The 461,373-nt window shown below is 55.1% G+C and carries 398 protein-coding genes, 8 tRNA genes, 4 pseudogenes, 2 riboswitches and 1 other annotated feature (2 of these 413 cut by a window edge); of the genes and pseudogenes, 174 read left to right on the plus strand and 236 right to left on the minus strand.

The genetic code is table 11. From position 1 onward, the window contains the following. The 3 genes from ABFV38_RS13235 to ABFV38_RS13245 all read left to right on the plus strand — a co-directional run. A protein-coding gene (locus ABFV38_RS13235; protein WP_348957410.1) for a CoA pyrophosphatase crosses the window boundary here: on the plus strand, nt 1–562 show its 3' portion. 17 nt of this gene lie to the left of the window's left edge; the window shows 562 of its 579 coding nt (coding positions 18–579); its start codon lies off the left edge, out of view; the stop codon is at nt 560–562. Between the two features lie 185 nt (nt 563–747). Continuing rightward, nucleotides 748–2,112: an L-serine ammonia-lyase gene (gene sdaA, locus ABFV38_RS13240; RefSeq protein ID WP_008500494.1), complete on the plus strand. Its 1,365-nt coding sequence runs from the start codon at nt 748–750 to the stop codon at nt 2,110–2,112. 130 nt (nt 2,113–2,242) lie between these two features. Next, nucleotides 2,243–3,841, plus strand: a complete 1,599-nt coding sequence (locus ABFV38_RS13245; protein WP_069719002.1) for a cyclic diguanylate phosphodiesterase — start codon at nt 2,243–2,245, stop codon at nt 3,839–3,841. A gap of 6 nt (nt 3,842–3,847) precedes the next feature. Here ABFV38_RS13245 and yoaE read toward each other — a convergent pair whose 3' ends face one another. After that, complete coding sequence (gene yoaE / locus ABFV38_RS13250) at nt 3,848–5,407, minus strand: CNNM family cation transport protein YoaE (protein WP_008500492.1); 1,560 nt, start codon at nt 5,405–5,407, stop codon at nt 3,848–3,850. Between the two features lie 462 nt (nt 5,408–5,869). Between yoaE and manX the strand changes: the two genes are divergently transcribed. The 5 genes from manX to mntP all read left to right on the plus strand — a co-directional run bounded on the left by manX (nt 5,870) and on the right by mntP (nt 10,026). Beyond that, nucleotides 5,870–6,835, plus strand: coding sequence for a PTS mannose transporter subunit IIAB (manX, locus tag ABFV38_RS13255; protein ID WP_045908235.1), 966 nt, complete (start codon nt 5,870–5,872; stop codon nt 6,833–6,835). A 47-nt stretch (nt 6,836–6,882) separates the two neighbouring features. Beyond that, nucleotides 6,883–7,683 (plus strand): PTS mannose transporter subunit IIC, encoded by an 801-nt coding sequence (gene manY, locus ABFV38_RS13260; RefSeq protein WP_024909729.1) that lies wholly within the window; start codon nt 6,883–6,885, stop codon nt 7,681–7,683. Between the two features lie 12 nt (nt 7,684–7,695). Continuing rightward, nucleotides 7,696–8,547: a PTS mannose transporter subunit IID gene (locus tag ABFV38_RS13265; RefSeq protein ID WP_006810994.1), complete on the plus strand. Its 852-nt coding sequence runs from the start codon at nt 7,696–7,698 to the stop codon at nt 8,545–8,547. 55 nt (nt 8,548–8,602) lie between these two features. Next, the gene (locus ABFV38_RS13270; RefSeq protein ID WP_048029444.1) at nt 8,603–9,061 is read left to right on the plus strand and encodes a DUF986 family protein; all 459 of its coding nucleotides are present in this window, start codon (nt 8,603–8,605) and stop codon (nt 9,059–9,061) included. 198 nt (nt 9,062–9,259) lie between these two features. After that, nucleotides 9,260–9,449, plus strand: a riboswitch (yybP-ykoY riboswitch). A gap of 10 nt (nt 9,450–9,459) precedes the next feature. Beyond that, nucleotides 9,460–10,026, plus strand: a complete 567-nt coding sequence (gene mntP, locus ABFV38_RS13275; protein WP_045908281.1) for a manganese efflux pump MntP — start codon at nt 9,460–9,462, stop codon at nt 10,024–10,026. Here mntP and rlmA read toward each other — a convergent pair. The 7 genes and pseudogenes from rlmA to mgrB form a co-directional block, all read right to left on the minus strand. Then, the gene (rlmA, locus tag ABFV38_RS13280) at nt 10,023–10,838 is read right to left on the minus strand and encodes a 23S rRNA (guanine(745)-N(1))-methyltransferase (protein ID WP_045908233.1); all 816 of its coding nucleotides are present in this window, start codon (nt 10,836–10,838) and stop codon (nt 10,023–10,025) included. The genes mntP and rlmA overlap by 4 nt on opposite strands. Before the next feature lie 65 nt (nt 10,839–10,903). Next, nucleotides 10,904–12,622, minus strand: a complete 1,719-nt coding sequence (ftsI, locus tag ABFV38_RS13285; RefSeq protein WP_348957411.1) for a peptidoglycan glycosyltransferase FtsI — start codon at nt 12,620–12,622, stop codon at nt 10,904–10,906. A gap of 219 nt (nt 12,623–12,841) precedes the next feature. Continuing rightward, entirely contained in the window at nt 12,842–13,051 is a 210-nt protein-coding gene (gene cspE / locus ABFV38_RS13290) for a transcription antiterminator/RNA stability regulator CspE (protein WP_001062678.1), read from the minus strand. Between the two features lie 13 nt (nt 13,052–13,064). Then, nucleotides 13,065–13,209 (minus strand): annotated as a pseudogene (locus ABFV38_RS13295) (DUF2627 domain-containing protein). 525 nt (nt 13,210–13,734) lie between these two features. Beyond that, a complete protein-coding gene (locus ABFV38_RS13300) occupies nt 13,735–14,724 on the minus strand; it encodes an MBL fold metallo-hydrolase (protein ID WP_348957412.1) in 990 nt (329 codons plus the stop codon). A 23-nt stretch (nt 14,725–14,747) separates the two neighbouring features. Further along, nucleotides 14,748–15,038 carry a YebO family protein gene (locus tag ABFV38_RS13305; protein WP_024909723.1) on the minus strand — a complete coding sequence of 97 codons (291 nt, stop codon included), beginning with the start codon at nt 15,036–15,038 and terminating at the stop codon, nt 14,748–14,750. 74 nt (nt 15,039–15,112) lie between these two features. After that, nucleotides 15,113–15,256 carry a PhoP/PhoQ regulator MgrB gene (gene mgrB, locus ABFV38_RS13310; RefSeq protein ID WP_006175995.1) on the minus strand — a complete coding sequence of 48 codons (144 nt, stop codon included), beginning with the start codon at nt 15,254–15,256 and terminating at the stop codon, nt 15,113–15,115. A gap of 160 nt (nt 15,257–15,416) precedes the next feature. On the opposite strand from mgrB, the gene ABFV38_RS13315 reads away from it, so the two are divergent. Then, nucleotides 15,417–15,656 (plus strand): YobH family protein, encoded by a 240-nt coding sequence (locus ABFV38_RS13315; protein WP_045908230.1) that lies wholly within the window; start codon nt 15,417–15,419, stop codon nt 15,654–15,656. A gap of 66 nt (nt 15,657–15,722) precedes the next feature. On the opposite strand, the gene kdgR is transcribed toward ABFV38_RS13315, so the two are convergent. After that, the gene (gene kdgR, locus ABFV38_RS13320; protein ID WP_023312208.1) at nt 15,723–16,514 is read right to left on the minus strand and encodes a DNA-binding transcriptional regulator KdgR; all 792 of its coding nucleotides are present in this window, start codon (nt 16,512–16,514) and stop codon (nt 15,723–15,725) included. Nucleotides 16,515–16,692: 178 nt separating this feature from the next. Between kdgR and ABFV38_RS13325 the strand changes: the two genes are divergently transcribed. After that, a complete protein-coding gene (locus ABFV38_RS13325; protein WP_045908229.1) occupies nt 16,693–18,066 on the plus strand; it encodes an MFS transporter in 1,374 nt (457 codons plus the stop codon). 50 nt (nt 18,067–18,116) lie between these two features. On the opposite strand, the gene htpX is transcribed toward ABFV38_RS13325, so the two are convergent. The 4 genes from htpX to ABFV38_RS13345 form a co-directional block, all read right to left on the minus strand. Next, nucleotides 18,117–18,998 carry a protease HtpX gene (gene htpX / locus ABFV38_RS13330; RefSeq protein WP_014884290.1) on the minus strand — a complete coding sequence of 294 codons (882 nt, stop codon included), beginning with the start codon at nt 18,996–18,998 and terminating at the stop codon, nt 18,117–18,119. A 193-nt stretch (nt 18,999–19,191) separates the two neighbouring features. Next, nucleotides 19,192–21,240, minus strand: a complete 2,049-nt coding sequence (gene prc / locus ABFV38_RS13335) for a carboxy terminal-processing peptidase (RefSeq protein WP_025910096.1) — start codon at nt 21,238–21,240, stop codon at nt 19,192–19,194. 19 nt (nt 21,241–21,259) lie between these two features. Next, nucleotides 21,260–21,946, minus strand: a complete 687-nt coding sequence (proQ, locus tag ABFV38_RS13340; RefSeq protein ID WP_014884292.1) for an RNA chaperone ProQ — start codon at nt 21,944–21,946, stop codon at nt 21,260–21,262. A gap of 96 nt (nt 21,947–22,042) precedes the next feature. Further along, complete coding sequence (locus ABFV38_RS13345; protein WP_008500476.1) at nt 22,043–22,540, minus strand: GAF domain-containing protein; 498 nt, start codon at nt 22,538–22,540, stop codon at nt 22,043–22,045. A gap of 132 nt (nt 22,541–22,672) precedes the next feature. On the opposite strand from ABFV38_RS13345, the gene yebS reads away from it, so the two are divergent. From yebS to ABFV38_RS13365, 4 genes are all read left to right on the plus strand, one after another. Beyond that, nucleotides 22,673–23,956 (plus strand): membrane integrity lipid transport subunit YebS, encoded by a 1,284-nt coding sequence (gene yebS, locus ABFV38_RS13350; protein WP_045908227.1) that lies wholly within the window; start codon nt 22,673–22,675, stop codon nt 23,954–23,956. Continuing rightward, nucleotides 23,925–26,558, plus strand: a complete 2,634-nt coding sequence (locus ABFV38_RS13355; RefSeq protein WP_348957413.1) for an MlaD family protein — start codon at nt 23,925–23,927, stop codon at nt 26,556–26,558. The genes yebS and ABFV38_RS13355 overlap by 32 nt, the downstream gene beginning before the upstream one ends. A gap of 77 nt (nt 26,559–26,635) precedes the next feature. Further along, nucleotides 26,636–28,078 carry a 16S rRNA (cytosine(1407)-C(5))-methyltransferase RsmF gene (gene rsmF / locus ABFV38_RS13360; protein ID WP_348957414.1) on the plus strand — a complete coding sequence of 481 codons (1,443 nt, stop codon included), beginning with the start codon at nt 26,636–26,638 and terminating at the stop codon, nt 28,076–28,078. Nucleotides 28,079–28,184: 106 nt separating this feature from the next. Next, nucleotides 28,185–28,424 carry a YebV family protein gene (locus ABFV38_RS13365; protein WP_008500472.1) on the plus strand — a complete coding sequence of 80 codons (240 nt, stop codon included), beginning with the start codon at nt 28,185–28,187 and terminating at the stop codon, nt 28,422–28,424. A 34-nt stretch (nt 28,425–28,458) separates the two neighbouring features. On the opposite strand, the gene pphA is transcribed toward ABFV38_RS13365, so the two are convergent. Next, nucleotides 28,459–29,103: a protein-serine/threonine phosphatase gene (gene pphA / locus ABFV38_RS13370; protein ID WP_348957415.1), complete on the minus strand. Its 645-nt coding sequence runs from the start codon at nt 29,101–29,103 to the stop codon at nt 28,459–28,461. Between the two features lie 166 nt (nt 29,104–29,269). On the opposite strand from pphA, the gene ABFV38_RS13375 reads away from it, so the two are divergent. Then, on the plus strand, nt 29,270–30,211 hold the full coding sequence (locus tag ABFV38_RS13375) for a VirK/YbjX family protein (RefSeq protein WP_235403171.1): 942 nt from the start codon (nt 29,270–29,272) through the stop codon (nt 30,209–30,211). A gap of 405 nt (nt 30,212–30,616) precedes the next feature. Here the strand turns inward: ABFV38_RS13375 and ABFV38_RS13380 are convergent, their stop codons facing one another. The 3 genes from ABFV38_RS13380 to yobA are packed head-to-tail and all read right to left on the minus strand — an operon-like array spanning nt 30,617 to nt 32,214. Continuing rightward, nucleotides 30,617–30,955, minus strand: coding sequence for a YebY family protein (locus ABFV38_RS13380; protein ID WP_008500468.1), 339 nt, complete (start codon nt 30,953–30,955; stop codon nt 30,617–30,619). 16 nt (nt 30,956–30,971) lie between these two features. Further along, nucleotides 30,972–31,841, minus strand: coding sequence for a copper homeostasis membrane protein CopD (gene copD / locus ABFV38_RS13385; RefSeq protein WP_235403170.1), 870 nt, complete (start codon nt 31,839–31,841; stop codon nt 30,972–30,974). A 1-nt stretch (nt 31,842) separates the two neighbouring features. Further along, nucleotides 31,843–32,214 carry a CopC domain-containing protein YobA gene (gene yobA / locus ABFV38_RS13390; protein WP_048029432.1) on the minus strand — a complete coding sequence of 124 codons (372 nt, stop codon included), beginning with the start codon at nt 32,212–32,214 and terminating at the stop codon, nt 31,843–31,845. Between the two features lie 137 nt (nt 32,215–32,351). Between yobA and ABFV38_RS13395 the strand changes: the two genes are divergently transcribed. The 3 genes from ABFV38_RS13395 to exoX all read left to right on the plus strand — a co-directional run bounded on the left by ABFV38_RS13395 (nt 32,352) and on the right by exoX (nt 34,030). Continuing rightward, nucleotides 32,352–32,582, plus strand: a complete 231-nt coding sequence (locus ABFV38_RS13395; protein ID WP_008500465.1) for a DNA polymerase III subunit theta — start codon at nt 32,352–32,354, stop codon at nt 32,580–32,582. A 110-nt stretch (nt 32,583–32,692) separates the two neighbouring features. After that, nucleotides 32,693–33,343 carry a carbon-nitrogen hydrolase family protein gene (locus ABFV38_RS13400; RefSeq protein ID WP_048029431.1) on the plus strand — a complete coding sequence of 217 codons (651 nt, stop codon included), beginning with the start codon at nt 32,693–32,695 and terminating at the stop codon, nt 33,341–33,343. 24 nt (nt 33,344–33,367) lie between these two features. Beyond that, nucleotides 33,368–34,030 carry an exodeoxyribonuclease X gene (gene exoX / locus ABFV38_RS13405; RefSeq protein WP_008500463.1) on the plus strand — a complete coding sequence of 221 codons (663 nt, stop codon included), beginning with the start codon at nt 33,368–33,370 and terminating at the stop codon, nt 34,028–34,030. Here exoX and ptrB read toward each other — a convergent pair. Together ptrB and ABFV38_RS13415 are read right to left on the minus strand one after the other, a co-directional pair. Next, nucleotides 34,027–36,087: an oligopeptidase B gene (gene ptrB, locus ABFV38_RS13410; protein ID WP_348957416.1), complete on the minus strand. Its 2,061-nt coding sequence runs from the start codon at nt 36,085–36,087 to the stop codon at nt 34,027–34,029. The two genes, exoX and ptrB, sit on opposite strands and share 4 nt — an antisense overlap. An 85-nt stretch (nt 36,088–36,172) precedes the next feature. Further along, complete coding sequence (locus tag ABFV38_RS13415; RefSeq protein ID WP_008500461.1) at nt 36,173–36,823, minus strand: DUF533 domain-containing protein; 651 nt, start codon at nt 36,821–36,823, stop codon at nt 36,173–36,175. Nucleotides 36,824–36,994: 171 nt separating this feature from the next. On the opposite strand from ABFV38_RS13415, the gene purT reads away from it, so the two are divergent. Beyond that, nucleotides 36,995–38,173 carry a formate-dependent phosphoribosylglycinamide formyltransferase gene (gene purT, locus ABFV38_RS13420; RefSeq protein WP_348957417.1) on the plus strand — a complete coding sequence of 393 codons (1,179 nt, stop codon included), beginning with the start codon at nt 36,995–36,997 and terminating at the stop codon, nt 38,171–38,173. A gap of 41 nt (nt 38,174–38,214) precedes the next feature. Here purT and kdgA read toward each other — a convergent pair whose 3' ends face one another. From kdgA to zwf, 3 genes are all read right to left on the minus strand, one after another. Continuing rightward, on the minus strand, nt 38,215–38,856 hold the full coding sequence (kdgA, locus tag ABFV38_RS13425; protein WP_008500459.1) for a bifunctional 4-hydroxy-2-oxoglutarate aldolase/2-dehydro-3-deoxy-phosphogluconate aldolase: 642 nt from the start codon (nt 38,854–38,856) through the stop codon (nt 38,215–38,217). A gap of 39 nt (nt 38,857–38,895) precedes the next feature. Continuing rightward, complete coding sequence (edd, locus tag ABFV38_RS13430) at nt 38,896–40,707, minus strand: phosphogluconate dehydratase (protein ID WP_348957418.1); 1,812 nt, start codon at nt 40,705–40,707, stop codon at nt 38,896–38,898. 233 nt (nt 40,708–40,940) lie between these two features. Next, entirely contained in the window at nt 40,941–42,416 is a 1,476-nt protein-coding gene (gene zwf, locus ABFV38_RS13435; protein WP_023312228.1) for a glucose-6-phosphate dehydrogenase, read from the minus strand. Nucleotides 42,417–42,772: 356 nt separating this feature from the next. On the opposite strand from zwf, the gene ABFV38_RS13440 reads away from it, so the two are divergent. Next, the gene (locus ABFV38_RS13440; protein WP_023312229.1) at nt 42,773–43,642 is read left to right on the plus strand and encodes a MurR/RpiR family transcriptional regulator; all 870 of its coding nucleotides are present in this window, start codon (nt 42,773–42,775) and stop codon (nt 43,640–43,642) included. A 140-nt stretch (nt 43,643–43,782) separates the two neighbouring features. After that, entirely contained in the window at nt 43,783–45,225 is a 1,443-nt protein-coding gene (gene pyk, locus ABFV38_RS13445) for a pyruvate kinase (protein WP_008500455.1), read from the plus strand. Between the two features lie 45 nt (nt 45,226–45,270). On the opposite strand, the gene lpxM is transcribed toward pyk, so the two are convergent. The 3 genes from lpxM to znuA form a co-directional block, all read right to left on the minus strand. Then, the gene (gene lpxM / locus ABFV38_RS13450) at nt 45,271–46,242 is read right to left on the minus strand and encodes a lauroyl-Kdo(2)-lipid IV(A) myristoyltransferase (protein WP_045908211.1); all 972 of its coding nucleotides are present in this window, start codon (nt 46,240–46,242) and stop codon (nt 45,271–45,273) included. A gap of 121 nt (nt 46,243–46,363) precedes the next feature. Further along, the gene (gene mepM, locus ABFV38_RS13455; RefSeq protein ID WP_048029426.1) at nt 46,364–47,683 is read right to left on the minus strand and encodes a murein DD-endopeptidase MepM; all 1,320 of its coding nucleotides are present in this window, start codon (nt 47,681–47,683) and stop codon (nt 46,364–46,366) included. Between the two features lie 15 nt (nt 47,684–47,698). Next, nucleotides 47,699–48,643 (minus strand): zinc ABC transporter substrate-binding protein ZnuA, encoded by a 945-nt coding sequence (znuA, locus tag ABFV38_RS13460; RefSeq protein ID WP_235403179.1) that lies wholly within the window; start codon nt 48,641–48,643, stop codon nt 47,699–47,701. A gap of 77 nt (nt 48,644–48,720) precedes the next feature. Between znuA and znuC the strand changes: the two genes are divergently transcribed. Continuing rightward, nucleotides 48,721–49,476 carry a zinc ABC transporter ATP-binding protein ZnuC gene (znuC, locus tag ABFV38_RS13465; protein WP_048029425.1) on the plus strand — a complete coding sequence of 252 codons (756 nt, stop codon included), beginning with the start codon at nt 48,721–48,723 and terminating at the stop codon, nt 49,474–49,476. Continuing rightward, nucleotides 49,473–50,258, plus strand: coding sequence for a zinc ABC transporter permease subunit ZnuB (znuB, locus tag ABFV38_RS13470; RefSeq protein WP_048029424.1), 786 nt, complete (start codon nt 49,473–49,475; stop codon nt 50,256–50,258). The genes znuC and znuB overlap by 4 nt, the downstream gene beginning before the upstream one ends. A gap of 52 nt (nt 50,259–50,310) precedes the next feature. Here znuB and ruvB read toward each other — a convergent pair whose 3' ends face one another. The 6 genes from ruvB to aspS all read right to left on the minus strand — a co-directional run bounded on the left by ruvB (nt 50,311) and on the right by aspS (nt 55,566). Beyond that, nucleotides 50,311–51,321: a Holliday junction branch migration DNA helicase RuvB gene (gene ruvB, locus ABFV38_RS13475; protein ID WP_008500449.1), complete on the minus strand. Its 1,011-nt coding sequence runs from the start codon at nt 51,319–51,321 to the stop codon at nt 50,311–50,313. Between the two features lie 8 nt (nt 51,322–51,329). Then, complete coding sequence (gene ruvA / locus ABFV38_RS13480) at nt 51,330–51,944, minus strand: Holliday junction branch migration protein RuvA (RefSeq protein ID WP_023617042.1); 615 nt, start codon at nt 51,942–51,944, stop codon at nt 51,330–51,332. A gap of 80 nt (nt 51,945–52,024) precedes the next feature. Next, nucleotides 52,025–52,546, minus strand: a complete 522-nt coding sequence (gene ruvC / locus ABFV38_RS13485; protein ID WP_003859749.1) for a crossover junction endodeoxyribonuclease RuvC — start codon at nt 52,544–52,546, stop codon at nt 52,025–52,027. Between the two features lie 34 nt (nt 52,547–52,580). After that, nucleotides 52,581–53,321, minus strand: coding sequence for a YebC/PmpR family DNA-binding transcriptional regulator (locus tag ABFV38_RS13490; protein WP_008500447.1), 741 nt, complete (start codon nt 53,319–53,321; stop codon nt 52,581–52,583). A 27-nt stretch (nt 53,322–53,348) separates the two neighbouring features. After that, on the minus strand, nt 53,349–53,792 hold the full coding sequence (nudB, locus tag ABFV38_RS13495; RefSeq protein ID WP_008500446.1) for a dihydroneopterin triphosphate diphosphatase: 444 nt from the start codon (nt 53,790–53,792) through the stop codon (nt 53,349–53,351). 1 nt (nt 53,793) lies between these two features. Next, a complete protein-coding gene (gene aspS / locus ABFV38_RS13500; protein ID WP_032675040.1) occupies nt 53,794–55,566 on the minus strand; it encodes an aspartate--tRNA ligase in 1,773 nt (590 codons plus the stop codon). Between the two features lie 263 nt (nt 55,567–55,829). Between aspS and ABFV38_RS13505 the strand changes: the two genes are divergently transcribed. The 5 genes from ABFV38_RS13505 to cmoB are packed head-to-tail and all read left to right on the plus strand — an operon-like array spanning nt 55,830 to nt 59,410. Next, nucleotides 55,830–56,396: a hydrolase gene (locus ABFV38_RS13505; protein WP_045908206.1), complete on the plus strand. Its 567-nt coding sequence runs from the start codon at nt 55,830–55,832 to the stop codon at nt 56,394–56,396. Beyond that, nucleotides 56,393–57,211, plus strand: coding sequence for a DUF72 domain-containing protein (locus ABFV38_RS13510; protein ID WP_229226073.1), 819 nt, complete (start codon nt 56,393–56,395; stop codon nt 57,209–57,211). Before ABFV38_RS13505 ends, ABFV38_RS13510 begins: the two co-directional genes overlap by 4 nt. 51 nt (nt 57,212–57,262) lie before the next feature. Then, nucleotides 57,263–57,658 carry an MAPEG family protein gene (locus ABFV38_RS13515; RefSeq protein ID WP_021240443.1) on the plus strand — a complete coding sequence of 132 codons (396 nt, stop codon included), beginning with the start codon at nt 57,263–57,265 and terminating at the stop codon, nt 57,656–57,658. Nucleotides 57,659–57,698: 40 nt separating this feature from the next. Continuing rightward, complete coding sequence (gene cmoA, locus ABFV38_RS13520; RefSeq protein ID WP_045908204.1) at nt 57,699–58,442, plus strand: carboxy-S-adenosyl-L-methionine synthase CmoA; 744 nt, start codon at nt 57,699–57,701, stop codon at nt 58,440–58,442. Beyond that, nucleotides 58,439–59,410: a tRNA 5-methoxyuridine(34)/uridine 5-oxyacetic acid(34) synthase CmoB gene (gene cmoB, locus ABFV38_RS13525; RefSeq protein ID WP_235403163.1), complete on the plus strand. Its 972-nt coding sequence runs from the start codon at nt 58,439–58,441 to the stop codon at nt 59,408–59,410. Before cmoA ends, cmoB begins: the two co-directional genes overlap by 4 nt. 262 nt (nt 59,411–59,672) lie before the next feature. On the opposite strand, the gene cutC is transcribed toward cmoB, so the two are convergent. Then, nucleotides 59,673–60,416, minus strand: a complete 744-nt coding sequence (gene cutC / locus ABFV38_RS13530; RefSeq protein WP_348957419.1) for a copper homeostasis protein CutC — start codon at nt 60,414–60,416, stop codon at nt 59,673–59,675. Between the two features lie 69 nt (nt 60,417–60,485). Further along, the gene (locus ABFV38_RS13535; RefSeq protein ID WP_069718983.1) at nt 60,486–61,055 is read right to left on the minus strand and encodes a VOC family protein; all 570 of its coding nucleotides are present in this window, start codon (nt 61,053–61,055) and stop codon (nt 60,486–60,488) included. 239 nt (nt 61,056–61,294) lie between these two features. Between ABFV38_RS13535 and argS the strand changes: the two genes are divergently transcribed. Continuing rightward, nucleotides 61,295–63,028 carry an arginine--tRNA ligase gene (argS, locus tag ABFV38_RS13540; RefSeq protein WP_235403162.1) on the plus strand — a complete coding sequence of 578 codons (1,734 nt, stop codon included), beginning with the start codon at nt 61,295–61,297 and terminating at the stop codon, nt 63,026–63,028. 76 nt (nt 63,029–63,104) lie between these two features. Here the strand turns inward: argS and ABFV38_RS13545 are convergent, their stop codons facing one another. The 16 genes from ABFV38_RS13545 to ABFV38_RS13620 form a co-directional block, all read right to left on the minus strand. Further along, nucleotides 63,105–64,244 carry a glycoside hydrolase family 88 protein gene (locus ABFV38_RS13545; protein ID WP_235403161.1) on the minus strand — a complete coding sequence of 380 codons (1,140 nt, stop codon included), beginning with the start codon at nt 64,242–64,244 and terminating at the stop codon, nt 63,105–63,107. A gap of 4 nt (nt 64,245–64,248) precedes the next feature. After that, a complete protein-coding gene (locus tag ABFV38_RS13550; protein ID WP_235403160.1) occupies nt 64,249–65,832 on the minus strand; it encodes an MFS transporter in 1,584 nt (527 codons plus the stop codon). Nucleotides 65,833–66,094: 262 nt separating this feature from the next. Further along, nucleotides 66,095–66,487: a flagellar protein FlhE gene (locus ABFV38_RS13555; protein ID WP_048029418.1), complete on the minus strand. Its 393-nt coding sequence runs from the start codon at nt 66,485–66,487 to the stop codon at nt 66,095–66,097. Further along, nucleotides 66,487–68,565 carry a flagellar biosynthesis protein FlhA gene (flhA, locus tag ABFV38_RS13560; protein ID WP_045908197.1) on the minus strand — a complete coding sequence of 693 codons (2,079 nt, stop codon included), beginning with the start codon at nt 68,563–68,565 and terminating at the stop codon, nt 66,487–66,489. Before flhA ends, ABFV38_RS13555 begins: the two co-directional genes overlap by 1 nt. Then, nucleotides 68,558–69,706 (minus strand): flagellar biosynthesis protein FlhB, encoded by a 1,149-nt coding sequence (gene flhB / locus ABFV38_RS13565; RefSeq protein WP_021240449.1) that lies wholly within the window; start codon nt 69,704–69,706, stop codon nt 68,558–68,560. The genes flhA and flhB overlap by 8 nt, the downstream gene beginning before the upstream one ends. A 148-nt stretch (nt 69,707–69,854) precedes the next feature. Further along, nucleotides 69,855–70,499, minus strand: coding sequence for a protein phosphatase CheZ (gene cheZ, locus ABFV38_RS13570; protein WP_008500432.1), 645 nt, complete (start codon nt 70,497–70,499; stop codon nt 69,855–69,857). 10 nt (nt 70,500–70,509) lie between these two features. Next, on the minus strand, nt 70,510–70,899 hold the full coding sequence (gene cheY, locus ABFV38_RS13575; protein WP_008500431.1) for a chemotaxis response regulator CheY: 390 nt from the start codon (nt 70,897–70,899) through the stop codon (nt 70,510–70,512). A 17-nt stretch (nt 70,900–70,916) separates the two neighbouring features. Further along, entirely contained in the window at nt 70,917–71,966 is a 1,050-nt protein-coding gene (locus tag ABFV38_RS13580) for a chemotaxis response regulator protein-glutamate methylesterase (protein WP_008500430.1), read from the minus strand. Then, nucleotides 71,963–72,829, minus strand: coding sequence for a protein-glutamate O-methyltransferase CheR (gene cheR / locus ABFV38_RS13585; protein ID WP_008500429.1), 867 nt, complete (start codon nt 72,827–72,829; stop codon nt 71,963–71,965). Before cheR ends, ABFV38_RS13580 begins: the two co-directional genes overlap by 4 nt. A gap of 19 nt (nt 72,830–72,848) precedes the next feature. Then, nucleotides 72,849–74,450 carry a methyl-accepting chemotaxis protein IV gene (gene tap, locus ABFV38_RS13590; protein WP_045908195.1) on the minus strand — a complete coding sequence of 534 codons (1,602 nt, stop codon included), beginning with the start codon at nt 74,448–74,450 and terminating at the stop codon, nt 72,849–72,851. Nucleotides 74,451–74,494: 44 nt separating this feature from the next. Beyond that, on the minus strand, nt 74,495–76,162 hold the full coding sequence (tar, locus tag ABFV38_RS13595) for a methyl-accepting chemotaxis protein II (protein ID WP_235403159.1): 1,668 nt from the start codon (nt 76,160–76,162) through the stop codon (nt 74,495–74,497). 84 nt (nt 76,163–76,246) lie between these two features. Continuing rightward, the gene (locus tag ABFV38_RS13600) at nt 76,247–77,209 is read right to left on the minus strand and encodes a spore coat U domain-containing protein (RefSeq protein ID WP_235403158.1); all 963 of its coding nucleotides are present in this window, start codon (nt 77,207–77,209) and stop codon (nt 76,247–76,249) included. Beyond that, nucleotides 77,206–79,590, minus strand: coding sequence for a fimbria/pilus outer membrane usher protein (locus tag ABFV38_RS13605; RefSeq protein WP_235403157.1), 2,385 nt, complete (start codon nt 79,588–79,590; stop codon nt 77,206–77,208). Before ABFV38_RS13605 ends, ABFV38_RS13600 begins: the two co-directional genes overlap by 4 nt. Then, on the minus strand, nt 79,566–80,324 hold the full coding sequence (locus ABFV38_RS13610) for a molecular chaperone (RefSeq protein ID WP_348957420.1): 759 nt from the start codon (nt 80,322–80,324) through the stop codon (nt 79,566–79,568). Before ABFV38_RS13610 ends, ABFV38_RS13605 begins: the two co-directional genes overlap by 25 nt. Before the next feature lie 16 nt (nt 80,325–80,340). Then, nucleotides 80,341–80,889, minus strand: coding sequence for a spore coat U domain-containing protein (locus tag ABFV38_RS13615; RefSeq protein WP_348957421.1), 549 nt, complete (start codon nt 80,887–80,889; stop codon nt 80,341–80,343). Between the two features lie 12 nt (nt 80,890–80,901). Then, on the minus strand, nt 80,902–81,474 hold the full coding sequence (locus ABFV38_RS13620) for a spore coat protein U domain-containing protein (RefSeq protein ID WP_235403154.1): 573 nt from the start codon (nt 81,472–81,474) through the stop codon (nt 80,902–80,904). Nucleotides 81,475–81,904: 430 nt separating this feature from the next. Here ABFV38_RS13620 and ABFV38_RS13625 point away from each other — a divergent pair, with 430 nt between their 5' ends. After that, nucleotides 81,905–83,164 carry a dicarboxylate/amino acid:cation symporter gene (locus tag ABFV38_RS13625; protein WP_235403153.1) on the plus strand — a complete coding sequence of 420 codons (1,260 nt, stop codon included), beginning with the start codon at nt 81,905–81,907 and terminating at the stop codon, nt 83,162–83,164. 269 nt (nt 83,165–83,433) lie between these two features. On the opposite strand, the gene cheW is transcribed toward ABFV38_RS13625, so the two are convergent. The 6 genes from cheW to flhD form a co-directional block, all read right to left on the minus strand. Next, complete coding sequence (cheW, locus tag ABFV38_RS13630; protein ID WP_008500420.1) at nt 83,434–83,937, minus strand: chemotaxis protein CheW; 504 nt, start codon at nt 83,935–83,937, stop codon at nt 83,434–83,436. Nucleotides 83,938–83,956: 19 nt separating this feature from the next. Then, nucleotides 83,957–85,993, minus strand: coding sequence for a chemotaxis protein CheA (gene cheA / locus ABFV38_RS13635; RefSeq protein ID WP_196347190.1), 2,037 nt, complete (start codon nt 85,991–85,993; stop codon nt 83,957–83,959). 4 nt (nt 85,994–85,997) lie between these two features. Then, nucleotides 85,998–86,927, minus strand: a complete 930-nt coding sequence (motB, locus tag ABFV38_RS13640) for a flagellar motor protein MotB (RefSeq protein ID WP_032658606.1) — start codon at nt 86,925–86,927, stop codon at nt 85,998–86,000. Further along, on the minus strand, nt 86,924–87,811 hold the full coding sequence (gene motA, locus ABFV38_RS13645; RefSeq protein WP_008500417.1) for a flagellar motor stator protein MotA: 888 nt from the start codon (nt 87,809–87,811) through the stop codon (nt 86,924–86,926). Before motA ends, motB begins: the two co-directional genes overlap by 4 nt. 123 nt (nt 87,812–87,934) lie before the next feature. Further along, nucleotides 87,935–88,513 carry a flagellar transcriptional regulator FlhC gene (flhC, locus tag ABFV38_RS13650; protein WP_008500416.1) on the minus strand — a complete coding sequence of 193 codons (579 nt, stop codon included), beginning with the start codon at nt 88,511–88,513 and terminating at the stop codon, nt 87,935–87,937. A gap of 2 nt (nt 88,514–88,515) precedes the next feature. Then, nucleotides 88,516–88,866, minus strand: coding sequence for a flagellar transcriptional regulator FlhD (gene flhD / locus ABFV38_RS13655; protein WP_008500415.1), 351 nt, complete (start codon nt 88,864–88,866; stop codon nt 88,516–88,518). A gap of 795 nt (nt 88,867–89,661) precedes the next feature. Between flhD and uspC the strand changes: the two genes are divergently transcribed. Beyond that, nucleotides 89,662–90,090 (plus strand): universal stress protein UspC, encoded by a 429-nt coding sequence (gene uspC, locus ABFV38_RS13660; RefSeq protein ID WP_045908186.1) that lies wholly within the window; start codon nt 89,662–89,664, stop codon nt 90,088–90,090. Between the two features lie 15 nt (nt 90,091–90,105). Here the strand turns inward: uspC and otsA are convergent, their stop codons facing one another. From otsA to araF, 5 genes are all read right to left on the minus strand, one after another. After that, the gene (otsA, locus tag ABFV38_RS13665; protein WP_235403142.1) at nt 90,106–91,530 is read right to left on the minus strand and encodes an alpha,alpha-trehalose-phosphate synthase; all 1,425 of its coding nucleotides are present in this window, start codon (nt 91,528–91,530) and stop codon (nt 90,106–90,108) included. Beyond that, on the minus strand, nt 91,505–92,308 hold the full coding sequence (otsB, locus tag ABFV38_RS13670; protein ID WP_235403139.1) for a trehalose-phosphatase: 804 nt from the start codon (nt 92,306–92,308) through the stop codon (nt 91,505–91,507). The genes otsA and otsB overlap by 26 nt, the downstream gene beginning before the upstream one ends. A gap of 176 nt (nt 92,309–92,484) precedes the next feature. After that, entirely contained in the window at nt 92,485–93,474 is a 990-nt protein-coding gene (gene araH, locus ABFV38_RS13675; protein WP_175430159.1) for an L-arabinose ABC transporter permease AraH, read from the minus strand. 11 nt (nt 93,475–93,485) lie between these two features. Continuing rightward, nucleotides 93,486–95,000: an L-arabinose ABC transporter ATP-binding protein AraG gene (araG, locus tag ABFV38_RS13680; protein WP_045908182.1), complete on the minus strand. Its 1,515-nt coding sequence runs from the start codon at nt 94,998–95,000 to the stop codon at nt 93,486–93,488. A 71-nt stretch (nt 95,001–95,071) separates the two neighbouring features. After that, nucleotides 95,072–96,061 carry an arabinose ABC transporter substrate-binding protein AraF gene (gene araF, locus ABFV38_RS13685; protein ID WP_008500409.1) on the minus strand — a complete coding sequence of 330 codons (990 nt, stop codon included), beginning with the start codon at nt 96,059–96,061 and terminating at the stop codon, nt 95,072–95,074. A 789-nt stretch (nt 96,062–96,850) separates the two neighbouring features. Here araF and ABFV38_RS13690 point away from each other — a divergent pair. After that, complete coding sequence (locus ABFV38_RS13690) at nt 96,851–97,354, plus strand: non-heme ferritin-like protein (protein ID WP_045908180.1); 504 nt, start codon at nt 96,851–96,853, stop codon at nt 97,352–97,354. Nucleotides 97,355–97,510: 156 nt separating this feature from the next. Next, a complete protein-coding gene (locus ABFV38_RS13695) occupies nt 97,511–98,854 on the plus strand; it encodes an anaerobic C4-dicarboxylate transporter (RefSeq protein WP_235404480.1) in 1,344 nt (447 codons plus the stop codon). A 42-nt stretch (nt 98,855–98,896) separates the two neighbouring features. Here ABFV38_RS13695 and ABFV38_RS13700 read toward each other — a convergent pair whose 3' ends face one another. Together ABFV38_RS13700 and azuC are read right to left on the minus strand one after the other, a co-directional pair. After that, entirely contained in the window at nt 98,897–99,148 is a 252-nt protein-coding gene (locus ABFV38_RS13700; protein WP_008500405.1) for a DUF2766 family protein, read from the minus strand. Nucleotides 99,149–99,257: 109 nt separating this feature from the next. Further along, nucleotides 99,258–99,341, minus strand: coding sequence for a stress response protein AzuC (azuC, locus tag ABFV38_RS13705; protein WP_014884364.1), 84 nt, complete (start codon nt 99,339–99,341; stop codon nt 99,258–99,260). A 234-nt stretch (nt 99,342–99,575) separates the two neighbouring features. On the opposite strand from azuC, the gene yecR reads away from it, so the two are divergent. Both yecR and ftnA read left to right on the plus strand, forming a co-directional pair. Then, nucleotides 99,576–99,914: a YecR family lipoprotein gene (gene yecR, locus ABFV38_RS13710; protein WP_348957422.1), complete on the plus strand. Its 339-nt coding sequence runs from the start codon at nt 99,576–99,578 to the stop codon at nt 99,912–99,914. Between the two features lie 202 nt (nt 99,915–100,116). Continuing rightward, nucleotides 100,117–100,614, plus strand: coding sequence for a non-heme ferritin (ftnA, locus tag ABFV38_RS13715; RefSeq protein ID WP_014884366.1), 498 nt, complete (start codon nt 100,117–100,119; stop codon nt 100,612–100,614). A gap of 36 nt (nt 100,615–100,650) precedes the next feature. Here ftnA and ABFV38_RS13720 read toward each other — a convergent pair whose 3' ends face one another. Continuing rightward, nucleotides 100,651–100,992 (minus strand): hypothetical protein, encoded by a 342-nt coding sequence (locus ABFV38_RS13720; protein ID WP_111966390.1) that lies wholly within the window; start codon nt 100,990–100,992, stop codon nt 100,651–100,653. Nucleotides 100,993–101,221: 229 nt separating this feature from the next. Here ABFV38_RS13720 and tyrP point away from each other — a divergent pair, with 229 nt between their 5' ends. Then, on the plus strand, nt 101,222–102,433 hold the full coding sequence (gene tyrP / locus ABFV38_RS13725) for a tyrosine transporter TyrP (protein ID WP_024909783.1): 1,212 nt from the start codon (nt 101,222–101,224) through the stop codon (nt 102,431–102,433). A gap of 609 nt (nt 102,434–103,042) precedes the next feature. Here tyrP and ABFV38_RS13730 read toward each other — a convergent pair. Continuing rightward, nucleotides 103,043–103,711, minus strand: a complete 669-nt coding sequence (locus ABFV38_RS13730; protein WP_348957423.1) for a YecA family protein — start codon at nt 103,709–103,711, stop codon at nt 103,043–103,045. Nucleotides 103,712–104,135: 424 nt separating this feature from the next. On the opposite strand from ABFV38_RS13730, the gene ABFV38_RS13735 reads away from it, so the two are divergent. The 5 genes from ABFV38_RS13735 to ABFV38_RS13755 all read left to right on the plus strand — a co-directional run bounded on the left by ABFV38_RS13735 (nt 104,136) and on the right by ABFV38_RS13755 (nt 109,142). Next, nucleotides 104,136–105,257, plus strand: a complete 1,122-nt coding sequence (locus tag ABFV38_RS13735) for a branched-chain amino acid ABC transporter substrate-binding protein (protein ID WP_023312277.1) — start codon at nt 104,136–104,138, stop codon at nt 105,255–105,257. Nucleotides 105,258–105,356: 99 nt separating this feature from the next. Continuing rightward, a complete protein-coding gene (locus ABFV38_RS13740; RefSeq protein WP_032646250.1) occupies nt 105,357–106,271 on the plus strand; it encodes a branched-chain amino acid ABC transporter permease in 915 nt (304 codons plus the stop codon). Between the two features lie 11 nt (nt 106,272–106,282). Beyond that, a complete protein-coding gene (livM, locus tag ABFV38_RS13745; RefSeq protein ID WP_063622006.1) occupies nt 106,283–107,557 on the plus strand; it encodes a high-affinity branched-chain amino acid ABC transporter permease LivM in 1,275 nt (424 codons plus the stop codon). After that, nucleotides 107,554–108,429 carry an ATP-binding cassette domain-containing protein gene (locus ABFV38_RS13750; protein WP_048223771.1) on the plus strand — a complete coding sequence of 292 codons (876 nt, stop codon included), beginning with the start codon at nt 107,554–107,556 and terminating at the stop codon, nt 108,427–108,429. The genes livM and ABFV38_RS13750 overlap by 4 nt, the downstream gene beginning before the upstream one ends. Continuing rightward, nucleotides 108,426–109,142, plus strand: a complete 717-nt coding sequence (locus ABFV38_RS13755; protein WP_348957424.1) for an ABC transporter ATP-binding protein — start codon at nt 108,426–108,428, stop codon at nt 109,140–109,142. Before ABFV38_RS13750 ends, ABFV38_RS13755 begins: the two co-directional genes overlap by 4 nt. A gap of 280 nt (nt 109,143–109,422) precedes the next feature. On the opposite strand, the gene ABFV38_RS13760 is transcribed toward ABFV38_RS13755, so the two are convergent. After that, the gene (locus tag ABFV38_RS13760) at nt 109,423–110,100 is read right to left on the minus strand and encodes a DUF2076 domain-containing protein (protein WP_348957425.1); all 678 of its coding nucleotides are present in this window, start codon (nt 110,098–110,100) and stop codon (nt 109,423–109,425) included. A gap of 151 nt (nt 110,101–110,251) precedes the next feature. Here ABFV38_RS13760 and ABFV38_RS13765 point away from each other — a divergent pair. Further along, nucleotides 110,252–110,467 (plus strand): annotated as a pseudogene (locus tag ABFV38_RS13765) (hypothetical protein); the annotation flags it as partial. A 305-nt stretch (nt 110,468–110,772) separates the two neighbouring features. Here ABFV38_RS13765 and mzaE read toward each other — a convergent pair. The 18 genes from mzaE to uvrY form a co-directional block, all read right to left on the minus strand. Further along, complete coding sequence (gene mzaE / locus ABFV38_RS13770; protein WP_235404341.1) at nt 110,773–112,569, minus strand: MZA anti-phage system associated AIPR family protein MzaE; 1,797 nt, start codon at nt 112,567–112,569, stop codon at nt 110,773–110,775. After that, a complete protein-coding gene (gene mzaD, locus ABFV38_RS13775; protein WP_235404339.1) occupies nt 112,556–113,584 on the minus strand; it encodes an MZA anti-phage system associated PD-(D/E)XK motif protein MzaD in 1,029 nt (342 codons plus the stop codon). Before mzaD ends, mzaE begins: the two co-directional genes overlap by 14 nt. After that, nucleotides 113,568–116,426 carry an MZA anti-phage system associated Z1 domain-containing protein MzaC gene (mzaC, locus tag ABFV38_RS13780; RefSeq protein ID WP_235404337.1) on the minus strand — a complete coding sequence of 953 codons (2,859 nt, stop codon included), beginning with the start codon at nt 116,424–116,426 and terminating at the stop codon, nt 113,568–113,570. Before mzaC ends, mzaD begins: the two co-directional genes overlap by 17 nt. Then, on the minus strand, nt 116,423–117,925 hold the full coding sequence (mzaB, locus tag ABFV38_RS13785) for an MZA anti-phage system associated ATPase MzaB (RefSeq protein ID WP_235404335.1): 1,503 nt from the start codon (nt 117,923–117,925) through the stop codon (nt 116,423–116,425). Before mzaB ends, mzaC begins: the two co-directional genes overlap by 4 nt. Further along, nucleotides 117,922–119,985 carry a sigma-70 family RNA polymerase sigma factor gene (locus tag ABFV38_RS13790; protein ID WP_348957426.1) on the minus strand — a complete coding sequence of 688 codons (2,064 nt, stop codon included), beginning with the start codon at nt 119,983–119,985 and terminating at the stop codon, nt 117,922–117,924. The genes mzaB and ABFV38_RS13790 overlap by 4 nt, the downstream gene beginning before the upstream one ends. A gap of 433 nt (nt 119,986–120,418) precedes the next feature. After that, nucleotides 120,419–121,600 (minus strand): restriction endonuclease, encoded by a 1,182-nt coding sequence (locus tag ABFV38_RS13795; protein WP_045619641.1) that lies wholly within the window; start codon nt 121,598–121,600, stop codon nt 120,419–120,421. An 85-nt stretch (nt 121,601–121,685) separates the two neighbouring features. Then, nucleotides 121,686–122,831, minus strand: a complete 1,146-nt coding sequence (locus ABFV38_RS13800; protein WP_223539193.1) for a PD-(D/E)XK nuclease family protein — start codon at nt 122,829–122,831, stop codon at nt 121,686–121,688. Between the two features lie 103 nt (nt 122,832–122,934). Continuing rightward, the gene (locus tag ABFV38_RS13805) at nt 122,935–123,294 is read right to left on the minus strand and encodes a hypothetical protein (RefSeq protein WP_348957427.1); all 360 of its coding nucleotides are present in this window, start codon (nt 123,292–123,294) and stop codon (nt 122,935–122,937) included. A gap of 173 nt (nt 123,295–123,467) precedes the next feature. Beyond that, nucleotides 123,468–124,223 (minus strand): SprT family zinc-dependent metalloprotease, encoded by a 756-nt coding sequence (locus ABFV38_RS13810; protein ID WP_235403407.1) that lies wholly within the window; start codon nt 124,221–124,223, stop codon nt 123,468–123,470. Continuing rightward, nucleotides 124,220–127,504 carry a type I restriction endonuclease subunit R gene (locus ABFV38_RS13815; RefSeq protein WP_348957428.1) on the minus strand — a complete coding sequence of 1,095 codons (3,285 nt, stop codon included), beginning with the start codon at nt 127,502–127,504 and terminating at the stop codon, nt 124,220–124,222. The genes ABFV38_RS13810 and ABFV38_RS13815 overlap by 4 nt, the downstream gene beginning before the upstream one ends. A gap of 21 nt (nt 127,505–127,525) precedes the next feature. Then, nucleotides 127,526–128,746, minus strand: coding sequence for a restriction endonuclease subunit S (locus ABFV38_RS13820; protein WP_348957429.1), 1,221 nt, complete (start codon nt 128,744–128,746; stop codon nt 127,526–127,528). Then, nucleotides 128,736–130,259 (minus strand): type I restriction-modification system subunit M, encoded by a 1,524-nt coding sequence (locus ABFV38_RS13825; protein ID WP_235403404.1) that lies wholly within the window; start codon nt 130,257–130,259, stop codon nt 128,736–128,738. Before ABFV38_RS13825 ends, ABFV38_RS13820 begins: the two co-directional genes overlap by 11 nt. Before the next feature lie 260 nt (nt 130,260–130,519). Beyond that, a tRNA-Leu gene (locus ABFV38_RS13830) sits at nt 130,520–130,606 on the minus strand. A gap of 11 nt (nt 130,607–130,617) precedes the next feature. Next, nucleotides 130,618–130,691: transfer RNA gene (locus tag ABFV38_RS13835), tRNA-Cys, on the minus strand. A gap of 46 nt (nt 130,692–130,737) precedes the next feature. Beyond that, nucleotides 130,738–130,813 (minus strand) — tRNA-Gly (locus tag ABFV38_RS13840). A gap of 152 nt (nt 130,814–130,965) precedes the next feature. Continuing rightward, entirely contained in the window at nt 130,966–131,514 is a 549-nt protein-coding gene (gene pgsA, locus ABFV38_RS13845; protein ID WP_008500348.1) for a CDP-diacylglycerol--glycerol-3-phosphate 3-phosphatidyltransferase, read from the minus strand. 56 nt (nt 131,515–131,570) lie between these two features. Continuing rightward, nucleotides 131,571–133,403: an excinuclease ABC subunit UvrC gene (uvrC, locus tag ABFV38_RS13850; protein ID WP_008500347.1), complete on the minus strand. Its 1,833-nt coding sequence runs from the start codon at nt 133,401–133,403 to the stop codon at nt 131,571–131,573. Beyond that, complete coding sequence (gene uvrY, locus ABFV38_RS13855) at nt 133,400–134,056, minus strand: UvrY/SirA/GacA family response regulator transcription factor (protein ID WP_008500346.1); 657 nt, start codon at nt 134,054–134,056, stop codon at nt 133,400–133,402. The genes uvrC and uvrY overlap by 4 nt, the downstream gene beginning before the upstream one ends. Before the next feature lie 466 nt (nt 134,057–134,522). Between uvrY and ABFV38_RS13860 the strand changes: the two genes are divergently transcribed. After that, on the plus strand, nt 134,523–134,747 hold the full coding sequence (locus ABFV38_RS13860) for a DUF2594 family protein (protein ID WP_008500345.1): 225 nt from the start codon (nt 134,523–134,525) through the stop codon (nt 134,745–134,747). Nucleotides 134,748–134,813: 66 nt separating this feature from the next. Here ABFV38_RS13860 and sdiA read toward each other — a convergent pair whose 3' ends face one another. From sdiA to ABFV38_RS13905, 9 genes are all read right to left on the minus strand, one after another. After that, the gene (gene sdiA / locus ABFV38_RS13865; RefSeq protein WP_045908171.1) at nt 134,814–135,536 is read right to left on the minus strand and encodes a transcriptional regulator SdiA; all 723 of its coding nucleotides are present in this window, start codon (nt 135,534–135,536) and stop codon (nt 134,814–134,816) included. Nucleotides 135,537–135,757: 221 nt separating this feature from the next. Then, nucleotides 135,758–136,510, minus strand: a complete 753-nt coding sequence (tcyN, locus tag ABFV38_RS13870; RefSeq protein ID WP_008500343.1) for an L-cystine ABC transporter ATP-binding protein TcyN — start codon at nt 136,508–136,510, stop codon at nt 135,758–135,760. Further along, nucleotides 136,507–137,175, minus strand: a complete 669-nt coding sequence (gene tcyL, locus ABFV38_RS13875; RefSeq protein ID WP_014884380.1) for a cystine ABC transporter permease — start codon at nt 137,173–137,175, stop codon at nt 136,507–136,509. Before tcyL ends, tcyN begins: the two co-directional genes overlap by 4 nt. Nucleotides 137,176–137,196: 21 nt before the next feature. Continuing rightward, the gene (dcyD, locus tag ABFV38_RS13880) at nt 137,197–138,183 is read right to left on the minus strand and encodes a D-cysteine desulfhydrase (protein ID WP_325817899.1); all 987 of its coding nucleotides are present in this window, start codon (nt 138,181–138,183) and stop codon (nt 137,197–137,199) included. Nucleotides 138,184–138,289: 106 nt separating this feature from the next. Further along, nucleotides 138,290–139,090 (minus strand): cystine ABC transporter substrate-binding protein, encoded by an 801-nt coding sequence (tcyJ, locus tag ABFV38_RS13885; protein ID WP_045908169.1) that lies wholly within the window; start codon nt 139,088–139,090, stop codon nt 138,290–138,292. Between the two features lie 86 nt (nt 139,091–139,176). Continuing rightward, nucleotides 139,177–139,728 carry a flagella biosynthesis regulatory protein FliZ gene (gene fliZ, locus ABFV38_RS13890; RefSeq protein ID WP_008500339.1) on the minus strand — a complete coding sequence of 184 codons (552 nt, stop codon included), beginning with the start codon at nt 139,726–139,728 and terminating at the stop codon, nt 139,177–139,179. Between the two features lie 54 nt (nt 139,729–139,782). Further along, nucleotides 139,783–140,502, minus strand: coding sequence for an RNA polymerase sigma factor FliA (locus ABFV38_RS13895; protein WP_008500338.1), 720 nt, complete (start codon nt 140,500–140,502; stop codon nt 139,783–139,785). A 129-nt stretch (nt 140,503–140,631) separates the two neighbouring features. After that, nucleotides 140,632–141,837: a flagellin lysine-N-methylase gene (fliB, locus tag ABFV38_RS13900; protein WP_348957430.1), complete on the minus strand. Its 1,206-nt coding sequence runs from the start codon at nt 141,835–141,837 to the stop codon at nt 140,632–140,634. 62 nt (nt 141,838–141,899) lie between these two features. Then, nucleotides 141,900–142,715, minus strand: coding sequence for a flagellin (locus tag ABFV38_RS13905; protein ID WP_198925388.1), 816 nt, complete (start codon nt 142,713–142,715; stop codon nt 141,900–141,902). Between the two features lie 401 nt (nt 142,716–143,116). Between ABFV38_RS13905 and fliD the strand changes: the two genes are divergently transcribed. From fliD to amyA, 4 genes are read left to right on the plus strand one after another with little or no spacing between them, the layout of a single operon-like run. Next, entirely contained in the window at nt 143,117–144,541 is a 1,425-nt protein-coding gene (gene fliD, locus ABFV38_RS13910) for a flagellar filament capping protein FliD (RefSeq protein ID WP_233096248.1), read from the plus strand. Nucleotides 144,542–144,562: 21 nt separating this feature from the next. After that, the gene (gene fliS, locus ABFV38_RS13915) at nt 144,563–144,967 is read left to right on the plus strand and encodes a flagellar export chaperone FliS (protein ID WP_196351795.1); all 405 of its coding nucleotides are present in this window, start codon (nt 144,563–144,565) and stop codon (nt 144,965–144,967) included. Nucleotides 144,968–144,972: 5 nt separating this feature from the next. Further along, nucleotides 144,973–145,347, plus strand: a complete 375-nt coding sequence (gene fliT, locus ABFV38_RS13920) for a flagella biosynthesis regulatory protein FliT (protein WP_045908165.1) — start codon at nt 144,973–144,975, stop codon at nt 145,345–145,347. 51 nt (nt 145,348–145,398) lie between these two features. Next, nucleotides 145,399–146,886, plus strand: a complete 1,488-nt coding sequence (gene amyA, locus ABFV38_RS13925) for an alpha-amylase (protein WP_262778455.1) — start codon at nt 145,399–145,401, stop codon at nt 146,884–146,886. Between the two features lie 93 nt (nt 146,887–146,979). Here the strand turns inward: amyA and yedD are convergent, their stop codons facing one another. Then, nucleotides 146,980–147,393, minus strand: a complete 414-nt coding sequence (gene yedD, locus ABFV38_RS13930) for a lipoprotein YedD (RefSeq protein WP_048029396.1) — start codon at nt 147,391–147,393, stop codon at nt 146,980–146,982. Between the two features lie 74 nt (nt 147,394–147,467). Continuing rightward, nucleotides 147,468–147,782 (minus strand): flagellar hook-basal body complex protein FliE, encoded by a 315-nt coding sequence (gene fliE, locus ABFV38_RS13935; RefSeq protein WP_348957431.1) that lies wholly within the window; start codon nt 147,780–147,782, stop codon nt 147,468–147,470. Between the two features lie 228 nt (nt 147,783–148,010). Here fliE and fliF point away from each other — a divergent pair, with 228 nt between their 5' ends. From fliF to rcsA, 14 genes and pseudogenes are all read left to right on the plus strand, one after another. Continuing rightward, the gene (fliF, locus tag ABFV38_RS13940; RefSeq protein ID WP_048029395.1) at nt 148,011–149,690 is read left to right on the plus strand and encodes a flagellar basal-body MS-ring/collar protein FliF; all 1,680 of its coding nucleotides are present in this window, start codon (nt 148,011–148,013) and stop codon (nt 149,688–149,690) included. Next, a complete protein-coding gene (gene fliG / locus ABFV38_RS13945; protein WP_008500327.1) occupies nt 149,683–150,681 on the plus strand; it encodes a flagellar motor switch protein FliG in 999 nt (332 codons plus the stop codon). The genes fliF and fliG overlap by 8 nt, the downstream gene beginning before the upstream one ends. After that, entirely contained in the window at nt 150,674–151,381 is a 708-nt protein-coding gene (gene fliH / locus ABFV38_RS13950) for a flagellar assembly protein FliH (protein ID WP_045908162.1), read from the plus strand. Before fliG ends, fliH begins: the two co-directional genes overlap by 8 nt. Then, nucleotides 151,381–152,751: a flagellar protein export ATPase FliI gene (fliI, locus tag ABFV38_RS13955; RefSeq protein WP_045908161.1), complete on the plus strand. Its 1,371-nt coding sequence runs from the start codon at nt 151,381–151,383 to the stop codon at nt 152,749–152,751. The genes fliH and fliI overlap by 1 nt, the downstream gene beginning before the upstream one ends. Nucleotides 152,752–152,772: 21 nt before the next feature. After that, complete coding sequence (gene fliJ / locus ABFV38_RS13960) at nt 152,773–153,216, plus strand: flagellar export protein FliJ (RefSeq protein WP_021241386.1); 444 nt, start codon at nt 152,773–152,775, stop codon at nt 153,214–153,216. Next, the gene (gene fliK, locus ABFV38_RS13965) at nt 153,213–154,445 is read left to right on the plus strand and encodes a flagellar hook length control protein FliK (RefSeq protein WP_262766028.1); all 1,233 of its coding nucleotides are present in this window, start codon (nt 153,213–153,215) and stop codon (nt 154,443–154,445) included. The genes fliJ and fliK overlap by 4 nt, the downstream gene beginning before the upstream one ends. A gap of 106 nt (nt 154,446–154,551) precedes the next feature. Next, nucleotides 154,552–155,022, plus strand: a complete 471-nt coding sequence (gene fliL, locus ABFV38_RS13970; RefSeq protein WP_021241388.1) for a flagellar basal body-associated protein FliL — start codon at nt 154,552–154,554, stop codon at nt 155,020–155,022. A 4-nt stretch (nt 155,023–155,026) separates the two neighbouring features. Then, nucleotides 155,027–156,031 carry a flagellar motor switch protein FliM gene (gene fliM, locus ABFV38_RS13975; RefSeq protein WP_008500320.1) on the plus strand — a complete coding sequence of 335 codons (1,005 nt, stop codon included), beginning with the start codon at nt 155,027–155,029 and terminating at the stop codon, nt 156,029–156,031. Then, complete coding sequence (gene fliN, locus ABFV38_RS13980; protein ID WP_008500318.1) at nt 156,028–156,441, plus strand: flagellar motor switch protein FliN; 414 nt, start codon at nt 156,028–156,030, stop codon at nt 156,439–156,441. The genes fliM and fliN overlap by 4 nt, the downstream gene beginning before the upstream one ends. A 2-nt stretch (nt 156,442–156,443) precedes the next feature. Next, on the plus strand, nt 156,444–156,818 hold the full coding sequence (gene fliO, locus ABFV38_RS13985) for a flagellar biosynthetic protein FliO (protein WP_348957432.1): 375 nt from the start codon (nt 156,444–156,446) through the stop codon (nt 156,816–156,818). Continuing rightward, nucleotides 156,818–157,555, plus strand: a complete 738-nt coding sequence (fliP, locus tag ABFV38_RS13990) for a flagellar type III secretion system pore protein FliP (protein ID WP_008500316.1) — start codon at nt 156,818–156,820, stop codon at nt 157,553–157,555. The genes fliO and fliP overlap by 1 nt, the downstream gene beginning before the upstream one ends. A gap of 9 nt (nt 157,556–157,564) precedes the next feature. Beyond that, the gene (gene fliQ / locus ABFV38_RS13995; protein ID WP_008500315.1) at nt 157,565–157,834 is read left to right on the plus strand and encodes a flagellar biosynthesis protein FliQ; all 270 of its coding nucleotides are present in this window, start codon (nt 157,565–157,567) and stop codon (nt 157,832–157,834) included. Nucleotides 157,835–157,841: 7 nt separating this feature from the next. Next, nucleotides 157,842–158,634 (plus strand): annotated as a pseudogene (gene fliR, locus ABFV38_RS14000) (flagellar biosynthetic protein FliR); the annotation flags it as partial. A gap of 287 nt (nt 158,635–158,921) precedes the next feature. Continuing rightward, the gene (rcsA, locus tag ABFV38_RS14005; RefSeq protein ID WP_008500313.1) at nt 158,922–159,545 is read left to right on the plus strand and encodes a transcriptional regulator RcsA; all 624 of its coding nucleotides are present in this window, start codon (nt 158,922–158,924) and stop codon (nt 159,543–159,545) included. 102 nt (nt 159,546–159,647) lie between these two features. Here the strand turns inward: rcsA and dsrB are convergent, their stop codons facing one another. Next, entirely contained in the window at nt 159,648–159,836 is a 189-nt protein-coding gene (gene dsrB / locus ABFV38_RS14010; RefSeq protein WP_008500312.1) for a protein DsrB, read from the minus strand. A gap of 129 nt (nt 159,837–159,965) precedes the next feature. Between dsrB and yodD the strand changes: the two genes are divergently transcribed. Then, nucleotides 159,966–160,193, plus strand: coding sequence for a YodD family peroxide/acid resistance protein (gene yodD / locus ABFV38_RS14015; protein ID WP_013097742.1), 228 nt, complete (start codon nt 159,966–159,968; stop codon nt 160,191–160,193). Nucleotides 160,194–160,494: 301 nt separating this feature from the next. Further along, nucleotides 160,495–161,295, plus strand: coding sequence for a mannosyl-3-phosphoglycerate phosphatase-related protein (locus ABFV38_RS14020; protein WP_262808454.1), 801 nt, complete (start codon nt 160,495–160,497; stop codon nt 161,293–161,295). Here the strand turns inward: ABFV38_RS14020 and dgcQ are convergent. The 3 genes from dgcQ to ABFV38_RS14035 all read right to left on the minus strand — a co-directional run bounded on the left by dgcQ (nt 161,280) and on the right by ABFV38_RS14035 (nt 164,226). After that, the gene (dgcQ, locus tag ABFV38_RS14025; RefSeq protein WP_348957433.1) at nt 161,280–162,980 is read right to left on the minus strand and encodes a cellulose biosynthesis regulator diguanylate cyclase DgcQ; all 1,701 of its coding nucleotides are present in this window, start codon (nt 162,978–162,980) and stop codon (nt 161,280–161,282) included. The two genes, ABFV38_RS14020 and dgcQ, sit on opposite strands and share 16 nt — an antisense overlap. 73 nt (nt 162,981–163,053) lie before the next feature. After that, nucleotides 163,054–163,236, minus strand: a complete 183-nt coding sequence (locus ABFV38_RS14030; protein WP_023618677.1) for a DUF2158 domain-containing protein — start codon at nt 163,234–163,236, stop codon at nt 163,054–163,056. Between the two features lie 78 nt (nt 163,237–163,314). Continuing rightward, nucleotides 163,315–164,226 carry a DUF808 domain-containing protein gene (locus ABFV38_RS14035; protein WP_008500306.1) on the minus strand — a complete coding sequence of 304 codons (912 nt, stop codon included), beginning with the start codon at nt 164,224–164,226 and terminating at the stop codon, nt 163,315–163,317. 178 nt (nt 164,227–164,404) lie between these two features. On the opposite strand from ABFV38_RS14035, the gene yedA reads away from it, so the two are divergent. Continuing rightward, a complete protein-coding gene (gene yedA, locus ABFV38_RS14040) occupies nt 164,405–165,319 on the plus strand; it encodes a drug/metabolite exporter YedA (RefSeq protein WP_235403913.1) in 915 nt (304 codons plus the stop codon). On the opposite strand, the gene ABFV38_RS14045 is transcribed toward yedA, so the two are convergent. The 3 genes from ABFV38_RS14045 to ABFV38_RS14055 all read right to left on the minus strand — a co-directional run bounded on the left by ABFV38_RS14045 (nt 165,291) and on the right by ABFV38_RS14055 (nt 167,941). Then, nucleotides 165,291–165,782 carry a very short patch repair endonuclease gene (locus ABFV38_RS14045; RefSeq protein ID WP_235403911.1) on the minus strand — a complete coding sequence of 164 codons (492 nt, stop codon included), beginning with the start codon at nt 165,780–165,782 and terminating at the stop codon, nt 165,291–165,293. The two genes, yedA and ABFV38_RS14045, sit on opposite strands and share 29 nt — an antisense overlap. Next, nucleotides 165,763–167,178: a DNA cytosine methyltransferase gene (locus ABFV38_RS14050; RefSeq protein WP_045908154.1), complete on the minus strand. Its 1,416-nt coding sequence runs from the start codon at nt 167,176–167,178 to the stop codon at nt 165,763–165,765. Before ABFV38_RS14050 ends, ABFV38_RS14045 begins: the two co-directional genes overlap by 20 nt. Before the next feature lie 61 nt (nt 167,179–167,239). Continuing rightward, on the minus strand, nt 167,240–167,941 hold the full coding sequence (locus tag ABFV38_RS14055; RefSeq protein WP_348957434.1) for a phosphohydrolase: 702 nt from the start codon (nt 167,939–167,941) through the stop codon (nt 167,240–167,242). Nucleotides 167,942–168,225: 284 nt separating this feature from the next. Here ABFV38_RS14055 and ompC point away from each other — a divergent pair, with 284 nt between their 5' ends. Further along, nucleotides 168,226–169,389 (plus strand): porin OmpC, encoded by a 1,164-nt coding sequence (gene ompC / locus ABFV38_RS14060; RefSeq protein WP_045908152.1) that lies wholly within the window; start codon nt 168,226–168,228, stop codon nt 169,387–169,389. 57 nt (nt 169,390–169,446) lie between these two features. Here ompC and ABFV38_RS14065 read toward each other — a convergent pair whose 3' ends face one another. Next, nucleotides 169,447–170,310 (minus strand): N-acetylmuramic acid 6-phosphate etherase, encoded by an 864-nt coding sequence (locus ABFV38_RS14065; protein ID WP_262801477.1) that lies wholly within the window; start codon nt 170,308–170,310, stop codon nt 169,447–169,449. Between the two features lie 165 nt (nt 170,311–170,475). Between ABFV38_RS14065 and ABFV38_RS14070 the strand changes: the two genes are divergently transcribed. Beyond that, complete coding sequence (locus ABFV38_RS14070) at nt 170,476–172,092, plus strand: sensor histidine kinase (protein ID WP_348957435.1); 1,617 nt, start codon at nt 170,476–170,478, stop codon at nt 172,090–172,092. Next, a complete protein-coding gene (gene dcuR / locus ABFV38_RS14075) occupies nt 172,089–172,808 on the plus strand; it encodes a two-component system response regulator DcuR (protein ID WP_069718955.1) in 720 nt (239 codons plus the stop codon). Before ABFV38_RS14070 ends, dcuR begins: the two co-directional genes overlap by 4 nt. Here dcuR and ABFV38_RS14080 read toward each other — a convergent pair. Next, a complete protein-coding gene (locus ABFV38_RS14080; protein WP_196365055.1) occupies nt 172,789–173,751 on the minus strand; it encodes an FAD:protein FMN transferase in 963 nt (320 codons plus the stop codon). The two genes, dcuR and ABFV38_RS14080, sit on opposite strands and share 20 nt — an antisense overlap. Nucleotides 173,752–173,845: 94 nt before the next feature. Continuing rightward, on the minus strand, nt 173,846–176,626 hold the full coding sequence (locus ABFV38_RS14085) for a flavocytochrome c (RefSeq protein WP_348957436.1): 2,781 nt from the start codon (nt 176,624–176,626) through the stop codon (nt 173,846–173,848). A gap of 608 nt (nt 176,627–177,234) precedes the next feature. On the opposite strand from ABFV38_RS14085, the gene ABFV38_RS14090 reads away from it, so the two are divergent. Together ABFV38_RS14090 and fumA are read left to right on the plus strand one after the other, a co-directional pair. Continuing rightward, nucleotides 177,235–178,743 carry an anion permease gene (locus ABFV38_RS14090; RefSeq protein WP_008500292.1) on the plus strand — a complete coding sequence of 503 codons (1,509 nt, stop codon included), beginning with the start codon at nt 177,235–177,237 and terminating at the stop codon, nt 178,741–178,743. Nucleotides 178,744–178,795: 52 nt separating this feature from the next. Beyond that, a complete protein-coding gene (gene fumA, locus ABFV38_RS14095; protein ID WP_063622025.1) occupies nt 178,796–180,445 on the plus strand; it encodes a class I fumarate hydratase FumA in 1,650 nt (549 codons plus the stop codon). On the opposite strand, the gene ABFV38_RS14100 is transcribed toward fumA, so the two are convergent. Next, nucleotides 180,434–181,327: a LysR family transcriptional regulator gene (locus ABFV38_RS14100; RefSeq protein WP_348957437.1), complete on the minus strand. Its 894-nt coding sequence runs from the start codon at nt 181,325–181,327 to the stop codon at nt 180,434–180,436. The two genes, fumA and ABFV38_RS14100, sit on opposite strands and share 12 nt — an antisense overlap. A gap of 106 nt (nt 181,328–181,433) precedes the next feature. On the opposite strand from ABFV38_RS14100, the gene ABFV38_RS14105 reads away from it, so the two are divergent. From ABFV38_RS14105 to ABFV38_RS14115, 3 genes are all read left to right on the plus strand, one after another. Beyond that, nucleotides 181,434–182,732, plus strand: a complete 1,299-nt coding sequence (locus ABFV38_RS14105) for a serine hydrolase (protein WP_348957438.1) — start codon at nt 181,434–181,436, stop codon at nt 182,730–182,732. A 280-nt stretch (nt 182,733–183,012) separates the two neighbouring features. Continuing rightward, nucleotides 183,013–184,326, plus strand: a complete 1,314-nt coding sequence (locus tag ABFV38_RS14110; RefSeq protein WP_348957439.1) for an MFS transporter — start codon at nt 183,013–183,015, stop codon at nt 184,324–184,326. Then, nucleotides 184,323–185,111 (plus strand): substrate-binding domain-containing protein, encoded by a 789-nt coding sequence (locus ABFV38_RS14115; RefSeq protein ID WP_348957440.1) that lies wholly within the window; start codon nt 184,323–184,325, stop codon nt 185,109–185,111. The genes ABFV38_RS14110 and ABFV38_RS14115 overlap by 4 nt, the downstream gene beginning before the upstream one ends. Here ABFV38_RS14115 and ABFV38_RS14120 read toward each other — a convergent pair. The 3 genes from ABFV38_RS14120 to ABFV38_RS14130 all read right to left on the minus strand — a co-directional run bounded on the left by ABFV38_RS14120 (nt 185,086) and on the right by ABFV38_RS14130 (nt 187,752). Beyond that, nucleotides 185,086–185,985, minus strand: a complete 900-nt coding sequence (locus ABFV38_RS14120) for a LysR family transcriptional regulator (RefSeq protein WP_045908141.1) — start codon at nt 185,983–185,985, stop codon at nt 185,086–185,088. The genes ABFV38_RS14115 and ABFV38_RS14120 overlap by 26 nt on opposite strands. Before the next feature lie 94 nt (nt 185,986–186,079). After that, nucleotides 186,080–187,609, minus strand: coding sequence for a cryptochrome/photolyase family protein (locus tag ABFV38_RS14125; protein ID WP_348957441.1), 1,530 nt, complete (start codon nt 187,607–187,609; stop codon nt 186,080–186,082). Continuing rightward, a complete protein-coding gene (locus ABFV38_RS14130; RefSeq protein ID WP_071530926.1) occupies nt 187,606–187,752 on the minus strand; it encodes a DUF2256 domain-containing protein in 147 nt (48 codons plus the stop codon). The genes ABFV38_RS14125 and ABFV38_RS14130 overlap by 4 nt, the downstream gene beginning before the upstream one ends. Nucleotides 187,753–187,968: 216 nt before the next feature. Between ABFV38_RS14130 and mtfA the strand changes: the two genes are divergently transcribed. Beyond that, nucleotides 187,969–188,766, plus strand: a complete 798-nt coding sequence (gene mtfA, locus ABFV38_RS14135) for a DgsA anti-repressor MtfA (protein WP_048029376.1) — start codon at nt 187,969–187,971, stop codon at nt 188,764–188,766. Here the strand turns inward: mtfA and ABFV38_RS14140 are convergent. Continuing rightward, entirely contained in the window at nt 188,763–189,974 is a 1,212-nt protein-coding gene (locus ABFV38_RS14140) for an MFS transporter (protein ID WP_262801469.1), read from the minus strand. The genes mtfA and ABFV38_RS14140 overlap by 4 nt on opposite strands. A gap of 138 nt (nt 189,975–190,112) precedes the next feature. On the opposite strand from ABFV38_RS14140, the gene ABFV38_RS14145 reads away from it, so the two are divergent. From ABFV38_RS14145 to ABFV38_RS14170, 6 genes are all read left to right on the plus strand, one after another. Then, entirely contained in the window at nt 190,113–191,855 is a 1,743-nt protein-coding gene (locus ABFV38_RS14145; RefSeq protein ID WP_348957442.1) for an IucA/IucC family protein, read from the plus strand. Next, nucleotides 191,855–192,802 carry a GNAT family N-acetyltransferase gene (locus ABFV38_RS14150; protein ID WP_348957443.1) on the plus strand — a complete coding sequence of 316 codons (948 nt, stop codon included), beginning with the start codon at nt 191,855–191,857 and terminating at the stop codon, nt 192,800–192,802. The genes ABFV38_RS14145 and ABFV38_RS14150 overlap by 1 nt, the downstream gene beginning before the upstream one ends. Further along, on the plus strand, nt 192,799–194,541 hold the full coding sequence (iucC, locus tag ABFV38_RS14155; protein ID WP_348957444.1) for an aerobactin synthase IucC: 1,743 nt from the start codon (nt 192,799–192,801) through the stop codon (nt 194,539–194,541). Before ABFV38_RS14150 ends, iucC begins: the two co-directional genes overlap by 4 nt. Then, the gene (locus ABFV38_RS14160; protein WP_234083906.1) at nt 194,538–195,863 is read left to right on the plus strand and encodes a SidA/IucD/PvdA family monooxygenase; all 1,326 of its coding nucleotides are present in this window, start codon (nt 194,538–194,540) and stop codon (nt 195,861–195,863) included. The genes iucC and ABFV38_RS14160 overlap by 4 nt, the downstream gene beginning before the upstream one ends. Before the next feature lie 26 nt (nt 195,864–195,889). Beyond that, on the plus strand, nt 195,890–198,079 hold the full coding sequence (locus ABFV38_RS14165; RefSeq protein ID WP_045908133.1) for a TonB-dependent siderophore receptor: 2,190 nt from the start codon (nt 195,890–195,892) through the stop codon (nt 198,077–198,079). 164 nt (nt 198,080–198,243) lie between these two features. Further along, nucleotides 198,244–198,319 (plus strand) — tRNA-Asn (locus ABFV38_RS14170). Between the two features lie 192 nt (nt 198,320–198,511). On the opposite strand, the gene ABFV38_RS14175 is transcribed toward ABFV38_RS14170, so the two are convergent. Beyond that, nucleotides 198,512–198,901 carry a RidA family protein gene (locus ABFV38_RS14175; RefSeq protein WP_348957445.1) on the minus strand — a complete coding sequence of 130 codons (390 nt, stop codon included), beginning with the start codon at nt 198,899–198,901 and terminating at the stop codon, nt 198,512–198,514. Nucleotides 198,902–199,042: 141 nt separating this feature from the next. On the opposite strand from ABFV38_RS14175, the gene ABFV38_RS14180 reads away from it, so the two are divergent. The 4 genes from ABFV38_RS14180 to ABFV38_RS14195 all read left to right on the plus strand — a co-directional run bounded on the left by ABFV38_RS14180 (nt 199,043) and on the right by ABFV38_RS14195 (nt 202,872). Continuing rightward, nucleotides 199,043–199,981, plus strand: a complete 939-nt coding sequence (locus ABFV38_RS14180) for a LysR family transcriptional regulator (protein WP_348957446.1) — start codon at nt 199,043–199,045, stop codon at nt 199,979–199,981. A 413-nt stretch (nt 199,982–200,394) separates the two neighbouring features. After that, nucleotides 200,395–200,721, plus strand: coding sequence for a phage holin family protein (locus tag ABFV38_RS14185; protein ID WP_235404708.1), 327 nt, complete (start codon nt 200,395–200,397; stop codon nt 200,719–200,721). Then, a complete protein-coding gene (locus tag ABFV38_RS14190; RefSeq protein WP_235404707.1) occupies nt 200,708–201,097 on the plus strand; it encodes a M15 family metallopeptidase in 390 nt (129 codons plus the stop codon). The genes ABFV38_RS14185 and ABFV38_RS14190 overlap by 14 nt, the downstream gene beginning before the upstream one ends. A 245-nt stretch (nt 201,098–201,342) precedes the next feature. Next, complete coding sequence (locus ABFV38_RS14195) at nt 201,343–202,872, plus strand: aryl-sulfate sulfotransferase N-terminal domain-containing protein (RefSeq protein ID WP_235404706.1); 1,530 nt, start codon at nt 201,343–201,345, stop codon at nt 202,870–202,872. A gap of 130 nt (nt 202,873–203,002) precedes the next feature. Here ABFV38_RS14195 and ABFV38_RS14200 read toward each other — a convergent pair whose 3' ends face one another. Beyond that, nucleotides 203,003–204,130, minus strand: coding sequence for a cytoplasmic protein (locus ABFV38_RS14200; protein WP_104950595.1), 1,128 nt, complete (start codon nt 204,128–204,130; stop codon nt 203,003–203,005). Nucleotides 204,131–204,262: 132 nt separating this feature from the next. Here ABFV38_RS14200 and ABFV38_RS14205 point away from each other — a divergent pair, with 132 nt between their 5' ends. The 5 genes from ABFV38_RS14205 to ABFV38_RS14225 all read left to right on the plus strand — a co-directional run bounded on the left by ABFV38_RS14205 (nt 204,263) and on the right by ABFV38_RS14225 (nt 211,151). Further along, nucleotides 204,263–205,816, plus strand: a complete 1,554-nt coding sequence (locus ABFV38_RS14205) for a bifunctional UDP-sugar hydrolase/5'-nucleotidase (RefSeq protein ID WP_235404705.1) — start codon at nt 204,263–204,265, stop codon at nt 205,814–205,816. Nucleotides 205,817–205,904: 88 nt separating this feature from the next. Then, on the plus strand, nt 205,905–207,467 hold the full coding sequence (locus ABFV38_RS14210; protein ID WP_348957447.1) for a bifunctional UDP-sugar hydrolase/5'-nucleotidase: 1,563 nt from the start codon (nt 205,905–205,907) through the stop codon (nt 207,465–207,467). A gap of 56 nt (nt 207,468–207,523) precedes the next feature. Next, the gene (locus tag ABFV38_RS14215) at nt 207,524–208,405 is read left to right on the plus strand and encodes a nucleoside-specific channel-forming protein Tsx (RefSeq protein WP_235404703.1); all 882 of its coding nucleotides are present in this window, start codon (nt 207,524–207,526) and stop codon (nt 208,403–208,405) included. Between the two features lie 22 nt (nt 208,406–208,427). Continuing rightward, nucleotides 208,428–210,038 carry a bifunctional UDP-sugar hydrolase/5'-nucleotidase gene (locus ABFV38_RS14220; protein WP_348957448.1) on the plus strand — a complete coding sequence of 537 codons (1,611 nt, stop codon included), beginning with the start codon at nt 208,428–208,430 and terminating at the stop codon, nt 210,036–210,038. A gap of 69 nt (nt 210,039–210,107) precedes the next feature. Further along, nucleotides 210,108–211,151 (plus strand): radical SAM protein, encoded by a 1,044-nt coding sequence (locus ABFV38_RS14225; RefSeq protein ID WP_348957449.1) that lies wholly within the window; start codon nt 210,108–210,110, stop codon nt 211,149–211,151. A 71-nt stretch (nt 211,152–211,222) separates the two neighbouring features. On the opposite strand, the gene cbl is transcribed toward ABFV38_RS14225, so the two are convergent. Both cbl and nac read right to left on the minus strand, forming a co-directional pair. Further along, the gene (cbl, locus tag ABFV38_RS14230; RefSeq protein ID WP_028013741.1) at nt 211,223–212,173 is read right to left on the minus strand and encodes an HTH-type transcriptional regulator Cbl; all 951 of its coding nucleotides are present in this window, start codon (nt 212,171–212,173) and stop codon (nt 211,223–211,225) included. A gap of 96 nt (nt 212,174–212,269) precedes the next feature. Then, a complete protein-coding gene (gene nac / locus ABFV38_RS14235) occupies nt 212,270–213,187 on the minus strand; it encodes a nitrogen assimilation transcriptional regulator NAC (protein WP_045908128.1) in 918 nt (305 codons plus the stop codon). A gap of 320 nt (nt 213,188–213,507) precedes the next feature. On the opposite strand from nac, the gene ABFV38_RS14240 reads away from it, so the two are divergent. Continuing rightward, nucleotides 213,508–213,583 (plus strand) — tRNA-Asn (locus ABFV38_RS14240). A 134-nt stretch (nt 213,584–213,717) separates the two neighbouring features. On the opposite strand, the gene ldtA is transcribed toward ABFV38_RS14240, so the two are convergent. The 3 genes from ldtA to ABFV38_RS14255 form a co-directional block, all read right to left on the minus strand. After that, on the minus strand, nt 213,718–214,614 hold the full coding sequence (gene ldtA / locus ABFV38_RS14245) for a L,D-transpeptidase (RefSeq protein WP_348957450.1): 897 nt from the start codon (nt 214,612–214,614) through the stop codon (nt 213,718–213,720). Between the two features lie 61 nt (nt 214,615–214,675). Then, nucleotides 214,676–217,369: a cation-transporting P-type ATPase gene (locus ABFV38_RS14250; RefSeq protein WP_348957451.1), complete on the minus strand. Its 2,694-nt coding sequence runs from the start codon at nt 217,367–217,369 to the stop codon at nt 214,676–214,678. 47 nt (nt 217,370–217,416) lie between these two features. Continuing rightward, nucleotides 217,417–217,848 (minus strand): universal stress protein, encoded by a 432-nt coding sequence (locus ABFV38_RS14255; protein ID WP_028019628.1) that lies wholly within the window; start codon nt 217,846–217,848, stop codon nt 217,417–217,419. A 396-nt stretch (nt 217,849–218,244) separates the two neighbouring features. Between ABFV38_RS14255 and ABFV38_RS14260 the strand changes: the two genes are divergently transcribed. Genes ABFV38_RS14260 through ABFV38_RS14270 form a run of 3 tightly spaced genes read left to right on the plus strand, consistent with a single transcriptional unit; the run spans nt 218,245 to nt 223,354 of the window. Next, nucleotides 218,245–219,330 (plus strand): efflux RND transporter periplasmic adaptor subunit, encoded by a 1,086-nt coding sequence (locus tag ABFV38_RS14260; RefSeq protein WP_181575591.1) that lies wholly within the window; start codon nt 218,245–218,247, stop codon nt 219,328–219,330. Beyond that, on the plus strand, nt 219,330–222,392 hold the full coding sequence (locus ABFV38_RS14265) for an efflux RND transporter permease subunit (protein ID WP_348957452.1): 3,063 nt from the start codon (nt 219,330–219,332) through the stop codon (nt 222,390–222,392). The genes ABFV38_RS14260 and ABFV38_RS14265 overlap by 1 nt, the downstream gene beginning before the upstream one ends. Next, complete coding sequence (locus ABFV38_RS14270) at nt 222,389–223,354, plus strand: acyltransferase family protein (protein ID WP_063622046.1); 966 nt, start codon at nt 222,389–222,391, stop codon at nt 223,352–223,354. Before ABFV38_RS14265 ends, ABFV38_RS14270 begins: the two co-directional genes overlap by 4 nt. On the opposite strand, the gene pagP is transcribed toward ABFV38_RS14270, so the two are convergent. Continuing rightward, complete coding sequence (gene pagP / locus ABFV38_RS14275) at nt 223,351–223,926, minus strand: lipid IV(A) palmitoyltransferase PagP (RefSeq protein ID WP_348957453.1); 576 nt, start codon at nt 223,924–223,926, stop codon at nt 223,351–223,353. The genes ABFV38_RS14270 and pagP overlap by 4 nt on opposite strands. A 256-nt stretch (nt 223,927–224,182) precedes the next feature. Between pagP and shiA the strand changes: the two genes are divergently transcribed. The 3 genes from shiA (at nt 224,183) to ABFV38_RS14290 (ending at nt 228,818) form a co-directional block, all read left to right on the plus strand. Further along, nucleotides 224,183–225,499 carry a shikimate transporter gene (gene shiA, locus ABFV38_RS14280; RefSeq protein WP_348957454.1) on the plus strand — a complete coding sequence of 439 codons (1,317 nt, stop codon included), beginning with the start codon at nt 224,183–224,185 and terminating at the stop codon, nt 225,497–225,499. A 73-nt stretch (nt 225,500–225,572) separates the two neighbouring features. Beyond that, nucleotides 225,573–227,027, plus strand: a complete 1,455-nt coding sequence (locus tag ABFV38_RS14285; protein ID WP_063622048.1) for an AMP nucleosidase — start codon at nt 225,573–225,575, stop codon at nt 227,025–227,027. Between the two features lie 18 nt (nt 227,028–227,045). Beyond that, on the plus strand, nt 227,046–228,818 hold the full coding sequence (locus tag ABFV38_RS14290) for an aminopeptidase P family protein (protein WP_348957455.1): 1,773 nt from the start codon (nt 227,046–227,048) through the stop codon (nt 228,816–228,818). A 136-nt stretch (nt 228,819–228,954) separates the two neighbouring features. On the opposite strand, the gene ABFV38_RS14295 is transcribed toward ABFV38_RS14290, so the two are convergent. After that, nucleotides 228,955–229,030: transfer RNA gene (locus tag ABFV38_RS14295), tRNA-Asn, on the minus strand. A gap of 103 nt (nt 229,031–229,133) precedes the next feature. Then, nucleotides 229,134–230,588, minus strand: a complete 1,455-nt coding sequence (emmdR, locus tag ABFV38_RS14300; protein ID WP_139125340.1) for a multidrug efflux MATE transporter EmmdR — start codon at nt 230,586–230,588, stop codon at nt 229,134–229,136. A gap of 161 nt (nt 230,589–230,749) precedes the next feature. Here emmdR and ABFV38_RS14305 point away from each other — a divergent pair. Both ABFV38_RS14305 and ABFV38_RS14310 read left to right on the plus strand, forming a co-directional pair. After that, nucleotides 230,750–230,825 (plus strand) — tRNA-Asn (locus ABFV38_RS14305). Between the two features lie 53 nt (nt 230,826–230,878). After that, a complete protein-coding gene (locus ABFV38_RS14310; RefSeq protein ID WP_235404693.1) occupies nt 230,879–231,214 on the plus strand; it encodes a gamma-glutamylcyclotransferase family protein in 336 nt (111 codons plus the stop codon). Nucleotides 231,215–231,261: 47 nt separating this feature from the next. Here ABFV38_RS14310 and ABFV38_RS14315 read toward each other — a convergent pair whose 3' ends face one another. From ABFV38_RS14315 to dacD, 4 genes are all read right to left on the minus strand, one after another. Then, nucleotides 231,262–231,597, minus strand: a complete 336-nt coding sequence (locus ABFV38_RS14315; RefSeq protein WP_008499467.1) for a DUF496 family protein — start codon at nt 231,595–231,597, stop codon at nt 231,262–231,264. Between the two features lie 158 nt (nt 231,598–231,755). Continuing rightward, nucleotides 231,756–232,814 carry an FUSC family protein gene (locus tag ABFV38_RS14320; RefSeq protein WP_348957456.1) on the minus strand — a complete coding sequence of 353 codons (1,059 nt, stop codon included), beginning with the start codon at nt 232,812–232,814 and terminating at the stop codon, nt 231,756–231,758. A 92-nt stretch (nt 232,815–232,906) separates the two neighbouring features. Next, nucleotides 232,907–233,380 carry a DNA gyrase inhibitor SbmC gene (gene sbmC / locus ABFV38_RS14325; RefSeq protein WP_348957457.1) on the minus strand — a complete coding sequence of 158 codons (474 nt, stop codon included), beginning with the start codon at nt 233,378–233,380 and terminating at the stop codon, nt 232,907–232,909. Between the two features lie 119 nt (nt 233,381–233,499). Next, nucleotides 233,500–234,666: a serine-type D-Ala-D-Ala carboxypeptidase DacD gene (dacD, locus tag ABFV38_RS14330; protein ID WP_348957458.1), complete on the minus strand. Its 1,167-nt coding sequence runs from the start codon at nt 234,664–234,666 to the stop codon at nt 233,500–233,502. Between the two features lie 207 nt (nt 234,667–234,873). Between dacD and sbcB the strand changes: the two genes are divergently transcribed. Next, nucleotides 234,874–236,301: an exodeoxyribonuclease I gene (sbcB, locus tag ABFV38_RS14335; protein ID WP_348959424.1), complete on the plus strand. Its 1,428-nt coding sequence runs from the start codon at nt 234,874–234,876 to the stop codon at nt 236,299–236,301. Nucleotides 236,302–236,427: 126 nt separating this feature from the next. Here sbcB and ABFV38_RS14340 read toward each other — a convergent pair whose 3' ends face one another. The 3 genes from ABFV38_RS14340 to ABFV38_RS14350 all read right to left on the minus strand — a co-directional run bounded on the left by ABFV38_RS14340 (nt 236,428) and on the right by ABFV38_RS14350 (nt 239,853). Next, on the minus strand, nt 236,428–237,786 hold the full coding sequence (locus tag ABFV38_RS14340) for an APC family permease (protein WP_023336236.1): 1,359 nt from the start codon (nt 237,784–237,786) through the stop codon (nt 236,428–236,430). 271 nt (nt 237,787–238,057) lie between these two features. After that, a complete protein-coding gene (locus ABFV38_RS14345) occupies nt 238,058–238,987 on the minus strand; it encodes a LysR substrate-binding domain-containing protein (RefSeq protein WP_063622054.1) in 930 nt (309 codons plus the stop codon). 41 nt (nt 238,988–239,028) lie between these two features. Then, entirely contained in the window at nt 239,029–239,853 is an 825-nt protein-coding gene (locus ABFV38_RS14350; protein ID WP_045908599.1) for an SDR family oxidoreductase, read from the minus strand. Between the two features lie 175 nt (nt 239,854–240,028). Between ABFV38_RS14350 and hisL the strand changes: the two genes are divergently transcribed. From hisL to ABFV38_RS14400, 10 genes are all read left to right on the plus strand, one after another. Beyond that, complete coding sequence (hisL, locus tag ABFV38_RS14355; protein ID WP_001364200.1) at nt 240,029–240,079, plus strand: his operon leader peptide; 51 nt, start codon at nt 240,029–240,031, stop codon at nt 240,077–240,079. Continuing rightward, nucleotides 240,055–240,178: a sequence feature (His leader region), on the plus strand. It overlaps the preceding gene by 25 nt. Before the next feature lie 45 nt (nt 240,179–240,223). Then, complete coding sequence (hisG, locus tag ABFV38_RS14360) at nt 240,224–241,123, plus strand: ATP phosphoribosyltransferase (protein WP_000886595.1); 900 nt, start codon at nt 240,224–240,226, stop codon at nt 241,121–241,123. Nucleotides 241,124–241,128: 5 nt separating this feature from the next. Beyond that, nucleotides 241,129–242,433: a histidinol dehydrogenase gene (gene hisD, locus ABFV38_RS14365; RefSeq protein WP_348957459.1), complete on the plus strand. Its 1,305-nt coding sequence runs from the start codon at nt 241,129–241,131 to the stop codon at nt 242,431–242,433. Next, on the plus strand, nt 242,430–243,491 hold the full coding sequence (gene hisC / locus ABFV38_RS14370; protein WP_021241431.1) for a histidinol-phosphate transaminase: 1,062 nt from the start codon (nt 242,430–242,432) through the stop codon (nt 243,489–243,491). The genes hisD and hisC overlap by 4 nt, the downstream gene beginning before the upstream one ends. Beyond that, on the plus strand, nt 243,488–244,555 hold the full coding sequence (gene hisB / locus ABFV38_RS14375) for a bifunctional histidinol-phosphatase/imidazoleglycerol-phosphate dehydratase HisB (RefSeq protein WP_111968055.1): 1,068 nt from the start codon (nt 243,488–243,490) through the stop codon (nt 244,553–244,555). Before hisC ends, hisB begins: the two co-directional genes overlap by 4 nt. Beyond that, nucleotides 244,555–245,145 (plus strand): imidazole glycerol phosphate synthase subunit HisH, encoded by a 591-nt coding sequence (gene hisH, locus ABFV38_RS14380; protein WP_045908601.1) that lies wholly within the window; start codon nt 244,555–244,557, stop codon nt 245,143–245,145. Before hisB ends, hisH begins: the two co-directional genes overlap by 1 nt. Further along, the gene (hisA, locus tag ABFV38_RS14385; protein ID WP_235404689.1) at nt 245,145–245,882 is read left to right on the plus strand and encodes a 1-(5-phosphoribosyl)-5-[(5-phosphoribosylamino)methylideneamino]imidazole-4-carboxamide isomerase; all 738 of its coding nucleotides are present in this window, start codon (nt 245,145–245,147) and stop codon (nt 245,880–245,882) included. Before hisH ends, hisA begins: the two co-directional genes overlap by 1 nt. Further along, nucleotides 245,864–246,640 carry an imidazole glycerol phosphate synthase subunit HisF gene (gene hisF / locus ABFV38_RS14390; RefSeq protein ID WP_061714814.1) on the plus strand — a complete coding sequence of 259 codons (777 nt, stop codon included), beginning with the start codon at nt 245,864–245,866 and terminating at the stop codon, nt 246,638–246,640. Before hisA ends, hisF begins: the two co-directional genes overlap by 19 nt. Next, nucleotides 246,634–247,245 (plus strand): bifunctional phosphoribosyl-AMP cyclohydrolase/phosphoribosyl-ATP diphosphatase HisIE, encoded by a 612-nt coding sequence (gene hisIE / locus ABFV38_RS14395; protein ID WP_048223968.1) that lies wholly within the window; start codon nt 246,634–246,636, stop codon nt 247,243–247,245. The genes hisF and hisIE overlap by 7 nt, the downstream gene beginning before the upstream one ends. 142 nt (nt 247,246–247,387) lie before the next feature. Further along, entirely contained in the window at nt 247,388–248,392 is a 1,005-nt protein-coding gene (locus ABFV38_RS14400; RefSeq protein WP_235404688.1) for an NAD-dependent epimerase, read from the plus strand. A 258-nt stretch (nt 248,393–248,650) separates the two neighbouring features. Here the strand turns inward: ABFV38_RS14400 and ABFV38_RS14405 are convergent, their stop codons facing one another. From ABFV38_RS14405 to ABFV38_RS14570, 34 genes are all read right to left on the minus strand, one after another. Then, on the minus strand, nt 248,651–249,724 hold the full coding sequence (locus tag ABFV38_RS14405) for an acyltransferase family protein (RefSeq protein WP_348957460.1): 1,074 nt from the start codon (nt 249,722–249,724) through the stop codon (nt 248,651–248,653). A 185-nt stretch (nt 249,725–249,909) separates the two neighbouring features. Continuing rightward, nucleotides 249,910–251,076 carry a UDP-glucose 6-dehydrogenase gene (ugd, locus tag ABFV38_RS14410; protein WP_039266705.1) on the minus strand — a complete coding sequence of 389 codons (1,167 nt, stop codon included), beginning with the start codon at nt 251,074–251,076 and terminating at the stop codon, nt 249,910–249,912. Between the two features lie 231 nt (nt 251,077–251,307). Then, the gene (gndA, locus tag ABFV38_RS14415) at nt 251,308–252,714 is read right to left on the minus strand and encodes an NADP-dependent phosphogluconate dehydrogenase (RefSeq protein WP_095442692.1); all 1,407 of its coding nucleotides are present in this window, start codon (nt 252,712–252,714) and stop codon (nt 251,308–251,310) included. 240 nt (nt 252,715–252,954) lie between these two features. Further along, complete coding sequence (locus ABFV38_RS14420; protein WP_248221887.1) at nt 252,955–253,728, minus strand: glycosyltransferase family 2 protein; 774 nt, start codon at nt 253,726–253,728, stop codon at nt 252,955–252,957. After that, nucleotides 253,725–254,633: a glycosyltransferase family 2 protein gene (locus ABFV38_RS14425; RefSeq protein WP_045908609.1), complete on the minus strand. Its 909-nt coding sequence runs from the start codon at nt 254,631–254,633 to the stop codon at nt 253,725–253,727. Before ABFV38_RS14425 ends, ABFV38_RS14420 begins: the two co-directional genes overlap by 4 nt. Next, the gene (locus ABFV38_RS14430) at nt 254,617–255,471 is read right to left on the minus strand and encodes an NAD(P)-dependent oxidoreductase (RefSeq protein WP_039266709.1); all 855 of its coding nucleotides are present in this window, start codon (nt 255,469–255,471) and stop codon (nt 254,617–254,619) included. The genes ABFV38_RS14425 and ABFV38_RS14430 overlap by 17 nt, the downstream gene beginning before the upstream one ends. A gap of 2 nt (nt 255,472–255,473) precedes the next feature. Further along, complete coding sequence (locus tag ABFV38_RS14435; RefSeq protein WP_348957461.1) at nt 255,474–257,390, minus strand: rhamnan synthesis F family protein; 1,917 nt, start codon at nt 257,388–257,390, stop codon at nt 255,474–255,476. 13 nt (nt 257,391–257,403) lie between these two features. Further along, nucleotides 257,404–258,138 (minus strand): ABC transporter ATP-binding protein, encoded by a 735-nt coding sequence (locus tag ABFV38_RS14440; protein WP_045908612.1) that lies wholly within the window; start codon nt 258,136–258,138, stop codon nt 257,404–257,406. A gap of 2 nt (nt 258,139–258,140) precedes the next feature. Next, complete coding sequence (locus ABFV38_RS14445) at nt 258,141–258,917, minus strand: ABC transporter permease (protein WP_045908613.1); 777 nt, start codon at nt 258,915–258,917, stop codon at nt 258,141–258,143. Then, the gene (gene rfbD, locus ABFV38_RS14450) at nt 258,914–259,777 is read right to left on the minus strand and encodes a dTDP-4-dehydrorhamnose reductase (RefSeq protein ID WP_045908614.1); all 864 of its coding nucleotides are present in this window, start codon (nt 259,775–259,777) and stop codon (nt 258,914–258,916) included. Before rfbD ends, ABFV38_RS14445 begins: the two co-directional genes overlap by 4 nt. Then, on the minus strand, nt 259,774–260,310 hold the full coding sequence (gene rfbC / locus ABFV38_RS14455; RefSeq protein ID WP_235404580.1) for a dTDP-4-dehydrorhamnose 3,5-epimerase: 537 nt from the start codon (nt 260,308–260,310) through the stop codon (nt 259,774–259,776). Before rfbC ends, rfbD begins: the two co-directional genes overlap by 4 nt. A gap of 230 nt (nt 260,311–260,540) precedes the next feature. After that, nucleotides 260,541–261,407, minus strand: coding sequence for a glucose-1-phosphate thymidylyltransferase RfbA (gene rfbA / locus ABFV38_RS14460; RefSeq protein ID WP_235403188.1), 867 nt, complete (start codon nt 261,405–261,407; stop codon nt 260,541–260,543). Between the two features lie 14 nt (nt 261,408–261,421). Continuing rightward, the gene (gene rfbB / locus ABFV38_RS14465; protein WP_235403187.1) at nt 261,422–262,510 is read right to left on the minus strand and encodes a dTDP-glucose 4,6-dehydratase; all 1,089 of its coding nucleotides are present in this window, start codon (nt 262,508–262,510) and stop codon (nt 261,422–261,424) included. A 386-nt stretch (nt 262,511–262,896) separates the two neighbouring features. Beyond that, nucleotides 262,897–263,790, minus strand: a complete 894-nt coding sequence (gene galF, locus ABFV38_RS14470; RefSeq protein ID WP_039266717.1) for a GalU regulator GalF — start codon at nt 263,788–263,790, stop codon at nt 262,897–262,899. A 176-nt stretch (nt 263,791–263,966) separates the two neighbouring features. After that, entirely contained in the window at nt 263,967–265,358 is a 1,392-nt protein-coding gene (wcaM, locus tag ABFV38_RS14475) for a colanic acid biosynthesis protein WcaM (RefSeq protein ID WP_348957462.1), read from the minus strand. Between the two features lie 12 nt (nt 265,359–265,370). Continuing rightward, nucleotides 265,371–266,591 (minus strand): colanic acid biosynthesis glycosyltransferase WcaL, encoded by a 1,221-nt coding sequence (wcaL, locus tag ABFV38_RS14480; protein ID WP_063622062.1) that lies wholly within the window; start codon nt 266,589–266,591, stop codon nt 265,371–265,373. Then, nucleotides 266,588–267,868, minus strand: a complete 1,281-nt coding sequence (wcaK, locus tag ABFV38_RS14485) for a colanic acid biosynthesis pyruvyl transferase WcaK (RefSeq protein ID WP_348957463.1) — start codon at nt 267,866–267,868, stop codon at nt 266,588–266,590. The genes wcaL and wcaK overlap by 4 nt, the downstream gene beginning before the upstream one ends. A 17-nt stretch (nt 267,869–267,885) precedes the next feature. Further along, entirely contained in the window at nt 267,886–269,364 is a 1,479-nt protein-coding gene (gene wzxC / locus ABFV38_RS14490; RefSeq protein ID WP_348957464.1) for a colanic acid undecaprenyl disphosphate flippase WzxC, read from the minus strand. Between the two features lies 1 nt (nt 269,365). Next, the gene (gene wcaJ / locus ABFV38_RS14495; protein WP_348957465.1) at nt 269,366–270,760 is read right to left on the minus strand and encodes an undecaprenyl-phosphate glucose phosphotransferase; all 1,395 of its coding nucleotides are present in this window, start codon (nt 270,758–270,760) and stop codon (nt 269,366–269,368) included. 46 nt (nt 270,761–270,806) lie between these two features. After that, nucleotides 270,807–272,177: a colanic acid biosynthesis phosphomannomutase CpsG gene (gene cpsG / locus ABFV38_RS14500; protein ID WP_235403184.1), complete on the minus strand. Its 1,371-nt coding sequence runs from the start codon at nt 272,175–272,177 to the stop codon at nt 270,807–270,809. Between the two features lie 111 nt (nt 272,178–272,288). Beyond that, complete coding sequence (cpsB, locus tag ABFV38_RS14505) at nt 272,289–273,725, minus strand: mannose-1-phosphate guanyltransferase (protein WP_045908620.1); 1,437 nt, start codon at nt 273,723–273,725, stop codon at nt 272,289–272,291. Between the two features lie 3 nt (nt 273,726–273,728). Continuing rightward, nucleotides 273,729–274,952 (minus strand): colanic acid biosynthesis fucosyltransferase WcaI, encoded by a 1,224-nt coding sequence (gene wcaI, locus ABFV38_RS14510; protein WP_048028326.1) that lies wholly within the window; start codon nt 274,950–274,952, stop codon nt 273,729–273,731. Then, nucleotides 274,949–275,428, minus strand: coding sequence for a GDP-mannose mannosyl hydrolase (locus ABFV38_RS14515; protein ID WP_348959425.1), 480 nt, complete (start codon nt 275,426–275,428; stop codon nt 274,949–274,951). Before ABFV38_RS14515 ends, wcaI begins: the two co-directional genes overlap by 4 nt. 2 nt (nt 275,429–275,430) lie before the next feature. Further along, nucleotides 275,431–276,396, minus strand: coding sequence for a GDP-L-fucose synthase (locus ABFV38_RS14520; RefSeq protein ID WP_013097874.1), 966 nt, complete (start codon nt 276,394–276,396; stop codon nt 275,431–275,433). 2 nt (nt 276,397–276,398) lie between these two features. Further along, the gene (gene gmd, locus ABFV38_RS14525) at nt 276,399–277,520 is read right to left on the minus strand and encodes a GDP-mannose 4,6-dehydratase (protein ID WP_003863514.1); all 1,122 of its coding nucleotides are present in this window, start codon (nt 277,518–277,520) and stop codon (nt 276,399–276,401) included. A 155-nt stretch (nt 277,521–277,675) separates the two neighbouring features. After that, nucleotides 277,676–278,236, minus strand: coding sequence for a colanic acid biosynthesis acetyltransferase WcaF (gene wcaF, locus ABFV38_RS14530; protein ID WP_348957466.1), 561 nt, complete (start codon nt 278,234–278,236; stop codon nt 277,676–277,678). Between the two features lie 15 nt (nt 278,237–278,251). After that, nucleotides 278,252–278,998 carry a colanic acid biosynthesis glycosyltransferase WcaE gene (wcaE, locus tag ABFV38_RS14535; protein ID WP_008499420.1) on the minus strand — a complete coding sequence of 249 codons (747 nt, stop codon included), beginning with the start codon at nt 278,996–278,998 and terminating at the stop codon, nt 278,252–278,254. Nucleotides 278,999–279,014: 16 nt separating this feature from the next. Further along, on the minus strand, nt 279,015–280,235 hold the full coding sequence (wcaD, locus tag ABFV38_RS14540; RefSeq protein WP_045908624.1) for a colanic acid polymerase WcaD: 1,221 nt from the start codon (nt 280,233–280,235) through the stop codon (nt 279,015–279,017). Next, entirely contained in the window at nt 280,210–281,427 is a 1,218-nt protein-coding gene (wcaC, locus tag ABFV38_RS14545) for a colanic acid biosynthesis glycosyltransferase WcaC (protein WP_348957467.1), read from the minus strand. Before wcaC ends, wcaD begins: the two co-directional genes overlap by 26 nt. Continuing rightward, nucleotides 281,424–281,915, minus strand: coding sequence for a colanic acid biosynthesis acetyltransferase WcaB (gene wcaB, locus ABFV38_RS14550; RefSeq protein ID WP_039025009.1), 492 nt, complete (start codon nt 281,913–281,915; stop codon nt 281,424–281,426). The genes wcaC and wcaB overlap by 4 nt, the downstream gene beginning before the upstream one ends. Further along, nucleotides 281,915–282,757 carry a colanic acid biosynthesis glycosyltransferase WcaA gene (gene wcaA, locus ABFV38_RS14555; RefSeq protein ID WP_045908626.1) on the minus strand — a complete coding sequence of 281 codons (843 nt, stop codon included), beginning with the start codon at nt 282,755–282,757 and terminating at the stop codon, nt 281,915–281,917. The genes wcaB and wcaA overlap by 1 nt, the downstream gene beginning before the upstream one ends. Nucleotides 282,758–282,906: 149 nt before the next feature. Next, entirely contained in the window at nt 282,907–285,069 is a 2,163-nt protein-coding gene (wzc, locus tag ABFV38_RS14560; protein WP_348957468.1) for a tyrosine-protein kinase Wzc, read from the minus strand. Nucleotides 285,070–285,071: 2 nt separating this feature from the next. Then, a complete protein-coding gene (gene wzb, locus ABFV38_RS14565; RefSeq protein WP_045908628.1) occupies nt 285,072–285,515 on the minus strand; it encodes a low molecular weight protein-tyrosine-phosphatase Wzb in 444 nt (147 codons plus the stop codon). Nucleotides 285,516–285,521: 6 nt separating this feature from the next. Beyond that, nucleotides 285,522–286,661, minus strand: coding sequence for a polysaccharide export protein (locus tag ABFV38_RS14570; RefSeq protein WP_008499413.1), 1,140 nt, complete (start codon nt 286,659–286,661; stop codon nt 285,522–285,524). Nucleotides 286,662–287,345: 684 nt separating this feature from the next. Here ABFV38_RS14570 and ABFV38_RS14575 point away from each other — a divergent pair. Further along, on the plus strand, nt 287,346–288,929 hold the full coding sequence (locus tag ABFV38_RS14575; protein ID WP_111968063.1) for a TerC family protein: 1,584 nt from the start codon (nt 287,346–287,348) through the stop codon (nt 288,927–288,929). Between the two features lie 75 nt (nt 288,930–289,004). Here ABFV38_RS14575 and asmA read toward each other — a convergent pair whose 3' ends face one another. The 3 genes from asmA to udk all read right to left on the minus strand — a co-directional run bounded on the left by asmA (nt 289,005) and on the right by udk (nt 292,192). Beyond that, complete coding sequence (gene asmA, locus ABFV38_RS14580) at nt 289,005–290,855, minus strand: outer membrane assembly protein AsmA (RefSeq protein WP_111968064.1); 1,851 nt, start codon at nt 290,853–290,855, stop codon at nt 289,005–289,007. Nucleotides 290,856–290,877: 22 nt separating this feature from the next. Continuing rightward, nucleotides 290,878–291,459 (minus strand): dCTP deaminase, encoded by a 582-nt coding sequence (gene dcd, locus ABFV38_RS14585; RefSeq protein WP_024908111.1) that lies wholly within the window; start codon nt 291,457–291,459, stop codon nt 290,878–290,880. Between the two features lie 91 nt (nt 291,460–291,550). Further along, on the minus strand, nt 291,551–292,192 hold the full coding sequence (udk, locus tag ABFV38_RS14590; RefSeq protein WP_008500855.1) for a uridine kinase: 642 nt from the start codon (nt 292,190–292,192) through the stop codon (nt 291,551–291,553). 343 nt (nt 292,193–292,535) lie between these two features. Here udk and ABFV38_RS14595 point away from each other — a divergent pair, with 343 nt between their 5' ends. Further along, nucleotides 292,536–295,865 carry a diguanylate cyclase gene (locus ABFV38_RS14595; protein WP_348957469.1) on the plus strand — a complete coding sequence of 1,110 codons (3,330 nt, stop codon included), beginning with the start codon at nt 292,536–292,538 and terminating at the stop codon, nt 295,863–295,865. Here ABFV38_RS14595 and alkA read toward each other — a convergent pair. Further along, nucleotides 295,824–296,702: a DNA-3-methyladenine glycosylase 2 gene (alkA, locus tag ABFV38_RS14600; protein ID WP_348959426.1), complete on the minus strand. Its 879-nt coding sequence runs from the start codon at nt 296,700–296,702 to the stop codon at nt 295,824–295,826. The two genes, ABFV38_RS14595 and alkA, sit on opposite strands and share 42 nt — an antisense overlap. A 130-nt stretch (nt 296,703–296,832) precedes the next feature. Here alkA and yegD point away from each other — a divergent pair, with 130 nt between their 5' ends. The 7 genes from yegD (at nt 296,833) to baeR (ending at nt 309,402) form a co-directional block, all read left to right on the plus strand. Continuing rightward, complete coding sequence (gene yegD, locus ABFV38_RS14605) at nt 296,833–298,185, plus strand: molecular chaperone (protein WP_111968067.1); 1,353 nt, start codon at nt 296,833–296,835, stop codon at nt 298,183–298,185. Nucleotides 298,186–298,464: 279 nt separating this feature from the next. After that, on the plus strand, nt 298,465–299,667 hold the full coding sequence (locus tag ABFV38_RS14610) for an MdtA/MuxA family multidrug efflux RND transporter periplasmic adaptor subunit (RefSeq protein WP_248221906.1): 1,203 nt from the start codon (nt 298,465–298,467) through the stop codon (nt 299,665–299,667). After that, nucleotides 299,667–302,789 carry an MdtB/MuxB family multidrug efflux RND transporter permease subunit gene (locus ABFV38_RS14615; RefSeq protein ID WP_348957470.1) on the plus strand — a complete coding sequence of 1,041 codons (3,123 nt, stop codon included), beginning with the start codon at nt 299,667–299,669 and terminating at the stop codon, nt 302,787–302,789. Before ABFV38_RS14610 ends, ABFV38_RS14615 begins: the two co-directional genes overlap by 1 nt. Beyond that, entirely contained in the window at nt 302,790–305,867 is a 3,078-nt protein-coding gene (gene mdtC, locus ABFV38_RS14620; RefSeq protein WP_048224040.1) for a multidrug efflux RND transporter permease subunit MdtC, read from the plus strand. Further along, nucleotides 305,868–307,283, plus strand: a complete 1,416-nt coding sequence (locus tag ABFV38_RS14625) for an MFS transporter (protein WP_235404532.1) — start codon at nt 305,868–305,870, stop codon at nt 307,281–307,283. Then, a complete protein-coding gene (gene baeS, locus ABFV38_RS14630) occupies nt 307,280–308,683 on the plus strand; it encodes a two-component system sensor histidine kinase BaeS (RefSeq protein WP_039025016.1) in 1,404 nt (467 codons plus the stop codon). The genes ABFV38_RS14625 and baeS overlap by 4 nt, the downstream gene beginning before the upstream one ends. Then, nucleotides 308,680–309,402 carry a two-component system response regulator BaeR gene (gene baeR / locus ABFV38_RS14635; protein WP_024908120.1) on the plus strand — a complete coding sequence of 241 codons (723 nt, stop codon included), beginning with the start codon at nt 308,680–308,682 and terminating at the stop codon, nt 309,400–309,402. Before baeS ends, baeR begins: the two co-directional genes overlap by 4 nt. A 104-nt stretch (nt 309,403–309,506) precedes the next feature. Here baeR and ABFV38_RS14640 read toward each other — a convergent pair whose 3' ends face one another. Beyond that, nucleotides 309,507–310,208, minus strand: a complete 702-nt coding sequence (locus ABFV38_RS14640) for a hypothetical protein (protein ID WP_348957471.1) — start codon at nt 310,206–310,208, stop codon at nt 309,507–309,509. Nucleotides 310,209–310,447: 239 nt separating this feature from the next. Between ABFV38_RS14640 and yegQ the strand changes: the two genes are divergently transcribed. Both yegQ and yegS read left to right on the plus strand, forming a co-directional pair. Next, nucleotides 310,448–311,809, plus strand: a complete 1,362-nt coding sequence (gene yegQ, locus ABFV38_RS14645) for a tRNA 5-hydroxyuridine modification protein YegQ (protein ID WP_008500866.1) — start codon at nt 310,448–310,450, stop codon at nt 311,807–311,809. A gap of 248 nt (nt 311,810–312,057) precedes the next feature. After that, nucleotides 312,058–312,957, plus strand: a complete 900-nt coding sequence (gene yegS / locus ABFV38_RS14650; protein ID WP_348957472.1) for a lipid kinase YegS — start codon at nt 312,058–312,060, stop codon at nt 312,955–312,957. 53 nt (nt 312,958–313,010) lie between these two features. On the opposite strand, the gene fbaB is transcribed toward yegS, so the two are convergent. Next, nucleotides 313,011–314,063 carry a class I fructose-bisphosphate aldolase gene (gene fbaB, locus ABFV38_RS14655; protein WP_008500869.1) on the minus strand — a complete coding sequence of 351 codons (1,053 nt, stop codon included), beginning with the start codon at nt 314,061–314,063 and terminating at the stop codon, nt 313,011–313,013. Nucleotides 314,064–314,313: 250 nt separating this feature from the next. On the opposite strand from fbaB, the gene ABFV38_RS14660 reads away from it, so the two are divergent. The 3 genes from ABFV38_RS14660 to ABFV38_RS14670 are packed head-to-tail and all read left to right on the plus strand — an operon-like array spanning nt 314,314 to nt 317,542. Beyond that, on the plus strand, nt 314,314–315,591 hold the full coding sequence (locus tag ABFV38_RS14660) for a nucleoside permease (RefSeq protein WP_045908640.1): 1,278 nt from the start codon (nt 314,314–314,316) through the stop codon (nt 315,589–315,591). Further along, nucleotides 315,588–316,592: an ADP-ribosylglycohydrolase family protein gene (locus tag ABFV38_RS14665; RefSeq protein WP_348957473.1), complete on the plus strand. Its 1,005-nt coding sequence runs from the start codon at nt 315,588–315,590 to the stop codon at nt 316,590–316,592. The genes ABFV38_RS14660 and ABFV38_RS14665 overlap by 4 nt, the downstream gene beginning before the upstream one ends. Next, the gene (locus ABFV38_RS14670) at nt 316,589–317,542 is read left to right on the plus strand and encodes a PfkB family carbohydrate kinase (RefSeq protein WP_348957474.1); all 954 of its coding nucleotides are present in this window, start codon (nt 316,589–316,591) and stop codon (nt 317,540–317,542) included. Before ABFV38_RS14665 ends, ABFV38_RS14670 begins: the two co-directional genes overlap by 4 nt. Here ABFV38_RS14670 and ABFV38_RS14675 read toward each other — a convergent pair. The 3 genes from ABFV38_RS14675 to thiM are packed head-to-tail and all read right to left on the minus strand — an operon-like array spanning nt 317,516 to nt 319,872. Beyond that, nucleotides 317,516–318,262, minus strand: coding sequence for a GntR family transcriptional regulator (locus ABFV38_RS14675; protein ID WP_348957475.1), 747 nt, complete (start codon nt 318,260–318,262; stop codon nt 317,516–317,518). The two genes, ABFV38_RS14670 and ABFV38_RS14675, sit on opposite strands and share 27 nt — an antisense overlap. A 42-nt stretch (nt 318,263–318,304) precedes the next feature. After that, nucleotides 318,305–319,105, minus strand: a complete 801-nt coding sequence (gene thiD / locus ABFV38_RS14680) for a bifunctional hydroxymethylpyrimidine kinase/phosphomethylpyrimidine kinase (protein WP_348957476.1) — start codon at nt 319,103–319,105, stop codon at nt 318,305–318,307. After that, entirely contained in the window at nt 319,102–319,872 is a 771-nt protein-coding gene (gene thiM, locus ABFV38_RS14685; protein WP_348957477.1) for a hydroxyethylthiazole kinase, read from the minus strand. The genes thiD and thiM overlap by 4 nt, the downstream gene beginning before the upstream one ends. Nucleotides 319,873–319,907: 35 nt before the next feature. Continuing rightward, nucleotides 319,908–320,004, minus strand: a riboswitch (TPP riboswitch). A 696-nt stretch (nt 320,005–320,700) separates the two neighbouring features. Here thiM and ABFV38_RS14690 point away from each other — a divergent pair. The 3 genes from ABFV38_RS14690 to ABFV38_RS14700 all read left to right on the plus strand — a co-directional run bounded on the left by ABFV38_RS14690 (nt 320,701) and on the right by ABFV38_RS14700 (nt 323,364). Further along, the gene (locus ABFV38_RS14690; RefSeq protein ID WP_348957478.1) at nt 320,701–321,693 is read left to right on the plus strand and encodes a YadA-like family protein; all 993 of its coding nucleotides are present in this window, start codon (nt 320,701–320,703) and stop codon (nt 321,691–321,693) included. 835 nt (nt 321,694–322,528) lie between these two features. After that, the gene (locus ABFV38_RS14695; RefSeq protein WP_348957479.1) at nt 322,529–322,882 is read left to right on the plus strand and encodes a hypothetical protein; all 354 of its coding nucleotides are present in this window, start codon (nt 322,529–322,531) and stop codon (nt 322,880–322,882) included. 197 nt (nt 322,883–323,079) lie between these two features. After that, nucleotides 323,080–323,364: a hypothetical protein gene (locus ABFV38_RS14700; protein WP_348957480.1), complete on the plus strand. Its 285-nt coding sequence runs from the start codon at nt 323,080–323,082 to the stop codon at nt 323,362–323,364. 75 nt (nt 323,365–323,439) lie between these two features. Here the strand turns inward: ABFV38_RS14700 and ABFV38_RS14705 are convergent, their stop codons facing one another. Together ABFV38_RS14705 and ABFV38_RS14710 are read right to left on the minus strand one after the other, a co-directional pair. After that, entirely contained in the window at nt 323,440–324,873 is a 1,434-nt protein-coding gene (locus ABFV38_RS14705) for a glycoside hydrolase family 32 protein (RefSeq protein WP_348957481.1), read from the minus strand. 15 nt (nt 324,874–324,888) lie between these two features. Then, the gene (locus ABFV38_RS14710; protein ID WP_348957482.1) at nt 324,889–326,130 is read right to left on the minus strand and encodes an MFS transporter; all 1,242 of its coding nucleotides are present in this window, start codon (nt 326,128–326,130) and stop codon (nt 324,889–324,891) included. Nucleotides 326,131–326,368: 238 nt separating this feature from the next. Here ABFV38_RS14710 and ABFV38_RS14715 point away from each other — a divergent pair, with 238 nt between their 5' ends. From ABFV38_RS14715 to ABFV38_RS14725, 3 genes are all read left to right on the plus strand, one after another. Next, entirely contained in the window at nt 326,369–327,376 is a 1,008-nt protein-coding gene (locus ABFV38_RS14715) for a LacI family DNA-binding transcriptional regulator (protein ID WP_348957483.1), read from the plus strand. A gap of 333 nt (nt 327,377–327,709) precedes the next feature. Then, the gene (locus tag ABFV38_RS14720; protein WP_014884533.1) at nt 327,710–329,086 is read left to right on the plus strand and encodes a diaminobutyrate--2-oxoglutarate transaminase; all 1,377 of its coding nucleotides are present in this window, start codon (nt 327,710–327,712) and stop codon (nt 329,084–329,086) included. Between the two features lie 18 nt (nt 329,087–329,104). Then, nucleotides 329,105–330,571 carry an aspartate aminotransferase family protein gene (locus tag ABFV38_RS14725; RefSeq protein WP_348957484.1) on the plus strand — a complete coding sequence of 489 codons (1,467 nt, stop codon included), beginning with the start codon at nt 329,105–329,107 and terminating at the stop codon, nt 330,569–330,571. 36 nt (nt 330,572–330,607) lie between these two features. Here ABFV38_RS14725 and ABFV38_RS14730 read toward each other — a convergent pair whose 3' ends face one another. The 3 genes from ABFV38_RS14730 to ABFV38_RS14740 all read right to left on the minus strand — a co-directional run bounded on the left by ABFV38_RS14730 (nt 330,608) and on the right by ABFV38_RS14740 (nt 334,655). Beyond that, complete coding sequence (locus tag ABFV38_RS14730; protein ID WP_048028262.1) at nt 330,608–331,123, minus strand: protein disulfide oxidoreductase; 516 nt, start codon at nt 331,121–331,123, stop codon at nt 330,608–330,610. A 76-nt stretch (nt 331,124–331,199) separates the two neighbouring features. Then, nucleotides 331,200–333,380, minus strand: coding sequence for a polysaccharide biosynthesis tyrosine autokinase (locus ABFV38_RS14735; protein WP_348957485.1), 2,181 nt, complete (start codon nt 333,378–333,380; stop codon nt 331,200–331,202). A gap of 135 nt (nt 333,381–333,515) precedes the next feature. Continuing rightward, entirely contained in the window at nt 333,516–334,655 is a 1,140-nt protein-coding gene (locus ABFV38_RS14740; RefSeq protein WP_048028258.1) for a polysaccharide export protein, read from the minus strand. A gap of 488 nt (nt 334,656–335,143) precedes the next feature. On the opposite strand from ABFV38_RS14740, the gene ABFV38_RS14745 reads away from it, so the two are divergent. Beyond that, nucleotides 335,144–335,476: an RcnB family protein gene (locus ABFV38_RS14745; protein ID WP_348957486.1), complete on the plus strand. Its 333-nt coding sequence runs from the start codon at nt 335,144–335,146 to the stop codon at nt 335,474–335,476. Beyond that, nucleotides 335,427–335,906 carry a GNAT family N-acetyltransferase gene (locus ABFV38_RS14750; protein ID WP_045908655.1) on the plus strand — a complete coding sequence of 160 codons (480 nt, stop codon included), beginning with the start codon at nt 335,427–335,429 and terminating at the stop codon, nt 335,904–335,906. Before ABFV38_RS14745 ends, ABFV38_RS14750 begins: the two co-directional genes overlap by 50 nt. Nucleotides 335,907–336,001: 95 nt before the next feature. Here ABFV38_RS14750 and apbC read toward each other — a convergent pair whose 3' ends face one another. Beyond that, nucleotides 336,002–337,111 carry an iron-sulfur cluster carrier protein ApbC gene (gene apbC / locus ABFV38_RS14755; protein ID WP_045908656.1) on the minus strand — a complete coding sequence of 370 codons (1,110 nt, stop codon included), beginning with the start codon at nt 337,109–337,111 and terminating at the stop codon, nt 336,002–336,004. A gap of 137 nt (nt 337,112–337,248) precedes the next feature. Between apbC and metG the strand changes: the two genes are divergently transcribed. After that, nucleotides 337,249–339,282 (plus strand): methionine--tRNA ligase, encoded by a 2,034-nt coding sequence (metG, locus tag ABFV38_RS14760; protein ID WP_063622084.1) that lies wholly within the window; start codon nt 337,249–337,251, stop codon nt 339,280–339,282. A gap of 110 nt (nt 339,283–339,392) precedes the next feature. On the opposite strand, the gene ABFV38_RS14765 is transcribed toward metG, so the two are convergent. The 3 genes from ABFV38_RS14765 to ABFV38_RS14775 are packed head-to-tail and all read right to left on the minus strand — an operon-like array spanning nt 339,393 to nt 342,308. Beyond that, nucleotides 339,393–339,863, minus strand: a complete 471-nt coding sequence (locus tag ABFV38_RS14765) for a DUF1456 family protein (protein WP_008500891.1) — start codon at nt 339,861–339,863, stop codon at nt 339,393–339,395. A gap of 46 nt (nt 339,864–339,909) precedes the next feature. Next, a complete protein-coding gene (btsR, locus tag ABFV38_RS14770) occupies nt 339,910–340,629 on the minus strand; it encodes a two-component system response regulator BtsR (protein ID WP_023325655.1) in 720 nt (239 codons plus the stop codon). Beyond that, nucleotides 340,623–342,308 (minus strand): sensor histidine kinase, encoded by a 1,686-nt coding sequence (locus ABFV38_RS14775; protein ID WP_024908145.1) that lies wholly within the window; start codon nt 342,306–342,308, stop codon nt 340,623–340,625. Before ABFV38_RS14775 ends, btsR begins: the two co-directional genes overlap by 7 nt. A 217-nt stretch (nt 342,309–342,525) precedes the next feature. Here ABFV38_RS14775 and mlrA point away from each other — a divergent pair, with 217 nt between their 5' ends. Both mlrA and ABFV38_RS14785 read left to right on the plus strand, forming a co-directional pair. Further along, a complete protein-coding gene (gene mlrA / locus ABFV38_RS14780) occupies nt 342,526–343,266 on the plus strand; it encodes an HTH-type transcriptional regulator MlrA (protein WP_048224086.1) in 741 nt (246 codons plus the stop codon). A gap of 69 nt (nt 343,267–343,335) precedes the next feature. Then, complete coding sequence (locus ABFV38_RS14785; RefSeq protein WP_008500895.1) at nt 343,336–343,449, plus strand: protein YohO; 114 nt, start codon at nt 343,336–343,338, stop codon at nt 343,447–343,449. Here the strand turns inward: ABFV38_RS14785 and ABFV38_RS14790 are convergent. The 5 genes from ABFV38_RS14790 to bglX form a co-directional block, all read right to left on the minus strand. Then, a complete protein-coding gene (locus tag ABFV38_RS14790; protein WP_048028250.1) occupies nt 343,424–344,161 on the minus strand; it encodes an ABC transporter permease in 738 nt (245 codons plus the stop codon). The genes ABFV38_RS14785 and ABFV38_RS14790 overlap by 26 nt on opposite strands. Further along, nucleotides 344,145–345,095 (minus strand): ABC transporter ATP-binding protein, encoded by a 951-nt coding sequence (locus ABFV38_RS14795; RefSeq protein ID WP_348957487.1) that lies wholly within the window; start codon nt 345,093–345,095, stop codon nt 344,145–344,147. The genes ABFV38_RS14790 and ABFV38_RS14795 overlap by 17 nt, the downstream gene beginning before the upstream one ends. Continuing rightward, nucleotides 345,088–346,245, minus strand: a complete 1,158-nt coding sequence (locus tag ABFV38_RS14800) for an ABC transporter permease (protein WP_348957488.1) — start codon at nt 346,243–346,245, stop codon at nt 345,088–345,090. The genes ABFV38_RS14795 and ABFV38_RS14800 overlap by 8 nt, the downstream gene beginning before the upstream one ends. A gap of 12 nt (nt 346,246–346,257) precedes the next feature. Then, nucleotides 346,258–347,175, minus strand: a complete 918-nt coding sequence (locus ABFV38_RS14805; protein ID WP_348957489.1) for an ABC transporter substrate-binding protein — start codon at nt 347,173–347,175, stop codon at nt 346,258–346,260. 147 nt (nt 347,176–347,322) lie between these two features. Beyond that, entirely contained in the window at nt 347,323–349,620 is a 2,298-nt protein-coding gene (bglX, locus tag ABFV38_RS14810; protein ID WP_348957490.1) for a beta-glucosidase BglX, read from the minus strand. Nucleotides 349,621–349,809: 189 nt separating this feature from the next. On the opposite strand from bglX, the gene dld reads away from it, so the two are divergent. Further along, nucleotides 349,810–351,558 carry a D-lactate dehydrogenase gene (dld, locus tag ABFV38_RS14815; protein ID WP_262779729.1) on the plus strand — a complete coding sequence of 583 codons (1,749 nt, stop codon included), beginning with the start codon at nt 349,810–349,812 and terminating at the stop codon, nt 351,556–351,558. Between the two features lie 112 nt (nt 351,559–351,670). Continuing rightward, nucleotides 351,671–352,225 (plus strand): GNAT family N-acetyltransferase, encoded by a 555-nt coding sequence (locus ABFV38_RS14820; RefSeq protein ID WP_045908666.1) that lies wholly within the window; start codon nt 351,671–351,673, stop codon nt 352,223–352,225. 96 nt (nt 352,226–352,321) lie between these two features. On the opposite strand, the gene pbpG is transcribed toward ABFV38_RS14820, so the two are convergent. Together pbpG and ABFV38_RS14830 are read right to left on the minus strand one after the other, a co-directional pair. Beyond that, on the minus strand, nt 352,322–353,245 hold the full coding sequence (gene pbpG / locus ABFV38_RS14825; RefSeq protein WP_045908667.1) for a D-alanyl-D-alanine endopeptidase: 924 nt from the start codon (nt 353,243–353,245) through the stop codon (nt 352,322–352,324). 167 nt (nt 353,246–353,412) lie between these two features. Then, nucleotides 353,413–354,000 (minus strand): Yip1 family protein, encoded by a 588-nt coding sequence (locus ABFV38_RS14830; protein ID WP_023312454.1) that lies wholly within the window; start codon nt 353,998–354,000, stop codon nt 353,413–353,415. Between the two features lie 157 nt (nt 354,001–354,157). Here ABFV38_RS14830 and ABFV38_RS14835 point away from each other — a divergent pair, with 157 nt between their 5' ends. Beyond that, on the plus strand, nt 354,158–354,730 hold the full coding sequence (locus ABFV38_RS14835) for a DedA family protein (RefSeq protein WP_008500905.1): 573 nt from the start codon (nt 354,158–354,160) through the stop codon (nt 354,728–354,730). Between the two features lie 88 nt (nt 354,731–354,818). Here the strand turns inward: ABFV38_RS14835 and ABFV38_RS14840 are convergent, their stop codons facing one another. The 8 genes and pseudogenes from ABFV38_RS14840 to ABFV38_RS14875 form a co-directional block, all read right to left on the minus strand. After that, nucleotides 354,819–355,583 carry an SDR family oxidoreductase gene (locus ABFV38_RS14840; RefSeq protein WP_348957491.1) on the minus strand — a complete coding sequence of 255 codons (765 nt, stop codon included), beginning with the start codon at nt 355,581–355,583 and terminating at the stop codon, nt 354,819–354,821. A gap of 50 nt (nt 355,584–355,633) precedes the next feature. Beyond that, nucleotides 355,634–357,052 (minus strand): multidrug resistance outer membrane protein MdtQ, encoded by a 1,419-nt coding sequence (gene mdtQ / locus ABFV38_RS14845; RefSeq protein ID WP_348957492.1) that lies wholly within the window; start codon nt 357,050–357,052, stop codon nt 355,634–355,636. A 201-nt stretch (nt 357,053–357,253) separates the two neighbouring features. Then, entirely contained in the window at nt 357,254–358,648 is a 1,395-nt protein-coding gene (gene ascB, locus ABFV38_RS14850; RefSeq protein ID WP_045908670.1) for a 6-phospho-beta-glucosidase, read from the minus strand. Nucleotides 358,649–358,660: 12 nt separating this feature from the next. Further along, a pseudogene (gene bglF / locus ABFV38_RS14855) lies at nt 358,661–360,621 on the minus strand (PTS beta-glucoside transporter subunit IIABC); the annotation flags it as partial. A 29-nt stretch (nt 360,622–360,650) separates the two neighbouring features. Next, nucleotides 360,651–361,484: a transcriptional antiterminator BglG gene (gene bglG / locus ABFV38_RS14860; protein WP_348957493.1), complete on the minus strand. Its 834-nt coding sequence runs from the start codon at nt 361,482–361,484 to the stop codon at nt 360,651–360,653. Nucleotides 361,485–361,650: 166 nt separating this feature from the next. Beyond that, nucleotides 361,651–362,940 (minus strand): carbohydrate porin, encoded by a 1,290-nt coding sequence (locus ABFV38_RS14865; protein ID WP_348959427.1) that lies wholly within the window; start codon nt 362,938–362,940, stop codon nt 361,651–361,653. A gap of 359 nt (nt 362,941–363,299) precedes the next feature. Next, nucleotides 363,300–364,232: a tRNA dihydrouridine(16) synthase DusC gene (gene dusC / locus ABFV38_RS14870; RefSeq protein ID WP_048028228.1), complete on the minus strand. Its 933-nt coding sequence runs from the start codon at nt 364,230–364,232 to the stop codon at nt 363,300–363,302. Between the two features lie 41 nt (nt 364,233–364,273). Next, entirely contained in the window at nt 364,274–365,071 is a 798-nt protein-coding gene (locus ABFV38_RS14875) for a helix-turn-helix transcriptional regulator (protein WP_348957494.1), read from the minus strand. Between the two features lie 59 nt (nt 365,072–365,130). On the opposite strand from ABFV38_RS14875, the gene ABFV38_RS14880 reads away from it, so the two are divergent. The 6 genes from ABFV38_RS14880 to ABFV38_RS14905 all read left to right on the plus strand — a co-directional run bounded on the left by ABFV38_RS14880 (nt 365,131) and on the right by ABFV38_RS14905 (nt 370,484). Further along, nucleotides 365,131–365,841: a type 1 glutamine amidotransferase gene (locus tag ABFV38_RS14880; RefSeq protein WP_348957495.1), complete on the plus strand. Its 711-nt coding sequence runs from the start codon at nt 365,131–365,133 to the stop codon at nt 365,839–365,841. 184 nt (nt 365,842–366,025) lie between these two features. After that, nucleotides 366,026–366,421 carry a CidA/LrgA family protein gene (locus ABFV38_RS14885; RefSeq protein ID WP_045908676.1) on the plus strand — a complete coding sequence of 132 codons (396 nt, stop codon included), beginning with the start codon at nt 366,026–366,028 and terminating at the stop codon, nt 366,419–366,421. Next, the gene (locus ABFV38_RS14890) at nt 366,418–367,113 is read left to right on the plus strand and encodes a CidB/LrgB family autolysis modulator (RefSeq protein WP_008500916.1); all 696 of its coding nucleotides are present in this window, start codon (nt 366,418–366,420) and stop codon (nt 367,111–367,113) included. The genes ABFV38_RS14885 and ABFV38_RS14890 overlap by 4 nt, the downstream gene beginning before the upstream one ends. Before the next feature lie 129 nt (nt 367,114–367,242). Continuing rightward, entirely contained in the window at nt 367,243–368,127 is an 885-nt protein-coding gene (cdd, locus tag ABFV38_RS14895; RefSeq protein ID WP_046091540.1) for a cytidine deaminase, read from the plus strand. Nucleotides 368,128–368,254: 127 nt separating this feature from the next. After that, entirely contained in the window at nt 368,255–368,971 is a 717-nt protein-coding gene (gene sanA / locus ABFV38_RS14900) for an outer membrane permeability protein SanA (protein WP_008500918.1), read from the plus strand. A gap of 124 nt (nt 368,972–369,095) precedes the next feature. Then, complete coding sequence (locus ABFV38_RS14905) at nt 369,096–370,484, plus strand: glutamine synthetase family protein (RefSeq protein WP_348957496.1); 1,389 nt, start codon at nt 369,096–369,098, stop codon at nt 370,482–370,484. A 50-nt stretch (nt 370,485–370,534) separates the two neighbouring features. Here ABFV38_RS14905 and mglC read toward each other — a convergent pair whose 3' ends face one another. From mglC to ABFV38_RS14940, 7 genes are all read right to left on the minus strand, one after another. After that, on the minus strand, nt 370,535–371,545 hold the full coding sequence (gene mglC / locus ABFV38_RS14910; RefSeq protein ID WP_008500921.1) for a galactose/methyl galactoside ABC transporter permease MglC: 1,011 nt from the start codon (nt 371,543–371,545) through the stop codon (nt 370,535–370,537). 15 nt (nt 371,546–371,560) lie between these two features. Next, entirely contained in the window at nt 371,561–373,081 is a 1,521-nt protein-coding gene (mglA, locus tag ABFV38_RS14915) for a galactose/methyl galactoside ABC transporter ATP-binding protein MglA (protein WP_008500922.1), read from the minus strand. A gap of 79 nt (nt 373,082–373,160) precedes the next feature. Then, nucleotides 373,161–374,159, minus strand: a complete 999-nt coding sequence (gene mglB / locus ABFV38_RS14920; protein ID WP_008500923.1) for a galactose/glucose ABC transporter substrate-binding protein MglB — start codon at nt 374,157–374,159, stop codon at nt 373,161–373,163. Nucleotides 374,160–374,454: 295 nt separating this feature from the next. Next, the gene (gene galS, locus ABFV38_RS14925; RefSeq protein WP_032675202.1) at nt 374,455–375,477 is read right to left on the minus strand and encodes an HTH-type transcriptional regulator GalS; all 1,023 of its coding nucleotides are present in this window, start codon (nt 375,475–375,477) and stop codon (nt 374,455–374,457) included. A 155-nt stretch (nt 375,478–375,632) separates the two neighbouring features. Beyond that, complete coding sequence (gene yeiB, locus ABFV38_RS14930) at nt 375,633–376,790, minus strand: DUF418 domain-containing protein YeiB (protein WP_032675203.1); 1,158 nt, start codon at nt 376,788–376,790, stop codon at nt 375,633–375,635. A gap of 19 nt (nt 376,791–376,809) precedes the next feature. Then, complete coding sequence (gene folE, locus ABFV38_RS14935; RefSeq protein WP_008500927.1) at nt 376,810–377,478, minus strand: GTP cyclohydrolase I FolE; 669 nt, start codon at nt 377,476–377,478, stop codon at nt 376,810–376,812. 102 nt (nt 377,479–377,580) lie between these two features. Beyond that, on the minus strand, nt 377,581–378,729 hold the full coding sequence (locus ABFV38_RS14940) for a YbfB/YjiJ family MFS transporter (protein ID WP_348957497.1): 1,149 nt from the start codon (nt 378,727–378,729) through the stop codon (nt 377,581–377,583). Nucleotides 378,730–378,867: 138 nt separating this feature from the next. On the opposite strand from ABFV38_RS14940, the gene fghA reads away from it, so the two are divergent. Further along, a complete protein-coding gene (gene fghA / locus ABFV38_RS14945; protein WP_061714753.1) occupies nt 378,868–379,695 on the plus strand; it encodes an S-formylglutathione hydrolase in 828 nt (275 codons plus the stop codon). A 99-nt stretch (nt 379,696–379,794) separates the two neighbouring features. On the opposite strand, the gene cirA is transcribed toward fghA, so the two are convergent. The 3 genes from cirA to yieE all read right to left on the minus strand — a co-directional run bounded on the left by cirA (nt 379,795) and on the right by yieE (nt 384,484). Continuing rightward, nucleotides 379,795–381,765, minus strand: coding sequence for a catecholate siderophore receptor CirA (gene cirA, locus ABFV38_RS14950; RefSeq protein ID WP_348957498.1), 1,971 nt, complete (start codon nt 381,763–381,765; stop codon nt 379,795–379,797). Between the two features lie 224 nt (nt 381,766–381,989). Beyond that, nucleotides 381,990–383,459, minus strand: coding sequence for an amino acid permease (locus ABFV38_RS14955; RefSeq protein ID WP_348957499.1), 1,470 nt, complete (start codon nt 383,457–383,459; stop codon nt 381,990–381,992). A 158-nt stretch (nt 383,460–383,617) separates the two neighbouring features. Further along, a complete protein-coding gene (gene yieE, locus ABFV38_RS14960) occupies nt 383,618–384,484 on the minus strand; it encodes a DNA-binding transcriptional regulator YeiE (RefSeq protein WP_045908684.1) in 867 nt (288 codons plus the stop codon). A 97-nt stretch (nt 384,485–384,581) separates the two neighbouring features. Between yieE and ABFV38_RS14965 the strand changes: the two genes are divergently transcribed. Both ABFV38_RS14965 and nfo read left to right on the plus strand, forming a co-directional pair. Further along, nucleotides 384,582–385,628: a YeiH family protein gene (locus ABFV38_RS14965; RefSeq protein WP_023294037.1), complete on the plus strand. Its 1,047-nt coding sequence runs from the start codon at nt 384,582–384,584 to the stop codon at nt 385,626–385,628. A gap of 64 nt (nt 385,629–385,692) precedes the next feature. After that, nucleotides 385,693–386,550: a deoxyribonuclease IV gene (nfo, locus tag ABFV38_RS14970; RefSeq protein WP_023294038.1), complete on the plus strand. Its 858-nt coding sequence runs from the start codon at nt 385,693–385,695 to the stop codon at nt 386,548–386,550. A gap of 47 nt (nt 386,551–386,597) precedes the next feature. On the opposite strand, the gene fruA is transcribed toward nfo, so the two are convergent. From fruA to fruB, 3 genes are read right to left on the minus strand one after another with little or no spacing between them, the layout of a single operon-like run. Beyond that, the gene (gene fruA / locus ABFV38_RS14975) at nt 386,598–388,283 is read right to left on the minus strand and encodes a PTS fructose transporter subunit IIBC (RefSeq protein WP_069720465.1); all 1,686 of its coding nucleotides are present in this window, start codon (nt 388,281–388,283) and stop codon (nt 386,598–386,600) included. 16 nt (nt 388,284–388,299) lie between these two features. Next, nucleotides 388,300–389,238 (minus strand): 1-phosphofructokinase, encoded by a 939-nt coding sequence (gene fruK / locus ABFV38_RS14980; RefSeq protein WP_008500936.1) that lies wholly within the window; start codon nt 389,236–389,238, stop codon nt 388,300–388,302. Then, nucleotides 389,238–390,368 (minus strand): fused PTS fructose transporter subunit IIA/HPr protein, encoded by a 1,131-nt coding sequence (gene fruB / locus ABFV38_RS14985; protein ID WP_348957500.1) that lies wholly within the window; start codon nt 390,366–390,368, stop codon nt 389,238–389,240. The genes fruK and fruB overlap by 1 nt, the downstream gene beginning before the upstream one ends. Before the next feature lie 361 nt (nt 390,369–390,729). On the opposite strand from fruB, the gene setB reads away from it, so the two are divergent. After that, nucleotides 390,730–391,911, plus strand: coding sequence for a sugar efflux transporter SetB (gene setB, locus ABFV38_RS14990; RefSeq protein ID WP_063622108.1), 1,182 nt, complete (start codon nt 390,730–390,732; stop codon nt 391,909–391,911). Here setB and ABFV38_RS14995 read toward each other — a convergent pair. Further along, nucleotides 391,908–392,162 (minus strand): YkgJ family cysteine cluster protein, encoded by a 255-nt coding sequence (locus tag ABFV38_RS14995; protein WP_045908692.1) that lies wholly within the window; start codon nt 392,160–392,162, stop codon nt 391,908–391,910. The genes setB and ABFV38_RS14995 overlap by 4 nt on opposite strands. 164 nt (nt 392,163–392,326) lie before the next feature. Here ABFV38_RS14995 and yeiP point away from each other — a divergent pair, with 164 nt between their 5' ends. Next, the gene (gene yeiP, locus ABFV38_RS15000) at nt 392,327–392,899 is read left to right on the plus strand and encodes an elongation factor P-like protein YeiP (RefSeq protein ID WP_008500940.1); all 573 of its coding nucleotides are present in this window, start codon (nt 392,327–392,329) and stop codon (nt 392,897–392,899) included. Nucleotides 392,900–393,016: 117 nt separating this feature from the next. Here the strand turns inward: yeiP and uxuA are convergent, their stop codons facing one another. Beyond that, a complete protein-coding gene (gene uxuA, locus ABFV38_RS15005; protein ID WP_348957501.1) occupies nt 393,017–394,207 on the minus strand; it encodes a mannonate dehydratase in 1,191 nt (396 codons plus the stop codon). 205 nt (nt 394,208–394,412) lie between these two features. On the opposite strand from uxuA, the gene ABFV38_RS15010 reads away from it, so the two are divergent. From ABFV38_RS15010 to yejF, 9 genes are all read left to right on the plus strand, one after another. Then, a complete protein-coding gene (locus ABFV38_RS15010; protein ID WP_348957502.1) occupies nt 394,413–395,879 on the plus strand; it encodes a fructuronate reductase in 1,467 nt (488 codons plus the stop codon). Nucleotides 395,880–396,001: 122 nt separating this feature from the next. Then, entirely contained in the window at nt 396,002–396,988 is a 987-nt protein-coding gene (locus ABFV38_RS15015) for a GTP-binding protein (RefSeq protein ID WP_334755145.1), read from the plus strand. A 33-nt stretch (nt 396,989–397,021) separates the two neighbouring features. Then, nucleotides 397,022–397,723 carry a phosphatase PAP2 family protein gene (locus ABFV38_RS15020; RefSeq protein ID WP_165473151.1) on the plus strand — a complete coding sequence of 234 codons (702 nt, stop codon included), beginning with the start codon at nt 397,022–397,024 and terminating at the stop codon, nt 397,721–397,723. A 427-nt stretch (nt 397,724–398,150) separates the two neighbouring features. Beyond that, the gene (gene mepS, locus ABFV38_RS15025) at nt 398,151–398,720 is read left to right on the plus strand and encodes a bifunctional murein DD-endopeptidase/murein LD-carboxypeptidase (protein WP_008500946.1); all 570 of its coding nucleotides are present in this window, start codon (nt 398,151–398,153) and stop codon (nt 398,718–398,720) included. 127 nt (nt 398,721–398,847) lie between these two features. Continuing rightward, complete coding sequence (locus ABFV38_RS15030) at nt 398,848–400,404, plus strand: cyclic di-GMP phosphodiesterase (protein WP_045334347.1); 1,557 nt, start codon at nt 398,848–398,850, stop codon at nt 400,402–400,404. A gap of 74 nt (nt 400,405–400,478) precedes the next feature. After that, nucleotides 400,479–402,284 carry an extracellular solute-binding protein gene (locus ABFV38_RS15035; RefSeq protein ID WP_045334345.1) on the plus strand — a complete coding sequence of 602 codons (1,806 nt, stop codon included), beginning with the start codon at nt 400,479–400,481 and terminating at the stop codon, nt 402,282–402,284. Nucleotides 402,285–402,293: 9 nt separating this feature from the next. Then, nucleotides 402,294–403,388, plus strand: a complete 1,095-nt coding sequence (locus ABFV38_RS15040) for a microcin C ABC transporter permease YejB (protein WP_008500949.1) — start codon at nt 402,294–402,296, stop codon at nt 403,386–403,388. Next, entirely contained in the window at nt 403,388–404,413 is a 1,026-nt protein-coding gene (locus ABFV38_RS15045; RefSeq protein ID WP_039266764.1) for an ABC transporter permease, read from the plus strand. Before ABFV38_RS15040 ends, ABFV38_RS15045 begins: the two co-directional genes overlap by 1 nt. 1 nt (nt 404,414) lies before the next feature. After that, the gene (gene yejF / locus ABFV38_RS15050) at nt 404,415–406,004 is read left to right on the plus strand and encodes a microcin C ABC transporter ATP-binding protein YejF (RefSeq protein WP_235401893.1); all 1,590 of its coding nucleotides are present in this window, start codon (nt 404,415–404,417) and stop codon (nt 406,002–406,004) included. 3 nt (nt 406,005–406,007) lie between these two features. Here yejF and ABFV38_RS15055 read toward each other — a convergent pair whose 3' ends face one another. From ABFV38_RS15055 to rsuA, 3 genes are all read right to left on the minus strand, one after another. Then, nucleotides 406,008–406,352, minus strand: coding sequence for a YejG family protein (locus ABFV38_RS15055; RefSeq protein ID WP_008500952.1), 345 nt, complete (start codon nt 406,350–406,352; stop codon nt 406,008–406,010). A 278-nt stretch (nt 406,353–406,630) separates the two neighbouring features. Next, nucleotides 406,631–407,827, minus strand: coding sequence for a Bcr/CflA family multidrug efflux MFS transporter (locus ABFV38_RS15060; protein ID WP_348957503.1), 1,197 nt, complete (start codon nt 407,825–407,827; stop codon nt 406,631–406,633). A gap of 15 nt (nt 407,828–407,842) precedes the next feature. Beyond that, nucleotides 407,843–408,550: a 16S rRNA pseudouridine(516) synthase RsuA gene (gene rsuA, locus ABFV38_RS15065; RefSeq protein WP_021241522.1), complete on the minus strand. Its 708-nt coding sequence runs from the start codon at nt 408,548–408,550 to the stop codon at nt 407,843–407,845. 349 nt (nt 408,551–408,899) lie between these two features. Here rsuA and ABFV38_RS15070 point away from each other — a divergent pair, with 349 nt between their 5' ends. Both ABFV38_RS15070 and rplY read left to right on the plus strand, forming a co-directional pair. Continuing rightward, complete coding sequence (locus tag ABFV38_RS15070; RefSeq protein ID WP_348957504.1) at nt 408,900–410,660, plus strand: DEAD/DEAH box helicase; 1,761 nt, start codon at nt 408,900–408,902, stop codon at nt 410,658–410,660. A gap of 125 nt (nt 410,661–410,785) precedes the next feature. Beyond that, complete coding sequence (rplY, locus tag ABFV38_RS15075) at nt 410,786–411,070, plus strand: 50S ribosomal protein L25 (RefSeq protein WP_008500956.1); 285 nt, start codon at nt 410,786–410,788, stop codon at nt 411,068–411,070. A gap of 50 nt (nt 411,071–411,120) precedes the next feature. On the opposite strand, the gene yejK is transcribed toward rplY, so the two are convergent. Continuing rightward, the gene (yejK, locus tag ABFV38_RS15080) at nt 411,121–412,128 is read right to left on the minus strand and encodes a nucleoid-associated protein YejK (protein ID WP_008500957.1); all 1,008 of its coding nucleotides are present in this window, start codon (nt 412,126–412,128) and stop codon (nt 411,121–411,123) included. Nucleotides 412,129–412,262: 134 nt separating this feature from the next. Here yejK and ABFV38_RS15085 point away from each other — a divergent pair, with 134 nt between their 5' ends. The 3 genes from ABFV38_RS15085 to ABFV38_RS15095 all read left to right on the plus strand — a co-directional run bounded on the left by ABFV38_RS15085 (nt 412,263) and on the right by ABFV38_RS15095 (nt 414,419). Next, the gene (locus ABFV38_RS15085; protein WP_008500958.1) at nt 412,263–412,490 is read left to right on the plus strand and encodes a YejL family protein; all 228 of its coding nucleotides are present in this window, start codon (nt 412,263–412,265) and stop codon (nt 412,488–412,490) included. A 19-nt stretch (nt 412,491–412,509) separates the two neighbouring features. Then, nucleotides 412,510–414,270 carry an LPS biosynthesis-modulating metalloenzyme YejM gene (yejM, locus tag ABFV38_RS15090; protein ID WP_048028179.1) on the plus strand — a complete coding sequence of 587 codons (1,761 nt, stop codon included), beginning with the start codon at nt 412,510–412,512 and terminating at the stop codon, nt 414,268–414,270. 72 nt (nt 414,271–414,342) lie between these two features. Then, a tRNA-Pro gene (locus ABFV38_RS15095) sits at nt 414,343–414,419 on the plus strand. A 38-nt stretch (nt 414,420–414,457) separates the two neighbouring features. On the opposite strand, the gene ABFV38_RS15100 is transcribed toward ABFV38_RS15095, so the two are convergent. Then, nucleotides 414,458–415,645 carry an MFS transporter gene (locus ABFV38_RS15100; RefSeq protein WP_348957505.1) on the minus strand — a complete coding sequence of 396 codons (1,188 nt, stop codon included), beginning with the start codon at nt 415,643–415,645 and terminating at the stop codon, nt 414,458–414,460. A 125-nt stretch (nt 415,646–415,770) separates the two neighbouring features. Continuing rightward, nucleotides 415,771–416,031: a DUF2534 family protein gene (locus ABFV38_RS15105; protein ID WP_010433451.1), complete on the minus strand. Its 261-nt coding sequence runs from the start codon at nt 416,029–416,031 to the stop codon at nt 415,771–415,773. A 209-nt stretch (nt 416,032–416,240) separates the two neighbouring features. On the opposite strand from ABFV38_RS15105, the gene eco reads away from it, so the two are divergent. Next, a complete protein-coding gene (eco, locus tag ABFV38_RS15110) occupies nt 416,241–416,744 on the plus strand; it encodes a serine protease inhibitor ecotin (protein ID WP_045351839.1) in 504 nt (167 codons plus the stop codon). Nucleotides 416,745–416,837: 93 nt separating this feature from the next. On the opposite strand, the gene mqo is transcribed toward eco, so the two are convergent. Continuing rightward, on the minus strand, nt 416,838–418,487 hold the full coding sequence (gene mqo, locus ABFV38_RS15115) for a malate dehydrogenase (quinone) (protein WP_048029696.1): 1,650 nt from the start codon (nt 418,485–418,487) through the stop codon (nt 416,838–416,840). A 187-nt stretch (nt 418,488–418,674) separates the two neighbouring features. On the opposite strand from mqo, the gene ABFV38_RS15120 reads away from it, so the two are divergent. Further along, the gene (locus tag ABFV38_RS15120; RefSeq protein ID WP_348957506.1) at nt 418,675–419,964 is read left to right on the plus strand and encodes a SulP family inorganic anion transporter; all 1,290 of its coding nucleotides are present in this window, start codon (nt 418,675–418,677) and stop codon (nt 419,962–419,964) included. On the opposite strand, the gene mgtE is transcribed toward ABFV38_RS15120, so the two are convergent. The 6 genes from mgtE to ABFV38_RS15150 form a co-directional block, all read right to left on the minus strand. Next, a complete protein-coding gene (gene mgtE / locus ABFV38_RS15125) occupies nt 419,927–421,363 on the minus strand; it encodes a magnesium transporter (protein ID WP_045414667.1) in 1,437 nt (478 codons plus the stop codon). The genes ABFV38_RS15120 and mgtE overlap by 38 nt on opposite strands. A gap of 147 nt (nt 421,364–421,510) precedes the next feature. Beyond that, nucleotides 421,511–423,154: a multidrug ABC transporter permease/ATP-binding protein gene (locus tag ABFV38_RS15130; protein ID WP_348957507.1), complete on the minus strand. Its 1,644-nt coding sequence runs from the start codon at nt 423,152–423,154 to the stop codon at nt 421,511–421,513. A 69-nt stretch (nt 423,155–423,223) separates the two neighbouring features. Beyond that, entirely contained in the window at nt 423,224–423,880 is a 657-nt protein-coding gene (alkB, locus tag ABFV38_RS15135; RefSeq protein WP_348957508.1) for a DNA oxidative demethylase AlkB, read from the minus strand. Next, nucleotides 423,880–424,938 (minus strand): bifunctional DNA-binding transcriptional regulator/O6-methylguanine-DNA methyltransferase Ada, encoded by a 1,059-nt coding sequence (gene ada / locus ABFV38_RS15140; RefSeq protein ID WP_348957509.1) that lies wholly within the window; start codon nt 424,936–424,938, stop codon nt 423,880–423,882. The genes alkB and ada overlap by 1 nt, the downstream gene beginning before the upstream one ends. Nucleotides 424,939–425,010: 72 nt before the next feature. Next, a complete protein-coding gene (gene apbE / locus ABFV38_RS15145; protein ID WP_045908705.1) occupies nt 425,011–426,066 on the minus strand; it encodes an FAD:protein FMN transferase ApbE in 1,056 nt (351 codons plus the stop codon). A 116-nt stretch (nt 426,067–426,182) separates the two neighbouring features. After that, entirely contained in the window at nt 426,183–427,295 is a 1,113-nt protein-coding gene (locus ABFV38_RS15150) for a porin OmpC (protein ID WP_235401924.1), read from the minus strand. A gap of 743 nt (nt 427,296–428,038) precedes the next feature. Between ABFV38_RS15150 and rcsD the strand changes: the two genes are divergently transcribed. Both rcsD and rcsB read left to right on the plus strand, forming a co-directional pair. Then, on the plus strand, nt 428,039–430,711 hold the full coding sequence (gene rcsD, locus ABFV38_RS15155) for a phosphotransferase RcsD (RefSeq protein ID WP_248221979.1): 2,673 nt from the start codon (nt 428,039–428,041) through the stop codon (nt 430,709–430,711). Nucleotides 430,712–430,727: 16 nt separating this feature from the next. After that, nucleotides 430,728–431,378, plus strand: a complete 651-nt coding sequence (rcsB, locus tag ABFV38_RS15160; protein WP_003859405.1) for a response regulator transcription factor RcsB — start codon at nt 430,728–430,730, stop codon at nt 431,376–431,378. Between the two features lie 111 nt (nt 431,379–431,489). Here the strand turns inward: rcsB and rcsC are convergent, their stop codons facing one another. Both rcsC and gyrA read right to left on the minus strand, forming a co-directional pair. Then, nucleotides 431,490–434,336 carry a two-component system sensor histidine kinase RcsC gene (gene rcsC / locus ABFV38_RS15165; protein WP_104950479.1) on the minus strand — a complete coding sequence of 949 codons (2,847 nt, stop codon included), beginning with the start codon at nt 434,334–434,336 and terminating at the stop codon, nt 431,490–431,492. Nucleotides 434,337–434,471: 135 nt separating this feature from the next. Beyond that, nucleotides 434,472–437,108 (minus strand): DNA topoisomerase (ATP-hydrolyzing) subunit A, encoded by a 2,637-nt coding sequence (gyrA, locus tag ABFV38_RS15170; RefSeq protein ID WP_348957510.1) that lies wholly within the window; start codon nt 437,106–437,108, stop codon nt 434,472–434,474. 146 nt (nt 437,109–437,254) lie between these two features. Here gyrA and ubiG point away from each other — a divergent pair, with 146 nt between their 5' ends. The 4 genes from ubiG (at nt 437,255) to yfaE (ending at nt 442,101) form a co-directional block, all read left to right on the plus strand. Then, nucleotides 437,255–437,983 (plus strand): bifunctional 2-polyprenyl-6-hydroxyphenol methylase/3-demethylubiquinol 3-O-methyltransferase UbiG, encoded by a 729-nt coding sequence (gene ubiG / locus ABFV38_RS15175; protein ID WP_045908709.1) that lies wholly within the window; start codon nt 437,255–437,257, stop codon nt 437,981–437,983. Nucleotides 437,984–438,330: 347 nt separating this feature from the next. Next, nucleotides 438,331–440,616: a class 1a ribonucleoside-diphosphate reductase subunit alpha gene (gene nrdA / locus ABFV38_RS15180; protein WP_045908710.1), complete on the plus strand. Its 2,286-nt coding sequence runs from the start codon at nt 438,331–438,333 to the stop codon at nt 440,614–440,616. A gap of 100 nt (nt 440,617–440,716) precedes the next feature. Further along, a complete protein-coding gene (gene nrdB, locus ABFV38_RS15185; protein WP_045908711.1) occupies nt 440,717–441,847 on the plus strand; it encodes a class Ia ribonucleoside-diphosphate reductase subunit beta in 1,131 nt (376 codons plus the stop codon). Continuing rightward, entirely contained in the window at nt 441,847–442,101 is a 255-nt protein-coding gene (yfaE, locus tag ABFV38_RS15190) for a class I ribonucleotide reductase maintenance protein YfaE (RefSeq protein ID WP_025757202.1), read from the plus strand. Before nrdB ends, yfaE begins: the two co-directional genes overlap by 1 nt. Before the next feature lie 89 nt (nt 442,102–442,190). Here yfaE and glpQ read toward each other — a convergent pair whose 3' ends face one another. Together glpQ and glpT are read right to left on the minus strand one after the other, a co-directional pair. Then, entirely contained in the window at nt 442,191–443,246 is a 1,056-nt protein-coding gene (glpQ, locus tag ABFV38_RS15195) for a glycerophosphodiester phosphodiesterase (protein ID WP_348957511.1), read from the minus strand. Between the two features lie 11 nt (nt 443,247–443,257). Then, complete coding sequence (glpT, locus tag ABFV38_RS15200; protein ID WP_045354273.1) at nt 443,258–444,610, minus strand: glycerol-3-phosphate transporter; 1,353 nt, start codon at nt 444,608–444,610, stop codon at nt 443,258–443,260. A gap of 251 nt (nt 444,611–444,861) precedes the next feature. Between glpT and glpA the strand changes: the two genes are divergently transcribed. Genes glpA through glpC form a run of 3 tightly spaced genes read left to right on the plus strand, consistent with a single transcriptional unit; the run spans nt 444,862 to nt 448,884 of the window. Continuing rightward, nucleotides 444,862–446,490 (plus strand): anaerobic glycerol-3-phosphate dehydrogenase subunit A, encoded by a 1,629-nt coding sequence (gene glpA, locus ABFV38_RS15205; protein WP_348957512.1) that lies wholly within the window; start codon nt 444,862–444,864, stop codon nt 446,488–446,490. After that, on the plus strand, nt 446,480–447,697 hold the full coding sequence (gene glpB / locus ABFV38_RS15210; protein ID WP_348957513.1) for a glycerol-3-phosphate dehydrogenase subunit GlpB: 1,218 nt from the start codon (nt 446,480–446,482) through the stop codon (nt 447,695–447,697). Before glpA ends, glpB begins: the two co-directional genes overlap by 11 nt. Continuing rightward, nucleotides 447,694–448,884: an anaerobic glycerol-3-phosphate dehydrogenase subunit GlpC gene (gene glpC / locus ABFV38_RS15215; RefSeq protein WP_348957514.1), complete on the plus strand. Its 1,191-nt coding sequence runs from the start codon at nt 447,694–447,696 to the stop codon at nt 448,882–448,884. The genes glpB and glpC overlap by 4 nt, the downstream gene beginning before the upstream one ends. Before the next feature lie 33 nt (nt 448,885–448,917). Here the strand turns inward: glpC and ABFV38_RS15220 are convergent, their stop codons facing one another. The 10 genes from ABFV38_RS15220 to ABFV38_RS15265 form a co-directional block, all read right to left on the minus strand. After that, nucleotides 448,918–450,117 (minus strand): nicotinamide mononucleotide deamidase-related protein YfaY, encoded by a 1,200-nt coding sequence (locus ABFV38_RS15220; RefSeq protein ID WP_348957515.1) that lies wholly within the window; start codon nt 450,115–450,117, stop codon nt 448,918–448,920. A gap of 93 nt (nt 450,118–450,210) precedes the next feature. After that, complete coding sequence (locus ABFV38_RS15225) at nt 450,211–450,750, minus strand: YfaZ family outer membrane protein (RefSeq protein ID WP_023616384.1); 540 nt, start codon at nt 450,748–450,750, stop codon at nt 450,211–450,213. A 124-nt stretch (nt 450,751–450,874) separates the two neighbouring features. Beyond that, nucleotides 450,875–452,236 carry an o-succinylbenzoate--CoA ligase gene (gene menE, locus ABFV38_RS15230; protein WP_348957516.1) on the minus strand — a complete coding sequence of 454 codons (1,362 nt, stop codon included), beginning with the start codon at nt 452,234–452,236 and terminating at the stop codon, nt 450,875–450,877. Continuing rightward, entirely contained in the window at nt 452,233–453,198 is a 966-nt protein-coding gene (gene menC, locus ABFV38_RS15235; RefSeq protein WP_348957517.1) for an o-succinylbenzoate synthase, read from the minus strand. Before menC ends, menE begins: the two co-directional genes overlap by 4 nt. After that, nucleotides 453,198–454,055, minus strand: a complete 858-nt coding sequence (menB, locus tag ABFV38_RS15240; RefSeq protein WP_008500223.1) for a 1,4-dihydroxy-2-naphthoyl-CoA synthase — start codon at nt 454,053–454,055, stop codon at nt 453,198–453,200. Before menB ends, menC begins: the two co-directional genes overlap by 1 nt. After that, nucleotides 454,052–454,828: a 2-succinyl-6-hydroxy-2,4-cyclohexadiene-1-carboxylate synthase gene (gene menH, locus ABFV38_RS15245; RefSeq protein WP_348957518.1), complete on the minus strand. Its 777-nt coding sequence runs from the start codon at nt 454,826–454,828 to the stop codon at nt 454,052–454,054. Before menH ends, menB begins: the two co-directional genes overlap by 4 nt. Then, nucleotides 454,825–456,495: a 2-succinyl-5-enolpyruvyl-6-hydroxy-3-cyclohexene-1-carboxylic-acid synthase gene (gene menD / locus ABFV38_RS15250; protein WP_348957519.1), complete on the minus strand. Its 1,671-nt coding sequence runs from the start codon at nt 456,493–456,495 to the stop codon at nt 454,825–454,827. Before menD ends, menH begins: the two co-directional genes overlap by 4 nt. 88 nt (nt 456,496–456,583) lie before the next feature. Further along, nucleotides 456,584–457,879: an isochorismate synthase MenF gene (gene menF / locus ABFV38_RS15255; protein WP_348957520.1), complete on the minus strand. Its 1,296-nt coding sequence runs from the start codon at nt 457,877–457,879 to the stop codon at nt 456,584–456,586. A gap of 86 nt (nt 457,880–457,965) precedes the next feature. Continuing rightward, entirely contained in the window at nt 457,966–458,271 is a 306-nt protein-coding gene (gene elaB / locus ABFV38_RS15260) for a stress response protein ElaB (RefSeq protein WP_008500219.1), read from the minus strand. Between the two features lie 53 nt (nt 458,272–458,324). Beyond that, nucleotides 458,325–458,786 (minus strand): GNAT family N-acetyltransferase, encoded by a 462-nt coding sequence (locus tag ABFV38_RS15265; protein ID WP_023344582.1) that lies wholly within the window; start codon nt 458,784–458,786, stop codon nt 458,325–458,327. A gap of 71 nt (nt 458,787–458,857) precedes the next feature. Between ABFV38_RS15265 and rbn the strand changes: the two genes are divergently transcribed. Next, nucleotides 458,858–459,775, plus strand: coding sequence for a ribonuclease BN (gene rbn, locus ABFV38_RS15270; protein WP_235401958.1), 918 nt, complete (start codon nt 458,858–458,860; stop codon nt 459,773–459,775). Nucleotides 459,776–459,839: 64 nt separating this feature from the next. Next, nucleotides 459,840–460,844, plus strand: a complete 1,005-nt coding sequence (locus ABFV38_RS15275; protein WP_032652809.1) for a chemotaxis protein — start codon at nt 459,840–459,842, stop codon at nt 460,842–460,844. A gap of 99 nt (nt 460,845–460,943) precedes the next feature. Here the strand turns inward: ABFV38_RS15275 and nuoN are convergent, their stop codons facing one another. After that, on the minus strand, nt 460,944–461,373 hold the 3' portion of the coding sequence (nuoN, locus tag ABFV38_RS15280) for an NADH-quinone oxidoreductase subunit NuoN (RefSeq protein WP_024908971.1). It continues 1,028 nt past the right edge of the window; only the last 430 of its 1,458 coding nucleotides appear in the window; its start codon lies beyond the right edge, outside the window; it ends in the stop codon at nt 460,944–460,946.

Genomic DNA, 461,373 nt, shown 5'->3' on the forward strand with positions numbered 1-461,373 from the left:
GACGCTGGATGACTTTTTATCTCGCTTTCAGCTACTAAGGCCGCAGGTCAACCGCGAAGCGCTGAATCAACGTCAGGCGGCCGTGCTGATCCCGGTCGTGCGTCGTGCGCAGCCGGGCCTGCTGCTCACCCAGCGTTCCGCCCATTTACGCAAGCACGCGGGTCAGGTCGCTTTTCCGGGGGGCGCGGTAGACAGCTCCGACGCCTCGCTGATTGCCGCCGCGCTGCGCGAAGCGCAGGAAGAGGTTGCCATTCCACCGGAGGCCGTTGAGGTCATCGGCGTGCTGCCGCCCGTCGACAGCGTCACCGGTTTTCAGGTCACGCCGGTGGTCGGCATTATCCCGCCGGGCCTACAGTATCACGCCAGCGTCGATGAAGTCTCCGCGGTGTTTGAAATGCCGCTGGATGAAGCCCTCCGACTGAGTCATTATCACCCGCTGGATATTCAGCGTCGTGGGCATGACCATCGGGTCTGGTTGTCCTGGTATCAGCATTATTTTGTCTGGGGCATGACGGCGGGCATTATTCGTGAGCTGGCGTTGCAAATCGGCCTGAAGCCTTGACTATACTTTACATTCCGCCCTCTTCTGCCAGGTTTGCGATCTGCGTCGCGCTATTAGCAAAACCCATCGTTAACCATTAGTTTAATTCATGTGAATAGTTAAGCCGAGGTCGGTGTTCCCTCTTACACTATGCGCAGTTATAACATCGTTACTGGAACCCCGGTAACCCTGTCAGGAGTGTGAAAGTGATTAGTATATTCGACATGTTCAAAGTGGGAATTGGCCCTTCGTCTTCCCATACTGTTGGCCCGATGAAGGCCGGTAAACAGTTCGTCGATGATCTGGTCGAAAAAGGATTACTGGAAAGCGTTACCCGTGTCGCCGTGGATGTTTACGGCTCGCTGTCATTAACGGGTAAAGGCCACCACACCGATATCGCCATTATTATGGGTCTGGCAGGCAATATGCCAGATACCGTTGATATTGATGCCATCCCGGCATTCATCCGCGACGTGGAAACACGCGGCCGCCTGCTGCTGGCAAACGGCCAGCAGGAAGTCGATTTTCCGCAGGATGACGGCATGCGTTTCCGTAGCGACAACCTGCCGCTGCATGAAAACGGCATGACCATTCACGCTTATAGCGGTGAAAAAGAGATTTACAGCAAAACGTACTACTCCATCGGCGGTGGTTTCATCGTGGATGAAGAGCATTTTGGCAAAGACAGCGTCGGCGACGTCAGCGTACCGTACCCGTTCAAATCGGCGACCGAGATGCTGGGTTACTGCAAACAGACCGGTCTTTCCCTGTCCGGCATGGTGATGCAGAACGAACTGGCACTGCACAGCAAACAAGAGATTGAAGACTATTTTGCCAACGTCTGGCAAACCATGCGCGCCTGTATCGATCGCGGGATGAACACCGAAGGGGTTCTGCCGGGTCCGCTGCGCGTGCCGCGTCGTGCCTCTGCTCTGCGCCGTATGCTGGTGACCACGGACAAATTCTCCAACGACCCGATGAACGTGGTCGACTGGGTGAATATGTTTGCACTTGCGGTTAACGAAGAGAACGCCGCCGGTGGCCGCGTCGTGACGGCGCCAACCAACGGCGCGTGCGGCATTGTTCCTGCGGTGCTGGCGTATTACGACCACTTTATTGAGCCCGTGACGCCGGACATCTACATCCGTTATTTCCTGGCAGCAGGTGCCATCGGCGCGCTGTACAAGATGAATGCCTCCATTTCCGGTGCGGAAGTGGGCTGCCAGGGTGAAGTCGGCGTGGCCTGCTCCATGGCGGCAGCAGGTCTGGCAGAGCTGTTGGGTGCAAGCCCTGAGCAGGTCTGCGTGGCGGCTGAAATCGGTATGGAACATAACCTCGGTCTGACCTGCGATCCGGTCGCGGGCCAGGTGCAGGTACCGTGCATTGAGCGTAACGCGATTGCCTCGGTGAAAGCCATCAACGCCTCACGTATGGCGATGCGCCGTACCAGCGAACCTCGCGTATCGCTGGATAAGGTGATTGAAACCATGTACGAAACGGGCAAAGACATGAACGCGAAATACCGCGAGACGTCCCGTGGTGGCCTGGCCATTAAGGTGCAGTGCGACTAATACTGCCTTTCGCCCATCTGCAACGGATGGGCGAATTTCCCTCTTCTTCCTCGTCTCCTTCTGCTTTCCCCACTACACTTTCACTGTTGCGTCCGGCTTTTGTGGCTGGTGGCTTATCAGGCGACCGTTCATGCAAACTGCACAAACGATCATTAAAAACTATCGCCGAAAACGCGTTATCGTCTGTGTGACGGTTGCGCTCCTCACGCTCATCCTGACGCTGGGCATTCGCTTTATTTCCCAGCGCAACGTTAACCAACAGCGGATCCTCGATTTTACCAGCCATACCGTTCGCGCCCTTGATAACGTTTTGCTTTCGCTGGAAAACCACCGCAACGTGCTGCAGCCGCTGGTGGGGCAGCCCTGCCCGCAGGTGCAACTGGCGCTGCGACAGCAGGCAGCCATTTTGCAGACGGTACGTTCTATCGCCCTGATTAAAGACGGAATCCTGTATTGTTCGAGTATTTTTGGCAGCCGCAGCGAGCCTGTCCGTGACTTCCTTCAGGAACTCCCCGCCAGCACGGCGAAGCTGATTTTATCGACCGACCAGTGGCTGCTTAAGGGCAGCCCTGTTTTGATCCAGTGGTATCCCGTCTCCCAGGACGGTGAAGAAGGCGTCGTCGAGATTATTAATATCGATCTGATCGCCAGAATGATCCTCGAGCCCCAGCGTCCGCTCATCAATGACGTGGTGCTGACAGTCGGCGATCGTTTTTTACGCTACGGTCAGCGCGTCACCGACAGCCTGACGTTTGATGAAGAGAGCGCCCTTTTCCAGCAATCATCAACCCGAAATCCTTTCACCATTACGGTCAGCGGACCTGGCCCCGGTGAGTTAGCCTTAAAAAGCCTGCCCGCCCAGCTGCCGCTGGGGCTGATGCTCAGCCTGCTGCTGGGCTATCTCGCCTGGCTGGCGACGGCAAACCGGATGAGCTTTACGTGGGAGATCGATATGGGCATTGCGGCGCGGGAATTTGAGCTTTTCTGCCAGCCGCTGGTGAATGCCCGCACCCAGGCGTGCACGGGCGTTGAGATCCTGCTGCGCTGGAATAATCCCCGTCAGGGTTGGATCACCCCGGAGGTGTTTATCCCTCTGGCAGAAGAACATAACCAGATTGTCCCCCTGACCCGCTATGTCATCGCCGAAACGGTGCGCCAGATAGGCTACTTCCCGTCCAGCGCCGGTTTCCACATCGGCATTAACGTAGCCGCCAGCCATTTCCGTCACGCTGTACTGGTACAGGACCTGAACCGTCTCTGGTTCAGCGCCAATCCACGACAGCAGCTGGTGATTGAACTCACGGAACGGGATGCGCTGCTGGACGCGGATTATCGCATCGTGCGCGAACTGCATCGCAAAGGCGTGAAGCTCGCTATCGACGATTTTGGCACCGGGAACAGCTCCCTCTCCTGGCTTGAAAAGCTGCATCCGGACGTCCTGAAAATTGACCAGTCCTTTACCACCGCCATTGGTACGGATGCCGTGAATTCAACGGTGACGGACATGATCATTGCGCTGGGCCAGCGGCTGAATATCGAGCTGGTTGCGGAAGGGGTCGAAACGGAAGAGCAGGCGCGCTATTTACGCCGTCACGGCGTTCCAGTCCTGCAGGGCTTTTTCTATGCGCGGCCGATGCCGCTACGGGACTTTCCAGACTGGCTGGCGGGAAGTGCTCCCCCGCCAGCGCGTCATAACGGGCACATCGTACCCTTAATGCCGCTGCGTTAAGCAGACTTACTCATCTTCGTCGTGGGCAGATTGTTCTTTAACAATACGGACCATATCAACGCGATAGTCGTTGGCTTCGACAATGGTAATGTGCAGCGGCGGCAGCTCTATCACATCGCCAACACGCGGGATCTGGCCGTTTACGGCGATAACCAGACCGGCAACGGTCGCGATGTCTTCTTCATCGTTGACCACGTTTTCCAGCCCCAGCGTGTGCGAGAGCGCGTGCAGGTCGGTGGTACCTTTAACCAGCCAGCCTTCGCCATCGGCAACAATTTCCGGCGTTTCGTCTTCATCCGGGAATTCACCGGCGATCGCTTCCAGCACGTCCAGCGGCGTCACCAGCCCCTGCACCACGCCAAACTCGTTGGTGACAATAACAAAGCTACCGCGAGCGCGGCGCAGCACCCCGAGCAGGTTGATCGGATCCAGCGTTTCCGGCACCACAATCGCAGGCGATGCAGCAGCAACGGCTTCGACGTTAACGCCCTCTTCCAGGGCGACCAGCATCTCTTTCGCCCGCACCACGCCGATGATCTCATCCAGTTCACCACGACATACCGGGAACAGGCTGTGCGGTGAAGAGAGCAGCTGCTGGCGAATTTCATCAACGCTCAGGTTAGCATCGACCCAGCTGATCTCCCCGCGCGGCGTCATGATGCCGCGCAGCGAACGGGAGGCCAGAGAGAGCACGCCGTTAATCATGTAGCGTTCCTGTTCCACAAACGCCCCTTCCGGGACCGGAACCGGGTTGTGGTTTTCGGAATCAGACTGCACGTTCACCTGACGACGACCGCCCATCAGGCGCAGAATGGCATCCGCGGTCCTGGCGCGCAGCGGCTGATTTGACTGCTGCTTGATAAAGTTACGGCGTGCAATCTGGTTGAACAGCTCGATCAGGATCGAGAAGCCAATCGCGGCGTACAGGTAGCCTTTCGGAATATGGAAGCCAAAGCCTTCCGCCACCAGACTCAGACCAATCATCAGCAGGAAGCTCAGACACAGTACCACCACCGTTGGATGCTGGTTCACGAAACGCGTCAGCGGCTTCGACGCCAGCAGCATGACCGCCATCGCAATAACCACCGCAGCCATCATGACCGGCAGGTGGTTCACCATGCCGACCGCCGTGATCACCGCATCCAGCGAGAAGACCGCATCCAGCACCACGATCTGCAGCACCACCACCCAGAAACTGGCATAGCCTTTACCGTGCCCATCATCGTGCTGACGGTTTTCCAGCCGCTCGTGAAGTTCTGTCGTCGCTTTGAAGAGCAGGAATATCCCCCCGATCAGCATGATCAAATCACGGCCGGAGAAGGTGTAATCCATGACGGAGAATAGCGGTTTGGTCAGCGTGACCATCCACGAGATGACGGAGAGCAGCCCCAGTCGCATGACCAGCGCCAGCGAGAGTCCAATCAGACGCGCTTTATCACGTTGTTTTGGCGGCAGCTTATCCGCAAGGATGGCGATAAACACCAGGTTATCAATGCCGAGAACGATCTCCAGTACGACCAGCGTGAGCAATCCCACCCAGATTGACGGGTCCATTAAGAATTCCATGACAAGCTCCTGCTAAAGGAATGACGAAACGGTGCCCCACTCAATGTGGGCAAAACAGAGGTAGACAGAGTCGATACGTGGCGAGGATCGCCGGTGAAAAAGGCGCGAAATGGCCTGGAAGATGACTGACGTCGGTGACGGTCCATATAGTGGGCTGGAGCCCTATACTCCTGAACAATTAAACGGAGGCTAAACATATCAGACACAATGCATTTTTAGCAAAGATTTACGTTCCTTTGCAAAGTTCTGTAACACAGCGGCTTTACGCTACAGATAATTCTGTAACGCGTGGCTAAATTACGGATCTTCATCACATAAATTATTTTTTCACTATCTAAAATAATTCGCGGAAGTCTTAGTTTTTTGAACTCTAACCCTTATCTGAATCGATTCGGTTCGCCAATACGATTCTCAGTACGACTGCCTGGCAGGCGTATTAATGATAATAAAAGGAGGTAGCAAGTGACCATTGCTATTGTCATAGGCACACATGGTTGGGCTGCTGAGCAGCTACTCAAAACGGCAGAGATGCTGTTGGGCGAGCAGGAAAACGTCGGCTGGATCGATTTCGTTCCCGGTGAAAACGCCGAGACGCTGATAGAGAAGTACAACGCTCAGCTCGAGAAGCTGGATACCAGCAAAGGCGTGCTGTTTCTCGTTGATACATGGGGCGGTAGCCCGTTCAATGCTGCCAGCCGCATTGTCGTCGATAAAGAGCACTATGAAGTTGTCGCCGGGGTCAATATTCCCATGCTGGTGGAAACCCTTATGGCACGCGACGACAATCCGTCCTTCGATGAGCTGGTTGCACTGGCCGTTGAAACCGGCCGCGAAGGGGTTAAGGCCCTGAAGGCACAGCCGGTTGAAAAACCTGCCCCTGCGCCTGCAGCGGCACCGAAAGCGGCGGCACCGGCAAAACCGATGGGCCCGAATGATTACATGGTGATCGGCCTTGCGCGTATTGATGACCGCTTAATCCACGGTCAGGTTGCCACGCGCTGGACCAAAGAAACCAACGTTCGACGCATTATCGTGGTCAGCGACGAAGTGGCCGCTGATACCGTACGTAAAACCCTTCTGACTCAGGTTGCTCCTCCTGGCGTTACCGCGCACGTTGTGGATGTCGCCAAGATGATTCGCGTTTACAACAACCCGAAATATGCGGGCGAACGCGTGATGCTCCTGTTCACTAACCCGACAGACGTTGAGCGCATTGTTGAAGGCGGCGTGAAAATCACCTCCGTTAACATTGGTGGTATGGCATTCCGTCAGGGCAAAACGCAGGTCAACAACGCCATTTCAGTCGATGCGAAAGATATCGAAGCATTTAACAAGCTGAATGCACGCGGTATTGAGCTGGAAGCCCGTAAGGTTTCCACGGACCAGAAACTGAAAATGATGGATTTGATCGGCAAAGTTGGGAAATAAGCCCGCGCCGGTTTTTCACATAATGCTTATGTAATAGGAGAAGTACAATGGAGATTACCACTCTTCAGATTGTGCTGGTGTTCGTGGTCGCATGTATTGCGGGTATGGAATCCGTACTTGATGAATTTCAGTTCCACCGTCCTCTGGTGGCCTGTACGCTGATTGGGGCCGTTCTGGGTGACATGAAAACCGGTATCATCATCGGTGGTACCCTGGAAATGATCGCCCTGGGCTGGATGAACATCGGTGCGGCGGTTGCGCCCGATGCCGCGCTGGCCTCTATCATTTCTACCGTTCTGGTTATTGCCGGTCACCAGAGTATTGGTGCAGGTATCGCCCTGGCAATCCCACTGGCAGCCGCAGGCCAGGTTCTGACCATCATCGTTCGTACTATCACCGTTGCCTTCCAGCACGCGGCGGATAAGGCGGCCGACAACGGCAACCTCACGGCCCTGTCATGGATCCACGTTTCATCCCTGTTCCTGCAGGCGATGCGTATCGCAATCCCGGCGGTTATCGTCGCGATCTCTGTGGGTACCAGTGAAGTCCAGAGCATGCTGAACGCCATTCCTGAAGTGGTCACCGGCGGCCTGAACATCGCGGGCGGTATGATCGTGGTCGTTGGTTATGCGATGGTCATCAACATGATGCGCGCAGGCTACCTGATGCCGTTCTTCTACCTCGGCTTCGTGACCGCGGCCTTCACCAACTTCAACCTGGTTGCACTGGGTGTGATCGGTGCGGTGATGGCGATTCTCTACATCCAGCTCAGCCCGAAATATAACCGCGTTGCGGGTGCCCCAGCGCAGGCTGCTGGTAACAACGATCTCGATAACGAACTGGACTAACAGGTGAGCGAAATGGTTGATATGACAAAAACTACCACCGAGAAAAAACTCACTCCGGGTGATATTCGTGGCGTGTTCATCCGTTCTAACCTGTTTCAGGGTTCATGGAACTTCGAACGTATGCAGGCGCTGGGTTTCTGCTTCTCCATGGTACCGGCGATCAAACGCCTGTACCCGGAAAACAACGAAGCACGCCGTCAGGCCATCAAGCGTCACCTGGAATTCTTTAACACCCATCCTTACGTTGCGGCCCCGGTACTGGGCGTAACGCTGGCGATGGAAGAGCAGCGTGCAAACGGCGCAGAGATTGACGATGGTGCCATCAACGGTATCAAAGTCGGTCTGATGGGTCCGCTGGCCGGTGTCGGTGACCCTATCTTCTGGGGTACCGTGCGTCCGGTCTTCGCGGCACTGGGTGCCGGTATCGCGATGAGCGGCAGTCTGCTTGGCCCGCTGCTGTTCTTCATCCTGTTCAACGCCGTGCGTCTGCTGACCCGTTACTACGGCGTGGCCTACGGCTACCGTAAAGGGGTGGACATCGTTAAGGACATGGGCGGCGGCTTCCTGCAGAAACTGACTGAGGGGGCGTCAATCCTCGGCCTGTTTGTCATGGGCGCGCTGGTAAACAAGTGGACGCACGTGAACATCCCGCTGGTGGTATCGACCATCACCGGACAGGATGGTCAGACCCGCGTCACCACCGTGCAGACGATTCTGGATCAGCTGATGCCGGGCCTGGTCCCGCTGCTGTTGACCTTCGCCTGTATGTGGCTGCTGCGTAAGAAAGTGAACCCGCTGTGGATCATCGTTGGCTTCTTCGTCATCGGTATTGCGGGCTACGCCGTCGGCCTGCTGGGTCTGTAAGTATCAATGCTATAGGCCGGGGGCTTGCCCCCGGTTTTTTTTATCTGGAGGATGAATGACTGTCACGGACATCGTACTGGTTTTATTTGTTGTTGCCCTTCTGGCTTACGCGATCTATGACGAGTTCATTATGCCCCGCCGTCACGGCGAGACGCTGCTCTCCCTTCCCCTGCTACGACGCGGCCGCGTGGATGCCTTTATCTTCGTGGGTCTCATCGCCATTCTTATTTACAATAACGTCACCAGCCATGGTGCATTATTAACCACATGGTTATTATGTGCGCTGGCATTAATGGCGATTTATCTGTTCTGGATCCGCACGCCAAAAATCATTTTTAAATCCCACGGATTCTTCTTCGCCAATGTATGGATAGAATATAACCGTATTAAAGAGATGAATTTATCCGAAGACGGCGTGCTGGTGATGCAATTAGAACAACGCCGCCTGCTTATTCGGGTGAAGAATATTGATGACCTGGAAAAGATATACAAGTTACTCGTTAAAACTCAATGAGTTAGATATATAGCAACGGCTATATCCTGTGTTTATTTTGCGCAAGAAATATAGCCGAAGCTATATCCCCACCGCTAATTTCAACGCTATTTGTTAACGATATTTTCACGATTAAAGACAAATGAAAATCGTTATCAACAAACGTTTTAAATAATGCCTTTTCATTGTTGTTTTATATTCTCAAAATATGTTAAGGTTGCGCCCGTCGTTGGGGAGTAGCCGATTTCCTGTTCACAGGAAATGTACGTGTCAACATACTCGTTGAAAAACGTGGCACGTACGGATCGCTTACCGCACATCTTATGTGCATTGCGATCAGGCGAGACCATAGATACATCAACTGCTGTTTACTGGGGGCAGTGATGTGTCATATGGATATCCCCGGTCTGGACGCTGTTATGAATATCTCCGCTACGATCCTTCTCGCTTTTGGCATGTCCATGGACGCCTTCGCTGCTTCCATCGGAAAAGGCGCCACGCTACACAAACCTAAATTCTCAGAAGCCCTGCGTACCGGACTGATTTTTGGCGCTATCGAAACGCTGACCCCGCTTATCGGCTGGGGACTTGGCATGCTCGCCAGCCAGTTCGTGCTGGAGTGGAACCACTGGATTGCCTTCGTCCTGCTGGTGTTCCTCGGAGGCCGAATGGTCATTGAAGGTTTTCGCGGCGGTGATGATGAACACGAGGAGCCGCAGCATCGCCACGGCTTCTGGCTGCTGGTCACCACGGCCATTGCCACCAGCCTTGATGCGATGGCCGTTGGTGTAGGTCTGGCATTTCTGCAGGTCAATATTATCGCCACCGCGCTGGCTATTGGCTGTGCAACCCTGATTATGTCCACGCTGGGCATGATGGTCGGACGGTTTATCGGCCCGCTGCTGGGTAAACGCGCCGAGATCCTCGGGGGGATTGTGCTGATTGGCATTGGCGCCCAGATCCTCTGGGCACACTTCGCCGGTTAATCTTCGCGCTGCCAGATGTGGATGCTGAAGTCCGTCTGGCAGCGAAATGTTGAATGTGCCGCCAGCGTTTCCCACACCTCCGGTTTTGCCCGCCACGCGAACGGCGTCATCTGCAATAACGCGACGGCCTCTTCCCCTTTGAGCGTCATTTCGTACGCCACTGATTCCGCCTGCTTCAGGGTAAAACCGCCCAGCTGCTCTGAATGCGGGGCATGCAGACGCACTTCGTCGTAGATCAGCCCTTTCAGCTCCATCAGATGACGCGGGCCTGGGGTCACGGTGACCACCCATCCGCCCGGCTTCACCACGCGCGCCAGCTCCTCTGCCTTACACGGCGCGTAGATACGGATAACCGCGTCCATGCTGGCATCGTCAAACGGCAGCCGGTGGCTGGAGGCCACGCAGAACGTCACGTCGGTATAACGCTTTGCCGCCGCACGTATGGCCACTTTCGACACGTCCAGACCGAATGTCTGCGCGCCCTTCTCACGAGCAACCTCCGCAAACCGTGCTGTGTAGTATCCTTCCCCACAGCCGATATCGAGCATGGCGGTGGCTGAAGCAGGCAGAATATCATTGAGCATCTGCGTGACGGCCTCCCGCAGCGGCAGATAGTGTCCGGCATCGAGAAACGCGCGGCGCGCCCGCATCATCTCAGCACTGTCGCCAGGATCGCGGGAACGCTTATGCTGTACCGGCAGAAGATTCACGTAGCCTTCTTTTGCCCGGTCAAACTGATGCCCCTGCGGGCAGGTATACCGTTTGTCTGAGTGCGTCAGGGGGGCGTGGCAAAGGGGACAGCTGAAGGACATGGCAACTCCGGAGCATAATCAAAGGGCGAAGTGTACCGCTATTCGCCCCTGTTATAAACGCCCGGTTAGCGCATGACGATAAGGTGATCGGACCCCGCCGGTAACCCGTCAGGTTTGATATTCTCCAGACGCAGCACGTTACCCATAATCTCACTGAAGACAGGGGCAGAGACGGCCCCGCCGTAGTAAGCCCCGTTTTGCGGATCGTTAATCACCACCACCAGGGCAAAACGCGGATTGCTGGCAGGGGCAACCCCCGCCGTGTAGGCGACGTATTTATCGACATACTTCCCGCTATCGTCAATTTTCTTTGCCGTACCGGTTTTCACCGCCACCCGATAATCACGCACGGCAGCCTTAACGCCTCCGCCGCCCGGCAGCGCAACGCTTTCCATCATGTGCTCCACTTCATGGGCAATCTCTTCCGGCATGACGCGATGCCCGATAACGGGGGGATCGATGCGGGTGATGGAGAGCGGACGCTCAAGCCCGTACCCGCCAATCGTGGCGTAGACGTGGGCCAGCTGGAGCGGCGTAACCATCAGCCCGTAGCCGAAGGCAAAAGTCGCGCGATCGAGCTGGCTCCAGTATTTACGCTGTGGCAACAGCCCCGAGCTTTCCCCCGTTAAGCCAAGCCCCGTATTGATGCCAAAACCAAAGTTTCGATAGGTATCGATGAGATGCTGGACAGGCATCGCCAGCGAAAGTCGGGAAACGCCGGTGTCGCTCGATTTTTGCAGGATCCCGGTCATCGTCAGCTCAGGGTAAAAGCCCACGTCGCGAATGCGATGTCCGTCAAGGGTATACGGGTGGGTGTCAATCACGCTGTCCGGCTGGACCAGCCCCTGCTGCAGGGCCGTCATCAGCACCAGCGGCTTGACGGTCGAACCAGGTTCGAACGTATCGCTGATTGCGCGGTTGCGAAAATCGTTTATCGTCGCCCCTTCACGATTATTGGGGTTAAAATCCGGGTAGCTCGCCATGGCGAGGATTTCCCCGGTTGGGATATTAATGAGCACCGACGCCCCCGACTCGGCCTTGTTCCAGGCCACGGCATTGTCGAGCGCATCTTCGGTGATGGTTTGTAGTCGCTCGTCAATACTTAACTGGATGTTATGCGCCGGTGCGGGCGCAATTTCGGTCAGGTTTTCAACCACGCGTCCATAGCGATCTTCCCTTACCTGACGCACACCCGGCTTGCCGGTAAGTTGCGCGTTGAAGCTCTTTTCCACACCTTCAATGCCCTGCCCGTCAATATTGGTGAAACCAATCAGGTTCGCAGCCACATGGCCGGCAGGATAAAAACGGCGGGACTCATCGCGCAAATTAATGCCGGGCAGATTCAGTTTGTCGATCCACTTTGCCTGCGCAGGATCGACCTGACGGGCAAGGTAAATAAAACGGCCCTGTGGGTTGGCGTTGATGCGTGCAGAGAGTGTGCCGAGGGAGAGATGCAGCGCGCTGGCCAGCGCCTGCCAGCGCTCATCAAGCCCAACGCCCCCTTTTGCCAGCACCGTTTTAGGATCGGCCCAAACGGCCTGGACAGGCACGCTCACCGCCAGGGGGCGACCCTCACGATCCATTATCATGCCGCGCGGCGCATCAATCGCCAGCTGGCGTAGGGATCGCATATCCTCCTGCTTCACCAGATTGTCAGGCTTGATGATTTGCAGCCAGGCAACGCGGCCCAGCAGAAAAGCCAGACTAGAAAAAATAGCTAAACAGAGCAGAGCAAAACGCGCCGGCGTGAAATTTCCAGTTGCTGTTATCAATGTCTTCTTCACCTGAACCCCAGGGCTGTAAAACAACGCCCTGATTTAACGGGAAAAGACGGCGAGAAGGTGGCGAAACAGTGCTACTAACCTCGCAGCTTTGCAACAAGTTACTAACAAGACCGCGGATGGTAATATTTTGAAAGATAAGGGACATAAAAAAGCCCCGCGACAAGCGAGGCTTTATGTCTGAGAGTGAAGTGCCGGGCACTTCAGTCAGCAGCGGTTCGATCAGATAGCAGTTACGTTAACTGCAGCTGGGCCTTTCTGGCCGTCCTGAATTTCGAACTCAACGTTCTGGCCTTCAGCCAGAGTTTTGAAGCCGTTACCCTGGATTGCAGAGAAGTGTACGAACACGTCTTTGCTGCCGTCAGCAGGAGTAATGAAACCAAAACCTTTAGACTCGTTGAACCACTTAACTTGACCTTTAATCTTTGCCATTTTGCAAAATTCCTTAGAGTGTTTTCTTAGCCCGCAGGCATTAACTGAGATAAAACTGAGACATTACTGCATGAGGCACTAATATAAGGTTCGGCAGAGAAGCGGTATTCAACGACAACGTGTTTACTCAGGACTTCTTTACTGAAAATGCCACACATAAACAGAACTGTACCTCGTTTGACCCAAAACGTGTTATCACACACTATGTTTAATATGGCAAGCCATTTTTAAACATGTCTCGATCCGCCGCACAAATTCGAACAGTGCCTGTCAGGTTTTGCACAATTATGCGCATCACGTACAGACAGCCCTGCTGCGTAACAAAGACCCAGCGTTGCTTTCACACCCGCTGTAATCTAAGACTTTTTTAACATAGCTCAATCATTACGAACCGTCCAGCAAACGGGAAAAGAAATCTTACGTCTTGATTGAGTTAGAACAATTTGTGAAAACTTATGCTTAAATCATTGTAACGCGACCAAATTGTTTCAGAGAAAAAACAGTGTTAATAACCCGCGCCCAGCTGTATTAAAATGCACCAGCGAATAAACAGCGTTATGCACCAAAATAATGAAATTTTTATGACTCTGCATCAAAAGAAGGCAAGCAAAACGTTTCGATAAAAATAAAACATTCCTGCGCGCGTTTACATCAACAATATATGCAACAATTTATCGCTTCGTTTATAAGGATAAATATTCACCAATTTTCAGTATCCTGAAAGAATGGTTAACTGGTGCTAAATTATCGAGTGCGTGAGTTAACTCCTGCACAGGTTCATCTAAGGCTTCATCTGCCAGTTCAAACACGCCCCAGTGAATGGGGAATGCCAATGGTGAGCCCAGCTGCAGCCACAATGCCACCGCAGATTGCGGATCCATATGATGGACAGCCATGAACCATCGTGGGGCATAGGCACCAATCGGTAACGCGGCAGCATCTATCTGGCCCAGGCGTTCAGGAATTAACAGCAGCTCAGGTGAATAGCCGGTATCACCGCTGAACCAGAAACGGTGATGCCGTCCTTCCATCACCCAGCCGCACCATAAGGAACGATTGCGGTTCCATGGCGTGCGCATGCTCCAGTGCTGTGCCGGTACGGCGGTCAGCGTCATCCCCTGCCAGGTGAAACTCTGCCACCAGTCGAGTTCGACCACGCGTTTTGCTCCCCGGCGACGAAACCAGTCGGCGAGGCCCAAAGGAACAAAAATACTGACGTCGGGAAAGCGTTTGAGGATTCGGCGAAGGGTTGCGTCATCAAGATGATCGTAATGATTATGGGAAATGACGACCGCATCCAGCTGATGAAGTTGCTCGACAGACAGTACGGGGGGTGTCTTACGCTGGGGTCCCAGGAAAGGCAGCGGAGAAGCGCGTCGAGAAAACACCGGATCGGTAAGGATGGTATTGCCGTCCAGCTGCAGCAACACGCTCGCGTGTCCGAGCCACCATACCCCATCTTCCTGAGGTTGCGTAAGCTCAACCGGTTGCCACCACTGGCGGATAAAGTCTTCATAACCCAGCGCGGGCGGCTTCGGTAATCCGGCCTCTTTACGCGCTTTACGCCAACGGTCAAGGTCGCCGGGTTGATGTCCGACAGGATCGGTATTACAAAAACCGTTTGGGGTGTGATGTTTCAGGGAGGGGTCATACCAGGGATTTTTCCAGACCACAGCCACCTCCCAGGACAAAAAGATTAACGCTCAGCCACCAGGCGGATAAAGTCGTCTTCGTCTTTGTTATCTTCAGCGACCGCGTCTTTCGGCGCGTCTTTCTCTTCCGGTTCGTTAGCCTCACACAGACGGCGTAGCAGCGCATTCTGACGTTTTTGCTGATCGAGCAGCGCTTCCAGCAGTTCGATCTGCTCGTTAGTACGGGAACTGGCGCGGTTCACGAAAAACCAGATGACCAGCCCCACAAGCAGAACCACCAAAGAAATCATCAGGGATGCTATATTCAGCAGCCCTGAATTCAGTAACTCACCCATTTCACCACCTCAATAAAAACGTCTATTTTACCACTGGCGCGAAGGAAGGAAATCACGTTGAGAAAAAATGTCTATTACCACGGAATAAACTTGTTTATTGCGCAAACGCCGCTAAAAAACTGTACATCCTGATCGCACATCACATTGATCGTCTGCGTCCATAACACCACGCACGCTATCAGCACGATAATCAGAATTACCCAGCGTATTTTTTTCACTCCACACTCCGTCTAAGGACCTGATGTAACGAGATTATCACGCTTATCTTAAACAAGGACTAACTGTGCCTCCATCGCGCTTTTTTCAGAATCCTGCACTTGTTTCATCGCGTAAACGCTTTACGCTAGCATTACGATAACAACGATAAAAGAGGTAATGATGCGATTCATCATTCGAACAATTATTGCACTGGCCCTTGTCTGGATTGGCCTTCTGTTAACGGGCTATGGCGTGCTCGTGGGGAGCACCGAAAACGCAGCCGGGCTAGGCATTCAGTGTAAATATCTCACAGCACAGGGAATGAGCACTGCCCAGTATCTGCATACTGACAGCGGGATCGTTGGTTTAACCCACTGCCCTGTACTGCGTAAAACATCCGTCGTGATTGATAATGGCTAATCAGCCTGGTGAATGACATACAAAAAACGCCGCATCAGATGCGGCGTTTTTCTCTACCAGCAGGGATTAAAACGGGTAGTCGTGATATCCCATCTGTTCAGAAATTTTCCGTGCCGCAGTGTGCAGAATAGCCACATACTCATGCAGACGCTCTTCGGAGAAGCGTAAGGTTGGGAAGGAGATACTCAAGCCCGCGATCACCACGCCAAAGCGGTCAAATACCGGAACGCCGATGCAGCGCAGACCCTCTTCCTGCTCTTCGTTATCTTCGCCATATCCCTGCTCGCGCACGCGGTCAAGCACCGTCAGCAGCGCATCCGTGCTGGTAATGGTTCGTGAGGTACTTTGCTTGTATTCCACGCCTTCAAGGATCTGCTTCACTTCCTCGCGATCGCGCCACGCCAGCAGAACTTTACCAATGGCGGTACTGTAGAGCGGGTTGCGGCGACCAATGCGCGAATACATGCGCAGATTGTACATGGAGTCGATTTTATGGATGTAAACGATGCTGTCTTCATCCAGCGCACCGAGATGAATGGTCTCTTTGGTCAGGCGAGAGATTTCACGCATCTGAATGTCAGCGCTGCGGATCAGGTCAACATTTTGTAGCGCACGCGCACCCAATTCAAACAGCTTCAGCGTCAGAGAATACTTTTCAGATTCGCCTTCCTGCGCAACATAACCCAGTGACTTCATGGTTTGCAAAAAGCGATAAACGGTGCTTTTTGACATCATCACGCGCTGCGACAGCTCTGTAATACCTATTTCACGCTCTTCTCCAAGCGCCTGTAAGATGCCAAACACCTTCAGCACGGAAGAAACAGAATCTGGCTGTTTATCCAAATCCGCAATAGCCATTTACCACCTCATAGCGAGTGTTTTATAAAAATCAGAACCGGTTTTTATTATAAGTTCCCGTCATGTCACCTGCAATCAATCCGCGTTTACTTCGTTACAAATCTGCGACATATCGCGGCTGTAACAATGCTAAAATAGTTACCCTGAGAATAATTTCACGCTGAGCTTTTTACTCCTGATGGAAAAGAATCTTTCTGATGGCCTGCCATTACCCCAACGGTATGGCGCAATAGCGACCATCATTATCGGTATCTCAATGGCCGTCCTTGACGGCGCGATTGCAAACGTTGCCCTGCCAACCATCGCCAGCGACCTGCATGCCTCACCCGCCAGTTCGATTTGGATTGTTAACGCCTACCAGATTGCGATTGTGGTGTCACTGCTCTCGTTCTCTTTCCTCGGCGATATGTTCGGCTACCGCCGGGTATATCAGTGCGGCCTGGTGGTTTTCACTTTTACCTCCCTGCTCTGTGCCCTTTCAGATTCACTGCATACCCTGACGCTTGCGCGTATTGCGCAGGGTTTTGGCGGCGCGGCGCTCATGAGCGTAAACACGGCGCTGATCCGCTTAATTTATCCGCAGCGTCATCTGGGGCGCGGAATGGGGATAAACTCGTTTATTGTCGCCGTCTCTTCTGCCGCCGGGCCAACCATTGCGGCGGCGATCCTCTCCGTTGCGTCATGGCAATGGCTGTTCGCCATTAACGTGCCGCTGGGTATCGTCGCCATCTTTTTTGCCCTGCGCTTTCTTCCCGCTAACGGCCCCAAAAGCAGCATGCCGCGCTTCGACGTGGCAAGTGCGGTGATGAATGCCCTGACCTTCGGCCTGTTGATTACGGCGCTGAGCGGCTTTGCGCAGGGACAATCTCTAATGATTACCGCCGCGGAGCTCATCGCCCTGCTGGCGATCGGCTTCTTCTTTGTACGCCGCCAGCTCACCCTGCCAGTTCCTTTGCTGCCCGTTGACCTGCTGCGTATTCCCCTCTTTTCGCTCTCCATCTGCACGTCTGTCTGCTCGTTCTGCGCCCAGATGCTAGCCCTGGTCTCCCTGCCCTTCTTTCTGCAGAGCGTAGTTGGCCGTTCAGAAGTGGAAACCGGGCTGCTGCTCACCCCCTGGCCGCTGGCGACAATGGTGATGGCACCGCTGGCAGGTTATTTAATTGAACGCGTTCATGCCGGTTTATTGGGCGCGTTGGGGCTGGCGGTGATGGCGACAGGCCTTTTCGCGTTAGCATTGTTGCCCTCGTCGCCTTCGGATCTGGACATCATCTGGCGCATGATCCTCTGCGGCGCAGGGTTTGGCCTGTTCCAGTCCCCCAATAACCACACCATTATCACCTCAGCGCCGCGGCATCGCAGCGGTGGGGCCAGCGGCATGCTGGGAACCGCGCGCCTGCTGGGGCAAAGCAGCGGTGCGGCGCTGGTCGCCCTGATGTTTAACCTTGCCGGACAAAACGGTAACCACCTTGCGCTCCTCACCGCAGGCGCCCTTGCCACCCTCGCGGCGGTCGTCAGTGGCCTGCGGGTGACCCAGCCCAGGGTTCAGGCATAAAAAAAGCCGGGCGGAGTGTTCTCCCGCCCGGCTTTTTGTGTTTTGTTGCGTTACTTCAGGTATTCCCCACTGCGCAGCGCTTCAATACGCTTATCCAGCGGCGGGTGAGACATAAACAGCTCGCTCAGCGATTTGGATTTACCGTTAATGCAGAAGGCCATCATGCTGTTCGCTTCCTGCGGCTCGTAGGAGGTTTTCAGACGCTGCAGCGCGGCAATCATCTTCTCACGACCAACCAGCTTCGCAGAGCCGGCATCCGCGTGGAATTCACGGTGACGAGAGAACCACATGGTGATGATGCTGGCCAGAATACCAAATACCAGTTCCAGAACCATCGACACGGCAAAATAGATCAGCGGGTTGCCGTTGCTCTCTTCGCCTTCGTCGCGGTTGCCGCCCATGAAGCCCGCGGCAATCTGCGCCAGAATACGGGAGATAAAGATCACGAAGGTGTTTACCACGCCCTGAATCAGGGTCATGGTCACCATGTCACCGTTGGCGATATGGCTGATTTCGTGGGCGATAACCGCTTCGGCTTCGTCACGGCTCATGTTCTGCAGCAGTCCGGTGCTGACAGCAACCAGTGACGCATCGCGACGGGCACCCGTGGCGAACGCGTTGATATCCGGAGCATGGTAAATGGCCACCTGCGGCATGGCGATCCCGGCCTGACGGGACTGCTGAGCCACCGTATTCATCAGCCACTGTTCCATATCGTTACGGGGTTGCTCAATGACCTCACCCCCTACCGATTTCAGTGCCATCCACTTCGACATCAGCAGGGAGATGAACGAGCCACCAAAACCAAACAGCAGCGCCATAATCAACAGACCCTGAACGCTGCTCGACTGAATTCCTGTCAGGCTTAGCACGAGCCCGAAAACCACCATCACCGCCAGGTTGGTGAGCAGGAAGAGCGCGATTCGCATCATAATTTTCTTTTTACCTCAGTTTAACAAAACGCACTATGCGATTACCCACATCGTATGGGTATTGCGGCTATTTTCAAGCATCCGGCGGGCGTAAGTCACCAGAAAGACACAACTTTACACAATTGAAAATCTGGCTGACGGAAGGATAAAGTACAAAAAGAAACAGGCACAATATCTTGTGCCTGTTGGGAGGTTATTTTGCCGGAGCGGGCTGTACGGCAGGTTTCTCTTTTTCCTGATTCGCCAGGTCGAGAGCGATATGCACCGTCTCGTCGAGATACGGATCCGGCTCCTGGTAATCTTTTGGCAGATCGTCCAGTTTCTTGAGCAGAGGCTTGCCTTCACGCTTGAAGCGATCGTTGATACGCGCCAGGCGGGTTGCATCGTCTTCGTTGTTCTCTTTTTCACGCTGAGCGTAGTTCAGAGAAACAATATTCCGCTTATCCTTCAGAGCATTGAATCGCGCAATGTCCTTCATGATGTACTGGAACTCCGGATCTTTCGCGATACGGTCGTTATGCGCCTTCAGCAACTCAGGGCCAAACTGCGTCATATCACCCGCTTTCACGTAGGTTGCGGCATTGATGCTGTCCCACGGCAACGCGTTATCTTCAAACTTCTCGCCGGTTTCCGTCTCTTGGGTGCCAGTCGGCATGATGATGTCCGGCGTGACGCCCTTACGCTGCGTACTGCCGCCGTTTACGCGGTAGAATTTCTGAATGGTGTACTGAACCGAGCCCAGCGCAGGCCATTCCGGACGCAGCATCTGATCGTAAATACGATTCAGAGAGCGGTACTGCTGAACAGTGCCTTTCCCGAAGGTTGGCTCACCGACGATCAGCGCGCGGCCGTAGTCCTGCATGGCTGCGGCAAAGATCTCAGACGCGGAAGCGCTGAACCGGTCAACCAGAACAACCAGCGGACCTTTGTAGTAGACCACACCGTCATTGTCCGCATCTTCGCGCACTTTACCGTTGTTATCGCGCACCTGAACCACCGGGCCAGATGGGATGAACAGGCCAGAGAGAGAAACCGCTTCCGTCAGCGCCCCGCCGCCGTTACTGCGCAGGTCGATGATGATGCTGCTGACGTTCTGCTTTTCAAGCTTCTGCAGCTGAACTTTCACATCGTCAGTCAGCCCGACGTAGAAGCCAGGAATATCCAGGACGCCCACCTTCTCTTTACCCACGGTTTTCACCGACATTTTCACCGCGCGGTCTTCCAGACGGATACGCTCACGGGTCAGGGTAACGATACGGGTTTTGGTGCCTTTTCCGGCTGGCAGAATTTCCAGACGAACCTTGCTGCCTTTCGGACCTTTGATCAGCGCAACCACGTCATCAAGACGCCAGCCGATCACGTCGACCATGTTCTGGCCGGTTTGTCCCACACCTACAATACGATCGCCAACGCTAATCGCTTTGCTTTTAGATGCCGGGCCACCCGCGACCATCGAATTGATCACCGTGTAATCATCGTCCATCTGCAGCACCGCGCCGATACCTTCCAGAGACAGGCTCATTTCGGTATTGAACTGTTCGGTGTTGCGTGGTGAGAGATAGTTGGTGTGCGGATCGATTTCGTGCGCAAAGGCCGTCATGGCCAGCGAGAAGACATCCTCACTGTTGGTCTGGGCCAGGCGACGAATGGCAAATTTGTAACGACGCGTCAGCGTGTCACGGATCTCTTTTTCGTCTTTGCCGGTGAGCTTAAGGCTCAGTTCGTCGTATTTAACTTTGCCGTCCCACAGCGCATTCAGCTCGGCTTCATCTTTTGGCCAGGGCGCTTTGCTGCGGTCCAGATTGAAGGTGTCGTTGCCGGTGAAGTCCATTGGACGTTCCAGCACTTTCAGCGCGTACTGATAGCGTTCGAAGCGGCGCTTTTGCGACAGGTTGTAGAGATCGTAGAACAGATCCAGCTTGCCTGAACGCAACTCGTCACCCACCTCGGATTTTCGCTTAGCGAACTGCTCGACATCGCTGGCGAGCAAAACGTTATGGCTGTAATCCAGCAAGTTCAGATAGCGGTCAAAGATTTTGGCCGAAAAGGCCTGATCGAGATCGAACTGACGATAGTGCGAACGGGTGAAACGTGAGGTCACGCGCTCGCTCACCGTCGCGTGCTGCGTCTCTTCCTTGAGAACCGGAATTTGATCAACACGCGTGATATCGTCCACTGCAAAAGCGTGACCTGTTATAGCAAACAGACCCGCCAGCGCGGTGAGCTTAAAAAAAGTGTTCATGCCAGGCTTGGCCTCCGTTTCAGAACAACAAGTGTTCTGCGCGTACAATCATTGACATACCAGAAGTCAGCTGTACACGAACGCCATCTTTGGTGATTTCCAGTACGGTGGCGTCCATAGCATTGTTACCCGCTTTTACCTTCAGTGCCTGACCGACGCTCAGGGCGTTAATGTCAGAAACCGGCGTATGGCGCGGCTCTTCACGAGGCGCACGCGGGGCTTTTGCTGCTGGTTTGTCTGCACGCGGTTTGCGATCGTTATTATCGTGACGACGCGGCGCAGGGCGTGGTTTACGCTCACGACGAGGCGCTTCTTCCTGGCCGTTTGCCGCGGCGGCTTCGCGTTTTTTCGCTTGCTGTTCCGCACGTTGTGCCTGAACGCGTGCTTTGGCTTCTTCCAGCTGCTTGCGCGCATGCTCAACGTGCTGCTCGTCCAGCTCACCGCAAGGGTTGCCGTCGAGATCCACGCGAGTCGCGCCAGGTTTGATACCGTACAGGTAACGCCAGCTCGAAGTATAAAGACGTAAGGCGGAACGCAGCTGAGTTTTGCTGAGGTTCATTTCCCCTTCAACACGTGCCACCAGATCCTGAAAAATACCGACTTTCAGGGGACGAGCTTCGCCTTCCGCGCTGAAGCACTGCGGGAAACGCTCGGCCAGAAATGCGATAACTTCTTTACTGCTATTCAACTTAGGTTGATTTTCCATGAAATTTCCTGATTACAACGGACGTTGCCAACAAGCGCAGGCATGAACAGGCGTCATTATAATGACGCTATCAGTAAATGCTACGTTATCCGTTGATTATCCTGCGACGCTCGCAAAGAATTTTTGATAATCGGTTGCTGCGAGTACGTTTTCCAGATTCGCCACCAGCTCGCGCAGCCCCTGTTCGTCCTCGGTTGTAAAGCGACTGAAGACCGTACTGTCGATGTCCAGAACGCCAATAATCTGATTTTTGACCACCAGCGGCAGAACGATTTCAGAATTACTGGCAGCATCACAGGCAATGTGTCCATCAAACGCATGAACGTCTTCCACACGCTGGACCTGATTCTCGGCCACCGCCGTGCCGCATACGCCACGCCCAACCGGGATACGCACGCAGGCCAGTTTGCCCTGGAACGGACCAAGCACCAGCGTTTCACCTTCCAGAAGGTAAAAGCCCGCCCAGTTTACGTCAGAGAGACGTTCAAACAGCAATGCGCTAGTATTTGCCAGAGTGGCTAAGAAGCTGGTCTCACCCGCCATCAATGCCTTAAAATCGCGGTTCAGATCCGCGTAGAATTCTGTTTTGTTCATTATTCAATCACTTAGTTGTCTTACAAAATTACCGCATAGCCTATTAAAATAAGCATTAAATGCGCTCATGCTCAAGATGAATCCGTTCATGAGTTATTATAACTTTCAACAATACTTATTTGTGCGCAGCTGATGGCCTTAAAAACAACCAAAATTACGCCGACGAGAAAGATAACTGTCCATACGGTAAGCGAAGCTTTGCCTCGTGCACATTATCAGCGTTGCCCCCAGTGCGATACGCTTTTTATGTTGCCGAAGATGAAATCGCACCAAAGTGCCTTCTGTCCCCGCTGCGACGCCAAAATTCGCGATGGCCGCGACTGGTCGTTGACCCGCCTCGCCGCCATGGCCGTCACCATGCTGCTACTGATGCCCTTCGCCTGGAGCGAACCGCTGCTGAAGCTCTACCTGCTTGGCGTGCGCATTGATGCCAACGTGCTGCAGGGTATCTGGCAGATGACCCGTCAGGGCGATCCCATCACCGCCGCGATGGTGCTGTTCTGCACCGTGGGCGCACCGCTGGTGCTGGTTGCCGCCATTGCCTATCTCTGGTTTGGCAATATTCTTGGCATGAACCTTCGCCCGGTGCTGCTGATGCTGGATAAGCTCAAAGAGTGGGTCATGCTGGATATCTATCTGGTCGGCGTGGGCGTTGCGTCCATAAAAGTCCAGGACTACGCCTTTTTGCAGCCCGGCATTGGACTCTTTGCTTTCATCTGTCTGGTGTTGCTGAGCATCCTGACGCTGATCCACCTGAACGTTGAGCAGCTCTGGGAGCGTTTTTACCCTCAGCGCCCCGCCACGCGCCCCGATGAAAATCTGCGCGTCTGTCTGGGATGCCACTATACCGGGTTGCCCGACCCGCGCGGACGCTGCCCGCGGTGCCACATTCCATTACGGCTGCGGCGCAACAACAGCCTGCAAAAATGCTGGGCCGCGCTGATCGCCTCCCTGGTGTTCCTGATCCCCGCCAATATGCTGCCTATTTCCATCATTTACGTGAATGGCGGACGTCAGGAGGATACTATCCTCTCCGGGATTATCTCCCTTGCGCACAGCAATGTCGGGGTGGCGGCGATCGTCTTTATTGCCAGTATCCTGGTTCCCTTTACCAAAGTGGTAGTGATGATTACCCTGCTCATCAGCATTCACTTAAAGTGTGAACAAGGTTTACGGACACGCATTCTGCTTCTGCGATTCGTCACCTGGATTGGCCGCTGGTCAATGTTAGATTTGTTCGTGATTTCGCTGATGATGTCGCTCATCAATCGCGATCAGTTACTTGCTTTTACAATGGGACCCGCGGCTTTTTATTTCGGCTCTGCGGTGATATTGACTATTCTTGCTGTGGAATGGCTGGATAGCCGCTTACTTTGGGATGCACATGAGTCAGGAAACCCCCGCTTCGCCGACTGAAGCGAGAATTAAAACAAAACGCCGCATTTCGCCATTCTGGTTGCTGCCCGTCATCGCCCTGATGATTGCAGGCTGGCTTATCTGGACAAGCTATGAAGATCGCGGGAGTACAGTCACCATTGATTTCCAGACCGCCGACGGCATCGTCGCCGGACGAACGCCCGTTCGCTTCCAGGGGGTTGAGGTCGGTACGGTGCAGGATATCTCACTTGGAAAAGGGCTGAACAAGATTCAGGTGCGGGTCAGTATCAAATCTGACATGCAGGATGCCCTGCGCAGCGAAACGCAGTTCTGGCTGGTGACGCCAAAAGCCTCGCTGGCCGGTGTTTCCGGGCTGGATGCGCTCGTGGGCGGGAACTATATCGGCATGATGCCGGGCAAAGGCGAACCGCAGGATCACTTTGTGGCTCTGGATACGCAGCCCAAATACCGCCTCAATAACGGCGATTTGATGATTCATCTCCAGGCGCCGGACCTCGGTTCCCTGAACAGTGGCTCCCTGGTCTATTTCCGTAAGATCCCGGTTGGCCGCGTGTACGATTACGCAATTAACCCGAATAAACAGGGCGTTACCATTGATGTGCTGATCGAGCGTCGCTTCACCAATCTGGTGAAAAAGGGCAGCCGCTTCTGGAACGTCTCCGGCGTGGATGCCGACCTCAGCCTGAGCGGTGCGAAAGTGAAGCTGGAAAGTCTGGCCGCCCTGGTGAACGGCGCCATTGCCTTTGACTCCCCGGAAAACTCGAGCCCTGCCACCGCTGATGACACGTTCGGATTGTACGCCGACCTGGCGCACAGCCAGCGCGGCGTGATCGTCAAGCTTGCCCTGCCCGATGCTAAGGGGCTAAAAGCGGGTTCAACGCCGCTGATGTATCAGGGTCTGCAGGTCGGCCAGCTCACCAAAATGACGCTCAACCCGGGCGGGTCGGTCACCGGCGAAATGACGGTCGATCCGAGCGTGGTCGATCTCCTGCGCGAGAAAACGCGCATCGAAATGCGCAGTCCAAAGATCTCCCTGAACGATACCAGCCTCAGCACGCTGTTGACCGGCAATACCTTTGAACTGATCCCGGGGGAAGGTCAGCCCAGTAACAGCTTCGTGATTGCTCCGGCGGATAAAGCTCTGTTGCAAAAACCGGGCGTGGTGACGGTTACCCTGAATGCGCCTGAAAGCTATGGGATTGAAGCCGGTCAGCCGTTGATTTTACATGGCGTGCAGGTGGGACAGGTGCTGGAGCGCAAGCTCTCCGCAGAGGGGGTGCAATTCTCCGTCGCCATCGACCCGCAATACAGAGACCTGGTGCACGGTGACAGTAAATTCGTGGTGAACAGTCGCGTCGACGTGAAGGTGGGTCTGGACGGCGTGGAGTTTCTCGGTGCCAGCGCCAGCGAATGGGTCAACGGCGGTATCCGCATTTTACCGGGGGATAAAGGCCCCGTGCGCGGCAGCTACCCGCTGTATGCCAACCTGGAGAAAGCGATTGAAAACAGCCTGAGCGATCTTCCTACTACCACGCTGACGTTAAGCGCCGAGACCCTGCCGGACGTTCAGGCGGGCTCCGTGGTGCTGTATCGCAAGTTTGAAGTCGGGGAAGTGATTACCGTTCGCCCGCGTGCCGACGCCTTTGATATCGAACTGCACATCAAGCCGGAGTACCGCAAGCTGCTGACGCCAAACAGCGTCTTCTGGGCCGAAGGCGGCGCGAAAGTTCAGCTTAACGGTAACGGACTGACCGTGCAGGCCTCTCCGCTGTCACGCGCGCTGCGGGGGGCGATTAGCTTCGATAACCTCAGCGGTGCGGGCGCGAATCTGCGCAAGGGCGATAAACGTATTCTCTTCCCGTCCGAGACCGCCGCCCGCGCCGTGGGTGGGCAGATTACCCTGCACGCGTTTGACGCCGGTAAGCTGGCAGAAGGCATGCCCATCCGCTATCTGGGTATTGATATCGGGCAGATCCAGAAGCTGACGCTGATCACCTCGCGTAACGAGGTGCAGGCCACCGCCGTACTTTACCCGGAATATGTGCAGACCTTTGCCCGGACGGGTACGCGCTTCTCGGTGGTCACGCCGCAGATCTCGGCCGCGGGCGTTGAGCATCTCGACACCATTTTGCAGCCGTACATCAACGTGGAGCCAGGCCAGGGCAATGCCCGTCGTGATTTCGAGCTGCAGGAAGCCACGATCACCGACTCGCGCTACCTTGGCGGCCTGAGCATCGTGGTGGAAGTGCCGGAAGCGGGCTCGCTGAGCATCGGCACGCCTGTACTGTTCCGCGGTATTGAAGTCGGTACGGTCACGGGCCTGACGCTCGGTACGCTCTCTGACCGCGTAATGGTGGCGTTGCGCATCAGTGAACGCTACCAGCATCTGGTACGTAATAACTCGGTATTCTGGCTGGCATCCGGCTATTCGCTGGACTTTGGCCTGACGGGAGGCGTGGTGAAAACCGGCACCTTCAACCAGTTCATTCGCGGTGGCATTGCCTTTGCCACGCCGCCGGGAACGCCGCTGGCACCGAAAGCGCAGCCGGGTAAACACTTCCTGCTGCTCGAAAGCGAACCGAAAGAGTGGCGCGAATGGGGAACCGCCCTGCCGCGTTAATCTGCAAGGCTCCGGTGTCAACGCACCGGGGCCTTTATGTTACACTGCGCACCTGAACTTTTCCCTGTGGTGTGCCCGTGGCTCAAAACTCCGTATTTCTTCCTGAACAATTCCTGGCGCAGATGCGCGAGGCGCTTCCTTCTCACCTGTCGTTAGACGATTTTATCGCCGCCTGCCAGCGTCCGTTACGCCGCAGTATTCGCGTCAACACGCTGAAAATCAGCGTCGAGGATTTTCTGGCGCTGGTCGCGCCCTACAGCTGGCAGCTTACGCCGGTACCGTGGTGCGCTGAGGGGTTCTGGATCGAGCGCGATGACGAAGACGCCGTGCCGCTGGGAAGCACCGCTGAACATCTGAGCGGCCTGTTCTATATCCAGGAAGCCAGCTCTATGCTGCCGGTGGCAGCCCTGTTCGCCGATGGCAATTCGCCTGAACGCGTAATGGATGTGGCCGCGGCGCCTGGCTCAAAAACCACGCAGATTGCCGCCCGTATGGGTAATCGGGGCGCGATCCTCGCCAACGAGTTTTCCGCCAGCCGCGTGAAGGTATTGCATGCCAACATCAGCCGCTGCGGTATTCATAATGTTGCCCTGACGCACTTCGACGGACGCGTGTTTGGCGCCGCCTTGCCGGAAGCCTTCGACGCCATCCTGCTGGATGCCCCTTGCTCCGGCGAAGGGGTGGTGCGTAAAGATCCCGATGCGTTAAAGAACTGGTCCGTGGAAAGCAACCTTGAGATCGCCGCCACGCAGCGGGAGCTGATCGAGAGCGCATTCCATGCCCTTCGCCCAGGCGGCACGCTGGTCTATTCAACGTGCACCTTAAACCGCGATGAAAACGAAGACGTCTGTTTGTGGCTGAAAGCGCAATACCCGGATGCGGTCGAATTCCTGCCGCTTAACGATCTGTTTGCCTCAGCACAGGAGGCGGTCACCCCTGAGGGTTTCCTTCATGTGTTCCCACAGATTTACGACTGCGAAGGCTTCTTTGTGGCACGTCTGCGTAAAACACAGGCGGTTGCTCCCCTGCCCGCACCTAAATTCAAGGTCGGCAACTTCCCGTTTGCCCCCCTCAAAGGGCGCGATGCAGCACAGCTTGTCGCCGCCGCCGAAAAAGTTGGCCTGATCTGGGATGAGAGCCTGCACCTCTGGATGCGGGATAAAGAGGTATGGCTGTTCCCGGCTGAGATCGAACCGCTCATCGGAAAGGTCCGTTTTTCCCGAATCGGGATCCGCCTGGCGGAAGTGCATAATAAAGGCTATCGCTGGCAGCATGAGGCCGTCATCGCCCTTGCCGGACGCGAGAATACCTTTGCCCTGACGCATCAGGAAGCCGAAGAGTGGTACCGTGGTCGCGATGTCTATCCGGACAGCACGCCATCAGGCGATGAAGTGATCGTGACGTATCAGGGATACCCGCTCGGGCTGGCAAAAAAAGTCGGTTCACGACTGAAAAACAGCTATCCGCGCGAGCTGGTTCGCGATGGACGGCTGTTTACCGGTAACGATCGCATGGCCTGAAAAAAAGCGCATTTTTTTACTGGCGATTTTGCTCTCCTTGTCTACGATCAAAAATGGGTGGCCGCACTGGTCATACCAGATTTTGACAACCGACCCGGAGAGCACTATGACGAAAACCAGCGTGCGTATTGGCGCTTTTGAGATCGACGACGCAGAGCTGCGCGGCGAAGCACAAGGCGATCGAACGTTAAGTATTCCCTGCAAATCCGACCCGGATTTGTGCATGCAGCTCGATGCATGGGATGCAGACACCAGCGTCCCGGCAATACTTGATGGCGAACACTCAGTCCTTTACCGTGAGCATTACGATAGTAAAACCGATGCCTGGGTCATGCGTCTTGCCTGACCTAAAGAGAACCCGCCCGAAGGCGGGTTATTTATTACTGCAGCTGCGCCAGCGTAAAGTAACCGTCAAATACGGCGCCCGTATCAATGTAGTGAAGATTGGCAAAATCATACCTTCTGTCGACAGGCGTATGTCCGAACCAGAAATGATCCGCACCGCTGATGCCCTGCCCTTTGCCCACCATAAACCCCATCAACCGATCGCGGTCCCATAAAACGCGATGGGCACTGACCGGTTTTTGCCAGCGGTATTCCGCTGCCGGATAATCCGCATGGGCAATCACGTTCAGACCGTTCACACAGGTTATCTCGATGATATGCGGTAAATCGCGACAGGCCTCGAGTAACGACAGCGCAAGCTGTTGCTGGTCGCGTTCAAGTTGCGCAAACCACATTCCGCCATTCATCATCCAGAGAGAAAAATCGTTATTATCCAGACCGTCGAGCGCCATTTGCTCATGGTTGCCCCGGATGGCACGAAACCATTTTTCATGAATTAACTGCAGGCATTTCACGCTATCAGGCCCACGATCGATCATATCCCCAACGGAAATAAGCAAATCCTCATACGGGTTAAAATGACGGCGTTTAAGCTCCTCCATAAGCCACTGATAACAGCCATGTATATCGCTGACAACCCAGACGTGACGCCACATCCCACCTTCAATTCGCTGATACATAGCCCCTCCTGTTAACAGTATAGCCGCCTCAGAAAATGCATCAGACGGGTGTGGTCCTCATGAAGTGAAACAAACGGTAAACCAAACAGAAATAAAGATCCTCGCGCTATTAATCCCTTTTTCCTGGCTCTTTAGAATAAAGGGAGAAAAAAAGAGGGGTCTTCACGTGTCTAATACGCACCTGCATAACGATGTTTTCTATCCGCATCGCACAAATATTATTTCCGAGCTGGTGAACGGCAAACGCGTCCCGGGACCGATCTGGCGCAAACGCGAATATCGCCTGAAGTTCCTGTTACGTTCGCTGGTGTTCTGGTCTTCTACCCATCGAATGCTGGAGGCGCTTTCTGGTCGCGACGATTTCGACAAACTGCTGGCCTCTCAAATTACATTGCCAAGCAAAACCCACCGGCAGTACCTGATGCGCGGTTTGACGGCTAACGATCGCGCCGACGCGATCGTTAGCCATTATTACTGGATTGATAGCCTGAAAGAGAGCTGCCTCGCCCAGGCCCTGACCAGCCCGCAGGAGCAACCCGTTGCGCAGTTCCATGCAAAAGACGGTGTTATCTATACGGTCAATGCGTCCTCTGCGGGGAAAGCCGAGCGTGAAGGTGAAAGCACGCTGTGGCTTCGCGACAACGAGGATACGCTGCTGGCCAGCCTGACCTTTAGCGTCGCGCGCAGCAATGGTCAGCAAGTCATGGTCATTGGCGGGCTTCAGGGTCCCCGCCGCAACGTAACGCGTGACGTGATTAAACAGGCCACCCGCGCCTGCCACGGCTTGTTCCCAAAGCGCGTGTTGATGGAAGTGCTTTTCCAGCTGGCTGCACAGTCCTCTGTCCGGGCGATTTTTGCCGTCAGCGATGAGGGCCACGTGTTCCGCGCGTTGCGCTATCGCCTCAGCAAAGGCCGTCATTTCCACGCCAGCTATGATGAATTCTGGGCATCTCTGGACGGTAAAAAACTCTCCGCTTTCTGCTGGCAGCTGCCGCTGCAGATGGCGCGCAAATCCCTTGAAGAGATCGCCAGTAAAAAACGCGCTGAATACCGCCGTCGCTTTGAGCTGCTTGATGAAATTGAGGCGTCGGTAAAGTCGTACTTTTAGACCCCGCACGCGCTTTCCTGAATTGCACACGAAAATTTAACAAAACAGGCAAAAAGGGCTGGACTACAGCATGCCGTAGTGTGTTATGTTTTAACCAGACGTACAGGACGTGCGCTGCAGAAGTGAGACAACGAAAGGATTAGTCTTTTACTTTCATGCAGATAAAAAGAGACCGAATACGATTCCTGTATTCGGTCCAGGGAAATGGCTCTTGGGAGAGAGCCGTGCGCTAAAAGTTGGCATTAATGCAGGCTAAGTCGCCTTGCCTTTTAAGAATAGATGACGACGCCAGGTTTTCCAGTCCACAGCTAAAGCGGTCGGAAAAAAAGCGCGAGAGCATCATAAAATGTGAAAAACCGCAGTGCTTTCGCAAGCATCTGCGGTTTTTTATTGGAAACCTGAACGTTAGCAGAGCTTGTCGGCGCGCTCGATAAACGGGGCCAGACTCATTTTCTGGCCCGGATTCGCCGGGTCATCGATCTGAATAATGCTAATCGGCTGGCCGCTGCTCTTTCCGCTGGCCACCTGCTGCTCGGCGGTTTCATTTAACGGGTATTGCACCAGCGTGCTCGGGTTGATGGCATACAGCGCATGGCCCGGACGGCAGGTCAGCATCACCTCTTCGCGGTTGAACGCCCATTTATCCTTACCCACTTCAAAACGGCTGACGGTGATAACCTGCGGTGCGGCAAACGCGCTCCCCGTGCAGGCCAGCAATATGAGAGAAAGTACTGTCTTTTTCATATGATATTTAACCTTGTCAGAAGGGTTCCCAGGTGGCGAACAGACTGACCGTTGCCAGTACCAGCGCCCCCAGCACCACTTCTGCCTGTGTCATCCTGATAAAAATCTGTTGTGCTCGCCCGGTCTCCGGACGAAACCGTGGCACCAGAAAATACCGATTTGCCAGCGCAATTACCACCATCAACGCCACCAGCGCACATTTGAACAACAAAAACTGCACGTAGTCAGCCTGCCAGGGAATATGGACGCCCAGTATCATGAGCGCATTGATCGCTCCGCTGAGCAGCACGCCCGCGACGGCATAATGGCCCACGCGCGAGAAGCGCATCATGGTATAGATGGCGGCATTCTGCCAGCGCCCTTTCGCCAGACGCATACAGAACAGCAGGGGCAGTAATCCGCCCAGCCAGGCTGCGGCACAGATCAGGTGAAAGGCGTGATTAAGGCGCTGCAACGCCCCCATCGGACCGTCGTTCATCGCCGCGTGCCCTACCCCCGCCAGCAGGATAAGCTGCCCCATGGCGAGCAGCATCAGCCGCGAACCTTTCAGCGGCGCGAGCCATGCTGCAGCGACCGTCATCACAGCAAGAATCATTTGCCACAGCCAGACGCCGCCAAACTGTGTCCTCATCACGCCGAACCAGACCTGCGGGGCAAACACATCTCCCCAGCCGTTACCCATCAATCCGCCCTGAAGCATAAACATCAGGAGTGCAGCCGTCAGGCTCACTAAGGCCGCCACTTTCTGCTGCAGCTGGAAACGCCGGGACATCAGCCGCTGGAGAGAGGAAGGCGCAAACCAGACGCTGTAAAGCGCGTTGCCAAAAACCAGCATCAGCGCCCCGAAATGGATAAAGCGCAACCCGATATAACACAGCGCCAGCATGCTATTTCACGCTAAAGTGATAGCTGCCTTTGGTTTTATGGCCGTCTACAGAGACGACATGCCAGTCTACCTGGTACGTCCCTGACGTCAGCGTTTGTTCCAGCGGAACGGTGAGTTGCGCCTTGTTCTTTTCGTCTCGCGTAGCGGTACCCGTTTTGATGACCTGCTTTTGTGCGTCCGTCACCACCACACCGCTAAATCCCGGTTCGATGCCTTCTGAAAAATGCAGCGTAAGTGCCTGCGGAGCGCTCACCACGCTGTCCGCTGCCGGGATCGGCTGCTTAAGGTGCGCATGCGCCAGCGCGGAGGAGGTCATCATTGTAGAGGTCAGAAAAACCAGTGCGCATACCGCGCGGGAAGCGGAGAAACCCATCGCAATCATTCCTTTTTGTTATGTCTGTATGCTAAAGAATAACGCTGTATAATAAACGAGTCGAGGAACATCCTGCCTCCGCTTGTCATCGTCGTGCAATCGCGGTAACGTTGCCGCCGCAGAAAAAGGAGAAGGTAATGAAGATCAATCTGGCCGCCCTTCCACAGGACGAGATGGATAAAGTGAATGTCGATCTCGCTGCCGCTGGCGTCGCGTTCAAAGAGCGTTACAACATGCCTGTCGTGGCTGAAGTCGTTGAACGGGAACAGCCCGCCCATCTGCGCGACTGGTTTCGCGAAAGACTCATCGCCCACCGTCTCGCCTCGGTTAACCTCTCCCGTTTACCGTACGAACCTAAAGTTAAATAAGCTTAACGAGCCGTTACACTTCCTTACGCTGAATCTGGCAGGATAAGAAAACCCTGATAAATTTAGGTGTATTCTTAAATCTCTGCGACTCAGTGTATAAGGAAGTCACGATGTCACATTGGAATATAGCGGCAGCCCAGTATGGTGGGCAGCATCAGAGTGTCGATGACCATATCACGCACCACCTGCGCTTCATCGCCGAAGCAGCACGGCAGCGGTGCGATCTGCTGGTGTTCCCTGAACTCTCATTAACAGGCTCGGGTACCACTACGCTACCTCCCTCACCCGATGACGCGCAGCTGGAACCGCTGCTGGACGCGGCGCATTTTTACCGGATTACCGTGATTGCCGGGCTCCCCCTGGAACGGAACGGTCAGCGCCAGAAAGGCCTCGCGCTCTTCACGCCCGCCCGTCACCGCATCCTGCGTTACCCGCAAGGTAGCGGTGCCAGCCTGGTGCCGGGGGAGAAACAGCTCAGCATTATTGATGCGCATGCCGATTCCCCCAATCTCGATCCCAGAGCGTCGCTGTTTACCAGCAGCCAGTCCGTGGAGGATCACCGCTGGCGGCAGTCCATCAGTACCCTGCAGCGCTTCGCGCATAAATATGCCATTGCGGTGCTGATGGCGAACGCCTGCGGCGGTAGCGCGCTGTGGGATGAAAAAGGTCAGTTGATCGTCCGCGCCGATCGGGGCGAGCTGCTGTTGACCGGCACGCTCGGCGGAGAGGGTTGGCAAGGCGATATCATTCCTTTAGGCTAGGCGTTTTAAGCTCAGGAGTGTTCAATGCTGCGCGTCATCGATACCGAAACTTGCGATCTTCAGGGCGGAATTGTGGAAGTGGCCTCTGTCGACGTGGTTGATGGTAAAATCGTCAACCCAATGAGCCATCTGGTGCGTCCCGACCGCCCCATCAGCCCTCAGGCGATGGCTATCCATCGCATTACCGAATCGATGGTGGCGGACAAGCCGTGGATCGAAGAGATCATTCCCCACTATTACGGTAGCCCCTGGTACGTCGCGCATAACGCCAGTTTTGACCGCCGGGTGCTACCTGAGATGCCGGGGGAATGGATTTGTACCATGAAGCTGGCGCGTCGCCTCTGGCCGGGCATTAAATACAGCAATATGGCGCTGTACAAGTCCCGCAAGCTCAGCGTCCGCACGCCTGAAGGGCTTCACCATCACCGGGCCCTGTATGACTGCTATATCACCGCCGCGCTACTCATCGATATTATGAACACCTCGGGCTGGACGCCGGACGATATGGCAACGATTACCGGACGCCCCGCACTGCTGACCACGTTTACCTTTGGTAAATACCGGGGCAGAGCGGTGTCGGATATTGCAGATAAAGACCCGGGCTATTTACGCTGGCTGTATAACAACCTCGACAAAATGAGCCCGGAACTGCGCCTGACGCTGAAACATTATCTGGGCGAAGCTTAACGCTCCGCACGGCCTGGCAGCGTCTCCTGCGCCAGGCCAATCAGGAAGGCATATTCCAGAGCAACCCCTTCGTAGGATTTAAATCGACCCGATTTCCCGCCGTGACCGGAGTCCATATCGGTACACAGCAGCAGCAGGTTGTCGTCGGTTTTCAGCTCCCGCAGTTTCGCCACCCATTTTGCCGGCTCCCAGTACTGCACCTGAGAATCATGCAGACCGGTGGTGACCAGCATGTGGGGATAGGCTTTCGCTTCCACGTTATCGTACGGGCTGTACGTTTTCATATAGCGGTAGTAAATCTCATCCTGCGGATTCCCCCACTCTTCGAACTCCCCTGTTGTAAGCGGGATGGATTCATCGAGCATGGTCGTCACCACATCGACAAACGGCACCTGCGCGACAATCCCCTTAAAGCGCTCGGGGCGCTGGTTGATCACCGCCCCCATCAGCATGCCTCCCGCGCTGCCGCCCATGCCAAAGCAGAGCTGCGGATCGCCATAGCCCTGCTCAATCAGCGCATCGCAGACGTCGAGGTAGTCATTGAAGGTGTTTTTCTTTTTCAGGAATTTCCCGTCCTCATACCAGTGCTGCCCCAGCTCACCGCCGCCGCGAATATGGGCGATGGCGAAAACAAAGCCGCGGTCGAGCAGGCTTAATCGGCTGCTGCTGAAATCGGCATCCATGCTTGAGCCGTAGGAGCCGTAGCCGTACACCAGGATCGGTTTTTTGCCTTTCTGGAAGTGGGCTTTGTGATAGACGAGCGAGACGGGGACCTCGACGCCATCCCGGGCGGTAACCCACAGGTGCTCGCTGCGGTAGTTTTCAGACTCAAACCCTTTGACCTCGGTCTGTTTAATCACCTGGCGCTGCCCCGTATCCATGTCCAGCTCAAACAGGGTGTCCGGCGTGGTCATCGATGAGTAGCCGTAGCGCAGCCGCGAGGATTCAGGTTCCGGGTTGAAACCAATCCACGTCACATAGGCCGGGTCGTCGAACGCGATCCCCACCACTTCCCGCGTTTTACGGTTGATTTGCCGGATGCTGGTCAGCCCGCGCTGACGCTCCTCCACCACCAGCCAGTCGGTGAACAGGGTGAACCCTTCCAGCATCACCTGATCCCGCGCGGGGATAAGCACCTCCCATTTGCGCTCATCGCGCACTTTGGTTTTATAGAGACCAAAGTTTTTACCCTCGCGATTCGAACGCAGATAAAAGCTGTGCTGGAAGTGATCCAGGCTGTACTCATGATCCTTCCGGCGCGGCAGGAAACAGAGCGGCTGGGCATCGGGCAGTTCGGCATCCAGCAGCAGGACTTCCGACGTCGTGGCGCTGGCCAGGAAGATAATCACATAATGGCGCGAGGAGGTTTTATGCAGGCTGACATAGAACGTTTCGTCTTTCTCTTCATAGACCAGCTCGTCGTCTGCAGAGTCCGTTCCCACGGTATGCCGCCATACCTGATAAGGCAGCAGCGTAGAGGCATGCTTTTTGACGTAGTACACCGTCTCGGAATCATTCGCCCAGACAAAATCCGGGGAGACGTTTTCCAGCATTTCAGGATACCAGTTGCCGGTGTCCAGATTGCGAAAACGCAGGCCGTACTGGCGACGCGAGAGATAATCCTCCGCCAGCGCCATTACCGCGTTATCAGGTGAAATGGACATGCCGCCCAGAGTATAAAACTCGCTGTGGGCGGCGCGCTGGTTAGCATCCAGCAGAATATCCCACGCATCCCATTCGGCGCTGAGCACCGACTGACGCTGGTAGATGGGATACTCGTTGCCGGGCTCGTAAATATGGCGGTAGCGATAGCCGTTTTTGGTCCAGGGCGCCGAGATATCGCGCTGAGGAATGCGCTGCACCATCTCATTCAGCAGCTGGTCCTGAAGCGTCTGCTGGCTGGACATGACCTTGCGGCCGTAGTCATTTTCCTCGTGCAGATAGTCGAGTACCTCTGGCCGGGAGCGCGAATCGTCCCGTAGCCAGTAATAGTTGTCTATACGCGTATCGCCATGCGTGGTGATCGCATAAGGTATACGTCGGGCTTTCGGTGGCATGTCATCATTCTTTTTAGTTTTACACCCTATAAGGTTGGCAAAACCCACGCATGATGCAAGCGAAACCGGATCGCAACGGCGAGCACTATCCCTGTAACGCCTGTTTTTGTTCCCGGATATCCCGCTCAATGCCCTCACGCACGTCCTGGGGGATCTTCAGCGCGTCTCCAAGCGCATTCAGGTAGCTGCGTTCCATAAAGTGATCGATATCGATGGCGGCACAGCTGAGGAAATAGAGTTCAAGCGCCTCTTCCTCATTTTTCACGCTTTGCGCCAGACGCTGCGGCTCCAGAGGCTGTTCAATGGCCTGCGCCACCAGCGCTCTGCCCTTCTCTTCAACGCCAGCTTCACGCAGTTGCTGTTCAATCGCCAGTCGTTCCTTATCGTCAATATGCCCGTCACTTTTCGCGGCAAAAACCAGCGCCAGGATCAGCCGTTCAGTACGCAGATCCAGCGGCGAAGTATGCTCGCCATAATGCGGTTCGTCGCTGTGCGCGGTCCGGACCCTGTCCTTGTATTTATTCCACAGGACGGTGCCCGCAATGGCGCCCCCACCGGCCAGCAGTGCGCCTGTCCCGTACTTTGCCAGCAGCTTGCGCGAGGATTTATTCGCGACCAGCAGGCCAGCCAGCCCGCCGAGCGCCCCGGGTACCAGCAGTTTACTGAGGTCCCGCTCGCCGGAAGACGATGTTTTCTGCCCTAACAGTGATTGCAATTGATTTAGCCAGCCAGACATGGTTTCCCTCACTTAACGGTGAATATGTTCCACAGCGTAAGCGAGCAGGCGTCAGGAAATGTCTGGCCGGGCTAAAGAAGCGCAAATTTCTTCCTCCCGCGCTTAGCGGTGCACAAGACAGACGCAAACGTTTTCGTTTATACTGCCCGCAACTTTTTCAGGGGGATTGTTATGATTCGTTTAGGAACCGCGCTGCGACCTGCGGCGACGCGAGTGATGCTGTTGGGATCGGGCGAGCTGGGAAAAGAGGTCGCTATTGAGTGCCAGCGTTTAGGCGTGGAAGTCATTGCCGTAGACCGTTACGCCGATGCGCCCGCCATGCACGTCGCCCATCGTTCTTATGTGATTAACATGCTGGATGGCGATGCCCTTCGCGAGCTGATTACGCGCGAGAAACCCGATTTCGTTGTACCGGAAATTGAAGCCATCGCCACCGATACGCTGATTGCGCTTGAGCAGGAAGGCCAGCGCGTGGTGCCCTGCGCGAAAGCCGCAAAGCTAACCATGAACCGCGAAGGCATTCGTCGCCTGGCGGCGGAAGAGCTGGAATTGCCCACCTCGAGCTATCGTTTTGCTGGCGATAAGGCCGCATTCCTGCAGGCCGTAGAGGAGATTGGTTACCCGTGCATCGTTAAGCCGGTGATGAGCTCCTCCGGTAAAGGACAGAGCTTCATTCGCGACAGCAGCACGCTGGACAAGGCGTGGGATTACGCCCAGCAGGGTGGTCGCGCCGGTGCCGGTCGCGTCATCGTCGAAGGCGTGGTGAAGTTTGATTTCGAGATCACGCTGCTGACCGTCAGCGCCGTTGACGGCGTCCATTTCTGCGACCCGATTGGCCACCGCCAGGAGGATGGCGATTACCGCGAATCGTGGCAGCCGCAGCAGATGAGCGCTCTGGCGCTGGAACGTGCGCAGGCGATCGCCCGTAAAACCGTCCTGGCGTTGGGCGGCTATGGCCTGTTCGGCGTGGAGCTGTTTGTGTGCGGTGATGAGGTTATTTTCAGCGAGGTCTCCCCGCGCCCGCATGACACCGGCATGGTCACGCTGATTTCGCAGGATCTCTCCGAATTCGCCCTGCACGTGCGCGCCTTCCTCGGCCTGCCCGTCGGCGGTATCCGTCAGTACGGCCCGGCCGCCTCGGCGGTGATCCTGCCGCAGTTAACCAGCCAGAACGTTACGTTTGATAACGTCGACGCGGCGGTGGGTGCCGGGTTGCAGGTACGTTTGTTCGGTAAGCCGGAGATCGACGGAACCCGTCGTCTTGGCGTGGCATTAGCCACCGGGGATAACGTTAACGAGGCCGTGGCGAGAGCGAAAGCGGCCGCAGCAAGCGTTAAGGTAGAGGGATAAAAAAACGGGCCGAAAGGCCCGTTTTTCATGCGACGAATGACTTACTGCTTCGCGCCTTCCACCGCTTCGCGAGCCAGTTTGGTGATGCGATCCCAGTCGCCCGCTTCCAGCGCATCCGCCGGAACCAGCCATGAGCCACCGATGCACAGCACGCTTTTCAGCGCCAGGTAGTCACGGTAGTTGGCAGGAGAAATACCGCCCGTCGGGCAGAAGCGTACCTGGGAGAAAGGACCGGCAATGGCCTGCAGCGCTTTGGTGCCGCCGTTCGCTTCCGCCGGGAAGAATTTAAACTCTTTCAGACCGTAGTCCATGCCCAGCATCAGTTCAGAGACGGTGCTGATGCCCGGGATCAGCGGAATAGTGCCTTCGGTCGCGGCCTTCAGCAGCGACTCGGTCAGGCCCGGGCTGATGGCAAACTGTGCGCCCGCTTCGGTCACTTCAGCCAGCTGTTTTGCGTTCGTCACGGTACCCGCACCGATGATGGCGTCCGGCACTTCTTTAGCAATGGCGCGAATGGCGTCCATCGCGCAGGCGGTACGCAGGGTCACTTCCAGAACGCGAACGCCGCCTGCAACCAGCGCTTTCGCCATCGGTACAGCGTGCTCCAGCTTGTTTACCACGATAACCGGCACGACAGGGCCCGTGGTCAGGATTGCTTCTGCACTTGTTTTCCAGTTTTTCATCAGAGTTTTCTCTCGCCAGATCGTTAAAATCAAGTCGTCTTAAAACGTAATACAGGTTGCGCCCTGCTCAGCACCGGAGAGTTTCTCACGTAGCGCGCCAAACATTTCGCGTCCTGTTCCCACGCGCGACGCGCTCAGGTCAGGAATATGGGGCTGACGTGCCGCCAGTTCGGCATCATCCACCAGCAGGGTTAACTCGCCTGTCTGACCGTTAACGCGGATCATGTCACTGTCACGCACTTTCGCCAGCAGGCCACCGTCGTACGCTTCCGGCGTCACGTGGATGGCTGAAGGCACTTTACCTGAGGCGCCAGAGAGGCGTCCATCGGTCACCAGTGCAATTTTGAAACGGCGGTCCAATAATACACCAAGTGGTGGCATAAGTTTATGTAATTCTGGCATCCCGTTGGCTTTAGGCCCCTGATGACGCACCACTACCACGCAGTCCTTATCGAGCAGACCGGCGTCAAAGGCAGGTAATACGTCGTGCTGGCTTTCAAATACCACCGCCGGCGCTTCGATAATCTGGTTCTCTTCCGGTACGGCAGAGGTCTTCATCACCGCGCGACCGAGGTTACCGCTGAGCACTTTGGTGCCACCGTGAGGAGAGAACGGTTTGTCGATGGTGGCGATAACCTGCGCATCAAGAGACGCGCTCGCCCCATCACGCCAGTCCAGCTCGCCGTTGTTCAGCCATGGCTCCTGGGTGTAGCGCTGCAGGCCAAAGCCCGCCACGGTGTTGACATCTTCGTGCAGCAGACCGCCTTTCAGCAGCTCGCGCATGAGCAGCGGTACGCCGCCCGCGGCCTGGAAGTGGTTAATGTCCGCCGGGCCATTCGGGTACAGGCGCGCCATCAACGGCACCACGGAAGAGATCTCGGAGAAGTCATCCCAGTTAATCAGAATGCCCGCAGCACGCGCCATGGCCACCAGGTGCATGGTGTGGTTGGTTGACCCACCGGTTGCCAGCAGCGCGACAATCCCGTTGACGATGACCTTTTCGTCGACCATTTTGCCCATCGGCATCCATTCGTTGCCGTTGCCGGTAAGACGCGTGACCTGACGGGCCGCAGCCTCGGTCAGCGCTTTGCGCAGCGGCGCGTCCGGCTGGATAAAGGATGAGCCCGGAAGCTGCATCCCCATAAACTCCACCACCATCTGGTTCGTGTTCGCGGTACCGTAGAACGTACAGGTGCCCGGCGCATGGTAGGACGCGGCTTCCGCCTCCAGCAGCGCCTGACGGTCTGCTTTCCCTTCCGCGTACAGCTGGCGGATACGGACTTTTTCTTTGTTCGGCAGGCCGCTTGCCATTGGGCCCGAGGGCACGAAGATCGCAGGCAGATGACCAAACGACAGCGCAGCCATCACCAGGCCCGGAACAATCTTGTCGCACACGCCGAGATAGAGCGCACCATCAAACATGTTGTGTGACAGACCCACCGCCGCGGACATGGCAATCACTTCGCGGCTCAGCAGGGAGAGCTCCATACCGTCCTGACCCTGCGTTACGCCGTCGCACATGGCGGGTACCCCACCCGCCACCTGACCGACCGCATTCACGCTGTGCAGCGCTTTACGGATGATATCCGGGTAAACCTCATAGGGCTGATGCGCGGAGAGCATATCGTTATAGGCGGTAATGATGGCGATATTGTTACGCAACATGCTTTTCAGCGACGCTTTATCGTCAGGCTGGCAGGCGGCGAAGCCGTGCGCCAGGTTACCGCAGGCCAGTTGAGATCGGTGGACGGTGTTGCTCTTTGCCTGCTCAATCCGGGCGAGGTAGGCCGAACGGGTCTCTTTCGAGCGCTCAATAATGCGTTGTGTTACGCGTAACAATGTCGGATTCATAAAAGCTCCTCTCATTTATCTGTCCGGGCTCGGGAGTTTACAAAGTCGCTGGCAGTTGTTAACAACGCTGAAACGCTTGCTGTCCGGAGCTCAGGGGCAAAATCACTTCCGGCAGTGTAATAAAAAAAGCTCCGCGGGTGAATCCACGCGGAGCTTAAAAGTTGAAAATTGTGCCACGAGCTGTGTTAGATCATGTTACCGGTAAAATAACACTTTCGGGCTAGCGGATTATCTTACTCAAACTCATTCCAGGAGCGGCCATCGCGGGTGATCATCGCCACCGACGCGACAGGTCCCCAGGTACCCGCCTGATACGGTTTTGGCGCATCCTGATCGGCAGCCCAGGCTTCGGTGATGGAGTCGACCCATTTCCACGCCTCTTCCACTTCATCGCGACGCACGAACAACGCCTGAATACCGCGCATGGTTTCCAGCAGCAGACGCTCGTACGCATCGGCCAGGTGCGTCTGGTTGAAGGTTTCGGAGTAGCTCAGATCCAGCTTGGTGGTCTGCAGGTTGTGTTTATGATCCAGGCCCGGCACTTTGTTCAGGATCTGGATATCCACGCCCTCGTCCGGCTGCAGACGAATGGTCAGCTTGTTCTGCGGCAGCTCCTGCCAGGACTCTTTGAACAGGTTCAGTTCCGGGTTCTTAAAGTAGACAACCACTTCGGAACATTTCGCAGGCAGACGCTTACCGGTGCGCAGGTAGAACGGAACACCCGCCCAGCGCCAGTCGTCGATATCCACGCGGATCGCCACGAACGTCTCGGTGTTGCTGGACTTGTTCGCGCCCTCTTCTTCCAGGTACCCCGGCACTTTTTTGCCCTGCGCAAACCCGGCGGTGTACTGGCCGCGAACGGTCTTCTCACGCACGTTGGAGCGGTCGATGCGGCGCAGCGATTTCAGCACTTTCACTTTTGCGTCACGGATGCTGTCCGCCGTCAGGTCAGACGGTGGAGACATGGCAATCATGCACAGAATCTGCAGGAGGTGGTTCTGGATCATGTCGCGCATCTGGCCGGCCTGGTCAAAGTAACCCCAGCGGCCTTCAATACCCACCTCTTCTGCTACGGTGATTTCCACGTGGTCGATAGTGCGGTTGTCCCAGTTATTCACAAACAGGGAGTTAGCAAAACGCAGGGCCAGCAGGTTCAGTACCGTTTCTTTACCGAGATAGTGGTCGATACGGTAGACCTGGCACTCTTCAAAGAACTCGCCTACCTGGTCGTTGATTTCACGCGAGGTTGCCAGCGACGTACCCAGCGGCTTCTCCATCACGACGCGCGCCGGTTTGGCGTTCAGTTTGGCTTCGCCCAGGCCTTTGCAGATGGCGCCGAAGGTGCTAGGCGGCATGGCGAAATAGTTAATCGTGACACGGTTTTTCTGATCCAGCATCGCGCCTAAGCGGGTAAACGCGCTGACGTCATTAACGTCCAGGTTACAGAAATCGAGACGTCCACTCAGGGTATCCCACAAACTTTCATCAATTTTTTCCTTCATGAAAGTTTCGAGCGCCTCGCGGACGACTTTGGTATAAGCGTCCTTGTCCCAGTCGGCGCGCCCTACACCCAGGATACGGGTATCCGGATGAATTTGGCCCGCTTTCTCCAGTTGATACAGGGAAGGCAGCAATTTTCGGCGTGCAAGATCGCCTTTCGCGCCGAAAATGACCAGGTCACATGCCTGGGCTGTTTGCGTTACCGCCATGTCATTCTCCTCAGTTGGATCACCTGGTACTTCTGCCAGGTATCGTTGTAATTTTATTACAATGCACTGTACTGCTTTTACGTCATTCCCGAAACCATTAGCGCTTATCGTCGCGTGCGATACCGCGATTTTTCACCCTTCGGATGATTTCGACGGCTTAATGACGCAACAACCGTCGTTTCTTTGCGCAACAGGGTCATAGCAAAACCCGACACCGATCAAGTAATGAAAAAAAACAACAACATTATCTTGTCGATTGTTACCCTTAATGGAAGCCACAAGGGTAATATCGGCTAAATCGAATCACGATTTCATCAATTTATGAAATCGTTTACACCCATGAGCATCCTGTTAACATGAACATGCTGGAAAAAATCCAGTTTCAACTGGAACACCTTAGCAAATCCGAGCGAAAAGTGGCCGAGGTCATTCTCGCCTCTCCCGCTCAGGCGATTCATTCAAGCATCGCCGCTCTGGCACAGGAAGCGGGTGTTAGCGAACCCACGGTCAATCGCTTTTGCCGCAGCCTGGAAACACGCGGCTTTCCTGATTTTAAACTGCATCTGGCGCAAAGTCTGGCTAACGGCACCCCTTATGTTAATCGTAATGTGGATGAAGACGACAGCGTTGATGCCTATACCGCGAAAATTTTTGAGTCGGCCATGGCTTCGCTCGACCACGTCCGTCAGTCACTGGACATGAGCTCCGTGAATCGCGCGGTGGATTTACTCACCCAGGCCAAGCGAATTGCGTTCTTTGGGCTCGGGTCGTCGGCAGCCGTCGCGCATGACGCCATGAACAAATTTTTCCGCTTTAACGTCCCGGTGATTTATTCCGATGACATTGTCCTGCAACGCATGAGCTGTATGAATTGCAGTGAAGATGACGTCGTGGTACTGATTTCGCATACCGGCCGCACCAAGAGTCAGGTAGAGCTGGCGCAGTTGGCCCGTGAAAACGATGCCATGGTGATTGCCCTCACAACGGCAGGCACGCCGCTGGCGCGTGAGGCAACACTGGCGATCACCCTCGACGTGCCGGAAGACACCGACATTTATATGCCGATGGTCTCCCGCCTGGCCCAGCTCACCGTGATTGACGTGCTCGCGACCGGTTTTACCTTACGTCGAGGGGCAAAATTCCGGGATAACTTGAAGCGGGTCAAGGAAGCGCTGAAGGAATCGCGTTTTGATAAAGAATTGCTTATAAAGAGCGATGTTCCCTGATAGTTGATAACGAAGACGTCACGAATAATGACGATGTAACGATTTACGGCATTCGGTCCCCTCGCCGCTGCCTTGCAGCAGATGAAGGCCGATTCAATGTTCACGCAACACCAAAGTTGTTTCAGTCAACGGAGTATTACATGTCCAGAAGGCTTCGCAGAACCAAGATCGTAACCACCTTAGGCCCGGCCACCGATCGCGATAATAATCTCGAAAAAATTATCGCCGCCGGTGCCAACGTGGTGCGTATGAACTTCTCTCACGGTACGCCAGAAGACCATAAATTACGTGCCGATAAAGTGCGTGAAATCGCAGCAAAACTGGGCCGCCACGTTGCTATCCTCGGCGATTTGCAGGGTCCAAAAATTCGTGTCTCCACCTTTAAAGAGGGGAAAGTTTTCCTCAATATCGGCGACAAATTTCTGCTGGATGCCAACCTGGGCAAAGGTGAAGGCGATAAAGAAAAAGTCGGTATCGACTATAAAGGCCTCCCGGCTGACGTCGTACCTGGCGATATCCTGCTGCTTGATGATGGCCGCGTACAGCTGAAAGTGCTGGAAGTTCAGGGCATGAAAGTGTTCACCGAAGTTACCGTCGGCGGCCCGCTCTCCAACAATAAAGGCATCAACAAACTGGGCGGCGGCCTCTCTGCAGAGGCGCTCACCGATAAAGACAAAGCGGACATCGTGACGGCTGCGCTGATCGGCGTTGATTACCTGGCTGTCTCCTTCCCGCGCTGCGGCGAAGATCTGAACTATGCGCGTCGCCTGGCACGCGATGCAGGCTGCGATGCCAAAATCGTCGCCAAAGTTGAGCGTGCGGAAGCCGTTTGCGATCAGGACGCCATGGACGACGTGATCCTCGCGTCAGACGTGGTGATGGTTGCGCGCGGCGACCTGGGTGTGGAAATCGGCGACCCTGAGCTGGTCGGTATTCAGAAAGCCCTGATTCGTCGCGCACGTCAGCTGAACCGCGCGGTGATCACCGCGACTCAGATGATGGAATCGATGATCACTAACCCGATGCCAACCCGTGCAGAAGTCATGGACGTGGCAAACGCCGTGCTGGACGGTACCGATGCGGTGATGCTCTCCGCAGAAACCGCAGCGGGCCAGTATCCGGCAGAAACCGTGGCCGCCATGGCGCGCGTCTGCCTGGGCGCTGAAAAGATCCCAAGCATCAACGTCTCTAAACACCGTCTGGACGTGCAGTTCGACAACGTGGAAGAAGCGATTGCGATGTCAGCAATGTATGCGGCGAACCATCTGAAGGGCGTTACCGCAATCATCACCATGACCGAATCTGGCCGCACCGCGCTGATGACCTCGCGTATCAGCTCGGGTCTGCCGATCTTCGCCATGTCCCGTCACGAACGTACGCTGAACCTGACGGCGCTCTACCGCGGCGTGACGCCGGTTCACTTCGACAGCACCAATGACGGCGTGGCCGCCGCGCACGATGCCGTAAACCTGCTGCGCGACAAAGGCTATCTGGTGTCAGGTGATATCGTTATTGTGACCCAGGGTGATGTGATGAGCACCATCGGCTCAACCAACACCACGCGCGTTATGACCGTCGAGTAATAACGTCTCTGTTAAAAAGCCCTCTCCAGATGGAGAGGGCTTTTTTTATTTCGTTGGATACAGCTCTTTGCGTTTATACGGCTCTGTTTCGCCCGGTTTGCGCGTTTTAAGCAGCTTCAAAATCCACGTGTACTGTTCGGCATGCGGTCCCACCAGAATCTCCACTTCTTCGTTCATCCGACGCGCAATGGTGTGGTCATCGGCGGTGAGCAGATCGTCCATCGGCGGACGAACCTCAATACTCAGGCGATGCGTTTTGCCGTCATAGACCGGGAACAGCGGGATCACCCGGGCACGACACACTTTCATCAGGCGACCAATCGCGGGGAGCGTCGCTTTATAAGTCGCAAAGAAATCGACAAACTCGCTGTGCTCGGGGCCGTGGTCCTGATCCGGCAGATAGTAGCCCCAGTACCCCTGGCGTACCGACTGAATGAAGGGCTTAATGCCATCGTTACGGGCATGCAGGCGTCCGCCAAAACGACGACGCACCGTATTCCAGACAAAATCGAAGATCTTATTGCCCTGATTGTGGAACATTGCCGCCATCTTCTGGCCCTGAGAGGCCATCAGCATCGCCGGAATATCAACGCCCCAGCCGTGTGGGACAAGGAAAATGACTTTCTCGTCATTGCGACGCATCTCCTCGATGATTTCCAGCCCTTTCCAGTCAACGCGATCGACAATTTTATCCGGCCCTTTCAGCGCCAGCTCCGCCATCATCGCCATGGCCTGCGGTGCGGTGGTATACATCTCATCAATGATTGCCTCGCGCTCGGCATCACTCTTTTCCGGAAAACAGTAATAGAGGTTGATCTGCGCGCGACGGCGGGCACTCTTGCCAAAACGCCCGGCCAGACGGCCAATTTTACCCAGGACAGGATCGCGGACGGAAGCCGGCAGCATCGCTATCCCCGCAAAGGCATAAACGCCAAGCCAGGCGCCCCAGTTGCGCGGATGACGAAAGGATTTTTCAAACTCAGGAATGTATTCAATATTGTTTTTTTGGGTTTCCATGCTGGATCCAGGGTCTGATGACGCAAAAAATTATTCAGATAGTGTAGCGAGGCAGTCGTCCGCGCACAAAAGAAAAAGCCGGCGTCAGTGTGCGCCGGCTTTTTTAACAAAAACAGAGGGCTTAGTCTAAGCTCAGCTGCGGCAATACCTCTTTCACCTGCGCCAGATAATCAGTACGATCTTTACCTGTCAGGCCTTCGGTGCGCGGCAGTTTCGCCGTCAGCGGGTTCACTGCCTGTTGGTTAATCCACACTTCATAGTGCAGGTGCGGGCCGGTAGAGCGTCCGGTATTACCAGAGATCGCAATACGATCGCCACGTTTCACCTTCTGGCCCGGTTTAACCAGCAGCTTACGCAGGTGCATGTAGCGGGTCGTATACGTACGGCCATGACGTACCGCAACGTAATACCCGGCTGCACCGCTACGTTTGGCCACCACAACTTCACCATCCCCTACCGCCAGAACCGGTGTGCCCTGCGGCATGGCAAAGTCAACGCCACGGTGCGGTGCGACACGCCCGGTTACCGGGTTCAGACGACGCGGGTTAAAGTTGGAGGAGACGCGGAACTGTTTAGCCGTCGGGAAGCGCAGGAAGCCTTTTGCAAGGCCCGTACCGCTGCGGTCGTAGAACTTACCGTCTTCGGCACGGATCGCGTAGTAATCTTTGCCCTCGGAGCGCAGACGCACGCCCAGCAGCTGGCTTTGCTCGCGCTTGCCGTCCAGCATTTCGCGGGACATCAGAACGGAGAACTCATCGCCCTTCTTCAGTTTGCGGAAATCCATCTGCCACTGCATGGCTTTGATCACCGAACTGATTTCAGCGCTGGTCAACCCTGCATCACGCGCGCTGGAAACAAAGCTTGCCCCCACGGTGCCTTTCAGAACGCTGTTAACCCAGTCGCCCTTCTGCATTTCGCTGGTCATTTTAAAGCCCGTCGCCGTGCGATCGTAGGTGCGGGTTTCGCGGCGGGACATTTCCCAGGTCAGACGCTGCAGATCGCCATCGGCCGTTAACGTCCAGGAGAGCTGTTGCCCGATTTTCAGGTTGCGAAGATCTTTATCTGCCGCCGCCAGCTGGCTGATATTCCCCATGTCGATGCCGTACTGGTTCAGCACGCTGCTCAGCGTGTCCCCGGTAGAAACAACATATTCGTGAATACCCGCTTCGTTCTCGGTTTTATCGTCCAGTTCATCCTGTGGAATAGCTTCATCTTCCTGAGCCGACTGGTCGATAGGCTCGCTGGCTTCAGGCAGCAAAGAGCGAATTTCGCTCTTTTCAAGCTCGATGGTTTTGATGATAGGGGCAGAACTCGGGTGGTAAACATAGGGCCGCCAGACGGCGACCGCTAAGGTGAGTACTGTAAGCGACCCCAGCATGACGCGGTGGGGTCGAGGCAGATTGTTAAATGCCAGGGCGACAGAGCGGGCTATCTGTTGCACGTATTCACTTCCTCGTTAATCTCCTTTCAGGCAGCTCGCATACTGGTTCGCCAGTTGGCTGAGGAACTGCGAATAGCTCGCTTTGCTCAACTGGATATTCGTTCCTAGCGGGTCAAGGGTCCCCATGCGCACGGATGTCCCCCTGGCCACGGCTTCTACGACCGCTGGCCTGAACTGTGGCTCAGCAAAAACGCATGTCGCTTTTTGCTCAACCAGCTGTGTTCTGATTTCATGTAAACGCTGCGCACCAGGTTGAATTTCAGGGTTGACGGTAAAGTGACCCAGCGGGGTCAAACCGTAGTGTTTTTCGTAATAGCCGTAGGCGTCATGAAAAACGAAATACCCTTTTCCTTTCAACGGTGCGAGCTCATTACCAACCTGCTTATCGGTTGCGGCTAATTGTGCCTCAAAATCCTTCAGGTTGGCGTCTAGTTTGGCTCGACTTTGCGGCATAAGTTCCACTAATTTGTCATGGATTGCAACCGCTGAAAGCCGCGCTATCTCTGGGGATAGCCAAAGATGCATGTTGTACTCGCCGTGATGGTGATCTCCATCACCTTTTTCACCGTCGGCAGCATGATGGTCATGTTCGTCGCCGTCGTCATCCGCCCCTTTCATGAGTAACGGTTTCACGCCGGGGAGGCCGGCAATCGCGACCTGTTTTTCACCCGCCACCTGTTTTGCTGACTTCTGCATAAACGCTTCCATTTCCGGACCGATCCAGACAACTAAGTCCGCGTTTTGTAAGCGTTTTACATCGGAAGGGCGCAGGGAATAATCATGCTCCGATGCACCATCCGGGAGCAGAACCTGGGTTTCTGTTACCCCGTCAGCAATGGCTGACGCGATGAACCCGAGCGGTTTAAGCGAAGCGACAACCGCAGCGTTAACATCTTGTGCGGTTGTACCCCAAAGGGCAGCGGATAATGCTGCGAAAAGAAGCGTATTTTTATGTAACATAATGCGACTAATCATCGTAGTGAATGCGTGGAATGTGATATTATAACATTCGTTGACTTCTTCAAGCTTAAAATGACATGACGACATTGGTTTCCCTTGAAAATATTTCGGTCTCATTTGGCCAGCGCCGCGTCCTCTCTGACGTGTCGCTCGATCTGAAGCCCGGCAAAATTCTGACGCTGCTCGGCCCCAATGGCGCAGGCAAATCCACTCTGGTACGTGTGGTGCTGGGTCTGGTCGCACCCGATGAAGGCGTGATCACGCGCGAGGAAAAATTGCGTATCGGCTATGTACCGCAAAAACTGCACCTCGACGCCACGCTGCCGCTGACGGTCAGCCGTTTCCTGCGCCTGCGTCCCGGCACGCGTAAAGCCGATATTCTCCCGGCGCTGAAGCGCGTGCAGGCGGGCCATCTTGTCGATGCGCCGCTGCAAAAACTGTCCGGCGGAGAAACGCAGCGCGTTTTGCTTGCCCGCGCGTTGCTCAGCAGCCCGCAGCTGCTGGTGCTGGATGAGCCGACGCAGGGTGTAGACGTCAACGGCCAGGTCGCGCTATACGACCTCATTGACCAGCTGCGACGGGAACTGAACTGCGCGGTGCTGATGGTATCCCACGACCTGCATCTGGTGATGGCAAAGACTGACGAAGTGCTGTGTCTTAACCACCATATCTGCTGCTCCGGCACGCCAGAAGTGGTCTCCATGCACCCGGAATTTATCTCCATGTTCGGCCCTCGCGGCGCTGAACAGCTCGGCATCTATCGCCATCATCATAATCATCGCCATGATTTGCAGGGACGAATCGTTCTGCGTCGGGGAAATGGACACTCATGATTGAACTGTTACTGCCCGGCTGGCTGGCCGGGATTATGCTTGCCTGCGCCGCGGGCCCGCTCGGCTCGTTTGTGGTGTGGCGCAGAATGTCTTACTTCGGTGATACCCTGGCGCACGCGTCCCTGTTGGGCGTGGCTTTTGGTCTGCTACTGAATGTCAACCCGTTCTACGCGGTGATTGTGGTTACGCTGCTGCTGGCGGCCGGTCTGGTCTGGCTGGAAAAGCGCCCTCACCTCGCCATCGATACCCTGCTTGGCATCATGGCGCACAGTGCCCTGTCGCTGGGCCTGGTGGTGGTCAGCCTGATGTCGAATATCCGCGTGGATCTGATGGCATACCTGTTCGGTGACCTGCTGGCCGTCACGCCAGACGATCTCATCGCTATCGCGATTGGCGTTGTGGTGGTCCTCGGCATTCTGCTCTGGCAGTGGCGTAACCTGCTGGCCATGACCGTCAGCCCGGACCTGGCGTTTGTCGACGGCGTGAAGCTGCAGCGCGTTAAGCTGCTGCTGATGCTGGTAACGGCGTTAACCATAGGCGTGGCGATGAAGTTTGTCGGCGCGCTGATTATTACCTCGCTGCTGATCATCCCTGCGGCTACGGCGCGTCGTTTTGCCCGTACGCCGGAGCAGATGGCCGGTGTGGCCGTGATTGTCGGAATGATCGCGGTAACGGGTGGACTCACCTTCTCGGCGTTCTATGACACGCCTGCCGGGCCGTCCGTGGTGCTGAGTGCGGCGGTGCTGTTTATCTTCAGTATGATGAAGAAGACCGCACAGTAGTGGGTATGTCCCCGGTGGCGCTTCGCTTACCGGGGCTAAAAATTATCGCTGCTTACGGCATTGCCGGTGGCGTAATGCCGAAATGATTCCACGCCCGCACCGTCGCCATACGTCCACGCGGTGTGCGCTGCAGGAAGCCCTGCTGGATCAGATACGGTTCAAGCACATCCTCAATGGTTTCACGCTCTTCCCCGATTGCCGCCGCCAGGTTATCCAGCCCGACCGGGCCGCCAAAGAACTTGTCCAGCACCGCCAGCAGCAGCTTGCGGTCCATGTAGTCAAAACCTTCGGCATCGACGTTCAGCATATCCAGCGCCTGCGCGGCGATCTCAGCGGAGATCGAACCGTTGTGCTTCACCTCAGCAAAGTCACGCACGCGGCGCAGCAGGCGGTTGGCGATACGCGGCGTACCACGGGAACGTTTCGCCACTTCAAACGCCCCCTCTTCGCTCATCTCCAGCCCCATATAGCGGGCGCTGCGGCCAACGATGTGCTGGAGGTCGGCCACCTGGTAAAACTCCAGACGCTGCACGATACCGAAGCGGTCGCGCAGTGGAGAGGTCAACGACCCGGCTCGCGTTGTTGCGCCAATCAGGGTAAACGGCGGCAGATCGATTTTGATGGAGCGTGCCGCCGGACCTTCACCAATCATGATATCCAGCTGATAATCTTCCATCGCCGGATAGAGCACCTCTTCCACCACCGGTGACAGACGGTGGATCTCATCGATAAACAGCACGTCATGCGGTTCGAGGTTGGTCAGCATGGCCGCCAAATCGCCCGCCTTCTCCAGCACCGGGCCGGAGGTGGTGCGCAGGTTTACGCCCATTTCATTAGCGACGATATTCGCCAGCGTGGTTTTGCCCAACCCCGGAGGGCCAAAAATCAGCAGGTGATCGAGCGCATCGCCGCGCAGTTTTGCCGCCTGGATAAAAATCTCCATCTGGGAACGAACCTGCGGCTGGCCAATGTACTCATCAAGCAGTTTTGGGCGAATCGCGCGATCCACCACATCCTCTGCCTGAACAGTGCCTGCCGAAACCAGGCGGTCTGCTTCAATCATCCTTTACCTCACAATGCAGCGCGCAGCGCTTCACGAATCAGGGTTTCACTGCTGGCGTCCGGTTTGGCAATTTTACTTACCATGCGGCTGGCCTCCTGAGGTTTATAGCCCAGCGCCACCAGCGCGGCAACCGCTTCCTGCTCGGCGTCATCATCCGTCGCAGGCGCGCCTGGGGAGGTCAGCACCAGATCGGCCGCCGGCGTGAAGAGATCGCCATGCAGGCCTTTGAAGCGGTCTTTCATCTCGACAATCAGGCGCTCTGCCGTTTTCTTACCAATGCCAGGAAGCTTAATCAGCGCCGCAGGATCTTCACGCTCAACGGCATTCACAAACTGTGGCGCGGACATGCCGGATAAGATCGCCAGCGCCAGCTTTGGCCCGACGCCGTTGGTTTTAATCAGCTCGCGGAACAGCGTGCGTTCCTGTTTGTTGTTGAAGCCGTACAGCAGTTGAGCATCTTCACGCACCACAAACTGAGTAAAGACGATCGCCTCTTTGCCCGCGTCCGGCAGCTCGTAGAAGCAGGTCATCGGCATATGGACTTCATAGCCCACGCCACCCACTTCCAGCAGCACTAACGGGGGTTGTTTTTCAATGATGATGCCTCTGAGTCTGCCTATCACGTGACGCTCCTGCGTTCTGGAAGAAATTAACTGCCGACATAATAAAAAAAGGCTGGATAAACATCCAGCCTGATTTGTCATTATCGTAACCTGCCTCGCGCCAGATTGAGCCGCGACTCGCTCATTTGCATCGCGTTCTGACTGACGTGACAGTGGGTAATCGCAATCGCCAGCGCATCCGCGGCGTCAGCCTGCGGGTTTGCAGGGAGCTTCAGCAGGGTCCGCACCATGTGCTGCACCTGACTTTTCTCCGCGCTACCGATGCCCACCACCGTCTGCTTGACCTGACGTGCCGCGTATTCAAATACCGGCAAATCCTGGTTTACCGCAGCCACGATGGCCACTCCGCGCGCCTGACCGAGCTTTAGCGCCGAATCGGCGTTTTTCGCCATAAAGACCTGCTCGATGGCGAAATAGTCCGGCTGAAACTGGGTGATGATCTCCGACACGCCCGCATAAATGAGCTTCAGGCGCGAAGGCAGATCGTCCACTTTGGTGCGAATACAGCCGCTGCCGAGGTAGGTTAACTGGCGTCCCACCTGACGGATAACGCCATACCCGGTGACGCGTGAGCCTGGGTCAATCCCGAGAATAATCGACATCACGCGTCTCCTGTAACGGATCTACACGCTCTCATTAGAGAGTCGCTGCAACCTCATCAGAGATTTCACCGTTGTGGTACACTTCCTGTACGTCGTCGCAGTCTTCGAGCATGTCGATCAGACGCAGCAGTTTTGGTGCGGTTTCCGCATCCATGTCCGCTTTGGTGGACGGAATCATGGAGACTTCCGCGTTGTCCGCTTTCAGGCCAGCCGCTTCCAGCGCATCGCGCACGGCACCCATCTCTTCCCACGCGGTGTAAACGTCGATAGCACCGTCGTCAAAGGTCACCACGTCTTCCGCACCGGCTTCCAGCGCCGCTTCCATGATCGCATCTTCGTCGCCTTTCTCGAAAGAGATGACGCCTTTTTTGCTGAACAGGTACGCAACGGAACCGTCAGTGCCCAGGTTGCCACCGGTCTTAGTGAAGGCGTGGCGCACTTCCGCAACGGTACGGTTACGGTTGTCGGACAGGCACTCAACCATTACCGCCGTACCGCCAGGACCGTAACCTTCATAGATGATGGTTTCCATGTTCGCGTCTTCATCGCCGCCCACGCCACGTGCGATAGCACGGTTCAGGGTGTCACGCGTCATGTTGTTGGACAGCGCTTTATCCACCGCCGCGCGCAGACGCGGGTTAGACGCCGGGTCACCGCCGCCCAGACGCGCTGCCGTCACCAGCTCGCGAATGATTTTGGTAAAGATCTTACCGCGCTTGGCATCCTGTGCCGCTTTGCGGTGTTTGGTGTTGGCCCACTTACTATGACCTGCCATAAAAAGTTCTCCAAAAATCGCGCCTTTTCAGGCTGCGTTAATTACAAATTCTTCAATCGCCTGCCGGTTGCTCCACGACTTGGTCAGTGCGGCGGCATCCGCCGCATTCACCCAGCGGTAGGTCAGGTGTTCGGTAAACACGATCTCCCGTTCATGGGGGAGCGCGAGACAGAACCACGATTCCGTATTGCGCTCGGTACCCGGCGCGTAGCGATGACGTAAATGGCTAAAAATTTCAAACTCCACCGTGCGCTGACAGTCCTTCAGGGTCAGTTGCTCGCGGGCAACGTCAATGGCGACCTCTTCCTTTACTTCACGCGCGGCGGCCTGCGGCGCGGTTTCCCCCTCTTCCAGACTGCCGGTAACCGACTGCCAGAATTCAGGGTCATCGCGCCGCTGCAACATCAGCACCCGCTTCGTGTCTTCTGCATAAATGACCACCAGGACCGAAACGGGGAGCTTATATGTCATATCAGTTTTTCTCTTCCTTCTTCACCACCTCAATGCCCAGCTCAGCCAGTGCGGCCGGGTTGGCAAAGCTTGGCGCTTCGGTCATCAGACACGCGGCGGCAGTGGTTTTCGGGAAGGCGATAACATCACGGATGTTATCGGTGCCGGTCAGCAGCATGGTCAGACGGTCAAGACCGAAAGCCAGACCCGCGTGCGGAGGCGTACCGTATTTCAGCGCGTCCAGCAGGAAGCCGAATTTCTCACGCTGCTCCTGTTCGTTGATGCCCAGGATGCCGAACACGGTCTGCTGCATTTCACCGCTGTGAATACGCACGGAACCGCCGCCCACTTCGTAGCCGTTAATGACCATATCGTAGGCGTTGGCGACCGCCTCTTCCGGTGCCGCTTTCAGCTCTGCCGCTGTCATCTCTTTTGGCGAGGTGAACGGGTGATGCATCGCGGTCAGGCCGCCTTCACCGTCGTCTTCAAACATTGGGAAGTCGATAACCCACAGCGGCGCCCATTTGCTCTCGTCGGTCAGGTTCAGGTCTTTGCCGAGCTTCAGACGCAGCGCGCCCATCGCATCCGCAACGACTTTCTTGTTGTCTGCACCGAAGAAGATCATGTCGCCGTCCTGCGCGCCGGTGCGCTCCAGGATCGCTTCCACGATGTCTGCGTTCAGGAATTTCGCGACCGGGCTGGTGATACCTTCCAGACCTTTCGCACGCTCGGTCACTTTAATATAGGCCAGACCTTTCGCGCCGTAGATCTTGATGAAGTTACCGTAGTCGTCGATCTGCTTACGGCTCAGAGCCGCGCCGCCCGGTACACGCAGCGCTGCTACGCGGCCTTTGGCGTCGTTAGCCGGGCCCGCGAATACCGCGAACTCCACGTTTTTAACCAGATCAGCTACGTCTACCAGCTCCATTGGGTTACGCAGGTCTGGTTTGTCAGAGCCATAGCGACGCTCGGCTTCCGCGAAGGTCATGATTGGGAAATCGCCCAGCTCAACGCCTTTCACGTCATTCCACAGGCTACGCACCAGGGCTTCCATCACTTCACGCACCTGCTCGGCGGTCATGAAGGAGGTTTCCACATCGATCTGGGTAAATTCAGGCTGGCGGTCAGCACGCAGGTCTTCGTCGCGGAAGCATTTCACGATCTGATAGTAGCGATCGAATCCGGACATCATCAGCAGCTGTTTGAACAGCTGTGGAGACTGCGGCAGCGCGTAGAACTTGCCTTTATGAACGCGGGATGGCACCAGGTAATCGCGCGCGCCTTCCGGCGTGGCTTTGGTCAGCATCGGGGTTTCGATATCGAGGAAACCGTGGTCATCCATAAAGCGACGCACCAGGCTGGTGATTTTCGCGCGGGTTTTCAGGCGCTGAGCCATTTCCGGGCGACGCAGATCGAGGTAGCGGTATTTCAGACGCGCTTCTTCGGTGTTGACGTGGTTGGAGTCCAGCGGCAGCGCTTCAGCACGGTTGATGATCGTCAGATCGGACGCCAGCACTTCAATGGCACCCGTCGCCATGTCGGCGTTAACGTTTTTCTCGTCACGCGCACGTACGGTGCCGGTGACCTGAATGCAGAACTCATTACGCAGCTCAGAGGCCAGCTTCAACGCATCTGCGCGATCCGGATCGAAGAACACCTGAACGATACCTTCGCGGTCGCGCATATCGATGAAGATAAGGCTACCAAGATCACGACGACGATTGACCCAACCACACAGGGTGACCTGCTGTCCGACGTGGGACTGACGCAGCTGCCCGCAATATTCTGTACGCATGAGATATCCCTTAATTAGCCGCAGGCTAAATGTCGCCTGGTATGCAGGCTACTATGTCGCAGCTTTCTGTATGTCACAACTGGATGAAAAAAGGCGGCTATTATACTGGAAATTCCGCCGGACGATAAGAGCGAACCACGGCCAGGCGGTCGTTTGCTGCACTCTTATTGCGCATTCTCACAAAAATTAACAAAATTATGCGACCAATAACAGGCCATCACGTCGTATGGTGTCTGGAAGTGATTAATTTAACGGGAGTAACGATGTTAACCCTTGATGCCAGAAAAACCGCGCTTGTAGTCATTGATTTACAGGAAGGCATTTTGCCCTTCGCCGGTGGCCCGCATACCGCGGACGATGTAGTCAGCCGCGCCGCCCGCCTGGCGGAAAAATGCCGCGCCAGCGGTGCCCCGGTTGTCATGGTGCGCGTCGGCTGGTCTGCAGATTACGCCGAAGCGTTAAAACAGCCCGTTGATGCGCAGGCACCCGCGCGAGCCCTGCCGGAAAACTGGTGGACGTACCCGGTCTCGCTTGGCAAACGCGACAGCGACATCGAAGTCACCAAACGCCAGTGGGGTGCCTTCTACGGCACCGATCTTGAGCTGCAGCTCCGCCGTCGCGGCATTGACACCATTATCCTGTGCGGTATTTCCACCAACATCGGCGTGGAGTCGACTGCCCGCAACGCGTGGGAGCTCGGTTTTAATCTGGTGATCGCCGAAGATGCCTGCAGCGCGGCCTCCGCGGAACAGCACCAGGGCAGCATGACCCACATCTTCCCGCGCATCGGCCGCGTGCGCAGCACGGATGAGATTGTCAGCGCGCTATGATGTATGTCGGTTTACCCCAGTGGTCGCACCCAAAATGGGTGCGCCTTGGCATCACCAGCCTTGAAGAGTATGCCCGACACTTCAACTGCGTCGAGGGTAACACTACCCTCTATGCGCTCCCGAAAGCCGAGATTGTTGCGCGCTGGCGGGAACAAACGACCGACGACTTCCGCTTCTGCTTCAAGTTTCCGGCGACCATTTCTCACCAGGCCGCGCTGCGAAACTGCGGTGAGTTGACCGACGAATTCTTTGCCCGGATGGCGCCTCTGGCAAACCGCATTGGCCAGTACTGGCTGCAGCTTCCGGCCGTCTTTGGCCCGCGCGACCTGCCCGCACTGTGGACATTTCTGGACGCCCTGCCCCGGGAGTTTACCTACGGCGTGGAAGTTCGACACCAGGACTTCTTTGCGAAGGGCGAAGCAGAAAAAGCGCTCAACCGCGGCCTTCTCGAGCGTTCCGTTAACCGGGTGATCCTCGATAGCCGTCCGGTGCACAGCGCGATACCGCACAGTGAGGCCATCATTGAGGCGCAGCGTAAAAAGCCAAAAGTGCCCGTTCATGCCGTGGTGACCGCGAAGAACCCAATGGTCAGGTTTATCGGCAGCGATAACATGCAGCAAAACCAGGCTCTGTTCGCCGTCTGGCTGGAAAAACTGGCCTCGTGGGAACACACCACCACGCCGTATCTCTTTTTGCACACGCCGGATATTGCCCAGGCCCCCGAACTGGTCGATGCTCTGTGGCAGGCCTTGCAGACTGCGGTGCCGTCCGTGGGCTGCGCCCCTTCCATCCCACAACAATCTTCTCTTTTCTGATATCACCCCCTATCATAGTGAAGTGCCATCTGCCAAAAACAGGGAGTTTGTATGGTCAGCGCGCTGTATGCGGTGTTAGGTGCATTACTGCTGATTAAATTTTCATTTGATGTTGTGCGCCTCAGAACGCTCTACCGCGTCTCCTACGGTGACGGCGGATTTTCCGAGCTGCAAAGCGCAATCCGCATTCACGGCAATGCGGTCGAATACATCCCCGCGGCCTTAATCCTGCTGCTGTTTATGGAGATGAATGGCGCAGAAACCTGGATGGTGCACATCTGTGGCCTGCTGCTTATCGCTGGCCGCCTGATGCACTATTACGGTTTTCACCACCGCTTAATCCGCTGGCGTCGTTCCGGCATGAGTGCGACCTGGTGTTCACTTTTGCTGATGGTGCTGGCTAATCTGTGGTATATGCCGTGGGAGTTGGTTTTCTCCCTCCATTAGCGCACAATACGCCACTTTATTTTTCCCGGATTTTTACGTTATGTCAGATCGCGACACGCTTTTTTCCGCGCCTATCGCCAGCCTGGGCGACTGGACCTTCGATGAACGGGTAGCCGAAGTCTTCCCGGATATGATCCAGCGCTCTGTTCCCGGTTATTCCAATATTATCTCTATGATCGGCATGCTGGCTGAGCGCTTCGTTCAACCCGGCACGCAGGTCTATGACCTGGGCTGCTCGCTCGGCGCGGCAACGCTGTCGGTTCGTCGTAACGTTCACCACGAAGGCTGCCGAATCATAGCCGTCGATAACTCCCCGGCGATGGTTGAACGCTGCCGTCGCCATATTGACGCCTACAAAGCCCCTGTGCCTGTGGACGTGGTGGAAGGCGATATCCGCGAGATTGAGATCACTAACGCGTCCATGGTCGTGCTGAATTTCACGCTGCAGTTTCTGGTGCCGGAAGACCGCCAATTGCTGCTGGACAAAATTTATCAGGGGCTAAATCCTGGCGGCGCGCTGGTGCTCTCAGAGAAATTCAGCTTTGAAGATGCCGAGGTTGGCGAGCTGCTGTTCAATATGCACCACGATTTCAAGCGTGCGAACGGCTACAGCGAGCTGGAGATCAGCCAGAAGCGCAGTATGCTCGAAAACGTGATGCTGACGGACTCCGTAGAAACCCACAAGGCGCGCCTGCGTCAGGCCGGATTTGAGCATAGCGAACTGTGGTTCCAGTGCTTCAACTTTGGTTCGCTGGTGGCGCTGAAAGCGGGGAAACCGGCATGATCGAGTTCAGTAACTTCTATCAGCTGATTGCCAAAAATCACCTCTCCCACTGGCTGGAGACGCTGCCTGCGCAGATTGCCGCCTGGCAGCGCGATCAGCAGCACGGCCTGTTAAAGCAGTGGGCGAATGCGGTGGAGTTTCTGCCCGAGCTGACCCCGCATCGTCTGGATCTCCTGCACAGCGTCACCGCAGAGAGTGAAGAACCGCTTCCGCCAGGGCAGATAAACCGCATCGAAACGCTGATGCGCAACCTGATGCCGTGGCGCAAAGGGCCGTTCTCGCTGTACGGCGTGAACATCAATACCGAATGGCGCTCAGACTGGAAATGGGATCGCGTTCTGCCCCACCTTTCCGACCTGACCGGGCGCACCATTCTGGACGTGGGCTGCGGCAGCGGTTACCACATGTGGCGCATGATTGGCGCGGGTGCGCATCTGGCGGTGGGTATTGACCCGATGCAGCTGTTCCTGTGCCAGTTTGAAGCGGTACGTAAGCTGCTGGGTAACGACCAGCGCGCCCACCTGCTGCCGCTGGGTATTGAGCAACTGCCCGCTCTGAAAGCATTTGATACCGTGTTCTCCATGGGCGTGCTGTACCACCGTCGTTCCCCGCTGGAGCACCTGTGGCAACTGAAAGATCAGCTGGTCAGCGGCGGCGAGCTGGTGCTGGAAACGTTGGTCATCGAAGGCGATGAACATGCCGTTCTGGTGCCGGGCGATCGCTACGCGCAGATGCGCAACGTTTACTTCATCCCTTCCGCGCTGGCGCTGAAGAACTGGCTGGAGAAATGCGGGTTTGTGGACGTGCGGATTGCCGATGTCAGCGTGACCTCAATCGAAGAGCAGCGCCGCACTGACTGGATGATCACCGAATCGCTGGAGCAGTTCCTCGACCCGACCGATCACAGCAAAACCATTGAAGGCTATCCGGCGCCGATGCGTGCGGTGCTGATAGCGACGAAGCCGTAGCCTGTTAGCCGGGTGGCGGCTGCGCCTTACCCGGCCTACGCGTCGCACGTTTTCTCCAAAATAGTTCAAGTTGCAGCAAGGCGGCAACGCAGCGAATCCCCGGGAGCTTACATCAGTAAGTGACCGGGGTGAGCGAGGCGGCCAACGCGGCTGCGGCTTGAAATATGAAGGAGAAAAAAAGGCCCCTGTGTAATTTGCAGGGGCCTGGTACAAGCAAGCATCATATTGGGCGACATGATGCGCGGTAAAAATCGGTACGTTGCTACACGTGATGGCGCTCAATCAGCGACTTCATTTCCGCAACCGACTCTCCCTCGACACCGTAGCGTGAATACTCATCCGCTTCAGCATCCGTCGACATAGACAATCCTGTATTGCGATAACGCATGGGTGACGGCATCCATTTGCCTGCCGAGCTGTGCAGCTCTTTTACCCCGGCGTTTAAAAACAGTTCCAGATTGCTGGCACGGACTCCCGCACCCGCCATTATTATTGGAGCGCGGGAATGTGCGTTTAGTTCCGTAATTAATTGCATTCCTTTTTCTGCGGACGCCTGTTGACCCGAGGTCAGAACGCGTGTCACGCCAAGTTCTCCAAGCGATTCAAAGGCCTGAAGCGGGTCTTTACACATATCAAATGCGCGATGAAACGTGACGGCCAGCCCCTTCGCGGCGCTCATGACCTGACGCATGCGCGGGAGGTCGATATTACCGTCTTCATCCAGCAGGCCGGTGACCAGCCCCGGGAACCCCAGGTCGCGAACGAGGGCGATGTCTTCAAGCATGGCACCGAACTCGCCCGCCGTGTAACAAAAATCACCGCCGCGCGGACGAATAATCGGGTGAACGGGAATGGTGACGGCCTGACGGGCGGCCCTCAGCACACCGTAAGAAGGCGTCAGCCCGCCCTCTTTGGGTGCCGCACACAGTTCAATGCGGTCAGCCCCGTGTTTTTGCGCGGTGACGGCGCACTCCACGCTGTAACAGCAAATCTCCAGCAGCGCCATTTAATCCTCCTTTACTCCCACCAAACGCGCCATCATGACATGCCGTACGCTTTCAGTCCCGGCGGGAACTCACATCTCTTGCGCTTCACTGGCAACGATCTGCTCAATGGTCCAGGGATGAAACTTCACCGTGACCTTCCCGTCCGTGACGGCCAGCGTCGGATTCGGTAATCGCTCGCGCTCACCTTTGGGTGAACTGGTCTTCACAAAAATCCCTGGCTGGCTTAAGCCTTCGTCAGCTAACAGGGCCAGCGCACGGGCGTTTAATGTCTCCGGCTCGCCCGGCAGGACAATTTCAATGTGCTCCCACCCTTCGTGCGGATAGCGCTTCTCGCCCGGCCACGGCAGTTCAACCACGGTGAATTGCCAGTGGGCCACGTTCACCGGCTCACGCAGCCTGAACAGGCAAATAGGCCGACCGTTAATGATGTTCTCGGACAGTAACTCGCCGCACTGTTCGAACCCACGACGCCAGCGCTCTGCAGTAGCATTTTGATGGCAGCGCAAAGAGATGTGATCGGCCTCAAGCGGCGCAATATCCAGACCCAGACGGGTGGCAAGTTCTGTGAACGCCTGGGTGAAGCGCGGTAAATCTGCGGAAATATCATGCAGTTCGTCAATGGATTGCCAGTTCGCCATAAGTCACTCTCTTTTCGTGTCGCAAAGCCGCTAATTTACTCTGTTGCCCTGTTTTGACCAACCGCAGAATCCGGCTTTTTATGACTGCATGTTTATGCACACCTTCTTAGCCTGGATTCTGAGCAATCTTCAGGCCCCGCGATGCTGACGGCAGAAGGCATTTGCAGTATACTCCCGCCCTAAATTCTCTAACTGGCGCGGGTGGTTGTGAGCCCGCATCAAAAAAGTAAGGTATCCAGGTGAATATTCAGGCTCTTCTCTCCGAAAAAGTCAGTCAGGCACTGATTGCCGCAGGCGCGCCTGCGGATTGCGAACCGCAGGTTCGTCAGTCAGCAAAAGTACAGTTTGGCGACTATCAGGCTAATGGCGTGATGGCAGTGGCTAAAAAACTGGGCATGCCGCCGCGACAGCTCGCTGAGCAGGTACTGACGCATCTGGATCTCACCGGCATTGCCAGCAAAACCGAAATCGCCGGCCCGGGCTTTATCAACATCTTCCTTGAGCCTGCCTTCCTGGCAAGCCACGTTGACGCGGCGCTGAAATCTGACCGTCTGGGTGTTTCCCAGCCGGAAGCGCAGACCGTCGTGATCGACTACTCTGCCCCGAACGTGGCGAAAGAGATGCACGTTGGCCACCTGCGCTCCACCATCATCGGTGATGCCGCGGTGCGTACGCTCGAGTTCCTCGGTCACAAGGTGATCCGCGCGAACCACGTGGGCGACTGGGGTACCCAGTTCGGGATGCTGATTGCTTACCTGGAAAAACAGCAGCAGGAAAACGCGGGCGAAATGGCGCTGGCGGACCTGGAAGGGTTCTATCGCGAAGCCAAAAAACACTACGACGAAGACGAAGCGTTTGCCGAGCGCGCGCGCAGCTACGTGGTAAAACTGCAGGGCGGCGATCAATACTTCCTCGAGATGTGGCGCAAGCTGGTTGACATCACCATGTCTCAGAACCAGCTGACCTATAACCGTCTGAACGTCACCCTGACCCGTGACGACGTGATGGGTGAAAGCCTGTATAACCCAATGCTGCCCGGCATTGTGGCTGACCTGAAAGCGAAAAACCTGGCGGTTGAGAGCGAAGGCGCAACGGTTGTGTTCCTTGATGAGTACAAAAACAAGGAAGGCGAACCGATGGGCGTGATCATCCAGAAAAAGGATGGCGGCTATCTCTACACCACGACCGACATCGCCTGTGCGAAATACCGTTACGAAACGCTGCATGCCGACCGCGTGCTGTACTACATCGACTCCCGTCAGCACCAGCACCTGATGCAGGCGTGGACGATCGTGCGTAAAGCCGGTTACGTGCCGGACAGCGTTCCGCTGGAACACCATATGTTCGGCATGATGCTGGGCAAAGACGGCAAGCCGTTCAAAACCCGTGCGGGCGGAACCGTGAAACTGTCCGACCTGCTGGACGAAGCGCTGGAACGCGCCCGTCGTCTGGTGGCCGAGAAGAATCCGGACATGCCGGCCGACGAGCTGGAAAAACTGGCCAACGCTGTGGGTATCGGTGCGGTGAAATACGCTGACCTGTCCAAAAACCGTACCACCGACTATATCTTCGACTGGGATAACATGCTGGCGTTTGAAGGCAACACGGCACCATACATGCAGTACGCCTATACCCGCGTGCTGTCGGTCTTCCGTAAAGCCAATATCGACGAAAGCGTGCTGGCGAATGCCACCGTGACCATCACGGAAGATCGTGAAGCACAGCTGGCAGCGCGCCTGCTGCAGTTCGAAGAGACGCTGACCGTGGTCGCACGTGACGGCACGCCGCACGTGATGTGCGCATACCTGTACGATCTGGCGGGTCTGTTCTCCGGCTTCTACGAGCACTGCCCTATTCTCTCCGCGGAGAATGAATCTGTCCGCAACAGCCGCCTGAAGCTGGCGCAGCTGACGGCGAAGACCCTGAAGCTGGGTCTGGATACCCTGGGTATCGAAACCGTAGAACGTATGTAATGCAAAAAACCCGGCGCAAGCCGGGTTTTGTTTTGTAGCCCCGGTAAACACAGCGCCACCGGGGATATCCACAGGTTCAGAAGTATTTCCGCAAATACTCCGTCAGACACAGTATCGCCATCGCCTGCCCATACGGCATTGAGGTCAGCGGGATTTGACGATAAAACTCAAGATCGCTCCCCATGCCCGTGCCGAACGACGTTTGCAATAGCTCGCCTTCCGGCGAGATATTCCTGACGATACCGCGAATTGCTTTTTCTGCCACTTCGGCATACTCCGCGCCAACATAGCGCTTGCGCACGGCTTTCAGAATGCCGTAGGCAAATCCTGCCGTGGCGGACGCCTCAAGATAAGAATGTGGATCGTCAAGCAGCGTGTGCCACAAACCACTCCCGTCCTGACACTTCGCCAGCGCGGCAATCTGCGCGTTCAATACCTGCAGCAGGTAGCGGCGCACGGCGTTGTTTTCCGGCAGATCCACCAGTTCGAGGAAGTCCGGGATCACGATGGTGAGCCAGCTGTTGCCGCGCGCCCAGCGGGCACGGGCAAAGTTATGATTACCGTCATAGCTCCAGCCGTGGAACCACAGTCCGGTCTCCCGGTCCAGCAGATTCTGCACGTGCAGCAGGAACTGATACACCGCCTCTTCAACGTACTCCGGTTTGTTGAACAGCTTGCCGATTTTCGCCAGCGGCAGCACCGTCATCATTAGCGTGTCGTCCCACATCTGCTGATGGTTCTCTTCCGCCAGGGTGATGTGCTGCATCCCGCCGTGTTCAGTGCGCGGCATCTCCGCCATCGCCCATTCCGCCCAGCTTTCCAGCCACGGCAGCCAGGCCTGATTTTGGGTCTCTTCGTAACGATAAGCGAGCGTCAGGAACGGCGACATGGTATTCACGTTTTTGGTGGTTGCGCCTTCCGCAAAGCGGTCGGCAAACCAGCAGTCGATGATGTCGCGCATACCTTCGTCGCCGGTCTGGCAGTAATACTGCCAGATACCATACAGGCCAACGCCGTGCGTCCACTCCCATCCGGCCCAGCCTTTGGTGTCGATCACGCGCCCGTCGTCCAGCCGCAGCAAAAATTCACCCGTTTTGTCGCGGATATTGACCAGATTATGCGTCACCTTTTGAATCAGCGATTTCAGCTCGTCCCGGGCGATAAAGCGCTCTGGCTGACGTAATAACGGGCTATGTTTGACAGGCCAAACTTTCATGATCTTAACCTCTGTTGTATGTCGAATTCAGTACCGCGCGATCCTTAAGAGAAGGTGCCGCTGGCTTATTGCGATTCAGATAACCGATGTTGTTATTGCCCCACAGTGACTCATAAGGCATACCGGCCAGCATCTCGACGGTTGCGCGGGCGTGTGGCGTCGCTGACTCAGGCATCGCATGACCACTCTCACGCATTTTCGCGGTCTCCTCGCGCAGCGTGCTGTGGGTTTGCAAATTGAGTTTGAAGCGCAGGGAAACAAGGAAGCCGCAGAACAGCACCAGGATGGTGCCCACGCTCAGGATCATCAAAATGGTGTGGCTCACTTCCGCAGGCTGCACTTTCTGACCACTGACAAAGCCGGACATCTGCATCACGATGCCCACCAGCATCACCGCACCGGCCTGCGACGCCTTGCGGGTCAGGGTCATGATGCCCGCGAAAATCCCTTCGCGGCGCTGGCCGGTGATCACTTCATCCACGTCAGCAATGTAGGTGTAGGTATTCCATGGCACGTAGTTGATACCGCCACGACCCAGCCCTGCGACCGCAGAGATCAGCAACAGCAGAGCGTAGACGTCGCTCAGGCCAGCATAATAGAGTACGGCGTATGAGAGAGATGCCAGGCCAAACAGCACCACAACCATGCGGTAGGACGGTGCAGGCCCGAAACGGATACACAGCGGGATCATGGCGATAACCGCAAGGAACTGGAAGATAGCCATCGTGCCCAGCAGACTGGACGCCATTGACGCTTCCTGCATCAGCACGAACACCACGTAGTAGGTGAATACCGCGTTAAACACGTCCTGCGCGATATAGCCGCCGAGGTACATGCCCAGATGCTGACGGAAAATTTTGATGCGCAGCGTGGAGCTTAACTCAACGATCAGCCGGTTGAGGCTCTGCCCCAGAGTCAGTTTCTTCTTCTCTTCTTCAGCACGCAGCGCCGCTTCAGACCACTCTTCGCGCGGGCGCTCCCAGGTGAAGCACCAGACGAAGGTCAGCATCAGCGCGCAGAGCACAGAGAAGACCAGGCTTGCGTAGAAGAAGGAAACCGCGTTGTCTTTCCCGAAGTGGGTCAACAGGATCCCCGGGAGGAAGGAGGCGAGAATGGCGGACATCTGCGCCATAGAGATGCGCGCACCGGAGAACTTCGTTTTCTGTTTAAAGTCGTCAGTCATTTCCGGCACCAGCGTTTCGTACGGCACCAGAATCATGGTGTAGACAATATCAAACACCAGATAGGTCAGCAGGTAATACCAGAAGCTCATGTCCCCAACCCACATCAGCGAGTAGCTGAACACGCACGGAATACCCAGCAGGATAAAGAACTTACGACGGCCAAAGCGCTTACCGAGCCAGGTCGTACCAAAGTTATCGGTTAAAAAGCCCATTAACGGGCTAACCACCGCATCCAGCACCCTTGCCGCAGCAAAGATGAACGTTGCTTCGATCGGTGAGAGCCCGCAGAAGGTGGTATAAAAATATAAAAGCCAGGCCGCCGTCAGGGCGGTGGTACCCGCCCCAAGGAAATCGCCAGATCCGTACGCAAGATAATTCGCGAGTCCAATTTTACGTGTTTTCATTGCCGTCAACCCTAATCAGTTTTGGGAGACTCCCTGCAAGCAAGCCTCGTCCGGGAGCTTTAATACGGCTACAGTAATTGCATCGGCTTGTTGATACCTTTCTGTTTCTGCCATTGCAAAGAGGGGGAATGGCAAAAATACAAAGAGTATGGTTACGCGCGTCACTGATTTATAAAACAGCGTTTCTTTTTGATCAAAAGGCGAGGTCAGTTTTGAGAGCCAGCCATCAAAATTGCCTGATGGCTGGTGAAAATGCAGGGTGTTAGCGGTAGTTCACGATGACAGAATTGCTCTGCACCTTCAGCGCCGGGATCAAACGTCCTCCGCCCGGCACTTCCCAGATGAAACGCAAAGGCTCAATAGCTGGCACGCCGTTGAACGCCTGCGTTGTTCCATTTTCGCCGTCGATTTCGGTACAGCGCGTCTGAGAGCAGAGGCGCACCCGCAAGCCCGCTGGCGTAGGGCCAATCAGCCGGTAGTTCCAGACCACAAGGCCCATCTGACCGGAAACCTCTTCCGAAGGCGACAGCGGGTTAGACGACATGGCAACACCGCGGTTGCTGAGGGTCACCCCCATGCTGCTCGCCTGCCAGGTACCTCCCCCGGCAGCCTGCGCTGCCAGCGGGAAGAGCACTATCCAAAGCCACTTACGCATTATTTTCCTCCAATCGTCGCGGTCATGCGGATATGACGGTTATCCGACAGCTCCAGATTCGACAGCACGACCAGCTGGTTCAGGCTGCGACGCAGGAAGCGCGACAGCAGCGGACGCAGCGCGTGGTTCACCAGCAGCACCGGCGGCGCCCCCAGCATCTCCTGACGCGCCAGCGCCTCCTGGGTTTGCGCCAGCAGACGGTCCGCCAGGCCCGGCTCCAGGCCGCCCCCGCCCTGCAGAGCCTGCAGCAGCAGACGCTCAAGCGGCGTATCGAGGCCGATCACCTGCACTTCCCCGGTACCCGGGAACCACTGCTGGGTGATTGCCCGTCCCAGCGCCACGCGCACCACCGCCGTCAGCTCGTGCGGATCGCTTTGTATCGGCGCGTGCTCGGCAAGGGTTTCCAGAATGGTGCGCATATCGCGGATCGGCACCTTCTCGTCGAGCAGGTTTTGCAGCACCTTATGCAGCGTGGTTAAGGTCAGCACGCCGGGGACCAGATCTTCCGTCAACTTCGGCATCTCCTGCGTGACGCGGTCAAGCAGCTGCTGCGCTTCCTGACGGCCAAACAGCTCCGCCGAGAATTGCCCAATCAGGTGATTAAGATGGGTCGCCACCACGGTACTGGCTTCAACAACCGTATAACCCTGGATCTGCGCCTGCTCTTTCAGCGCGCTTTCAATCCAGATCGCGGCCAGACCAAAGGCCGGGTCGATAGTTTGCTCGCCCGGCAGCGTGCCTGCGGCGGTGCCGGGGTTAATCGCCAGCCAGCGGCCCGGATAGGCATCACCGCTGCCGATTTCAACGCCTTTCATCAGAATGCGATAGCGCGCGGGCGGCAGGTCCATATTGTCGCGGATGTGAACGACCGGCGGCAGGAAGCCCATGTCCTGGGCGAATTTTTTACGGATACTGCGGATACGGCCGAGCAGCTCGCCGTCCTGCTGGAAATCGACCATCGGGATCAGGCGATACCCGACTTCCATTCCCAGGGAATCTTCGAGCTGAACGTCGTTCCAGGTCGCTTCAACGGCCTGGTTATTCTCCGGCATTTTGACCGGAACAGGTTCCGCTGCCGGTTTGGTTTCACGGCCACGCATCCACCAGGCAAGGCCCAGCAGCGCCGCCGTAAACAGCAGGAAAACGAGGTTTGGCATACCCGGCACCAGACCGAGCAACCCGAGAACCGCCGCGGCCAGCAGCATCACGCGCGGGTTACTGAACAGCTGGCCCACCATCTGCTCGCCAACGTCCTGATCGGTGCTCACGCGAGTCACGATGACACCCGCCGCAGTGGAAATCACCAGCGCCGGGATCTGCGCGACCAGACCGTCACCGATGGTCAGCAGCGTATAGCTTTCCGCCGCGTGGCCCATGTCCATCCCGTGCTGCAACACGCCCACCAGCAGGCCGCCGACCACGTTAATCACCATGATCAGAATGCCCGCGATGGCGTCACCGCGCACAAACTTACTCGCACCGTCCATGGAGCCGTAGAAGTCCGCCTCCTGCGTCACTTCCGCACGGCGCTTTTTGGCTTCATCTTCGGCGATAAGACCGGCGTTCAGGTCGGCGTCGATCGCCATCTGCTTGCCCGGCATCCCGTCCAGCACAAAGCGCGCGCCCACTTCCGCAATACGCCCTGCACCTTTGGTGATGACCATAAAGTTGATGATCACGAGGATGACGAACACCACGATACCGATAGCGAAATTACCGCCCACCAGGAAGTGGCCGAATGCTTCCACCACTTTACCTGCCGCTGCCGCCCCGGTGTGACCTTCCATCAGGATGATACGCGTGGACGCAACGTTCAGCGCCAGTCGCAGCAGTGTAGTAAACAGCAGAATGGTCGGGAACGCGGCGAACTCCAGGGTACGCTGGGTGAACATCGCCACCAGCAGCACCATAATGGACAGCGCGATATTGAAAGTGAAAAGCAGGTCGAGGATGAACGCCGGGAGCGGCAGTACCATCATCGACAGAATTAGCAGGATCAGAATCGGCCCGGCCAGGATCTGCCATTGGGTCGATTTAAGGTTGCCGGGCAGGCGCAACATTGCCACCAGATTAGCCATCAGTGTCCTTCTCGTTCATAAAATCCAGCGCGGCAGGCACCGGAAGGTTCTCAGGTTTCACAGGCCGTTGACCGCCGGCCAGACGCCAGCGCTTCAATTGCCACACCCAGGCCAGCACTTCCGCCACGGCGGCGTAGAGTTGTCCCGGGATCTGTTGTCCAATATCCGCATGGCGGTACAGGGCACGCGCCAGCGGAGGCGCTTCCAGGATCGGCACGCGGTGTTCGGTGCCAATTTCCCGGATACGCAAAGCGATCAGCCCCGCCCCTTTTGCCACCACTTTTGGCGCGCTCATTTTGTTTTCGTCATAGCGCAGCGCAACGGAATAGTGTGTCGGGTTGGTGACGATGACGTCGGCCTTCGGCACATCGTCCATCATGCGGCGACGGGCGGCGGCACGTTGCATCTGGCGGATACGCCCCTTCACGTGCGGGTCACCTTCCATCTGCTTATATTCGTCACGGATATCCTGACGTGACATCCGCAGTTTCTTGAAGTGGGTATAGAGCTGGAAGATCACGTCAAAACCCACCATCGGGATAATGCTGAGCACCACCAGCAGCGCGCAGAGTCCCACCAGATTCAGGGCATTGCTCATCGCGGTGAGAGGCGATTCGCTGATGAGACGCATCATTTCCGGCCAGTGGTACCAGAGGTAAAACCCCGCGGAGCTGCCCATCAACACCGATTTGAGAATAGCTTTGAGCAGCTCGGCCCCGGTCTGCGCAGAGAACATTTTCGCGATGCCCGGCAGCGGGTTCAGTTTGGAAAATTTCGGCTGCAGCGATTTGGCGCTGAAGACCAGACCGCCGAGCATCACCGGCGAGACCAGCGCGACCAGCACAACCCCGGTGATCAGGGGCAGTAGCGCAACCATGGCCCCTTTAATCAGCTGGATAATCTGGCTGAGGATCAGATTCGGATCGTTGACCATACTGTGGTCAAAACGTAAGCCGGTTGACAGCATGCCCGCCAGCTTGCGGGCGAGCGACTCCCCGCCCCACCAGATAATGCACACGCCTACGATAAGGATCAGCAGGGAGGTCAATTCTCGGGATCGGGGGATTTGCCCTTCCTCACGCGCCTTTTCTAGTCGGTGGGGTGTGGGGGCTTCCGTTTTGTCGTCGTTCTCTTCTGCCACTGTGCACGCTCAGCCCATTACGTCACGGGTATCATGCCAGCGCAGCGGAAATCCAATGGCGGGAAAAGCCCGTTTATTCGGGCTCTTTTCGGTGATTTTGTCGCAAACCGCCTCAGGGGGCATCCCTCCCCTGAGGCGGAATGGACCATCAGAAGCCGAGGCTGTCCAGCAGGTCGTCCACCTGATCCTGGCTTGCCACCACGCCCGCCTTGCTGGCGTCGAGCTGTGGACCATTGAGCAGGCTTTCGTTCTCGCGTTTTGGACGGGCTGCCGGTTCCGGGATGTTCTCCAGCAGCACCATCAGCAGTTGGCGCTCAATCTCCTGGATCACATCCATCATGCGCTTGATAACCTGACCGGTCAGGTCCTGGAAATCCTGCGCCATCATGATGTCCAGCAGTTGGGCATTGGTGAAGCTGGTGTGACCCGGCACATCCCCCAGGAACTGACGGGTATCGGTCACCAGCTCGCGGGCATCCGCCAGCTCGATAGGGTTCTCAAACCACTCGTCCCAGCGTTTGGTCAGCGCTTTCGCCCCCTTTTCCATCGCATCCTGGTGCGGCTGTGACGCTTCAACGCTGTTCAGCGCACGTTCAGCGGCCTGAGCGGTCATCTGCACGACGTAGTCCAGACGATCGCGGGCATCAGGAATCGCTTCCGCCGCTTCGGCAATCGCCTGATCCAGACCCAGCTCACGCAGGCTGTCACGCAGCATGCGCGTCAGGCTGCCGATGCGGACGATGATGTCGCTCGGCGAGTGTTCTTCAACGGGTTTCATAGCAGGTTGCATCATAACCAACACCTCACATGCCGAGTTTCTCGAAGATCTTACCGAGCTTCTCTTCCAGGGTCGCCGCGGTGAATGGCTTCACCACATAGCCGCTTGCGCCCGCCTGTGCAGCGGCAATGATGTTCTCTTTCTTCGCTTCTGCCGTGACCATCAGAACCGGCATGGACGCCATTCCCGCATCAGCACGAATGGTTTTCAACAGTTCCAGACCGTCCATGTTTGGCATGTTCCAGTCGGAGATCACAAAACCAAACCCGCCAGCCTGCAGTTTGTTCAGCGCATCAACGCCGTCTTCTGCTTCTTCAACGTTGTTGAAGCCCAGCTCTTTCAGCAGGTTGCGCACAATGCGACGCATGGTGGAAAAGTCATCCACAACCAAAAACTTAAGCTCTTTATCCGCCATAAAATAATACTCCTGAGTCAAATACGTATTGCCTGTCCGGCACTGATTTTCGCCAGCATCTGCTGGCTTACCTGGCTAAGATCGACCACTTCGCTCACGCCACCCATATTGATGGCCTCGCGCGGCATGCCGAACACCACACAACTTGCTTCATTCTGCGCAATCGTCCAGGCGCCAGCCTGGTGCATTGCAAGCATTCCGGCGGCACCGTCGTTGCCCATCCCCGTCAGGATCACCCCCACGGCGTTGCGCCCCGCATGTTTCGCCACCGAATGAAACAGCACATCCACCGACGGACGGTGCCGGTTGACCGGCGGTCCGTCATGAATTTTGATTTGATAGTTAGCGCCGCTGCGCGCCAGCTCCATATGCTTGTCGCCCGGCGCGATATAGGCATGCCCCGGGAGCACGCGCTCGCCGTCTTCCGCCTCTTTCACGCTGATCTGGCACAGCTTGTTCAGGCGTTCTGCGAACGAACGGGTAAAGCCTGGCGGCATATGCTGAGTGATCAGAATACCCGGACTTGAGAGCGGCAATGGCTGGAGTACATGACGAATTGCCTCTGTTCCTCCGGTTGACGCCCCAATGACCAGCAGTTTTTCCGAGCTGAGTAAGGGACCGGCCTTCAGGGTCGCCGGCGCGGCCATCGGCGTGTGGGCGGCAAGCTTCGCCCGCGACGCGGTGCGGATCTTCTCGGCGATCATCTCGCTGTACGCCAGCATCCCTTCACGGATGCCGAGCTGCGGCTTGGTGACAAAATCCACCGCCCCCAGCTCCAGCGCGCGCAGGGTGATTTCCGATCCTTTCCCGGTCAGGGAGGAGACCATCACCACCGGCATGGGCCGCAGCCGCATTAATTTTTCGAGGAAATCTATGCCATCCATGCGCGGCATCTCGACATCCAGCGTTAGCACGTCGGGGTTATATTTTTTAATTAAATCCCGCGCTACCAGCGGATCAGGCGCGGTTGCCACCATCTCCATGTCGCTGTGGCTATTGATAATTTCAGTCATGATCTGACGCATCAGCGCTGAATCATCGACAGACAATACCCTGATTTTACTCATGCTTTTTCCTTACTCAGCGCATATACCGTTTGCCCACGCAGGCTAAACTCACGCACGAGGTTGCTGAAGTTTTCCGAGTGCCCGGCAAACAGTAAACCGTCAGGCTTGAGCAACGGAACAAACCGACGCAAAATGTCCTGTTGCGTCGTTTTATCAAAATAGATCATGACGTTACGGCAAAAAATGGCGTCGAAAGGCCCCGGCACGTTGTACTGCTTATCCAGCAGGTTAACGGGCGCGAATTCGACGCAGTTCGCCAGCTCCTGGCGTACGCGTACCAGGCCTTCATGCGGGCCCGTCCCGCGCATGAAATAACGCTGCAGCTGCTGCGGCGACAGCGTTTTCAGTTCATCCTGGCGATAAACGCCGTTACGCGCCTTCTCCAGCACTTCGGTATCGATATCGCTGGCGTAGACCTTCCAGCGCCCGGGCGCCATCCCCAGCGTATCGGCAAGGGTGATCGCCAGCGAGTACGGCTCTTCACCCGTCGAGGCGGCCGCACTCCAGACGCGATACTCCCCGGTGCGACGGCGCGCATGCTCGGCCAGAACCGGGAAGTGGTGAGCCTCGCGGAAAAACGCCGTCAGGTTGGTGGTTAACGAGTTAATAAAAGCCTGCCACTCTGCGCTGTTCTGGTTCGCCTCGAGCATGCTCAGATAGCGGCCAAAATCATCCAGCCCCAGCGTACGCAAGCGCCGCACCAGACGGTTGTAGACCATGTCCCGCTTATGATCCGCAAGCACGATCCCCGCACGCTGGTAGATTAACTGACATATCCGACGAAAATGCGCGTCGGACAGCGCGAGGCGCTGTGTCATCTGCAACAATAATGACGTTTGCCCAGGGGGCATTGGTGATGTCATAGCGCCTTCTTAATTACATTCAGGATACAACTGGCACGGCCTGCGACCGCCCGACTTCTGTTACTGCTTCAACGTGCTCTTTCACATTAAATACCGCGACCAACCCGGTCAGACGATCCGCCTGGCTGGCCAGTTGATCGGTTGCCGCTGCCGCTTCCTCAACTAACGAGGCGTTCTGTTGCGTCACCTGATCCATCTGGCTCACCGCCTGGGCAACCTGCTCAATGCCGCGACGCTGTTCATCCGACGCCGAGGCAATCTCGCCCATGATGTCGTTCACCCGCGTCACGGAGGTGACAATTTCGTGCATGGTTTTCGCCGCGGTATCCACAAGCGTTGAGCCCTGCTGAACGCGTGAGACCGACTCTTCGATCAGCACCTTAATTTCTTTCGCCGCGTTGGCGCTGCGGCTCGCCAGGTTACGCACTTCACCTGCCACCACCGCAAACCCCCGCCCCTGCTCCCCGGCACGCGCGGCTTCTACTGCGGCATTCAGCGCCAGAATGTTGGTCTGGAACGCGATACCATCAATCACGCTGATGATGTCACCAATTTTCTGTGAACTGGTGGCGATCTCCTGCATGGTGCTGGCGACGTGGGACGCCTGGTCGCCGCCCTTCTTCGCGGTCATCGCCGCCTGTTTTGACAGGTCAGACGCCTGACGCGCGTTATCGGCGTTCTGGCTTACCGTCGCGGTCAGCTGCTCCATACTGGCTGCCGTCTGCGCCAGCGAGGCCGCCTGCTGCTCGGTGCGGGACGAGAGATCGTTGTTACCCGCCGCAATCTCTGAGATCCCGGTGTGCATGGCATAACTGCCCTGACGCACGTCGGATACCGTTTCCCGCAGCGATCCCTGCATCGCCTTCAGGCTGGCAAAAATTGCCGAAATTTCGTTCTTGCCGAACACCGCCACCGGACGCGCCAGGTCGCCTTTCGCAATACTGTCGAAGTGGCTGCTGATAATGGCCAGCGGCTGCACAATCATTCTGCGCGACCAGAGCAGCGCGGCACCGGTCAGCAACCCTGCCAGAATCACCACCACGGCAAAGATGACGCCCGACATGTGATAGCTTTGACGGCTCTGGTCACCGGCACGCTGGACAGACTGGTTAATATCCTGCTGCCACGCGTTAAAGCTGCCGTCAAACGCGGCCTGCGAGGCCTGAACCGGCGCGGTCATAAAGTCCGACAGCTGGTTGTTCTCAAGCCACGTCGCCTGATGGTCCAGATCGCTGTACCACTGTTCAAAATGGGTCTTCATGGCGGCCTTCAGCGCTTTCTCTTTCTCGCTACCGGTGGCCTGTGCCGTAAAGGCCTTAAACTGTGCGTCAGCCTGTTTCAGGCTGTCGCGCGCGGTGGCCATCAGCGCCTTAATGTCATCCGGCGGATAACTTAGCGCGGTTAAGGTTCCCGCCTTGTTCAGCGCAGTGCTTGCCTGCAACAGCACGGCACGGGTTTGTGCCAGTGCGGAGCGCTGCTGATTACTCGCCTCAACGTCCTGCAAATTCTGATAGCCATCGCGAAACGCCCAAAAAGACAACCCGTTACTGCCAACCTGCAACACACCGCAAAGGATCAGAATCAAAAACAGTGTGGTCGAGATACGAATACGATTTAACATCCACGCTCCCATCAAGCGGCAAGCAGCCGCGGTTTAATTGTCAGTCAAAATGTTTCCCAGTTTTCATCTTGTCCGGTCGTCGCGGTACGCGTACGGTTTGCAGCCGGTTCAGCGGCTGGCGCGCGGTACGTCGCCTGCGGGGTGACCGTGTTTCCAGCGAGTGAAGCGAGACGAAACGCCGAGACGGCCATCTTCAGACGGCTTGCCTGGTCTTCCAGCGCAGCGGCCGCCGCAGCGGACTCCTGCACCAGCGCGGCGTTTTGCTGTGTCACGCGATCCATTTCCGATACCGCCAGAGCAACCTGGTCGATACCACGACTCTGCTCATCAGACGCAGAGGCGATTTCCCCCATGATGTCCGTCACGCGGGTGACAGCATTCACGATGTCATTCATGGTCTCCCCGGCGCTTTCCACCAGCACGGAGCCGGTATCCACGCGGGAGACGGAATCTTCAATCAGCGACTTGATCTCTTTTGCCGCGTTGGCGCTGCGGCTGGCCAGGTTGCGCACTTCCCCGGCCACCACGGCAAACCCGCGTCCCTGCTCGCCCGCACGCGCCGCTTCCACGGCGGCGTTCAGCGCCAGAATGTTGGTCTGGAAGGCAATGCCGTCGATGACGCTGATGATGTCGGCGATTTTCTTCGAGCTCTCGGCAATGTCGTGCATGGTTTTCACCACACCATCCACCACGCGGCCGCCACGCTGTGCCGTCTCGGAGGCGCTTTCCGCCAGCTGAGACGCCTGGCGGGCGTTATCGGCGTTCTGCTTCACGGTCGCGGTGAGCTGCTCCATGCTGGCCGCCGTCTCTTCCAGGGCGGACGCCTGCTGTTCGGTGCGCGAAGAAAGGTCGTTATTGCCCATCGCAATTTCGCTGGTGCCGGTATAGATGGCATCCGTGCCGCTACGCACGTTGGCGACGGTATCGATAAGCGAACGCTGCATATGGTCAACGCTGTTTGCCAGCTCGGTGATCTCATTGCGCCCGGACACGGTCAGCGTTTTGGTCAGGTCACCGCCGGCAATGTCACGAATGTGGGCAATGACGCGACCGAGAGGGTTCAGCAGGATATGGCGAATGCCGTACCAGACCGCGATCAGCACAATGACCAGCGCCAGCGCCAACACCGCCATCTGCCATTTCGCAAAGCGGTAGTCATTCTGGCTTTCAGCAAACGCGGAGTGATACAGATCGCCACTGACCTTCGCGTACTCCCCCAGCGCCTCGCCGAGGGCGTTTTGCATCCCCTGCGTCGGCTGCGCGAAATAGGCGTCCATGTTGCCGCTCTCAAGGAACTGAATCAGCTCTGCCAGACCGGCATGGTAGGCGTTGTATTTTTCGTCAATGTTCTGGCTCACCTGCTCCATCGCAGGCTGCGGGGTAATCTTTTTGAAGGCGTCGTAATGTTTTGCGGCGTCAGCGAGGGTGGCACGGGCATTTTTCAACAGATCGGTTTTCGCGCTGCTCTGCTGATTGTTGGGATCCATCATCATGCGCGCGGACGAACGGCTCAGGTTGATACGCGTTTGCAGCATCAGATCCCACGTTGAGGTGAGCTCACTCTGCTGCAGGCGGAGATCGTTCGAGGCCGCAAAGCTGTCCTGGTTCTGTTTTAATGACGAGAAAAAAAGCCCGCCGGAGATGAGCTGAAGAAGTGCGAAAATGACCAGCACCATCATGAGCATTGTGACAACGCGGATACGGTTCAACATACAACACCTTCTCATAGATTTATTAACGGTGTTATCGGCACAGCCAACAGGAACTTTACATTTGCGAAAGGGAAAAGCGCGGGGTTAGAAAGCCACGTCGACAATCAGCGTATCGGTGTAGGTTCCGGCGGGTGGCGTGGCCTGATTGGTCAGCACTTTCGCGGTGTAGTTGTAGGTACGCAGGAGACCATCGGTACTGACCTGCGACGACGTCGCGCTGGTCCAGCGTTCGCTGCCGCTGCCGCCCCAGCGGTTACCCGTGGCTTCTTTATAGATGTCATAACTCAGGTAGTTACTGCCGCTTACCATCCGGCGCACGTTATTCAGCGCGTTAGCACCGTTGTTAATACCGATGGTATACGTGCTGCCTTTGGTACAGGTGACGGCAATCGCCTGCGAGACGGTAGGGAAACTTTGCACCAGCGGCGCACTGTTGAAGTTGACGTCCGGCGTGGTCATGGCGCTGCAGTCGTTGGTCACAGTCAGGTTAAGGAGAATGGTGGTCGTCGCCGTGCCCGTCTGATTGATTGTGCAAATACCGAGCGCGCCCACGGAGCAGACGCTGTAGTTTACGCTGAAGGTTAACTGCACCTGATACGGCCCGGCAGAAACGTTCTGTCCGGCGACGGTACGGAAATAGAGCGGGATGTTGTACTGCTTTGACCCCAGCAACCCCAGTAGCGTATTCCCGCTCCAGGTATACGATTTGCTTATCTGTACCTCGCTGCTGCTCGCGCAGCCCGCGAGTCCGCACAGCCGGGTGGGGATCACGTCCGTGATGGCCGCGTTGTCCGTGCGTTTCATGGTGGCCCGACTGCTGCCCGAGACCGATGCCGCGGTATAGGTCAGCGTCACCGAGTCGTTGGTCAACAGATTCAGTATGGCATCGCAGGCCACCAACAGCGTGCCGGTGGTTTCCACCTCCCCGGTTCCGCTGAGCGCAAACGACGTGACGCTGCCAAACGAGGCGTTGACCGTACTGACGGTACACGCCGCCCAGCCGCCGCCGGAAAACAGCAGCAGTATCAACAGCAGCAGGCGCTTCATGGCGCCTCCCGGCACACCAGCGGACCGTAGGTTTGCAGCTTGTGCTCCGGGTTGGCTCCCACGGTCAGGGTAGCCCTGCAGCGTTTTCCATCAGGCGCGATCACCTCCAGCGGGTTCACATCGCTAAGATTTTCCAGCCAGGCGATGCCGTCATACCCCACCACCGCATTGCTGCGCGAAGCGCGTCGGACCTGGCTTCCCACCGGCAGCGCCTGGCCGCGCGCATCGTGCAGAATGACGCTTGCCACCCTCTCCTGCTCCATTGGGAAATCAACCAGATAGCCGCTGTGACGCCGGATCGCGATCCGCCGCTCGGTCTCTTTCAGACGGGTATCCGCCGGCAGGTTCAGGGTATCAATGCGGTAGCTAGCCGGATAATACGCCGACACCCCGCTGACCAGCAGGTAACCGTTGTTATTCGTTTTACCGACGGGCTGATTCTCATAGCTGACGGGCACGTCCGGATGACCGTCGGTACTGATGACGACAAACGCATCGTTGATCTTATTCGCGGCAAACAGCTCGCCGTCCATCAGAACAATCGCGCCCATCGCCTCGCCCCACCAGGTCATCATGTCCCTTTCACCGTAGCCGCCGCCCTGCAGTTCAATATTGTTATTACGCCAGCCCAGCGTGCCCTGCTGATAGTCACTGGATTTTGACTGGTTGGCCCAGGCCATGTTCCAGCTAAAGCCGCCGTCAGACGGCATGGCGTGGTTATAGTTGATGCGCTGGGTACTGCCGGCATCCGGGGTGTTTTCAACAGTGAACGCGGCGCTGTCGCGTGCCCCCAGCGGCACCTGCAGCGACAGCGCGACCGTCCAGTCTCCCCGCTGCTGGTCCCGGCTTCCGGCGAGATAAATACTGCTCGCGCCCCACAAATTGCGGCTCCATGAGAGATTAAGCAGCTCGGTTTTTTGACTGTCAAAACTTTCCACGCCGATCCAGGCCGCGCCGATGTTGCCGTACTGTCCCAGGTTGAAGGTCAGAGAATACTGGTCCGTATTGCGGCTGAAGCTGGCGATGGGTTTATTGTTCTCGTCATACACCGTCGGCTGGTCGTAAAGGGCCAGATTGCCAAAACCGCGGTCACGGCGCGAGTGCTGAGTGGCGACGCTGAACTCGCTGGTGCTGTACTGGTAACCCCAGTTGATTTGCCCGCCCGTATCCCCCCGCATGCGGCTCTGCGAGTAAGAGGTATTCACCACGCCAAACTGGCCGAGTTTTATCACCGTCCCTGCCCCGCCCAGCGCCAGCTCCTGCGCCCCTTCCGCATGCCCTTCCAGGGTCAGCCAGTCCGTCACCCCGTAGCGATACGAGCCGCTGCCTGCCGCCGAGCCGTAATCAAAATTCCTGATACCGTAATTACGCCGCAGGCTGCCCAGCGTCACAGCGCCGTCGCTCAGCCCTTTTTTAAGCAAGTCGCTGGTGACGTAAAACGGCAGCGTGGTGCTGACCTGTCGCCCTAGCGCATCCGTCGTGACCAGCACCGCATCCCCGGCGCCGTTGATATAGGGCAGATTGGTCAGGGTGAAGGGACCCGGCTGAAGCTGGGTTGAGCCGGAGCGATACCCGTTGATAAAAAGATCGACCGAGGTGGGTACCGCCGCTTCCCCGGCGAATTCGGGCAGTGGCCACGTCACCAGGTCAGGGCGCAGGGAGAAATCCCGCCCGACGCTGATCCCCCCCATCCGCACGCTGGAACTCCAGCTCAGGGCATCGCTGATCACGTCCCCGACGCTCCAGCTCATCGCGTCATCCTCATTGGTGAACAGCAGGGTTGTGTCATAGCGGACATACCCCTCCTGCTGCCCCTCGTTGCCGGTGAAATTTTCCCGGGCATAGCCGGTGGAGGAAAACGAACCGTTCTCGTTAAAGTAGCGGAACTCATGCCAGAGGGACGCCTGTCCGCCGATATGCTCCGTGTGGTTGGTGTAAAGATCGTAATTGAGCAGCGCGCCGCGCCCGAAGTGCGGTTTAGCCTGCGTCGCTTGCGCGCTGAACGGCGTCACGCGGGACGCGACCCAGTCGCGGGGAACAGTCAGCAGCAGGCGCTGCGCGGCGCTGTCGTACTCGACCCGAACCTGAGAAAGCGAAGAGAGATTTACCTCTCCGGCAGGAACATGTTCCGGTGGCAGCCCCGCGCGCAGCAGGTCGGCGCTGGAGATAAAGAAAGCGCCTTTACGCTGCGTCACGGGCACGACCAGACCGGTGTCGTAGTGGTTAAGCACGAGGGCAAGCTGGAAGACCGCTTCATCATGTATCGCCTGTGCCTGGGGCGGCGGCGGCAGGCTGTCATCGCCGGGCTCAGCCCAGGTCGCGGAACTGACGCAAAGCAGTATCATCATCGCCGGCTTCAGTTGACGGGCGTCGACTGCCATTGTGCGTCCCTGGCATTAATCTGCGCGCTCATCCGCTCCGGCTGACGAACGCCCGCGGGTACCGGCCAGCTACGGGTGCTGCCGGGAAGTACGTAACCCAGCAATCCCTCCGCAACCGTGCGTTTCTGTCCTCCCTGCTCCAGCGCCACCTGGCTCAGCCTGACATGGACATCCCCCCGATTCCGGACCTCCAGTGCTGGCTGCCCATCCGTTCGCGTCACCCGCCAGCTCAGGTTCCGGGTCTCCACCAGCGTGTGATGCGCCCCCTCTTTTATGGTCGGGATCCCCTGACCATACACAAACAGCGGAATGGAGTAACGCATCTGCAATTTGAGGCCGATGGTGGGTTCTGCTTTGGCATCAGGCTGAGGAATTTCATCCACGATAATGCGGTAGGCTTGTTCGACGCCTGCGGGAACGGGGTTCTGCTTAATAAGGCGGATAAGCTGCTTGCTGCCTGTGCCAATCGTGACGATGGGCGGGCTGGCGACCACATCCTGCTGTGCGGTGTAGCGCTCGTGTCCGTCCTCCTGCTTCCAGCGCACAATGCGCACCTGCATCGTTGTGGCGCTGTTTCCCTGGTTCTGGATCCACAGTTCCGTGGCGTTGGCGTCTGCCGCGAGCCACGGGTCGATCGGCCAGAGCAGAATGGTGGCTGCCGCCTGCGCCTGACCGGTTGCCACAGCCATTCCCAACGCGCCCGCCAGACAAACAGGTCTGAAAATTGGCTTCATCAACACTCTCCCTTTATTACCATGACAAGGTCACGGTGAGCTGATCGGAATATGTTCCTGCCGGGCTAAATCCGGTCAGTAGCGCCACGCCAAAAAGCGGCAGCGCGATGTTATTGCTGTTGCTATAGGTCACCGGTATCGCCTGGTTGACGCCAATTTCGCTGTTCGCGGCCAGCGAGCTGCTGCTGTAAAGCCGGTATCCCACCACGTCGGCGCCGTTCGAGCGTTTCATGCGGCGAACGGTTGAATAATTCTGGCCGCCATTAATGCTCATGCTCAGCGCCACGCCTGGCGTGCAGGCGATAGATAAGGCCCCGTTTGGCACAAAACTGGTGCTTACCGGTGCGCTCTCGACGCCGTTATGGGTGCCAAAATCCAGCGTCCCGAGAAGCCCTCCGCTTCCGGTGGTCACCACACATCCCGGGACGATGGTCGCGCTGACTTTAAAGGACTGTGATGTCACCGCATTCGCCGCAGGCGTCATCAGCAATCCGACGATCAGGGCGAAAAAAGGCTGCATGTGTCCCTCTGCGCATATGCGCAGATCTGTGAGAGTTGCCTTCATGGCGGTGCAGGACTAATAGGTGACGCTGACGTTAATCGTGTCGGTGTAGGTTCCGGGTACGACCGTCACGCTGTTACCGCCGCCGGTAATACGTCCGTAGAGGGTGTAACTGTCCACCCCTCCCGCCGTAGAGGCGATTGGCAACGCGGTATTATTGGCAATCACGTTGTTAAACCCGCTGTCGCTGTACAGGCTGTACGCCACGCCCTGTGCCGTATTGGTCGTGTTGACCAGATAGCGGGCAGGTGTTCCCGGGGTGCCGACAACGGTGCCGGGCGCTGAGGAGTTGGTGTTGCCAGTGATCGCCACCGTATAGCTGGCGGTCGTACACTGAATGGTGAAGGTGTTCCCGCCGCTGGCGCCGGTGAGCTGGGTGGTCAGAGTGGAAAACGTTGCGGGATGGGTGCCGAAATCCAGTGTCCCGAAGTTAATGCCGTTTTGCGTGGGCGATCCGTTTATCAGGCAGCCGTTCGTGAGTGTCAGCGTCGCGCCGATGGTGCCGCTACTGAGCACGGCCAGTGCCTGATGGGCCGTTGTCGCAGTCAGTAAGGTGCCTGCGCAGATCAAAAGGAGTTTTCTTTTCATTTACCACCCTCCAGAAGACGTCTCCGTTTCCTTGCCACATTTTATTTATTTCGTTCAAGATGTTAGCCCCGCTTAATGTTCCTCTGAGGGGGGTTATTGAGAATTTAGTTTACGGATATCGCTTCGACCACCTGCCCCTTAACGCATAAGCACTTTGTCTTATTGACTTATTATTTCCTTAAATAACAAGCAGTTAAAATCATTTTTTCCGTTTTTTTAATTTATTCGCTGAGAATATATCCATTAAAGTGTGATGCAGATCACAATATATCGTCATGACAATAACAACAAAATTAATAAAACTTAAAAAGGAGTTGTATCCCCCTACGCTTTGCGTCAATTTATGTGCCGAATAATTTCCCGCGTCGTAATAAAAAATTTATATGTATCGCCGCGGGCTACATCTGAAGCGCATAGAGGGTCTTTTTTCGTGGCAAGTGCAAACAAACTCACACTCTTCATCGTGATATTCATGCTGGCGGGTATTCTTTCAGGGGCAGCAATTCATGAATATGCATCTGCGGATGCCATCAAAGCCTGGTCGGATAATATTACCCTTCTGACCGATATTTTCCTCCGACTGATCAAAATGGTCATTGCCCCCCTGGTGTTCAGTACGCTCACCGTCGGCATTATGAAGCTGGGCGAAACCTCTACCATTGGCCGCGTGGGCGGTAAAGCGATGGTATGGTTTATCAGCTCATCCGTGCTCTCTATTCTGGTCGGCCTGTTTATCGTCACGCTGGAGCATCCGGGAAGCGGGCTGAACCTGACCGTCCCGACCGAGGCGGTGGATACCGGTCTGGCCGTTGGGGGCATGACGCTGAAAGCGTTCCTGTCACACACCATTCCAACCAGTATCGCGGGGGCGATGTCGAATAATGAGATCCTGCAGATTGTGGTGTTCTCCATGTTCTTCGGCATTGGCGGCGCGTCGCTGGGGCAGAAATTCAATGCCCCACTGGTGGCTGCGCTGGACGTGGTTTCCCATATCATGCTGAAGGTCACGGGTTATGTGATGTACGTTGCGCCGCTGGCCATTTTCGCGGCAATCTCCTCCGTTATCGCCACGCAGGGTCTGGGCATTCTGTTGAACTATGCCTCCTTTATTGGCGGCTACTATGTTGCCATTCTTCTCACCTGCATGGTGCTGCTGGCCGTGGGTTACATGGTGCTGAAAAAAGAGGTGTTCCGCCTGGTCAGCATGCTGAAAGATCCGGTTCTGGTGGCGTTTACCACCAGCAGTTCTGAAGCGGCCTACCCTAAAACGCTGGAGCAGCTGGAGCGTTTTGGCTGCTCGCGCAACATCGCCTCTTTCGTGCTGCCGATTGGCTACTCCTTCAACCTGGTGGGGTCGATGGTGTACTGCTCTTTCGCCTCAATGTTTATCGCTCAGGCGTACAACATTCACCTGAGCTTCTCTGAAGTGACGGTGTTGATGCTGACCCTGATGCTGGCCTCAAAAGGGATTGCGGGCGTACCGCGCTCCTCGCTGGTGGTGCTGGCCGCGACGATCCCAAGCTTCAACATCCCGGTCGCCGGTATTTTGCTGCTGATGGGGATCGACCACTTCCTGGATATGGGCCGTTCCGCGATTAACGTGTTGGGGAATGGCATTGCGACCGCGATGCTGTCGCAGAATGAAGGTGCGCGGGAAGCGGACACTGAGCTGGTAAAGCAGGAAGCTTAAGGGTATGAAAAAGCCGGGTGGCGGCTTCGCCTTACCCGGCCTACAAATGGCTCGAACACGTAGGCCGGGTAAGCGTCAGCGCCACCCGGCTTTGTTTTAGGCTACATGACTCGCAGCGAAGACGGCCCCAGCATTAACGTATGGGTGGCCACGAAAGCTGAGCAGGTGGAGCAGGATGTAAAAAAGCCGGGTGACGGCTTCGCCTTACCCGGCCTACAAATGACTCGAACACGTAGGCCGGGTAAGCGTCAGCGCCACCCGGCTTTGTTTTAGGCTACGTGACTCGCGGCGATATCCAGCAGCGCCATCTCATCGCTGTTCAGCAGCTTCTCAATGTTCACCAGAATCAGCATACGCTCGCCGAGCGCGCCCAGACCGGTCAGGTATTCGGTCGACAGCGTGACCGCAAACTCCGGCGCAGGACGAATCTGGTCAGAGGTCAGGGAAAGCACGTCAGACACGCCATCCACCACAATACCCACCACGCGCTGCCCCAGGTTCAGAACGATCACCACGGTGTTGTCGTTGTAGTCAACGTCGCCCTGGCTGAACTTCACGCGCAGGTCCACGATGGGCACAATGACGCCACGCAGGTTGGTGACACCTTTAATAAACGCAGGCGTGTTAGCGATGCGGGTAACCTGGTCGTAACCACGGATTTCCTGCACTTTCAGGATATCGATGCCGTACTCTTCATCGCCTAAAGTGAATACCAGAAATTCCTGTCCTGATGGCTCGCCCGCCAGTTTCGTTACATTACTCATACCGGTCATGTTATTACCTTCTACTTAATCAGGCGGCTGTGTACGCCACACGTTGTTCACGATTTAATCCCTGAAGCGCCGACACGTCGACGATCAGCGCCACGCTACCATCACCCAGAATGGTGGCGGCAGAAATACCCGGCACTTTGCGGTAGTTGCTTTCGAGGTTCTTCACCACCACCTGGTGCTGGCCAATCAGCTGATCGACCAGCAGCGCATAGCGGCGGCCCGCGCTTTGCAGGATCACCACGATACCCTGCGTGGCCTCGGTCTTCGCCCCGTCCACTTCGAACACTTTCCACAGTTCCACCAGCGGCAGGTACTCACCGCGAACCTCGAGCACGCGCTCGCCGCCCGCCAGCGGATGCAGATCTTCCTCACGCGGCTGCAGGGATTCCATCACCGCGTTCAGCGGCAGGATAAAGACTTCGTCCGCCACCTTGACGGACATGCCGTCGAGGATCGCCAGCGTCAGCGGCAGCAGGATGCGAATGGTGGTGCCGGAACCCTGTTTAGACTGGATTTCAACGTGGCCGCCCATCTCCTGGATGTTACGTTTCACCACGTCCATGCCCACGCCGCGCCCGGAGACGTCGGTCACCTGCTCTGCGGTAGAGAAGCCCGGCGCGAAGATCAGCATGCCTACTTCTTCGTCGGTCATGTTTTCATTGACCGCCATCCCCTGCGAAATCGCTTTTGCCAGGATGCGCTCGCGGTTCAGACCGGCGCCGTCATCGGTCACTTCGATACAAATGTTCCCGCCCTGGTGCTCCGCAGAGAGAATCAGGTTGCCGACCGGCGATTTCCCGGCGGCAATGCGGTTTTCCGGCAGTTCGATACCGTGGTCGAGGCTGTTACGCACCAGGTGCGTTAACGGGTCAATGATGCGCTCGATCAGGCTCTTATCCAGTTCGGTTGAGCTGCCCATCAGGGTCAGTTCAATCTGCTTGTTCAGCTTGCTGGCAAGGTCGCGGACCAGACGCGGGAAGCGGCTGAAGACATATTCCATCGGCATCATACGGATGGACATGACCGATTCCTGCAGGTCGCGGGCGTTACGCTGCAACTGGCCCATGCTGGTAATCAAATCCCCATGGGTGACCGGGTCGAGTTCGTTTGAACGTTGCGCCAGCATCGACTGGGTGATCACCAGTTCACCCACCAGGTTAATCAGCTGGTCAACCTTCTCAACGGCAACACGGATGCTGGTCGACTCGCTGGAGCGCGCGGCAGGTTTTTCACCACGGCCCGGTGCAGCAGCTTCTTTTGGCACCGCCTTCAGCGCCGGGGCCGCAGGGGCCACAGCCGGTGCGGCGGCCTGGGCGACAACAGCCACCTCTTCCGCAGCCGCAGGGGCGTCAACCGCGACAGTTTCGGTTTCGAAGGCGATTTGATCGGCTTCAATCACAAAGCACAGCACCGCCACGATATCGTCCTGGCCAATACCGTCATCAAGCGTCGCGGCCAGGCTGTCTTTGCCTTTTACCACGTTGCTTAATTTCGCCAGGTTACCCAGCTCTTCTTCCAGCAGGTTAACTTCATTCTCTTTCAGGCGAGACAGCACAACGCGCAGCTTGCCTGCCGGTGCGTCAGCAGGGGCAGACGCCTGCGCGGCAACCGTATCCACAACGCTCAGTTTTGCGGCAGGAACCACGGCTGCGGCAACCTCACCTTTTGCTTCCAGCGCGAGCTGGCGCAGCGCATTGCAGATGTATTCAAAGCTGGCGGCATCAGGCTCTGCCGAACTTTTATAGGCGTCGAGCTGTTCCTGCATAATATCTTTGGTTTCCAAAAACAGGTTGATAATGTCGGTATTGAGCTGCATCTCACCGCGTCGTGCTTCATCAAGCAGGTTTTCCATTAAATGGGTCGTTTCCTGCAGGATGGTAAATCCAAACGTTCCGGCTCCGCCTTTAATGGAATGCGCCGCACGGAAGATGGCATTGAGCTGCTCGGAATCCGGTGCTTCGGGCACCAAATCGAGCAAGTGTTGCTCCATATCGGCCAACAATTCGTCGGCTTCATCAAAGAATGTCTGGTAAAAATCGCTAATATCCATGCTCACGCTATCACCTCGGATTGGCTGGTGGCGATGTTGGAACGGCAGCCGAAGGAACGGCCCCAGGCTGTTTTAAATCGTCCAGTGACTCATTCTGACTTTCGGCGTTTTCATGCAGGATGGCCTGCTCCGCCTGCTGGTTCAGCACTAAAAGACTGATACGACGGTTGATGGCATCATCCGGCCCGCGGTCGGAAACGCGCATGGTTGCGGCCATGCCGACTACGCGCAGTACCTTGCCATCATCAAGCCCACCTACCACCAGCTCGCGACGCGAGGCGTTGGCACGATCGGCAGAAAGTTCCCAGTTGCTGTATCCCTTCTCCCCACTGGCGTACGGGAAATCGTCCGTGTGTCCTGACAGGCTGATTCGGTTAGGAATGCCGTTCAGCACCGGTGCAATGGCGCGCAGAATATCGCGCATGTACGGTTCAACTTCCGCACTCCCGGTTTTAAACATCGGGCGGTTCTGGCTGTCGATAATCTGGATACGCAGCCCTTCCTGCACCAGATCAATCTTCAGATGCGGTCGCAGCGCGCGCAGCTTCGGATCCGCTTCAATCAGCTGGTCGAGATCGCCACGCAGTTTCTTCAGGCGTGCCTGTTCCATCTTTCTCTTCAGCTCGTCGATGTTCGGCTCTTTTTTCACCTCACCCTTCTGCTGGGTGTAATCATCGCCGCCGCCCGGGATCGGGCTTTCGCTGTTAGAGATACGCGGTCCGCCAGCCACCGCCGTTGCCAGCGGCGTGCGGAAATACTCGGCAATCTGGATCAGTTCTTTTGGGCTGGAGATGGAGATCAGCCACATCACCAGAAAGAACGCCATCATTGCGGTCATAAAATCGGCATACGCGATTTTCCACGAGCCGTGCGCGCCATGCCCACCGCCCTTGTGCTTGCGTTTTTTTACGATGACGATCGGATGGGACTGGTTTTTCATGCGTCCTCAGTAGTCGTCTGTTGGTTTGGGTTTTTCACCGCACGCACGTGTTCTTCAAGCTCGATAAACGACGGACGCTCGCTGGAGTAAAGCGTTTTACGGCCAAACTCAACCGCGATCGGTGGCGCATAACCGTTGAGGTTAGAGAGCAGCGTGATCTTCACGCACTGCATCATTTTGGTGGTTTCCGCGCTCTTCTGGCGCAGTACGCTGGCCAGCGGAGAGATAAAACCATACGCCAGCAAAATACCGAGGAAGGTTCCCACCATCGCATGGGCAATCAGCGCACCGAGCTCCGCTGCCGGACGGTCTGCTGAGGCCAGCGCGTGAACCACCCCCATGACCGCGGCAACGATACCGAATGCCGGAAGCGAGTCGCCGACCAGCGCCAGGCTGTTGGCCGGTACTTCAGATTCGCTTTCATGGGTTTCAATTTCTTCATCCATCAGCGCTTCGATTTCGAAGGTATTCATGTTGCCGCTGATGATCAGTCGCAGATAGTCGACGATGAAATCCAGCATCATGGCATCAGCAAGAATGCGCGGATAGCTGGCAAAAATTTCGCTCTCTTTCGGGTTTTCAATATCCCGCTCGAGCGAGAACATGCCCTGCTGACGCGACTTCGCCATCAGGCGATAGAGCAATGCCAGCAGATCCATATACATGCTTTTGGTGTATTTCGAGCGACGGAACAGCAATGGAATTGCTTTCAGCGTGCCCTTGATCGATTTACCGTTGTTACCAACGATAAAAGCCCCTACCCCTGCGCCGCCGATGATAATAAGTTCAGCCGGTTGATAGAGTGCTCCAAGGTGCCCGCCGGTCATCATGTAACCGCCGAAAACTGTACCGAGAACTACCAGGTAACCTAATAAGATAAGCACGACATCATCCTTCCGCTAGTGACTATGGCAAGGACGTCCAGCTCGCAGCGTTGACCGTTCACGGGGTAAAAAAAAGCAGCGGTAATCGCTTACCGCTGCTGGAATCTTTCCCACACGTTCGGGTTAAACAGCTTGTTCGATCTGTTCATCCAGCAGTTGTGGAATAATATCGGCAGCATCCCGGGAAAGTTTACGTCTTTTTACTGCGCGGGATGGAGGCTGACATAAACTACAGGCGAAGCTGCCTGCAGGCTGATGAGCATGGGTAATAAAATTGCCGTTGCAGCAGTTGCAGCGCGACAGCTCAAGCATTCCGCTCTCAACAAAACGCACCAGCGTCCATGCGCGGGTCAGCGCCAGCAGAGGGCCTTCTTCCTGCTGTGGGCATTGTTCAAGGTAAAGTTTGTAGGCTTTGATCACGGCGTCAACGCCGCTACACAAACCGGTTTTGAGAAGATACTGCCAGGCATTACAGAACATGGAAGCGTGAATATTCTGCTCCCACGTCATAAACCAGTCGGTAGAAAACGGCAGCATGCCTTTCGGCGGGGGACTACCACGTAACTCTTTGTACAGTTTGATCAGACGGCCACGGCTCAACTGCGTCTCGCTTTCCAGCATTTGTAAACGAGCACCCAGTGTAATCAGCTCCATGGCTAACTGTATGTCACGCGCTTCCTGAACAATGCTTTTCTCGCTCATTGCTAGGCCCTTTTCTTACGGGCTACGTCATCAGGCTGGCTGATTTCGTTAAGCAAGCGAGTGGAAAGAAGAATACCGGTATGGATCTGTTGAAGATCGTCTACACGGGACTCCTGCGTCAGACGCGTTATTGTCTGTGAATCATCGAAACGGAACTGGCAAACCAGTTGATTCGTTTCAGCCAGTTTAACCATCTGCGGGAGGGTTAAGCCGCCCAGCATGGTTGCCATTTCTTCGTTAATACCCAGACGAAACATCGCGGACGCCTTGTCCTGACTAATCAAACGCTGCGCGAGCAGTAAATACGACAAATTGATGTCATAGATATGTTTTAGCAACTCGGATGTATGCATTGTTCCCATCCCGAATAACCAACTATTATTTTTATGCGGAAAGACCGCACCCCGTGATGTCGCCGGGAAATCACCCGGTATAAAAAAGAAAAGGCTAAATGCATAGTTGAATTTAGGTTTGTATTCATCGAAACGCGTAAGAGAGGAAACGCGAATGCGTCTCTTACATGTTTTATCATTTCTTACAAATAACTAAGATTTTTCCTAATTCGACGCAAACTCTACTCGTCAGTTTTGACACATACAATCCAGCCATCCTCAAATTTAAAAAAAATGTGATCCACGTCACACAATTTAAGTGAATATGACCCATAAATCCATCAGTATGACTTGTAATTTGTTCACTTAATGACCAATCGGCACTGTTTTGTATTCTTAATTGACGAATACTCATGCAGAAGGGGGATCAGAACTGGCATGCAATGTGCTTTTCCATCGGGGAGCGTGGCGCGGAAACATTTACATCAAACACCCCTTCGGGAAACATTTTTCTTACTGTGAAAAAACATAGAGTTATGCAGGGAGCCTAAAAAAGATGTTTCAGTCCGTGATCATTCGAAATGATTTTGTAACGCGTAAAAACGATTCAACAGTCAAGGCATAAATTTGTGTGATTTACGTTAAGTTGTTAATTTTTTTCATTTAGGTCCATTTTTCAGTTATTCTTCTTATAAGAATAATTAATGAATAATTATGATAAGCTTCACACTAATGTCGTAATCAGCCCTTGCAGAACCCCGAAATTCGCGGTAAAGGTGATCAAACGCTGTCAGTCAGACACCCAAGGAGTGCGCCATGAGTTACTCCCATCTACTTGTTTCTGTTGCTGTTTCCCCAGAAAGCCATCAACTCGTCGCCCGGGCGGTGTCCATTGCCAGACCCCACAATGCCCGCATCAGCCTCATCACGCTTGCGGCCGAACCGGAGATGTATAATCAGCTGGCTGCCCCTATGCTGGAGGATATTCGTGAGGTACTTCAGGAGGAAACGCAGCAATTCCTGCGCGAGCTGGTAGAAAAGGCAGATTATCCCGTCTTTGAGACCGTTATTGCGACAGGAGAACTTAATGCCCATATTCTCGATATGTGTCGTAAACAGAATATTGATTTAGTGATATGCGGGAATCATAACCACAGCTTTTTATCGCGCGCAGCCTGCGCGGCGAAATCTATTGTCGCGTCAAGCCAGGTTGATGTGCTGTTAGTACCGCTTGGGGGGCGTTAACCCCCCAGGGAAATATCAGGCAAGTTTAGGGAAGGTTGCGATCTTTTTTTGTAAATCGCCTTCATGGCTTTGTGGGGCGATATCGCGGAGATCCTGAATAAAACGCGCCTGCCAGTGGTTAATATCGTTTTTCCGGATCGTCTCCATCATTTCAGCATGGCGGGAAATACGCTCCGTGAGCGGCATGGTCAGCGCGCGGTTCAGGGCGTTAGCCACGTCATCGCGATCGTAAGGGTTCACAATCAGCGCCGAGGTGAGCTCATTTGCGGCCCCGGCAAACTGGGAGAGCACCAGCACACCCGGATCGGCAGGGTCCTGCGCCGCCACGTATTCTTTCGCGACCAGGTTCATCCCGTCGCGCAGCGGCGTCACCAGGCCGACATCCGCGTAGCGGAAGACCTTCATCAGGATCTTACGGTCAAAGTGCTGGTTCAGATAAAACAGCGGCGTCCAGCCCAGTTGCCCGTAGCGGCCATTAATCCGCCCTGCTTCTGTCTCCAGCTGATGGCGAATGTCCTGATAGGCCTGAACCTCACCGCGCGACGTCGGCGCAATCTGGGTATAACGGATTTTACCGTGATGCTTCGGATATTTATCCAGCAGCGTTTCATATGCCAGGAAGCGCTCCGGCAGCCCTTTGGAATAATCAAGACGCTCGACTGAGAAGATATTTTTCACGTGCTTGAGTTCATTCTTAAGCTGCGCCAATTTTGGCGGCAGCGGGCCAGAGGCCTGCTCCGCGATTTCGTCAGGTTCAATCCCTATTGGATACACTTCGGTGTGGAACGTTTTTCCCCACGCCGTATGGGTTTTCCCGCCTTTGGTCACCAGACGCGCTTTCCCTGACACGGAGTCAAGGAATGCCAGTCGGTCATTTTCCGTCTGGAAGCCCAGCAAATCGTAGTCACACAACGCCTCCAGCAGCTCTTCATGCGGTGGTAGCGCGGTAAAAATTTCCGGCGTCGGGAACGGGATGTGCAGGAAGAAGCCAATCCGGTTATTCACTCCCCTCTTTCGCAGCTCTCTGGCGAACGGCAGCAGGTGATAATCGTGGATCCATAAAATATCGTCTTCTTCTATTAAAGGCAGCAGTTTATCCGCCAGCAGCGCATTCACGCGCGCGTAGCCTTCGAAGGATTCACGCTGGAATTTGACCAGGTCAAGACGATAGTGAAACGCCGGCCACAGGACGGCATTCGAGAACTGCGAGTAATACTCGTCGTAGTCTTTCTCTTTCAGTGCAAACGACGCCCACGTGATGCTCCCGCGCGTCACTTTTTTGAGCGGTTTCTCTTCTTCACTGATTTCTCCGCTCCAGCCAAACCACAGCCCGCCAGCGGCTTTCAAGGCACCTAACACCCCTACCGCCAGGCCACCCGCACTGGCTTTTTTATCATCAGGTGGTGCGATTCGGTTAGAGACGACGACTAAGCGACCCATAATGGTTTCCCCCTTTGTTTTGCGCTATTTGTTGTTGTTGCTGGTTAGCGATATCAGATACCCACTGCCAGACGCTGGCGACATCCGCCAGCCGCCATTCGGCGACAGTGTCACCAGGCCCTACCTTAACGGCGATCCCTCCGGCCTGATTAACCACACGGAACCCGGCCTCGTCGGTCAGGTCATCCCCAAAGAAAACAGGCGTCCGGCCCTTAAAAGGTGCCTCCGCCATAAATGCGGCGATGGCTGCGCCTTTATTAATCCCCTTCGGCTTTACCTCCACCACGCATTTGCCCGGCTGCAGCGCCAGCTGTGGATGTTCATCCGCAACCGTCTGTGCAAGCGCAAGCACGGCAGCTTCATGCTGCGGCGCCTGGCGATAATGCAGGGCAAAGGCCATGCCTTTGGCTTCCAACTCGGTGCCAGGCAGGTCTGCCAGCGCAGCAGAGAGCCGCTTCTGGAGCGTTTGCGTGAGTGCGTCGGGGAGTGAAACGATATGCGTTTGATCATGGATGTCGCGGCGCTCCGCTCCGTGTACACCGGCCAGCGGAAAGTGGTATGGACTGGCGAGCAGATCCAGCTCGGCCATTGAGCGCCCTGATATCAATGCCAGTGCTCCCTCATTCATGAGCGAGAGCTGATGCAAATCCTGTAACACCGCCTCCGGAATAGACACCTGATCGGGGTGCGGTTTTATCCCGGCGAGCGTGCCGTCGAGATCAAAAAAGAAAGCATAGTGTCCGGGCAGTACAGGCGGTGCGGTTAACAAGTCAGCCACCCTTTTCCTCCTTACGGTTGACGAGAGGCAAACGCCTTTACCTCTTTCATAGCCATGTAAGTATAGACAGTGTGACGTCGCTCGCCATTTGACAACCGCCCCGCCAGTAAAACTGGCGGGGCGGTTAAGGGGTCAACTATGGTTATAAGTTGAGCAATAAAAGAGGTGCAAAACGGTTACACGGTACGCTTCGCTTTTTGCTTGTAACGGTCGAAAATCACCGCTGCCAGCAGGATCAGACCACGCACCACGTACTGCGAGAACGGCGAAATATTCAGCAGGTTCATGGCGTTCTCTACCGTCCCTAAAATCAGGATACCGGCCACCACATATGAGATTTTTCCGATGCCGCCCTTGAGGGAAACGCCCCCTAACACGCAGGCCGAAATAACGATCAGCTCATAACCGATAGAGGTCATTGGCTGGCCGCTGGTCATACGCGACGCCAGAATAATCCCCGCCGCGGCAGAAACCAGTCCTGAAAGCACAAAGATAATAATCTTGGTGCGCACCACCGGCACCCCGGCCAGACGGGCGGCCTCTTCATTACCGCCAATCGCCAGCGTATTACGGCCAAAGGTGGTCCGGTTAAGCAGGAAGCCGAACAGGATCAGGCAGGCCACCGTCAGCCAGATAGGCGCAGGCAGACCCAGCCAGTTGGCGTACCCCAGCGTGAAGAAACGTTCGTCTTCAATCCCCACCGCTTTACCGTCAGAGATGATATAGGCCAGCCCGCGGACAATTTGCATTGTCGCAAGCGTCGTGATCAGGGCGTTAATCTTCAGGCGCGCGATGACAAAACCGTTCACCAGACCGCTGATGACGCCGAGTAACAGACCGGCAAGGACGCCAATCCACAGGCTCTCCGTCATGTTGATCACCACGGCCGTCGTGACGCCTGCGCAGGCAATCACCGACGCCACCGACAGGTCAAAATCGCCGGAGGCCAGGCAGAACAGCATCCCGCAGGCCACCATCCCGGACATGGAGATGGCGAGACCCAGCCCCTTCATATTAATGAAGGTGGCAAAATTGGGAACAAAGATCGCGCAGGCGACGAACAGTGCGGCAAAGACCACCAGCATGCCGTACTGATCCCAGATACGCCCAACGCTCAACGCCGACTTCGACTTCGGCACTCCGGATGTAGTAACAGAGGACATCATTAACTCCTTACTCAGGCGACGGCCTGGCTAACTTTAGGCATGGCGAGGTTCAACGCCTGTTGTTCATTCGCCTGTTCATGAAGTAATTCGCCGGCAATTTCGCCTTCACGCATCACCACAATGCGGTCGGCCACGCCAAGCACCTCCGGCAGATCGCTGGAGGCGAAAAGCACCGCCACGCCGCGTTTTGCCAGCTCATAGATCACGTTATAAATCTCGTGTTTTGCCCCCACGTCGATACCGCGCGTCGGCTCATCCAGTAAGATGACCTTCATATCCTCTGACAGCCAACGGCCCAGAATAGCCTTTTGCTGGTTTCCGCCTGACAGATTCATGATCAGCTGTTCCGGACCCGGCGTTTTGATATTCAGTGAACGAATATGGTGGTCGGCGTTACTCGACTCCCAGCTATCGTTTATCAGGCAACCGGCGCGAATAAACTTACGCCGGGCGGAAATATTGATATTGTCGCGCACCGAGTGCACCGGAATAATGCCCTCCGCTTTCCGGTCTTCCGGACAGAGCATCATCCCCGCCCTGATCGCGTGGGCCGGTTTCTGAATATCTATCCGCTCGCCGTCAATGGAGACCTGCCCATCGGTAATACGGGTACCGCCGAACAGACCTTTCATCAACTCGCTACGCCCCGCACCCACCAGACCAAACAGGCCGACGATTTCACCGCTGCGTACGGATAACGAAATCGGCGTTCTGACGCCCGGCGCTTTTACGCTATCCAGGCGCAGGCGTTCCGGGCCGTACTGGCGTGGCTGCCAGTGATAGATATCACCCAGATCGCGTCCGACCATCGCCTGGACCAGCTGGTCATGGTTCACCTGCGCCATGTCGGTAAAGGTGCGCACATAGCGTCCATCTTTAAACACGGTGATGGCATCGCTCAGGGCAAATATCTCTTCCATGCGGTGCGACACGTACAGAATCGTCCGGCCTTCCTGACGCAATTCGCGGATCACGCGGAACAGATTTTCGATTTCCCGCTTCGAGAGCGAACTGGTGGGTTCATCGAAGGCAATAATCCTGGCGTTACGCGCCAGCGCCTTGGCAATTTCAACCATCTGCCACTGGCCGATGGAGAGATATTTCAGCGGCGTCTGGGGATCGACGTCCAGACCCAGGTGTTTAAGCTGCAGCCCCGCTTCATAATTAAGTAGCGAACGATTCACCACGCCGCCTTTGTGCGGGAGCTGTCCTAAATAGATATTTTCCGCCACGGTCATCTCAGGGATGAGGTGCAGCTCCTGATAGATAATGGCTACCCCGGCATTGAGCGCCGCCGTGGTATCGGCAAAAGCGACCTCTTCGCCGCGGATCGCCAGCGTGCCGGTCGTGGGCGAGTAGTTGCCGCTGAGGATTTTCAACAGCGTCGATTTTCCCGCACCGTTTTCCCCCATCAGGGCATGAACCTGGCCGGCATAGCAGTCGAAGCTGATATCGGTCAGCGCGTTAACACCGGGGAAGGTTTTCCCGATGCCGCGAAAAGAGAGATACGGATCAGACTGTCGCATAACGTCTCCGTGATTCCTGTAGTGTGTACGTCAGGCCCCTCACGAAGGATGAGGGGCACAATCACCGCGTATTACTTCCCGCCCAGTCCTTTTTTCGCCAGCTCCTCTTTGAAGTTGTCGCGGGTGATCAGCACCACGTCGGTCACTTCGGTAAATTTCGGCGGTTCAGCCCCTTTGGTGACCCAGTTGTAGAGCATCTCGCTGGATTTGTAGCCGTGAACGTCCGGGCTTGGCAGCAGTGAACCGTAGAAGCCGGTTGCCTGCGCTTTGGACAGCTCGCTGACGGCGTCAACGCCGTTGATGCCAATCCCGATCACGTCAGGCGCTTTGAAGCCCTGACCTTCCGTCGCGCGCACCCCGCCCAGCACGGTGTTGTCGTTCATGCCGACCACCAGCCAGTGTTTGACTTCTGGATGCTGCACCAGCATGGAGTTCGCGGCATCGAATGCGCCCGGGATATCGTTGGATTTGGTTGGGACTTTATAGATCTGTTTTTCCGGGAAGCCGGCTGCTTTCAGCGCGTCCATTGACCCGGTCGTACGACGACGTGCCGTGTCCAGCTCATCCGCAGTAATGGCCATCACCGCGGTCTCTTTGACATCCCAGCCGCGTTTTTGCATCTCTTTATAGAGTTCCTGGCCCTGACGCTCACCGATTTTGGTCGCCGCCATCATCACCAGCGGGACGCTGTCCATCGGTTTGCCTTTGGCGTTAACGAACTGATCGTCAACGGCAATGACCTTCATGTCATAGCCCCGGGCCTTGGCCGCGATGGCCGAGCCCAGCTTGGGATCCGGCGTGCAGATCACAAAACCTTTCGCGCCGCTGGCCGCCAGGCTGTCGATGGCGTTCAGGGTTTTCTCACCGTCAGGCACGGCGATTTTAATCACTTCAAAACCTAAGTCTTTCCCGGCCTTATCGGCGAATTTCCACTCCGTCTGGAACCAGGGCTCTTCAGGCTGTTTTACCAAAAAACCGAGTTTTAAATTCTCAGCAATAGCGGATTGTGACATAACGGCAGCCAGACCGATGGCCGCCAGCGCTTTAGTAAATTTGTGCATGGTAAACTCCAGCTTTAGCTTTCTTTTCTGTAGGGAATATTTGCGTACTTCTTTATTTAATCGGACTTAAAACAAGGCATTAGCGCTTACCTCGTCATAAGCGTTATTGCTGGTGATAGTTTTAGCGGGAAATTAATCATCCATAAGAGAGCCCCATCACACCGCAGAATTACAGTAATTGCGTACATAAATTCAGCGAAAAATGACATAAAAAAGGCAGTATTTGTCAGACAAATGAAACGAGGGTAAGCAGGATTATCCATAAGATTAGCTAAGATATCCCTGATCCCTTTTAACAGGCGTGAGGACCCCAGACGTCAGAACGCTGCAGCATGTTTTTCATCAAAAACGCAGCACGTCCGGAGCGTTATTTATTTCGTAGAATTTGATTTAGCGCAATTTTATTAATGCATCATATATTCGAAATAATTAATCCGTAATTAATTCTTTTACGGAGCATTATTCCGGCTTAATATCCCCAAAAGAGTAACAGTATATCTCTTCGATAAAAATCATTAATTATCAATGGATTAATGAGAGGGAAATTGATGGCGAGCTAATTGTATTTCTGTACTATATTAAAGTTTGTAATGTATGGTAAACACAGCCTATTTAAGAGTTTTCTTAGACCACAGACAAGGGTATGCTTATTTATATCGAACACAGGAAGTGAATTTCGGTCGACTTCGTTTACTGCAGAAAACGTATTTCTGCTCTTTTTCTTCGTATTTGCCTGACGCTCAGGTTAAGCAACGGACATCACGTCCCACCGTCAATAAGGATATGAGTATGGCTACCCAAACGATGATGCAAAAACTTAACGCGCAGATGAACCTTGAGTTCTATGCCTCCAATCTGCACCTGCACTTAAGTGCGTGGTGCGCTGAGAACAGTCTCACGGGGTCTGCCACCTTCTTTCGCTCTCAGGCGCAAAGTAACGTCACCCATATGATGCGGGTCTTTAACTTCCTGAAGGCCTCAGGGGCAAATCCTGTCGTTAAAGCCCTTGATGGGATCAACGAGAGCTATTCTTGCCTGGAAGAACTGTTTCAGAAGACGCTTGAAGAGTATGAACAACGCTGTAGCACCCTCAACAAACTGGCTGATGAAGCCAAAGCGCAGCAGGATATTACGACGCTCAGATTCTTACGCGATATGGACAAAGAGCAGCAGCAGGATGGCCTGCTGCTGAAGACGCTGGCGGATGAGATCCATAATGCGCAGCAGGCAGGTTTATGTCCTGAGCAGACCGACCGTCACCTGCTCGACATTGTGGCGGTGCAGCACCACTGAGTTTTTGGCCTGCTTCCGTCCCGGGGAGCAGGTCCCCTTCCCCTCTCCAACCTTCTGCTTTTGCTGAAATTTAACAAATCAGATCTGGCTCCCAATGATTAACCACACAACGTGTGATGATTTATTTAATTACATAATCATTGACGAGGGAGCATCATGATCACCATTGAGTTTGTTGTCATTCTCCTCTGCCTGCTGACGGGTACGCGTTTCGGCGGGATGGGGCTTGGGTTAATCAGCGGTATTGGTCTTTTTATTTTATGTTTCGTCTTTGGTCTGCAGCCGGGTAAACCCCCGGTTGACGTCATGCTGACCATTCTCGCGGTGATTGGTTGTGCCGCTACCCTGCAAACGGCGGGGGGCCTCAACGTCATGATGCAGTTTGCGGAACGCCTGCTGCGCAAACATCCGCAGCACATCACCCTGCTCGCTCCGTTTACCACCTGGATGCTGACCTTTCTGTGCGGCACCGGCCATGTGGTCTACACCATGTTCCCCATCATTGCGGATATTGCGTTGAAAAAAGGGATCCGCCCGGAGCGCCCCATGGCCGTGGCATCGGTGGCATCGCAGATGGCGATTACGGCCTCCCCCGTTTCGGTTGCCGTCGTGTCGCTGGTCTCCATCCTGGCGGCCCAGCATGGGATCGGTCACGGGTGGGGGATCCTGGAAATACTTGCCGTATCGGTTCCCGCGTCACTTTTCGGGATGGCCATTGCGGCCCTGTGGAGTTTACGCCGTGGGAAAGATTTGGCCGACGACACGGAGTTCCAGGAAAAGCTGAACGATCCTAAACAACGTGAATTTATCTATGGCGGAACGGAGACGTTAATGAATCAGCGTTTCCCAAAACAGGCCTACTGGTCCACGTGGATTTTCTTTGCCGGTATTGCCGTGGTCGTTCTGCTGGGGGCCTTCCCTGAGCTGCGCCCGGCCTTTGAACTGAAAGGCAAAATGACGGCCCTGTCGATGAACCTTGTCATCCAGATGATGATGTTAATTGCGGGTGCCGTGATGCTGATGGTCTGTAAGGTCAATGCCTCCGCGATTTCTAACGGCGCGGTCTTCAAGGCCGGGATGGTCGCGATCTTCTCGGTCTTTGGCGTGGCGTGGATGAGCGATACTTTTTTCCAGGCGCATCTCGACGAGTTAAAGCTGGCGCTGGAGGGCGTGGTGAAAAGCCACCCGTGGACGTATGCCATTGTTCTGTTTCTGGTGTCAAAACTGGTGAACAGCCAGGCGGCGGCGCTGACGGCGGTTGCGCCGATGGGGCTGATGCTGGGCATCGATCCGAAAATGCTGATCGCCTTTTTCCCGGCATCATACGGTTATTTTGTCCTGCCGACCTATCCCAGCGATTTGGCCTGCATCGGCTTTGATCGGTCAGGCACGACCCGCATCGGGAAATTTATCATCAACCACAGCTTCATTTTGCCAGGGCTGATTGGGGTGAGCTGCGCCTGTGCGGCGAGCTACCTGCTGGTTCAGACGTTCTTCTGACAACATCAAAGGGCGACACATGCCGTCGCCCATTTCCCTGCTTTAGTGAGATTCACCCTGCGGCGTGAATCGCAGCTCGATCAGCGCGATGGCTTTCTGGATCGCGCGCAGTGTAACCGGGTCAGCGGCAGCAGGATGGCTGGCGAAATCGATGTTTTTCAGCTGCGTAGACATCTTCTCGCGCACTTCAACCGGCGCAATCACGTCCAGGACATCGAGGATTTGTTTGATAACCAGCTGGCAGGCGACAACGTCAGAGACCAGTTCCTGATCGGCGCTCAGGTTTTGTGACATGGGGGTTTTCTCCTTATTTAAAGGCCGCCATAGTACCAAAACACGCCCCCTGACATCTTCCCTTCATCGCCTGCAGGTACAAAAAAACCCGCCGAAGCAGGTTTTTTTATCAGAACATGGCGCCCGGCGGCACGTCTTTGAAGGTGCGGCAGTAATTGGCCCACATACTTTTCAGGATTTTGCGCAGTTTCACGATGATGCTCCATTAACTTGTTATACAACTTTATCGTCAACGTGCTTATAATATGACCACCATCACAAAAATCAATACTTTTGTGACATACATCACAATTTAATCTGCCAGTGGCCTGATAGCGATCACCTCTGACCCGTTGCGAAGAGTGAGGGCAGATTGTCCGGCTATTCCAGCCATTGCAGCGGGCATCTGCGGGTACGATAACGTATTTCCATCCACTCAGAGCGAACCATGAAAAGAGTCATTGTAGCCGGCACACTCCTGCTGCTCGCGGGGTGCAGTGTTAACCGCCAGGCTGAAGTCAGCAGCCTCGACGCGCCGAACGGCATCGTCCGCCTCGATTACGGCCAGGCAGCGCTGCAAAATGCGTATTCCGATGAGTATGTGAACAACGGCACGGCGGTAAAAGCCTGTCAAAACATGGGGTATGCCACAGCCTCGGCCTATGGCCAGCCCATCAAAACCTGCACCCTCATTAGCGGTTCGTTGTGTCTGAACGAGAGCGTGACTATCCAGTATAAATGCCTGGGTTACGCCGTTAACCCTAAGTCAAATAATCCGTGGTATTAATCCAGACTGCCAGCCTGTGCTGGCAGTTTATTTCATTACGAACAAAAACAATTCTCATTAATAAATGATAAATCGCCAATGCGTTTTATTCCCATTCGTATTTTTAATAAATAAAATAAAGTTTTTACGTTTTGCAAATAATTAAATAACAAATTATAGTGTCGCTCATTGTGAACCAGAAATAATAACCCGGAGCGTCACCATGCTGAAAACTGAAATGATCGACAAGCTCAACGCGCAAATGAACCTTGAGCTGTTTTCGTCCCTGCTCTACCAGCAGATGAGCGCCTGGTGCAGCTACCACAGTTTCGAAGGCGCGGCCGCGTTTCTGCGTCGTCACGCGCAGGAAGAGATGACCCATATGCAGCGTCTGTTTGATTATCTGACGGATACCGGCAGCCTGCCGCGCATTGAAACCGTGGCTTCCCCTTTTGCTGAATATAATTCTCTCGATGAACTGTTCCGCGCCACCTACGAGCACGAGCAGCTGATCACGCAGAAAATTAACGAACTGGTTCATGCCGCGATGACCAGCCAGGATTATCCAACCTTTAATTTCCTGCAGTGGTATGTAGCCGAACAGCATGAAGAAGAGAAGCTGTTTAAATCCGTGCTGGATAAATTATCGCTGGTGGGTAAATCCGGTGAAGGTCTTTACTTTATTGATAAAGAACTTTCCACGCTTGATACGCAGAATTAATTTCAGCGCGGTGCCGGTTTCCGGTACCGCGTTAATTTACATACACCCGGCACAGCTGGTGCAGCGCCAGTCGTGGGGATTCACGGCCTGGTAAAAATAGCGGTAGCTGGACGTCTCCAGCGGAATGCCCCTCTCGTAGAACATATCCGTCAACCAGTCGACATTCTCGATAATCCACTCATCTTCCTGTAAGCCTTGTGCAAAGGTCTCATCTTCAGGATCAATAACCGAATAGATCCCCCAGGTGCCCATATCCTTTTCGCAACGGGACTCGGGAAGATTCAGGGGCTGGTTCTGCCAGCTGATTATCCAGTGGCCATGGCACAACAGGTTGCCTCCCCGGCTCCATGCCGCGGTAAAAGGATTCTCCCCCGCCATAACACCCTCACTTTATTTGATAATTTATATTTATTGTTTACGTTACGCCGGAATGTCGTGCAACAGTATTGCCCTTATGAGGTAGGCGCAGGCCTAAAAAGGATCGGAGGGTCGTTAATACGTAAACCCTTTTTTACACCACTTGTAACGGTGATTTGACGAGTTACGGCTTTTCCCTTACTCTGCGCCGCAGATTTTGTCGCGGTTAAGAAGCGTTGTAGAGGAAAGCGTGAAAAACAGAACTCTGGGAAGTATTTTTATCGTCGCCGGAACGACAATTGGCGCAGGAATGCTGGCAATGCCTCTGGCAGCCGCGGGCGTGGGATTTGGCATGACCCTGCTGCTGCTGGGCACGCTCTGGGCGCTGATGTGTTACACCGCCCTGCTGCTGCTTGAGGTTTACCAGCACGTACCCGCCGATACCGGTCTGGGTTCGCTTGCGGCGCGCTATCTGGGACGCTATGGCCAATGGATAACCGGCTTTAGCATGATGTTCCTGATGTACGCCCTGACCGCCGCCTATATCAGCGGCGCCGGGGAATTGATCGCCTCCAGCGTCAACGACTGGTTTGGCTCTGACATTACCCCTGCGACGGGCGCCATCTTCTTTGCGCTCATCGGCGGCGGCGTGGTCTGCGTCGGGACGTCGCTGGTCGATCTGTTTAACCGTTTTCTGTTCAGCGCCAAAATTCTTTTCCTGATTGTCATGCTGGTCCTGCTGGCGCCGCACGTGCATAAGGTCAACCTGCTGACGTTGCCGCTGGAAAAAGGTCTGGCGCTTTCCGCGATCCCAGTCATTTTCACCTCGTTTGGCTTCCATGGCAGCGTGCCGAGTATCGTCAGCTATATGAACGGCGATATTCGCAAGCTGCGCCGTGTCTTTGTGATTGGCAGCGCGATCCCGCTGATCGCCTATATTTTCTGGCAGCTGGTGACCCTGGGCAGCATCGACTCTTCAACCTTTATTGGGTTGATGGCGCAACACGCTGGACTGAACGGTTTTCTGCTGGCACTGCGCGAGGTTGTCACCTCGCCGCACGTGGAGCTGGCGGTACACCTGTTTGCCGACCTGGCGCTGGCAACCTCGTTCCTGGGCGTAGCGCTTGGCCTGTTTGATTATCTGGCCGACCTGTTCCAGCGTCGCAATACTGCCGCAGGACGGTTACAGACGGGGGCGATCACCTTCCTGCCGCCGCTGGCGTTCGCGCTGTTTTATCCGCGTGGGTTTGTGATGGCGCTGGGCTACGCGGGAGTGGCGCTCTCGATCCTTGCTCTGCTCCTCCCCTCCCTGCTGGCCTGGAAGAGCCGCCAGCAGCATCCGCAGCAGGGTTACCGCGTGGCGGGGGGAAAACCGCTGCTTTGCGTTGTGTTTGGCTGCGGGGTAGTGATTATTCTGGTGCAGGTGTTGATTGCAGCCGGGATGCTGCCGGAAGTGGGTTGAAATGACTATCTCAATGACAAGTCCATTTTCTATGTAATAGCAGGGGATAATTCCGTTCACTAATACTCTTCTGCTACCTGTTTTGTCCGCTGCGGTGAACGTGTTAAGGGGGCTATCGCCGCCCCCTTAACAATCCCGGCTCCCGGCAAGAAAATCGCCGCTTCGCAGTGCCCTCATCTTATTCCTTACGGCTTTTCGGGGACGGGCGGATGCAACGTCCCTGCCGCGCATCCATGCGCGTCGCCCCGGCCTCCAGGAAACGATTCGGCGATTTTAGCCGGACTCCCGCTCCCTCCACCTTCTTCATCGTCTGCATAGGGCACGGGGGTTGCATCCCCGCTAAAATCGGCGAGCCGGAGACCGGGGGACAAGGGCTGGACGCCATGGATGGCGGCCAGAGGCGAAGCGAGACAGGATGTCGAGTTGAGCCGACCGCAGGCAGACGGTCGTGAGGTGAGCGCAGTGCGAAGCACCGATTTTCTGCGGGGCCGCGGGGATCGATAAGGGGGCCGCGGTGGCCCCCTTATCTCGTTCACAGGTAAAGATCGTATTATTTTCTACTGACTGGAGGTGAACGAAACAAATCCACCTAAGTTAATAAAAAATTGATCAGTGCAAACAGCAGCTCTTGAACTTCTTCCCGCTGCCGCAAGGACACGGATCGTTACGCCCGACCTTCGTGCCGTTCACAATCGGCTTCTTCGCTTCCGGCTGCTGCGGGTTGTTCGCCCAGTAGTTATACAGGCGCAGTGCCGCAGGCTGGATGCTCTCGATGCTGGCGATGTACTCCTCTTCGGACAGTTCATCCAGCTTATCGCTGTTCTCTTCTATACCGTGCAGCGCTATCGTATCAAGATCGGCCTTCAGGGCTTCCGGCAAGGCTGACCAGTCCGTCAGCGCCACGCCGCGCATATAACCGTAGCACCACTCTTCCACCACGGTATAACTCTCACCGTCCACGTCGTTATAGCCAAACATCGGTTCGAACTGATCCGGGTATTCGCTCAGGCGCTCGGCAATATCGTTCATGTGCTTAAAGCAGAGATCGATAAAACGGTTCATCTCACGATCGTTTTTCCAGCGCGGGATATATTTCTCGCCGCCCCATACCGCCACCAGCCAGGCATCTGGCTCAACGACAACAGGACCGGAAAGCACTGCGGTAAGCATGCCGTCCAGTTCGGACACGTCAATCACGGACGCGTCATCATGACCGTAAGACATTAACGTCTCTTCAAGCCACGCCATCTCGCTTTCATTCAATGGGCCTTCAGTCATCGCTGACACTCCTGCAAAAAAGGAAACGATCCTAACACATATCTCACGCCTCTCCGGGCTGAAGTTTAGGTCTTTATTGCTGCAAAAACGTGCAAACCGTGACCTTTGCACAACTTATGGGCTTTATTGTTAACGATATGTGATCTCCGCTGTAATTTCTTCTCCTCCCGCAAGGCGGCATAACGCGGCGCTCTATACTCAAACATGTCACAAGCCCGTCAATGGGTTAACCATTCTGGCAACGTTTTTGCTTAATGTTCTTCGCGCGACGCTGCGCAGGGATACCTCGCCGTATATGCAGGATGCCGTCTGTATCTTGTTCGTTTAGTGCATTTTGTTCTTGTTCGTGTTTCGGATTGGCTGCGCCGTCGGGCGTTCGGGTTTACGCCGTGGTGCAAAAACCTCTTTGCTAAGGAACATAATAATGTCGCTGAAATTTATCAGAACTCCTCTTTCTCTTGTGCTGGCCGGTTGTCTGGTGACGGCGTTTTCCGCCCGGGCAGATATTGTGATTGGCGTGGCCGGGCCGTTTACGGGTCCCAATGCGACCTATGGCGATCAATACTGGCACGGCGCAACGCAGGCTGCTGAAGACATTAATGCCGCCGGCGGCATTAATGGTGAGAAGATCAAACTGGTTCAGGGAGATGACGCCTGCGAGCCGAAGCAGGCCGTCGCCGTTGCCAACCGTTTAGTTGACCAGGATAAAGTCAACGCCGTGGTCGGCCATTTCTGCTCCTCTTCCACCATGCCCGCCTCCGAGGTGTATAGCGATGCGGGGATCATCGCCATTACCCCCGGTTCAACCAACCCGCTGATTACCGAACGCGGCATGAGCGATATGTTCCGCATGTGCGGCCGCGACGACCAGCAGGGTCAGGTTGCCAGCGACTTCATCATCGACAAGCTGAAAGCCAAACGCGTGGTGATCATTCACGACAAAGACACCTATGGTCAGGGTCTGGCTGACGCCACCAAAGCGGCGCTGGCGAAACGCGGGGTTCAGGATGTGATGTACGAGGGGTTATCCCGCGGTGAAAAAGACTTTAACGCGCTGGTCACCAAAATCGGCGCGCAAAAACCGGACGTCGTGTTCTTCGGTGGCTGTCACCCGGAAGCCGGTCCGCTGGTTCGCCAGATGCGTGAACAGGGCGTACAGGCAAAATTCTTCTCCGGGGACTGCATCGTCAACGAGGAGATGGTGACCGCGGCGGGTGGCCCGCAATATACCAATGGCATTTACATGACCTTCGGTAAAGACCCGCGCCTGATCCCGGACGGCAAAGCGGTTATCGAGAAATTCCGCGCCGGTAAATTCGAGCCGGAAGGTTACACGCTTTACTCCTATGCCTCCGTACAGGCGATTGCCGCGGCCTTCAAGGCCACCGGCGGCAAGGATTCTGCCAAAGCCAGCGAGTGGCTGAAGGCCAATTCCGTCGACACGGTGATGGGCAAAAAAGCCTGGGACAGCAAAGGCGATCTGAAGGTCTCTGACTACGTGGTTTACCAGTGGGACGACAAAGGAAAGTATAAGGAAGTGCAGTAACGGGACGGAGTCACGCTCAACGCCGACGGGCTCTCCCGTCGGCGCGTAATAAACATCAGGCTGCGCGGCTCGCGCAGCCTATAAAACGAGCGCGCTAAGATGAGTACATTCTTCCTGCAACAGTTAATCAATGGTTTAACGCTGGGTTCCGTCTACGGCCTGATCGCCATCGGTTACACCATGGTGTACGGCATTATCGGCATGATTAATTTCGCCCACGGCGAAGTGTATATGATTTCCGCCTATCTCTGCGCTATTGGCCTGGCGCTGCTCTCGTTCTTCGGCCTGCAGTCGTTCCCGCTGCTGATCCTCGGCACGCTGGTGTTCACCATTGTGGTTACCGGGGTGTACGGCTGGACTATCGAGCGTATCGCCTACAAACCGCTGCGCAACTCCACGCGTCTGGCACCGCTGATCTCCGCCATCGGGATGTCGCTTATCCTGCAAAACTACGCGCAGCTGAGCCAGGGCCCGCGCCAGCAAGGGGTACCGACCATGCTGGACGGCGTCATTCGCCTGCATCTGGGCGAAGGGTTCGTGCAGATAACCTACACCAAAGTGTTTATCCTGGTTGCCTCGTTTGCCGGCATGCTGGTGCTCACCTGGATAATCAACCGTACCCGGCTGGGGCGGATGTGCCGTGCGGTCCAGCAGGATCGCAAAATGGCCTCCATTCTGGGCATTAACACCGACCGGATTATTTCGCTGGTCTTTGTCATCGGCGCGGCGATGGCGGGCCTGGCGGGGGTGCTGATCACCATGAACTACGGCACCTTTGATTTCTACGTCGGGTTTGTGATCGGTATTAAAGCCTTCACGGCGGCGGTACTTGGCGGCATCGGCTCCCTTCCCGGCGCCATGCTCGGTGGCCTTATCCTGGGCGTGGCGGAAGCGCAGTTCTCGGGCATGGTCAACTCGGACTATAAAGACGTCTTCTCGTTCGGCCTGCTGGTCATGATCCTTATTTTCCGTCCCCAGGGACTGCTCGGGCGCCCAATAGTGGCCAAAGTGTGAGGGAGAGAATGATGACGTCACACGGTTTTTCACTTAAACGCTGCATTCTGGACGCGATTTTCTCCGGGCTGATTGCGCTGATTATCTTCGGCCCCATCGCGGGCGTGGTGCTGGACGGGTATAGCTTTACCTTCGCCGGGCAGCGCCTGGCCTGGATGGTGGGCATCGTCATGTTCGGGCGTTTTCTGTTGAGCGCTTTTTTAGGTACCGCTGCCGGGGCCCGTTTCCAGGCGCGCTTCGAGGCCGACAGCGCGGGCGTTTATGTCCGGCCACCGGATTACAAAAGCCGCATGCGCTGGATCATTCCCCTGGTGATTGCTCTTGCAGTTTGCTTCCCGTTTGTCGCCACCAAGTATGTGCTGACCGTCGCCATTCTCGGGCTGATCTACGTGCTTCTCGGTCTGGGGCTGAACATCGTCGTGGGCCTGGCCGGTCTGCTGGATCTGGGGTATGTCGCGTTCTATGCGATTGGTGCGTACGGTCTGGCGCTGGGATACCAGTATCTCGGCTTAGGGTTCTGGAGCATGCTGCCGCTGGCGGCAATCATGGCCGCCGCCGCAGGCGCCCTGCTCGGCTTCCCGGTGCTGCGCATGCACGGTGACTATCTGGCCATCGTCACCCTCGGATTCGGGGAGATCATTCGCCTGATACTGAACAACTGGCTGACCTTCACCGGCGGCCCCAACGGCGTGTCTGCCCCTCCCCCGACTTTTTTCGGTCTGGAATTTGGACGACGCGCGAAAGAAGGCGGCGTGCCCTTCCACGAGTTTTTCCACCTGACCTACAACCCGAACATGAAGTTTATCTTTATCTATGCGGTGCTCTTTCTGGTGGTGATGCTGGTGCTCTACATCAAGCACCGCCTGACGCGCATGCCGATTGGCCGGGCATGGGAAGCCCTGCGTGAAGACGAAATTGCCTGTCGCTCAATGGGGTTGAACCATGTTCTGGTAAAGCTTTCCGCCTTTACGCTGGGTGCGTCGACCGCGGGCATTGCGGGGGTGTTCTTCGCCACCTATCAGGGGTTCGTGAATCCAACCTCCTTTACCTTCTTTGAATCGGCACTGATCCTCGCCATTGTGGTGCTGGGCGGTATGGGCTCGACGCTGGGCGTGGTGCTGGCCGCCTTTGTGCTCACGGTCACGCCGGAACTGCTGCGCAGTTTTGCCGAGTACCGCGTCCTGCTGTTTGGCATGCTGATGGTGGTCATGATGATCTGGCGTCCACGCGGTTTGATCCGCATTAACCGCAGCGGGTTTGCCGTGCGTAAGGGCGTCGCGCCATGAACGAAACGATATTACGCGTTGAGCATCTGATGATGCATTTTGGCGGGATTAAGGCACTGAATGACGTCAACCTGGACGTGCAGCGCGGCTCCATTACCGCCCTGATTGGGCCAAACGGGGCGGGAAAAACCACCGTCTTTAACTGCCTGACGGGCTTCTACAGAGCCTCCGGCGGCAGCATTTTATTTAATACCCGCCATAAAACGACCAACGTTATTCAGGTACTCGGACAAAAATTCCAGCCCGGCGACTGGATTAACCCCGCGCAGCTCGGGCAGCGTCTGTTCTACAAAATGTTCGGCGGAACCCATCTGGTCAACCGAGCCGGGCTGGCGCGCACGTTTCAAAATATCCGTCTTTTTCGCGAGATGTCGGTCGTGGAAAACCTGCTGGTGGCGCAGCATATGCGGGTGAACCGCAATCTGCTTGCCGGGATTCTGAATACGCCGTCCTACCGGCGGGCGGAAAGCGACGCCCTGGACAGAGCCTTTTACTGGCTTGAAGTGGTGGATCTGGTGGAGTGCGCCAATCGACTGGCGGGAGAAATGTCCTACGGCCAGCAGCGGCGACTGGAAATCGCCCGGGCAATGTGTACCGGGCCGGAAATGATCTGTCTGGATGAACCCGCCGCAGGGCTGAACCCGGTTGAAACGCACAAGCTGAGCGGGATTATTCGCTTTCTGCGGGATCATCATGACATCACGGTATTGCTGATTGAGCATGATATGGGGATGGTGATGGAAATTTCGGACGACATTATCGTGCTCGACCACGGCGATGTGATTGCCAGGGGGAAACCCGAGCAGATCCAGCATGATGAAAAGGTCATTGCCGCCTACCTGGGCACGGATGAAAGCGAGGTCTCCCTATGAGCGAACCGCTGCTGGCTTTTCGCGAAGTGGATGTGTTTTACGGCGTCATTCAGGCGCTGAAGCAAGTCTCTCTTGAGGTGAATAAGGGGGAAACCGTGGCGCTGATTGGCGCAAACGGCGCGGGTAAATCGACATTGCTGATGTCCATCTTTGGTCAACCCCGTATCCGCAGCGGGCAGATCCTGTTCTGTGGTGAAGACATCAGCCATCAATCCACCCACTACGTCGCGTCCGGCGGCATTGCGCAGGCACCGGAAGGCAGACGAATCTTCCCGGATATGACCGTTGAAGAGAATCTGCTGATGGGGACCATTCCCATCGGCAATCAGTTTGCGGCTGAAGATATGCAAACCATGTTTGACCTTTTCCCTCGCCTTAAAGAGCGACGTAAACAGCGCGCAATGACCATGTCCGGCGGGGAGCAGCAGATGCTGGCGATCGCCCGGGCGCTGATGAGCCGTCCGAAGTTGCTGCTGCTGGATGAGCCCAGCCTGGGCTTAGCCCCGATTGTGGTGAAGCAGATCTTCCAGACGCTGCGAGAGCTGGCCCACAGCGGTATGACCATTTTTCTGGTGGAGCAGAATGCGCACCATGCGTTGAAGCTGTCTGACCGCGGGTATGTGATGGTGAACGGACAGATCCGGCTGAGCGGCAGCGGTGAGGAATTGCTGGGCAATCAGGAGGTGAGGAAGGCGTATTTGGGCGGGGTGTGATTTGATATCTGCCAAACGGGCTTATGCCGTGATGGATCATTTCGGCACATACGGGATAGAAGAAACTGGAGGATACGTTAGTCGATATCGGCTCTATGTTTGGATTGCCTCCGGCAATTCTTACAGGTTTGTTAGTAACAAAAGCAGTAAAAAGAATGTGATTTATGAGCCTTCAGGCTTAGCCTCGAAGGCTTTTTTGACCCGGAAAAGCAAAGCCCCTAATCGCTGGATACCCAACTTTCGGAGTTCACTTCATTTCGGTGGTTACACCATAACGTCGTTAAATAAAACTATCGTCGTCATTGCTGTAGTCGTCATCTACATCGTCGTTCAGCCAGCCGTCGTTATTACTGCCGAACGGATCGTTCTGGTTGAGGAAACGGGTGTCAGAGACGTTATTAACGTCGCCGTATTGATTACCGACAAACGGTTCACCACCGACGGGCATTGTCGGTTCTTCGATGATGTTCACAATCTCTTCCGGCCGCGACTGATGGAACATGCTGGTAAGCATCTCGCCAAGCGCGATGCCACCGGCCACGCCAGCGGCTGTCTGGAGCGCGCCAGCCATAAAACCGCCGCCGCGAGTAGCCGGCGCTGGCGCCCGAGAGTAATCCTGCGCCGGCGGCTGTTGCGGCTGGGCATTCCAGCTGTTTTCAGTCTGCGGGTTACTTTTTCCGCCACCAAACAGGCCGCCGAGGAAACTGCCGCCCGTCGAGGGTTTGCTTTTTTGCGCGGCTAATTCGCTTTCAAGCTCCTGAACCCGGGCCTGCAGGCGTTTCAGCGCCGCTTCCTGAATCAAAATCGACTGCGCCATATAGTAGGGGGCCGCAGGCTGCTGTCTGACAAATTCAGCGATCTGACGCTCCGCATCTGCATCCCGTTGGCTGTTTTGTTGTCCGGCCTGTTTAAGGCGCTCGAAAAGGCCGTTGATAAGCTGCTGTTCTTTATATTGCATGACAATAACCTTCCGCTCTCCAGGGTGGATACCAACCAGTTTATCAGCGGCGGCAACCTGTGTCTGGCGAGTGAAATGTTTGTTTAAGATTGGTTGCAGGTTAGCTGAAAATCGCCCTGCTTTCCGGGCTTGATATTAGAAAGTTAGGCTTAACGTTCTGGTATGGCAGCAAATTCCCGGGCACAGCACGATCGTGATGACGATGAGGTACGCTCACTTCGCGCTAAACTGGAGGCACAAAAAAACCGCCTTTCGGTGGTTTCACGACACTGCTTATTGCTTTGATTATTCTTTGTTTCCCATGGTAGCCGGAGTGGGACTTGAACCCACACAGCTCGAACGCCGAGGGATTTTAAATTCCATTTAGAATCAATGAGTTATATAGCGATGCATTGCGAAACTTTGCTGTAATTGTTTATTTATTTTTTGTAATTGGCAGTAAATAGATAGACTTGGATAACGTTGAGCACAGAAAAAGCACAGGAGAACAGTTTCCTGCCTGAGAATCTTTTAAAGAATGATGATGTGAAGCGCCATGGGGCTACCAGCGTTGCAAGGTGATGTGTAATCTAAGTCTTCCACTAAGAAAAAGTTCGGTTTATTCAACAAAGCCCCGCTGCGAGCAATCCATAACACATACGCGGGGCTTCGATCATGAACTCAGTGGACAATTTAACTACTCATATGATCTTCCATTTTTCCATGTGCGGAGAAATAGATTTTACTGCGCACATACTCCCAGCATTCAGGCTTCTTCGCCCACTCCGATATCATCCTTCCATTCGCGGATTCAATCAGAAGACTATTCACCCGATGTGCTAAGCTGACAAGCCGGTTGCCCATCGTTTCCTCAATGCCCTGTTGATTCCAGATCTCTGCCAGGTCCGTTTCGTTACCATAAAGATATGAATAGGCGGCAACAGTATAGGCGGCGATATTCGCCTTAAATGCGGGGAAAAGTGAATTAATCAACTTATAGGCTTTCTTATAAATAATGGCCTGAGCGATATAATTTTTAAAAGTTTCAATATTCAGTTCATCCCCATAACGCTCAGTATCCTTGTCAATCATCGTCATTAATGCGGCAAAGTTTTTCTGTCCGCCGAGGCTGACTAAATCCGGACGTTGGAGCCAGGCACAGTGATATTTTGCGAAATCCGTTTTCGTTATCCGACGAGATGGAGGAATGGCGTCTTTTAACCGTTTAATTCCCGCTGGTGTTTTACCTTCTCGTTCCAGCATAACCTTATAGCTGCCGTTTGCTCGCTCGTAAAACCAACGACTGTATCCGTCCGGGCAATACACCGTGTTTGCCATTTTTTCCAGCTGTACATGTACCGGTCGATTGGCTGACAGATCGGAAATATTGACTTTATTCTGGCTATTCGAGAAGCGCGAAATATCCGCAATTAACATCTCTTCTTGTGCATTATTCGTCTGTTTCAGCACAATGACTTTTGCGGGTACACGCACGTTACGCAGATTGGTTGCTGGGAATTTCTTTTTGGTGAAAAACATGGAAGCCGTCGTCTGCCCACCGTTGACGATCTGCATCCCCTGCATCCACGCAATACCAGGGCCACCTCCCGGTGCTTCACCAAGCCTGACCTGATCGGCAACAATCACAATACCGTTGTTATAAGCCATAAAACGCTCAGGCTGCTCACGTAAAGTGTCACGAATCCCTTTGTTGACTTTCCCCGTCTGGCTCAGAAATGAGCGAACATTCGCTTCCAGAATCCGGTTGCCATATTTTTCATAGATAAATCGCAGCGTCTCGCCCGGAACCACCGTCAGCGCATAATCATATTCACCCATTTCATCCGGGATCCAGACACAGGGAAGTGCGCCCCCCGCCACCTCATCAAAATTAACCTGCAGTTCGTCGCGTGGCTTACCTTCCTGCCAGTGGTTAAACAGGCGGACAATGTCCATAACCTCTAATTTAATGGTTTTACCGGCAACGTCACGGGACTGATACCATCGGGTTTTCACCTGACCATCGGTCAGAACATAAATTCTGATTTGCTCCAGTTCCGCATAGGACTGTTCGATGGTCGTCACCAGTTGCCAGGCATCATTGGACTGATCGAGCGTGGATGATAATTTACCGTCAACGCACTTCTGCAAAAATTGAATGCAGTGGCCGGCAATCGCTTTTGTCTCAGCATCCGGGACGTGACAGAGCTCGTCGCTACCGTGATAAATACTGACAAAAAGGTCAAGTTGATCTCCATCTTCTGAGAAGGCATAACCGCTGAGACGCACATTGTGTCCACTGACTTTCGCCATAAAGTGACACGTTTCGGCATCATCGAATGTCATGCCGATATCGGCCATATGACGCATAACAATATCGGTAAAAATCAGCTCAGGAAAAGGCGACTCAACCCCTGGCTGAGCCATTTGATCCTGATATTCCTTGCGAATCTCATTCTGGGTTTGACGTAAAAAATCAATAAGTTCCATGCGGTAATCCTGCAAAGTCTGACAAGCAATGGTTAAAATCTTGGGCCTGAGGAATAAGTGTCTGGAGTTCGAGTTGATAGCGCGCACTCACCACCGGCAACGGGACATTGGCATGCGTCAAAGAGGGAAAATCCGCTTCAATGGGGAGTGCGAACGCCTCTGTCAGCAAGAAATGACGTGTATAGAATTCAGCATGTTCAGTGAAATATCCGACGTGACAAAGTGATCCTTCAAAAAGACAAGCCGCCGTAGCGTTTCCCTCAAAACGTTGACGAAGACGGCTAATGATGTCATTCAGGGTTGCACCGGTGGGATGCTCGCTGAAGCGCAAACCACACAATACAAGCGATCCTGCCCGCTGCCAGTCCAGTTGTTCAAGAGAGTGGATAGTTACGCAAAAACCCTTCGCTGCCGTAGTGCTTTTTATCTCAATGGCGCGTTCATCGAGTGCAAAATCCTGTAGCCCATGCTGCGGTCCTATCCATGCTTCGACTGCCGTTGACGGAGCAAGACCGCTCTCGATCAACCGCTCCAGACACGTCAATTCGCCGATTAACCCAACTTCTTCTTCTTGACTGAGTGGACGGGTATCGCGCTCCATAAACGCCTGCCATAAACGAATCCGACGAAGCAGAGTTTCAAACAGGCGCGGTTTCGAAACGTTCAGGAGCGAATGGAGAATATCCAGAATCATCGTCGTAAAGACATCCACATTACCTGTTTGCTGGCGACGGATCATCAAACCGTTCTGCCACCCCTCCTCTGTTCCGGCCATCTCAACGCGGAATCCTTTACAAGATGGCAGCGCCGCCGACCCAGGCGAAAGATGATGAGGAAACACGGCAATCAGCATTTCTTCATTATCAGGCTGACGACGCCCGGCATGAAAGCTACAGCCCTGGTGCGTAAAAAGCCGAATCCCGCGCCAACCCTGAGCGCCAGGCAGTTCGTCTATCTGAGATCGATCTAAGGCTTTCCAGGCCGCCAGCAGATCGTCTTTACTCAGCCGCACCATACTCTTGCTCCCATAGTACATTGTTCACTTTGTACTCCACCGTTACCCCACTGCGGCTTCCCGGAAAACTGATGCCAAAAGCCACCACAGGTAAGGCATCTTCCTGATATTCCGCTGCCGACAATGCCTGCTGCGGGTCCAGTAAGTAAATGAGCAATAAACCTTTTTGACGCTGTGCTGGAATGTCGTTAATGCCAAATCCTTTAATCCGACGCAGTACCACGCCACCTGGAACGACGGGCTCCTCTCGCCCTTCATTGCGTCCGGGATCGGCATGAAAAATACGCTGCGTTTCTACCAGCGCAGCAAGCCAAGTTGATTCATCACAGTCAATCCCTTCATCGCGTGGGGAAAGTAAACGGCCAATGGAATAACGGTCAGTGATCCCTTCAGACGCTTTACGCATCATAAGCGGTACGGAAAAGCCGCAAACATCGTGATGGCGATCGATGCCACCTCCTATCACAGCCACCGTCCATTGGGTAAGTTCATCAACACGATTCATCCGCATAACAAAATCCGCCAGTAGTTTGCTGTTAGCTTTTCTGGCCTGAGCATGGGTCTCATATTCCGTTAAAAAATCGATGATCGGCTCAGGGGAGATATTTTGCCAAATGACCCCATTCCATTTTTCAATCTTATCTCCGCGTCGTCTCTCAGGTATCGGCACGCCAACACCGACGCGCCCGGTCAGACGCTGGAAAGCCACGTAGTTACGCTTGTGATACTCCTGTTCTTTAAACAACGAAATCGTTTCGACCACAGTGCCGCTGAAAGAGAGCCATAGTGAACGCGCGCTACGCATTTTTAAGGGCGAGGTCACCATTAACACAGGGTGTGATTTCACTTTTAGCCCGAAATCACGTGGGGTGCCGCCACTGGCGACCATATTGTCAAACTCTTCCCGCAGCTCTTCTGACGCATCCGCAATGTGCTCAAACCATTCAATCAGCTCATCGGTGGTATAAAGCCGGCATACATCCAGATATCCCTGGCGATAACCAAACCAACGCCCCATCTGCATTAACGTGTCATACATGCGGGAGGCGCGTAAAAAATAACTAGTGCATAATCCCTCAAGCGTTAGCCCTCGAGCCAGTTTGTCTCCGCCAATCGCAATGACTTTTAAGCCTGTCGCACTGTCCGAATAATCAAGCGCATCCTTCGCCGTTCCGTTTATCATTCGTACCGATACGTTTTCTATCACGGTGTACAGCTTGTCGATGATCTCCTGCCATTCGAAGGCGCCGTCCGGAACCTGCTGCGGCATAACGTCGCGGATCGCCTGATTCGTCGGCAAAAAATCGGCCTGCCAGAGTGACTCAAGCTGATGTAAAAAAGGTTCGTGTCCAATCCTTCGCGTCAGTCGCTGCCTCACGTCCTGAATGTAGGCATCAATATTTTCATAAACAACCGATTGCACCTTATTGAAGCGAGTCACATGGACCAGCATCGAACTGTGTTTTTCTCCCTGACCGCGTAATTCTCTGACACAGCATGCTAGTAAAAAACTGTCGATGGCGTGTTTTAACGAGTCCGGGAAATGAGTTAGCGTATCCAGTGTGGGATAGTGCGAACTCTTATGAAAAACCGGCATCCACCCCCTTTTTCCGTCATCGCTACAGTGATCACTCACTCGCCTAATTAAAGGCAACTCTCCGCTCCGGCCTTCCGCGGTGGCCCGCCCAAATACCCTCGCAGGGCCGATGTAGTTAGAGGGTGCGCCGAGATTAATGATAAAGGCGGAAGGGAACAAATCCGGACCTTCGTCACGTGTTTCATTGCTCTCGTGAATAAAAATATTGGCAAAGGGCGTAGCGGTATATCCGACATATGCCTTACGGCTAAACTGCATCAACAGCTTACGAATCAGACTATTTATTGCCGTTGGCTGATGTTCAGCATCCGGTTTTCCATCATCATCGTAGACAATTTCCCCCGTATCAACTGAGGCGTTATCCGCTTCATCATCAATCATCAGCAGCGGTAATTCCGAAACAAAACGCTTTCCGGTGATGGGGTCAACGCTGGTGGCAACATGGTTCTCAATCCAGGTATGCAGGCGCTTCAAAATAGACTTATTTTTCTTTACAACGAACAGCCAGGGCCGTTGCTCGGGGCTGATCCCCAGATTCTTAGCCACTCCGGCGCTGAAGTCGCCCTTTTCAGATCGGTTAGTGACGTAATTGGGACGAATGACAGGATCGCTATCAATATCGCCCACCCCAATGATGGTCACTTTTTCTCTGAGTGGGCTCGTCTCGTAACCAAGAAATCCTTCATCAAGACGCATTTGGGTCTGCGAGCGGAGGTTGTTATGCAAACCAGCGAGCACAATGATTATCTTATATCCCGCATCCGCGGCTTTACAGATTAGACCGGTATAGTGGCTGGTCTTCCCCGACTGAACATGGCCGACCACCAGCCCACGTCGGTCCCAACGCCCTTCCCGCCCCGGTTGCTCAAGTAATCCCAGAACACGATCCGTTGAACGGTCAAGGGTATCCAGGACTCCCCAAGGCATCGTTTTGCCAAGCCACTGGCGATATCGATGCCAGTAGCGCCACTCGCGTTTCGCATCAGCGGTCAGCCAGGGTTGATGCCCTTCGTCATTACTCAGAGAAGAATCTTCTCCCATCCAGATGCTGTAACGGCGGATCAACTCTTCGACCAGGATCTCCCGACTATCAAGGCAGCTCCACTCAGGTTTCATCTGACAAACCATATCAATATGTTGGCGCAGAATACCGGGCGTGATCGTGCTTTTATCCTGACTTTGCAGGAACGTTTGCACAATCTGCAATACACTCAGTTGCGTGTCATCCAAGGGATTTAGACTCATAGCGATTTCTCATGTTGATCGTCGGGGAGTTGTGCAATTAATTCAGGATAATTATCGAAGGGTTCCATATTTTGCAGGTGCTGTTTCGCCAGCGCCGGTGACATCGCCTGCTGTCCAACCATAGTCTGGTACATGACCTGCAATACGGACAACACCTCTGCGGGCGGTGCAGTTTCAAAACCTGTCCGCGGCGTCTCTTTTGTCTCAGCCGTATCAAGCCAGATTTGCTGAACTGGAACGGTTTCCTCAATCAGTCTTAGCATGGCCTGAATTTGTGGAGATAACTCACCGGCCTGCGAAAGGACATTGCTGATAACAGGATGTTGTAATGAAATCTGATAACGAACACCGGATGGCGTCTTCTGCGCTTGCCAGAGCTGAACAAGTTCCTCGCCGGGCTTGCGCTTATTCATTTTCCCGCGTTTTGCAAATGTCCGTACCGCACGATCACGCGTTGATTGCGCCAGTTGGGTTAACCAAGGCCGCAGCGAAACCGGTGGGCGGGCCATCGACTTACGAACATCAATCTTCCAGTCTATGTCGGCATCATTAGGGATATCCAGACGGATTCGCGCAAGGCGGTGGGTTTCATCTTTCGTCCAGGCCCGGGGACTTCCGAGTCCAAGCCAGTTGCCCGCCACAAGCAATCGCTCATTCCGGTATACATAAAATCCTTGCTGGGCCGTCCAGCCTGCCGGTCCTTGAGCCTGTTGATACTCCTGCGTCGTCAGGTGATCCTGATGCGGCAGAACATGACACTCCACCTTCACGGCAGGAGCGCCTGGCGCCATTGCCGAAGGCGAATGCCAGGGCTTGGAAGGATGCCCGCTGAGAAAGGGATCCCAGGCTTTAATTTTGCGACCATTGAGGTTGAGAGTGAGTCGGGGAGCGTTCCCCTCAAGGAATCGGTGAAATACCATCGCCAGATGTTGTTCAACGCCATCCATCAGATTGAGGAAATCTTTCTCACCGTAGCCGGGGGTGACAATTCGGTCTAAAACGTCCCACAGCACCGCCGTACCGTGGGAGTCAGGTTCCGCATTTGCTAACGCCTCCTGACTTCCAGGGTCAGCGCCTTCAAGCAAATACCAACCGTCGTCCGTACTGGCGGCGAGAATGTCCAGATCCCACCGCAGGATGGTCGTTATCCCCTCTTTTTTGGAGGCGACCGTCAGACGGCGACATTGCGAAAAGGAGGCGGTTTTGAGTCCCAGACCGAAGCGACCCAGATCGTGTCCTGGACGCTTTGTCAGCGGGTTTTTGACCCCCAGCCGCATCGCAACATCCAGTTCAGCGGCCGACATGCCGCAACCATTATCCCGAACCACGATATAGCTATCCGACTCACGCCAGTGAAAGGTCAGATCGACCTTACGGGCACCGGCACTAATGCTGTTGTCGATGATGTCAGCCAGTGCGGTGGCGGTGTTGTAACCGAGCCCTCGCAGCGCTTCGATCATAATGGCTGCATTCGGTGGCGCATGGCGCATGGTCGTCATTCTTCTTCTTCCTGCATCTCGCTCAACGCGGTTTCCCACTGTTCGACGAAGCTGCCTAATTTCGACGCCCGGCTGTGATAGCGGAGCTTACGGAGCGCTTTGGCTTCTATCTGACGTATCCTTTCTCGCGTGACATCAAACTGTTTACCCACCTCTTCCAGCGTGAAATCTTGCGTCATACCGATGCCAAAACGCATTTTTATGATCTGCTTTTCGCGTGGCAACAACGTTTCCAGCACCAATGAAACACATTCTCTTAGCTCGAGAGACTGAACGGGAGCACTGGTGAAATCCTTTCCGGTCAGGATCGCGTCTCCCGACAGCGCCGCTTCGCTGTCCTGGGCGTCAGCATGAAAATCGCCAATCAACACCGTCTGTTCTTCATATTTTGCCATCCGCTTGAGTTGATTTTCTGGAAGGTCAGTCAATGCTTGCAGCCGTTTGATCGTGGGCGTTATCCCCTGGCGATACAGCAATTGATCCCGACTGTTTCGCCAGCGCCTGAATTGCTCATAGAAGTGAACAGGTAAACGGATGAGCTGCGCCTGATCGGCAATCGCGCGGCTGATCTTGTGGCGGATCCACCAGGTGGCATACGTGGAGAATTTAAATCCGCGTCGATAGTCGAATTTTTCAACGGCCTTGATCAAACCCAGATTACCTTCCTGGATCAGGTCCTCGACATCTAATCCCCGCCCGCGATATTTATTCGCGATGGTGACGACCAGACGCAAGTTGGCGTGGATCAGCCCCTCCCAAGCCTCTCTGTAACTGCTGACATACAGACTTATTTTATGACCTTCATCAGGGATGAGCGTTCGGGCGCGCTCAACTATCTGTTGCAGGTCGGCATACTCCGGGCGGGGGATATGATTATCCTGATACTCGCCTGCTTTCCCACTTCTCAGCAGAACGAGCAGCTCGATAAAGCTGATAGTTTCATCATTATCGTCATCGTCATCGGATACGGGAGGCATTTCCTCATCCGTTTCTTCTGCGACGTCTTCCTCTTCAGAAACCTCAGGCGCTGGCACCGGAAGGTAATTGGGCTGCAGCAACTGCATATATTCTGCTTCGGATAAACCCGCCAGGATTTTTATCAGATTGATTAGCGCCGTATCCATGCGCTGGCCGAGTCGTTCTTCTTTTGTTTTATCCACGACATCCCACTGGCGGATATCCACGAGATAGTTTTCAACGATGCCGAACTGCCGCAATGCACCGAAAGCGTCAAACCAGGGCTCGAGATCATCACTCGCCGCGAATTCCCAACAGGCATCACTTTCCGGGAAAGCATCATCGCCATCCACAATCAAAGGTAAGTCCTTGATCAATGCCTCTACGCTGACCTGGAATTCAGGCCACGGCATGCCGAAATCATCTTCCCCGGCAGACCGGATGTCACGAACAGAGACACGACCGGCATCCAGTGCGCTAGTGAGCAATGTTGAGAAATGGGGATAATTTTGCGGAGAGAGAGAAACTGGCGTCGGCGGGTCTGGAAGCGAGAGTTCGATATCGATCCACTCAGCCGCGTTATCTATAGGGCGATAGTGGGATAAAAATCGCTGAGCCTCAGCGGAAGCGTGTCGTAATGTCAGATTATCATCGGCGGGTTCCGATTCGATTTCAGCATCCCACTGCATAAAATCCATTGCGTCTTCGGTTTCGGGTAGTTCTGTTTCAACATCGGCTTCAATTACAACCTCAATTTTTGCCTCATCATCTAACCCCCCTGCTAGTTGCTGCCCGGCAGACGGAGGAGATTGCCGATAACGAGCTAACAGATCACGCAGCGTTTGCTCCTGCGCGAGGTCACTGGCGCGAAACCCGAGGTTGTTTTGATGCTCAACATCGACACCCGAGCACAACAACATTTCGCAAATAGCGAAATGCCCATTCTGGGCCGCAATCATCAATGGGCTATTTCCCAGAGAATCTCGTGAATCTTTCGGCAATCCCCTGCTGAGATGAAACTCCACCACGGAGGCGACTCCGCTTTTTAGCGCACGAATAAGTAGAGGGGGGATGCGATAAAACTCAGAAACAGAGCGATGCATGCTGACAGCCTTTCCTTGTAAACCACACCCGCGGAAATGCAATCTATCTTATATGGAGAAAATCGAATTTGGTACTGTATATATAAGCAACATATCATTTTTGGTGATCTTCATCGCCAATTGGGCTTTGATGAAAAAATCGAGCTTTGGCTGAGCTGAGGAACTGTTAAAGCATTTGCTGACAACACATGCAGTCATGTAGTAAACCAGAGGTTCAGAACCACCAATTGTCACACCGACATAAAGCCCTGCTCAACCTTGGCTCAATGGCTTTCTGGCTGGATGACGAGGCCATTATGTCTCATAGGAATGAAGTGGTTTAGTGAATTTGGCCACCTGAGCAGAAGTGCTTTACTCATCTCAGAACAACACAGGTAAGTCCCCCTCTCAAGGAGGCCTACCTGTCCTTTGCTATATCTATATGACTGCAAAGTTACGAGTTTGACTGGAAATCTTCGATTATCTTCTGATTGTAATCATCCAGATACTTTTGCAGTTCATCCCTGTCGATCAGACGTACCAAGGCTGACTCAGCTAACTCTTTGGCGGAGCGTGTGAAGTAGGAATTAGTCACAACCATCGCCTCATCACAACCATAGAACGTTTTAGCAGAGATCACCTGCTGCACCGCCGAGTTACCTACAGAACCAGAATAATTTTTCGCCTGAATAACCATATCCTTACCAAATCGAGTGACGAAGAGATCTGCACCCTGATCTTGCGTTCTCTTGGTTTCTTTGACGTCATAGCCCATAGTCTGGAATACTTCCACAAGGAAATCTTCAAACTGAAAACCGTCCATTGCATCAACTAAATACATGGTGACGAATTTGTTAGGGTTAAAATGTTCGAGCCGTGTAGCTAATCTATCAACCAGAATATCAAAATAAATATGTTCGCACACAGCTAAATATTTTTTAACTTCATCAAATGAAACTAAAGGAACACCAGGCGTAGCCTCCGCTTTTTCATTGAACTCTACTGATGAGAACTCTATTTTATTGCTCCATATATAGAATAGAAACAATGAAAGATCTGCCCTAAAAGTGGTACCCGCTTCCTCAATCCATGATTTCAAGGATTCAGTAAGTGTGGATTTAATATGCCGTTTAACTTCCTTAGCGAAACCATAATAAAGAGCATTAAATGATGTGGTAAGGAGTAATTTATCTAATAGCTCAGGTAACTGCTCAAGCTCATTGAACCCTTTTCTGACCAACACCTCACGGAAAAGTTGTAATTCGGAGTATGTACCATTATCTGTTGAGTAATCTGCTTCCGATTTATTATTATGTGAGAATCTGGAAGTGTAAATGAAGTTAGTAAAATATGGATCTTTTAAACTGGAGTATTTTTCGAGAACATTTTCAAGCAATTGATTAAGCTGAGTTTGCTCTTTCTTTTTCCCAAATAGATCTTTTAGAACACCCTTTGAACGATACTGAAATTCGGGATAAAACGATGGATTCAATGGTGTCATACGTTGTATATCTATTGCTTGTGCGGTCGATGATGCTGAACCCCATGCAGACGTCTTTACAGGCGAAACTCCACTACACCAGGGACAATTAACCTCAAAAGTCGTTCTACTGCAAGTATCACACTGATAAATCATTTGAATATTCTCCTTTTATTCCAATATCTGTCTATTCGACGCTTCAATTACCAGCCTAATAATCCACCATTTAAACAGAATGTTATCACTCAGTGATATTACTGTATGTTCTTATTTTTGAGTCCATCCACTCAGTCATATCCTTAAGAAGTACCAGTGCATCTTTTTTACTTCTCGTATTCCCCCAAAAGCTCAGTTCAAGCACTTGCCCCTTCCCAGTAATTGATACTTCGTAGTCCTCAGGGTTAGCTGCTGGAATGAAATCACCAGTACTTAAAGCAACTCGTATTTCTTCTTTTAGTGCATTAACTTCAGAATAATCATCTGAATGTATCCAACCATTTACGTAGAATTCTGCTTCACCTCTTCCATCTTCATTAGGGCGGTAAACTAGTGTAACTCCTGTTTTACCTTGCCCCCAGCATCCTGGCATAAGATGAATTGCTTTATAGTAACCCTTCCAGTTATTAATTCCTGTTGCTATATGAATATCAGGCAGTACTTCTGAGACAACCGATTTCGCTTCCTCCGTGATTGCATTTTGGTACATTTCCAGCAATTTAACCGACTTTATCAAAGCCGAGAAATTTTCAGTAACAAACTCAACATTTTTATCAGATACATTATCCATACCAGCCTCACTCAATTTTTTAAGATGACTTAAAAACTCCTGATAAAAAACTGTCCACTTGCTGAAATCTTGATTCATCATCTCTAACCCCAGACGTCGGATGGCGCTTTCCAGCAGCAGTGAATAATTGATCAGTCGCCAACCGTCTACGCCTTTAGCGCAGTTACCATCAGGCTTTAATATACAACGAAAAAGATTTTGATTGTTGCCGCCGTAGCTATCAATGAGACTTACATAGCTGGGAAAAGGATTATATGTATCAGCCAAAACTTTATGCTCAATACCTATGATGAATTCATCATGTCTGATAAGAATATCAAGATATTTCCCATCCTCTGTTCTGGCTTCTCTCATTAATTCCAGAGAGGTGAAATCAATTTCATCAACATCGAGGGAATCATCCAGGCAACATAACAATGCTTTTAGCAACCATGGCGGCACCATTTTCTGGGCTCCCATAAACAAAGCCATCAAATCCGTTGTTGGGTTTTCGAGATATCCGGAACCTCCCAATTCAAAAAAATTGAATTCAACATCATCCTCAACCGAGATGCCTTTCAGTTGTTCAATAAATTCGATAGCCAACGCTTCAGAATGCAATTCAACCTCCCTTTAACAATCATGTTTACTATGCCATTTGTTTGATATTTTAGTTATTGAAAACTGTCACTGTTAATCAATATCCATGCAGAAAACTCAAACATTATTCATTAATCCTCTTGCGGGCAATATCTATCTCTATCGCCATTTTAATTTCATCTTTCTGGGATTCTATAATCCTGATATCTTTTTCCATACTTTCAATTAAAGTATTAAGTGTTTTTCTTTTTTCAGGGTCACTTTCATATTTTAATTTTACCTCCGGCTCAATCATTTTCATTCTTATTGCATGAATTTGTTCGTTAAGAGGTTTTGTTTTTTCATTTATGATTCTGTTTTTCTCATTGAACCAGTGCATGCCTTCATTAAAACGTTCCAGCCCGGCATTTGTATTATTTAGCACCCTGGCTACAACATTTGATACTTCTCCTGATTTACTCTTTCTTTTACCGAGAAGTTTCATTAATAATCCAGAAACAACAATCACCGGAATAGCCACATAAGTTAAATAGACACCAACATAGCTGACAGTTAGTAATGTCAGGACATAAAGAATCAGAGTGGTATAAAAAATATACTTTGATACTGAATACATAACTTCCCCGATTAGTTTCTAAATTAGAATAAGCCCCAAAATCACATATCAGCCAACAACATCCCAGCCATCCCGTCGAGCCGTTTCTTAACCTTTTCCCAGCCCGGCATAACCTGCCCCATCAGACGGTAAAACTCCTCGCTGTGGTTGTGCTCAGCAACATGGCATAACTCATGTAGCAAGACATAGTCGATACATTCTGAGGATGCCTTAACCAGCCATGGATTCAGGGTCAGACAGCCTTTCGCAGAACAGTTACCCCATTGCGTTTGCATCGCCCGCAAACGTATCGGCGGACGCTCACTAACCCAAAGGGTCTGCGGTATCAATAAATCAAGCCTGCGCTGAAAGACATCTCTGGCGCGTTCCCGATACCATTCGGCCAGCAACGCTTTGACCTTTTCTGCCGATTTGTGTCTGATCGTCACTTCCAGACGCCCACGCAACATTTTCACTCGTTGCGGCACAGTAGCGTCTTCTGTCACTTTCAACTGATATTGCTTGCCAAGATAGTAATGGCTTTCTCCACTGACATACTGACGTGGGACAATGTGTGTCTGTTGCTCCCTGAAATCACGCAGTTGCTGATATATCCAGCGACTTTTTTTTTTCAGCGCAGACAACACCTCGTGCTCCGGTGTTTCTGGCGGTACAGAGGCCACAACCCGGCAGTCCGGATGCACCTTGATGAGCACCCTGCCCTTAACGACCTGACGCGGAACACACTGTATGGCAATGGCTTCATCACCATAGACAATGCGTAACGCTTTCATTGCTGGCGATTCTTTTTCACTCATGATTTCATCAAACCAACGCGCAGTATCTGGATGATAGTTTCCACAATACGGTTTACCTGGTTCATTCCGGCCCCTATTTCCCGGCAGGCCGTAAACAGAAGTGGTAAGAGATTTGTCTTGACTGCTTTCTCAATATCCTGAGGGTTCAGGGAGTTTTCTGCCACTGCTTTGACGATGATACTGTCCACTTCAAAAGCCAGCTTCGTCCACTTCTCCTGCACCTGAACGTCGTTGATCGCAAAAACCTCAGGCAGCTCTTTTTTAAATACACCGTAATATGCCTGAGCATGCTTGTTTACCGTCAGTGCATCCGGGATATCACTTAGCTTACGGGCTTCAACCTGCTCTTCAAACTCACGGAACAAGAGGTACTGCTTCAGTGGATGGTCGAACAGTTTTTCAGCCTCTTCGATTGCCATACGCAGGAGTTTGGAAAAGGCCTCCTGAGCATACGGGTCATCACGCAGCTCCTGCTCAATCATCTTTGTCACACGGGTTTTAATTATGTCGGTTTCATTGCGGGTTTTATTGTTGTCCCACTCTTCGGGCTTTTCACTCTTGCCCATTTTACCGACTTCATACACGCCATCCGGTTCACGAACCTCAACGCCGGTGACATGCTTATCCAGCAGTTTTTTCACCTGCTCAGCGTAGTCGTCATAATTGACCTGCTCTCCACTTGCCTGCATCGCCCACTGGCGAAGGCTGGACATCTGTTTTACGGTTTCTTTATAGAGATTTCGGTCTTGTTCCGTAAAGCTCTTGTCGGAGAAGAAGGTGGCGGACTGCAGTGCCACTTTCAGGCATCCGGCAAAGGCCGTTAACGCCTCGAAGAAATCATCACGGGTTTTCTGATGGATATCGACCATCTCTCCGTCACGTTCTTCCATTTTAGGCACCAGTACTGCACGTAACTGCTCAGTATCATTTTTGTTTTTAACACCAGCAAATATGGCCCACAACTGGTTATACAGATGCGGCAGACGTTTATATTCAGAACTCATGGCGCTGTACAACCCGTCAATATCCTTGATGTCGTATCCTCCCTGGGTGCGGGAGGCGAGATCCTGATATTTACCGATCGTCGTGTCCAGTTCAGCCAGAATGCCGCGATAATCAATCAGCAGGCCAAACTTTTTCAGTGGATGCAGACGGTTTACCCTGGCAATCGCCTGGATAAGGTTGTGGGACTTAAGCGGCTTGTCGATATACAGCACGGTATTTTTCGGTTCATCAAACCCGGTGAGCAGTTTATCAACGACGATCAGTAATTTGAGCTTATCATCGGTATCGAAACGACTGATGATATTGCGGGTATACACGGACTCATCCTGCGCGCCGACGTTATCCTTCCACCATTTCGTCACTTCTGGCAGTTTGCTTTCATCCACCTCGGTATTCCCTTCCCGGGTATCCGGAGGGCTGATCACCACCGCTGATTCAAACAACCCAGCTTCATCGAGATACTTTTTATACTTAATGGCAGAGATTTTACTGTCGCAGGCAAGTTGCCCTTTCAACCCCTCATCAATATTTTTCGAGAAGTGTGAGGCAATATCAAGTGCGATCAGGCGGATGCGGTCATCTGCACTGTAAACCTCACCTTTACGGGCGTATTTACGCTTAAGGTCGGCTTTTTGCGCTTCGCTTAATCCAACTGTAATACGGTCAAACCAGGCATCTATTGCCCGGTCGTTTACCTCAAGATCAGGAATACGTTCCTCGTAGAGCAGAGGCGTCACAGCCTGATCTTCTACCGCTCGCTGCATGGTATAAGCGTGGACAATCGGCCCGAATTTATTGGTGGTCTTATCTTCTTTCAGCAATGGCGTACCGGTAAATGCCACAAAGGCGGCATTCGGCAGGGCCAGTTTCATTCGCACATGGTTCTCACCCCCCTGGCTGCGGTGTCCTTCATCAATCAAAACGATGATGTCGGGGCTGGTATTGACGCATTCAGGAAGTTTTGTCGCTGAGTTAAATTTCTGGATAAGGGTAAAGATTATACGTTCTTTACCAGAGCCAATCTGCTGTGCCAGCTTCTGACCTGAGGTCGCCATCGCTTTTGCCTTATCATCCTTCCCTGCCAGTTCGCCACCTGAGGCAAAAGTGCCGCTGAGCTGCCCTTCAAGGTCCACACGGTCCGTCACCACCACAATACGACACTGCTTCAGGCTGTCATGAAGAATCAGCGCCTTGCTGAGGAACACCATGGTGTACGATTTACCAGAACCGGTGGTATGCCAGATAACACCACCTTCCCTGCCCCCATCCGGTCTGCGGGTACTGATGCGTTCCAGCAGTCTTTTAATGCCGAACACCTGCTGATAGCGAGCGACTATCTTCCCGGTCTTTTTATCAAACAGGGTGAAGAAGCGGGTCATCTCCAGCAGACGCTCCGGCGAAAGCAGGCTGATAAGCAGCTGATCCTGTCCACTGACAGCGAGTTCACCAGCGGCGATTAACTGCTGGTACCAGTCGAGATCGGATGAGGGACGATGATCAAACAACGCATGAATTTGTTCCGTCGATAACTGATGGTTGCGGAGCGTATACATCTGCGCATCGGTAATATCCTCTTCGCGCCATGCCGCCCAGAATTTCATTGGCGTATGGCAGGTACCGTAGCGCCCGTCATGCCCGTTAATCGACAGCAATATCTGGCTGTAAGCAAACAGCTGCGGGATTTCGTCGTTGAGTTGGTTGCGGATACTCTGGGATATCCCTTCGTCAATGGTTGGCCCTTTCTTGCCGTGACCCGCCGGGCTTTTCGCTTCAATGACGGCCAGCGGGATACCATTCACAAAACAGACAATATCCGGTCTGCGGGTTCCGACACCGCCTGACCGCAATACCGTAAATTCTTCAGTAAAATGGAACTGGTTATTTTCCGGATGTTCCCAGTCAACGAGTGCAATCGTGGGACTGACCTTCTTGCCATCGACAAACTCCGTGACGGCGATTCCGTAAAGCAGATGGTTATACATCCGCTCATTGGCTTTCAGCAGCCCTTCATTCAGTGCCGGGGAGCAGACCTGAGATATCAGGTTATCCAGTGCTTTTTCCGATAACAGGCAGGTTTTGCCACCCGCCATAAACGAACGCTTCGACAACACTTCACGCAGAACCGAACGCAGTACTACCTCATCCTGTTTATAACCCCGATGACCCATAATCTGTTTCGGGGATAAAAACGTCCAGCCGAGGCTGGTCAGTAACGTCAGTGCCGGAATTTTGGCGCTGTATTCTTCCTGGAACTTTGGCGTGTACGTCTGGTTCATTGGCTTTCCTTGTTCTTCGCTTTAAACGCTAACTGCTTCTTCAGCTTCTACTTTGACACGGCGCTTCCCGGTCAGTAACTGCTGCATCAGCGCTTTTTTCTCTTCTTTCAGACAGGCGAGTTTTTTCTCCAGCGTGGAGATTTCGGTGTCAGCAGCGGACAGCACGGCGGCGATTTTTTGTTGCTCTTTAATAAATGGGCAAGAAAAGCTTAAAGTTTCAAAATCTTTCTTGGAAAGTTCTAAAAATGTTGAGCCAGATGATTTTTTGATCATCTCATTTGTGTTCATTTGCAACAAGTAATAAATAAATTCGATATTAAACCCTTCATTCGGAATGATGTTTTTAAAACCTTGATTGGTACAAATTTCCGATGTCGAAATTGCTAAAGCACCAATGGTAGCTCTTGTACATACCATTAAACTACCTTTTGGCAAAAGAACAGCTGAGCTATTTAGTAATCCCGCAGGAGTAATTTTTCTACTAGTATTGCTAACGAACCTACCCGTTAATGCAGTAACATCAGTTGGGGTAAGCCATAGAATATCGCCATCCCAATACATGGCCATGTTTGTATCTGGTGTTCCACCAGATACAACTTTGCCCATTTGTATTAGTTTAGTAATTTTCCACTCCCCACTAAACCTCACCCCATTCTCATCCAGCAGGCGTTTCTTACCAGTAAGTAATTGTTGCATCAGAGCCTTTTTCTGCTGTTTACTGTTGGTGAGAAGCTTCTCCGTCACCGAAATAGCCTTATCCCAGGTTGACAGAATTTGGGCGATTTTGAACTGCTCAGCAAGGGGCGGCAGGAGGACGGGTATACTTTCGCAATTGGTCTTATTCATATATGGAATGGTCGTTTTTGAAGCAATACTTTCCATATACGGTTTTTGAGTCGTCAGCCAATATGCGAGAAATTCATTATTTACTAGCTTTGAGCAAACAAATGCATGTAACTGTTGATTTAATACTACTGGTTCACTAGTTATAGCAATTAAACCAAGTTCACCCACTGCAGCCATGACAACTGCACCTTTAGGGACTATCTTTCCACCAGCATCAGACAAAGCTGTAGTTGAAACATAGTTAACTTGAAGCTTTGAAGGAATATATCGCCCATTGATTTCAGGTGTAGTAACCCATGGAATATCACCATCAAATACTTTAGGCTTGTTTCGGCCCGGTACAATAGACGTACATAGTTCTCCAACTGCAAATTTCTGCCACCCCTTAGGCACCATAACCCAACTCCTTCAAATAACCCACCATCTCCGTTTCCAGCTTCGCCAGTTCCACCTTCAGTTGCTCACGCTCTGCTCGCACTGCCAGCAGGTCGATCTCGCCTTCTTCCTCAAAGGTATCGACATAGCGCGGGATATTAAGGTTATAGTCGTTGTCCTGAATCTCTTTCAGGCTGGCGAGATAGGCGTATTTCTCGACGTTATCGCCTTCACGATAGGTGTTAACGATCTTCTGGATATTTTCTGCGCTGAGCTGGTTCTGGTTTTTTCCCGCCTTATATTCACGGCTGGCATCGATAAACAGCACCTTGTCATCCACTTTCTGCTTCTTAAAAATCAGAATCGCAGCCGGAATCCCCGTGCCGTAGAACAATTTTTCCGGCAGGCCAATTACCGCATCCAGCAAATTTTCGTCGATCAGTTTCTGGCGAATTTTACCTTCGCTGGAGCCACGGAAAAGCACACCGTGTGGCACAACTACGCACATACGGCCCGTTCCCGGTTTCAGGGTTTCGATCATATGCGAGATAAAGGCGTAATCTCCTTTAGTCTTCGGCGGTACACCGCGACGAAAACGGCCAAACTTATCGTTCTCGGCCTCGTCATGGCCCCACTTATCGAGGCTGAACGGTGGGTTAGCGGTCACGATATCAAACAGCATCAGGTCGCCATTTTTATCGAGCAGCTTCGGGTTACGAATGGTATCGCCCCACTCGATTTTATGGTTGTCTTCCCCGTGCAGGAACATATTCATTTTCGCCAGCGACCACGTAGAACCGATCGCTTCCTGCCCGAACAAAGCATAGTTGCGGCTGTCATGCCCGGAGACAATTTTACGTCCGCACTTCATTAGCAACGAACCAGAGCCACAGGCCGGGTCGCAGATGGTATCACCGGGTTGCGGCTCAAGCAGTTCAGCAATCAGGTCCGAAACTTCCGGCGGGGTATAGAATTCCCCGGCTTTCTGCCCACCGCTGGCGGCAAAGTTTTTAATCAGATATTCGTAGGCATTACCGATAACGTCCAGCGTACCGACACGGCTTGGCTTCAGGTTAAGATCTTCACCAGCAAAGTCTTCCAGCAGCTGACGCAGGATGGTGTTCTTCTGCTTTTCTTCACCCAGGCGGTCAGTGTTAAACGAAATATCCTGGAACACACTCTTCCCGGCATCTTTCAGTTTGGTGCCATTGGCTTCTTCAATAGCATGTAATGCCTGATCGATGCGCTCACCGTTACCCGGCTCATGACGGCGTTCATACAGCGCATAAAAGCTGGCGCTTTTCGGTAACACAAAACGCTCGTTTGCCATCATGGCTTCAATCAGCTCCGGCGCATCGCCATATTGTTCTTTATATTCATCATAGTGATCCTGCCAGACATCAGAAATGTACTTGAGGAACAGCATGGTAAGGATAAAGTCTTTATAGGTATCAGCACTGATGGTGCCACGGAACGTATCACACGCGGCCCACAGGGCTTTGTTGATCGTATCCTGATTGATTTTGTCGTTCATGAATCATCCTGGTATGAGAATGCCAGCCCGAAATGCCGGGAAATATAGAAGGAAATAGGGTTTTGATAATACCTGAAAACATGCAATCAAACACGTTAAGCCATTATGTTTTGACACAAAACGCGCTCGTGAAAGGAATTAATTAAGCCGAGGTCTGCAAGGAAATATCTACAGTTAATGCGTGAATCGCAGATACAAAAAAACCACCTTTCGGTGGTTTCACGACACTGCTTATTGCTTTGATTATTCTTTGTTTCCCATGGTAGCCGGAGTGGGACTTGAACCCACACAGCGCGAACGCCGAGGGATTTTAAATCCCTTGTGTCTACCGATTCCACCATCCGGCCAGGGAAGAAAGTGGAGGCGCGTTCCGGAGTCGAACCGGACTAGACGGATTTGCAATCCGCTACATAACCGCTTTGCTAACGCGCCATAAAACTTTTCAAACTGACACCCGCTACTGCGCATGTCCTTAATCTGGAGCGGGAAACGAGACTCGAACTCGCGACCCCGACCTTGGCAAGGTCGTGCTCTACCAACTGAGCTATTCCCGCATGTCATCAAGTAAATGTCTAACCACTTGATTTCATTATCGTCCGGCTGACTGTGCCGCCGTTCGATGCGTTGCATTCTACTGATATGACGTTATGAGTCAACGTTATTTTTTGCATCCCCGGATCGTTTGCTGAAAATTACGTCGAAACGATCACTGATCAAGCAAATCCCCGCGCGCAGCGTTCAAATATTGCAGCATTGACCACAACGTCAGCACTGCCGCCACCCACAGGAGGCCAATCCCCGCCCACTCAACCCAGGCGTTCGGACGCCAGAGCATCCAGACCAGCGCCGCCATCTGCGCCGTCGTTTTCACTTTGCCGATCCAGGAGACCGCCACGCTGCTGCGTTTCCCCAACTCCGCCATCCATTCGCGCAGCGCAGAGATGATAATCTCACGGCCGATCATGGTTGCTGCAGGCAGCGTCACCCACCAGGTATGATAGTGCTCAGCCACCAGCACCATCGCAATCGCGACCATCACCTTATCCGCCACCGGATCGAGGAAGGCGCCGAAACGGGTGCTTTGATTCCAGCGGCGCGCCAGGTAGCCATCAAACCAGTCTGTGACCGCTGCGATAAGGAAGATCAATGCGCAGGCAAAGGGTGCCCAGACAACCGGCAGGTAAAACGCCAGCACGAAGAACGGAATGAGTACGACACGAAAAAGAGTGAGCAACGTAGGGATATTATATTGCATAGTGACGGTAACTATTTGTTGTCAGTAAAATTTAGCTCTATGTTGCTACAGAGCCCTCAATGTTTCAACGAGTAGTAGATCTTTTCTGCCAGCCCTTGCGAAATACCCGGCACTTTTGCAATTTCCTCCATGCTGGCGTTGAGTAATCCTTGCAATCCGCCCATATACTTCAGCAGCATCTGGCGACGTTTTGGCCCCACGCCTTCTATAGTCTCGAGTGAGCTGGTGTTTTTCACCTTCGCCCGTTTTTTGCGGTGGCCGCTGATGGCGTGATCGTGCGATTCATCGCGAATATGCTGAATGACGTGCAGCGCCGGAGAGTCCGGCGGCAGGCTGAAGCCCTCACCTTCCGGCTCGAAGAACAGTGTCTCCAGACCGGCCTTACGATCGGCCCCTTTTGCGACGCCCAGCAGCAGCGGATGGTTTTTATCCCAGCTGACATCAAGCGATTCAAATACCGCTTTCGCCTGGCCGAGCTGCCCTTTCCCGCCGTCAATCAGGATCACATCCGGGATCTTGCTCTCTTCTATGGCTTTACCATAGCGACGACGCAGCACCTGATTCATCGCCGCATAGTCATCGCCCGGCGTGATGCCGGTGATGTTATAGCGGCGATACTCGGCGCGCAGCGGACCGTTAGCATCAAACACCACGCAGGACGCGACCGTCTGTTCCCCCATCGTATGACTGATGTCGAAACACTCCATCCGTTTCACTTCCGGAAGCTTCAGCAGCGCCGCCAGGGCCGTTAAACGCTGGTGCACCGTCGACTGCTGCGACAGCTTCGTGCTCAGCGCCGTTGCCGCGTTGGTTCGCGCCAGCTTCAGATAGCGCGCACGATCGCCGCGCGGTTTGGTTTGTACATTGACCCGACGGCCCGCCAGTTCAGAGAGCGAATCGGCCAGCAGGGTTTTATCGTCAAGATTAAAATCGAGCAGGATCTCAGAAGGCAGCGTGCGCATCTGGCTCCCCTGCAGATAGAACTGGCCGACAAAGGTTTCCACCACTTCGCCCAGTTCGGTACCGCCAGGTACTTTCGGGAAATAGCTGCGGCTGCCGAGCACTTTGCCCTGGCGTATGAACAGCACATGCACGCAGGCCATCCCGGCGTCAAAGGCCACGCCGATCACGTCGAGATCGTCACCGGTATTCGAGACAAACTGTTTCTCCGTGACTCTGCGCACCGCCTGGATTTGATCGCGGATCCGCGCGGCCTCTTCGAACTCGAGTGCGGCGCTGGCTTTTTCCATCCGCGCGATCAGCTGCGTTAACACCTGATCGTCTTTACCGGCCAGGAACAGGCGCACGTACTCCACCTGCTGGGCATACTCTTCTTCACTCACCAGCCCGGCCACGCACGGCCCCAGGCAGCGTCCAATCTGGTACTGCAGGCACGGGCGCGAGCGGTTACGGTAAACGCTGTTTTCACACTGGCGGATCGGGAAGATTTTTTGCAGCAGCGCCAGCGTTTCACGCACGGCATAGCCGTTGGGGAACGGCCCGAAATATTCACCCTTCGCATGTTTTGCACCACGGTGCATGGCGAGGCGCGGATGGGTGTCGCCGCTCAGAAAGATAAACGGATAGGATTTATCATCGCGCAACAGGACGTTATAGCGCGGCTGGTACAGCTTAATATAGTTGTGCTCAAGCAGCAGCGCTTCTGTCTCCGTGTGCGTGACGGTGACATCAATATTCTGAATGAGTGAGACCAGCGCTTCGGTCTTACGGGAGGCCAGGTTGCTGCGAAAATAGCTGGAAAGGCGTTTTTTAAGATCTTTTGCCTTCCCCACATAGATAACCGTACCGCCAGCGTCATACATGCGATAGACGCCAGGCTGGCTGGTTACGGTTTTCAGAAATGCTTTTGAATCGAACACATCACTCACTGACTTAACAACGTCTCCGCATTACACAAACCATGTCGGATGGCCAGATGCGTCAGTTCGACGTCACCATGAATGTTCAGTTTACTGAACATCCGATAACGATAGCTGTTTACCGTTTTCGGGCTGAGATTCAGCTGTTCCGAGATCTCATTCACCTTCTGACCTTTGGTGATCATCAGCATAATCTGCAATTCACGCTCGGACAAACTGGCAAACGGTGATTCGGTTTTCTCGGGCTCGATCTGACTCAGCGCCATCTGCTGAGCGATGTCGGACGCAATGTAACGCTGTCCGGCAAACACGGAACGGATAGCATTGACGACTTCCTGCGGTGCAGCACCTTTACTCAGGTAACCCGCGGCCCCCGCCTGCATCACTTTCGCGGGCAGTGGATTTTCGGTATGCACGGTCAGCATGATGACTTTGGTGTCTACAAAGGTACGCGCGATTTTGCGTGTTGCCTCAAGACCACCGATACCGGGCATGTTCATATCCATCAGCACCACATCGGCGGAGTGAGTACGGCACCATTTTACCGCATCTTCACCACAGCATGCCTCACCGGCAACTTTAATACCTTTAATATCTTCAAGAATGCGTCGTATCCCTGCGCGCACCAGTTCGTGGTCATCAACAAGAAGGACGTTGATCAAAGGAAATGTCTCCAGAATAGGGATAACGCTACTGAGTGATAATTTGGTTTATATTAACGGTTTTCATGACAAGATTAAAACGTTAAAAAACCGGCTATTCGATTTTGCTCTCGTTTTTGGAAATTAGCCTGTACAGGCGGTGGAAAGAGAGCCCGTGTTTTTAGGGCTCTTGCGGCTTTTTTTAATCATCTGTATTCAAAAAGTTACAAAAAAACGTGCTGGCTTAACCTGCACAAAAACAGGGATCAACTTTTTGTAACAATAATTAACGGCAAGCGGACCCGACCTAAACAATTAATAGTCATTAACCCGGTTGAGTTTACCGGTACGTTCTGTTTACGCAATTAAACACCCGCGTAAAAGTACGAAAAACAACCGCTGCATTTTTTGCGTTAGCTTGTGGTATACTCCGCCGCCTTGACTTTCGTCGTCGCGCTCTAGCGCCGTTTAATAATGAGGAAAATAAATGAGCACACCTGAATTTGCCACTGCGGAGAATAACCAGGAACTGGCACAGGAAGTAAACTGCCTGAAGGCACTGCTGACGCTGATGCTGCAGGCGATGGGCCAGGCTGATGCCGGCCGTGTGATCATTAAAATGGAAAAACAAATCGCGGAGATGGAAGACCAGGCTGAATCAGCGGTATTTGCTAACACCGTTAAGCAAATCAAGCAAGCCTACCGCCAGTAACAAAAAACGGCTGGATGCAGTGCATTCAGCCGTTTGCTCGTCTGTCACGCAGAACGTTTTACGGAGTCAGATCAGTCCCGTTGCCGCCGCGTAGCACGCGATCTGAGTCTTATTGGGCGCGTTAAATTTCTTCTGCATATTCTTCTGATGGAAGTTAACGGTATTCTCTGAGATCGAGAGGATGATCGCTATTTCCGCTGACGTCTTCCCTTCCGCAGTCCATTTCAGAATTTCACGCTCGCGCTTGCTGAATTTCATTTCGGGCGGCATGACCATCTCATGGTCAAAACGCATCAGAGAGGTTAAGGCCATTTGCACCAGCATTTGCAACCGCAGTTCTATTTCCTCATGGGCTAATGGCCCTTCCTGTACGCGACTACGAGAAACAGACAGGAAGCCGAGCGCATGATTCGGCAGCATCAGGCACTGCGTTATTCCGGCGCGTAAACCGTGGTCCTGGGCGCTATGCCATAATTCCTGCGCCTCAGCGAATAATGCGTCTGTCCAGGGGAGATGCCCCTGAATGAAATTCTCCGGTTTTAAAACCGGATCGATCGCGAAATAGTTCGCGGATTGATATTGCGCCATCCACAGCTTTGGGTAAGTGGTATGCAGGGAGATCTTAGGGCGCGTAAATGGCACGGGATGGCGCACACAGAGCGCATAATAATCGAATTCCAGCGCCTGAGTTTGTCGCTCCAGCTCCTGATATACCTCGGCGGCACAGGTCAATTCCTGAAACCGGAGGGAGCATTCCCGTCGCCAGGTGAAAAAGTCTAAATCCTTCATACTTACTAAATGAAGCCTCTGAACAGATAATCATTATTATGGTGAATATAAGCTAACACAGAAAACTTTTTTCTAACCACAAAATATCGGCAATAGCACAATTAACTTTACTATCGATAAGGTTTATCCGAGCCGGATAGAATAAAAAAACAGGGGACCTCATGCAGAGGGAGAATAATTTGCTCCAGAGTAAATTTCTGGAGCAAATGCGTGCAAAAATGCTACTGCATAAGGAATTTTTCAAGGAATTGACGGGTTCGCGGCTGTTGCGGGTTAGCAAACAGGCTTTTCGCTGGCCCCTGCTCCACAATCCGCCCCTGATCCATGAAGATGGCTCTGTCAGCGACATCGCGCGCAAAGCTCATTTCATGGGTCACGATCACCATCGTACGTTTCTCCTGTGCCAGTTGGCGAATGGTGTTCAGCACCTCGCCCACCAGTTCCGGATCGAGCGCAGAGGTCGGCTCATCAAACAGGATCACGTCCGGGCGCATCGCCAGCGCACGCGCTATCGCCACGCGCTGCTGTTGGCCGCCAGACAGGCGACGCGGATAGCTGGTCTCTTTTCCCGCCAGCCCAACTTTGGCGAGCAGTTCACGAGCGCGCGCCGTCGCTTCCTCTTTGGGCTCACCTTTAACGATAACCGGCCCTTCAATGATGTTCTCCAGCACCGTACGATGTGGGAAAAGATTGAAGTTCTGGAAAACAAAGCCGACATGCTGGCGCAGGCGGCGAATCAACCCTTTCTGCTGGCTGATGGATTTCCCGGTATCAATCGTTATCTCCCCGACACGGATAGTACCGCCTTCCGGCTGTTCAAGCAGGTTAATGCTGCGCAGCAGCGTCGTCTTTCCCGAACCGCTCGGACCGATAATCGCCACCACTTCGCCCTGCTCGACCTCCAGATCGATCCCATGGAGCACCGTTTGACCGTGGAATTTCTTCACCAGGTTTTTGACGTCAATTGCACTCATTTTGGATCACGCTCCTGGCGGTTAAGCTGGTTTTCGAAATAGTTTTGCAGAGCAGAGAGCACGGTCGCCATCACCCAGTAAATCAGCGAGGCGGCCAGATACATGGTAAAAACCTCAAGCGTACGGGAGGTGATGAGCTGTGCCTGACGGAAAAGCTCCGGAACCTGAATCGTTGCCGCCAGGGAGGTATCTTTCACCAGGCTGATAAAGCTGTTGCTGAGCGGCGGAAGCGCTACGCGCGCAGCCTGCGGCAGAATGGCGCGGCGCAGCGTCTGCCAGGGCGTCATCCCGATACTGGCCGCCGCTTCCCACTGCCCTTTGTCAATAGAGGAGATGGCCGCACGCAGGGTTTCGGAGGTGTACGCCGCGGTATTGAGCGACAGGCCAATCATCGCTGCCGGGATAGGATCCAGCTCGATACCAAACTGCGGTAAGCCGTAGTAGATCATAAAGAGCTGGGCGATAAGCGGCGTACCGCGAAACACGGAGATATAAAAGCGCGCCAGCCAGCGCACCGGCAGGATGGGCGACATGCGCATCAAGGCCAGCACAAATCCCAGAACCAGCCCAAAGAACATCCCGCCGATACTAAGCTGTAACGTAAATACCGCACCTTTCAGCAGATACGGCAGAGAATCAATAACCAGTTGAATACTTTCTTGCATTATTATTTTTCGACCTGATTTTTAGACATGAGGATGGTAGGCAAACAGCGCAGGCGCTCCGCCGGTATGGACAAATAAAATCGGCCCTTCATCCTTAAAGCGTTTTTGCGCAATGCCGTCGATCAGTCCGGCCATCGCTTTGCCGGTATAGACCGGATCGAGCAGTATGCCCTCGAGGCGCGCCAGCAGTTTCACCGCTTCCATTCCCTCTTCGTTCGGCGTGCCGTAACCCGGCGCAAAATAGTCATCCCAGAGCAGAATATCGGCCTTTGCCTTCAGCTCCAGCTGCTCTGCGACCGCCTGCTGTAACGTAACCACTTTTGGCTTCTGATCCGCGACGCTGCGGGACACCGTCACGCCAATCAGTTCGACGTCCGGCAGCAGTTGCTCCAGCCCCACCGCCAGCCCGGCATGGGTGCCCGCACTGCCGGACGCGACCACCACGGAGGAAAGACTCACCGCGCCCTCGCACTGCTGCGCGATCTCCAGCGCGCTTTCCACATACCCCAGCGCACCCAGCGCATTCGACCCGCCGACGGGGATAACGTAGGGGCGGAACCCCTGCGCTTCCAGACGCGTCGCCAGCTCATCAAGCTGGGCGCTCGGATCGGTCAGCGCGTCAACCATCTCAACCTGCACGTTAAACAGATCCAGCAGCAGGCGGTTACCGTTGGTGAGATAGTTTTCAGCCCGCGTGCCAATCGGGTTTTCCAGCAACGCCACGCAGTGGAGCCCAAGTTTCGCCGCTACGGCCGCCGTCTGGCGAACGTGGTTGGACTGGATTGCCCCGGCAGTAATGAGCGTATCCGCGCCTTCGCGCAGGGCGTCCGCCGCCAGAAACTCCAGCTTGCGCAGCTTGTTGCCCCCCATCGCCATGGGCGTCACGTCATCACGCTTAATAAAAATATCGCGCCCTAAATAATCAGAAAATCGCGGCAGATACTCCAGCGGCGTCGGCGCGCCGATAAACTCCAGGCGAGGAAAGCGCGTTAAATTCTGTAGTGACATGGATGCTCCGGTAACTCTGACAAAATGTGATATTTTTCATTATGCACGCAGACGCGTAAGAAATAAAAAAGGCGCTTTTAAAAGCGCCTTTTTTTACGTCCGAAACTTATTTCGTGACGTCTGCCCCGAACCACTTCTCGGAAAGCGCTTTCAGGCTGCCGTCTTTTTGCATATCCGCAATCGCCGCATCAATCGCTTTCACCAGGTCTTCGTTACCTTTACGAACAGCCACACCGGATTCCTGACGAGAGAACGCATCACCCGCGACCGCCAGGGTGTTGTTGGTTTTCTTCACCAGATCCAGCGCCGCCAGGCGGTCAACCAGAATGGCGTCGATACGGCCCACGCGCAGATCCTGGTATTTCGTCGGGTCATCATCATAGGTACGGATATCTACGCCCTGCACGTTCTGGCGCAGCCACTCTTCGTAGTTGGTTCCCAGACCGACACCGACTTTCTTCCCTTTCAGGTCCGCGGCGGTTTTAATCCCACCTTCGTTGCCTTTCTTCACCAGCGCCTGAATACCGGATACGGTATACGGGGTGGAGAAGTCATACTTCTTCTTACGCTCGTCAGAAATGGTGACCTGGTTGATGACCACATCAATACGTTTCGAATCCAGCGACGCCAGCATACCGTCCCATTTGGTCGGTTTCAGGGACGCTTTCACGCCGAGGTGTTTCGCCAGCTCTTCAGCAAACTCCACTTCAAAACCGGTCAGCTTACCGTCATCGCCCTGGAAGCTGAACGGAGGATAGGTTCCTTCCAGCCCGACCAGCAGCGTACCGCGCTCTTTCACTTTATTCAGCAGGTTTTCTGCGGCGAACGTTTTCACGCTCATGCCTGCAACCAGCGCAACGGCCATAACACCCATCAGCGCCTGACGACCCAGAAGTGCAAATTTCATAAATACCCCGATATAGTGGAATTTTTACGTAGTGTAGAGAAATCGCCTGCAACGTCAAAGGCGACTGCGCTACATCTTATTCTTTTTTAATATATATCAGAAGTTGTTCCGGCGTGGGCTTTCTGCTTTATGGCACCCGGCATTTGTACCTTATATTGTGCATACTTGCGCAGCGCAATTCGGTAGTTGTTGGTGCTGGTCGCAGGCAGCCACGGCTCCAGGTTCTCGTCCAGATAACCGGTTTTCAGCAGATCGCGGGAAATGTTGTTCACGGTCAGATGCTGCCCGAGGCGGCGCAGGCGAACCACGTATTCGCGAACGGTGCCGTGGCTCATCTCCGTTTGTTCAAACAGGAACTGCTTGAAGCCGATAATGTCGAAGAAGTCGCTTTGCTCTTTGCAGTGGAGATCGCCACAGAAACGGCAAAGCGCCACCCACTCTTTTTGCTCTTCGAGCCATGCTGCTTCGTCCATCAACGTGTCGAGGCGCGAAATCGCGATCTTATTGACGATTTCGCCACGGCGAACCAGCGTGATACGATCGAGTAACTTGTTACAGTGGGCGCAATGCGTCTGGCTGTGTTTAAAGTCTTTCAGGTAGCGGCTTAAAGGCCGTCTTTTAGATTGCTGCACCGTCATGATAACTCCTGGTTGTCAATACGTTGTGCGGCATTTTTAAGGTGAATCAATCACCTATAACTTACCCAGCTTGGTTCGTAAGCGTTTAATGGCCTGGCTGTGCAGCTGGCTCACCCGAGACTCTCCCACCTCCAGAACAGCGCCAATCTCTTTGAGGTTAAGCTCTTCCTGGTAATAAAGGGTCAATACCAGCTGTTCGCGTTCAGGCAGAGCTTCAATAGCTTCCATGACGCGCTGGCGTAAATTCCCTTCCATTAAATGGTGTAACGGGTTTTCTTGCTGATGCTCATCCGTCACCAGCTCGATGCTATCGCCATGCTCTTCTCGCCACTCGTCATAAGAGAAGAGTTGGCTATTATTGGTATCGAGCAACATCTGACGATACTCTTCAACAGCAATGCCAAGACGATCCGCCACTTCAGTTTCCGTTGCGTTGCGTCCCAGTTCCTGTTCCAGCTGCCCCATCGCATGCGCCACTTCGCGTGCGTTGCGGCGAACACTGCGCGGCACCCAGTCACGGCTGCGCAGCTCGTCCAGCATCGCACCACGAATACGCTGAACTGCGTAAGTCGTAAATGCCGTTCCTTGCAGAGCGTCGTATCGGTCAACTGCATTCAATAACCCGATACCGCCCGCCTGTAGCAGATCGTCGAGTTCCACGCTCGCCGGCAAGCGCACCTGGAGGCGCAATGCTTCGTGACGCACCAGCGGGACATAACGCTGCCACAGCGAGTGTTTATCCATTACACCTTCAGCGGTATAGAGTGAATTCACGATAAACAGCCCTGCGTTAGTTGAGTTATCGGCATGATTATCCGATTCTGCAGGGCGTTCAATTGGATGAAAAAGGGGGATAAAGTGAGGTTATTCTGAGGTTGCCCACAACAGGGGCAACTTTTCTGCCTAAATTAACAGTTGTAACAATGAAAGATCGTCGCCCAGTTTGACGCTATCTATATGTTGATGAAAGAGCTTTCCCGCTTCCTGATTATGCTGGCTTAGCGAGTGGAAGCTGTAAATAACATCAATGATATTATCTTGTTCAATTTTCCCCGCCACGATAGCCTGACCGGCAAGTAACGTTTTCAGGAAATAGTACTCCGCAACGATTAAATAAAGATTATTCAACATGCTGCGACCGTTGCTCTGCGGGAAGCCCTGCTCCCAGAGTTTGTATTTAAAAAAGTTCTTAAATAAGTGGTCATTGGTCGCCAGGTAACTGCCCGCCACATCGCGCCAGACGGACTCGATGTTCTCCATGACCTTCTCTGCCGGTACGGCATCACCGACAGATTCGAACTGTTGATAAAGCTGGGTAAAATAGTGGTTTAACACCGCACCACCGCGGGCCGTCGCTTTCTTCGTAAAGTAACTCTGGATGAGCGAAATTAACGCGAATTTCAGGCTGTAGTTCTGATTAAATCCGCCCAGCTCCGTCTTGATTTTACCGCTCACCAGTTCGTTAACCAGCGAGAAATAAACCGTTTCGAGCGTGCCGATATTTTCTTCCAGGTTTTCGAGTTTTTCAGCCACCATGAGGAACTTCACCACGGCGTAAACCTGTTCTTCAACGCTAACGTCCTCAACGCTGAATATATTCTGGCAGAAGAGATTGATGACTTTTGCCTTTAAATCAATCATCGGCGCAGTATTGACGTCCTGCTGGACAATGACCGATTCCATCATCGACATAGACTCCCGATCGTTCAACAGAAGTCGGGTGACTTCCGGACAAGAGAGATTCAATGATTTTTCGATTTCATTTTTATAGACCCGGTTTGTCCGTGGAAACGACGAACAGGTTGGGCTTAAGGCCTGCGCGCCCATGGCGCTGTGAATAGAACAGAGTTTTTCCGTATCCATAAACGGACAGTTTTTACTTTCCGTATGGAAAATCACTTCGCCCCAGTGGCCATACTGTTTTTTGGTAACTTTTATCGCCGTTTTCGCCGTGTGACGAATGGCGGCATTTTTACTGTTCAGATAGCGATTAACGGAGGATTTATCAAATGCGATGGTCCAGCCCTGACAACAATGTTCACGGCATTCCCCACCGACACATGAAAAATCTGCGACCAGCTTTGGTTGAGTGACACTGATTTGTTTCACAGGCGGATTCTCAAATAGCAGAGATAAAAAAACCCCGCCGAAGCGGGGTTTCGTGCGTAAAATTAACGCAGCAGAGACAGAACAGTCTGTGGAACCTGGTTTGCCTGAGACAGAACAGAAGTACCAGCCTGTTGCAGGATCTGCGCGCGAGACATGTTGGAAACTTCAGTTGCGTAGTCAGCGTCCTGGATACGGGACTGAGCAGCAGACAGGTTGTTAGAGGTGTTGTTCAGGTTGTTGATTGCAGAAGTGAAGCGGTTCTGCACAGCACCCAGGCCTGAACGAGCGGTATCAACTTTAGCGATAGCTTTGTCAATGGTATCCAGTTCAGTACCAGCCAATGCTTTCAGGTCGATAGCGTTCACGCCCAGAGTAGTAGAGTCAGCTTTAGCACCGCTCAGGTCCAGATCGATGGTGTCGCCGTCGTTTACACCAACCTGAATTTTAACTGCACCAGCAGTACCGTCCAGCAGTTTGATGCCGTTGAAGTCAGTTTTGCCCGCAACACGGTCGATTTCATCCAGACGTGCTTTTACTTCATCCTGCAGAGAGGCCAGGTCAGATGCGCTGTTGGTGCCGTTTTTTGCCTGAACAGCCAGTTCACGAACACGCTGCAGGTTGCTGTTGATTTCGTTCAGAGAACCTTCAGCAGTCTGCGCCATGGAGATACCGTCGTTGGCGTTACGTGCAGCCTGGTTCATGCCTTTAATCTGGGAGGTCATGCGGTTTGCAATCGCCTGACCAGCGGCATCGTCTTTCGCGCTGTTGATACGCAGACCGGAAGACAGACGCTCGATAGCAGTGCCCAGAGAAGACTGAGATTTGTTCAGGTTGTTCTGAGTGGTCAGGGACAACAGGTTAGTATTGATAACTGCCATAATTTTGTTTCCTTCAAAAATTGGGTTTTAGGTCCGGTGCCTAACACTCACAGCGTCTCTCACCGTCAACAAGGTTATCGACGGGTCCCCAAAAGACTTTAGAATCAATTTTGAAAAAATTACAACTAACTGATTATTAACAGCTTTATTTTTAAAAAATCAATTAAGGTCCGTCAACGCGTTATTATTTACGCTTTTTTAACGCGCAAAGAGATGACAAAAAAGGCACACACTTATTCGTGTTTTCAATGCAGTGATAATGATCCTAAAGTGCAATCCTTTCATTTACCCCGCCAGGACGTGCCTATTCTTTGGATTATTTTTTTCTCACCATCGTAAACTTTTACGTTAAGAGGCCGATAAGAGTCCTGAACTACTTTCGTATTTTAAGGAAAATATGCATGGCTACTATCAGTAACCTCGGGATAGGTTCTGCAGGACTCGGGGATTTATATAATCAGTTGGAAGCGGCAGAGAAAACCAAGCTGACGACGATTACTTCCCAGCAATCAACGTATAACGCACAGTTAAGCGCTTACGGCAAGCTGCAGAGCGCCATGACATCGCTGCAGACTGCCACCGCTGCACTGGGTAAAGCCACCACCTGGAACTCAACGTCCGTGAGCAGCACCAACACGGCCTTTACCGCCACGACGACAGCTGATGCGTCCGTGGGTTCCTTTGTGGTTAACGTCAACCAGGTTGCAAAAGCACAGGCGCTCACTACCGGCTCCTATGCAAACAACACGGATCTGCTCGGCGATACGACAGGGACGACGCGTAAAATCACCATCACCCAGCCGGGCACGAAAACGCCTTTAGAGGTCACGCTGGCCGATGGCGATACGTCGCTGGCCGGGATCGCGAGCGCCATTAATAAAGCGAACGGCAACGTTACCGCTAGCGTCATTAAAGCGAAAGACGGTGATTACCGCCTGATGCTGTCATCAAAAACCACCGGTACCGATGGTGCGATGACCGTCAGCGTCACTGGCGACGCCAAGCTGCAAAGCGCCATTGGCTACGACTCAACCACCAAAACGGGCGCGCTGACGGTGAACACCGACGCACAGAACGCGATTGTGGTGGTGAACAACATCTCTATCGAGCGTCAATCGAATACCATTACCGATGCGCTGCCTGGCGTCACCTTCTCGGTGAAGGCCGAAAGCAAAGCCGATGAAACCCTTGAGGTTTCGCGCGCAACGGATGCAAACCAGAAGGCGATTACAGACTGGGTCACGGCGTACAACTCGCTGCAGTCCACCATTAACAGCCTGACGAAATATGTGCCGGTCGATGCAGGCTCCGGCAGCCAGTCTACCAGCAACGGCGCGCTGGTCGGTGATGCTAACGTGCGTGGGATCCAGTCTCAACTGCGCGGTCTGCTGACCGAAGTGCAGGCCGGCTCGGTTCAGATCATGGCCCAACTGGGGATTACCCAGGACCCGGTAAAAGGATCGGACGGCACTATCGGTAACCTAAAAGTGGATACCGATAAGCTGAAAAAAGCGCTTACCGATAACCCGAACGCCGTACAGCAGTACTTTGTCGGCGACGGAAAAACAACCGGCATGGCCACCCAGATGAGTAAAACACTGGATACCATGCTCAGCACCAGTACCGGCAGCGCCGGGGTGATCCAGAACGCGAAAGATGGGATCAACAAAACGCTGAAAACCCTGGGCGAACGCTACGATGCCATGGATGCCCAAATTGAAGCCACCATGGCACGTTACAAAACCCAGTTCACCAGCCTGGACGTATTAGTCACCAAAATGACCAGTACAGCCAACTACCTGACCCAACAGTTCTCACAAAAATAGTCGTCGCATTGAGGAGTGGAAATGTATAAGACCTCTGGTGTTCAATCCTATCAGCAGATAGGAGTCGAAAGCGCAGTGATGAATGCCAGTCCACACCAGCTGATTGTCATGTTGTTCGACGGGGCGCATAGCGCCCTTGTTCGCGCGCGTTTGTTCCTGGAAGCCGGACAAATTCGTGAGAAAGGCGAAGCGTTATCCAAAGCCATCAACATCATCGATAACGGTTTAAAAGCAGGACTGAACATGGAGGTTGAGAGCGAGTTGTCCGGTAACCTTGCCTCCTTGTACGAATATATGGTTCGACGTTTGTTACTGGCAAATGTCAGTAATGACGTAGACGCAATTGTTGAAGTCGAGGGTTTATTAAACAACATTGCGGATGCGTGGAAGCAAATCGGCCCCAATGCGTCCTCTATTTCAGGATAATTTTGATGAATAATCCCAGCGCAGCGCTTAGCCACTGGCAGGCGTTACATGCTCAGAGCATTGCTATGCTAAATCTCGCACATTCTGGTCAATGGGATGCGCTTATCGAGCAGGAAATGCATTACGTACAACTGGTGGAAAGGATTTCTCAAACGCCCATCATGTCATGCCCTCCGGCTCAGGTTGAGCAAGCGCGTGCGCTGCTGGAAATGATCCTTGAAAATGAAAATGCGCTTAAGGCGCTGCTGAAAGTCCGCATGGACGAACTGCGCAGTCTGATCGATCAAACCGGCAAACAGCAATCCATCACGTCTACCTATGGAAAGCTGTCAGGGAATATTCTTTATCCAGAAAGTTTTACCCGCGACACACAACTATGATTTCTTCATCCATACTCCAGAAGTCTGCCAATGGCTTCTGGAGCAAGGATGATGAAAAACCCCACCCTGTTACAATGTTTTCACTGGTACTACCCTGCTGGCGGTGAATTGTGGCGAGAGGTCACGGCGTTAGCACCCAATCTTAACGAAATCGGCATTAACATGATCTGGCTACCGCCCGCCTATAAAGGCGCGTCAGGCGGGTATTCTGTCGGCTATGACTCCTATGACCTGTTCGATCTGGGCGAGTTTGACCAGAAAGGCAGTATCGCCACCAAATACGGTGACAAAGCGCAGCTGCTGGAGGCCATCGACGCCCTCAAGCGCAACGACATTGCCGTGCTGCTGGACGTGGTGGTCAACCACAAAATGGGTGCCGATGAAAAAGAGCCTGTGCGCGTTCAGCGCGTGAACGAGCAGGATCGCACGCAAATCGATGATGAGGTCATCGAGTGTGAAGCCTGGACCCGCTATACCTTCCCTGCCCGCGCCGGGCAATATTCCCAGTTCATCTGGGACTACAAATGCTTCAGCGGCGTCGACCACATTGAAAACCCCGATGAAGACGGCATCTTTAAAATCGTCAACGACTACACCGGCGAAGGCTGGAACGATCAGGTTGATGATGAGATGGGTAATTTCGACTATCTGATGGGCGAAAATATCGACTTTCGCAATCACGCCGTCACCGAGGAGATCAAATACTGGGCCCGCTGGGTCATGGAACAAACGGGCTGCGACGGTTTTCGTCTGGACGCCGTCAAGCATATTCCCGCCTGGTTCTACAAAGAGTGGATTGAGCACGTCCAGGAAGTGGCCGACCAGCCGCTGTTTATCGTGGCGGAATACTGGTCCCACGAGGTGGATAAGCTTCAGGCCTATATTAACCAGGTCGAAGGCAAAACCATGCTGTTTGATGCCCCCCTGCAGATGAAATTCCACGAGGCGTCACGTCAGGGTCGGGATTACGACATGAGCCAAATCTTCACCGGCACGCTGGTGGAAGCCGATCCGTTTCATGCGGTGACTCTCGTCGCGAACCATGACACCCAGCCTTTGCAGGCGCTGGAAGCCCCGGTCGAAGCCTGGTTTAAACCGCTGGCGTATGCGCTGATCCTGCTGCGGGAAAATGGCGTGCCGAGCGTCTTTTATCCGGACCTTTTTGGTGCAAGCTATGACGATACGGGTGGAGACGGAGAAACATACCATATTGATATGCCTGTGATTGAGCAGCTCCACGAGCTGATCCTCGCGCGTCAGCGTTTTGCCCACGGCGTGCAGACGCTGTTTTTTGACCATCCTAACTGCATCGCCTTCAGCCGCAGCGGTACGGAAGACGATCCCGGCTGCGTGGTGGTGATGTCGAACGGCGACGACGGAGAGAAGGTAATTTGCCTGGGGGAAAACTACGGCAACAAAACGTGGCGTGATTTTCTCGGCAATCGCGAAGAAACGGTCACCACGGCGGCAGATGGCGAAGGAACGTTTACCTGCAAAGGCGGAAGCGTCAGCGTGTGGGTGATTGAGGATGCGTTGTAGAAACAATGCCGGGTGGCGCTGACGCTTACCCGGCCTACGGGACGGTACTTTTGTAGGCCGGGTGAGGCGAAGCCGCCACCCGGCAACAAACGGCTACGGTAGTTTACTCGCCAGCGGATTCTTGCTCAGGTAATCGGCACACTCAACCGTTGGGCGATCGACCTTCTGCAACTCCAGCCCGTCGTACTCAAGCGTCGAGCCATCGCGCTCCAGCGGATAGATATCCAGCTTACGCGTCACGTTGTAATAACTGTCTGAACGCAGCATGATTTTACCCGGCACGGCAATCACGCGCTGCCACTGACGGCAGTCCAGCGTATCGCCCTCTTCCGTCACCACCAGCGTGGCAATCGCTTCAGGGCTGACCATGTTGCTCTGCGGCCCTTTCGACTGCCAGTATCCCGCCAGATGCGCCGGGACAGGATGCTTAATCACGTCGTTATAATTATCGACCTGAACGCACCCGGTCAGTGCCAGCAGCGCGCCAGCAATTGCTATTTTTTTCATCATCTTTCCTGCATTCGAAGAAAAAAATATTGTGGCATTAAAGCGCTGCGGCTGCCAGCGAAGATCGACAGGTCTTAGACCTGCATGCCCATCACTTCCTGATAGGCCGACACCAGCTTGTTACGCACCTGGATCCCCATCTGCAGGGAAACCGAGGCTTTTTGCAAATCGGTCATCACATCATTTAGCGCCACGCCCGGCTCGCCGAGGGTGAACTTCTCAGCCTGAGTGCGCGCTGCGGTCTGGGTATCACTGATACGGTCAAGAGCGGCATGCAGTTGCCCTGCAAAGCTGATGCTCGGCTGCTGATCTGCAACATTCTGGTTACGGGCCGACATCGCCGTTGCCTGCAACTGACTGATTACCCCTTCAATGCCCTGTATAGCCATGACTCTCCCCTGGATGGTTTTTTACGCGGTCAAGACTAACAGCTTGTCAATAAGATAATGGCGGTAAATAGCATAAAAAAACCAGGTTATTTGACGCATAGAAAATCACGAATCATCAAATAATGGCAGGGCCATCAATATGGAACTTTTGTCGTGTTTGCCGACCCGGGAGTCAGTTTTGTTTCTCTACACGAATAACGTAAACCACCAGGATTTAAGAGGTGCGCAATGAGTGCAACAGCATCGACAGCGCCGCAGAATAAATCACTCGAGTGGATGAACCGCCTTCGCGCGAATCCTAAAATCCCGTTGATCGTGGCAGGCGCTGCCGCAATTGCGATCCTTGTAGCGATGGTCCTGTGGGCGAAAAGCCCTGATTACCGGACGCTCTACAGTAACCTTTCCGATCAGGATGGCGGCGCCATCGTCACCCAGCTGACCCAGATGAACATCCCTTATCGATTTGCCGATAATGGCGGTGCGCTGGAGGTCCCGGCAGATAAGGTGCACGAACTGCGTCTGCGCCTGGCCCAGCAGGGGCTGCCAAAAGGCGGCGCGGTAGGCTTTGAGCTGCTGGATCAGGAAAAATTCGGTATCAGCCAGTTCAGCGAGCAGGTGAACTACCAGCGTGCGCTGGAAGGTGAACTGGCCCGCACCATTGAAACATTAGGCCCGGTGAAGAGCGCCCGCGTGCACCTGGCGATGCCTAAACCTTCCTTATTTGTCCGCGAACAGAAATCGCCTTCGGCTTCCGTGACCGTGAACCTTGAGCCTGGCCGCGCGCTGGACGAAGGGCAAATCAGCGCGGTGACGCATCTCGTCTCCAGCGCCGTGGCCGGTCTGCCGCCGGGTAACGTGACGCTGGTTGACCAGAGCGGTCACCTGCTGACGCAATCCAACACCGCCGGTCGCGATCTGAATGACGCGCAGCTGAAATATGCCGCCGATGTTGAAAGCCGTCTCCAGCGTCGTATCGAAGCGATCCTCGGCCCGGTAGTGGGCAACAGCAACGTGCACGCGCAGGTCACCGCGCAGATCGACTTCTCGAATAAAGAACAAACCGAAGAGCAGTACAGCCCGAACGGCGATGCGGCTCAGGCGGTCATGCGTTCGCGTCAAATCAACTCCAGCGAGCAGGTTGGCGGTGCCTACCCGGGCGGCGTGCCGGGCGCGCTGTCTAACCAGCCTGCCCCGGCAAACGCGGCGCCGATCTCTACGCCGCCGGCCAATCAGCAGAACGGTCAGCAAAATAATCAGCAGACCACCTCTACGGCGAATAACAGCGGCCCACGAAACACCAGCCGTAACGAAACCACGAACTACGAAGTGGATAGAACGATTCGTCACACTAAACTGAACGTGGGCGATATTCAGCGTCTCTCCGTTGCGGTAGTGGTGAACTACAAAACGCTGGCGGATGGCAAACCGTTGCCGTTGACCGCCGAGCAGATGAAGCAGATTGAAAACCTGACCCGCGAAGCGATGGGTTACTCCGAGAAGCGCGGCGATACCCTCAACGTGGTGAACTCACCGTTCAACTCGGTTGAAGAGACCGGCGGTGAACTGCCGTTCTGGCAACAGCAGGCGTTTATCGACCAGTTGATGTCCGCAGGACGCTGGCTGCTGGTGCTGATTGTCGCGTGGCTGCTGTGGCGTAAGGGCGTTCGTCCACAGCTCCAGCGCCGTGCTGAAGCTGAAAAAGCGGCTCGCGAGCAGATGAATGCGCGTCAGGAAACGGAAGAAGCGGTTGAAGTTCGCCTCAGTAAAGATGAACAGATGCAGCAGCGCCGTGCTAACCAGCGCATGGGTGCCGAGGTGATGAGCCAGCGCATTCGCGAAATGTCAGATAACGATCCGCGCGTCGTGGCGCTGGTCATCCGCCAGTGGATGGGTAACGAACATGAGTAATACGCTTACGGGCACCGATAAAAGCGTCATCCTGCTGATGACCATTGGCGAAGATCGCGCAGCAGAGGTGTTTAAACACCTCTCCCAGCGAGAGGTACAGATTCTCAGTGCGGCGATGGCCAACGTGCGTCAAATCTCCAATAAACAGCTGACCGAAGTGCTGTCGGAGTTTGAGCAGGAAGCCGAACAGTTTGCCGCGCTGAACGTCAACGCCAACGACTACCTGCGCTCCGTGCTGGTCAAGGCGCTGGGCGAAGAGCGTGCCGCCAGCCTGCTGGAAGATATTCTGGAAACGCGCGATACCGCCAGCGGTATCGAAACGCTCAACTTTATGGAACCGCAGAGTGCCGCCGACCTTATTCGCGACGAGCACCCGCAGATTATCGCCACCATCCTTGTCCACCTCAAACGTGGTCAGGCGGCCGATATTCTGGCGCTGTTCGAAGAGCGCCTTCGTCACGATGTGATGCTGCGTATCGCCACCTTCGGCGGCGTCCAGCCTGCCGCGCTGGCGGAGCTGACCGAGGTGCTGAACAACCTGCTCGACGGCCAGAACCTCAAGCGCAGCAAAATGGGCGGCGTGAGAACGGCGGCGGAAATCATCAACCTGATGAAAACGCAGCAGGAAGAGGCCGTCATTACGGCGGTTCGCGAATTCGACGGCGAGCTGGCACAGAAAATCATCGACGAGATGTTCCTGTTCGAAAACCTCGTCGAAGTGGACGACCGCAGCATCCAGCGCCTGCTCCAGGAAGTGGATTCCGAGTCGCTGCTTATCGCCCTCAAAGGCGCCGAGCAGCCGCTGCGCGAGAAGTTCCTGCGCAACATGTCTCAGCGTGCGGCCGATATCCTGCGCGACGACCTTGCCAACCGCGGCCCGGTTCGTCTGTCTCAGGTGGAAAACGAACAGAAAGCTATTCTGCTTATTGTTCGTCGTCTGGCGGAAACCGGCGAGATGGTGATTGGCAGCGGAGACGACACCTATGTCTAATGAGCTGCCGTGGAAGCGTTGGACGCCGGACGATTTGGCCCCTCCCCTCTCCGAGTTCACGCCAGCCGTGATCCCGACCGAGGAGCTTGACCCGGACGTCGAACAGCCTGAGCTAAGCGAAGAAGAGCAGCAAGCACAGATGCTGGCTCAGCTGCAAATGCAGGCGCACGAGCAGGGCTACAATGCCGGTCTGAACGAAGGCCGGCAGAAAGGCCACGAGCTGGGGTATCAGGAAGGCCTGTCAAAAGGGTTAGAGCACGGTATCGATCAGGCGCGCCAGCAGCAGGCGCCGATCCATGCCCGCATGCAGCAGCTGGTCAGCGAGTTTCAGCACACGCTGGACGCGCTGGACAGCGTGATTGCCTCGCGACTGATGCAGATGGCGCTGGAAGCCGCGCGTCAGGTAATCGGCCAGACGCCCGTGGTGGATAACACGGCGCTGATCAAACAAATTCAGGGCCTGCTGCAGCAGGAGCCGCTGTTCAGCGGTAAGCCGCAGCTGCGCGTCCATCCGGACGACCTGCAGCGCGTGGAAGAGAGCCTGGGCGCGACGCTAAACCTGCACGGCTGGCGTTTGCGCGGCGATCCGTCGTTACATCACGGCGGCTGCAAAGTCTCAGCCGATGAAGGCGATCTGGATGCCAGCGTCGCCACCCGCTGGCAGGAACTGTGCCGCCTGGCGGCACCGGGAGTCGTCTGATGACCGCACGCCTCACCCGCTGGCTCACCACGCTCGACAATTTTGAGACGAAGATGGCGCAACTGCCCTCTGTTCGTCGTTATGGGCGACTGACGCGCGCCACCGGTCTGGTACTGGAGGCCACCGGCCTGCAGCTGCCGCTGGGCGCGACCTGCGTGATCGAGCGTCAGGACGGTCTGGAAACGCGTGAAGTTGAGAGCGAAGTGGTCGGGTTCAACGGCCAGCGCCTGTTCCTGATGCCGCTTGAAGAGGTGGAAGGCATTCTGCCCGGCGCGCGCGTGTATGCCAAAAACACCTCTGGCGATGGGCTGCAAAGCGGGAAACAGCTGCCGCTTGGTCCTGCCCTGCTGGGTCGCGTGCTGGACGGCAGCGGGAAGCCGCTCGACGGGCTGCCCTCGCCGGACACCACCGAAACCGGCGCATTAATCACCCAGCCGTTTAACCCCCTGCAGCGAACCCCTATCGAGCATGTGCTCGATACCGGCGTACGCCCGATTAACGCCCTGCTGACCGTGGGACGCGGACAACGTATGGGCCTGTTCGCCGGGTCAGGCGTGGGTAAATCCGTTCTGCTCGGCATGATGGCGCGCTATACCCAGGCGGACGTTATCGTTGTGGGCCTGATCGGCGAACGTGGTCGCGAAGTTAAAGATTTCATTGAAAACATTCTGGGTGCGGAAGGCCGTGCCCGCTCGGTGGTCATTGCCGCACCGGCGGACGTGTCGCCGTTACTGCGTATGCAGGGGGCAGCGTATGCCACCCGCATCGCCGAAGATTTTCGTGACCGCGGCAAGCACGTGCTGCTGATCATGGATTCGCTGACCCGCTACGCGATGGCACAGCGTGAAATTGCGCTGGCTATCGGTGAGCCACCGGCGACCAAAGGCTACCCACCTTCGGTCTTCGCCAAACTCCCTGCCCTGGTGGAACGTGCGGGGAACGGCATCAGCGGCGGCGGCTCCATCACCGCGTTCTATACGGTGCTGACCGAAGGCGATGACCAGCAGGATCCGATTGCCGACTCCGCGCGCGCGATCCTTGACGGCCATATTGTGCTGTCGCGTCGTCTCGCCGAAGCCGGACACTATCCGGCAATTGATATTGAAGCCTCTATCAGCCGCGCAATGACGGCGCTGATAACCGAGAAGCACTACGCCCGCGTGCGTAACTTTAAACAACTCCTCTCCAGCTTCCAGCGCAACCGCGATCTGGTCAGCGTGGGGGCGTATGCCAAAGGCAGCGACCCGATGCTCGACAAAGCGATTACCTTGTGGCCGCAGCTGGAGGCATTTTTGCAACAAGGCATTTTTGAACGTGCCAACTGGGAAGATTCAATTCAGGCACTGGAGCTGATTTTCCCGCAGGTGTAACACAGGTGGAGGGCGAAGGTCATGGCGCAAAACAGCGCGTTATCAACGCTGAAAGATCTGGCTGAAAAAGAAGTTGATGATGCCGCATTGCAGCTTGGCGCAATGCGACGCGGGTGCCAGCAGGCTGAAGAACAGTTGAAGATGTTAATCGACTATCAGCATGAATATCGCACCAACCTCAATACCGATATGACACAGGGCATTGGAAGCCAGCGCTGGATTAACTATCAGCAGTTTATCCAGACGCTGGAGAAGGCGATAGATCAGCATCGCCAGCAGCTTCACCAGTGGACCCAGAAAGTCGATACCGCGCTGAATTTCTGGCGCGAGAAGAAACAGCGACTGCAGGCCTGGCAGACCTTACAGGACCGACAGATTGCGGCAACGACCCTGGCGGAAAACCGTCTGGATCAGAAAAAAATGGATGAGTTTGCCCAGCGCGCATCAATGAGGAAACCGGAATGATCACACTGCAACAACTGCTGATGAGCGACAGCGACCTGTCAGGCGGTACGCAGACGGGGAAAGGCACCGACGGTGCACAGGACTTTCTCGCGCTGCTCGCGGGCGCCCTGTCGGACGCGACGGGCAAGGGCAAAGATGCACCACTGACCCTGGCTGACCTGAAAGCCGCCGGCAGCAAGCTGTCCCACGTTGCTCAGGACGCCAAAGGGGATACCACCCTTCAGGCCAAAATTGCCGACCTGCTCTCGCGCCAAACCGCGCTGAATGGCGATGAAACGGCGCCCGTCACCTCGCTTGATACGCTGGTTTCCGGACTGGTGCCGCTGTCTAAAGGTGACGCACTGAAGACGATCAATGCCGCGAACAGCAAAGATGACGGTAAAAGCGAGCTGAGCGAAGAGGAGCTGGCCGGATTGAGCGCCCTGATGGCGATGCTGCCGCACCAGCAAACTACCGCCTCTCGCGTAGCTGGCAGTGACGGCGTTTCCGCCACCGCAACGCTGAGTACAGCGGCGCTTGCGCAAAACGGCGCGGGCCAACCGTCCCTGAACGCGCTTCCGGGAAGCCATGATAAAGCGCAGAGTGCTGCGCCTTATCAGAGCCAGGCGAAAAACAGCGACCCGGCCCTGTCGGGCAACGCGCCGGCCACGCCGGTCGTGGCCGCAACCGCAGAGAAGCAGGAGCTCGCCAGCGCCTCCTCTTCATCATCGCCGACAGCTACCCTGGCACCAATTATGTCCAGCCATGCAACCAGTCAGACGGCCGCCACCGTTGCTCCCGCGCCGGTGTTAAGCCAGCCTCTGGGCACGCATGAATGGCAGCAGTCCCTGAGCCAGCACATCACCCTGTTCACCAAACAGGGCCAGCAGACGGCCGAGCTGCGTCTGCACCCGGAAGATCTGGGTCAGGTACAAATTTCGCTTAAGCTGGATGATAACCAGGCGCAGTTGCAGATGGTCTCTGCGCACAGCCATGTCCGTGCGGCGCTGGAAGCCGCGCTGCCGGTACTGCGAACCTCGCTGGCAGAAAACGGCATTCAGCTTGCGCAGAGCAGCGTCAGCAGCGAGAGCTTTGCCGGACAGCAGCAGTCCTCATCCCAGCAGCAGCACCAGGCTTCGCGTTCCGGCAACACCGGCGGTTTTAATGAAGAGAGCGATGAACTACTGCCCGTTCCTGCCGCCCTGCAATCCGCCGCGCGCGGTAACAGTGCCGTAGACATCTTCGCCTAAACGCCAGAGGTAGCGTGATTATCCCCGTCTTTTCCACGCTTTGACGACAGCAGGACACGGGATAATCACCTTATTAAGCTGTACCGAAACAGGAAGCTCGTATCAGATGACTGACTCCGCTATCACCAAAAAAAGTAAGCGTTCCATCTGGATCCCGCTGCTGGTGTTGATCACGCTCGCCGCCTGCGCTACCGCGGGCTATAGTTACTGGCGTATGCAGCAGGAACCTTCGACCGCTGCGGCCAAAGCCGAACCTGCACCGCCACCGGCGCCGGTATTTTTCCCTCTGGACACCTTCACCGTGAATCTCGGTGACGCGGATCGTGTGCTGTACGTCGGTATTACGCTGCGCCTGAAGGATGAAGCCACGCGCGCGCGTCTGAATGATTATCTTCCGGAGGTGCGTAGCCGCCTTCTGCTGCTGTTCTCTCGTCAGGACGCTTCGGCGCTGGCCACCGATGTGGGTAAGCAAAAACTGGTCGACGCCATTAAACAAACGCTGGCGACCCCGCTGGTAAACGGCCAACCTAAGCAGGAAGTCACTGACGTTCTGTATACAGCCTTCATTCTGCGGTAACGACATGGGCGACAGTATTCTTTCTCAGGCAGAAATCGATGCGCTGCTCAACGGCGACAGCGATAAAAGTGATGATCCGCAACCGGGTATCGGCGGCGATAGCGATATTCGTCCCTATGACCCGAATACCCAGCGTCGCGTGGTACGTGAACGTCTGCAGGCGCTGGAGATCATTAACGAACGTTTTGCACGTCAGTTCCGTATGGGGCTGTTTAACCTGCTGCGTCGTAGCCCGGATATCACGGTCGGTGCGATCCGCATTCAGCCGTATCATGAGTTTGCCCGCAACCTGCCGGTGCCAACCAACCTTAACCTGATTCATCTGAAGCCGCTGCGCGGCACCGGTCTGGTGGTGTTTTCCCCAAGCCTGGTGTTCATAGCGGTGGATAACCTGTTCGGCGGCGACGGGCGTTTCCCGACCAAAGTAGAAGGTCGCGAATTCACCCACACCGAACAGCGCGTCATTAACCGCATGCTGAAGCTGGCGCTGGAGTCCTACAGCGACGCGTGGAAAGCGATTAACCCGCTGGAAGTGGAGTACGTCCGTTCTGAGATGCAGGTGAAATTTACCAATATCACCACCTCCCCGAACGATATCGTCGTGAACACCCCGTTCCACGTGGAGATCGGTAACCTGACCGGCGAGTTCAACATCTGCCTGCCGTTCAGCATGATCGAACCGCTGCGCGAGCTGCTGGTTAACCCGCCGCTGGAGAACTCCCGCAACGAAGACCAGAACTGGCGTGAAAACCTGGTCCGCCAGGTCCAGCATTCGCAGCTTGAGCTGGTGGCGAGCTTCGCCGATATCCCGCTGCGGTTATCTCAGATCCTGAAATTACAACCCGGTGATGTTTTGCCGATAGAAAAACCCGACCGCATTATTGCCCATGTGGATGGTGTCCCCGTGCTGACAAGCCAGTACGGCACGATTAACGGTCAGTATGCGTTACGCGTTGAGCACTTGATCAACCCGATTTTGAATTCGCTGAATGAGGAACAGCCCAAATGAGTGACATGAACAATCCGTCCGATGAAAACAGCGGAGCACTGGACGATCTGTGGGCTGACGCGTTAAACGAGCAAAAAGCGACCCCGGCCAAAAGCGCAGCGGATGCCGTATTCCAGCAGCTCGGCGGCGGTGATGTCAGCGGCACGCTGCAGGACATCGACCTGATTATGGATATCCCGGTTAAGCTGACCGTTGAACTGGGACGCACACGTATGACCATTAAAGAGCTGCTGCGCCTGACGCAGGGTTCCGTGGTGGCCCTTGACGGCCTGGCCGGTGAGCCGCTGGATATTCTGATCAACGGCTATCTGATTGCTCAGGGTGAAGTGGTGGTGGTAGCCGATAAATACGGCGTACGTATCACCGACATCATTACCCCGTCTGAACGTATGCGTCGTCTGAGCCGTTAAGCATGAAAACCCAGGCAACACTATCGCAACCTTCTGCCGTTCCCGGCTCACCTCTGCTCCAGGTGAGCGGGGCGTTGTTCGGTATTATTGCCTTTATTCTTATCGCCGCCTGGCTGGCGAAGCGCTTTGGCCTGGCGGGGAAAACCGCCGGCGCCCGCGGGCTGAAGGTCAGCGCCAGCACCACCCTGGGACCACGTGAACGCGTGGTCATCGTCGAGGTGGACGATGCGCGTCTGGTTCTGGGCGTCACGGCGTCAAGCATCAGCGTATTACATAAGCTGCCGCCCGCCCCTGCTGTGGTGGACGAGCGTGCAGAGGCCCCTGCGGATTTCCAGTCCGTGATGAAGAGTTTGCTTAAGCGTTCCGGGAGATCCTGATGCGCCGTTTGTTATCCCTGACGCTTGCGGGCGTTGGCCTGTTTGCTCCCGCGGTCTATGCGCAACTGCCCGGTCTGGTGTCAACCCCTCTCGCAGGCGGCGGCCAAAGCTGGTCGCTTCCGGTTCAGACGCTGGTGTTCATCACCTCGCTGACGTTTATTCCGGCTATCCTGCTGATGATGACCAGCTTCACCCGTATCATCATCGTTTTTGGTCTGCTGCGAAACGCGCTCGGCACCCCTTCCGCTCCGCCAAACCAGGTTCTGCTCGGACTGGCGCTGTTTTTGACCTTTTTCATTATGTCGCCGGTGATCGATAAGATTTACACCGACGCCTATCAGCCGTTCAGCGAAGATAAAATCTCCATGCAGGAAGCGCTGGATAAAGGCGCGCAGCCGCTGCGGGAATTTATGCTGCGCCAGACGCGCGAAGCGGATTTGGCCCTCTTTGCCCGCCTGTCCAACACCGGCGAGCTGCAGGGACCAGAAGCGGTACCCATGCGTATTCTGCTGCCCGCCTATGTGACCAGCGAGCTGAAAACAGCGTTCCAGATCGGCTTTACCATCTTTATTCCGTTCCTGATTATCGACCTGGTGATCGCCAGCGTCCTGATGGCGCTCGGGATGATGATGGTGCCGCCCGCGACCATCGCCCTGCCCTTTAAGATCATGCTTTTTGTACTGGTCGACGGCTGGCAGCTTTTGGTCAGCTCGCTGGCGCAGAGTTTCTACAGTTAAGGAACGGCAATGACACCCGAATCGGTCATGATGATGGGCACGGAGGCGATGAAAATCGCGATTGCCGTTGCCGCTCCGCTGCTGCTTGTCGCGCTGGTTACCGGTCTGATTATCAGTATTCTGCAGGCCGCCACGCAGATTAACGAAATGACGCTGTCGTTCATCCCGAAAATCATCGCCGTGTTCGTGGCGATTATCGTGGCCGGACCGTGGATGCTGAACCTGCTGCTGGACTATATGCGCAACCTGTTTACCAATCTGCCGTACATCATCGGCTGACCTGACGATGCTGCACTTCACCAGCGACCAGTGGGTTCAGTGGCTCGGCGTCTACTTCTGGCCGATGCTGCGCATCATGGCGCTGATCTCCACCGCCCCCATTCTCAGCGAGAAATCGATACCCAAGCGTGTCAAAGTGGGGCTGGGGATTATCATCTCCATTATCGTCGCACCGTCTCTCCCTCCCGTGGATATTCCGATCTTCTCGGCGAATGCGGTGTGGGTCGCCCTGCAGCAGGTGATGATTGGCGTTGCCGTCGGCTTTACCATGCAGCTCGCTTTTGCCGCCGTGCGTACCGCGGGGGAACTGATTGGCCTGCAGATGGGGTTATCGTTCGCCACGTTTGTCGATCCCGGCAGTCATCTCAACATGCCCGTGCTGGCGCGCATTATCGATCTGCTCGCCATGCTGCTGTTTCTGTCGTTCAACGGCCATCTGTGGCTTATCTCCATGCTGGTGGACACGTTCCATACGCTGCCGATTGGCGAAAATCCGGTAAACAGCAACGCTTTCCTGGCGCTCACTCGCGCCGCGGGGCTGATCTTCCTGAACGGGCTGATGCTGGCGCTGCCGATCATCACCCTGCTGCTGACCGTCAACCTGGCATTAGGTTTACTGAACCGAATGGCGCCGCAGCTTTCGGTGTTTGTCATTGGTTTTCCGTTGACGCTGACGGTCGGAATTTTATTAATGTCATTACTGATGCCACTTATCGCTCCCTTCTGTGAACATTTATTCGGCGAGATATTCAACCTGTTAGCGGATATTGTCAGCGAACTGCCTCGTAAATAATAGACCGCACTGTTGCTACTGTCTTTCTGAGGATATTCCTAAAATAAAACGCGAAAAACATCTTCCAGGATATATCTGACGCGGTTTAATTGTTTCTAACCACCTCACAATACTTAATATTTACTTTACTTTAAGAAGATTCCTGGCAAATTATACGTAACTTTACGGGATAGTGAGTCCGCCTGAAAGTCTTTGTCATGCTCACAGGTTTATTATTTTTTTCCATCCCGTATGGCTGTTTTGAGCTCTCAGGCAGATGGTGAATTATCGTTACGCATTGAGTGAGGGTATGCCATGTCAACGATCATTATGGATTTATGCAGCTACACCCGGCTAGGGTTAACCGGGTACCTGGCAAGCAGAGGGGTAAGAAAGAGAGACATCAACGATGCACACACCGTTGACGAACTCGCAGCCGCTTGTGACGAACTAAAACCAGGCGTGGTGTTTATTAATGAGGACTGTTTCATTCACGATCCAGCCAACAGTCAGCACATTAAGCAAATCATTAATCAGCATCCAAAAACCCTGTTTATTGTTTTTATGGCGATCGCGAATATCCATTTCGATGAGTATTTGTTGGTCCGTAAAAATTTATTGATCAGTTCTAAATCGATTAAACCCGAGTCGCTGGATGACATTTTGGGTGATTATTTGAATAAAGAAGTTAAAAATGTAGGAGCGGTTAACTTACCCACCCTATCATTAAGCAGGACTGAATCAAGTATGCTGCGAATGTGGATGGCGGGACAAGGAACTATTCAGATCTCCGACCAGATGAATATTAAAGCGAAAACCGTTTCATCACACAAAGGAAATATTAAACGGAAAATTAAAACGCATAATAAGCAAGTGATCTACCACGTGGTACGCCTGACCGATAATGTGACGAACGGGATTTTCGTCAACATGCGTTAGTCGCTTAAGACCCTGTGCACCCTACCTTTGATCTCTGGCCTGGCCAGAGATTTTTGCTTCTGCAGAGGGTGTCGGGCACGCGATATGCTACCCGACGCCGTGTTAGTCTGCTTTCTCAACAAAAATACCGTCCGGATGCCCCAGTTCGTTAAAAAACCAAATGCCGAGCGGGTAGTCTTCCAGTGATACCAGGTACATTGTCCCTTCGCTAAACTCTTCAATTGCCAGCACCACACCCGGGCGGCGCGGCCCACCGTCCGTTTTAACGGTTACCCGATCGTTGACCTTCATACATTCCTCCTCTGGTTTTGAGCCAGTGTAGAACAAAACGCAAAATCGCACATCGCCGCCCGGTGTGAATGGCGTTTTTATCTACAGTCTATACTTAGCCATGGACCCGGCTGAATGAGGAACCCCGCAATGAAGACCGATAAAGAGTACAGCGACACCATCAAGCGAGAAGTCGAGGTGGATGTCGATGCCCTGCTGGCCGCCATCAATGAGATTAGCGAGTCAGAAGTCCGCAGGACGGACGACAATTCGGACCGCGTCATTGTTAACGGAAGGGATTATCACACCTATCGTGAGCTGGCGGAGGCCTTCGAGCTCGATATTCACGACTTTAGCGTGTCGGAAGCCAATCGTTAGGGCGAAAAAAATCCCGGTCATGGGGATGACCGGGATCAAAACTTGCTTATGCAAGAAGCACTTGAAAATTCGTTACACCAGGAAATCTGATGTACAAGCCACACTATCCCCAACGAATTTGTCTGACAAGCATATATTCTTATTATGAATATAATATTTTTAACATAATGCTTTTCGGTATGAGCAATAACTTACGCCGAATGCGGGTTTGCCAGGGATTGTTCCCATTTCATCTGTTAACACTTCGGTTATTTTTTAGGAATTTTCTTAGAACGAAGCGCAACCGTCATCGGGAGTCACTATGCCTTCACTGCGGGATACCTTGCTGATTTTTTCTGACCTGGATGGCGCGTTGCTGGATATTCATACCTACGACTGGCAACCCGCAATGCCCTGGCTGGACAGGCTACAGGATAACCAGATTCCGATTATTCTCTGCAGCAGCAAAACCGCGGCAGAGATGCTGGATATTCAGCAGGATCTGGGGCTGGAAGGCCTGCCGTTTATTGCCGAGAACGGCGCGGTCATTCAGCCTGACGTGCGCTGGGACAAGGTCCAGCGTCAGATCCGGGGAATGACGCACCGGGATATTCGCCCGCGAATCGAGCAGATTCGTCTGCAAACGGGCTTTAAATTCACCACCTTTGACGATGTGGATGAGCACGTTATCAGCGAGTGGACCGGACTGACGCGCTACCGTTCGACGCTTGCCCGCAAGCATGACGCCTCCGTAACGCTCATCTGGCGCGATACCGACGAGAAATTGGTCCAGTTTGAAGAGCAACTGGCGCACATCGGCCTCAAGTGTCTGCAGGGGGCGCGCTTCTGGCATATTCTCGACGCCCGCTGCGGTAAAGACGTGGCGGTGAACTGGCTGATTGAACAGTATCGCGAGCAGGACGAGATCGAGCCCACCACACTGGGGCTCGGCGATGGCCCTAACGATGCGCCGCTGCTCGACAGCATGGACTTCGCGGTGGTCATCAAGGGGATTAATCGCCAGGGCATCACGCTACGGGACGATAACCCCGAGCGGGTCTATCACACCCAACAGACCGGCCCGTCAGGCTGGCAGGAGGGGCTGGATCACTTCCTGTCCTGATCCCGCCACACGACCCGGTTACGCCCGCTCTGCTTAGCCTCATAGAGCCGGACGTCCGCCACGGACTGCAGCTGTTCAAAATCGTAGTTGCCCGTTTCATCCGCGCTGCTGACGCCCAGCGACGCGCTGATGCGCAGGGTGGTGCTCTTCTTCACCAGGATCTCCTTACTGGTGATTCGGCAACGAATGCGGTCAGCGACGCCTCTCGCCTCCTCCAGACCAATGCCGGGAAGGACCACACAAAACTCTTCTCCACCGACGCGCCCGGCCACATCATTCTTGCGTAACGCGCTGGCAATCACGCCTGCCGTATGGGAAAGCACCTTATCACCGGCCTGATGGCCGAAACGGTCGTTAATGCTTTTAAAATGGTCGAGATCGATCTGAATCACCGAGAACGGCAGCGCCTGCTGGCGGCAGGTTTCCGCCAGCAATTTGGCGCGGTCGAACAGCGCGCCGCGATTATTGAGCCGTGTCAGCGGATCGTGCCAGGCCTGCCACTGGAGGGAGTGCTGAAGCGTATACATGTTACTCACCATCCGACGGATCACCAGCCACGAGATCAACAGCATGGCGGTAAAGAGCGCCCACAGCAGCGCCAGCACGATACTGATACTGCCGAAATCATCCTGCACCCCTTCATGCAAGGTGTGGATCCGCAGGATGACGCCATCGAAGTGATCGAGCCGCTCCCAGGTGATAAACCGGCTCCCGAGGCGGATCCCGCCGCCGGTATCATGGTCAATCGCCTGAGCAATCTGCGCCGTTTCGCGTTCGTCAAAATGGTTAACCAGGCTTCCGGCGTGGGCAGAGGTGGCAATCATATTGAGCCGGGTATCGTACAGCTGATACTCCCCCTCCGTCCGGTCTTCCGTCGCGTCGGTCAGCAGACGCTGCATCGTGTCTAAGGTAAAGTCCATCGCCACGACGCCGTACCAGTAGTGATCGAAATAGATGGGGACGCTGGCAGTGATCGTTCGTTCATCCCCGGTCCAGGATGAAGGGGTAGAGATAAACCAGCGCACGGCGCGCGCGCGATTGTTACGTTCTGACTGCTGGGTAAACCAGGACTGCGTGACCAGATGATAATAGCGGGCGGTAATATCGCCCGCCCGGTCCGGCGTATCCGTGGAAAGGAAAAAACCGGCGCGAGAGACGTAGATCACCCGCGCTTCTGTTTGTGCTCTTGATGACGCCAGCCTGAGCAGATACCCCACTTCGAGCGCGGCAGAAATTTCATGACTGATGCGCTCAGCGTCCCGGTTCAGAAGGGTGGTTTTATCCACGAATGCATCCGAGACCCCGTTAAGGGGAAGCGTGCGCTTTTTATCAACGGCAAGCTGCCAGGTGGGGAGCATGCGGACGGTATTAAAGCGTGACACCGCATCCTGTAAGACATCAAAGGCCAGCGGCGTCTCGATTGCATCATGCATGCCCTGGCGGAATAACAGCATCCTGTCGACGCTGTTCTGTAACTGCCTGTCCAGCGAACTGGCCACCGTATCCAGATGGTTGCGCTGGCTGGAGATGTACGCCTCTTCCAGCACCACCACCTCACGCCAGGTCAGGAGCGTGGAAAACACCAGAACGATCAGAAAACAGAGATTAACAATCCGCCCCGGATTGCTACGCTTATGCAGCCATTGCAAAAAAGTTTGTCTTACAACAAAGGTATCGCGCTGCACACACACTCCCTGATTACTGCTCTATACCCGAAACCTGAGATAAAAACGCCCGGCAAAGCCGGGCGTTATGTGATTAAGCCTTGTCCCGCTGGTGCTGCCCGTCACCCGGCTGAAGCTCATCTTCACGGAATGCTTCCCGCTTGATGCTATAGCCATCGTGCCACCGACATTCCACCATTCCGCTGGAATACCCGGTGACGATCATACGTGGGCCGCCCTTCTTAGGCTTAACTTCATCACTGACCAAAAAGACCATACCTGCCTCCTGTATCAGGGTGAAACTGTTTCAATTTAGACGAGGAATGGTTTTTTTGCATCCTGCCGCGGGTAACAATTAGTGCGACGTGCCGCGAATTTTCTCAACCAGCTTCACCGCCGCGACGACGATAGCGCCAATGATAAAGCCCAGCACAAGATTCAGCAGCGTAGGCAGAATCGCCGCGATAACGGCCCCCTGCGTGGAGGAGAAATGTTCGATGGCATGGTGCAGCGGCGCAATGCCGTGAACCACAATTCCGCCGCCCACGAGGAACATCGCCAGCGTGCCCACCACCGACAAACTCTTCATCAGCCACGGGGCCAGCACCAGCAGGCTTTTGCCGATGCCTCTTGCTACCGCGCTCGATTTTTCCTCCAGCCAGTAGCCAATATCGTCCAGCTTGACGATCAGCCCCACCAGACCGTACACGCCCACGGTGACCAGAATCGCGATGCCGGAGAGGATCAGCACCTGATTCAGAAGCGGCGCGTCAGAGACAATGCCCAGCGTAATCGCGACGATTTCCGCAGACAGGATAAAGTCGGTCCGAATGGCGCCTTTGACCTTATCGCGCTCGAAGGTTTTCGGATCCTGCGCGGCCAGCGCTTCAAGACGCTGCTGGCGCACCTCCGGCGTATCGCTCTGCTTGCGCGCGCTAAAGGAGTGCAGCACCTTCTCCACGCCCTCGAAGCAGAGAAATGCCCCGCCAATCATCAGTAACGGCGTGATGGCCCAGGGAATAAACGCGCTGATCAGCAGCGCCAGCGGCACCAGAATCACCTTGTTCAGGAAGGAGCCTTTCGCCACGCCCCACACCACCGGCAGTTCACGGTTTGCCCTCACCCCACTCACCTGCTGGGCGTTAAGCGATAAATCATCGCCCAGCACGCCTGCGGTTTTCTTCGCCGCCAGTTTCCCCATCACTGAAATGTCGTCCAGTAAGGTGGCAATATCATCCAGCAATGTTAATAAGCTACTTCCTGCCAAAATCTTAATCCTTCATTTTTTGGTAATTAAGTGAATAGTATGGAGCAAAAGCGCCAACCCGGAAACAGGCACCTTACGTCAACAAAAAATTCACATCTGCCACACAATTAAAGGGCTCGCCAGCGAGATAGTTTTCGCGTTTACTATCAGCGAACTTTTTATTTCGTCGTGAGGGATTATGCGTTTCCGGCAATTGCTACCGCTCATCGGGGCACTCTTTTCGCTGTACATCATCTGGGGATCAACCTACTTTGTCATTCGCATCGGCGTGGAGAGCTGGCCGCCGCTGATGATGGCGGGCATTCGCTTCCTCTCGGCGGGCATCCTGCTGCTGGCCTTCCTGCTCCTGCGCGGGCATAAGCTTCCTCCGCTGCGCCCGATGCTGAATGCCGCCCTGATCGGCCTGCTGCTGCTGGCGGTGGGTAACGGGTTTGTGACGATTGCCGAGCACCAGAACGTCCCGTCCGGGATCGCCGCCGTGGTCGTTGCCACCGTACCGCTGTTTACCCTCTGCTTCAGCCGCCTTTTCGGCATCCGCACCCGCAAGCTGGAATGGCTGGGGATTGGGATTGGCCTGGCCGGCATTGTTCTGCTCAACAGCGGCGGCAACCTGAGCGGGAATCCGTGGGGCGCGGTGATTATCCTGATTGGCTCGATGAGCTGGGCGTTTGGTTCCGTCTACGGGTCGCGTATCGAACTGCCGACCGGCATGATGGCCGGTGCGATTGAGATGCTTGCCGCGGGGATTGTCCTGCTGCTGGCTTCCGCGCTGACGGGAGAAACGCTGACGACCCTGCCGCCGCTGTCGGGCTTTCTGGCAGTTGGCTACCTGGCGCTGTTTGGCTCCATCATCGCCATTAACGCCTATATGTTCCTGATCCGCAACGTCTCTCCGGCTGTCGCCACCAGCTACGCCTACGTCAACCCGGTCGTGGCCGTGCTGCTCGGAACAGGACTGGGGGGAGAAACGCTCTCACCTGTGGAATGGATTGCTCTTGGGATCATCGTGTTTGCCGTCGTGCTGGTCACGCTGGGCAAATATCTGCTGCCAGCAAAACCGGTGGTCACGCCTTGCGAGGTGGAGAAATCGTAAGCAGGTGAATGCCCTGCGTGTCGATCTGCGCGGTCTGGCCGCCGCCGCAGATCCACTCTTCCAGCCGTTCGCTCAGATCGGCATCGTTCAGCTTTAATCTGCCTCTCAGCGCACACTCCCAGACGATCAGCACCCGCCAGCCCTGCGCCATCAGCGTGGCCAGATCCCGCCTGTCGCGCTCGACGTTCTTGCCAATCTTATCCAGCCAGAAATCGGTGCGCGTCGCCGGGACTTTAAACAGGTAGCAGTCGTGATGGTGCCAGAAACAGCCGTGGGTAAAGATGATGCACTGCCAGGCGTCGATGACGAAATCCGGGCGTCCCGCCAGGGTGGGATCCTGCACGCGGAAGTCAAACCCCGCCTGCGTCAGCAGCGCGGCCAGGCGCTTTTCAATGGCGGTGTCACGCGTGCCGATGGCACGCATGTTTTTACTGCGCGTCGCCTTATCGTGAACATCCGTCATTGACGGCCTCACCCTGACGAAGTGCCACCGCCTGTCGGATGCGCGAGGCCAACAGCTTTGCGACAGCCGCGAACGCGGGAACCACCACCGAGTTACCAAACTGGCGGTACGCCTGGGTGTCCGACACCGGAATGCGGAAGCGATAACCCTGCGGCGTCTCAAAGCCCATCAGCCGGGCGCATTCCCGCGGCGTTAAGCGCCGTGGGCGATGGCGCTGGTTGTGCGGATCGTCGAAATCTTTTTCACCCAGCGCCTTGTCCCAGCCTCTGTCGATCAGGATTTCCGCGCCGTCTTTATAGTAGCGAGCAGACAGCGTGCGGGTGACGCTGTGCGGATCGTTCGGGTTGACCATCCCAAAGCCGAAGCCGTTGCCTTTCGCCTGGTGCTTCTTGGCATAGCGGTAGAGGTATTTCCACAGCACAGGGGTCAGGATAAATTTCGCGTCGACGACGGGTTCCAGCAGATCGGCCACGGTGGGGCGGCGCTCGGGATACAGAGAAGGAATATCCCGCAGAGTAAAATCGCCTTTCAGATTGAGATCGCGGCGGAAGCCCACCAGCACGATACGTTCGCGATGCTGGGGCAGGAAATGTTTCCCATCAATAATTTTAGGATCGTCCGCGCCCATGTCCTCTGAATCGGCCACGTCATAACCCAGCTCATCCAGCGTTTGCATGATAATGCGGAAGGTTTTCCCGCCGTCGTGGCTTTTTAAGTTTTTGACGTTTTCCAGTACGAAAATGGCCGGACGACGGGCGTCAATAATACGCGCCACGTCAAAAAACAGCGTTCCCTGCGTATCGCAGGCAAAACCGTGGGCGCGTCCAAGGGCATTCTTTTTGGAGACACCGGCCAGCGAGAAAGGCTGACACGGGAAGCCTGCCAGCAGCACGTCATGCGCCGGGATCGTCTGACGAATGTGCTCGGCGGCCTGTTCATCGCTCACGCCGCTTTTATGGCTCAGGGTCACATCGCGGATATCCGCGTTGAAATGATGCTCGTGCGGATCGCAGTACCAGTTTGCCTTGTAGGTACGCACGGCGTGCTTGTTCCACTCGCTGGTAAACACGCACTGTCCACCGATGGCTTCAAAACCGTGACGAATGCCGCCGATACCGGCAAACAGATCGATAAACCGGAAGGCATAGTTCGGGTGCGCGGCAGAAGGACGCGGAAGCAGATTTTGCAGATAACGAAACTCGCCTTCACTCAGGCGACGCCCTGCTCGCTCGCTGGTCAGCAGACGTTTAAGGATCGCCGGGCTCCAGTGGCTCTCGCCGTGCGCCACCAGCAGGCTGGCCAGCGTTTTAGCATCATAGATATCCAACAGCTGGCGCAGTAAGGCCTGCACCGTTGCCGTTGATTTCTCAGCCTGCGCGGGCGCGGGCTCTGTCACTGATCGATTTTCCTGCATTCTTTTAACCGGAGAGTAAAGACTGGGAACAGATTACCACAGTTCAGTTGCGCAAACTGCGACGGAAGCGGCTCAGCACCTGGCTATCCAGCCCGAGGCAGTCGCCGTGTAATTCGGCGCTGAGTTTCGCCATAAACTGGATCAGGAAATCGGCATTGTGACGTGCCAGTTCGCGGCCCATGTCCGTTTGCATTGTATCAGGCAAACGCAGCAGCTTGGTCTGAAAATGGTCGAGGGCAAACGCGCGGTCGTCGAGGGGACGCGCATCGGCAAAGGGATCATCCGCGTCAAATAGCGGTACGCCCAGTGCGCCCGAGACGGCAAAAACGCGCGCCAGGCCGATAGCGCCTAACGCTTCCAGCCGGTCAGCGTCCTGCACAATTTTGGCTTCTATACTTTGCGGCGCAATGCCGGCGCTGAAGCTGTGCGCCTCAATCGCGTGCGCGACGGCGGCAATATGCTCGGGCGGAAAGTCCGGGAAGTCGCGGCGCAGTATGTCGCTCGTCTTGCGAGCAGCAAGCCGTGAAGACTGGCTGCGTTCAGGATGGTTCTTCGGCAGGCTGACAATATCGTGAAAATAGCAGGCTGCCAGAATCACCCGCGGCTCGGCCGTGTGGTGAACCATGATTTTTTGCGCCGTCATCCACACCCGACGAAAATGCGAAATATCATGTGCAGTATCGTCGTTCTGGTGATTTTCCTTGAGCCAGCGCTCAAATCTGTGCTGCCACCGAGCAAGTTCCATCATCATGTCCTGTTGTTTAAAAGAGGGTGAATTATAACATAGCCAAATTAAATAAATTTAAAAATAGCGCTGAGAAATATTTAATAATAATTACTCCTTATAAATCCACCCCAATAATTCACAAGAAAAATAAAGAGATTAATAGAAATAATTTGAAATATTTCATCGAATTTAATTACATTTATTTTTGAAACTAAATCACAAGCCATAGAATAGTATCGACCCTGTAATTACGGAGGGTGATTACATATATTCATATAAATTATCTTTAAAGGGAATATATAATGAAAAGAAAAGTTCTGGCATTTCTGGTACCCGCGTTATTAATGGCAGGCGCAGCGAATGCGGCTGAAATGTATAACAAAAATGGCAACAAAGTTGACCTGTACGGTAAGGTTGACGCGCGTCATACCTTCTCTGACAACCCTGGTGATGATGGCGATGAAACCTATGTACAGGTTGGTTTCAAAGGCGAAACCCAGATTACTCGCGATCTGGTCGGTTACGGTCAGTGGGAATATAAAACGTTCGCTAACGATACCGAAGGCGCGGGTGACAAATCCTTTAACCGTCTGGCCTACGCTGGCCTGAAATATGGCGAATACGGTTCATTTGATTATGGCCGTAATTACGGCGTCGTGTACGACGTTGAAGCCTGGACCGATATGCTGCCGGTATTTGGCGGTGATTCTTACACCTGGACCGATAACTTTATGAATGGCCGTGCCAACGGTCTGGCAACCTACCGTAATAGCGATTTCTTCGGTCTGGTTGAAGGTCTGAATTTCGCGCTGCAGTATCAGGGTGCGAATGAAGGTGCTAACGCTGATGAAAATCAGGAAGGCACCAAAAACGGACATAACAGCGTTCGTTTCCAGAACGGTGACGGCTTCGGTATGTCTACCTCCTATGACTTCTCAGGCGATCTCTCCGGCCTGAGCCTGGGTGCGGCGTACTCTTCTTCTGATCGTACTAATGAGCAGGAAGCGGCAGGCCAATACAACGCGCATTACGCGAGCGGTAAAACAGCTGAAGCGTGGACACTTGGCGCGAAATACGACGCCAACAACGTCTATCTGGCGATGATGTACGCTGAAACCCGCAACATGACGCCATATGGTGATTATGGTATCGCGGATCAGACTCAGAACTTCGAAGCGGTAGCACAGTACCAGTTCGACTTCGGCCTGCGTCCATCCCTGGCATGGGTTTACTCCAAGGGCAAGGACATGACCTATCCAGGCAACGCCAGCAACCCTCAGGGTCAGCATGGAGACATGGACCTGGTTAACTACATCGACCTGGGCATGACCTACAGCTTCAACAAGAACTTCTCCACCTATGTTGACTACAAAATCAACATGCTGGATAACGATGAAAGCTTCTACGAAGCCAACGGTATTTCCACCGACGACATCGTTGGCGTCGGCATGACCTACCAGTTCTAATCTTTAAAAATACCAAAGGCCGCATCTGCGGCCTTTTTTATTTCTTCGCGGTCTGTGTTATGGCGCTTCCTGCAGCGCCACGCGGATGAACCCGTTATTCTGCGCCAGCAGTTCATGGGCTTTCCACGCATCCAGCCCTGTCAGCACCATCAATACCGCCGTTTTACAGTGATGGTTACAGCTCTCCAGCGCGGCTTTTGCCTCCGCCCGGGAGCATCCCCCCGCTTCCATCACAATGGCGATTTGGCGTTCAGCCCATTTGGTACTGCTTGCCTCGAGATCCACCCGCAGGTTGCTGTAAACGCGTCCGGTTCGAACGGCCAGCCCGGTAGCGATCATCGAGAGGATCATTTTCTGCGCAATCCCCGCTTTGGTGTTGAGATAGCCGGCCACCACATCGGCACCCAGTTCGGGAGCAATAACCATACTCGCCAGCTGCGCGGCTTCACTTTGCGCATCACCGGTAATAACGGCGACCGGCGAACCCAGTGACCATGCATGGCGCATTGCCCCCCACACCCACGGTGTTTTTCCGCTGACGGTCACGGCCAGCATCATATCGTGTTCACCAAACTTAATGGCCTGCAGATCGGCAACGCCGCGCTCGTAGCTCCCTTCCCCCTCTTCTGCCGTGACGGCCACCACAGGGGTTTTGCCCGGCGCATAGTCATCAGCAACCTGTTGCGCGACCCGACCAGACGGTCCCGCCCCGACCATCACCAGACGGCCACCGTGATTCAGGGTCGCGGCAGCGTTATCCACCGCGCGGGCAATCACAGGTAAGCAAGGGGTGAGTGCAGCAGAAATGAGTGCATCATCCTGGTGAATGACTTTCAGCATGTCCAGCGTGGACAATCGATCGATATTCATCGTGCTGGCGTGCCGTCTTTCCTTGACCGAACCGGTAAGCAGAATGCTCATAAACAGCCTCCTTATTATGAGTACCCACACACTATAAAGTGTTTTATATAGATGACCTGCGAGGAGGGTCACGAAAAGAGGACCAAATCCACGCCTTTACATGGCTTTAAGAAAAGCGCGTCATCGGCGATAATTACCCCCTTACTTAATCATCGCGGAGTATTGATGAGCGATTTGCAGCCTTTCCTTCCGACGCGCAAGCGCCCCATGAAACTCAATACGCTGGTCACGCTGATGGTATGCGCGATTATCGGTTCAGTGCTGCTGGTGGTCTTTGCGCTCTATTCGGTGCAAATCACCCGCGCCACACGCGATGATGTCAAAGACACCGCGCTCGGCATTGCCCGCACCCTCGCCGACAGCCCCGAGATACAGCGCGGCCTGATGCAGGCGCCGCAGGAGAATATTATTCAGCCCATCGCCCAGGCGGTGACGAAACGAAACGATCTGCTGTTCACCGTGGTCACCGATATGCGCGGGATCCGCTATTCTCACCCGAACGAGGCGCTGCTGGGGCTGCATTTTATCGGCGACGATTTAACGCCCGCGCTGGAAGGCAAAGAGAACGTCTCGGTTAACCGGGGTGCGCTCGCCGAAGCGCTGCGCGTATTTACCCCCGTCTACGACGGCCAGCACGAGCAGATTGGCGTGGTAGTGGTCGGTATCTCCCTGAATAAGATGGAAGAGCAGATTACCCGCGGGCGGCTAAACGCCGTCTGGACCATTTTGTTCAGCATTTTTATGAGTTCGATGGCGATTTGGGGTCTGGTGCGGGTCCTGAAACGCATCCTGTTCGGACTCGAACCCTATGAAATTTCCGCCCTGTTCGAACAGCGCCAGGCGATGCTACAGTCGCTTCGTGAGGGGGTGCTGGCCGTTGATATTCACGGGCGCGTGACGATGATTAATCAGACCGCCAGAGAAATATTGCTTCTCCCGTCCGGCAAGCAGACCGAAAACACCAGCGCCCCCCTGCTGGCCAGCCTGCGTGACGTCTCGAAGACGGGCGTCGCGCGCCAGGATCAGGAGATCAGCTGCAACGGCCGGCTATTGCTGTGCAACATGGTCCCGGTGAAAAGCCAGGATCGGGTGATCGGCGCCATCACCACCTTCCGTGATAAAACGGAAATCAGCCAGCTGATGCAGCGTATTGATGGCATGGTGAATTACGTCGATGCCCTGCGCGCCCATACACACGAGTTTATGAATAAACTGCATGTGATCCTGGGCCTGCTGCACATGAAGCGCTACGACAAGCTGGAAGAGTACATCCTGCAGACGGCACATCATTACCAGACGGATATCGGTACGATACAGAGCAAGGTAAAATCCCCGGTGGTAGCAGGGTTCCTGCTGGGTAAAATCAACCGGGCGAAAGAAGCGGGCGTCACCCTGACGCTGGCGGATGAAAGCCAGATACCGGATACCGCAAGTGAAGAGCAGGTCGCGGTGCTGATCACCGCGCTGGGCAACCTCATTGAAAACGCGCTCGACGCGATGGAAGGACAGCAGGAAGGTGAGATTGGCCTGCTGCTGCATTATCAGAATGGCTGGCTCAGCTGTGAAGTCAGCGACGATGGCCCCGGCATTGATCCCACTCAGCTGGAGTCTATTTTTACAAAGGGCTTCTCAACAAAAGGCGACAACCGCGGCGTTGGGCTGTTCCTTGCTCGCCAGCAGATTCAGAACCTTGGCGGCGATATCAGCGTCGAGTCTGAGCCCGGCGTATTTACCCAATTTTTTGTTCACATCCCCTGGGATAGCGAGAGGAATATCGCGTGATAAATGTGTTAATTGTCGATGATGACGCCATGGTGGCCGACCTCAACCGTCTGTACGTCAACCGTGTTGAAGGCTTTACCTGCTGTGGCGTCGCCTCCACGCTAAACCAGGCCGAGGCCATCATTAATGACCCCAGCCATCCTGTCGATCTGGTGCTGCTGGATGTCTATATGCAGCAGGATAACGGGCTGGATCTGCTGCCCGTCATTCGCGCATCCGGCCGCCAAATCGATGTGATCATGATCACCTCGGCCGCCGACGCCGCCACGATCCAGACCTCCATCCATTATGGCGTGGTGGATTATCTGATAAAGCCGTTCCAGTTCCCGCGCTTTGAAGAGGCGCTGAACGGCTGGAAGGCAAAGCACAGCCTGATGGGGTCGCATCAGTATTACGAGCAGGCGGACGTCGACCGTCTGATCCACGGCGGAGCACCGGAACTGGCAGACAGCAAAAAGCTGCCGAAAGGGTTAACGCCGCAAACGCTGCGCACGATTTGCCAGTGGATTGACGCACACCCGGAGACGGAGTTTTCTACCGATGACCTGGCAAACGCGGTCAATATTTCCCGCGTGTCCTGCCGCAAATATCTGATCTGGCTGGCGCAAATCAATATTCTGTTCACCAGCATTCACTACGGCGCCACCGGGCGTCCGGTGTATCGCTACCGTCTCCAGCCGGAGCAGACGGGCCTGCTCAAGCAATACTGCCAGTAACGCGGTAGGTATCGTCCAGCAGGGTAAAGCGGAAGTGGTGTGCTGAAGAGAACACCACTTCTTTAGTTTTGGTCACAAAGATAGCTTCTATATCGGGACGCGCACGCAGCGCGGCGCAGCCCTTCTCCACGCCCATGCCATACATCAGCGTGGTCCAGATATCGCCATCGATGGAATCTTTTGAAATGATGGTCACGCTGTCCAGTTCGTTGTCCAGCGGATACCCGGTACGCGGATCGAGAATGTGGTGATAGCGTTTGCCGTTGTGCTCAAAGTAGCGCTCGTACGTTCCCGACGTCACGACGGAGAGGTTCTCGACGACCATCGTGCCGATCAGCGCATCCCCGGCGAACGGTTTTTTCAGCCCAACGCTCCAGCCCCCTTCCGGGGAGCCTAAGGTCTGAATGTTTCCGCCAAGGTTAATCAGCCCCAGCTCAGCGCCCTCTTTACGCAGGTAATCCCGCACCCTGTCGGCGATATAGCCTTTGGCAATCGCCCCCAGATCGATCTCCATCCCCGCCCGGGTCAGAAACACGCTGCTGCTGGCCTCATCAAGGAGAACATCCTCTGGGCGGGTAATTGCCAACAGCGACGTGATTTCATCGGCAGGCGGAACGCTGTCCCCCTGAAAACCAATCTTCCAGCGCTTCACCAGCGGACCGATCGCCAGATTAAAGGCGCTGTCCTTGAACAGGCTTGCCGCTTTTGCACAGCGGATCAGATCAAACACTGGCCGACTGACGGTGACCGGATGCTGGCCAGCGGCATGGTTGATATCCATCACCTGCGAGTGCGCGCGGTTGACGGTGAGCAGGTCTTCATACTGTTTGATCAGGCGAAACACGCGGGACGCGAGGGCTTCGTCATGGGAGAAGAGCTTCAGGAGGATGGGTGATCCCATCAGGACGGCGGAGTAACTGTAAACGCGATGGCTATCAGGCATGGCAGGGGTCCTCAGCTGTAGCCCCGGCTGGAACCGCGCCGCCGGGGAAAATGCCGGATAACGCTGCGCGTATCCGGCCTGGGAAGCAGGAGCCTTACCTCTTTTTCGAACGCAGAGCCGCCTGATGTCCTGCAAGGGTACCAAAAATAATGATATCTGCCACCGCGTTACCGCCGATACGGTTAGCACCGTGGATCCCGCCGACCACTTCACCGGCGGCAAACGCGCCTGGCAGCACGTTGTGGTTGCTATCCAGCACGCAGGTTTCGGTGTTGATGGTCACGCCGCCCATGGTGTGGTGCACGCCCGGCGCAATCTGAATGGCGTAGAATGGCCCTTCATTGATGGGCGCACGCAGCGCGGTGGTACGACCAAAGTCGTCATCATGCTGTTTTTCAACGAAACCGTTGTAACGTTCCAGGGTCGCCAGGAAAGCGTGGTAATCCATGCCGAGCGCTTCCGCCAGGGCTTTCGGCGAGCTGGCGCTGGTCACGAAGCCTTTGGCAATGTACTCATCCGCGGCTTTGTTTTTGGCGCGTACGTGCTCGTCAAAGACGATGTAAGCGTATTTCTCCGGCAGGGCGATGATTGACGCCGAGACTTTATCGCGGGTCGACATTTCGTTGTAGAAGCGTTCCCCTTTCTGATTGACCAGAATCGCCCCGCCCCCGCGGATGGATTCAGAAATCAGGTACGAGGTTTTCTGCTCTACGGTTGGGTGAATTTGAATCTCGCCCATATCGACAGTGCCAGCCCCGATGCGCTCCAACAGCGCGATACCGCCACCGGTCGCCCCTTTATGGTTGGTGGTGACGAAACCTTCCAGATCCGGACGGTATTTCACGACCATCTGGCTGTTAGCGCTGAAGCCGCCGGTTGCCACAATCACGCTTTTCGCTGCCACGGTGATGGTTTCATTCTCTTCGGTGGTCAGGCGCACGCCGGTGACTTCACCGTTTTCGAAGAGGATGTCGCTGACGGAAGTATCCAGCATCACCTCGATGTTGCGTTTGTTGACGTTACGCACCAGGCCGCTAATCAGGTAACCGCCCACCGCAGAACCGTCTTTTGGACGGTGAGTACGGTCGATGCTCATCCCGCCGGTGGTGGTGATGTCGTTCAGCATGATGCCGCGGGTTGCCAGCCACTCAATTGCCTGCGGCGCGTTCTCGACGAAGCGGCGCAGCAGTTCAGGGTTGTTCTTGTTGCCGCCACCTTTCAGGCTTTCCTGGTAGAACAGCTCTTTGCTGTCCTGAATGCCCTTCACGCGCTGGAAGCGGGTTTCGGCGGCGTTCATCCCGGCAGAGGCTTTAATGGTGTTCCCGCCGATGGTTGGCATTTTCTCAACAATCAGCACGCTCGCGCCTTCGTCGTGAGCCTGAATCGCCGCCGCCAGACCGGCGCCGCCGCTGCCGACAACCACCACGTCCACGCTGCGGGTTTCGTTCGGGTCAACGCCCTCTTCCGCTGCCAGTGCTTTGCTGGATTTCAGCATCGCTTTAGAGACCGCTTTCTTCACCGCTTCACTCTGGCTGGTTGCACCGGTGATGGCATCCACGTGCGGGGTATTGGCATCCAGAATACGGGTGCGGATCTCTTCAAAGCTGGTGACGAACTCAACGTCTTCGCTCGGGCCAGACGCCAGCTCGATGTCCGCAATGCGGTCAGTCTCCAGGCTGACGTTAATCACCAGTTCGTTCGCGTCGTCCTGCACCTTCTCGGTGAACATGCCCGGTTTGAATTTTGATTCGCCCATGCTCATGTCGCGGATCATCGCTTCCACCAGCGAGAAGCGCCACAGCGGTTCAGGAATGTTCAGCGCCTCGCGCTGGGTGCTGTCCATAAACAGCTCCAGCGTTTCCCCGGCCGCGATGCGGTCGGTCCAGTCCGGATAGACGATGGTGGCACGGCCCACGGCAATCAGGTCGTAACCGTGTTCCAGCGCTTCATTGGCATCGGCGGCATTCACCACGCCACCCACGCCCATGACCGGAACCTGCGCCAGCGTTTCAGAACGCATCGCGCAGTATTTTTCGATAAGCGGCGTTGGGTCCTGGGTGTCGACAATGGAAGGACGCAGGGTCGCGCCGACGGAGAAGTGCAGGTAATCCACGCCGCGCGCCGCCAGTTTTTCCAGCAGGTACATGGTGTCTTCAAAGCGGATGCCCGGCACTTCCAGCTCTTCAGGGGAGAAGCGGTAGCCAATAATAAAAGCGTCGTCCGCGTACTGGCGCACCATTTTGTGGGTGATATCCAGAACCGCCAGCGGGAACTTCGCGCGATTATCGCGGCTGCCGCCCCACTCGTCGTCACGCTGGTTAGAGTTTGGCGAATAGAATTGCTGAATCAGATAGGTGTTTGCCCCGTGGATTTCCACGCCGTCGAAGCCGGCCTGGATGGCGCGGCGCACCGCTTCACCAAACTTGCCGATCATGCCTTCGACTTCTTCGCCAGTCAGTGCCACTGGCGTTGCTGCGCCCTCACGCGGCGCGGCAACGGCGCTTGGGCCAACCGGCGTACGGCCACCGATCAGTTTCGGGTCAACCATGCGGCCGCCGTGGTAGATCTGCAGCAGAGCCTTAGAGCCTTTGGATTTAATCGCCTCCGCGATTTTCGCCAGCCCGGCAATTTTCTCATCATTATCAATCCCGATCGCGCCCGGGAAGGCCAGACCGAGATCGTCGACGAAACAGCACTCCACAATGATGGTGCCGATACTGCCGGAACGGGCACGATAGTACTCCACCAGTTCACTGGTAACGGTGCCGTCGTAATAGCCGGTGCAGGTGGTCATAGGGGCCATTAACAAACGGTTTTTCAGTTCAGTGCCATTCGGTAATGTGAAGGGGCTAAGAATACGTTCGTTAGTGCTCATATTAGAAACTCCAAACTTTTAAAAAATTAAGAATTCGTTATCGGATTAGTTTTTAGTTCGTCGTTATTTGCCGATGTCATGATATTAATATAATGATTTTTTTAGTTTCTAAAGTTATTACGTTAGTTAAAAAACTATTTAATCCCTGCAATAACACAAATAACACATTGGTGTTAGCGAATGTAATTCAGTCATTCACAATAATTTAAAATTCGTTAAATAAAAATTGGTAAAACCAATTTCCATAACACTTGCAAAACCATTAAAAACAAGAAGATACAAAACAAATAAAAAATAGATGTTACGAAAATGATAAAACAAACCAATAAAACAGATAATACCCACATACGCCTGAGTGGTTATTAATAAAAGCATAAAAATAACGCTGCAATTCTGTTTTTTTGATCGCGATCAATAGTTATGGCATCCAAAAGCGCAATATAAAAACATCATCATTTTTTAATTTAGCGCCACCATAAAAGCGTTAAATTGCTATTACTGAAAATACAAAACCGCACCTTTAATAACTAAAAAAAGCAAAGAAACTTAAGAAAGTGATTTTGTTTTTTCAGTACGACCGAATCTTTGACAACTTAAGACGTGAAACTATGAATACAAAAACTGCTGTAACGCCCCCTGTGGCGAACCAGGCATCAAATGGAAACGCAAAACGTCTGCTGATGATGGCACTGCCCGTCATCGTCGCCGTACTGCTGCTGTTTGTTCCGGTACCGGAAGGTCTGCCTCCTTACGCATGGCACTATTTCGCTATCTTCGTTGGCGTAATCGTGGGTTTGATCTTCGAACCGCTGCCGGGCGCGGTGATCGGTCTGACCGGCGTGGTCGCCATTGCCCTGTGCAGCCAGTGGGTGCTGTTCAGCCCTGAACAGCTGGCTGACCCGAAATTCAAGCTGGCAGGCGCCTCCTTTAAGTGGGCGGTGAGCGGGTTTGGTAACTCGACCGTCTGGCTGATTTTCGGTGCTTTCATGTTCGCCGCAGGCTATGACAAAACCCGCTTCGGCCGCCGTCTGGCGCTGATTCTGGTGAAATACCTCGGCCGTCGCAGCCTGACGCTCGGTTACGCGATTACGTTTGCTGACCTGCTGCTGGCACCGTTCACCCCGTCCAACACCGCGCGCAGCGGCGGGACCATCTACCCGATCATCGCTAACCTGCCGCCGCTGTACGGTTCTAAACCGAACGACCCAAGCGCGCGTAAAATTGGTTCGTACCTGATGTGGGTGGCGATCACCGCGGCCTGTATCACCAGTTCAATGTTCCTCTCCGCCCTCGCGCCGAACCTGCTGGCGCTGGCGCTGGTGAAAAGTACGGTTGGGATCGATATCTCCTGGGGCACCTGGTTCCTCGCCTTCCTGCCGCTGGGTATCCTGTTGATTCTGGCCATGCCGCTGCTGGCCTACTGGTTCTACCCGCCAGAAGTGAAGGTGAACAACGAAGTGCCGCTGTGGGCGACCCGTGAGCTGGAAAAACTGGGCAAACTGTCCCGCAATGAAATCCTGCTGCTGGTGTTCGTGTGCTGTGCGCTGCTGATGTGGATCTTCGCCGCCGCGTGGATTGAACCCGCTATGGCTGCCCTGCTCATCGTCGGCCTGATGCTGTGGACCGGCGTGCTGGAGTGGAACGATATCACCGGTAACAAAGCGGCGTGGAACACCTTCGTCTGGTTCGCCACCCTGGTTGCGCTGGCGGACGGCCTCTCCTCTACCGGCTTTATCAGCTGGCTGGGTAAAGAAGGTGGTCTGTTAATGAGCGGTATCTCTCCGGGCGTAGCGACCATCGTCCTGCTGCTGGCGTTCTACCTGCTGCACTACCTGTTTGCCAGCACCACCGCGCACACCACGGCGCTGCTGCCAGCGATGCTGACCATCGCCTCCACCATTCCGGGCATGAATATGGAAGTGTTTGTTCTGCTGATGGTGACCTCGCTGGGCGTGATGGGGATCATCACCCCGTACGGTACTGGCCCAAGCCCGATCTACTACGGTAGCGGCTACCTGCCAACCAAAGACTACTGGCGCCTCGGCACCATCTTCGGTGCCATCTTCCTGGCGGCCCTGCTGCTGATTGGCTATCCGTGGATGTCCATGATGTTCTGATTTCCGACCGCCGGATGTTTCTTCCGGCGGTTTTATTTTTGTGGAGCAAGCTATGTCAAACAAACCGTTTATCTACCAGAACCCCTTCCCTCTTTCGCATGACGACACCGAATACTACCTGCTGACCAAAGAGCACGTCTCCGTTGCCGAGTTCGAAGGCCAGGAAATCCTGAAAGTGGAGCCGGAAGCGCTGACCCTGCTGGCGCAGCAGGCCTTCCACGACGCCGCATTTATGCTGCGTCCTTCCCACCAGCAGCAGGTTGCCGCCATCCTCAACGACCCGGAAGCCAGCCAGAACGATAAGTACGTTGCCCTGCAGTTCCTGCGCAACTCCGAAATCGCGGCCAAAGGCGTACTGCCGACCTGCCAGGATACCGGCACCGCGATCATCATGGGTAAAAAAGGCCAGCGCGTCTGGACCGGCGGCGGTGACGAAGCGGCCCTGAGCCAGGGCGTGTATAACACCTACATTGAAGACAACCTGCGCTACTCACAGAATGCGGCGCTGGATATGTATAAAGAGGTGAATACCGGTACCAACCTGCCCGCGCAGATCGATCTCTACAGCGTGGACGGCGACGAGTACAAATTCCTGTGCATGGCGAAAGGCGGCGGCTCTGCCAACAAAACCTATCTCTACCAGGAAACCAAAGCGCTGATCACCCCGGCTAAGCTGAAAAATTATCTGGTTGAGAAGATGCGTACCCTGGGGACGGCAGCCTGCCCGCCGTACCACATTGCCTTTGTTATCGGCGGAACCTCGGCGGAAGCCACGCTGAAAACCGTGAAGCTGGCTTCCACGCGCTACTACGACGCGCTGCCAACGGAAGGCAACGAACACGGCCAGGCGTTCCGCGATGTTCAGCTGGAACAGGAACTGCTCCAGGAAGCACAGAACCTCGGTCTCGGCGCGCAGTTTGGCGGTAAATACTTCGCCCACGACATCCGCGTGATCCGCCTGCCGCGCCACGGCGCGTCCTGCCCTATTGGCATGGGGGTTTCCTGCTCCGCGGACCGCAACATCAAAGCGAAAATCAACCGAGACGGGATCTGGATTGAGAAGCTGGAGCACAACCCGGGCCAGTACATTCCTGAATCGCTGCGCCAGCAGGGCGAAGGCGACGTGGTCAGCATCAACCTGAACAAGCCGATGAATGAGATCCTGGCGCAGCTTTCCGCGCACCCGGTCTCTACCCGCCTGTCGCTGAACGGAACCATCATCGTGGCGCGCGACATCGCCCACGCGAAGCTGAAAGAGCTGATCGACAACGGCGAAGAACTGCCGCAGTACGTCAAAGATCATCCGATTTACTACGCGGGCCCGGCCAAAACGCCGGAAGGCTACGCGTCTGGCTCACTCGGTCCAACCACCGCAGGGCGCATGGATTCGTATGTGGACTTACTGCAGTCCCACGGCGCGAGCATGATCATGCTGGCAAAAGGCAACCGCAGCCAGCAGGTGACGGACGCCTGCCATAAGCACGGCGGCTTCTACCTGGGCAGCATTGGCGGCCCGGCGGCGGTGCTGGCGCAAAACAGCATTAAGAGCCTGGAGTGCGTCGCGTATCCTGAGCTGGGTATGGAAGCCATCTGGAAAATCGAAGTCGAGAACTTCCCGGCGTTTATCCTGGTGGATGACAAAGGCAACGATTTCTTCCAGCAGATCCAGAACCAGCAGTGTAAAGGCTGTTCACAGCGCTGAGTGCTTCCATACGTCCGGCAAGAGCGACAGCGTTTCAGCGATCGTGCTGCGCTTGTCGCTCCCCGGCTTCCAGATGGTGACCATCGTCTGACCAATCCCCTGGCTGCCCACTTCGGTGTGCAGCCTTTTTACGTTTTGCCACTGCCCGGCGTGAAAATGCGTCGGTAAGAATCCCCAGCCGCAGCCGCGCTCCAGCAAACCGCGCAGCATCTCCGGTTCATTGGTAAAGAGGGTATGCCCGGAAATCTGCAGGCGGCGCGCCACCGGCTCGTCCGTGGCGGGGTGCATGACGACCTGGGGCACCAGGGAGAGATCGAGCAGCGACAGAGGCGAAGAACGGTCAGCAAACAGCCCGCTGGCGGCATAAAAATCCATATCGATGGCACCCAGAGCGCGCCACTCCATATCATTGCCCACGCTGCGGTTGCGTGCCTGGCAGATGGCGAGATCCGCGTCGTTGTTCGCCAGCAGCCGTTCCGATTCATCCCGCGAGGCGCAAATAAGGCTCAGGCGGATTTTTCGCACCGCCATTTCAGCAATCACCCCGTGCAGAAAGGCTCTGGGCGTAAAAGGATCGTACACCAGCGTCAGGTCCTGCTTGGCACCGTGCGGCACCTCTCTGGCAAACGCCTCAAAGGCTTTTACCTGCCGCATCAGCAGGTGCGCCTGGCGCTGAAGCTGCTCCCCTTCGGGCGTGAGCCGCAGGGTGCGGCCGTCGCGAATAAACAGCGCGTAGCCTAACCCATCCTCAAGAAAATCAACCAGATCGCGAAGCGTCGTTCGGTCCTTCTTCAGCGCCACCGCGGCTTTACTCAGGCTCCCGTTCTCGGCCACGGCGGTAAATGCCTCGAGCTGTGCAAAAGAGTAAATCAGTCCCGCCACGCTACACTCCTTCTGTTTTTTGGGGGGATTTTCCCCCGCTACGCGTTTTTTATTATAGCCCCGGGGTTTTTAAACTGAAGCCGTTCCTAACCTGTAAGAGACGGATATGAAAAACAGAAAAGTAAACCATGCCCTGCTGGCGGGCCTTGTCTTCAGCACCCTGATCTCCCCTGCGGCAGTGGCGGCCTGTAAAGGCACCGACCTCAGCGCCTGCCCAGCCCCCTTCGACACCGCGCTGCCTGACCCCCATAAGATGCTCACCTGGAGCCAGGCCGATCGCGTGGTGGGCTTTCGCAATGACTACCGCAACTACGCCGGGGATCGTTTCCGCCACGGTAACGCCGTGCCGCTGCAAATGTCGGACAAGCCGCTCACGGACGCACACTATCAGGTCAACGGCAGGCGCTACGGCCTTCAGGAGTACCTCCAGCGCCAGAACGTCAGCGGCATGCTGGTACTGAAGGACGGCAAAATCGCCTGGAAGTATCTTGGAGAGGGCAATACCGACTCGACGCTCTGGACCTCACGCTCGGTTGGGAAATCGGTGGTATCGGCGCTGGTGGGCGTGGCCCTCAAAGAGGGAAAGATCCACTCGCTTGACGATCGAATCACGCGGTATGAACCCGACCTGAAAGGCACCGCGTGGGACGGCGTGACGCTCAGACAGCTGATCACCCATACCTCCGGCGTGGCCTGGAACGAGGATTACACCAACCCCCACTCCGACTTTGCGCAGCTCACCGAGTGCGAGGCGAAGCCGGGTACCTATGACTGCGTGCGCAAGTTGGTGAAGGGGTTACGCAGAGCGCATCCGGCCGGAGAGAACTGGTCTTACTCTTCGGGTGGCGCCTGGCTGCTGGGTGACGTGCTGGAGCGGGCCACCGGCATGACGCTCGCAGCCTATCTGGAGAAAAGCATCTGGCAGCCTTACGGCATGGCGAGCGACGGCGTGTGGCATGCCTACAGCAAAGGCCAGCACGACGTCGGCGCGCACGGCTTTAACGCCACGCTGGAGGACTGGGGACGCTTCGGGCAATTTATCCTGAACAACGGTACGCTGCCGAACGGTAAGACCATCCTGCCGGAAAACTGGATCCGGCAGTCGTCAGACTGGACGAAGGCCAAAGGCTCGGTATCAGACGCCCATCCCGGGGGGCTGTACGGCTATCAGTGGTGGAACAATGAAGTGCCCGCGAACGCCACGAGCGTAGAGCCAACGGCACAGGATTCGATAAAAGGTTCGCTCTGGGCGCTGGGCATTTTTGGGCAGATGATCGTGGTGAACCCGAAGGAAAATCTGGTCATCGTCCAGTGGTCTACCTGGCCGCAGGCGGAGCCGTCCTTCAGCGCCCAGCCGCTGGAAGCTTCTCTGATGTTTAGCGCAATTGCCAGGGCGCTGCGCTAAAATGCATCCGCCGGGTAATGAAGCGGTTACCCGGCGCATTCTGAAACGGGCCTCTGCGCCACATCACAAAATCGCAATATCAGAGACTTACAGAATATTGGTGAATAAAAAGCCAACGGTTTGTTAAGTTATTGTTGCCATTAATTGTATTTATCAGTCGAATTATATTCATGCAAGAAATGCATCAGTCGATGCGGCATTTGCGCTTATCTAATTCCTCATCCTGATCCAGTTTTCAGAAACAGACGCGTAAAACGTCAACAATAAACTGGAGATAACCATGTTTTCCTCAACCTCACCTGCAACCGTACGGTCGAAAGCGGGCGCGATACTTCGCGTCACGTCCGGCAACTTTCTTGAGCAATTCGATTTCTTTCTGTTCGGCTTCTATGCCACCTACATCGCCCACACGTTCTTCCCGGCGAGCAGTGAATTTGCGTCGCTGATGATGACCTTCGCCGTCTTCGGCGCGGGCTTTTTGATGCGTCCAATCGGGGCAATTGTGCTTGGCGCGTATATCGACAAAGTGGGCCGCAGAAAGGGGCTGATTGTCACGCTGTCCATCATGGCGGCGGGGACCTTCCTGATCGTGCTTATTCCGTCTTATCAAAGCATCGGTCTGTGGGCGCCGCTGCTGGTGCTGACGGGCCGTCTGCTGCAGGGTTTTTCCGCCGGCGCGGAGCTTGGGGGCGTGTCGGTCTATCTGGCTGAAATCGCCACACCGGGCCGCAAGGGTTTTTACACCAGCTGGCAGTCCGGTAGCCAGCAGGTCGCCATTATGGTCGCCGCCGCAATGGGCTTTGCGCTGAACGCGATGCTGGAAGAGAGCGCCATCCGCGAATGGGGCTGGCGCATCCCGTTCCTGTTCGGCTGTTTAATCGTGCCGTTTATCTTCTTCCTGCGCCGCAAGCTGGAAGAAACGGAAGAGTTCAGCGCGCGTCGCCATCATCTGGAGATGCGTCAGGTCTTTAAAACGCTGCTCGCGAACTGGCAGGTGGTGGTCGCGGGCATGCTGATGGTGGCGATGACCACCACGGCGTTCTATCTGATCACCGTCTACGCACCCACCTTTGGCAAAAAGGTGCTGATGCTGAGCGCGTCAGACAGCCTGCTGGTCACGCTGCTGGTGGCGATCTCTAACTTCATCTGGTTGCCGGTGGGCGGTGCCCTGTCGGACCGTTTCGGGCGCAAGCCGGTGCTGATTGCCATGACCCTGCTGGCGCTGGCGACCAGCTATCCGGCCCTGACGCTGCTGGCGAACGCGCCCAGCTTCTCGATGATGCTGAGCGTGCTGCTGTGGCTCTCCTTCCTCTACGGCCTCTATAACGGCGCAATGATCCCGGCGCTGACGGAAATTATGCCGGCTGAAGTGCGCGTGGCGGGCTTCTCGCTGGCTTACAGCCTGGCAACGGCGGTGTTCGGTGGCTTTACCCCGGTGATGTCCACCGCGCTGATTGAATACACCGATGACAAAGCCTCGCCGGGCTACTGGATGAGCTTCGCCGCGGTATGTGCCCTGCTGGCAACGCCCTACCTCTACCGCCGCCGCGCGGTATCGCTGCAAAACACCGTCAAGTCAGAGGGGGCAGTATGAAACGCACTTATCGCTATACCGTCAGCGCGCTGGTACTGACGTTCCTGAGCGTCAATGCCTTTGCCCAGGACGTGAAGGTGATGATCTCAGGCGGTTTTAAAGCCGCCCTTGAAAAGCTGGCCCCGGAATATGAACACCGGACCGGGGATAAAATTGTGATCATCCCCGGCCCCTCAATGGGCAATACGCCGCAGGCGATCCCAAACCGACTGGCGCGCGGCGAGAAGGCCGACGTGGTGATTATGGTGGGCGATGCGCTGGAGAAGCTCGAAAAGGCCAGCCAGACCCAGCCGGGTTCGCGAACGGAACTCGCGGATTCTCCCGTTGGCATGGTGGTAAAAAAAGGAGCGAAAGTACCGGATATCAGCAGCGATGCGAAACTGCGTGAAACGTTGCTGCAGGCCAGCTCCATCGCCTACTCTGACAGCGCCAGCGGCAGGTACGTCAGCCAGGCTTTATTCAAAAAGCTGGGAATAGAAAAAGAGGTGGCGGGTAAAGCGACAAAGGTCGAGCGTATTCCGGTCGCCTCAGAAGTGGCCAAAGGAAAATACACCCTCGGTTTCCAGCAGGTTAGCGAGCTGTTGCCGGTTCAGGGCGTCACCTTTGTCGGGAAAATCCCTGACAATGTGCAATACATCACGCGCTTCGCGGGCGCGGTTACCCGTCATGCAGAACATCCCGGGGAGGGGAAAGCGCTGTTGACTTATCTCGCCTCACCGCCCTCAAGGACCGTCATTACGGAGACGGGGATGATCCCCGTTACGTCCGGCGATACTGCTCGGTGATCTGCTTTTCCAGTTCAGCCGCAATATAAGACTGGATGCGCCCCCGGCGCCGGATAAGCCCCACGGTGCGTTTCACTTCCGGCGCCATCAGCGGCAGATGCGTCAACAGCGTGTGCTCTGAGGTCGGCATTGACATGGCGGGAACGGCAGCGATGCCGATCCCCGCCTCAACCATACCGAGCATCGTGGTAACGTGACGTGTTTCGCAGACGCTGGGCCGCTCGGGAACGATATCCCCCAGCATCCGATCGAGCAGATTGCGGTTGCCTGACGTTTTATCGAGGGAGATATAATCCTGCTGATAAAACGTCTTCCACGTCAGGTGACTCTTCTGCGCCAGAGGATGATCCTTTCTGCACGCCGCAACGTAGACATCCTCCACCAGCGGGAAAAATTCGATTTCAGACGGCAGGTTTCCTGCAAAGCAGATACCAAAATCCGCCTGGCTGCGGGCCACGGCGTCAATCACATTGCCCGCGCTGCTGTCGATGAGCTTAATGCGAACACGCGGATAGCGAGACTGAAAACGCCGGATCACGTCAGGCATAAAGTAACAGGCCGCGGAAGGTACCGTGGCAACCGTGATCAGCCCCGTCCGCTCTTCACTGGCCTTATCGACATCCGCGAGCATTGACTCAACGCTGTCGAGCAACTGTGCGGAGCGCTCGGCAAAGTTTTGTCCGTAGAGCGTCAGCGCCACGCGGCGGGTGGTGCGATCGAACAGCCTGTTTCCCAGCGCGGCTTCCAGCTTTTCAATCCTGCGGCTCAGCGCCGACTGGGATAAACAGATAGATTCAGCGGCGACACGGAAGTTACCGTATTCCACTAACGCTCTGAAAGCATAAAGATCGTTCAGGTCAAAATTCACGGGCATAGCGTCTGGATGTCCTGTCATGGAATACGCAACAAAGTCAAAAATAATAGCGTCTTATTGACCTGCCGCAACCGCCCAGGCGTTGAAATACCGATCAGAGGTTGTTGAGATGCAGGCGGATGTACCCGGCGCGGTCCGCAATGGCCTGCCGATCCTCTTCCGTCATGTCCGCTAGCTGTTTAAAGACAATGCCCAGGCGGGGATTGTTACCGAGACGCGCCTTATTGCGCGCAAAGAAGTCCCAGTAAAGGGCATTGAAGGGGCACGCCTGTTCGCCGGTACGCTGGTTGTGTTGATACCGGCACCCCTGACAGTAATTACTCATCTTATGAATGTATGACGCGCTCGAGACGTAGGGTTTACTGGCCAGTAACCCGCCATCGCCAAACTGGCTCATGCCGAGGGTGTTGGGCAGCTCCACCCACTCAAAGGCGTCAATATAGACGCCCAGATACCATTCATGGACCGCCTGCGGCGACAGGCCGCTGAGCAGGCTAAAGTTGCCAATGACCATCAGGCGCTGGATATGGTGGGCGTAAGCCTCGGTGAGCGACTGCCCAACGGCATGCGCCAGGCAGCGCATCTGCGTCTTGCCCGTCCAGAACCAGTCCGGCAGCGGGGCGTGCTGGTCTAAGGCATTCAGCTCCCGATAGCCCGGCATCTGCGACCAGTAGATCCCGCGCACATACTCCCGCCAGCCGAGAATTTGTCGGATAAACCCTTCTACGGCAGGCAGCGGCGCGTGGCCCGAACGCCACGCCTGCTGGGCGGCCGCGACCACTTCCCGCGGATTAAGCATTTTAGCGTTCAGCGCAAATGAAATTAACGAGTGGAAAAGAAAAGGTTCCTCCGCGTGCATCGCGTCCTGCCAGTTTCCAAACTGCGGGAGCACGTGCGCGATAAAATCATCCAGCCTGGCTTTGGCTTCCGCACGGTTGAGCGGCCAGCGAAAATTGCCGGCCTGCGGTTCGCCGAAGGTCTTTACGCCGCAGCGTTGGATCTCCGCCCATAAGGCGGAACGATCGTGGCAGGGACGCGCGTCCACCGGCGCGGGAGGCTCGCCGGACCAGCGCTTGCGGTTTTCAGCATCGAAATTCCATTTCCCCCCTTCCGGCTCGCCTTCAGAGGTTAACAGGACCCCGTGCTGACGACGCATTTCCCGATAAAAGTACTCCATTCGCCAGCTTTTGCGTGACGCAAAGAACGCGCTGACCTGTTCCCGAGTGGTGAAAAAATGCTCGCTGCTGACGCAGGCCGTTTCAACGGAGACCGTCTTCGCCCACGCCTGCAGCTGCGTATCAAGACGCCATTCGTCGGGCTCCTGCCATATCACCCTATCCGCGCGGTAATGCGCGACAAGCGCGTTGAGATTGTCTTCCAGCGCGCCGCGGTTTGAGCCATCGGAGAGTCGGACATACCTCACCCGATGCCCCTTCTCTTTTAATGCAGAGGCAAACGCGCGCATGGCGGCGAAGATAGCGATAACTTTCTGGGCGTGATGAAGCACGTAGGCGGTTTCTGCCCGGAGTTCCAGCATCACGTAAATGACGTTCGGACTGCAGGTATCAAACCAGCTGTGATGCGGATTAAGCTGATCGCCCAGGATCAGACGCAGCTCGGTCAACGGTGGCTCCTGCGGCAACGCTCAGAACAGTATTTAACCTCATTCCAGCATTTCGCCCATTTCTTGCGCCACGTCATGGGCCGCTGGCAGTGCACACACAGTCGACTGGGCAGGTCCTGCTTATTACCTTTGAAATCGCTCATCTTTTCAATACCGCACTGATTAATTCACCCCACCTGCGGATAAAGGCCACGACAGACTTCACAAAATGAAGGTGATGCCCGCAAACCGCTACCCACCGCTACGTACGAAATGATAGTTTATTCAGGCTGGATTTGTCGCAGTGAGCGATTTTCTGGCATCTTAACCGAACCTGACTTTCCCATTTTTGTTCAAGTGACGAGTTTGCGAGCAAAGCGATGATAAAGTGGCCCTGGAAAACGAATGAGGCTGGCCGGGATGTGGCGCTGCCATGGGATGACGCGCTGACGATCCCTGTTCTGGCTAATCTAAACCCGGATGAACAATCGAAACTGGTTCAACTGGCGGATCGTTTTTTGCAGCAAAAACGCCTGGTGCCACTGCAGGGGTTTGAACTCGATCCCCTGAAAAACGCCCGCATCGCCCTGCTGTTCTGTCTGCCGGTGCTTGCACTCGGCATTGAGTGGCTGGACGGTTTCCACGAAGTGCTTATCTATCCCGCGCCGTTCGTGGTGGATGACGAATGGCAGGACGACATCGGGCTGGTGCATAACCAGCGCGTGGTGCAGTCCGGACAAAGCTGGCAGCAAGGGCCGATAATCCTCAACTGGCTCGATATTCAGGACTCGTTCGACGCCTCCGGCTTTAATCTGATTATTCATGAGGTGGCGCACAAGCTGGATACCCGCAACGGCGATCGCGCCAGCGGCGTTCCGCTGATCCCGCTTCGCGAGGTCGCGGGCTGGGAGCACGACCTGCACGCGGCGATGGATAACATTCAGGATGAAATAGACCTTGTGGGCGAGAGCGCGGCCAGCATTGACGCCTATGCGGCAACCGACCCGGCTGAGTGCTTTGCGGTGCTCTCCGAGTATTTCTTCAGCGCGCCAGAGCTTTTCGCACCCCGTTTCCCGGCCCTGTGGCAACGTTTCTGCCAGTTTTATCAGCAGGATCCGCTCCAGCGCCTGCGACAGAATGAGGCGTCCGGCGGGCATTCGTCCCGCCAGGTTCATTAAGCTTTTTCAGCAGGGGTACGCTCAGTTGACCATACCCCTATGCTCAGGGCTAAAAACAGCAGCGCCATTCCCCATGCGGCCACTGTTAAAGCCTGCTCCCCGTAAAAGCGCGTCACGACCGGCACCAGCAGTGCGCTGACGCCGTAGCCTAACGTGTGGCTGGTGGCGATGACGCCCGCGCCTTTCCCCGTGGTCAGCCGATCGTTCAGCAGAAGCTGGTAGCCCGGCGTGGCCATCGCCGCCCCGAGTGACGTGATAACAATCCCCACGTAGAACAACATTAAACCGGCAACAGACATCAGCCCAAGCCCTGCCACCATCAGCACCGCCGCGATACAGAGCAATGTCACCGGGCTGAAATGCTGCGGGCGGACCACCAGAAACTGTGCCGCGAGCGTGGCCAGCGCGGCCAGGCTCAGCAGGAGCGCGACATGATGGCTGATCTCCCGAGCGTTACCGTCCAGCAGCGGGCTAAGATGCGGTGACAGGCCAATCTGCATCAGGCTCACCAGCGCCGCCAGCAGCAGCGCCAGCAGCAGGAACGGCATCATGGAGGCCTGCAGGCGGGTTGCCTGGTGGGCTACCGGCGGCAGCGGCGGGTCAGCGACTTCGCGAAGTACCAGCAGCAGAGCGAGAAGCGGCGCAACCGCCATCAGCCAGAGCGGCGCGACCGGATTAACGCTGAGCATCAGCGCCGCCAGCGGTGGGCCGAGCAAACGCCCGCAGCTGAGGCCGGAGCTTATCGTCGCCAGCGCCGCCATTCTTTTCTCCAGTCCCGCACGCTGAATCGCCCACGTCTGGGCCGCAGGCACCAGCCCCGAGACCGTCAGTCCGTAGAGCAGGCGCGAGAATATAAGCCCCGCCAGCCCCCAGACCGTATCCAGCCTTCCGGCCGCCATCGCCCAGACCACCAGCGCCATCACAACAAAACTGGCCAGATAGCCGCTTAGCGAGGCCAGCATGACGGACTTACACCCCTTCCGCTCGCTCTGACGCCCCCACCAGGGTGATGCCGGTAAAAAGAGCATGGATCCAAACATCAACAGCCCGGCCCAGACCGAGAGTGACAGCCCGGTCAGGGTGACCAGCTGCGGGAGCATCACCAGCAAACCGTTTTGCCCGATGCCCAGTAAACCCGCAGATAGCGCCAGGGGCCAGTTAGCTTTTGAGGTGACGTTTTCCGTCAAGGTTTCAGAGTCAGCGCGCATGAGAATGTGAACATAGTGTCAATAAATGTGTGGAAATTATGAAGTTTATGAAAACAAATATTGCAAAAATGGTTGCGACTGTAAACAGAATGAATATCATAACGAGAATTATTATCAATCATGGAATGAGGTACATCTATGCGTGCTCTGCTCCGCGCCGCCGGTACAGACGTTGCAGCCCAGTGTTTTTTAAACGCCCTGTTGCGCGAAACGAAGGACTGGCGCTATCACTCCGCTACCGATGCGGATGCGCTATCTGAGATCCATATCCCGCTTTCCCAAACCCAGGCGCTTCGGGTGCCGGTACGCTATTTCTCTCCCACCCAGCATCATCAGTACCGTTTCCCGGCAACGCTTATTCAGAGCAACAGCGACCGCAGTGACGCCGTCACATTCTCTCAACTGGTTGATTTAATTCTTGAAAAACCGTCCGTAAAAGGCTCACTGGATGCCGATACGCTGGCGCGTTTTAAGCAGCGCGTTCTCGAAAGCCATGCCCACACCTGGCAGGCGATTGATTTACGCCACGGCTGGGCAACCCTGCGCGATAAGCCGCTGACGTTTGCCGACGCGGAACAGGCGCTGCTGGTCGGCCATGCGTTTCATCCGGCACCGAAGTCGCACGAGCCGTTCAACGAAACCGAGGCGCGTCGCTACCTGCCTGATTTCGCCTCCCGCTTCCCGCTGCGCTGGTTTGCCGTTGAGAGCACGCTCGTTGCCGGCGACAGCCTGAACGTCTCCCTGCGTGAACGTCTACTGCGCTTTGCGGCCCAGAGCGCGCCCGAGCTGCTCGGCCACTTCACCGACACCCGTTGGCTGCTGCCGATGCACCCGTGGCAGGCCGACTATCTGCTGGAGCAAGACTGGTGCCAGCGTCTGGCGGAAAACGGTTCACTGCAGGATCTGGGTGAAGCGGGCGCACAGTGGCTGCCCACCAGCTCCTCCCGCTCGCTGTACAGCGAGACCAACAGCGACATGATTAAGTTCTCCCTCAGCGTGCGCCTGACCAACTCCGTGCGCACGCTGTCGGTGAAAGAGGTGAAGCGCGGCATGCGCCTGGCGCGTCTGGCAAAAACGGAACGCTGGCAGGAATTACAGGCGCGCTACCCGACCATGCGCGTGATGCAGGAAGACGGCTGGGCGGGACTGCGCGATGACAGCGGCGTCATTCAGGAAGAGAGCCTGATGGCCCTGCGCGTTAATCTGCTGTTCGATACGCCAGCCACCCAGACCAACGTGCTGGTGAGCCTGACGCAGGCCGCGCCGGACGGCGGTGACAGCCTGCTCGCTGCGGCGGTGCGCCGTCTGAGCCAGCGTCTCGATTTACCGCTCGCTCAGGCCGCCCGCTGCTGGCTGGACGCCTACTGCGACCGCGTATTGCTTCCGCTGTTCAGCGCCGAAGCGGACTACGGTCTGGTCCTGCTGGCGCACCAGCAAAATATCCTCGTTGAGATGCAGCAGGATTTCCCGGTCGGGCTGATCTATCGCGACTGCCAGGGCAGCGCGTGGACCGAAAGCGCCGACGCGTGGCTGAAAGAAGCTGGCGAAACTGAGGTGGAAAACCGCTTTGGCGAGAGCCAGCTGCTGCGCTACTTCCCTTACTACCTGCTGCTGAACTCTACCCTTGCCGTTACCGCCGCCCTTGCTGCCGCCGGTTTTGACAGCGAGGAGAGCCTGATGTCCCGGGTGCGCGACGCGCTGGCGGAACTGCGCCGCACGGCGAAGCAGGCCCGCTGCCTCGACTACGTGCTCGACAGCCCGACCTGGAACTGCAAAGGCAACTTCTTCTGCTACCTGCACGATCGCAATGAAAACACCATCGCCGATCCGGCGGTGATCTATTTCGACTTTAGCAACCCGTTCTACAAGGAGAAGGCGTGATGGCTATCGCGAATATCGTCCATTCCGGCTACGGCTTTCACTGCACCGCAACGGATCGCCCCCTGCCGCTGGCGTTGGGTCTCGACGGCAGCGCGGTGCTGGAGCGTCTGAAGGGGATCCCGGACGGCTGGTTGATGGAAGCTCTGGATCAGCTGTTTGTGGCCGCCCCCGCGCTGACCGGCATTACGTTACCGTGGGCGGACTGGCAGGATGAACCCCAGGCGCAGGCGCTGTTTGGCCTGGCCCATGGTGATTATCTGGCGCGCAATGCCTTCTGGCAGTTGCCGCTGTGGCTGAAAGGCGAACGGCATCAGGCAAGCGGCGGAATGCAGTTTGACGAGAGCCGTCAACTGTACTTCCCGCTGCGCCCTCACCGCCCGCGGGGCGAAGTGTATCGCCGTTACGATCCGCAAATTAAGCGCACCCTCAGCTTCCGCGTGGCCGACGTGGCGCTGGACGGCGAGCGCTTTACCCAATGGATGAACAACCCGCGCGTGAACGCCTTCTGGGAGATGGCGGGCCCGCAGGCCGAGCAGGAAAACTACCTGCGCCGTCAGCTCGACTCGACCTACTGCTACCCGGTTATCGGCTGCTTCGACGACCAGCCGTTCGGCTATTTTGAACTCTACTGGGCGGCGGAAGACCGCATTGGCCGCCACTACCGCTGGCAGCCGTTTGACCGCGGGCTGCACATGCTGGTGGGCGAAGAGAACTGGCGCGGTGCGCAGTACATCCGCAGCTGGCTGCGCGGCCTGAGCCACTACCTGTATCTGGATGAACCGCGCACCACGCGGATTGTCGCCGAGCCGCGCTTCGATAACCAGCGCCTGTTCCGCCATCTGGACTCCGCTGGTTTCGACACGGTGAAAGAGTTCGACTTCCCGCATAAACGCTCGCGCCTCATTATGAGCCAGCGTCACCGCTTCTTCAGCGAGGTGGGCCTGTGAACGCGCTCTGGGAAAAAGTGAACCGCGAGATGGTGGCGAAGATCCTCGCCGAGCTGGAGTATGAACGCACCCTGCGTGCCGAGCCGCTTGCGTCTGACGCCTGGCGCATCACCATGGGCAACGAGTCCTGGCAGTTTTGCGCCACGCGCGGGATCTGGGGCTGGTTGCATATCGACCCGGACAGCCTGACCACCGCCAGCGGTGCCGCCGTGGAGGCGGAGCGCGCGCTGCTGCAGCTGGCGAAGGTGCTGGAGATGAGCGACGCGCAGACGGCGGAGCACATGGAAGATCTCTACGCCACGCTGCGCGGCGACATACAGCTGCTGCAGGCGCGTGAAGCGCTGGACGCGGACGCGCTGATCCACCTCGATCCGGACGAATTACAGTGCCTGATGCGCGGTCACCCGAAGTTTATTTTCAACAAAGGCCGCCGCGGCTGGGGCCTGGACGCGCTGCGTCAGTACGCACCGGAGTATCGCGGACGTTTTCGTCTGCACTGGGTTGCCGTTCAGCGGGAGCATCTGGTCTGGAGCAGCGACGTCGATTGCGATATCAGCGCCCTGCTGGCCGGCGCCATGGACAACGCCGAGCGCGCCCGCTTTGACGCCCGCTGGCAGGCGCTGGGTCTCGACGAGAGCTGGCTGCCGGTGCCGCTGCACCCGTGGCAGTGGCAGCAGAAGATCGCCATTCATTTCCTGGCGCAGCTGGCGCGCGGTGAGATGGTTGAGCTGGGCGAGTTTGGCGATGAGTACCTGGCGCAGCAGTCCCTGCGCACGCTCACCAACGCCAGCCGTCGCGCGCCGTTTGACATCAAGCTCCCGCTGACAATCTACAACACCTCCTGCTATCGCGGTATTCCGGGCAAATACATTGCCGCCGGGCCGCTGGCCTCGCGCTGGCTGCAGCAGCAGTTCGCCAGCGACGCCACGCTTGCCCGCTCTGGCGCGCAGGTACTGGGTGAGCCCGCTGCTGGATACCTGTCGCACCCGGGCTATGCGGCGCTGCCGAAAGCACCCTATCGCTATCAGGAGATGCTGGGCGTGATCTGGCGCGAGAACCCGTCCTGCTATCTGCAGGACGGCGAACAGGCGGTGCTCCTGGCGGCGCTAATGGAAACCGACAACGCCGGGTGTGCGCTGATCGACGCGTGGATCAGCCGCTCCGGGTTAAGCGCCGAGGCATGGCTGGAAAAGCTGTTTGAGGCATCGGTGATCCCGTTCTATCACCTGCTCTGCCGCTACGGCGTGGCGCTGATCGCCCACGGGCAGAACGTGACGCTGGTGATGAAGGATTACGTCCCGCAGCGCATCCTGCTGAAGGATTTTCAGGGCGATATGCGCCTGGTGGATGAAGATTTCCCGCAGGCCCAGAGCCTGCCGGAACAGGTGAAGGCCGTCACTGCGCGCCTGAGCGCGGATTACATCATTCACGATCTGCAAACCGGCAACTTTGTGACGGTGCTGCGTTTTATCTCACGCCTCACGCTGCAAAGCGGCGTCAGCGAAACGCGTTTCTATCAGATCCTCGCCGGGGTTCTTCACCGCTATATGGCCGCGCACCCCGAGCTTGCCGATCGCTTCGCGAAGTTTGACCTGTTTAAGCCGCAAATTATTCGCGTGATCCTCAACCCGGTCAAACTGACCTTCTCCGAACACGACGGTGGCAGCCGCATGCTGCCGAACTACGTCACCGACCTTGATAACCCTCTTTTTCTGGCCTCCCGGGAGTCAGCGCAATGAAAACCTATGATTTCATCGGCATTGGTATCGGCCCGTTTAACCTCAGCATCGCCGCACTGGCAGAAGGGCTGGACGGTTTTAGCTCGCTGTTTCTTGAGCGTAAACCTCACTTTTCCTGGCACCCGGGAATGATGGTGCCGGACTGCCACATGCAGACCAGCTTCCTGAAGGATCTGGTCAGCGCCGTGGAGCCGACCAACCGCCACAGCTTTCTGAACTACCTGGTGCAGCGCAAAAAGTTCTACCGCTTCCTGACCACCGAGCAGCGCACGGTTTCCCGCGAAGAGTTTGCGGACTACCTGTGCTGGGCGGCGGATAACCTCACCAACCTCGCCTTCAGCCAGCAGGTGCAGCAGGTGAGCTTTGATGAGAAAAACGGCCTGTTTGAGGTGGTGACCCAGCGCGACCGCTTCCTGGCGCGCCACGTCTGCGTAGGGATCGGTAAGCAGATCAACCTGCCTGACTGCGTCACCGTGCAGGACGATACCTGCTTCCACGCCAGCGAGATGATGCTGCGCACGCCGGATCTTACGGGCAAGCGCGTCACCGTCGTCGGCGGCGGCCAGAGCGGTGCCGACCTGTTCCTGAATATTTTCCGTGGCGAATGGGGCCAGCCGCTGAGCCTGAACTGGGTATCGCGCCGCAACAACTACAACGCGCTGGATGAAGCCGCCTTTGCCAACGAGTATTTCACGCCGGAGTACGTGGACAGCTTCTCCACGCTCGGTGAAGAGGCACGTCGGCAGATGCTGCACGAGCAGAAGATGACCTCCGACGGCATCACCACCGAGTCACTGCTGGCGATTTATCGCGCGATGTATCACCGCTTCGAAGTGCTGCGTGAAAAACCCTGGGCGCACCTGATGCCGTCCCGCTCGGTGACAGCCCTGACGCGCCTGGAAAACGGCCAGCGCCTGAGCATACAGCATCACCTTGACGGCGGCCGCGAGCAGCTGGAGAGCGACGTGACGATCTTTGCCACCGGCTATCGCGCCGTGCAGCCTGCGTTCCTGGCGCCGCTGTCTCACCGCCTGCATCTGGATACGGACGAAGCCTTCTGCATCAACAACGATTTCACCCTCGAATGGGACGGTCCGCAGAGCAACCGCCTGTTCGCCGTGAATGCCGGGATGCACCGTCTCGGCATTGCCGAACCCCAGCTCAGCCTGATGGCCTGGCGCGCGGCGCGCATTCTGAATCGCGCGCATGCCGACGAGCCGTTTGAGCTGGCTACCACGCCTGGCGTTATCCACTGGCGAAGCACCACCAGCCCGGAGAACAGTCAGGTTTTTAAATCATTAGCTAAAACCACCGAGTACTGACACACACAATCAGGGTCAACATAACAATGAAACGTTCTCATCTTTGGGTTTTAAATCCTTGTTTGCTTGCAATGCTTTCTACCTCTGCGTGGGCAGAAGAACAAAAGGAAGAAAATATCGTGGTCTCCGCCAGCCGTGCGCACCGCAGCGTGGCGGAGATGGCACAGACCACCTGGGTCATTGAGCGGGCTGAAATTGAGCAGCAGGTTCAGGGCGGGAAAGAGATTAAAGAAGTGCTGGCACAGCTGATCCCGGGTATGGACGTCAGCAGCCAGGGACGTACCAACTACGGCATGAACCTGCGCGGCCGCTCCATGATGGTGATGGTGGACGGCGTGCGCCTGAACTCGTCCCGCAGCGACAGCCGCCAGCTCGACTCTATCGATCCGTTCAACATTGACCGTATCGAAGTCATCTCCGGCGCCACGTCACTCTACGGCGGCGGCAGCACCGGTGGTCTGGTGAACATCGTTACCAAAAAGGGCCAGCCTGAGACCGAAGTGGAGTTCCAGACGGGTGCTAAAAGCGGGTTTAACAGCCACAACGACCATGATGAGAACGTATCGGCAGCGGTCAGCGGCGGCAACGATAACGCTTCCGGTCGTCTGTCGGTGTCGTATCAGCGCTACGGCGGCTGGTATGATGGCAACGGCGACGAGGTGATTATTGATAACACCCAGACCGGCTTACAGTATTCCGACCGTATCGATGTGATGGGCACAGGCACCCTCAACATCGACGATCATCAACAGCTGCAGCTGACGACCCAGTACTACAAGAGCGAGTCCGACGGCAAGCATGGTCTGTATCTCGGGAAGAACTTCTCGGCGGTCACGGGGGATGCGACCGCGTACAACAAAGGTAACCTCGATTCTGACCGCGTGCCGGGTACCGAGCGCCATCTGATCAACCTGCAGTACTCCAATACCGATTTCTGGGGCCAGGATCTGGTCGCGCAGATTTACTATCGCGACGAGAGCCTGACCTACTATCCGTTCCCGACCCTGACCAAAGGCGTGGTCAGCAGCATCGGCGCGTCGCAGCAGAAAACTGATTTCTACGGCGGCAAGCTGACGCTGAACAGCAAGCCGGTGGACGATTTAACGCTGACCTGGGGTATGGATGCCGACCACGAAACCTTCGACGCCAACCAGCAGTTCTTTAACCTGAGCAAAGCCGCGGCGAGTGGCGGCATGGAGCTGGATAACGCCTACAACGTGGGCCGCTACCCGGGCTACAGCATCACCAACCTCGCCCCGTTCCTGCAGGCCAGCTACGATATTGACGCCATCACCCTGAGCGGCGGCGTGCGCTACCAGTACACCGAGAACAAGGTAGACGATTTTGTCGGTTACACCCAGCAGCAGGCCATCGCTACCGGGAAAGCCACCTCCGCCGACGCGGTGCCGGGTGGGAAAACCGATTACAACAACTTCCTGTTTAACGCCGGGATCCTTGGTCGCCTGACCGAACAGCAGCAGGTGTGGTTTAACTTCTCCCAGGGCTTCGAAATTCCGGACCTGGCGAAGTACTACGGCTCCGGGACCTATCAGCTCAGCAACGGTCACTATCGCCTGCTGAACAGCGTCAACGTGAACGACTCGAAGCTGGACGGTATCAAGGTCAACGCTTATGAGTTGGGCTGGCGCTACACCGGGGATAACCTGCGCACGCAGGTTGCGGCGTATTACTCGCTCTCGGATAAAACCATCACCATCAACAAGACGGACATGACCATCAACCTGGAAGACGACAAGCGTCGTATCTACGGGGTGGAAGGTCAGGTGGACTATTTCTTCACCAACAGCGACTGGAGCACGGGCGCGAACTTTAACGCCATTAAGTCTGAAACCCGCGAAAACGGGAAATGGGAGAAGCTGACGGTCGACAGCGCCAGCCCGTCGAAAGCCAGCGCGTGGGTCAACTGGGCGCCGGGCGACTGGACCCTGCGCGTACAGAGCACGCAGACCTTTGACGTCTCTGACGCCGACGGCAAGAAGATCGATGGCTACAACACGGTCGACTTCCTGGGCAGCTACGCCCTGCCGGTGGGTAAAGTCAGCTTCAGCGTGGAAAACCTGCTGGACAAAGACTACACCACCGCCTGGGGTCAGCGCGCGCCGGGGCTGTATAGCCCAACCTACGGTGCACCGGGTCTGTATACCTACAAAGGCCGCGGACGGACGTTTGGTCTGAACTACTCCGTTCTGTTCTAATCCTGCGCGCCGCCTGCGGGCGGCGCATTTTGTTGTGTAATTTCGAAGCAAATTTACTATAAAATCAGCGATTTGCTGAAATTGTCGGCAAACGAACGAAAAGTGCGTTTTCACCCTTTGACAAGTCGTAGTGAGGTCGCTACTATGCGCCTCGTTCACACGATTCCTCTGTAGTTCAGTCGGTAGAACGGCGGACTGTTAATCCGTATGTCACTGGTTCGAGTCCAGTCAGAGGAGCCAAATTTGAAAAGCCTGCTTTTAAAGCAGGCTTTTTGCTTTTCTGCGTCGGGTAAAATTGTCGGGTGGCGGCTTCGCCTTACCCGACCTACGGGACCGTAGGCACGGTAAGCGCAGCGCCACCGGGCAATAAACCGCTGCTTTCATCAATTTACCTCTGTTTTATCTTTCGACTGGCGGAAAGACCCGTAGCGCTCAGGGCAGCCGGGCAATCACCTTTATCTCAAACTGGAATCCGTACAGCCACGTCACGCCGATTCCCGTCAACGTAGGGTAAGGCGCTTCCCCCCAATATTCTGGCAGGATACTCCAGATAACGTCGAGGTTTGACGCGGGATCGACGACAAAGAGGGTCACGTCAACCACGTCACTGAACGTGCAGCCCGCAGCCGCGAGGACAGCATTAAGATTATCGAAAGCCAGCCTGACCTGCGCTTTCAGATCGGGTTCAGGCGAACCATCCTCCCGGCTACCCACCTGCCCCGAAACAAACAGGAAGCCGTTAGATTTGATGGCCGGTGAATAGCGATTACGCTCATAGAGCGCCTGCCGACCGGAGGGAAAAACGGCTTCGCGTGTTGTCATATTTATACCTTTGTAATGGGGCGAAATCTGCCCGGTGAACATACAGACACTTTACAGGCGCCAGATCGGGCGGATAAACAAGCGACTTTGTTCATGATTGTTTGTAATATCCAAACAATCGGTGAAAAGAGAGGACAAGGAATGGATCGTTTCGATGCGATGCGCGCCTTTGCTCGCGTGGTGGAGGCAGGCAGTTTCACAAAGGCTGCCCAAACGCTTCATATGAGCAAAACCACGGTGACGCAGCTTATTCAGCAACTGGAAGCGCACCTGCGCGTCAAGCTGCTCCATCGCACCACCCGCAGGCTCGGCGTCACTCCCGATGGCGCGATCTACTACGAGCGCGTCATCCGCCTGCTGGCGGACATGGAAGATGCTGAAAACAGCCTGTCCAGTGCGACGATGCTCCCCAGGGGACGCCTGCGGATAGATGTGCCCACTCCTCTCGCCCGCCTGGTGCTGGTGCCCGCGCTGCCAGCTTTTCACGCACGCTATCCTGATATTCAATTCGACCTGGGCGTGAGTGACCGGGTGGTGGATCTGATCGGCGACAACGTGGATTGCGTCCTGCGCGGTGGCGAAATCAACGACCAGTCCCTGATCGCACGTCATGTCGGCGATTTGCAAATCGGTGTTTACGTCGCACCGAGCTATGTGGAACGCCTTGGCTCCCCTGCGCATCCGCGTGAGCTGGAAAACACCGACCATCTTATCGTGGGATTCTTGTCCTCACGCACCGGTAAGATTGATCCTCTGGTACTGCACAGAGAGAGTGAACATATTGAAATCAAGGGCAGCTACGTGCTTGCAGTGGATGATGGCAATGCTTGCCTCGAAGCTGGGTTAGCGGGATTAGGCGTGATTGCGCTGCCGGTCTATATGGCGGCAGCGCATCAGGCTGCTGGCTCTTTGATTCCGCTATTTGAAGACTGGCGTATTAACCCAATGCCCCTGTACCTGGCATTTCCGCCTAACCGCCATGTCAACGCCAGGCTGCGCGTTTTTATTGATTGGATCGTTGAATTGATGCGGCAACATGTCCCAAATTCCAATAATAAGTCGCTATATCCCAGCCTCTGATTCGCTTTTCTGAGTATTGTTTTATCTCCTGCCGTAACCAAAATTAAAATCACTTCCCCGCTCTGCCACCGGAGCGAAATCATCTCGAGTAAGACCACGAACGCTGAAGGCCAGAGCGTCACAGTTTCAACATACTTTCTTTACTGAATCCGTTAATTACCGCACTACCGTAATATCCCCTCTCCTACTGGTTCCTCTTATATATTCCATTGCTAAATATGACGATTCACATCAATAACACATAACTATCATTCACCATTAATTGATCGACAAAATCTATTAATTACATTCCCTGTGACACTCATCACAAAACAGGGTCGCTCAACGTTTATTATTTACTCCATAGCAAAGCATATAGTTAAGTTACAAAAGAAAACCTATCAACTGGTAATTTTTATAACGTAATACAATCTTTGGAGGGAATTGTTTTGCCATGGAAAGATCCATCATCAAATGCATTTTTTAGCTGGATTTACATAATATTATTCGGCGCATGGGGAGGACTTGTTAGATATCTCCTTGACGTTAAGTCTGGCCAGTCAGGAAGAAGTTTATTTTCGGCAATAGCACAAATTATTGTGTCAGGATTCACTGGTGTGCTTGCCGGATTGATGTCACAAAGCCTTGGAACGGTATTTCACACTTCGCTTGCCGTCAGCGGTATATCAGGTGCCATGGGCGTTGTTGCCCTTAATTATTACTGGAAAAAAATCTCTGGAGACAACAATGATCAATCATGAATTTAGTAAAACGACTGAAAAGAACCTTAAAGGCGTACATAAGGATCTTGTTGATGTGATGAGAAAAGCGTTGAAATTATCACCTGTTGATTTCGGTATTTCAGAAGGGTTAAGAAATCAAAAGCGACAGCTTGAGCTGCTGGCAGCAGGAAAATCATTAACGTCGAAAAGCAGGCACTTAACAGGACACGCCGTTGATATCTTCGCTGTCATAAACGGTACCGCATCGTGGGAGTTTAAACATTACCAGACCATTGCCACGGCAGTGTTTCAGGCCGCAAAGGAGTTATCTGTTGATGTTGAGTGGGGCGGTAACTGGACGGAAATAAAGGATGGCGTCCATTTTCAGCTCTCACGAAAGATGTATCCTGAATAGGAACTAAATATTTATCAGGTCTATTCTCGCAGAGAATACGGCACACCAGTATTTACTGGATGATTAACCATACCATGCTTATTCAACTATTTTATAAGAGGAGAGTCACAGTACAAAACTGCTTTTAATTACCACAGCACTACATTATCCGTCAGGTGTTTATTGGCTCGCTATTTTTATTGGCGATGCTTGATTACGCTGACAAAAAACATATTTCATTGAACGTTACAAAAAGGAATACAATCATGACTATTACTTATGTTAAAACTGAACTTGCACCGTCCGACAACCAACTCGCTGCATATCTTTATTTTACCTCAGATACGCCAGTAAGCTACTCTTACACTGTATCTAAACGGACGACCAGCCCAACCAGCGTAGATTTTAACTATACATCGGACCTGATTTATGGTGCTTCTCAAACCATAAAAATCCCTGTTATTGGCCTTTACGCACAATATGCAAACAGCGTCCAGGTCGTGTTTAAGGATGAAACCGGAGCTGAAGTTTTCAATCAAGCATTCACCGTTAGCACGCTGGATCAGGTTTATGATACATCCGTTATTTTCCATCTCGATATTGAACAAACCAATCCTGCACTATTTACCTCTGTATGGGGAAACAGCCTGTTAATGGAATCAACAGGCCGTGGTTATGACCGAAATGGTGATCTACGTTTTAACTTTGTATCGGTTTATCATCTCCAGCCTTTGCGAATTCACAATGGCTACCTCTATACCGGTAGCGATGAAGATATGTCGTGGTACGGTCGTCGCTTTTTCAAAATTGACATTATGGGTAATGTCGTCCTGGAATTCGACCTGCGTGATGCAGATGGCAATCACTATGCAAATACTCACGATGTAGTCTGGGATTCAGCGGGTGACATTTATATGTTTGGTACCGATAGCCCTAACCGGCTCAGCAATACGATGGCACAAGATGCTCTGGTGCTAAAATTCAACGATCAGACAGGGAAAATGATTTGGGCGAAAAACTATACCAGTGAATATAGTGGCTCTCAAATCTTGAATAACAATACCCCTAATGATGTTCATTTTAACTCTCTCACATGGATTGCAAGCAGCCCAAATAACGAAGAAGCCGTTATTGTCCACTCTCGCACCACGAGTACTACTTTTGGCATCTCTATTGTTGATGGTAGTATTTTGTGGACAATCAACACAGGTAATTTCAACCCTCAATTCCCGGCAATTCAAGAGACTATTCATATTGATAACTCGGGTATTACTCACTATGAAAATGGTGCACATACGGTCTGCATCACTAATAACAGCGCATTTTCAGAATATATCGATCCTGGCGTAGGGAAATTTGTCTTATCAGTATTTGATAATAGATCTTGCCTTGATACAGATGGAAACCCTGTTATACGCCCGATGAATGACGCGCCAACAACCGATCCCTATGTAACAGATCCCGCTCGCATTCTATTCTATGCTGTAGATCTGGCAGCCAAAACCGCTGTGGAAATTCACGCTCCTATTGAATTACCAACAACCCCTATCGTCCAATGGACTGATTTTATGGGAAGTGTGTTTGATCACGATGACTACTTCGTTATTTTTACCTGCCACGCTCGTTCATTCTTTATCAGCGATGTGGACGGTAATATGGTTGCCACTATCTACGATGTGATTTCTTTACCTGATGGTGCGCCTCAATTCCCTGGGGAGGCCTATCGTGCAAGATTGTTTAACGAAACGGAGCTTACTGACGTAATCACTACGGCATCCATTCATGCAAACTTATAAAAAGATGTAATTATAATATACAAACGCAAGTGATCATCAGGCTTTAATAAGCAATTGATCTCTCTGTATATATTAAAAGGGTTCATGTATCTACATGAACCCTTAACGATATAGACGACGTATTTAGAACCTATCTCGCAATTTTATCGTTATAGTCATGCGTCAGAGAAAGAAGAACCTGCGTTACACGCCCAGCAGAGAGTTTGGCACTATGGGTAAAATTCGTTTGTTTGTATAGCCAATGGATAAAGTGCCTGCTGGCCGTTAAAGAGAGCATTTTTGCATTATTGATATCACCACCGGTTAACGGGCAAACCATCTTGAAATTTTTGCCCTGCCCCCAAAGCTGCCACTGCGTTTGCCACCAGCCGTGCTGTGTTGTTCTCTGAAAATTCCAGGGAATATCGCTCTCACCCTCATTGATTTCCTCTTCTATAAACCAAAGCTCACCTTGCCGCTCGCGAAACAGATCTGCCCAGGCGGTAATGACGGCTCCCCGAAGAAAGCATTCGTGTGAAATAACGTGCATTTTTACCTCAGGAAAAAGGATGTTCAGCACGCGAAAATGTCCGTGAGCGGCAATAACGGGACGCAGTATCGCACCTCTGGCATTACGTTTGAGTGCCGCACTGCCATACTGAATTTCATCAAACTGGCTCCGATGTAGAAATTGCATTTCACGCATATCAACACGACTGACAATATCATGATGATGCAGATCGGGTTCACGCTTTCCGCGCCAGCAATACCGCAGGCTTTCACCAATATCATGCTGAGTAAAATTTGTGGAAAGATGAACAATATGACCTCGGTCAGCATCGAAGCTAAGCAGAACATACAGTTTCTGTTCAGCACGACTTCCCTGGAACGGGACAATGAGTGGAACCGTTTCAATGCGCTCTGGAGGTACTCTTTCTCTTTGTTTTTGCTGTTTGGGTGTCCAGACTTTCCTGCAAGTTCGGCACTGAACGCGCTGTGTCCCCTGTGGGTTATAACCATAGCAAATAGTTTCCAGGCTATAACATTCAGGACAAAAATAACCGTTTTCTGAAGCATAGACACTTAAGTGCGCAGACAGCCATTCATTAAACTGTTGCTCATCAAAAAGCGGGGGATAACTCCCGCACGCCCGACAGTGCAAGGCCGGAAACCCCAGCCTGTAGTCTGGCCAGCTGTAATCTGCAGAGGCTGATATAGGTAGCCCTAAATTTCGGCAACCAAACGATTTGCAGGTATTAATTGTGAACAGAGCCAATATAATTCACCAACGATTTTAAGAGGTCGCTAATTTTGCCTCATAACTGTGGATTGATTGTGTGAGCAGACTCGCATAAAAAATGCTTTCAGAACGTAAAGTAACGCATCTTTATATAACTGAAAGGAACGGGTTATGAATATAAAAGCGGTTACCGCAGGTATTTTGTTGGCATTACCATTTTGGGCCAGCGCCAAGGATGTCACGCTTATTTACACCAACGATCTCCACGCGCATGTGGAACCTTATAAAGTTCCCTGGATTGCTGACGGGAAACGCGATGTTGGGGGTTGGGCTAATATCACCACTCTGGTGAAAGAGGAAAAAGCCAAAAGTAAAGCAACATGGTTTTTTGATGCGGGTGACTATTTTACGGGCCCTTATATTAGTAGTTTAACGAAGGGAAAGGCTATTATTGACATTATGAATACCATGTCGTTTGATGCTGTCACGATGGGTAATCATGAATTTGATCACGGCTGGGATAATACATTATTACAGCTTAGCCAGGCGAAATTCCCTATTGTACAGGGCAACATATTCTATCAGAACAGCAACAAATTATTCTGGGATAAGCCTTATACCATCATCGAAAAAGATGGCGTGAAAATTGGCGTCATTGGTTTACACGGCGTGTTTGCTTTCAATGATACCGTTTCTGCGGCAACGCGCGTAGGTATTGAAGCTCGGGATGAAATTAAGTGGCTGCAGAGCTATCTCGATGAACTGAAAGGAAAAGTCGACCTGACCGTATTGCTGGTCCATGAAGGCACGCCGGCGCGTCAGTCCAGTATGGGAGGGACAGACGTACGCCGTGCCCTGGATAAAGATATTCAAACGGCAAGCCAGGTGAAAGGTCTGGACATTCTGATTACGGGACATGCGCATGTCGGTACGCCGGAACCGATTAAAGTCGGCAAGACGCTGATCCTCTCGACCGACAGCGGCGGTATTGATGTGGGTAAACTGGTACTGGACTACACGAAGCCGCATCAGTTTACGATGAAAAAATTTGAGCTTAAAACCATTTATGCAGATGAGTGGAAGCCCGACCCGCAGACGAAACGGGTAATCGACGGCTGGAATAAGAAACTTGATGAAGAGGTTCAAAAAACGGTGGCGCAGTCGCCGGTTGAATTGACGCGTGCGTATGGTGAATCAGCCTCGCTGGGAAATCTGGCTGCGGATGCTTTGCTGGTGGCTGCGGGTAAAAATACACAGCTCGCCTTAACCAACTCGGGGGGGATTCGCAATGAGATCCCGTCTGGTGCGATTTCAATAGGCGCTGTGATCAGTACGTTCCCCTTCCCTAACGAACTGGCCACGATGGATCTCACGGGTAAACAGTTGCGTACGTTGATGGAACATGCCGCAGGCCTAACTAATGGCGTTTTGCAGGTATCAAAAGGCGTGGAGATGAAGTATGACAGCAGTAAACCCATCGGCCAGCGGGTCGTCGCATTTACCCTTGATGGTAAACCGATTGAGGATGCGACAGTCTATCACATTGCCACCCAGAGCTTCCTTGCCGACGGCGGAGATGGTTTTACCACATTTACCGAGGGTAAAGCACGTAATACAACAGGCGGTTACTACGTTTCTAACGCGGTGATCGATTACTTCAAAGCGGGCAATATCATTACGGATGAACAGATCAACGGCATGCGCGTTGTTGATGTGAAAAAATAATAGTTTATTCCACCGTACATCTTAAAAGGGTTCATACATCTTCATGAACCCTTATTCAAGCTATTACCTTTTTTCAAAGGATCTGATTATGAATGAAAATACAAAGCTTAGTTTGATGACATTGTGCCTGTCAGCAATGCTAACCGCATCAGCTATTGCTAAGGATGTGACAATTTATTATACCAATGATCTACATGCCCATGTCTCTCCTGGAAAAATTCCAGCCATCGATAAAGAACGTGCAGTGGGCGGTTTTGCTAATATCGCGACCATCGTTAACGATGCTAAGAAAAAAAATAAAGATGTCTTTTTCTTTGATGCGGGTGATTACTTTACCGGCCCCTATATAAGCACACTGACCAAAGGTGAAGCCATTATTGACATAATGAACGCTATGCCTTTCGATGCTGTATCAGTGGGGAACCATGAATTTGACCATGGCGTTGATAATATGGTTAAGCAATTGTCAAAAGCAACATTTCCCGTTTTGCTGGGTAATGTTTTTTATACTAATAGTGATAAACCTGTCTGGAATAAACCCTGGACGATTGTGGAAAAAGATGGCATTAAAATTGGCGTCATTGGAGTGCATCAAAAATTTGCCTTTTATGACACTGTTGCGGCAAAGGCTTACGCTGGCTCAGAGGCGCGTGATGAGGCACCTTATATTCAAAAAGGTCTTGATGCGTTAAAAGGCAAAGTGGATATCATCGTGCTACTGGTTCATGAAGGTACGCCCGCGCGTCAATCAAGTTACGGGAATAAAGATGTAGCCAGAATGCTGCAAGCTGATATCGATACCGCAAAGAAATTTAAGGGTATTGATGTATTAATCACAGGGCATGCTCATGTAGGTACACCAGAGCCCATTAAAGTTAATGACACGCTTGTTGTTTCAACAGATGCGTATGGTACTGATATTGGTAAATTAGTCCTGGATTTTAACCCTCAAACTAAAAAAATTGAGGGCTATAGCGGTAAATTAATCACTGTATTTGCCGACGAATACAAGCCAGATCCTAACGTTCAGGCCAGGATTGATGAGTGGAATGCTAAGCTGAAAAGTATCACTGACCAGATTATTGGGTCGACAACGGCCCCCTTCACTCGCTCTTATGGTGAATCATCACCTGTTGGTAATTTAGTCATTGACGCCATGATGACCAAAGCGCCTGACGCCGTCGTGGGATTACAAAACAGCGGAGGATTGCGTGCTGATTTCCCACAAGGAAATTTACGATATGGTGATGTCATTACTACCTTCCCATTTAATAACGAACTGGTTGAAATGGATCTCACCGGAAAAGATCTCACTGACTTGATGACTCATGCAACGAATCTTACCAATGGCGTGTTGCAAGTATCTAAAAGCGTTCATGTTGAATACGACAGCAAAAAACCGCTGGGTAAGCGGATCGTTAAATTCACGATTAATAATCAACCGGTAGATCCAACCAAAACATATCGGGTTGCTACACACTCGTTTTGTGCGACGGGTGGGGATGGATTCGAGGCATTCTTAAAAGGCACGAATGTCAAAACGATCAACAGCACTACCTCTGCCGAGTCGATTATTGAGTATGTCAAGGCGCATAGCCCATTGAAACCCGATCTTGAAAAGAGAGTGGTCGATGTAAGCGCAGCTAAGTAGTTTCAATAACATAAAAAGTCTTAATTAACAAATCTCTGTGGAAGGAACCCCTACGTATGAAAAAAATAAAACATATATTGTCAGGCGCTTTTATGCTTTTACCCACAGTAGCATTGGCAGACACCGGTAATAATGAATACCTGTCAGACTGGTGGCATCAAAGTATTAATATCGTAGGCAGCAACTCAACTCGTTTTGGGCCATTAAAAAGAGCGGACTTATATCCAGAGTATCGTGCATGGGCGCATGTCGATTGGTTTGATTTCTATGGCTATGCGGACTTACCTAAGTTTTTTGGTATAGGCAATGATAATGATATCGGTATTTGGGATAATGGCTCTCCCTTTTTTATGGAGATAGAACCGCGTTTTAGCATCGACAAGTTGACGGGGCTCGACCTAAGTTTTGGTCCATTCAAAGAATGGTATTTTGCCCACAACTATATCTATGATGCAGGAACGAATGCAGGACAGCGTCAGAGCACATGGTATATGGGGATAGGAACCGATATTGATACGGGGCTACCGATGACGTTATCTGCAAACATCTATGCCAAGTATCAAGGAAACAACTACAATGCGGCCAACGAAAACGAGTGGGATGGGTATCGCTTCAAAGTCAAATATGTCATCCCTATTACAACACTATTTGGTGGGAAACTCAATTACGTCGGCTTTACCAATTTTGATTTTGGTTCAGACCTTAAAGAAGAGTCAGGCGGCGAGCAGCAATTCTACTCCCGGACCAATAGCTCTATTGTTTCCACCAATGTACTCAGTTTAGTTTATCCCCACTGGAACTATGGCGCCACCCTTCGTTATTTCTATCATGGTGGGCAATTTGACGAAGGGAGTAAAGCATTTAGCAGCGACGGAGACATCACCACTATAGATTCAACGGGGTGGGCATACTATTTAACTGTGGGTTACGCTTTTTAAATATCACTGCAAGGGATTAACCATGAAGATAAAAACAATTGCCGCAGGTATTCTGTTAACGTTGCCATTCTGGTCCTGCGCCAAAGATGTCACTATCATTTATACCAATGATCTCCATGCTCATGTTGATACTTACAAACTCCCGTATGTCGCAGACGGTAAACGAGCAATTGGAGGATTCGCTAATATCACCACTTTAGTCAAACAGGAAAAATCCAAAAATAAAGCCACATTCTATTTTGATGCAGGCGACTATTTTACCGGGCCATATATCAGTACTCTGACTAAGGGTCAGGCGATTATTGATATTATGAATACCATGCCCTTTGATGCGGTATCAATTGGTAATCATGAGTTTGACCATGGCTGGGATAATCTCTTGCGACAATTGAGCAAGGCAAACTTCCCGGTACTGTTGGGGAATGTGTTCCATAAGGACAGCGAGAGACCTTTCTGGAACAAACCGTACACTATCCTGGAAAAGGATGGCGTTAAAATTGGCGTTATTGGGCTGCACGGCGTGTATGCGTTTAATGACACCATCTCAGAGCTCTCGATCCAGGGGCTCGATAATGATAAAAACAACCGCTTTGATAAATCAGCCGCAGCCCTCAAAAATCAGGGAATTGAAGCTCGCGATGAGGTGAAATATCTGCAGCATTACCTGGATGAGTTACGGGGTAAAGTTGACGTCACCGTTGCGCTCGTGCATGAAGGCGTTCCGGCACGTCAGTCCAGTATTGGGAGTACAGATGTCAGGCGTGCACTGGATAAAGATATTCAGACCGCCAGTCAGGTCAAAGGTCTTGATATTCTCATCACCGGACACGCTCATGTTGGCACACCGGAACCGATCAAAGTGGGGAATACGCTTATCCTGTCTACTGACAGCGGTGGTATCGATGTCGGTAAGTTGATACTTGACGTTGAACCTGGGGCGAAAACCAAAAAAGTAAAAAGCTTTGAGCTGAAAACACTTTATGCCGATGAATGGAAGCCCGATCCAACAACACAGAAGGTTATCGATGGCTGGAATAAAAAACTCGCGGATATTGTGCGTCAGCCAGTGGGTGAATCGCCGATCATGCTGACCCGCGCTTATGGCGAATCATCACAACTGGGCAACGTGTTTACGGATGCAATGCTTGTCGCCGCGCCGAATGCACAGATTGCGCTGATTAATTCCGGTAGCTTACGGGCCGATCTCAACGCGGGCCCGATTACCTTTGGCGACATTACCAGTATATTCCCCTTCAAGAATGAGCTTACAGAGATGGATCTCAGCGGTAAGGATCTGCGTAATCTGGTGGAGCATGGAGCATCGCTCACGAATGGCATACTGCAAATGTCAAAGGGGGCTGAAATGCATTATATGCCGCAGAAACCGGCCGGTAAGCGCGTAGTATCTTTCACAATTAACGGCAAAGAGATTGCCGATACGGAGACGTACCATGTTGCTACGACAACATTCCTTGCTTTAGGAGGCGATGGTTTTCTGGCATTTAAAGAAGGGAAAAATGTTCAAGTCCGTGCCGGACACAATATGTCCGATGTGGTCATTGACTATCTGAAGTCAGGGCACAAAATTATTCCTGCACAAGTTAATGAAATGCGGATTGAAGCCAGTAAGTAAAAAATTAATGATGCCATTCATTTATTTTTATGGATGGCATCATTTTATATAAAGATGGAAAATTGCCCTATGACGGAAAAACACTTAACTGCACTCTGTAATTTACACTGTGCACATTGCTCCCATCTCCATAAAACGCGACTACCTCCGGAATACCAAACGTGTTCAATGGACGAAACGACGCTTAAGCAATATATTCGTCAGAAAATTGATGCCAGGAAAACTGACGATGTGCATTTTTCCTGGCAGGATGGTACATCACCTTCTTATAGTTTACGTTTTTTAAAACGCATCATTAACTTACAACAGCGATTTGCACAAGGCAAAAATATTATTAATACATTGCTTATCAATGCTACTACATTAGATGATGACTGGTGTGAATTCTTCAAAAAGAATGATTTTCTTATTTGCATTTCGGTAGATGGTGATAGTCAGTCATGCGACAGGTTCAGCAAAACGATGTTTGAAAGCCCAGTAACTAATATGATTGAAACAAACGTGAGGTTACTGCAAAAACACAATATTACATTCGATACGCTTACCGTCATTAATAACATAAATAGCCAGCAACCGCTGCGAATCTATCATTATTTGAAGCATCTTGGCAGTCGTCATATGCTGTTTATTCCCCTCCTTAAACCACTTGAACAAGGTGGTGTGGATGCGCAAAGCCTTGACCCCGCTGCACTGGGCACTTTTTTGAAAACGATTTTTTATACCTGGATACGTCTTGACATTGGAACAATTCACATACCCATGTTTGAACGTGCATTCGCTTCGTGGTGTGGGTTATCTGTGCCGACCTGTGTTTACGCCTCATATGAGGATGGCGAGTCAGCGCTGAAAATAAACGAGGATATTTATCAATGCGATCGTTTTGTTAATCTGACACTGGCAGAAGAATGTACGCGGTGCAAAATGGAATTCGCCTGCCATGGCGGTTGCACACAAGATCGCATAGCACTTTCCCGGAGTGGGGTTCCGCAGCTTAATTATTTTTGCGAAAGTTATCAGGCTTTTTTTACTTATGTTGAACCCTATATGTTGATGATGAGGGCTTTGTGGGAACAAAACTATGCGCCTTCCGATATTCGTCAGTATTTGGCCTGATATAGTTCTTAAGTTGCAGAGAGAAGGATATTGCAGCCCGGTAGACGCAGCGCCACCGGGCAAAACCGCACCTAAATCTGATAATCAATCGCCACTTCTTCCGGCTCCATCACCTGGCGTTTAATCTCATCCACCGACAGCCCGGCGTTGCAGAGTTCGATAAAGCGCCACACATAGTTACGCTGCAGCTGTCCGCGCTTCAGGCCAAGCCATACGGTGTTGGCGTCAAACAGATGACGCGTGTCAAGACGCACCAGGTTCCCGTCTTCGCGTTCTCCACTGGACTGTTCCGCCACCAGCCCAATGCCCAGCCCCAGCTCGACGTAGGTTTTGATCACATCAGAATCCTGCGCGCTCAGCACGATGTCCGGCGTTAATCCTTTACGGTTGAAAGCTTCATCAATACGCGAGCGTCCGGTGATCCCCTGGCGGTAGGTAATGAGTGGCCATTTAGCAATGTCTTCCAGCGTCAGGGGAGAAACCTGATTCAGCGGATGATCGACCGGAAGTAATAAGCTGTGGTACCAGCGGAACCAGGGGAAAGCCACCAGCAGCGGGTCGTTGCTCAGGCGTTCGCTGGCAATGCCGATATCCGCCCCACCGTTTTGCAGCAGCACTTCAATTTCCTGCGGCGTGCCCTGGATAAGCTCCAGACGGACGTCAGGGAAAAGTTCGCGGAACGCTTTAATCACCGGCGGCAGGCTGTAGCGCGCCTGGGTGTGGGTGGTGGCGATGGTGAGCACGCCCGAGGCGTCATTGGTGAAGAGATCCGCCAGGCGACGCACGTTGCTGGCCTCGTTGAGGATTCGCTCAGCGATGGTGAGCAAAGCCTTACCCGGCTCCGTCATGCCGAGCAGCCGCTTGCCGCGACGGATAAAGATCTCTATGCCCAGTTCCTCTTCCAGCTCGCGGATATGGCGGCTGACGCCGGACTGAGAGGTATAAAGCATATTGGCGACCTCGGTCAGGTTGTAGTCCCGCCTGGCCGCCTCACGGATAATTTTAAGTTGCTGGAAATTCACGATTCACTCCGGCGCATCTGACATAGTTCTATTGTTAGAGTCAGCCGAGCTGCAGAACAAATAATAAAAACCAGCATCTTATGCTTTTATGGAATATCAGCTCACGAGCTGGAGTTCGCGGTTCTCAAGCGATGGCTTGCTGACCAGCGACATCAAAATCTCTTTTACCGCCTGCGCCTGTGGTGACAGCGAACCGCGTGCGGACATGTTCAGCGACAGCGGCAGGCTCATGGAAGGTGTGGTGATCCGCGCCATCCAGCCGTTTGCCGCACTGCACAGCGAGCGTGCTGCGGATTCCGGCAGAACGGTCACCCCCATGCCGCTGGCAATGGCTGCGGTCAGCGTGGAGATCGAGTCGATTTCGCCAATAATTTTGGCCGTCAGGCGGCGCAGGGAAAATGCTTCGTCCACGCGCACGCGCACGGCGCTGTAGTCGCGCGGCAGATAGAGGTTCATTTCTGCCACGGCGGTAAGGTCGACGCTCTGGCCCGGGCAGTCGCGGGTGCCCACGAGGTAGAGATCTTCTTTCAGTAGCGGCTGGCTGGTGATCCCGGCAACCGGGGAGCGATCGTAAAGAACCGCCATGTCCAGTTGGCCACTGAGCAGTTTATCATTCAGGACAGAACCGCTGTTTTCGTGCAGATAGACCAGCACTTCAGGCAGCTCAGCGCGGACGGCCTGCAGCAACGGCATGGTAATGGACGATGCCGCCGTTCCCGGCGCCAGCCCGATGGACACGTGCCCGCTCAGGGTCTGCCCCACGTTATTCACCGCCAGCTGCGCCTGTTCACACTGGCGAAGAATGGTGCGCGCATGGGTATACAGGATCTTACCGGCTTCCGTTGGCGTGACGCCGCGTTTGGTGCGGATCAACAGCTGCTGATCCATCTCGCCTTCCAGAGTAGCCACCTGCTGGCTCAGCGCAGGCTGCGCGATATGCAGCACTTCTGCCGCTTGAGTCAGGCTGCCGATATCGACGATTTTTACGAAGTATTTCAGTCGTCTTAAGTTCATTTTGCCCCCTGTTCGAAATGCTGTGCCGGAACCGGCTGTCGTTGTTGAACAGGTTTTGCAATATGAATGCCACTTTTACCAGGCGGTCTAAATTGGGCGCTAAGCGCCTGAAAATAAGGAAACCTAATCATGGAGGGGGGTTTTATTACCGAAACAGCAGTTTATGATCTGCCCCATTAGAGGTATACCCGCACCAAAGCGGTGCATTCCGCTGTCAAAAACATCACTTTGCCGATTTTGTCAGCAAACGATCAAAAGGCAGCGATCCACCCTTTGACAAGGTGAACGCAGGTCGATAATATGCGCCCCGTTCACACGATTCCTCTGTAGTTCAGTCGGTAGAACGGCGGACTGTTAATCCGTATGTCACTGGTTCGAGTCCAGTCAGAGGAGCCAAATTTGAAAAGCCTGCTTTTAAAGCAGGCTTTTTGCTTTTCTGCGTCGGGTTGAATTGTCGGGTGGCGGCTTCGCCTTACCCGACCTACGGGACTGTAGGCCCAGTAAGCGCAGCGCCACCGGGCAACACAGCCTCAATAAGCAAGCTTCACCGGCATCCCTGACCGCCGTTCCAGTTCGGCTCCCGCCCCCTCGTTTATCAACTGCGTCCGCTGCGCGGCTGACATTGGCAGAGGCACTTTTCGGGTCGATTCAAACTCCGCACGGTTACGTGATAATGGCTCGTGAACCTCCACCCAGCGGCTGCCGTCCGGTTCCGTGGTGACTTTAACGGGCCGATCGATAAGCTGTACGCGGGTTCCAACGGGGACATTATCGAAAAGGTATTTGATGTCGTTATTGCGCAGACGAATACAGCCCTGGCTCACCCGCAGTCCGATGCCGAAATTCGAGTTTGTGCCGTGTATGGCATACAGCCTGCCAATATAGATCGCATACAGCCCCATCGGGTTATCCGGTCCGGCGGGCACGAAGGCAGGCAGCGTTTTTCCCTCTGCCGCATAGGCACGGCGCGTATTCGGCGTCGGAGACCAGGTTGGTCCCACCTGCTTACGTTCAACCGACGTTACCCAGTTACGCGGGGTTTCGCGCCCGGCCTGACCGATGCCGATGGGCAGCACTTCAACGGTATTGCTGCCCGGTGGATAATAGTAGAGACGCATTTCCGCCACGTTAACAACAATCCCCTCGCGGACGGTGTCGGGCAAAATCAGCTGCTGGGGAATCACCAGCCGGGTGCCGGATTTGGGCAAGAAAGGATCCACCCCCGGGTTCGCTTCCAGCATATTGCTTAGCCCCTGCCCGTACTGCGCGGCAAAGGCCTCAAGCGGTAACGTATTGCGCTCGGGAACGGTGATGATAATCGGGGCTCCCACCAGACGACTGCCTTCCGGCGGTAAGGTATAGGTTACGGCAAACGCGCCGGGTACAGCGGCACACAGCGTAAGGACGAACCAGGTAAATCGCATCATAATTTCCTGTGCTCAAAAAAGAGAAAGCCTCGACTCAGGCAGGCTTTCTCAGTTTACGCTATTACGCCTCGGTTTTGCGCCATCTGCGCGTCAGCACTTTTTCCGCCTCGACAATAAGGAACATCACAAAACCAATCAGGAAGGTGATGACCCAGTAGCGGAACGGCAGCGCTTCGGTGCCAAACAGCATCTGCATGAACGGCGCGTAAATGATAAGGAGTTGTAGCGCCAGCAGTACACCGCTCACGATCCAAATCCCTTTATTCGCCAGCAGGCCTTTGCTCAGCGAGAAGCCGTCATTAACGCGGCAGTTAAGCATGTAAAACCACTGCGCGGTCACCAGAGTTTGCAGCAGCACGGTGCGGATAAATTCCGCCGAGTAACCGCGCGGCTGTAGCCAGGCTTCCAACACGAAAGCGCTGATGGCAATCATCAGACCAACAAACACCACGCGCCAGATGGCATAGCCGTCCATCACATGCAGATTCGCCTTACGCGGTGGCCGGTTCATGATGTCCTTCTCACCCGCTTCAAACGCCAGGCCAAACGACAGCGTTGCCGACGTCGCCATGTTCATCCACAGGATCAGGACCGGCGTCAGCGGGATCAGGTTCCCCGCCAGCAGCGCGATGATGATTAGCAGGGCCTGCGCAATGTTGCTCGGGATAACGAAGAGAATCGTTTTTTTCAGGTTATCGTAAACACGACGCCCCTCGTGCACCGCACTGGCAATGGTGGCAAAGTTGTCATCCGTTAACACCATGTCGGCGGCTTCCTTGGTGACCTCTGTCCCCTTAATCCCCATGGCGATACCCACATCCGCCCGCTTGAGCGCCGGGGCATCATTTACGCCATCCCCGGTCATGCCCACCACTTCCTGTTTACTTTGCAGGGCCTGCACGAGGCGGAATTTATCCTCCGGGCTGGTTCGGGCGAAAATATCGTACTGCTGCGCGGCGTCGCTCAGCTGACGGTCGTCCATCGCCTCCAGCTCGCGTCCGGTGATCGCGCTTGCAGCGTTACCAATCCCCAGCATTTGCCCAATGCTCATGGCCGTTTGCGGGTGGTCGCCGGTGATCATTTTCACGCGAATCCCGGCCTGCAGACAGTCGGCAATCGCGGTAATGGCCTCCGGACGCGGCGGATCCATCATTCCCGCAATACCCAGCAGGATCACGCCATCACGCAGGTCCGGGTGATCCAGCTCGCGCTGTCCCTCGCGGGCAGGTTTCCAGGCCGCAGCCACCATACGCAACCCTTCCCGGGCATACTCTTCGATCTTGCCTTCCCAGTAAGGTTGATCGAACGGCTGCAGTCCGTCATTCGTCTGCTGGTACTGACAGAGGCGGAACAGGACGTCCGGCGCGCCAGTGATTAAAATCACCTCTTCTTCACCCAGCCGGTACAGCGTGGACATGTATTTATACTGCGAATCAAACGGGATTTTACTGCGCATTTCCGTATCAAGCGCTGGGAGCGGGATTTTCGCCGCCAGCACCTTCAGGGCGCCCTCGGTCGGCCCCCCGGTGATTTTCCACAGCCCCTGCTCGTCTTTGATCAGCTGGCTGTCATTACAGAGGTCAATGGTGCGCAGGTAGCGTTCCAGCAGGGAACCCTGCGTCACGCTGACGGGCGTCGGGTCATCTACGGGGTGAATATTCCCCACCGGTTCGTAGCTGTCGCCCTCCACGCGATAGGTCGTCTCAGCGGTAATCACCGCTTTGACCGTCATTTCATTCATCGTCAGGGTGCCGGTTTTATCCGAGCAGATGACCGTCATTGCGCCCAGGGTTTCCACCGTGGGCAACTTACGAATGATGGCCTTGCGACGCGCCATGGCCTGTACGCCAAGCGAAAGGATGATGGAAATGATGGCCGGCAGGCCTTCCGGCACGGCGGCAACGGCGAGGCTGATAAGCGACAGCACCAGTTCAGAAACCGGCATATCCCGGAACAAGAGGCTGAAAACAAACAGCGCCACCATCATGACCAGGATAGTAATGAAGATGGTTTTACCGAGCTTATCCATCTGCACCATCAGCGGCGTACGGTGCTTTTCAATGTCGGACATCATCTGATTGATGTGGCCAAGCTCGGTCTCGCCCCCGGTTGCCACCACCACGCCTTTACCGCCGCCGGAGCTGACGGTGGTGCCTGAGTAAAGCAGATTATACCGGTCACCTAAAGGCAGTTCCCCGCTTAACGCATCGCTGTTTTTTTCAACAACGGTGGATTCGCCGGTCAGGATGGCCTCCTCCACGCGAAGGTTATGCGCTTCAATCACACGCAGGTCCGCAGGAATACGATCCCCGGCGCGGATCACCACGATATCACCCGGGACCAGCGACGTGGTGGGGATCGTTTCATGATTCCCCTGTCGTACCACCACGGCTTCGCTGGAGAGCATATTGCGAATACTCTGCAACGATTTTTCAGCATTGCTCTCCTGGATATGGCCAATCAGCGCGTTAATGATGGCAACCCCCAGGATCACGAACATGTCTACCCAGTGGCCCATAAAGAGCTTAAGCAACGCGGCCACCAGCAGAACGTAAATCAATACATCGTTAAAATGCGCCAGGAAGCGCAGCCAGGCGGGTTTGCCCTTTTTTTGCGGCAAAGCATTCTCACCATGCTGCTGAAGTCGGGCTGATGCCTCAGTGCCGCTAAGTCCTTCCAGAGTGGAGTGGATATTCGACAGGGTTTCGTCAACGGTTTGTTGATAATATGGACGTTCAGATTTTCCTGTTTTCATCGTTCCTTCCTCAGGTTCTATTCAGAAATCACCTTGCTTTCATGTAATTAACGAATAACGAAAACAGGAACATGGGCGTAACGGACAATACTTGCCGCCTCCGATCCTAACAAATGGGTTTGAATATTTGGATTTCGAGAGCCGACAATAATCGCGCCAGCAGCAAGTTCATCCGCCAGCTTAATAACCTCATCACGAACATTTCCGCTACGAACATGGAGATGAACCCGCTCTTCTGGCAGATTCAATTTTTTGACCAGGTCAGACAGTTTTTCTTTCGAATTATTAATCATATATTCATCCATCTTGCGCGCATCTGAAATAAAACCGCGCGTCAGTTCGGCTGAAAATTTGGGCATGACGTGCAGCAAATGAATGTCACCTGATGCGCTTTGCGCCAGAAACTGTGCATGTTGCAACGCTTTATCCGCCAGGCTTGTCTCGTAGACGTCCACCGGAACGAGAATGTTTTTATACATATCGAGCATCCTTTTTATAACCAACATGAGAGTGAATGAAGCATAAAAACGCATTAAATGCAGGGGGTTGCCCTTAATGCCAGTTACGGTAAAAAGAGATGAATAATATTAAACGTAGCACAGGAATATCAGGTTTAGCGCTTCCCCAGTGCTAATGGTTATTTAACATTTATCTTTTCGCCGACTATGCTCATAGTTAGCCACCGCTTCCGGCTCACGGAGGAATGTATGTATGGTATAAGCCTGATCCGACTGGGTATGTTTATTGCGCTTGCCATTATCGCCAGCACGGCGATTGGTTTATTTACCTATATGGTCGTCACTGTTCTGGCAGAATAGTGTCACCCCTGTCCAGGTTATGGAATAAATAAAACAGTTATTTATTAGGGGAATACAGTGAACCGCTACCTCTCTCTTTTACCGTTCGTTTTGTTAACGCTCACAGCGTGCGACCCGAAACCCAAAGACGTCTCCCCCCTGCCCAGGATGGTAAAAGTTGCGGAGGTGACGGTTCCCGGTAACGCCCAGCAGCGCGTTTTTCCCGCCCGCATTGAATCGGGCGATGCCACAGACCTTTCCTTCAAGCGCGCAGGTCAAATTGAAGCGCTCGATGTGCGTCAGGGCGCAGTCATCAAGCAGGGTCAACAACTTGCAAGATTGAATGCCCGTGAAGCCCAGCAGCGGGTTAATGACAGACAAACGGCGGCGACGCTGGCCCAGAGGCAATTCGATCGCTTCCAGACGCTGGCGGGCCGCCAGGCGATTTCGAAAGCCGAAATGGACGTGCAGCGTGCGAACCGCGATTCTGCGAATGCAGCGCTACAGATCGCCCGAGAAGAGTTGAATCAAATGACGCTTGTCGCCCCCTTCAGCGGGACGGCGGCCAGCGTACATGTCCGAAATCATCAGGTGGTGTCTGCCGGTCAGCCCATCGCGACGTTAACCCGCACCGATCTGCTGGACGTGGTGTTCAGCATCCCTGAAAACCTGTTTAAGACCTTTGATATTCGCAACGCGCAGTATCGCCCGGTAGTGAGAATTAACGCCATTCCGGATCGGGAATTTACCGCCGTTTATAAAGAACACTCGGGCAGCAGCGACAGTAATACCCTGACCTGGCAGGTAATACTGACCATGCCGCGGCCAGATGATTTTCCCGCCGTCGGTGGCGTAAGCGGTACGGTTACCATTAATTTAACTAACCTCCCGGCTGGCGCGGGCACTCAGGCGCTGGTCGTACCGGTTGAGGCAGTCTTTAACCCGGACAACAGCCCGCGCAATGAGCCGCACGTCTGGGTTGTGGCAGGAGAAGGCGACACGCTCCATCTTGAAGACCGCAAGGTCAGCGTGGGGCAAGTGATTACCGAAGGCGTGGTGATCACCAGCGGGCTTAAGGCGGGCGAGCGCGTGGTAGCCGCAGGCGTTGGGGAGCTGCATGCTAACCAGCCGGTGCGTATCTGGACGCGTGAACGGGGACTGTAATGGATATCTCTCGTCAATTTATTAATAACCCTGTTCGCGTCTGGCTAACGATTCTGCTGCTGGGCATCGGGGGTATTTTCGCGCTGTTGAATATCGGCAGGCTGGAAGATCCCGCCTTTACCATCAAAACCGCAGTGGTTGTCACCCACTACCCCGGCGCATCCGCTCAGCAGGTCGAAGAAGAGGTGACGCTGCCGCTGGAGAATGCCCTTCAGCAGCTGCCTTATCTGGACAACGTGAGCTCCATCTCTTCAAACGGTTTGTCGCAAATCACCGTTAACATCGCGTCACGCTATCACTCAAACGAACTGCCGCAGATTTGGGATGAACTGCGCCGCCGCGTGGGCGACGCCTCGCGTCAGTTCCCGCCTGGCGTCGTCACGCCCTTTGTGAATGACGATTTCGGCGACGTGTTCGGCTTCTTCTTCGCCATTTCCGGGGATGAATTCAGTAATCCTGAACTGGTGAGATACGCGGAGCAGCTGCGCCGCGAGTTGATTCTGGTCCCCGGAGTCGCGAAGGTTGCCATCGGCGGAGCGATTAGCCAACAGGTCAATATCGATATTTCCCTGACCAAAATGGCCGCGCGCGGCATTACGCTGAACCAGCTTTCCGCCCTGCTCAGCAGGCTTAACGTCGTTTCCAGCGCCGGAGAAATCACCTCCGGCAGCGAATCCATTCGTCTGCACCCGACCGGTGAGTTCGAGAATCTGGATGAACTGGCGGATCTCATCATCACGCCTTCCGGCACCGGGGCGGCGACGCGTCTGCGGGATATCGCCACGCTGTCGCGCGGGCTGAACGAATCGCCAGCCAGTATCTACCATGCCAACGGCAAAAAAGCCGTCACCATGGGCGTCTCGTTTATTCCCGGTGTGAACGTGATCGACGTGGGCTACGCGCTGGAGGCGAAGCTAAACCAGATGTCGGCGGAAAAACCGGCAGGCATACAGATAGACCTGTTTTACGATCAGGCAGCCGAAGTGGGCCACTCTGTTAACGGTTTTATTATTAACTTCCTGATGGCGCTGGCGATTGTCATCGGCGTGCTGCTGATCTTTATGGGCGTACGCAGCGGGATCATCATCGCGTTTTCCCTCGCGCTTAACGTGCTGGGCACGCTGCTGATTATGTATCTCTGGGGCATTGAGCTACAGCGCATCTCGCTTGGGGCGCTGATTATCGCCCTCAGCATGCTGGTGGATAACGCCATCGTCATTGTCGAAGGGGTGTTGATTGCCCGACAGCAGGGCTCCCCGCTGTTGACCGCCGTTAACACTATCATCCGTCGCTCCGCCCTGCCGCTGCTGGGGGCGACGGTGATCGCTATCCTTGCGTTTGCGCCTATCGGGCTGTCGCAGGATTCCACCGGGGAATACTGTAAATCCCTCTTCCAGGTGCTGCTGATTTCCCTGATGCTGAGCTGGTTCTCGGCGCTCACCCTCACCCCGGTGATGATTAAGTGGTGGTTGTTTAAAAACGACAGCGCGCCGGAGACCACTGACGAGTCAGATCCTTACGACAAACGTCTCTACCGCCTCTATCAGCGCCTGCTTAACACGCTGCTGCACCATAAGGCACCGACGCTGGTAGTGATGGCGGCCCTGCTGGCCGCGTCTGTCTGGGGGTTTGGCGCGGTGCGGCAAAACTTTTTCCCGTCGTCCAATACGCCGATTTTCTTTGTCGACCTGTGGTTACCCTACGGGACCGATATCAAATGGACCGAGAAAATGACCGGTGATATTGAGAAAACCATCAAGGGCCAGCCCGGCGTGGAAACCACCGTCTCCACCATCGGTCAGGGGAGCATGCGGTTTATTCTGACCTACAGCGGACAGCGGCAGTACAGCAACTATGCGCAGATCATGGTGCGCATGGATGACCAGCGTAACATTTCCCCCTTGACCCGCCACGTTGACGAGTACATCGCGCGAAACTACCCGCAGGTGAACGCCAGCACGAAACGGGTGATGTTTGGCCCTTCCGGCGACAGCGCCATTGAAGTGCGCATTAAAGGCCCGGATCCTGACAGGCTGCGTCTCATTGCCAGCCAGGTGGACGATATTCTGGCGCGCGATCCGGCTACGGGGAGCGTCCGAAACGACTGGCAAAACCGCAGCAAAGTGATCCGCCCGCAGTACGTCGCCGCGCTGGGACGCGAGCTTGGCGTGGATAAACAGGATGTCGACAACGCGCTGGAGATGAATTTCTCCGGCAGCCGGGCGGGGTTGTATCGGGAAGGCAGCGACCTGCTGCCCGTGGTGGTGAGGCCCCCGGAAAGCGAAAGGCTGGATGCCAGCCACCTGAACAACGTGCTGGTATGGAGCCAGGCGCGGCAGCAGTATATCCCGCTGAGTAACGTCGTCAGTCGCTTCTCTCTGGAGTGGGAAGATCCGCTCATTCTTCGACGCGACCGCTCGCGGGTACTGACGGTTCAGACGGACCCGGACCCGCTGACCCAGCAAACCTCCGGCGATATTCTCGCCCGCGTGAAGCCGCAGGTAGATGCCCTTCCCCTGCCACACGGTTACAGCATCGAGTGGGGGGGCGATGCGGAAAACTCCAGTGAAGCGCAGCAAGGGCTGTTCACAACGCTGCCTCTCGGGTATCTGGTGATGTTTGTCATTACGGTGCTGATGTTCAGCTCGGTAAAAAATGCCGTCGCAATCTGGCTGACCGTACCGCTGGCGTTGATTGGCGTCACACCAGGATTTTTAATTACCGGCATTCCCTTTGGCTTTATGGCGCTGATTGGTCTGCTGAGCCTGAGCGGAATGCTCATCCGCAACGGCATCGTGCTGGTGGAAGAGATCGAACAGCAGAAAACGCAAAAGGATCAGCACAGCGCGATCGTTTATGCCGCCACCTCGCGCCTGCGCCCTATCCTGCTCACCGCGTTCACGACCGTACTTGGCCTGGCTCCGCTGCTGCTGGATGTTTTCTTCCAGAGCATGGCCGTTGTGATTATGTTTGGACTGGGGTTTGCTACAATCCTGACGCTACTGGTCCTCCCCGTGATCTATGCGTGTTTCCATCGTAAGGACGAAGCCAAACAACAATGAATGCGACAGGGCTGAACATTATCAAGACGCTGGGCTGTATGACGGCGGTGACCTTCTTCACCATCTACAATACCTGGGATCATTATGATTATGACTATCACTGGATCCTGGGGTTTTTAACCTTTATCTCGACGATCGCTACACCGCTGTTTTTTGTGGTGTCGGGCTATCTCGACGGACAATCCCGGCACGGCACGCGCTGGCAGCTGGGTAAAATTAAAAGTCTTGTGATTGTTTTTCTGTTCTGGATAACGATCTACTACCTGTGGGAGCCTTATCAGCGAGGGTATTTAATCCAGCCCTGGTTCGTGTTCGCCTTTGTCGTGATTTACACCTTCCACCCGGCGGTAGAGTGGCTTAGCCAGCGGAGATCGCTGTTCTGCGGCGCGATTGCTGCCCTGCTGTTCTTTTCCTACGGATACGATCTGTTATCGGCGCTTTATCCTGAAACGCACGCCCTTTCTCTCTCACCGCAGTATCGGCTGTGGACGTGGCTGCTGTTTTATCTGACGGGGCAACTCTTCTGCGATCCTAAAATCGCCGAGTGGATAAGCCGCAAAAATGTAGTCCGGGCGGCGGTTATCGCCATCCCGTTTATCTATCTCTTCACCTGGTTTTACGAGCGCCACTTCTTTTTTGCCCTGTTTAAGGCCGACAGAAACGCCTTTATCCTCACCGGCTCGCAGATCTACATCCTGATTATTGCCCTGGTGATTGCGGCGAACGGCGTGCGCTTTCGCCGCAATGCTGAGTTTAAGGAGTCCATACTGGCCGCCATCAGCAAAACGATGACTGGCGTATATATTGTGCACTACTCGGTGTTTCATCTGCTGACGGCGCTGATACCGGTGACGTCGCTCGGTATGAAGCTGGCGTTGATTGTGCTTACGTTCGTCACCTCTGTTCTCTTCTCCATGCTGGTATTGTCTAACGCAGTGGCAAAAAAGGTGATCACCCTTTAAAAGCCTAAGCGCAGCCAGGCAAAGAGCACGTTGCCGTTGTTATAAGTCCCGGGAATATAGGTGAACTGGACGGTAACGCGCTGATAGCTGGCCGAAAAAAGCGGGAAGATGAACGGTAGCGGGACATAGTTCGCAAAATCATCGCGCGCCGTGATGCCCGCGGCGGCACCGAGCCCAAGGCGGAAATCTCTGGCATTATCCAGATACCAGCCCTTCTCCCAGCCATAGCCCATCGCGGGCTGCCATTCGTTGTGCGAGTCCTTAAACATCATCGCGAAAAGCGCGCTCCAGTGACCCTCTTCGTTATAGCGGGAAACGCCCAGCCCACCTCCCCACGGCATTTCGTTGTACTTGTCGGTTTTGTCTTTGTCGTACATAAAGCGAGCGTGCCAGCTCAGAAACGGCAGGTACAGATCGTAACGCTGAGGCTGCGCCCAGGTTTGCGAAATGTCTTCCGTCAACGCATCCCACCAGCCGATGATGCGTTGCTCGCCATAGACGTTGGGCTCCGCCTGAAGCGGTGCGACGAATAAAAACAGAATCATCCAGAATGCCGAAAAGGTGCGTTGCATCGTTATTCCCTCAGCTTAACTCACGCGGCGGTCACTATTACTGTAAACCATTCAGCACTTAACGAAGCCAGAAGAGGCAATTATCTCGCCGCAGGTGTGGATGAAATTTATTTATTCAGCACCTTCCGGAAAGATAAAAACGTTTTCTCAGGCGTTTTGTCGCGGTAGTCTCATAGGTTCCGTTTATATGACGGGCGCAATGTGAGTGACCTTTTCTTATACCAATAATTAAAAAATCAGTACGGACAGGACAACTATGGGCTCCACCCTCATCTCCGATCGTCCCAACGAGGAGACACCTTCGCTCAATCGCGCCCGCCGCGCCGCACTCGGCAGCTTCGCGGGTGCCGTCGTCGACTGGTATGATTTTCTGCTTTACGGCATTACCGCCGCGCTGGTGTTTAACCGTGAATTCTTCCCCCAGATCAGCCCTGCGATGGGTACGCTCGCCGCGTTTGCCACCTTCGGCGTCGGCTTTCTGTTTCGCCCGCTGGGCGGGGTGATCTTCGGCCACTTCGGCGACCGCCTGGGCCGCAAGCGCATGCTGATGCTCACCGTCTGGATGATGGGGATCGCCACCGCGCTGATTGGCATTCTCCCGTCGTTTTCCGCCATTGGCTGGTGGGCCCCGGTATTGCTGGTGACATTACGCGCCATTCAGGGCTTCGCCGTGGGCGGCGAATGGGGCGGCGCGGCGCTGCTATCCGTTGAGAGCGCGCCAAAAAATAAGAAAGCGTTTTACAGCAGCGGCGTGCAGGTCGGGTACGGCGTAGGGCTGTTGCTTTCTACAGGGCTGGTGTCGTTAATCAGCCAGCTCACCACCGACGAGCAGTTCCTGAGCTGGGGCTGGCGCATTCCGTTCATCTTCAGCATCGTGCTGGTGATTGCCGCACTGTGGATCCGTAACGGCATGGAGGAGTCCGCTGAATTCGAACAGCAGCAGCAGGAAAAACCAGCCGTTAAAAAGCGGCTGCCGGTGATGGAAGCCCTGATTCGGCACCCTGGCGCTTTTCTGAAAATTATCGCCCTGCGCCTGTGCGAGCTGCTGACGATGTATATCGTCACCGCCTTTGCGCTGAACTACTCAACGCAGAATCTCGGCCTGCCCCGTGAATTGTTCCTGAATATCGGCCTGCTGGTCGGCGGGATCAGCTGTCTGACAATACCCTGCTTCGCCTGGCTGGCGGACCGGTTTGGCCGCCGTCGCGTCTACATCACCGGCGCGCTGATTGGAAGCCTCAGCGCCTGGCCATTCTTTATGGCGCTGGAGGCGCAGTCGATCTTCTGGATTGTCTTCTTTGCCATCATGCTCGCGAACATCGCTCACGATATGGTGGTCTGCGTGCAGCAGCCGATGTTTACCGAACTGTTCGGCGCCAGCTACCGCTACAGCGGCGCGGGCGTGGGCTACCAGGTCGCAAGCGTGGTCGGCGGCGGGTTTACACCGTTTATTGCCGCCGCGCTGGTGACCTTCTCCGGCGGTAACTGGCACAGCGTGGCGGTTTATCTGCTGGCCGGTTGCCTGCTGTCGGCGGCAACGGCGCTATTGATGAAAGAGACGAGCCACCGCTGATCTCACTTTTGTTTCACAGGCGTGTGACATACTATCGGGTAGAGTCGCACACCTGTGGAACAAGGAGACAGAGATGAATAATAAGGGCTCCAGCCTGACCCCGGCTCAGGCGCTGGAAAAACTCGACGCGCTGTATGAACAGTCCGTCAACGCGCTGCGCAGCGCCATCAGCGAATATATCGAAACAGGGAAACTTCCCGACGAAAAGGCCAGAACCGCGGGCCTTTTTGTTTATCCATCGCTCTCTGTGACCTGGGACGGCAGCGCCAGCACAACACCGAAAACCCGTGCCTACGCCCGTTTTACCCACTCCGGCTGCTACAGCACCACCGTCACCCGCCCGGCCCTGTTCCGCCCGTACCTCGAAGAACAACTTACGCTGCTGTATCAGGATTACGGCGCGCACATTCACGTTGAGCCCTCGCAGCATGAAATTCCATACCCCTACGTGATTGACGGTTCGGCGTTAACCCTCGACCGTTCGATGAGCGCGGGGCTAACCCGCCACTTCCCGACGACGGAACTGTCGCAGATTGGCGATGAGACGGCCGATGGGATCTATCACCCGGCAGAATTTTCTCCCCTGTCGCACTTTGATGCCCGCCGGGTCGATTTCTCTCTGGCGCGTCTGCGCCACTACACCGGCACGCCCGTCGAACATTTCCAGCCGTTCGTCCTCTTTACCAACTACACCCGCTACGTTGACGAGTTTGTCCGCTGGGGCTGCAGCCAGATCCTCGACCCGGAAAGCCCGTATATTGCCCTCTCCTGTGCGGGAGGGATCTGGATCACTGCGGAGACCGAAGCGCCCGAGCAGGCCATTTCCGACCTGGCCTGGAAAAAACATCAGATGCCCGCCTGGCACCTGATCACCGCCGACGGCCAGGGCATTACGCTGATTAACATCGGCGTGGGCCCGTCAAATGCCAAGACCATCTGCGACCATCTGGCGGTGCTGCGTCCGGACGTGTGGCTGATGATCGGCCACTGCGGCGGCCTGCGTGAAAGCCAGCTGATTGGCGACTACGTGCTCGCCCACGCCTATCTGCGTGATGACCACGTGCTGGATGCGGTGCTGCCGCCGGATATCCCAATCCCGAGCATCGCCGAAGTGCAGCGTGCGCTGTATGACGCCACCAAAGAGGTCAGCGGCATGCCGGGTGAAGAAGTTAAGCAGCGCCTGCGCACCGGTACGGTCGTCACGACGGATGACCGGAACTGGGAGCTGCGTTACTCCGCCTCCGCGCTGCGGTTCAACCTGAGCCGCGCGGTGGCCATTGATATGGAGAGCGCCACCATCGCCGCGCAGGGGTATCGCTTCCGCGTCCCGTACGGCACGCTGCTGTGCGTCTCCGATAAGCCGCTGCACGGCGAAATTAAGCTGCCCGGCCAGGCCAACCGTTTCTATGAAGGGGCGATATCCGAACATCTGCAAATTGGCATTCGCGCCATTGACCTGCTGCGGGCAGAAGGTGACCGGCTCCATTCTCGCAAGCTGCGCACCTTCAACGAGCCGCCGTTCCGCTAATAACGATAAGGAATAATCATGTCCAGCACATCTCCGCTCTCTGCCCTGCGCCACTGGCTTGAGGCCAGCCATCTCGACGGGATGATCGTCCCGCGTGCGGATGCATGGCAGAGCGAATACTGCGCGCCCTACGACGAAAAGCTGGCCTGGCTGACAGGCTTTGACGGCTCTGCTGGCGTCGCGCTTGTACTGAAGGATAAAGCGCTGCTGTTCGTTGACGGGCGCTATCAGGTTCAGGCCCGCGTTCAGGTCAATACGGATGAGGTAGAGATCCGCCACCTGCACAACGAGCCGCTGGCTGAATGGCTGACGGAAAACGCTGAGGCCGGGACGCGCATCGGTTTTGACCCACTGCTGATGACCCATTCAGAGTTTGAGCAACTGTCTACCACGTCTTGCGAGCTGGTCCCGCTGAAAGCCTCGCCGTTTGACACCCTATGGACTGACCGCCCTGCTGCGCCGGCGGGGCTTATCCGGGAAATGCCGGTTGAATACAGCGGTGAAAGCAGCGCTGATAAACGTCAGCGCGTCGCCGCCGTGCTGGCTGCAAGCAATGCCGATTATCTCGCCGTTACCCTGCCGGATAATATCGCCTGGCTGTTAAACGTCCGTGGCGCGGATATTCCTTACAGCCCGGTACCGCTCTCTTTTGCTCTTCTGGGCCGTGATGGCCACGTTGAGTGGTTTGTTAACGACAGCAAGCTCGGCGCCCTGCCGGAAGACGTGCGCAATGCGTTTACCATTGCGCCGCAGGACGCCTTTGTCGAACGCTGCCAGCAGATTGCTGCAGGAAAACGGGTGATGGTTGATGCCGATTCCGCGCCGGTCGCCCTGCGCTTTGCCATCGAACCCCGGGGAGAGATTGTCTGGCGGACCGACCCCATCACCCTGATGAAAGCCACCAAAAACCCGGTTGAGCTGGCCGGTTATCGCGCGTGTCATCACCAGGACGGCGCCGCCTGGGTCAACTTCCTGGCCTGGCTGAGCCGTGAAGTGCCGCTGCGCGAGGCGGCAGGGAATCCGCTAACAGAGCTGGAAGTCCAGGCGCAGCAGCTGGCGTTCCGTCAACAGCAGCCCGGGTTCATCGAGCAGAGTTTTGCGACCATCTCCGCCTCTTCGAGCAATGCGGCGATGTGCCACTATCATTCGAGCGAGGCCAGCAACAAGCCCATCGGTCATGACCATTTTTACCTTAACGATTCCGGCGGTCAGTACGTGAATGGCACCACCGACGCCACGCGCACGCTGGCATGGGGTAAGGTCGATCCGCAGCAGCGCCTGCACTACACCGCCGTGCTGAGAGGCTTCCTGTCGCTGATTACCCTGCAGTTCCCTTCCGGGACTCAGGGACATCAGCTGGATGCCTTTGCGCGTCGTCCGCTGTGGGAGATGGGACTGGATTACGATCACAGCACGGGGCATGGCGTGGGTCATCAGCTTCTTATCCATGAGAACCCGCATCGCATTGCCAAAAAGGTCAACCCGTGGCCGCTGGTGGCGGGCAATATCATGACGATTGAACCGGGATACTATCTGGGCGATAGCCACGGTATTCGTATTGAAAACCAGGTGGAGATTGTGGAGAGCCGTCCAGGGTTCTGCAGGTTTGCCTCGCTGACGCTGATCCCGATCGACTTAAGCCAGGTTGAGCTGCATTTGCTGAGCGAGCAGGAAAAGCAGTGGCTGGATGCGTATCACCAGCAGGTACGCGAGGCGCTGTCACCGCTGGTGAACAGCGATGCGCGTCCGTGGCTGGTAGAGGCGACGGCGCCGGTTCGCGTCAAACAGTAGTGCGGTTTGTTGCCCGGTGGCGCTGTGCTTACCGGGCCTACAGTCCAGTAGGTCGGGTAAGGCGAAGCCGCCACCCGACAATTTTATCCGACGCAGAAAAGCAAAAAGCCTGCTTTAAAAGCAGGCTTTTCAAATTTGGCTCCTCTGACTGGACTCGAACCAGTGACATACGGATTAACAGTCCGCCGTTCTACCGACTGAACTACAGAGGAATCGTGTGAACGGGGCGCATATTATCGATGCGCTCCCGGGATGTCAAAGGCAGAATGCATATTTCCGATCGTTTGACGATTTATTCTCCACTTCGCGCAATTGTCAGGCATTTTGTCGCGGATATTTCCACAGCCAGCGCCCACTGACCATACGCCAGTAGAACAGCCCGCCCCGCACGGCCCAGTCCAGGAACATCCCCAGCCAGACGCCGATCACACCCCATCCAAGCATTACCCCAAGCGTATACCCCGCCACGACGCGACATCCCCACATGCCAAGCATCGACACCCACATCGCAAAGCGGGCGTCGCGCGCCCCCTTCAGCCCGGCAGGCAGTACCCATGAGGCCGCCCAGATAGGCATAAAAGCCGCATTGAGCCAGATGAGGACTTTTACAACCTCTTTAACGTCGTCTTCATGGGTATAGAACGAGGCCATCAGCCCGGCAAACGGCGCGGTTCCCCAGGCAATCACGGTCAGTCCAATGGTCGACAGCCAGAAAACGTGGCGCAGCTGTCGCTCCGCCTGGCCGATCTGCCCTTTCCCGAGCCGTTTCCCGGTGATAATGGTCGATGCAGAGCCCAGCGCGTTACCCGGCAGGTTAATCAGCGAGGCGATGGAAAAGGCGATGAAGTTACCGGCGATCACGTCGGTGCCCATCCCGGCGACAAACATCTGCGTCAGCAATTTCCCGCCGTTAAACAACACCGACTCAATGCTTGCGGGAATGCCGATCCCCATCACTTCCCAGATAATGGCGAAATTAAAGGGGCGGAAATAGCTCTTCAGCGTGAGGCGCAGCGAGGGGGTGATCCCCGCCATCAGCACGCCGATAATCGCCGCCGCACCGATATAGCGTGAAATGGTTAGCCCCAGTCCTGCACCGACGAAGCCCAGCCCGTCCCACGAGAACACGCCGTAGATCAGCACGCTGCTGATGATAATATTCAGGATATTCATTCCGCCATTGATCAGCAGCGGAATTTTAGTGTTCCCAGCCCCGCGCAGCGCGCCGCTGCCAATCAGGGCGATGGCCGCCGCCGGATAGCTGATGACGGTCATCTCCAGATAGGTCAGCGCCAGGTCTTTAACCTCGTTCGTGGCCTCCCCGGCGACAAAATCGATGATCTCTTTGCCGAAATAGTGGATCACCGCCGCCAGAACGGCCGAAAAGACAGTCATGATCATCAGGGACTGGCGTGCCGCCTCGCGCGCACGTTTGGGATCCAGCTTGCCGAGGCTAAAGGCCACCACCACCGTCGTGCCGAGGTCAATGGCGGCAAAGAACGAGATCACCACCATGTTAAAGCTGTCCGCCAGACCAACCCCCGCCATCGCCTCTTTTCCCAGCCAGCTCACCAGGAAGGTGCTCAGCACCCCCATCAGCAGAACGCAGGTATTTTCCAGGAAGATAGGCACGGCAAGAGGGGTGATTTCACGCCAGAAGAGAACCCGATAACTTTTACGTTTTGCATACCATGGCGTGCGCGCGATCGCCTGGCGTAAGGAGGCAGTGACGTTCAAAATGGACCTTAGCGAGAAAAGTTGAAACTCCATTTCAAATAATGGGGGAGAAATGCTCATCCTGCAAAGTATTTTCCGGAAAAAGATGTGTGGATTTACAACAAACTGACGACAGAATCAGCAATCAATCGATTTTCCCTAAGATCAGGTTTGACAAAAGTTTTTTCGCCGCTAAGATAAGCCTCCACAACGATTCCTCTGTAGTTCAGTCGGTAGAACGGCGGACTGTTAATCCGTATGTCACTGGTTCGAGTCCAGTCAGAGGAGCCAAATTTAAAAAGCCTGCTTTTAAAGCAGGCTTTTTGCTTTGCGGATGAGGGAAAATGAACGCTCTGTTTGTCTACGGCACGCTGCGCCCGGGCCACTCAAATGCGCATATTCTTGAAAACATCGGTGGCGAATGGCTTGCCGGTTTCGTCTCCGGTACGTTTTACGAACGCGGCTGGGGGGCTGCGGCGGACTTCCCGGGGATCGTACTCCACCCCGATGGCCCCCGCGTCGAAGGCTATCTGTTTATCTCTGATCGCCTTGCCGCACACTGGTCAATGCTGGATGAGTTTGAAGACGGCTACGATCGGGTTGAGGTTACGGTGACCACCTCTGAAGGCAAGCAGGTTCAAGCCTGGATTTACCAGCTACAGCCGCGTTCTGAGCCATAAAAAAAGGCTCTCTGTCACCAGAGAGCCTTTTTCACTATTCGCTGTGATTACTCGCTTTTTGCTTCGCCGTTTTTGATTTCGCCCATCACTTTCAGCTTTTTAGAGATGTCACGACGCTCTTTGGACAGCTCAGCATTTTTGATGATGTAGTCATCAACACGGTCTTCATAGTCGCTCTTCATGCTGGCGATGATGCCCTGAATAGCTTCAACGCTCATGCCTGGCTTGATGTAGTCGCTCAGGTTGTCGAGCAGCAGAACACGTTTCTGGTTGTCACGGATCTTCTTCTCAACGTCCTGGATTTCACGCTGCAGTTTGTTTTTGCGGCGGAACAGGCGGACGAATTCCAGAACATCCTGGAACGAAGGCTTGGTAGTTTCCATTTTTACACCCCTGATAATGTGAGATTCGGATTCGTTAAAGCAACCGTTGTAACAATAACCTTACTGACAGCGGCCGCGAATGACAATGAGTATATCGTTTAAAGCTATCATAACCCCAATTGCTGCTGAATCGAAGCAGCAGGCGTCACATACGCCTTTTATTTGCGCAGCGCCCGGCAAATCAGGTGCGATAACAGCTCAAGCTGCCGCGCCAGTTCCATGCTCAGCCAGACGTAGCCATGAATAGGTGTTTCCGCCACGTTATCGCTCTGGCGCTCATTGATTAACTGCTTCAGTTCCGCGACGATCTCGTTCAGTCGCTCGCTGTTGGCCAGTATCGGCTGCGGGTTCCCTTCATAGAGCGCATGGGCGATGGTCAACAGCGTTTGCTGCGTCATCTGCTGGGTCTCTTTGAGAGTCTGCGCGTTAAGCATCAACAGATGGCTGGGTCGCGTGGCCCAGTGTGCGTTGATTTGCAGTTCAAGCATGCAGACCAGATTGCGGCTTACCGTCTGGATGGCTTCGAAAATCGATTTCTGAATACGGGTTTCTTTGCTGGCGGGCGTGATCAAGCCGCGCATTTTGACCACGTCGTTAAGGATGGTCTGCAGGTGCTTTTCCAGGCGCGGGCGCTCAACCAGATTCGGGGAAAAACCGGCCTGATAGACGCGGTTAAACGCGGTGACGTAGCTGGCCATCTGAATACGCCAGTGCAGAAAAGCGCGCTGCGGCCAGATACCGGTGAAGAGCATCGCCAGCAGTGAACCCAGGATGACATCCCCGCTTCGCCACAGCGCCGTGGTCATATCCCCGGCGGGCGCACCGACCACCACCGCGAGAGTAATACCGATCAGCAGCGCCTGATACGGTTTTTTACCCAACGCCAGCCAGCCGCACAGGAACATGGCGGCACCGCACCATGCCAGCATGACCGGGAACGAGATCAGCTCCAGCTTCAGGGCAATAAGCCCCAGGGCCGAACCTAACACGGTCCCGCCAATACGCTCCAGAGCGCGCGGGACAACGTTGCCCCAAAACGAGATGGGTCCCATCACCACCACCAGCGTGATCAGCGGCCACGTTCCTTCCGGAACCTCCAGCAAACGCACCAGGACAAACGTCAACACGAACGCCAGCGCGATGCGACACCCGTGCACCACGCGGTAGTGTTTGTACAACCGAATTTCAAAAGGGGTTAATGATTTGTCGGGACGCACACCCGCTCTCCAGCTACACGGCAAAGCACAATTGTACTGTGTTTTCAGCCGGGCGGAACGGTCCCGGCTGAAAAACCCTTCATTTAGCAGGCTTAAACCGTTTTGTGCTCGACGCCGATATACATTTCGATATCCCAGTAGCCGTCCGCATTGCCGTCATTGAGATAGCGCTCGAAGCAGGGTTTGAGCGCCATCTGGTACTTATTGTCCTGCAGCAGGGAATTGAAGAACTGATACCACGGCGTGGCGAAGTCGTAGTTTTCCACGCGCGCCGTCGCCACGGCATAATCCCCTCCCGCGATTTCCGTCATCATGACGCCTTCGCTGTTTTCCGGGATAACAAAATCGTCCGGTACCGTCACAGCCGTATCACAGCGCAGTTTTTCTACCGGGACCTCATCCGGGTTATCGTAATAGACCGCCACCCATTCCAGCGGCTCAATGTGACGCCCGTCGACCCACATGACCAGCTGTTCAAAGCCCTGTTTTACCGTGTGTTCCCACGGGCCGACCAAATGAAAACCGGCAATCTTACGTTTCTGTTGCTGCGTAATGCTGTAGTCCATACTGCCTCCGCTCATCACTGTATATTTATACACTATAAAACTGGATTATCATTATCAGCAAACGAGGAGTGTTTATTATGTGAGCAGACTCGCAACCCTGCCAGTCTGCTCAGCAGCAGTTAAAGCGTTTGATGCAGATAATCGCTCAGACGAGAGAACAGGCCGCCTTTATCAACGGCTTCCAGCGTGACCAGCGGCCAGTGGGCTACCACCTTGTCGCGGTCATAGAGCTGAATCTCCCCGACCCGCTGATGCGCAGCAATCGGCGCTTCCAGCTCTTTCTTATCCAGCACGTACTTGGCTTTGATGTTGGGAACCTCTGCTTTCGGCAAGGCCAGCCAGAAGTCCTGATCGGTGCCCAGTTTCACCTGCTCCTTATCGCTGTACCAGATGCGCTCTGTCCCCACTTTTTTACCGCTATGCAGGATCTGCACCGTATCGAAATTCTGCTGCCCCCAGTGCAGCAGTTTCCGGGCCTGGTCTTCGCGCCCTTTCGGACTGTCCGCCCCCATCACCACCGCGATTAACCGGCGCTGGCCGTCTACGGCAGACGCAATCAGGTTAAAACCGGCCCCTGAGGTATGCCCCGTTTTCAACCCGTCCACGTTCATGGTCTTATCCCACAGCAGGCCGTTGCGGTTTTGCTGGGTGATCCCGTTCCAGGTCAGGCTCTTTTCGCTGTACATATGATAAAACTCAGGCTCGCCGTGGATGATGGCCCGGGAGAGGACGGCCAGGTCATACGCCGAGCTGTGCTGGCCGGGCGCGTCCAGCCCGTGGACGGTTTCAAAATGCGTATCGCGCAGGTTCAGCTTCTGCACGTAGTCGTTCATCATCTTCACAAACTGCGGCTGCCCACCCGCCACGTGATCGGCCAGCGCCACGCAGGCGTCGTTGCCGGAATCGACAATCAGGCCGCGGCTCAGATCGCGCACGGAGACGCGATCGCCCTCTTTCAGGAACATCAGCGATGAACCGTCAAACACCGGGTTCCCTTTTGCCCAGGCATCACGTCCTACGGTGACGATGTCATCCGGGGTAATGCGGTGGCTATCAATGGCCCGATCCACCACATAGCCCGTCATCAGCTTGGTCAGGCTCGCCGGATTACGTTGTTGATGTTCGTTGCCCGCCGTTAAAATCTGACCAGTCGTGTAATCCATCAGCACCCAGGAGCCAGCCTGAATGGCCGGAGGCTGCGGCGAAAAATCCAGTGGTTCGGCCGCAAAAGCAGATGAGACACTCGAAGCGAGTAAAGAAACAGCAATAAACAGACGGCGTTTCAACGGTATATCCTCAGGTCATTAAAAATCGATGACCTTTTTACGGGAGTTCTGATGTCGTTACCTGGCTTAATTGCAAAAAAATGTGACAGAACGCAGATTTTTCTCTGAAGCTGGCGCGCAAATTTGCGACGCGGCGGTGCTTTTTATTCGGTCTGACCCGCACGATCGTTTACCATAGTGACGTCATTTTTTAACAGGATGGTATTACTGGTGTCTGACTCTGCCGCTCGCCCGACTTTTTTGTTCCACGATTACGAAACCTTTGGCACGCACCCGGCGCTGGACCGACCGGCGCAGTTTGCCGCCATCCGTACCGACGACGAATTCAACATCATTGGCGAGCCCGAGGTCTTTTACTGCAAGCCTGCGGATGACTATCTGCCGCAGCCCGGCGCGGTCATGGTCACCGGGATCACCCCTCAGGAAGCGCGGGAAAAAGGCGTTAACGAGGCAGAATTCGCCCGACGCATCCACGACTTGTTTACCGTCCCCAATACCTGCGTGGTCGGTTATAACAACATCCGCTTCGATGACGAAGTGACGCGCAACATCTTCTATCGTAACTTCTACGATCCCTATGCCTGGAGCTGGCAGAACCGCAATTCGCGCTGGGATTTGCTCGACATCATGCGCGCCTGCTACGCCCTGCGTCCTGAGGGCATTCACTGGCCGGAAAATGAGGAAGGGCTGACCAGCTTCCGGCTGGAACACCTGACGCGCGCCAACGGCATTGAGCACAGCAATGCCCACGACGCGATGGCGGACGTCTATGCCACCATTGCCATGGCGAAGCTGGTGAAAAGCGCACAGCCCCGGCTGTTTGAGTATCTGCTGAGCCATCGCAGCAAGCAGAAGCTTATGACCCTTATCGACGTACCGCAGATGAAACCCCTGGTGCATATTTCCGGCATGTTTGGCGCCTGGCGCGGCAATACCAGCTGGGTCGCGCCGCTGGCGTGGCATCCGGACAACCGTAATGCGGTCATCATGGTGGATTTGGCGGGCGATATTTCACCGCTGCTGGAGCTCGACAGCGATACCCTGCGTGAAAGGCTGTACACGCCGAAGAATGAACTCGGCGATCTGCCTGCGGTGCCGGTCAAGCTGGTGCATATCAATAAATGTCCGGTACTGGCGCAGGCGAATACGCTGCGCCCGGAAGATGCGGACAGACTCGGCATTAACCGCCAGCACTGCCTCGATAATCTCAAAGTGCTGCGTGAAAATCCGCAGGTGCGCGAGAAAGTCGTGGCCATTTTTGCCGAAGCCGAGCCGTTCGTGTCGTCTGAAAACGTGGACGCCCAACTCTATAACGGTTTCTTCAGCGATGCCGATCGCGCGGCCATGAATATCGTTCTGCAAACCGAGCCGCGCAACTTACCGGCGCTGGATATCACCTTCGCCGATAAGCGCATCGAAAAGCTGATGTTTAATTACCGCGCGCGTAATTACCCGGGAACCCTGGATGAAGCAGAGCAGGAACGCTGGCTGCAGCACCGTCGTAACGTGTTTACGCCAGAGTATCTGCACAATTATGCCCAGGAGCTGGAAATGCTTTATGGCCAGTATGAAGGGAATGCTGAGAAACAGGCGCTGCTGAAATCCCTGTTCCAGTACGCGCAAGAGATAGTTTGAACGATGGGTATAAAAAAACCGGAGGCGATCGATGTCTCCGGCTTTTTTTTGCCCGGTGGCGCTGCGCTTACGCGGGCCTACGGGGTATGTAGGTCGGGTAAGGCGTAGCCGCCACCCGACACAGTCTTACGCGACGTCTTCGTACTGCGGAACCGGGTTACGGAAGCTCTTCGTGACACAGGCCAGGTATACCAAACCGATAGCACCCCAGATCAGACCCAGAACCATAGAGCTCTCTTCCAGGTTAATCCACAGCGCGCCCACGGTCAGGGCACCACACACTGGCAGCACCAGATAGTTGAAGTGGTCTTTCAGCGTTTTGTTGCGTTTCTCACGGATCCAGAACTGTGAGATCACGGAGAGGTTAACGAAGGTAAACGCCACCAGCGCGCCGAAGTTAATCAGCGCGGTCGCCGTCACCAGGTCGAATTTAATCGCCAGAAGGGCAATAGCGCCAACCAGCAGCACGTTCCATGCCGGAGTACGCCATTTCGGATGAACGTAACCGAAGAAACGGGTCGGGAATACGCCGTCACGGCCCATCACGTACATCAGACGAGAAACACCTGCGTGTGCCGCCATGCCGGACGCCAGTACGGTCACGCTGGAGAAGATCAGCACGCCCCACTGGAAGGTTTTACCCGCAACATACAGCATGATTTCAGGTTGTGATGCATCCGGATCTTTAAAGCGAGAGATGTCCGGGAAGTACAGTTGCAGGAAATAGGAAGCCCCAATAAAGATCAGGCCACCAATCAGCGCTGTCAGGAAGATCGCTTTCGGGATCACGCGCTCAGCATCTTTGGTCTCTTCGGACAGAGAAGAGATACCGTCAAAGCCCAGGAACGAGAAGCACAGAATCGTCGCACCGGTAATCATCGGCACAACGTGCGCACCTTCAGACCAGAATGGACGCGTGCTGGTCAGCGTACCTGCACCTTCACCGTGAGAAACACCGTAGATGATCAGGCCAACGATAACCGCCACAATGCCCATCTGCAGAATAACAATCAGGGTGTTGAAGTTCGCCACGGTCTTGATGCTGCGCAGGTTAGAGATGGTCATAAAGGCCACCAGCGCGACAACGAAGATCCACGATGGAACAGAAGGCACCAGCGCTTCGAAGTAAATTTTTGCCAGCAGAATGTTGATCATCGGCATGAACAGATAGTCCAGCAGAGATGACCAGCCCACCATAAAGCCAACCGCCGGGCTGATGGATTTTTGGGCATAGGTGTAGGCAGAGCCTGCAGACGGGAAACGGCGAACCAGTTTACCGTAGCTCAGCGCAGTAAAGAGAATGGCGACCAGCGCAAAGGCGTATGCCGTTGCCACATGACCGTCGGTGAGGCCCGATACGATACCGAATGTATCGAACAGCGTCATCGGTTGCATATAGGCCAGGCCCATCATAACAACCGGAATCAACGTAAGCGTTTTACGTAATTCCACGCGAGAGGTGTTTGGAGTTGCGTTATGCGACATAGTTAATCTCCTTTACGGTGATAACCGCCACGTAAGCGAAAAATTGCCCCATTTCTTTCTTCCTCAGCGACAACAACTGTCGGATTTTAGTAAATATCTATCCGGTACGAAGCCCGGCCTCTTGGTTTTTAGTTTCGTTTCGTACATGCAAAAAAAAATAACCGACGCCTTTTATATCGTCGATTATTCATTTGGTTGCAGCGGCCGCATTTTGCCCCACATCGGATACAAAAGGCAATACTTTGCAACGCAGCGGGTAATTTTCTTTTTTCTAACTGGCTGATTTCTCGGCACTGCCCTGAGCATATACAGCAGCGATAGCACTATTTGCTAAAATTTCGTCCCGCCACCATGCGCTGGCGAGCCCGGCGGTTTGCTCATTCCAGCCCACCCATACCGATTCATGGCTGTTTTGAGCAAGTACCTGTTTTTCAACAAGCGCACCGCTGTCAATGTACCGCTGTGCCAGATAGCGGGGTAAATAGCCGCAGCCCAGCCCGCTGATTTGCAGCTCCAGCTTGGTTTTAAAGTCGAAAACGGTGATGGCCTCCTGCTCGTCAAGCAGCTGCGAGGAAACCGCACATTCCGGGCGAGAGCTGTCCCCGACCACGATGGCGCGGTAGCCTTTAATCACGCGGCGGTTAAGCGGCTCAGTTTCCTGAGCCAGCGGATGATGGGGCGCTACGGCAAACACCTGCTCCAGCACGCCCAGACGCGCAAAGCCAAACTCACTCAACTGGGGAGGCTCGTGGAGTGCACCGACAAAAATATCCGCCCTGCCCTGGGTTAGGGCATCCCAGGAGCCCCCCAGCACGCCGTTGATAAAGATCAGCCGCGTCACGCTGTGGTGTTGATAGAAAGCCTCAATCAGCGGCGTCAGGAGAGAAAACGGGAAAGTGTCATCCACGCCAATCACCAGCTCGTTTTCCCATCCCTGGTGAAGTTTGACGGCCTGTTTTTCGAGTTCACGAACGGTATGGAGGACTTCACGGCCTTTTTCCAGCAGCATCTGTCCGGTGCGGGTAAAACGGGCGCGATGCCCGGAGCGATCGAGGATCTGGATATTGAGGTCGCTTTCCAGTTTTTGGACGGTATAGCTCAGGGCCGAAGGGGTTTTGTAGAGCTTTGCCGACGCAGCGGCAAAGCTCCCCTCTTTTTCCAGTGCATCCAGAATAATAAGAACATCCAGCAGCGGTTTCATGCTCGCCCCCTTTCGGTGTGCGACGGTCTCCGCTGCGGGATTTATTCCATGGGCATCACCAGCGGATCGGGATACTGATACTCAAACCCCAGCTCATGACAAATGCGATTGCCATCAACAATTTTGCCTTTACTGCCATCCTTTGCCTCACCAAAGACCGGCGGAGCCAGGCCCAACTGACGTGCCATCAGCGGGTAAAACGTGCTGCGCGCCGGATGAGACGGTGCACATATATTATAGATGTGTCCGCCTTTCGGAGCCTGTAAGAGTAGCTCAATCGCGCCAACCACATCATCAAGATGCACAAGATTGACAACATGTTGGCCATCTGGCGCCGACTTCCCGGCAAAAAAACGTCCAGGATGACGACCCGGGCCTACCAGCCCCGCCAGACGTACGATATCAACCTGAGTGCCTGGAAGATGATGCAGCCAGTCTTCCAGCTCTTTCAGAACCTGACCGCTCGCCGTAACGGGACGGCGCTCGGAAGTCTCTTTTACTACGCCCTCAACCTCACCATAGACCGACGTCGAGCTGGTAAAAATAATGCGCGGAACATGATGCGCCAGCGCGCTGTCGACAATCTCCTGCATCGCCTGCAGGTAAAATGATTCGCCCGGGCCGCTGCGCCGCGCGGGTAGCGTAATCACCAGCGCATCGACGTTCATCAGGGTGTCCAGATCGTCCGCATCACACACCAGTTCCGGCTCCAGACGCAGTTCAACGCCATCAATACCGCACATGCGCGCCGCTTCGACCCCATCTCGGGTGGTCTTACTCCCGGTCACCTGCCAGCCTTTCGCGGCTAATGACATCGCCAGCGGCATTCCCAGCCATCCTAAACCGACAATCGCGACCTTTTTCATGCGAATTCTCCTGACTCTTACTCGTCTTTCATAAGGCTACGCCAGCCCGGCAGAACACACAATTCATAGCATCAATATGAAATGAATTAATGATCAAAAAAAGCCCTTGCAATATGTCGTACAACTGGTTTAGGTTAAAAGACATCAAATGAATAAGCATTCATCGAGAATTTATATGACACGCGTTCAATTTAAACACCACCATCATCACCATCATCCTGACTAGTCTTTCAGGCGATGTGTGCTGGAAGACGTTTGGATCTTCCAGTGGTGCATGAACGCATGAAAAAGCCCCCGGAAGATCTTCTTCCGGGGGCTTTTTTTTGGACCGAATTCAGACAGGTTAAAACAGGTTAACGAGGAATAAAGAATGTTAGATAACTCACGTTTACGCATAGCTATTCAAAAATCAGGCCGTTTGAGTGACGATTCACGCGAACTGCTGGCCCGCTGCGGGATTAAAATTAACCTGCACACCCAGCGCCTGATTGCTCTGGCTGAAAACATGCCCATCGACATTCTGCGCGTGCGTGATGACGATATTCCCGGCCTGGTCATGGATGGCGTCGTTGACCTCGGCATCATCGGCGAAAACGTACTGGAAGAAGAGCTGCTGACCCGCCGCGCGCAGGGCGAAGATCCGCGTTACTTCACCCTGCGTCGTCTGGACTTCGGCGGCTGCCGCCTGTCGCTGGCAACGCCGGTTGATGAAGCGTGGGACGGCCCGGCCGCGCTGAACGGCAAACGTATCGCCACCTCCTACCCTCACCTGTTAAAGCGCTATCTGGATCAGAAAGGCGTGCAATTTAAATCCTGTCTGCTGAACGGTTCTGTTGAAGTGGCGCCGCGTGCGGGTCTGGCGGACGCCATCTGTGACCTGGTCTCTACCGGCGCGACGCTGGAAGCGAACGGTCTGCGCGAAGTGGAGGTGATCTACCGCTCCAAAGCGTGCCTGATTCAGCGTGACGGCGAGATGGCCGACGCTAAGCAGCAGCTGATCGACAAACTGCTGACCCGTATTCAGGGCGTCATTCAGGCGCGTGAATCCAAATACATCATGATGCACGCCCCAACCGAGCGTCTGGATGAAGTCATTGCCCTGCTGCCGGGCGCCGAGCGCCCAACCATCCTGCCGCTGGCGGGCGATCAGCAGCGCGTGGCGATGCACATGGTGAGCAGCGAAACCCTGTTCTGGGAAACCATGGAAAAACTGAAGGCGCTGGGCGCAAGCTCCATCCTGGTGCTGCCGATTGAGAAGATGATGGAGTAATGGCCATGAGCTTTAACACAATCATCGACTGGAATACCTGTAGCGACGCACAGCAGCGCGAGCTGCTGATGCGCCCGGCGATTTCCGCCTCTGAAAGCATCTCGCGCACCGTGGCGGAGATCCTGGATAACGTCAAAGCCCGCGGCGATGACGCGCTGCGTGAATACAGTGCAAAGTTTGATAAGACGGAAGTTGGCGCATTACAGGTTACCGAGCAGGAAATGACTGATGCCAGCAAGCGTCTGGGAGATGACATCAAGCAGGCGATGGCCGTTGCGGTGAAAAACATTGATACTTTCCACACCGCGCAAAAGCTGCAGACCGTAGATGTGGAAACCCTGCCCGGCGTGCGTTGCCAGCAGGTAACCCGCCCGGTTGCGTCGGTCGGCCTCTATATTCCTGGCGGCTCTGCCCCGCTTTTCTCCACCGTACTGATGCTGGCGACCCCCGCGCGCATTGCCGGGTGTCAGAAAGTGGTGCTGTGCTCACCGCCACCGATTGCCGACGAGATCCTGTATGCGGCGAAGCTGTGCGGCGTGCAGGCGGTCTATAAAGTGGGCGGCGCGCAGGCGATATCCGCCCTGGCATTCGGCACGGAATCCATTCCCAAGGTCGACAAAATCTTTGGCCCTGGCAATGCGTATGTGACCGAGGCTAAGCGCCAGGTCAGCCAGCGTCTGGACGGCGCGGCCATCGATATGCCTGCCGGCCCGTCTGAGGTGCTGGTGATTGCCGACAGCGGCGCCACGCCGGATTTCGTCGCGTCCGACCTGCTTTCCCAGGCGGAACACGGCCCGGACTCGCAGGTTATCCTGCTGACGCCGGATGCCGATATGGCGAAACGCGTGGGCGAGGCCGTGGAGCGTCAGCTTGCCGATCTGCCCCGCGCCGACACGGCACGCCAGGCGTTAGCGGCCAGCCGCCTGATTGTGGCGCGCGATCTTGAGCAGTGCATTGCCATTTCTAACCAGTACGGCCCGGAGCACCTGATTATTCAGACCCGCAATGCGCGCGATCTGGTCGACAGCATTACCAGCGCGGGCTCGGTGTTCCTTGGCGACTGGTCCCCGGAGTCCGCGGGCGATTACGCCTCCGGCACCAACCACGTGCTGCCAACGTATGGCTATACCTCAACCTGTTCCAGCCTGGGACTGGCGGATTTCCAGAAACGCATGACCGTGCAGGAACTCTCCCGCGAAGGGTTTGCCTCACTGGCGTCCACCATTGAAACTCTGGCCGCCGCCGAGCGTCTGACCGCCCACAAAAATGCCGTTACGCTGCGCGTTGCAGCCCTGAAGGAGCAAGCATGAACATTGAAGAATTAGCCCGCGAAAATGTCCGTCGCCTGACGCCCTATCAGTCTGCGCGTCGTCTGGGCGGCAAAGGGGATGTCTGGCTGAACGCCAACGAATATCCAACGGCGGTGCAGTTTGAGCTGTCGCAGCAAACGCTGAACCGTTATCCGGAGTGTCAGCCGAAGGCGGTAATCGAAAACTACGCGCAGTATGCTGGCGTGAAGCCAGAGCAGGTGCTGGTCAGCCGCGGCGCGGATGAGGGCATTGAGCTGCTGATCCGCGCGTTCTGCGAGCCCGGCAAAGACGCCGTCATGTACTGCCAGCCGACCTACGGCATGTACAGCGTCAGCGCGGAAACCTTTGGGGTGGCGTGCCGCAACGTGCTCTCCCTGGAGAACTGGCAGCTGGATCTGCAGGGCATTGCCGACAATCTTGACGGCGTAAAAGTCGTCTTTGTCTGTAGCCCAAACAACCCGACCGGCCAGATTATTAACCCACAGGATATCCGAACCCTGCTGGAGATGACGCGCGGAAAAGCGCTGGTGGTCGCCGACGAAGCCTACATCGAGTTCTGCCCGCAGGCAACGCTGGCAGGCTGGCTGGAAGAGTATCCGCACCTGGTGGTGCTGCGTACGCTGTCGAAGGCTTTCGCCCTCGCGGGTCTGCGCTGCGGATTCACCCTGGCGAATAAAGAGGTCATCGACCTGCTGCTGAAGGTGATCGCTCCGTACCCCCTCTCGACGCCGGTTGCCGATATTGCGGCACAGGCGCTGACGCCTCAGGGGATTAACGCGATGCGCGAGCGCGTGGCGCAAATCCTGGAGGAACGTCAGTACCTGGTGACCGCCCTGAAGGATATCCCGTGCGTGGAGCAGGTATTCGACTCGGAAACCAACTACATCCTGGTGCGCTTTACCGCCTCCAGCGCCGTATTTAAATCTTTGTGGGATCAGGGCATTATCTTACGAGACCAGAATAAACAACCTTCTCTGAGCGGATGCCTGCGCATTACCGTCGGCACCCGCGCAGAGAGCCAGCGCGTCATTGACGCCCTGAAAGCGGAGAAAGTATGACCCAGAAGATCCTTTTCATCGATCGTGACGGCACCCTTATTTCGGAGCCACCAGCTGATTTTCAGGTCGACCGATTCGACAAGCTGGCGTTTGAACCTGACGTGATCCCGGTGCTGCTCAAGCTGCAAAAAGCCGGATACAAGCTGGTGATGATCACCAACCAGGACGGTCTGGGTACCGACAGCTTCCCGCAGGCAGACTTTGACGGCCCGCATAATTTAATGATGCAGGTGCTGACCTCTCAGGGCGTGGTGTTTGATGAAGTGCTGATTTGCCCGCACATGCCAGCCGACGAGTGTGACTGCCGTAAGCCAAAGGTGAAGCTGGTCGAGCGCTATCTGGCAGAGGATGTGCTGGATAAGGCTAACAGCTATGTCATCGGCGATCGCATCACTGATATTACGCTCGCGGAAAACATGGGCATCGCGGGGCTTCGCTACGACCGCAACAACCTTAACTGGGCGATGATTGGCGAACAGCTGACAAAACGTGACCGCTACTCGCACGTTGAACGTAACACCAAAGAGACGCAGATTGATGTGAAGGTCTGGCTGGACCGCGAAGGCGGCAGCAAGATCCACACCGGCGTGGGTTTCTTCGACCACATGCTGGACCAGATTGCCACCCACGGCGGTTTCCGCATGGAGATCACGGTAAAAGGCGATCTTTATATTGACGATCACCACACCGTGGAAGATACCGGCCTGGCGCTGGGTGAAGCCCTCAAGCTGGCGCTCGGTGATAAACGCGGCATCAACCGTTTTGGCTTTGTCCTGCCGATGGACGAGTGTCTGGCGCGCTGTGCGATGGATATCTCCGGTCGCCCGCACCTGGAATATAAAGCAGACTTCAATTACCAGCGCGTGGGCGATCTGAGCACCGAAATGGTGGAGCACTTCTTCCGTTCATTGTCCTACACCATGGGCCTGACGCTGCACCTGAAGACCAAAGGCAAGAACGACCACCACCGCGTAGAGAGTCTCTTCAAGGCCTTCGGCCGCACGCTGCGCCAGGCAATCCGCGTGGAAGGTGACGCCCTGCCCTCATCAAAAGGAGTCCTGTAATGAACGTGGTGATTCTGGATACCGGATGCGCCAACCTGAACTCCGTAAAGTCGGCGATTGCGCGCCACGGCTACGAGCCGGTGGTCAGCCGTGACCCGGACGTGGTGCTACGTGCCGATAAGTTATTCCTGCCGGGCGTGGGCACTGCGCAGGCGGCGATGGATCAGATCCACGCGCGCGAGCTGGTCGATCTCATCAAGGCTTGTACCCAGCCGGTGCTGGGGATTTGCCTGGGCATGCAGATTCTTGGCCGCCGCAGCGAAGAGAATAACGGCGTTGATCTGCTGGGCATTATCGACGAAGACGTGCCGAAGATGACCGACCACGGTCTGCCTCTGCCGCATATGGGCTGGAACCGCGTGTACGCCAAAGCGGGCGACAGGCTTTTTCGCGGCATTGAAGACGGCGCGTATTTTTACTTCGTACACAGCTACGCCATGCCGGTGAACGCGAATACGATCGCCCAGTGCACTTACGGCGAGGCATTTACCGCAGCCGTGCAGAAAGACAATTTCTTCGGCGTACAGTTTCACCCGGAGCGCTCAGGCGCCGCGGGCGCGCAGCTGCTGAAAAACTTCCTGGAGATGTGATGATTATTCCCGCGTTAGATTTAATTGGTGGCACGGTTGTCCGTCTTCATCAGGGCGATTACGGGCAGCAGCGAGACTACGGAAACGATCCGCTGCCGCGTCTGCAGGATTATGCCGCCCAGGGGGCTCAGGTGCTGCATCTGGTCGATTTAACAGGTGCGAAAGACCCGGCAAAACGCCAGATCCCTCTGCTGAAAAATCTGGTTGCCAGTGTTGATGTGCCGGTACAGGTGGGCGGCGGCGTACGTACAGAAGATGACGTTGCGGCACTGCTGGACGCGGGCGTAGCGCGCGTGGTGGTCGGTTCAACCGCGGTGAAAGAGCCTGAGATCGTAAAAGGCTGGTTCCGCCGCTTTGGCGCCGACGCGCTGGTACTGGCGTTGGACGTGCGCATTGATGAACAAGGTAATAAGCAGGTGGCGGTCAGCGGCTGGCAGGAAAACTCCGGCGTGACGCTGGAGGCGCTGGTCGAGATGTATCTCCCCGTTGGCCTGAAGCACGTGCTGTGCACGGATATCTCCCGTGACGGCACGCTGGCGGGCTCCAACGTCTCGCTGTATGAAGAGATCTGCGCGCGTTATCCGCAGGTGGCGTTCCAGTCTTCGGGCGGAATTGGTGATTTAAACGATATTGCCGCGCTGCGCGGAACGGGCGTGCAGGGCGTGATTGTGGGCCGAGCCCTGCTGGAAGGTAAATTTACGGTGACGGAGGCGATTCAATGCTGGCAAAACGGATAATCCCTTGCCTGGACGTACGTGACGGCCAGGTCGTGAAAGGCGTGCAGTTCCGCAACCACGAGATCATTGGCGACATCGTCCCGCTGGCAAAACGCTATGCCGATGAAGGCGCAGACGAGCTGGTGTTCTACGATATTACCGCCTCCAGCGATGGACGCGTGGTGGACAAAAGCTGGGTGGCGCGCGTGGCGGAAGTGATCGATATTCCGTTCTGCGTGGCGGGCGGGATTAAATCCGCTGACGATGCGGCCCAAATTCTCTCGTTTGGTGCCGACAAGATTTCCATCAACTCTCCTGCCCTGGCCGACCCGGAGTTGATTACTCGCCTCGCCGATCGTTTTGGCGTGCAGTGTATTGTGGTTGGGATCGACACCTGGTATGACGTCGCAACGGGCAAGTACCACGTCAATCAATATACGGGTGACGAAAGCCGCACGCGCGTAACGCAGTGGGAAACGCTCGACTGGGTGCAGGAAGTGCAGAAGCGTGGCGCGGGCGAGATTGTCCTCAACATGATGAACCAGGATGGCGTGCGTAACGGGTATGACCTTGAGCAGCTGAAAAAAGTCCGTGCAGTCTGCCACGTTCCGCTGATTGCCTCCGGCGGCGCGGGCACCATGGAACATTTCCTCGAAGCCTTCCGCGATGCTAACGTAGACGGCGCGCTGGCCGCTTCCGTGTTCCACAAACAGATTATTAATATTGGTGAGTTAAAAACGTACCTGGCCGACCAGGGCGTGGAGATCAGGGTATGTTAACAGAGCAACAACAGGCGCAGCTGGACTGGGAAAAAACGGATGGATTACTGCCGGTGGTTGTCCAGCATGCCATCTCAGGCGAAGTGCTGATGCTGGGCTATATGAACCAGGACGCGCTGGCGAAAACGATCGAAAGCGGCAAAGTGACGTTTTACTCCCGCACGAAACAGCGCCTGTGGACCAAGGGTGAAACCTCGGGTCATTTCCTGAACGTGGTCAGCATTACGCCTGACTGCGATAACGATACTCTGCTGGTGCTGGCAAACCCAATCGGCCCGACCTGCCATAAGGGCACCAGCAGTTGCTTCGGCGAGGCGAGTCATCAGTGGCTATTCCTGTATCAACTGGAGCAACTGCTGGCAGAACGTAAAACGGCAGATCCTGAGAGTTCTTATACTGCGAAGCTGTACGCCAGCGGCACCAAGCGAATTGCGCAGAAGGTGGGTGAAGAAGGCGTTGAGACTGCGCTGGCCGCGACCGTGCATGACCGCGAGGAGCTGACGAATGAAGCCTCTGATTTGGTGTATCACCTGCTGGTGCTCCTGCAGGATCAGGCGCTGGATTTGACGGCGGTGATTGAGAATTTACGTAAAAGACATAAATAAACATCCTACCGGGGGAGCGCTCGCTCCCCTTTTCCTGTAATAAAGCAGTTATCATTCCTTCCGTGAGCGGGTATCATCAGCCGATAGTGTAAACGCACGATTTTATGCGTTAAGAGTTACTCATTTAACATTGAGGTTGAAGATGAAATTTCTGGTCACCGGCGCTGCCGGCTTTATCGGTTTCCACGTCAGCGAGCGCCTGCTGCAGGCAGGACATCAGGTTGTAGGAATTGATAACCTTAATGACTATTACGATGTCAATCTGAAGCAAGCACGACTGGATCTGCTTACGTCCGACAATTTCACTTTTCATAAGCTGGATCTGGCCGATCGCGAAGGGATGGCCTCGTTGTTTGCTGCTGAGAAGTTTGACCGCGTGATCCACCTCGCCGCGCAGGCTGGCGTACGTTACTCTCTGGAAAATCCGCACGCTTATGCGCAATCAAACCTTATCGGCCATCTCAACGTACTGGAAGGCTGCCGACACAACAAGGTGCAGCATTTACTGTATGCTTCTTCCAGCTCTGTTTACGGCCTGAACCGAAAGATGCCGTTCTCCACCGATGACTCGGTTGATCACCCGGTTTCCTTGTATGCCGCGACGAAAAAATCCAACGAACTGATGTCGCATACCTACTCTCATCTTTACAATCTGCCGACGACCGGCCTGCGCTTTTTCACCGTGTATGGGCCATGGGGCCGTCCGGACATGGCGCTGTTTAAATTTACTAAGGCCATGATTGAAGGCAAAAGTATTGATGTTTACAACTATGGCAAGATGAAGCGCGACTTCACTTATATCGATGATATTGTTGAAGCTATTATTCGCCTCCAGGATGTTATCCCTCAGGCCGATGCGAACTGGACCGTTGAAACAGGGTCCCCGGCGACCAGCTCTGCGCCGTACCGTGTTTACAACATTGGCAACAGTGCGCCAGTAGAGCTGATGGATTACATCACCGCGCTGGAAGAAGCGTTAGGCAAAGAAGCGGATAAAAATATGATGCCTGTTCAGCCAGGTGACGTGCTCGAAACAAGCGCGGATACCACGGCGCTCTATGACGTGATTGGGTTTAAGCCGAAAACGTCGGTGAAGGAAGGGGTGAAGAATTTTGTGGACTGGTATCGGGCTTTTTATAAGCTTTAAAACTATACACAGGCATAATATTTAAAAACCCTCTCTATCCACCTTTTTAAAGGTGGATTTTTCATTTTGGGTTAATAATATAACACCGCCAACATCAGCATGTTTTAATTATATATCAGAAGTCATTCCTGATAGCTTTGTCGCGGTTGCAGTATTTTTATTTCTGGCTATTTAAAAATAAGACAACTTACTATCAGAATCCCAATAAATAACGTAAAAGACGCATCCGTTTTCCCAGATGCGTCTTCATGAGTATAATTAACGACTGGAAGTCGAAACAGAAGGTAACAAGATAGCTCTCATTTTTTTAGTTAAGATCCTGACTAAGGGCTCCGTCAATATTGCCATAACAACACTTGAGAAAAGTATAAATAAAAACACACACAAAGACTCAATCCCTGAAGAAATACGCCCGCCAATTTTACTCATGACAAAATAGAGAATCTGATGATGAAATAAAAATGCAACGAATGCATGTTTTGCAAAATAACTGGTAATGTTTCTGAGCCAGTCTATACTTCCCAAAAACTCAATCAAATAAACAGCTATTGAAAATAAAGAAACACCAAAAATTAACATGTACAGTTGCGGCATTATGCTTTCACGAGCAGGAACTGCAATAGCTAAGGCTAACATTCCTGCTAACATTGCATAGAGACGATTTTTTTTGTTCTTTAAAATAAAATAAGCATAGCTCATGCCAAATAAAAAATCTGGCAACCGCATAAGAGGATTACAATTAATATAAACAGAGAACAGTTTTTGATAGTTAAGTCCAACAGCAAAAAATATAGCTGACACGACTCCCCATGCAATTACTGGCATTTTCTTGAGAGCTTCATACAGCACAGGAAAGAATAGATATGTGATAATCATATAACCTGTATACCATTCCCCCACCAGATAATAGTTCTGCATCCGATAAAGAAAAAAGCCATCAAGACCAATTATTGAGAGAATAAATTTCCAATAATGCCCATCTCCAACAAAACTGCCTTTGATAATTAGCATAAGTGCAGCAACAATTAAATAACTTATCCAAAACGATGGGAATATTGCAAGCACTCTTTTCTTCAGAAAAAGAACATAGTCATTATTGTCTTTGGTGCTGATAACCAAAGACAACCCGGAAATAATGATAAACATAGAAATGCCAACATCACCCATTGTCTGACCGAAATAGGACAATTCACCGAGCTTTAAAAAGCCGGGGTAGTTATAATATATTTCCACATTATAATGGAACAATACGATCATGAAAAATGATATCACTCTTATGAAATCTGGCGCAAATAGACGCATATTTGAAGTTGTTACATTATTATTGTTCATTTATCATATTCCAGTGGTCATTTCAAAAACAGAAATATAGATAGCGAATGTAATACTATTGAATAAATATCAGCAATTCAATGGACATTCGATATGAGAAATCACTTAGGTAGGAACGATGCGCATAATTATAAATAGACAGCTCAAACTGGCACCACCATAGGTTGGGGTGCCAGAATGTTCAATCAGTCGCTACCAAATAAATCGCGCGTGTAGACTTTATCTGCAACATCCGCCAGTTCTTCAGCCATGCGGTTAGAAATGATTACATCGGCTTCTTGCTTGAATGCATCCAGATCCCGCACAACGCGCGAATGGAAGAACTCGTCCTCCTGCATGACAGGTTCATAAATAATGACCTGTACACCCTTGGCCTTGATACGCTTCATGATCCCCTGAATGGATGAAGCGCGGAAGTTGTCGGATCCACTTTTCATAATCAGACGATAGACGCCCACCACTTTTGGCTGACGGGAAAGAATGGAGTCCGCCACGAAATCTTTACGTGTGCGGTTGGCGTCCACAATCGCCGAGATAATATTGTTTGGAACGGAGTGATAGTTTGCCAGTAGCTGCTTAGTATCTTTAGGCAGACAGTAACCGCCGTAGCCAAAAGAGGGATTGTTATAATGGTTACCAATTCGTGGATCGAGGCAAACACCTTCGATGATCTGACGACTGTTAAGTCCAAGGCTCTCAGCATAGCTGTCCAGTTCATTGAAGTAAGCAACACGCATTGCCAGATAGGTGTTGGCAAAGAGCTTGATGGCTTCCGCTTCTGTTGAGTCGGTAAAGAGCGTCGGAATATCTTTCTTCGTCGCGCCCTCCTGCAACAGTGCCGCAAAGCGCTCTGCACGCTCAGAGCGTTCGCCAATCACGATTCGTGATGGATGCAGGTTATCGTAAAGCGCGCGACCTTCACGCAAGAATTCTGGCGAGAAAATAACGTTATCGATACCGTACTTCTCTTTAACCGACTGGGTAAAACCAACCGGAATGGTGGATTTAATGATCATGACCGCATCTGGATTGAATTCAATGACATCACGGATGACCGACTCAACGCTTGAGGTATTAAAATAGTTGGTTTTGGGATCGTAATCTGTAGGGGTGGCGATAATCACATATTCTGCCCCCACGTAAGCATCACGCTTGTCAGTCGTAGCGCGGAAGTTTAACGGCTTCGTTGCCAGATACTCTTCAATCTCTTTATCTACAATCGGGGACTGCTTCTTATTGAGCATGTCCACTTTGGCCTGAACGATATCTAGCGCGACCACTTCGTGATTCTGAGCAATAAGAATACCGTTGGAGAGACCTACATACCCTGTACCGGAAATAGTTATTTTCATTTGCGAGTAACTTCTGTAAGTGAACTGTTAAGATGACCCGAGGACCATCATGATAACCAATGACTGTTGGGCTTTTTACCTCCTGCCTTGTGGGACTGTCAAGGCGAAGCCAGAGGATTAGCCCGTCTCGTGACAACATTCAGACTACTTCGAACATTTGGTGATTATTTTGATGTAAAAAAAACCCGGAGAATATCTCCGGGTTTGCATACAACCTGAGGTTAAATCAGATTAATCCAGCCATTCCGTGTGGAACACACCTTCTTTATCAGTACGCTTGTAAGTATGTGCGCCGAAGTAGTCACGCTGTGCCTGAATCAGGTTAGCCGGCAGTACCGCAGCACGATAGCTATCGTAGTAGGCTACTGCAGCAGAGAAGGTCGGAACCGGGATACCGTTCTGCACAGCGTAGGCAACCACGTCACGCAGCGCCTGCTGGTATTCGTCCGCAATTTTCTTAAAGTACGGTGCCAGCAGCAGGTTGGCGATACCGGCGTTTTCAGCATAGGCATCGGTGATTTTCTGCAGGAACTGCGCACGAATGATGCAGCCCGCGCGGAAGATCTTCGCGATTTCACCATAGTTCAGATCCCAGTTGTTCTCGTCTGATGCCGCACGCAGCTGAGAGAAGCCTTGCGCGTAAGAAACGATTTTCCCCAGGTACAGTGCACGACGCACTTTCTCAACGAACTCCGCTTTATCACCTGCTGGTTTAGCCTGCGGGCCTGACAACACTTTAGATGCCGCAACGCGCTGCTCTTTCAGAGAAGAGATGTAACGTGCGAAGACAGATTCGGTGATCAGAGACAGTGGTTCGCCCAGATCCAGAGAACTCTGGCTGGTCCATTTACCGGTGCCTTTGTTCGCTGCTTCATCCAGAATCACATCAACCAGGTATTTACCCTCTTCATCTTTTTTCGTGAAGATATCTTTGGTGATGTCAATCAGGTAGCTGTTCAGCTCGCCTTTGTTCCACTCGGTGAAGGTTTCAGCCAGCTCTTCATTGGAGAGGTTCAGGCCGCCTTTCAGCAGAGAGTATGCTTCCGCAATCAGCTGCATATCGCCGTATTCGATGCCGTTGTGCACCATTTTCACATAGTGACCTGCACCGTCCGCACCGATATAGGTTACGCAAGGCTCACCATCTTCAGCCACGGCTGCGATTTTGGTCAGGATAGGTGCAACCAGTTCGTATGCATCTTTCTGGCCGCCAGGCATGATAGATGGGCCTTTCAGCGCGCCCTCTTCACCACCGGAAACACCGGTGCCGATGAAGTTGAAGCCTTCAGCAGAAAGTTCACGATTACGACGGATGGTGTCCTGGAAGAAGGTGTTACCGCCATCAATGATGATGTCGCCTTTTTCGAGGTAAGGCTTCAGAGAGTCGATAGCAGCATCGGTACCTGCACCTGCTTTCACCATTAACAGGATACGACGAGGCGTTTCCAGAGACTCAACGAACTCTTTCACCGTATAGAAAGGAACCAGTTTCTTGCCTGGGTTCTCGGCAATCACTTCTTCGGTCTTATCACGGGAACGGTTGAAAACGGAAACGGTATAGCCACGGCTTTCGATGTTGAGCGCCAGATTGCGCCCCATAACAGCCATACCGACAACACCGATTTGTTGTTTGGACATTACGTACTCCTGTCAGGTGTGGATACGCCAGCGGATTCTTCCCGGCGATACAAAGTGTAAACATGTTAACTTAAAATTTATTGCGATGAACAGTAGCCATGTAAACTTCTTGTCCCATCTGTTTAACCTTAAGTGCACATTTCGGAAAACATTTCAGACCAAAAAATGTTACGCAGCGAGGCATACTGAATTACCATCTGAAGTAATTGCAATTTACACGTTCTCCGATCGCCTTTAATTTCAGCAAACTTTTAAAACATGTTTACGAAACATGTACATAACGCTTTTCAGATGCCATAGAAAATGTTTGCTAAACAATGTTCTATTATCATTTTGACTAAAATGTACTACTTTTAATTCAGGAAGATAGACTAATTTATAACCTGCATTTTTTGCTCTGATACAAATGTCGATATCTTCACAGTACATAAAAAATTGCTCATCGAAACCATTGATTTGATTAAAAACCGAGCATTTCATCCCTAAAAAAGAACCGGCGCACCAGTCAACAACCTGATGAGTGTTAATATCAGAGCGATCTATTATACTTTTATTATAACCCAGAAAATACGAAGTAAAGAAGTTAACTAATTTGGGAAAATGTCTGACTGAGGGATCTCGTACAGTCAAATTCTGATCTTTGTAGAGATCAGCTGTAAAGAGATCATATTTATGGCATGCAAGTATTCCACTTAATTGTTTAAGCGTGTCAGCATCGACCAATACGTCTGGATTGAGAAATAAGAAATAATCTTCCTGAACATTAACGCAATAATCTTCAATTATCTTTGCAACAGCATGATTGTTATTGCGTGAAAACCCCGAACGCTCAAGAGACGGAATATAACAAATCTTTTCGCTCGCGCAAAACTCTCGCAATCCAAGGCTATTTACATTATCTTTTATGTATATTCTAAATAGAGAGCTCGCATCAAACTGAGAATCATTAATTTTATTAATTAATGACTTGATATAATCATCATGAAAATGACTTACTACTATTATGTGTATCATAATAATTTTCTGACTGCATCTGACATTGCACGGAAATATACCTTCAGGTATTCAATGTTTTTACTTTTAAAAAGTAAAATCATTTGATGCACAAAAGAAAAAACAATTTCCCGAATAGCTAATAGCTTTGGAATGTGAGGCATTTTTAACATAAAAACACCATTCCTGACTCGATAATAACGGCGCCATGCAGAGTGAACAGGAATAACAAACCCCAACATTTCAATATGAGCATCACCTATTTCATGCTGCATAATGACATTTGGAGTAATAAATATTTTAAAACCACGGCTAATAACTCTTAAACACCATTCAGTATCAACATAATCAATGAAAAGTGAATCGTCCATAAGGTTGTCTAACAATAAAACCTTATTATCGACAAGACATCCTGAGGCAATAATGCATGACACTTCAACAGGTTTAGATGATGTTATATCGGGAATGATTTTAGTGCGTAAGCCATGCCTGGACATTCTAATTACAGGATATATTTTTTTATAGCGGCTATCCTGCAGTGTTGGTCCAAGAGCAGCAATATTGTAACTCTGCTTAAGAGATACAAAATCTTCGACCATTTTGCTGACAAAATCTTCAGCTATACTGCTATCTTGATCAAAGAATAATGTAAAATCTCCGCCAAGAGTAAGGCCATGGCGGATACCTTTGTTTTGAGCAGCGGCAATACCGATATTATCAGAAAGGGACAAAAGCTCAACGTTAGAGCAGGAAGTCTGAAGCCTGGAAATATCCTCAATATTGTCACTACCATTGTCGACGATAATAGTTCGATAGGATTGTGTCTCTAACTGAGAGACAAGTGACGATAGATTGGTTGTTACAGGATTAAAGGTTACAACAATTGCTATAACCTTGTGTGGCTGAGAATTATCCCTGCTTGTCATCAGTGCAACCATTTGCCATGATTTGCTCAATTTTATTACTATTACCCCAGATAGCTGGAGAGTCATAGGCACGAGCTGGGAATACATTATAAACTGGTTTAATTTTGAGTCTATGCTGTTCTATAAACTCTTCTACTGCTGTACGTAAACTTTTCGGTTTGCCGCTACTGCAGTTAATCACTCCAGCAACCTCTGTCTGGATAGTCGCTGTCGCGATTTGTTTTGCAAGGCATTCAACGTCGATAAAATCATACAGCATTTCTCCACTGTTAAGTGGGAAAGTTTCTTTACCGGCATCTTCTGCAGCCATTATTTTTGAGAAAATTGAATTACTGTTTCTGTCATCACCAGTTATGTAATACATACGCAGCCATTTTAATGAAATTCCGGCCTTTTCCATTTCATAAGTGCAGATCTGGCGTAAGAAATTTTTCGCGATCCCATAAGGATTACTAGGATTACAAGCCGTCTTTTCAGTAATCTCCCCAACATGATAACCTATTTCATGCATGGTTCCGGCCACTGAAATATTTTGTACACCTGCGCTAATCAAGGCTTTTAAAAATCGATAGTGGTTCATAACATTAGCGATATGACCTTGATCGTGATGGTTAAAACCAGCACTCCAGGCTAGATGGAGCACAGCATCAAAGTCAGAGAAAACTTCAATGATTTTATCATCACTCGCATCTAAAATATCCATTTCAATAACTTCCGATGTAATCGTATTTCTTGAACCGGGATATGTTATTGCGACAACATCGTGATGCATTGAAGTCAATGCTTTCACGACATGTTTACCTATGTAACCACCAGCACCAGTAACAGCAATTTTCATAATCAGTTATTCTTCTTAAATTTTACAAGTTTATAGGCTTTTTTCGTTAAACGATATGGACCATATAGCGTTTTAGCCACACGAGGATATTTATCCCAAACCGTACGTCTAAACGAACTAAACAGTAGTCTTGAACATCCGCTTAATACAGCAAGGAAATCCGGTTTACCCGATTTCGTTTCGGTAAACAACCTAAGCAAGCTTGAATATTGCCAGTAAACGTCACCATTAGGCAGGGCAGACATAATTTTCTGATGTTTAAATTCTAACTTAGCATAATTCTTTTCTGCTTGAGTTGGTGTCATTACACTATAAACACTAAATCCTTCATTTTTTGCTACATAACTAATAATGCGCTCAAGAACATGCGATAAACTACCATCGACATGCGCTGGCTCAGCATTAAAATCTGTCCATTTCCAATTATGCTCAAATAAAGGACGTAAAGCAGCGGGCCTGAACCAGAACATCGTCCCATATACTGCAACAGGAGTGTCATCATCCAATGGAACAACAACGCCAAGCTTCTTACATAACTCACTTGTTGGCCAATAGTTTGCAAACCAGGCATGACCCATTGTAGGGAAACCGATGTGAACAAGCGGTGGACAAATTATTCCTATATCATTACGCTTGTTCATCAAACCAATAACGTTGGTGATATATTCTGGTGACCCGAGAAGGTTCTCATAGAGATGTTTTTTAAACGAATCAGCACGTGCAAATCCATTCTGCGGGGATTTTTTCGAGTGTAAGCGACAGATATAATCATATTTATCACTGGTACCAATGTCCTTAAATGTGATAAATAATGAGGACATATCACGTCCTCTGTTTTCCTCAACGACGCGAACCTCAACATACTGCCCGATATCTTTCGTTTTTTCTCTTAGTATGGATGCATCTTTTTCGCTTGAGGTTGAAATATACAAATCATATTTATAAGGAATATTTTTTATATAAGAATAAATTTCTTCCCACATATCTGAATAAAATACATGAGCAAGAACAGCAATTTTTGGTTCCGGATTCGCTACGTTGTTATACTCTGGAGAAGGATAATTATCAGGCAAGATCCTTAACTGTTCCAGATTTGTGTAAAGAATGCGTGGTTTTACTGTGCGATTAATATTTTGATTGATAAGACCAATATCGTAATCACTTGTCTTCTCGATGGTCTCCACAGCGCCGCGTAGATCTACACAGTTAATGTCAAGCCACATTGGATCATGGAAAAATAAACGACGTTTAAGAATTGGACATCTATTTTCAATAGTTCGCTTAACGTCAATGAATGTTGGGTAATCTGATGGGTAGTTATCATTGCTTATATAAACAGATGATGTGAAGCCCATTGCCTGGAAATGAGACGTAAAGCGTGATTCATGGCTTAAAACAGAATCAGTATAACTATTAATCATTGGCATATCTTGCCAATATTTTTTAAACTCAATGGAGTTTAACATTTTCTTGCGAATTGCAATAAAATGAGATTGTATATGACGAGGCAAGACTCCAGTTCCTGTAAACGGATTTGGAACCATTTCGTTATGTTCGCTAATCCCCCAGAAATCACACGCCCTGCTATCCATTTCATTGAAAAGTTCGGAAAAAGGGAAAATCGGGGCAAAGAAGGTGTAATTGAGTAAAATAACCTCATCGTATTTACTGGCTAACTCATCATAGCCAATAGTTTCCATTCCTTCTTTGTAACCCCAAACATCGAAGCCCACATTTTCTCGGCAGAAAACAGTAGCCCCAATCTTTTCAAGCTTTGCCCTTCCTGCGACGGTCATTTTCGAATTCGAAACAACAACAATATCTTCGACAAATTCCTTTAATGCAGTCAGCTTGGTTGGGATATAATCATCAACTTCACCAAATTCGTCATAAAAAAGATAAAAGGCAATCCTGCGCATTAAACATTACCACTCATTTTTTCAAATATTGATTAATAATTTCATCAGGTTTGCCATCAGCAATGATATTGCCATGGTCAACCCAAATAACTCGATTGCAAAGTTCAAGCAAAAGATCCATTTGGTGAGAAACAAACACCATAATATTGGAATCTTCTATCATCGCTTTCATTCTTGCCTGTGCTTTTTTGATAAAATCGGCATCACCGCCAGCGAAAAGTTCATCAAGAATTAGAATATCAGGCTGAGTAGCGGTAGCGATTGAGAACGCCAGCTTCATATACATACCAGTCGAATAATATTTTACCGGCGTGTCAATAAATTGTTCAAGCTCAGAGAAATTAATGATGTCTGGCTCAATTTCTTTCAATCTTTTTAAATTATAACCAAGAATCGTTCCATTGAGGTAAATATTTTCTCTACCACTCAACTCCGGATTAAAACCTGCACCTATCTCAAGTAGTGGTGCTACTTTACCTTTTATATCAATCGTACCACTCGTTGGCGTATAAATTTTGCACAAAATTTTCAATAAAGAGCTCTTACCTGCTCCATTGTGTCCAATAATGCCTAACCTATCACCGTGGTTAATTTCCAAATTAATATTATTTAGAGCTAAAAAGGTATCATTTTTTTTCTGATGAGTTCTGGAGAATAAATCAGCGAACAACTCTTTTAAACTTGAATTTTTATTGTGATGCAGTGCAAACTGCAATCCAACATTTTTAAGAACTATTTCAGAATTCATATTTACAACCTAAATATAACTTTTGCGTCATTGCGTCTAAAATAGATGATACCGAAGATAATACTCAGCAACGAACAAACAGAGCATATTATTAGCGATTGAGTTTCAGGTAAGGTTCCTGAATAAATTGGCGAACGGAAGAGGTCAATATAATATACAAGTGGATTCCATGTAAATATCACATGGAACTTTTCTGGTATAGCAGTTATCGGATAAATGATTGGTGTGGCAAAATATAATGCTTGTAATACAACCCCAATAAGATATTGTACGTCCCTATAATAAACAGTCACAATTGAAAGTATAAACGTGACACCAAGGGAAAACATGACCAAAAGCAGAAATGCAACGGGCAGGAAAAATAGAGCAGACGATATTTTAGCACCCAGTATCAAAGCTATAATAAACAAGCAAGCAGTGCTAAGCAGTGAATCCACCAATGTTGAGATAACTACGGATATTACAAACAATTGTTTTGGTAGATATATTTTTTTAAACAAAGATTCATTCGCCAGTAATGCTCCCCCCCCCTGGTTAAGAGAGTTAGAAAAAACTGACCAGGGTATCATCGCGGCAAATAAAAATATAGCGTATTCATTAACCTGAAACTTCATTACCAGCGAAAATACCACTGCGATAATCGCCATATTTAGTAATGGATTCAGTAAGGTCCAGAGAAAACCAAAGAAAGTCCTTCTGTACCTCATAGTAATCTGTTGATGAATTAGTTGTCTTAAAACTTGTCGATACTCAACTATCTCATTAATAAACGAATTCATAATTTTTTACTTTCATCAATTAGAGCACGAACACTTTGTTCAAAGCCTTGTGAAAAACAGGAACGTTTGTAACCAAACTTTTCTATTTTATCGCAATTTAAAACACTATATTTGGGTCTCCTGGCGATGGCTTTATATTCTGCAGTACTAATTGGTTCAACTTTAGATTGTGAAAATGTTATAGCTGCAGCGATTTTATTGGCAAAATCATACCAGCTCATTACAGTATCACCGCTGTAATGATAGAGACCAGGTTGGAGTGTTCCTTCTTTGATTATATCAATAATCAAATTTGCAATATCCGGCGCGTATGTAGGCGCGCCAACCTGATCGTATACAACTTTAATATCTTTATTTTTCTCAACCAAATTAAATATGGTTTTTAAAAAATTCTTTCCATATTCACTATATACCCAAGATGTTCTTATTATAATAGCACCAGCATGATTTTTAAGAACCTCCAGTTCCCCCTTGTGTTTTGTACTGCCGTATACGTTAAGTGATTTTACGGTGTCTTTCTCGGTATACGGTTCACTGCTGTTACCATCGAAAACATAATCAGTGGAAACATGGATAAGTTTAGCACCATATTTTGATGATGCCTGAGCGACATATTTAGCGCCTAAATTATTCACGTTTTCAGAAAAATCAACATTAGTTTCAGCATCATCAACGGAAGTGAAAGCAGCAGTATTTATTACGACATCAGGCTTAAAATCAGAAATGACATCATAAACATTGCGTTCGTTAGCAATATCGAGGAATATTTTATCTGCCGCTAGTAAAATCCAATCTTGCGGGATACGTCTGCTAAGACTTTGTCCTAACTGACCTTGAGCTCCGGTTAGCAGTACTCTCATTTATAAAGATTCGCCAAAGTAAGACCTTTTTTATCCTTTTCAGAAAGTTTTGGATTGGTCACGGGCCATTCAATACCGACCTCTTCATCATTCCAAAGCAAACATCCTTCATGTTCCGGATAATAATAATCAGTACACTTATATTCAAAGTCGGCGGTATCCGTGAGAACGCAAAAACCATGCGCGAGTCCAGGTGGGATCCAAAGTTGATTTTTATTCTCGGCTGAGAGCTCAACACCAACCCATCGGCCATAAGTTTTTGAATCCGGGCGAATATCAACAGCAACATCAAATACTGCACCACTTACAACACGAACTAATTTACCCTGTGGATTATTTTTTTGAAAATGTAGACCACGAAGGACATCTTTAGTTGAACGCGAATGGTTATCCTGCACGAAGTCGAGATCTATATTGAGCATTTCTTGATAGCGTTTCTTCTCAAAGGTTTCCAGGAAAAAACCACGTTCATCCCCAAAAACTTTTGGCTCAATAATTTTCACGTCGTGTATAATTGTATCAATGACTTTCACGAAACTGCCCCTTCATAAGAAATTATTTATAACACTTGATTGTTGCGTTTATACACAATCCCTGCAGATGTTTTCTTTCCTTAGTGAATTCAATTTTGGCAGGTTTCATATGTATTTCTTTCAATTCTAATATCAATATATCTATTGATAAAACATATCGAAAATGCCAAACAATATATCTCCCTGTGTAAATTAAACGATAACTTTAACAGCAGGGAGGCAAATATTATTTATTCGCTAATTAATACTTTGAGATAACGGCCATATTCAGTTTTAGCAAGCTTTTTAGCTTGTTCCTCAACCTGGTCCTTGCTCATCCATCCATTACGATATGAAATTTCCTCAAGGCAAGCCACTTTCATCCCCTGACGTTTTTCAATGGTATGAATAAATTGGGAAGCCTCGACCAGGCTGTCGTGAGTACCCGTATCCAGCCATGCAAAACCACGCCCCAGCAATTCAACCTGCAATTTCCCCTGCTCGAGATACATCTGGTTAAGGGTCGTAATTTCAAGTTCACCACGGGCGGAAGGTTTAACCTGTTTGGCCATTTCGACTACATGCTTATCGTAGAAATAGAGACCGGTCACCGCCCAGTTTGATTTTGGTTTTAACGGTTTCTCTTCGATGGACAGCGCTTTGTAGTTCTCATCGAATTCAACCACGCCAAACCGCTCAGGATCCTGCACCTGATAACCAAAGACCATTGCTCCGCTGGTCATTTGTGAAGCCGCTTCCAGTTTTTTACCAAAGCTCTGACCAAAGTAAATATTATCACCCAGCACCAGAGCACAAGGTTCATTATTGATAAACTCTTCACCAATAATAAATGCCTGCGCCAGGCCATCCGGGGATGGCTGAACCGCGTAAGATAAGTTAATCCCAAATTGCGAGCCATCGCCTAACAGGCGTTTGAACGAAGGCATATCTTCCGGGGTGGTAATGACCAAAATCTCACGGATACCTGCCAGCATCAGTACAGAAATTGGGTAGAAAATCATTGGCTTATCATAAACAGGAAGCAACTGTTTAGATACACCTTGCGTAATCGGATAGAGACGGGTTCCGGAACCACCAGCAAGTACAATACCTTTCATCATATTTTCCTTTATTATTCCGCCAGTCCCAGACGTTCGCCCGCATAGGAGCCATCCATGACGCGCTTCCACCAGCTTTCGTTTTTCAAATACCACTCAACCGTTTTACGGATACCTGACTCAAAGGTTTCCTGAGGCACCCATCCCAGATCGTTTTTAATTTTGCTGGCGTCAATGGCGTAGCGCAGGTCGTGTCCCGGACGGTCGGTTACATAGGTAATAAGATCGGCGAAGTGATTAATGCCTGCAGGCTTATCGGCAATAATTTCATCCAGAATGGTGCAGATTGTCTTCACGACTTCAATATTTTTACGCTCATTGTGACCACCGATATTGTAGGTTTCGCCCACAGTACCTTCAGTTACCACTTTGTATAACGCGCGTGCATGATCTTCGACAAACAGCCAGTCGCGAATCTGCTCACCGTTCCCGTACACAGGAAGCGGTTTACCTGCCAGAGCGTTCAGGATAATAAGCGGAATCAGTTTTTCCGGGAAGTGGTATGGACCGTAGTTATTCGAACAGTTCGTCACCAGCGTTGGAAGACCGTAGGTACGACGCCACGCGCGCACTAAATGATCGCTGGACGCTTTAGAAGAGGAGTAAGGACTACTTGGCGAATATGGCGTGGTCTCGGTGAACAGCGGAAGATCGCTACCGGCAGGTACTTCATCAGGATGCGGCAAGTCGCCATACACTTCATCGGTGGAGATGTGATGGAAACGAAACGCCGATTTGCGGCCGTCGTCCAGTTGAGACCAATACTGACGCGAAGCCTCCAGCAATACATAGGTACCGATAATGTTGGTTTCGATAAAGGCTGCAGGGCCTGTGATTGAACGGTCTACATGGCTCTCGGCGGCAAGATGCATTACAACATCAGGCTGATGCTCAGCGAAAATGCGCGACATAGCACTGCCGTCACAGATGTCAGCCCGCTCAAAGGCATAACGGGGATCATTTTCGATTTCTGACAGAGATTCCAGGTTCCCCGCGTAGGTTAATTTATCTACGTTAACGACAGAATCCTGAGTGTTATTAATAATATGACGAACTACTGCAGATCCAATAAAACCTGCACCACCAGTAACAAGTATTTTCACGAGACTATTCCGTATTGCATCGCCATGTTAAATCGCGAACATTATTTTTGAGTGGTTACCTTGCAACGCGCCAAATTTAAAACACGCTACCGCCCCTGGCTCTCCAGCTACCAGTGCACTGAAAACAATAAAAATGTTAGCTACTATGCAATGAGAACCAGTGCCTGTTGTTATCAAATAGGCACAGAATGCTAATCTGATATTCTCCACTTAAATAGGTTTGAAGACAAGGGAAAATCTCAGACTAAACCATCATGTCTACACTCAGCAAAAAGCGCCTTAGACATTGATTCTATTACAATAAAAAAGGTAGCAAGAGTAATTACAGAAGCTGGAACAGCCTCCTCGTACTCGTTGCTACCCGATTCATTTGTTAAGGATTTGACTTACTGTTCCAGAAGTTTCTCAATTCTCTTGCGGAACTTCGCCCCTTCCTTCAGGTTGCGCAGTCCATAGTTCACAAACGCCTGCATATACCCCATCTTCTTACCGCAGTCATAGCTCTCACCAGTCATCAGCATCGCATCGACAGACTGCTTCTTCGCCAGCTCAGCAATCGCGTCGGTGAGCTGAATACGGTCCCAGGCACCTGGTTCAGTTTTTTCCAGCTCGGCCCAGATATCGGCATTCAGAACATAACGGCCCACCGCCATCAGGTCAGAATCCAGCGTCTGCGGCTGATCCGGTTTTTCGATGAACTCAACGATGCGGCTCACCTGCCCTTCCGTCTCCAGCGCTTCTTTCGTCTGAATCACGGAGTACTCGGAGAGATCGCCTTTCATGCGCTTCGCCAGCACCTGGCTACGGCCCGTTTCGTTGAAACGCGCCACCATTGCCGCCAGGTTGTAGCGCAGCGGATCGGCAGACGCGTTATCAATAATGATATCCGGCAGCACAACGATGAAGGGATTGTCACCCACCACCGGACGGGCACAAAGAATAGAGTGTCCCAGACCCAGCGGCTGCGCCTGACGCACGTTCATGATGGTCACGCCCGGCGGACAAATAGACTGCACTTCCGCCAGCAGTTGACGCTTAACGCGCTGCTCAAGCAACGCTTCGAGTTCGTAAGAGGTGTCGAAGTGGTTTTCTACCGCATTCTTGGACGAGTGCGTAACCAGGACGATTTCTTTGATCCCTGCAGCAACAATTTCGTCGACAATGTACTGAATCATTGGCTTATCGACGATCGGCAGCATCTCTTTAGGAATGGCTTTTGTGGCTGGCAGCATATGCATGCCCAGGCCTGCTACCGGAATGACTGCTTTCAAATTAATCATTATTTCTTCCACCTTAAAATGGTTGACGAATTATAGCTCTTAAACCTGTTTTCGCCAGCATGATTTGCCGTAACCCTGAAGCAATGTTACGCCTTAGCATCACATATTTCTGTAGTTGTAATCTGATTCGATCGCGCTTTTATGCCAGGAATAGTCTCAAAACAGATTATTGTCGATTATCTGTGCGGAAGCGCAAAGTTCAGCCTTTCCACATTCACCACCTGCTGGTCGACCCGGTCAATATCCACCGAGCTTTGCCCCTTCTCATTAACGGCTTTTATGTTCGCCAGCGACAGCAGCGTCTCGTCTTTCGCCATGAATTTTCCTCGCACATCCTTGCGCAGGTCGAAGTTAATCTTCAGGGCGGGCCCCACGGCGGCTTCCTGCATGACATTGATATTGCGTAAAAAAAGATGCTGCGGCTTGTTGTGTAATTCAAGCGTAGCACGCTGCATATCCACGTTGGTTATCGCCACAAACGAGGTCGCGTTACCGGATGAAATCTGTATTCCGCGCAATTTATACGCAAGCTGGCGGTTATCGAGGTGAATATTATTGAGCTTAAAGTTCTGCGGGATGGACAAATAATCGCCTTTTATCACCCCATAGCCGATTAACATTCCCGCGCTGTTGACCATGTCGACATTATCAATAATGAAATTATCACAGCCATAAATGGCCACCGTGGCGTTGTCTATTCCTGCCTTTTTACTGAAGTCAGGGGTGATATTTTTGGCCTTAATATTTCGGATGACAAAGTGTTTCCCGTTTTCCACGTGCACCAGCTGACGACAGTTACTGCCGGTGATGTTGGCCACCACGAAGTTCTTAACAGTTTGCTTTTCCGGGTAGTCGTTGTCGTAGGTGCTGCCGGCGAGGCCAATGCCGATGCCCCAGTTGATCTTGCCGTTGGTGCAGTTGATGTTATCGATGACATGGTCGGAAATCAGGATATTGCGATCGTTGATAGCGACGTTCCATTCGATCGCATCCCCCTGCAGATGGCTAAATTTGCTGTTGGTGATGCGGGCGCCGTCCACCTGGTTGTGGAAACCCTGGCGCAGGATAGCGTAGTTGGCCTGACTCACGCTGATGTTATCAATCAGCAAATTGCGCATCACGCTGGGTTTCTTACCGCCGATGTAGATCTGCGTTACAGGGCCAAAACCGCTCATGGCCAGCCCTTTAATTACGCAGTCGGAGCCACGTACATCGAGAGTGATATTCTCTGTCCGCCCCTCGCCTTCCCCTATCACTTTGCTGCCTTCCTGCAGAACAAAGCGGCCGCGGCCATTGCCGGTTAACGCCCCGCGGATCAGCAGCGTTTTACCGTCGGGAATGAAAATACCCGTGTTGATGTTTTCACAGGTCAGCCCAACAGGGACAACGACGGTGTCCCCGTCATTAAACGCCTGCTTAAAGGCCGCGATCCAGTCGTTGTTATTGTACTGTTTAACAGAGACCGTTCTTCCGCTCGTCGCCCGCGCAATGCGGGACGACAGCAGCGGCGTGGCCGCCAGAACGGACAGAGACGAGACAAAGGTGCGTCGGGTAATCTTTTTCAGCATACATCCTCGGCGTTACAACGTTTGCAGCAGGCTGGCTAACTGACGGTTAATCACCTGCTGGTTAAAATCGGCTTCAACTTTTTGTCGGGCATTGTGCAGCACGGGCTCCAGCGCCTGCTGGTCGATGTCGCTGAAAGCAGCTAACCGATCGGCGAGCGCCATGGCGTTATTCTCCGGCACCAGCCAGCCGGAATGGTCAGACTTAATCAGCTCCGGGATCCCGCTGTGCAGGGTCGAGACCACCGGTATACCCACGGCCATTGCCTCCATCAGCGCCACCGGAATGCCTTCCATATCGCCATCTGCCCCCGTGACGGAAGGCAGCAGAAATACATCTGCCTCATCGAGCATGGCCTTGACCTCGTGGCTCGGCTTGAAGCCCGGCATCTCTACGACATCTTCCAGCTGATACTGTTCGATCAGCGTGCGCAGACGACGCTCCCACGGCCCAATCCCGAGAATGCGGTAGTGGAAATCCACCCCACGCGCTTTCAGCTGGCGGCAGGCTTCAATCGCCACATGCAGCCCTTTCTTCTCGGTCAGACGCGCGACGGAGATGATCTGCAGCGGTTTACCCGGCACCTTTACCGGACGGCGGGTAAAGCGCGTTAAATCCACGCCCATGCGCGAAACGGCAATTTTCTCTCCCGGGCAGCCCATGTTTTTCAGGCGTCCGGCCCACAGTTCGCTGATCGGCAGCATCATGTCGCCACGCCGGAAAAGCTGCTGGTATTCCGGCGTGTAGTGGTTCAGCACTTCGCGGCTGGAGATGTCGATACCGTGGAAAATGGTCGCAATTTTACCGTCAATTACGCCCAGTTCGCGCAGCTTCGCGGCGGTGACGCCTGCCGGGCCAAAGTGGGCGATAAACACGTCGGCACGATACGGCTGCGCCGTTTGCCCGCAGATGGCCGACAGGATTAGATTGCGTGATTCTGATCCATAGCGGGAGACATTCAGCGCCCGCCACGTCGACGCGCGATGGATCCCACGTAAGGTCTGGCTGGCGCGGTGGCGCAACTTACTCAGCTTCCCGGACGGCTCATCCTGCAGCCAGCGGGTTTTTGCCTCCAGCCCATACTGGGTATACGCCGCATGGGTATTTTGGGTATCGCCCTTTTGCAGGGCGATAATCTCCACGTCATATCCCATATCGATAAACGCGGTGATTTGGTTCAGAACAAACGTTTCGGACGACAGTGGAAATTTCAGTAAGAAGAAACCAACCTTCATTTCCCCTCCCGTACGCGATCGAGTACCGATTTCACCATTCCAATGCCCTTCTCGCGCTCGGCTTTCACCGCCACCGCCAGACGTTCATTGATAGCAGGCAGTTGGCCAAGCGTGTCCCCCACCATGGCGCCGAGCGATCCGTCCAGCAGATGACGAATATCCACCGCCATTTCCGGCATACCGAGCTGCTGCATAATCCCGGCGGACTTGTGCTCATAGTTAATGGCAATGGCCGGCGTGCCAAAGTTCATGGAGATAATGGCCGAGTGCAGACGGGTGCCCACTGTCAGGTCGCAGGCGGAGAGCAGCTTGCCCATCTCCAGGTCGTTCAGTTCATCCATCACCACGTGATAACGTGATGGGTCATTGACCAGGTTGCGCAGGTTCAGCGCCACCATGCGGTCATCTTTGTTGTAGCTGTCGATACCGGTACAGGTGGACAGCGCCAGCACCTGGTACCCGCTGTCCAGCACGCGGTTCACCACGTCGGCGAACGCTTGCTCATACGCCGCCTGCGTCGTGCCTAAACGTTTATCGAAGGGCGCCAGCTCGCGCAGGGTAATCGCGACGGTTTTCTGTTTCGCCGCCACGTTGAGCCAGTGCTGCACCGCATAGCTCGGCTGGAAGCTGTCGTCCTGGTGATCCACCAGCCAGGCGGTATCCACGCCGTGCTCAACTTTTGACGTGTCAATCTCGCTGCGCTTCATCATCTCAAGGCTGACCGACTCGCGCAGGATCAGCGCGTCGCAGTGGCCGAAGACATAGTTTGCGAGCTGGTTAAACTGCGGATCCTGGAAAGGCCCCACGCTGTGGCCAATCATAAATAGCGGCTTTTTCGCCATGAACGTGCAGAGCGCATGCTCAAACTGCGGCACGCCGTAGAGATCGACGAAGAATGAACCGCCGACCTGGATAATGGCGTCATAGCCGGACAGCAGACGAACAAAGTCAGTGAAGCCCTGCGCGATGGCGATGTTGCGCAGCTTGCCGGTATCGGTCACCCGTGAAAGCAGCACCTGATGCTGGTAGCGACGACGCAGCACTTTTTTCACGCGGCCCATCACGCCCGCGGCGTTGTTGTGCTGTTTCATCTGGCTGTAAAGCGGGTCGCCCATCACCGGGCGGTTCAGTAACCAGGATGAGCTAACCGGATAACGGCTCATCACGTCCACTTCGGTCTCAGGCTTAAGGGTGTTAATCGCATCCAGTAAACCGCGCAGGATGGCGCTGTCGCCACGGTTGCCGCAGGTATGGTTGCCAAGAATTAATAATTTCATAATGGCCTCTTAAAGAACTAGCCTGCGCGAAGCAGCGTTTTCATTTTTTCGTTACGGCAAAACTGGCGCTTCATCTCAACGACCAGCGCATTGCGAGAAAGTACGATCATCACGACGAAGGCCAGCGCCCCCGCGGCAACCTGCACCGCCAGCAGCGCGGCCAGCGGCAGATGGCCGCTGAGGATCGCGCCCAGACCGTAGCTCACCGCCAGGGTCGGCAATGAGAGATAGAACGGCAGCCACAGGCTCAGGATGTATTGACGATAGCTGGAGCCCAGCACCGGTTTAATCATGATGAAGTAGCTCAGGACGGTATTGACGATCTGCACCAGCAGGAAGCCCAGCGTCACGCCAATGGCGCCCGCCATGTGCCCGCCGACGATAATTGCCGGAATAAACAGGAAGGTTTTGAACACGTTGAATTTAAAGCTGATGTCCACGCGCGCTTTAGCCATCAACAGGGACCCAATCGGGTTCCCCACGGAGCGCAGCAGCCCCACCACGCACAGCAGCTGCAGGATAGGGATGATGCCGTTCCATTTCTCGCCAAATACCAGCGGCACGAAGTTGCTGGACACCACCATCAGCCCCAGCAGCACCGGGAAGTTGATAATCCCCACCACCGAAAGCAGCTTGTAAAAGTTAACGCGCAGCTTTTCGGTGTCGTCCTGAATCTTGGCAAACGCCGGGAACAGCACGCGGGTGATTATTGGGTTCAGCTTCATCGGCGGCACCACCGCGACGTTGTAGGCCAGGTTGTAGCCCCCCGCCACGCTCGCACCGAGAATACGTGCCAGCACCAGCGTCGAGAGGTTGGTGTTCACGTAGTTGATAATGCTGTCCGCGGTCAGCCACGCGCCAAAGCGCAGGTTGGACGAGACGGACGCAAGAGAAAAATGCAGTCCCGGACGGTAAATTTTACGCCCAAAGTAGCCGAACAGCAGCGTACGCACGGCAGAGTTCACCAGGTAACCGAGGATGGCGGTCATCGCCAGCGGCCAGAAATGGGCGCTGACGACGGTAAAGGTAAAGCCCGCCAGCACGGCGCTGGTCTCGATCATGCCGATCTTATTGAACTCCAGCTCTTTCTGCATCAGCGCGCGGAACTGCTGCCCGTGGGGGATCACCACGAACGCAAACGACAGCGTGCGCATCAGCGGGGCGAGATCCGGGTTGTACAGCACGCTGGCGATGGTGTCGCTCAGCAGGAACACCAGCACAAACACGAAAATCCCCAGCCCCACGTTCAGCCAGTAGAGCGTGGTCAGCTCAAGATGGCTGATCTCTTTGCGCTGGATAATCGAGTTGGCGATACCAAAGTCAGACAGCGTATCGGCCAGCGCGATGATCACCAGCGAGACGGTCAGCAGGCCGAACTGGTGATTATCGATAATGCGCGCCAGCACCGTCATCTGCACCAGGCCGAGGCCAATGATGACGATGGTCGCCATCGCTGACCACTTGGCGCCGCTGATGGTTTTTTCACGTAAGCTCATCTTAGTACGCCGCTTTGTTCACGAAACCTTTGAAGATAGTCAGAAAAACAATCTTGATATCGAACCAGAGGCTCCACTCGCGGATGTACTCCAGATCGAACTCGATGCGTTTTTCCATTTTTTCCAGCGTGTCGGTTTCGCCGCGCCAGCCGTTGATTTGCGCCCAGCCGGTGATGCCCGGCTTCACCTTATGGCGCAACATGTAGCCTTCAATCAGCGAGCGGTACTGCTCGTTATGCGCCACCGCGTGCGGACGCGGGCCAACAATCGACATCCCGCCGGTAAAGACGTTGATAAACTGTGGCAGTTCATCCAGCGAGGTGCGACGCAGGAAGTTCCCGACGCGGGTGACGCGCGGATCGTTCTGCGTCGCCTGGGTCACGACCTTGTCGTTCTCCATCACCTTCATGGAGCGGAATTTCCACACCATAATCGGCTTACCGTCCATGCCGTAGCGGGTCTGACGGAAGATAACCGGTCCAGGAGAGCTCAGCTTCACCGCCAGGGCAATGCAGCACAGCACCGGAGAAATGAGCAGAAGAATCAGCGAAGAGAGCACGATATCTTCCAGACGCTTCAGCACGCGGTTAATACCGGACAGCGGCGTGTCGTACAGCGGTACGACCGGCACGCCGTTCACCTCTTCAATACGCGAATGAAGGATGTTGAAGGTAAACACGTCCGGGATCAGGAGCACTGAACAGGTCGTATCCGCCAGCTCGCGCATCAGCTGCTTAATGCGGGAGTCGTCTTTCATCTGCATGGCGATGTAGACGTTGTGAATTTTGCCGACCTTGGCATCGTCAATCAGCTGTTCGTAGTTGCCCGCCCAGTCGGCAGGCACGCCGCCCGGCTTCGCGTCGTGATAAATCCCGACCACTTCAAAGCCTAACCACGGCTCTTTGCGGAAGCTGTCGAGCAGCACCCTGCCGACGGGCAGATCGCCTGCTACCGCCACGAAGCGACGATTATAGCCACGGTTGCGCAGCCAGCCTGCGCCAAAGCGGATCAGGGAGCGGCACACTACCATGCCGACGCTGCTCAACAGATACCAGCAGAGATAGGTCACGAGGCGATTATCAAAATCATGGCTGAACGCCACCAGGCCTGCGCTGAAGATCAGGCTCAGGGTCCAGTTCTGCAGCAACAGCATCAGTTCGGTGGTCATTTTGACGCCGCGCCACGAGCGGTAGAAATCGGTCATTCCGCCGATCATCTGAAACACGACCAGCGCAATCAGGGCCATCAGAAGATGCATATATAAGAACGGCAGCCCGCTGATCCGACACACCGCCCACAATCCACCGACCATGATGGTGATATCAGAAAAACGCTGCACCATAGAGATTAACGATGCATTGGTTCTCGCTCGTTCGCGTTTTTTTAGATTCGTCATCGTTGTTCCTGTATTCGGTTCCCCCTCCCACCGGGAGGGGCAGTTATTACTGATTCAACAGCGCCAGAATGTCCTTCGTTCGGGCTTCCATCAGCGCGGTGTCCGCACGGGACTCCACGTTCAGGCGCACCACCGGCTCGGTGTTGGACGAACGCAGGTTAAAGCGCCACTGCGGGAACGCCATGCTGATGCCGTCGGTACGATCAATTTCCAGCGCGTGAATCGCAAAGTGCTGCTCCACGCGGGCAATCGCCTCGGCCGGCTGCGCCAGCTTGCTGTTGATCTCCCCGCTCGCCGGGAACGCCGCCATACGGTCGCGCACCAGTTCGCCCAGGGTCTGCCCCTTCAGGCACAGCAGCTCGGTGACCAGCAGCCACGGGATCATTCCGCTGTCGCAGTAGGCAAAGTCCCGGAAGTAGTGGTGGGCGCTCATCTCGCCGCCGTAGATGGCGTCTTCTTCGCGCATGCGCTCCTTGATGAAGGCGTGGCCGGTTTTGGACATCACCGGCGTGCCGCCTGCGGCAGACACCACGTCGACGGTGTTCCAGGACAGGCGCGGGTCATGAATGATTTTCGCGCCCGGGTTTTTCTCGAGGAACGCTTCTGCCAGCAGGCCGACAATGTAGTAGCCCTCGATGAACTGCCCTTTCTCGTCGAACAGGAAGCAGCGGTCGAAATCACCGTCAAAGGCGATACCCATGTCCGCGCCGTGCTCAATCACCGCGTTGCGAGTGTCGTCGCGGCACTCCGGCAGCAGCGGGTTAGGAATACCGTTCGGGAAGTTGCCGTCCGGGGTGTTATGCACTTTCACGAAGGTCACCGGCACGTTCAGGGCCTTAAAGCGCGCCTCCAGGGCATCGACAACCGGGCCGGCCGCGCCGTTGCCGGAGTTAATCACCAGCTTCAGCGGCTTCAGGTTTGCCACGTTGATGTAGCCCAGCAGGTGGTCGATGTACTCTTTCTGCAGGTTGATTTTTTTGTAGCTGCCGCGCTTCGCCTCGTTCACCGGCGGGAAATCGTTGGCTTCCGCCAGGCGCTGCACGTCGCGCAGGCCGGTGTCGCCGCTGATCGGGCGGGCGCCCTTGCGCACCAGCTTCATGCCGTTGTAGTCCATCGGGTTGTGGCTTGCCGTCACTTCAATACCGCCGTCCACGCCCAGGTGGAAGGTGGCAAAGTAAATCTCTTCGGTTCCGGAAAGACCGATGTCCAGCACGTCCACGCCCGCATCCTGCAGCCCTTTCGCCAGAGCCAGTTTCAGGGAAACGCTTGTCAGACGCACGTCGCCGCCCAGCACGATGGTCTGCGGTTTTAAATATTCGCCGTACGCACGACCAATGCGCCACGCAATGTCTTCATTCAGCTCTTCGCCCAGCTTGCCGCGAATATCGTAGGCTTTAAAACAGGTTAATTTTTCCATGATGACCCCTTTTTCAGGCAACAGTCGGTCCTGACCACTCAATGGCCAAATTGATTTTTTTGTCATTCGTAGGCCCGGTAAGCGCAGCGCCACCGGGCATGATACTGAGGGCTACACCCGTCCGTAGCGGTCCTGGAAGCGCACGATATCGTCCTCTTCCAGATACGAACCGGAGCGCACCTCAATTAAGTCGAGAGGAATTTTCCCCGGGTTTTCCAGACAGTGCGTCGCCCCCAGCGGAATATAAATGGACTCGTTTTCACCCAGCAGTTTGACTTCACCGTCGATCGTGACTTTGGCGGTACCCGCGACCACCACCCAGTGCTCGGCGCGGTGATGGTGCATCTGCACCGACAGCCCCTCGCCCGGCTTCACGGTGATGCGTTTCACCTGATAACGGTCGCCTGCGTCAATGGAGTCATATTTCCCCCACGGACGGTAGACTTCGCGATGAATGTGGTGCTCGTGACGGCCATCCGCCTTGATCTTCTCCACCACTTTTTTAACGTCCTGCACGGCGTTACGGTCGGCAATCAGCACGGCGTCTTTGGTCTGGACAACCACCAGATCCTTCACCCCGACCGTGGTCACCAGGCCAGACTCGGCGTAGACGTAGCTGTTTTCCGTTTTGTGGCTAATGACATCGCCGTGATGGACGTTACCCTCCGGGGTATGGGCGCTGATCTCCCACAGGGAGGACCAGGAACCGACATCGCTCCAGCCCGCATCCATCGGTACCACAACGGCATCTGCCGTGCGTTCCATCACCGCATAGTCAATGGACTCTTCCGGACAGGCGAGGAAGGCTTCTTCATCCACGCGGATAAAGTCGAGATCCGGGTCCACCACCGCCATCGCTTTCTCGCAGGCTTGCAGAATATCCGGACGATATTTGCTCAGCTCTTCCAGATAGCGTCCGGCGCGGAACAGGAACATCCCACTGTTCCAGTAATATTCCCCGCTGGCGACATACGCCTGCGCGGTTTCAAGATTGGGTTTTTCAACGAACTGCGCCACGTCAAACGCCACGCTGTCGCCTTCACCCGGCGTCACGTTGCCGCGACGGATGTAGCCGTAGCCGGTTTCCGGCAGATCCGGCACGATACCGAAGGTCACCAGCTTGCCGCTCTCAGCGTAAGGAATGGCCGCACGCACTGCGTCACGGAAGGCCTCTTCCTGCTGGATCACGTGGTCTGCCGCCAGCACCAGCATCAGCGGGTCACAATCCGGGCTGCTGCGTTTTGCTGCCAGCGCCGCCAGGGCAATAGCCGGTGCGGTATTGCGTCCGGCAGGCTCCAGGATGATATTTTCTGTGAGTTTGTTCAGCTGGCGCAGCTGCTCGGCAACGATAAAGCGGTGCTGTTCGTTACAGATCACCACCGGGCTTTCACACTCCACGCCGTGGAGACGGTTTACCGTCGTCTGCAGCATGGTGAGATCCCCTTTCAGGCAGAGGAACTGTTTTGGATAGAGCACGCGGGACAGCGGCCACAACCGGCTACCAGAGCCACCAGCCATCACAACCGGATACAAAGTGGTTTGACTCATGATTTATCCCCGTATATCTGCAATAAATTGGCTCAGCACGTTCTCTTTCTCGAGCGTGCGTTCGGCATATTCACGTGCCACCGTGTTCATTTTTGGCATGGCAAGTGCCTGTTCAATGCCAGTGACCAGCGCCGGGACCGATTCCGGCTCTACGCACACGGCAATCCCCGGATAGCTGTCACACAGCTGGCCTAATTCAGTTTCGGCTTCGGCCGTAATCACCGCGTTACCGCCCACTGCCAGAATGTTGGTCAGCTTGGACGGCAGCACCGCATCCGCCGCGCCGCGCTTTTGCACCACCAGATGGCAGTCACCCATCTTCAGCAGCGCAGGCAATGCCTCGTAAGACTGAAGCGGGAAGAATTTCACGTTGGTCAGGCCGCGTTCGCTGACCATTTTTTCCAGCCGCGCTTTTCCACCCCCCTGCCCGACTATCACAAACATCCATGGATGTTCGTTCAGCAGTTGAGCCGCCTCGATCACGCTCTCCAGCCCCTGCTTTTCGCCGATGTTGCCTGAGTAAAGAATGATTTTTTGATCTTCAGGCAAACCGAGCTGCGCGCGCAGCGCCTGAGCGTCTTGCTCAGTCACGTCGCGAAAACGCGCCACTTCGGACCAGTTCGGGAAGAAGATCACCTTCTCCGCCGGGACGCCTTTCTCCTGCGCCTTGTTCATCATCGAGCGCGAGATCGTCGAGACGTAATCCACGTTGTGTAAGCCACTGCGCTCAAACGCGCTGGCGAGCTTCGCCACCTTGCCGCCTTTGCTTTTGCCTGCCATCCCCAGGCCCAGCATGGCGTCCACTTCATAATCCTGAATGTGCAGCAGGGTGCGCGCGCCGGAGAGTTTGCCCAGCAGACGCATGCCCGGCGTGCAAAACAGCGTCGGCACCACGCCGATGATGCGATCCGGCTTCCAGCGACGCTGCGCCATCAGCGGGAAGAAACTACTCAGAGCAAAGCTGCCGAGATGAATCAACCGTTTAAGCGTTGAGGGCTGCTTAGGCACATACAGCGGACAGCGCCAGACGGTCGCTGCCCCCTCTTCGCGACGGTAGCGCCAGCTTGAGTAGCGCTCCCCCACTTTCCATTCCGGGTAGTACGGCGGCGCGGTAATGACCCGCACGTCATGTCCCTGGCTCGCCATCCACTCGACCATCTCGCCGGTGTATTTCCCGATACCGGTTAGCTCCGGCGAGTAGTTGATTCCGTATACGAGGATCTTCATAAGCCCGGCACCCCGGACTGACGTTCAGCGAGGAAATAGGCGCGACTGTTGTCATGCACATTGTCGCTCGCCAGCAGCGCCTCTGGCATCTGCCAGCGGTAGTCGTCGTGCTGAGAATCAGGCAGACGCAGGTCTGCCTCACTCACCTTCAGGCGGAACCCCAGCACGATGTAGTGCGTGGTGAACCCGGTGCCTGAAAAGTTATCGTCATAGAAGTGCTGCCAGACCCCGTAAAACTGGCCCGCTGCCATCGGCAGCTGCAGACCCAGTTCCGCCAGAGTGAGACGCTCAAACGCATCGGTAAGCGTCTCATCCTTTTGCACGCGCCCACCGGGCACGAACCAGAAGCCCTGCGCAGGACGGTTGGTTCGTTTCCCCAGCAAGAACTCGCCGCGTTCGTTCTCCACGATCAAATCAATCGAGATGAGCGGAGTGGAACGCACCACCGTGGCAAAATCTTCCTGACTTAAAAACATCATTACCCCCGGAAGCGGTGCTGGTTTTCCAGGAACCACTGATAGGTGCTTGCCAGCCCCTGTTCCAGTGACACCTCGTGATACCAGCCCAGCTGATGCAGACGGGTCACGTCCAGCAGTTTGCGCGGCGTGCCGTCCGGTTTCGTGGCATCAAACACCACGCGGCCTTTGTAGCCCACCACCTGCGCGATGGTCTGCGCCAGCTCGCGAATGGTGCAGTCCACGCCGGTGCCCACGTTGATGTGCGACAACATCGGCTCGGTGTTCTCCTGCCACACTTCGCGATCCAGCTCCATCACGTGAATGCTGGCCGCAGCCATGTCGTCCACGTGCAGGAATTCACGCATCGGCGTACCGCTGCCCCACACCACCACATCCGGCGCGTTCTCGGCGGTTGCCTCGTGGAAACGACGCAGCAGCGCCGGGATCACGTGCGAGTTGCTCGGATGGAAGTTGTCGTGCGGTCCGTACAGGTTGGTCGGCATCACCGAGCGATAGTCGCGGTTGTACTGACGGTTGTAGGACTCGCACAGCTTGATCCCGGCAATCTTGGCAATGGCGTACGGCTCGTTGGTGGCTTCCAGGGTACCCTGCAGCAGCTCGCTTTCGGCGATCGGCTGTTTCGCCATTTTCGGGTAAATACAGGATGAGCCGAGGAACAGCAGCTTGTTCACGTTGTGCAGATGCGCCGCGTGAATGATGTTGCTCTCAATCATCATGTTTTCGTAGATGAAATCCGCCGGGTAGGTGTTGTTGGCAACAATGCCGCCCACCTTCGCCGCCGCCAGATACACCTGGTCAATGCGTTCGTTAGCAAAGAAGTCCTGTACCGCACGGCTGTCGAGCAGGTTAAGCTCGTCGCGCGTGCGGACAACTACCTCAACGTCACCACGCTGTTCGAGCTGGCGAACAATCGCGGAACCCACCATTCCGCGATGACCGGCGACAAAAATACGTTGTTTTGTCATTCTCAGGACTCCAGCGCGATGGCAACCTCGTAGCCATGAGACTTGAGCAGAGAGTGTTTTTTCGCTGCTTCAAGATCTTTGGCTACCATCTCGGAAACCATCTCCTGCAGAGTGGTTTCTGGTTTCCAGCCCAGCTTCTCGTGCGCTTTGGTTGGGTCGCCCAGCAGGGTTTCCACTTCAGCAGGACGGAAGTAGCGCGGGTCAACCTGCACAATCACGTCGCCTGGCTTCACGCCCGGTGCGTCATGGCCGGTCACGGAAACCACGATGCCCTTCTCTTCCACGCCGGTGCCTTCGAAGCGCAGCTTGATGCCCAGCTGCGCAGCAGCCATTTCAACGAACTGACGAACGGAGTACTGCACGCCGGTGGCGATCACGAAGTCTTCTGGCTGTTCCTGCTGCAGCATCATCCACTGCATTTTCACGTAGTCTTTGGCATGGCCCCAGTCACGCAGGGAGTCCATGTTGCCGAGGTGCAGGCACGATTCCAGACCCTGCGCGATGTTGGCGATAGCGCGGGTGATTTTGCGGGTCACGAAGGTTTCGCCGCGACGTGGAGATTCGTGGTTGAACAGAATGCCGTTACAGGCGTACATGCCGTAGGATTCACGGTAGTTCACGGTGATCCAGTAAGCGTACAGTTTCGCTACCGCGTACGGAGAGCGCGGATAGAATGGCGTGGTCTCTTTCTGTGGAATTTCCTGCACCAGACCGTACAGCTCAGAGGTGGATGCCTGGTAGAAACGGGTTTTCTTCTCAAGGCCGAGGAAGCGAATCGCTTCCAGCAGACGCAGCGTACCCATGGCGTCCACGTCAGCGGTGTATTCCGGAGACTCGAAGGAGACCGCAACGTGGCTCATCGCGCCCAGGTTGTAGACTTCATCCGGCTGCACTTCCTGCAGGATACGGGTCAGGTTGGAGGTATCGGTCAGGTCGCCGTAGTGCAGATGGAATTTCGGGTTCGCCGCGTGAGGATCCTGATAAATATGATCGACACGTTCGGTGTTGAAAGAAGACGCACGACGTTTAATACCGTGTACTTCATAACCTTTTTCCAGCAGTAACTCTGCCAGGTAAGAACCATCCTGCCCGGTAACGCCGGTGATGAGAGCGACTTTAGACATGTTTTATTCCTCTACTTATGAATTTAATCAGAGCCGTTAAGTAGGCTATCTTTTTTGTCATTTTGAACGTGGGCTGTGCTCGAAATCCTCACGTACCTAAGTACGTTCCGGTTTCTCCGCGCAGTCCGTGTTCAAACTGCCTGCAACGATTACGCCTACTTAACAAGGCTCTTCGTTTCAACGCGTTCGCGTATCACCACTGCGGGGTTGCCACGACAAATTTTATTTGCCGGTAGCGATTTAAAAACGCTGCTGCGGGCACCAACGACCGTGCCATCGCCAACAGAAACACCCGGTGCAACAAAAACATCCGTTGCCAGCCAGCATTTTTCGCCAATCACAATAGGCGAAGCGGTAATATCAAAATGCTGACTCATAAAGTCATGACTGCCGGTGCACAAATAACATTTCTGTGAAACCACCGAATTTGCGCCAATCGTAATCTCGCCCAGGGTATATAACACCGCGTCATCCCCTACCCAGGCGTAATCCCCAAGCGTTAATTTCCAGGGGTAGGTAATTTTCACCGAGGGCCGAATGACTACGTTTTTTCCTATTTTTGCGCCAAACAGACGCAATAAAAATGCTCGCCAGCGGTACAGTATTTGTGGTGACCAGGCAAATAAGGTGGCCTGAACGGCCCACCATAACTGCACTTTAATACCGCCCGCCCCCCGAAAACCTTTCGGTACGGAGAAACCCTTCAGATCCTGCATTACGTTTCCTTATATTCAGGCTTTGTTATATAAGGCTTTCGTTTTACTCGTGGTGCGCACGCGTAAAAAATAAGATAATTCCGCCCAGAACCCCGGCACGCGTAATATTTTACGCTGCACGTTTTTGGCATCCTGGCACAATTCCAGATTATTCGAGGTTGACACGCCACCCATTGAAAATTCAGATACCAGCCCTTTAATTCGGCGGAACGGGTAACCTGACTTATAGAGACTGGCGGCCAGCGCATAATCGGAAGACACTTTATACTGCAAATCGTAAGGCTGTTTTTTCAGACCTTTTACCGGAAAGAAAATGGCCTGATGGCTGGCGGGTAAACTGTGATAGATATACCAGCCAGGCTTCGCGCTGCGGCACACTTTATGTCCGTCGCCAAAATCGAGCAGCGCATCGCCAATATACATGGCGTCCTCTTTCTGGCGCGCCAGTTGACGGGCAAACAGCGCCACGTCATCATGGAAAATATCACCCGAATTCAGAAAGATGGCATAACGGCCCTGCGCCATATTGATGCCTTTGTTCATCGCATCGTAGATGCCTTTATCTTTCTCGCTGATGTAGCGTAAGTTGAACTCACCGTTGAGTTTTTCCAGAAACTCCGCCGTGCCATCGTTCGAGCCGCCGTCGACCACAATCCACTCAAAGGTGAGGCTTGGATCGCGCGCCAGGTTGCGCAGCGAGCGCCAGGTTTTTACCACCCCTTCGTAATTACGAAAAGCGACAGTAATGACGCTAAGAAACATAAATCACCTCATTTCGTCATACGTTCGTAATATTAAGCGCTTTGCGCAGAATAAACGGACAGACAATCAAGAAAGCATATTCCGGACTAAATATTGACCCGGTAAAAAACAGCGACACCGGCGTAAACAGATAAAGCTGCACGCGAAAGTTCTGGTTATCCCCGAACGCGTTAATCATCATTTTGAAAACTTTAAACAGATACCACAGCGTCAACAGTACGGCGAACCACGAAAAATAAATAATTAACAGATACAGACCATTGTCTATGGTTTTACCGACATCCGCACCGTTAAAGATTCCGAATGATGCAACATATTCGTAAAGTGAGCCGAATCTTACTACACCATCTATATGGGTTAAGGAATAACCCACCATCACCAGCGGTCCAATGATGCGATAATAGGACGATGAGCCTTCCGTTCCCAAATCACCCAGTCGTTCTGAGATGTATGGGAAGGCAAATATCACGCCCACCATAAATACCGTCAGGGAGATAATCGCCAGCGGCAGTTTTTTCTTAATCGCATCTTTGTTCAGGTACTGAAACGCCCATTCCAGCAGGTAAAACAGGATAAATGTCATTACCCCTGAGAACGATCCAGACAGAACGATTCCTGCAAGAATCATAGCATCGGTCTTAGGCGTTTTGATACCAAACTGTTTGATGCTGAGCCAAATTGAGATTAACGCCAAAGCGAAAAACGCCGGTTCAAAATAGAGGGCCGTGGTACGCTTACCGCCGAACTTGATGAAGTTCAAAACATAGCTGTTGCTGTAAATGAGATATTTCGAAATTATCTCCATCAGGCTGCTGCCGCCGGTAAGAATAATTTGCGCCATCTCCATGGCAGCAAGCATAACAATTAACGCAACGGCAATATAAAAGAACCTGAGGATTTTCCGATAATTGTGCGGAGAAATCGTTTTGAAGCGAATACTCCAGACCATTCCGATAATAATAACGATATAAACAAACAGCATGGTCGAGGTGACGTATTTACTGGCATCCAGCGACTGGCCAAAGATGTAGTTAAACAGCGTCAGGCCCGTACCCAACCCTAAGGCAATCATCAGCTTCTTCAGGTTAATTTTATCGACATACAGCAGAAGCAGAACGGGCAAGAAGGTGACGATAGTTATCGGAAAGCTTTCGCCGAGCTGGGCAATTTTGACGTTGACCAGCAGATAGATCAGCGGCAGCAGCAGATAACTACAGATTCTGATAGAACGAGACATACTCCTCCAGCATCTGTTGCCCACTGTAGGCCTTGCGGCTGCGGTTGCGGAACGATTCCAGGTCAGTGCCAAAAACAGCCTGAGCGATCTGCGCCTTCGGCAGCTGCACCAGCGGCAGGACCTCCTGCTCGGCAAAAGTTTTCCCACCCGATTTTTCCAGCACTTCGCGTGCCGCATCGCTGTGGGTGGCAATCACCGGCACGCCGATGGAGAGCGCTTCACAGAGGATCAGCGGGTAGTTATCCACGCGGGAGCTGAATACCAGCGCATCCATTTCATTCAGCGCGCTCATCAGCTTGCGCTTATCAGTTTCAAACCCGTGGTTCACCACGTTAGCCCCTTCGAACGGTGAAAATTTGCCGAAGGTATGGAGCTCAATTTTGTCACCCAGCGCCATCATGTCGCGCACCAGCTGCTGGTTGGTTTTCCCGTCGTAACGCAAGTCATGCGCAACGATAGCGATCTTCGGTTTGCCCTCGGTTTCTGCCACCGGCGTCAGCTCGGCGAGAATGGCTTCCGTCGCCACGTCGATGCCGTTGTTAATAATCTGGCAGCGCCCTGCCCCGTACAGACTGTTGAAGGCATCGGCCACGTGCTGGCTCGGGGAGATAAACGTGCAGCCGAGCGAGAGCATGTCGCGGAAAAGCTGGCGCTTGCCGGCCACCAGCGTGTGCGCGCGATCCACCTTCACCGGCGGATAGTTGCTCAGCGTCGGGCATTTCTGGCAATTGTTTTTCCAGCCTTCGCAGCCGTCGGTAAACGCGCAGCGCCCGGTTACGCTCCAGTGATCGTGCAGCGTCCAGACGAAGCGGGTGTCGGGCTTGTGGGCCTGCACCTTCTGACAGAACGCCACCACCTCTTCAAGATTTAGCCAGTAGCTGTGCAACACGTGAAAATGCAGCACAACCGGGCCGGTAGTGCGGGTCACCGTGCGATAAAGCGTATTCAGGTTGCCAAACAGATCGCGGTTAAACAGACGGAACAACGCGATATTGGCAATCGAGGTCAGGCGCGGCGTGTGCTTATGCACCTGCGGGAAGTTATCGTGACTGACGCTTTTCTTGCCGCCCTTGCCATAACCATAAATAAAACGAGACTGAAGTCCTTTTTGCAGCGCGCGCTGGTGCAGATCCAGCGCCACCCCTGCCGCTCCGCCTTCTGCGAGGCGTACGTTAAATTGCAAAATATTCATTTAATCACCTTCACGCGGGCTTTTTCTCCCACCACCAGCGCGTTATCCGGAATGGTGTCCAGCACCACGCTGCCCGCACCAATCGTGACGTTGTTACCAATCGTAATGTCACCAATGATCACCACGTTCGCGCCCAGCTCGACGTTATTGCCAATGACCGGGCAGGCCAGGCTGTCTGGCCCACGGTTGCCAATGGTCACCCCATGGCGGATGGTGAAATCATCCCCGGCGACCACGAACTTGTTGATCACCACCGCATAGCCGTGATGGATGGTAAAGCGGCGGCCAATGGTGGCCGCGGCCTGAATTTCATAGCCAAAAAAGCATTCGGTGATGATGCGATACAGCACCAGCACGGGTGCCGCCCAGATGTTGTTCAGGACATTTTTCTTACGCCACACCGAGCAAAAGTGCGCGATGCGGTACGCCAGAACCATGCAGCACGGACGCAGGCTCCAGCTGTTAGCGCGGCAATCTTCCAGAAACATTATTTCCCCCGAAGTCCATCAGCCAGGCGCTTGCCGTTACGAACGGACAACAGCGTCAGCAGCGTGCGCCAGTTCATGCGCTTATTGCGGATCTGATAGAGGGTAAAAAGCTGATATTTACGGCTGGCACGGTCAAACTTGTCCTTGTGCTTGCGGTAAAAATGGAAGTAGCCCGAGAATTTTTTCGGCGAGGAGGTAATTTGCATCTCCCCGTGATTGATGTGCAGGATCTGCGTGGCCTCTTCGACCTTCCACGGCTCGCCGTATTCCACCACCATGCGCAGAAAGATATCGTAATCCTGCGCAGCCTTCAGTTCGGTATCGAACAGGCACTCTTTGAAGCGCCACGCCCAGGTAAAGACCTGGTTACCAATGATGTTGCGCTTGTAGAACAGGCGGCGAGAGTACGGTGATTTCGGATAGAGCGGCAGGCTGGCAGGCTGCGAGTACACCTCGCCCTGACAGACATAGTCGTTGGCATACAGGAACGCGTGCGTGACCAGCTGCTCTTTATGCGACAGGAAGACAGACAGGCGGTTCGGCGTCCATTCGTCGTCGTCGTCGATGCCGGTCAGATACTGCCCTTTGGCCTGCATAATCGCCTGGTTACGCACAGCACAGGCGCCGGAGTTAATGGCGTTATGTGTATAAACCACCCGCGGGTCGTTGAGGTCAGTCACAAATTTTTGCAGCTGTTCATACGAGGAAGAGCAGTCATCCACGATGATCAGCTCCCAGTTATCGTAATCCTGACGTAACACCGACTTGATTGCGCGGATCGCCAGCTGCTGACGATTCCATGTCGGCATATAGATAGAAATCAAAGGGCGTTGTGTGGTCATTTTTTCCCCTCACCCCGGCCCTCTCCCCAAAGGGGAGAGGGTGAAAGGCAGCCAGTGGTTATTATTACGTTCGTCCCCCAAATCCAGCACCGAACAGTCCCCTCTCCCCTTTGGGGAGAGGGTTAGGGTGAGGGGTGTGGGGGGTTTTGTTATTTACTGTCAGACTTATATTCGTACTCGTAATAGCCATAATCCTGATAGCCGGTCGCGCGACGGAAGATGGAGTTCAGGATCACCCCTTTAATCTCAATCCCGTTCTGCTCGAAGCGGCTCAGGCTGGTTTCCACCTCTTTCAGGGTGTTCACCGCGTAACGCGCCACCATCAGCGTCGTACCCGCATGGCGACCCACAACGGCAGCGTCGGTCACGGCCAGAATCGGCGGCGTATCGATCAGCACCAGGTCGTAGTTTTTGCTCGCCCACTCCACCAGCTCGGTAAAGCGTTCGCTCATCAGCAGCTCGGACGGGTTAGGCGGTACCTGACCACGTGGGATCAGGTCAAATTTCGGCACGGTAGTCGGTTTTGCGCTCTGGCTGATGTCACCTTTGCCAAGCAGGATCTCTGACAGACCGTTGACGTTGTTGGTACCCAGCAGTTCGTGGGTGTAGCCCTTACGCATATCGCAGTCGATCAGCAGCACGCGCTTGTTGGTCTGGCTAACGACCGCCGCCAGGTTGGCGCAGACGAAAGTTTTACCGATTGACGGGCTAACACCGGTCAGCATCAGGACGTTGTTTTTAGCCTGCATCATGGCGAAGTGCAGACTGGTACGCAGGCTGCGTATCGCTTCAATCGCCAGGTCGGTTGGGTTACCCACCGCCAGCAGCTGGCTCTGTTTGTAACGCTTAACGCCTTTGATGGTTTTGACGCTGTCACGGGATTTTTGCCACTCAGACAGCGGAATGCTGGCATAGACGTTGATACCGTTCTCTTCCAGCACCTGCGGGCTTTCGATACCGCGGTTGAACAGCGAACGCAGCAGCACGCCAACGATGGAGAGCATCAGGCCGAGAATAATGCTGCCGAGAATGATCAGCGCTTTCTTCGGCTTCAGCACGCCAGGCTGGGTAATCGCCGGGTCGACGATGCGCACGTCACCCACGGTGCTTGCCTCGGTGATTTTCAGCTCCTGCTGCTTGTTCAGCAGTTGCATGTAAACCTGCTGTCCGGACTCCACGTCGCGGGTCAGACGCACGATCTCCTGCTGGGTTTTCGGCATCGCGGTCACGCGGTCATTGAGCTTCGCCTTCTCCTCTTCCAGCGTGCGGCGTTTCTCCAGCAGGGTGCGGTAGGCCGGGTGGCGTTTGGTGTAAAGCTTGGAAATCTCCGCCTCTTTGAAGGTCAGCTCGTTAAGCTGCGCATCAATATTGACCATCGAATCGAGGACAGACTTTGCCTCCAGCGGCAGGTCAACGGAGTCTTTATCCTGACGGTAGGCGTTCAGCTTGTTCTCGGCATCATCCAGACGGCCGCGTACTTCCGGGAGCTGTTTCGCGAGGAAGGCCAGGCTTTTCGCCGCTTCAGCCGACTTACGCTCGACGTTCTGCTCAAGATAGTTGCGGGTAATGCTGTTCAGGATGTCGCGGATCTGATCCTTATCTTCACCGGTAAAGGTCATGCTCAGCACGCCGGTATCCTTACCGTTTTCGGTGACGGTCAGGTTGTTCTGCAGATTGTTGATCATCCCCAGCGTGGAGAATTTCGTGACGGTGAATTCACCGCCCTCCTGGGCATTGATCGCGCTGACCATCATGCTGACGCCATCTTTGGTGAGCATCTGCCCCACTTCACCGCGCGCGCTAAAGCCCGCGTCGCTGGTCAGCTGGTACTGTTTCGGGCCAAGCACCGTCAGGGTAAAGGTCTGATCGGCGGCCCCTTTTGGCAGCACAAAGTCAGTGACCTTGACCGTGTCGTTGTTTCTGCCCATCAACCGATCCCAGCCCGCACCAAAGATCGGGAAGGTATTTTTGGTGACGGAGATATCAAGCCCAAGGTCGTGGACCGTTTTACCCAGTACCAGACGTGACTGGATGAGCTGAATTTCAGCGTCGGAGGCCGGCGGCTTGTTCGCCAGCGCAGAGCCAATGTCCTGCACCAGCGAGTTGCCGGTATTCTGCTCGATCTGCACCAGCGCATCGGCGCTGTAGATGGGGGTGGCAAACAGCGTGTAGACGACGGCCGCAGCGGCAAACACGGCGGTAATGCCCAGCACCCACCACTTTGCCTCGACAACAGTGCCGACCAGGCGTCCAATATCAATTTCATCACTGCCCGAAGTCGGGGTGGCAGAAGGTCTTGTTTTTTCGGTCATTGTTATCCCTGCTGAGCTTTCAGTGCCTGCGCCCACTGTTGGGCAGACTGGTCAAGTAAGGTGTAAACCGCCTCAAAGGCCTCATGGCTTTTGCGGTAGGGATCGGGGATTTCACGTTCATTGTCCCAGTGTCCAAACAGCATCACCTTACCGCGCATCTCCGGAGCGATATCGCACAGCGCATGAATATGGCGTTTTTCCATCGCCAGAATCAGGTCATACTCGCGGCACATGCGGCCAGTGACCTGGCGGGCAACATGCCCGTCGAGAGAGAGGTGATGATCCCGCGCCACGATCGTTGCGCGCTCATCGGCACCTTTACCGACCAGTGCACCCAGCCCTGCCGAATCAACGGTCAGTTCGGGCTGGTAGTGTTTCAACAACCGTTCAGCCGTAGGGGAACGGCAAATGTTCCCCACGCATACCACCAGAATTTTGTTAAACATCGCGGATTACCAGGTATGAATGTCGCGCGCCGTATCCGTCATGTAGCGAACGCCACTGATGGTTGGCAGCAACTGGTTGATCAGACGGTTCCAGCGGGCAACCGGTGCGGTAGTGACATACACCACATCGTATGGCTGGAGACGGAACTCCGTCGCCATCACCAGAGAGGTCGCATCGGACATATCCAGCTGGTAGATGTTGGCAATCTTGCCTTTCGCACTGCCCTCACCTTTCAGCGGACGGATCACGAAGATGCCGGTCGCGTTAGAGGTCGTCAGATCGATACCCTCAGCATTGCCCAGCGCTTCGGTCAGCGTCATACCGCTGAAGTCCATCTTGAGGGTGCTTTGTTTCTTCACTTCACCCATCACGAAGACTTTGAGATCGTCATTGCGTGGTACATAGAGGATGTCGCCCGGGTAAAGCAGGCGGTTCTGGGTCAGATCGCCGTTTTGCATCAGCGCCTGCAGTGAAATGCGCTGCTCCTTCCCATTGTGGGTCAGTACCACGTTGCGCCAGTCGGCGCCGTCGGTTAACCCGCCCGCGGCGTTAATGGCATCCAGCACGGTCAGAGGAACGTTGGTGATAGCCTGCTGACCGGATTTGTTCACCTGGCCGGAGATGTAGGCTTTTTGCGAGCGGAATGCGGCGATATTAACGTCCACCTGCGGGTCGGCGATGTACTGCGCTAAGCGGCCGGTAATATCACTACGGATCTCAGCAAGCGTTTTCCCTGCCACATGGACTTTACCAATGTAGGGATAGAACATGGTGCCATCTGACTGCACCCAGTTACCGGTGTCGCTTGAGCTACGGTACTGGCCCGCTGGCGTGGTCAGTTCGGGGTGGTCCCAGACGGTCACGTTAATGACGTCTCCAGGCCCTACGCGATACTGGTAGGACGCAATTTCCTGGTCCAGTGACATATTCGGCTGGGCAACGTTTGGACGTGGGCGTAATTGTTCGACCAGACGAGGCGTAAGTGGATAAACATTCACCATTTTGTCGAGATCAAAATCGGCATCCTGTTGCTTGATCACATCCTTGCCCATTGTTGACATATTGCTGCCGGGAAAGACAGTGCAACCGCTCATCAAGGTCACAGACACCAATAATGGCATCAATTTCATTTTGGAGTTCATCATTGATTATTTATCACTTTGGCAGAGTAATTATCCTGTGCAATTTAAATACGTGTGAATCTAAAATGCATTAAGAATGTAGCTAATTAAATAAAAATATAACTAGCATCATTCCTAAAAAAAACGTTATTTGGCCAGTCACTGTTGACAACGGAATCATGGCTCATCCACACACATCCAGGCACGCTACCGCCCTTGGCTTCCAGCTACCAATACGCTATAACACGATGAATTGCAGGCAAAAAATCGCCAGATTTTTTGCATTTGAAATAAATGGAGCATTCATAATACGCAGGCACTATTTCGTTAGTCGCTCAAAAAAAAACAACAACCAGTGACAGAAGATATCCTTTTTCAGGCTATTAATCTTGTAACAGCTAATCCCAAAACAGGCAAGAAAACGGGTTCCGAACACCAAATTTTAAGAATTTGTTTAGAAAAGTAGTTTATTTTTAAGAATTTCTTTATATTGACAGCGTTATCATTGAACATCTTTTAATGCGATATTTCTTAATTTTGTTATTTCAGATAAATACAGACTTTCTTGATGAATTAGACTTATTATTCCCGGTATTATTAATTTAATGATTATTGAGAGAAATCTCATACTGACATTGCAATTTCCCCCAGCTTTATCCATGATCGAATTGTGTCATTCGTCATGTTACAGAAGGTATTGCTACTACTATGGAATGGATTGCCGATCCCTCAATCTGGGCCGGGCTGGTTACGCTGGTCGTCATCGAGCTGGTGCTCGGGATTGATAATCTGGTTTTTATCGCCATCCTCGCTGAAAAACTGCCCCCTTCCCAGCGCGATCGCGCGCGCGTAACGGGGTTGCTGCTGGCGATGGTCATGCGGTTACTGCTGCTGGCCTCTATTTCCTGGCTGGTCACGCTCACTCAGCCTCTGTTCTCCATCCACGGTCTGAGCTTTAGCGCCCGCGATCTGATCATGCTCTTCGGCGGCCTGTTCCTGCTGTTCAAAGCCACCGTGGAGCTCAACGAGCGGCTGGAAGGCAAAGACAGCGAGAACCCGACCCAGCGCCGCGGAGCAAAATTCTGGCCGGTGGTCGCGCAAATCGTGGTGCTGGATGCGGTCTTCTCCCTGGACTCGGTGATCACCGCCGTCGGGATGGTGGACCATCTTGCGGTGATGATGGCCGCGGTCATTATTGCCATCACGCTGATGGTCATGGCCAGCAAGGCACTGACCCGTTTTGTGAACAGTCACCCCACCATCGTGATCCTCTGTCTGAGCTTCCTGCTGATGATTGGCTTTAGCCTGGTGGCCGACGGTTTTGGCTTCCATATTCCGAAAGGCTACCTGTATGCCGCCATCGGGTTCTCCGTCATGATTGAAGCGCTTAACCAGCTTGCGATATTCAACCGCCGCCGCTTCCTTTCCGCAAATCAGACGCTGCGTCAGCGTACGGCCGACACGGTCATGCGCCTGTTGAGCGGTAAGAAAGAGGATGCGGAGCTGGACGCCGAATCCTCCGCCATGCTGGCCGACCACAGTGACGGGCAGATCTTTGACCCGCAGGAACGACGGATGATTGAGCGGGTGCTCAATCTTAACCAGCGTACGGTCAGCAGCATTATGACGTCGCGGCATGATATAGAGCATATTGACCTGACGGCCCCGGAAGCGCACATTCGCGCCCTGCTGGATAAAAACCAGCACACACGCGTGGTGGTGACCGGCGGGGAAGCGGAAGAGGAGCTGCTGGGCGTGGTGCACGTTATTGATCTGCTCCAGCAGCAGCTTCACGGCGAGCCGCTCAATCTCCGCGTCCTGGTTCGCCAGCCGCTGGTCTTCCCGGAGGGGCTGCCGTTACTTTCCGCCCTTGAGCAGTTCCGTAACGCGCGGACCCACTTTGCCTTTGTAGTGGATGAGTTTGGTTCGGTGGAAGGACTGGTCACGCTCAGCGACGTGATGGAAACCATTGCCGGTAATCTGCCAAACGAGGTGGATGAGATTGATGCCCGCCACGACATTCAGAAAAACGCCGACGGCTCGTGGACGGCAAACGGCCATATGCCGCTGGAAGATCTGGTGCAATATGTCCCGCTGCCGCTGGATGAAAAGCGGGAATATCACACCATTGCCGGTCTACTGATGGAGTATCTGCAGCGTATCCCGCAGCCGGGGGAAGAGGTTCAGGTAGGCGACTATCTGCTTAAAACGCTACAAATTGAAAACCATCGCGTGCAGAAGGTTCAGCTGATACCGCTGCGGGATGAGGAAGAACTGGATTTTGAGGTGTAAAAAAGTCGGGTGGCGCAACGGCGTCAGGCTTTTGTAGGCCGGGTAAGGCGAAGCCGCCACCCGGCGCAACAGGCATCACAGCTTATCCAGCAGCTTCTTCACATCCTTGCCGTCCTGCGAATCTTTATTACGATCCGCCCAGCCGCTCAGCCGACGTTTCGCTTCATCCTGCAGATGCTTACGCAGGATCTGATCCACCTGGAGGCTATAATTCAGAGCCTGCCATTTGCCGTATACGCTCAATGGGACCGGCGTCTCTTTCAGGAAGTCGATGAGCTTACTTTCTCCCTGCCAGCCGGAAAGTACCCGCACGTTAAAGCGCGTGTCCGCCGTCTCTTTGACCAGATCCAGCTTACCTTCGCCCGTCAATGATAAGAGTGAAGAGGTACCCTGCATTCCGTCGAGAGAGAGTTGCCCGTTGTCCAGCGTCAGGTCCGTGGTGAAGCTGTCGAGTCGCGTGGCGCTGTCGTAGTTCTCCTGGGCCTTCACATCGCTGCTGCGCTCCACCGCCTGCTGTACCAGCTGCTGGAAGTTGAGCCCTTCCATACGGGAGTTTTTCAGATCAAGATGCGCCTGTCCCTGCCACTCGCGGCGGAAAGCCTCGGCATCAATTTTCGAACCCGAAAAGTCACCCGCAAGCGTCAACTGCCCCGTCAGGGATATCGGGTAATTAAACGCGTTCAGGATGGTCCCTATCTCAACGTTATCGAGACGCGGCTGGAATTCGGCGCTGGCAACGTCTTTACGGACATCCAGCGTGCCGGGCAGCGAGAGGTGCCCTGCGCCCATCTTGCCGCTCAGCTCGGAGATCACCAGCAAACCGTTATGGTTAAACATCTGGCTGCTCACGTCAGTAAAGTCCATGCCGCGCCAGCGCAGGCTAGTGGCTTTCAGCAGAATATCCGCCGTGAATCCGCGCAGGGCGTTATAGTCAGGCTGATCGAGATTCGACGAAATAACCGGGCGTGATACCGCTGCCTGGCTTTGCCCCGTCTGCGCCGCATTGCTGTCCGTGGCGCTGGCTGGCAGAGGCGGCAACAGATTTTCCAGGTTGAGCTTGTCAAACTGCAGATTCAGCACCCACTTCGGCTTTTCTTCGAGCGTGACGCTGGCCTGCCCTTTCAGGCTACTGTCATTTGCCTGCAGGTTGAGGTTATCCAGCTCCAGCTGTTTTTGTTCCTCGCGCCACACAGCCTGCAGCGTCCCCTGCCCGGCGATCCCCTGGGTGGGAAGATCGGCCCCCGTCAGTTGCCAGTCCAGCTGCTGAATGTCGGCGGTGAGCTGGTGCGGATAGTCTGACGCGTTAACGCTGGCATTCAGCGACAGGGTCAGATCGCGCTGATCGCGGTTCACGCGCCCGCTGAATTCCACCGACGCAATATGGTGTGCATCCTGTTCCATCTGCAGGTTAATGTTGCGAACGGTGACCTGCTCTTCGTGCTCATGCTGGAAAACCAGTACGCTATCGGCCACTTTCAGTTTGCCAATATCAAAGGACCAGCCTGTATCAGACGGCTCATCAGGCAGGGTGTTTTCGCGCGGTGCCACCGGCGCGTTAGCATCACGCACGGCCTCGGTTTGCGGGGTGAGCTGAATCACCGCGCCTTTCAGCATCACCTGATTCACCTGCAGTTGATGGGAAATGAGCGGGATCAGCGCCACATCAAGGCGCATGTTGTCTGCGGAAACCAGCGGCTGGGATGCCCCCGGCGCCGTGAGCGACATGCGGCCAGAGAGAATACTGAGCTGTGGCCAGACGTGCCAGCGCAGCGGCCCATCAAGCTTCAGTTGATAACCACTGCGTGCCTCGACCTGCCGCACCATGTAAGCGCGGAAGTCATTGGGGTTAACCAGCAGAACCAACGCCGAAAGGCCAGCCACCAGCACCACCAGCAAAATCATCAGCGTTGTCAGAACTCTTCTCATGGCATCCTCAATGGACTAACGATCAGTCTTTATCAATACGGCTGGCAACCGCACCCTGCTGGTCGCGATATTTTGCGTCCTGGCGGCGGTTATACGGCCTGTCTGCCGGGCCTGACAGCGGTTCAAAACTCAACGCGCCGATCATCATGCCCGGACGAAGCGCCAGCGGCAATTTACCGGCATTGAAGAATTCCAGCACGATACGTCCTGACCAGCCTGGATCGATACGGTGCGCGGTCACGTGTACCATCAGCCCCAGTCGCGCCAGCGAAGAGCGGCCATCAAGCCAGCCGACGAGGTCCGCAGGCAGGGTGACGGATTCAAATGTGACCGCCAGCGCCAGTTCACCCGGATGCAGATAAAAGGCTTCGCCGTCGTCGATAACGATTTCATCACTCATCACGCGATCGAGCGCGGCGCTGACTTCGTCCTTCGGCCCGCTGAGGTCGATGAACGGTGCGGTATGGCCGCTAAAGGTGCGGAATTTATTCCCCAACCGGACATCAACGGTCACCCCATTGATACGCTCAACAGGTGGACGCGGGGTAATAGACAAACGGCCTTCATCCAGCCAGGCTTCTATATCGCGATCACAAAGACGCACGCCTCTTTCTCCTTTCATGCAACGTACCCTGAGTCGGTAAGCGCTCAGGGTAAAACCAGGTTATCTCTGAACGGTACACAATTCACGCGGCTTATTCAAAAAACTGGCTGATTTTCGCTTTTAAGATATCAATCGCAATGCGGTTTTTACCCCCGCGCGGCACGATAATATCGGCGTATTGTTTGGAGGGTTCAATAAACTGCAGGAACATTGGGCGGACCGTTTTCTGATATTGCGCCATCACGGAGTCCATTGAACGGCCGCGTTCATTAACGTCACGCTTGATGCGGCGCATCAGGCAGATATCCAGCGGAGTATCGACGAAAATCGAGAAGTTCATGGATTCACGCAGGCGGGCATCGGTCAGCAGCAGAATGCCTTCAAGGATAATGACCTTTTTCGGCTCGATGCGGATCGTTTCCTGGGTACGGGTATGTTCGACATAACTGTAAACGGGCAGTTCAATCGCCTGGCCGCTCTTAAGCGCTTCTAAATGCTGGAACAGCAGGCTGTGATCCATTGCATTGGGGTGGTCATAGTTCGTTTTAACGCGCTCTTCCATCGACAGATGGGATTGATCTTTGTAATAGCTGTCTTCGGGAATGACGCCGATATGCTCATCACCTACTTGTTCACGCAGTTCGCGATAAAGCGTACTGGCAATTAGACTTTTACCTGAAGCCGATGCGCCGGCGATGCCTATAATGACGCACTGATGAGACTTATCAGTCATAAATTTAGCGACCTGATTAACCTGGATGTTAAGGAAGGACGACGCCGGAGCGTCAAACGCGGCAATTATAGGGATTTCGCGGGCGTGATACCAGTCGAATGCACAGGTTCTGCGAGACTGGCCGAAAAGTGACAACTTATTCCCTGAATGAAATTTAAATGACCATTTTTTCACCGTTTCACCGTTTTTTTTAACGGAGTAAGTATTTAATAAGTCTGTGGTGTCAAATTCTGAGCGGTCACCATATGAATTGTAAATTGTTTGTACTAGCATAAACCAAATTATCAAATTCACGCGTTCGGACATCTTCCCTGACGGCATGGCGTCTCTGGATAAAGCGGTAATGAATAAACAATACCAGCGGGTTTTGGTGACTACCCCACATCCTTTAACACGACTTGTCTGTCTGGGCCTGGTCACCTTTATCTTTACCTTATTTTCGCTGGAACTCACCCGTTTCGGCACCCTGCTGGCTCCGCTCTGGTTCCCCACCGCCATTATGATGGTGGCGTTTTACCGCCATGCCGGAAAAATGTGGCCGGGCATTGCCCTGGCCTGCTCGTTCGGTAATGTTCTGGCCTCGTGGATGCTGTTCTCCTGGGGATCGGTCAGCCTCATCTATCCTTCGATCAACATCATTGAGGCCGCTATCGGTGCGCTGTTTCTGCGCAAATGGCTCCCATGGTACAACCCGCTGCAGAATCTGAACGACTGGATCCGCGTGGCCATCGGCAGCGCGCTGGTGCCACCGCTGGTGGGCGGTATTCTGGTGACCCTGCTGGCCCCCGGCACTGAGCCCCTGCGTAATTTCTTCGTCTGGGTATTGTCAGAAGCGATTGGCGCGCTGGCGCTGGTGCCGCTAGGGCTGTTGTTTAAGCCGCATTATCTGCTGCGCCACCGCGATCCGCGGTTGCTGCTGGAAACGCTGACCACGCTGGCCGTGACGTTAGCCCTCAGTTGGGCAGCCATCACCTGGCTGCCGTGGCCCTTCACCTGCGTGATCGTTCTGCTGATGTGGAGCGCCGTGCGCCTGCCGCGGATGGAAGCGTTCATGGTGTTTCTGGTCACCGTGATGGTGGTGTCGCTGATGATTGCCCAGAACCCTCTGGCGCTGACCACCCAGCACGCCGGGCCGATGCTGAACGCCCCCTGGCTGCCGTTCCTGATGCTGCTCCTGCCCGCTAACGTTATGACCATGGTGATGTACGCCTTCCGCGCCGAGCGCAAACACATCACCGAAAGCGAAGAGCGTTTTCGTAACGCAATGGAATATTCTGCCATCGGTATGGCGCTGGTCAGCATCGAAGGAAAATGGCTTCAGGCGAACAAGGCGCTGTGCAATTTCCTCGGCTACAGCCAGGCGGAGCTCCAGTCGCTGACCTTCCAGCAGCTTACCTGGCCAGAAGATCTGAATACCGACCTGGAGCAGCTCGAACAGCTGATCAACGGCGAGATCAATACCTATACCCTCGAGAAGCGCTATTACACGCGCGACGGGGAAGTGGTCTGGGCGCTTCTTGCCGTCTCCGTGGTGCGCCATGCCGACGGCTCGCCGCTCTATTTTATCGCCCAGATTGAAGACATTAACGACCTGAAGCAGACCGAGTGGGTCAATAAACGCCTGATGGAGCGCATCACCCTGGCAAACGAAGCAGGGGGCATCGGCATCTGGGAGTGGGATCTGGAACCCGACATTATCAGCTGGGATAAGCGGATGTTTGAGCTGTATGAAATTCCGCCGCACATCAAGCCCACCTGGCAGCTCTGGCACGACACGATGCTGCCGGAAGATCGCGCCCACGCAGAGAAGGTGCTGCGGGACTCTCTAATTTCCCGTCTGCCGTTTAAGCTGGAATTCCGCATTCGCGTGAAGGAAGGCGTGCGTCATATTCGCTCCCTGGCGAACCGGGTGCTCAATAAGCAGGGAGAAGTCGAACGGCTGCTCGGTATCAACATGGACATGACCGAGGTTAAGCAGCTTAACGAGGCGCTTTTCCAGGAAAAAGAGCGTCTTCACATTACCCTCGACTCCATCGGTGAAGCGGTGCTGTGCACCGATATCAACATGAACGTCACCTTTATGAACCCGGTCGCCGAGAAAATGAGCGGCTGGCTGCAGACCGAAGCTATTGGTCAGCCGATCCTGAAGGTGTTACACATCACCTTTGGTGAAAAAGGGCCGCTGATGGAGAATATTCACAGCGGCGATATGTCCCGTTCCGATATCGATCAGGACGTGGTGCTGAACTGCCGTACCGGCGGCAATTTTGATATCCACTACAGCATTACGCCGCTCAGCACGCTGGATGGACAGAATATCGGCTCGGTGATCGTGATTCAGGACGTGACCGAGTCGCGCAAAATGCTGCGCCAGCTCAGCTACAGTGCTTCCCACGATGCCCTGACCCATCTGGCTAACCGGGTCAGCTTCGAAAATCATCTTAAACGGCTCCTGCAGACCGTTCGCGAAACGCGCCAGCGTCATGCCCTGGTGTTTATCGACCTCGATCGCTTCAAAGCCGTCAATGACACGGCTGGCCACGCAGCGGGGGATGCCCTGCTGCGGGAACTGGCTTCCCTGATGTTGACCATGCTCCGCTCCAGCGACGTGCTGGCGCGTCTGGGCGGGGACGAGTTCGGGTTACTGTTACCGGACTGCAATCTGGAAAGCGCGCGCTATATCGCCGGTCGCCTGATTCATGCCATCAACGACTATCACTTTATGTGGGAAGGCCGCCTGCACCGGATCGGCGCCAGCGCCGGCATCACGCTGATTGATGAAAATAACCATCAGGCGTCGGAGATCATGTCGCAGGCGGACATTGCCTGTTACGCCTCAAAAAACAGCGGACGTGGCATGGTGACGGTGTATGAACCCCAGCAGGAGCGGGATCACCACACGCGCAGCATGATGTCGCTTGATGAACAGTGGCACATGATTAAAGACAATCATCTGATGATGATTGCCCGCAGCGTCGCCTCACCGCGCATCCCTGAGAGCAGTAATTTCTGGCTGCTGTCGTTACGCCTGTGGACCAGCCAGGGCGAAGTTCAGGAAGAGCATGCCTTCCGCTCGGGCCTGGCGGAGCCAGAGCTTCTGCACGCCCTCGACAGGCGGATCTTTAGCGAGTTTTTCCGCACCTCAGCCGCCCAGATCGCCAGTAAAGGCATGGGGGTGGCGCTGCCGCTCTCGGAGGCCGGTTTAGCCAGCGTGACGCTGGTCGATGAACTGCTCGACCTGCTGGATAAAAGCCCGATGCCGGGCCGTCTGCTGCATCTGGTTATCTCTGTCGATGTGGTGTGCAATCCGGATAAGAACCTGCATCGGGGTCTGCAAAAGCTCCGTCAGGCGGGCTGCCGCGTGATCTTCAGCCAGGTGGGACGCGATATGAACGTCTTTACCCACCTGACCGCGAACATGGCCGACTATCTGATGCTGGATGCGGAGGTGGTAACCAACGTGTACGGCAATCTGATGGATGAGATGATGGTGACCATTGTTCAGGGCCACGCCCAGCGTCTGGGAATGAAAACCATCGCAGGCCCCTGTAACCAGCCCATCATGATGGATACGCTCTCCGGTATCGGCATCGATTTTATCTTTGGTGACACCATCGCCGAGCCGCAGCCATTAGATCTTCTTCTCAACACCAGTTATTTCGCGATCAACTGACGGTGCCCAGCCGTCGGTATACCAGATATGCAACAGCGCATAGGAGCGCCACGGCGTCCAGCGTTCGGCATAACGACGAATTTGCGCGGGCGTCATTCCGGCGAAGCGTTGTTTAATCAGGTAATCATCCGGCAGAAACACATCTTTCGCCTGCCAGCCGCGCAGGGCCAGATAATTTGCCGTCCAGCGCCCTATCCCCGGCCGCTGCTGTAGCGCCTTCATCCCCTCTTCTATATTCGCGGGCGGGAAAAGCGGAAATGTTCCGTCGATAACCGACTGCGCCAGATGAATCAGCGACTCCGCGCGCTTTACCGGCATGCCCAACGCTTTCAGCGCCAGCGGGTCCACTGCCGCCAGCGCCTGCGGCGTGGGGAAGCAGAGATAGCCCGGGCAATCCGCCACGGGTTCACCGCATAACGCCACCACGCGTGACGCCAGCTTCGCCGCCATCGCCACGCTCACCAGCTGTCCGAGAATCGCCCGGACGCCCTGCTCGTACGCATCCATCGCTCCCGGCAAACGTAAGCCCGGCCTTGCAGCACCGAGATCGCCCAGCGTCTCCGCGATGTGCTGCGGATTGCAGGCAAGATCGAACAGGCGTTCGATGCGCTCAAGGCACGGCTGCGCAACCGGCATTAACCCCGGGCTGAGGGTCACGTTCAGCGTGTATGTTGCGATATCCGGCGTCACACGGAAGATCCCCTGATGTCCCTCGCAGGCAAAACTGCGCTCGTAGTAGTCGTGCGTGACGGTTTCAATGCCCGTCACCGCACGCGCGCCAAGAAAGCCAAACATCCACTGCCAGTCGTAAGGGGGAAGCCAGTTCAGGGTGTACATCATCTCTCCTTTTGGGTTCTTCACAGCATAAACGGAAAGGTCCTGTTTCGCCTTGCTTTCATATTCCTGTTGTCGCCATGCGGACATTTCGTTAAAGTCTCGCCCCTTCTCACCGGCATGGGGATTCATCGTGTTTATTGGATTTGACTACGGTACGGCAAACTGCTCGGTTGCGATTATGCAAAACGGGCAGCCACGGCTCCTGAAAATGGAAAAAGAGAGCACGCTGCTGCCGTCAATGCTCTGCGCACCGACGCGTGAAGCGGTGAGCGAATGGCTGTTCCGCCACCATCAGGTTCCGGCTTCGGCGGCGGAAACCCAGGCGCTGTTACGCCGTGCGGTCAGCTTCAACCGCGAGGAAGATATCGACGTTACGCCGTCCAGCGTGCAGTTCGGCCTCTCCTCGCTCGGACACTACATTGAAGACCCCGAAGAGGTCTATTTCGTTAAGTCGCCAAAATCCTTCCTCGGCGCCAGCGGCCTGAAGCCGCAGCAGGTCGCGCTGTTCGAAGACCTGGTGTGTGCGATGATGCTGCACATCCGCAACCAGGCGCAGACGCAGGTCCCAGAGGCGATTACCCAGGCGGTGATTGGCCGACCAATTAACTTCCAGGGGCTGGGCGGCGATGAGGCCAACCAGCAGGCGCAGGGGATCCTGGAACGCGCGGCGCACCGCGCAGGCTTCCGCGACGTGGTATTCCAGTATGAACCCGTTGCCGCAGGGCTGGACTTCGAAGCCACGCTGACGGAAGAGAAGCGCGTATTGGTCGTGGACATCGGCGGGGGCACGACGGACTGCTCGCTGCTGCTGATGGGCCCCCAGTGGCATAACCGTCGCGATCGTGAAAACAGCCTGCTGGGGCACAGCGGCTGCCGCGTAGGCGGGAACGATCTTGACATCGCCCTGGCATTCAAGAGTCTGATGCCGCTGCTCGGCATGGGGGGACAAACGGAAAAAGGCATCGCGCTGCCGATCCTGCCGTGGTGGAACGCGATTGCCATCAACGACGTGCCTGCGCAGAGTGATTTTTACAGCACCGCCAACGGCCGCTTCCTTAACGATCTGGTGCGTGATGCCCAGGATGGCGAAAAAGTCGCCCTGCTCTATAAAGTGTGGCGCCAGCGTCTGAGCTACCGCGTGGTGCGTACCGCGGAAGAGAGCAAAATCGCCCTGTCCGACCGCGCTGAGCATGCGGTCTCCCTGCCGTTTATCAGTGACGAACTGGCCACCGCCATTTCGCAGGACGGGCTGGAGACGGCGCTTGCCCAGCCGCTACAGCGCATTCTGGAACAGGTGCAGCTCGCGCTGGAGAACGGCAAAGAGAAGCCGGACGTGATTTACCTGACCGGCGGTAGCGCCCGTTCGCCGCTAATCAAGAAAGCACTGGCCGAACAGCTGCCGGGTATTCCGATTGCAGGTGGCGATGACTTTGGTTCCGTTACCGCTGGTCTGGCACGCTGGGCGCAGGTGATGTTTAGCTAGTGCGGTTGTGCCGGGTGGCGGCTTCGCCTTACCGGCCTTCAAAACGTGTGTTGTTGTGGTGCGGTCTGGTGCCCTCTCCCACAAAACACCAAAAACGGCAACGTCCGTTGCCGTTCGCATTTACCTTGTAGGCCGGGTAAGCGAAGCGCCACCCGGCTAAAAAGAGCACCACACTCAGACCATTCCTGACAGTCTTCCATATTTCCTCCATTTTTCCGCTGTGTTGCCTGACTAAACTAGTATCATTCCCCGAAGTATTCAGGATGAGAACGTATAACGATGAAAGGCAGTAACAAATCCCGCTGGGCAATCGCCGCTGGCATCATTGTGGTGGCCCTTGCCGCCGCCTGGTACTGGCACAGCCAATCCGCGAACTCCGCCGCACCTGCCGGTGCCACCAGCCAGGCTCAGCGCCCCACGGGCGGAGGGCGTCATGGAATGCGCGGCGGCGCCCTGGCGCCGGTTCAGGCGGCGACGGCGGTGAATAAAGCCGTTCCTCGCTATCTCACAGGTCTCGGGACCATTACCGCCGCCAACACCGCCACGGTGCGCAGCCGCGTCGACGGCCAGCTCATCGCGATCCACTTCCAGGAAGGTCAGCAGGTTAAGGCTGGTGACCTGCTGGCGGAAATCGACCCGAGCCAGTTTAAGGTCGCCCTCGCCCAGGCGCAGGGACAGCTCGCGAAAGACAACGCGACCCTCGCCAACGCCCGGCGCGATTTAGCCCGCTACCAGCAACTGGTGAAAACGAATCTGGTGTCCCGTCAGGAACTGGATACCCAGCAGTCGCTGGTCAGTGAAACGCAGGGCACTATCAAAGCGGACGAAGCCGCCGTGGCCAGCGCCCAGCTGCAGCTGGACTGGAGCCGCATCACCGCGCCGATTAACGGACGCGTCGGCCTGAAGCAGGTCGATATCGGCAACCAAATCTCCAGCGGCGACACCACGGGCATCGTGGTGATCACCCAGACCCACCCGATTGATTTAGTCTTTACCCTGCCGGAAAGCGATATCGCGACCGTCATGCAGGCGCAAAAAGCCGGTAAAGGCCTGGTAGTGGAAGCCTGGGACCGCACCAACAAGCAGAAACTGAGTGAAGGGTCCCTGCTCAGTCTGGATAACCAGATCGACACCACCACCGGCACCATCAAGCTGAAGGCGCGCTTTAATAACCAGGACGATGCCCTCTTCCCGAACCAGTTCGTGAATGCGCGCATGCTGGTCGCGACCGAAGAGAACGCGGTGGTGATCCCCACCGCTGCACTGCAGATGGGTAATGAAGGTAACTTTGTCTGGGTGCTTAACAGCGACAATAAAGTCAGCAAGCATCTCGTAAAAACCGGAATTCAGGACAGCCAGACGGTGGTCATCAGCGCGGGGCTTTCCGCAGGCGACCGCGTGGTCACCGACGGCATTGACCGTCTGACCGAAGGAGCCAAAGTGGAAGTGGTTGAACCGGCGAAACAGGGAGCGACCTCCTGATGCAGGTGCTGCCGCCGGGCTCTACAGGTGGGCCGTCACGCCTGTTTATCCTCCGTCCTGTCGCCACCACATTGCTGATGGTGGCGATCCTGCTCGCCGGGATTATCGGCTATCGCTTCCTGCCCGTCTCGGCGCTGCCGGAGGTGGATTACCCAACGATTCAGGTTGTCACCCTCTATCCCGGGGCCAGCCCGGACGTGGTGACCTCCGCCATTACCGCCCCGCTGGAGCGCCAGTTCGGCCAGATGTCGGGGCTAAAACAGATGTCCTCCCAGAGTTCTGGCGGGGCATCCGTCGTGACGCTGCAGTTCCAGTTGACGCTGTCACTGGACGTCGCCGAGCAGGAGGTGCAGGCCGCCATCAACGCCGCTACCAACCTGCTGCCGTCAGACCTGCCTAACCCACCGGTCTACAGCAAGGTGAACCCGGCAGATCCGCCAATCATGACGCTTGCCGTCACCTCCTCCGCGATGCCGATGACCCAGGTCGAAGACATGGTCGAAACGCGCGTGGCGCAGAAAATTTCTCAGGTGTCCGGCGTTGGCCTCGTCACCCTCGCGGGCGGCCAGCGCCCGGCGGTGCGCGTCAAGCTGAACGCGCAGGCCATCGCCGCGCTGGGACTCACCAGCGAAACCATTCGCAGCGCCATTAGCAACGCGAACGTCAACTCGGCGAAGGGCTCGCTGGACGGCCCAACCCGCGCCGTGACGCTCTCCGCCAACGACCAGATGCAGTCCGCCGACGAATATCGTCAGCTGATTATCGCCTACCAGAACGGCGCGCCAGTGCGTCTGGGCGACGTGGCGACCGTAGAACAAGGCGCGGAGAACAGCTGGCTGGGGGCATGGGCCAACAAGCAGCAGGCGATCGTGATGAACGTGCAGCGCCAGCCGGGTGCCAACATCATCGAAACCGCCGACAGCATCCGCACCATGCTGCCGCAGCTGATCGAAAGCCTGCCGAAATCGGTCAGCGTGAAGGTGCTTTCCGACCGTACCACCAACATTCGCGCGTCGGTCACCGACACCCAGTTCGAGCTGATGCTGGCGATTGCGCTGGTGGTGATGATCATTTATCTGTTCCTGCGCAACGTTCCGGCGACCATTATTCCCGCCGTCGCCGTACCGCTCTCGCTGGCCGGCACGTTTGCCGTCATGGTGTTCCTCGATTTTTCGATCAACAACCTGACGCTGATGGCGCTCACCATCGCCACCGGGTTCGTGGTGGATGACGCTATCGTCGTTATTGAGAACATCTCGCGCTATATCGAGAAAGGCGAAAAACCGCTGGCCGCTGCGCTGAAAGGCGCAGGTGAAATCGGCTTTACCATTATCTCGCTGACCTTCTCATTGATTGCGGTGCTGATCCCGCTGCTGTTTATGGGCGATATTGTCGGGCGGCTGTTCCGCGAGTTTGCCGTGACGCTGGCGGTCGCCATTCTGATCTCCGCGGTGGTGTCGCTGACCCTGACGCCGATGATGTGCGCCCGCATGCTAAGCCACGAGTCCCTGCGCAAACAAAACCGCTTCTCCCGCGCCTCCGAGCGCATGTTCGAGCGCATTATTGCCGGCTACGGTCGCGTGCTGGCGAAAGTCCTCAACCACCCGTGGGCGACGCTCAGCGTGGCGCTCGGCACGCTGGCGCTCAGCGTGATGCTGTGGATTTTCATTCCGAAAGGCTTCTTCCCCATCCAGGACAACGGCATTATTCAGGGCACGCTTCAGGCCCCGCAGTCGGTCTCCTTCGCCAATATGGCGCAGCGCCAGCAGCAGGTGTCTGAGATTGTTATGAACGATCCGGCGGTCGAGAGCCTGACCTCCTACGTGGGCGTCGACGGCACCAACCCGTCGCTCAACAGCGCGCGTCTGCAGATCAACCTTAAGCCGCTGGATGAGCGCGACGATCGCGTCAACGCCGTCATTGAGCGGTTGCAAAACGCCGTCGCGCGCGTGCCAGGCGTTGAGCTTTACCTGCAGCCGATTCAGGATTTGACCATCGATACCCAGGTCAGCCGCACGCAGTACCAGTTCACGCTGCAGGCCACCTCGCTGGACGCGCTCAGCACCTGGGTGCCGCAGCTGGTGGATAAACTCAAAACCCTGCCGCAGCTCTCGGACGTCAGCAGCGACTGGCAGGACAAGGGCCTGGCGGCGTATGTGAACGTCAACCGCGACGCCGCCAGCCGTCTGGGTATTACCATGGCGGACGTGGATAACGCCCTGTACAACGCCTTCGGTCAGCGCCTGATCTCCACCATCTACACCCAGGCGAACCAGTACCGCGTGGTGCTGGAGCACAACACCGAAAATACGCCCGGCCTGGCGGGGCTGGACTCGGTGCGCCTGACCAGCAAAGACGGCGGCATTGTGCCACTGAGCGCTATCGCCACGGTGGAAGAACGCTATACCCCCCTGTCGATTAACCATCTGGATCAGTTCCCGTCCACCACCATCTCCTTTAACGTGCCGGACAATTACTCTCTGGGTGAAGCGGTGGAGGCCATTCAGGCGGCGGAAAAAGCGGTAAGCTTCCCGTCCGACATTCAGACCCAGTTCCAGGGCAGCACCCTGGCGTTTCAGGCCGCGCTGGGCAACACCATCTGGCTGATCGTCGCGGCGGTCGTGGCGATGTACATCGTGCTCGGCGTGCTGTACGAAAGCTTTATCCACCCGATCACCATCCTCTCTACCCTGCCGACGGCGGGCGTGGGGGCGCTGCTGGCATTAATGCTGGCGGGCAGCGAGCTGGACGTGATTGCCATCATCGGCATTATCCTGCTCATCGGGATCGTGAAGAAAAACGCCATCATGATGATCGACTTTGCCCTGGCCGCCGAGCGCGAACAGGGCATGTCGCCGCGCGATGCCATCTTCCAGGCCTGCCTGCTGCGTTTTCGTCCGATCCTGATGACCACGCTGGCCGCCCTGCTGGGCGCGCTGCCGCTGATGCTGAGCACCGGCGTCGGCGCGGAGCTGCGCCGACCGCTGGGTATCGGCATGGTCGGCGGTCTGCTGGTGAGCCAGGTGCTGACGCTGTTCACCACGCCGGTGATCTACCTGCTGTTTGACCGCCTGGCGCTGTGGACCAAAAGCCGCTTCCCGAAACGTGAAGAGGAGGCATAAGTGAAGTTTTTCGCCCTCTTCATTTATCGCCCGGTGGCGACGATTTTAATCTCGCTCGCCATTACCCTCTGCGGCGTGCTGGGCTTCCGGCTGCTGCCGGTGGCGCCGCTGCCGCAGGTAGATTTCCCGGTGATCATGGTCAGCGCCTCGCTGCCGGGCGCCTCGCCGGAAACCATGGCCTCGTCCGTTGCCACGCCGCTGGAGCGTTCGCTCGGGCGGATTGCGGGGGTCAACGAGATGACCTCCAGCAGCTCGCTGGGCAGCACGCGCATCATTCTGGAGTTCAGCTTCGACCGGGATATCAACGGCGCGGCGCGCGACGTGCAGGCGGCCATTAACGCCGCACAGAGCCTGCTGCCGAGCGGGATGCCGAGCCGTCCGACCTACCGCAAGGCCAACCCGTCCGACGCGCCGATCATGATCCTGACGCTGACCTCGGATACGTACTCGCAGGGGCAGCTGTACGACTTTGCGTCTACCCAGCTGGCGCAGACAATCTCACAAATTAACGGCGTCGGCGACGTGAGCGTCGGCGGAAGTTCCCTGCCCGCCGTGCGCGTGGGGTTAAACCCGCAGGCGTTATTCAACCAGGGCGTGTCGCTGGATGACGTGCGCTCCGCCATTAGCAACGCCAACGTGCGTAAACCGCAGGGGGCGATTGAGGATAACAGCCACCGCTGGCAGATCCACACCAACGACGAGCTGAAAACCGCGGCGGAATATCAACCGCTCATCATTCACTATAACAACGGTGCGGCGGTGCGCTTAAGCGACGTGGCCAGCGTCACCGACTCGGTGCAGGACGTGCGCAACGCCGGGATGACCAACGCCAAACCGGCGATTCTGCTGATGATCCGCAAGCTGCCGGAGGCCAACATTATTGAGACGGTGAACAGCATTCGCGCCCGTCTTCCGGACCTGCAGGAGACCATCCCGGCAGCAATCGATCTGCAAATTGCCCAGGATCGCTCCCCGACCATTCGCGCCTCGCTGGAAGAGGTCGAGCAAACGCTGGTGATCTCCGTCGCGCTGGTGATCCTGGTGGTCTTCCTGTTCCTGCGCTCTGGCCGCGCGACGCTGATCCCGGCGGTGGCCGTGCCGGTCTCGCTGATCGGTACCTTTGCCGCCATGTATCTGTGCGGGTTTAGCCTCAACAACCTGTCGCTGATGGCACTGACGATTGCGACGGGATTCGTGGTGGATGACGCCATCGTGGTGCTGGAGAACATCTCCCGCCATCTGGAAGCGGGCGTGAAGCCGCTGCAGGCTGCGTTGCAGGGCACGCGCGAGGTGGGGTTTACGGTGCTCTCCATGAGCCTGTCGCTGGTGGCGGTGTTCCTGCCGCTGCTGCTGATGGGCGGGCTGCCGGGCCGGTTGCTGCGCGAGTTTGCCGTCACCCTCTCCGTCGCGATCGGCATTTCGCTGGCGATCTCCCTAACGCTGACGCCAATGATGTGCGGCTGGATGCTCAAGCGCAGCAAACCGCACTCGCAGCCGCGCCGCAAAGGCTTTGGCCGTTTCCTGATGGCAATGCAGGAAGGCTACGGCAAATCGCTGAAGTGGGTGCTGAACCATACGCGTCTGGTCGGCCTGGTGCTGATCGGCACCATCGTGCTCAACGTGTGGATGTATATCACCATCCCGAAAACTTTCTTCCCGGAGCAGGACACCGGCGTGCTGATGGGCGGCATTCAGGCGGACCAGAGTATTTCGTTCCAGGCCATGCGCGGCAAGCTGCAGGACTTTATGAAGATCATTCGTGAAGACAAAGCCGTGGATAACGTCACTGGCTTTACCGGCGGGTCACGCGTCAACAGCGGGATGATGTTTATTACCCTCAAACCGCGCGGCGAGCGCAACGAAACTGCCCAGCAGGTGATTGACCGCCTGCGGGTGAAGCTCGCCAAAGAGCCGGGGGCAAACCTGTTTTTGATGGCCGTTCAGGATATCCGCGTCGGCGGGCGACAGGCGAACGCCAGCTATCAGTACACGTTACTCTCTGACGACTTAGCCGCCCTGCGCGAGTGGGAGCCGAAGATCCGCAAGGCGCTGGCCGCCCTTCCCCAACTGGCGGACGTAAACTCCGATCAGCAGGACAACGGCGCCGAGATGGCCCTGACCTACGACCGTGAAACCATGTCACGGCTGGGCATAAACGTAGAAGCCGCCAACAGCCTGCTGAACAACGCCTTCGGCCAGCGCGAGATCTCCACCATCTACCAGCCGATGAACCAGTATAAGGTAGTGATGGAAGTTGACCCGCGCTACACCCAGGACATCAGCGCCCTGGACAAAATGTTTGTGATTAACAACGACGGCAAGGCGATTCCGCTCTCGTACTTTGCCAGCTGGCAGCCAGCCAACGCGCCGCTGTCGGTGAACCATCAGGGGCTGTCGGCGGCGTCGACCATCTCCTTTAACCTCCCCGCCGGTTCGTCACTGTCTGAGGCCAGCGATGCAATCAACCGCGCGATGACCCAGCTTGGCGTGCCGTCCACCGTGCGCGGCAGCTTCGCCGGGACCGCGCAGGTATTCCAGGAGACAATGAACTCGCAGGTGATTTTGATTCTGGCCGCCATCGCCACGGTCTATATTGTGCTGGGCGTGCTGTATGAGAGCTACGTGCACCCGCTGACCATCCTCTCGACGCTGCCGTCGGCGGGCGTGGGGGCGCTGCTGGCGCTGGAGCTGTTCGGCGCACCGTTCAGCCTTATCGCGCTTATCGGGATCATGCTATTAATCGGCATCGTGAAGAAAAACGCCATCATGATGGTGGACTTCGCGCTGGACGCCCAGCGCAACGGCAACCTCTCGCCGGAAGAGGCCATCTTCCAGGCCTGCCTGCTGCGCTTCCGTCCGATCATGATGACCACTCTGGCGGCGCTGTTTGGCGCGCTGCCGCTGGTGATCTCGGGCGGCGACGGCTCAGAGCTGCGCCAGCCGCTGGGGATCACCATCGTCGGCGGCCTGGTGATGAGCCAGCTGCTGACGCTGTACACCACGCCGGTGGTCTATCTGTTCTTCGACCGCCTGCGGCTGCGCTTTTCGCGTAAAAACAGAACCACGGTGACTGAGTAGATGACAGATCTCCCCGCTAACGTTCGCTGGCAATTATGGATAGTCGCCTTCGGCTTTTTTATGCAGTCGCTGGATACGACCATCGTCAACACCGCCCTCCCCTCCATGGCGAAAAGTCTGGGGGAGAGCCCGCTGCATATGCACATGGTGATTGTCTCCTACGTGCTGACGGTTGCCGTGATGCTGCCCGCCAGCGGCTGGCTGGCCGATAAGGTCGGCGTGCGGAATATCTTTTTTACCGCCATCGTGCTGTTTACCACCGGCTCGCTGTTTTGCGCGCAGGCCAATACCCTCGACCAGCTGGTCATGGCGCGCGTGCTGCAGGGCATCGGCGGGGCGATGATGGTACCCGTCGGGCGGTTAACGGTGATGAAGATTGTGCCGCGCGAGCAGTACATGGCGGCGATGACCTTTGTCACCCTGCCCGGTCAGGTGGGGCCGCTGCTGGGCCCGGCGCTGGGCGGTATGCTGGTGGAGTACGCCTCCTGGCACTGGATCTTCTTAATCAACCTCCCGGTAGGCATCATCGGCGCGATGGCCACCCTGGCGCTGATGCCGAACTACAAAATGCAGACCCGGCGCTTTGATTTCTTCGGTTTTATCCTGCTGGCGGCGGGTATGGCCACGCTCACCCTGGCGCTGGACGGGCAAAAAGGACTGGGGATTTCACCCCTGACGCTCGGGCTCCTGATCGCGCTCGGTGTTACCGCCATACTGTGGTATCTGTGGCACGCCAGAGGAAACGACAAGGCGCTGTTCAGCCTGGCGTTGTTTAAAAACCCCACTTACCGTCTGGGCCTGTCTGGCAGCTTTGCCGGACGCATCGGCAGCGGGATGCTGCCGTTTATGACGCCCGTTTTTCTGCAAATTGGCATGGGTTTTTCGCCATTCCACGCGGGCCTGATGATGATCCCGATGGTGCTCGGCAGCATGGGAATGAAGCGCATTGTGGTGCAGGTGGTGAACCGCTTTGGCTATCGACACGTGCTGGTGGCCGCCACGCTGGGGCTGGCGCTGGTCAGCCTGCTGTTTATGGCCGTGGCGCTGATGGGCTGGTACTACGTCCTGCCGCTGGTGCTGTTCTGCCAGGGGATCATCAACTCCATGCGCTTCTCGTCGATGAATACCCTGACCCTGAAAGACCTGCCGGACGATCTGGCGAGCAGCGGCAACAGCCTGCTGTCGATGGTGATGCAGCTCTCCATGAGCGTGGGCGTGACTATTGCGGGGTTACTGCTCGGGATGTACGGTCAGCACCACCTCAGCGTCGACACGCCGGTGGCGCATCAGGTCTTTATGTATACCTACCTCAGCATGGCGTTCATTATCGCCCTGCCCGCTTTCATCTTCGCCCGGGTGCCGGATGATACCAGCAAGAACGTCGTGATTAGGCGCGGCAAAAGGAGTGGCTCATGAAATTCTGGCGTCCGGGTATTACCGGCAAGCTCTTTGTAGCGATCTTCGCCACCTGTATCGTCCTGCTGATCACCATGCACTGGGCGGTGCGGGTCAGCTTCGAGCGCGGCTTTATTGATTACATCAAGCATGGCAATGAGCAGCGTTTGCAGGGACTGAGCGATGCGCTGAGTGAACAGTACGCCCAGCACGGCAACTGGCGTTTTCTGCGCAACAATGATCGCTTTATTTTCCAGATCCTGCGCTCGCTGGAGCACGATACCGGCGACGATCGTCCGGGCCCGGGCATGCCGCCGCACGGCTGGCGCACCCAGTTCTGGGTAATCGACCAGGATATGCGCCCCCTGGTTGGCCCGCGCGCGCCGATACCGCCGGACGGTACCCGGCGGGCGATTAAAGTGAATAACGCCACCGTTGGCTGGGTTATCGCCTCCCCAGTGGAGCGCCTGACGCGCAACACCGACATCAACTTTGACCGCCAGCAGCGTCGCACAAGCTGGCTGATTGTCGCGCTCTCCACGCTGCTCGCCGCGCTCGCCACCTTCCCGCTGGCGCGCGGTCTGCTCGCCCCGGTGAAACGCCTGGTGGAAGGCACGCACAAGCTCGCCGCCGGGGATTTCACCACCCGCGTCGATACCCGCAGCCAGGACGAGCTGGGCAAGCTGGCGCAGGACTTTAACCAGCTCGCCAGCACGCTTGAGAAAAACCAGCAGATGCGCCGCGACTTTATGGCCGATATTTCACACGAGCTGCGTACGCCGCTGGCGGTGCTGCGCGGCGAGCTCGAGGCCATTCAGGACGGCGTGCGCCAGTTCACGCCCGAATCGGTGGCTTCCCTGCAGGCGGAGGTGGGCACGCTCACCAAGCTGGTGGACGATCTCCACCAGCTCTCCATGTCCGACGAAGGCGCGCTGGCCTACCAGAAGGCGCCCGTAGACGTCATTAACGTGCTGGAAGTAGCGAGCGGCGCCTTCCGCGAACGCTTTGCCAGTCGCAACCTGAAAATCGACCTCTCCCTGCCGGACAGCGCGGTGGTGTTTGGCGACAAAGATCGGCTGATGCAGCTGTTCAACAACCTGCTGGAAAACAGTCTGCGCTACACCGACAGCGGCGGCGGGCTGCTGATTTCCGGCAGACAGGAAAACGGGCGCTTTGCCCTTACCTTCGCGGATTCCGCACCCGGCGTGCAGGACGCGCAGCTGGAAAAACTGTTTGAACGTTTTTACCGTACCGAGGGCTCCCGCAATCGCGCCAGCGGCGGATCCGGTCTGGGGCTGGCGATTTGCGTTAACATCGTCGAGGCGCATAATGGCACGATCCGCGCCGCCCATTCGCCTTTTGGCGGGGTTAGCATTACAGTAGAGTTACCTCTGGAACGGGATTTATCGAGAGAAGTATGACCGAGTTACCGATTGACGAAAACACGCCGCGCATTTTGATCGTCGAAGACGAACCCAAGCTGGGACAGCTGCTGATCGACTATTTACGCGCGGCCAGCTATGCCCCGTCACTGATAAGCCACGGCGACCAGGTGCTGCCTTACGTGCGCCAGACCCCGCCGGACCTGATCCTGCTGGATCTGATGCTTCCCGGGACCGATGGCCTGACCCTGTGCCGGGAAATTCGCCGCTTCTCCGACGTACCGATCGTCATGGTCACCGCCAAAATTGAAGAGATTGACCGCCTGCTGGGGCTCGAAATCGGCGCGGACGACTATATCTGCAAGCCCTACAGTCCGCGCGAGGTAGTCGCCCGCGTGAAAACCATTCTGCGCCGCTGCAGGCCGCAGCGCGAGCTTCAGGTGCTGGACGCCGAAAGTCCGCTGATTGTCGACGAAAGCCGCTTCCAGGCGAGCTGGCGCAGCAAGCTGCTGGACCTGACGCCAGCGGAGTTCCGCCTGCTGAAAACTCTCTCCCACGAGCCGGGAAAAGTCTTCTCCCGCGAACAGTTGCTGAACCATCTGTACGACGATTACCGCGTGGTGACCGACCGCACCATCGATAGCCACATCAAAAATCTGCGCCGCAAGCTGGAGGCGCTGGACGCCGAGCAGTCGTTTATTCGCGCGGTGTATGGCGTGGGGTATCGCTGGGAAGCGGATGCGTGCAGGATTGCGTGACTATAACTTTCAAGCTTTTTCTCATTAAAGCCTCTTTAGTCATAGAGGCTTTTAATAATTACCCCCCTTAGAAAACTTCAAAAAAAAACACTTAAACATATATCTTACACATCGCATTTATAAAAAGTAATTACAATTATTTTTTTAATAAACACTCTCGCTTCCGAACCATCATAATCTTCATGTTCAGCATCCTTAAAGCTCTCCACTCCATCATCAACTTTAACGCAAATATTTTTATTATGCGCAGAAAGTAATTTATTGCAAAGCGAACGATAATCACGAATATCTTTTTCATCTGGGAAAAACACTAAAGATGCATATGATAAATGCTTACTTTCATCATTTAAAGAATATATCATAAAATCTATGAGGCGTATAATATCCTTATCTATCTCCTTCTTATTGTTACCATTCTTTTTAACTTCGATAATTGAATATACACTACCTTTTGAATTCTCACCCAGAAATTCGCCACCCAACCCTTTATCATAAAAAGCGATGTCTACATTTCCATTTTTCCTGGAAAACAACTTTGCAAGACTAGAGCGCAATTTTAATAAGCTTGCTCTTTTTGCAAAGTCCCTCATCAAATTAAATCTAAAGTTAAATTTAGCCAAATCTATTACCTGTTCTTCAAAATATAAGCTTTTCTTTAGATACTTATTCATGTTACTGCCCAAGAGAACAGTTACAAGGTACTCTGGCCGTATTTCAAAATCACATTCATTATTAATAGAAAATATCTCATTCAAAGTTTCTTTTGCTGCCTTCATTAGAAATTTACAATAATCTGTATTATGCATTTATCATCATCCTATAATGTAATCATGAACTATTATCGGAGCATTATTTAAAAGATTTAGTTTTTTATAAACTTAAATCCTAACAAGGTCTTCTACTAAGTTACTTGGTTAAAACGCTTCCAAAAGGTTTACCTCCCTGCCCCGCAGCGCTACAATGCCCGCCCTTAAAGTGGGGGATCTCCCCTTACCGCTGCACCTGGTGCACGCGGATCTGACCTGTCATCAGAACGAGAACAAACATGTTTAAACCGGAACTCCTTTCCCCGGCGGGAACGCTGCAAAATATGCGTTACGCTTTCGCCTATGGCGCCGACGCCGTGTATGCGGGCCAGCCACGCTACTCGCTGCGCGTGCGTAACAACGAATTCAACCACGAGAACCTGCAGCTCGGCATCAACGAGGCGCACGCTCTGGGTAAAAAATTCTACGTGGTGGTCAACATCGCGCCGCACAACGCCAAGCTGAAAACGTTCATCCGTGACCTGAAGCCGGTGGTGGATATGGGGCCGGACGCGCTGATCATGTCGGACCCGGGTTTAATCATGCTGGTTCGGGAGAACTTCCCGGAGATGGATATCCACCTCTCCGTACAGGCTAACGCCGTCAACTGGGCAACGGTGAAGTTCTGGAAGCAGATGGGGCTGACCCGCGTCATCCTGTCTCGCGAGCTTTCGCTGGAAGAGATCGAAGAGATCCGCACCCAGGTGCCGGATATGGAAATCGAAATCTTCGTTCACGGCGCGCTGTGCATGGCCTATTCCGGCCGCTGCCTGCTCTCTGGCTACATCAACAAACGCGACCCGAACCAGGGCACCTGCACCAACGCCTGCCGCTGGGAATATAACGTTCAGGAAGGCAAAGAGGATGACATCGGCAACATCGTCCACAAGCATGAGCCGATCCCGGTGACCAACGTTGAGCCAACGCTGGGCATCGGCGCGCCAACCGACAGCGTGTTTATGATTGAAGAAGCCAAACGTCCGGGCGAGTACATGACCGCCTTTGAAGACGAGCACGGCACCTACATCATGAACTCGAAAGATCTGCGTGCCATCGCCCACGTCGAGCGCCTGACCCAGATGGGCGTGCACTCCCTGAAGATTGAAGGCCGCACCAAATCCTATTACTACTGCGCGCGTACTGCGCAGGTATACCGCAAAGCCATCGACGATGCGGCCGCCGGTAAACCGTTCGATACCAGCCTGCTGGAAACTCTGGAAGGCCTGGCGCATCGCGGCTATACCGAAGGCTTCCTGCGCCGTCATACCCACGACGACTACCAGAACTACGAGCACGGCTACTCCGTATCCGAACGCCAGCAGTTTGTCGGTGACTTCACCGGCGAGCGTAAAGGCGCGCTGGCGGCCGTCGCGGTGAAAAACAAGTTCACCAAAGGCGACAGCCTGGAGCTGATGACCCCGCAGGGCAACATGAACTTCACGCTGGAGCATCTGGAAAATGGCAAAGGCGAAGCGATTGAGGTGGCGCCGGGTGACGGGCATACCGTCTGGCTGCCGGTTCCGGAAGAGGTGGAGCTGAAGTTCGCGCTGCTGATGCGTAACTTCAACGGTGAAAGCACCCGTAACCCACACGGCAAATAGTCAATCAGGGAAATTTTTTCGCGCTGGGATAATTCTTAGAATCGGATCACATACCGCTTCGTTCAATACGGGTATTATCCCCCCGCTGAAAAACATAACCCATAAATGCTAGCTGTACCAGGAACCACCTCCTTAGCCTGCGTAATCTCCCTTACGCGGGCTTATTTTTTGCCTTTCATCCTGTTCTTACCCGCTTTTTTCCTCTCTGCTATACACTCTTACTAACGCTAAAAAAGGGAGCAGCGCGGATGGCAACCTATCCAGACAGTTTATTGATTCTCAATGGCAAAAGTGCGGGCAACGATCTCCTGCGTCAGGCAATTCAGGATTTGCGTGACGACGGCGCGCGCATCCACGTCAGGGTAACCTGGGAAAAAGGCGATGCCGCAAGGTATATCAATGAAGCCCCCGGGCTTGGCGTCAACACCATCATTTCCGGCGGCGGCGATGGCACCATCAATGAAATCGCGTCAGCGCTGATCGACCTGCCCCCGGCAAACCGCCCGGTGATGGGCATTTTACCGCTCGGCACCGCCAATGATTTTGCCACCAGCGCAGGGATCCCCGAGGCGTTAGAAAAAGCGCTCCAGCTGGCGATCCTCGGTAAAGCCACCGCGGTTGATATTGCGCAGGTGAATGACAAAACCTGCTTTATCAATATGGCCACCGGCGGGTTCGGCACGCGCATCACCAGCGAAACGCCGGAAAAGCTGAAGGCGGCGCTGGGCGGCGTGTCGTATCTGATCCACGGTCTGATGCGCATGGATACCCTCAAGCCTGACCGCTGCGAAATTCGCGGCGAGGATTTTCAGTGGCAGGGTGACGCGCTGGTCATTGGCATTGGCAATGGTCGACAGGCTGGCGGCGGTCAGCAGCTGTGCCCGGAGGCGCTGATCAATGACGGTCAGCTACAGCTGCGGATTTTCACGGGCGACGGCCTTCTGCCCGCGCTGTTTACCACGCTGACGCAGCCGGAAGAGAGTCCGAATATCATTGACGGGAAATCCGCATGGTTTGAGGTCAATGCCCCGCACGGGATGACGTTTAACCTCGACGGAGAGCCGCTAAGCGGAACGCAGTTCCGCATTGAGGTGTTGCCCGGCGCGCTGCAGTGTCGGTTGCCGCCGGACTGTGTGCTTTTGCGCTGATGGTATTGCCGGGGGGCGGCTACGCCTTACCCGGCCCACGCTTCGCCCTCAGGTCAGGCAATCGTGACTTTGCTGTCCAGATAGACGTCCTGCACCGCATTGATCAGCTTCACGCCGTCGGCCATCGATTTCTTAAACGCCTTACGACCCAGGATCAGCCCCATTCCGCCCGCGCGTTTGTTAATAACCGCCGTACGAACCGCGTCTGACAGGTCAGTATCGCCGCCCGCCGCGCCGCCGGAGTTAATCAGCCCTGCACGGCCCATATAGCAGTTCGCCAGCTGGTAGCGCACCAGGTCGATCGGGTTATCGCTGGTCAGCTTGCTGTAAACGCGGTCATCGGTGTAACCGAAGTTCACCGCCTTATAGCCGCCGTTATTCTCGGCCATTTTCTGCTTCACGATGTCTGCGCCAATGGTCGCCGCCAGATGGTTCGCCTGGCCGGTAAGATCGGCCGACACGTGGTAATCCACGCCGTCTTTTTTGAACGCCGAGTTACGCAGGTACGCCCACAGCACGGTCACCATACCCAATTCGTGCGCGCGCTCAAACGCCGCAGAGATCTCTTCAATCTGACGACGGGACTGTTCAGAGCCAAAGTAAATCGTCGCCCCAACGGCAACCGCCCCCATATTGAACGCCTGCTCGACGCTGGCGTAGAGCGTCTGGTCATATTCGGTGGGATAGCTCAGGGTTTCATTGTGGTTCAGCTTCACGAGGAACGGAATGCGGTGGGCATAGCGACGCGAGACGGAGGCCAGCACGCCGTAGGTGGAGGCCACGCAGTTACAGCCCGCTTCAATCGCCAGCTCAACAATGTTCTTCGGATCGAAATAGAGCGGATTCGCCGCGAAAGAGGCGCCCGCCGAGTGCTCAACGCCCTGGTCTACCGGCAGAATGGAGAGATATCCGGTGCCACCGAGCCGCCCGGTGTTGTAGAGCGTCTGCATGTTTCGCAGAACCGCAGGCGGACGGTTGTTATCGACCATCACGCGGTCGACGTAGTCATGACCCGGCAGATAGAGCTGGTCGGCTGGAATGGTCATACAACGATGCTGTAAAAGGCTGTCGGCGTCTTTGCCAAGCAACTGCGCAATATCAGTCATGTGATACTCCCGTAAGTCCGACGTCGTGTCGGTGTGTGTTTATCCAGTCCCATTATTTATGGGCAGACTAAGCCTGGTACCGACTTAACAGATTTTCCACCTTTTGCATTTTTTTTCAGCACAATCTGCTGGCTCGATTCGTGTACAACAAAACTGTTACATTGATCAAACAATCGCCACAAAGGTATTTAAAAGGTATTATAGAATGGTATGTTAAAGGCGTACCCTCTCTGACATGCAGGATTAAAAAATGAAAACGAAAGTCCAACTGTCATTCATGATGTTTGTTGAATGGTTTATCTGGGGCGCGTGGTTTGTGCCGCTGTGGCTGTGGCTGAGCAAAAGCGGTTTTACCGCCGGGGAAATCGGCTGGTCTTATGCCTGTACCGCCATTGCCGCTATCCTCTCCCCAATTCTGGTCGGATCGCTGACGGACCGCTTCTTCGCCGCGCAGAAAGTACTGGCGGTGCTGATGTTTGCCGGCGCGATTCTGATGTACTTCGCCGCACAGCAAACCCAGTTCAGCACCTTCTTCCCGCTGCTGCTGGTTTACTCCCTGACCTATATGCCCACCATCGCGCTGACCAACAGTATTGCCTTCGCGAACGTGGATGACGTCGAGGCCGATTTCCCGCGTATCCGCGTGATGGGCACTATCGGCTGGATCGCCTCCGGGCTGGCGTGCGGCTTCCTGCCGCAGATGCTGGGCTATAGCGATATTTCCGATACCAATATTCCCCTGCTGATGACGGCAGCCAGCTCCGCCCTGCTCGGCGTGTTTGCCCTCTTCCTGCCGAACACACCGCCGAAAAGTACCGGCAAGCTGGACTTCAAAGTGATGCTGGGGCTGGACGCGCTGATCCTGCTGCGCGACAAAAACTTCCTCGTGTTCTTCTTCTGCTCGTTTCTGTTCGCCATGCCGCTGGCCTTCTATTACATCTTCGCCAACGGCTATCTCACCGAAGTGGGAATGAAAAACGCCACCGGCTGGATGACGCTCGGCCAGTTCTCTGAAATCTTCTTTATGCTGGCGCTGCCGTTCTTTACCAAACGCTTTGGTATTAAGAAGGTCTTACTGCTGGGTCTGATCACGGCCGCTATCCGCTACGGGTTCTTCGTTTACGGCGGTGCGGAACAGTACTTCACCTACGCCCTGCTGTTCCTCGGCATTCTGCTGCACGGCGTGAGCTACGACTTCTACTACGTCACCGCGTACATCTACGTGGATAAAAAAGCGCCGGTGCACATGCGTACCGCCGCGCAAGGCCTGATTACGCTGTGCTGTCAGGGCTTTGGTAGCCTGCTGGGTTACCGCCTGGGCGGCGTGATGATGGAAAAAATGTTCGCATATAAAGAGCCGGTGAATGGGCTGACCTTCAACTGGGCCGGAATGTGGGCATTTGGCGCAATCATGATTGCCGTGATTGCCGTGCTGTTTATGCTGTTTTTCCGCGAATCGGACAAAGAGATCACTGCTATTGAGGTGGTTGATGGCGATACCGCGCTGACACAAGGGGAAGTTAAATGAAACAAGAACGTGTTCTCGGTGCCCTTTACGGGCAGGCGTTAGGGGATGCGATGGGCATGCCGTCGGAGCTGTGGCCGAGAAAGCGCGTCAAGGCCCACTTTGGCTGGATCGACCGCTTTTTACCCGGCCCGGCAGAAAATAACGCGGCCTGCTATTTCGGGCAGGCAGAGTTCACCGACGATACCTCAATGGCGCTGTGCCTCGCCGATGCGATCATTGAGTGCGACGGGGAGATTAACGCGGATGTTATCGGCAAGCATATCCTGAACTGGGCGCTCGATTTCGACGCGTTCAACAAGAATGTGCTCGGCCCGACCTCAAAAATCGCGCTTAATGCGATTCGTGACGGGAAACCGGTCAGCGAACTGGAAAACAACGGCGTGACGAACGGGGCGGCGATGCGCTCCTCCCCGCTGGGCTGCCTGCTCCCGGCGACGCGGCTGGAACACTTTGTTGAACAGGTGGCGCTGGCCTCCAGCCCGACCCATAAATCGGACCTCGCCATTGCCGGCGCGGTGGTGATTGCCTGGGCGGTTTCCCGCGCCATCGACGGCGAAAGCTGGCAGAACATCGTTGATGCCATGCCGGGGATCGCCCGCTATGCGCAGGAGATGAAAACAACCACCTTCAGCGCGTCGCTGGCGGCGCGTATTGAGCTGGCGCTTAAGACCGTGCGGGAAGCCAACGGTATTGACTCCGCCAGCGAGCAGGTTTATCAGCTGATTGGCGCGGGAACCAGCACCATCGAGTCCGTTCCGGCGGCCATTGCGATGGTGGAACTGGCGGGAACCGACCCGAACCGCTGCGCCATTTTATGTGCCAATCTGGGCGGTGATACGGACACCATTGGTGCCATGGCGACGGCCATCTGCGGTGCGCTCCACGGTGTGCAGGCGATTGACCCGGCGCTCAAAGCCGAACTCGATGCCGTCAACCAGCTCAACTTCGGCCATTATTGCGAGAAACTGCTGCACTTCAGGGAGCAAAGGGAGGGCGTATGAATGCATTTGCCCAACGTCTCGAAAATCTGCACGCCACCCGCCCGGTGACGGTACTGGGCGCAGCGGTGATTGACGTCATCGCCGACGCCTACGCCCTGCCCTGGCGCGGGTGCGATATCGAACTTAAGCAGCAGGGCGTGAATATTGGCGGCTGCGCGCTGAATATCGCCATTGCCCTGAAGCGGCTCGGCATTACGGCGCAAAACGCTCTGCCCGTCGGGCACGGCGTGTGGGCGGATATTATCCGCAGCGCCATGGCGAAGCAGGATCTGCACAGCGCTGTGGAGGCCGAGACGGGCGATAACGGCTGGTGCCTGGCGCTGGTTGAGCCAGACGGCGAGCGCACCTTTATGTCCTTTAGCGGCGTGGAGAACCAGTGGCAGCAGCGCTGGCTTGATGTGCTTAATATCCCGTCGAACAGCCTGGTGTATTTGTCCGGCTATCAGCTGGCATCGCCCAGCGGCGAACTGCTGACAGGCTGGCTGGAGAGGTTGCCGGACGTGACGGCCTTTATCGATTTCGGTCCCCGCATCGCGGATATTCCTGACGCGCTGATGGCGCGAATTATGGCCTGCAGGCCGATTGTGTCCCTTAATCGTCAGGAAGCGGAGATCGCAGCCGGGCGGCTGGGTGTCGTGGCTGAAAACCTGGGTGCAGAATGGCAGCAGCGTTTCGGGGCCGCACTGATTGTGCGCCACGATAAAGACGGTGCGGCCTGGTATGACGCCGGGAGCTCGGGCGTTGTTCCGGCGTTCCCGGCGACGGTCGTGGACACCATTGGCGCAGGCGACAGCCACGCGGGCGGCACGCTTGCCGGACTGGCGGGAGGATGGTCACTGGCCGACGCGGTTCTGCTAGGGAATGCCGTGGCGTCCCGGGTGGTCAGCCAACGCGGCGGCGATTGCGCACCGACTCGCGAGGAATTACTCCTCGCACACAAAGACGTATAGGTCGCTGCGACAGTAGCTAATGCTGTACTCAATCGGCCGGTGCTGCTGGTCAAGCGCGACCTGTTTAATCACCAGCACCGGTATTTTTTCATCCATCTTAATGTGCGCCTGAAACTCGCTGTCCGGCATGCGGGCGCTCACCCTTGAGCGGGTGCGCTGCGGGAAGATATTCTGGCTGCGGAAGTAGTCGTAGAGCGAAATGCCAATCGCATCCGGGTCGGGAATTAACCCGACCGGGACCCAGGACTCTTCAATCGACACCGCATCGTCATCCACATAGCGAATGCGCTTGAGCAAAAAGACCTCGCTGTCCGGGGAGATCGACAGGTGGTTCGCCACCTCTTCCGGGCATTTCACCACCCGCTTGTTAACCCAGAGCGTATTTGGCGTTTGGCCGCGCAGCACCACCTGCTTTGAGAAGCCGCGCGCCTCTTTCAGCGAATATTCGAAGATATTGTTGATTTGCGTCCCGTAGCCACGGGCGCGCGTCACCACGCCCTCTTCCTCCAGCGCCTGCATCGCTTTACGCACGGTAATGCGCGACACCCCGGTCAACTGGCTCAGATCGCGCTCGCCGGGCAAAATATTCCCGTGCTCCAGCACCCCGCTGCGCACCGCATTTTTTACCGTTTCGGCAAACTTCAGGTACAGCGGCGTGTTATCGGGCGCGGCGATCCGTTCATTCAGTTGAGCGATTAACCGGGTATGCGCTTGTTCCATCTCTGTTTTCTCAGGCGTGATGTATTCTGCCAGTATACTGGCTTACCACCATGCATGAAAATGGTGTACCGGCCCAATACCGTGACCGACTTCCAGAGTATCGGCTTTTGCCAGCGCCGCCGAGAGCCAGGCTTTCGCTTCGCGCACCGTATCGGCCCAGCCTTCATGCCGGGGACGCAGCGCCGCCAGCGCGGCCGAGAGCGTGCAGCCCGTGCCGTGGGTATTTTTGGTCTGCACGCGCGGCGCGGTAAAGCGCACTTCGCCGTCGCGGGTGAAGAGCCAGTCCGGGCTTTCCGCGTCATCCAGATGCCCGCCCTTCATCAGCACTGCCCCGCAGCCCATCGCCAGCAGCGCGTTCCCCTGCGCTTTCATCTCGCGTTCCGTTTGCGCGTGCGATGTGCCCAACAGCGCGGCGGCTTCCGGCAGATTAGGCGTGATGAGCGCTACCTGTGGCAGCAGCTTTTTGCGCAGCGTTTCCACGGCAGAGGCGGAGAGCAGCGGATCGCCGCTTTTCGCCAGCATCACCGTATCCAGCACCACGTTTTGCACCTGATAGCGTGTAAGCCGCTCGGCCACCGCTTCAACGATATCCGTCTCGGCCAGCATGCCGATTTTGGTTGTATCGATGCGCACGTCGCTGAACACTGAATCCAGCTGCGCGGCAACAAAATCCGGCTCGATACGGTAGACCGACTGCACGCCGCGCGTATTTTGCGCCACCAGCGCGGTAATGACCGAACAGCCGTACGCGCCAAGGGCCGAGAAGGTTTTCAGGTCAGCCTGGATACCCGCGCCGCCGCTGGGATCGGTGCCGGCAATGGTCAGGGCGTTAATCCGCTTCATGCCTGCTCCTCCAGCGTGTAGAGCGCATCCAGGAACGCGCTGGCAAAACTGCCCGGGCCACGCGACTGCGCAACCGCGACCGTTCCGGCTCGTTTCATCCATCCGCAGGCGGCAGCGATGTTATCCAGCCGGTCACCCGGCAGCGAACAGCTCGCCGCCACAACGGCAGAAAGCGTGCACCCGGTGCCCACCACGCGCGTCATCAGCGGGTCACCGCCGGTAACCGTTCGGGTACGTTGCCCGTCCGTGATGTAGTCCACCTCGCCGGTGATTACCACAATCGTATTGATCTGCCGGGCCAGCGCCTGGGCTGCAGGCACCGCGCTGGCGGCGGTATCGGTCGTATCGACGCCGCGCCCGCCGGCGCTCATCCCGGCAAGAGCAAGGATTTCAGAGGCATTGCCGCGAATGGCCGCCGGTTTCAGGGCAAGAATTTGATGGCAAAAGCGGGTGCGGAACGCCAGGGCGCCCACGGCAACCGGGTCCAGCGTCCAGGGCTTGCCTGCCGCCACCGCGCTTTCAATGGCACGACGCATCGACTGGGCGCGCGGCGCGGTCAGCGTGCCAACGTTAACCAGCAGCGCATCGGCTATCGCGGCAAATTGCTCGGCCTCTTCGGCCTCGATCACCATCGCCGGGGATGCGCCAAGCGCCAGCAAAACGTTGGCCGTAAAGGTCTGTACGACGTCATTGGTCATACAATGGGTCAGCGGAGAACGGGTGCGGAAGTGATGTAAAACGTGTAAATCGAGCAGGTCAGGCTGCATGGGTTCGCTCCTGCCTTGCGTGAAGAAGCGATGACCGGGAAGGCATCTGACTTCCCTACGCTGGCATTATCCAGATCAGGTAATACGGGTATTTCTCAGCCTTCACAAAGAAGGGCACCCCGAGTCATTTGGTAAGCATTAGCTTACTTTTTGCCAGATTAGGGGAAGTTGCTGGCTCAAGCAAGCGCGCTCTTCCGGTTACCGCTTCTTCATTGGGATGTCCTCATGTGACTTATTAAGGCATTCCTAACATCGCGCGCATTAATCAACTGGGGAGCTGGTCATGTTGTCGGCAGGATTCTGCAAAAGTTTTAGGATATATATTAATGAATATTACGAAAAAGACACATCTATCACCAATCGCCATCAAATAATTAACATTTCATTTATCACTAACAATCTGACTTTAGTATAAGAATTTTTAATCCCTTCAATATTACTTTTACAAGACAAGCAATACACTTTCACACGAAGCATGAAGTGTACATTAAGTCATATACTTAATTTAGACATTTGCATCTGTTTCAATAGCTTAAATACTGAGTAGCAGTTAACCATTCGAAATATAAGGTAATGTATATATTGGAGAAATGCTTCTTATACCATAGCCAGCCACTGTTGCATTTCGTGCTTTACGTGATCCAGATCAACATTGACTTATGTGCAATACGGGATAGTTAATTCATGTTATAAAAAAAGAATCGCACGAGAATTAACCTATTTTGGTACACACTAATAGCAGGGTTAATCTCCATATCAGTTAGAAAGCTAAGCACTGGCAATAGCTTTTGATAATGAATTAATCCTGATTTATTAGTGAGATATAAAATGAAACGTTCTATTCTGGCTGTTTTCGTGTCTGGTGCTGTTTTCGCTGGTTCTATCAATGCTTCTCACGCTGTAGATTTTGCAAGTGATAACTCCGGCTCTACTCAATGGGCTCAAGGTGCGCAAAATAACATTGATACGCTTAATCTTGATGTTGACGATCTCAAGCAAGCTAACCACCTTCAAGATAATGCAATTCAGGCACAACATGATTTCAACAATACGCAGCAAGGCGAAATCATGCAAAACCGATCAGACATTAGCGGTTTGCAAGGTCAAGTTAATGGCCTGAATGCTCAATTAACACAATCTGTAGTAGATGAATCGAGCGCCCGTAGTTCTGCTGATGCTACTTTAGGCGCTCAAATCCAGACAAATATCAACGCTATTACAGCTATCCAGACTCAAGCCGCTAAAGGTGCATTTAATGGTAAAGATGGGGTAGATGGTAAAGATGGTGCTACAGGGGCGCAAGGCTTACAGGGTGTGCAAGGTTTAGCAGGTGCTAACGGTGCTGATGGTAAAGATGGTAAGAATGGCGTTGATGGGAAAGATGGTGTTACCACCACCATTAACAAAGTGCAAGTAGACACGGCTACACAAACTAAAGTAGCTGCTAACTCTGCTGCTATCGCTTCCACCTCTAGCCAGGCTGCCAGCGTAGCTCAAGAGTTGCAAGCTGCAAAACAGACTATGCAAGCTATGAATAACAATACTAACCAGCAATTCAAATCATTGCGCGATGAAGTAGATAATAACAAGAAGCAAGCTAACGCTGGTATTTCTGGAGCCATGGCTATGGCTGGCCTGCCTCAAGTGCAAACTAATCAGCGTGTAATGTTCTCTGCTGGTGGCGCTACTTACAACGGTGAAAGCGCTTTAGCGGTTGGCGGATCCGTTAACTTTAATTCTCATGTTATCGCTAAAGTAAGTTTCTCTGATGATACCGCTAATAATATGGGTGCTTCTGTTGGTGTAGGTATCGGTTTTTAAGTAAACTATAATGTCTCCCAAGTGAACTCAATATACATATACCCCATAAAGGGGTTTCGACAAGTGGTCGTATTAAAGGACCTAACGGCGAATTGAAAACCGTTAACCTATATTTGGGTAGTATTTGTTAAAGGTGCTGTTAGTTCTCTTATTGGTATGTTTCTGATTTAAACCAATCAGTAATGTACTGTTTTCTCAGAAAGCTTTTTTAAGATAGGATGATTTATGAAATCTAAACAAATGCTTGCCTGTTTACTATCACTAAGATAACCACCGTTTTTGTATTGTTGATGCATATACATTCTTTATAGGTGATACAAGTTATGGTTTACCGTTAGCCTGACAAACTATATATTTAAAACCATAAAGCTATCTCGTTTATTTATCAAATATAGGGCCAACCCAACAATAAAGGAGTGTTAATATACACCATGACTCATTGATACTTTTGTATAGTGAAGGAGTTAAATTTCCTGAGAAAGAACTACCAGAATGGTTCCTTAGGGTAAAATAGTGATGATAGCCATGATTAAACTAATTATATACTCTGCTTTAGTTTCGTTAGCTTTAGTAGCTACTGGCGTATTTATAGGTATTACTTACAACCGTACCATATTAAACATAGCTTATAGCTGTGATAACAGCTAAACAGTCATTAATTTGGGTTGTGCACGTTCCTGCCTACCGAGTGTTTGTATATGGTGGATTGTTCCTTCTAATGCTTTTCTTAAACAGGAGGCTGGGATAGGACTATTATTTTGGCGATGCATTGTTACTACAATGCTACTTATATCCTTATTATTGCAGTGATATACGAAAGGCAGAATTTAGAATTATGAAAAAACTATTATTAGCAGTTCTGGTTATTGCATCTCTTCCTGCTCATGCTATTAATGCGCACTATCGGGAGCAATTAGAGCGCTCTGGATGTACTCAAGTAACTGATGGCCATGGTTGCGATATTCACAAAACCAAAGCACAAAACAAAAAAGCAATTACGAGCCAACAAGATCGGATAGCTTTTGAAGCTGATGCTTATAGTGTGGTTGATAAACCTATCTCTGAGGCTGCTGAAACCCTCCTTTCGAAAGGCTGGAAGCCTAATAACGGCGTATGGAAGAAACAAGGCTATACTATCAAGCTGAAATTAAAAGGTGAGAGTGTTATTGATTTTGTTCTAACTCATTGAGGTTAAGATGACCCCTTACGTTTGTCCTATTTTTGGTACAGTGCATTAATCTAAAACTAGCCCCTTTCATTAGGGGCCTATACAGCAGCCAATTAGAAATAGCTTGATGCAAGCCATGTAGTTATACGGTTAACACAAAGTGTAAATGAGACCCATGTTGTAAGTCTTTAGTGTATTGCTAAAGCCGCCCTTAAAAGATGGGCGTTTTTTTAATTACTCTTGAGGATTATATGATGGATGATGCAAATGAAGCAGTAAAAGAAGGGTTCGCTAAAATAGTGGGTGCGGGTTCTCCTGTACTTGCTATCGCTTCTTTAGGTGCTGTAGAAGGTCTTAGCGCTGCGGGTATCACGTCGGGGCTTGCTGCATTAGGACTCGGCTTTGGGATGGTTGGCGGTGTTGTAGCCGTGGGTGTAATCGGCTATGGCGCATATCATGGGGCTAAGTGGGTAGCGGATCAGGTTGAAGACTTGATAAAATAAATCAGGCGACTGCGGTCGCCTTTTTTTATTTGCCGGATTTTCTCCATGCAAAAGTCAGGAATGCCATAAGCCCTTTTATTCTAACTGCCACGCCCCGCCATGAATAAGCGACGCTCCCCCCGCCCAGGCAAATAACGCCAGCTCGCGGCAGTCGGTATTCGGATAGATACGGCTGCTGAGGCACGCTTCACCCTCGTTAACAAACACTTCAACGGAAGAGCAGTCAAAGAACAGGCGCAGGTTCAGCGCGTCGTTCAGGTTAAGCGCGACGCTTCGGGTACCGCACAGGCCATACTCTGGATAGTGTCGCTCCAGCACCAGGCGCTGCATCTGGGCATCAACATAGAGGCGCAGCCCATCGCCAAGACGAATGCCGTACTGCTCCGCACTGCTGTTGGCGCAATCCCATTGCAGAATGACCTCCATCGCATCGCAGTGTTCCACCAGCGTCATCTGCTGGTTATTAAGCGTACTTATCGGCCAGGAGAACCACGCCCCGCGCAGGGCTTCAACTTCTCTGGCCGGCCGCATTTGCAGATGGTTATCCGCACTCAGCGTCAGCTCGCGCGGTAAAGAAAGCATACCCGCCCAGCCATCCTCCTGTTCCGGCAGCGGGGATTCCCACATGTCCAGCCAGCCGATGACGATGCGTCGGCCATCCGGCGTCAGGAAACTTTGCGGCGCATAGAAATCATGCCCGTAATCCATCTCCACAAATTCACCTTCACGCACAAAGGGCTGACCGGGCTGCCATTCACCTACCAGATAGCCGCTCTGGAAAAGATTGCGATGTTTAAATCCGTCTGCGGTGAGTCCCTGAGGCGAAAACATCAGCACGCGTTTCCCACCGAGAGTGAAGAAGTCCGGGCATTCCCACATATAACCCATCTCTTTTTCAGCCACCGCGAGCACGCCCCTGTCCTGCCATTCTCGAAGATCGGCAGACCGGTACGCACGCACCTGACCCGTATCACCCTCTCGCGCGCCAACGACCATGTACCACCACTCCCCTTCACGCCATACTTTCGGATCGCGGAAGTGATGCAGTCCAGGCGGTGTGTCAATGACGGTCCCGTGCCGCACAAAATGGATGCCGTCACGGCTGGTTGCCAGGCACTGAACCTGGTAGAGATTAGCCTCATCGCCGGGATCGCCGTGGAATTTGTGGCCGGTGTAGATCAGCGCCAGCGTGTCGCCATCCACCACGGCTGAGCCAGAAAAACAGCCGTCCTTGTCGTCTGGTCCTTCCGGTGCCAGCGCAACCGGGAGGTGCTCCCAGTGAACTAAATCTTTGCTGCGCGCATGGCCCCAGTGCATCGGGCCCCATTGGGTAGAATACGGATGGTGCTGATAAAAGGCGTGATACCAGCCGTCAAACCAGACCAGGCCATTCGGGTCGTTCATCCAGCCAGCACGCGCAGCGAGGTGGTAACGGGGATACCAGCGCAGGTTGAGCCCTTCGCGTCTGGACTGAATTTCCTGTTCTGCTTTCGTAATGGAATACGTCATTTCTCTACTCTTTGATCAGATGGTGGAAGGTTGCGGCATGAGCGGGTCAGAAGAGGACTTACCCGAGCGCAACAGGAAGATGGAGATAAACGTGGTGCTGAAGACCAGTAACCCCATGATGAGATAGGACTGGGCAAAGCCGTATTTCTCATAGCTGTAACCTGCCAGCGGCGACAGCACCGAGGCAATCACCGAGCTTGTACAGGCAAAGCCCACCAGATAGAGGGTGGAAGAGAGTCGCTTATCAAAATGCAGGCTGTTGTATTTGAAGATGGAGACCAGCAAAACGGGCAGCTCAACCGCGTGCAATAGCTTGGTAATGGAGATCAATACCGGCCCCTCAACCAGACCCGATGCCACCATACGCATCGCCATCACCATTCCGGCGAAAATCAGGCCGTTTTTCGCACCGAGGCGATTCACCAGCCACGGGGCGCAAAACATGCCCGCCGCCTCCATGAAAACCTGGAAGGAGTTGAGATAGCCATACATGGCGTTTCCTTCCTGCAGCGTCGGGAACTGTGAGGAGAAATAGACCGGGAACTGCTGGTCGTAGACGCCATAAATACAGGTGCCGATAACAAAAAATACCAGCGCCCAGAAGCGCGGCAGCGTCAGCAGGCGCAATGCATCCTCCAGCGTGACCTTACCGCCGGACACAGCCTCCTGCATGGCGTGCGGCGCGGAAGAGACCCGGAGGCGTGCCAGCAACACAAAAAACACCAGCCCGGCGCAGCTCGCCACCGCGAAGTTCAGCTTCGGATTAATGTTGAACAGGAGTCCTGCAAAAAAGGTTGCCACTGCCCAGCCCAGCGATCCCCACATCCTCGCCTTGCCAAATTCAAACTGGCTCTGGCGGGCCACGCGCTCGGTATAGGACTCCAGGACCCCTATTCCACCGTTAAACGTCAGCCCGATATAAACCCCGCCGAAAATACTGCCGAGTAACACGTTAATTTGCAGCAGATAACCAAACAGCAGGAAGGCCGGACCGGAAAGAATGAGCAGACTGGTCAGAAACCAGAGCAGGTTTTTTCGCAGGCCGAGCTTGTCCTGAATGAAGCCGTAGCAGATTTGCGCGCACAGCGCGGAGACGGACAGCACGGCATAGATGACTCCCGTATCCCCTGCCTTTAACCCCACCTCCTGATGGAGCCAGATAGAGAGCAACGAGCCGGAAGATGACCATGTGACAAAAAAGAAAAAGAGTAGTGCGCTTAATAAAGGGTAGCTGTGAGAGTGATGCGTTTTCATCATGACATTCTCATGTTGGAGTAATGACGCAATGGTAACGTTAACATTTATCCTTTCTCATGCGGTTTGGTAAAAATTTAAGATGTTAATCACGAAAGTTAACGTTAACATTAAGAGAGTGAGATCGCGATCAAATATTCACCACTGAGGTAAGCCTGGCCTGGCCTGTGCATCAGCCTTCCTTTTACATCAGCGACTTAGTTGTATACCCTTTCACACAGAGCATTAACGGAGTAAGAAAATGGCTTCCCTGAAGGACGTCGCAAAGCTGGCTAACGTATCGCTGATGACGGTCTCCCGTGCGCTGAACAGCCCGGAGCGCCTTAAGCCGGAAACGCTGGCGCGCGTTCAGCTGGCTATCGAGCAAACCAGCTACGTGCCCGATCTTTCCGCCAAGAAAATTCGCGGCGCGCATGCCTCGCCTAAAACCATAGGCGTACTGGCGCTCGATACGGTGACGACGCCTTTCTCGGTGGAGATCACGCTGTCGATTGAAGAGACGGCCAGAATGCACGGCTGGAACAGTTTCGTGATGAATATGTTTACCGATGACAACCCGGACGCCATTGTCGACCTTCTCCTTTCTCATCGGCCTGACGGAATTATCTACACCACCATGGGGTTACGTCAGGTTCCTCTCCCGGCCAAATTACTCACTCTTCCCTGCGTGCTGGCCAACTGCGAAAGTGACGGCGAAAAGGTCGCCAGCTATATTCCCGATGATGAACAGGGGCAATATACCGCCGTGCAAGCGTTACTCGCGGAGGGTTATCGACGCCCTCTCTGCCTGCATTTGCCTGAGGGGCATCTGGCCACAACCCGACGTCGTCAGGGGCTGGAACGTGCATGCCGTGAAGCGGGGCTCGATCCGGACGGACTGGCGCACAGCTATATGGCACTCGGCGATGAGCACTATCGTGACATTCCGTCAGTATTGCTGGCGCACATGCAGAATGGTATTCCCCGGTTCGACGCGGTTATCTGCGGCAACGATCGTATCGCGTTTATGGTCTATCAGACGCTACTGGGGCAAGGGCTTCGCATACCGGAAGATATCGCCGTTATCGGCTATGACAATATGGTGGGCATTGGGGAGTTGTTCCTGCCGCCTCTCTCGACGGTTCAACTGCCGCACTATGAAATTGGTCGCCTGAGCGCCCTGCATATTATTAACGGTGAAGAACATCAGGAAACCACGCGCGTAGAAAGTCCTTTTTTACCGCGTGATTCTGTTGCGCATGCAACGTAACCGCCGTTTTTTGCCCAGGACGCAGAAACAGGAAGCGTCACCCTCCTTTTATGCCGTTCGATGGCACGATTTGTCACACTCTTTTCTGTGACTTTACACACCGGGTAAATGGCCTGTAACGCGCTGTTTTTATTTGGCATAAAATGCAATTTTCATTTTAAAAATGGGGATATTTCCTCGTTACAGCCCCGTGTCACAAAACAGTAAACAAATTAACCATTGAGCCCCGTGGCAAAAGGCTCTATATTGGCGGCGTTTTTTTCAGGCCCCCATCTGTTTTTTAACTTTTTATTCAATCGTGGCTCATAACGAAGCGGCGGTTGTAGGAGTGATATGATGACGGATAAAGTCCGTATTGACACCGTAGATGCCCACAAAAGCAACGAAACCTATCTGGCCCGTCAGGCCGAGTTTGAATCTAACGTCAGGAGTTATCCGCGCAAACTGCCTTTAGCCATCACTAAAGCAGAAGGCGTGTGGATCACCGATGCAGATAATAAAGAATACCTTGACTGTTTAGCAGGCGCAGGGACCCTTGCGCTTGGCCATAACCATCCTGATGTGCTGAAAAGCATCCAAAATGTCATTACCAGCGGCTTGCCGTTACATACTCTGGATCTGACGACGCCTCTGAAAGACGCGTTTTCCGAATACCTGCTCTCTCTGCTGCCTGGTCAGGGCAAAGAGTACTGCCTGCAGTTCACCGGTCCATCCGGTGCTGACGCCGTTGAAGCGGCGCTGAAGCTGGCGAAAAAAGTGACCGGCCGTAGCGGTATCATCAGCTTCTCTGGTGGTTACCACGGCATGACCCACGGCGCACTGTCCGTGACCGGCAACCTGTCTCCGAAAGAAGCGGTTGACGGTATGATGCCAGAAGTCCAGTTCATGCCTTACCCGCACGAATACCGCTGCCCGCTGGGTATCGGTGGTGAAGCGGGCGTGAAAGCGCTGACGTATTACTTCGATAACCTGATCAACGACGTTGAAAGTGGCGTGCGTAAGCCTGCTGCGGTGATCCTGGAAGCGGTTCAGGGCGAAGGCGGCGTGAACCCGGCTCCGGCTGAGTGGCTGCAGCGCATCCGTAAAGTCACTCAGGAACACGGCATTCTGCTGATCCTCGACGAAGTTCAGGCTGGCTTTGCCCGTACCGGTAAATTCTTCGCCTTCGAACACGCTGGCATTGAGCCAGACATCATCGTGATGTCTAAAGCAGTGGGTGGCGGTCTGCCGCTGGCCGTGCTCGGTATCAAAAAGCAGTTCGATGCATGGGCACCAGGTCACCATACCGGTACCTTCCGCGGCAACCAGCTGGCGATGGCCACCGGTCTGACGACGCTGAAAATCCTGAAAGATCAGAACATCGCAGGCAAAGTGGCTGCACAGGGCGAATGGCTGAAAGGCCAGCTGAAAGAGATGGCGAAACGTTATCCGGTCATCGGCCACGTGCGCGGTCTGGGCATGATGATCGGTATTGAGATCGTTAAGCCACACGAAGCCGCTGACCACATGGGCTGCTTCCCGGGCGACGGCGAGCTGTCTGCACTGATTCAGAAGAAGTGCTTCGAAGCCGGTCTGATTCTGGAGCGCGGTGGTCGTAACGGTATCGTTCTGCGTCTGCTGCCTTCTCTGCTGATCAGCGATGAAGAGCTGAAGATCTTCCTGGATAAATTCGAGCAGGCACTGCTTGCTGCGGGCGTTCGCCCGGCGTAACCGGAGTTGTTGATTACGATGTCTGATTCAAACCCAATTTTGTTCTCCTCTGCGCAGAGCATTGAAGCTTACCAGCAGGCGATTGAACAAAGCACTCAGGCTGTGATGCAGTGGCTGAAGCAGCCTGAGATGTACCAGGGCAAAACGGTCGCGGAACTGCGCGACCGTATTAAGCTGGATTTCAACCCGAAAGGGCTGGGCAACGAAGCGGCGATTGAACGCGCCGTCGAGTTCTTCCTGAAAGACAGCCTGTCCGTTCATCACCCGCAGTGTGTGGCGCACCTGCACTGCCCAAGCCTGGTCGTAAGCCAGGCGGCGGAAGTGCTGATCAACGCCACTAACCAGAGTATGGACTCCTGGGATCAAAGCCCGTCCGCAACCATCATTGAGATCAAACTGATCGAGTGGCTGCGTACCCGCGTGGGTTATCAGGCTGGCGACGCCGGTGTCTTCACCAGCGGCGGAACCCAGAGCAACCTGATGGGCCTGATGCTGGCGCGCGATGCGTTCTTTGCGCGTCAGGGTCACTCCGTTCAGCAGGACGGCCTGGTAGGCGATCTGCGTAAGATCCGCGTACTGTGCTCCGAAAACGCGCACTTCTCCGTGCAGAAAAACATGGCGCTGATGGGCCTGGGCTACCAGTCCGTAGTGCAGGTGAAAACGGACGAATTCTCCCGCATGGATCTGACCGATCTGGCGGCGAAAATTGAGCAGTGCAATGCGAACGGCGAGCAGATTCTGGCGATCGTCGCGACGGCAGGTACCACCGATGCCGGTGCTATCGACCCGCTGCGTGCGATTGCAGAGCTGGCGGCGAAGCAGAACATCTGGGTACACGTTGATGCAGCCTGGGGCGGCGCGCTGCTGATGTCTGAGCAGTATCGTCACTACCTGGACGGCATTGAGCTGGTGGATTCCGTGACCCTGGACTTCCACAAGCAGTTCTTCCAGACCATCAGCTGCGGCGCGTTCCTGCTGAAAGAAGCGCGCCACTATGAGCTGATGCGCTACCAGGCGGCTTACCTGAACTCTGAGTTCGACGAAGAAGCAGGCGTGCCTAACCTGGTCTCCAAATCTCTGCAGACCACCCGTCGTTTCGACGCACTGAAGCTGTGGATGAGCCTGGAAGCGCTGGGTCAGGAGCAATACGCGGCGATCATCGATCACGGCGTGACCCTGGCACAGCAGGTTGCGGCCTACGTGAAATCGCAGCCTGCGCTGGAACTGGTTATGCAGCCGCAGCTGGCAAGCGTGCTGTTCCGCTTCCGCGGACAGGTGCAGACGGATGACGCAGGTATCGCCCTGCTGAACCAGAAAATTGGTGACGCACTGCTGGAATCCGGCCGTGCAAACGTCGGTGTGACCGAGCATAACGGCGTGACCTGCCTGAAGCTGACGCTGCTGAACCCAACCGTGACGCAGGAAGATATTAAAATCCTGCTGTCGTTGGTTGAGCGTACCGCGCAGGAAGTTTTGGCTAAGTAATACAAAACCCCTCTTCCGCCGGGAGAGGGGTTATTTTTATACGCCTGCCCACCACATCCTTAATTTTAATCCCCAGTAGCTCGTCCAGCCCGTTGTGGTACTGACCACGTTTCCCTTCGACACAACCACCAGCGTTGGCGTGACGCTCACCTGCCACTGCTGCGACAAAGCACCGTTTGCATCATTAATGACCGGCATTTTCAGCTGTTTCTTATCAACCCAGCGCTCAAGCTTTGCGTTGTCACCGGAGCGCATGGCGATACTCACCACGTTCCCGCCCTCTTCTGCCAGTTGATTAACCGCAGGCGTCGTGTAGCGGCAAATGCTGCACCAGGTCGCCCAGACGTAGATCAGCAGCGGACGATCCTGGCTGAGCGCCGCAATATCGTGAACGTTGCCGTCGATACTCGTCATCGGCGTTGCACTAAAACTGGCGGGGAGTGTCGGTTTTCGGTATTGATCCACACCCCACACCACGGCCAGCGTCAGCAGAACGAGTATTATCCCTTCCCGCGCCCAGCGGCGCAGTCGATTGATTTTGCGGTTATCCATTGTGACCTCATGTTTTAATGAAGGTCATCTTAACGGGCAATACGCCATCACGCTGTAAAGAAGTGTCGCGCCAGGGTTACTCCGGGCTATAACCGTAGTCGTAATAGCTGTACCCCGAGTTGTAATAGAGCGCGGCAGATTTCACTATATCATTGAGGATCGTGCCACTCACCTGCACGCCCATCCGTTCCATACGCTTAAGGCTGGTCTCGATCTCTTTAACGCTGGTTTTACCAAAGCGGGCAACCAGCAGCGTGGTGGCGGCTGCTCTGGCTATCAGCAAAGCATCCGTGACGGCAAGCACAGGCGGAGTGTCGATAATCACCATGTCATACCGCTTTTCAGTCTGCGACATTATCCCCTGAAGGCATTCACTCATGAGCAGATCGACGGGATGGGCAGGTTGAGGTCCGCAGGTCAGTACATCAAAACCGCCTTTTTCGAAGCGTTGAACCGCCTCCTGCCACTCGACCGTTCCGTCGAGCACGCTGGACAACCCCCGCTGATTATTCAGCCTGAACACGTTGTGGACATAGCCCTTGCGCATATCCGCATCAATAAACAGCACCCGCTGTCCGGCCTGCGCCAGAATCGACGCCAGCGAAGAACTGACCAGCGTCTTTCCGCAGTCCTGCGTGGGGCCAGACACCACGACAATCCGGTTTGTGGCATCCATCATGGTAAAGTGCAAACTGGTGCGCAGCCCGCGTATCGCCTCGACAAACGAATCAGCCGGACGATCGATGGGCAGAAAAGGCACGTTGGCTATCTTGTGCTTCCAGTGGGAAGTAAACAGGTTTCGCCTGCGCAGCTGCGTTTTTTTCCATAACCATGCCGAGCGCGGAAGCGTCACCAGCAGCGGCATTCCGAGCTCATCCAGCTGTTCAGACGACGTAATGCCCCGCTTAAAGGCTGAACGCACTAAAACCGTTCCGGCAGAAAGTATCAACCCCATCAGCATACCAAACACGATAATGAGTGCTTTGCGCGGTTCAACCGGAGCAGGCTGCGTCATGGCCGGGTCAATGATCCGCACGTTCCCGATCGCGCTGGAGCGCGAGATGCTCAGCTCTTGCTGACGCGTCAGCAACTGCATGTATACGGTACGCCCGGATTCAACGTCACGACTCAAACGTAATATTTCCTGCTGCGTGGAAGGCATGGATGACACGCGGCTATTCAGGCGTGCGCGCTCCCGTTCAAGGGTTTGTTTCTTCTCCCGTAAAGCACGGTAGGTCGGATGATCTTTTTTGAACAGCTGAGAGACTTCTGCTTCGCGAAATATAAGCTCGTTAAGCTGATTTTCCACGTTAACCACCTGATCAAGCACCGATTTTGCCTCAAGAGATAAATCGACCGAATCGCGCTGCTCTCGGTAAGCATTCAGTCGTGCCTCGGCTTCATTCAGTTCGAGACTGATTTTAGGTAACTGATCCTGTAAGAATGCGAGGCTGCGGGAATCTTTAGCCTCCTGGCGCGCAATGTTCTGGCTGAGAAAATGTTCAGCAATCGAATTAAGTATCGTGGCGGTCTTGTCGGGATCGTCGCCCGTTAGCGTTAAGGCGATCATACCGCTCTGTTTCGCCGACTCGGCAATCGTAAGTCTGCTCTGAAGGGCGTTGATCGCGTCAAGCCTGGTCACGGTGTTGAGGGTAAATTGCGTTCCCGGTACCGCACTGAGGGATGTCACCAGAAGCGATACGCCCTCTTTAACCAGCGCTTTCCCGACAACGCCCTCTGCCTCAAGCGTTTTCCCCGCAAGACGATATCGCCCCTGCTCCTGAACGGTGAGTAAAAGCGTTTGTGGCTCACCTTCCACAAGGGGAATATTCAGTGAGCCAATCGTGATTTCCGCCGGTTTGCGGCCCTGCACGTGCTGCCAGAGCGCCCCGATAACGGGGAACATGCGCTGGCTAACCTCGTAGGTCAGCCCTAATTGATCAACGGTCTCGCCGAGGACCATCCGTGACTTGAGGAGTAAAAGTTCTGGGGCGACATCGGATGAAAGATCGGGCCTGAACGACGTCAGGTTCTTGAGCAGCGCGTTGCCCTGCTTTGCTTCGACCTGCACCAGGGCATCAGCCTGATAAACTGGCGTGGCGCTGAATGCGTAGATCCCAGCACACACCGTAAACAGAAGTGTCACACACGCGATCGTTACCCGGTGATCGAACATCTCAGCAAGCAGCTGAATAAGATCCATTTCGTTATTCTGCGGCGTCGCAGCACGATATTTTTCTGATTGAGAAGACGACATTACGGCTTCATTCCTTGTTAACTTAAACGGCAGGCCCATTCCTGACGGGCTGTTCCTGATTGCCCGAAAATGGCCGCTCACCAATCGGTGAGCGGCACATATTGCCGGTGCAGACCACTAAGATTGAAGGGAACATTACTGCGGCCACGCTCTGATGTTACGAACGGTTTCGGTCAGGTCATGTACGCCGCTGATGGTGGGTACCAGTTGGGAGATCACGCGATTCCAGCGTGATAGCGGTGCAGTGGTGACATAGACAATGTCATACGGCTCAAGCTGAAATTCCGTACCCAGCACCATGGCTGACGCATCTTCCGCATTCAGCTGATAGATATTGGCGATTTTGTCGGTGTCGCCTTTTTTCGATACCTGCCGAATAACAAAAATGCCGGTTGCATCGGCCATATTTTGGTTAAGCCCCCCGGCATTCCCCAGGGCCTCGGCCAGCGTCATGCCGCTACGATCCATCTTAAGCGTGCTCTGTTTAATCACTTCCCCCATCACGAACACCTTCAGCGCATCGTTCCGAGGCACAAACAGGATATCGCCAGGATAAAGCAGCTTATTTTGGGTCAAATCGCCATGCTGCATCAGGGCATAGAGGGAAAGGTGCGCGTCCTGTCCATTATGTGTGAGCACGACGTTCCGCCAGTCGGCATCCGCCGAGAGTCCACCCGCAGCGTTAACCGCGTCCATTACTGTCAGCGGAATATTGGTTATCGGTTGTTGCCCTGATTTTTCCACCTCACCGGTGACGTAGGCTTTTTGTGAACGGAAGGCGGCAACGCTGACGTCCACCTGCGGGCTCTCAATAACGTTATCCAGTCGAGCCGTAATCTCGTCGCGTACCTGTGAAACCGTTTTCCCTGCTACCCGCAGTTTACCGACATAGGGATAAAAGAGCGTGCCGTCGGCGTTAACCCAGTTACCGGCATCGCTCGCGCTACGATATTGTCCTGCCGGCGTCGTTAATTCAGGGTGATCCCAGACGGTGACCGTCAGGATGTCACCCGTACCAATACGGTATTCCCAGCGTTTGATCTGCTCATCCAGATTAGGATTTGCCTGAGATTTCGACACGGGCGGACGCAGTTTTTCAATCAGTTCCGGCGTCAGGGGAAAAATTTCCACGCGCTTTTCGAGCTGATAATTTGCCTCTTCCGGCGAAATAACGTTCTTCCCGGACACAGTTAAGTCCAGGCCTGGTGAAAACATACACCCCGTTAACTGACTCATACTCAGAAATAAGAGCGAAAATGCAGTTGTACTTTTCATTAATATAAATATTTCTTTTCAACGTTGCGTTTATCGTCAAGCCTGTAAAAAGACTTGAGCTAACATCATGAAATTTAATTGATTGCTCTTTCCTGGAGTGAAATTGCTGGCATTATAAAACGCACTCCACCCGCTTTCTAAAAAGCAGAGCTTTTGCCTGGTCTTGTTAAAAAAATGGCGGTAAGCACGCTGCACTCGAAGGCGATATTAAATGCTCTTCAGGCGGAAAGCATTCGCATCGCTTTCTAACTTTGATATGAAAAGTTATTTTCAGAATTAATAAATGAAATGATAAGTATTAAAAATATAAGACACTGGCAATATTCCCGACACTGATAAACATCACGCAATTGGGCTACACAAAACCGTCCACTTTTGTTACATTTTTTTTCAAACATATCCTGCGTTGATACTTAAAATGGACCGTCTGCTTCGCTTTGCACGACCCGCAGACGAAAAGTATCTGTAACGATATCACTGGAGAAAAAATGGCTAAGCGTAAACTGCTGCTTCTGGGTGTATTACTGTCTCTGGCGGGATCTGCATTCTCTGCCCCGCAAACGGCCGCTGCCCCCTCCGGCATCAAGGCCTATGAAGAACAAGAGTTCATCGCTGACTTCACGAAATTCAAGATTGGCGACACGGCGCCGGCGCAGTATCAAACGCCGGAGTACACCATCAAACAGTACCAGCTACGTAACCTGCCGGCGCCGAATGCCGGAACCCACTGGACCTACATGGGCGAGAATTACGTGTTGATTGGCGATGCGGATGGCAAAATCTACAAAGCCTATAATGGAGATATTTTCTATCACCGCTAATACCATCCTGATCCGCCCCTGGCAGGAAAGCGATCGCCCTTTCCTGCGCACGCTCTTCCTCCACGCCCGGCGCGAAGCCTGGCCATGGCTGGACAGTTCAGACTGGCAACTTGAAGACTTTGACGCGGCCACCCGTGACGAAGTGATTTGGGTTGCCACGCAGAATGGCCATCGCCTGGGTTTTGCCTCCGTCTGGACGAACGATAATTTTCTGCACAACCTCTTTGTTGACCCGCAGTATCAAAGCCACGGCGTCGGGAAAATGCTCCTGGAACAGGTGCAGAAGACGTTTACCAGTACGGGTTCGCTTAAGTGTCTGGTGAAGAATGCGCGGGCTGTCGCGTTTTACCAGCGGCACGGCTGGCACATTGAGGCGACGGGGGATTCTCCGGAGGGAGAGTATTATTTGATGCACTATCGGTTGGGTTAAAGTCGGGTGGCGGCTTCGCCTTACCCGACCTACGTGATAGTGCCAGTTGTAGGCCGGGTAAGCGAAGCGCCACCCGGCAATTCAACGCGAAGGCGTTACACCGCGCGGAACGCGATTTCGCCCGGGATCACTTCGCCCTGCCAGTAAAGCTGCGCCGCAACGCGCCCCGCCAGCTGACGATACATCTCTGCAAATTCGCTGTCCGGACGGCTGACAACCGTCGGCTTGCCGCTATCCAGATCTTCGCGCAGGGTAATGTGCAGCGGCATCTGTCCCAGCAGTTGGGTGTGATACTTCGCGGCCAGTTTTTCTGCGCCACCCGTACCAAAGATAGGTTCGTGGTGACCGCAGTTGCTGCAGATGTGCATGCTCATGTTCTCCACGATACCGAGCACCGGCACTTCCACCTTCTCGAACATCACGATGCCTTTTTTGGCGTCGATCAGCGCGATATCCTGCGGCGTGGTCACCACAACGGCTCCCGTCACCGGAATGTTTTGCGCCAGCGTGAGCTGAATATCACCTGTGCCCGGCGGCATGTCCAGCACCAGATAATCCAGATCCGGCCACATCGTCTCCTGCAGCATCTGCAGCAGCGCTTTGCTGGCCATCGGGCCGCGCCAGACCATGGCGTTATCGTCAGTCACCAGGTAACCGATGGAGTTGGTCGCCAGACCGTGCGCCATGATCGGTGCCATGTGGGTACCGTCCGGTGAGGTTGGACGCTGGTTTTCCGCGCCTAACATATTTGGAATAGACGGACCGTAGATGTCGGCATCCAGAATACCGACCTTTGCCCCTTCCGCTGCCAGCGCCAGCGCCAGGTTTACGGCGGTAGAAGATTTCCCCACCCCGCCCTTGCCCGAGCTGACGGCAATGATGTTTTTCACGCCGTTCACGCCAGGCTGGTTTTTCACGCGTTTCAGCGTGGCAATGCTGTGGCTCAGCTTCCAGTCGATCGCCTTCGCGCCGGTCATGCGCAGCAGCTCAGAGCTGGTCTGCTCTTTCAGCGCGTCAAAGGCGCTGGTCCAGACGAACGGCATCTGCAGCTCAATGTGCAGCGTATCATCCAGCCAGGCAACGTGGTGTAACGCTTTCAGCGTAGTGAGATTATGCTTCAGGGTTGGATGCTGAAAGTTAGCCAGCGTCCCGGCGACCATTGCTCGTAAGGCTTCCGGTGATTTGGCCTGGGATTGAGAACTCATCCCGACTCCTTTGTTCTTGTGAATAAGACCTTAGATGAACAAGTTTACCTGAAAGGCCGTGGTTTGTGCTTACTTAATAATGCCCCTTTTGGTAATATCAAAAACCCTTTTCACAGTTAAAAGAAGTAATGCCTACTATGACTCAAGTCGCGAAGAAAATTCTGGTAACGTGCGCACTGCCGTACGCCAACGGCTCAATCCACCTCGGCCACATGCTGGAGCATATCCAGGCTGATGTCTGGGTCCGTTACCAGCGAATGCGCGGCCACGAGGTTAACTTCATCTGTGCGGACGATGCCCACGGCACGCCGATCATGCTGAAAGCGCAGCAGCTGGGGATCTCCCCGGAGCAGATGATTGCCGAAATGAGTCAGGAGCATCAGACCGATTTTGCTGGCTTTGACATCAGCTATGACAACTATCACTCCACGCACAGCGACGAAAACCGCGAGCTGTCGGAGCTGATCTACACCCGTCTGAAAGAGAACGGTTTTATTAAAAACCGCACCATCTCTCAGCTGTACGATCCGGAAAAAGGCATGTTCCTGCCGGACCGCTTCGTCAAAGGCACCTGTCCGAAATGTAAATCCCCGGATCAGTACGGCGATAACTGCGAAGTGTGCGGCGCAACCTACAGCCCGACCGAGCTTATCGAGCCGAAATCCGTGGTTTCCGGCGCCACGCCTGTGATGCGTGACTCCGAGCACTTCTTCTTCGACCTGCCGTCCTTCAGCGAAATGCTGCAGGCGTGGACCCGCAGCGGCGCACTGCAGGAGCAGGTGGCGAACAAGATGCAGGAGTGGTTCGAATCCGGTCTGCAGCAGTGGGATATCTCCCGCGATGCGCCGTATTTCGGCTTCGAAATCCCGAACGCACCGGGTAAATACTTCTACGTCTGGCTGGACGCGCCAATCGGCTACATGGGCTCCTTTAAGAACCTGTGCGACAAGCGTGGCGATACCGTAAGCTTCGACGATTACTGGAAAAAAGATTCCACGGCCGAGCTGTACCACTTCATCGGTAAAGACATCGTTTATTTCCACAGCCTGTTCTGGCCAGCGATGCTGGAAGGCAGCAACTTCCGCAAGCCAACCAACCTGTTTGTTCACGGCTACGTGACGGTGAACGGCGCCAAGATGTCCAAGTCCCGCGGGACGTTCATCAAGGCCAGCACCTGGCTGAACCACTTCGACGCGGACAGCCTGCGCTACTACTACACCGCGAAGCTCTCTTCCCGCATCGACGATATCGACCTGAACCTGGAAGATTTCGTGCAGCGCGTGAACGCGGACATCGTGAACAAGGTGGTGAACCTGGCGTCCCGTAACGCGGGCTTTATTGCCAAGCGTTTTGACGGCGTGCTTTCTGCCGAACTGGCCGATCCTGAGCTGTATAAAACCTTCACCGATGCCGCCGCTGCGGTTGGCGAAGCCTGGGAAAGCCGTGAATTCGGTAAAGCGATTCGCGAAATCATGGCGCTGGCCGATGTTGCCAACCGCTATGTGGACGAGCAGGCCCCGTGGGTGGTCGCGAAACAGGAAGGCCGTGACGCCGACCTGCAGGCGATCTGCACCATGGGTCTGAACATGTTCCGCGTGCTGATGACCTGGCTGAAGCCGGTTCTGCCACAGCTGGCAGCCCGTGCTGAAGCGTTCCTGAACACCGAACTGACCTGGGATGCTATCCAGCAGCCGCTGCTCGGCCACAAGGTCAACACCTTCAAAGCGCTGTACAACCGCATCGAGATGAAGCAGGTTGAAGCCCTGGTGGAAGCCTCTAAAGAAGAGGTGAAGGCAGCAGCGGCACCGGTCACCGGCCCGCTGGCAGACGACCCGATTCAGGAAACCATTACCTTCGATGATTTCGCCAAAGTCGACCTGCGCGTAGCGCTGATTGAAAACGCGGAGTTCGTGGAAGGCTCTGACAAGCTGCTGCGCCTGACGCTGGATCTGGGCGGCGAGAAGCGCAACGTCTTCTCCGGGATCCGCTCTGCTTACCCGGATCCGCAGGTGCTGATCGGCCGTCAGACCGTGATGGTGGCGAACCTGGCGCCGCGTAAAATGCGCTTCGGCATCTCTGAGGGGATGGTGATGGCTGCAGGCCCTGGCGGGAAAGATATCTTCCTGTTAAGCCCTGACGAAGGCGCGAAGCCGGGTCAGCAGGTGAAATAACAAAAAAGCCGGAGATTATCTCCGGCTTTTTTTTGCCCGGCGGCGCTACGCTTGCACGGGCCTACGGGTTTTGTAGGCCGGGTAAGGAGAAGCCGCCACCCGGCTAAACATCACGCCTTCGGGTGATGCACCCGGTGGGTCAGCCCGCGCAGGAAATTACGCAGGAACTGGTCACCGCACTCGCGGTAGTTTTTATGATCCGGCGCGCGCATCATGGCGGTCACTTCCGGCACGGATACGCGAAATTTTTGCTCGGTCATGATCGCCACGATATCGTCCGTTTTCAGCGAGAACGCGATACGCAGCTTTTTCAGCACCGTGTTGTTGTTCACCCGACGCTCCAGCGCCAGCTCTGGTGCGGCCGGATCTTTGCCACGCTTATCGTAAATCAGGCCGTTCAGGAAACCCGACAGAATGATGTCAGGGCAGCGGACAAAGCCCTCTTCGTCTTCTTTGGTCATCCACGTGTCAAAACTCGCAGACGTGGATTCCATATCGGACAGCGCAAGAATGCGCACCATGTCGTTATTGTTCGCTTTCAGGGTGTAGCGCAGGCTACGAAGAATATCGTTACTTAGCATAGAGCCTTCGAATGTCGATGATGCAATGGCGCGCAGTGTACCAGCTTTACAGCCCAATCGCCTCTTTCAAACTCTTCAGGTAGCGACGGCTGACGGGTACCGTTTGTCCGGCACGCAGCACCAGCTCGGCCTGGCCGTTATCTTCCAGGCGGATCTCCTTCAGATGCGCCATATTCACTAGGTACTGACGGTGACAGCGAATCAGCGGCGTGCGGCTCTCCAGCGTGCGCAGGGTCAGCTCGGTAAACCCTTCGTTCCCTTCCGCGCTGGTGACAAACACCCCGCTCAGACGGCTGCTGACAAAGGCCACATCATCCATCTGCAGAAGATAAATCCGGCTGTGCCCGGTGCAGGGGATAAACTTCAGCGGCTGCTGGTTTTCCGGCAGCAGCGTGACGTCCTGGACCGTGCGCTCCTGGCGTAAACGGGTGAGCGTTTTATCCAGACGCTTCTCTTCAATCGGCTTGAGCAGATAGTCAAACGCGTGCTCCTCAAAAGCCTTAACGGCATATTCATCAAACGCCGTCAGAAAGACGATGTAGGGACGATGTTCCGGATCGAGCATGCCGACCATCTCCAGCCCGCTGATGCGGGGCATCTGAATATCGAGGAACAACACGTCCGGGCGCAGTTTGTGCACCGCGCCGATGGCCTCAATGGCGTTCGCGCACTCTCCCACAATCTCAATATCCGGCTGCTCCTGCAGCAGAACGCGCAGGTTTTCCCGTGCCAGCGGCTCGTCATCCACAATCAGCACTCTTAACATGCGTTTTCCTCCAGCGGCAGTCGTACGGTAATACGGGTAAATCGGTCGGGCTCGCAGGCGACGGTAATGCCACAGTCATCGCCAAAATGGGCGCGCAGGCGTTTATCCACCAGGCTCATCCCTAAACCGCCGGAGGCGGAAGGCTGATAAAGCCCGGCATTATCTTCAATATCCAGCACCAGGTGATGGTTGAAACGGCTGGCGGCAATGGTTATCTCCCCCGTTCCCAGCAGCTGTGATGTACCGTGCTTAATGGCGTTTTCCACAATCGGCTGCAGGGTAAAGGCCGGAAGATGCTGATACGCCAGCTCATCCGGTACGGAGAGCGACACCTGCAGACGAGACTGGAAACGCGCCTGTTCAATCTGCAGATAGGCATTTACGTGCTCAATCTCATCGGCGAGGGTGACGATCTCAGACGGACGTTTCAGATTTTTACGGAAAAAGGTCGACAGAAACTGCACCAGCTGGGCGGCCTGATCGCTGTCGCGGCGAATCACCGCTTTAAGCGTATTGAGGGCGTTGAACAGGAAATGCGGATTGACCTGGGCATGCAGCAGTTTAATCTCAGACTGCGTCAGCAGGGCTTTCTGCCGCTCATACTGTCCGGCGAGGATTTGCGCGGACAGCAGCTGAGCGATCCCCTCCCCCAGCGTGCGGTTGATCGAGCTGAACAGACGGTTTTTCGCCTCATACAGCTTGATGGTGCCCATCACCCGCTGATTCTCGCCGCGCAGCGGAATCACCAGCGTGGAGCCCAGCTTGCACTGCGGATGCAGCGAACAGCGGTAAGGCACTTCGTTACCGTCGGCATACACCACCTCGCCGGTTTCAATGGCGCGTAGCGTGTAGGCTGAAGAGATCGGTTTGCCCGGCAGATGGTGATCGTCGCCGGTGCCGGTAAAGGCCAGCAGCCGCTCGCGGTCGGTGATGGCCACCGCGCCGATATCCAGCTCCTTGTAGAGCACCTGCGCCACCTTCATGCTGTTCTCTTCGTTAAAGCCCTGACGCAGGATCCCTTCGGTCGAGGCGGCAACCTTCAGCGCCGTGGCGGAAAAGGCCGAGGTGTACTTCTCAAACATGGCGCGCTTGTCGAGCAGAATGCGCATAAACAGCGCCGCGCCCACGGTATTGGTCACCATCATCGGAGCAGCAATGCTGCTGACCAGGTGCAGCGCATCCTCAAACGGACGGGCAATCAGCAGAATGATCGCCATCTGCGCCATTTCGGCCACAAAGGTAATGGCACCGGCAGTGAGCGGGCTGAAGACTTTATCCGGGCGGCCGCGTTTAATCATGTAGCTGTGAACCAGGCCGCCAAGCAGACCTTCCACAATCGTGGAGATCATACAGCTCAGGGCCGTCATCCCGCCCATGGAATAGCGATGCAGCCCCCCGGTTAAACCGACAAGGCCACCGACGACGGGACCGCCCAGTAGCCCGCCCATCACCGCGCCAATCGCGCGCGTATTGGCAATAGAGTCTTCGATATGGAGACCAAAATAAGTCCCCATGATGCAGAAAATAGAGAAGGTGACGTAGCAGAGCAGCTTATGCGGCAGACGTACGGTGACCTGCATCAGCGGGATAAACAGGCGCGTTTTACTCATCAGCCAGGCAATGACCAGAAACACGCACATCTGCTGAAGCAACAGCAGCACCAGATTAAACTCGTACATACTCAAAACCGCACACGCTAAAAACGCGTAACATACACGGATGCGGCTTAACTTTCTTTGAAGCATCCCATAAAAGCGCAAAATCGTGTCCGTTATCACACCTTTTTCTGATTATCGCGCATGCTTCGCATTGTTTGTTCAAAAATCAATCAATCCTTCCTGGTTCGGAAAAGTGGGTCTACAGTTAAGCTGGGGACGCGTAAGCCAGGGGGCGAATATGGCGCTTTACACGATAGGTGAAGTGGCACTCCTTTGTGATATCAATCCCGTTACCCTACGGGCGTGGCAGCGACGGTATGGATTACTCAAACCGCAGAGAACGGACGGTGGTCATCGCCTTTTCAATGAGGCCGATATCGACCGCATCCGCGAGATTAAGAGCTGGATCGACAACGGCGTGCAGGTCGGCAAAGTGAAGTCCCTTCTGAGCCACGACGACCCGGATACGCAGCATCTCTGGCGCGAACAACAGGAAACCCTGCTGCGGCTCCTGCAGGCGGGCAACCTGCAGCGCCTGCGCGCATGGATAAAAGAGCAGGGCCGCGATTACCCGGCACAGACGCTGATCTCCCATCTTTTCATTCCGCTTCGTAGACGCCTGCAGTGCCAACAGTCTACCCTGCAGGCGCTGCTCAGCATGCTCGACGGGGTGCTGATCAACTACATTGCCGTCTGCCTTGCCTCGGCGAAGAACAAAGCCGGCAAAGATGCGCTGGTGGTGGGCTGGAACGTGCACGATACCACCCGCCTGTGGCTGGAAGCGTGGATTGCCACCCAGAAGGGCTGGCGCGTGGATGTCCTGGCGCACTCGCTGGCGCAGCTCAGACCTGAGTTTTTCGACGGCCAGACCCTGCTGGTCTGGTGTGGCGAAGTGCCGTCCGCCACGCAGCAACAGCTGCTGACGGAATGGCGTGAGAATGGTTACCCGGTTTATTCCCTTGGCCCGGATGAGCCATAACGGCATTTAATGGTTCATTAACAGCTGCGCTTCACCGTATAATTGTTCCGTTAACAACAGGAGCACATGATGAAGGCAACCAAACTGGCCATTATTACCCTTTTTGTCCTGATGGCCGTAAGCGGCATCGGTGGCGTAATGCTGGCAGGGTACTCGTTTATTGTTCGCGGCGGTGTCGGCTGAGGTACAGCGCCAGCCGCTCAAAAGCGCGATCGACGACGATTGCCGCCAGCGCGACCAGCACCGCTCCCTGCACAATATAAGCCGTATTAAACCCGCTTAAGCCGATAATGATCGGCGTTCCCAGCGTATTAGCACCGACCGTCGACGCAATGGTCGCCGTCCCGATGTTAATGATGACCGACGTGCGGATCCCGGCAATGATAACCGGTGCCGCAAGCGGCAGTTCAACCTTACGCAGCCGCTGGCCGCGACTCATCCCCACCCCTTCCGCCACGCTCAGCACGGACGCAGGTACCGCCGCGATGCCCGCCAGCGTGCCCTGCAGAACCGGCAGTACGCCGTATAATATCAGCGCAATGATGGCAGGCTGTTGGCCAAAGCCCATCACCGGAACCGCTATCGCCAGCACCGCCACGGGCGGAAACGTCTGTCCGATGGCCGCAATCGTCTCCACCAGCGGACGAAACTCCCGGCCCGCAGGCCGCGTGACTGCGATGCCCGCCCCCACGCCCAGCACAACCGCGATGGCGCTTGAGAGCGCCACCAGCCAGAGATGCGCCAGGGCGAGATTAATGAAGCTCTCCTGCTGATACACCGGCCGAGGCAGTCCGGGAAAGAGGCTGTTAAACAGCGCCGCGCTGTGGGGCATCAGAAACAGCAAAGCGACAAAGAGCGCTACCAGCCAGAGAAGCGGATCACGCAGTGCCTTCACGCGTCACCTCCCCGGCCAGCAGATCGCGAAAGTGTAAGGTTCCGCACGGCGCGCCCCGGGCATCCGCAACGGGCAATACCTCGCACTGGCGCGCGACAAACGCGGAGAGCGCATCCCGCAGGCTCATCTGCGCCTGCAGCGGTTCGCCGCTCACCGACACCGCATCCCGACGCATATAGTCGCTGACCGTTCGCAGGGAGAGCAGCCTGACGCCCAGTTCGCTGCGGCCAAAAAACTCGCGCACAAAGTCGTTCTTCGGCCAGGTTAATAGCTCAAGCGGCGAGCCCTGCTGCACCACTTCGCCATGATCCATCAGCACCAGATGGTCAGCCAGGCGCAGGGCTTCATCAATATCGTGCGTCACGAGTACGATCGTGCGTCCGAGAATGCGGTGAATACGGGTCATCTCCGCCTGCAGCGCCCCGCGCGTAACCGGGTCCAGCGCGCCGAAGGGTTCGTCCATCAGCAGTACCTGCGGGTTGGCCGCCAGCGCGCGCGCCACGCCCACGCGCTGCTGCTGCCCGCCGGAAAGCTGATGCGGATAGCGATCGCGCAGCGCGGGCTCTAACCCCAGCAGAGACATCAGCTCATCAACACGATCGGCGATTTTCGCCCGCGACCATTTTTCCAGCTGCAGCACGGTGGCGATGTTCAGCGCCACCGTCCAGTGCGGAAACAGGCCGATAGACTGTATGGCATAGCCCATCCGACGGCGCAGCTCCAGCACCGGCAGGCTGCGGATCTCTTCCCCGGCAAAGCGAATCAGCCCGCTGTCATGCTCAACCAGCCGGTTGATCATCTTCAGCGTGGTGGACTTGCCCGACCCCGAGGTGCCTATCAGCACGGAAAACGCCCCCTCGGCAAAGTTCAGGTTCAGGTGGCTCGCCGCCGGGCGACCGGCAAAGATTTTACTGACATCATGAAATTCAATCATTGGCTCTTCTCCCGAGCAGCGCGAGCCATAAGGCAAACAGTGCGTCGACGACCACCGCCAGCGCAATGGTGGGCACCACGCCCAATAACACCAGATCCAGAGCACTGCTCAGCAGCCCCTGGAACACCAGTGCGCCAAAACCACCCGCGCCAATCAGCGCCGCAATCACCGCCATGCCAACGGTCTGGACCGCCACCACCCGCAGGCTACGCAGCAGCAGGGGCAGCGCCAGCGGGAGCTGAATTTTCCAGAAACACTGCCGCGCGCTCATTCCCATCGCATGGGCGCTTTCCAGCACGTCAGGTGCGACCTGGCCTAAACCTGCGACCACGCCGCGCACCAGCGGCAGCAGGGCATACAGCACCAGCGCGATAAGGGCGGGCGTTAGCCCCGTCCCGGCAACACCGAGCGTTCCGAGCACCGGGAATGACTTCACCAGCCCGGCCAGCGGCGCAATCAGCAGGCCAAACAGCGCAACGGAAGGAATGGTCTGGATAACGTTGAGCACGGCAAAAACCCCGCCCTGGCGTGAAGGATGGCGATAGCACCACATGCCAAGAGGGATCCCAACCAGAAGCGCCGGAACGAGCGTACCGAAGAGGATCGTCAGGTGCTGCGCGAGGGCATCATCAAACACCTCCTGACGATTGGCGTACTCTTTTAACAGCGAGAGGTTGTTCAGTTCCCCGTTGAACAGCAGGAGTAAAGGAATACACCATATCTGCACATTGAGCACCCAGCGCCAGACGGCACTGGCGATGAGTCGACGAATGGCATCGCTGCAGGCCAGCAGGCAGAGCGCCAGCCACAGCCACAGGCCGCTGCCGATAGTGGTTCTCGCCAGCGGACTTTCCGCCGAGGCCATATGCGTCGCCGCCAGCCCGGCGCTCCAGAACAGGAGGATAAACAACCCTTCAGAGAGGAACAGCGTCAGCCACTGCGCCGGGCGTCCCTGCCAGAGCGACAGGATCACCCACGCGCCCAGCGACGCCACAAGCCACCCCGGCGTAAACGACCAGACCTGCCAGAGTGCTTTGCCCTCCCCCGACATCAGGCGGTTTGGGGAAACATTGACAAACGGTAACGCGACCGCTGCGATGGCCACACAGGCCAGCAGCAGCAGGACGCGGTTATGACATTTTATTGGCACAGCCTTTTCCCGTTACTTCACAAGCCCTTGTTGCTTCAGGAAGTCGGCGGCCACTTTTTTGGCATCCAGTCCCTCGACGGCAATGCTGGCATTCAGCTGCTGCAGCGTTTTTTCATCCAGCTTTTCGAAGGCCGGTTTGAGCCATTCTGCAATGTCCGGGTACGCTTTTAGCACAGCCTCGCGCACCACCGGGGTCGGCGCGTAAATCGGCTGTACGCCTTTTGGATCGGTCAGGGTTTGCAGGCCAAGCGCCGCCACCGGGCCGTCGGTGCCGTAGGCCATTGCCGCGTTAACACCAGAGGTTTGCTGTGCCGCCGCTTTGATGGTCACCGCGGTATCCCCGCCCGCCAGCGAGAGCAGCTGAGCCTGGTCGAGCTTGAAGTCGTAGGCTTTTTCGAACGCCGGGAGCGCATCAGGACGCTCGATAAACTCCGCGGACGCCGCCAGCTTAAAGTCGCCCTTCTCTTTCAGGTAGCGGCTGAGATCCGCCAGGGTGGTCAGCTTCCCTTTCTCCGCCACGTCCTTGCGCACGGCGATAGTCCAGGTATTGTTGGCCGGCGCCGGGGTCAGCCAGACCAGTTTGTTCTGTTCCGCGTCGAGTTTTTTGACTTTCTCATACCCGGCTTTGGCGTTTTTCCAGGCCGGATCGTTTTCATCTTTGAAGAAGAATGCGCCGTTGCCGGTGTATTCCGGGTAGATATCCAGCTCGCCGGAGGTAATTGCGCCGCGCACAACAGGCGTAGTGCCGAGCTGGACTTTATTGACCGTTTTCACGCCGTGACTTTCCAGCACCTGCAAAATAATATTGCCGAGCAGCGCGCCTTCGGTATCGATCTTTGAGCCCACCTTTACCGGCTCCGCCGCCTGTAACGGCAGGCTCAGCGCCGCCAGTAACACCGCGGATCCCAACATCCCCTTTGTAATCGTCATTCCGCTATCCTCATTTTTTTGCTGCCTTTTTCAGAGGCTTGAGAGAAAAGCGTAGCTTAAAACGGCGGAATTAACCGTCAAAATGCCTTTTTAGCATAAGGTAAGACGCCTCCCCCGCAGGACGGGGGGAGGCAAAGGAGGGAAAGGTTACAGCAGCTCGAACTCGCCTTTATTCACGCGGGCGGAGTCCACGCCGATAAAGACGTTAAATTTGCCCGGTTCCGCATCATATTTCATCTGCTGGTTCCAGAACTTCAGCGCATCCACGTCGATCGGGAAGCTGATGGTTTTGGTTTCCCCCGGCTTCAGGTTGACCTTCTCAAAACCGCGCAGCTGTTTCACCGGACGGCTCATCGACGCGGTGACATCCTGAACGTACATCTGAATCACCGTTTCCCCTTCGCGCTTGCCGGTGTTGGTTACCTCAACACTGGCGGTGACGTTGCCGTCACGCTTCAGGCTCGGCGACGACATTTTGACGTCAGAAACCTTGAAGGTGGTGTAGCTCAGGCCGTAACCAAACGGATACAGCGGGCCGTTCGCTTCGTCGAAGTAACGAGACGTGTATTTGTTCGGCTTGTCGGCGTTGTACGGGCGACCGGTGTTCAGGTGGCTGTAGTAGACCGGGATCTGCCCGACGGAGCGCGGGAAGGACATCGGCAGCTTGCCCGACGGGTTGTAATCGCCAAACAGCACGTCGGCGATGGCGTTACCGCCTTCGGTACCGGCGAACCAGGTTTCCAGGATGGCGTCAGCCTGCTGGTCTTCTTTCACCAGCGCCAGCGGACGACCGTTCATCAGCACCAGCACCAACGGCTTGCCGGTGGCTTTCAGGGCGGCGATCAGATCGCGCTGGCTCTGCGGAATGGTGATATCGGTCCGGCTGGAGGCCTCGTGCGCCATACCCTGCGCTTCCCCCACGACCGCGACAACGACGTCAGACTGCTTCGCGGCGTTCACCGCCTCGTCAATCATCTCCTTCGGCGTGCGCGGATCGACCTTCACCGCTTCCTCATACTGGTTGAGGAAGGTCACGATGTCTTTATCGTTGGTGACGTTCGCCCCTTTGGCGTAAACCACTTTGGCGTTTTCACCGACGGCACTCTTGATACCGGTCAGCACGGTCACGGACTGGTCAGCCACGCCCGCGGCAGACCAGCTGCCCATCACGTCGCGCTTGCTGTCGGCCAGCGGCCCCACCACGGCAATGGTGCCGGATTTTTTCAGCGGCAGCGTGTCGAGGCGGTTTTTCAGCAGCACCAGGCTTTCGCGCGCCACGTCACGCGCTTCTTTGCGGTGCAGGCGGCTTTCTGCATTGGTATCTGCCGGGTCAGACTCTTTCGGACCCAGGTGGCTGTACGGATCGTTAAACAGCCCCATGTCGTATTTCACGTTCAGCACGTGACGGGTGGCATCGTCCAGCTCCGCCATCGTCACCTTGCCGCTCTTCACCAGCCCCGGCAGGTACTTGCTGTAATACTCGTCGCTCATGCTCATGTTGATGCCGGACTTGAGCGCGACGCGCACCGCGTCTTCCGGGTCGGAAGCGGTACCGTGTTTGATCAGCTCTTTAATCGCGCCGTGGTCGGAAACGGTGATGCCCTTAAAGCCCCACTGGTCGCGCAGCACGTCTTTCAGCAGCCAGGAATCAGAGGTCGCAGGCGTGCCGTTCAGCGAGTTCAGCGCCACCATCACCGCGCCGCTGCCCGCATCCAGACCGGCCTTGTACGGCGGCATGTAGTCGTTGAACAGGCGCTGCGGGCTCATGTCGACGGTGTTGTACTCTTTACCGCCCTCCACCGCGCCGTAGGCCGCGAAGTGTTTGACGCTGGTCATCACCGAGTAGCGGTCCGCCGGGCTTTTGCCCTGCATCGCTTCCACCATGGTTTTACCCATCGTGGAGGTTAAATACGTATCTTCACCAAAGCCTTCCGAGCCGCGGCCCCAGCGCGGATCGCGCGAGACGTCCACCATGGGTGCCCAGGTCATGTTCAGGCCGTCGTCCGCCGCTTCATAAGCCGACACGCGCCCGACGGTTTTCACCGCGTCGAGGTTAAAGGAGGAGGCTAAGCCGAGGCTGATGGGGAAGACGGTACGCTGGCCGTGCACCACGTCATAGGCAAAGAACAGCGGAATTTTCAGGCGGCTGAGATCCATCACCTGGTCCTGCATCTTGCGGATATCCTGGCGGGTGACGGTATTAAAGATGGCCCCTACCTGCCCGTCTTTGATCATCTCGCGGATGGCCTCTTTCGGGTTATCCGGGCCGACGCTGATCAGACGCAGCTGGCCGATTTTCTCATCGACCGTCATTTTCTTGAGCAATTCCGTGACAAACGCATCCCGCGCTTCAGGCGTGAGCGGGTGATTGCCAAACAAATCCTCTGCCAGCGCAGGTTGCAGCGCCAGGCTGACGGCGACACCTACAGAACATAGCCATTTCATGTCGTTTTACTCTCTCATCAATAACCGCCGGACGATCTCGGCCATACCGTGCGAAAAGCGCAGTGTGCCACAAACCCTCCGATCGTTGCAGGGTTATTCTCTGATTTTTCTCGTGAATACTCGACCGCTTAACAGTTAATCGCGCTATGCTTTACAGCGAGAAATTTGCCCCACCACAAGGAGTGGAAGATGTCTTCTGTTCGAACTGACGATAACAAAACATTTATTAACGAACTGTCGCGCCTGGTTGGCTCCTCTCACCTGCTTACCGACCCGGCTAAAACCGCCCGCTACCGCAAAGGCTTCCGCTCCGGTCAGGGCGAGGCGCTGGCGGTGGTTTTCCCCGGCACGCTGCTGGAGCTGTGGCGCGTCCTGAGCGCCTGCGTCGCCGCCGACAAGATTATTTTAATGCAGGCGGCTAACACCGGCCTGACCGAAGGCTCCACGCCGAACGGCAACGATTACGATCGTGACATCGTGATTATCAGCACCCTGCGCCTCGACAAGCTGCACCTGCTGGATAAAGGCGAGCAGGTGCTCGCGTTCCCCGGCACCACGCTCTACTCCCTCGAGAAAGCGCTTAAGCCGCTGGGCCGCGAACCGCACTCGGTGATCGGTTCCTCCTGCATTGGCGCCTCGGTGGTCGGTGGGATCTGCAATAACTCCGGCGGCTCGCTGGTACAGCGCGGCCCCGCCTACACCGAGATGTCGCTGTTTGCCCGTATTGACGAAAACGGCAAGCTGACGCTGGTGAACCATCTGGGAATCGATCTCGGCGTGACGCCGGAGCAGATCCTCAGCAAGCTCGACGACGATCGCGTGAAGGACGAAGACGTTCAGCACGACGGCCGCCATGCGCACGACCATGACTACGTGACCCGGGTGCGGGATATCAACGCTGACACCCCGGCGCGCTATAACGCCGACCCGGATCGCCTGTTTGAATCCTCCGGCTGCGCGGGCAAGCTGGCCGTTTTTGCGGTACGTCTCGACACGTTCCCGGCAGAGAAAAAGCAGCAGGTATTTTACATCGGCACCAACCAGCCTGAGGTTCTGACGGAGATCCGCCGTCATATTCTGGGCGAATTCACTCATCTGCCGGTGGCGGGCGAGTACATGCACCGGGACATTTACGACATCGCCGAGCGCTACGGCAAAGACACGTTCCTGATGATCGACAAGCTCGGCACCGACAAAATGCCGTTCTTCTTCACCATGAAGGGCCGTACCGACGCGATGCTGGAGAAAGTGTCGCTGTTCAAACCCCACTTCACCGACCGCTTTATGCAGAAGCTGGGCAACGTTTTCCCGGCGCATTTACCGGAGAGAATGAAAACCTGGCGCGACAAGTACGAGCATCACCTGCTGCTGAAAATGGCCGGAGACGGGATCGCCGAAGCGCAGGCCTGGCTGACCGAGTTCTTCAAAACCGCCGAAGGGGATTTCTTTGCCTGTACGCCTGAAGAGGGCAGCAAAGCGTTTCTGCACCGCTTTGCCGCCGCTGGTGCCGCCATCCGATATCAGGCGGTGCATTCCGAAGAGGTGGAAGACATTCTGGCGCTGGATATCGCCCTGCGGCGTAACGACACCGAGTGGTTTGAACACCTGCCGCCGGAAATCGACAGCAAGCTGGTGCATAAGCTCTATTACGGCCACTTTATGTGCTATGTCTTCCATCAGGATTACATCGTCAAAAAAGGGGTCGATGCACACGAACTGAAGGAGCAGATGCTCGCCCTTTTGCGTGAACGTGGCGCACAATATCCTGCGGAACACAACGTCGGACATCTTTATAAAGCCCCGGACGCACTTAAGCAGTTTTATCGCGAGAATGACCCTACAAACAGCATGAATCCCGGCATCGGTAAAACAACGCGGAAGAAATACTGGAAAGAGAGTGCAGACGCGGAGCAGCGCATAACGCAAGCGTCTGATTAATTCCTACAGCCAAATTTGAGAGATTGTTAAGCGCTCCTTAATCGTAATAGAGTAACTGCTCATCGCCGGAGAAACGTTTCTCCGGCATTCGATAACGAGGAGCAGGCACATCATGTCGGCTATTGATGTTTTATCCGAGACCGAGCTGGAAGTGCGCGACGCCCTTCCCGATGATGTGCATGCCATTGCCGCGATCTATGCCTGGCATGTACTTCACGGGCGTGCGTCATTTGAAGAAGTCCCCCCAACCATTGACGAAATGCGCCAACGTATGAAAAGCGTGACTGAGAACGGTTTACCGTGGCTTATCGCGCTGTACCGCGGCATTGTGGTGGGCTACTGCTATGCCACCCCTTACCGACCGCGACACGCCTACCGCTATACCCTGGAAGAGTCGATTTACGTGGATGCCAGCATCACCGGGCGCGGTTTTGGCACGGCACTGATGGATGCGCTGATTGAACGCTGCGAGCAAGGACCGTGGCGGCAGATGATTGCCGTAGTGGGAGATGGCAATAACAACGCCGGTTCGTTACGCCTGCATAAAAAACATGGTTTCGTGATTGTCGGTCAACTGCGCAGCGTAGGCTATAAGAAAGGAGACTGGCGGGATACGGTGATTATGCAGCGCCCGCTCAACGACGGTGACTGGACGCTGCCGGAATAAACGCAGTGCGGTCTGGTGCCCTCACCCCGGCCCTCTCCCACAGGGAGAGGGAGAAAACATAAAAAACGGTAACATGCGTTACCGTTTTGCTTTTACCTAATCGTTCTGCGCCGTCGCCATCTGCTCGGCTTTCTGCTTTTTATACGTCAATGCCGCGGCCGGGACAGGCTGAACTTTTCCTGTTTCAATCCAGGTACGCAGGCGGCTCGCATCCGCGAAGTGCGTGTATTTGCCGAAGGCATCCATCACCACCAGCGCCACCGGCTTACCGTTAAACACGGTGCGCATCACCAGACAGTGTCCAGCCGCGTTGGTAAAGCCGGTTTTGGTTAGCTGAATATTCCAGTTATCCCGGTAAACCAGATGGTTAGTATTGCGGAACGGCAGCGTATAGGCTGGGTTCGCAAAGGTCGCCATCTCTTCACGGGTGGTACTGAGCTGGCCAATCAGCGGATACTGTTTGCTGGCAATCAGCAGTTTCGTCAGATCGCGCGCCGTGGAGACGTTGTTGATCGACAGCCCCGTCGGTTCAACATAGTGCGTATTGTTCATCCCCAGCGCTTTGGCTTTGGCGTTCATCGCGCGGATAAAGGCGTCGTAGCCGCCCGGATAGTGGTGCGCCAGGCTCGCCGCCGCGCGGTTTTCAGACGACATCAGCGCCAGCAGCAGCATATTCTTACGGCTGATCTCACTGTTCAGGCGCACGCGGGAGTAGATCCCCTTCATCTCCGGCGTGTGGCTGATATCCACTTTCAGTTTTTCGTCCAGCGGCAGATGGGCATCAAGCACCACCATCGCGGTCATTAATTTGGTAATTGAGGCGATCGGTCGCACAAGATCCGGATGGCTGGCGTAAATCACCTTATTGGTGTTGAGATCGACAATCATCGCGCTGCCGGAAGCAATTTGCGGCTGAGCGGCGGTAGCAGTCACCGCGGGCGTTTTGGCGACGGCCGGCACGGCAGCGGACGCACCCAGCAACAGCGCCAGGCTAAGTAAAGAGACTCGGAATTTCAGCATGGTGAGACTTCTGATAATTATTCACGCACGTCATAACGTACACCGCCTGGGTCGACGGATAAACTCAGGCTGGCTTCGGCATCATAGCCGTCAGCGGGCGTTGTCGCCAGAGGATAATCGTGAACAGATGCTGCATTGCTGGCATTTACGCCAGCAATGCAGTGCGTTTAGAAGAGACGGTATCCATAACCCCAAAGAATTACCGTCAGCGCCAGTAGCGCCTCCAGCACCAGCACCCCGATGGCAAGCGTTGAACTGGAGAAGCTCAGGCCCTCTTCTTTATTGATATTCAGGAAGGTTGGAACCCCCAGATACAGCAGATAACCGGTGTAAAAGAGGGCAATAGTACCGATCAGCGCGCACAGCCAGACCAGTGGATAGAGCGCAACAATACCGCTTAAGAACAGCGGAGTCGCGACATACCCGGCAAAGACCATACAGTGCGCCAGCGATGGACGTTGCGGATAGTTACGCGCCATCCAGTGAATGACCCGCCCCATGACCGCCACACCCGCCAGCATCAGGCCATAAAAGACGATGGCCAGATAGAGTCCGGTAAACCAGGAAAGCTGAACCACGGTGCCGTCACCGAAGTTCCAGCCGATTTGTGTCGTTCCGATAAAAGCGCATATTACCGGCACCGCAGCCATCAGCAGCACGTGGTGCGTGTAATGATGCGAGACCGTTTCGTTCTCACTTTTAATGACATGCATTTCACGATCGGGATGGGAGAAAAGTCCCCAGACATGGTTCATAGCGCCCCCTTGTTGTCGGCCCGTCAGCGATACCTAAAGTATAATGCAGGCTTTAGATTATTTTATGTACAGTGGGAAATTTCCGTTGATTTCCCCGCTGTTGATTCATGGGGTATATGATTAAACGAGGCACGCTGAGGGAGATAACAGTTACGTAATGGATATTAACGCACTCATTGAGCAATATGGATATGCCGCGCTGGTGATCGGTAGCGTGGCAGAAGGTGAAACCATCACGCTGTTAGGGGGCGTCGCCGCGCATCAGGGGTTACTGAAATTCCCGCTGGTTGTTGCCGCGGTCGCGCTGGGCGGGATGATAGGCGATCAGCTGCTCTACTTTCTGGGGCTGCGCTTTGGGCCAACGCTGCTTAAGCGTTTCGCAAAGCATCAGAAGAAAATCCGCCGCGCTCAGCGGCTCATTCAACGTCATCCCTATCTGTTCGTCATTGGCACGCGCTTTATGTATGGCTTTCGCATTATCGGGCCGATACTGATTGGCGCCAGCCATCTGCCGCCCAAAATTTTTCTGCCGCTCAATATTGTGGGCGCGATTGCCTGGGCGCTGATCTTTACGACGCTCGGTTATGTAGGGGGCGAAGTGATTGCGCCCTGGCTGCATAATCTCGACCAGCACCTGAAGCATTGGGCGTGGTTGATTCTGGTGGTCGTGGCGGTGATTGCGGTTCGACTGTGGCTGAAGCACCGGGAAAAGACGCGGGATGAGGAGTGAGTGCGGCCTGATGCCCTCACCCTAACCCTCTCCCACAGGGAGAGGGAACTAGAAACACCCTCAGCCTCAGGGAGAGGGAGAAAGGTTACTATCCCTCCGGCTTAAACTGCGGGTTCGCCAGCATAAAGCCCCCGTCGACGATAAACGATTGCCCTGTTGTATAGCTGGCATCGCTGTCACACAGCCACGCCACCAGGCTGGCAATCTCTTTCGTGTGGCCCGGCCTTGCCAGCGGGATTTCCGGCATTGAGCCTTCCTTCACTTCGCTGTCGTCCATGTCGTTCATCGGCGTGGCAATGGCACCCGGCGCGACGGCGTTCACCAGAATATTGTGCTTAACCAGCTCCATCGCCATGGATTTGGTTAACCCGCCGAGCGCGTGTTTCGCCGCCGTGTAGGCGCTGGCCTCCGGCAGGGGCGTGTGTTCATGTACCGAGGTGATGTTCACAATCCGCCCCCCTTCCCCCTGCTTCACCATCTGCCTTGCGGCTATCTGTGAACAGAGAAACGCCCCGTCCACGTCGACGGTGAAAATGTTTCGCCAGTCGTCAAACGGCATCTCGAGGAACGGCGCTTTGGTCATCGCCCCTGCATTATTAACCAGCACGTCCAGCCGACCAAAACGCGCAATCAGCGTTTCAATGGCCTCAGCGCCTGCCGGCAGCGTGCTTAAATCAAGATGGATAGCTTCCGCACGCTGCCCCTGCGCTTCGACTTCGTGGCAGGTTTCCAGCGCCCCTTTCTCATCCGAGTGCCAGGTGACGCCAATATCAAATCCGCGCTCAGCCAGCATCAGGGCCGTGGTTTTCCCAATCCCGGAATCCGATGCGGTCACAATCGCTACTCTGGTCATACTCACCTCCTGAAAAACTGCAAAGAGGTAAGTATAGATAATGGCCTTTTTTAGCCATGATGATAGCCGCCGCCCAGCGCCGAGGTCAGCTGCAGGGTAGCGTCGACATATTGCCCCTTCAGCAGCACGCCTTCGAGGTGCTCTTTGAGGGCCGGTATTCTGGCTTCACTGACCCGGGAGCCCGCAATAATCCCCGCGCTGAAACGCGCCTGAGCCAGCGCCACGACCCGTGCCGCATCTTTTTCAACCTGCTGCTGATGGCTGTTCTTCGCCATTAGCGTTTCGACTTCGCTGGCCGTGCGTGCCACCTGATTGACGGCCTCCACTACCGCTTTGTTGTAGTTGGCAACCGAGAGATTGTTCTGCGCCTGGGCGATATCCAGGCTGGCGTTAAGCCTGCCGCTGTCAAAAATTGGCAGCGTCAACCCGGCGGTCACGCCCATCTGCTGCGCGGATGAACGGAACAGATCGCTCAGGTGGAGGGCATCCTGCTGTAAGAACGCCATCAGGTTCACGTCAGGATAGAACGCTGCTCTGGCGGCCTCCACCTCGCTCATGGAGGCGTCGATATACCAGTGCGCCTCCTGAAGATCCGGGCGGCGTGCCAGCAGTTCATAGCCGAGCGTCGACGGTAACGAGGCTTCCACCGTCGGCAGGGCGTGCCGCGTCAGCTTCACGGAGGGGGCGTTGGTCAGCGCGACCAGGCGCGCCTCTATGGCTTTCATCTTTCCGTTGACCCCGGCCAGCTGCTCTTCGGTTTTGCTGGCGTTGATGTCCGTTTCGACGCCCTCCACGGAGGAGGTGATGCCGTGTTGATACAGCTCGCGGTCGGCGCCGATAATATTGTCCTGCTCATGTTTGATCTGCGCGAGGACCTCCCCCACGGCGGCCTGCGTTTGCCATTCCCAGTAAAGCCGCGCCACGCTGCTGGCCAGCAGCTGACGGGTCTGCTCCAGCTCCGCTTTTTGCGCATTCACTTTGCCTATCCGGGCTTCGACCTGCGCACGATTTTTTCCCCACAGATCGAGATCCCAGCCAGCGGTCAGGCCAAAGGTGCCGTTGGTGTACCACGGCCCGGTTGTCCCTGCCGCCGGGTCGGTAATGGCAAAGGGCCCCATCAGCCCTTCGGCGGACATTTTCTGGCGTTCAGCATCCGCTGAAAAATCGATCTGCGGACCGTCGGCAGCCATAACCGCTTTGGCCTGGGCTTCAGCGAGCGTAATGCGCTGAAGGGCAATCTGCATATCCGGCGCATCGCTTAATGCTTTCGCAATCAGCGAATTAAGTTCGGGATCGTTATATGCTTTCCACCACTCATTTTTCGGCCAGTCCTGATGAGCCAGAACCGTCTTTACCGACGCCGCCGTGGTTTGCGTTTTAATGGGAGATACCGTGGCATGTTCAGGCGCGCAGGCAGCCAGAATAAATGCAAAGGGAACACTCAGAGATAAAATAAAAGAACGTTTCATTACGCCATATACTCAAAAAATAAAGGCGCAAATTACGCTTGATTCTGTTTGTTTTTTTAGTAATGCGTGGCAAAGCGTACATTGTCATAGATTTAAATATACGGAAAAGTATTCACCGAAATTATTATTTAAATTTAATTATACAAATAAAAAATAATCAACCCGACAGCGTGAACGTCCTCTGTCAGGTTGATCGCGTTATTAAACTTTCAGCGACGCGCCTTTTGTCGCAATAACCTCTTTATACCAGTAAAAGCTTTTCTTGCGGCTGCGCGCCAGCGTACCTTTTCCACTGTCATCGCGATCGACGTAAATAAAGCCGTAACGCTTAGAGAGTTCAGCTTTTGATGCGCTCACCAGGTCGATTGGGCCCCAGCTGGTATAGCCCATCACCTCAACGCCGTCTTCGATCGCTTCACGCACCTGCACCAGATGGTCGTTAAGGTAGCTGATGCGGTAGTCATCCTGCACCGTGCCGTCCGCATCCGGTTTATCCTTTGCTCCCAGACCATTTTCCACGATAAACAGCGGCTTCTGATAGCGATCCCAGAGCACGTTTAGCAGGGTACGCAGGCCGATGGGGTCAATCTGCCAGCCCCATTCGGAACTGGCCAGGTGCGGGTTTGGCACCATGCTCAGGATGTTGCCGCGCGCCTGCTGGTTGAGGGCGTCGTCCGCGGTGACGCAACCCGTCATGTAGTAGCTGAAGGAGATAAAATCGACGGTCGATTTCAGCGCCTCGCGGTCGGCGTCCGTGACCTCAAGCTGAATACCGTTGTCGCGGAAGAAGCGCTGCATATACCCCGGGTAGGCACCGCGACACTGTACGTCACCAAAGAATTGCCAGGCGCGGTTTTCCTGCAGTGTTTCCAGAACATCTTCCGGCTTGCAGGTCAGCGGATACATCAGACCGCCCAGCAGCATATTGCCAATTCTGCCATCAGGAACGATCTCATGGCAGGCCTTCACCGCCAGTGCGCTGGCCACCAGCTGATGGTGGATCGCCTGATACACTTCGCCTTTGCTGCTGGTTTCCGGCAGGCCCACGCCAGTCATCGGCGCGTGCAGAGACATATTGATCTCGTTGAAGGTCAGCCAGAGCTTGACCTTTTCTTTGTAGCGCGCAAACACGGTACGGGCGTAGCGCTCGAAGAACCCAATAGTCTGGCGGCTGCCCCATCCGCCGTACTGCTTCACCAGCCCCCACGGCATTTCGTAATGCGACAGCGTCACCAGCGGGGTAATGTTGTGCGCGGCCAGCTCGTCAAACAGCCGGTCGTAAAACGCCAGCCCCGCCTCGTTCGGCTGCTGCTCGTCGCCGTTCGGAAAAATGCGGGTCCAGGCAATGGAGACGCGCAGGCAGCTAAAGCCCATCTCCGCGAACAGTTTGATGTCTTCCGGATAGCGATGATAGAAGTCGATGGCAACATCCTTGATGCCGCTGTCGCCCGCCACGCGCTCAACCACCGGGCCGAAGACCCCCTGCGGCTGAACATCAGAGGTGGACAGCCCTTTCCCCTCCTCCAGATACGCGCCCTCTACCTGATTCGCGGCAACCGCGCCGCCCCATAAAAAATCGTCCGGGAAAGTTTTCATCACGTTCTCCTGTTATTGATGGCTTACGCTGAGTAACGGCGCACCAGCATTGACGGACGTTGCCGCCACGGTCACCACGTCGCGATACTCATCGCTGTTACTGATAATAATCGGGGTCGCCAGGTCGTATCCGGCATCGATAATCGCCTGTCGGTCAAACTCCAGCAGCAGATCGCCGGGTTGCACCGTGTCACCGACCTTCACATGGGCAGTAAACGGCTTGCCGTCGAGCTTCACGGTGTCGATACCCACATGGATCAACACTTCGATTCCGCTGTTACTGAGCAGGCCAATGGCGTGTTTGGTCTGGAACAGCGAGGCCACCACGCCAGCAAACGGGGCAACCACTTTGTTATCGGAGGGAATAATCGCGGCGCCGCTGCCCAGCAGACCGCTGGCAAAGGTGGTATCCGGCACCTGGTCGAGCGCAAGAACGGTACCGGTCATCGGTGATAGCACATCGTTTTCGCCCGCGATGCCCCCCCCTTCTGGCGCGGTGTTTCCTGGCATACCGGCGACCAGCGTCAGGCCGCAGCTCAGCACCAGCGCCACCACCGTACCGATAATGCCCCCCCACAGCGTGGCGTCCACGCCGCCCGGCGGGATCATCTGGGCGACAGTAAAGATATTGGCAAAGCCGAAAGAGTAAACGTGGGTGTCACTAAAGCCGACAATCGCTCCGCCGATAGCGCCTGCCACGCAGCCAAAAATAAACGGACGACGCAGCGGCAGGTTTACGCCATACACTGCGGGTTCGGTGATACCGAAAAACCCTGCCGTCACGGATGAACCGGCCAGCATTTTCTGACGCGCATCGCGGGTACGCAGGAAAATGCCCAGTGCCGCCCCCACCTGGCCGAACACCGCAGGCAAGAGCATCGGCAGCATGGAGTCATGCCCCAGCACCGCCAGGTTGTTGATCATCAGCGGCACCAGCCCCCAGTGCAGGCCAAAAATGACGCAGACCTGCCACAGCGCGCCCATCGCCGCGCCCGCCAGCCACGGTGCCAGAACGTAAATACTCTGATAACCGTTCGCCAGCATCTGGCTCAGCCAGGTCGCCAGCGGCCCGATAACGAGGAAAGTCAGCGGCACGGTCACGGCAAGACAGATCAGCGGCGCGAAGAAGTTTTTCATCGAGGAAGGCAGCAGCCTGGTGCTCTGCTTTTCCAGCCAGCAGCTCGCCCACGCGGCGAGAATAATCGGGATCACCGACGAGCTGTAGTTGAACCAGGTGACGGGAATGCCCAAAAAGGCTTCCGACACCGCGCCCGGCTGCTGGCTGGCGTTGAACGCCGCAATCATCACTGGATGGGTGAGCGCCCCGCCGATCACCATGGTAATGAATGGGTTTCCGCCGAACTTTTTCCCGGCGGTATAGCCCAGCACCAGCGGGAAGAAGAAGAACAGCGCGTCGCTGGCAGCAAACCAGATTTTATACGTGCCGCTCCCGGTCGTGAGCCAGCCGCACACCACGGCCAGCGCCAGCAGCCCTTTCAGAATACCGGACGCGGCCAGAATGCCGATAAACGGGGTAAAGATGCCGGAGACGATGTCAATCAGACGGCCCAGCAGGTTACCCTTTTCACCCTTCTCTTCCACGACAGGGGCGTCATCGGTAAGGCCTGCTTCATTGCGGACAGCCTGCCAGACGTCGTGAACGTGGTTGCCAATCACCACCTGAAACTGGCCGCCGCTTTCGACCACCATGATCACGCCCGGATTTTTCTTGAGCCCTTCCGCATCCGCCCGTTGATTGTCTTTCAGTTTGAAGCGAAGCCGGGTTGCACAGTGCACAAGACTGACGATGTTCTCTTTTCCGCCAACGTGGCCGAGAATATCCTTCGCTAAAGCCTGGTATTCCATCTCGATTTCCTTACATCCGATGCCCGCAGGCACCTGTTGACTGAGTACAAAAAATAAAAAAACCCGAGAACGGCCTTCTGACGAAGGCCGCGCTCAGGTTTTGCCTGCGTAGTGCAGTAACAATCCTGTTTGAGGCTTAACGCCCCTCTTTTCTCACCCGCTCGATATGAATGGCGAGGAACATAATTTCTTCGGTTGTCAGCTCACGCTGATAGCTTTTGTTCAGGTGCTGTGCGATTTTCTCGGCGCATTTCCACGCCTTCGCGTAGTTGTCTTTGACTGCCGTATGCAGCGAGACATCGTCATCTTCCACCACGGTGCGGGTGAGCATCCGCTGGGCAAAAAACTTCAGGTGGGTGACAAAACGCTGATAGCTGAGCGACTCTTCGTCATACTCAAGCTGCAGCTGATACTTCACCAGTTGCAGGATCTCCTGCATCACCCGCGTCACGTGCATCACCTCCGGCATTTCGCTGTTAAGCTGCGCGGTGACCAGATGCAGGGCGATAAAACCGGCCTCATCCTCCTCCAGTTCAACGTTCAGGCGTCTGGCGATAATGGCCCGCGCCTCCTGCCCTAATTCGAACTCCTTCGGATACAGCCGTTTAATCTCCCACAGCAGCACGTTTTTGATGGCCAACCCGTTCTTCTGCCGCTCAATCGCAAAGTAGCAGTGATCGGTGAGGGTGATATACAAGCTCTCCTGCAGCTTGCCCAGCCGCTGCGCCGCTAGCCCGATGATGCGGTCGCAGGTGGTCATCACCTCCAGCGGAATTTGACTCAGCAGTTCTCCAAGCCGACGCACCAGTTCATCGCTTTGTAACGCAAACACCTTTTCAACCAACGCGGTATCCAGCGCTTCACCGAGGCGCTTCTGAAAGGCCAGCCCACGGCCCATCACCACCTGTTCGCGTCCGCGCTCATCCTGAACAACCACCACGTTATTATTGAGTATCTTGGCGATTTTCATCTGAACCCCAGAAACAAAAAAACCTGACCTCCGGCAGATGCCAGAAAATCAGGTTTTGCCTGCCTAAGCAGTAACAATCCAGTTCTGGCACTCTAACAGTTTCATTCGTAGCCTCAATGCGTCACGCGTCAGAAACGTGACGCGGATCGAACTTGCTACGGTGATATCAGAAGGTCACCACCGTTTTCAGCTCGGTGACCCAGGCATCCTGGGTGCGGCTGACCCCGCCGGGATGGTGCCAGTACTGAATGCCCGGCTGCAGTTCAAGCCATGACACCGGACGAAAACGGTAGTAAAACTCGCCGTTCAGGGAATGGCCCGGCACCGGGTGATACGCCGGATTGTCATAATCGCTTATGCCGCTCAGGCTGTTCAGGTAACGCTGGTTGCGGGCGTACTGGCTGCTTATATCAATCCAGGTTAAGCCAAAGCCAATCCAGTCTTCCGGTCGCGCATCAAACAGCCCGCGGTAGCGCAGCGAGGCGGCGTAAACCTGGTGCATGTAGTTAGTGCTCTGATCCGCAAGGCTCATGCTGAACGAGGTGCTCAACCCGCGATTCGGGTCATCCTGATGCTGCGTAAGCTGCTGGTTCAGCCCGGCGTACATAAACCAGGTCCGGTTGTGGGTATCGAATCCGTCCGGGTCCGTCGCGCCCGCCCCGCCGGATTTGCCGCGATAGAGATCGGTTTGCGGCGCGTTGGTAAACACCACGCCCAGGTTGTACGCGCCCGGCAGGCCGTTAATCAGCGGACGCGCTTCGATTTCAACCGGCAGTAAGATCCCTTTGCTGCCCTTCGTCGACCAGCTCCACGCATGGCTGCGGCTGGCGGCCTGCGGATTCTGCTCCATCACGCCGCCCTTCAGGGTTAGCGTCGGCGTGAGTTTATACGCAAGCGTGGTGCCCCAGGTGTGCACATTCCAGTTGTTCCAGGTCAGCGAGTTGGCTGACTTCCCGCCGCACTGGGACAGCAGTTGGAAATCACAGGGGATAATTTGATCGAAGGTTTGTACCTTGTTCATCATCCCGATGCGCCAGGTCAGACGCCGGTCGTCAAAGCTGCGGGCAAAGGTCAGCCAGCCCAGACGGGTAATCGACTGCCCGCCCCAGCTCTCCTGGGTCAGATCGTTGAAGTTGACGCGCGGGTCCTGCACGCGTTTGGTGGTGAGATCGTCATTGTGGTTGCGGTTGACGATGTTCCCCTCGATACGCGCGTCCGGAATACCGGTCCAGCGCTCCAGATCCTGGTTGAAGGTCAGCGCGAACTGGTCAATATAGGCCACATGGGAGTCGTGGTTATATCCACCACCGCCGTTCCAGCCAATTTCATTCAGGTATCCGAGGTTATAGGTAAAACCGTTATCGTTAAGGATTTTACGTATGCCGAGCATTTCGCCCAGCACAGGCTCCGGCGGAGCTTCAAACCCTAATACCGTTCCGTTCCAGTCTTGCGCCATCGACAGCGGGGATATCGCCAATAAGGCGAGCGCATAGAGTTTATTTTTATATGCCATAATAACAACCTGTGATTGAGTATTGAGTGCGTAACCGGCCGCAGGAAATTTTTCTATTTCCTGTCGAGAATTCATTTTTTAAAAAATCAGTAAAAGCGCTAAGCCAAATAACTCTCCTGCGTAAACGACAGGCAAAAAAAAACCTAAGCGCTCCACAGCGAAAATGCTGTGAAACGCTTAGGTTTTGCCTGTTAACCAGTAACAATCCTGCGTTGAAAACAGTGGCACCTTAACACCGTCGCGCCACGTTGAAAACCTGAACTGTTTTCTGTTTTAAAAAAGTGTGAGCAATTTAACGCTTATTATTTGGACTGAATCACCCGGGCAATATCAGCCGACGTCTGTAAAGTACGAATCTCCTGAAATAACCCCAGCGCTTCATCGTACTCTTTGCGTAAATAACTCAGCCACTGCTTAATTCGCGCGACGTGATACAAACCGGTGTCGCCCTGCTTTTCCAGACGGCTGTATTTTTGCAGCAGCGTGACGACGTCTGCCCACGGCATACGCGGTTCGTTATATTTCACCACCCGGCTGAGGTTGGGCACATTCAGCGCGCCGCGACCGATCATTACCGCATCGCAGCCGGTGGCCTGCAGACAGGCCTGCGCGCTCTCGTAGTCCCAGATTTCGCCGTTAGCGATCACCGGAATGGTGAGGCGTTTGCGGATCTCACCGATCGCCTGCCAGTTAATGCGATCGGCTTTGTAGCCATCTTCTTTGGTACGGCCATGCACCACCAGCTCGGTGGCGCCGGCCTGCTGCACCGCATCGGCGATTTCAAACTGCCGCGCATCGCTGTCCCACCCCAGGCGTACCTTAACCGTCACCGGCAAATGCGCGGGTACCGCCTCGCGCATGGCTTTCGCGCCGCGGTAAATCAGCTCAGGATCTTTCAGCAACGTCGCTCCGCCGCCGCTGCCGTTCACCAGCTTCGACGGACAGCCGCAGTTGAGATCTACCCCGTAAGAGCCCAGCTCAACCGCGCGGGCGGCGTTTTCCGCCAGCCATTCCGGATACTGGCCGAGCAGTTGAATACGCACCAGCGTGCCGGAAGAGGTCCGGCTCTGGTTGTGCAGCTCGGGGCAAAGCCGGAAGAAGGATTTTACCGGCAACAGCATATCGACCACGCGCAGGAACTCCGTCACGCAGAGATCGTAGTCGTTCACCTCGGTCAGAAGCTCGCGCACGAGGGAGTCGAGCACGCCTTCCATTGGGGCCAGTAAAACACGCATAGCAGTACCTGTGAAAAAAGACGCGCTATAGTAGCCGCTCTCTATATCGCTGGGAAGCGCTTCTGTTCAGGCAGAAAGTCACCCGGCGTTGCCCCAACAATGGCGCGAAACGCCGCCGCAAATGCCGCCGGGCCGGAAAAGCCCAGCATCCAGGCCACCTGCTTAACCGGGTATCCGTTTGCGAGCAGATCCAGCGAGGCACAAATCCTGGCACGCTGTCGCCAGGCCCGGAAGCTAAAGCCGGTATCGTTGATAAACGCGCGTGAAAACGTGCGTTCAGACATCGCGGCCCTTTCTGCCAGCCTTTCCAGAGAAAGATCCCAGAGATTGTTGGCAATGATGTCACAGGCAATGCGATGTAAGCGCCCATCCACGGGCATCGGTAATTCGGCCGAGATTTGCTGAGCTTCACTGAGGATATCGAGCAGCAAAACGGCCATGCTGCGCTGACTGGCTGGCCGGTATTCCGCGCTGAACAGCCCGGCAATCAGCTCTTTGAACAACGCTGTTGCCATAATCACGTGAACCTCGTTTTTCCGCTTAAAAGGCTCGCATTGCGCTATCAGCGCCGGGCTAAACCAGACCGCGCGCAGCTCCGTTGTGGATAACACGCTATAGGTATGCTCCTGAAAGGGAGGGATCCACAGCGCGCGCTGTGGCGGTATGACCCAGCGTTTGCTGCCGGTTTCGACCAGCATGACCCCTTTGATGGCAAACAAAAGTTGTCCCTGCGAATGCTGGTGAGGCGGATCGACTTCGCCGCGCGTATAACGAATTGCCCCTCTTGACCATCCGATAGCATCGTCGTGAATTGGCGTTTTATCGATAACGGTTGGCATTTCACATTTCCCCCTCCCTCTTATGATGCTGCTTGTACACGTAACCAGAGAGAGACGCAATGCACATCCATTTTATTATTCATGAACATTTCGAGGCACCTGGCGCCTATGAAATCTGGGGGAAAAGTCGCGGCTGCAGTCTGAGCTACACCAGAGTGTATCAGGGCGATTCGTTACCTGAGGAACTGGAGAACATAGACCTGCTTATCATCATGGGAGGCCCGCAGTCCCCCGCCACCACGCGTGAGGAATGCCCCTGGTTTGATGCGCAGGCGGAAAAGGCACTCATCAGCCGCGCGATAGAGGCAGGTAAAACGGTGATAGGCGTTTGTCTGGGCTCGCAGCTTATCGGTGAAGCGCTGGGCGCAGCGTTTTGCCACAGCCCGGAAAAAGAGATCGGCAAATTTCCCGTCAGGCTCACAGATGCAGGCAAGGCGAACCCGCTGTTTAAGGACTTTGGCAGCGTGCTGAACGTCGGTCACTGGCATAACGATATGCCTGGGTTGACGCCGCAGGCTAAGGTTCTGGCGTACAGCGAGGGCTGTCCCCGCCAGATCGTGCAATACAGCGAACGGGTTTACGGTTTCCAGTGCCATATGGAGCTGACGCCGGAGGTGGTAGAGTTGCTGATTGAGCATTCGCAGAGTGACCTCCGCCGCGCGGGTGAATTCCGTTTTGTCGAAACGGCGGAAAAACTCCGCTCGCATGATTATCGCGAAATGAACCAGGTGCTGTTTTCTTTTCTCGATAAACTGACAGCCTGTCGCTGATACCTTCTCTGGCACGCCGTTTCGCCAGCGCAATCCCTTTCCTCTAAACTGTAGCCTGCACCGGTAAGGTGATACCGGACGTTCCATTCCGGAATGTCTGGTATGCTCAAAATTCATGATGTGATCCGTGGCACATTTTTAGGTTTAATTGTATGATGAATGCGTTTCAGCAAGGACTAACACCATGAGCAAATCATTGAACATTATCTGGCAATATCTGCGCGCATTCGCCCTGATTTACGCCTGCCTGTATGCCGGGATTTTCATCGCGTCGCTGCTGCCCATCACCATCCCCGGCAGCATTATCGGCATGCTGATCCTCTTCGTGTTGCTGGCGCTGCAAATCCTGCCCGCAAAGTGGGTCAACCCCGGCTGCTTCGTCCTCATTCGCTATATGGCGCTGCTTTTCGTGCCTATCGGCGTGGGCGTCATGCAGTATTTTGATTTGCTCAAAGCCCAGTTCGGCCCGATTGTGGTCTCCTGCGCGGTCAGTACGCTGGTGGTTTTCCTGGTGGTGAGCTGGAGTTCACATCTGGTGCATGGCGAACGTAACGTGATTGGGGAGAAAACAAAAAAATGATGGACAATATCTGGTGGTCTCTGCCGCTCACCCTGGCAGTGTTCTTCGCCGCACGTAAGCTTGCCGCGCGTTTCAAAATGCCCTTGCTGAATCCCCTGCTGGTGGCGATGGTGGTGATTATTCCGTTCCTGCTGCTCACCGGCATTCCTTACGAACGCTACTTTGCCGGCAGCAAAATCTTAAACGACCTGCTCCAACCCGCCGTCGTGGCGCTCGCCTTTCCTTTATACGAGCAGTTGCACCAGATCCGCGCCCGCTGGAAATCCATCATTACCATCTGTTTTGTGGGTAGCCTGGTGGCGATGATCACCGGTACGTCGGTGGCGCTGTTGATGGGAGCCTCGCCGCAAATTGCCGCCTCTATTCTGCCTAAATCGGTGACCACGCCTATCGCGATGGCGGTTGGGGGCAGCCTCGGCGGTATTCCGGCCATCAGCGCGATGTGCGTCATTTTCGTCGGTATTCTCGGCGCGGTGTTTGGCCACACCCTGCTGAACGCGATGCGTATTCATACTAAGGCGGCACGGGGGCTCTCGATGGGCACCGCCTCGCACGCGCTGGGCACCGCCCGCTGCGCGGAGCTGGATTATCAGGAAGGGGCGTTTAGCTCCCTGGCGCTGGTGATCTGCGGGATTATCACCTCCCTGCTGGCCCCGTTCATTTTCCCGCTTATTCTGGCGGTGATGGGCTAAAATTTGCGATGCGTCGCGCAAATTTCATTTTGATTTCATAAGTTGCATACATAATGAGAAGTGGATCACATATAAAGCCCTAACGGCTCCGTAAACTACCGATCCATTAACCTTTATGAGGCAAACGCCATGCACCCACGTTTTCAAGCTGCTTTCGCCCAGCTTGCAGAGAATTTGCAGTCAGCCCTTGCTCCCGTTCTGGCAGATGCGCACTTCCCCGCCCTGCTGACCGCGGAGCAGGTCACGATGCTGAAACAGGCAACGGGACTGGACGAAGACGCGCTGGCTTTCGCACTGCTTCCTCTGGCTGCCGCCTGCGCGCGGGCCGATCTCTCCCACTTCAACGTCGGGGCCATTGCGCGCGGCGTCAGCGGCACCTGGTACTTCGGCGGCAACATGGAGTTCCTGGGTGCAACCATGCAGCAAACCGTGCACGCCGAGCAGAGCGCCATCAGTCACGCCTGGCTGCGCGGTGAAAAAGCGCTGAGCGCCATTACCGTTAACTACACTCCGTGCGGCCACTGCCGTCAGTTTATGAACGAGCTGAACAGCGGGCTGCAGCTGCGCATCAATCTGCCAGGCCGCGCGCCGCACACGCTGGCGGATTACCTGCCTGACGCGTTTGGCCCGAAAGATCTGGAGATCAAAACCCTGCTGATGGACGAGCAGAACCACGGTTTCGCCCTGTCCGGCGATGACCTGAGCCAGGCGGCGATTGCCGCCGCCAACAAGAGCCACACGCCGTACAGCAAGTCCCCGAGCGGCGTGGCGCTGCAGTGCCGCGATGGCCGAATCTTCACCGGCAGCTATGCGGAAAACGCCGCGTTTAACCCAACGCTGCCGCCGCTGCAGGGCGCACTCAACCTGCTGAGCCTGAACGGCTATGATTATCCTGACATTCAGCGCGCCATTCTGGCTGAAATTGCCGATGCGCCGCTGATTCAGTGGGATGCCACTGCCGCAACGCTTAAAGCGCTGGGCTGTACGACGATTGACCGCGTACTGCTGGCGTGATCCTTCCGGCGGGCAGAAATGCCCGCCAGTTTGCTGAAAAACCCCTCAGTTGAGTCGCTGTTTCTTGCGCTAACCAGGCGGGTAAAGTAGCCTGAGTTAAATTTCACCTTCGGTACGAGCCATCTGCATGTTAAAGCGCGTTTTTTACAGCCTGTCTGTCCTGGTCGGCATACTGCTGTTGATCGTGCTCGGTCTCGACCGCTGGATGAGCTGGAAAACCGCCCCCTACATCTTTGATGACCTGCAGGACCTGCCCTATCGTCAGGTTGGCGTGGTGCTCGGCACCGCCAAGTATTACCGCACCGGCGTCATCAACCAGTATTACCGTTACCGCATTCAGGGCGCGCTGAACGCCTACAACAGCGGCAAGGTAAACTACCTGCTGCTGAGCGGCGATAACGCGCTGCAAAGCTACAATGAACCGGTGACGATGCGTAAGGACCTGATTGCCGCAGGCGTGGATCCAGCCGATATCGTGCTCGACTACGCCGGGTTCCGCACCCTGGACTCCATCGTGCGCACGCGCAAGGTCTTCGACACCAACGACTTCATCATCATCACCCAGCGCTTCCACTGCGAGCGTGCGCTGTTTATTGCCCTGCATATGGGCATTCAGGCGCAGTGTTACGCGGTGCCGTCGCCAAAAGATATGCTGAGCGTGCGCGTCCGCGAGTTCGGTGCCCGCTTTGGTGCCCTGGCCGATCTGTATATCTTCAAACGCGAACCGCGCTTTTTAGGCCCGCTGGTGCCGATTCCGGCGATGCACGAAGTGCCGGAAGACGCGCAGGGTTACCCGGCCGTCACGCCTGAGCAACTGCTCGATATGCAGAAAAAAGAGAAATAGCGGAACCGCCTTTATACTTTCTTTACGCCGGGCCTGACGCTTTTTATCTCCCCTTTACGTCGGCTCTTTTAAGCTGAGTTCATTGCCGCTACGGCTTCATTGAAGAATGACTATGAACTCGATAATGAATGCGTTTTTCCTCAAAAGTCTCCGTCCGTATTTTAACTTTCCCGGTTTATCACTTCCTGGCGCACTTAATTCTGGTCTCTGGCTGGATGAAAAAATTGACGCCCTGCAGCACAACATTTCAGTGGAAGTGGCAGATTATCTGGAACGTTACCCGCAGACGAAACATGTAGACGTTTACCTGAACGACATCAACGGCACGATGCGCGGCAAGCGCCTCTCGGTGGAGAGCATGCTGAGTCTGGAAAAAGGCTGTTATTTTCCGCTTTCCGTCTACTCAATGGATCAGAAGGGAAACATCGCCGCCCCGCTTTATGATGAACCCGATCGGCTGTGCGTCCCGGTCGCCGGCTCTTTGCGCCCCTGTCCGCAGGATCCAGAGCACACCGCGCAGATCCTGCTGACGATGAAAGACAGCGACGGTAACCCCTGCCCGCTTGAGCCGCGCGCGATACTGCAGAACGTCGTGGCCCGCTTCCACCAGCACGGCCTTTTCCCGGTCATTGCCCCGGAAATTGAGTTTTACCTGACGGGACAGGGCGAACGCGATCCGCAAAATCAGGGCTGTTTTCACATGGATACCTCGTCGGCGCATGCGGCGCTGTTTGACGAGCTGGAACAGCTGGCGCACCTGCAGCGCATCCCGCTGTCAGGGGTCGTAGCGGAAGCCGAGTCCGGACAGTACGAATTAAACCTGAAGCACAGCCAGCGCGTCGTTGAGGTCTGTGATAACGTGCTGGCCCTGCGCCGCCTGACCCGCTATGTCGCTGAAAAGCACGGTCTTCAGGCCAACTTTATGGCTAAGCCTTTCAGCCAGCTGTCCGGCAGCGGTTTGCACATCCATTTCAGCCTGAACAACAGCCGTGGCGAAAACGTTTTTGCCTCGCCGGTGAACGCGCCGAGCAGCATGATGCGTTTGTGCATCGCGGGCCAGCTGGCGCTAATGCCCGCCTCCGTCGCCATTCTTGCGCCGGGGGTCAACGCGTTTCGTCGCCTGCGTAAAAACCTGACGGAACCCGTCTTTAACTCCTGGGGCTATAACACCCGCTCCGCCGCCTTGCGTATTCCCTGCTCGGATGACGGCAATCGTCGCATTGAGTACCGGCTGGCCGGGGCCGATGCGAATCCGTATCTGGTGGCGGCCACTATTCTGACTGGCATGCTGTACGGGCTGGAACATATCGACGAGGGGGACCTCCCTGAGCCGCAGCATGACCAACCCGAACTGCCGCTGTTCCAGCAGGAGGCGATTGAGGCCTTTGCCCGCTGTCAGTATCTCACCGACAGCCTGGGCGACGCCTTTTCCGAACAGTGGGTCGCCTGCAAGCTTTCTGAACTCGACTGGTTTGAGCGCATTGTGACGCAGGAGGAGTCCCATCTGGCATAGGGCATAAAAAAAGCCCGCTCGGTGAGCGGGCCGGGTATGGCGAGTGACGATTACTTCTTACGGGCGTACTTCAGTGAATCCAGCGCAACCGCGAAGATAATGATGGCGCCCTTGATGATGTACTGCCAGTACGGGTTCACGCCGATATAGGTCAACCCGTAGTTGATGACGGTGAAGATGATCACACCGGTCACCACGCCGAGCACCGTCCCCACGCCGCCGCTGAAGGAGACACCGCCCACCACGCAGGCTGCGATCGCATCCAGTTCGTACATGAAGCCAAGGTTGTTCGTTGCAGAGCCGATACGGCCCGCTTCCAGCATCCCGCCGAAGGCGTAGAACACCCCGGACAGGGCATAGATGATGAGCAGGTTCAGGGCAACGTTTACGCCGGAGACTTTCGCCGCTTCCGGGTTACCGCCGATAGCGAAGATGTTTTTGCCAAAGCGCGTTTTGTTCCACAGGATCCAGACGAAAGCGACCGCAATCAGCGCATAGAAGGTGATATACGACAGGCGGAAGCTACCGAGCGCGATAAACCCTTGTGTAAAGGTCGAGAAGCCGCTGTCAAAGCCCGAGATGGGCGAAGCACCGACGAAGTCGTAGTACAGGGAGTTGATACCGTAAACGATGATCATCGTACCCAGGGTGGTGATGAATGGCGTCACGTTCAGGTAGGCGATGATAATACCGTTGATCAGACCAATCACCGCACCGATGGCGCAGACAATCAGGATCACCACGAAAATCGGCATGGTGGCCATTTCGGGGAAGACCTTGTTGGCGTTTTCCATCGACTGCAGCAGGGTTGCCGCGATAACCGCCGCCAGACCTACCTGACGACCGGCAGAAAGGTCCGTCCCCTGGGTCACGATCAGGCCCGCCACGCCCAGCGCAATGATAATACGCACGGAGGACTGGGTCAGAATGTTACTCAGGTTCAGCAGGCTTAAGAACGTAGGGTCCTGGAAAATGATGATTGCCAGCAAGACTAAAAGAACAACGTAAATACCGCCTTCTTTCAGGTAAGTGAGAAAACTTTTTTTATTTAACGCACTCATGAGGAGCCCCTGATCTTAAAGGTGCAAAGACGCAAGACGCAAAATTTCATTTTGCGTTGTCGTTTTGGTGTCAACAATACCGGCAACGAGACCATTGCTCATAACCAGAATACGGTCTGTGATCCCTAACAATTCCGGCATTTCGGAAGAAATAATAATGATCCCTTTATTCTTTTTCGCCAGCTCGGCAATCAGCTGATAAATTTCAAACTTCGCGCCGACGTCAATACCGCGGGTCGGCTCATCCAGCATCAGAATTTCTGGCTGCGTTAATAACCAACGGCCAATAATCACTTTCTGCTGGTTACCGCCTGACAGCGAACCAATCTGGGTGCGGTGGCCTGGCGTTTTTACGCGCATGGAGTCAATCACCCATTGGGTATCGCTCTTCATGCGGGAGTTATCCAGCAGCCCGACTTTGTTTTTGTAATTGCGAATGTTAGAAATTAACGAGTTAAAGTTAATATCCAGATAAGCATAAATACCGGTCGAACGACGCTCTTCCGTCACCAGCGCAAAACCATTATTAATGGCTTCGTTGGCGTTGTGGTTATTGATTTTCTTACCGTGCAGCGTAATGGTGCCTTCGGCTTTCTCACGAATGCCAAACAGGGTTTCCACGATATCGGTACGCTTTGCCCCCACCAGCCCGGCAATCCCCAGGATTTCACCCTTGTGCAGGTCGAAGGAGACATCGCGGATAGACGGCTGACGCAATGAGGTCAGATTGCGCACTTCCAGAATCACTTCACCCGGCTTGTTTTCTTTGTCCGGGAAGCGCTGGTTCAGGGAACGGCCGACCATCATGGCGATGATCTTGTCCATGTCCAGCCCTTCCAGCGGCTGCGTGGCAATCCACTGGCCGTCGCGCAGGATGGTGATCTCATCGCACAGCTGGAAGATCTCTTCCATTTTGTGGGAGATGTACACAATGCCGCAGCCGCGATCTTTCAGCTTACGAATAATGGTAAAAAGGTGGTTAACCTCTTTTTCCGTTAATGACGATGTCGGTTCGTCCATGATGACGATTTTCGCATCATAGGAGAACGCTTTGGCAATTTCGATCATCTGCATCTGGGAGACGGATAATGTTCCCACGCGGGCGCGCGGATCGATATCAATATCCAGCTCGTCGAAAATCGCCTTGGTGTCGCGATACATTTTATCCTGATCGACAAAGACACCTTTGGTGGGATAACGCCCCAACCACATGTTATCCATGACTGAACGCTGCAGCACCAGGTTTAATTCCTGGTGAACCATCGAGATACCGTTTTCCAGTGCTTCTTTCGCTGAATGGAAATCGATCTCTTTCCCCTGAAAAAGAATGCTGCCAGAATCTTTTTGATAGATCCCAAAAAGACATTTTAATAATGTTGATTTACCCGCACCGTTCTCCCCCATTAAGGCATGAATAGAGTGAGGACGCACTTTTAAATTAACATTATCGAGTGCCTTAACGCCGGGAAATGACTTGTTGATACCGCTCATTTCCAACAGGTATTCACCGGATGACTGAGTTGTTGTGCTGACCATAATTATACCTTGTTGGCCTCGCATATCGCGTTATAAAAGGGCGCAACGAATTGCGCCCAGTGGAGACAGTACCGCTTACTTATTTACCGATAAACTCAGCCAGGTTGGACTGGTCTACGCCCACGTAAGGTACGCGAACGATTTTGTTGTCAATTTTCCAGTTGGTGCCGTCTGCCGCACCTTTGCCATCGGCCAGGTTTTTCGCCAGGTCGAAGGTGGCTTTCGCCTGGTTGTTGGCATCGTTCAGCACGGTACCGGCCATCGCACCGGATTTAACCAGCGCCAGCGCTTCTGGCAGCGCATCCACACCGAATACCGGGATAGAGGATTTGTTGTGTGCTTTCAGCGCTTCTACCGCACCCATTGCCATCGCATCGTTGTTGGCGATAACCACTTCGATTTTGTTGGCGTTAGGGCCGGACAGCCACGCGTCCATCTTATCTTTCGCCTGAGCGGTATCCCACATCGCGGTATCTAACGCCAGCTGCTGGGTTTTCAGGCCCTTGTCGTTCAGCTCTTTGATAACGTAGGTGGTACGCGCTTCAGCATCCGGGTGGCCAGGTTCGCCTTTCAGCAGCACGAACTGAATCTGACCGTCTTTGTTCAGGTCCCAGTTCGGGTTCGCCGCCCAGTGTTTCGCGATCAGATCGCCCTGAATAATACCGGACTCTTTGGAGTCGGTACCGACGTAATACGCTTTATCGTAGCTATCCAGCGCCTTACGGGAAGGTTCTTTGTTGAAGAAAACGATCGGCACGTTCTGGCCGCGCGCTTTTTCAATAACCGTGCCTGCTGCAGCCGGGTCAACCAGGTTGATGGCCAGGGCTTTCACGCCTTTCGCCAGCAGAACGTCGATCTGGTCGTTCTGTTTGGACTGGTCATTCTGGGAGTCGTTCATCAGCAGCTGAACGTCTGGCGCTGCTTTCGCATCTTTCTCAATCGCTTTACGCACAACAGACATGAAGTTGTCGTCGTATTTATAGATGGTCACACCAATACGGGTATCCGCAGCGTGCGCTGCTGCACCAAAAAGCATGCTTGCCATTACAGCAGACAGGGTCAACACCTTCTTATTCATGGTATCTCCGGTTTTTTTTATGCAGGGTAGTTCTTGTGAATAACGAGCGGCGGGCAGATGTTAATAAAACGTTACTGACAGCCGAGGTTCACTTATAAAATTTCTCTCTTCCGTGTTCGGTAACGCTCCAGAAATGCGTTTTATTCGTTGTTTGCGGCACATTGGCTATAGTGAAAGTGAATAATCACTGTTACATAGCGTTTCAGCCCCTAAAACGCTGACATCATAGTCAGCGCCTTGTTAAGATACTGTGAATTTACTCACAGATTGAAAACGGTTACATCACCACATGTAATCAGTTAGTGATCGGAACCACAGTTTGCCGGGCCGCGACGGAGTGACGACGCACTAAAGTCGGCATGAAACAGTGTGTTGCCCCCGGATCCAGCATGCCTGCTGCCCCCTGTAACGCCAGCTCAGTCGCCAGTTTCGCCATAGAGGCAATGGGGTAACGCACGGTTGTCAGCTGCGGGTCGGTGTAACGGGCAATCGGGATATCATCAAAACCAATGAGTGATAAATGCTGTGGCACCGCAATCCCGTTATCCTTCAGCGCCGTCAGGGCGCCTGCCGCCATGCTGTCGTTATAGGCAAACACCGCAGACAGCTGCAGATTGCGGCCCAGCAGCTCTACCATCGCCGCTTCACCGCCCTGCATGTCCGGCGTGCCGGTCCCCACCCAGCTTTCGGATGGCGTAATGCCGTGCTCTTTCAGGGCATTTTGCCACCCCTCGCGCCGCAGTTCGTCATCTTCAATCTGATGGCTGGAGGCCAGATAGCCGATCCGCTGATGTCCGTTGTTGATGAGCATTTTCGTGGCCATCATGGCGCCGCTGACGTTATCCAGCCCGACGCAGCGGTGGGCATAGCCGGGGACGATCCGGTTGATCAGCACCATGCCCGGGATCTGCTCCATCAATCCGGTTAGCTCTTCATCGCTCAAGGCTTTTGAATGGACAATCAAGGCGTTACAGCGCTGGCGGATCAGCACTTCAATGGCATGACGTTCTTTTTCCGCCTCATGATAGCTATTGCCGATCAGGACATATTTCTGATGCTGCTGGGCGACCATATCGACCGCTTTCACCAGTGCACCGAAAAAGGCATCTGAGACATCCATTACCACCACGCCGATGGTGTCGCTGACCTGCGTCGCAAGCGCCTGAGCATTGGCATTTGGCCGGTACCCGAGCTGGGTCACGGCCTTCATTACGGTTTCACGGGTTTCAGGGCTGACCAGCGCGCTATTGTTGAGCACGCGTGAGACGGTAGCCACAGAAACGCCCGCCTGACGGGCGACGTCACGAATGGTGATCATATTCACCATCCTTCAAAGGATTGCAGCAACTCACAGACACCCCCTGTGTTTAGCAAGGTGGCTATTTTGGCAGCGAGAGAAAGGGGACTACGTGAAGAAGCTCACAGTCATGAAAACGCTTACATCCGTTTTGTTAATGATTGTGATCCAGATCGTTATCTGGATGTATTTTTCAATGATATCCCTGAAGCACGTGCGGTTAACTGACGCCATACCCACTCCAGCGGTCCCTGGCGGAAATAGCGTAGCCAGAGCACAGAAAACGCCAGGTTTACTGCCCAGACCGGAATAACAAACGCCAGCAGCGTAAGGCGGTCGAATTTCATAAACAGGCCAAAGCGATAGAAAAGCGTGGTGCAGATCAGCGTTTGCAGGAGGTAATTGCTTAACGCCATGCGGCCCACGCAGGCGATAGCGCTGACCATCCACAGACGAGAAAGCGAGGGCCAGAAGCCGTAGATCAGCGCCGCGTAGCCGATGGTCTGAAACGGCGCGCTCAGTTCACGCGGCACCTGGAGCAGGAACGCGCACCAGCGGTAATCCCAGTGGATATGCCACTGCACCATCACCGCCGGGAGATTAATCAGCACGCCGAGCAGCACCAGACCGGCGCCGGTACGGCGATAGTGACGCAGGCTGAATTCCCCTTTCAGCCAGCCGGTGCGCATCAGTGACGCGCCCATCAGCATCATACCCGCCAGCTGCCAGCCGTATTGCGCGCCCAGCGCAAGGAGGTTGTCCCCCAGCATATCCGCGCGGTTGCTTATCGCTTCCGTACCGCCTTTCAGCTTCCAGAACTGCTCGTACTGCAGGTTAGCGGCATCCGGGATCCAGGCACGGTTTGTCGTCTCGCCGGAGATCATCCCCAGCAGCAGCAGTACTCCAAGCCCCATGACATAGAGCATCACCCCGGTGTTGAACAGGCTTTTAACGCTGTGCGCATCGCGAATGAGGCGCCAGCAGATGAGCCCGACTAACCCATAGGCAAGAAGAATATCGCCGTCCCAGAAGAACAGGCCATGGATAAAGCCGAGGATAACCAGCAGCGTCAGGCGCGACTGGATCCAGCGCGTGCCGCGTTTGAGGAGAAGCTGCAGGCCTGCGCCAAACAGCAGGGCAAAGAGCGTGAGGAATTTGACCTGCGCAAAGAGATCGAGGATTGCCCAGGTCCAGGCATCACTGCGGGTAATGTCGCCATACCACGCGGGATTGAGATACGCCGCCTTCGGCAAACCGAAGGCGGTGATATTAAGCAGCAGGATACCGAGAATGGCGACGCCGCGAACAAAATCGAGCGTGACGTTTCGCTCCATGGTCCCTGCCCTGTAAGACTTAGTTGTGGTGACGTACGGCGCGCAGGAACTCCTGGCGGGTATTCTGGCTCGATTTAAACAGACCGCCCAGCGAGGTTGTAGTGGTCGCACTGGTGGCATCGCGCACGCCGCGCGCTTTCACGCAGTAGTGAACCGCGTCGATAGAGACGGCCACGTTATTGGTGCCCAGCAGCGTTTGCAGCGCGGTCAGAATCTGCTGGGTCAGGCGCTCCTGCACCTGCGGACGCTGAGCGAAGAACTGCACGATGCGGTTGATCTTCGACAGGCCAATCACCGTGTCTTTAGGGATATACGCCACGGTCGCTTTACCGTCAATGGTCACGAAATGGTGTTCGCAGGTGCTGGTCAGCGTGATATCGCGAACCGTCACCATCTCATCCACTTTCATCTTGTTTTCAATGACGGTGATTTTCGGGAAGTTGGCGTAATCCAGGCCGGAGAAAATTTCGTCGACGTACATTTTCGCGATGCGGTGCGGCGTCTCCATCAGACTGTCGTCACTCAGATCGAGATTCAGCAGCTCCATGATGTCGGTCATATGACCGGCAATCAGACGCTTGCGGGTTTCATTGTCCAAGTCCTGTACGGGCGGACGCAGTGGCGTTTCAAGACCGCGCGCAACCAGGGCTTCGTGGACCAGGGCAGCTTCTTTACTGAGTGATGACATTTTGTTCTCCTGCAGGTGTGGCGTCTTTTGCCCTCGTTGTGGCAAAAGTATGCGTTCATTGTGCGTGAGGCGGCGCACATAATCCAGTATTCACGACGATAATTATTGCAATTGCTGTTGCCTTTCAGCGTGACGATTCCAGACCAGGGCTCCTCCAACGAACAGCGCCACGCCCGCCAGCCCCAGCGCCGGCTCCAGCCGGTGGGTAAGCCAGGTTGATAACGCCGAGGTGACGGGGCCAATCAACTGCCCAATCGCATACCCGGTGGTGAGCAGGCCCGCCATATAGCGCGTGTGGTTTGGCGCCAGCTCGCGACCGTATAAAAGAGAGAGCTGCACGGCACACAAAAAGCCACCGCCCACCAGCAGCCCGCCCGTCAGTAACCCGCCAATCCCCGGCAGCAGCCAGGCCGCCAGCACGCCCGCCCCCTGTAACCACAGTACGATAGCCAGCCTGCGGTTAGCCGTTGAGGTATGGCGTAACAGAATACTGAGCGCAATCCCCACCACGGCGGCGAGACCAAAAATCGGCCAGACAAACTGGGCAAACAGGCTGCCGGGAAAACGCACGGCCGCCATTTGCGACAGGAAGGTCGCCGGGAGGATATAGCCAAACCCGGCCAGGCTGTAGCTCCAGACCAGACGCGTTAAATCCGCCGTCAGCACCAGCGGCTCCGGCGCGGTGCCGGGTCGATGGAGTTGCCCGGATCGCGGCTGGTAGCGCGCCACCAGGGCAATCAGCACCAGCGCCAGCACGCCGTAGATTTGCCATGCCGCCCCGGCCGACAGGGACTTCGCCTGAATATAGACGGCGAGCAGGCCGCTCAGCGCAATACCCGCCCCCGGCCCGGCAAATACGGCAGCGCTCAGACCCGGTTTACCCAACTGTCCCAGCCGTTCGTTAGTCCAGGCGGCAATGAGTACCATCGACCAGCCGCTCATGCAGCCGATGACAAAACGCAGCAGGCCGTGCACGACGGCGTTCTCCGCCGCCGCGGAGAGCAGCGTCAGCGCCACCGCGCCGGTGATGCCAAGCCAGAGGCGCGTTTCAACGAAGCGGTGCGCACGCATCGCATCCCACGCGCCCACCAGATAGCCCAGATAGTTCATCGCCGCCACCAGACCCGCGCTGGTCAGCGTAAGCTGTCCGGCAGCAATCATCAGCGGCACCTGGGGCGTAAAAGCAAAGCGCCCTATCCCCATCGCCACCACCAGCACGACAAACCCACTGAGCGCAATACGCAGCGCCATGACCGCTCCAATTGTTAAAGAAAAGTAAATTTATGATGCAGCATCTCGCCGTCTGGCGAAAGTGAAAGTTACTCACAGGTCAATGAAAAGGCTGTATTATGGTTTTTATGAATACGCATTCTCATTAAGGAGCCCTGCATGGAACTGCTCGAAGAGCACCGTTGTTTTGAAGGTCGACAGCAGCGCTGGCGGCACGACTCCACCGTCCTGAACTGTGCGATGACGTTCAGCATTTTCCTGCCGCAGACGGAAAATCCACCGGTTCTGTTCTGGCTTTCCGGCCTGACCTGCAACGACGAAAACTTCACCACCAAAGCGGGCGCGCAGCGTATTGCCGCCGAGCTGGGCATTGCGCTGGTGATGCCAGACACCAGCCCGCGTGGCGACGATGTGGCCGACGATGCCGGATACGACCTGGGCAAAGGCGCCGGGTTTTATCTCAATGCGACCGAGCAGCCCTGGGCGCGCCACTACCGCATGTATGATTACCTTCGCGATGAACTTCCTGCGCTGGTGCAGTCGCAGTTTGCGGTCGGCGAGCGCTGCGCAATCAGCGGCCACTCAATGGGCGGACACGGCGCGCTCATCATGGCGCTGAAAAATCCGGGGAAATACGTCAGCGTGTCGGCGTTTGCACCGATTGTGAACCCAACACAGGTGCCGTGGGGGCAGAAAGCCTTCACACACTATCTGGGTGAGGATACGGAAAAATGGCAGGCATGGGACAGCTGCGCGCTGATGCTGGCCAGCAAAGCTGAAGAAGCCATTCCCACCCTTATCGATCAGGGTGATGCGGACCAGTTCCTCGCCGGTCAGCTGCAGCCTGCGGTGCTGGCAGAAGCGGCACGCCAGAAAGACTGGCCGCTGACGCTGCGCATTCAGCCGGGATACGATCACAGCTATTACTTCATTGCGTCCTTCATTGAGGATCATCTCCGCTTCCATGCGGAGCATTTGTTCGGCTAAGTGCGGCCGATTGCCGGGTGGCGGCTTCGCCTTACCCGGCCTACATTCGTGGGTTTTGTAGGCCCGCTAAGCGAAGCGCCACCGGGCATAAAGGTTACATCAGAACTTATAATCCACACCGACAAAGTAGCGACGGCCATCTTCCGTGTAGCTGTAATCGTCGCGGCTCAGATCTTTGTCCAGCAGGTTCTGCACGCCCGCACGCAGCTTCATGCTTTTCGTCGCCTGCCACGCGGCGCCGGTATTCCAGATAACATAGCCACCCGGCGTTGGGTCGCTGCTGGTCAGCGCGCGTTTCTCACCGGTGTAGTTGCCCTGAACATAGAACGACCAGTCCTGCGCCGCCTTCCAGTCAACGGTCCCGTTGGCGGTATGGAACGGCAGATCGGACAGCGGCTTGTTGCCACCGTTGCTGATATCACGACCGTCGTTGTAGGTGTAGTTCAGCGTCACTTTCCAGTCGTCCGCCAGCGGGAATTTCAGCTCGGTCTCCACCCCGCGGATGCGCGCCTTGTTGACGTTGTAGTAGCGGAATATCGGTTCACCGTCCGCATTCAGGCCAACGTAGTTAGGGTAGCTCTGCGCCTGCTTCGCATTGGCCGTACGGCTGATGCTGATGCGGTCATCGACGTTATTCTGGAAGGTGGTCACGCTGGCCTGCACGCCCTCTAACCAGCCCTCTTCCCCGCTGTAGTACAGACCGAACTCGAAGCTCTCGCTGGTCTCCGGTTTCAGATCCGGGTTACCGACAATATCACAGGCACCGCGGCACGAGCCGGTGACCCAGTCCGGACTCAGCTGCAGCAGTGACGGCGCTTTAAACGCGGTCGCCCAGCCCCCTTTCACCGTTACGGTATCGGTCGCGTTGTAGACCAGATAGGCGCGCGGGCTCCAGTGGTCGCCGTAGGTATCATGGTCATCCATACGGATGCCGGTGGTCAGCGCCAGAGGTTCAAAGATACGCCACTCGTCCTCCAGGAACAGGGCATACTGGCTTGTCGACGTACTGCTGCCGGAACCGCCCGTCAGGTTGACCGGATCCTTCAGCTTATCGTGACGCCATTCGCCGCCGAAGGTCATCAGCTGGTTGATGTCGCCCAGCGGCAGCACGTATTTCCCGTCCACCGCGTTGCTCTCGGAGGTGATCGTATTGCTGTTGCCCGGGTTTTTGTTATCCACCTTCTCGCCGTACACCTTCAGCTCGCTGTTGCCGACGCCCCAGCGGCCGTTGTGGCTGAGAGAGTAGTTCTGACGCTCAAGGCGGTTTTTGTCGAGGGAATCCGAGTCACGATCCTGACGGTCGAAACCGTAGCCCGCCGTAAAGTCATGATTTTCAGACGGCGTCCAGGCGAACTCCACATTCGCATCGCGGCTGGTGAAGCCTTCAATGCGCGGTGTTTCACCGCTCGCCGTGGTAGAGGACTTCTGCTGACCGTCTTTCTCACGCTTTGCGAGGCTACCGTAGGCTTTCAGCCCCAGCAGACCGTCCACCAGCGGACCGCTGGTATAGAATTGACCGTTGTAGGTGTCTCCACGGTCGCGATGTTCCTGAATTGTGGAATCGGCGCTCAGGGTACCCGTCCATTTCTGGCCGATTTTTTTGGTGATAATGTTTACCACGCCGCCCAGCGCATCGGAGCCGTAAAGAGAAGACATCGGTCCGCGCACCACTTCGATTCGTTCGATGGCGTCAACCGGCACCCAGTTGAGGTCGAAATCATTATGGCGGAACACCGCGTTACGGGAATTGACGCGCTTGCCGTCGATCAGGATCAGCGTGTAGCTGCTGTCCAGTCCGCGAATACTTACCCCTTTACGGTTGTCCCCTTCGCTCGTGAGCTGCACGCCCGGCACATCCCGTAACACATCTTTCAGGTTCTGAACGGGTTTGCGCTGCAAATCTTCCTGGGTGATGACGCTGATGCTTGCCGGTGCGTCTTTCAGGTTTTGCTCGGTTGCGGAGGCCGTGACAACCATTGTGTCGCCGGATTCCGCTGCGATAACAGGCAGGGCCAGGGACATTGCGGACGCGCAAAGTCCTCCCCTGACGAAGGGATTCAACCTAAACATTCCATATCTCCATGAGGTAAATACAACTCAATCAAATCATCATTGCTCACAGCGTCTTCCTGGCCGCCCACATCTCCGGTGGGTCGGTGACACGCTTATTTTTGATAACGATAAAGCAAACGATAATTATTATCAATTAAATTGTTAAGGAATATATCTTTGTTTCAGGGGGCAGGAATAAAAAAGCCCGCTCAAACGAGCGGGCTAATAGAGAGGAAGTGCGGTTATTGTTTAAATCGTTCCGGGAATTCCATTTCACTGTAGCGAATGAAGTGTGTTCCTTTCGTCAGCTTGTAACCAAACCAGATGACGAGGAACAGCGGAATGCCAATGTAGGTTGCCGTGACGGCGCCCCAGTCAATGGTGTCCGCCAGGAACGCTTCATAGTTCTGTCCCAGCGTAATGATCAGGCACAGAATGAAGGCGAAAATGGGACCCAGCGGGAAGAAGCCGGAGCGATACGGCAGCTGGTTAACGTCATAACCCTGTTTGACGTAGCCACGGCGGAAACGATAGTGGCTAATGGCAATCCCCAGCCAGGCAATAAAGCCCGTCATCCCGGAGGTGTTAAGCAGCCACAGGTACACCGTCTGGTTGCCAAACATAGAGGTCAGGAAGCACAGACCGGCGATCACCGTAGTGGCGTACAGCGCGTTACGCGGTACGCCGCCACGGGACAACTTCGCAAAAATACGCGGTGCTTTACCGTCGCATGCCAGCGTGTAGAGCATACGGGTGGACGCGTACATCCCGGAGTTACCGGCTGACAGTACAGCGGTCAGGATAACGGCGTTCATCACTGCCGCGGCAGAAAGCAGACCGGCATGCTGGAAGACCAGCGTGAACGGGCTAACGCTAATGTCTTTCACGTCATTACGCAGCAGGCTTGGATCGGTGTACGGAATGATCAGGCTGATAATCAGGATCGCGAACACATAGAACAGCAGGATACGCCAGAAGACCTGACGAACCGCGCGCGGAATATTCTTCTCCGGGTTCTCTGACTCACCGGCAGCAATGCCAATCAGCTCGGTTCCCTGGAAGGAGAAGCCGACAATCATTGCCACGCCAATCATTGCCGACAGTCCACCGGCAAACGGCGCATCGCCTATTGTCCAGTTACTCCAGCCCGCAGGTTCTGCGCCTTTGAAAATACCAACGATCATCGCCACACCGACGACGATAAAGATGATGACGGTTGCCACTTTGATCAAAGAGAACCAGTATTCCGCTTCGCCGAAACCGCGCACGGAGATGTAGTTCAGCAGGAAGATGACGGCCAGGAACAGGGCGCTCCAGATCCAGCCCGGCGTATCCGGGAACCACCAGTTCATCACCAGCTGTGCGGCGACAAGGTCAACGGCGATGGTGACCGCCCAGTTGTACCAATAGTTCCAGCCCAGCGCGAAGCCGAAGCCTTCTTCAACGTATTTTTGACCGTAGGTCGAGAACGAACCGGATACCGGCATGTACGCGGCCAGTTCGCCGAGACTGGTCATCAGGAAGTACACCATCAGGCCAATCAGGATATAAGAGAAAAGTGCCCCACCCGGGCCGGCTGCCGAAATCGTTGCGCCAGAGGCAACGAAAAGACCTGTACCGATTGAGCCGCCAATGGCGATCATCGTCAGGTGACGCGCCTTGAGTTCACGACGTAGCGTGGGCGCTTCTGTGGTTTTAATTTCTGAAACCATATGAAAATGCTGTCCATTTAATAAATGAGGCGCGATTGTAGCAGACGATCCGCGTTCCTTCCGGCAGAAATACTCAGTTATAAGAGAGCTTCATGACGCGCCCAGGATTATAAGTAAAGCATAATTTTTCCCTCTCCCCTTTGGGGTGAGGGACGCTGTCAGATTTCGCAATAGCGCAGAAAACGCTGCAGCGAGCTGGAAAGGTGTTTCTGGCGATGATGAATGCACCACAGCGTGCGCACCAGCTTTGGCAGCGGGATGGGGATTTCAACCAGCGATCCGGTTTCCAGCTGTTCGGCAATAACGCGCCGGGAAAGACAGCTGATGCCCAACCCGTGGCGCACCGCGTGCTTAATGGCCTCAGAGTTCCCCAGCTCCATCCCTAACTGGAAATGCGGCAGATGGGAAAGCAGCAGATAATCGACAATTTCACGCGTGCCGGAGCCCTGCTCGCGCAGGATCCACTGCGCCTGCGCCAGCCGTTCCAGCGTTACCTCTCCCTGCAATAACGACGAGGCCGGGGACGCAAACACCACCAGCTCGTCTTCCAGCCAGGGCTCGGCAATGATATCAACGTTATGGCAGGGTCCTTCGATGAGGCCGATATCCACGCGGAAATCGATCACTGCGTTGATGACGTCCTGGCTATTGCCCACGCTCATCTCCAGCGGCAGGCTCGGGAAATCCCGGCGGTAGCGGGCAATCACTTCCGGCAGAATGTAGTTCCCAATGGTGCTGCTGGCGTAAACGCGGATCGCACCGTTGTCTTCGCGGAACAGCTGCTCGATTTCTATAGCCTGCTCGAGCAGCGCCAGCGCGCGCGGATAAAGAAGACGACCGTGCTCGTTGACCACCAGACGCTTCCCTACCCTGTCAAAAAGCTGAACTCCCAGCTGTCCTTCAAGATCGGTTAACGCCGCGCTGACCGCAGACTGTGAGAGCGCCAGCATTTGTGACGCCTGGGTCGTCGAGCCGCTTTTCAGCACCTCGGCAAAGACTTCCAGCTGACGCAGAGTAATGTGCATGGTTGCTTACCACTTATATAGATTAATTATAAGTATATAATCAATTTTATTTTTAAGCCAGAGCGCCGTAACCTTTAGCCAGACAAAGGAGAAGGTTATGTCAGAAATCACCTTACAACATCATCGTACAGTGTGGCACTTCGTGCCGGGTCTTGCGCTCAGCGCTGCAGTCACCGCCGTCGCGCTATGGGGCGGCAGCATCCCGGCCATCGCAGGCGCAGGTTTCAGCGCGCTGACGCTCGCCATTTTGCTCGGCATGGTCGTGGGTAACACCGTTTACCCGCATATCTGGAAATCCTGCGACGGCGGCGTAATCTTTGCCAAGCAGCATCTGCTGCGTCTTGGGATCATTCTTTATGGCTTCCGTCTTACCTTTTCGCAGATTGCGGATGTGGGTGCGAGCGGGATCGCCATCGACGTTCTGACCCTGACCAGCACCTTTTTACTGGCCTGCTTTATCGGCCAGAAAGTGTTTGGCCTGGACAGGCAAACCAGCTGGCTGATCGGTGCCGGGAGCAGTATCTGTGGCGCAGCGGCGGTGCTGGCTACGGAACCCGTCGTGAAGGCCGAAGCCAGCAAGGTAACGGTGGCAGTAGCGACGGTGGTGATCTTCGGTACGCTGGCGATTTTCCTCTACCCGGCCATGTATCCGCTGGTTGCCCACTGGTTCAGCCCGGAAACCTACGGCATCTATATCGGTTCGACCATGCACGAAGTGGCCCAGGTGGTCGCGGCAGGACACGCCATTAACCCGGACGCCGAAAACGCGGCTGTGATTGCCAAAATGCTCCGCGTGATGATGCTGGCCCCATTCCTGATTTTCCTGGCCGCACGGGTTAAACAACTGGCTCCGGCGGGCGGCAGCGAGAAAAGTAAAATCACCATTCCGTGGTTTGCGATCCTGTTCATCGTGGTCGCTATCTTTAACTCCTTCCATCTGCTGCCGAAAGCGGTGGTGGACATGCTGGTGACGCTGGATACCGTACTGCTGGCGATGGCCATGGCGGCCCTGGGGGTGACCACGCACGTCAGCGCGCTGAAAAAAGCCGGTGCGAAACCGCTGCTGATGGCGCTGGTACTCTTCATCTGGCTGATTGTCGGCGGCGGCGCGATTAACCTCGCGGTCCATAGCCTGATGGCATAAACCACTACGTCCTTCTCCTGTTAACCCGCTATCATAAGCATTTCGGGTTAACAGGAGTCCCTTTATGAAATATGTTGGAGCGCACGTCAGCGCTGCAGGTGGCCTTGCGAATGCCGCCATTCGTGCCGCCGAAATTGAGGCGACCGCTTTCGCCCTGTTCACCAAAAATCAGCGCCAGTGGCGCGCCGCACCGCTCACCGCTGAGGTGATTGATGATTTCAAAGCCGCCTGTGAGAAATACCGCTACGGGCCCGGCCAGATCCTCCCCCACGACAGCTACCTGATCAACCTCGGTCACCCGGTTGAAGAGGCGCTGGAAAAATCCCGCGAGGCGTTTCTTGATGAAGTGCAGCGCTGCGAACAGCTGGGGCTGACGCTGCTGAACTTCCATCCGGGCAGCCATCTGATGCAGATCGACGAAGATGCCTGCCTGGCGCGCATTGCCGAATCCATCAACATCACCCTGGACAAGACCAAAGGCGTCACCGCGGTGATTGAGAATACCGCCGGTCAGGGCAGCAACCTCGGCTTTAAGTTCGAACATCTGGCGGCGATTATCGACGGCGTGGAGGATAAATCCCGTGTGGGCGTGTGCATTGATACCTGCCACGCGTTTGCCGCCGGTTATGACCTGCGCACTACCGAGGCAACGAAAAACACGTTTGATGAGTTCGAGCGCATTGTGGGCTTTAAGTACCTGCGCGGAATGCACTTAAACGATGCGAAAAGCGCCTTTGGTAGCCGCGTTGACCGCCACCACAGCCTGGGCGAAGGCAACATTGGCCACGATGCGTTTCGCTTTATTATGCAGGACGCCCGCTTCGACGGTATTCCGATGGTGCTGGAAACCATTAATCCGGACATCTGGGCAGAAGAGATTGCCTGGCTGAAGGCACAGCAAACCGCTGAACAGGCGGCATAAAAAAAGCCGGGTGCGTAATGCAACCCGGCTTTTTTGTGGTTTATCGCTTACGCTGCTTTTGCCACAACTTCCGCTTCCGGACGTTTCAGCACCGCGTAGGAGAGGCCCGCCACCAGCGTACCGGCAACAATCGCCAGCAGGTAGCCCAGTACCGGGGTGATAGCGCCAGGGATCAGCAGCACGAACAGACCGCCGTGTGGTGCCATCAGCTTCGCACCGACAGCCATAGAGATCGCCCCCGTTACCGCACCGCCTACGATACAGCACGGCAGCACACGCATTGGGTCACGCGCCGCGAACGGAATCGCCCCTTCGGTGATGAAGCACAGACCCAGCACCAGCGCGGCTTTACCGCCTTCCTGCTGCGCTTTATCGAACTTACGACGGGCAATAATCGTCGCCAGACCGAGCGCCAGCGGAGGCACCATACCTGCCGCCATGATCGCCGCCATTGGCGCGTAGGTCTGGGTACTCAGCAGGCCCACACCAAAGGCGTACGCCGCTTTGTTCACCGGACCACCCATGTCGGTACACATCATGCCGCCGAGGATTGCACCCAGCAGAACCGCATTCGCGGTACCCATGGTTTGCAGCCAGTGGGTCAGACCCGCCAGGATGCCCGCAACCGGCTTACCAATCAGGTAAATCATCGCCAGGCCGACCACCAGGCTGGAAATCAGCGGGATGATCAGGATCGGCTTCAGCGCTTCCATACTCTGCGGCAGCTTCAGCTTCGAGCTAATCAGCTTCGCGACGTAACCGGCGAGGAAGCCGGCAATGATACCGCCGATAAAACCGGAACCGGTGCTCACGGCCAGCATACCGCCGATAAGTCCCGGGGTCAGACCCGGGCGATCAGCAATGGAGAATGCAATAAAGCCCGCCAGTACCGGCACCATCAGGGCGAAGGCTGAGCCGCCTCCGATCTGCATCAGCGCAGCCGCCAGCGTACCTTGTTCTTTAAACGCGGTGATACCAAACGCGAACGAGAGCGCGATACACAGACCGCCCGCGACCACCATCGGCAGCATGTAAGACACACCGGTCAGCAGGTGGCGATAGGCGCCTGCGGACTCTTTCTTCCCTTCCGTCGCGGTCTGACGCGCGCCGGTTGCCTGATACGGCTTCGCTTCTACCAGCGCTTTATCAAACTCCTGCGCGGTCTTTTTCAGCGCCAGGCCGGTGGAGGTACGGTACATTGGCTTACCGGCAAATTTCGCCAGGTCCACCTCGATATCCGCCGCCACAATCACCAGATCGGCCTCCGCCACTTCTTCAGGGGTGATCGCGTTGCCGGCACCGACGGAGCCGCGTGTTTCAACTTTTACCCACCAGCCGCGTTTTTTCGCTTCGGTTTCAATGGCTTCAGCCGCCATAAAGGTGTGAGCCACCCCCGTCGGGCAGGCCGTCACCGCCACAATGCGTTTCGGGCCCGTGGCCGCAGCCGGTGCCGTCGCGACAGGCGCGCTGTAGACAGACGCATGACCTTTCGCTTCGCTCAGGAACAGTTCCGGGTGTGCCACCGCGCGATTAATATCGCCCAGCCACACTTTTTTGCCGTTCAGCGCACTGTCAGCCGGGATTTTGTCGCCCAGGACAATGGCCAGTTCTGCATCGCCTGGATTATCGATAATCTCCAGATGTGCTTTTTGTGCCGCCGCGCCCAGCAAGGTCTTCGCCATATAGGCGCGAGCCTGTCCGAGACCGGAGTCAATGATCAGCAGCGTTTTCATTATTCCTCTCCTGCTGTTAGTTAAAAGGTTTTAAGTCAACGCGCGCCATCATCGCGGCTAACTGGGTACGATCGGTAATACCGACATTGCTCTGGCTGACGGCCAGGGCAGCAACGGCAGTGGCAAGACGTAAGGTATGTTCACTGGATTCCCGCATCAGCAGACCATAAATCAGGCCGCCTACCATGGAATCCCCTGCGCCAACGGTACTCACAACTTCCATTGACGGCGGTTTGGCGATCCATTCGCCAGACGCGTTAACCCACAACGCGCCTTCTGCACCAAGCGAGATCACTACGTGAGCGATACCCTGCTCGCGCAGCGCATGGGCAGCGTCAATCACATCTTTTAATTCTGGCAGCTTACGACCCGCCCAGATCTCCAGCTCGCGGCGATTCGGCTTCACCAGCCATGGTGAGGCTTTCAGGCCCGCAACCAGCGCGTCACGGCTGCTGTCAAAAATGATGCATGGGCACTGGCTGCGCAGGCGCGTCATCCAGTCGGTAAAGGCTTCCGGGCTCACGCCGGACGGCAGGCTGCCGCTGACGCAGACCATGTCAAACTGCCCCAGCCAGGTCAGCGAGTCGTTGACAAAGCGTTCCCAGTCTGACGGCGTCACTTCGAAGCCTGAGAAGTTCAGATCGGTTACTTCACCGTCTTTCTCCGTCAGCTTAACGTTGATACGGGTACGGCCCTGAACAACCTGAAAACGGTTGGCAATGCCCAGCTCGCTGAACAACTGCTGGAACCCATCCTGGTTGTCTTTACCGAGGAATCCGCCCACGGTGACATCAATACCGAGATCCTTGAGCACTTTCGCGACGTTAATCCCTTTGCCCGCAGCATGCAGGCCGGTGGTACGCACGAGGTTGACTTCGCCGCGCTCAATTTCCGGGCAAAATCCTACCAGGTCATAAGCCGGGTTCAGCGTAATAGTCGCAACACGTCTGCTCATTATGCGCCCTCCCCCAAACCTGCCGCGATGGCATCGCCAATCGCTTTCAGCGCCTGTTCAGCATCGGCACCCTGCGCGGTGAAACGCAGACGGTGGCCTTTCTTCACGCCCAGCGCGACCACTTTCATCAGACTACGGCCGTTGGCCGGTTTGCCCGTGCCGTCAAGATTCGCCACGGTAATCTCACTCTCGAATTGTTTAATGGTATTCACCAGCATGGTGCCCGGACGGGCATGCAGGCCGTGTTCGTTACGCACCACGAACTCCGCGGTTTGCACGTCATCCGTCAGCGCATCATCACTGGTCAGCAGTGCCAGCACGGTGGGGGCATCAGCGTTCAGCAGCTTTTCAGCTTTGTTATTCAGCAGCAGATCGCCCAGACGCTTCAGCACGGAAACCGGCTGTTCATCAGCCATCGCCACGGTCACCAGCATGGCCGCGCGTTCGCCTTCTACGTCAAATGCCGTGGCCGCACGGCTCACGGCAATCGCACTGCGCAGGTTGCCTTCAGCACTGTCGTTCAGCCAGATGCCCTGACCCAGATTCAACGGCTTATCGTTAATCACGCGCGTCACAAAGGTGGCATCCGCCGCGCCGGCTTCTTTCAGGCGGCCCGCGTTCAGCGCCTGCAGCGTCACCAGATCGGAAGCAACTACATCCAGCGTCAGCGTTTCATTATCCAGTTTCAGCGCTTCACTCTGTTTTTCGCCCATCAGCAAGGCGCGCAGCTCTTCCGCGGTGGTGGCGGATTTAAGCTGTTCAGCCACCGCGTCATCGCTCAGGACATGCGTCAGCTGACGCAGCAGACCTAAGTGTTCGTCGCTGCTGGCCGCGATACCGATGGCCACATAGGCTACCTGACCGTCTCCCCAGAGCACGCCCTGCGGGAACTGGTAAACCTTGACGCCGGTTTTCAACACCTGATCGCGGGTGTCGGTGGTGCCGTGCGGAATGGCGATCCCATTGCCGAGGAAGGTTGAGGTCTGCTGCTCGCGCGCCAGCATGCCGTTGACATAGCCGTCCGCGACGTTACCCGCCTGCACAAGCGCAGCGGCAACCTGGCGAATAGCCTCTTCTTTATCCCCGGCCTGAGCGCCCGGGTGGATATCCTGAACAGATAACTGGAACATGGTTCTCCACTCCTGCTGAACTTGAATCGTTTCAGCTTTAATGAGAAAAAATGCGCTAGCCTGCTCCGTTTGTTAAAACAAGATAGCGCTGAAACGTTTCAAAAAGTCTTGCGCTTTCTGCAATGCCTTGCAAGAAAACTCGTATTTCAGATTGCAGAATTTAGAGATACAGCACATTTCTTCTTCGTTCAGCTGAATTTTGCTGAAGTTCAGCAAGTCAGTTTCAGCTAAGGTCAGCCGATGTGGATGCAAGATGAAATGCCATTTTGATTTTTCGTGGCATCATTGACCGCACCCACTGTTTATTTTTTAGCTGACGGCGTACACTCCGCCCCTCTCTGCTACTCGCTAATTATAAAACATGCATAACATCCCTGCGGCTGCCTCGCCGAAGCCCTTTGATTTGACCTCAGCGGCCTTCCTGATTGTTGCCTTCTTCACGGGCATTGCCGGTGCGTTACAGACGCCGACGCTGAGCTTATTTTTGACCAATGAGGTTCATGTTCGTCCGGCGCTGGTTGGCTTCTTTTTCACCGGAAGCGCCATCATCGGCATCCTGGTCAGTCAGTTCCTGGCGGGGCGATCCGACAGAAAAGGCGATCGTAAAAGCCTGATCGTTTTCTGCTGCCTGCTGGGGGTTTTGGCCTGCGTTCTGTTTGCCTGGAACCGCAACTACTTCATTCTGCTTTTCGTCGGGGTATTCCTGAGCAGCTTTGGTTCGACGGCGAACCCACAGCTGTTCGCGCTTGCCCGCGAACACGCCGACCATACCGGACGTGAAGCGGTGATGTTCAGCTCTGTCCTGCGTGCACAGGTGTCGCTGGCGTGGGTGATTGGCCCGCCGCTGGCTTACGCGCTGGCGATGGGTTTTGGCTTTACGGTGATGTACCTGAGCGCGGCGGTCGCGTTTGTGGCGTGCGGCGCGCTGGTGTGGTTCTTCCTGCCGTCCATGCGCAAAGAGCCCAAAGTGGCAACGGGCGTGCTGGAAGCGCCACGCCGTAACCGCCGCGATGCCCTGCTCCTGTTCGCGATCTGCACGCTGATGTGGGGCACCAATAGCCTCTATATCATCAATATGCCGCTGTTTATTATTAATGAACTGCACCTGTCGGAGAAGCTGGCGGGCATCATGATGGGCACCGCGGCCGGGCTTGAGATCCCGACCATGCTTATCGCAGGCTATTACGCAAAGCGCTTCGGGAAACGTTTTTTAATGCGCATCGCCGCCGTCGCCGGTCTGCTGTTCTATCTCGGCATGCTGACGGTACATACGCCCGGGCTATTGCTGGCGTTACAGCTGCTGAACGCCATCTATATTGGCATTCTCGCCGGGATAGGCATGCTCTATTTCCAGGACCTGATGCCGGGCCAGGCAGGCTCTGCCACCACCCTTTATACTAATACCACCCGCGTGGGCTGGATTATTGCCGGCTCAATGGCCGGTGTTGTGGCCGAAATCTGGAACTATCACACGGTGTTCTGGATTGCGCTGGTGATGTGTACGCTGACGATGGGCTGTCTGGCGAAGATTAAAGACGTTTAAGGTGCGGTGAGCGATTCAAGCTCAAGAAGGTACGTCATCGCCTGCTCGCGCGTGCTGCCACACATTTCGGCCGTGGGCTGAAGCCCGGAGCAGACCTTCGGACGCAGCGGTGAGCCAAAGATCATGCACAGGTTGGTTTCCGAAAGCTGAACGCAGCGGGTATTGGCAGGCTTGCCCTCGGGCATTCCTGGAATGGGGCTTGAAATGGACGGTGCAGTACAGCACGCGCCACAATCGGGACGGCAATCCATAAATGCTCTCTTTCGCTGGCGGATGCTCGTACAGTCGGGCATCGCGCGCACAGTAACACCTTTTGCGTATTGATAGCAAAAGCCACGAATTCCTCTTGCCTGAAAGGCCGCGCGCGAGTAATTTGGCGCGATATTTTTTACCTCCCGTAAACAGGATTACTGCAATGCCAAGAGCGAACGAAATTAAGAAAGGTATGGTACTGAATTACAACGGCAAACTGCTGATTGTGAAAGATATCGATATTCAGGCACCAAGCGCCCGTGGTGCAGCTACGCTGTACAAAATGCGTTTCGCCGATGTGCGTACCGGCCTGAAGGTGGAAGAGCGCTTTAAAGGTGACGATATCGTCGATACCGTGACCCTGACCCGTCGCTATGTTGATTTCTCCTACATCGACGGCAACGAATATGTGTTCATGGACAAAGAAGATTACACCCCGTACATCTTCACCAAAGATCAGATTGAAGAAGAGCTGCTGTTCATCCCGGAAGGCGGTATGCCAGACATGCAGGTTCTGACCTGGGACGGCGTGCTGCTGGCGCTGGAACTGCCTCAGACGGTCGATCTGGAAATCGTTGAAACGGCACCTGGCATCAAAGGCGCATCCGCCAGTGCCCGCAACAAACCGGCGACCCTGACGACCGGCCTGGTTGTGCAGGTACCGGAATACCTCTCTGCTGGCGAGAAGATCCGCATCCATATTGAAGAAAAACGCTATATGGGTCGTGCTGACTGATTGCGGCATTTGTCGGGTGGCGCTACGCTTACCCGACCTACGAAAAAACCGGCCCTGAAGCCGGTTTTTGTGTTTTTGTAGGCTGGGTAAGGCGAAGCCGCCACCCGGCAATTCCGGTTACAGCAGCTCCGGATACTTCGTCATCTTCAGCGCCAGCTCAACGCCGCGCACTTCCGCCATCCCTTTAAGACGGCCAATCGCCGAATAACCCGGGTTAGTTTTCTTACGCAGATCGTCCAGCATCTGATGGCCGTGGTCAGGACGGAACGGAATAGGACGCACATCGCCAGTCTGCTTGCGACGCGCCTCTTCCGCCAGAATGGCGTCTACCACCGCCACCATATTCACATCACCGCCCAGGTGCGCCGCCTCATGGAAGGTTTTTGGATTCTCTTCACGGCAGGTCGCGCGCAGATGCGTGAAGTGGATACGATCGCCGAAGGTTTCAATCATCCGCACCAGGTCGTTATCCGCCCGCACGCCGTAGGAGCCGGTACACATGGTGAAACCGTTATAGATGCTGTCGACCGTCTCTTTCAGCCACTGCATATCTTCAATCGTGGACACGATACGCGGCAGGCCGAGGATTGGACGCGGTGGATCGTCCGGATGTACGGCCAGGCGAACCCCTACTTCTTCCGCAACCGGCACGATAGCGCGCAGGAAATACGCCATGTTTTCACGCAGCTGCTGCTTATCAATATCGCCGTATTCCGCCAGGCGGGCGCGGAACTGATCCAGCGTATACCCTTCTTCAGCCCCCGGCAGGCCCGCAATAATATTACGGGTCAGCTTTTCGATATCTGCGTCGCTGGCGGCGTTAAACCACGCGAGCGCCTGCTGCTGCTCTTCCGCGGTGTAATCCGCGTCGGCGCCAGGGCGTTTCAGAATGTGCAGTTCGAATGCCGCAAAGGCAATCTGATCGAAACGCAGCGCTTTAGAGCCGTCCGGCATCTGATATTCAAGGTCGGTTCGCGTCCAGTCCAGGATAGGCATGAAGTTGTAGCAAACCGTATCAACGCCGCAGGCCGCGAGGTTACAGATGCTCTGCTGGTAGTTAGCAATCCAGGTCTGGTACTCCCCTGAATGGGTTTTGATATCTTCATGAACCGGAATGCTTTCTACCACAGACCAGGTTAATCCCTTCTCCGCCAGCAGCGCCTGACGCGTCTGTATTTCCTCTACCGGCCAGACCTGACCGTTAGGAATATGATGCAGCGCCGTGACGACACCCGTTGCGCCAGCCTGACGCACATCATCAAGAGAAACCGGATCGTTCGGCCCGTACCAACGCCAGGTTTGTTCCATTGCCTCACCCTCTTAAGTTGTTATACCAATATGTGCTACTGCAATGACGACTACCATACATGTTTGCCGTGAAGGGTCAATACACGGCCACACATTGATTGATCAAACTCACATAACGGGGATATTTACGGCTCACCAATTTTATTTGCTGTCATATAACTTTACACTGGCATTGTTAATTAATGGTTAATCAGGTGTGTATCTCATGAAGACAATTGCCTCCACCGCCCTTCCTGCCCGGGTTCAGCAACCTCGCTACGATCGCCAGTCATTACGCTCCCGCATCGTCCACTTTGGCTTTGGCGCGTTTCACCGTGCGCACCAGGCATTGTTAACAAATCGGGTGCTGAATGAAAAAGGCGGCGACTGGGGGATTTGTGAGATTAGCCTTTTCAGCGGCGATGTGCTGATGAGCCAGCTGCGCGCGCAGGATCATCTGTTCACCGTGCTGGAAAAAGGGGCTGAAGGAAATGAGGCCATTATCGTCGGTGCTGTCCATGAATGCCTGAATGCAAAGCTGGACTCCTTGCCCGCCATTATTGAGAAATTTTGCGAGCCTCAGGTTGCGATTGTCTCGCTCACCATCACGGAAAAAGGCTATTGCATCGATCCCGCGACCGGAAAACTCGATCTGAATAACCCCCGGATCGTCCACGACCTTGAAAACCCCTCCGAGCCACATTCGGCCCCTGGCATCCTGGTCGAAGCCCTCCACCGCCGCCGCGAGCGCGGCTTGCCTGCGTTTACCGTGCTGTCCTGCGACAATATCCCTGACAACGGGCACGTGGTGAAAAACGCGGTGCTGGGCATGGCGCAAAAACGTTCCGCAGGGTTATCTGAATGGATTGATAGCCACGTGAGTTTCCCGGGGACGATGGTCGACAGGATTGTGCCCGCCGCGACGGAGGCCTCGCTGGCGGAAATCACCGACGCGCTCGGCGTGGAAGATCCGTGCGCCATCAGCTGCGAGCCGTTCATTCAGTGGGTCGTGGAAGATAATTTTGTCGCCGGGCGTCCCGAGTGGGAAGTGGCGGGTGTCCAGATGGTGCAGGATGTGCTGCCTTGGGAGCAGATGAAATTACGCATGCTCAACGGCAGCCACTCTTTCCTGGCGTATCTGGGGTACCTCGCCGGCTACGCCCATATAAATGAATGCATGGAGGACGCGGCGTTCCGTGAAGCCGCCCGTCGGCTGATGCTGGACGAGCAGGCCCCCACGTTGCGCATCAAGGATGTCGACCTCACGGCATACGCCGATAGCCTGATCGAACGCTTTGCCAACCCGGCCCTCCAGCATCGGACCTGGCAAATCGCGATGGACGGTAGCCAGAAGCTGCCCCAGAGAATGCTGGACGGGATCCGCGTTCATCTTGAGCGAAATACGCCGTGGTCGCTGCTGGCCCTGGGCGTGGCCGGCTGGATACGCTACGTCAGCGGTACCGACGAACGCGGAAACGCGATTGACGTTCGCGATCCCCTCAGCGATAAAATCCGCGCCATCGTCAACGCCAGCAGCGACGCCAGCCGCGTCCACGCGCTGCTGGGGCTGAGTGAGGTCTTCGGGCACGATCTTGCGCATAATCGCGTTTTTGTGGAGGCTGTCAGCCAGGCCTATGAGCGCATTACCCGCCACGGCGCGCGTCAGGCTGTTATCGAAACGTTAAATCTTTAACGATTATTGCGCTTAATGCGAACGGATGAGGCCTCCGTTCGCCCTTCCCCTTCTCACGGGGCCCATTTTTCGCCAGGATAGAGAACAGTGTTATAGCATCACAATTCTCATCCGGAGCGCACGTGACCAAAACCAACCTCATCACCGGTTTTCTCGGCAGCGGTAAAACCACCTCAATTCTCCACCTGCTGGCGAATAAAGATCCGGCCGAGAAGTGGGCCGTGCTGGTCAATGAATTTGGCGAGGTGGGCATTGACGGCGCGTTGCTGTCATCCAGCGGTGCGATGATTAAAGAGATCCCCGGCGGATGCATGTGCTGCGTCAATGGCCTGCCGATGCAGGTCGGGCTCAATACCCTGCTGCGTCAGGGCAAACCTGACCGCCTGCTGATTGAACCCACCGGGCTGGGTCACCCGAAGCAGATCCTCGATTTATTGACCGCCCCGGTTTACGAACCGTGGATCGATCTGCGCGCCACCCTGTGCCTGCTCGATCCGCGCCAGCTTCTGGATGACAAGGCGGTGGCCAACGAGAACTTCCGCGATCAGCTCGCCTCGGCGGACGTTATCGTCGCCAACAAGGAAGATCGCGCCACGCCAGAAAGCCAGGCCGCGCTGGAGGCGTGGTGGCAGCATTTTGGCGGCAATCGCACGCTTGTGCAGGCCACCCAGGGGAATATTGATAGCGCCCTGCTTGACCTGCCTCGTCTGAACCTCACCGAGCTGCCCGCCAGCGCGGAGCATGCGCACAGTCACCCGGTTAAGCAGGGTCTGGCAGCCCTGAGTCTGCCGGAGCACCAGCGCTGGCGTCGTAATCTGAACAGCGGTCAGGGATATCAGGCCTGCGGATGGATTTTTGATGCTGAAACCGTTTTTGACACCATTGGGATCCTGGAGTGGGCCCGCCTTGCGCCCGTCGATCGCGTGAAAGGGATCATGCGCACGCCGGACGGACTGGTGCGGATCAACCGCCAGGGCGACGATTTCTTTATTGAAACGCAAAACGTGGCGCCGCCCGACAGCCGAATAGAGTTAATTAGTGCGGTTAACGCCGACTGGAATGCCCTCCAGTCCAGCCTGTTGAGGATTCGTTTAAGTTCGGGCGGCTAACGTTGCCCCAGTTTTCACTCTATGCAGAACGTTATGACAACTCGATTTCCCCTGATATTACTGCTTAATGTCGCCGGTCTGGCGCTTTTCTTCTCCTGGTATATCCCGGTGAATCATGGTTTCTGGTTCCCACTGGATTCTGCCCTCTTCCACTTCTTCAACCAGGAGCTGGTGAAGAGCAAGGCGTTCCTGTGGCTGGTGGCCATCACCAACAACCGCGCCTTTGACGGCTTCTCGCTGCTGGCGATGGGCTGCCTGATGCTCTCTTTCTGGTTGAAAGAGGATAAAGCAGGACGCCGACGTATTCTTATTATCGGTCTGGTGATGCTGCTGTTTGCTGTCATCATTAACCAGCTGGCCACCGCGATTATTCCGGTTAAGCGTTCCAGCCCAACGCTCTTTTTCACCGATATTTATCGCGTCAGTGAGCTGCTGCATATTCCAACAAAAGATGCGTCGAAGGACAGTTTCCCTGGCGATCACGGCATGATGCTGCTTATTTTTTCCGCAATTATGCTTCGCTATTTCGGCAGAAAAGCGTTTGCCATAGCCCTGATTATTTTTGTGGTTTTTGCCTTCCCGCGCGTAATGATTGGCGCTCACTGGTTCACCGATATTGCCGTCGGTTCGCTCTCCGTTGCGCTGATTGCGCTGCCGTGGTGTTTGATGACCCCACTGAGCGACAGGATAATAGCGCTGTTCGATCGCTACCTTCCCGGTAAAGCGCAACAATAATTGAACAAATAACTAACCTAAATTAACGTGAGCTATCAGGGATCGACATGATCCCCGATAGCCTTCCCGCCACGATCTTTTCCCCGTGTCATATTCTTGTCATCACATTCATGATAAAAATGAAGCAATTGCGCGATAAAGCCTCGGATCTGACCGCATTTTAAGCAATTACGGATTTTTACTTTCTGTATCACATTTTCTTATAAAAAAAAGGCTTTTTTTACTCGCAATACCCCTGGCAATCGGTTAATCTCGAACTCGTTTTGCCCCATAGGGATAATTATTTCGATGGTGAATAATTTTGTGCGCTACGCCACAAATGTGACCAGAAAGAATTGTCTCAATGTGAACAGATAATTAGTCTCGTCACGTTTGGCATTTTTATAACGATATTTGTCGTTAAGGACTTCAAGGGATAATAAACAAAATGGTCAAATCTCAACCGTTTCTGAGATATATCTTACGGGGGATCCCGGCGATAGCAGTCGCGGTACTGTTATCTGCATGTAGTACATCGAACACCGCAAAGAATATGCATCCTGAGACGCGTGTTGTGGGAATGGAAGATTCCTCTTCACTGCAAGCCTCTCAGGATGAATTTGAAAATATGGTACGTAATCTGGACGTGAAGTCCCGCATTATGGACCAGTATGCTGACTGGAAAGGCGTGCGTTATCGTCTTGGCGGCAGCACGAAAACAGGTATTGATTGTTCCGGTTTTGTACAGCGTACGTTCCGCGAGCAATTTGGGTTAGATCTTCCGCGTTCGACCTATGAACAGCAGGAGATGGGCAAGTCGATTTCACGTACCAAACTGCGCACCGGTGATTTAGTTCTGTTCCGTGCCGGTTCGACAGGTCGACATGTTGGCATCTACATTGGTAATGACCAGTTTGTACATGCCTCCACCAGCAGCGGTGTGACCATTTCCAGCATGAACGAACCGTACTGGAAGAAGCGTTATAACGAAGCGCGCCGCGTACTGACCCGCAGTTAATATCGCTATTGTATCGTTGGTTATCCCTTGGCTGGCGATATGATGAAAAAAAGCACTGCTTCGGCAGTGTTTTTTTTTGCCCGTTACACTGAATACATCCGGCGGCTTTTCAGGAATCACGACGTCTATGCTTACCCGCTACTTCTCCAGTAATCGCAAGATACTGATCCTCAGTATTATCACTGGTCTCATTACCGCCCTGCTCCTGGGCTCCCTGCAATTTTCCTGGAGTTACCACAAGCGAGAAGTCAAATTCGACACCCTGGTGAATGATGTGAGCGCCTACATGGGGAGCTATTTCGACGATTTAAAAAAAGCGGTCAATGTTCTCCAGCCCCTCACGCTAAATACCTGCCACGACGTCAATCAGGAACTCACCTCACGCGCGGCCTTCAGCATTAATGTTCGCGCCTTCCTGCTGGTCAGGGACAAGATGGCGTTCTGCTCTTCCGCGACAGGCCCGATGAATGTCCCGATGAAGACGCTGATACCTGAGCTGAACATCGATAAACAGATCGATATGGCCCTGCTTCCGGGTACCCCCATGCTGCCTGATGAGCCAGCGATTGCAATCTGGTACCGCAACCCATTAGTAAAAGATGGCGGCGTGTTCACCTCAGTGAATATTAATCTGACGCCTTACCTGCTCTACACGGAGCGCCAGGACGAGTTCGCGGGTATCGCCATCATCATCGGCGATAACGCGTTGTCGACGCGGTCCAGCACCCTGGTTCATGCACACGAACTGCATGACATCCCGGTCCGCACGGCGACACTGAAAGACGTCCCCCTGACCATCAACCTGTATGCGGACGCATGGACAGGCGATGAAATCCTCTATGCGCTGTTTTTCGGGCTGGTATGCGGTATTTGTGCCGGATCGCTTAACTACTACATACTCAGCATTCGGCTCAACCCGGGTAAAGAAATTTTAAGCGCCATCAAGCGCGGTCAGTTTTATGTGGTCTATCAACCCGTCGTCGATGCCAAATCGCTCAGGATGACCGGGCTTGAGGTCCTGATGCGCTGGAAACACCCGACAATGGGGGAAATTCCGCCGGACGCGTTTATTAATTTTGCCGAAGCGCAGAAGCTGATTGTCCCGCTGACGCTGCATCTCTTTGATCTTATCATTCACGACGCTCCTGTATTACAAACGCTGTTACCGCCGGGCGCAAAGGTGGGTATCAACATTGCGCCGGGTCATCTGCATGCGGAAAGCTTCAAGGACGATATGCGCACCTTCAAAGCGTTACTGCCGCCGGATTATTTCCAGATCGTGCTGGAAATTACCGAGCGCGATATGCTTAACCATCGGGAAGCCAACAGTCTCTTCGAATGGCTGCATAACGAAGGGTTTGAGATCGCCATTGATGATTTTGGAACCGGCCACAGCGCGCTGATTTATCTTGAGCATTTCACCATGGATTACCTCAAAATAGACCGTGGTTTTGTTAATGCGATCGGTACTGAGACCGTGACGTCGCCAGTGCTGGATGCCGTTCTGACGCTGGCAAGACGACTGAATATGTCGACCGTCGCCGAAGGGGTAGAGACGCCGGAACAGGCGGCCTGGCTACGCGAACACGGCGTTAACTTCCTGCAGGGATACTGGATTAGTCGTCCCATGCCGCTGGCGCAGTTCCGCGAATGGCGTCCTGATATTTCGCCCGAGGGCGATTAATTTCACATTGTCCGCGACGTCACTTATTATTCAGCTTAACCGAGCCGGTCTGTAAAAGAGGGAGCTGCCGCGAGATGCTTATGCGCTTTATGTTGCTGATGTTGGCATTCACGAGCCTGTCCAGCCAGGCGCAAGCCATCAAAGAAAATATCGCCTTCGCGGTCATTGGCGAGCCGAAATACGCGGTCAATTTTACGCACTTTGATTACGTCAACCCTGCCGCGCCGAAGGGCGGTAAGGTCACGCTTTCCGCCACGGGAACCTTCGACAACTTCAACCGCTACGCCCTGCGCGGCGTGGCGGCCGCGCGGACGGAATCCCTTTACGATACGCTCTTTGTCACCTCCGATGACGAGCCCGGTAGCTATTATCCGCTGATTGCCGAGAACGTGCGCTACGCCGATAACTTCGCCTGGGCGGAAATCTCGCTGAACCCGCGAGCACGTTTTCACGACGGCACACCGGTTAAGGCCAGCGACGTCGCCTTCACCTTCCATAAATTCATGACCGAAGGCGTGCCCCAGTTCCGCATCGTGTATAAAGGCGCATCGGTCAGAGCCATTGCGCCGCTCACCGTGCGCATCGAACTGAGTGAACCCAACAAAGAGAACATGCTGAGCCTGTTCTCGCTGCCGGTGATGCCGGAATCGTTCTGGAAAGATCATAAGCTGAGCGACCCGCTCTCCACGCCACCACTGGCTGGCGGCCCCTACCGCATCACCGACTGGCGCATGGGGCAATATGTCGTCTATTCCCGCGTCAAAGACTACTGGGCGGCCAATCTGCCGGTAAACCGCGGACGCTGGAACTTCGACACCCTTCGCTATGATTACTACCTCGACGATAACGTGGCGTTTGAAGCGTTCAAAGCCGGGGCCTTCGATTTGCGCGTCGAGAGCAGCGCCAAAAACTGGGCGACCCGCTATATCGGCAAAAATTTTGCTAAAGGCTATATCGTCAAAGACGAGCACAAAAATGCGTCTGCGCAAGACACGCGCTGGCTGGCGTTTAATATTCAACGTCCGGTATTTAGCGATCGCCGGGTCCGGGAAGCCATCTCCCTGGCCTTTGATTTTGAGTGGATGAACAAAGCGCTTTTTTACGGTGCCTACAGCCGCGCCAACAGCTATTTTCAGAATACCGAATACGCCGCGCGCGATTATCCGAAAGCCGACGAGCTGGTCCTGCTGGCGCCGCTGAAAGCGGAACTGCCACCACAGGTTTTCACCACCGTGTTTCAGCCGCCCGCATCGAAGGGTGATGGTTACGACCGCGACAACCTGCTGAAGGCCAGCAAGCTGCTGGATGAGGCGGGCTGGCACCTGAAGAATCAAAAACGTGTTGATGCCAAAACGGGCAAGCCGCTCAGCTTTGAGCTGCTTCTCTCGTCCGGGGGCAACGATCAGTGGGTGCTGCCGTTTAAGCACAATCTTGAGCGGCTGGGCGTGACCATGAACATTCGCCAGGTGGATAACGCGCAGATCACCAGCCGCATGCGCAGCCGTGATTACGACATGATGCAGCGCCTGTGGCCCGCGCAGCCATGGCCCAGCTCGGACCTGCAAATCTCGTGGGCCTCCAGCTACATCGACTCCTCGTACAACGCGCCGGGGGTTAAAAGCCCGGCGATTGATGCGCTGATTGCGAAAATCGTGGCGGCGCAAGGGGATAAAGACAAGCTTCTGCCGCTCGGGCGCGCCCTCGACAGGGTCTTAACCTGGAACTACTACATGCTGCCAATGTGGTATATGGGCGAAGATCGCCTTGCGCGCTGGGATAAGTTCTCCGTGCCTGCCGTGCGCCCTGTCTACTCCCTGGGCTTTGATACCTGGTGGTATGACGTTAACAAAGCCGCCAGACTTCCCGCTGAGCGGCGATAAGGAATTATCATGGGTGCCTATCTTCTCCGCCGTCTGCTGCTGGTCATCCCTACCCTGTGGGCCATCATCACGATTAACTTTTTTATCGTGCAAATCGCCCCCGGTGGGCCGGTCGATCAGGCCATTGCCGCCATTGAATTTGGCAACAGCGGCGGCATGCCCGGCGGCGGCGGTGAAGGGATGGGCGCCAGCCATGCGCGAACCGGCGTAGGGAATATCAGTGAAAGCCACTACCGCGGGGGACGCGGTCTGGATCCGGAAGTGATCGCCGAGATCACCCACCGCTACGGCTTTGACAAACCGATTCACGAGCGCTATTTCAAAATGCTCTGGGATTACATCCGCTTTGATTTTGGCGATAGCCTGTTTCGCAGTGCGTCAGTGCTGACGCTGATCAAGCAAAGCCTGCCGGTTTCGATCACGCTGGGGCTGTGGGGTACGCTTATCATCTATCTGGTCTCTATTCCGCTCGGGATCCGCAAAGCGGTGTACAACGGCAGCCGGTTTGATATCTGGAGCAGCACGTTCATTATTATCGGCTATGCCATCCCGGCGTTTCTGTTTGCTGTCCTGCTGATCGTCTTTTTTGCCGGGGGAAGTTATTTCGACCTCTTCCCGCTGCGAGGGCTCGTCTCCGCCGATTTCAGTTCCCTGCCCTGGTACCAGAAAATTACCGACTATCTCTGGCATATTACGCTGCCGGTTCTGGCAACGGTCATTGGCGGGTTTGCGGCCCTGACCATGTTGACCAAAAACGCCTTTCTCGATGAAATTCGTAAACAGTACGTCGTCACGGCCCGCGCCAAAGGCGTGAGCGAGAAGCAGATCATGTGGAAACACGTGTTCCGCAACGCCATGCTGCTGGTGATCGCCGGGTTTCCGGCCACGTTCATCAGTATGTTTTTTACCGGCTCGCTGCTGATAGAGGTGATGTTCTCGCTCAACGGCCTGGGGCTGCTGGGCTATGAGGCCACCGTGTCGCGCGATTATCCGGTAATGTTTGGCACACTCTATATATTTACCCTGATTGGCCTGCTGCTGAATATTATCAGCGATATCAGCTATACGCTGGTCGATCCCCGAATCGATTTTGAGGGCCGATGATGCCGCGTTTAAGCCCCGTCAACCAGGCCCGCTGGGCCCGCTTTCGCCACAACCGCCGCGGCTACTGGTCGCTGTGGATTTTTGCCGTGCTGTTTGTCTTAAGCCTGTTTTCAGAACTGATCGCCAACGACAAACCGCTGCTGGTGCATTTTAACGATCGCTGGTACGTGCCGGTCATCGCCAATTACAGCGAAAGCGACTTTGGCGGCCCGTTTGCGACGCCGGCGGAGTATCAGGATCCGTGGCTTCGCCAGCAGATTGAGCAGCACGGCTGGGCGCTCTGGGCGCCGGTACGTTTTGGCGCAAACAGCATTAACTTCGCCACCACGACCCCCTTCCCTTCCCCGCCCTCCGCGCAAAACTGGCTGGGAACGGATGCTAACGGCGGCGACGTGCTGGCACGCATCCTGTACGGCACGCGAATCTCGCTTCTCTTTGGACTGATGCTGACGCTCTTCTCCAGCGTGATGGGCGTCGTGGCGGGTGCCGTTCAGGGTTACTACGGCGGGAAGATTGACCTGTGGTGTCAGCGGATTATTGAAGTCTGGTCAGGCATGCCGACGCTGTTTCTGATCATCCTGCTTTCCAGCGTCGTACAGCCCAACTTCTGGTGGCTATTAGGCATCACCGTCCTGTTCGGCTGGATGGCGCTGGTCGGTGTGGTAAGGGCCGAGTTTCTGCGCACCCGTAATTTCGACTATATTCGCGCCGCGCAGGCGCTTGGCGTGAGCGATCGCGGGATCATTTTCCGCCATATGTTGCCCAACGCCGTGGTGGCAACGCTCACCTTCCTGCCGTTTATTCTGTGTAGCTCCATCACCACCCTCACCTCACTGGATTTTCTCGGTTTCGGGTTACCGTTGGGTTCCCCATCGCTTGGCGAACTGCTGCTGCAGGGCAAGAACAACCTGCAGGCGCCGTGGTTAGGCATCGCCGCCTTTCTTTCCGTGGCCGTGCTGCTGTCGCTGCTGATTTTTATTGGCGAAGCCGTGCGCGATGCCTTTGATCCGAACAAGGCGGTATAAGATGACCCAGCCCCTGCTCAGTATTGATAACCTGTCGATTGCCTTTTCAAAACAGGACGAGACGCGCACCGTGGTCAGCGACCTGACGCTGCAGATCCAGCGCGGTGAAACGCTGGCCCTGGTGGGTGAATCGGGTTCAGGCAAGAGCGTTTCGGCGCTCTCCATCCTGCGGCTGCTGCCCTCTCCGCCGGTGAGCTACCCGCAAGGGGATATTCTCTTTCACGGCCGTTCGCTGCTGCAGGCCGACGAACAGACCCTGCGCGGCATTCGCGGCAACAAAATCGCGATGATCTTCCAGGAGCCGATGGTGTCGCTTAACCCGCTGCACAGCCTGGAAAAACAGCTCTATGAAGTGCTCTCCCTGCACCGAGGGATGCGCAAAGAGGCCGCGCGGGGAGAAATTCTGGATTGTCTTGAACGCACAGGCATACGCAATGCGCCCAAACGACTGAATGATTTTCCGCATCAGCTCTCCGGCGGCGAACGCCAGCGCGTGATGATCGCCATGGCCCTGCTCACACGCCCCGAACTGCTGATAGCCGACGAGCCCACAACGGCGCTGGACGTGACGGTACAGGCGCAAATACTGACGCTGCTGCGGGAACTGCGTGACGAGCTGAACATGAGCCTGCTGTTTATCACGCACAACCTGAGCATTGTCAGAAAGCTGGCCGACAGCGTCGCGGTGATGCAGAACGGGCGCTGTGTTGAACAGAATACGGCGTCAACGCTGCTGAGCGCACCGCAGCACCCCTATACGCAGCGGTTGCTCGACAGCGAACCCTCCGGCGACCCGGTTCCTCTCGATGCGGACAGCACGCCGCTGCTGCGCGTTGAGGATCTGTCCGTCTCGTTCCCGATCCGCAAAGGTATTCTGCGCCGCATTGTCGATCGCAACCCGGTGCTGAAAAACCTCCGCTTCTCGCTGCGCCCGGGGGAATCCCTGGGGCTGGTGGGCGAATCCGGCTCGGGTAAAAGCACCACCGGTCTGGCGCTGCTGCGCTTAATTGCCTCCCAGGGCGAGATCCTGTTTGACGATATGCCGCTGCACCGCTGGAACCGCCGCCAGATGCTGCCCGTGCGTCCCCGCATGCAGGTGGTGTTTCAGGATCCCAACTCCTCACTTAACCCACGGCTCAGCGTGTTACAGATTATCGAAGAGGGTCTGCGCGTCCATCAGCCCGGCCTGAGCGCGCAGCAACGCGAGCAGGAGGTCATGCGGGTCATGACCGAAGTGGGTCTAGATCCCGAGACGCGCCACCGCTACCCTGCGGAATTTTCCGGTGGGCAGCGCCAGCGTATCGCCATTGCCCGCGCGCTGATCCTGAAACCGGAGCTGATTATTCTGGATGAACCCACGTCGTCGCTGGACAGGACCGTTCAGGCGCAGATCCTGGCGCTGCTGAAAGGGCTACAGGAAAAGCACCGGCTGGCCTATATCTTTATCAGCCATGATTTACAGGTGGTGCGGGCGCTATGCCATCAGGTGATTGTGTTGCGTCAGGGAGAGGTGGTCGAGCAGGGTGATTGCCAGCGCGTATTTAGCGCGCCAACGCAGCGCTACACGCGCCAGCTGTTGTCGTCAGACTAGCGCTCAGAACGGGTACTGGCCGGAGAAAGGCTCGGCAATGGCAACGCCAAAATTTTTCAGACGGCAGGTGGCAGCAAACTCGTCCTGGCTTTTCACAAACAGGCACGGCTCACCTTCGCACTCCAGCACGGAGCTGTCCACTTCGATATCCGTCAGGGCCTGACTGAGACGCTCCATCACCCGCCAGGCATTTTCGTCACTCGGGCTTAACAGCTTGAGCGCCACCAGGCAGTTTTCACAGCCCGCGACGTTTTGCGGAATCGGTTCAACTTTCGAACCAGCAAAACCCGCCGACCAGCGATAGCTCTGGGGCAAGCGATGGACAATAGAAAGTTGTAATGTATTCACGTTCGTTCCCCGGAAGCAAAATTTACTTCACAATTTATTTACATTTATAGTAACACATCATCGTCAGCCTGCACTATTCAGCACTTTTTTATCGGTATTCAGGCTCGCGTCGGCGCTATATGTACCCGTTTCTGCGATCTAACTCAACCTTTTTGAATACAATGATGTGACTTTTTACACAAATAGATTTTACATAAAATAAACAAACACAGCATAAACGAACGGGGTTTGGTTGATATGCATCAACAAAAAAGGCCCTGCCGGGCCTTCTCTGAGTTTTAGTAGACCGCTTTTCGCGGTCGGCTGGCGTAAAGATAGAAGAGTATCGAGCTGGTTGCGCAAAAAGCCATCGCCCACAGCATGGGCCATGCCGTCGTAAAGGTGGCCATCGAAAGCAACGCGCCGACGATAGCGCCGATGCCGAAGCGGAATGTCCCCGCCAGGGAAGATGCGGTTCCTGCCATGTGCGGGAACTCATCCAGGATCACCGCCATCGCATTGGATGACACCATCGACACGCAGCCGACAAAGGCCGCCACGCCAACCACCAGCGCCCAGAAGCCCACGCCCAGAAACGCGCTCACCACCAGCCAGATCGCCATCACAAACTGGATCCACAGCCCGGCGCGGAACATGTTCAGCGCCCCCACCCGTCGGACAAAGCGGCTGTTAATGATGGTCATAATGAACAGGAAGACGATGTTAAGCGCAAAGTAATAGCCGAAGTGCTGCGGCGAAACGTGGTTCAGCTCAATGTAGACAAACGGCCCGGCGCTCAGGAAGGAGAACATTCCGGCGAAGCTGAACCCGCTCGCCAGCATATAGCTGAGCACGCGCTTGTGGCGAAACAGCGAGGCAAAGTTGCCTATTGTGGTTCGGATGTGAAACTTCTGGCGGCGCTCGACGGGAAGCGTTTCATCAATAAAGAAGAAGATCATCGCGGAGGCCAGCAGCGCGGCCAGAGCCAGGATCCAGAAAATCACATGCCAGCTGAACCACACCAGCACCGCACCACCGGCCATCGGGGCCACCAGCGGCGCAATCGTCGTCACCAGCATCACGAACGACATCATGCGGGAGAACTCTTCTTTCGGGTAGATATCGCGCATCAGGGCGTTAATCACCACGCTTGCCGCTGCCGCCGCCAGACCGTGGAAGAAACGCATGATAATCAGATGATCGATGGTCTGGGCCAGCGCGCAGGCAACCGCTGCGGCCGCAAAGACCAGCGTCCCGCCCAGAATGACCGGCTTGCGTCCAAGGCTGTCGGCCATCGGGCCATAAAACAGCTGGCCGAGGGCAAAGCCGAGAATATAGGTGCTGAGCGTCATCTGCGCGCTGCCCGCCGGAACGCCAAACTGCGCGGAAATCACCGGCAGCGCGGGCAGGTACATATCAATAGACAGCGGCATCAGCATGGCCAGCAGGCCAAGAATGAAGACGATTTTGAACGACGAGTGTGGCCTGGTGGTCACAGAGTTCTCCTGAAATTAGTGCGAAGGCAGACCGACGCTGGCGATCTCTTCTTCCGTTAACGGGCGATATTCGCCAGGCGCCAGGTCGGGATCGAGTTCAATCGCACCAATCCGTTCGCGATGCAGGCCAACAACGTGGTTCCCCACCGCGGCAAACATACGTTTCACCTGATGATAGCGCCCTTCGCTGATGGTCAGGCGGACCTCGGTCGGGGTGATGACTTCGAGCACCGCCGGTTTGGTCAGATCTTTTTCATTATGCAGCTGAACGCCTTTCGCGAAGTGCTCTGCCGTGTCATCCGACACCGGTGACTCCAGCGTCACGAGATAGGTTTTCTCGCAGTGGTGGCGTGGAGAGGTGATGCGGTGCGACCACTGACCGTCGTCGGTCATCAGCACCAGCCCGGTGGTGTCGATATCGAGTCGACCTGCGGCGTGCAGCTTGTGCGCCACCGGCTCGTCGAGGAAATAGAGCACCGTCGGGTGATCCGGATCGTCCGTTGAGCAGACGTAGCCTTCCGGCTTATTGAGCATGAAGTAGCGCGGACCGTGCTGCTGGGTCAGCGGATTGCCGTCATACTCCACCTGATGGTCAGGTTGCAGTTTGAACGCGCTGTCTCTCACAATGTCGCCATCCACGGTAACGCGGCTGGCGCGAATTTCGCGCCCGGCAATAGCGCGGCTTACGCCGAGTTGCTGAGCGATAAACTTATCAAGTCGCATGAAATCTTTTTAGCCTTAATGGTGCAGGAAGTCGGACAACAGGTCCGAAAAAAGAAGCAGTCTGGAACGGTTCAGTATAATGGTCTGGTTGCGCCACTCAAGGGAAAAAGTTTCGTGGCATACTATCTATACCCTAAATAATTCGAGTTGCATGACAAAACGCCTATAGCGTTTTGAACAGCGCTTGCGCTGGCCCCGTAGGGGCGAGGCCACAGGCCGAGTCACGCGGCAAAGGAGTGAATCCCCGGGAGCTTACATAAGTAAGTGACCGGGGTGAACGAGTGCAGCCAACGCACAGGCAACTTGAAGTATGACGGGTATATGTGCGGAATAACGAAACCGAGACCCTATGACTTTTACACTTCGTCCCTATCAGCAGGAAGCCGTTGACGCCACCCTCGCCTGGTTCCGCAAACATCGCGAGCCGGCGGCGATTGTGCTCCCGACCGGTGCAGGCAAAAGCCTGGTCATTGCCGAACTGGCGCGTCTGGCCCGCGGCCGCGTGCTGGTGCTGGCGCACGTCAAAGAGCTCGTCGCGCAAAACCATGCCAAATATTGTGCGCTTGGACTGGAAGCCGACATTTTCGCCGCCGGGCTAAAGCGTAAAGAGAGCCACGGCAAAGTGGTGTTTGGCAGCGTGCAGTCGGTGGCCCGCAATCTGGATCTGTTTCGCAGCGAATTTTCGCTGCTGATTGTCGACGAATGTCACCGCATCAGCGATGACGACGACAGCCAGTATCAGCAAATCCTGTCACACCTGAAAGAGGTGAACCCTCACCTGCGCCTGCTGGGCCTGACGGCGACCCCGTTTCGTCTGGGGAAAGGCTGGATCTATCGCTACCATTATCACGGCATGGTGCGCGGCGATGACAAGGCCCTGTTTAGCGACTGCATCTACGAGCTTCCGCTGCGCTACATGATTAAACATGGCTACCTGACGCCGCCTGAACGGCTGGATATGCCGGTGGTGCAGTACGACTTCAGCCGCCTGCAGGCGCAGAGCAACGGGTTATTCAGCGAAGCGGATCTTAACCAGGAGCTGAAAAAGCAAAAGCGCATTACGCCGCATATCATCAGCCAGATTGAGGAGTTCGCCGCGACGCGCAAAGGGGTGATGATCTTTGCCGCCACCGTTGAGCACGCGCGAGAAATCACCGGGTTACTGCCCCCCGGCGACGCGGCGCTCATCACCGGCGAGACGCCCGGCCCGGAGCGCGATCGCCTGATTGAGGCCTTTAAAGCCCAGCAGTTCCGCTATCTGGTCAACGTATCGGTATTGACCACCGGCTTTGATGCCCCGCACGTCGACCTGATCGCCCTTTTGCGCCCGACCGAATCGGTCAGTCTGTATCAGCAAATTGTTGGCCGCGGCCTGCGTCTGGCGCCGGGGAAAACCGACTGCCTGATTCTGGATTATGCCGGTAACCCACACGATCTCTATACGCCTGAGGTCGGCGCGCCAAAAGGGAAAAGCGACAACGTGCCCGTTCAGGTCTTTTGCCCTGCCTGCGGGTTTGCCAACACCTTCTGGGGCAAAACCACCGCCGACGGCACGCTGATCGAACATTTTGGCCGCCGCTGTCAGGGCTGGTTTGAAGATGATGACGGGCATCGCGAGCAGTGCGATTTTCGTTTCCGCTTTAAAAACTGCCCGCAGTGCAACGCCGAAAATGACATTGCCGCTCGCCGCTGTCGGGAGTGCGACACGGTGCTGGTTGACCCGGACGACATGCTGAAAGCGGCATTAAAGCTGAAAGATGCGCTGGTGCTGCGCTGTTCCGGCATGGCGTTGCAGCCCGGTGCCGATGAAAAAGGCGAATGGCTGAAAATCACCTATTACGATGAAGACGGGGCGGACGTCAGCGAGCGCTTCCGGCTTCAGACGCCAGCTCAGCGAACGGCCTTCGAACAGCTCTTTATCCGCCCGCACACCCGCACTCCGGGCGTGCCCCTGCGCTGGATCACCGTGGCCGATATCGTGCGCCAGCAGGTGCTATTACGCCATCCGGATTTTGTGGTCGCCCGCAAAAAAGGCCAGTTCTGGCAGGTGCGCGAAAAACTCTTCGACTACGAAGGTCGCTTCCGTCGCGCCAACGAATTGCGCGGGTAGCGGGACTTTTCATTGATGTGAGGGGCATTTGAGTATAAAATGCCGCCCGCTTCACATCCGTGAGGCAGAACACTCACCTGCTGCTGGGTCGCCTGTAGTAGGGTTTTAAATACAGAGAGAAATCAATGTTTACTATCGAAGCAGAAGTACGTAACGTGCAGGGTAAGGGTGCGAGCCGCCGCCTGCGTACCGCTAACAAGTTCCCGGCTATCGTTTACGGTGGCGAAGCTGCTCCAGTTGCAATCGAACTGGATCACGACAAACTGTGGAACCTGCAGACCAAAGCTGAATTCTACAGCGAAGTTCTGACCATCGTTGTTGGCGGTAAAGAAGAAAAAGTGAAAGTTCAGGCTGTTCAGCGTCACGCGTTCAAGCCAAAACTGACTCACATCGACTTCGTTCGCGCGTAATCGCAAACCTGTCGAAAAAAACCCCGCTTCTGCGGGGTTTTTTGTGCCTGCTATTTACCGCCCGAGGTGCGGCGCTGAAGCTGATCGCGCAGATTCGGCGGCGTCCCCTTAATGGTCAGCGTATCGGTGGCCGGATCCCAGAAGATACGTTCCCCCAGCAGCATCGCATCAAAGTTGATGGTTAACCCGCCGCCGCTGCCGGCAAACTTGGTTAACTGACGCAGCGTGCTGCGATCCGCCGGGAAGCTCTCTTCAAGCTCATAGCCCTTCTCTGCGGTAAATTCCTGGAAGCTGACTTCGCTGACGCCCGCCAATTCTTTTGACAGCGACTCCAGCTCAATCTCTTCCCCAGCCTGCAGCTGTTCGTTGCAGTAGCTGTAAACCTGCTGGCGCACCGTCTGGCGCTCAGATTTATCAAGCTGCGCTTCGGCTGTGAAATCGTCCACCGCCTGGAGCAGCCCTTTGTTCTGCGCTTTGGCGTTAAGCCCTTCACTGGCACCGAGGAAGTCCATGAAGAAATCCGCCACTTTGCGACCCACGCGCCCCTTCAGGAAAGTCAGGTAGCGGGTCGATTCCGGGTTGGTTTCCCACTCGGTCAAATCAATACGCGCCACGATATCCGCATGGTTAATGTCCAGATAGTGCGTCGAGCTGATATCCAGCTGCTCGTTCACGCGCATGCTGCTTAAGTTATTCAGCACGGTAACCAGCAGATACTCGACCGCCAGGTAGCGGTAGTGGCAGAACAGCACGATCCCACCGTCGGCGAACGGATATTTCGCCAGCTCGTCGCGCAGACGCCCGGTTGCCGCACGGCTAAACGCCAGGAAATCCTCTTCACCCTGGCGCTGCAGGCGCAGGCTATCGGCCAGTTCACTCTCTTCGCTGAACAGCCCATAGGCTTTATTTTTGGCGCTGTAGACGCGATGCAGCTCTGCCATCATCTCCACAACGGTCGCCGTAGGTTCCAGTAACGAATCGCGTAGCACCACTTCAAGGGTTTGCTCATCGCGCTTGATAAGCTGGTGCAAGGCAATCTGGTTGATTTCCAGACTCATGATAAACTCTCCTTTTAGACCGGGCGGTATTCAACCACCACCAGGACATGTGTGCAACAACAGATAAAAAAGGGGAAAAAAAGCTGTTGCTACGGTAATATGTTGCCCTTTCATCAACAAACTGATTTTGATTTATGCCACAACATTCCCGCTACAGTGATGAACACGTTGAACAACTGCTCAGTGAGCTGGTCAACGTACTGGAAAAACATAAAACGCCGACCGATCTCTCCCTGATGGTTTTGGGAAATATGGTCACCAATCTGATTAACACCAGCGTTGCTCCGGCTCAGCGTCAGGCGATCGCAAAATCTTTCGCCCAGGCTTTACAGTCGTCCGTCAGCAACGACCCGGCCCATTAAGGGATACGAACAACAGTTTATGGTGACGAATCGTCAGCGCTACCGTGAAAAAGTCTCCCAGATGGTCAGCTGGGGGCACTGGTTTGCCCTGTTCAACATTCTGTTGGCGACGGTCATTGGCTGTCGTTATCTGTTTGTCGCAGACTGGCCAACAACGCTCACCGGACGTATCTACTCCTGGATAAGCGTTGTCGGTCACTTTAGCTTTTTGGTTTTCGCCACCTATCTGCTGATCCTGTTCCCCTTGACGTTTATCGTCATGTCGCAGCGTCTGATGCGATTCTTGTCCGCTATCCTTGCGACGGTGGGGATGACGCTGCTGCTTATCGACAGTGAAGTGTTCACCCGCTTCCACCTGCATCTCAACCCCATCGTCTGGGAACTGGTGATTAACCCCGACCAGAACGAAACGGCCCGTGACTGGCAGCTGATGTTTATCAGCGTCCCGGTGATCCTGCTGATTGAGATGCTGTTTGCCACCTGGAGCTGGCAAAAACTGCGCAGCCTGACCCGCCGACGCCACTACGCGAAGCCCGTCGCCGCGCTCTTCTTCGTCTCCTTTATCAGTTCGCACATCATGTATATCTGGGCGGATGCGAACTTCTATCGCCCTATTACCATGCAGCGCGCGAACCTGCCGCTCTCGTACCCGATGACGGCACGTCGCTTCCTCGAAAAACATGGCCTGCTTGATGCGCAGGAGTACCAGCGACGCCTCATCGAGCAGGGTAACCCGGAAGCCGTCAGCGTGCAGTATCCGCTGAGCGACCTGCGCTATCGCGATATGGGCCGCGGGCAAAACGTCCTGCTGATCACCGTCGATGGCCTGAACTATTCCCGTTACGAGAAGCAGATGCCTGCACTGGCCGATTTCGCGAGTCAAAACGTCACGTTTACTCAGCATATGAGCTCCGGTAACACAACCGACGCAGGCATCTTTGGCCTCTTCTATGGCATTTCAGCCGGATATATGGACGGCGTACTCTCTACCCGCACACCTGCGGCGCTGATCACCGGGCTGAATCAGCAGGGCTATCAGTTAGGGTTGTTCTCATCCGATGGCTTTAACAGCCCGCTCTACCGCCAGGCGCTGCTGTCTGATTTCTCACTGCCAGCGGCACAAAATCAGTCCGATGCGCAGACCGCCAGCCAATGGATAAACTGGCTCCAGCGCTATGCCCAGGAAGATAACCGCTGGTTCTCATGGGTTTCCTTTAACGGCACTACGCTTGCTAACAGCAATAAGAGTGATTTCGCGCGCCGCTACGGCCGCGCGGCGGGTGATGTTGATGCGCAGATTGGCCGCGTGCTTGACGCGCTACGTGAGTCCGGCAAGCTGGATAACACCGTAGTGATCGTGACCGCAGGCCATGGCGTCCCGTTAGGTGACGAGACGAAGAGCATGAGCTGGTCACGCCCGAACCTGCAGGTTCCGCTGGTCATCCACTGGCCGGGTACGCCGGCGCAGCGCATCAATATGCTTACCGAGCATAAAGATGTGATGACCACCCTGATGCAACGCCTGCTACACGTCAGCACGCCAGCCAACGAGTATTCTCAGGGGCAGGATCTCTTCAGCGCCGCGCGCCGCCATAACTGGGTCACGGCTGCGGGGAATAATACGCTGGTGGTGACCACGCCGAAGCTGACGCTGGTGCTGAACAACAATGGGAATTATCAGACGTATAACCTGCAGGGTGAACGGCTTAAAGACCAGAAACCGCAGCTGAGCCTGCTGCTGCAGGTCCTGACGGATGAGAAGCGCTTCGTCGCTAACTGATTAATAATAAACCAGTTAGCGACGGATTCCCTTGCATTCGAAACGGAATCGAGTAGTATTCTTTCTATGCGTCGGCACGTAGCGCAGCCTGGTAGCGCACCGTCATGGGGTGTCGGGGGTCGGAGGTTCAAATCCTCTCGTGCCGACCAAAAACACATTGAAAACCAGCCTCTTATGGCTGGTTTTTTTATTTCGCCTCGTCCGGCGTTTTGCGCAGGTACACCAGCGTAACCAGGCAAATCACCGCTCCGGCATAGAACGTATGTTCTGCGCCAAACGTTTCCCAGATGACCCCGGCGCCCAGGCTGGCGACTAACAATCCCACGCCGCTGACCAGACTAAAAATGCCGTAGGCGGTACCGCGCAGATCCGCAGGCGCGGTTTTCGCAATCATTGCCGCCAGCAGCCCCTGCGTCATCCCCATATGCACTCCCCAAAGCGCAACGCCCAGAAGCATTCCAGCCCAGTGGGTGCTCAGCGCCAGCACAACATCTGCCCCAATCAGCATCACCAGCCCCCACTGCAGTAATCGGGTGTGGCTCATCCCGTCCGATAACTTGCCAAACGGATAGGCAGAGAGGAAATAGAGCAGATTCATGGCCACCATCACCAGCGGGATCAGCGCCAGCGGCACCCCCGACTGCTGTGCGCGCAGCACAAGAAAGGCTTCACTGAAACGTGCGAGCGTGAAGATGGCCCCCAGGCCAATGACCCACCAGCAGCCTTTCCCGAGACGCCTGAGGTTCTCTTTTTTGATGGGGTTCGTGCGTTTATGTTCGACGGGCGTTTTCGGCTCATGCAGGCCGAAGAAAAGCAGCGCCACGGCGAGCACGCCGGGGATCACCGCGATCCAGAAAATCGTGCGGAAATCATCGTTCCACAGCAGCATTAATCCTACGGCCAGCAGCGGCCCGAGAAATGCACCGACGGTGTCCATCGACTGACGCAGCCCAAAGGCCGCGCCGCGAAGTTCCGGCGGCGTAACGTCAGCAACCAGCGCATCGCGCGGCGCTCCCCGTATCCCCTTCCCGACCCGGTCGATTAAGCGCGCCCCAAGGATCATGCCGGAAGAAGAGGCGATAGCGAACAACGGTTTACTCAATGCGCCAAGACCGTAGCCCAGAACCGCCAGTCCTTTACGCTTGCCCAGATAGTCACTGATGGCGCCGGAAAACACCTTGATAAACAGCGCCGTAGCCTCAGCCAGACCTTCAATCAAACCAATGAAAATAACGCTGGCGCCCAGCGTCGTCACCATAAACAGCGGCAGCAGGCTGTGAATAATCTCCGAGGAGATATCCATTAACATACTGACGCCACCCACCACCCAGACTCCTTTCGGGATCCGGCTGAGCGTTGCAAACCGGGATAACATTGCGCATCTCCTGCTTCATGTTGAACTGTCTTGTTCGAAACAGAATATCCTGGAAATGCGAATAAAAATTATTAGACATAAAAAAAGCCACCCCGCAGGATGGCTTCGATATCGCAAATCGGCGTCTAGTGTTTATCACGTCCGCCCAGGAAGAAAATGCCCAGCGGGATGGCCAGCAGAACGGTGAACACCAGGCTGTAGACAAAGATCATCGCCGATTGCAGGACATACATGCTGGTTGTCCAGGCAGAGAGAGGAATGTTGTATTGTTCGATGACGCCAACAATGGTGGCCCGCCCCACGCATGCGGCAGCAATCATAAACACAACCAGCAGCGCCAGGAGGAACTTGCGGCCTTCAGGCGTTTTCAGTTTTGCACGAACCATCTCTCTTCCCTTTTACAGATGAATAACATTATAGAGGGTCTAAAATAACACAAACGCCTGCCGGACTCCACGTCAGGACAAATCTCTACTTAAATGGCAAATCTGTGGTTTATTACGCTATTCATATTGAAAATGTAAGTAAATAACACCAATCATTCATAGTTGATATGTTAACCTGTGCAGGATCGTTTTGACATAAAGGAATGACAATGAAAAACGCACCTAAATTTGCCATCGCACTCATCGCCGCCGCGTGTGTCAGCACCAGTGCTTTCGCCAGCGAAACCCCTAAAGAGCAGCCGCTGGAAAAAGTCGCCCCGTATCCGAAAGCGGATAAAGGGATGAAGCGTCAGGTGATCCAGCTGCCGGCACAGCAGGATGAAGCGAATTTCAAAGTAGAGCTGTTAATTGGCAAGACACTGGAAGTGGATTGCAACCAGCATCGCCTGGGTGGTCAGCTGGAAAGCAAAACGCTGGAAGGCTGGGGTTACGACTACTACGTCTTTGATAAAGTGACCTCGCCGGTCTCCACCATGATGGCCTGCCCGGATGGCAAGAAAGAGAAGAAATTTGTGACAGCGTATCTGGGCGACAATAGCCTGCTGCGCTACAACAGCAAGTTGCCGATCGTGGTTTATACGCCTGAAAACGTGGAAGTGAAGTATCGCGTGTGGAAGGCTGAAGAGAAGATTGAGCAGGCTGTCGTACGTTGAAATTAAGTCGGGTGGCGGCTTCGCCTTACCCGACCTACAAAACAACACCGAACATAGGCCGGGTAGGCGTCAGCGCCACCCGGCTTTTTTACCTTACAGCGCGATATCCGCAACCGGTTTGTTTTCCGGCTGAGGCTTCAGCTCCGCTTTTGGCGCAGCATCCGCAGCCTGCGGTTTGATGTACTGCAGCTGCAGTACGCGGCTGGTGTATTCCAGCTCCTGCTCCGTCGCGCTCACGTTACCGTTCAGCTTCGTGCCGTAGGATGGAATAATGGTCTTCAGCTTCGCCTGCCATTCCGGACTGGCGACTTTATCTTTAAACACTTTTTCCATCAGGTGCAGCATGATTGGCGCAGCGGTAGATGCACCCGGTGACGCACCCAGCAGCGCGGCGATGGTGCCGTCCTTATCGCTTACCACTTCGGTGCCCAGACGCAGCACGCCGCCCTCTTTCGGATCGCGCTTGATGATCTGTACGCGCTGACCCGCCTGCCACAGGCGCCAGTCTTCTTTCTTCGCCTGCGGATAGTACTCTTTCAGCGCCTCGAAACGATCGTCGTCAGAGAGCATCACCTGGCTAATCAGGTATTTCACCAGATCGAAGTTATCCAGCCCCACGTCCATCATCGGCTTGACGTTAGAGGTGGTGGTTGCGCTCAGCAGATCCCACAGGGAGCCGTTTTTCAGGAACTTCGTGGAGAAGGTCGCGAACGGTCCAAACAGCACCACGCGTTTGCCGTCAAGCATACGGGTGTCAATGTGCGGAACAGACATTGGCGGCGCGCCAACGGAAGCCTGGCCGTACACTTTTGCCAGATGACGGTTCACCACTTCCGGGTTATCGGACACCAGGAACTGGCCGCCGACCGGGAAGCCCGCGTAGTCGTCAGCTTCCGGAATACCGGACTCCTGCAGCAGCTTCAGCGCCGCGCCGCCCGCACCGATAAAGACAAACTTCGCCCTGATGACGTGTTCAGCTTCATTGTTTTTCAGATCGGCAACGGTCACGCTCCAGCTGTTATCCGCGTTGCGCTTGAAACCGCGCACTTCGGTGCTGAGCTGCAGGTTGAAGTTCTCTTTTTTCTTCAGAGACGTCACCAGCTGACGGGTAATTTCGCCGTAGTTAACGTCGGTACCAATTTCGGTACGGGTCGCCGCCACCTTCTGGTTCGGGTCACGACCTTCCATGACCAGCGGAGCCCACTCTTTAATCTGCGCGTGGTCTTCAGAGTATTTCATCCCGCGGAACAGCGTGCTCTGCTGCAGAGCGGCGTAGCGCGCGCGCAGGAAGTTGACGTTCTGCTCACCCCACACAAAGCTCATGTGCGGCACGGTGTTGATGAAGGAGTGCGGGTCGTGCAGCACGCCGCTGTTGACCTGGTGAGACCAGAACTGGCGAGAAACCTGGAATGCTTCGTTGATCTCTACCGCCTTCTCGATACTAATGGAACCGTCCTTTTTCTGCGGCGTATAGTTCAGTTCCATGAGTGCCGAATGGCCGGTACCGGCGTTGTTCCAGCCGTTCGAACTCTCCTGCGCCACGCCATCAAGGCGCTCGACCATGGTCATTGACCAGTCCGGCTGCAGTTCTTGCAGATAGGTTCCCAGCGTGGCGCTCATGATACCGCCACCGATTAAAAGGACGTCCGTTTCCTGCTCTTTTGGTGCGTCAGCTTTCGCCGCCATGGAGACGGTGTTAAGCCCCACGGCCAGAGAAAAGAGCATGGCAGTCATTTTTTTCATAATTTATGCCTTAGTGTAAAAGTGCTTGATGCGTGGAAATTGCAGGTGAAAAAAGCTGCGGGGGCACGGTAACAACTTTTAAATATTGTTTAAAGGTTACGAAATTATTGTAATTGTGAAATTTAATGATGGATTGTTTGTGAGGAATTATCGAAGCGTCTGGTAAAGGGCGGTTTAACGGGCTAGTATGTTGCGTTTTGTGATCGCGCGCACGGAAGCCTGCCCTAACCAGCGAAACGTTATGTCCCTACCCCGTTCTCCTTTATCTCCCGAAAACCGTGTCGCCAGCGTGCTGCGTTCCCCTAAGCAGCTGACGCGTGAAACGCTGGCGGGCGTGATTACCGCCCTGGCGCTGATCCCCGAGGTCATCTCATTTTCCGTGGTGGCGGGCGTTGACCCGAAGGTCAGCCTGATCGCTTCCGTGGTGCTCTGTCTTGCCCTGTCTGTACTGGGCGGTCGCCCGGCGATGGTCACGGCCGCAGCCGGTTCCGTGGCGCTGGTTATTGGGCCCATGGTGCATCAGCACGGCGTACAGTACATTCTTCCCGCCGTGCTCATGGCTGGCGTGATTCAGATTCTGTTTGGCGTGCTGGGCATGGCAAGGCTGATGCGCTTTATTCCCCAGTCGGTCATGACCGGGTTTGTTAACGCCCTCGGGATATTGATTTTCTTTGCGCAGGTTCCCCATTTCTGGAGCCGAAGCCCGCTGATTGTGGGCCTGTTCGTGCTGACGGTACTGATCGTGCTGTGGGTGCCGCGCTATTTCAAAAGCATCCCTTCCCCACTGATTGCGATTGTGCTGTTAACCTTGTTTACCGTTTCAACCGGGCAAAGCCTGCCGACCGTGGGCGATGAAGGCGCCATGAGCGGCGGCTTGCCGGGTCTTAGCGAACTTCTGGTTCCTCTCAATCTCCAGACGCTGAGCATAATCTGGCCGTGCGCGTTGAGCATCGCGTTTGTCGGCCTGCTGGAATCCCTGCTGACCGCAAAGCTGGTGGATGAGCTGACCGCGACACCGTCAAGTAAACGCCGCGAAAGCATTGGATTAGGCGTCGGCAATATCCTGGCCGGATTTTACGGTGGTATTGCGGGCTGCGCGATGATCGGACAAACCATTGTTAACGTGGAGATGGGGAAAGGCCGAAGCCGCATTTCAACCTTCGCTGCGGGCATCGTGCTGCTGATCCTGGTGACGGCGCTCAGCGACATGATGGCCAACATCCCGATGGCGGTGCTGGCGGGCATTATGGCGATTGTCGCCGTCAAAACCTTCAGCTGGCACAGCCTTCAGCCCGCCACGCTGAAAACGGCTCCGATTGCAGAAACGGTCGTCATGCTGGTGACCGTTGCCGCCACGGTATCAACCGGCAATCTGGCGATTGGCGTGCTGGGCGGGATTATCGTCATGGTGCTGCTTCCCGCCCGCATTAAGCATCGGCTTAAAGCAGAAAAATCGTCGCCAGCCCAAGAAAAATAAAGAAACCGCCGGTATCGGTGATGGCGGTGATCATCACGCTCGACCCCACCGCGGGGTCGCGACCCAGTTTGGTCATGGTCAACGGGATAATAACGCCCATCATCGATGCCACCAGCAGATTCAGCACCATCGCCAGCATCATCACTCCACCCAGCGCCATATCGTCATACAACCACCAGGTGATGCCCCCCATAATGCCGCCCCAGACCAGGCCGTTGATCAACGCCACACCCATCTCTCTGAAGATCAGAAAGGCGAAGTTGCCGGGCTGAATATTCTCCAGCGCAAGCGCGCGAACAATCATCGTGATAGTCTGATTGCCGGTATTACCGCCAATCCCGGCCACAATCGGCATCAGCGAGGCCAGCGCCACCAGCTGCGAAATGGTGTGTTCGAAACCGTCAATCACGCGGGAGGCGATAAACGCGGTACACAGGTTAATGGCCAGCCACGCCCAGCGCGTTTTCACCGCCTTGCCGACGGAGGCATGGACGTCATCTCCCGCACTGATCCCCCCCAGCGCACGCAGGTCGTTGTCGGTTTCTTCATAAACGACGTCAACGATCTCGTCGATGGTCAGACGTCCCATCAGTTTGCCAACGGAGTCCACGACGGCGGCACTGACGAGGTCATCACGCTCGAAGGTACGCGCCGCTTTCTCCGCATCGTCCTCCGGGGAGAAGACCATCGGCTCGTTTTCCATCACCTCGCTCACCTTTCGCTGGGTGCTGTTGAGCAGGATGGTTTTCAGCTCCAGCTCGCCGAGCAGAGTTTTATCCCGGGAGGTAACAAACAGCTTATCGGTGTTATCCGGCATTTTGCCCAGGCGACGCAGATAGCGCTGCACGGTGCCGAGCGTCACGTCCGGACGCACCGTGATAACGCCGAACTCCATGATCGCGCCGACGCTGTTTTTCTCGTAGTGCATCACCTGGCGCACGCGCGCGCGTTCATCGGCAGGCAGTGACGCCAGCAGACGGCCGGTCAGGTTTCGCGGCAGGTGCTGAACCAGGTAAATCTGCTCGTCGATATCCAGGGTTTGCAGAGCGTCGAGAATATCCCGGTCGCTCATCTCGTCGATCAGGTCGTCCCAGACGTTTTCTGAGGCCTCAAGCAGCACCTGTCCGCGCTCGTGATCCTGCACCAGACGCCACAGGGCGTGACGTTCTTCCGAGGGAAGCGCTTCCAGGGTATCCGCCAGATCCGGCGGGGGTAAGTGAGCAACCAGCGCACCTACCTCAGCAATATCGTCGGCTAAAGTGCCGACATCATATTGCTCAGCCAGGGTCAGTTTGCCTAATAGCGTAGAGGTGACCGCTTTATCGGTCGTGAGAAGCCAGATCAGTCGCGCACGTTCCTGGTCACGCTGTCTGGCGCTGTTTTTCTTTAATACCGACATCAATCATAAATCCATGAAATAAGTTGGTATTAAGCATAGCGCGAGGATATGTAAATAAGAATAAACAACGGGGCGGGATGGAGAAAAAAGCAGCATTACGGCCACGATTATCCCCTCTCCCTGTGGGAGAGGGTTAGGGTGAGGGCATCAGGCCGTACGCGCCACCGCGTCACGCGAGGCGGCATCGCGCTCGTCACCGGTCAGCTCGCTCAGCCTGCCGTCGCGCATCTCCAGCAGACGGTCAGCGTGAATAAAGTAATGATCGTCGTGGCTGATGGCGAAAATGGTTTTGCCCATCTGCTGCATCAGCGGCAGCAGCACCTGATAAAACTCGCGGCGGAAGTGCGGGTCCTGATCCGCCGCCCACTCATCCAGCAGAATGATGTCACGCTCTTCCGCCAGCGCCAGCAGCAGCGCCACGCGCTTTTTCTGCCCTTTGGAAAGCTTCAGATTGAGAATTTTACCGTCCTGAAGTTCCAGCTTGTGGGACATCTGCAACTGCGCCAGCCATTTTTCCACCAGCGCAGGATTGGCCTGCTGCCCTTCCGGACCCAGCAGTTGCTCAAACAGCCAGACGTCGGTGAACACCGCCGAGAATAGCTTGCGGTAATCTTCGGGCTTCTCCGCGCTCAGCGCTCTGCCATCCAGTAAAATCTCGCCCGACTGCGGCTGATAAAGCCCGGTGAGCAGCATCGCCAGCGTCGATTTACCGCTGCCGTTGCCGCCAATCAGGAACAGCAGCTCGCCGCGGCGGATCGTCAGGTTGACCGGCCCCACGGAGAAGGCGCTGTCCTGATAGCGGAACGTGACGTTACGCAGCTCCAGCGTCTGCCAGTCAGGGAAGGCCTGCGGGCGCGGGAATTCGGCTTTAAACGGCGCGAGATCGAATTTGTTGAGCTTATTAAAGGCCACCTGCGCACTCAGTAAGGTGGGCAACGCGCCGACCGCAGAGAGCAGCGGCGTGCGCAAAAACAGCAGCGTCAGTGAGTAGGTTGCCGCGACGTTGGTGTCCGCCCAGCCCAGGCTATTCGCCATCCAGAATACCAGGCCAATGGCACCCAGCATCATAATGTTTGACCAGTTCACCGCGCTCAGGTGGAAGGTATCAGCGCGAATGATGTGATGCCGGTACTCGCGTGCGTCCGGAATATAGAGATGGTTAAAGATATACTCGGCGCGCTCGCGGTTCAGGGTGAGCTCTTTGCGCCCTTCCAGTACCGTCTGGTAGTCGTTATAGAGCTTATCTTCGGTTTCGCGCAGCACCGCCATGTGTTTATAGACGCGTGACACCAGGACAAAACCGCCCCAGATGGTGATGGCGATCCACAGCGCAGTCACCGCCAGCATTTTGCTGGAGAGCCAGGCGAGATAGGCCGCCGAGCCAAAGGTCAGAATGATCCCCTGCACCAGCTCGGGCAGACGAACGAACGCGATGGTAATCGCGCGTACATCGCTGGTCAGCCCCGCCAGCAGGGAGGCGCTGCCGAGCTGCTCAACGCGCTCGACCTGGGTGTCCAGGATCCGCTTGATAAACTCACTGCGCAAACGAAAAACGAAATGGTGGCCGAGCGCGGTCAGCGCCAGCTGGGAGCCGAGCGTAACCGCCATCAACAGCAGCAGCAGGCCAAGAAACTCCGGCAATACGGAGAGCGAGGTGTCGACCATTTCAATCAACCGCACGTTAATAAACGCGATCAGGCCAATACCCAGAGCGGCGCTGGCCAGGCTTAACGCCATAACGGCGATGAAGGGCCAGCGGTACTGACGCCAGACGAGGAGAAGTAGTTGCATGCAGGCAATCCGGACAATAAAAATCAGCGAGCAGTGTAAACTGCCCTGCGCGGACATCAAGAATAATTCTTATTTTAGTTTACGCATCCCCGCCTGACGGAAGGTCAGATTAAAGCGGTATTCGCCCGTGAGGGGGTGAACGCCGGATTTCAGCGGCTGAATGCCGTGATAATAAAGCCGCGATTCCCTGCCCCACACCACCACATCGCCATGTTCCAGCATAATGCGTTTGAGCGGATCGTTGCGGCGTAATCCCCCAAACTGAAAGACGGCAGGCAGGCCTAACGATACCGAAACGATAGGCGCGCGCAGATCGGGCTCATCCTTGTCCTGATGCAGCGAGAGCTTCGCACCGACGGCATAGCGGTTAATCAGACAGGCATCAGGACGAAAATCCGGATAATCCGCCGCCACGGCAGCCTCGTGACAAAGTGCCTGAAAAACCGCAGGCATGGGAGGCCACGGCCGGTCGGTCGTGGGATCGTTTGGAGCATACACATACCCACGTTCGTTTGTCGCCCAGCCCAGTTCGCCGCAGTTGGCCATGGCCACCGACATGGTGTAGCCGCCCGGCGTCACCATATGGCGAAACGGTGAAACCGCCGTCACCTCTTCAATACCGGCAAGCAATGCCTCCGCACGGGAGAGAGCAAAGCGGCGCAGGATCACCGCCCCTGGCGCAAGCGGTTCCTGCCAGGGTTCAGCATCCGCAAAAAGATCGAGCATTATTCCTCCCGGCGTTTCGCCTCACGTTTCAGTAATAGCGCTTTTCGCGCCGTCCCCCAGCGATAGCCCGACAGCGCACCGTCGTTGCGAACCACCCGATGACAGGGGATCACAATTGCCAGCGTGTTTGCCGCACAGGCGCCTGCTACGGCGCGTACCGCACTGGGTTGGCCAATCGCCTGCGCCACCTGCTGGTAGCTTGCCGTTTCGCCGCAGGGAATAGTGCGAAGGGCCTGCCAGACGCGCTGCTGGAACGCGGTACCGCGAATATCCAGCGGCAGCGCAAGCGGTACGTCGCGGTTATCAATACTGGCAATGACCTGGTGGATCCGCTGCACAAAGGTGTCGTCCAGCGGCGCGTGCGTAGCTTTTGGAAATTGCGTGGCAAGCTCTGCGGTGACTTCCGCATCGGTGTCACCCAGCAGAATCGCGCAGATCCCCCGCTCGCTTTCGGCGACCAGACAGCGTCCTAACGAACAGTCATGGATGGCATACCGCACGGCCACCTCTCCTTTACGGTACTGCTTCGCCGTCATGCCCAACGTATCGTTGGCTTTACGATAATAGCTGCTGCTGTCGGGAAATCCCGCCGCCAGCACGGCATCGGTAATTTTGTCTCCCTGCGCAAGCGCGGTGCGCAGACGCTGACCCCGCGCCGCCTGCTGCCAGACTTTGGGCGTCATGCCGGTCACCGACTTAAACAGGCGGTGGAAATGGAAAGGACTCATGGCAACCTGCTCCGCCAGTCTCTCCAGGGTTAACGCGGGATCCTGTTCCAGAAGCCGGCAGGCATGTTCCACTTTTGCCAGCTTCTGCGCCTGCGGATCGCGTTTGTCCGGCATGCAGCGCTTGCACGGACGAAAGCCCGCCTGAGCGGCATGCCGGGCATCAGGATAAAAGCGGACATTTTTACGCAGCGCGTGGCGGGCACGGCATGACGGGCGGCAGAAAATACCCGTCGTCTGCACGGCGAAGACAAACTGATCGTCAGCGAGCGGATCGCGGGCCAGCACGGCCTGCCAGCGATCCTCATCGGTCATTAAGGTTGGGTTTTTCATGATCGGCTCCTCGTATAAGCATACATAGAGCGTGCCTGAGCGCCACAGATAAAAAACCCGCAACCTTGCTTTTTAATTTTTGTCGCTGACAAGGAAACTGTTGAACTGCGGCGAGCTCCAGGTTTTGAACCCGTCGCCCTCTTTGGTGATCATATAAACCGCCAGCCCTTCCTGACGGACCACCTCTTTGGCTTTTTCCGGGCCGAGAACCATTAATCCGGTATCCCAGGCATCCGCTTCCAGCGCGGTGGGGGCAATGACCGTCACCGAGACCAGGTTATGCGTGATGGGGCGTCCGGTCTGCGGATCAATCACGTGCGAAATACGCTTCCCGTCAAGCTCGTAATAGTTGCGATAGCTTCCGGAGGTGCTGATGCCATGTCCGTTGATATCCACTATCGCCTGCACGGCATTTTGCCGATCGGTCGGTTTTTGAATCGCTACGCGCCACGGCTTATCGCTGGCGTTCATACCCCGACTGACCAACGCACCGCCCACCGAGACCAGATAACGGGAAATCCCTTCCTGCGCCATCAGTGCAGCAAGATGATCCGCCGCATAGCCTTCCCCGACCGTCGACAGATCGACAAACAGATCGGGAATATCTTTTTGCAGGTACTGCTGCCCGTACTGGTTGATCACGGTCAGATGCTGTAGCCCTGTCCGGGCGCGGGCGTCATCAATGGCCGCCTGTTCGGGCGTCTTCACCGGCTGTTTATTGGGGCCAAATCCCCAGAGGTTCACCAGAGGACCGACGGTCACATCCATCGCCCCGTTGGTTTTATAACCCACGCGCATTGCCTCGGTCACGATATCGGCCATCGCCTCGCTCACCGGCCACAGAGAAGTGCTGGTCGAGAGGTTAAAGCGCATCAGCGCCGAGTCATTTTTATAGGTCGACAGCAGCTGATCGTCGGCGTCCAGCTGCGACTGGATTTTGCCGCGAAGTTCGTCCGTGCGTGTTTTATCGAGGTTCATCACGCTGACGCGCCAGAAGGTGCCCATCGTTTTACCTTCGAGCACCGTCGCGGCAGGTGCATCGGTTTTCGCCACGGTCGCGGGATCGTTACACGCGGTCAGGAAAAAAAGCATAGCCAGAAAGCTGGCGCGTAAAAAAGTCATGTCCATTCATTATTATCCTCATGCCAGGGCGGCAAGAGTACACCAAAACAGGGGCGTTGTGAGAATCGGAGAAGCACAAAAAAGGGGGCCATCAGGCCCCCTTACGTCACACGTTAACGCGATTAGAACTGGTAAACCAGGCCCAGCGCGACGATATCGTCAGTACCGATACCCGCTTGACGGGTGAAGTCATTTTCATCAACCAGGTTGATTTTGTAATCCACGTAGGTGGACATGTTTTTGTTGAAGTAGTAAGTCGCACCCACATCAACATATTTCAGCAGATCCTGATCGCCGTAACCTTCGATGTCTTTGCCTTTAGACTGCAGGTAAGCCACGGATGGACGCAGGCCGAAGTCGAACTGGTACTGAGCAACCACTTCGAAGTTCTGCGCTTTGTTGGCAAAGCCGTAAGCGGTAGTTGGGTTGCTGCCGTTAGAGGTACCGAAACGGGTTGCGTTGTAGGTCTGAGAGTACTGCGCTGCCAGATAGATGTTGTTGGCATCATATTTCAGGCCACCAGAATAGACTTCTGCGTTATCACCATGGCCGTAAACGCTTGCGCCGTTCTGATCGGCGGTACGTTTGGAGGAGGACATCGCACCACCTACGCTGAAGCCTTCGCCCAGGTTATAGGTCACGGATGCACCGTAGCCGTCGCCGTTCTGTTTCAGCAGGCTGCGTCCACCCACGTTTTCACCGCTTACGCTGCCATTTTTACCCTGATACTGCAGAGCAAAGTTCAGACCATCAACCAGACCAAAGAAGTCCTGGTTACGGTAGGTCGCCACGCCGTTAGCACGGGACTGCAGGAAGTTATCTGCGCCGTAGGTATCGCCGCCAAATTCTGGCAGAACGTCAGTCCAGGAGGTTACGTCGTAGATTACGCCGTAGTTACGACCGTAATCGAAAGAACCCGCGTCACCGAATTTCAGACCCGCGAACGCCACACGCGTCCAGGCATCATTTTCGCTTTCGGAGGTGTTGCCCTGGATCTGGTATTCCCACTGGCCGTAACCGGTCAGCTGATCGTTAACCTGGGTTTCGCCTTTGAAGCCAAGACGCATGTAGGTCTGGTCGCCATCAGCGCTGTCGTCATCGGAGAAATAGTGCAGACCATCAACTTTACCGTACAGATCTAATTTGTTGCCATCTTTGTTATAAATTTCGGCCGCATTTGCTGCGCCTGCCACCAGGAGTGCTGGTACCAGGAGGGACAGTACTTTAACTTTCATTTTATTAACCCTCTGTTATATGCCTTATAATTGCCACTGCTTACTGGTTAACCCTCATTAACCAGTCGGCAATTTCATTCTCCGCAAAATTACAGAATAATCCAACGCGAATATGATACGAAAACTTTGAAGATGTTTCATTTATCAGCCAACATGTTTCAAAATGTAAATATCAAGGAACTTTTACAAAGCACAAATAGCTTAGAAATTTAGCACTTATAATCAAAAGAAAAAACATACCAATAATAATCAACACGTTATAATAAAAATCGTTACAGCACTGAATGACAAAACAAGATCTCACCTAATCTCTAAAATATCTCTCGCTATCATCATTAACTTTATTTATTACCGTCATTCAGTTTTGAATGTCTGTTTATCCCTAATTGAGCCGGATGCTTCGCATTCGGTTTTTTTTTACCTTTCTTTACGTAACTTCTCGTTTTTTGTGCTACCGCGCCGAAATTGTAACGACTATTAACTAAATTCTCATCGGCCGTCCTTCGCGAACGCACAATTGATGTAAAACTTAATTTCTTGTTAATTCGTGCTATTTGCTGGCTGAGCGCACTTATTATTTGTACGCGCACGGCGTGTTTGTACATGTTTACTGCGCCGCCCGCCGCCGATATTGTCCGTTGAAAAAGTCGCCTTTTCCCGGACAGTGGCGCTGGAAATTCAGTTATTACCCTTTATACTGCCCTATCGCCACAGAGCATGACCATGACGGGTTAAAGATATCAATGAGTCAGACTGAAACCACCGCCCCGAGCAAATTCTCCCTCCTCCCCGGGAGCATCACCCGTTTCTTTCTTCTTTTGATCGTTGTGCTGTTAGTGACCATGGGGGTGATGGTACAAAGCGCGGTTAATGCCTGGCTGAAGGACAAGAGCTATCAGGTCGTCGATATCACCCACGCCGTGCATAAGCGCATCGATACCTGGCGCTACGCCACCTGGCAGATTTACGACAATATTGCAGCTGCACCGGCCTCCTCATCCGGAGATGGACTTCAGGAGACACGGCTTAAGCAGGATGTCTATTACCTCGAAAAACCGCAGCGTAAGACTGAGGCGCTTATTTTTGGCTCTCACGACAGCGCGACGCTTGAGATGACGCAGCGTATTTCGACCTATCTGGATACCCTCTGGGGCGCCGAAACGGTGCCATGGTCGATGTACTATCTGAACGGTCAGGACAACAGCATGATCCTGATCTCAACGCTGCCGTTAAAAGATCTCTCTTCCGGGTTTAAAGAGACCACCGTGGGCAGCATCGTCGATTCCCGCCGGGCAGAGATGCTGCAGCAGGCGAACGCCCTTGATGAACGTGAAAGCTTCTCTTCCCTGCGCCGCCTGGCCTGGCAAAACGGTCATTATTTTACTCTGCGCACCACCTTCAACCAGCCAGGACATCTGGCGACGGTGGTCGCCTTCGATTTACCCATTAATGATTTAATCCCGCCGGACATGCCGCTCGATAGCTTCCGTCTGGAGCCCGACAGCAGCACCCAGAACATGCGTGCGGCGTCTGACAAAGAGGCCGCAGAGAGCGTATCGATCTCCTTTAACGGTTCAAAAATCGAAATTGCCTCATCCCTGAACTCGACCGGTATGCGCCTGGTGTGGCAGGTGCCGTTTGGTACGCTGTTGCTCGACACGCTGCAAAATATCCTGCTGCCTCTGCTGCTGAATATCGGTCTGCTGGCGCTGGCGCTGTTTGGCTACAGCACCTTCCGCTTCCAGTCGGGACGTCAGAACGACGCCGCGGCGGTCCCGGCCGGTACCAGCAATGAGCTGCGCGTATTACGCGCGCTGAATGAAGAGATTGTTTCCGTGCTGCCGCTTGGGGTCTTAGTTCACGATCAGGAAGCAAATCGTACGGTAATGAGCAATAAAATTGCCGACCATCTGCTGCCGCATCTTAACCTGCAGAATATCACCACCATGGCGGATCAGCACCAGGGGGTGATTCAGGCCACCATCAACAATGAACTGTACGAAATCCGCCAGTTCCGCAGCCAGGTGGCTTCACGTACGCAAATCTTCATCATCCGCGATCAGGATCGCGAAGTGCTGGTGAATAAAAAGCTCAAGCAGGCGCAAAGACTGTATGAGAAAAACCAGCAGGGGCGCGCCGCATTTATGCAGAACATTGGCGATGCCTTCAAGCAGCCGTTAAAAACGCTGGCGACCCAGGCGGCGGCGTTAAATACGTCAGAAAGCCACCAGCTTGCCTGTCAGGCCGACTCGCTGGTCAGAATGGTTGATGAGATCCAGCTGGCGAACATGCTGGAGAATGATTTCTGGAAGGGAACCCCCACCCTCTTCTCCATTCAGGATCTGATCGATGAAGTGGTTCCGGAAGTCCTGCCCGTGATTAAGCGCAAAGGGCTGCAGCTGCTGATCAATAACAATCTCCCGGCAAATGATGAACGCCACGGCGATCGTGAAGCGCTGCGCCGCATACTGTTGATGATTATTCAGTACGCGGTGACCACCACGCAGATCGGCAAGATCACCCTCGAAGTCAGTACGGAGGAGTCGGCAGAAGACCGCCTGACGTTCCGCATCCTGGACACCGGGGAAGGCGTCACCACGAGTGAAATTGATAATCTGCACTTCCCGTTCCTGAATGACACGCAAAGCGATCGCTACGGCAAGGCAAATGCCCTAACCTTCTGGCTGTGCGATCAGCTGGCGCGTAAGCTCGGCGGCCATCTCAATATCAAGGCCCGCGAATCTCTCGGCACCCGCTATTCTCTGCACGTGAAAATGGCGGCCAATCCGCAGGAAGAAGATGAAGAGCGTCTGCTGGATGATGTCGTGGTGATGGTCGATGTTACGTCGAACGAGATCCGCAATATTGTCGTTCGTCAGTTAGAAAACTGGGGTGCGGCCTGCATCACGCCGGATGAAAGACTTGCAAGTCAAGAATTTGATCTGTTTTTAACTGATAATCCGTCTAATCTTACTGCCTCCGGCTTGCTTTTAAGCGATGATGAGTCAGGCGTGCGGAAAATCGGCCCTGGCCAGCTGCGCGTCAACTTTAATATAAGCAATGCGATGCAGGAAGCTGTACTACAACTAATAGAAGAGCAGCTGGCGCAGGAAGAGATAGCGGAATCACCGTTAGGCGGTAATGAAAATGCCGAGCTTCACGCCAGCGGATACTATTCACTCTTTGTTGATACAGTACCAGATGATGTTAAGCGGTTGTATACTGAGTCCGCTGCGAATGATTTTGCAGCGCTGGCACAGACAGCACACCGGCTTAAAGGGGTGTTTGCCATGCTTAATCTGGTTCCCGGCAAGCAGTTATGTGAAACGCTGGAACATCTAATTCGTGAGAAAGATGCCTCTGGCATTGAAAAATACATCAGCGACATTGACGCCTACGTCAAAAGCTTGCTGTAGCAAGGTAGCCTTATACATGAACAATATGAACGTAATTATTGCCGATGACCATCCGATTGTACTGTTCGGTATTCGCAAATCACTTGAACAGATCGAGTGGGTGAATGTAGTCGGTGAATTTGAAGACTCTACAGCACTGATCAATAACCTCCCAAAGCTTGATGCACACGTGCTCATTACCGATCTCTCCATGCCTGGAGACAAATACGGTGATGGGATCACGCTCATCAAATATATTAAACGTCACTTCCCGGATATCTCGATCATTGTTCTGACCATGAACAACAACCCGGCGATCCTGAGCGCGGTACTGGATCTGGACATCGAAGGGATTGTGCTGAAACAAGGCGCACCGACCGATCTGCCTAAAGCGCTTGCGGCGCTGCAGAAAGGCAAGAAGTTCACGCCTGAAAGCGTTTCTCGTCTGCTGGAAAAAATCAGCGCGGGTGGCTACGGTGACAAACGCCTGTCGCCGAAAGAGAGTGAAGTTCTGCGCCTGTTCGCAGAAGGTTTCTTGGTGACCGAGATTGCCAAGAAGCTGAACCGCAGTATTAAAACCATCAGCAGCCAGAAGAAATCAGCGATGATGAAGCTGGGCGTGGATAACGATATTGCTCTGCTGAACTATCTCTCCTCCGTCACGCTGAGCGCAACCGACAAGGATTGATCTCCGCTGTTTATGCCGGGTGTCGCTTGTGCTTACCCGGCCTACAAAACCCGCAGGCCCGCGCAAGCGCAGTGCCGCCGGGCAATTAAAAAAGGCCCTTCCGGGCCTTTTTTATATCCGCGTTTTTCTCACCCGCTCCGCGTAAATCGACAATGTCTGCTTCAGCACGTCCAGCGTCACCGGTTTCGACAGACAGCTGTCCATGCCTGACTCCAGACAGCGCTGCTTCTCTTCCGCCAGCGCGTTCGCCGTTACGCCCACCACTGGCAACGTCAGGCCAAGCTGTCGGATGCGCTGCGTCAGACGGTAGCCGTCCATGTTGGGCATGTTGACGTCGCTCAGCACGATATCAATATGATTCTTACTCAGCACGTTCAGCGCATCCACGCCGTCATTGGCGGTTTTGCACTGGTAGCCCAGCGATCCAAGCTGGTCAGCCAGCAGGCGACGGTTTATCGGATGGTCATCCACCACCAGAATCATCATATCGTCATTCACCGACGCCAGAGACTCCGGTGACGGCAGTCCGCCCGCACCGTCGCTCTCTTCCAGTTCCACTTTGTAGATGCGCGCCAGCAGGCTCAATAGCTCATGCGGGGTGGCGACACTGTGTACCCATTCCCCTGGCGCACGCTCAACCGGGATACCGATGTGGCGACGGCAGAAGAGCACTGACCCTCTCCCCTGCCACGGCTGTTCTGGCATCTCGTCGGCGATCAGCACATCGTCCACGTCCGGTGTTTGACCTTCATAGCGGCACACCCTCACGCCGCTGTGGGTAAGCAGTGCCGTCAGATAGTCATTCAGCGAGGCGTTATGCACCGCCAGCCAGCAGCGCTTATCGCTCAGCCCGTCTACCGTGGCTTTTGCCGGATACTGCGCCGAATAGAGCGGAATGCGGATGGTGAACTGACTGCCCATGCCGGGCTCGGTATCCACGGAGATATCGCCATCCATCATGCTGACGAGCTTCTCACAAATCGCCAGCCCCAGTCCGGTTCCCTGGAAGTTACGCTGCACGCCGGTACCGACCTGGAAGAACGGATCGAACAGACGAACCACCTCCTTCGCCGGGATGCCGACGCCCGTGTCGCGCACGCGAATGCTCAGGTAATCCCCCGCCCGGCAGACGTGCAGCACAATACAGCCGGTATCGGTGAATTTAATGGCGTTGCTGAGCAGGTTAGAGATGACCTGTTGCAGGCGCATCGGATCGCCGTGCAGCGTCAGCGGCACGTCCGGCTCAATAAAGCAGTAGAGCCCCAGCTGTTTACGCACCACCAGCGGGAGATAGTTGGCGCTGATATGGTTCATCACCTCGCGCGGCGAAAACTCGCGCGGCTCGATTTTCAACTGCTCGGACTCGATTTTAGAGAAGTCGAGAATATCGCTGATGATCTTCAGCAACAGGCTGGAGGAGTTGTTCATCGCCGTCACCAGCCGGTCGACGCCTTTCGGCAGCTCTTTAGTCTGCAGCAGGTCGAGGTTACCGATGATCCCGTACAGTGGCGTACGCAGCTCATGGCTGACGGTGGCAAGGAACATGGACTTCGACTGGCTGGCCTGCTCTGCCGCCTGCGCCATCTCCTGCAACGACTCTTCCATCTTCACGCGCGCGGAGACATCCACCAGCACGCAAATCGCTACGTTTTCATTGCGATAGCGGGAATGCACAAAGCTGATCTGCAGGTTGGTGTGCGTACTGGTCAACACGTCGACAAAGTTAACCTGCTGACCGCAGATAATTTGCGTCAGCCTCTGCCGGTCTTCGTGCGTCAGCATGTTCAGGTAGTTATGTGCCAGTTCGTTACTCAGGATATTGGTCCCGTCCTGGGTACGCAGAATACAGATCCCCACCGGCGCCGAGGCAACAATCTTGCGGTTAAACTGCTCGTGTTCTTCCAGCCGCTGGGCGTCGCTTTCGGCAGGAATAAAGATTTTCCGCTCATACATGCGCGCCAGCGTGAACAGCGCGCCCCCCGCCAGCAGGTTGAGCAGAATTGCATTCATGATAAGAATGCGTATCCGCTCAAGCACCATATCCACCGGCAGCGAATAGACGATACTGAGCGACGAAGGCGGCAGGCTCTTCTTCAGCACCAGCTCGCGGAAACCTGAGGTATAGCCAAACCACGACCGCTCCTGCATCCAGTGCGGTTCGACGTTTAGACGGTTATCAGGCCCGGCAAGTGAGATCAGCTGATGACCGTTTTCATCCAGAATGGTCACGCCCATGGGCAGGCTGCCCGGGGTGAAGAAGTTTTCCATGCGAATGGTCTGCTCAATCCCCAGCAGCGCCTGCAGGCGATTGCCGAGATAAACCGGCGTCAGGGCGTAGAAATAGCCCACGCCCGGACGCGGGCCCTGGCTCACCCAGAAGATGTTATTGCCGCGCTCGTCCTGCGGTGCATTGCGGTATTTGACAATACGTTCATGCAGGCTTTTCAGCGCATCGTCACGCTCAACGGGCACGTCGCGCAGGCCAAAGTCAGCCATGCAGAGGTTCTCGCTGCCAATCAGGAAGACGCGGTTCAGGTCATAGGCGGCGGAGAAATTGTCGCGCCAGTAGCGCATAAACCAGGCGAGCGATTCCAGAGAGCCGCGCCAGGTATTGCTCATGGTGGAGCAATCGGAATCCGGGAACAGCGGCTGGAAGTCCGGGACTTCGGTTTTGTCATCACGCCCGCGAAGCGCAAGGATGCCGTTTTCCGCCGTCAGACGATTTTCGGCAATATACTTCAGCTCCTTCATCACGTCAGACGTTCGCTGAATGTAGCGCTGGGCCTGGTCGGAGCTTAAGTTAAACTCCTGGCGGATCTCCGCTTCTTTCTGGTGCAGGGCGTTAACGATGTAAAACACCGAGAACAGGGCTACCAGCAGCCAAAGCAGGAGCGCCAGCGCCCGAAACAGATAGCGAGAGACTTTCAGCGTAGTACGAAAGGAGACGAGGTATTTCAAGGGGGCGAGGCTCCGCCGTCGGGGTCAAAAGAATGTGGTTAAGGTAGCGGTAAACGCGCCAGGTCGCAACGTTGACTTATCTGCTAGTGCAAAAGAAAAGGGCCGGAATCCGGCCCTTTTTTGCATCAGGAGACATTACTCGTCAGCGTCATCCGCTACGTCATCGTCGGTGTCGGCTTCCGGCGCGATATCCTCATCGCCTTCCGCGACGCTACCGTCGATGGAGTCGAGCTCTTCGTCATCCACCGGCTCAGCAACGCGCTGCAGACCCACCACGTTTTCATCTTCCGCTGTACGGATGAGGATCACGCCCTGGGTGTTACGACCCACCACGCTGATCTCAGACACGCGGGTACGCACCAGCGTACCGGCATCGGTGATCATCATGATCTGGTCCGCATCGTCCACCTGCACCGCGCCGACAACGGAACCGTTGCGCTCGGTCACTTTGATGGAGATTACGCCTTGCGTGCCGCGAGACTTGGTCGGGTATTCCCCTTCCGCCGTACGTTTACCGTAACCATTCTGCGTCACGGTCAGGATAGCCCCTTCACCGCGCGGAATAATCAGGGAAACAACGCTGTCTTCGCCAGCCAGCTTGATACCACGCACGCCCGTCGCGGTACGGCCCATTGCACGAACGGCGTCTTCTTTGAAGCGCACCACTTTACCGGCCGCAGAGAAGAGCATCACTTCATCGGAACCGGAGGTCAGATCCACGCCAATCAGCTCATCGCCTTCGTTCAGGTTCACGGCGATAATACCGGCAGAACGCGGACGGCTGAATTCGGTTAGCGCGGTTTTCTTCACGGTACCGCTGGCGGTCGCCATAAAGACGTTCACGCCCTCTTCGTACTCGCGTACCGGCAGGATAGCGGTGATACGTTCGTTCGCTTCCAGCGGCAGCAGGTTAACGATTGGACGACCACGCGCGCCACGGCTTGCTTCCGGCAGCTGATAGACTTTCATCCAGTACAGACGACCGCGGCTGGAGAAGCAGAGGATCGTGTCATGGGTGTTCGCCACCAGCAGGCGGTCAATGAAGTCTTCTTCTTTAATACGTGCTGCAGACTTGCCTTTACCGCCACGACGCTGTGCTTCGTAGTCGGTTAACGGCTGATACTTCACGTAGCCCTGGTGAGACAGGGTCACAACAACGTCTTCCTGGTTGATCAGGTCTTCGATGTTGATGTCCGCGCTGTTGGCGGTGATTTCGGTGCGGCGCTCGTCGCCGAACTGATCGCGGACCAGCTCCAGCTCTTCACGGATCACTTCCATCAGGCGCTCTGCGCTGCCCAGAATGTGCAGCAGCTCAGCAATCTGTTCCAGCAGCTCTTTGTATTCGTCGAGCAGTTTTTCATGCTCAAGGCCGGTCAGTTTCTGCAGACGCAGATCCAGAATCGCCTGAGCCTGCTGTTCCGTCAGGTAGTACTGACCGTCACGCACGCCAAACTCAGGTTCCAGCCACTCAGGACGCGCTGCGTCATCACCCGCACGTTCCAGCATCGCGGCGACGTTGCCCAGATCCCACGGACGGGAAATCAGCGCAGTTTTCGCTTCCGCCGGGGTTGGCGCACGACGGATCAGTTCGATGATCGGGTCGATGTTGGCCAGCGCAACCGCCAGCGCTTCAAGGATGTGCGCACGGTCGCGCGCTTTGCGCAGTTCGAAGATAGTACGACGGGTCACCACTTCACGGCGGTGACGGACAAACGCGCTCAGGATCTCTTTCAGGTTCATGATCTTCGGCTGACCATGGTGCAGTGCAACCATGTTGATACCGAAGGAGACCTGAAGCTGCGTCTGGGAGTACAGGTTATTCAGGACAACCTCACCCACCGCGTCGCGTTTGATCTCAATCACGATGCGCATACCGTCTTTGTCAGACTCGTCACGCAGCGCGCTGATGCCTTCAACACGTTTTTCTTTTACCAGCTCGGCGATTTTTTCAATCAGACGCGCTTTGTTCACCTGATACGGGATCTCGTGAACAATGATGGTTTCACGGCCGGTTTTGGCGTCCGCTTCCACTTCGGCGCGGGCACGGATGTAAATCTTGCCGCGGCCGGTACGGTACGCTTCTTCAATACCGCGACGACCATTGATGATCGCCGCCGTCGGGAAGTCCGGGCCCGGAATGTGTGTCATCAGCCCTTCAATGCTGATGTCTTCATCATCGATATAGGCCAGACAGCCGTTGATCACCTCAGTGATATTGTGCGGCGGAATGTTGGTTGCCATACCGACCGCGATGCCGGACGAACCGTTCACTAACAGGTTCGGGATCTTGGTGGGCATCACATCTGGGATGCGCTCGGTGCCGTCGTAGTTATCGACGAAATCAACGGTCTCTTTTTCCAGGTCGGCCATCAGCTCATGAGCGATTTTCGACATACGGATTTCCGTATAACGCATCGCTGCAGCGGAGTCGCCGTCGACTGAACCAAAGTTACCCTGGCCATCTACCAGCATGTAGCGCAAGGAGAATGGCTGCGCCATACGAACGATGGTGTTATAAACGGCGGTATCACCATGCGGGTGATATTTACCGATGACGTCACCGACGACGCGGGCAGATTTTTTATAGGCTTTATTCCAGTCATTGCCCAATACGTTCATGGCGTATAGTACGCGACGGTGTACCGGCTTCAGGCCATCGCGGACGTCCGGCAGCGCACGGCCAACAATGACCGACATCGCATAGTCCAGATAGGAGCTCTTCAGCTCTTCCTCGATGTTAACCGGTGTAATTTCTCTCGCAAGGTCGCTCATCTAACCGCTATCCCTCTACTGTATCCCGGATTCAAAGGTCGCAAATTATAACACAGCCGAGGTGATTGAGGTAAACCTATACGCTTTATTCACAGGGATTGCCTGATATACTCATTCGTCTTGCTAAATAAGGAGTAAAAGCGCCCATGAATGCCGAAAAATCCCCGGTGGCTCACAACGTTGACCACGAAGAGATCGCCAAATTTGAAGCGGTGGCGTCCCGCTGGTGGGATCTCGAAGGTGAGTTCAAACCGCTGCACCGTATTAACCCGCTGCGTCTGGGCTATATTGCGGAGCGTTCCGGCGGTCTGTTCGGTAAAAAAGTACTCGATGTCGGCTGCGGCGGCGGTATCCTGGCGGAAAGCATGGCGCGCGAAGGGGCGAACGTCACGGGCCTGGATATGGGTTTTGAACCGCTGCAGGTTGCCCGTCTTCACGCGCTGGAGTCTGGCATACAGGTAGACTACGTGCAGGAAACCGTGGAAGAACATGCGGCAAAACATGCCCATCAGTACGATGTGGTGACCTGCATGGAGATGCTGGAGCACGTTCCCGATCCGCAGTCCGTGGTGCACGCCTGTGCAAAACTGGTGAAACCGGGCGGCCAGGTCTTCTTCTCAACCCTCAACCGCAACGCTAAAGCCTGGCTGATGGCCGTCGTCGGCGCGGAGTATGTGCTGCGCATGGTGCCGAAAGGCACGCACGACGTGAAGAAATTCATCAAGCCGGCGGAGCTGTTAAGCTGGGTTGACCAGACGTGGCTCAAGGAGCAGCACATCACCGGCCTGCACTACAATCCGCTGACCAATAAATTCAAACTCGCACCGGGCGTTGATGTTAACTATATGTTGCACACAACCGCCAAAAACGACTAACGTCATTCGTTATTCTTATAAAGATTGCGCGACATCATGTTGCGCAATTCTGACCTCCCGTTGAAGAAATCAGCACTCGATCAAATTTTGAATTTTTTTTCTTAATTATTGACATGTCTTCCAGGCCTTACGGTACGAGGACTTAGCCTTTTTTACCCTTTCACAACCTCAATTTAACGTCAAAATCAACCCTTGTGCTGAAAAGATTCGATACTAGAATACTCACCATATAGCGTTTTTCTTATCGCAAACCCCCTATATGTAGTATTTATCCACAGAGTTAGTCACAAGACGGTTCTGTGGATAAGCGGGGGATATTTTTTATTTCACGGACAGGTAAAACCCACATGAATCAGAGTCTGCTGGTGACAAAGCGCGACGGTACTACCGAGCGTATCAATCTGGACAAAATCCATCGAGTTCTCGACTGGGCAGCAGAAGGACTGAACAACGTATCTATCTCCCAGGTTGAACTGCGTTCTCATATTCAGTTCTACGACGGCATCAAAACGTCTGATATCCACGAAACCATCATCAAAGCGGCGGCGGACCTGATCTCCCGCGAAGCACCGGATTATCAGTACCTGGCTGCACGTCTGGCGATTTTCCACCTGCGTAAAAAAGCCTACGGCCAGTTTGAGCCGCCGAAGCTTTACGATCACGTGGTGAAAATGGTTGAGCTGGGCAAATACGACACGCATCTGCTGGAAGACTATACGGAAGAAGAGTTCGAGCAGATGAACGGGTTTATCGATCACTGGCGCGACATGAACTTCTCCTACGCGGCGGTGAAGCAGCTCGAAGGCAAATACCTGGTTCAGAACCGTGTAACCGGTGAGATCTACGAAAGCGCCCAGTTCCTCTACATTCTGGTGGCCGCCTGCCTGTTCTCAAACTACCCGCGTGATACCCGTCTGGATTACGTGAAGCGTTTCTACGATGCGGTATCGACGTTCAAAATTTCTCTGCCTACGCCAATCATGTCTGGCGTGCGCACCCCTACCCGTCAGTTCAGCTCCTGCGTGCTGATCGAGTGTGGTGACAGCCTGGATTCCATCAACGCCACCTCCAGCGCCATTGTGAAATACGTTTCCCAGCGCGCCGGTATCGGCATCAACGCCGGCCGCATCCGTGCGCTGGGCAGCCCGATTCGCGGCGGTGAAGCGTTCCACACCGGCTGTATCCCGTTCTATAAGCACTTCCAGACGGCAGTAAAATCCTGCTCTCAGGGCGGCGTACGCGGCGGTGCTGCGACCCTGTTCTACCCAATGTGGCACCTGGAAGTGGAAAGCCTGCTGGTTCTGAAAAACAACCGTGGTGTCGAAGGCAACCGCGTGCGTCACATGGACTACGGCGTGCAGATCAACAAGCTGATGTACACCCGTCTGCTGAAGGGCGAAGACATTACCCTGTTCAGCCCGTCCGACGTCCCGGGCCTGTATGACGCGTTCTTCGCCGATCAGGACGAGTTCGAGCGTCTGTACACCAAATACGAAAAAGACGACAGCATCCGCAAGCAGCGCGTGAAGGCGGTCGATCTGTTCTCCCTGATGATGCAGGAACGTGCCTCTACCGGCCGTATCTACATCCAGAACGTTGACCACTGCAACACCCACAGCCCGTTTGATCCGGTCGTTGCGCCAGTGCGCCAGTCTAACCTGTGCCTGGAGATCGCCCTGCCGACCAAACCGCTGGAAGACGTGAACGACGAAAACGGTGAAATTGCGCTGTGTACGCTGTCCGCATTTAACCTGGGCGCAATTAAGAGCCTGGACGAGCTGGAAGAGCTGGCCGTGCTGGCAGTTCGTGCCCTCGACGCTCTGCTGGACTACCAGGATTACCCAATCCCGGCCGCGAAACGCGGTGCGATGGGCCGCCGTACCCTGGGTATCGGCGTGATCAACTTCGCCTACTGGCTGGCGAAAAACGGCAAGCGTTACTCCGACGGCAGCGCTAACAACCTGACGCACCAGACGTTCGAAGCGATTCAGTACTACCTGATGAAAGCGTCCAACGAGCTGGCGAAAGAGCAAGGCGCGTGCCCGTGGTTCAACGAAACCACCTACGCGAAAGGCATTCTGCCGATCGACACCTACAAGAAAGACCTGGATGCGATCGTCAGCGAGCCGCTGCATCTCGACTGGGAAGGCCTGCGCGAGTCCATCAAAACGCACGGCCTGCGTAACTCCACGCTCTCTGCCCTGATGCCGTCTGAGACCTCTTCGCAGATCTCTAACGCCACCAACGGCATTGAGCCACCGCGCGGCCACGTCAGCATCAAAGCCTCGAAAGACGGCGTGCTGCGTCAGGTGGTGCCGGATTACGAGACGCTGGGTGACAACTACGAGCTGCTGTGGGAAATGCCAAACAACGACGGTTACCTGCAGCTGGTGGGTATCATGCAGAAGTTTATCGACCAGTCGATCTCTGCCAATACCAACTATGACCCGACGCGCTTCCCGTCCGGCAAGGTTCCGATGCAGCAACTGCTGAAAGACCTGCTCACCGCCTACAAATTTGGCGTGAAAACGCTGTACTATCACAACACCCGTGATGGTGCGGAAGACGCGCAGGACGACCTGGTTCCGTCAATTCAGGACGATGGCTGCGAAAGCGGCGCATGTAAGATCTAAGCACTTCGCCGGGTGGCGCTACGCTTACCCGGCCTACGGTTTTGTAGGCCCGGCAAACGCAGTGCCGCCGGGCAATAAAATCTCAACAGGACTCACCGCAATGGCATATACCACCTTTTCACAGACGAAAAACGACCAGCTCAAAGAGCCGATGTTCTTCGGCCAGCCGGTCAACGTGGCACGCTACGATCAGCAAAAATATGACATCTTCGAAAAGCTGATTGAAAAGCAACTCTCCTTCTTCTGGCGTCCGGAAGAAGTGGACGTCTCCCGCGACCGTATTGATTACCAGTCGCTGCCGGATCACGAAAAACATATCTTCATCAGCAACCTGAAGTACCAGACGCTGCTGGACTCCATCCAGGGCCGTAGCCCGAACGTGGCGCTGCTGCCGCTGATCTCGATTCCAGAGCTGGAAACCTGGGTAGAAACCTGGGCGTTCTCCGAGACGATCCACTCTCGCTCTTATACGCACATCATCCGCAACATCGTGAACGATCCGGCGGTGGTGTTTGACGATATCGTCACCAACGAGCAGATCCAGAAGCGCGCGGAAGGCATTGCCCATTACTACGACGAGCTGATCGAGATGACCAGCTACTGGCATCTGCTGGGCGAAGGCACCCACCACGTGGATGGGAAAACCATCACCGTGAACCTGCGTGCGCTGAAAAAGCAGCTGTACCTGTGCCTGATGAGCGTCAACGCTCTGGAAGCGATCCGCTTCTACGTGAGCTTCGCCTGCTCCTTCGCCTTTGCCGAGCGCAAGCTGATGGAAGGCAACGCCAAGATCATCCGTCTGATTGCCCGTGATGAAGCCCTGCACCTGACCGGTACCCAGCACATGCTGAACCTGCTGCGCAGCGGCACGGACGATCCTGAGATGGCGGCAATCGCCGAAGAGTGCAAGCAGGAGTGCTACGACCTGTTCGTGCTGGCGGCCCAGCAGGAGAAAGAGTGGGCAGACTATCTGTTCCGCGACGGCTCCATGATTGGCCTGAACAAAGACATCCTGTGCCAGTACGTGGAGTACATCACCAACATCCGCATGCAGGCGGTCGGTCTCGACCTGCCGTTCCAGACGCGCTCTAACCCTATCCCGTGGATCAACACCTGGCTGGTGTCCGATAACGTGCAGGTCGCGCCGCAGGAAGTGGAAGTGAGTTCTTATCTGGTCGGTCAGATTGATTCTGAAGTCAACACCGACGACCTGAGCGATTTCCAGCTCTGATGACGCGCGTCACGCTGAGCCTTTCGGGTACAGAAGTGCTGTGCCAGGAAGAGCACCCTTCCCTGCTGGTGGCGCTTGAAGCGCATCAGGTGGAGGTCGAGTATCAGTGTCGTGAAGGCTATTGCGGCTCGTGCCGCTGCCGTCTGGTCGCCGGCCAGGTGGACTGGCTGACCGAACCGCTGGCCTTTATCAACGAAGGGGAAATTTTGCCCTGCTGCTGCCGGGCAAAAGGCGATATCGAGATCGAGATGTGAATGTGTCGGGTGGCGCTTTGCTTACCCGACCTACAAAACCGCAGTTCGTAGGCCGGGTAAGGCGCAGCCGCCACCCGGCAATTTCAGCGTTAATCCTTCAAAAAGCTCACCGCTTTATCCGGGAAATCCGTAAACAGTCCGTCCACGCCCGCCTGCTTATACAACACCTCATAAAGCTGATTCACATCCGTGGCATACGGCGGCAGCTGGTCTGCACGCACGGTGTACGGATGCACCTGCATCTTGCTGACATGCGCCTCTTTCACCATCGCCGTCAGCTTCAGGTGGCCCGGCGTTGAGCCTTCCGCCACCAGCATATGGTAATCCGGCCCAATGCCGTCGGCGTACTGCGCAATCTGCTTCATCGCGCCCGGCTTAAACATCCAGTCGTAGTTGTAGTTCACCCACGTTCCGTCCGGCTGCTTCTCCTGGGTTTCATTCCAGTCAGTGTAGGCAATCAGCTGCACCAGGTTAAGGTTCATGCCCATCTTCGGCTCCAGCTCGGTTTTGATGCGCTTCAGCTCGGCGGCATCAAAACACTGCAGGTAGACCTTGTCCTTCTTGCTGGTGTAGCCGTACTGTTTCAGCACCTCCAGCGTCTTCGCGGCAATGTCCTTCCCTTCCTGATGGTGGAACCACGGCGCTTTGATTTCCGGATAGATGCCGATGTATTTACCGGTTGAGTGGTTCAGCCCCTGAACAAACTCAATCTCTTCCTGGAAGGTATGGATCCGGAAGTCAGATTTGCCCATCGGGAAACGTCCCGGATAGACCTGTACCTTCTTGCCGTTTTCAATCTCGAAGCCTTCGGTAAACTTCAGAGAGCGGATCTCCGCCAGCGTGAAGTCAATGGCGTAGAAGCGGCCATCTTTGCGGGCGCGGTCCGGGAAGCGCTCCGCCACGTCCGTCACGCGGTCAAGATAGTGATCGTGCAGGACGACCAGCTGGTCGTCCTTCGTCATCACCAGATCCTGCTCCAGGTAATCCGCGCCCTGCGCATAGGCCATCGCTTTCGCCGGCAGCGTATGTTCCGGCAGATAGCCGCTCGCGCCGCGGTGGGCAATAACGATTTTATCCGCCGCCAGCGCGGACCCGGTCATCAGGCCCGCCAGCAGCAGGCCTGTCGCTAACTGAGTTAATTTCATCGCAAAGCTCCTTATTGACGACGTGCCAGCACTTCAGCGTGGTGACGTTTTTCCCCGATCATCACAACAATCAGCAGCAGTACCGCCAGCACGCTACCGCCGATCATCACCATAAAGCCGCCGTCCCAGCCGAAGAAGTCAACGGTGTAGCCCACAATGGCGCTCGCCGCGACCGAACCGCCGAGGTAGCCGAACAGGCCGGTAAAGCCCGCCGCCGTGCCCGCTGCTTTTTTCGGCGCCAGCTCCAGGGCATGCAGACCGATCAGCATCACCGGACCGTAAATCAGGAAGCCGATGACGATCATGCAGGCCATATCTACTGATGGGTTGCCCGGCGGGTTGAGCCAGTAAACGACCGTCGCGATGGTCACCAGCGTCATAAAGAACACGCCCGTCGCACCGCGGTTACCTTTAAACACTTTGTCCGACATCCAGCCGCAAAGCAGCGTGCCTGGGATCCCGGCGTATTCATACAGGAAGTACGCCCAGGAGGATTTATCCAGCGCGAAGTGCTTCACCTCTTTCAGATAGGTTGGCGACCAGTCGAGGATGCCGTAGCGCAGCAGGTAAACGAACACGTTCGCGACCGCGATGTACCACAGCAGCTTGTTCGGCAGCACGTACTTCATGAAGATCTGTTTTGCGGTCAGCTCTTCTTCATGTTCCTTGCTGTAATCATCCGGATAGTCGTTTTTGTACTCTTCAATCGGCGGCAGACCGCAGGACTGCGGCGTATCGCGCATCAGGGCGAAGGCAATAATCGCCACCAGAATGGCGCCAAAGGCAGGCATGTAGAGCGCCGCGTGCCAGTCGTTGAACCAGGCCATCCCCAGCAGGAACAGCAGAGGCGGAATACCGCCGCCCACGTTATGGGCGCAGTTCCACACCGACACGATGCCACCGCGCTCTTTCTGCGACCACCAGTGCACCATGGTACGCCCGCACGGTGGCCACCCCATCCCCTGGAACCAGCCGCAGAGGAACAGCAGCACGAACATGATGGCAATGCTGGAGGTTGCCCACGGCACAAAGCCCATGAACAGCATGACCGCGGCCGCCAGGATCAGACCGGCGGGCAGGAACACGCGCGGATTCGAGCGATCCGATACGGAGCCCATGATGAATTTGGAAAAACCGTAGGCGATAGAGATCCCCGACAGCGCGAACCCCAGATCGCCGCGGGAAAAGCCCTGCTCCACCAGATACGGCATGGCGAGCGCGAAGTTTTTACGTACAAGGTAGTACGCCGCGTACCCGAAGAAGATCCCCAGGAAGATTTGCCAACGCAGACGGCGATAGAGCGGATCTATTTCTGCCTCTGGCAGACGCGCCCTGTGGGGCGCAGGTTTGAAGATACTGAGCATAACAGCCTCCGTGGCCTTGAAATGAATGAGCAGGTGGCTCGCACCTGAATTCCAGAGGCGGGGATGTTAAGAAATCACGGTGATTGTTACTGTGAATCAACGCACAGATTGTTACAGAAATATGACAGAATGCGCAAAAAAGCGCATGAAATCACGTTTCACTTTCGAATCCCGCGCGTTTATGTTCGAAATCAAACAAACCACAAAATTAATATGGCTAAATGATAAAAAACGAACATAGAGGGTAAACAATGACCAGTCACGATCCTCGTTATAGTGATGTGATAATCATTGGTGGGGGCGCAACTGGCGCCGGGATCGCGCGCGATTGCGCCCTTCGCGGCTTAAGCGTCACGCTTCTGGAACGCCATGATATCGCCACGGGCGCAACCGGGCGTAACCACGGCCTGCTGCACAGCGGCGCCCGGTATGCGGTCACCGACGCGGAATCCGCACGCGAATGTATTGCTGAAAACCAGATCCTCAAGCGTATCGCCCGACACTGCATCGAGCCGACCGACGGCCTCTTTATTACCCTTCCTGAAGATGACCTCGCCTTTCAGGACACCTTTATTACCGCCTGCGGCGCCGCGGGCATTCAGGCTGAAGCCATGGATCCGGCGCTGGCGCGTCGGCTGGAACCGTCAGTTAACCCGGCGCTTATCGGCGCGGTGAAAGTCCCTGACGGCACCGTCGATCCGTTCCGCCTGACTGCCGCTAACATGCTGGACGCCCGGGAGCATGGCGCACATATCCTCACCGGGCACGAAGTGACCGGCCTTATCCGCGAAGGCCATCGCATCTGCGGCGTGCGGCTTTTTAATGCGCAATACAATGAGCACAGCGAGCTGTATGCCACCGTGGTGGTCAACGCGGCGGGGATCTGGGGGCAGCGGATTGCAGAATACGCTGACCTGTCGGTGCGCATGTTCCCGGCGAAAGGCTCGCTGCTGATCCTCGACCACCGCATCAATAACCACGTGATCAACCGCTGCCGCAAACCGTCTGACGCCGATATCCTCGTGCCGGGAGATACCATTTCGTTAATCGGGACGACCTCAACCCACGTGGACTACAGCGAAATTGACTACAACCGCGTCACCGCTGAAGAGGTGGATATCCTGCTGCGCGAAGGGGAAAAACTGGCGCCGGTGATGGCGCAGACGCGCATTCTGCGCGCCTACGCGGGCGTGCGTCCGCTGGTCGCCAGCGACAACGATCCGAGCGGACGTAACGTCAGCCGGGGCATCGTGCTGCTCGATCACGCCGCGCGCGACGGCATGGACGGGTTTATCACCATCACCGGCGGCAAGCTGATGACCTATCGCCTGATGGCCGAGTGGGCAACCGATGCCGTCTGCCGCAAGCTGGGGAATACCAGGCCGTGCGTGACGGCAGAACAGCCACTGCCAGGATCGCGGCAGTCCACCGAAAAAACGCTGCAAAAAATCATCTCTCTGCCCGCGCCGCTGCGCGGGTCCGCGGTGTACCGCCACGGCGACAGAACGCCACCGTGGCTCGGTGAAGGGCGACTGAGTAGAAGCCTTGTGTGCGAGTGCGAAGCCGTCACCGCCGGTGAGGTGCAGTACGCGGTGGAGAACCTGACGGTCACCAGCCTGCTCGATCTTCGCCGCCGCACCCGCGTCGGAATGGGCACCTGCCAGGGCGAACTGTGCGCCTGTCGCGCCGCCGGGCTGTTGCAGCGTTTCCACACCACCACCGCTACCCAATCGCTCGATCAGCTCAGCGCGTTTTTGAACGAGCGCTGGAAAGGTATTCAGCCTGTCGCCTGGGGCGATGCCCTGCGTGAAAGTGAATTTACCCGCTGGGTCTACCAGGGGCTTTGCGGTCTTGAGAAGGAGCAACACGATGAAATTTGATACCGTGATTGTCGGCGGCGGGCTGGCGGGCCTGCTCTGCGGCATTAAGCTCACGAAGCAGGGGCTGCGCTGCGCGATTATCACCCGGGGGCAGAGCGCCCTGCACTTCTCGTCGGGCTCGCTGGATCTGGTGGACGAAGCGTACCGCGATAAGCTGCCACCCGAGCACCCGTATCACCTGATTGGCGCGCAGCATATTGACCGCTTTGCGCTGGAGACCGAAGCGCTGCTGGCAGACTGCGGCACACGTCTGCAGGGCAGCGCCCGGCTCAATCATCAGCGCGTCACGCCGCTCGGCACCCTGCGTTCCGCGTGGCTCAGCCCGGAGGAGGTGCCCGTTGCCCCCATTCGCGCGGAACGCGTGCGGGTGGTAGGGATTAGCGGCTTTCTGGATTTCCAGCCCCATCTCGCGGCGGCGTCGCTCTGTCGCCAGGGCGTTAACGCCGAAACGGCAGAGATAGAACTGCCTGAGCTTGATGTCCTGCGCGATAACCCGAGCGAGTTTCGCGCGGTGAATATCGCCCGTTTTCTGGATAATGAAGAGAAATGGCCGTTGCTGTATGACGCCCTCAGGCCGCTTAGCAACAACTGTGACGCCCTGCTGATGCCCGCCTGCTTCGGTTTACGCGACAACCGGCTCTGGCGCTGGCTCTCGGATCGTCTGCCCTGCTCGCTCGGCCTGCTGCCAACGCTGCCCCCGTCCGTGCCCGGCATCCGCCTGCACACCCAGCTCCAGCGCCAGTTTGTTGCCCAGGGCGGCGTGTGGATGGCGGGGGATGAGGTGAAGAAAATTACCCTGGTGGACGGCGCGGTAAGCGAAATCTGGACGCGAAACCACGAAGATATTCCGCTTCGCGCCCGCTATACGGTGCTGGCAAGCGGCAGTTTCTTCAGCAACGGGCTGCTGAGCAGCCGGGAAGGCATTCGGGAAGCCATTATGGGGCTGGATGTTCGCCAGCGAGCCTCCCGCGCGGACTGGTATCAGAGTGATTTCTTCTCGCCGCAGCCCTGGCAGCAGTTCGGCGTGATTGTCGATAACCACCTGCATCCTCAGCTTTCCGGTAAGCCCGTCAGTACTCTTTTTGCCATCGGTTCGCTGCTGGGCGGATACGATCCCATCGCCCAGGGATGCGGTGGCGGAGTCTGCGCCGTCACAGCGCTGTATGTGGCAGAGCAGATTAGCCAGCGCACGGAGGCTGAACAATGAACGACACCCGTTTTGAAAGCTGCATCAAATGCACGGTGTGTACCACCGTCTGCCCGGTCAGCGGCGTGAACCCACGCTATCCCGGGCCTAAACAGGCCGGCCCGGACGGCGAGCGTCTGCGCCTGAAGGACGGCAAATTGTACGATGAGGCGCTGAAATACTGCATCAACTGCAAACGCTGCGAAGTCGCCTGCCCGTCGGATGTGAAAATCGGCGATATCATCCAGCGCGCTAGGGCGCGCTACAGTACGCAAAAGCCGTCGCTGCGGGACGCGATTCTGAGCCACACCGATCTGATGGGCAGCGTCTCTACGCCCTTTGCCCCCATCGTGAATGCCGCGACCGCTCTCAAACCGGTGCGCCAACTGCTGGATGCCACGCTGAAGATAGACCATCACCGCAGCCTGCCGAAATATTCCCACGGCACCTTCCGCCGCTGGTATAAATCCGTGGCGGCGGAGCAGGCGCAGTACGCCGAGCAGGTGGCCTTTTTCCACGGCTGCTATGTGAATTACAACCATCCGCAGTTGGGTAAAGATCTGCTGAAGGTGCTGAACGCCATGGGAACCGGCGTACAGCTGCTTAGCAAGGAGAAGTGCTGCGGCGTGCCGCTGATTGCTAACGGGTTTACCGATAAAGCGCGCAGTCAGGCTCGAAGCAATGTCACCTCCCTGCGTGAAGCCATCGTCGACAAAGGCATACCGGTGCTGGCGACCTCGTCCACCTGTACCTTCACCCTGCGCGATGAGTATCCGCATCTGCTGGACGTGGACAACACCGGCCTGCGAGAGCACATCGAACTGGCAACACGCTTCCTGTGGCGCAAGCTGGACAGCGGGCAGACGTTGCCGCTGGGGAAATTGCCGCTGAAAGTGGTGTATCACACCCCGTGTCATATGGAGAAGATGGGCTGGTCGCTCTATACGCTGGAGCTGCTGCGGTTAATCCCGGGGCTGGAGCTGACGGTGTTGGACTCGCGCTGCTGCGGGATTGCGGGAACCTACGGCTTTAAGCGTGAAAACTACGAAACGTCGCAGGCGATCGGCGCTCCGCTGTTCCGTCAGATTGAGGAGAGCGGCGCGGATATCGTGGTAACGGACTGCGAAACCTGCAAGTGGCAGATTGAGATGTCCACCAGCAAGCGCTGCGAGCACCCGATTACGCTGCTGGCAAAGGCGCTCGGCTAAACATGGCCGGGGCGAAAGGCCCCGGCACAGGCGTTACTCCACGAACAGCGACTCAACCACGTTAATCCAGCCGTGCTCGCTGGCCACCTCTTTGCTATTCAGCCAGCGGCGCAGCATGTTCAGCGCCATCATAGCGCACACCTCCTGACGCACCGCCAGGCTGTGGCGGGTAATGCTCATTTTTACCCGCAGGGCGTGGGTGCCCTCGGGCGTCGCCAGCGCGAAGTTGAGATGTTCTTCATCCAGCCCGCCGACAAACAGCGCCAGACCGGCAAAATGCTTCACCCTTCTCTCGGACGCCCAGCGGGCGGTCTGCGCCAGGGTCTCCTGCTGGAACGGCACCACTTCGCTCGCCAGCAGCGGCGCGTTGACGCGCGACAGCTGAAGTGCCAGCAGGCCACCGGTGAACTGCTCGCTTAAGGTCACGCTCAGTTGACGCGCCTGCAGCTGCTTCGCAATCTGCGCGGGCAACCCTTCCGTACCTTCAAAGATCAGGCTTTCGCCCGCCACGCGCTGCACCTCGGGCCACAACGCCAGCATCGCCTCTTTCTGTTCGGCCGGGCCTGTCAGCTTAAGTTCAATGATCGGCATGGAGGAGCGATAGCCCATGGACACGCCCGGCGGCAGCGGAAGGTGATCAAGGCTCTGGGCCAGATCGCTTTCCGAGCGGCCAAAGGTGGTCAGACGCAGGCACAGCGGCGGTTCCGGCAGGGTAAAACGATCGCGAAGGCGCGGCAGGATCTGCTGCTCGACCATCACTTTAAATTCTGAGGGCACGCCCGGCGTGAAGAACATCAGGCAGCGGTTCAGCTGCATGGCAAACCCACACGCGGTACCGACCGGGTTATCGACCAGTTCAGCACTGGCGGGAATTTCAGCCTGTTTGCGGTTGCTGGGGGCCATGACGCGGCCACGTTCAGAGAAAAAACGCGCCATCTGCGAGAGCCACGCCTCATGCAGCACCAGCCCTTCGCCTTTTGCGGTCGCGGCGGCCAGGGCGCTGAGATCGTCACTGGTGGGGCCGAGCCCGCCGTTCACAATCAGCACGTCGCACTGTTCACTGCGCTCGCGCAGAACAGCGACCAGTGACTCAAGATTGTCGCCCACCGTATTGCGGCGCGTTAACGGTAATCCTTGCTCAAAGAAAAGATCGGCCAGCCAGGCAGCATTGGTATCAATAATTTGTCCATGCAGCACTTCGTCGCCGGTGGATAACATCTCCACGTTAATCATTGTGTTCTCCCGCTTATTTGGTCAAAACACTATAGCGCAAACGCGGGGTGGAGCAGAGAGAAACTGGCGCGACAGCATGCCGCGCCGGAGAGATTAGAAGCCTGCGCTGACGCCCACGTACGGGCCGTCGGCCAGCGCGTTATCGCGGTTACCGTCTTTGCCGGCCAGGTTCAGATAGCGATAGCCTGCTTCGATGGTGATTGGACGCATGATGGTCCAGCGTGCGCCAGCGTTGGCCTCTTCATAGCTGTCGATACCGCTTGAGAGGGAATCTGGAGAGTAGTAGTACTCACCAAACAGGCCAAAGCTGTCGCCAATTTTCCACTGCAGACCGCCGCCCACTGCCGCCGCATACCCTTCGTCACCGTCATTTGGGTTGGTATAGATACCTTTACCGCCGACGGTCGCCAGGAACGGGCCAAGAGGAACGTTGAGACCCAGGCCGAGGCTGGCCGCATCGCCGTCGTCATCGTTATGCGTCCAGCCGCCGGTCATCGCCAGACCGGATGTCTCGGTACCCATGCCAAAGCCCAGGTGGGTATAATCCTGACCCGCCGAGCCGTTAATGCTAATGGCGTTCGCCGCCGCAGATACAACCATCAGGCCGAAGCCCAGTAATGCCACTTTTTTCATTGTCGTGATCCCGCACAATTTTTATAGAGAAGTCCCAAAACCGCGAGATTTTAACCTGGGTCTTCCGGGGATCAAGCACTCTGCGTGCGGCAGGTCAGTAGATTGTAACTATTTGAAACGGCTATTATCCCTTCAGCGTTGCGTTAACCCACTCCTGCAGCGCGCGGCGCGAAACTTTAATGCCGCCATTTTTGAGTTCGGTCGGCAGCAGCAGCCAGCGGACGGGTTGCTCAAAACGCGCCACCTTGTCCCTCACCCAGTCGGGTAAGCAGGTGATATCCGTTCCCGGCTCGCACTCCACGACCGCCACCGGGCGTTGCCCGAATTCAGCGTCGTCCAGCGGAACGACAAACACCTGGTTAACCTGCGGGTGCGTGGCGATAACGCGCTCCAGCGATTCCGGCTGGATCCCTTCTCCGCCGCTAAAAAAGAGGTTGTCCATGCGGCCAAGGATCGTCAGACGGCCGTCATGCCATTCGCCGCGATCGCGTGTGGCGAACCATCCCTGCGCGTTGGTCAGCGGAATCAGTTCGCCATCCCGCCAGTAGCCTGAGGCCATGCTTTGCGCCCTGATCCAGACTTCACCGTTAACGACCTGCACCTCTCTGCCCGGCAGCGCACAGCCCACGTCCGGCTCGCCGTCCGCCTCTTTCGCACAGACGGTAGAGGCAAACTCGGTCAGACCGTAGCCGCAGAAGGTGCGTATATGCTGCTCTCGCGCCTGTTCGGTCAATTCAACAGGGATGGCCGCCCCACCCAGCAGCACCGCTTTCAGTGCGACAGGCTGGTGGGCATTCAGCAGACGCCAGAGCTGGGTTGGCACCAGCGAGGCGTGGGAGCAGCCGCACAGCGCCTGCTCCAGAGGCTGTTTCTCGCGTACGGTTAACCGCGCGCCGGCCTGCAGCCAGCGCCATAAGATCCCCTGGCCGGAAACGTGAAACAGCGGCAGCGAAAGCAGCCAGTCGTCGTCTTCACCGTAGGGCATCAGCGACAAAACGCCGCGCGCGCTGGCAAGATGGGCCTCGCAGGTATGGACCGCCGCTTTCGGCAGCCCGGTGGAGCCGGAGGTCAGCGTCATGGAGGCCAGCCGCGCCGGCTGCCACGCAGCGCAATACGCATCGGCGGTCTCGCACATGCTCAGGGCAGGAAGGCCGTCGTAGCTGCCGTCCAGCACCAGCGCAAAGCGCAGCGTCATCTGCGGGAGCAGCACGTCCAGCAGCGGGCGCGGTAGCTGCGGATTAGCAGGAAGAATACGCGCCCCGCACTGGAGCAGCGCCAGCCACGCCAGCAGGGTTTGCGGATGATTATGGGCCTGCAGCAGCACGCCGCAGCCCTCCTCCACGCCCTGCTGGTGAAAGCCTGCCGCAAGGCTGTCGATGCGCGCGCACAGCTGTTGCCAGCTGAGCACCTCGTCGTTCAGCCTCAGGGCCGGTTTATCGGCAAACAGCGCGTACCAGTGTCGCCACGGCCAGTCGGTAAAACTCATCGCAACGGCTCCAGCGCCTCGGAGCCCAGGCACGGCAGCACGCTGTCCGGCCACGGGCGGAGAAGCTGAGCCTGCATCAGGTTCAGCGTGTCGAGGCCAGGAACCGTATCCGGCGTTAGCCAGGCGGCCACGCGCGCCAGCTGGGTTAGCCCAAGGCTGGACTCAATCGACGAGCTGATCACCGCCGTCAGCCCTAGGGCATGCGCCGCCGCGACCTGCTCGCGCACTTTCGCCAGGCTGCCGGTCAGCGTCGGTTTAATCACCACCGCGCTGACGCCGGGCTCTGCGGCAAATTCAAAATCGGCCTCGCGCAGGCTTTCATCCCAGGCGATGGCAATCCCCGTTTCGCGGGCGAACGCGCGCGAATCATCGCGGGTTTTGCACGGCTCTTCCAGGAAGGCAATGCGGCTGCGGTACGCCGGATTGACGTACTTCGCAAACTGCTGCGCCTTAAGCGGCGTCCAGGCGCGGTTGGCGTCCAGACGCAGATGCAGATCGGGGATCGCCTCCAGCAGCAGGTTGGCGACCATGCCGTCGCGCACCGCTTCATAGAGCCCGACTTTGATTTTCGCCACCTTCTCGCCCGGCATGGCGGAGAGCAGCGCGAACAGCTCGTCCGGATCGCCCGTGCAGAGCGGCGCCGCGCGGTAATTCCCCGCTTCCGGCAGGCTGCCGTCCAGCTCGGCCAGCGCGCAGCTGATACCAAAGGCCGCGGAAGGCACCTCCGGCAGCGCCGGATTTGCACCCTCGCGCCACGCGTCCGCCCACACCAGCAAGGCCGTCTGAGCGTCATCCAGCGACTCGAGGCTAAAGCCCGGCAGAGGCGAAATCTCGCCCCAGCCTTCCCTCTCGCCCTGCTGCAGATGCACGAAGAAGCCGTCACGGGTTTTTAACCGCCGTTCACGCAGCACCACGCCCGCGTCCATCGGTATCTGCCAGCGGTAAACCTGCGCGCGACGCATTACGGATTCCGTTTGTATTTGCTGAAGTCTGGCTGGCGTTTTTCGTTAAACGCGTTGCGCCCTTCCTGACCCTCTTCGGTCATGTAGAACAGCATGGTGGCATTACCCGCCAGCTCCTGCAGACCCGCCTGACCGTCGCAGTCGGCGTTGAGTGCCGCTTTCAGGCAGCGCAGCGCCATCGGGCTGTTTTGCAGCATTTCACGGCACCAGCGCACGGTCTCTTTTTCAAGATCGGCGAGCGGCACCACCGTGTTCACCAGGCCCATATCCAGCGCTTCCTGCGCGTTGTACTGACGGCACAGGAACCAGATTTCGCGGGCTTTTTTCTGACCGACGATGCGCGCCATGTAGGAGGCCCCCCAGCCGCCATCGAAAGATCCCACTTTCGGGCCCGTCTGGCCGAAGATGGCGTTCTCGGCGGCAATGGTCAGGTCGCACATCATGTGCAGCACGTGGCCACCGCCGATAGAGTAGCCCGCCACCATCGCCACCACCGGTTTTGGACAGGTGCGGATCTGACGCTGGAAATCGAGGACGTTCAGGTGATGCGTACCCGCGTCGTCCTGGTATCCGCCGTAGTCACCGCGCACTTTCTGATCGCCACCGGAGCAGAACGCTTTCTCGCCTTCGCCGGTCAGGACAATCACGCCGATATTGTCGTCGTAGCGCGCATCCGCCAGGGCCTGAATCATCTCTTTCACGGTCAGCGGACGGAAGGCGTTACGCACCTGCGGGCGGTTGATGGTGATTTTGGCGATGCCGTCGGTGGATTTGTGGTAACGAATGTCGGTGTAGCCTTCGGAGCAGTCCTGCCATTCAACCGGGGCGTAAAGCATGTGTTCATCAGGGTAGATCATAGAGTGTCCTTTATTCGAAGACGCAGTATCTGTGCCAGACTTGCCGCAACCGCATCGGGGTTTTCCCGGTGGGCGTTGTGTCCGGCGTTGGGAATTGCATGGCGAACAGCGTTCAGCTCCGCGGCAAGGGCCGCAAACTTCTCATCACGTTCGCCATAGAGATAATCAAAAGAGAAATGGCGCGCGCTCAGGGCAGCACGCAGGTCGGGCTGCACGGCCAGCGATGTCGCCTCGAGCATCATCGCCAGCGCCGCGCCGCTGTTCTGGCTGCGCAGGGTGATCAGCGCGTCGCGCTGGGCGTCAGTCAGGGAGGCAAACACGGGCTGTTGGTACCAGTCAGCGAACACCTTATCCAGCGGTTCGCTGCGAAAACGTGCTGCCCAGCGGCGGTCGGATGCCAGCCGCGCCTGTCGCGCATCGGCATCCTGCAGGCCCGGATGTCCCCCTTCTACCGTCAGGCCCAACAGCCCCTTTGGCTGCTGGCAGGCATGGAACATCGCAATGCGGCCGCCGAGGGAGTACCCGACGAGCCAGAATTTCAGTATGTTGTAACTAATCAGAGTTCGGGTGAGCAACGCGCTCATCTCGTCGAAGCCCTCGACGCCCAGGTGCCGGGATCCACCATGACCCGGCAGATCCAGATACAGCCGGGGATAGTCACGAAGTCGCTCCCCAATACCCTGCCACTCGCGGCAATCGCCGGAAAAACCGTGCAAAAAGACCAGCCAGGGATAGCCTGGTTTTCCGGCCTGCTGCACGCCCGAGAGGATCACAGCTGGCTCACCTGCGCCAGCAGGCTTTGCAGGGTCTGCGCACCGTCAGCCTCGTTCACCACCAGCTCAATCAGCGTCGCGCCGGGCTGTTTCCAGGCTGTACCGAGCGCGGCACCCAGCTGTTCCCAGCTTTCCGGGCGATGATATTTCAGGCTAAACATCGCCGCGGCGTGTTCGAACTGCACGTTCTGCGGCATCAGATAGAAGCGCTCGCGCTCGCTCTGCGGCGTAGGCAGCAGGGAGAAAATCTGCCCGCCGTTGTTGTTGACCACAATCAGCACGAACGGGGCTGACACCTGACGCAGCAGCGCCAGCGCGTTGAGATCGTAGAGCGCGGAGAGATCCCCCACGATGGCCAGCGTCGATTTCGCGCTGGCGCGCTGCACGCCTGCCGCCGTGGAGATCAGTCCGTCGATGCCGCTGGCGCCACGGTTGCTGTACACCGGGTAGCCTGCTGGCAGCTGCGAAAAGGCGTCTATCAGCCGCACGACCAGGCTGTTGCCGACAAACAGCTGCCCCTGCTCGGGCAGGTACTGGCGAATACGGTGCGCCAGCCCGGCCTCGCTGAACGCTTCACAGCGCGCATGGGTCAATTCCCACGCCTGCCGCGACAGGTCCGGGAGGGTAACCGCCCAGGGTTTGCGTTTTTCAGCCGGATGGAGCGCCAGCCAGGCGTCGATACGGCTGACCAGACGACGACCGCGATGGTGCGCCGGGTCAAGACGCCCTTCCAGCGCGTCCACCAGCCAGTATTCGTCCGGTGTGCAGGTGGCCTGCCACTGCAGTAACCGTTTGCCGGTTAAACTCGATCCAAGCTGGACCACAATCTGCGCCTGCGACAGCTCGGTGACCGCTCTGGCATTACCCAGCCAGAGATCCGCACACGGTAGCGGCTGCCCGGTCTGGGAAAGCACGTCGCCTATCAGCGGCCAGCCCAGGGTTTGCGCCCATTCGGCGACCAGCTTGCCTTCGGCGGCGCTCATGCGCCCGGCGAGCACCACGCCGCGCTTCTGCCGCCAGAAGAACCAGTCGCGCTGTTTCGCGCTCTCAAGGTGCGTCTGCTCGCGCAGCCACGGTTTCTCACTCTGCCACCAGTCACCGAGGGTCTGCTGCCAGTCAAGACCCGTGTCGTCCAGCTCGCCGTACAGCGGCTCGGCAAACGGGCAGTTAATATGCAGCGCCCCGCTGCGCAGCGTCTCCATGGCATGATCGACGGTGGAGACCAGCCAGCTTGCCGGAATATCCTGGGTGGGACGGGGCAGCGAAATCGTCTGCGAAGGATGCGAAGAAAAGAGTCCCGGCTGACGGATGGCCTGATTGGCGCCGCAGTCGATAAGCTCAGGGGGACGATCGGCCGTCAGCAGAATCAGCTTTTCACCGGTTAACCCGGCTTCAATCAGAGCCGGATAGAGGTTCGCCACGGCAGTACCGGAAGTGACAATCACCGCCACGGGTTCTTTGCTGACCTTCGCCAGACCCAGCGCGAGATGCCCGAGGCCACGCTCATCAAAGTGGGTGTGGTGAATCAACGCCCGGTTTTCGGCGGCCGCCAGCGTCAGCGGCGTTGAGCGAGAACCCGGTGCAATACACACGTGCCTGACGCCGTGGTGCGTCAGGGCTTCAAGGATCACCGCCGCCCAGCGTCGGTTAAAAGAACTTACTGACATGAGATTGTCCGGTATCAAGAATGCGACACAGTATAAATAATAGAAAAAATTGGAATTTTGATATGAATCGGGATTGCGCGAATCAGTATTAATCCCTAAGGAGCAGAGAGCGCAATCCGGCCGCTTTGTTTTCGATCTCCTGCCACTCCTGTTCCGGGTCAGACCCGCTGACAATGCCGGCCCCGGCGTAGAGCCGCAGGGAGTCATCCTGGACGCGGGCGGAGCGCAACGCCACGCAAAATTCACTCTGGTCAGGCGATAAATACCCGGCAGAACCGGCGTACCACTCGCGGTTAAAGGGCTCAACCTTCTGAATAAACTCGCGCGCAGGCTGTCGCGGCAAACCGGCAACGGCCGCCGTCGGCTGTAGCATATGCAGGCACTGCTCGTCGTCGGCCTGTTTGAGTTCGGTCCAGATACAGCGGCGCAAATGCTGCACTTTACGCAGGCGCACCACCTGGGGGGGCAGTACCTCAAGCGTCTGCGTGTAGTGCTGAAGACGCTGGCAAATATCTTCCACGACCAGCATATTTTCTCGCTGGTTTTTATCGTCGTTCAGCAGCCACTCGCCGAGACGCTGCGCCTGGCCATCATCGGCATGGCTGGCGACGGTGCCCGCCAGCGCTTCGGTGCGCAGCAGCGTGCCGCGCCGCCGCCAGAGACGCTCGGGGGTCGAGCCAAGAAACGCGTTGCTGGCGTCGAAAATCATGCAGAAATGGTAGCAATGTAAATTCAGGGCGCGGCTGGCCGCCATCAGCGCGACAGGGTTAACGCGCTGTGTAAACTGGATATCGGTTGCCCGGGCGAGAACCACCTTTTCGAAATCACCGCGCGCGATGGTCTCTGTCGCTCTGCGGATAAGCGTCAGCCATTCGGCCTGCTGCGGCTGATGGGTTTCGTGCTCAACCTGAACGGATAGCGGACGGATAGATCTCGCAGGACGGAGTTGCTGTAAAAAATCCCGCGCGGCGAGGGCATCTTCCTGAAGTGAATAATCACTCCAGAGCTGCAGACGCAGCGTAGCGGTGCCGGCGGTGCGTCGCCAGAGCAGTCGCGGTAAAAAGAGGCTGCCCTGCTCCGGAGTAAAGGCGTTCAGGCCACAGATACGGGTATCACCTGCCGCGTTTTGCTCGCGCAAAAACTGCGTGGCTAACGCCAGAGAGGAAAAGGGGATCACCGCCCCCAGCGCAGCCAGCTCTTCATCGCCGTAACGCTGCTGCCAGTAAAACTGCGGATAGCACTGCTGCGCCCCAAGCCAGGCGAGAGGGTCGAAAGCGTCGTTTAACGGGAAAGAGACGTCGAAATGACGTATGCCGGGTGTTGCGGGTAACGCTTGCGAAAGCTGGGTACGCAATTGCTCCAGCGCGAGGAAAATCGAATTCACGCGAACCTCTCCCTGTTAAAACCTCGTATTATACGGGGTACTGGCAATAAATAGCAGTACCCACGTATAGGGAGTGGTTAAGCGGCCTAACGACGGGCCAACAGCAGCCCCAGCACCAGCCCAACGGCAGCACCGACTCCAATACCCTGCCACGGTTTTTCATGCACGTAATCATCGGCACGGTACACCGCTTTTTTGGCGCGGTAGTAGTAGGTATCAGACGCATGGCTGACGCGGTTTTTCACTTCATGCAGCGCCTGCTCGGCGCGGGCTTTTAGCTCAATATATTTCTGATCGGCAGGGTCGCCCGAGGAACGTAACACCTCTTCCAGCGTTTCGCTCAGTAAGGCCAGGTCGTCGTCGATACGGGTATCCCAGGATTGAAATGACATATTTTTCTCCATGTTAGTACACCAGTCCGCTAACTATAGCCAACGACTCGTCATTACGCCTGCTTCGCTTCCCGCGCCATGCCGATGTGAGGAATGCCGTCTTCATCGTACACCTCGGTGACCGGCACGAAACCAAAGTGGCCGTAGAAGGACTGCAGGTGCGCCTGCGCGCCCAGGTATAACGCCTTGTTCGGCCACTGTTTCTGGCATGCCTCCAGCGTTTTCTCCATCAGCTGATAGCCCAGTTTTTCACCGCGCGCTTTGCCGCTGATGATGACGCGGCCAATGACGACAGGCTCAAAATCATCTTCGCTTTTCAGAATCCTCGCATACGCCACCAGCTCGTTATTCCGCCAGCCGAGGATATGGCGGTTCTCGCCGACGAGATCGTCGCCGTCGATGTCCTGATACGGGCAGGTCTGTTCAACCACGAACACTTCGCAGCGCAGTTTCAGCACGGCGTAAAGTGAATGAACGGTGAGGTCACTATGGTGTAAATCTTGCCACTGGATCATGTCAGTCTCCTTCCTGGGGTTCATCACGTTATACTAAACCCCTCCCCGTTCGGCAAAGGGCTGATTGCGTTATGGAACTGATTTTTCTGGGTACGTCCGCGGGCGTGCCAACCCGCTCACGAAATGTGACGGCGATACTGCTGGATCTTAAACACCCCACCCGCGGCGGGCTGTGGCTGTTTGACTGTGGTGAAGGGACGCAGCATCAGCTGTTACACACCGCTTATCACCCCGGCAAGCTGGATAAAATTTTTATCACCCATCTGCATGGCGACCATCTGTTTGGCCTTCCCGGCCTGCTGTGCAGCCGCTCGATGGCCGGTAACGCCAACCCGCTGACGATTTATGGGCCTGCGGGTATTCGTGAATTTGTTGAAACCACGCTGCGCCTGAGCGGGTCGTGGACGGATTATCCGCTGGAGGTCGTTGAGATTAGCGAAGGCCTGATTTTCGATGACGGCGATTATAAGGTGAGCGCTCAGCCGCTCAGTCACCCTGTCGAGTGCTATGGCTATCGCATTGACGCGCATGACAAACCCGGCGCGCTGGACGCCGCCGCGCTGATGGCCGATGGCGTAAAACCCGGACCGCTGTTCCAGCGCCTGAAGCACGGTGAGACCGTCACGCTGGAGGACGGGCGCGTCATCAACGGTCAGGATTATCTCGCCGCACCGCAGCCCGGCAAGAAGCTGGCAATTTTTGGCGACACGGCCCCGTGCCGGGCGGCGCTCACGCTGGCCCAGGGCGTGGACGTGATGGTACATGAAGCGACCCTTGAAACGGCGATGGAAGAGAAAGCCAACGGCCGGGGTCATAGCTCCACGCGACAGGCGGCGCAGCTTGCCCGTGACGCGGGCGTCGGGAGGCTCATCGTCACCCACGTCAGCTCGCGCTACGACGCGCGGGGCTGTGAAAAGCTGCTGGCAGAGTGTCGCGCGCTGTTCCCGGAATGTGAGCTGGCCGAAGATTTCGCTCAGGTCAGCGTTTAGTCCTTCATTTTTCCCTCAGGATGCCGATAACGATTAAAAGGTCAGCATTTCTCTCGAGGGTAGAATGGATAATTTCCAGAAAGATATTGATGACAGGGCGAATCTGACCCTGTCGAACCGTTTTGAACTGTTGCTGTTCCGTCTTGGCACCTCTCTTAACGAAAATAAATCTGAGCTGTTTGGCATTAACGTCTTTAAGCTGCGTGAAATTGTGCCGATGCCGGAGTTCACGAAACCCGCCGGGATGAAATCACCGCTGATGGGAATGGTGAATATTCGCGATCAGGTGATCCCGGTGATCGACCTGGCCGCCGTGGCGGGCTGTAAGCCCACCACCGGGCTGAATATCCTGCTGATCACCGAATACGCGCGCAGCGTGCAGGCGTTTGCCGTGGAGTCGGTTGAGAACATCATGCGTCTGGACTGGAAGCAGGTGCACGCGGCGGAAACTGCCGTCAGCGGTCGCTACATCACCAGCATTGCGTGTCTTGATGAGAAGAGCGATACCAACGATCTGGCGATGGTGCTGGACGTTGAGCAGATCCTGTATGACATCACTCCGGCCAACCACGATCTGCACGCCACCAATCTGAAAACCACCAAATTCCATATCAAGCCGGGGGCGGTCGCCATCGTCGCTGAAGACTCCAAAGTGGCGCGCTCGATGCTGGAGAAAGGCCTGCAGGCGATGGAGATCCCGGCGCAGCTGCATATCACCGGCAAAGAGGCGTGGGAGAAAATTGGGGTTCTGGCCGCGCAGGCGCAGGCTGAAGGCGTTCCCATCACCGATAAGATCGCGCTGGTGCTGACCGACCTCGAAATGCCGGAGATGGACGGTTTTACGCTGACGCGCAAAATCAAAACCGACCCGGTATTGAAAGATATTCCGGTGGTGATCCACTCTTCCCTTTCCGGCAACGCCAACGAAGACCATATTCGTAAGGTGAAAGCGGATGGCTACGTCGCGAAGTTTGAGCTGAACGAGCTGTCGTCAGTGATTGAGGAAGTGCTGGACCGCTCGATGAAGAAGATTGACGGGCCGTTGATTAGCCGCAAACAGCTGGCTTAGTCGGGTGGCGCTTCGCTTACCCGACCTACAAAACCCGTAGGCCCTGCAAGCGTAGCGCCGCTGGGCAATAAAAAACCCGCCGAGGCGGGTTTTTTGTTTTTACATTAATGGCATCGCTCGCTGCACGATATCAATCAGCGGCTGCGGATAGATACCGAAGATCAGCACCAGCAGCGCGGAGATGAGAACCACAATACCGCCGGCGCTGTACTGCCAGTTGGTAGGGGCATCACGGTTGAGCTGCTGAGGCGCGCTCAGGTACAGGCTCACGGCCACGCGCAGGTAGTAGTAGAGACCAATCGCGGAGCCGATCACCACGCCCGCAGTCAGCCACCACAGGTGCGCCTGCACACCGACGGCCAGCACGTAGAACTTACCGATAAAGCCGAGCGTCATCGGGATACCCGCCAGAGAGAGCATCATCACCGTCATCACCGCAGACAGGATCGGACGGTGCCAGAACAGACCACGGTAGGAGAACAGTGAATCGGCATCCGGACCACGGTACGGGCTGGACATCAGGCTCACC

Source organism: Enterobacter cloacae complex sp. Mu1197 (assembly GCF_040059225.1).
GTDB classification, from domain to species: domain Bacteria; phylum Pseudomonadota; class Gammaproteobacteria; order Enterobacterales; family Enterobacteriaceae; genus Enterobacter; species Enterobacter quasiroggenkampii.

Coding starts and splice junctions, on each gene's coding strand:
- ABFV38_RS13245 (WP_069719002.1), top strand. CDS start 2,243: ATGCAAACTGCACAAACGATCATTAAAAACTATCGCCGAAAACGCGTT.
- yoaE (WP_008500492.1), bottom strand. CDS start 5,407: ATGGAATTCTTAATGGACCCGTCAATCTGGGTGGGATTGCTCACGCTG.
- manY (WP_024909729.1), top strand. CDS start 6,883: ATGGAGATTACCACTCTTCAGATTGTGCTGGTGTTCGTGGTCGCATGT.
- ABFV38_RS13265 (WP_006810994.1), top strand. CDS start 7,696: ATGGTTGATATGACAAAAACTACCACCGAGAAAAAACTCACTCCGGGT.
- ABFV38_RS13270 (WP_048029444.1), top strand. CDS start 8,603: ATGACTGTCACGGACATCGTACTGGTTTTATTTGTTGTTGCCCTTCTG.
- mntP (WP_045908281.1), top strand. CDS start 9,460: ATGAATATCTCCGCTACGATCCTTCTCGCTTTTGGCATGTCCATGGAC.
- rlmA (WP_045908233.1), bottom strand. CDS start 10,838: ATGTCCTTCAGCTGTCCCCTTTGCCACGCCCCCCTGACGCACTCAGAC.
- cspE (WP_001062678.1), bottom strand. CDS start 13,051: ATGGCAAAGATTAAAGGTCAAGTTAAGTGGTTCAACGAGTCTAAAGGT.
- ABFV38_RS13305 (WP_024909723.1), bottom strand. CDS start 15,038: ATGGGTGAGTTACTGAATTCAGGGCTGCTGAATATAGCATCCCTGATG.
- ABFV38_RS13315 (WP_045908230.1), top strand. CDS start 15,417: ATGCGATTCATCATTCGAACAATTATTGCACTGGCCCTTGTCTGGATT.
- kdgR (WP_023312208.1), bottom strand. CDS start 16,514: ATGGCTATTGCGGATTTGGATAAACAGCCAGATTCTGTTTCTTCCGTG.
- ABFV38_RS13325 (WP_045908229.1), top strand. CDS start 16,693: ATGGAAAAGAATCTTTCTGATGGCCTGCCATTACCCCAACGGTATGGC.
- htpX (WP_014884290.1), bottom strand. CDS start 18,998: ATGATGCGAATCGCGCTCTTCCTGCTCACCAACCTGGCGGTGATGGTG.
- prc (WP_025910096.1), bottom strand. CDS start 21,240: ATGAACACTTTTTTTAAGCTCACCGCGCTGGCGGGTCTGTTTGCTATA.
- proQ (WP_014884292.1), bottom strand. CDS start 21,946: ATGGAAAATCAACCTAAGTTGAATAGCAGTAAAGAAGTTATCGCATTT.
- ABFV38_RS13345 (WP_008500476.1), bottom strand. CDS start 22,540: ATGAACAAAACAGAATTCTACGCGGATCTGAACCGCGATTTTAAGGCA.
- yebS (WP_045908227.1), top strand. CDS start 22,673: ATGGCCTTAAAAACAACCAAAATTACGCCGACGAGAAAGATAACTGTC.
- ABFV38_RS13355 (WP_348957413.1), top strand. CDS start 23,925: ATGAGTCAGGAAACCCCCGCTTCGCCGACTGAAGCGAGAATTAAAACA.
- ABFV38_RS13365 (WP_008500472.1), top strand. CDS start 28,185: ATGACGAAAACCAGCGTGCGTATTGGCGCTTTTGAGATCGACGACGCA.
- pphA (WP_348957415.1), bottom strand. CDS start 29,103: ATGTATCAGCGAATTGAAGGTGGGATGTGGCGTCACGTCTGGGTTGTC.
- ABFV38_RS13380 (WP_008500468.1), bottom strand. CDS start 30,955: ATGAAAAAGACAGTACTTTCTCTCATATTGCTGGCCTGCACGGGGAGC.
- copD (WP_235403170.1), bottom strand. CDS start 31,841: ATGCTGGCGCTGTGTTATATCGGGTTGCGCTTTATCCATTTCGGGGCG.
- yobA (WP_048029432.1), bottom strand. CDS start 32,214: ATGGGTTTCTCCGCTTCCCGCGCGGTATGCGCACTGGTTTTTCTGACC.
- ABFV38_RS13395 (WP_008500465.1), top strand. CDS start 32,352: ATGAAGATCAATCTGGCCGCCCTTCCACAGGACGAGATGGATAAAGTG.
- ABFV38_RS13400 (WP_048029431.1), top strand. CDS start 32,693: ATGTCACATTGGAATATAGCGGCAGCCCAGTATGGTGGGCAGCATCAG.
- exoX (WP_008500463.1), top strand. CDS start 33,368: ATGCTGCGCGTCATCGATACCGAAACTTGCGATCTTCAGGGCGGAATT.
- ptrB (WP_348957416.1), bottom strand. CDS start 36,087: ATGCCACCGAAAGCCCGACGTATACCTTATGCGATCACCACGCATGGC.
- ABFV38_RS13415 (WP_008500461.1), bottom strand. CDS start 36,823: ATGTCTGGCTGGCTAAATCAATTGCAATCACTGTTAGGGCAGAAAACA.
- purT (WP_348957417.1), top strand. CDS start 36,995: ATGATTCGTTTAGGAACCGCGCTGCGACCTGCGGCGACGCGAGTGATG.
- kdgA (WP_008500459.1), bottom strand. CDS start 38,856: ATGAAAAACTGGAAAACAAGTGCAGAAGCAATCCTGACCACGGGCCCT.
- edd (WP_348957418.1), bottom strand. CDS start 40,707: ATGAATCCGACATTGTTACGCGTAACACAACGCATTATTGAGCGCTCG.
- zwf (WP_023312228.1), bottom strand. CDS start 42,416: ATGGCGGTAACGCAAACAGCCCAGGCATGTGACCTGGTCATTTTCGGC.
- ABFV38_RS13440 (WP_023312229.1), top strand. CDS start 42,773: ATGAACATGCTGGAAAAAATCCAGTTTCAACTGGAACACCTTAGCAAA.
- pyk (WP_008500455.1), top strand. CDS start 43,783: ATGTCCAGAAGGCTTCGCAGAACCAAGATCGTAACCACCTTAGGCCCG.
- lpxM (WP_045908211.1), bottom strand. CDS start 46,242: ATGGAAACCCAAAAAAACAATATTGAATACATTCCTGAGTTTGAAAAA.
- znuA (WP_235403179.1), bottom strand. CDS start 48,643: ATGTTACATAAAAATACGCTTCTTTTCGCAGCATTATCCGCTGCCCTT.
- znuC (WP_048029425.1), top strand. CDS start 48,721: ATGACGACATTGGTTTCCCTTGAAAATATTTCGGTCTCATTTGGCCAG.
- znuB (WP_048029424.1), top strand. CDS start 49,473: ATGATTGAACTGTTACTGCCCGGCTGGCTGGCCGGGATTATGCTTGCC.
- ruvB (WP_008500449.1), bottom strand. CDS start 51,321: ATGATTGAAGCAGACCGCCTGGTTTCGGCAGGCACTGTTCAGGCAGAG.
- ruvC (WP_003859749.1), bottom strand. CDS start 52,546: ATGTCGATTATTCTCGGGATTGACCCAGGCTCACGCGTCACCGGGTAT.
- ABFV38_RS13490 (WP_008500447.1), bottom strand. CDS start 53,321: ATGGCAGGTCATAGTAAGTGGGCCAACACCAAACACCGCAAAGCGGCA.
- nudB (WP_008500446.1), bottom strand. CDS start 53,792: ATGACATATAAGCTCCCCGTTTCGGTCCTGGTGGTCATTTATGCAGAA.
- aspS (WP_032675040.1), bottom strand. CDS start 55,566: ATGCGTACAGAATATTGCGGGCAGCTGCGTCAGTCCCACGTCGGACAG.
- ABFV38_RS13505 (WP_045908206.1), top strand. CDS start 55,830: ATGTTAACCCTTGATGCCAGAAAAACCGCGCTTGTAGTCATTGATTTA.
- ABFV38_RS13510 (WP_229226073.1), top strand. CDS start 56,393: ATGATGTATGTCGGTTTACCCCAGTGGTCGCACCCAAAATGGGTGCGC.
- ABFV38_RS13515 (WP_021240443.1), top strand. CDS start 57,263: ATGGTCAGCGCGCTGTATGCGGTGTTAGGTGCATTACTGCTGATTAAA.
- cmoA (WP_045908204.1), top strand. CDS start 57,699: ATGTCAGATCGCGACACGCTTTTTTCCGCGCCTATCGCCAGCCTGGGC.
- cmoB (WP_235403163.1), top strand. CDS start 58,439: ATGATCGAGTTCAGTAACTTCTATCAGCTGATTGCCAAAAATCACCTC.
- cutC (WP_348957419.1), bottom strand. CDS start 60,416: ATGGCGCTGCTGGAGATTTGCTGTTACAGCGTGGAGTGCGCCGTCACC.
- ABFV38_RS13535 (WP_069718983.1), bottom strand. CDS start 61,055: ATGGCGAACTGGCAATCCATTGACGAACTGCATGATATTTCCGCAGAT.
- ABFV38_RS13545 (WP_235403161.1), bottom strand. CDS start 64,244: ATGAAAGTTTGGCCTGTCAAACATAGCCCGTTATTACGTCAGCCAGAG.
- ABFV38_RS13550 (WP_235403160.1), bottom strand. CDS start 65,832: ATGAAAACACGTAAAATTGGACTCGCGAATTATCTTGCGTACGGATCT.
- ABFV38_RS13555 (WP_048029418.1), bottom strand. CDS start 66,487: ATGCGTAAGTGGCTTTGGATAGTGCTCTTCCCGCTGGCAGCGCAGGCT.
- flhA (WP_045908197.1), bottom strand. CDS start 68,565: ATGGCTAATCTGGTGGCAATGTTGCGCCTGCCCGGCAACCTTAAATCG.
- cheZ (WP_008500432.1), bottom strand. CDS start 70,499: ATGATGCAACCTGCTATGAAACCCGTTGAAGAACACTCGCCGAGCGAC.
- cheY (WP_008500431.1), bottom strand. CDS start 70,899: ATGGCGGATAAAGAGCTTAAGTTTTTGGTTGTGGATGACTTTTCCACC.
- ABFV38_RS13580 (WP_008500430.1), bottom strand. CDS start 71,966: ATGAGTAAAATCAGGGTATTGTCTGTCGATGATTCAGCGCTGATGCGT.
- cheR (WP_008500429.1), bottom strand. CDS start 72,829: ATGACATCACCAATGCCCCCTGGGCAAACGTCATTATTGTTGCAGATG.
- tap (WP_045908195.1), bottom strand. CDS start 74,450: ATGTTAAATCGTATTCGTATCTCGACCACACTGTTTTTGATTCTGATC.
- tar (WP_235403159.1), bottom strand. CDS start 76,162: ATGTTGAACCGTATCCGCGTTGTCACAATGCTCATGATGGTGCTGGTC.
- ABFV38_RS13600 (WP_235403158.1), bottom strand. CDS start 77,209: ATGAAGCGCCTGCTGCTGTTGATACTGCTGCTGTTTTCCGGCGGCGGC.
- ABFV38_RS13605 (WP_235403157.1), bottom strand. CDS start 79,590: ATGGCAGTCGACGCCCGTCAACTGAAGCCGGCGATGATGATACTGCTT.
- ABFV38_RS13610 (WP_348957420.1), bottom strand. CDS start 80,324: ATGAAGCCAATTTTCAGACCTGTTTGTCTGGCGGGCGCGTTGGGAATG.
- ABFV38_RS13615 (WP_348957421.1), bottom strand. CDS start 80,889: ATGAAGGCAACTCTCACAGATCTGCGCATATGCGCAGAGGGACACATG.
- ABFV38_RS13620 (WP_235403154.1), bottom strand. CDS start 81,474: ATGAAAAGAAAACTCCTTTTGATCTGCGCAGGCACCTTACTGACTGCG.
- cheW (WP_008500420.1), bottom strand. CDS start 83,937: ATGACCGGTATGAGTAATGTAACGAAACTGGCGGGCGAGCCATCAGGA.
- motB (WP_032658606.1), bottom strand. CDS start 86,927: ATGAAAAACCAGTCCCATCCGATCGTCATCGTAAAAAAACGCAAGCAC.
- flhC (WP_008500416.1), bottom strand. CDS start 88,513: ATGAGCGAGAAAAGCATTGTTCAGGAAGCGCGTGACATACAGTTAGCC.
- flhD (WP_008500415.1), bottom strand. CDS start 88,866: ATGCATACATCCGAGTTGCTAAAACATATCTATGACATCAATTTGTCG.
- uspC (WP_045908186.1), top strand. CDS start 89,662: ATGAGTTACTCCCATCTACTTGTTTCTGTTGCTGTTTCCCCAGAAAGC.
- otsA (WP_235403142.1), bottom strand. CDS start 91,530: ATGGGTCGCTTAGTCGTCGTCTCTAACCGAATCGCACCACCTGATGAT.
- araH (WP_175430159.1), bottom strand. CDS start 93,474: ATGATGTCCTCTGTTACTACATCCGGAGTGCCGAAGTCGAAGTCGGCG.
- araG (WP_045908182.1), bottom strand. CDS start 95,000: ATGCGACAGTCTGATCCGTATCTCTCTTTTCGCGGCATCGGGAAAACC.
- araF (WP_008500409.1), bottom strand. CDS start 96,061: ATGCACAAATTTACTAAAGCGCTGGCGGCCATCGGTCTGGCTGCCGTT.
- ABFV38_RS13690 (WP_045908180.1), top strand. CDS start 96,851: ATGGCTACCCAAACGATGATGCAAAAACTTAACGCGCAGATGAACCTT.
- ABFV38_RS13695 (WP_235404480.1), top strand. CDS start 97,511: ATGATCACCATTGAGTTTGTTGTCATTCTCCTCTGCCTGCTGACGGGT.
- ABFV38_RS13700 (WP_008500405.1), bottom strand. CDS start 99,148: ATGTCACAAAACCTGAGCGCCGATCAGGAACTGGTCTCTGACGTTGTC.
- yecR (WP_348957422.1), top strand. CDS start 99,576: ATGAAAAGAGTCATTGTAGCCGGCACACTCCTGCTGCTCGCGGGGTGC.
- ftnA (WP_014884366.1), top strand. CDS start 100,117: ATGCTGAAAACTGAAATGATCGACAAGCTCAACGCGCAAATGAACCTT.
- ABFV38_RS13720 (WP_111966390.1), bottom strand. CDS start 100,992: ATGGCGGGGGAGAATCCTTTTACCGCGGCATGGAGCCGGGGAGGCAAC.
- ABFV38_RS13730 (WP_348957423.1), bottom strand. CDS start 103,711: ATGACTGAAGGCCCATTGAATGAAAGCGAGATGGCGTGGCTTGAAGAG.
- ABFV38_RS13735 (WP_023312277.1), top strand. CDS start 104,136: ATGTCGCTGAAATTTATCAGAACTCCTCTTTCTCTTGTGCTGGCCGGT.
- ABFV38_RS13740 (WP_032646250.1), top strand. CDS start 105,357: ATGAGTACATTCTTCCTGCAACAGTTAATCAATGGTTTAACGCTGGGT.
- livM (WP_063622006.1), top strand. CDS start 106,283: ATGACGTCACACGGTTTTTCACTTAAACGCTGCATTCTGGACGCGATT.
- ABFV38_RS13750 (WP_048223771.1), top strand. CDS start 107,554: ATGAACGAAACGATATTACGCGTTGAGCATCTGATGATGCATTTTGGC.
- ABFV38_RS13755 (WP_348957424.1), top strand. CDS start 108,426: ATGAGCGAACCGCTGCTGGCTTTTCGCGAAGTGGATGTGTTTTACGGC.
- ABFV38_RS13760 (WP_348957425.1), bottom strand. CDS start 110,100: ATGCAATATAAAGAACAGCAGCTTATCAACGGCCTTTTCGAGCGCCTT.
- mzaE (WP_235404341.1), bottom strand. CDS start 112,569: ATGGAACTTATTGATTTTTTACGTCAAACCCAGAATGAGATTCGCAAG.
- mzaD (WP_235404339.1), bottom strand. CDS start 113,584: ATGGTGCGGCTGAGTAAAGACGATCTGCTGGCGGCCTGGAAAGCCTTA.
- mzaC (WP_235404337.1), bottom strand. CDS start 116,426: ATGAGTCTAAATCCCTTGGATGACACGCAACTGAGTGTATTGCAGATT.
- mzaB (WP_235404335.1), bottom strand. CDS start 117,925: ATGACGACCATGCGCCATGCGCCACCGAATGCAGCCATTATGATCGAA.
- ABFV38_RS13790 (WP_348957426.1), bottom strand. CDS start 119,985: ATGCATCGCTCTGTTTCTGAGTTTTATCGCATCCCCCCTCTACTTATT.
- ABFV38_RS13795 (WP_045619641.1), bottom strand. CDS start 121,600: ATGATTTATCAGTGTGATACTTGCAGTAGAACGACTTTTGAGGTTAAT.
- ABFV38_RS13805 (WP_348957427.1), bottom strand. CDS start 123,294: ATGAAACTTCTCGGTAAAAGAAAGAGTAAATCAGGAGAAGTATCAAAT.
- ABFV38_RS13810 (WP_235403407.1), bottom strand. CDS start 124,223: ATGAGTGAAAAAGAATCGCCAGCAATGAAAGCGTTACGCATTGTCTAT.
- ABFV38_RS13815 (WP_348957428.1), bottom strand. CDS start 127,504: ATGAACCAGACGTACACGCCAAAGTTCCAGGAAGAATACAGCGCCAAA.
- ABFV38_RS13820 (WP_348957429.1), bottom strand. CDS start 128,746: ATGGTGCCTAAGGGGTGGCAGAAATTTGCAGTTGGAGAACTATGTACG.
- ABFV38_RS13825 (WP_235403404.1), bottom strand. CDS start 130,259: ATGAACGACAAAATCAATCAGGATACGATCAACAAAGCCCTGTGGGCC.
- pgsA (WP_008500348.1), bottom strand. CDS start 131,514: ATGCAATATAATATCCCTACGTTGCTCACTCTTTTTCGTGTCGTACTC.
- ABFV38_RS13860 (WP_008500345.1), top strand. CDS start 134,523: ATGAGCACACCTGAATTTGCCACTGCGGAGAATAACCAGGAACTGGCA.
- sdiA (WP_045908171.1), bottom strand. CDS start 135,536: ATGAAGGATTTAGACTTTTTCACCTGGCGACGGGAATGCTCCCTCCGG.
- tcyN (WP_008500343.1), bottom strand. CDS start 136,510: ATGAGTGCAATTGACGTCAAAAACCTGGTGAAGAAATTCCACGGTCAA.
- tcyL (WP_014884380.1), bottom strand. CDS start 137,175: ATGCAAGAAAGTATTCAACTGGTTATTGATTCTCTGCCGTATCTGCTG.
- dcyD (WP_325817899.1), bottom strand. CDS start 138,183: ATGTCACTACAGAATTTAACGCGCTTTCCTCGCCTGGAGTTTATCGGC.
- tcyJ (WP_045908169.1), bottom strand. CDS start 139,090: ATGAAATTTGCACTTCTGGGTCGTCAGGCGCTGATGGGTGTTATGGCC.
- fliZ (WP_008500339.1), bottom strand. CDS start 139,728: ATGACGGTGCAGCAATCTAAAAGACGGCCTTTAAGCCGCTACCTGAAA.
- ABFV38_RS13905 (WP_198925388.1), bottom strand. CDS start 142,715: ATGGCAGTTATCAATACTAACCTGTTGTCCCTGACCACTCAGAACAAC.
- fliD (WP_233096248.1), top strand. CDS start 143,117: ATGGCTACTATCAGTAACCTCGGGATAGGTTCTGCAGGACTCGGGGAT.
- fliS (WP_196351795.1), top strand. CDS start 144,563: ATGTATAAGACCTCTGGTGTTCAATCCTATCAGCAGATAGGAGTCGAA.
- fliT (WP_045908165.1), top strand. CDS start 144,973: ATGAATAATCCCAGCGCAGCGCTTAGCCACTGGCAGGCGTTACATGCT.
- amyA (WP_262778455.1), top strand. CDS start 145,399: ATGAAAAACCCCACCCTGTTACAATGTTTTCACTGGTACTACCCTGCT.
- yedD (WP_048029396.1), bottom strand. CDS start 147,393: ATGAAAAAAATAGCAATTGCTGGCGCGCTGCTGGCACTGACCGGGTGC.
- fliE (WP_348957431.1), bottom strand. CDS start 147,782: ATGGCTATACAGGGCATTGAAGGGGTAATCAGTCAGTTGCAGGCAACG.
- fliF (WP_048029395.1), top strand. CDS start 148,011: ATGAGTGCAACAGCATCGACAGCGCCGCAGAATAAATCACTCGAGTGG.
- fliG (WP_008500327.1), top strand. CDS start 149,683: ATGAGTAATACGCTTACGGGCACCGATAAAAGCGTCATCCTGCTGATG.
- fliH (WP_045908162.1), top strand. CDS start 150,674: ATGTCTAATGAGCTGCCGTGGAAGCGTTGGACGCCGGACGATTTGGCC.
- fliI (WP_045908161.1), top strand. CDS start 151,381: ATGACCGCACGCCTCACCCGCTGGCTCACCACGCTCGACAATTTTGAG.
- fliJ (WP_021241386.1), top strand. CDS start 152,773: ATGGCGCAAAACAGCGCGTTATCAACGCTGAAAGATCTGGCTGAAAAA.
- fliK (WP_262766028.1), top strand. CDS start 153,213: ATGATCACACTGCAACAACTGCTGATGAGCGACAGCGACCTGTCAGGC.
- fliL (WP_021241388.1), top strand. CDS start 154,552: ATGACTGACTCCGCTATCACCAAAAAAAGTAAGCGTTCCATCTGGATC.
- fliM (WP_008500320.1), top strand. CDS start 155,027: ATGGGCGACAGTATTCTTTCTCAGGCAGAAATCGATGCGCTGCTCAAC.
- fliN (WP_008500318.1), top strand. CDS start 156,028: ATGAGTGACATGAACAATCCGTCCGATGAAAACAGCGGAGCACTGGAC.
- fliO (WP_348957432.1), top strand. CDS start 156,444: ATGAAAACCCAGGCAACACTATCGCAACCTTCTGCCGTTCCCGGCTCA.
- fliP (WP_008500316.1), top strand. CDS start 156,818: ATGCGCCGTTTGTTATCCCTGACGCTTGCGGGCGTTGGCCTGTTTGCT.
- fliQ (WP_008500315.1), top strand. CDS start 157,565: ATGACACCCGAATCGGTCATGATGATGGGCACGGAGGCGATGAAAATC.
- rcsA (WP_008500313.1), top strand. CDS start 158,922: ATGTCAACGATCATTATGGATTTATGCAGCTACACCCGGCTAGGGTTA.
- dsrB (WP_008500312.1), bottom strand. CDS start 159,836: ATGAAGGTCAACGATCGGGTAACCGTTAAAACGGACGGTGGGCCGCGC.
- yodD (WP_013097742.1), top strand. CDS start 159,966: ATGAAGACCGATAAAGAGTACAGCGACACCATCAAGCGAGAAGTCGAG.
- ABFV38_RS14020 (WP_262808454.1), top strand. CDS start 160,495: ATGCCTTCACTGCGGGATACCTTGCTGATTTTTTCTGACCTGGATGGC.
- ABFV38_RS14030 (WP_023618677.1), bottom strand. CDS start 163,236: ATGGTCTTTTTGGTCAGTGATGAAGTTAAGCCTAAGAAGGGCGGCCCA.
- yedA (WP_235403913.1), top strand. CDS start 164,405: ATGCGTTTCCGGCAATTGCTACCGCTCATCGGGGCACTCTTTTCGCTG.
- ABFV38_RS14045 (WP_235403911.1), bottom strand. CDS start 165,782: ATGACGGATGTTCACGATAAGGCGACGCGCAGTAAAAACATGCGTGCC.
- ABFV38_RS14055 (WP_348957434.1), bottom strand. CDS start 167,941: ATGGAACTTGCTCGGTGGCAGCACAGATTTGAGCGCTGGCTCAAGGAA.
- ompC (WP_045908152.1), top strand. CDS start 168,226: ATGAAAAGAAAAGTTCTGGCATTTCTGGTACCCGCGTTATTAATGGCA.
- ABFV38_RS14065 (WP_262801477.1), bottom strand. CDS start 170,310: ATGAGCATTCTGCTTACCGGTTCGGTCAAGGAAAGACGGCACGCCAGC.
- ABFV38_RS14070 (WP_348957435.1), top strand. CDS start 170,476: ATGAGCGATTTGCAGCCTTTCCTTCCGACGCGCAAGCGCCCCATGAAA.
- ABFV38_RS14080 (WP_196365055.1), bottom strand. CDS start 173,751: ATGCCTGATAGCCATCGCGTTTACAGTTACTCCGCCGTCCTGATGGGA.
- ABFV38_RS14085 (WP_348957436.1), bottom strand. CDS start 176,626: ATGAGCACTAACGAACGTATTCTTAGCCCCTTCACATTACCGAATGGC.
- ABFV38_RS14090 (WP_008500292.1), top strand. CDS start 177,235: ATGAATACAAAAACTGCTGTAACGCCCCCTGTGGCGAACCAGGCATCA.
- fumA (WP_063622025.1), top strand. CDS start 178,796: ATGTCAAACAAACCGTTTATCTACCAGAACCCCTTCCCTCTTTCGCAT.
- ABFV38_RS14105 (WP_348957438.1), top strand. CDS start 181,434: ATGAAAAACAGAAAAGTAAACCATGCCCTGCTGGCGGGCCTTGTCTTC.
- ABFV38_RS14110 (WP_348957439.1), top strand. CDS start 183,013: ATGTTTTCCTCAACCTCACCTGCAACCGTACGGTCGAAAGCGGGCGCG.
- ABFV38_RS14115 (WP_348957440.1), top strand. CDS start 184,323: ATGAAACGCACTTATCGCTATACCGTCAGCGCGCTGGTACTGACGTTC.
- ABFV38_RS14120 (WP_045908141.1), bottom strand. CDS start 185,985: ATGCCCGTGAATTTTGACCTGAACGATCTTTATGCTTTCAGAGCGTTA.
- ABFV38_RS14130 (WP_071530926.1), bottom strand. CDS start 187,752: ATGAGCGATTTCAAAGGTAATAAGCAGGACCTGCCCAGTCGACTGTGT.
- mtfA (WP_048029376.1), top strand. CDS start 187,969: ATGATAAAGTGGCCCTGGAAAACGAATGAGGCTGGCCGGGATGTGGCG.
- ABFV38_RS14140 (WP_262801469.1), bottom strand. CDS start 189,974: ATGCGCGCTGACTCTGAAACCTTGACGGAAAACGTCACCTCAAAAGCT.
- ABFV38_RS14145 (WP_348957442.1), top strand. CDS start 190,113: ATGCGTGCTCTGCTCCGCGCCGCCGGTACAGACGTTGCAGCCCAGTGT.
- ABFV38_RS14150 (WP_348957443.1), top strand. CDS start 191,855: ATGGCTATCGCGAATATCGTCCATTCCGGCTACGGCTTTCACTGCACC.
- ABFV38_RS14160 (WP_234083906.1), top strand. CDS start 194,538: ATGAAAACCTATGATTTCATCGGCATTGGTATCGGCCCGTTTAACCTC.
- ABFV38_RS14165 (WP_045908133.1), top strand. CDS start 195,890: ATGAAACGTTCTCATCTTTGGGTTTTAAATCCTTGTTTGCTTGCAATG.
- ABFV38_RS14175 (WP_348957445.1), bottom strand. CDS start 198,901: ATGACAACACGCGAAGCCGTTTTTCCCTCCGGTCGGCAGGCGCTCTAT.
- ABFV38_RS14180 (WP_348957446.1), top strand. CDS start 199,043: ATGGATCGTTTCGATGCGATGCGCGCCTTTGCTCGCGTGGTGGAGGCA.
- ABFV38_RS14190 (WP_235404707.1), top strand. CDS start 200,708: ATGATCAATCATGAATTTAGTAAAACGACTGAAAAGAACCTTAAAGGC.
- ABFV38_RS14195 (WP_235404706.1), top strand. CDS start 201,343: ATGACTATTACTTATGTTAAAACTGAACTTGCACCGTCCGACAACCAA.
- ABFV38_RS14205 (WP_235404705.1), top strand. CDS start 204,263: ATGAATATAAAAGCGGTTACCGCAGGTATTTTGTTGGCATTACCATTT.
- ABFV38_RS14210 (WP_348957447.1), top strand. CDS start 205,905: ATGAATGAAAATACAAAGCTTAGTTTGATGACATTGTGCCTGTCAGCA.
- ABFV38_RS14215 (WP_235404703.1), top strand. CDS start 207,524: ATGAAAAAAATAAAACATATATTGTCAGGCGCTTTTATGCTTTTACCC.
- ABFV38_RS14220 (WP_348957448.1), top strand. CDS start 208,428: ATGAAGATAAAAACAATTGCCGCAGGTATTCTGTTAACGTTGCCATTC.
- ABFV38_RS14225 (WP_348957449.1), top strand. CDS start 210,108: ATGACGGAAAAACACTTAACTGCACTCTGTAATTTACACTGTGCACAT.
- nac (WP_045908128.1), bottom strand. CDS start 213,187: ATGAACTTAAGACGACTGAAATACTTCGTAAAAATCGTCGATATCGGC.
- ldtA (WP_348957450.1), bottom strand. CDS start 214,614: ATGATGCGATTTACCTGGTTCGTCCTTACGCTGTGTGCCGCTGTACCC.
- ABFV38_RS14250 (WP_348957451.1), bottom strand. CDS start 217,369: ATGAAAACAGGAAAATCTGAACGTCCATATTATCAACAAACCGTTGAC.
- ABFV38_RS14255 (WP_028019628.1), bottom strand. CDS start 217,848: ATGTATAAAAACATTCTCGTTCCGGTGGACGTCTACGAGACAAGCCTG.
- ABFV38_RS14265 (WP_348957452.1), top strand. CDS start 219,330: ATGGATATCTCTCGTCAATTTATTAATAACCCTGTTCGCGTCTGGCTA.
- ABFV38_RS14270 (WP_063622046.1), top strand. CDS start 222,389: ATGAATGCGACAGGGCTGAACATTATCAAGACGCTGGGCTGTATGACG.
- pagP (WP_348957453.1), bottom strand. CDS start 223,926: ATGCAACGCACCTTTTCGGCATTCTGGATGATTCTGTTTTTATTCGTC.
- shiA (WP_348957454.1), top strand. CDS start 224,183: ATGGGCTCCACCCTCATCTCCGATCGTCCCAACGAGGAGACACCTTCG.
- ABFV38_RS14285 (WP_063622048.1), top strand. CDS start 225,573: ATGAATAATAAGGGCTCCAGCCTGACCCCGGCTCAGGCGCTGGAAAAA.
- ABFV38_RS14290 (WP_348957455.1), top strand. CDS start 227,046: ATGTCCAGCACATCTCCGCTCTCTGCCCTGCGCCACTGGCTTGAGGCC.
- emmdR (WP_139125340.1), bottom strand. CDS start 230,588: ATGGAGTTTCAACTTTTCTCGCTAAGGTCCATTTTGAACGTCACTGCC.
- ABFV38_RS14310 (WP_235404693.1), top strand. CDS start 230,879: ATGAACGCTCTGTTTGTCTACGGCACGCTGCGCCCGGGCCACTCAAAT.
- ABFV38_RS14315 (WP_008499467.1), bottom strand. CDS start 231,597: ATGGAAACTACCAAGCCTTCGTTCCAGGATGTTCTGGAATTCGTCCGC.
- sbmC (WP_348957457.1), bottom strand. CDS start 233,380: ATGGACTACAGCATTACGCAGCAACAGAAACGTAAGATTGCCGGTTTT.
- ABFV38_RS14340 (WP_023336236.1), bottom strand. CDS start 237,786: ATGTCGCATAACGCAACTCCAAACACCTCTCGCGTGGAATTACGTAAA.
- ABFV38_RS14345 (WP_063622054.1), bottom strand. CDS start 238,987: ATGAAACCGCTGCTGGATGTTCTTATTATTCTGGATGCACTGGAAAAA.
- ABFV38_RS14350 (WP_045908599.1), bottom strand. CDS start 239,853: ATGAAAAAGGTCGCGATTGTCGGTTTAGGATGGCTGGGAATGCCGCTG.
- hisG (WP_000886595.1), top strand. CDS start 240,224: ATGTTAGATAACTCACGTTTACGCATAGCTATTCAAAAATCAGGCCGT.
- hisD (WP_348957459.1), top strand. CDS start 241,129: ATGAGCTTTAACACAATCATCGACTGGAATACCTGTAGCGACGCACAG.
- hisC (WP_021241431.1), top strand. CDS start 242,430: ATGAACATTGAAGAATTAGCCCGCGAAAATGTCCGTCGCCTGACGCCC.
- hisB (WP_111968055.1), top strand. CDS start 243,488: ATGACCCAGAAGATCCTTTTCATCGATCGTGACGGCACCCTTATTTCG.
- hisH (WP_045908601.1), top strand. CDS start 244,555: ATGAACGTGGTGATTCTGGATACCGGATGCGCCAACCTGAACTCCGTA.
- hisA (WP_235404689.1), top strand. CDS start 245,145: ATGATTATTCCCGCGTTAGATTTAATTGGTGGCACGGTTGTCCGTCTT.
- hisF (WP_061714814.1), top strand. CDS start 245,864: ATGCTGGCAAAACGGATAATCCCTTGCCTGGACGTACGTGACGGCCAG.
- hisIE (WP_048223968.1), top strand. CDS start 246,634: ATGTTAACAGAGCAACAACAGGCGCAGCTGGACTGGGAAAAAACGGAT.
- ABFV38_RS14400 (WP_235404688.1), top strand. CDS start 247,388: ATGAAATTTCTGGTCACCGGCGCTGCCGGCTTTATCGGTTTCCACGTC.
- ABFV38_RS14405 (WP_348957460.1), bottom strand. CDS start 249,724: ATGAACAATAATAATGTAACAACTTCAAATATGCGTCTATTTGCGCCA.
- ugd (WP_039266705.1), bottom strand. CDS start 251,076: ATGAAAATAACTATTTCCGGTACAGGGTATGTAGGTCTCTCCAACGGT.
- gndA (WP_095442692.1), bottom strand. CDS start 252,714: ATGTCCAAACAACAAATCGGTGTTGTCGGTATGGCTGTTATGGGGCGC.
- ABFV38_RS14420 (WP_248221887.1), bottom strand. CDS start 253,728: ATGATACACATAATAGTAGTAAGTCATTTTCATGATGATTATATCAAG.
- ABFV38_RS14425 (WP_045908609.1), bottom strand. CDS start 254,633: ATGACAAGCAGGGATAATTCTCAGCCACACAAGGTTATAGCAATTGTT.
- ABFV38_RS14430 (WP_039266709.1), bottom strand. CDS start 255,471: ATGAAAATTGCTGTTACTGGTGCTGGTGGTTACATAGGTAAACATGTC.
- ABFV38_RS14435 (WP_348957461.1), bottom strand. CDS start 257,390: ATGCGCAGGATTGCCTTTTATCTTTTTTATGACGAATTTGGTGAAGTT.
- ABFV38_RS14440 (WP_045908612.1), bottom strand. CDS start 258,138: ATGAATTCTGAAATAGTTCTTAAAAATGTTGGATTGCAGTTTGCACTG.
- ABFV38_RS14445 (WP_045908613.1), bottom strand. CDS start 258,917: ATGAATTCGTTTATTAATGAGATAGTTGAGTATCGACAAGTTTTAAGA.
- rfbD (WP_045908614.1), bottom strand. CDS start 259,777: ATGAGAGTACTGCTAACCGGAGCTCAAGGTCAGTTAGGACAAAGTCTT.
- rfbA (WP_235403188.1), bottom strand. CDS start 261,407: ATGAAAGGTATTGTACTTGCTGGTGGTTCCGGAACCCGTCTCTATCCG.
- galF (WP_039266717.1), bottom strand. CDS start 263,790: ATGATTAATTTGAAAGCAGTCATTCCGGTAGCAGGCCTGGGCATGCAT.
- wcaM (WP_348957462.1), bottom strand. CDS start 265,358: ATGCTGAAAAAGATTACCCGACGCACCTTTGTCTCGTCTCTGTCCGTT.
- wcaL (WP_063622062.1), bottom strand. CDS start 266,591: ATGAAGGTTGGTTTCTTCTTACTGAAATTTCCACTGTCGTCCGAAACG.
- wcaK (WP_348957463.1), bottom strand. CDS start 267,868: ATGAAATTATTAATTCTTGGCAACCATACCTGCGGCAACCGTGGCGAC.
- wzxC (WP_348957464.1), bottom strand. CDS start 269,364: ATGAGCTTACGTGAAAAAACCATCAGCGGCGCCAAGTGGTCAGCGATG.
- wcaJ (WP_348957465.1), bottom strand. CDS start 270,760: ATGACGAATCTAAAAAAACGCGAACGAGCGAGAACCAATGCATCGTTA.
- cpsG (WP_235403184.1), bottom strand. CDS start 272,177: ATGGAAAAATTAACCTGTTTTAAAGCCTACGATATTCGCGGCAAGCTG.
- cpsB (WP_045908620.1), bottom strand. CDS start 273,725: ATGAGTCAAACCACTTTGTATCCGGTTGTGATGGCTGGTGGCTCTGGT.
- wcaI (WP_048028326.1), bottom strand. CDS start 274,952: ATGAAGATCCTCGTATACGGAATCAACTACTCGCCGGAGCTAACCGGT.
- ABFV38_RS14515 (WP_348959425.1), bottom strand. CDS start 275,428: ATGTTTTTAAGTCAGGAAGATTTTGCCACGGTGGTGCGTTCCACTCCG.
- ABFV38_RS14520 (WP_013097874.1), bottom strand. CDS start 276,396: ATGACAAAACAACGTATTTTTGTCGCCGGTCATCGCGGAATGGTGGGT.
- gmd (WP_003863514.1), bottom strand. CDS start 277,520: ATGTCTAAAGTCGCTCTCATCACCGGCGTTACCGGGCAGGATGGTTCT.
- wcaF (WP_348957466.1), bottom strand. CDS start 278,236: ATGCAGGATCTGAAGGGTTTCTCCGTACCGAAAGGTTTTCGGGGGGCG.
- wcaE (WP_008499420.1), bottom strand. CDS start 278,998: ATGTTTCTTAGCGTCATTACTGTCGCTTTTCGTAATTACGAAGGGGTG.
- wcaD (WP_045908624.1), bottom strand. CDS start 280,235: ATGTCTCGTTCTATCAGAATCTGTAGTTATCTGCTGCTGCCGCTGATC.
- wcaC (WP_348957467.1), bottom strand. CDS start 281,427: ATGAATATTTTGCAATTTAACGTACGCCTCGCAGAAGGCGGAGCGGCA.
- wcaB (WP_039025009.1), bottom strand. CDS start 281,915: ATGTTTCTGGAAGATTGCCGCGCTAACAGCTGGAGCCTGCGTCCGTGC.
- wcaA (WP_045908626.1), bottom strand. CDS start 282,757: ATGACCACACAACGCCCTTTGATTTCTATCTATATGCCGACATGGAAT.
- wzc (WP_348957468.1), bottom strand. CDS start 285,069: ATGACCGAAAAAACAAGACCTTCTGCCACCCCGACTTCGGGCAGTGAT.
- wzb (WP_045908628.1), bottom strand. CDS start 285,515: ATGTTTAACAAAATTCTGGTGGTATGCGTGGGGAACATTTGCCGTTCC.
- ABFV38_RS14570 (WP_008499413.1), bottom strand. CDS start 286,661: ATGATGAACTCCAAAATGAAATTGATGCCATTATTGGTGTCTGTGACC.
- ABFV38_RS14575 (WP_111968063.1), top strand. CDS start 287,346: ATGGAATGGATTGCCGATCCCTCAATCTGGGCCGGGCTGGTTACGCTG.
- asmA (WP_111968064.1), bottom strand. CDS start 290,855: ATGAGAAGAGTTCTGACAACGCTGATGATTTTGCTGGTGGTGCTGGTG.
- udk (WP_008500855.1), bottom strand. CDS start 292,192: ATGACTGATAAGTCTCATCAGTGCGTCATTATAGGCATCGCCGGCGCA.
- ABFV38_RS14595 (WP_348957469.1), top strand. CDS start 292,536: ATGAATAAACAATACCAGCGGGTTTTGGTGACTACCCCACATCCTTTA.
- alkA (WP_348959426.1), bottom strand. CDS start 296,702: ATGTACACCCTGAACTGGCTTCCCCCTTACGACTGGCAGTGGATGTTT.
- ABFV38_RS14610 (WP_248221906.1), top strand. CDS start 298,465: ATGAAAGGCAGTAACAAATCCCGCTGGGCAATCGCCGCTGGCATCATT.
- ABFV38_RS14615 (WP_348957470.1), top strand. CDS start 299,667: ATGCAGGTGCTGCCGCCGGGCTCTACAGGTGGGCCGTCACGCCTGTTT.
- ABFV38_RS14625 (WP_235404532.1), top strand. CDS start 305,868: ATGACAGATCTCCCCGCTAACGTTCGCTGGCAATTATGGATAGTCGCC.
- baeS (WP_039025016.1), top strand. CDS start 307,280: ATGAAATTCTGGCGTCCGGGTATTACCGGCAAGCTCTTTGTAGCGATC.
- baeR (WP_024908120.1), top strand. CDS start 308,680: ATGACCGAGTTACCGATTGACGAAAACACGCCGCGCATTTTGATCGTC.
- ABFV38_RS14640 (WP_348957471.1), bottom strand. CDS start 310,208: ATGCATAATACAGATTATTGTAAATTTCTAATGAAGGCAGCAAAAGAA.
- yegQ (WP_008500866.1), top strand. CDS start 310,448: ATGTTTAAACCGGAACTCCTTTCCCCGGCGGGAACGCTGCAAAATATG.
- yegS (WP_348957472.1), top strand. CDS start 312,058: ATGGCAACCTATCCAGACAGTTTATTGATTCTCAATGGCAAAAGTGCG.
- fbaB (WP_008500869.1), bottom strand. CDS start 314,063: ATGACTGATATTGCGCAGTTGCTTGGCAAAGACGCCGACAGCCTTTTA.
- ABFV38_RS14660 (WP_045908640.1), top strand. CDS start 314,314: ATGAAAACGAAAGTCCAACTGTCATTCATGATGTTTGTTGAATGGTTT.
- ABFV38_RS14665 (WP_348957473.1), top strand. CDS start 315,588: ATGAAACAAGAACGTGTTCTCGGTGCCCTTTACGGGCAGGCGTTAGGG.
- ABFV38_RS14670 (WP_348957474.1), top strand. CDS start 316,589: ATGAATGCATTTGCCCAACGTCTCGAAAATCTGCACGCCACCCGCCCG.
- ABFV38_RS14675 (WP_348957475.1), bottom strand. CDS start 318,262: ATGGAACAAGCGCATACCCGGTTAATCGCTCAACTGAATGAACGGATC.
- thiD (WP_348957476.1), bottom strand. CDS start 319,105: ATGAAGCGGATTAACGCCCTGACCATTGCCGGCACCGATCCCAGCGGC.
- thiM (WP_348957477.1), bottom strand. CDS start 319,872: ATGCAGCCTGACCTGCTCGATTTACACGTTTTACATCACTTCCGCACC.
- ABFV38_RS14690 (WP_348957478.1), top strand. CDS start 320,701: ATGAAACGTTCTATTCTGGCTGTTTTCGTGTCTGGTGCTGTTTTCGCT.
- ABFV38_RS14695 (WP_348957479.1), top strand. CDS start 322,529: ATGAAAAAACTATTATTAGCAGTTCTGGTTATTGCATCTCTTCCTGCT.
- ABFV38_RS14700 (WP_348957480.1), top strand. CDS start 323,080: ATGGGCGTTTTTTTAATTACTCTTGAGGATTATATGATGGATGATGCA.
- ABFV38_RS14705 (WP_348957481.1), bottom strand. CDS start 324,873: ATGACGTATTCCATTACGAAAGCAGAACAGGAAATTCAGTCCAGACGC.
- ABFV38_RS14710 (WP_348957482.1), bottom strand. CDS start 326,130: ATGATGAAAACGCATCACTCTCACAGCTACCCTTTATTAAGCGCACTA.
- ABFV38_RS14715 (WP_348957483.1), top strand. CDS start 326,369: ATGGCTTCCCTGAAGGACGTCGCAAAGCTGGCTAACGTATCGCTGATG.
- ABFV38_RS14720 (WP_014884533.1), top strand. CDS start 327,710: ATGATGACGGATAAAGTCCGTATTGACACCGTAGATGCCCACAAAAGC.
- ABFV38_RS14725 (WP_348957484.1), top strand. CDS start 329,105: ATGTCTGATTCAAACCCAATTTTGTTCTCCTCTGCGCAGAGCATTGAA.
- ABFV38_RS14730 (WP_048028262.1), bottom strand. CDS start 331,123: ATGGATAACCGCAAAATCAATCGACTGCGCCGCTGGGCGCGGGAAGGG.
- ABFV38_RS14735 (WP_348957485.1), bottom strand. CDS start 333,380: ATGTCGTCTTCTCAATCAGAAAAATATCGTGCTGCGACGCCGCAGAAT.
- ABFV38_RS14740 (WP_048028258.1), bottom strand. CDS start 334,655: ATGAAAAGTACAACTGCATTTTCGCTCTTATTTCTGAGTATGAGTCAG.
- ABFV38_RS14745 (WP_348957486.1), top strand. CDS start 335,144: ATGGCTAAGCGTAAACTGCTGCTTCTGGGTGTATTACTGTCTCTGGCG.
- ABFV38_RS14750 (WP_045908655.1), top strand. CDS start 335,427: ATGGCAAAATCTACAAAGCCTATAATGGAGATATTTTCTATCACCGCT.
- apbC (WP_045908656.1), bottom strand. CDS start 337,111: ATGAGTTCTCAATCCCAGGCCAAATCACCGGAAGCCTTACGAGCAATG.
- metG (WP_063622084.1), top strand. CDS start 337,249: ATGACTCAAGTCGCGAAGAAAATTCTGGTAACGTGCGCACTGCCGTAC.
- ABFV38_RS14765 (WP_008500891.1), bottom strand. CDS start 339,863: ATGCTAAGTAACGATATTCTTCGTAGCCTGCGCTACACCCTGAAAGCG.
- btsR (WP_023325655.1), bottom strand. CDS start 340,629: ATGTTAAGAGTGCTGATTGTGGATGACGAGCCGCTGGCACGGGAAAAC.
- ABFV38_RS14775 (WP_024908145.1), bottom strand. CDS start 342,308: ATGTACGAGTTTAATCTGGTGCTGCTGTTGCTTCAGCAGATGTGCGTG.
- mlrA (WP_048224086.1), top strand. CDS start 342,526: ATGGCGCTTTACACGATAGGTGAAGTGGCACTCCTTTGTGATATCAAT.
- ABFV38_RS14785 (WP_008500895.1), top strand. CDS start 343,336: ATGAAGGCAACCAAACTGGCCATTATTACCCTTTTTGTCCTGATGGCC.
- ABFV38_RS14795 (WP_348957487.1), bottom strand. CDS start 345,095: ATGATTGAATTTCATGATGTCAGTAAAATCTTTGCCGGTCGCCCGGCG.
- ABFV38_RS14805 (WP_348957489.1), bottom strand. CDS start 347,175: ATGACGATTACAAAGGGGATGTTGGGATCCGCGGTGTTACTGGCGGCG.
- bglX (WP_348957490.1), bottom strand. CDS start 349,620: ATGAAATGGCTATGTTCTGTAGGTGTCGCCGTCAGCCTGGCGCTGCAA.
- dld (WP_262779729.1), top strand. CDS start 349,810: ATGTCTTCTGTTCGAACTGACGATAACAAAACATTTATTAACGAACTG.
- ABFV38_RS14820 (WP_045908666.1), top strand. CDS start 351,671: ATGTCGGCTATTGATGTTTTATCCGAGACCGAGCTGGAAGTGCGCGAC.
- pbpG (WP_045908667.1), bottom strand. CDS start 353,245: ATGCTGAAATTCCGAGTCTCTTTACTTAGCCTGGCGCTGTTGCTGGGT.
- ABFV38_RS14830 (WP_023312454.1), bottom strand. CDS start 354,000: ATGAACCATGTCTGGGGACTTTTCTCCCATCCCGATCGTGAAATGCAT.
- ABFV38_RS14835 (WP_008500905.1), top strand. CDS start 354,158: ATGGATATTAACGCACTCATTGAGCAATATGGATATGCCGCGCTGGTG.
- ABFV38_RS14840 (WP_348957491.1), bottom strand. CDS start 355,583: ATGACCAGAGTAGCGATTGTGACCGCATCGGATTCCGGGATTGGGAAA.
- mdtQ (WP_348957492.1), bottom strand. CDS start 357,052: ATGAAACGTTCTTTTATTTTATCTCTGAGTGTTCCCTTTGCATTTATT.
- ascB (WP_045908670.1), bottom strand. CDS start 358,648: ATGAAAACTTTCCCGGACGATTTTTTATGGGGCGGCGCGGTTGCCGCG.
- bglG (WP_348957493.1), bottom strand. CDS start 361,484: ATGAAAATCGCCAAGATACTCAATAATAACGTGGTGGTTGTTCAGGAT.
- ABFV38_RS14865 (WP_348959427.1), bottom strand. CDS start 362,940: ATGGCGCAAGACTGGAACGGAACGGTATTAGGGTTTGAAGCTCCGCCG.
- dusC (WP_048028228.1), bottom strand. CDS start 364,232: ATGCGTGTTTTACTGGCCCCAATGGAAGGCGTGCTCGACTCCCTCGTG.
- ABFV38_RS14875 (WP_348957494.1), bottom strand. CDS start 365,071: ATGCCAACCGTTATCGATAAAACGCCAATTCACGACGATGCTATCGGA.
- ABFV38_RS14880 (WP_348957495.1), top strand. CDS start 365,131: ATGCACATCCATTTTATTATTCATGAACATTTCGAGGCACCTGGCGCC.
- ABFV38_RS14885 (WP_045908676.1), top strand. CDS start 366,026: ATGAGCAAATCATTGAACATTATCTGGCAATATCTGCGCGCATTCGCC.
- ABFV38_RS14890 (WP_008500916.1), top strand. CDS start 366,418: ATGATGGACAATATCTGGTGGTCTCTGCCGCTCACCCTGGCAGTGTTC.
- cdd (WP_046091540.1), top strand. CDS start 367,243: ATGCACCCACGTTTTCAAGCTGCTTTCGCCCAGCTTGCAGAGAATTTG.
- sanA (WP_008500918.1), top strand. CDS start 368,255: ATGTTAAAGCGCGTTTTTTACAGCCTGTCTGTCCTGGTCGGCATACTG.
- ABFV38_RS14905 (WP_348957496.1), top strand. CDS start 369,096: ATGAATGCGTTTTTCCTCAAAAGTCTCCGTCCGTATTTTAACTTTCCC.
- mglC (WP_008500921.1), bottom strand. CDS start 371,545: ATGAGTGCGTTAAATAAAAAAAGTTTTCTCACTTACCTGAAAGAAGGC.
- mglA (WP_008500922.1), bottom strand. CDS start 373,081: ATGGTCAGCACAACAACTCAGTCATCCGGTGAATACCTGTTGGAAATG.
- mglB (WP_008500923.1), bottom strand. CDS start 374,159: ATGAATAAGAAGGTGTTGACCCTGTCTGCTGTAATGGCAAGCATGCTT.
- galS (WP_032675202.1), bottom strand. CDS start 375,477: ATGATCACCATTCGTGACGTCGCCCGTCAGGCGGGCGTTTCTGTGGCT.
- yeiB (WP_032675203.1), bottom strand. CDS start 376,790: ATGGAGCGAAACGTCACGCTCGATTTTGTTCGCGGCGTCGCCATTCTC.
- folE (WP_008500927.1), bottom strand. CDS start 377,478: ATGTCATCACTCAGTAAAGAAGCTGCCCTGGTCCACGAAGCCCTGGTT.
- ABFV38_RS14940 (WP_348957497.1), bottom strand. CDS start 378,729: ATGGCGCTGCGTATTGCGCTCAGTGGGTTTGTCGTGCTGGTGGTGGCG.
- fghA (WP_061714753.1), top strand. CDS start 378,868: ATGGAACTGCTCGAAGAGCACCGTTGTTTTGAAGGTCGACAGCAGCGC.
- cirA (WP_348957498.1), bottom strand. CDS start 381,765: ATGTTTAGGTTGAATCCCTTCGTCAGGGGAGGACTTTGCGCGTCCGCA.
- ABFV38_RS14955 (WP_348957499.1), bottom strand. CDS start 383,459: ATGGTTTCAGAAATTAAAACCACAGAAGCGCCCACGCTACGTCGTGAA.
- yieE (WP_045908684.1), bottom strand. CDS start 384,484: ATGCACATTACTCTGCGTCAGCTGGAAGTCTTTGCCGAGGTGCTGAAA.
- ABFV38_RS14965 (WP_023294037.1), top strand. CDS start 384,582: ATGTCAGAAATCACCTTACAACATCATCGTACAGTGTGGCACTTCGTG.
- nfo (WP_023294038.1), top strand. CDS start 385,693: ATGAAATATGTTGGAGCGCACGTCAGCGCTGCAGGTGGCCTTGCGAAT.
- fruA (WP_069720465.1), bottom strand. CDS start 388,283: ATGAAAACGCTGCTGATCATTGACTCCGGTCTCGGACAGGCTCGCGCC.
- fruK (WP_008500936.1), bottom strand. CDS start 389,238: ATGAGCAGACGTGTTGCGACTATTACGCTGAACCCGGCTTATGACCTG.
- fruB (WP_348957500.1), bottom strand. CDS start 390,368: ATGTTCCAGTTATCTGTTCAGGATATCCACCCGGGCGCTCAGGCCGGG.
- setB (WP_063622108.1), top strand. CDS start 390,730: ATGCATAACATCCCTGCGGCTGCCTCGCCGAAGCCCTTTGATTTGACC.
- ABFV38_RS14995 (WP_045908692.1), bottom strand. CDS start 392,162: ATGGATTGCCGTCCCGATTGTGGCGCGTGCTGTACTGCACCGTCCATT.
- yeiP (WP_008500940.1), top strand. CDS start 392,327: ATGCCAAGAGCGAACGAAATTAAGAAAGGTATGGTACTGAATTACAAC.
- uxuA (WP_348957501.1), bottom strand. CDS start 394,207: ATGGAACAAACCTGGCGTTGGTACGGGCCGAACGATCCGGTTTCTCTT.
- ABFV38_RS15010 (WP_348957502.1), top strand. CDS start 394,413: ATGAAGACAATTGCCTCCACCGCCCTTCCTGCCCGGGTTCAGCAACCT.
- ABFV38_RS15020 (WP_165473151.1), top strand. CDS start 397,022: ATGACAACTCGATTTCCCCTGATATTACTGCTTAATGTCGCCGGTCTG.
- mepS (WP_008500946.1), top strand. CDS start 398,151: ATGGTCAAATCTCAACCGTTTCTGAGATATATCTTACGGGGGATCCCG.
- ABFV38_RS15030 (WP_045334347.1), top strand. CDS start 398,848: ATGCTTACCCGCTACTTCTCCAGTAATCGCAAGATACTGATCCTCAGT.
- ABFV38_RS15035 (WP_045334345.1), top strand. CDS start 400,479: ATGCTTATGCGCTTTATGTTGCTGATGTTGGCATTCACGAGCCTGTCC.
- ABFV38_RS15040 (WP_008500949.1), top strand. CDS start 402,294: ATGGGTGCCTATCTTCTCCGCCGTCTGCTGCTGGTCATCCCTACCCTG.
- ABFV38_RS15045 (WP_039266764.1), top strand. CDS start 403,388: ATGCCGCGTTTAAGCCCCGTCAACCAGGCCCGCTGGGCCCGCTTTCGC.
- yejF (WP_235401893.1), top strand. CDS start 404,415: ATGACCCAGCCCCTGCTCAGTATTGATAACCTGTCGATTGCCTTTTCA.
- rsuA (WP_021241522.1), bottom strand. CDS start 408,550: ATGCGACTTGATAAGTTTATCGCTCAGCAACTCGGCGTAAGCCGCGCT.
- ABFV38_RS15070 (WP_348957504.1), top strand. CDS start 408,900: ATGACTTTTACACTTCGTCCCTATCAGCAGGAAGCCGTTGACGCCACC.
- rplY (WP_008500956.1), top strand. CDS start 410,786: ATGTTTACTATCGAAGCAGAAGTACGTAACGTGCAGGGTAAGGGTGCG.
- yejK (WP_008500957.1), bottom strand. CDS start 412,128: ATGAGTCTGGAAATCAACCAGATTGCCTTGCACCAGCTTATCAAGCGC.
- ABFV38_RS15085 (WP_008500958.1), top strand. CDS start 412,263: ATGCCACAACATTCCCGCTACAGTGATGAACACGTTGAACAACTGCTC.
- yejM (WP_048028179.1), top strand. CDS start 412,510: ATGGTGACGAATCGTCAGCGCTACCGTGAAAAAGTCTCCCAGATGGTC.
- ABFV38_RS15100 (WP_348957505.1), bottom strand. CDS start 415,645: ATGTTATCCCGGTTTGCAACGCTCAGCCGGATCCCGAAAGGAGTCTGG.
- ABFV38_RS15105 (WP_010433451.1), bottom strand. CDS start 416,031: ATGGTTCGTGCAAAACTGAAAACGCCTGAAGGCCGCAAGTTCCTCCTG.
- eco (WP_045351839.1), top strand. CDS start 416,241: ATGAAAAACGCACCTAAATTTGCCATCGCACTCATCGCCGCCGCGTGT.
- mqo (WP_048029696.1), bottom strand. CDS start 418,487: ATGAAAAAAATGACTGCCATGCTCTTTTCTCTGGCCGTGGGGCTTAAC.
- ABFV38_RS15120 (WP_348957506.1), top strand. CDS start 418,675: ATGTTGCGTTTTGTGATCGCGCGCACGGAAGCCTGCCCTAACCAGCGA.
- mgtE (WP_045414667.1), bottom strand. CDS start 421,363: ATGTCGGTATTAAAGAAAAACAGCGCCAGACAGCGTGACCAGGAACGT.
- ABFV38_RS15130 (WP_348957507.1), bottom strand. CDS start 423,154: ATGCAACTACTTCTCCTCGTCTGGCGTCAGTACCGCTGGCCCTTCATC.
- alkB (WP_348957508.1), bottom strand. CDS start 423,880: ATGCTCGATCTTTTTGCGGATGCTGAACCCTGGCAGGAACCGCTTGCG.
- ada (WP_348957509.1), bottom strand. CDS start 424,938: ATGAAAAACCCAACCTTAATGACCGATGAGGATCGCTGGCAGGCCGTG.
- apbE (WP_045908705.1), bottom strand. CDS start 426,066: ATGGACATGACTTTTTTACGCGCCAGCTTTCTGGCTATGCTTTTTTTC.
- ABFV38_RS15150 (WP_235401924.1), bottom strand. CDS start 427,295: ATGAAAGTTAAAGTACTGTCCCTCCTGGTACCAGCACTCCTGGTGGCA.
- rcsD (WP_248221979.1), top strand. CDS start 428,039: ATGAGTCAGACTGAAACCACCGCCCCGAGCAAATTCTCCCTCCTCCCC.
- rcsB (WP_003859405.1), top strand. CDS start 430,728: ATGAACAATATGAACGTAATTATTGCCGATGACCATCCGATTGTACTG.
- gyrA (WP_348957510.1), bottom strand. CDS start 437,108: ATGAGCGACCTTGCGAGAGAAATTACACCGGTTAACATCGAGGAAGAG.
- ubiG (WP_045908709.1), top strand. CDS start 437,255: ATGAATGCCGAAAAATCCCCGGTGGCTCACAACGTTGACCACGAAGAG.
- nrdA (WP_045908710.1), top strand. CDS start 438,331: ATGAATCAGAGTCTGCTGGTGACAAAGCGCGACGGTACTACCGAGCGT.
- nrdB (WP_045908711.1), top strand. CDS start 440,717: ATGGCATATACCACCTTTTCACAGACGAAAAACGACCAGCTCAAAGAG.
- yfaE (WP_025757202.1), top strand. CDS start 441,847: ATGACGCGCGTCACGCTGAGCCTTTCGGGTACAGAAGTGCTGTGCCAG.
- glpQ (WP_348957511.1), bottom strand. CDS start 443,246: ATGAAATTAACTCAGTTAGCGACAGGCCTGCTGCTGGCGGGCCTGATG.
- glpT (WP_045354273.1), bottom strand. CDS start 444,610: ATGCTCAGTATCTTCAAACCTGCGCCCCACAGGGCGCGTCTGCCAGAG.
- glpA (WP_348957512.1), top strand. CDS start 444,862: ATGACCAGTCACGATCCTCGTTATAGTGATGTGATAATCATTGGTGGG.
- glpB (WP_348957513.1), top strand. CDS start 446,480: ATGAAATTTGATACCGTGATTGTCGGCGGCGGGCTGGCGGGCCTGCTC.
- glpC (WP_348957514.1), top strand. CDS start 447,694: ATGAACGACACCCGTTTTGAAAGCTGCATCAAATGCACGGTGTGTACC.
- ABFV38_RS15220 (WP_348957515.1), bottom strand. CDS start 450,117: ATGATTAACGTGGAGATGTTATCCACCGGCGACGAAGTGCTGCATGGA.
- ABFV38_RS15225 (WP_023616384.1), bottom strand. CDS start 450,750: ATGAAAAAAGTGGCATTACTGGGCTTCGGCCTGATGGTTGTATCTGCG.
- menE (WP_348957516.1), bottom strand. CDS start 452,236: ATGAGTTTTACCGACTGGCCGTGGCGACACTGGTACGCGCTGTTTGCC.
- menC (WP_348957517.1), bottom strand. CDS start 453,198: ATGCGTCGCGCGCAGGTTTACCGCTGGCAGATACCGATGGACGCGGGC.
- menB (WP_008500223.1), bottom strand. CDS start 454,055: ATGATCTACCCTGATGAACACATGCTTTACGCCCCGGTTGAATGGCAG.
- menD (WP_348957519.1), bottom strand. CDS start 456,495: ATGTCAGTAAGTTCTTTTAACCGACGCTGGGCGGCGGTGATCCTTGAA.
- elaB (WP_008500219.1), bottom strand. CDS start 458,271: ATGTCATTTCAATCCTGGGATACCCGTATCGACGACGACCTGGCCTTA.
- ABFV38_RS15265 (WP_023344582.1), bottom strand. CDS start 458,786: ATGATCCAGTGGCAAGATTTACACCATAGTGACCTCACCGTTCATTCA.
- rbn (WP_235401958.1), top strand. CDS start 458,858: ATGGAACTGATTTTTCTGGGTACGTCCGCGGGCGTGCCAACCCGCTCA.
- ABFV38_RS15275 (WP_032652809.1), top strand. CDS start 459,840: ATGGATAATTTCCAGAAAGATATTGATGACAGGGCGAATCTGACCCTG.